This is a genomic window from Actinokineospora spheciospongiae, from assembly GCF_003182415.1.
Lineage (GTDB): Bacteria > Actinomycetota > Actinomycetes > Mycobacteriales > Pseudonocardiaceae > Actinokineospora > Actinokineospora spheciospongiae.
The window spans coordinates 397,219-805,912 of the sequence record NZ_QHCP01000004.1; the positions used below are offsets into that span (position 1 = coordinate 397,219).

The window sequence follows — 408,694 nt, forward strand, 5'->3', positions numbered from 1 at the left end:
ATGGCGGGCGACCGCTGCCCCACCACCCGGGCCGGGGCGCTCGAACCGCTGCTGTCCGACCTGCTCGCCCACCACCCCGACGTCCGCCCGACCCTGCGCGCGGCCAAGGTGCAGTTGGAGGTGATCTCCGGGATCACCGTCCCGATCAACCCGATGGCGGGCACGGCGGACGGCGCGACCGTCCCGGTCGGCCCGCCACCGCGCAAGCGGGGTGTCCTTGTCGGGTCGGCACTCCTGGCCGCGGCGGTGGCGGCGGGAGCGGTCGTCCACGCGAACAGCGGCTCGTCCTCCCTCGCCTCCCCGCTGGTGGGAAACGGCAACGTGGGGGACAAGCGCACCGCCGACCCGTGCTCCCTGCTCGACCCGAACTCCCTCGCCCGGTTCGGCAACCACGTGGTGCGGAAGGACACCGAGTACGGCGAGTTCAACCGCTGCGGCATGACCGTGCGGCTGGGCAAGGAGGAGAAGGACGTCGGGGAGGTGTGGGTCCGGATCGTGAACCCCGACGAGTACCGATCCCAGCCCCACACCCCCGGGGAACTCGAGGCGGGCGAGTTTCCCCCGAGCGCAACGGCGAGTGCGAGCGCCCGATCACGCTCCCGGACGGCAACCGGGTCGTCGTCACCGCCCGGAACCAGGGCGGGCACCCGTCCGAGCTGTGCTCCATGGCCTCCGACGTGTCGGGCAGCGTGCTGTCCAAGCTCGGCCAGGCCACCCAGATCCCCCGTCGTGGCAAGCCGTTCGACCCGCGGTCCCTGGCGAACGCCGACGCGTGCGCCACCCTCGCGGAGGACGAACTGGCCACGGTGTTCACCACCCCGGTGGCACCGGAGCCCGACTTCGGCAACTGGACCTGCTACTGGCAGACCGACTCCTTCGACCTCACGCTCGTGTTCAGCCGGGAGTGGCCCGAGGATGCCGATGACGACGAAACCACCGTCTCCACCGGGGTCGGCGAAGCTCACGTCGGCACCGACTCCAATGCGGACGAAGGCGCCACGGGGTGCGAGATCGAAATCATCCACCGCAGGTACGTCGAGCACACCGCGGTCAACGACGACTGGATGGAGGTCGCCACGCTCAGCCTGGACAGCGAGGACGGCAGCGTCCCGGAGGAAGCCCTGTGCGAGAAGGTGACCGCGCTCGGCCGGGTGATCGCCCCCCGGTTGCCCGGTCGCTGAGCGACCCACGGCTCCGCCACCCGGATCGGGGTCGACGACGTGCGGCCACTGCGGACCCAAGCCCGGGCGGGAACCCGCCCAGCGCGGTGGGTGTCCGCTTCGGGCGGTTCGCCTCCCCTGTGACGGAGGCGGTGTAACGCAACGGCGGGCCCGGGCAATACCGGTGGCATGGGGGATGACTTCCGACCGGCGAACAGGTCCGGCTTCTTCGCGCGCCACGGGAACGCGATCATCATTTCTGTCCTCGCCGCGGTCACGCTGGTGGTGGGTGTGCTGTCCGTGCGGCAGACCCACCCGGAACTGCTGTCCGGGTTGCTCGGCACCGGTCCTGGCCCCGCCGCCGCGGTGCCCGTGCCGGTGACGCCCACCGTCGACCTGGCCCACCCCTTCGCGGGCACCGCCGTGGAGGGGTGGGCCGACGGTGAGGCCGGGATCGTGGCCCCCGTCGCGGCGCCGCTCGCCGGGTTCACCCGGGCGCAGGTCGCCGACGCGCTCGACCGGGCCCGCCGGGCGCTGATCAGCGCCCGGATCGACCCCCGGGTCCTCCACGGCACCGACGTGCACCTGCTGGCCGACCAGTTCGCCGCGCCGAAGCGGGCCGAGGTGCTCGCCTCCCCGCACCTGCGCACCGCGATCGCCGAGGGCAGCACCCTGCTGGACGGGGTGCCGGTCAAGGTCACCGGCACCATGACCGTCCAGGCGGGCCGACGCGGCGAGCTGATCATCGACATGAACCACTCGTTCGCCTACGCCTTCACCCCGCGCAACCGGGCGGTGCTGACCGGACCGATGCAGATCATCAGCGTCGTCCGGGCCCAGTCCCAGTACGGCTTCTACGGCTTGGCCGACTGGCCGGGCGTCGGCCGGGGGCTGACCCCGTTGGACCACTCGCGGTTCTTCTACTCGATGAGCTGCTCGGCCGCGGTCCGGGGCCACCTGGCCCCGGCGGACGCCGAGCTGGTCAACCCGGGCGGCTCCACCCCCGAGGAGGACCGCAAGCGGATCTTCGACCCGTCGCTGCCGATGCCCGACCCCAAGGGAACCTGCTGACCGAGGGGGTCGTGACGCCGGAGAACTCCGAGGTGGTCAGCCTTCGCCCCCGGCCGCAGTGGGCGGAATCGTGGCTGCTCCCCCCACTTCCCGGGTGAGGTGGGCCTACTCGTCTGCGCGTTCCGTGGGAAGAATCCGGACGCCCCGTGCTCGGTGGTGATTGGTCACCACCGAGCACGGGGCGTTGTCAGGGCCTCCGGTCTGCCGGTTCGGCTCGTCAGCCGCCGATCTGCTGTCGAATCCAGCCCAGGTTCGCCGCGATGCCGGTGTAGAGGGTGGTGGTGGCGCACTCGCCGCCGTTGTCGCCGGGGCCGTGGGTTTCGCCGACCAGGGTCCAGTTGCCCCGGGTGCCCACGACGGCCGGGCCGCCGGAGTCGCCGTGGCAGGCCGAGTGGGCGCGGTCGCCGGAGACGCAGATGTCGGTGGACGTGCCGCCACCGGCGGCGCACCGACTGGCGGGCAGCAGGGTCAGGTCGATCTCCTGCAGCGTGGTCGGCGTGTAGCAGGACGGCCAGCTCAGGCAGCCCCAGCCCAGCAGGCGCACCGCTCCGCCGGGGGCGGGGTTCGCGGTGGCCATCCGCACCGGCGCCTGGCGCGAGGCGGTGGACAGGTGCATCAGCGTCAGGTCGGTGCCCGCCCGGTTGACCCGCCGGTCGACGCGCAGCAGTTCACCGCCGGAGTTCTTGTTGGTCGAGCCCACCCGGGCCTGGCTCGCGCTGCCGCAGTGGGTGGCGGTGACGACCCACTGCGGGGCCACCAGGCTGCCGCCGCAGCCGTTGCTCAACGAGACCATCCAGGAGTAGGTCTCGGTCGCGTTGTGCCCGCCTATGACGTTCGGCTGCATCCCGCCCGACGGTTCGGTAGAGGCCGAGGCCGAGCCCGCGATCGAGAGCACCGCCGCACCGGCGACGGCCAGGGCTGCGAGGAATCTGCGCATGAGAGCCTTCCAATCGGCGTGGGAACGCCGTGCAGGGGATGGGCGAGGACGATTCGCGAAATGTCGGTCCAGTGGAGGTGAAATCATCCCGGGTGCTTTCGCCTCCTGAATATGCACCAGCTCGCGATCCGGGCACAAGGTCACCGATCCCATTGCCTGGGAAGGATTTTCCCAGTTGGCCCGGGTGTTCGTCGACCTTATGGCGCACGCTTATGGCTCGGACGGCGGTCGGATTGTCCGGTTCGATCGGCGACGTCGTCCACCCGACGAAAGTAGTGCCGACACGTGCTCCGGCGTCCACCGATGTGCTTGCCCCGGTTTGTCGAAACCAACTTTTCCGCATCACCTCGTCCGCGAATGCCATTCGCACCGGTCGCGCCGTCGTCGGCGGCGCCCCTCGACGCCGCCCTGCCGAACCGCCCGCCCGCGATTACTGTGCGGGCATGCCCGCTCCCGGCCGGTCGTCTCCCGCCCTGTGCCCGTGGTGCGCGCCGAGGGGGGACCGCTGAGGTGGCCGGTGTCGTGGTGGTGGGGGCGGGGATGGGTGGGCTGGCCGCGGCCGCGCGCCTGGCCGCGCTGGGACACCGGGTGACCGTGGTGGAGCAGGGCGACACCCACGGCGGCAAGCTGGGCACCCTGCACCGGGACGGGTACACCTTCGACACCGGCCCGTCGCTGCTGACCATGCCGCAGGTCTACCGCGACCTGTTCGCCGCGACCGGGGCGCCCCTCGACACCGTGGTGGACGTGGTGCCGGTGGACCCGGTGTGCCACTACCGCTTCGCCGACGGCACCGAGGTCGACCTGCCGCACGCAGAGGAGGACGTGCCCGCGGCCCTGGCGGCGGCGTTCGGCGAGCGGTCGGCCGCGCAGTGGCGCCGGGTCATGGCCGACGCCGCGCACCTGTGGGGCCTGGTGGGCGAGTCGGTGCTGCAGCGCCCCCTGGGCGGGCTGGGCGACCTGGTGCGCCGCTCGGCCGACCCGCGCGACCTGGCCGCGATCGCGCCGTGGCGGACGCTGCGCGCGCTCGGCCGCGCCCGGTTCGACGACCCCCGGCTGCGGGTGCTGCTGGACCGCTACGCCACCTACAGCGGGTCGGACCCGCGCCGGATTCCGGCCGTGCTGAGCGTGGTGCCCTACGTCGAGCAGCACTTCGGCGGCTGGTACGTGCGCGGTGGCCTGCGGGTGCTGGGCGACGCGCTGGCCGACCGGTGCCGCGAACTGGGGGTGCGGTTGCGCTTCAACGCCCCGGTGACCGGCATCGACGCCACCCCGACCGGGGTCAGCGGCGTGCGGCTGGGCGACGGGGAGCGGATCGCCGCGGACGTCGTCGTGTCCGATGTGGACGCCGAGGTGCTCTACCGCGACCTGCTGCCCGCCCGGTCGGCGCGCCGACCCCGGCGGGCGCTGCGGCGCGCGGTGCCCTCGCTGTCCGGGTTCGTGCTGCTGCTCGCCCTGCGCGGGCGCACCCCCGGTCCGCGCCACCACCACCGCGTGCTGTTCCCCGCGGACTACGACGCCGAGTTCGACGCGATCTTCGGCCGCGCGCCGCGACCCGTGCCCGACCCCGCGGTGTACGTCTGCTCACCCGACGACCCCGCCGTGGCGCCCGAGGGTGACGAGGCGTGGTTCGTCCTGGTCAACGCCCCGCGCCAGGGCCCGGTGGACTGGCGGGCGCCCGGGCTGGCCGACGACTACGCCGACCGGGTCCTGCGGGTGCTCGCCGAGCGCGGGCTGGACGTGCGCGACCGGGTGCGCTGGCGGGAGGTGCGCACCCCGGCCGACTGGGAGCGCGACACCGGCTCGGTGGGCGGTTCGATCTACGGCACGTCGTCCAACGGGCCGCGCGCCGCGCTGCTGCGCCCGCGCAACCGCGGCCCCGTGCCCGGCCTGTTCCTCGTCGGCGGGTCGGCCCACCCGGGTGGCGGCCTGCCGCTGGTGGCGATGTCGGCCGCCATCGTCGCCGGGCTCATCGGACCGGCCTGACCCGCCCGCCCACGGTCATCCGGCGGATGACGAGCGCGGCGCCGATGAGCTGCAGGTGGGCGGGATCGGCCGGGTCCAGCGCGGTCAGCGCGACGGCCTTGCGCACCCGGTAGTCCACGGTGTTCGGGTGCACGTGGAGCCGCACGGCCGTCTGCCGCCGGTTCAACCCGAGCCGCAGGTAGGTCTCCAGCGTGACGAGCAGGTCCGGGTGCTCGTCGAGCGGCGCGAGCAGGGCGCGCAGCGCGCCGCTCGCCGCGGTCGGCCTGGTCAGTTGGTACTCCAGGACGACGTCTGCCAGCCGGTAGAAGCCGGGGCCGCGGCCGAACACACTCGCCAGTTCCAGGATCTCGCCCCCCTGGCGGACGGCTTCGGCGACGCCCGGGGGTTCCGCGGCGACTCCGGCGGCGGTCACCTCGACGCCCGCGGCGCGGCTGAGCCCGTCGACGACCGCCTCCGCCGCGGACCAGTCCTCGCCCGCGAGCAGTGCCGTGCCGCCGGTCGTGTCGAGGAGCGAGAGCACCGGTTCCCCCACCGCCGCCGCCAGTTCCTGCTCGGCCCGGTGGACCTTGCGCTGCGCGGCCATCGTGGCGTCCACGCCGGGCTCCGTCTCGTCCTCGTGCGCGGCGAAGGCCAGGCGCAGCACCAGGTAGCGCGGGGCGAGCCGGACACCGGCGCGGCGCGCGGGTTCCTCCAGCGGGTCGCCGCGCAGCAACGCCGACACCAGAGTGTGGCGGCGCTGCTGCTCGCCGCTGTCCAGCCTGCGGCGCTCCTCCAGGTAGGCCGCCGCCGAGGCGGTGCCCGCGCCGTGGATGTAGCCGAGCACGAGTTCGGTGAACGCCAGGACGTGGTCAAGGTCCTCGGGTCGCGCGTCGGCGACCATCGCGCGCCAGGTTTCGAGCATCCCCATGCTGTACGCGCCCATGACACCGTCGAGCGCCATCCCCTCGCCCGCGCGCCGGGCGGCCGACACCGTGATCGGCCCGACCAGCTCCCCGGGCGACGGCGCCGCCCGGTCGCGCACCGACTCGGCGAAGATCCGCAGGTTCTCCTCGGTGACCGCGGCGATGGTGTCGAGCAGCTCCGCACTCGAAAGCCGCTGGTAGGCACCGATTTCCCGGCCGAACCGCTCCACCAGCCGCCGCGCCATGCGGCGCCGCTCGGCGAACAGCCTCTGGTAGAGCACCCGGCCGCCGATGGTCAGCGCCTCGTTGTCATCAGTCACAACTCCCGTCTACCACTGTTGGGTCGGGGGCCGGTGTCGCCGCGGGCCGGTCTTGGTGAGGATTGACAAGACAGGGAAATCCGATGGGGAGAACGAGAGGAAAATCCATGGGGGTCAAGACCAAACGGGTGCTGCGGGCACTCACCACCCTGGTGCTGGCACTGGCGTCGGTGACGTCGCTGTCGAGCCAGGCGTCGGCGGCGGGCGGGCGCGACGAGCGGGCCACGTTCGTCAACTTCTGGGGGCGGCTCGACTACGAGGTCCACCTGCCGCCGTCCCACCGGCCGGGCACGCCGCTGCCGGTGCTCGTCGCCCTGCACGGGTGCGACATGACCGGCTACGGGGACAACTCGATGAAGGCCATGACCCGGTTCAACGACCTCGCGGACGCCCGCGGGTTCATCGTCGTCTACCCGACGCAGAACCGGCTGTGGAACATCAACGGCTGCTGGAACGGGCTGCTGCCGGGCAACCAGAAGCGCGGCAGCGGGGAACCGTCGCTGCTGGCGGGCGCCACCCAGGCCGTCGTGGCGCGGTACGGCGCCGACGCCGAGCGGGTCTACGCCGTCGGGGCGTCCGCCGGTGCCGCGATGGCCGTGGTCCTCGGGGTCACCTACCCGGACGTCTACGCGGCGATCGGCAGCCTCGCCGGTGGCGAGTACGCCGCTGATCGGGTCATCCTGGGCGGTCGGGACAAGGTCAGCCCGGTCGACACCGCGAAACTCGCCTACGCCGAGATGGGCCCGCGGGCCCGGCAGGTGCCGACGTTCATCATGCAGGGCGACGCCGACACCACCGTCGAACCGGTCTTCGGCGACCGCCTGGTCACGCACTGGGCCGCCATCGACGACCTGGCCCGGGACGGCGTGCTCGACGGCGACGTCGACGACGTGGCCGACTCCCGGCAGCGCGTGGTGGAACCGGGCGCCTACCCGTACGTCAAAACGGGCTACACCGACGCGGGCACCGGCGAACTGCTGATCGAGAAGTACAGCGTCGAGGGCCTCGGACACCGGTGGCCCGGTGGCGGGGAAGGCGCCTACGCCGACCCGATCGGGCCGGACCTGAGCACCCTGGTGTGGGACTTCTTCAGCGGCCGCTCACTGCCGTAGTCCGACCGGTGTCGACCGGGGCAGGCGGCCGGTGACCCACGGGGGGTCTGGCCGCCTGCCCCCGCAGCCCGGGTGAAAAAACTCCCACCGGCCGGGTTCGGCGAATGGGCTCCGGTCGACGGTCCACCTGCGACGACGATCTTCGACAGGTGAAACTGTTCTCGCGGGGCAGGCAGGCCGCGGCGGAGCCGGTCACCGCACGGGACCAGGTGCTCGGGGCGTTGTGCCCACCGGTGCCCGCGGTGCCCTGCCGGCCGCGGTGCGCAGCCCGGTGGGCCTCTGGCTCACCGCAGTGGAAGCCTTGCTGCTCCAGGAGAATTCGCGGCCTCGACCGCCGACCCGCTGGTGCGCGGACCAGCCCACCGCCGCGCGGTCGCCGAACCGGCGGCGCGGGCGAACGAAGACCTCTGAGGCAGCACGACGAGTCCGCTGTCGGACGGCAACTCCCACCGGATCGCCACCTGCGGCAGCTCATGGCTCCGGACCGACTACGTCGGTGTTCGTCGTCACCCGCTGAGCCGCCCTCGGGGTCACCGGGTTCCGCGCCGCCGCCGGTCCAGGTCGGCGGCGGCGCGGAACCACGCCTCGCCCCACGGGCGCAGGCCCGAGGGCGGGACGCCGAGCGCCTGCACGATCCGGTCGAGCGCGTCGACCGGGGGGAACGCCCGCCCGCTGACGTAGGTGTGCACGGTCGAGCGGGGCAGGCCCGCCCGCCGCGCGAGGGTGCTCAGGCCGACCCGCGCCTTGCCGGTGCCCCGGGCCGCCCGCCGCCGCAGCAGGTCGAGCTGTTCGACCAGCCCCGCCTCGTCGGTGACCCGGTCGGGGTCCGGGCACCACTGCTGTTCGAGCACCCCCATCAGCTCACGAGCACGCAGGTGGCGCGGTTCTGCCAGTTCACGCCGCCGAGCCGCAGGTCCGCGCTCTGGTCGACCCAGGTGCTGTGCGCCCCGCCGCGCGGGCAGTCCCGCGCGTCGTACACCATCACGTCGCACTGGCTGTAGGTGTGCACCGAACCGGCCCGGTTGTCCCAGCCCCACCCGGCCAGGTTGTAGAGCCCGTTCACGTCCCCGGTGGTGGCGGTGCAGTTCCCCAGCCGGTAGAAGGTGATGCAGGCGCCGGAGTACCCGGCGTTGTCGTAGAGGGTGTACTCGGCGACCGAGCCGGACACCCGCCCGACGGCCTGGCACGCCACCGCCGGGGCCTGCGCCGCCACCTGGGCCGACGCCGCCTGCGGCCCCACCGCCAGCGCCGCCGCGGCGGTCAACGCCACCCCGGCCACCTTCGCCACCCCGCGCGCCACCCTGTTCCCGATCATGTTCGGCTCCCTCGTCCGTTCGGCTTGCGCTGTGCGGCCATACTGGGGCGCGGGCACTGCGGATCGCTTGCGGCGTTTCCGCATTCCGCGGGTCAGGGGCGGTACGGGGGAGGTGGCGGCGTGTTGCGCCTGCTCGGGGAGGTGGCGGTCCACGCGGGCGGGCACCGGGTGGACCTGGGGCCCGCGAGGCAGCGGTGCCTCCTCGCCGCGCTCGCCCTCGACGCGGGCCGGGTGGTGCCGGTGGACCAGTTGGTCGAGCGGGTCTGGGCCGAGGACGTGCCCCGGCGCGGCCGGGCGACGCTGCACAGCTACCTGTCGCGGCTGCGGCAGGCGCTCGCGGGCGTGGACTGGCTCGAGATCGCCCGCAGACCCGGCGGCTACGCGCTCGTCACCACCGGGGCCCGCGCCGTCGACGTGGTCGCCTTCCGCGACCTGTGCGCGCGGGCCCGGTCCGAACCCGACCCCGCCGAAGCCGCCCGGCTGCTCACCGACGCGCTGGACCTGTGGCGCGGGGAGGCGCTGACCGGCCTGGACAGCGCGTGGGCCGCCGTCGAACGCGCCGGGCTCGACGAGGAGCGGATCGCGGCCCAGTGCGACCTGGTCGACGCGCGGTTGCGGACGGGCCACGGCGAACACCTGGTGGCCGAGCTGGCCACCAGGGTCGCCAACCGGCCCCTCGACGAGCGCGTCGCCGGTCAGTACATGCTCGCGCTGCACCAGGCCGGGCGCACCGCCGACGCGCTGGCGCACTACCGCCGGATTCGCGACCGGCTCGTCGAGGAGCTCGGCACCGAGCCGGGCACCCGGCTCCAGCAGTGGCACGGCACCCTGCTGGCCGCGGGCCGGGCCCCGACGATCCCGCCCGCCGCGCTGTGCCGCCAGTTGCCGCGCGCCCCCCGGCGGTTCGTCGGCCGCCACCGGGACTTGGCCCGGCTGGACGCCGCGCTGGCAGGCGTGGACCCCGGCGCACCGGTGGTCATCTCGGCCCTCACCGGCGCGGGCGGGATCGGCAAGACCTGGCTGGCCCTGCACTGGGCGCACCGGCACGCCGACCGCTTCCCCGACGGCCAACTGTTCGTCGACCTGCGCGGCTTCAGCCCCGAGGGGGCGCCCCTGCCCGCGGCGGCCGCCGTCCGCGGTTTCCTCGACGCGTTCGGCGTGGAGCCCGCGCGCATCCCGGTCGACCCGCACGCGGCGGCCACCCTGTTCCGGGGGCTGGTCGCGGGCAAGCGGGTGCTGGTGGTGCTGGACAACGCGGCGGACAGCGCCCAGGTCGCGCCGCTGCTGCCCGACAGCGACCGCTGCACGGTCCTGATCACCAGCCGCACCGTCCTCACCGGCCTGCTCACCCGGCACGGCGCGGGTCACCTGCCGCTGGACGTGCTCTCGGCCGGTGAGGCGCGGGCACTTCTCGCCGACCGGATCGGCACCGACCGGGCGACGGCGGAGGCCGAGGGGCTGGACCGGCTCGTCGAGCTGTGCGGCGGCTTCCCGCTGGCGCTGAGCCTGGTCGCCGCCCACGCGCTGACCCGGCCGCGGCTCACGCTGGTGGGCTTGGCCGCCGCGCTGGGCGACCTCGGGCTCGAAGCGCTCGCCGACACCGACCCGGCCGCCAACCTCCGGGCGGTGCTCTCGCTGTCGCTCACGGTGCTCACCCCCGAGCAGGCCACCGCCTACGCGCTGCTGGGCACCGCGCCGGGCCGCGACATCGGCCTGCCCGCCGCCGCGAGCCTGCTCGGCCTGCCCGAGACCGCCGCGGCGGCGGTGCTGCGCGCCCTGGAACAGGCGTCGCTGCTCACCGGCTCGGACACCGGGCGCCACCGGATGCACGACCTGATCCGGCTGCACGCGGGCGAGACCGCCCAGGACCTGCCCGCCGACGTCGTCACCGCCGCGCTGGACCGGTTGACCGACTTCTACCTGCACACGGCGCGCAACGCCGACGCCGTCTTCAACCCCGACCGCCCCTCGCTGGACCTGGCCCCACCGGTGGCGGGCTGCGCCCCGCTCACCGCCGAGGACGACGCCGCGGCCACGCGCTGGTTCAGCGCCGAGCGCGACAACCTGCTCGCCACCCAGCGGGCGGCGGCGGACCGGCAGCTCCACCGGGTCACCTGGGGCCTGGCGGGCGCGCTGGAGACCTACCTGCGCAGGCGCGGCCACCTCCGCGACCGGCTCGCCGTGTGGACGGCCGCGGTGGACGCCGTGGCCCACCTGTCCGACCCGACCGCGCACGTGCGCGCCCACCGGCTGCTCGGCCGCGCGCACGCCGACCTCGGGCAGCACGACGAGGCGGGCCGCTGCCTGCGGGCCGCGCTGGCGCTGGCCGAGCACCACGACGACGACCTCAACCAGGCCCACACCCACCGGACCCTCGCCTCCGCCGCGATGTCCAGGGGGGACAGCCACCAGGCCCGCGACCACGCCGAGCACGCGCTGCGCATCTGCCGCACCCTCGGCGACCCGCTGTGGGAGGCGGGGGCGCTCAACGCGGTCGGCTGGTACGCCGCGATATCCGGCGACCTCGCCGCGGGGCGCGAGCACTGCCGGGAGGCCTACGACCTGTTCCTGCGCCACGACAACACCGAGGGGCAGGCGACCACCCTGGACAGCCTCGGCTACATCGCCCACCACAGCGGCAGGCACGCCGACTCGGTCGACCACTACCTGACCGCGCTCGCCCTCCTGCGCGAAATCGGCTCCGCGGCGGAGGAAGCGGACACCCTCGACCGGCTCGGCCACGCCCACGCGGCACTCGGGCAGCACGATCGAGCGCGTGCGGCCTGGCAGAGCGCGCTGGGCAGGTACGAGGAGCAGGGCCGCGAGGGCAACGCGCGCGAACTGCGGGCACTGCTCCACTCCGCCCGAGTGGACACGCCTGCGGAGGGGGCGGGCGGGTAGACCGCAGGCGCGCCGCCGCAGAGGTGCGCGCCACTCGAACGAGTGAATCCTCTTCGGTCGGCGGCCATCGCCCGGGAAAGCGGACGGTTCTGTCGGTGGTCTGGGGCATCCTGGTTTTCAGGTCGACCGGGGGAGTGAGATGTCCGCAACCGTCGAATGGCAGGCACAGCACCGAAAACGGCTGCCGGTGGTCGCGCTCGCCGTGCTGGCGGTCGTGCTGCTGCCCGCGTGGACCGCGGCCGTGTCCACCGCGGACAGGGCACCCGCCTACGACCACAGCCGGGCGAAGGCGACCCGTGCGGCGGTCCTCGCCGATCCCTCCGCCACCGAGGTCGCCGTCAAGTTCCGCGCCGACCGCGCCGTGCGCGTCCGGGACCGGCGGCCGGTGGCCCAGGACGCGCGGGACGCCTCGGCCGTGCGGACCGTGCTGAGCAGGCACCCCGGCGCGTCGATGCGCCCGATGACACCGCTCCCGGAAGACGTCGTCACCGGGGAACGCCTCCGGCTGGAGCAGCGCGCCGACCGAGAGCTGCCCGACCTCAACTCGTGGTTCACCATCACCGCGCCCGGCGGCGCCGGGGCGCTGGTGGCCGACCTCAACGCCCTGCCCGCGGTCGAGATCGCCTACACCCCACTGCCACCGCGGTCACCCGCGGCCGACCCGTTCCGCCCGAACCAGGTCTACCGCAACACCGTCGGCGCGACCGCGGGCACCGGGATCGGCGCGGACGCGGCCAACGCGCGGCCCGGGGGCGGGGGCGAGAACGTCACGGTGACCGACATCGAGGCCGGGCACGCGGACCGGGTCGCCGTCCGCCCCGGCGCGATCGCGGCCGGGCGGACCCACGCGCTGGCGGTGATCAGCGACGCCGACGTGCCCTCGGCCGACCGCACGGTCCGCGCCTGGGGGGCCAACGGGAGCGGCCAGCTCGGCACCGGCACGACAGCGGGCAGCTCGGTGTTCACGCAGGTCCCGGGGCTCGCGGGCGTCGAATCGGTGGCGGCGGGCACCGACTTCTCCGTCGCGCTCACGACCGACGGCACGGTGTGGACCTGGGGGGCCAACGACCTCGGCCAGCTCGGCCTCGGCGACACGACGGCCAGGCAGGCGCCCGTGCCGGTCCCCGGGCTCGCAGGCGTCAGGAGCATCAGCGCGGACGACGCCCACGTGCTCGCCGTCCGCTCCGACGGCACGGTCCGCGCCTGGGGCGACAACTCCCACGGCCAGCTCGGCGCACCGCCCGCCGGGGTGCCGTTCAGCACGACCCCGATCGCGGTCGACGACCTCTCCGGCGTCTCGACCCGGCCGGGCGGGGTCGCCGCGGGCCGCGACCACTCGGTGGCGCTGCTGGACGACGGCACCGTGCGCGCCTGGGGTGCCAACGACAGCGGCCAACTCGGCGACGGCTCCACCGCGGGCAGCGCCACACCGGTCGCGGTGACGGACCTGGGCGCCGTCGCCCAGGTCGGCGCGGGCGGCGGGCACAGCGTCGCGCGGCTGCTCGACGGAACGCTGGTGGCCTGGGGCGACAACTCCCACGGCCAGGTCGGTGACGGGACCACCACCACGCGCCTCACCCCGGTCCGGGTCGACGACCTCGACTCGGCCACGGACGTGGCCGCGGGCGACCAGCACACCGTCGCCGTCACCGAGGGCGGCGCGCTGTGGGCGTGGGGCGCGAACGGCAGCGGCCAGCTCGGCACCGGCGGCACGGCGGACGCGTCCTCCCCGTCCGAGGTGCGGTCCCCGCCCGGCGACACGGCCACCCGGTCGCTGGTGGGCGCGGGCACGGCGTTCAGCCTGGCCGTCGGCGCTGACGGCGCGCTGTGGGGCTGGGGGACCAACGGCAGCGGTCAGCTCGGCGACGGGAGCACCACCGGCAGCCCGGTGCAGAAGCGCGCGGCGAGCCTGCGCAACCTGTGGAACACCTGCCACGAGGACCTGGCCGACCGCCCCGCGCCGGTGCGCTTGCAGACGATGGTCTCCTCGCCGTGCACCCCCGCGGGCGTGCACGGCACCGCGGTCATCGGGATCGTGGCGGCCCAGGCGGACAACGGCCTCGGCGTCGCCGGAATCCTGCCGCGGGCGCGGTTGCAGCTCGCCAGCGGCGCCGAACCCGGCTCGATGACCCTCGCCAGGCAGCACTCCGAGCCCGGCGACGTGATCCTCGTCGAGATCTCGTCCTACGACCGCGAGACCGGCGGCTGGTACCCGTGGGAGGTCGACCCGGCGGTCTACGACGAGGTCGTCCTGGCCACCGCGGCGGGCATCACCGTCGTGGAGGCCGCGGGCAACGGCGGCAACGACCTCGACGACCCCGACGACCCACTGGCCCGCACCGTCATGGACCGCCCGGACTCCGGTGCCATCGTCGTCGGGGCCGGAGAGCCGCCCGACATCCCCGGCACGGCCGAGTGCGTGCCCGGCAGGCCCGCCGAGCGCACCTCGATGCCCTTCTCGACCCACGGGTCGCGCGTTGACCTCCAGGCGTACGGCAGGTGCGTCGCCACCCTCGGCGGCGGTCTCGACCCGCTCCAGGACCTGACCCCGACCGAGACCGACCCGAACCGGGTGTACTGGAGCAACATGAACGGCACCTCGGGCGCCTGCCCCATCGTGGTCGGCGCGGTGGGTGTGGTGCAGAGCATCGCCCAGGAGTCCGGACCCCCGCTGACGCCGGTGCGGGTCCGCCAACTCCTCAAGGCCACCGGCGCCGCGCAACCGGCCGCCGACCCGCGCCACATCGGCCCCCAACCGAACCTGGAGGCCGCCATCGCCGCCCTCCGATGAATGTCCACGCTGGACGAGACCGGTGCGTCATGTGAAAAGAACTCCGAAACCGGGATGAAATCGATCTTGGGGAAGTTCGCGGTGTCGTCCAATCGTCGATGAAACCCCCCGATCGTGGTATCGGAAAATGAAAACATGTCCTTGTCTGCCTGGGATTGGGTGTGCGCGAACCGGGGTATCCCACTGCCACGGAACCGGCGGATGGAAAAGATCTCCTGCCGCCGGCTGGCTTCTCCACGGCACAGGAAAGGAACCTGCGATGTCCGAAGCCGACGTCATGCCCCTGCGCACCGCCTTGGCCAAGGTTCGTGTCGCGAAACCGCAGGACAAGCCGAAGGCGGCGTCGGACGCGGGCAGGCTCGCGATCGACGTGGTGCGGGAAATCGACGACAGGCGGATCGCCAAGCAGTTCGTCGACCTGTTCGAACACGACCTCCGGGAGGTCGTCGAGGAGGACGGGATCGCGGAAGCACCCAGGGCTTCCGCCTGACCCCAGTGGTGCGCCCGGCGGTATCCGGAACTCCGGTTCGTGCGGGGTTCCACCGAATGGAGTTCGGGCAGCGGCTCCGGTGTTCGCCATTGCGGAGCGGAAAGTTCTTCGTCACGACGTCACCGGCTGTTCAGTTGCCGTCGCGGGCGAGGTTGTCGAGGCGGCGCAGTTCCGCGCGCAGGCTGTGCGGGGCGGTTTCGAGCAGTTGTCGGATCGTCTCCCCGGCGAGCGGGGCGTAGCGGAGCACGTCCTCCGCTGTGCGCTCCAGTTTCAGCAGTTCCAGCAGCGCGGGCACGTGGTCCTGGCGGCAGGCCCGCGCGTGGGCCACCGCCAGGTAGAGGTCGGCCTGTTCGTCGGCCGGGTGCTGGTTGTCCACCCTGATCTTCTCGGCGAGGTCGACGGCGAGGTCGACGTGACCGAGGCGGATCATCGAGCGCACCTCGCCGATCTGCGCGGAGACCGGGCCGAACACCGGGTGGCCCGTCAGGACCTGCCGCTCGGCCAGCTTCTCCGCCCCCCGCAGCATTTCCTGGCAGGTGGTCACGTCGTTGGCCTGGGCCGCGGCTTCGGCTGCCAGCAGGTGCAGGGCGCCTTCTGCGGCGTAGCGCTGCCGGGCGGGCACCGGGGCGCAGGCGAGCGCTTCCAGCGAGGCGAGCGCCAAGCGCTGGGCGTCGGCGGCGAAGCCGAGGCCGAGCAGGGAGCGGGCCGCGCCGTGCCCGCCGACGCCGGTCAGGACGGCGTCCTCGGCAGGCAGGGTGAGCGCCAGGCACTGCGCCGCCGCGACGTGGGCGAGCCAGTGCTCGTTGGCGTGGCTGAGCACCGCGCGCGCCAGTTGCAGGGCCTGCACGTGGGCCCGCCGGGCGCCGGGCAGCTCGCGCGGCTGCTTCCCGGCGCACCACGTCATGGCTTCGCGCGTCCCGTTCAGCAGCGAGGCGACGTCGTGCGCGATCGCCCCCAGGTTCCGGCCCGGCGCGTGCCACCGCGACCAGACACCGGCGACCCGGCGGTCGAGCACGGGCACCCTGGGCGGCCCCGGGACCCGCGATCCTCCCTCCCGCACGCCGAGGAGCGAGCGCCAGAGCAGGTGGACGAAGTCCTGGCGCCCGGCCGGTCGGGCGTCGAGGTCGAGACCGGTCGGCAGGTCGACCAGTTCCGACCAGCTCTCCACCCGCAGCGCCTCGGCGATGCGACCCAGCACCTCCAGGCTGTCCAACGGGCGCATTCCCTTTTCGATCTGCCTGAGCCATTCCTGGCTCCGCCCGATCAAACCGGCCAGTGTTCTCCTGGACAGTCCTTTCGACCGGCGACGCTGCTCGATCTTCCTGCCGTCAGGCACAACGCGCATGGGAATGGGCCATCCCTCTACGGCGAGTGGGCGAGTTCGGTCGGAAAATCATCATCCGCTGATCCGATGGTGCGGGCTAGCGCCTAACGGGTGTGATCCTCGACTTAGGGTTTGCCTCACCTCGCGCTCGAACCGCGTAAGAAGAACCCGGTGAAGTATGAGGTGGTGACAAGTGCGGGCTTCCGATTGGGAATCTGTAACTCACCTCACAACTCCCGCGCTGATGTGCGGGCGCGGATCAATGCGCCCGCGGGACCGCCGGGTACTTTTCCGGTGCCCGGCCGCGTTCCCGTCCGGGGTCAGCCCGCCTGCCACAGCGCCGGGTCGTGGCGCAGGATCTCGGTCATCCGCCTGCGCAGTGCGGGTGAGGGCTCCAAGCCCAGTTCCCGCGAGATGCGCTCGCGGTGGCCGTGGAACGCCTGGACGGCTTCGACCTGCCGCCCGCAGCGGTACAGGGCGACCATGAGCTGCTCGTGGAACTTCTCCCGGAACGGGAAGACCATGGTCAGCTCGCGCAGCTCGGCGACGACGTCCTGGTGCCTGCCGCTGGTCAGCGCCGTGTCGACCAGTGCCTCGAACAACGCCATCCGCGACTCCTGGAGCCGGGCGCGGGCCAGGTGGCCGCGCAGCCCCAGTTCCAACCCCTCGAAGGGTTCGCCGCGCCACAGCCGCAGGGCGGCCCTGGCCAGTTCCGGCACCTCGCCCGCGGCGGTGCGCCGCCGCCGGTGGGCGGTCGCGGCCAACCCCTCGTAGTCCTCGACGTCGAGACCGACGCCGGTCATCCGGAGCCGGTAGCCGCCCTGCTCGGCCGCGATGTCGATGCGATCACCGACGCCCCAGCGGGCCAGGTCCCCGCGCAGCCTGCTGACGTGCGCGTGCAACGAGCCCACCGCCCCCGCCGGGGGGTCGCTCGGCCACACCTCGTCGACCAGGCACTCCCGGGAGACGAGGTCGCCCGCGTTGACCACCAGCACCACGAGCACCCTGGCCCGCAGGGACGACCGCACGACGACCTCCCGCCGCCCGGTTCCGATCACCATCGGGCCAAGACACCGGACCTGCATGCACATCCTCCTCCGCCTGCCCCACCCGACCTCATCCTGACGCGGGCCCGCCCGGTGGTGAGCCAGCACCGCAGCGGTGGCCGGCGGCAATTGGACGTGAAACAAGTTCCCAACAGCGCGGGTGTTCCATCACCGACAGTCGCCGGTTCCGCTCGCATATTCCCCCGCTCCCCCAGGTGAGCGGACGCCTGTCACCGAACGTGCCTGTCGGTGGGATGTCAGCGGGCGCGTCCGGAATTCGTCGGCCCGTCGTCGGAGCCGTTCCCTAGCGTCAAGCACGACCTCGACCGGTGATCCGCGCGTTCGGGGAGCCCCCGGCCACCCGGGCGGCCCCAGGACGCGACCGAGAGCGAAGGGACCCGACCGGGTATGAGCAGGGATTCGACGCCACCCCCGCCCGCGCACCACCGCTCGGGCCGCGGGCACCCCGTGGTGCTGATCCACGGCCTCGGCGGGACGTGGCCGATCTGGCGCCCCGTCCTGCGGTTGATCGAGGAGCACTGCGACGTCCTGGCGCCGACGACGGCGGGGCACTGGGGAGCCCGGTGGCACGGCCCGGTGCGATCGCCGATGCCGGAGGTCATGGCCGACGAGGTGGAGGCCTGGATGGACCTGGCCGGGTTCCGGCAGGCGCACGTCGTGGGCCACTCCCTGGGGTCGTGGGTGGCGCTGGAACTCGCCCGCCGCGGCCGGGCGCTGTCCACGACCGTCCTGTGCCCACCGGTGGCGTGGCGGCACGCCTGGCACCGGGCGCGGCTGATCGCGCAGCTCAGCTCGATCTTCCTGGCCGCCCACCTGACGATCCCGTACGCGCCGTTCCTGATGCGGTGGGCGCCCGTGCGCCACACCGTGTTCCGCTCGGTGGTGGAACGGGTGGACACCCTGTCCGCGGACGACGCGGTGGAGGTGCTGCGCGGGTTCGTCCGCGCCGACGCGTACTGGCCCGCCATGCGGGGGCTGGTCGGGTCGGCGGGCGTGCGCCCGGTCGACGGCCGCGCCCACGACGTCCACGCCGCCTGGGCGCTGGAAGACCGGATGGCGCCCGCGGCGGTCTACGCGAAGCCGCTGGTCGACCGGGTCGGGGTCATGACGCACAGCGTCATCCCGAGGAGCGGTCACCTGGCCCTGTGGGAGAACCCGCACGCCGTCGCCGAGCTGATCCTGGACCGCGTCGGCGCGGTGTCGCGGCGACCGCCACCGGTCCGCGAACGATGACCCCGCTGCCCGACCCCACCGGGAGCCCGGTCGGTGCCGGGCCCGCCGCGTTCACAACCCCACTGGCCGAAGGAGCGGACGTGCACAGCCACCACAGCAGGAAAGTCGCCGACAGCGGGAAAGTAGTCGACAGCAGGGTGTTCGTCGACGAGGTCCCCCCGGGCGCCGACTCCGGGATGACCGGCATGGAGGCGGTCATGTGGCGCACGGGGCGCGAGCCCCTGCTGCGCTCGCCCATCGTGCTGGTGCACGTGCTCGACTCGGCGCCCGACTGGTCCCGCCTGGTCGAGGAGTGGACCAGGCTGACCGTCCAGGTCCCCCGGTTGCGGGAACGGGTGGTCGAGCCCGCGGGTGGGATCGGCACCCCGCGCTGGGCACCCGACCCGCACTTCGAGTTCGACCACCACCTGCACCGGGTCCGGCTGCCCGCCCCCGGCGACCTCAGGCAGCTACTGGACCTGGCCCAGCTCATGGAGCGCACCCCGTTCGACCCCTCCCGCCCGCTGTGGGAGGCGGTGCTCGTCGAGGGGCTCGACGGCGACCGGGCCGGGTTCCTCCTCAAGCTGCACCACAGCAGCATGGACGGTCTGAGCGTGCAGCGGATGATGTCGCTGGCCTTCGGCCGCGCACCGGACGAGCGACCGGGACCGGGACGGCTGCGGGTGCTCGAACCGCTGGACGGCGAGGACCGCGAGCGGCACGGCCTGCTGGGGCGCTCGGCGGCCGTGCTGGGCGAGGGTCGCAGGCTGGTCGGGCGGGTGCTGCGGCAACCGTTCGGCACTCTCCTGCACGCGCAGCGGCTGGTCGATTCGGCGTTCCGCGTCCTGCTCCCCGGCCTGGGCGATACCTCCCCGCTACTGGCCCGGCGGAGCACCTCCCGGCGGTTCGACGTGTTGGAGGTCCCCCTGGACGTGATGCGGGAGACCGCTTCGCGCCACGGGGTGTCGGTCAACGACGTGTTCGTCGCCACGGTGCTCGGCGGGATACGGCGCTACCACGAGGGGCACGGCGTCACCCTCGACACGCTCCCCGTCGCGATCCCCATCGCGATGGAGAACGGTGCCCGCTCCAGCGGGAACAGCTTCACCGTCGGCCGGTTCCCCGCCCCGGTGGGGGAAACCGACAACGCCCGCCGGATGCGCGTGGTGAGCGACCTGATCGCCTCCGCCCGCGCCGAGGAGGCGGCGGCGGCCCCGGTGCACCTGGCCGAACTGCTCGTTCCTCTTCCCACCCCGGCCGTCATCCCGCTGTTCCGCCGCGTGGCAGGCGCTCACGACGTGCAGCTCAGCAGCATGAAGGCGTTCACCGAGCCGGTGTACCTCGCCGGTGCGCGGGTCCAGCGGCTGTACCCGTTCGGCCCGCTCCCCGGGGGCGCGATCTCGGTGACGATGGTCTGGTTCGACGGGAACTGCTGCATCGGGGTCAACCTCGACCCCGCGTCCGTCGCCGAGGCCGGGATGCTCGTCCGCTGCCTGGAAGTGGAGTTCGAGGCGGTGGTCGACGCGGTGCGCAGGGCCGGGCGGTGACCCCACCACCGGCGTGACCGGTTCCCGTCCTCCCCGGCCGAGACCCGGAACGACCCAGACCGATACGAGAGGTGCGGTGTGATGGCACAGTTCGACACAGGTGGGCGCACTCGCTGGGGGCGCTTCGCCGGAACCCTCGGGGCGGGACTGGCCGGGGCGGCGGTGCTGGTGCTCGGCATGGCCCAGGGCGCTGTCGCGGCGTCCTTCGCGGTGTCCGGCGTCAGCTTCAAGGTGAGCGCCGACAAGCTCGTGGGCGACGGGTTCGTCCAGCTCGTCGGGGTGGACCAGGGGTCGGGCGCGGCGCACCCGGTCGCGGTGAGCGGGTTCCGCGGCGCGGTGCTGGACAACTTCTGCCAGTCGGTGCTGCTGCGCTCGGTCCCCGTCGTCGGGGACATCACCCTGGTCATGGTCTCCGCGGGCCCGGGCGGGATGGCCGCCACCGACCTGGTCATCGGCGTAGCCGGGCTCAGCGGCGACCTCACCCTGGTCAGCCCGCAACTCGGCGTCGACGCGGCCCGCCTGGACAGGGGGCCGGTCAAGGGCAACCCCGGCAGCTTCGGCCTCCAGGCCGACCGGGCCACGATCGTGGGACTGCGCCAGACGTCCTGGAGCACCAGCGCGCAGACGATCCGGCTGAAGAACATCGACCTCTCGTTGCGCAGGGGTGACCAGGGATGCTTCTGACCGGCGCGTGGACCCCGACCCTGGCGGGCCTGCGCCCGGCGGCCCGCCGCTGGGCCGCGGCGGCGGGCGGGCAGCGCAGGGTGTTCGCCCGCTGGCGGCGGGGCCGCCCCTTCCGCGCGGGGGTGTTCCTGCTGCTGTCGGCGGTGGCCATCGCGGTACCGCCGTACGCCACCTTCCGCCTGGGCGACGCCGTGATCTCCATCAGGACCCTCGGCGGTGTCTCGGCGCTGCTGATCGGCGCCCTCATGGCGATCTGCGGCCTGTCGCTGTGGGTGCGACCGCAGTACCGGATCGCCGCGGGCACCACGGCGGCCCTGCTCTCGCTCGTCGCGCTGGTGACCAGCAACCTGGGCGGGTTCCTGGTCGGCACCCTCAGCGGCCTCATCGGCAGCGCTCTCGCCCTGGCCTGGACCGACCGACCACGAGCGGGGCAGGGGGCAGCCGGGCAGCGGTGGTGGCGGTCGGTGCCCGGCGCACCGGGGGAACACTGAGATCCACCTCCGTGCGAGCGGGCGGAGAGCCCCGGTGGGCCGGTGTCGCATCTGGACCCCGCGAACGGTGGCCCGCCTGGACCGGGTGCGTGCCCACCGGAACGTGTCGCGGGCACGACCACCACCGCCACCGAGCCGCGTCACAGTGTGCTGCGGCACAGCGCGGTATCGACTACGGTCAGTGCGTCAGGCCCTTGCCTGTGGTGTGCCGGGAAGCCTGGTCGGCGCCTGGATGACCGCACCCCTGGAGGCGCCCGTGGCCGACGAGAACCCCATGCCCGACCCCGCTCCGCAGCGCCCGCCCGGTGCCACGGCCCGCGCGCTCGACCGGCGGTCCTGGCCGGAAGCCAGCCGCGCCGCCGACATCCTCCGCAAGGAGACCGTCGGCGGCGTGCTGCTGCTCATCGGTGCGCTCGTCGCCCTGGTCTGGGCGAACTCCGCGTGGGCCGACTCCTACACCGCCCTGCGCGAGCTGCGGGTGGGGCCCGCGGCCTGGCACCTGGACCTGTCCCTGGGGACGTGGGCGGCGGACGGGCTGCTGGCGATCTTCTTCTTCGTCGCCGGGCTGGAGCTCAAGCGCGAGTTCGTCTCTGGTGACCTGCGCGACCCGCGCCGGGCGATCGTGCCGGTGGCCGCCGCGGTCGGCGGCGTCATCGTCCCCGCCGTCGTCTACGCCCTGGTCAACATCGGGAACCCGGGGGCGCTCGGCGGCTGGGCGATCCCGACCGCCACCGACATCGCGTTCGCGCTGGCCGTGCTCGCGGTCATCGGGCACAGCCTGCCCTCGGCGCTGCGCACCTTCCTGCTCACCCTCGCCGTCGTCGACGACCTGATCGCGATCGTCATCATCGCCGTGTTCTACACCGACGACCTGTCGATCGGGCCGCTGCTGCTCGCCCTCGTCCCGCTCGCGGCGTTCACCGCGGCGGTGCAGCGGCGCATCCGCTCCTGGTGGCTGCTGCTGCCGCTGGCCGCCGCGACCTGGGCCCTGGTGCACGCCTCCGGGGTGCACGCCACGGTGTCCGGGGTGCTGCTCGGGTTCGCGGTGCCGGTCATCCGCCGCCGCGCCGGGGAGGGCCCCGGGCTGGCCGAGCACTTCGAGCACCGCCTGCGCCCGGTGTCGGCGGGCCTGGCGGTGCCGGTGTTCGCGTTCTTCGCCGCCGGGGTCACCGTCGGCGGGGTGAGCGGGCTGGTGTCGGCGGTGACCGACCCGGTCGCCCTCGGCGTCATCCTGGGGCTGGTCGGGGGCAAGGCGGTGGGCATCACCCTGGCCACCTACGCGGCGGTGCGCTTCACCCGCGCCGAACTCGACAGCGACCTGCGGTGGCTCGACGTGGTCGCGGTCGCGGTGCTCGGCGGCATCGGGTTCACCGTGTCCCTGCTCATCGGGGAACTCGCCTTCGGGCTGGGCACCCCGCGCGACGACGTCGCCAAGATCGCCGTGCTGACGGGGTCGGTGGTGGCCGCGGTCTTCGCCACGGTGCTGCTGCGCCTGCGGGTGCGGGCGCACCGCCGGATCTGCGAACAGGAATCCGTCGACGCCGACCACGACGGCGTACCCGACGTCTACCAGCGCGGCGACTGACCCGGGTTCCGTTCAGGCGCCCAACCACCGGTAGTGCAACCGTGGTCGGCCGACAGTCCCGTAGTACGGGACGCGGTCAGCGCTGCCCGCCAGGACCATGTACTCCAGGTAGCGGCGGGCGGTGACGCGGGACAGCCCCACCCGCGCGGCCAGGTCGACCGCGGTCAGGCCACCCCCGCCCGCCGCCCGCAGCGACCCGCGCACGGTGTCGAGGGTGCTGCCGCTGATGCCACCCGGGGGAGCGGGCGGGGTGCGCGGCACCGCCATCGCCCGGTCCACGTCCTCCTGGCCGTCGAACCCGCCCGCCGCCGCGCGGTACTGCGCGTACCGGACCAGGCGGTGGCGCAGGTGCTCGCCGGTGAGCGGTTTGAGCAGGTAGTGCAGCACACCGAGGGAGACGCAGGCGCGCAGCCCGGCGGGGTCGGGGGTGTCGGCGACCGCGATCACGTCGACGTCCAGGCCGGTCGCGCGCAGCCACCGGAGCAGGTGCACGCCCGACCCGTCCGGCAGGCGCGGGTCGAGCAGGACCAGGTCCACCCGCCGGTGCACGAGCGCGCGCCGGGCCGCGGAGGCGGTGTGGGTGGTGGTCACGACGGTGAAGCCGGGCAGGCCCTCGACCTGGCCGCGGTGGGTGCCCGCCGCGGTGCGGTCACCGTCCACGACCAGCACCCGGAGGGGGGCCGCAAGGTCAAGTATGTAGTTCGACATTGTCGTACACGATACCCAATAGGTCGACAATGTCGAACCGGGTGTTGATTTAAGGAAGCCGGTCTGCGTACAGTCGGAACACGGCGGACGACAACGAGGAGAACGCCCGGCCACCCCGGTGGGTGTCGGTGTCCACGCCGGACACATGTACCCCCTGGTGGCGTGTGTTTCCCCTGTAGGTGCCACTCGACGTAGAGGAACACCGATGTCCTTCACCACGCGCAAATCCCTGGTCACCCTCGCCTCCGCCATCGCGCTGAGCGCCGGTGCCCTGACCGTCGCGACCGGGGCGGAAGCGGCACCCGTCGCCGTCGCTCCCGCCGCCGTGCCCGTCCACGGTGTCGATCCCACGGACGCGAACCTGCGCCAGCCGGTCGGTGACCTGGCCTTCAGCCAGGTCACCATCGCGGATTCGCAGACCCCCGGCTTCGGCGCGGCCACCATCTACTACCCCGACGACACCACCCACGGCACCTACGGCGGCGTGGCCGTCGTGCCCGGCTACACCTCACCGCAGAGCGCCGTCGCCTGGCTCGGCCCGCGCCTGGCCTCCCGCGGCTTCGTCGTGATCACCATCGCCACCAACAGCATCTACGACCAGCCGACCACCCGGGGCCGGGAACTGCTGTCCGCACTGGACTACCTGACCACGTCGTCCCCGGCCGCGGTCCGGCAGCGGTTGGACCCGCAGCGGCTCGCCGTCATGGGGCACTCGATGGGCGGCGGCGGCGCGCTGTACGCCGTCTCCCAGCGGACCACCATCAAGGCCGCCGTCCCGCTGGCACCGTACAACCAGGACAAGACCTGGCAGACGGTCAAGACCCCGACCATGCTCATGGCGGGCAGTGCCGACAACGTCGCAAGCATCGGCACCTTCTCCCGCCCGTTCTACCGGAGCATGACCGGGGCCCGCGAACGCGCCCTGGTCAACGTCCAAGGCGCCGACCACGGCACCTTCGTCCGCGAGAACGCCACGATCGGCAAGTACGCCACCGCCTGGCTCAAGCGCTTCGTCGACGAGGACACCCGCTACGACCAGTTCCTCTGCCCCGCCCCCACCGGAGACGGGCTGACCGAGTACACCGCCTCCTGCCCCAACGCCTGATCCCGGCGCCCTGCTGACCGTCAAGCCGAAGCGGGCCTGATCCACAGGTCCCGGTTGCCCGCGATCACCACCCTGCCGTCGCGCAGGGTGGTGATCGCGGTGGCGGGTTGCTGGGCGCAGCCGAGGGAACCGCGGGCCCAGTCGGTGGTGGTCCGGGTCCAGACGGTGGAGCAGTACGTCTGGTTCTGCTCCGGCACGTGCGGCAGGTAGGTCCTGCCGAGCAGGACGGGCAGGCCGCGGGCGTCGACGGTGGCGGCGACGATCCCGCCCTCGCCGAGGGCGGCGGTGTCGTCGAGGCGCCAGTCGCCCGGCGTCCCGGAGATGAGCACGGGCCGGTTCGGGCCGCGCTCGGCCTCGGCGGAGCCGTAGAGCAGCCAGCGGTCACCCACCGGCAGCACACCCTCGACGTTGGTGGACTTCGGCAGGTCGTCGAGGTGCTCGACGGTCCAGGTGCGCCCGGCGTCGGTCGAGGACCAGATGCTCAGCGGCGACCCGAAGGTGACGGCGACGACGGTCGAACCCGCCGCCGTGACAGACCACGGCAGGTCGGTCGCGTGGGTGCTCGCCGGGTCGCGCGGCAACGGGACCCCCGCCACCGTCGCGCCGTCATCGGTGGAAACCCACGCGATCGGGCTGCTCGCGGGCTCTTCCGCCGTCCCCACGGCCACGAGCGTGCCACCCGCGCGCGCCAGACCGGTGACCCGCTGGACGTTGCCCGGCTTCGCCAACCGCACGACCTCGCCGGTGCGGTCGAGGCGCGCGAACTGCCCGCTCTCGTACACCCCGATCACCGAATCCGCAGGCCCGGCCACGACGGAGGTGGCCGCGAGCCCGCCACCAGGCCAGCCGCGCCCGCGCTCTCCCGCGAAGTCCCCGCCGCCCGCCGACCCGTCGGGTGCGGGGCGGATGTCCAACCGGGCGCACCCGGCGTCCGGCAGCCAGTTGGCGCTGACGTTCCGGTAGCCGTTGGCGTAGGTCCCGACACCGACGACGCAGTCGCCGACCGGAACCAGGTCCCGCAGACCGACGTTCTCCGGCACCCAGTCGCCGTGCGCCCAGGGCGCCTGCACGGCCCCCGGGTGCGGCGCGAACCCGAGCGGCGCCGACTCCTCCGCCTTGCCGCACCCCACCAGCACGATGGCGAGCAGAGCCGCCAGAACTCCCCCAGTCCTGTTCACCGCTCCACTGTGCCACAGGGGTTCGGGCGGTGTCCCCGCTCGCCGCGCACCGGCTTCAAGCGGCCGGGGCGGAGCGGTGCCTGCCGAGGTCCAGGGAAAGCCAGACCACGGTCGTGCCGACGACGGCGTGGAGGGCGCTGGTGAGCGGGGAGTCGGGGAGCGGGGCCAGGAGGGCGAACAGGGGGAATGCCCCGGTGTAGAGCCAAGAGGCGGCAGTGGGCGCGGTCCTGGAGCGGATGAGGAAGGCGCCGAAGAGAACGCTGCCGACGGCGAAGAGGGCGGCGCTGGCGAACAGGGCCGGGCGGGTCGGGCCTTCGAGGAGGGTCTGCAAGGCCGGTTGGGGCAGGTGGAACAGGGCCAGGTTGAGGGTGAAGGCCGAGGCGCCGAAGAGGCCGAGGCCGATCAGGTTGGTGGCGAAGGCGGTGAGGGCGAAGCGGTCGCGGGGGTGGGCGTGGCGGAGGTAGAGGGCGATCAGGAAGGGGAAGGCGAGGGCAGGGGACACGCCGACGAGGGTGCTGGTGGGGGCTGTCTCGCCGGTGAACCCCTCGATCGCCCCCGGCACTCCGATGAGCGCACCCGCGGCGATGCCGCTCGCGCGGCCGAAGCGGAACAGGCCCGGGGGGACGGTGGTGCCGGTGGTCGGGGTGGTCAGAGTGGCCATGGTGGCTCCTTTCGTCGGGGTGGACGGTAGGAGCGGCGGGGCCGGGTGATCGAGTCCCAGCGGGCCACACCGCGTTGGCCGGGTGGCACGTGCCGGGTGGCCACACCGCGTCGCGGGGCCTGCGACCGGCGGGTGGGTGGGCCGTAGCCTGGGCCGCATGGTCAGGGCGGTGTCAGCGGCGGTCTACGGGGTGGTGCTCGCGGCGGGGGTCTACTACGCCATGGTGCACGGGGACGCTGTGGACGTCCTCGGGTTCGGCGGGGTCATGCTCGTGCTGTTCGGGGTGTTGGCCGTGGGGCGGGAGTGGGACCCTCGGCTGTCGTTGGCGGTGGACGTCGTCCTGTTCGGGCTGGCCGCCGCCACGGACGGTTCGGGGTTGGCGAAGGCGCTGTTCGTGCTGACCCCGTTCGCCGCCCACCTGGCCTTCGGGCGCCGGGTCGGGTTGCTGGCGGGCGGGTTGTGCGTAGCGGGGATGGTCGCGGTCTTCCAGGTGGTCGAGCCGGGGTGGCTCGGGGAGGCCGAATACGTCAACGACCTGCTCATGTTCGCCGTCGGGCTCGTGCTGGCCCTTGCCATGGCTGAGACCGCGGCGGGGGAGGCGCGGGTCCGCGCGCGGCTGGAGGAGCAGGCGGCGCGGGTGGCGGAGCTGTCGGCCGCCGCGGAGCGGACCCGGATCGCCCGGGACCTGCACGACAGCCTCGGGCACCACCTGACCGCCGTGGCGGTGCAGTTGGAGCGGGCCGACGCCTTCCGGGAGCGCGACCCCGGGGTGGTGGTGGAGGCCGTCGCCGAGGCGCGCGCGTCGACGCGGAAGGCCCTGGAGGACGTCCGGCGGTCCGTGCGCCTCCTGCGGGCGGGCTTCCGCCTCGAACCGGCACTGCGCGAGCTGGTCGGGTCGACGACGGGTCCCGCGGTCGCGGTGGAGTTCCACGGGAATGAGGAAGGTGCCGACGAAACCGCGTTGACCACCCTCTACCGGGCCGCCCAGGAGGCCCTGACCAACGCCCGGCGACACGCCCGCGCGTCGGAGGTCCGCATCGCCGTGCACTTCGACCCCGCGTGGGCCCGGCTGGAGGTGGCCGACGACGGCCGGGGCACCGGCGGTCGCCGCGAGGGCCACGGGCTGTCCGGCATGCGGGAGCGGGCCGTGCTCGCGGGCGGCGACCTTGAGGTCAGCAGCACCGGGCACGGCACCACGGTGACGGTCGTGGTCCCCCGGAGGGCCGGGTGACGCGCGTGCTCGTGGTGGACGACCAGCGCCTGATCCGCGACGGCATCGCGTCGCTGCTGTCCATCCAGCCCGGCATCGAGGTCGTCGGCACCGCCGTCGACGGCCGCGACGCCGTCGACCGGGCCCTGGCCACCACCCCCGACGTGATCCTCATGGACGTGCGCATGCCCGTCCTCGACGGCGTCGGCGCGGTCACCATCCTCCGCGACCGCCTGCCCACCACCAGGATCATCATGCTCACCACCTTCGACGACGAGGAGTACGTGGTCCGAGCCCTCACGGCGGGCGCGGCGGGCTACCTCCTCAAAGACCTCCCCGCCCCCGACCTCGCCAACGCCGTCCGCCTCGCCCACGCCGGGGTCGCCCAACTCGACGCCACCATCGCCACCCGCCTCGCGAAGTCCCTCACGGCACCGAAAAGCCCACGGGCACCGCACACCCCACCCCTGACCGGGCGCGAACGGGACGTCCTGCGCCTCGTGGCAGGCGGCGCGACGAACAAGGAGATCGCCGGGCACCTCTACGTCAGCGAGGGCACGGTGAAGAACCACATCTCCCGCATCCTCACCCGCCTCAACCTGCGCGACCGCACCCAGGCGGCCGTGTACGCCCGCGACCACGGAATCATCTGAGGCGCATCGATCGCTCCGCCTGCGGTCGGGTGTGAACCCGTACCGCGATCACCGGAGCGGGATGTCCCGGCCGTGTTCGGCTTCGGGGCGGGGGCCGAACCAGCGGCGGTCGGCCTCGCCGATGGCCACGTCGTTGATACTGGCCTCGCGGCGGGACATCAGGCCGGTTTCGGTGAATTCCCACAGCTCGTTGCCGTAGCTGCGCCACCACTGACCCCGGTCGTCGTGCCACTCGTACTGGAACCGCACTGCGATCCGGTTGCCGCGGAAGCCCCACAGGCCCTTGCGCAGCGCGTAGTCCTGCTCGCGCTCCCACTTCGCGGTCAGGAACTCCACGATCGCTTCCCGCCCGGTGACGAAGGTGTCGCGGTTGCGCCACACCGAATCCGGTGTGTACGCGAGGGCCACCCGACCCGGGTCGCGCGTGTTCCACGCGTCCTCGGCGGCCTGGACCTTCCGCAGGGCGCCTTCCTCGTCAAAGGGCGGGAACGGGGGACGGGATTCAGACATGGCGGTGTTCCTGCTCAGCTCAGGGGCATCTAACGGTAAGAAGCTATACAATCCGTTAGAAGAGTAGGCGCGACGATCGACTGGTGTCAACGGGTGAACTGCGCCCCATCCGTTAGAAGGGCTAGGGTGAGGTGTGACCGCCGATCAGCTCACCCTGCCCCCGCTGCTGGGGCAGGCACCGCCGATCGACCTGGTGAACACCATCTGGGCGGACCGGCACGGCATCCACGACTCCCTCGCCACCCCCCGGGACGCCCGCCACTGGCTCACCGCACTGGCACCACAACCGCCCAACCCGGCAAACCTGTCCGACAACGGACTGGCCCGCCTCCGCGACCTGCGCAACGCCCTGCGGCGACTGGCCGCCGAGCGAACCGCCGACCCCCGCTCCCGGGCCGCGTCCGCGATGACCTCCCTCGACACCGCGCTCCACACGGTCAACCACAACGCCCGCACGGCCCACACCTGGCAAGCTCTCGAACTGACCGACGACGGCACCGTGACCGAGAGGACGCACACCTCCGGATCACCGGACGACCTTCTCCTGCGCGCCTTCGCCACCGAGGCCGTCACCCTCTTCGGCCGGTGGAACGACCTGGACCTGCGCGTCTGCCTCGCCCCCGGCTGCGTCCTCTACTTCCTCAAGGACCACCCGCGCCGAGAGTGGTGCTCAACCGCCTGCGGCAACCGCGCCCGCGCGGCCAGGCACTACGCCAGGCACAGCCGAACTGCCGCCACCGAATAGCCGCAGCAGGCCCGAGAGGACCACTTCGCCGTGAGCCGTCGCTGCCGGAGGGGCGTCGGGTCAGGTGGTCGATCGCGGGGGGACGTTGCGCAGGCGCTCAATGGTTTCGTCCATCCAGTCCACCCAGGTCTGGGACATCATCTCGCCTGCTCGGCGGACGGAGTCGACGATCAGGGGGTCGAGGTCGTCGCCGGTGTGGTGGGCGGTGGCGGCGGCGATCTGGTCGCGCAGTTCGGTGGCGAGACGGTCGCGGTCCTTGGCGTGCAGGTCGCGCAGCACCTGGAGTTGGGTGATGGTCTCCTGGGGTGGGCGGGCGCCGTAGAAGAAGAAGCGGACCATGAACGGGACGCGGACCGGGTCCAGGTCGGTGACCAGCTCGCCGGTCCAGGTCTCGAACGCCGTTCGGCCCGCGTCGGTCACCGAGTACACCCTGCGGTCGGGGCGGCCCTGTTGGGGTTCCACCTCGGACACCACCAGTTCGTCCTTCTCCAGTTGGCCCAGGGTGCGGTAGATCTGGCTGAGTTGGGCGGGCCAGACGAAGTTGATGCTGTTCCTGATGGCCGAGGCCAGGTCGTAGCCGGTCATCGGGTGGCGGAGCAGGAAGCCGAGCAGGGCGAACTTCAGCATCGGGTTCCTTCCGGCGGGCGCAGGCAGGAGGGTACCAATCGTCACCCGTCGTCCGCGTGCCGTGCGAACCAGCTTTCGAGCAGCGCGGTCACCTGCTCGGGGTGTTCGCGGTGCGGCCAGTGCCCGGCGTCGAGCCAGTGCACTTCGGACTCGTCGCAGCGGGCGGCGCTGGGGTCGACGAGGCGGGTGCTGAACGCGCCGTCGCGGTGGCCCCAGATGAGCTGGGTGGGCACGCGCACCGGGGTGTCGGGCTGGGCGCGGATCGAGGCGGGCAGTGACCGGAACATCGCCCGGTACCAGAACAGTGGCCGTTGGATCGCGCCCGGGTGGCGCCAGACGGCGCGGTGCTTGTCCAGGTCTGCCTCGCTCAGGTGGGCGCCGTGCCTGAGCATCGCCGCCAGGACCGCGCCGCCACGGGCGCCGAGGACCGCCTCGGCCAGGCCGGGGACCTGGAACACCGCCATGTACCAGCTCCGCGCCACCTGGGAGGGCATCCGCGTGAGGGCGCGGGCGAACACCCGAGGGTGCGGGCAGTTGACGACGGTCAACGACCGGAGCAGGTCGGGCCGCTCGATGGCCACCGCCCAGGCGACCGCGCCGCCCCAGTCGTGCCCGACCAGGTGCACCGGCGCCAGGCCCTGGCGCTCGATGAGCAGCACGATGTCCTTGACCAGCAGGGGCATCGCGTAGTCGGCGACCGCCGCGGGTTTGGACGACAGGCCGTAGCCGCGTTGGTCCGGCGCGACCACCCGGTGCCCGCGCCCGGCGAGCGCGGTCATCTGCTCGGCGAAGCTGAGCCACAGGTCGGGCCAGCCGTGCAGGAACAGCACCGGGGGACCGTCCTGCGGGCCCGCGGTCTCGACGTGCAGCAGGACGTCGTCGACGTCGACGAACTGGGGCTGGAACATCCGGTTCTCCTCGCTCGGGCGGGTTCAGGCGATGCCGAGGACGGCGGCGACCGTCGCCGACAGGGGACCGGGGTCGCGATCCCGCAGCGGGCGCAGGACCCGCCGGGCGATGCGCGGGGAGCCGAGCGACGACACCGGCCGGTGGAGGTTGAGCACGTCGTTGAACGCCGACGCCACCTCTGGGTCCACCGCCGCCGCCCGTTCCAGCCGGTCGCGGTAGCCCTGCCCGAGTCGCGTCGTCCACGGTGTGCGGACGCCTTCGGTGCGGCACCCGTGGCGGAGGTCTTCCCCGAGGGCGAGGCGCCAGGCCTCGGCGGACGTGGCGGCGACCGCTCGCGCCGCGCGGCGCTCGAACCCCGGCGCTCCGCCCCCGGTGGCCAGGACCCGGCCGAGTGCGATCGCCGAGAGCGCCGCCACGCTCATCCCCTGGCCGTAGACCGGGTTCGACGCGCAGGCCGCGTCGCCGAGCGCGACGACACCCCGTGGTGCCTCGCGCAGGCGGTCGTAGTGGCGGCGGGTGCTGCTGCGGACCCGGAAGGCGCGCACCGGGCCGACCGGGGTCGACCGGCGCAGCGCCTCGGCCACGACCGGCGCGGCCATCCGGTCGGCGAAGTCGCGCAGTCCTGCCGTGTCGGTCGGCATCGGCGGGCCACCGCCGACCGAGCCGAACGAGATGTGCAGCAGGCCGTGCTCGATGCGCAGCACCACCCCGCCCACCGACGAGCCGGACTCGGCCTGGCCACCGAGGACGGCCAGCCACTCGGGTTCGAACGACGGGTCCGGCTCGGTCACCACGCTGGCGTACCGGACGTCGGAGTGCACCACCGACACCGGCGGCGGCCGGTGCCCGACCCGCTCGAACCACCGCGGCAGCGACGAACCCCGGCCCGACGCGTCGACGACCAGGTCCGCGCCCAGGTCGCCGCCGGGTGTCCGCACCCCGGTGACCCGACTGCGGGTCCGATCGGTCACCAGCCCGAGGACCGCCGTCCCCTCCCGCACGACGACGTTCGGCAGTGCCCGCACCCGGCTGCGGACCGCGTGTTCGACGAGGACCCGGCTGGCGGCGAAGCCCGCGCTCCACCAGGAGGGTATCCGGATCGTCGTGCCGCCCCGGACGACGAACAGCGAACGGTCGCCCATCGCCGGATCACCCGAGCCCGGGGTGATCGCCCCCTCGGCGGCCAAGTCCGCGCTCAGCCCGGGGAACAGGCCGACCAGTGCCCGCCGACCGGAACCCAGGAGGCCGTGCGCGTGCTGCGACTGGGGCGTGGAGCGCCGGTGCCCAGGACCGTCCGGGAGTTCGTCCCGCTCGACCACGACCACCTCGTCGTAGTGCTCGGACAAGACCCGGGCGGCCACGAGACCTGCGATCCCGGCACCGAGCACCACGGCCCGGTCCTGCCTGTCATATGTCACGAATCATATATAACTTGTTTAATAGGTTGGGTCAACCCCGTGCGCTGCCCCTCGATCCGCGCACGAACGACCAGCGCCGCCACCGGAACTCCGGTGGCGGCGCTGGTCGGTTGAGGTATGGGGTTACCGGTGAACCGCGCCCCTGCGGCCGTACAGACCGGCTGCCAGGGCCACGCCCGCACCCGCCAGGGCGACCTGGAACACGATCTCGATCCAGTCGATGCCCCGGGTGTCGCCGACGCCGAGGGCGTTGGCCAGGAAGGTGCCGATGATGGCGGCCACGATGCCGATGCCGATGGTCAGCCAGATCGGGATGTGCTGCTTGCCCGGCACGACGAGCCTGCCGAGCGCCCCGATGATCAGACCGACGACCAGTGCGCTGATGATCCCTGAGACAGTCACGTCCACTCCTTCGACGACGTTCGCCTTGCCGGGGAAATACCCCGCCCGCCCGTCCCTCAATCGGCCCAACGCCGAATTCGCGGGCGATCACCATCACGCCGGTCCGCCCTGCGGGTGAGCGCGCAGGTGGGCGGTACGTTCGTGCGAGAGGGGAGCGGTGGAACCGATGTCGTCGCACGGTGGGCCGGGCGAACCGGTGAGGACCACCCGGGGCAGGCGCACGCAGGCCGAACGCCGCGCCGAGACCCGGCGGGGACTCGTGGCGGCGGCGATCGCGCTGTGGGCGGAACACCCGGTCGCGGACGTGTCGCTGGATCGGCTCGCCGCCGCCGCGGGCTGCACCCGTGGAGCCTTCCACGGCAACTTCGCGGACCGCGCCGAGTTCGTCGACACCGTGCTGGCGGCAATCGTCGCCGAGGCGGGGCGACGGCTCGCCGCCGCGGTCGCCGCGGCTCCCGACCCGCTCGCGGGGCTGACCGCCTACATCGTGGAGAGCGTCCGGTTCATCGCGGATGAACCAGCCAAGGCCTGCGCGCTGGCCGCCATCGTCCGGCACCGGGGGGCGGCGGGCGGCGTCGAGTACGCCGACCTGGCCCGCGACGGGTCGGTGGAACTCGTCGCCCTGCTCCGGGACGGGCAGCGGGCGGGCCTGGTGCGCGACCTGGACGTGGGGCTCGCGGCCGAGGTCATCCGGGTCGCGCTCGACACGCAGATCCGCTCCGGCCGGGTCACCGACGCGGCGGCGGCGGAGCGGGTCGGTGCGGAACTCGGCGCGTTCTTCGAGGCGGCGGTCCGTCGGTAACGCGGGAGACAAGTTATATACGACGTCGTATATTAATGCGCATGATCACCATCGGCGCACGTGAGCTGGCCGCCGCCGTCCGCGCGGGGACGGTCTCGGCGGCCGACCTCGTCCGCGACACACTCGCCTGGATCGACCGGGTGAACCCGACGGTCAACGCGATCACGCAGCGGGCCGAGGACGCCGTGGGGGAGGCTGAGGCGCTGGACGCCCGGCAGGCGCGCGGTGCGGACGTCGGCCCGCTGGCGGGGGTCCCGTTCACCGTCAAGGAGAGCATCGCCGTCGGCGGCCTGGCCACCACGCACGGCGCCCGGTTCCTCGCGCGCAACGTCGCCGCGCGGGACGCCCCACCGGTCGAGCGCCTGCGGCGGGCGGGCGCGGTGTTCGTCGGCCACACCAACATGCCGACGCTGACGATGGCGGGCATGCACTCGCGCAGCGAACTGTTCGGCAGCACGGCCAACCCGTGGCGCCCCGACCGCACGCCCGGCGGCTCCAGCGGTGGCGACGCCGCGGCCGTGGCCTCGGGCATGGCCGTGCTCGGCCTCGGCAACGACGCCGGGGGTTCGCTTCGGTTGCCCGCGAACTTCTGCGGCGTGGCCGCGTTGAAGCCCACGCCCGGCCGCTACCCGGCCGACCACCGGATCGGCTCGGACGAACCGTCCCTGGCCTCGCAACTCTTCCCGGTCGACGGCCCGATCGCCCGGACCGTCGACGACTTGGCCTTGGTCCACGAGGTGCTGTGCGGTCCGGACCCGCGGGACCCGCGCGCACTCCCCGTCCCCGCGCGGCTGGGGGACAGCCCACCCCAACCGGTGGCGCTGGTCCGCGACCCCGGCGGGGTCGGCACCAGCGCGGCGGTGTCAGCGGCCCTGGACCACGCCGCCGACGCGCTGGCCGCGGCGGGCCACGAGGTCACCGAGGTCGAGGCGCTGCCCGGCCTCGACGAGGCCCTGTCCGCCTACGGTGTGCTGGTCAACACCGAGTTCGGGCTCATCTGGGACCGCATCGCCACGGTCCTGTCCGAAGAGGACAGGAGCTACCAGCGGTTGGCGATGGACCGCAGACCCCCGGCGGCGCTCCCGGAGTACATCGCCGCGACCGCGTCGCTGATGGCGGTCCGGAAGGCGCTGGCGCGGTTCGGCGAGCAGTTCCCACTCGTGCTGGGCCCGGTGTACGACCGCCTCGCCCCACCGCCCGACCTGGAACGGGCCGACGCCGAGGCGAACGAGCGCTACGGCCGGGCCATGGCGCTGAACGTGGCGACCACCTTCGCCGGGCTCCCCGCCGTCGCGGTGCCCACGGGACTCGACGACGGACTGCCCGCGGGGGTGCAGATCATCGGCCGCGCGTACCGCGAGGACGACTGCCTCGCCGCGGCAGCGGTCGTCGAAGCGTCACGTGCCCCGCTCGTCCCGCCCCCGGTCGACGCGTGACCGGGGGATCAGACCCGCCTCGTACGCGATGACGGCGGCCTGGACCCGGTTGCGGACGTCCAGTCGGGTGAGGATGGTGCTGACGTAGACCTTCACGGTGCCCTCGACGACGTGGATGCGACGGGCGATCTCGGCGTTGGACAGCCCCGCGCCGACGAGGCCGAGCACCTGTCGTTCGCGGTCGGTCAACCCGGTGATCCGCTCGGTCGTGCGCAGGCGCGGGCCGCTGCCGGAGAGGTGGTCGACGACCCGCTTGGCGACCGGCGGGGACAGGAACGCGGCGCCCGCCGCGACCGCGCGCACCCCGGCGATGATGTCGTGCGGGTCGCCGGTCTTGAGCACGAACCCGCCGATGCCGTCGCCGAGGGCCCGGGAGATGTAGGAGTCGTCGGCGAAGGTGGTCAGGACCAGGGCCTCCGTGCCGGTGCCCAGCCCGCGGATCTCCGCTGCCGCGTCCAGCCCGGTGAGCCCGGGCATGCGGATGTCGAGCACGGCCACGTCCGGGCGGTGGGCCAGGACGACGTCCACGGCGGCGCGCCCGGTGTCGGCCTCGGCGACGACCTCGATGTCGTCCGCCGCGGCGAGGACCGCGCGGACCCCCATGCGGACGACCGCCTCGTCGTCGGCGAGGACAACCCGGATCATGCCCGCATCATCCCCGCCGGTCACGGGTCGCGGGTGAGCAGGGCCTTGTCCACCAGGCGCCCGCCCAGGAAGCACAGCCGGTAGAGGTCGTGCCGCCGCTGGTCGAACGGGTTCGGGTGCGTGCTGTAGTACCGGCAGGTCGCCCCGGCTCGCGGGGGCGGACCGGTGCCGGGGTCGTCGACGCGGGTCCGCGCGGGCAGCACGTCGGCCACCTCGGACTCGGCCTGCCCGGGGGAGAGGCGCTGGTAGTCGGTGGGGTGGAGCACGGAGGTCGCCGCGTCGAAGACGAGGTACCCGAGCGTGCTGACCACGACGGCCGCGGAGATGCAGGCGGTGAGCAGGACGGTGTGGCGGGCGCTGCGCCGCACCTGCCGTTCCGCGAGCCTGCGGTGCGCGTGGGTCACCGGGGCGCGGGTCGTGGTCGTGGTGACCGGCTTGGCCGGGAGGGAAGCGGTGACCTCGAACCCGCCGTCGGGGCGGGGGCGGGCGTCGAACCGGCCGCCGACGAGCACAACGCGCTCGGCGAGCCCGAGCAACCCCTGACCACTGCCCGCCGCGTCGGCCGGGGTCCGCTGGGCAGGCCCGTTGACGACCCGGACGTCGAGGCGGTCCGGGCGATGGCTCAGGTGGACTGCGACCGGTGCGCCGGGGGAGTGCTTGATCGCGTTGGTGATCGATTCGATGAGGACGCGGTGGACCGTGCGCGCGATCACCGGTTCCGGTTGCCCGGCACCACCGGTGACCAGGTCCACGAGCAGGCCGGACCGCCGCGCCCGGTCGACGACCTCCTCGGCGGACTCGACGGGTTCGTCCTGCTCGGCGTGCAGGAGGCGGACCGCGTCGGCCAACCGTTCCGCCGCCCTGGTGACGCCCGCGCGCGCCGCGTGGGCTGCGTCGCGGTGCTCCGCCGGGAGCGTGGGGGAGACTTCGAGCGCGCCGACGTGCAGTGCCGCCTGCGCCAGCTCGTGCCCGACCAGGTCGTGCATCTCCGCCGCGAGCCGCGCCCGTTCCCGCGTCCGCGCCTGTTCCGCCGCGCGGTCGGCGTCCCGCTCCCATTGCTCGGCGCGGTCCCACCCGGCCTCGACCATCTCCACGTACCGGCGCCGGTAACGGCCGGTGGACCACGGCACGACCGCGAGCACCGCCGTTCCGGCGGCGGACGCGATCGCCGTGTCGACCCCGCCCGTGACGACGAACGCCGCGGTGATCGCGCCCGCCGCGGCGAGGACCAGCACCACAACGCCCCGGTGGCCTGCCGAAGCGTGCCGACCGGCCAGGAAGCTCGTCGAGACGAGCCCGGCGGCCAGCACGACCGTTCCCAGGGTGCTGTCCACCTCGGCTCGGGAGAGGAAAGCGACCTGCCACGCGGCGATCGCCAGCAGCAGCGCCCCGACGGGCCGGTGCCGGACCAGCGGCACCACCACGGCGAGTACGACCAGGTACCCCGCCGCCTCCCACGGGGCCAGCCTGCCCGGCCAGGAGGTGACCGCCGCCCAGGCGACCGGCAGGGCCGTGCACCCCCACAGGCTCACCGCGCGCACGATCGGCATCATCCCCGGCCACTCATCCCTGTGCTCTCGGCAGTGTGATCGTCGGTGCATCATCCCAGGGCAGGCCCTGTGGACCGCGGCCCAACAGCACGGCCCCGCCTGGGTGTGCGCGGAGGCGGGCGATCACCGGGGTCACCGCGCGTGCGGACAACGGCAGGACCGCCGCGATCGCCACGCCGATCAGCAGACCCGCCAGCACGTCGTGGGGGTAGTGCACCCCGACGAACATCCGGGACCCGGCGGTCAGCAGGGCCGCGCCGAACGCGAGGCAGCCGAGGGGCAGGCTCGACCACAGGATCGCGACCGCGGCGGCACCGGCGATCGTCGCGTGGTTGCTGGGGAAGGACCAGTCGCCGAACTCCGGGCAGGCCACGATCGTGGCGACCTCCCCGAACACCCGGCACGGGCGATCTTCCTGCCAGAGGTCCTTGATCACCTCGCTCACCGCGTAGGCGAGGACGGTCACCACCGGGGCCAGGACCGCCCGCGCCACACCCGCCGCGGAACCACGCCGCGCCCGCCACCACAGCACCACGAACACCACCGCGAACACCCCGGCGACCGCCTCGGTGGCGATCGCACCGGCCACCCGCACGACCCCCGGACTCCCCGCCCCCAGACCGGCGACGTCGAGGTACCACTCCGCACTGATGTCGGGAACCCCGACCACGCCACTCGGCTCTTCGCTTCCGACGAACTCCAGCATGGAACCGACGCTAGGGAGATCCGCGACCTCGGGCCTCAGCCGGAAGCCATCGACCCACCTTGTCTTTCGACAGGGTCGGCGGCCTGCCGGGTGCTCAGCGCGGGAGCTGCCCCGGCGCGACGTCGAGGTGGTCCCAGAGGCGGGTGTCGGTGGTCAGGGCGAGCAGCAGGGTCTCCAGCCCGCGCAGGGCGCTGTCGTCGAGCGGGGTGCTCCAGTCGGGGGCGGCGCTGATGCCGTCGGCGGCGGCGACGACCAGGGCGGTGATGTGGTCGGGGAGGCCGTCGGCGCGCAGGTCGTCGCGCCAGCGGCGGGCGTCGGCTCGGGCGATCTCGGCGACCTCGGGGATGGTGGACAGGTGGCCGATGAGGGGTTGGAGTTCGTGCACGGCCACGTCGTCGCGGGCGAAGTCCGCGCAGACGCGGACGTAGGCGCGGGTGAGCGCGCCGGGGGCGGTGTCGGCCGGGTTGACCGCGGCGGTGACGTCGGCGCGGAAGCCGGCGAGGAGGTCCTCGGCGAGGGCGCGCACGAGTTCGTCCTTGGAGGCGAAGTGGTGCAGCAGCCCGCCCTTGGACACCCCCGCCTGCCTGGCGATGTCGTCCAGGCTGGCGGAGACGCCGCGGGCGCGGACGGCCGCGCCCGCGGCGTCCAGGAGCGCGCGGCGGGTGTCCTCGGCGCTGCGCCCGGCTTTGCGCGGCATGTGCGTCACTCCTCGCCCTGGTCGGTCGTGGTCGGGGTCTTCCTACCGGAGGGGATGGTGCGCCAGGCGACGAGGGCGGCCACGGCGGTGATGACGGCGGCCAGCACGGAGGTGACCTGCATGGCGGCGGTGAACGCCTCCCGCGCCGCGGTGGCCGCGCCGGAACCGGGCTCGACGGCGTGCAGGGCGGAGGCCAGGGAGTCCACCACGGCGGCGCGCACCGGGTCGGGCAGGTCGGCGGGCAGCTCCAGGGCCGACCGGTAGGCCAGGGTCACGCCGGAGCCGAGCAGGGCGATGCCCAGGACCGCGCCGAGTTCGTACGCGGTCTCGGCGATCGCCGACGCCGCCCCGGCCCGCCGGGGCGGCACGGCGGAGACCACGGCGTCGGTCGTCAGCGTCATCGCGACCCCGATGCCCAGGCCCACCGGGACCAGGGCCAGGCCCAACCACAGGTAGCGGTCGGAACCCTCGGCGACGGCGACCAGGCCCAGGCCGACGGCGGCCGCGGCGAGCCCGGCGCCCACGGCCCGCCCGGTCCCCAGGCGGGCCACGAGCACACCGACGACCCCGGCCGCCAGGACGGCCGCCGCGGTGGTGGGCACCTCGGCCAGGCCCGCCGTCAGTGGGCCCATGCCCCGGACCAGTTGCAGGTACTGGGAGAAGAAGAACAGCAGCCCGCTGAGCGCGAAGATCGCGATGACGTTGGCGAACACCGCCCCGCTGAACGCCTTGTCGGCGAACAGGCCCACGTCGATCAACGGCGTGTCCAGGCGGCGCTGCCTGCGCACGAACACCACCCCGGCGACGACGCCCACCGCGGTGGCGAGCAGGGTCGCCCCGTCCACACCGGAGCCGACGGCGTGCTTGACCGCCCAGACCAGCGGCACGACCGCGGCCAGCGACAGCGCCGCGGACAGCAGGTCGAAGCGGCCGGGCCGGGGGTTGCGCGACTCGGGCAGCAGGAACGCGCCCGCGACGAGGAACACCACCACGATCGGCACGTTGATCAGGAACACCGAGCCCCACCAGAAGTGCTCCAGCAGCGCCCCGCCCAGCAGCGGCCCCACGGCCATGCCGCCGCCGGAGGCCGCCGACCAGATCGCGATGGCCCTGGTGCGCTCGCGGTCGTCGGGGAACAGGTCGCGGATGATGGACAGGGTCGAGGGCATGATCGTCGCCCCGGCCACGCCCAGCAGCAGCCGCGCGGCGATGAGCGTCCCCGCGTCGGGGGCGAACGCGGCCAGGGCGGAGGCGGCCCCGAAGGCGGCGGTGCCCGCCAGCAGCACCCGCTTGCGCCCCAGCCGGTCGGCCAGGGTGCCGGTGGTGATCAGCAGTCCCGCCAGTGCGAGCCCGTAGACGTCGCCGATCCACAGGACCTGGTCGGCGCTGGGCGCCAGGTCCGCCACCAGCGACGGCACGGCCAGGTACAGGACGGTGCCGTCCACGGCCAGCAGCAGCATGGCCCCGACCAACACGCCCAACGCGGCCCACCGCCGGTCCGGTGCCTGTGGCGGCTGCGCCGCGTGGACGGTGTGGTTCTGGGTCATGCCGTTACTATACCGTCTGGACGGTATAGTAATCGTGGGGGTGGTGAACGATGGGTGTGGGCCGAGTTGCCCCGCCCGAAGCCGACCCGGTCAGACCTCGCCGAACAGGTGGGTGCCGGGGGCGTCGGCGTCGTTTCCGACCCAGAACTCCACCCAGTGGTGGATGAACTCCGGCTTCGAGATCGACCCGTCGCCGTCCTCGTCCAGCGTGTCGACCAGGGCCGGCGACGGTCGATGGCACCGGTTCACCCATGGCGGCGACATGCCCCGCCGCCGTCGGGCAACCCGGTGCCCGGCAGCTCGCCTGGGCCGGGTCGTGGGAGGGCACCACGGACCTCGGGCTGGGTGTCCGCGCGCGGTTGCCGTTCCGGGTGTTCACCCTGCCCGGCCACGTCGTCGTGGACGTCGCCCACCGGTGGTGAGGTGCGGCGGGGCCGCCCGGTCGGGCGGCCCCGCGCGCAGGCCCGCCGGTGCCATCGGGTGGCCGGTCCGGTGCGTCAGACCGGTTGCAGCGGGGTGTGCGGGGTGGCGGGCACCTGGACGCGGATGGTGTCGCCGGGGCGCACCCGGCCGCCGACCAGGACCACGGACATGATCCCCGCCTTGCGCACGACGTTGCCCCGCTCGTCGCGCCCGACCACGTGGCGGAGCAGGCCGTCCTGGAAGGCGTCGATCTGCGGGCAGGGGTTGCGCAGGCCGGTCACCTCGACGACGGCCTCCTCGCCCAGGTGCAGGAGGGTGCCGGTGGGCAGGCCCAGCAGGTCGACGCCGCGGGTGGTGACGTTCTCGCCGAGTTGGCCCGCGGCCACGGGGAAGCCGAGGGCGGCCAGCTCGTCGTGCAGCTCCGCGTGCATCAGGTGCACCTGCCGCAGGTTGGGCTGGGTGGGGTCGCGGCGCACCCGCGACCGGTGCTTGACCAGTTCCCCGGCGTGGGCGTCGCCCTCGACGCCGAGGTGGGCCAGCAGGGTGATGCCCTCCTCGGTCGGCTTGGTGAACGAGTGCCTGCCACTGCGGCTCACTGCCTCGACGGTGCCCATGACCCGAACCGTACCGACGGAACCGGGGGTGCGGGCGTGTTCGCCGCGCCACAGCACGTCCGGCACCGCCGGAAACCCGACGGGGAACGGTGCTTACGTTTCCGGTCCGGGCGGCGATGGTGATCAGGACAGTCGCTCGTGGAGAGCGGCCCCGAGCGATGACGAGGGCATACCGGTGGAACCCGACTTCTGGTTCGACTCCTGGCGTGAAGGTGGCACCAAGACCAGCTTCCACGTCCCCGCCGTGCACCCGCACGCCCGCTGGCTGGCCGAGACCGGTCTGCTGGCGGACGCGCGGGTGCTGGTGCCGCTGTGCGGCAAGACGGTGGATCTGCTGTTCTTCGCCGAGCACGCCCGCGAGGTGGTGGGTGTGGAGCTGGTGGCGACGGCGGTCGAGCAGTTCTTCGCCGAGAACGGGCTGATCCCGGTCGAGGAGTCGCCCGGGGTGTTCCGCGCGGGCAACGTCGTGCTGCGCAACCAGGACCTCTTCGCGCTGAGCACCGAGGAGGTCGGCCCGGTCGACGTGGTGTTCGACCGGGCCTCGCTCATCGCGTTCCCGCCCGACATGCGCACCCGCTACGTCGAGGCGGTCACCCGGCTCGTGCGGCCGGGGGCGGCGTGGTTCCTCAACACCCTGGAGTACGCGCCGCTGCTGCCCTCGCCCCCGTTCTCCGTCGGCCTGCCCGAGGTGGCGGAGCGGTTCGGTGGCTCCTTCGCCGTGGAGCAGGTGTTCGCCGAGCCCAAACCGGAGCACCGGATGGCGCAGAAGTTCGGCCTCACTTCGTTCCAGGAGAACGGGTTCCTGCTGCGCCACCAGCCCCGGCACAGCGACACCGACCGCACCGGGGTGCCCCTGGCGGCGGCGGACTGCGTCAGCGCGTAGGCGACCGCGCGGTCGTCAGGACTCGACGTCCACCAGGACCTTGCCGACGGCGCCCGCCTCGACGGCGCGGTGGGCGTCGGCGGTGCGGTCGAGGGGGAAGCGGACCAGCGGCAGGCCGTGTTCCTCGCCGACCGGCAGCGCGCCGTCGCCGACCGCGGCGGCGACGTCCTCGGCGCCCGCGGTGAGCGCCTGCTGCCCGACGGTGTAGAGGACCAGGAACTGGAAGCGGGTGTTGAGCATCATGTTCTGGCGGACGTCGAGCCCCACCGGCTTGTCACCGTCGTTGGCGTAGGTCGAGATCGTTCCCCGGGTGCGCAGGACGGCCAGGTCGAGGTCGAGGTTCGCCCCCAGCGCCACTTCGGCGACGAGGTCGACCCCGTCCGGGGCGAGGGAGCGAATCCGCGCGGCGGGGTCGCCCTCCCGGTAGTTGACGACGTGGTGGGCGCCCGCCGCGGTGGCCAGCCGGGCCTTCTCCGGGCCGCTGACGGTGCTGATCACCGTGGCCCCCGCCCACCGGGCGAGCTGGATCACCGCGTGGCCGACGGCCCCGGCCCCGCCCGCGGCGAGCACCACCCTGCCGTCGAGCGCGCCGGGGTGCAGGCGGGTCGGCCCGTCCTCGGCCACGGTGAGGGCGCGGTGCGCGGTGAGGGCGGGGACGCCGAGCGAGGCACCGAGGTCGAACCCGGCGCCGTCGGGCAGCGGCACCGCCGCCTCGGCGGGCACCACGGTGAACTCGGCGGCGGTCCCGGTGGGGCGACCGGCGGTGGCCATGAACAGCCACACGCGCTGCCCGACCCGCCCCCCGTCGACCCCCGCGCCGACGGCGTCGACCACCCCCGCGCCGTCGAGGTGCGGGGTGACCTCGGGGAACGCCTTCGGGTTGGTGGCGCCGGAGCGGGTCTTCCAGTCGGTCGGGTTGACCCCCGACACCGCGACCCGGACCCGGACCTCGCCGGGACCCGGCTCGGGGAGGTCGCGGTCGACCAGTTCCAGGACCTCGGGGCCGCCGTGGTCGCGGTAGACGATCGCCTTCATGATCCGCCCTTCTCGGTTGCTGCTCTCATCGGGTCGAACAAGGGCCACCTTTCGTTTATTCATCCGGTCCGGCGATCCTGCCGGGCTGGCGGTATTGCCACGGGGCGTTGGTGTGGATCATCGGTCTGTCCTGGAGCCCTCCCACCGACGAGAGGCGTGATCTGCTGTGACCGCGGAAGCCGAGATCCCGGCCCTGCCCACGGGGCGGCCGAACGGGTGCCCCTTCGACCCGCCCGAGCTCTACACGCGCCTGCGGGAGGACGACCCGGTGGCGAAGGTCCGCTGCCCCGGCGGCATGGACGCCTGGCTGGTCACCCGGTACGGCGACGTGCGGGCGCTGCTCGCCGACCGGTCGATGAGTTCGCGCGGTGGCGCCTCGGTGCACGTCAACGCGGGTGGTGACCCGAACGAGGAACCCCCGCCCGGCTCGATCATCCAGCTCGACGGCGAGGCGCACTCCCGCGTGCGGCGGCTGGTGGTCGCCGAGTTCACCGTGCGGCGGGTGGAGACCATGCGCGCCTACGTCCAGCGGCTCGTCGAGGACCACATCGACGCCATGCTGGCCAAGGACGGGCCGGTCGACCTGGTGGAGGACTTCGCGCTGCCGATCCCGTCGCTGGTGATCTGCGAACTCCTCGGCGTCCCGTACGCCGACCGCGGCCGGTTCCAGACCCAGAGCACGGTCCTGGTCAGCACCGACATGACGCTGGAGGAGGGCCAACAGGCGTTCGGTGAGCTGGCGGGCTACCTCGGCACCCTGTTCGAGGGCAAGGTCCGCGACCCCCAGGACGACCTGATCAGCAGGATCATCGCCAGGGCCGAGGCCGCGGGCGACCCCCTGACCATGCCGGAGCTGATCATCCTCGGCCTCAGCCTGCTCGTCGCGGGCCACGAGACGACGGCCAACATGATCGCGCTGAGCACCCTGGCCCTCCTGGACCACCCGGAAGAGCGCGACACCGTCCTCGCCGAACCGGAGAACGCCATCGAGGAACTGCTCCGCTACCTGTCCGTGGTCCAGTTCGGCGTCCTGCGCTACGCCACCGAGGACGTCCGCGTCGGCGACCGGGCGGTCAAGGCGGGCGAGTGGCTCGTCGCCGCCCTCAACTCCGCCAACCGCGACGAAGCCCAGTTCACCGCCGCCGACAAGCTCGACTTCCACCGCGAGGCCCCGCGCAAGCACATCGCCTTCGGCTTCGGCACCCACCAGTGCGTCGGCCAGCAGTTGGCGCGGGTGGAGTTGCAGGAGGCCCTGACGCGGCTGTTCCGCCGCATCCCCGACCTGCGCCTGGCGGTTCCGCGCGAGTCGGTGCGCTACAAGGACAACACCCTGGTCTACGGCGTCCGCGAGCTGCCGATCACCTGGGGCTGACCGACCCGCGCGGGGCTACGCGATCGCGGTCAGGGCGCGGGTCCTGCGGCGGACGCGCCACAGGGCGGTGAGGGTGCCCGAGAGGAGGAGCAGCGCGCCCAGGGCCGTCCAGGGCACGGCCCAGACGGTGGTCTCGGCTGTGGCCGGGTCCACCGCCCCCGCGAGCGGCTGGCCGGCCGAGGTGACGGGCTCCGCCTCGACGTGGGCGGTCAGCGGTCCCAGGGGCCAGACACCGGTGAGGGTCCTGGTGAGGGTGACGGCGTTGCCGGGGAGCAGTTCCGGCAGGGTGTCACCGGTCCAGGAGACCTCGGTGAGGCCGAAGGGGCCGTGGACGCGGACCGAGGGGCGGACGGCCACGCGGATGTTGCCGTCGTTGACCGCGGTCCAGGTGACGTCGACCTCGCCGGGGCCCGCCGGGTTGAGGGTGCCCCGGTAGGCGGCTGCGGGTGGGTCGATGCGCAGCGCGGGGGTCACGGGGCCCGCGACGCGGGCGTAGAGGCGGGCGCCGACGCGGCGTTCCACCCGCACCTGGCCCCCGGTGGTCACGGCGGCGACCAGGCCGCCGACGTGGTCGCCGGGTTCGGCGTCGTCGGGGACGGTCAGGCTGAACGGGACGACGGCCGTGGAGCGCGGTGCCACCACGACCTGCTGCCGGGTGAGGGTGACCCAGGCGCCGAGGGTGGGGGAGTGCTCGTCGCGGGCGAGGAGGTCGAAGCCGCCGCTGTCGGTGTTGACCGCGTCCGCCGCGTACAGGTCGACGGTCAGCTCACCCCCGCCCAGGTTGCGGACGGCGAGGTGGTCGTCGTAGCGCATCCCGGGTTCGACGGTGTACTCGAACCTCGGGCGGGCGTCCGGCCCCTCGGCGCGCGCCGGGGTCACCGACCAGGTGAGGCGCTCGGGCTGCGCGGCGGCGGGGGCGGCGGGGGCGAGCGCGAGTGCGGCGACCAGTGCGCACAGGGCGGGCAGGGTTCTCAAAGGGGGTGCTCCGGCTGCGGAAGACGGGCGCGGGCCCGCCGTGGTCGGCGGGCCCGCGCCCTGGTGTCAGGTGGCGGTGATCAGATGGCGGTGAGGATGAGCATCGCCCGGTAGGCGCCCGGGGCGGTGTCCGCCGGGGCCTCCAGGGTCAGCTCGGCCCCGAGCTGGGCGGTGCCCCGGCCCGCGCCCGCGGGCGCCGCGCCGAGCTGCGACCAGGCGGACAGGCCGTTGCCGCTGGTGAAGCCGGTGGCGACGGGCGGGCCGGGCGTGACCGCCTGGTTCGCCGATGCCGAGAGCACCGCGGGCGTCCAGCCCAGGTGCTTGCCGCCGATCTGCGCGCCGTCGACGGTGGTGAACGCCCGCACGCGGCCGGAGGCGTTCCAGCCGGGGTTGTCCGCGCGGGTGTCGGTCACCGTGATCGGCTTGAGCGCGCCGGAGGCGGTGTAGCGGTCGGCGGCGGCGTTGAGCGCCAGGGCGCCCAGGTCGACCTCGCGGTTCTCCGGGGCGACGCTGATGGCCAGCACGCCCTGCTCCGCCGCCAGCGACGTGGTGATGGCCGGGCCGTTGACCGGGTCGTTGCCGTGGTCGTCGACGACGATCGTGGCCGGGGCCGACTCGGCGATCACCCCGTGGTCGTGGTCGTACAGCACCGCCTTGACCTCACGGCCCTTGTCCGCGGTGCGCACCACGAACCCGTACCTGGCGGACAGGGCACCGGGGACGACCGTCCACTCCGCCTGCCCGGCGGCGCGGGTGAACCAGTGGTAGTGGTCCTCACCGGTCTCCGGGGTCTGCACCGCGGTCAGCGCCGCGATGCCGCCCGCGTGGTAGTGGTTCGACAGTCCCGTGATCGACAACTGGGTCGCGGGCGTGCCCGGGTCCGCACCGGGGCCGGAGGGCAGTTCCTCACCCACGAAGACCGTGTAGGTGACGGGCGCGATCGCGGTCGCGGTGCCGCCGGGCGGGGTGGCGGTGGCGCTGACGGTCAGCGCGTACTCGCCCTGCTCGGTGAAGCCCCAGTTGCCGTGCTCGTGGTCGGCCGTGCTGGTGAACGACTTCGGCGCGCCCTCGGCGGAGCCCAGGAAGACGTTCGGGCCGTCCTCGCCGTTCTGCCACAGCGCGAACGCGCCGGGGCCCCGCACCGAGTCCAGGGTGTAGGTGACCGAGGTGCCCTCGGCCACGGCCGGGCTCTGGCCGAAGCCCGCGAACACCTGGCCCGGCTGCGAGTTCTGCGGCAGCAGGTAGTAGGTCTCGCCCTGGGCCTTCCACCCCGGCAGGGTCGCGACCGTCGCGCTGACCGTGCGCGCGGCCACCGACGGCTTCGCCTGCACCACGAGGTCGGCGGGCACGACGGTGCCGCTGTCGGTGTGGGCGACGAGCACGTGCGCGGAGCCCTGCACGTCGACGTAGAACAGGTCGAGGTGGCCCTCGGCGACGACCTGCCGGTCCGCCTGCGCCGCCGCGACCCCGGCGAGGGGGCCCAGGGCCAAGCCCAGGGCGGTCAGGGCCGCCACGGCGATCTTGGATCTTGCCTTCGTTGCGTTCACTGCGGTTGTGCCTTTCCTAGGGGGATCGGGAAGTTCAACGCCCGCGCCGGGCGGCGGCCAGGGTGGCCGCGCTGGTGAGCAGGAAACCGAGGGGGATGAGCAGCACGGCGGCGACCACGAGGCCCGCGACCACCGGTCCGTCGAGCCCGGTCGAGGCCAGACCGCCCCCGCCGCCGGGCAGGGCGCACTCCCGGCCGTCGGAGGTGCGGCCGACCTGCTCGACGACCGGTGGCCCGGTGGGCGCCGCCCGCGGCTCGCCGGGGCCGACGTGGAAGGCCAGCGTGCTCTTGGCACTGGTCTGCCGCCCGCCGACGGAGGCGCCGAAGGAGAACGTGACGGCGTAGGCGCCGGGCTCGGTGAACGCCCACACCGCGTGCACGTGCACACCTGACTGTCCTACTGGGATAATCGTGGACCGGGGGAAGCCGGTTGCGGTGCCGAAGTACCGTTCGCCCACGCCACCGAACGGGTCCTGCCCGTACACGGCCAGCTCGCCGGGCCCCTCGACGTTCTCCAGGGTCATCGTGACGTCGCCGCTCACCCCCGACAGCACGGACGGGTGCTGCGTGTTCCAGCCCAGCCAGGGGATTCCGGAGCGCTGGGTGAGCGGGACCATCCACACCGGACCGGAGCCGAGGAAGTCGAGTCCGGAACCCGCGGGCGGGGTCGCCCGCGCGGTGTCGTCGAGGTGGAAGACGTACCCGCCCGGGTCGCGGTGGACCGGGGCGCCCTGCCGGTCGTCCTTGACCCGGGCCGACAGCGCGCCGCCCTCGACCACGGGCCCGTAGTCGAAGTGGCCGTCGGTGACGACCTCGACCTCCCGCGGCTCGGCCGGGCGCGTGACCGCCGTGGGCACGCACGTCTCCGCCGCCGCCGTCTCGGCGGGTGCGGCCCGGGGTGCGGGGACCGTGCTCGTCGGGGCGACGGGCGCGGGGGTGGTCCCGGTCGGCTTGGGGCTCGGTGGGGTGGTCGGCTGGACGGCGGTCACCGACAGGGCGACCGGGCGCGCCGAGCCCACCACCTCACCCCGGGGGTCGCGCAGGTCGAAGCCGAGTTCGGCGCCGTCGAGGTCGCCGCTCGCGGTCAGGCCCAGCGTCCGGTCCCCGTCCCGCGCGGTGGTGGTCCCGTTCGACCGCGTCCACCACGACACGGTGTGGTCGGGCCGCTCGGGGCTGACCAGCGCGGTCGCGGCGATGGTCTCGCCCGGCGCGTAGCGGTCGCGGACCCCGGTCACCACCGCGCCCGGTGGGGCCGCCGGGTTGGCGACCGCGGGGGACCGGGACCCGGCCACCAGGTCGCCCACCGCCGGGACGAAGCGCGCGGTGAACGCCAGCGCCTCCGCGTCCTCCGGGAGGCTGAGCGTGCCTGACCCGTCGGTCAGCGCGACGTGGCCCGCCACCCGGTCTCCGGCCGGGGTGTGCCGGACGAACTCCACCCAACCGCGCGGCACACCGCCGTCGAGGTGCTCCGGTCCGCCGGTGACCGCGCTCGCCAGCTCGACACCCGTCCCGGTGCCGTCCACGCGCAGGGTGGTCGCGGTCGGTTCGGCCGTGCGCGGTCCCACGGCGATCACGTACCGGGTCGGCGGCGAGGACAGCGGGACCCCGGAGGCGGCGGTCGCCGTGGCCTGGAACTCCAGCTCGTAGACGCCGGGAGCGGTGAAGACCCAGTTGGCGTGCGCGTGGGTGGGCACGGCGACGCGGGTCGTGCGCACAGCGCTGTCGTGCGAGCTGAACACGCGCTCCGGGCCGTCCGCGCCGAAGAGGTAGACCTCGACCCGGCCGGGCCCGCGCGCCGACCGCAGTGCCAGGTCCACCGCGTCCCCGGCGAGCGCGCCGCGCGGCACCGCCTCGGTGTTCCACCCCGCCCACAGCACGTCCGGTCGGAACGCCTGCGGGATGACGTGGATCGGGCTCCCGCCGGGCACACCGAGGAAGCCGTAGGCGGGGGAGGAGGGTGCGGGCCGCCGGGCGGCGTCGGTGACGTGGAGCGTGGTGGCGCCCGGGTCGAACCGGCCCGCGTCCGTCTTGCCGGTGACGACGAGGCCGCCGCCCTCCAGCAGCACGGTCACCAGGTCGGCGTGCCCGCCCGCGAGCACCTGCCTCGCGCCGGGCGCGGGCGCGGGACCGGGTGCCGCGACCGCGGGCGCCGCCGGTGTGAACGCGGCCAAGACGGCCGTGACCGTCGCTGCCGCCGCCATCCGTGCGCGAACCCGCATATTTCCCCCTTCTGGGACCAATCGGACTCAACATAAAGCAAAGGATTATCGTTTTCAATAAGCGGGTGGACCGGTGTGCCCTCCGCGACACCGGCGGTTCAGACCCGCGCGGACCGGCGGCGGACCAGACCGCGCGCCAGCAGGCCGTGCCTGGGCGCGAGCGCCCAGGTGGCGAGGAAGACGGCGGTCAGCACGAGGACGATCGTGCCGCCGGTCGGGAAGTCCCACGACCACGACACGTAGAGACCCACCAGCGCGCACAGCCCGCCGACCACCGGGGCCAGCAGCATCATCACCGCCAACCGGTCGGTGAGCAGCCGCGCCGTCGCCGCCGGGGTCACCAGCAGGGCCAGCACGAGGATGTTGCCGATGGTCTGCACCGAGATCACCACGGCGAGCGTGACCAGGACGTAGAGCACGACGTCGAGCCAGAACACGCGCAGCCCCATCGCCCGCGCCATCTCCCGGTCGAGCGTGACCGCCACGAACTCCTTGTGCAGCCCGAACACCACGCCGAGCACGGCCACACCCATCACCGCGACCGTGAGCAGGTCCTCGTCCGGGATGCCGGTGATGGAACCGAACAGGAACTGCTGCAACGACCCGGCGTAGCCCGGTGTCCGGGAGATGACCACGATGCCGAGGGCGAACGCGGCCACGAAGAACACCCCGATCACCGAGTCCTCCCGCAGCCGCCTGTTCTGCGAGAACACCGCGACGAGCACCGCGGTCAGCACCCCGGCCAGCGTGCCGCCGAGGATCAGGTTGCCCGACACCGCGAACGCCACGGCCAGGCCGGGGAACACCGCGTGCGCGACCGCGTCGCCGATGAACGCCATGCCGCGCAGGACCACGTAGCAGCCCACCACCCCGCACACGATCGAGGACATGACCGCGACCAGCAGCGCCTTCGGCAGGAACGCCAGGTCGGGGTTGAGCAGGTCGTGCAGGAAGTCCGGGGGTGACATCAGCCCGCCTTCAGGATCTTGAGCAGCGGGCTGCCCGCGCCGACGCCGAAGGTGTCCACCCACGGCCGCTCGTCGCGCAGCTCGTCCGGCGTGCCCGCGGCGACGACCGTCCGGTTGAGCAGGACGAGCCGGTCGCAGGTGTGCAGCGCGCCGGGCAGGTCGTGGGTCGTCGTCAGCACCGCGTGCTCCCCGGCCAGCGACAGCAGCAGGTCTGACAGCAGTTCCTGGGTGGGCATGTCCAGCCCGGTGAACGGCTCGTCGAGCAGCAGCACCGACGGTCGCAGGGCCAGTGCGCGGGCGAGCAGCACGCGCTGGCGCTGCCCACCGGACAGCTCACCGACCGGGCGGGTGCGCAGGTCGGTCATCCGCACCCGCTCCAGCGCCTCGGAAACCGCCCGCCAGTCGCCCGCCCCGGGGCGGCGGAACAGCCCAAGCCTGCCGGTGCGACCGGTCATCACCACGTTCTCCACCGATATCGGGAAGTCCCAGGCGAACTCGTGCCGCTGCGGCACGTACCCCGGCTGCCCGCCCTCGACGACCACCACGCCAGCCCGTGGCCGCACCAGGCCCATCAACCCGCGCAGCAGCGTGGTCTTGCCCGCCCCGTTCGGCCCGATCAGCCCGACCAACTCGCCCCGGTCCACGGTGAGGTCCACGTCGGTCAGGACCCGCCGCCCGCCGAGGTCCACCGCCAGGCCGGAGACCCGCAGCGCGCTCACCCCGCGCTCCCACGGCGCTTCGCGGCACGGCCCCGGACGACGACGACCACCACACCGGCCGCCAAGGCCAGTGCGACCGCGGCGACCCCGAGCGCGACCGCCGGTCCCGAACCGCTCTCCGGCTCCGCGGCGGTGCCTGCAACGGGCTCCCGGCTCGCCGGGGGCGCCTGCGGTGTCGCGGCGAAGGCGGCCTCGGCGTCGGTGGCGTCGCCGACGGCGAACCGCAGCGTCGCCGGGTCGCCGACCCGGCCGCCGTCGACCAGGTCGGCGTGCACCTCGACCCGGACGAGGTAGACGCCAGGGGCGGTGAACACCCAGTTGGCGTGGGTGTGGGTGTTGGTGTCGACCCAGATGTCCTGCCGCTCGGCCCTGGTGGAGTCCCACAGCACGTCGGCCCCGGCGAAGTTGCCCGCCTGGAGGTAGACGAACACCTCGCCGGGCCCCTCGACACCGGTCAGCGTCAGGGTGACACCGCGGTCGACGCTGTCGATGACCCGCGGGTCCTGGGTGTTCCACCCGATCCACGGCACGTCCGGGTCCTGCGTCTGCGGCAGCACGTGCACCGGCCTGCCCGGCTCGCCCAGGAACGAGTACGCCGGGTCGTCCGGCACCGGCAGCACCGCCTGGTCGGGCACCCGCAGCACCGTCCGGTCCAGCGCCCGCCACACGGCAGGGGCAGCCGAGTCGTCGTGCACCATCAACCGCCACGCACCGTCGTCGTGGCGGGGCCCGAGGTCGACGTGCCCCCGCGCGAGCACGGCCCGCTCGGGTGCCACCGGCTGGTCGGGGGCGATCGTCTGCTCCAGGTCGTCGGGCGGCGGCTGCGCCGCGGCAGCCGGTGCCAGCAGCACCGCCGCCAGCACGGCCGCGCCCGGCAGCGCCAGGACGGATCTCATTTCGGTTTCCTCTTCTCCCTCAGCGCAGGCAGTCGCGCAACGAGTCGGCGTTGAACCGCATCATCTGGACGTAGGTGGTGACCGCGCCGTCGAACGCGTCGCCGTGGATCGGGCAGACCCGCACGCCAAGCTGCGCGGCGACCTCGGTCAGCGTCGAGGACCGACCGGCCAGGTTCGGCTCCAGGAACACCGCGGGCACCGCCAGGTTGCGGATCGTGTCGGTCAACTTCCGGCGGTCGGCGAGCGAGGGCTCGGCGGCGGGGTTGGGCGTGACGAACCCGGCCACCGACATCCCGTAGGCCCGCGCGAGGTAGCCGAACGCGTCGTGCGTCGTCACCAGGTGCCTGCGCGCCTCGGGGATCTCGGAGACCCGCTGCCGCACGTACCGGTCGAGCGCGTCGAGTTCGTCGAGGTACACCTCGGCGTTGCGCCGGTAGTCCACCGCCCCCGCCGGGTCCTCGGCGGTCAGGGTGTCGCGGATGACGTGCACGTAGGCCATGGCGTTGCGCACGTCCTGCCACAGGTGCGGGTCGATCTCACCGTGCACGTGCTTGCCCAGCACCGCCTGGGCCAACTGGAAGACCCGATCACCGGGGCGGCCGAGGAACCCGAACCCCGACCCGGCGGGCACCTCGGCCAACGCCTTGTTCGGCACCACGATGACGGCCTCGTCCGCCGCGACGACCCGCTGCGCCGCCTCCCCGCCCCCCTGGGGGTCGTACAGCGCGTAGACCTCCCCCCGGTCCAGGTCGACGGTGAGGTCGGCGTGCCCGCGGTCCAGCACCACCGCCCCCGAGGGCGCGGGCACCCCGACCGCGACGGTGAACGTCGACCCACCCACCGGCACCGGCCGCGACCGCCGGTCCACGCGCAGGCTCGCCGACAGGGTCAACTCGTACACCCCGGGCTCGGTGAACGCCCACGACATGTGCGTGTGCGCGTCGGCGGGCAGCGTCGCGGTGTCCTCGCCGTACCCGTCACCCGCGTCGAACCCGTCACTGGAGTCGAAGTGGACGTCGGTGTCGCCGAAGGACCCGGTGAGGTACCCGAAGACGTTCCCGGGACCGCGCGCGCCGGTCATGCTCAGCAGCACCTCCGAGGACCGATCGGCACCGTGGCCCGCCCCGTCGCCCGTGGCCCGCAGCCCGAGCCAGACCGCGTCCAGCGAGACGTCTTCGACCAGCGGGATCACCTCGGCGGCGTACTTGACCGCCGCCTCGGCCAGGGAGACGTTCGCCGCACCCCGGCGCAGGTTGGCGTCCAGCGCCTTGATGACGTTGTGCTCCTCCAGCATCACGTAGTTGCTGAACGCCACGTCCGCGTAGACCACGTTCCGCACGTCCCGCAAGCTCGGCTCGTAGGAGTGCGGGTCACCGCCGTCGCGCACCAGCGAGGTGGCGTTCACCCGCGCACCGCCCACGTTCCGCACCAGGTCGCGCAGCAGTCCCGTCGTGGTCACCACCTGCACCCGACCGTCCCGGTCGCTCAACGCGGGCGGCGCGGCGCACCCGGCCGCCACGACCGAGGCGGCCAGGACGGCGAACAGGGACCGCCATCGACCAGGGGGGAGGAGAGGCACGGCGGCCCTGCCAATCTGCGGGGACAATTTACCTGACAATGATTATCATGACCGACAAGTTCGGCGAAAGGTGCGGGTGGCAGAGCCCTCACCCGGCCAACCGCGCACGGGGCCGTCGGCGTCACCGCTCGGACGGTTGACCCGGTGGTGGATCGTGGAGATGGTCGGCCGGGTTGGTCCCGCGCACGCGGGAGGCGGCTGCGGCTCATCGGCTGGGCGTGCTCGTGGCCCTCGTGGAGGGAGGAGGGCGCCCGAGGGGGATCGGTGAAAGGCTCCGAGAGCGGGTTCGGCTGTTCGTCGCCCCCCGACCTGGCCACTGGATGACCTGCTTGCCGAACGGCTTCCGGTACCGCAGCGGTTGACAGGCACACCTACCGCGAGCGGTCCCGACGGATGGGGGTTCCCGTTCTTGTGCTCGAACCGGCTTCAAGCAACAACCCCGCTCATGCGGGGAGAACCCGCAGTCGGTCCCCTACGGCGCGACCACCCCGGGAACAGCCCCGCTCGCGCGGGGAGAACGGTGCTGTTGGAGACGCCGGGCAAAGGGGTTCTTGGGAACGGTCCCACTCGCGCAGGGAGGACGGCCTCGGGCATGGAGTCGGCGGGGAAGGCCAGGGAGCAGCCCCGCTCGCGCGGGGAGGACAACCGCACCTCGAACGGGATCACCGTGCCGAGGGGAACAGCCCCGCTCGCGCGGGGAGGACAGAGCCGACCGCTTGTCCCGCCACTTCCGCGCCGGAACAGCCCCGCTCGCGCGGGGAGGACTCGTACCGCGCCCTGGAGGGTAAGCGGACGACGGGAACAGCCCCGCTCGCGCGGGGAGGACATCGACGACTACGGGGATGAACTGAGCTACGAGGGAACAGCCCCGCTCGCGCGGGGAGGACCTCAACGCCAGCTCCGCCACGCAGGCCGCGTACGGAACAGCCCCGCTCGCGCGGGGAGGACGTCGCGGCGCTGCTGTCGGCCCAGCAAGACGAGGGAACAGCCCCGCTCGCGCGGGGAGGACCGGCTGGTGCCGATGGCCAGTCCCCGCCGTGCCGGAACAGCCCCGCTCGCGCGGGGAGGACCTTAACGAAACATCGTTCTGGTGCGTTGATGCGGGAACAGCCCCGCTCGCGCGGGGAGGACACTTGTTGACCTGGGCGTTTAGGTGACTGACGCAGGTTTTAGCATCACTTCCTGCCCCAGGTTCGAACTTGTGTAGTGGCATAGCCACTCTCCGTGTATAGCACGTTTCTTGTGGTCTCGGCGGTGCCCGCCGACTACTGGGGAACACGCCACGCGAGTGCGCTCACTTGGCCCCATCGCGCGAAGCGGGCACGACCTGCCCCCGGCTCACATCGGCGTCGGAGGCATCCAACGACCTTGCCCGACCCCACATGGCTCCAGCGGGAAGTGTCACTCGATCGGTTGGTCATCCGGGTGAGCCGTTGTGGCGGCGTGGATGGGGGCGTCGGGTTCCGGAACTATCGGCGTGTGGTGGACAAGATTGCGGTCGTGGGTGTGTCGTGTCGTTTTCCCGGTGGGGTTGATGGGCTGGAGGGGTTGTGGTCGCTGCTGTCCGAGAGGCGGGAGGCGGTGGGGGCGCCGCCGTCGGGGCGGTTCGACGTGGGGCAGTACTGGGATTCGAACCAGGTTCGGCCGGGGAAGTCCTACACGTTCGCGGGTGGTTACCTCGACGACATCGCCGGGTTCGACGCGGACTTCTTCGGGATCAGTCCGCGTGAGGCGGTGTGCATCGATCCGCAGCAGCGGTTGTTGCTCGAACTGGCCGTGGAGGCGCTCGACGACGCCGGGATCGATCCACGAACGTTGTCGGGTACGGATGCCGCCGTGTTCGTCGGGGTGTCCGCCCTGGACTACGGCGCGCAGCAGATGGTGTTGCGGACCTCGATCGGGCCGTACACAAACTCCGGTTCCGCGCTGTCCAACACCGCGAACCGGTTGTCCTACCACCTGGACGTGCACGGGCCGAGCTTGAAGGTGGACACCGCCTGCGCCTCCTCCCTGAACGCGGTCCACCTTGCCTGCGAGCACCTGCGCCACGGTGGTGGGCGGGTGGCGTTCGCGGCGGGGGTGAACCTGTTGCTCAACCCCATGACCTACGTCGGGTTCGCCAAGGCCGGTTTCCTCTCGCCCACGGGGCACTGCCGCCCGTTCTCCGCTGACGCGGACGGGTACGTGCGCGCCGAGGGCGGGGGCGTTCTCGTGCTCAAGCGGTTGGCGGACGCGGTCGCGGACGGGGATCGGGTGCACGCGGTGGTCGCCGGGTCGGGGACGAACAGCGACGGGCGCACCAGTGGGTTGGTGTTGCCGAGCGGTGACGCGCAGGAGGCGTTGCTGCGCCAGGTCTACGACGGTTTCGGGTTGGACCCGGACGACCTCGCCTACCTGGAGGCGCACGGGACCGGCACCCCGGTGGGCGATCCGGTGGAGTGCCGGGCGATCGGGCGGGCGCTCGGGGTCCGCCGCCGCGGTGGGCCGTTGCCGATCGGGTCCGTCAAGGGCAACCTGGGGCACCTCGAACCGGCGTCGGGCATGGCGGGGTTGTGCAAGGCGATCCTGGTGCTGCGGCACGACGTCGTCCCGGCCACCCCGTACGCCGAGCCGCGCAGCACCGGGATCGACTTCGACGGCCTCGCCCTGACCCCGGTGGAGCAGTCGAGGCCCGCGACCGGTCGCCTCGTGGGGGTCAACTCGTTCGGGTTCGGCGGCGCGAACGTGCACGTGGTCCTGGAAAAACCCCCCGCACCCCCGCAGCCCACGCCGAACCCCGGTTCCGCGGTGCCGGTCGTCGTCTCCGCGCACACCGAAGCGGCCCTGGCCGAGGCGTTGTCCCGCATGGACGAGCGGCTGGCGGACTGTTCCGACTTCACCGACGTCGCCTACACCTCCCACCAGCGGCGCGGGCAGCACACCCACCGCCGCGTGGTGCTCGCCGCCAGCGCGGGGGAGGCGCGGCAGCGGCTGGCCCAGCAGGTCAGGCCGCAGCGGGGCACCGAGCGGGGGCGGGTGGCCTTCGCCTTCTCCGGGCACGGCGCCCAGTGGCCGGGCATGGCCGTCGACCTGCTGGACACCGATCCGGTGTTCGCGCGGGTCATCGCCGAGGTCGACGCCGCCCTGGCTCCCCGCGTCGGTTGGGCGGTCGCCGACGAGTTGCGCTCGGCCGAGCCGAGGCTGCACGACACCGCCGTGATCCAGCCGCTGCTGTTCGCCGTCCAGGTGGGGATCGCGGCGGTGCTGGCCGAGGCCGGTCTGCACCCGGAGGCGGTGTACGGGCACAGCGTCGGCGAGGTCGCCGCCGCGTTCGCCGCCGGGGTCTTCGACCTGGACCAGGCCGTGGAGCTGGTGGTGGCGCGCAGCGCGGCCCAGGCGGGTACCGCGGGCTCGGGCGGCATGGCGGCCGTCAACCTCGCGCCGGAGGACGCGGAGGGGGTCCTCGCGCGCTACGGTGGGCGGGTCGAGGTCGCCGGGATCAACAGCGCCGGTGACGTCACGGTGGCCGGACCCAAGCCGGACCTGCTCGACCTCGCGGACCGGTTGGCCGAGGACGAGGTGTTCTGCCGCGTGCTGGACCTCGACTACCCGTTCCACAGTTCGGCCATGGACCCGCTGCGCGCGTCGCTGTCGACGGCGCTGGCGGACCTCGCGCCCAAACCGGCCACGGTCGAGTTCGTCTCCACCGTCACCGGTGAGCCGCTGGCGGGTGAAGAACTCGACGCGGAGTACTGGTGGCGCAACGTCCGCGAGCCGGTGCTGTTCGCCGCCGCGACCGACCACCTCGTGGCGGCGGGCTTCGACACGGTCATCGAGATCGGGCCGAAGCCGGTGCTCCAGACCTACCTCAAGCGGGCCGCGAAGGACGGCGTGCTCGCCGTGCTGCCCACCCTGACCAGGTCCGAACCCGGGTCGGCCGCCCTGCGGGCGACGGTGGAGTCCGCGTTGGCCGCCGGGGTGCGCATCGACGGTTACTTCCCTCAGCCCGGCGCGGTCGTACCGCTGCCCGCGTACCCGTGGCAGCGCGAGCGGTTCTGGATGGGCAGCCAGTACACCTGGAGCGACACCGGGGCACCGCCGGACCACGTGCTGCTCGGTGGCCGGGCCCCGGTCGCCGACCCCACGTGGCAGTCCACGGTGGACCCGGCGAGGCTGCCGTGGCTCGCCGGGCACCGCGCGGACGGGATGCCGATCATGCCCGCGGCCGGGTACCTGGAAATGGGCTGGGCGGCCGGGCAGTTGGTCTTCGACGGGCCTGCGGAGGTGTGCGAACTGCACATCACCAAGCCGATGATCGCCCCCGACGACGAGTCCGCGCTGCCGCGCACGCAGGTCTCGCTGTCCGAAGAGGACGGTGTCTTCCGGGTGGCGACCCGCTCGGTCGACGGTCAACCGTGGCTCACCCACGCGCGGGGCCGGGTGCGGCGCAGGGTGGCCGCGCCCCCGCCGCCGCTGGACCTCGCGGCGCTGCGGGACCGGTTCACCGGGCGCGGTGAGCACGTCGACCGCGACGCGCTCTACGCGGACGGCGAACGCCTCGGGCTGGGCTACGGCGCGGACTTCCTCGTCCTGTCGGGGCTGTGGGTGGACGGCATGGAGGTCCTGGGGGACTACGACTGCACCCACCTCGACACCACCGGGTTCCACGCGCACCCGGCGTGGACCGACGTGGCGCTGCAGGTCGGCATCGAACTGGGCCGAATCCGCCACGGCCACGTCACCGACGAGGACTCCTACATGCCGGTGGCCATCGGCGCCGCGCGCCTGTGGGGACCACCGACCGGGACGGGCGCGGTGCACTTGCGTTGCCGCACGGTCTCGGAGAGCTGGGCGTCGGCCGACATCGTGCTCACCGACGAGGCCGGGGCGGTGCTGCTGGAGCTGGTCGACTGCCGGTTCCTCCGCGTCAAGCTGCCCAGCCGCCGCCCGGTCCTGCGCCAGCACACCGAACTCCGCGCCGCACCGCGCGAGCTGCTGCCCGCCGCAGAGGTGGTGTGGGAACCGCCTGCGTTCGACGCGCCCCCGGCCACCGGCCACGCGGAGTTCCGGCGGCGGCGGCTCGCGACCACGGCCGCCTACGCGGTGCGGGCCTTCACCACCCTGCTCGACGGCGCGGAGGTGTTCTTCACCGAGGACCTGTCGGCCGCAGGGGTGCGGCCGGAGTTCTCCCGCCTGCTCGACCTGCTCACCGGGCTGGCCGCCGACCACGGGCACCTGGACTGGCTCGGCGAGTTCCAGGGCCGGACCCGCTGGCGGTTGCGCGCCGCGGACGCCGACCCCGGGTTCGCCGAGCTGGTCGCCGACTTCCCCGAGCACACACCGGAACTGACCCTGCTCGGCCGCTGCGGGATGCACCTGGTCGAGTTGCTGCGCGGTGACCGGGACGCGCTCGACATCCTCTCGCCCGCACACGGCAGCGACACGCTCGCCCACTACCACGACCTGTCACCGGGGCTGCTCGCGGCCAACCAGGCAGCCGCCGAGGTGCTGCGGTCCCTGGTCGAGGCGTGGCCCGCCGACCGCCCGCTGCGGGTCCTCGAGGTCGGCGGCGGCACCGGCGCCCTGACCGCGGCGCTGCTGCCCGTTCTCCCACCGGACCGCACCCGCTACGTGTTCACCGACGTCTCGGAGGTCTTCCTCGCCCCGGCCGAGGCGCGGTTCGCCCGCCACGACTTCGTCGAGTACCGGACCCTGGACCTCGACGCCCCCGAGCTGGAGCCCGGTGCCTTCGACGTCGTGGTCGCCGGGCACGCCCTGCGCGAGGCCACGGACCTGCGTTCGGCGCTGCGCGCGGTGTCGGGGGTGCTGGCCGACCACGGTCGGCTGGTGTTCACCGAGGTGCACGACCCGCTGCTGCTCGCGCTGCCGTTCGGGCTGGTGCCGGGGTTCTGGTCGATGTCCGACTTCGACCTGCGCCCCACCTCGCCCGTGCTGCCCGCGCGGCAGTGGCGGCAACTGTTGCGGGAGGGCGGTTTCCGCGATGTGCGGACCGTCGTGGAAGGCGACCTGTGCTCGGTGACGGTGGCGAGCGCGGCACCGCGCGGCGCGGCGCTGCCGGAGAGCCCGAGCGTCGAAGCCACCACGCGCGTCGTGGTCGTCACCGAGGACGGCGCGAAGGCGGACCTGGCCGCCGCGCTCGCCGCGAGCCTGGCAGGACTGGGCGCGAGCGCGATGACGACGACGACCGGGGCGGACCCGGTCACCTGGTTCGCCCCACCTCGGACCGACGTCGTGTTCGTGCTCGACGAGTCCGACCCGAACCCCGCGGCTGCCGTCGAAGCCGCCACCAGGCGGTTCGGGTTCGTGCGCGGGCTGCTGCTCGCCGCGGCCGAGCTGCCCGCGGGCGCGGAGACCCGGCTGTGGCTGGTCAGCGGTTCCCCGGGGGTGAACCCCGCGCCGGAACGGGCGGACGACCCGGCCGCCGCCGCCCTCTGGGGCGCCACCCGCGCGGTCGCCGCCGAGGACAGCCTGGTGCAGGTCCGGCGCGTCTCGGTCGGGCGGGACGTGGCGGTCGACCGCGTCGCCCGGGAACTGCTCGACCCCACCGACGAGGACGAGGTGGTGCTCACCGGGGCCGGTCGGTTCGTGCCCCGCCTGCGCGACCTGCCCCCGCCCCCGGCCGGGGACGGCTCGGCGCCCTACCGGCTCATCGCCCGCGACGCGGGACCGTCCTACGAGCTGGCGTGGGTGGCGATGGACATGCCGGAACCCGCCGCGGGCGAAGTGCTGATCGAGGTGCGCGCGGCGGGCATCAACTACCGCGACGCGCTGCTCGCGGTCGGGATGCTGCCCGGCTGGGTGGTCGAGGCGGGGATGACCGGCATGCGGTTGGGCGGCGAGTGCGCGGGTGTGGTCACCGCGGTCGGCCCCGGCGTGGCCCGGGTCCGCCCGGGTGACGAGGTCTTCGGGTCGGCCCCGGGTGCGTTCGCCTCGCACGTGCTGACCCACGAAACCCTGGTCACCCGGGTGCCGCCCACGATCGGCATGGCCGCCGCCGCGACGATGCCGGTGGCGCTGCTGAGCGCGAGCCACGGCCTGCTGGGCCTGGCCGGGCTCGGCGAGGGGGAGACGGTGCTCGTGCACGGCGCCGCCGGGGGAGTGGGCCTGGCCGCGCTCCAGTGCGCCCGGCACGCAGGTGCGACGGTGATCGCCACCGCCGGGACCGAGGAGAAACGGGACTTCCTGCGGCTGCTCGGCGTCGAGCACGTCTTCGACTCGCGCAGCCTCAGCTTCGTCACCGACGTGCTCGCCGCCACCGGCGGGCAGGGCGTCGACGTCGTGCTCAACTCCCTCGGCGGGGAATTCATCGGCCGCAGCATGGAGCTGCTGCGGGTCGGCGGGCGGTTCGTCGAACTGGGCAAGCGCGACCTCTACAGCGACCGCAACGTCTCCCTGTTCCCGCTGCGCAACAACATCAGCTACTTCGCCGTCGACGTCGACCAGCTCAGCGGCCTTCGCCGCCGGGACATGGCCGAGTGGCACGACAAGGACGCCGAACACCTCGCGGCGGGGGCGGTGCGCCCCATCCCGTACCGGGCGTTCCCGGCGACCAGGGTGGCGGAGGCGTTCCGGTCGTTGCAGCACTCCCGCCACATCGGCAAGCTGGTCCTCACCTTCGACCGGCGGCCCCCGGTCGAGCAGGTCGCGCCGGAGAGCGGGTTCGCACCCGACCCGGCGGGCACCTACCTCATCACCGGCGGTGCGAGTGGGCTCGGCGCGGAGGTGGCGCGCTGGCTGGCCGACCACGGCGCCCGGCACCTGGCCCTGGTCAACCGGCGGGGCATGGCCGCGCCGGAGGCGCACGACCTCGTCGCCGACCTGACCGCGCGGGGTGTGCGGGTGTCGGTCCACGCCGCCGACGTCACGGACGAGGCCGCGCTGCGCGGGATCGTCGAGTCCACCGACGCGCCGCTGCGCGGGGTCGTGCACGCGGCGATGGTGCTCGACGACGTGATGACCGCGGACCTGACCGCCGACCGGTTCCGCGCCGTGCTCGCGCCGAAAATGGCCGGGGCCATGGTCCTCGACCGCGTCACCGACGGCCACGACCTCGACCTGTTCCTGGTGTTCTCCTCGGCGGCGGCCGTGGTGGGCAACGCCGGGCAGGCGGCCTACTGCGCGGGGAACCTGTTCCTGGAGGCCCTGGCCCGGGCCCGGCGGCAGCGGGGGCTGGTCGGGCAGGCGATCGCCTGGGGCGCCCTCGGCGGGGTCGGCTACGTGGCCCGCAACGAGGCCACCGCCCGGACCGTCACCCGCGCGGGCCTGGGCCTGCTGTCGCTGCGCCACGTGCGCCGGGCGCTGGACGACCTGGTCGGCGGGCCGGAGGTCGCCGTGGTGTGGCGGCACGACGGGGAGTTCCTGGGCAGGCTGTACCCGCACCTGAGCACGCCGCGCCTGGGGCAGCTCAGCGCGGGTGGGCACGCGGCCACCGCCGAGGACGACGACCTGCGCGAGCGGGTCCGGGAGGCGTCCGTGGAGGAGGCGGCCGAGTTGGTCGCCGACAACATCGTGAAGACGCTCGCCGAGGTTCTGGGCGTGGCACCCGAGCGCATCGACCGCAACCGCCCGCTCGACCAACTGGGCGTGGACTCGCTGATGGCCGCGGAGCTGGTCACCAAGATGCGGCGCCGGTTCGGCAGCGAGATCTCGATCATGCGCTTTGCCGCCAGCAGCGGGATCGACGACCTGTCCCGCTCGCTCGTCACCCACTTCAAGGCCGAGGACGACAAGTGACCCGGGCAGCGGTCCGGCACTTCCCGCTCTACATCGGCGGCGAACGGGTCGACACCGACGAACGCGCGTACGGCATGAGCGTCCGCACCGTCCTGGACCCGGGCGGGAGCGACGCGGCGACGCTGTTCCGGCTGCTGCGCGAGGGCACCGAGGAGGAACTGCACGCCCACCCGCACGTCCTCTGCTCCGTGGCGCTGTCCACCCCCGAACAGGGGCGGGCCGCGCTGCGGGCGGCGGCCGACGCCGCGCCACGGGTGCGCGCGGTGCCCCTGGCCGACTGGATCACCTGCGTCGGTGACCTGTTCGCGGCCTTCCAGGAGCACCGCGAGGAGCTGTCCCGAATCCTGCGCATGGAGGGGTGCCCGCGCGCGCTGGCCGAGGCGCAGCTCAACGTGGTGCTCGACCTGGTCCGGCCGGAGAGCCTGGAGCTGGCGCGGTCCCTGCTGCGGCAGGAGATCACCACGCCCCACCACCGGATCGTGCTCCAGCGCAGGCCCGACGGGGTGGTCTGCATCGACCCACCCGCCAACGCGCCGCTGTTCGGGTTGATCGCCTCCCTCGTACTGCTGGCGGGCAACAGCGTGGTGATCCGCGTTCCCCGTAGCTGCGCCAGTTCGCTGAGCTACGCCCTGCACACCATCGTCATCCCCGTGCTCGAAGCCCACGGGGCACCCGCCGGGACGTTCAACGTGGTGTGCGCCGACTACGAGGTCACCATGCGGCAGTGGCTGGACAGCCCGCTGGTCGACACCGTCTACTACTTCGGCTCCAGCGAGAACGGGCTGGACCTGGAACGCCGGTGCGTGGAGCGGGGCAAGCGGGCCATCCTGGAACTGTCCGGCAAGGACGGGGTGCTCGTGTGGTCCGACGCCGACCTCCCGCACGCCACCGCCGCGCTGCTGGAGGCGTTCTACGCGTCGGGCCAGACCTGCTTCAGCCCCAAGTACGCCATCGTCCACCCGGCCGTCGCCGAGCAACTGCTGACGCGGCTGCGCGCGGCGGCGTCCGCCCTGCGGCCGGGCGACCCGGAGGACTCCGACACGGTGCTCAGCCCCGTCCTGCGCGCCACCGCCTTCCGGCGCACCCTCGACGGAGCGCTGCGCGCGGGCGCCACGAAGGTCTGCGGCGGCACGCAGATCGACCTGCGGGGCGAACCGGACCCCCACGGCGTGTTCCTCGAACCGACCGTGCTGCGCGTCGACGGGTTCGAGCTGGCCGAGACCATCGCCGCCGTGCGCGAGGAGTCGTTCTTCCCGCTGCTGACGGTTGTCGTGCCCGAGGACGGCCCGGACCTGCTCGACCGCTGCGTGGCCTTCCTCAACGGCAACCGGTTCGGCCTGCGCAACTCCCTGTGGGCGGAGGACCCGCAGGTCATCGAACGGTTCACCGGCGCGGTCACCAACGGGGGAGTGCTCAAGGTCAACGACTCGCACATGGCGCACGCCCCGCACCTGCCCGGCCTCGGCGGCACGGGCCGCAGCGGCGGCACCCACGGCGAGGCCGCCTACCCCTTCCTGCGGGCCAGCCGCCTGCAGTCCGTGGCCATCGCCACGACCAGGAGGCACCCCGGGGAGGCGGTCCTCGGCGCGGGCTGATGATCAGACGGGCAGAGTTGGCACCGGCCACGCCCGGCCGGTGCCCGACGCCGTGAACACCCGGTCCGTCACGGCGAACAGCGCAACCCCGAAGGCCTCGGTGAAGGCGTCCACGCCCTCCTGGGTCGGGGTGATCGGGATGCCGCTGCCCTTGAGCGTAGTCGGCTGGCCCGGCGCCCCCGGCTGCACGGACAACCGCACCGCGCTGGGGTCGGCGGCGTACAGCGGCTGCTCACCGATCCACTCGTCGTCCACCTTCAGGAAGGCGGAGATCCGACCCTCCGGCATCGAACCCCGGATGCTGGTGATCTCCATCCGCGCCTTCGAGTTCTGCAACGCCACCCCGCCCGACACCCGCGCGGAGCCCTTCGCGGGCTGACCGAGCGGGTTGACGGTCCCGGTGGCGTACTCGGGCGGCAGCGTCACGCCCACGACGGTCGTCCCGTCGGCTCCCATCAGCGCGGTGGCCGGGGCGACCGCCTCGACCTCGATCTCCTCCGCCGCCAACCGGCTCAGCGCCAACTCGGTCAACCGGATCTCGCCCAACCCGTCGAGCAGGCTGAACGTCGTGTCGAGGGGGGCGCTCGCGGTCGCGGGCGCCGCGCCACCGAGCTGCGCGAGGAACGGTGCCGCCATGGCACCGCTGACAAAAACACGTCGGGTGACCGTCATGGGCCCAGTCTCGCGCACCCCGCTGGGGGCCTGACGGCAATTAACTCGAAGGAGGGAAAGTCGCAAGGCGACACCGGGTCGGGCGCCACCGGGTTCACCGCCGCACTGCTTCCCCGGTTCAGGCGTCGAGCAGTTCGGCCACCGTCTGGTCCGGGTCGATCGCCACGCCCAGCGCGGCCAGGTTGCCGCTCATCAGCGACCAGATGGAGACCGTCAGGAACTCGGCCAGCCGGGCGCTGCTCAGCGGGCGGCGCTTGTCGGCGAGCCAGCGGTTGACCGTGGCGTCGACGAAGCCGACCACGCCGACCGCGAGCGAGGGGGCGAGGTCGGGGTCCTTGCCGAAGCGGGTCAGGACGGCGGCGAACAGCTTGCCCGCCTCGACCGCGATCGCCGTCTTGGTGCTCGCCACGACCCGGGAGCCGCCGGTCGCCTCGCGGGTGTGCGCGCCGAGGAAGGCGTGCAGGCGGGGGTGCCGGTCGATCCAGCCGAGGTAGGTGTCGACGGCTCGGCGGATGGCCTCGGTGACCGTGCCGTCCGGGCGCAGGGTGGGGGCCAGTTCGGCCATGAGCGAGCCGATGACGTGCGCCCGGATCTGTTCGTCGAGGTCGGCGCGGTCCTGGAAGTGCCGGTAGATGACCGGGCGCGGCACGCCGACGCGGTCGGCGATCTGCTTGACGCCGATGTCGGGGCCGTGCTGCTCGATCACCGCGAGGGCCGCGTCGAGCACCTGGAGGCGGCGCTGGGCCTTGTGCGCGTCCCAACGGGTCGAGCGCCCGTCGACTTCGGGGGCCTGCTCGTTCGCGGTGGGCATGGCGGGAGTCTACTTCTCGGAAAAGTACCTGATACGTCTTGTCACGGGTATCTGTCTGATACACACTGTCTCAGGCAGATGGCGGACGACCGAGGAGGCCCGGTGGGTGGCAAGGCGTATGTGATCGGCGTCGGCATGACGAAGTTCGAGAAGCCCGGCAGCAGGGACTGGGACTACCCCGACATGGCGCGCGAGGCGGGCCGCAACGCGCTCGCCGACGCCGGGATCGAGTACCCGCTGGTCGAGCAGGCCTACGTGGGCTACGTCTACGGCGAGTCGACCTCCGGTCAGCGGGCGGTCTACGAGCTGGGTCTCACCGGCATCCCGGTGGTCAACGTGAACAACAACTGCTCGACCGGGTCGACGGCGCTGTTCCTGGCCGCGCAGGCCGTGCGCGGCGGGATCGCGGACTGCGCGCTGGCGCTGGGCTTCGAGAAGATGCAGCCGGGCTCGCTCGGCTCCACCTTCGACGACCGCGAGCAGCCGATGATGAAGCACCTGCTCGCGCTGGCGGAGTTGCAGGACTTCGCGATGCCGCCCGCGCCGTACATGTTCGGCGCCGCGGGCCGCGAGCACATGCAGCGCTACGGCACGACCGCCGAGCAGTTCGCCAAGATCGGCGTGAAGAACCACCGGCACTCGGTGAACAACCCGTACGCGCAGTTCCGCGACGAGTACACCCTCGACGAGGTCCTCGGCGCCAAGACCGTCTACGACCCGCTCACCAAGTTGCAGTGCTCGCCGACCTCCGACGGCTCCGGTGCGGTGGTCATCGCCAGCGAGGCCTTCGTGGACCGCCACGGGCTGGCCGGGCAGGCGGTCGAGATCGTCGGCCAGGCGATGGTCACCGACCTCGAGAGCACCTTCGCCGACAGGAGCGCGATCAGCCTGGTCGGGGCGGACATGACCCGCACCGCGGCGCGCGCGGTCTACGCGCAGGCCGGGATCGAGCCGTCCGACGTGGACGTGATCGAGCTGCACGACTGCTTCTCCACCAACGAGCTGATCACCTACGAGGCGCTGGGCCTGTGCGCCGAGGGTGAGGGCGGCAAGCTCGTCGACGCGGGGGACACCACCTACGGGGGCCGCTGGGTGGTCAACCCCTCCGGCGGGCTGATCTCCAAGGGGCACCCGCTCGGCGCGACCGGGCTCGCCCAGTGCTCCGAACTGACCTGGCAGCTACGCGGCACGGCCGACAAGCGCCAGGTCGACGGCGCGCGGATCGCCCTGCAGCACAACATCGGGCTCGGCGGCGCGGTCGTGGTGACCGCCTACCGGCCCGCCGAACGCTGAACACCCCTCCACAACGACAACCGAGGAGAACAACCATGACCAAGGTCAACGTCACCGTCGCCCTGCCGAGCACGCCCGAGAAGACCTGGGCCACCATCTCGGACCTGAGCCGGTTCGAGGAGTGGCTGACCATCCACCAGAAGTGGAGCGGCGAGCTGCCCTCGGAGATCGGGGTGGGCTCGAAGGTCACCGAGGTCCTCGCGGTGATGGGGATGGCCAACAAGATCGAGTGGACGGTCGACGAGTACGACGCGCCGCGCTCGCTCAAGATCAGCGGCACCGGCATGGCCGGGGTCAAGGTCTCCTTCACCCTGTCGGTCAAGCCGGAGGGTGCGGGCAGCCGGGCCGACATCGACGCCGAGTTCACCGGTCAGATGATCGTCGGCCCGATCGGCATGGCCGTGGGCAAGAACACCAAGGGCGAGCTGGAGAAGTCCGTCGCCAAGCTCGCCGAACTGGTGGGCTGACGGTGACCGCGCCCGCTTTCGACGAGGCCGGGATCGGGCAGTGGACCGAGCCGGACACCTTCGAGGTGACCGCCGAGCGGATCGCGCGGTACGCCGAGGCCACCAACGACCCGATCGCCCGGCACCGCGCGGGTGAGGTCGCGCCGCCGGTGTTCGCGGTCGTGCCGGTGTTCAACTCCCTGGTCCCGGCCGCGTTGTCGGTCGCACCGGTGGAGCTGCTGTCGAAGCTCGTGCACGGTGAGCAGGACTTCCGGTTTCACCGCCCGATCCGCCCCGGTGACGTGCTGACCTCGCGCGCCCGCCCCACCGGGTTCACCGGCAAGCCGAACGGCACCGCCGTGGTGGTGCGGACCGAGACGGTCGACGCCGGGGGTGCGCTGGTCAACGAGCAGTGGATGACCGCGTTCTTCCGCAGGGCCGACGCTGGCCGCAGCGTCGGCGAACCGGCGCCCCCGCACACCTTCGACGAAACCCTGCGCGCGGGCGACCCGGTGGCGCGGGTCGTCGCGCGCGTCGACGAGGACCAGACCTTCCGGTACGCGCCCGCCTCCGGTGACCCGATGCCGATCCACCTCGACGACGAGCTGGCCAGGCTGTCCGGGCTGCCGGGGATCATCGCGCACGGCCTGTGCACGATGGCGTTCACCTCCTGGGCGCTGCTCACCGAGGTGGGCGGGTCGCGGGTGGAGTACCTGCGCCGCCTCGCCGTCCGGTTCGCCAAACCGGTGCTGCCCGGCCAGGAGCTGACCACCCGCGTCTGGCCCGCCGCGCCCGGGACCTACGCCTACGAGACCACGGTCGGTGACGAGCCGGTCATCAGGGACGGTCTGGCCGAGTTCACCCGCTGATCGAACGACCAACCGGCAAGGAGATCCACACCATGGGAACACTCGACGGGCGGGTTGCCGTCATCACCGGCGCGGGCCGGGGGATCGGCCGCGAGCACGCGCTGCTGTTCGCGGCGGAGGGCGCGTCGGTCGTCGTCAACGACCTCGGCGGGGCGAACGACGGCGCGGGCGCGGACACCGGCCCCGCGCAGGAGGTCGTCGACGAGATCGTCGCGGCGGGCGGCAGGGCCGTGGCCAACACCGACAACGTCGCCGACTGGGCCGGGGCCAAGGCGCTGGTCGAGCAGGCCGTGTCGGAGTTCGGCGGGCTGGACGTCCTGGTGAACAACGCGGGCATCCTGCGCGACGCGTTCATCGCCGGGATGGGCGAGGCGCAGTGGGACTCCGTCATCGCCGTGCACCTCAAGGGGCACTTCGCCCCGCTGCGGCACGCGGCCGAGTACTGGAAGGGGCGGGCCAAGGCAGGGGAGACCGTGCGCGCGTCGGTGATCAACACCGCGTCCGCCTCGGGCACCTTCATGCCCAACGCGGGGCAGTCGAACTACGGCGCCGCCAAAGCGGGCATCGCCGCGCTGACCCTGGTCGCCGCCGACGAACTCGACCGCTACGGGGTCCGGGTCAACGCCATCGCCCCGATCGCCCGCACCCGGCTCACCCTGGCGACCCCGGGCATGGGCGCGCTGTTCGCCCAGGAGGTCGAAGAAGGCGAGTTCGACGCCTTCGACCCGGCCAACATCGCCCCGATGGTGGCCTACCTCGCGACCGAGAAGTGCCCGTTCACCGGCAAGGTGTTCTCGGTCCAGGGCGGCGCGATCTCCGAGCTGCGCGGCTGGCGGGGCGAGCGGACCGTCGAGACCGACGGCCCGTGGACGGTGGCGGGGATCGACGAACAACTGGCCGACTGGGCCTGAGGGGAACACCATGACCACCGCCCACGAGCTGGGCCTCGGCCTGACCGGGGAACACACCGCGCTCGCCGACTCCGTGCGCGGCTTCGCCGCCCGACACCTCGGCGCGGACGTCCTGCGCGCCGCCGTCGACGCCGACCGCGAGAGCCTGCCGCCGTTCTGGGGTGCGCTGGGCGCCCAGGGCCTGCTCGGCCTGCACGTGCCCGAGGAGCACGGCGGCGCGGGCGCCGGGCTGCTGGAACTGGCGGTCGTCCTGGAAGCGCTCGGCCGGGCCGCACAGCCCGGCCCCCTGCTGCCGACCACGCTCGCCTCCGCGCTGCTGGTCGCCTCCACCGCGAAGGTGCGGGGCGACCTGCTCCCCGGCTTGGCGGACGGCTCGACCACCGCCGCGGTCGGCCTGGCCGAACCACTGACGGCGACCGCAGGCCCGGACGGCGTGACCGTCACCGGCTCCACCACCGGCGTGCTCGGGGGAGCGGTGGCCGACGTCCTCGTGCTGCCCGCGCGGATCGACGACGGGCTCCGGTGGGTCGTCCTCGACCGGGCGGACCTCGACGTCCGCGAGCGCGACAGCCTCGACGTCATCCGCCGCTCCGCCCTGGTCGCCACGCGGGAACCGGTGCCGGTGCCCGAGGACCGGGTGCTGCGCGACCTGAGCGCCGAGCGGGTCCGCTCCATCGCGGCCGTCGTGCTCGGCGCCGAAGCGGTCGGCGTGGCGTCCTGGTGCACCACGACCGCCGCCGAGTACGCGAAGGTGCGGGTCCAGTTCGGACGCCCGATCGGCCAGTTCCAGGGCGTCAAGCACAAGTGCGCCGCCATGGGCGTCGAACTCGAACGCGCCCGCGCGAGCGTCTGGGACGCCGCCCGCGCGCTGGACGCGGGCGACGACACCGCGGACTTCGCCGCCGCCGTGGCCGCGGTGGTCGCCCCCGACGCCGCCGTGCGCTGCGGAGCCGACTGCGTCCAGGTCCTCGGCGGCATCGGGTTCACCTGGGAACACGACGCCCACCTGTACTACCGGCGCGCGCTGACGCTGCGCGGCCTGCTCGGCGGCAGCGCGCAGTGGTCCGCGGAAGTGGCCCGGCACGCCTTGGGCGGCGACGCCCGCCGGGTCCGCATCGACCTGCCCGACGGCGCCGAGGCGATCCGCGAGGCGGTGCGCGGGGAACTGGCCGCGATCGCCGCGCTCGACCCGGACGAGCAGTTGGTGGCGCTCGGCGACGGCGGCTGGGTCCAACCGCACCTGCCCCGCCCCCACGGCCGCGGCGCGGACCCGCTGGAACAGGTCGTCATCAGCGAGGAACTGAAGCACGCGGGCATCCCGCTGCCGGAGCTGCTGATGGGCGGCTGGGCGGTCCCGCCGATCGTCGCCTTCGGCACCGAGGAGCAGAAGCAGCGCGTGGTGGTGCCGACCCTGCGCGGTGAAGTCGTGTGGTGCCAGTTGTTCTCCGAACCCGGCGCCGGTTCCGACCTCGCCTCCCTCACCACCAGGGCCACGCGGGTGGAGGGCGGGTGGAAGGTCAACGGCCAGAAGATCTGGACCACGGTCGCCCAGTTCTCCGACTGGGCCATGCTCATCGCCCGCACCGACCCGGACGCGCCCAAGCACGAGGGCATCACCTACTTCATCCTCGACATGTCCACCCCCGGCATCACCGTGCGGCCGCTGCGCGAGGCGACCGGTTCCCAGCTTTTCAACGAGGTCTTCCTCGACGACGTGTTCATTCCCGACAACTGCGTCGTCGGGGAACCCGGTCAGGGGTGGACGGTCGCCCGCGCGACCCTGTCCAGCGAACGCGTCGCCCTGGGCCGGGGCAACGCCTCCTATCCCACGCTGGCGGACCTGCTCGAATTCGTCGACGGCCGCGACCTCGACGCGACCGCGCTGAACCGGGTCGGCGAGTTCGCCTGCGAGAACCACGTCCTCGACCTGCTCGGTGCCCGTACGGTGCTCAAGCAGCTCTCCGGGGTGGACGTGAGCACGACGTCGAGCGTCGGCAAGCTGCTCAGCATGCGCTTCGGGCAGCAGATCGCGGAGTTCTGCGTGGCACAGCTCGGGATCGCCGGGGTGGTGGCGGTCTCCGGGGAACCCAGCGACCGGTGGATGGACCAGGTCGTGGCCTGCCGCGCCATGACGATCTACGGCGGCACCACCGAGGTCCAGCTCAACGTCATCGGCGAACGCATGCTCGGCCTGCCCCGCGACGCCGCCTGACTGCGGCCCGCACCGGGAACGGGCGGCGTCGAGGGCCGCTCGGGTTCGCGCGTCCTGCCGATGGCGGTGCGCGGCGAACCCGGGCCGGTTCCGGGGGGCACCGGTGGGGGTGCCTAGGCTGTCGGTGACGGGTGCGGGAATCCGGTGGGAATCCGGAGCGGTCGCGCCACTGTGACCGGTCGTCCTCACCGACGACCGGCAGCCAGACCCCTCCCCGTCGCTGGTGTTCCCAGGCCGCGCAAGCCACGAGGAGGTCACGATGACGGACGACGAGGGGAACCGCACCCGGTCCGGGCGCGGGTGAGGCTCCGCGTCGGCACCACCGCCTCCGTGCTCGTGGTGGTGCTCGGGCTCAGCCTCGTCCTGTCCACGGCGTTCGGCGCCGAGCCGCTGGGGCTGTCCGAGGTGGGTCGCGCGCTGTGGGGGCGGCTGCACGGCGGGATCGCGGTGGACCTCGCCGCCGACACGATCGTCTGGCAGTTCCGGGTGCCCCGGGTGCTGCTCGCCGCCCTGGTGGGTGCCGGGTTGGCCGTGGCGGGCGTCGGGATGCAGACCCTCGTGCGCAACCCGCTGGCCGACCCCTACCTGCTCGGGGTGTCCTCCGGGGCGGGGGTGGGCGCCACGGCGGTGATCACGACGGGGCTGTTCGCCTCGGCCGGGATCTTCGCCCTGACCGCCGGTGCCCTGGTGGGTGCGCTGGCGGCGGCGCTGATCGTGTTCGGGGTCGCCACCGCGCAGGGCGGGTTGACCCCGCTGCGGCTGGTGCTGACCGGGACCGTCCTCGGGTCGATGTTCTCCGCGCTCGCCAGTTACCTGGTCTTCCGCAGCCCGGACCCCGCCGCCGCCCAGTCGGTCCTGTTCTGGCTGTTGGGGAGCCTGGCAGGCGCCACCTGGCAGCAGTTGCTGCTGCCCGCCGCGGTGGTGCCCGCGGTGGTGGTGCTGTTGCTGCTGGGCAGCCGGTGGTTGGACGCGTTGCTCGTCGGACCGGACACCGCGGCGGCGGTCGGGGTGCCGGTGCGCCGGGTCCGGGTCGGGCTGTTCGTGGCGCTGGGCGTCCTGGTGGGTGTCCTGGTCGCGGTCTCGGGCGGCATCGGGTTCGCCGGGCTCGTCGTCCCGCACGCCGCGCGGCTGCTGGTGGGTCCGAGGCACCGGGCGGTGCTGCCGGTCGCGGCCTTGAGCGGGGCGCTGTTCCTGGTGTGGGTCGACGTGGTCACCCGAGTCGCCGTGCGGCCCACCGAGATCCCGCTGAGCGTCGTGTCTGGCCTCATCGGTGCCCCGGCGTTCCTGGCCCTGCTGGGCAGGCGCCGCTACCGGTTCGGCGCATGAGCGCGCTGAGCGCGGTGGGCCTGACCTGCGCGGTGGGCCGCCGGGCGGTGCTGGTCGACGTGGCGTTCGACATCGCGCCCGGGCAGGTCGTCGGCGTGGTCGGGGCCAACGGCAGCGGCAAGTCGACCCTGCTGCGGGCGCTGGCGGGGATCACCCGACCGCCCCGGGGGCGGGTGCTCGTCGACGGGGAGGACCTGCACCGGCTGCCCGCGCGGGCCCGGGCCCGGCGGGTCGCGTTCGTCGGCCAGGACGAAGACCTCCCCTCGGGGTTGCTGGTGCGCGAAGCGGTCGCCCTCGGCCGCGTGCCCCACGCCGCGCCGTGGGACACCGACGACGCCGACCGGCCGATCGTGCTGGCGGCCCTGGCCGAGGTCGGCCTCGCCGACCTGGCGCGGCGACCGGTCGAGGACCTGTCCGGCGGCGAGCGGCGCCGGGTGTCCCTGGCGCGCGGACTGGCCCAGCGGGCCCCGGTGCTGGTGCTGGACGAACCGACCAACCACCTCGACGTCGGCCACCAACTGCGCCTGGTCGAACTGCTGCGCGGCCTGCACCGCACCGTCGTCGTCGCCATGCACGACCTGTCGCTGGCCGCGGCCACCTGCGACCGCCTGATCGTCGTCCACGGTGGACGGACCGCGCCCGCGCTCCCGCCCGCGGAGGCGCTTGCCTCCGAGGTGGTCCGCGCGGCCTTCGGTGTCCGCGCCACCCCGGTGATCGACCCGCACACCGGACGCACCCACCTGCTGATGTCCCTGGAGGATTCGTGAACCGCACTCCCGTCCTGCTCGCCTGCGCGCTCGCGCTCACCGCGTGCGGCAGCGCACCCGAACAACCGCGGGGCGGCGGCACCGCCACGGTGACCAACTGCGGCACGGCGGAGGAGTTCCCCGCGCCCGCGCAACGCCTGTTCGTCAACGACGGCAACATGATCGCCATGGTGCTGGCCGTCGGTGCCCAGGACCAGGTCGCCGCCGTGTCCAGCCTCCAGCGCGACGCCGCGACCCTGCGCGCGCACTACGGCCCGGCCGTGGACGCGCTCAAGCAGGTCGCCCCGCAGTACCCGTCGAAGGAAACCATCGTCGCCCAACGCCCCGACGTGGTGGTGGCGGGGTGGAACTACGGCTACAGCGAGGAGAAGGGCCTGACCCCCGACTCGCTGCGCGCCCAGGGCATCGCCCCGTACATCCTCACCGAGAGTTGCAGGCAGCAGGACGGCCAACGCGCCCGGGGGATCGTCGACCCGTGGCAGGCACTGCGCGAGGACCTGACCAACCTCGGCACCATCACCGGCCGCGCTCCCCGGGCCGCGGACGTGCTCACCGACCTCGACACCCGCCTGGCCGCACTCCGCGCGGCACCGCAACCGCCCACCCCGCCGACGGTGTTCCTCTTCGACAGCGCCAGCGACACGGTGTTCTCCAGCGGCCGCTTCGGCGCCCCGCAGGCCATCCTCGACGCCGCGGGCGCCCGCAACGCCCTCGCCGACCTCGACGACACCTGGACCGCGGTCTCCTGGGAGCGCGTCGCCGCCGCCGATCCCGCCGCCTTCCTGTTCGTCGACTACCCGCCGCAGACCTTCCAGCAGAAGATCGACCTGCTCACCGCCCGCCCCGGCATCGCCGACCTCCCCGCGGTGAAGCAACGCCGCTTCCTCAACCTCCCCTACGCGCTCTGGACCAGCAGCCCGCTCAACATCGACGCCGCCGAGCAGGTCCGGTCCGCGCTGGAGGAGTGGGGCCTCGCCCCCGCCTCGGGCCTCAAGCCCCGCGCCGACGACGAGGTCGCCGCGGGCTGAGGCGGCCGTGGACAGCGGTGTCGAGGGCACTGCTGAGGCCTGAGACCGGTCCGGAATCGTATTTCCGAGAAAGCGAGCGTGCGTAGACTTCCGGACCAACCAGGGTGCGGAAGGATGAGCGTGGCAGACATCAACCGGGTCCACGGCAACGGCAACAAGGTGGTGCAGCTCCGTGACCTGCACGGCAACATCATCTTCACCTCCCCACCCACCCCACCTCCGCTGAGTGGCTGGTCCGAAGCCGCGCACAACGCCCCGCCGTGGAACCACGTCCGGGCGGATGCCACCGACCTGCGGAACAAGGTCGCGGTGGCCGCGGGTGTCCTGTCGGATCACCGCGACGCGGCAGCGGCGGCCCTACCCGGTGACCCGTGGTACGAACCGGACTTCCCTCTGCGCGTCCTGGACAACACCGCCTGGTTGCTCGGGGACGCAGGAGAGGTGGAACTCCACCCGGTTGAGGCGGCCTTGTTCACCCTGGTCCCCCTCATCCACCACGTGCACCACCTGCGCGTCGCCGCCGCACTGGTGGGGGTCGAACCCTGGAACCCGCGTTCGACAGCCGGAGTCCGCGCGTCGTTCCAGGAGTCCGCCGACCACCACCCGGCCCTTGTCGACCGCGCCCGCCGCAGTCCGGCGGAGGGCGCGGCTATCGGCTGGTGGCTGTTCCACCGCTGGATCGTCCGCCGCAACCTGACCGGGGGCGCCGCATCCCCAGCCGACTCGGTGGCTGTGCCCACGGTTGCGGATCTGTGCGACCCACTGGGCTTGCCCTCGGTGGCCGACCCTCGGCGGATCGCCCGAGTGCTGCCCGGCCTGCGCCGGGGCCCCGGCGTGTGCGGCGACGAGTTCCTGTCCGGGCTGCGCGTCCAGGACCAGGTGCGCGGCATGTCCGGGCAGCGGGTCCGCGAACACCTGCTGACCTTGGTGCTCGCCCTCGCCCACGGCATGTCGGTGGAGGCGTTCACGCTCCCCGACGTGGTGGCCGAGCACCTCGCCATCCCCGACCCGGTCGACCTCGATGCCCTCCGCGCCACCCTGCACGAGGCGAGTTGGGGTGGCGCGCCCGCTGTGCCCGTCCTGCGCGCCGCCTGCCCACACGCCGCCGTCATCGAGGCGGTCCGCGACCACGTCGCCCGAACCGACGAACTCCTGCACGCCGTTCACCGCACGGTCGGTGAGCGCGTGCCCTACCGGTTCCCGGTACTACCCGCCCGACTGTCAGCCCACGAGGTGCTCCCCGCTGACGAGGGCCTGGCGGGCTGGGCGGGGTTCCGCCTGGACAGCAACCGGGTCCGGGATCTGCTGGTGGGAGACACGCTCTACAAGGACAGCGAACTGGCCATCCGCGAGCTCTACCAGAACGCCCTCGACGCGTGCCGCTACCGCCGAGCCCGCACCGAATACCTGGAGCGGACCCGGCAGAACACCCACGCCTACGAAGGGCTGATCGAGTTCGAAGAGTCCGAGGACGAAGACGGCCGTGCGTACGTCGAGTGCCGGGACAACGGCATCGGCATGGGGGACGTGGAGCTGCGGGGCGTGTTCTGCAAGGCGGGAAGCAGGTTCGCCGAGCAGCCGGAGTTCCTTGCTGAACTGGCTGAGTGGTCGCACCTCGACCCGCCTGTCGAACTGCACCCCAACAGCCGCTTCGGTGTGGGCGTTCTGAGCTACTTCATGCTCGCCGAGAGAATTGTGGTCACCACGTGCCGGGTGGGCAGGGACGGTGGGGGCGGTGCCGTGCTGTGGGCAACGATCTTCGGCCCTGGCCACCTGTTCCGAATCCAACACCTGCCCGCGGGCAGTCGGGCGCCCGGCACGACGGTCCGCCTCTACCTGAAGCAGGGAATCCGCTCGCGGTCGGTGGTTCACATCCTGAGACAACTCCTGGGCATGGCGGAGTTCCGCACCACGGCCGTCGACCACAATGAGTCGGACGTTTGGGAACCGAAGTCCCTGGTGCCCGTGGACGCCAGTGTCATCCGCAGGAACGAGCGGCGCCGGTTCGACGCTCGAATGGTGCAGGTCGCCAACACGCCGCCGGGTATCGACTTCGCGTGGTGTGAGACCGCAGGTGGGGTGCTGGTTGACGGGGTGGTCGTGCGGACCCCGAGCAGTTGGCGACATCAGGATCTTGCCCTAAACCTGCCGTTCGTCGTGAACCTGTCGGGCCGACACGCACCAGAGCGGTTGTCTCTCGATCGAACGCAAATCATGGACGATGAGAAGTATGGGTTCGAGGTGCTGGCCGAATTCACGGGCGACACCATCGACCTGCTGCTGGACTGCGGTCTTTTCGCTTATGAGTGGCTCCTCGCTGTTTTCTCGGCGAGTCCTTTCCTGGCCCACTCGATTGTCGATGCCGCGATGCGGAGGCGGGTGGAACTCCCCAGCCGCTTCGGGGTCGTGGATCTCGCGGAGGTCGGTTTTCACCCGTGCGATGCTGAATGGGGTGTCGGTTTCGCATCCAGCTTCCCCGAAGTTTTGGAGCATCGCATACGCGATAATGATCTGATAAATGCGACGTACCTATGGCGTGTATTCGCTCACGAGGAGGAGTCGGCATTTGTTGAATTCTTGGAATATCGGGGATACTCGCGAAACCCAGCAACCTTGACCGCCATGCCGATGCATGTCCCGGTGCTTGAATTCTGGAGCGGGAATGGCTTCCGGGAAAAGGTGTCAATATCACGATTGGTTGACTCGATCCGTTCAACGCTGTGTCCGACCGTGTCTGACTTGATTGCGTTGATGGCACTCTTCGGTTTCGAATGCATCCGGATTCCGGAAATCGACGATCAGCCGCTTACGGTCGGCAACTTCGTCCTCTTGCACTCGTCTGGCGGCCGCCCCTTGTGTGCGGGAGATCAAATCAGGGCGGGCGACATACGTTCGGCAGGCCGAAGGACGCATATGTCGACTGACGAAATCGTCTCTTCTTGGCGCGCGGCTGGTGTGGAGATCTCCGATGAGACAGTAGTCAGCGCGTCGTATGTTGGCCAAACGTTGAGTGCTGGAGATCGTAGAAAATTCGGGCTGGTCCGAGGGAAAAGGCTTGGCCGTGTCAGGCGAGTGGTGGCGGAACTGAGGCGAGGTACTTCTGCAAAAAAATTGTGCGAGATGCTGCTCGGACTTGATTTTCAGCCCATCGAGGAAATGTTGCCAGATGACCTCAATCCTTTGGCCGCGCTCTTGTTCGCCATGGAGGACGAGTCCATCGGCTTGTGGCGAAGACGACCTTTGTTGGCTGTGGATGTCCTGGATGCGGCGCTGCGCTTGAATTTCGATTGTGAAGAAATTGCTCTTGCGTTGCGTTTTCTGGGCTTCGAAACACCGGAAGTGCCTCGGGAAACGGATGTGCGCGATCGTCGTATCCTGCAATGGGCAACCCTGTGGAGCGCTGAGGTCGGACTGGGTCTCGACATGCCGAAGCCGCGCAACATTGCAGAGGTTCGGCGTTGGATCGAGCGTATCGGAGAACTGGGCATCCGCAGCCGCGTCCATCTGCCCGAAACTGCGGACAGGATGGATGAAAAGTTGTTCCTGGCAGTCGACGGGTACTTTCGGCTTTCGTGGATTTCAGACGTTCTTCCATTGTTGCTCGTCGCGCCCCAGGCGGGGGTGCTGGATCTCACGGTGGAAGATGTGGTCGCTCGCATCGAGGGGTACGGGTTGGCGGTATCGGATAGGATTTTGCCGCAAGGGATGACATTCGGTGATGCGACCGAATTGAGCAGGCTGGTGTATCGCGAGACCTCTATCGGATTTGCCGAGCCTCGGATCGACTTGCGTTCGCTGGATGAGATGGTGCATTCGGTTGGTCGGCCATTGCCGGTCGTCCTGAGTTGGCTGCGAGCAACCGGGGTTCACGTCCCGGATGTCGAGAAGATGATCGACGACGCCCTCAAGCACGTTCCTTTCCTGGGCTGACAGACGTCGACCATCGGTCGCCAGCAGGCTGATCCCCCCTCGACGCGCAATGGGTCCTGCCACACGTCGACGTCGAAGGCGTGCAGGCAGCCGTTGTCGGGGGTACGCCTCGCTTGTCGGGTGTGAGTGGTGCGAAACGCGGTGCGCTACGCCGCCGCGCAGGGCGAAGGGGTCGAGGCGGCCAGCGCGACGGCCGTGGTGGTCGGTGCGGGCGCGGTCGTGGTGGTGGTCGGCGGTTCCTCGGTGATCGGCGGCCCCTGCGACGCCAGGCGCGTGCCGGAGCACAGGCCGGTTTCGATGACCCGGTCGCTCGCGTCGCCGGAGGCGAAGACCAGGTATGTTTCCCAGACGTTGAGGGAGATCCCGCACGTGGAGCCCGCCACCGACGTGTCGACGTTCACCAGGATCGGTGGCTGTCCCTTGTGGGTCTGCAACCGCAGGACCCGGTAGCGGAACACGTCGTCCTGCGGGCTGTCGGGGTCGGTGCCCGTCAGGGTTTCCTTGCTCAGGACCAGGCCGGTGAAGACGTGGTCCGCCCGGACGTAGCGCGAGCCCTCGCCGCCGGGGAAGCACGAGCAGGCGCCGGCCGAGGTCACGAACACCCCGACGAGCATCGCCAGGGCCGCCAGGACCACCGCGAGCACACGCCCGAACCGCCGCCTGCGCGTCGTGCGAAAAGGGGACACGTCGTTCCTCCATACCCTGCGCCGCATTCCTGCGGCCAGCCTAGGGAGCCGCCGCACGGCGTAGAACCGCCAATCGCAGCAGCGATCAGGAGCCCCGCTCCGGGGTCGTGCGCGGGGTGGGCATGACGCAGATCACTTTACCAGTGCATTACTTTGCTTTGCGAGAACTTTGTGTAACGTCGAGGTCGCACGGAGTCATGACCAGTCCGCCCGAGTCGAGGGGAACTGATCACCTTGGAGGACCTGCCCGTTCTCGCCGCCCAGGCCGGGGTGTGGTTCGCCGAGCAGGCCGCTCCGGGCTCCTCCTACCTCTGGGGTGAGTACGCCGACATCCGCGGTGACCTCGACGCCGACGTGCTGGGCCGGGCGGTGTCGCACGCCGCCGGGGAGGCCGAGGCGCTCGGGGTGGTCTTCTTCGAGCGCGACGGCGAACTGCGCCAGCGCCGCACCGGCCTGCCGGTGGTCGTCGAGCACGTCGACGTGGACGGCGAAGCCGCTGCCCTGCGGTGGATGCGGGGCCGGTTGGCGCGGCCGGTCGACCTCGCGACCGGGCCCGTGTACGGCGCGGCCATCCTGCGGCTGGGTCCGCGGCGGCACTGGCTCTTCCAGTGGGTGCACCACATCGCGCTGGACGGGGTGGGGATGACCCTGCTCTCGGCCAGGATCGCCCGGGTCCACTCCGACCTCACCCGCGGCGCCGTGCCGCCCCCGGTGGACCACCGGCTCGCGCCGCTGCTGGCCGAGGAAGCGGCCTACGAGTCCGGGCCCGACCGGGCGTGGTGGCTGGAGGCGATGGCCGACCGGCCCGACTTCCTCAGCCTCGCCGAGCGGCCCGCCGCCGCCCAGGGCCGCTCGACCCGGCGCACCACCACCCTCGACCGCGCCGCGTTCGCCGACCTCACCGCCGCCGCGGACCGGCTGGGGCAGCGGTGGAACCGGCTGGTCATCGCCGCCGCCGCGGTGCACCTGCACGCGGTGACCGGCAACCGCGACGTCGTGCTCAGCCTCCCGGTCACCGGGCGCACCGACGCGGCGGGGCGCGCGGTGCCCGCGATGGCCGCCAACGTGCTGCCGCTGCGGGTGGCGGTCGACCCGGGCGCCACCGTGGCCGACCTGGTCGCCGGTGTCGACGCCGCGATCCGCGGGGTGCGGGAGCACCAGCGCTACCGGGGTGAGCGCCTGCGCCGCGACCTGGGGTACGCCGACGACGGGCGCAAGTTCTTCGGCCCGGTGGTCAACATCCAGCGCTTCGACTACGACCTGCGCTTCGGCGCGGCCACCGCGTCGGTGCACAACGTCGTCGCGCCGCCGTCGGAAGACCTCTCGATCGTCGCCTACGACTTCGGCGACGGGACGCTGCGCCTGGACTTCGACGGCAACCCCGCCAACCACCCCGACGCACTGCTCGACGAGGTGCGCGACCGCTTCGGCCATGTCCTGCGCTCCCTCGCCGGGGCCGAGCCGGGCACGCGGGTCGCCGCGCTGCACCTCACCACCCCCACCGAGCGCGAAACCCTGGCGCGGCTGGGGATCGGGCACCCCTCGCGGCCCGGCGGGACGGTCGTCACCGCGTTCGCCGCCCAGCGCGACCGCACCCCCGACGCCGTCGCGGTCCGGTGCGCGGCCACCGGGGGCACCCTGACCTACCGCGCCCTCGACGAGCGCGCCGCCGCCGTGGCCCACCGCCTGCTCGATGCGGGCACCACCGCCGAGACGCTCGTCGGTGTGCTCCTCGGCCGCTCCCCGGACCTCGTGGTGGCGCTGCTGGGCATCCTCAAGGCGGGTGCGGCCTACCTGCCGCTGCACCGGGCGGACCCGGTGCGCCGCCTGCGGGCGTTCACCGCGGGCGTCGATCACCTCGTCGTCGACGCCACCACCCGGGCCGACCCCGTGGCGACCGGGGTGCGCCACCACATCACCGTCGAACCCGGCCCCACCGCGCCCGACGCGGCGACCGCGCCCGACCAGCTCGCCTGCGTCATGGTCACCTCCGGCTCGACCGGCGTCCCCAAGGGCGTGGCGGTCCCCCACGACGCCGTCGCCCGCCTCGCCACCGACCGCGCCTGGGCCGAGGGCGCCGCCGAGCGGTTCCTCCTGCACTCCCCGCACGCCTTCGACGCGGTCACCCTGGAGGTGTGGGTGCCGCTGCTCACCGGCGGCGAGGTCGTCGTCGCCGCACCCGGCCGCCTCGACGTCGACGCCCTCGCCGAGGTCGTGACCCGCCACCGCGTCACCGGCCTGTGGCTCACCGCGGGCCTGTTCGCCGCGGTGGCCGAGGAGCGGCCGGAGGTGTTCGAGGGGCTGCGCCAGGTCTGGACCGGTGGCGACGTCGTCCCACCCGCCGCGGTCCGCCGGGTGCGCGGGGCCGAGGTGGTCAACGGCTACGGCCCCACCGAGACCACCGTCTTCGCCACCCGCCACCGCGTCGCGCCGGGGGCGTCGGCCGTGCCCATCGGCCGCCCGATCGACGGCAGGCGCCTGTCGCTGCTCGACGGCGCGCTGCGCCCGGTGCCACCCGGGGTGGTGGGGGAGTTGTACGTCGGCGGGGCGGGCCTGGCCCGCGGCTACCGGGACGCGCCGGGGCAGACCGCCACCCGGTTCGTCGCCGACCCGACCGGGCCGCCCGGTGCGCGCATGTACCGCACGGGCGACCTGGCGCGCTGGAACCCCGACGGCACCCTGGACTTCGTCGGCCGGGCCGACGGGCAGGTGAAGCTGCGCGGCTTCCGGGTGGAGACCGGTGAGGTCGACGCCGCCCTGGCCGGGCTCCCCGGGGTCGGGCGGGTGGCGACCGTGGTGCGCGAGGACGTCCCGGGGCGGCGGCGGATCGTCTCCTACGTCGTCCTCGCCGACGGCGCCACCCCGCCCGACCGCGCGGCCCTCACCGACCTGCTGCCCGCGTTCATGGTGCCGGAAGAGGTCGTCGTGCTCGACGCGCTCCCGTTGACCCGCAACGGGAAGCTCGACCGCGCCGCCCTCCCCGCCCCCGGCGCCACGACCGCCCCCGCGCCCGCCGCGCAGCCCGGCACCGCCGCGGAGCAGGAGTTGGCATCCTTGTTCGCCGAGGTGCTGCGGGTGCCCACCGTCGGCGTCGAGCAGGACTTCTTCCGGCTCGGCGGCGACAGCATCACCGCCATCCAGCTCACCGGCCGCGCCCGCCGCGCCGGGTTCACCTTCGGCGTGCCGGACCTGTTCCGCACCCCGACCGTCCGCGCGCTGGCCGCCACCCGCACCGCGGCACCCCCGCGCGAGGACTCCCCGGAACCCGACTCCCTGGACACCGACGACCTGCCCCTGACCCCGATCATGCACTGGCTGCGCGGGCTCGGCGGCGCGGTCGCGGGCTTCACCCAGTCCGTGGAGGTCTCCCTCCCGCCCGAGGCCCGGGCAGCCCTGCCCGCCGCGCTGCGCGCGCTCGTCGCCCACCACGCGATGCTCCGCGCCCGGCTCGCGGTGACCGACGGCCTGTGGGACTGGCACCTCACCGCCGAACCGGAGTTCCGCCTCGACCACCACGGCGAGGGGTCCGACGCGGCCGGGCTGACCGAGCGGGCGCGCGCCGCACTCGACCCCACCACCGGGCCCGTCCTGCACGCGCTGTGGTTCGACCCCGGCACCCTCGTCCTCCTCGTGCACCACCTCGCCGTCGACGGCGTGAGCTGGCGAATCCTGCTGGAGGACCTGCACACCGCCCTCGACGGCGACCCGCTGCCCCCGGTCGGCACCTCCTTCGCCCGCTGGTCGCGGCTGCTGACCCGGCACAGCGCCCGGGCCCAGTTCCGACACTGGAAGGCGCTCCCGCGCCCGGCCGGGCGATTCCCCGCCCCGGACCCGGCCCTGGACACCGAGACCACCCGCCGGTGGCACCCGAGCACGGTCCCCGACCAGGTGACCGCCGCCCTGGACCGGGCCGCCGAGGTCTTCTCGTGCCCGCTGCACCACCTGCTGCTGACCGCGTTCGCCCTCGCGGTGGGGGAGGGCGGTGACGATCCGGCGGTGTTGCTCGACCTGGAGGGGCACGGCCGCGAGGACATCGCCGGGGGCGTCGACACCACCCGCACCGTCGGCTGGTTCACCACCCTGTTCCCCCTGGTCCTCGACCCCGGCACCACCCTGGCCGACGTCGAGGCCGACCCCGCCCGCCTCGACGACGCGGTGCGCCGGGTGTGGGCCGCGGTCGAGGCGGTGCCCGAGAAGGGGCTGGGGTACGGGCTGCTGCGCCACCTCGACCCGCAGACCGCACCCGTGCTGGCCGCGCGGTCGGACCCGGCGGTGGCGTTCAACCACCTCGGCCGCGTCAGCGGGCTCGGCGACGGCGCGATCGGTTCCTCCATGCCGCCCGACCTGGCCCTGGGGCACGCCCTCGAACTCAACACCGTGATCACCGACGGCCCCCGCCTCACCGCGAACTGGACCTGGGCCGGGCGGCTGCTGCCCGAGGACACCGTCGAGGCGCTCGCCGCGCGGTGGGTCGACGCGCTGCGCCTGCTGGTGGCCCGCGCCGAGGCCCGCGCCACCTACCCGCTCACGCCGCTGGCCCAGGGCATCCTCTTCCACTCCCTGCACGACCACGACGGCGTGGACCCGTACCTGGTTCAGTTCACCTTCGACCTCGCGGGCGACCTCGACCGCACCCGGTTGCGCGGCGCGCTGGACGCGCTGCTGCGCCGCCACCCGCACCTGGCCTCCGGGGTGGAGAACGACGAGACCGGCAGGCCGGTGCACCGGGTGCCGGACAACCCGGTCGTCGAGTGGACCGAGAGCGCCGCACCGGTCGGGCGGTTCCTCGCCGAGGACCGCCGCCGCCGGTTCGACCCGGGCAGGCCGCCGCTGGTGCGCGGCGCGCTGCTGCGCCGCGGCCCCGACCGGCACACCCTCGTGCTCACCACCCACCACCTGCTGGTGGACGGCTGGTCGATGCCGGTGCTGGTCTCCGAGCTGTTCACCCTGTACGCGGGCGGCCAACCACCGCCGCCCACCCCGTACCGCACCTTCCTCGACTGGCTGTCCACACGCGACACCGAGGCGGGCGACCGGGTGTGGCGCGGACTGCTGGCGGGCATTGACGAACCCACCCTCCTCGCGGGCGGCGGGCGCGGCGGTGGGCCGCGCGGGGAGGCGCACCTCGACCTGGGGGCCGCGGCCACCGAGCGGATCGGGCGGCTGGCCCGGGAGCGCGGGATCACCACGAGCACCGTGCTGCGCCTGGCCTTCGCCACCGTGCTCGGCGCGCTGACCGGCCGCGACGACGTGGTGTTCGGCGCCACCGTGTCCGGCAGGCCGCCGGAGCTGCCCGGGGTGGAGCGCGTGCTCGGCCTGATGATCAACACCCTGCCGGTGCGCTGCCGCCTGGACCCGGGGGCGAGCGCGGCGGGGGTGCTGGCCGCCCTGCACGCCCAGCACCTGTCCGTGCTGGAGCACCAGCACGCCGACCTGGCCCGGTTGCCGGGGCTGGCCGGGCACCAGGAGCTGTTCGACGCGGTGCTGGTGTTCGAGAACTACCCGGTCGACGGCACCGCCCTCGGCGCACCCGGCCTGGAGGTCACCGACGCCAGGGGCCTCGACGGCACGCACTACCCGGTGACGCTCATCGTCGTCCCCGGCGACTCGCTGCGGCTGCGCCTCGACCACCGCCGCGACGTGCTCGACCCCACTGCGGCCCGGACGTTCCTCGACCGCGTCGCCGCCGTGCTCGACCGCGTGGCGACCGACCCGGACCGCCCGCTGGCGGAGCTGGACCTGCTCCTGCCCGGCGAGCCCCGCCCCGCGCCCCCCGCCGAGCCCGCCCCGGTCAGGGAGTCCCTTGTGGACCTGTTCGCCGCCCAGGTCCGCGCGCACCCGCACGCCCGGGCGCTGACCTGCGGCGACGACCACCTCACCTACGCGGAGCTGGACCGCCGCGCCAATGGGCTCGCCTCCCGCCTCATCGCCGACGGGGCGGGACCGGGAACCCTGGTCGGCGTCTCGCTGACCCCGTCGTTCGAGCTGGTCGTCGCCCTCCTCGCGGTCCTCAAGACCGGCGCCGCCTACCTGCCGCTCGACCCCGCCCACCCGGCGGAACGCCTGCGCCGCATCACCGAGGACGCCGGACCCGTCCTCACCGTCACCCCGGAGACCTTCACCGCCGCCCCCGAGGCCGGGCCCGACCCGGGGGTGCGCGTCGACCCGGGTGCTCCGGCGTACGTGATCCACACCTCCGGGTCCACCGGCACCCCCAAGGGCGTCGTGGTCACCCACCGGAACGTGGTACGGCTGCTGGCGGTCACCGACCGCCACTTCCGCCACGGCCCCGACGACGTGCACACCCTGTTCCACTCCTTCGCCTTCGACGTGTCGGTGTGGGAGCTGTGGTCGGCGCTGGGGCGGGGTGGGCGGCTGGTGCTGGTGCCGCGCGAGCTGGTCCGCTCCCCGCGCGAATTCCTCGACCTGCTGCGCCGCGAGCGGGTCACCTCGCTGAGCCAGACCCCGTCCGCGTTCGACCAGTTGCTGCGCGCGGAGGCCGAAGACCCCGAGGAGCCCACCGCGTTGTCCGTGCGGCACGTGGTGCTCGCCGGTGAAGCCCTCGACCCGACCCGGGTCCGCCGGTGGCACGGCCCCGGCCGCCCGCTGCTGGTGAACATGTACGGCATCACCGAAACCACCGTGCACACCACCTTCCACGCCCTTCGCGACCCGGACGAGACCCGCGGCGTGGTCGGCGAAGCACTCGACGACCTGCGCGTGCACCTGCTCGACCACGCGCTGCGACCGGTGCCGCCGGGCTGCCCGGGGGAGGTGTACGTGGCCGGTCCCGGCGTGGCGCTGGGCTACCTCGGCAGGCCGGGGCTCACCGCGACCAGGTTCGTCGCCGACCCGTGGGGGCCGCCGGGCGCCCGCGTGTACCGCTCCGGCGACCGCGCCCGGCGCCTGCCCGACGGCACCCTGGAGTACCTGGGCCGCACCGACGCGCAGGTGAAGGTGCGCGGCTTCCGGGTCGAACCGGCCGAGGTGGAACGGGTCCTCGCCGAGTCGCCCGACGTGGGGCGGGCGGTGGTGCTGCCGCGCGCCGACGCGCTCGTGGCCTACGTGACCGGCACCGCCGACCCGGCCGCGCTGCGCGCGCACGCCGCCCGGGTGCTGCCCGCCCACCTGGTGCCCGCCTTCGTCGTGCCGCTGCCGGAGATCCCGTTGACGGTCAACGGCAAGGTCGACCGGGCCGCCCTGCCCGCGCCCGAGTCCACCGTGCGCCCCGGCCGGGCACCGGAGACCGACGCGGAGCGCCTGGTGTGCCGGGTCTTCGCGGACGCGCTGGGCCTGGCGGCGGTCGGCGCCGACGACAGCTTCTTCGACCTCGGCGGGCACTCGCTGCTGGCGACCAGGGTGGTCAACCTGCTGCGCGACCGCGCGGGCGCCGACCTGCGGCTGCGGACCCTGTTCGACGCGCCCACCCCCGCCGAACTGGCGCGCAGGCTCACCGGCGGCACCGAACGGGTGGCCTTCACCGCGCAGGTGCGCCCCGACCGCGTCCCGCTGTCGACCGCGCAGCGCCGGTTCTGGTTCTTCGACCGGTTCGCCGGACCCAATCCCGTCTACAACATGGCGTTCGCCACCGAACTCGTCGGGCCGCTCGACGCGGGCGCGCTCGCCGCCGCCCTGCGCGACGTCGTCGACCGGCACGAGGTGCTGCGCACCACCGTCTCCGAGGTCACCGACACCGACCCCGAGCCGCACCAGGTGCTCGGCGAAGCCGCCGCCGTGCCGTTCACCGTGCTGGACTCGACCGGGACCGGGTGGCGCGACCTGCTGCGCGCCGAAGCCGCGCACTGCTTCGACCTCGTCGCCGAACCGCCCGTGCGGGCCACGCTCGTCCGCACCGCCCCCGACCGGCACGTGCTGCTGCTGCTCCTGCACCACATCGCCGCCGACGGCTGGTCGCTGGCACCCCTCGCCCGCGACCTGTCCACCGCCTACGCCGCCCGGGCCGGAGGCTGGGCACCGCGGTGGCCGGACGAGCCGGTGCAGTACGCGGACTACGCCCTGTGGCAGCGCGGCCTCGACCTCGACGCGGAGCTGGCGCACTGGACCGCGGCGCTGCGCGGGGCACCGGACGCGATCCCCCTGCCCACCGACCGGCCTCGGCCCGCGCAGTCCGCGCACCGGGGCGAGAGCGTCGCGTTCGAGTTCGACCCCGGGCTGCACACCGCGCTCACCGACCTCGCCGCGGCGCACCGGGCCAGCCCGTTCATGGTGGTGCACGCCGCCATCGGGGTCCTGCTGGCCCGGCTCGGGGCGGGCGAGGACATCCCCGTCGGCACGCCCGTGGCGGGCAGGCACGACAGCGCGCTGCACGACGCGGTCGGCTGCTTCGTCAACACCGTCGTGCTGCGCACCGACCTCTCCGGTGACCCCACCTTCGCCGAACTGCTCGGCCGGGTCCGCGAAGCCGACCTGGCCGCCCTGGCCCACCAGCAACTGCCCTTCGAACGGCTCGTCGAGGTGCTGAACCCGCCCCGCTCCGCCGCGCACCACCCGGTCTTCCAGGTGATGCTGGCCTTCCAGGACACCCCGCCGCCGTTGTTCGACCTGCCCGGGATCACCGCCGAACCGGTGGCCCTGCACGGCGGCGCGTCCCGGCTCGACCTGCTGTGGAGCCTGACCCCGCGCAGGGGTGGGGCGGTCGAGGGCATCCTGGAGTACAATACCGAGCTGTTCAGCCCCGCCGCCGCGCGCACGCTCAACACCCGCCTGGAGGTCCTGCTCCGCGCAGCCGTGGCCGAACCGCACACCCGCGTCGGCGACCTGCCGCTCCTCCTCGACGGCGAGGCGCACCGCCTGCTGGGCGGCCGGGACCCGGTCGAGGTGCCCGCCGCCGACGTGCCCGAACTCGTCGCCGAGTGGGTCACCCGCACCCCGGACGCACCCGCCGTGGTGCACGGCGGCCGGGTGCTCAGCTACGCCGAACTGGACACGCGCGCTCGGAAGATCGCGGCGGAGCTGGACGGGGTCGGACCCGGGGACCTGGTGGCGCTGTGCCTGCCGCGCGACCCCGACCTGATCGCGGCCATGCTCGCGGTGCTCGCCCTGGGGGCCGCCTACCTGCCGGTGGACCCCGACCAACCGGCCGCCCGGGTCGACTCGCTGCTCGCCGACGCCCGCCCCCGGGTGGTGCTCGGCGGCGACCGGGCGGGTGCGGTGACCCCGTCGGTGCTGCCCGTGGGCACGGCCTACGTCCTGCACACCTCCGGGTCGACCGGGGCACCCAAGGGCGTGGTGGTGCCCAGGACCGCGCTGGTGAACCTGCTGCTGTCGCTGCGGGCCGAACTCGGCGTGACCGCCGAGGACCGGATGCTGGCCGCGGCACCCGCGGGGTTCGACATGTCCGTCCCGGAATTCCTGCTGCCGCTGGTCACCGGGGCGGCCGTGGTGCTCGTCGACGCGGGCACCGTGCGCGACCCGGACGCCCTGCTCGACGTCGTCGAGGAGTGGGGCGTCACGGTCATGCAGGCCACGCCGTCGCTGTGGCAGATCCTTGTCGCCCGGCGGCCCGCGGCCCTGCGCGGGCTGCGGGGCGTGGTGGGCGGCGAGGCCGTGCCCGGCGCGCTGGTCGACGAGCTGACCGGGCTCGGCGTCGACACCCTGGCCTGCTACGGGCCCACCGAGACCACCGTCTGGTCGACCACCCGGCGCGGCAGCGCCCCCGGGACCGTCCCGCTGGGACGTCCACTGTGGAACACGGCGTGCCGCGTGCTGGACCGGCGGCTGCGCCCGGTGCCGCCGGGCGTGGTCGGCGAGCTGCACATCGCCGGGGCCGGGGTCGCCACCGGCTACCTCCACCGGCCCGGGCAGACCGCGCAGCGGTTCGTCGCCGACCCGTTCGGCCCGCCCGGCACCCGGATGTACCGCACCGGCGACCTCGCGTCCTGGACGGCGGACGGCGAACTGCGGTTCCACGGCCGCGAGGACGACCAGGTGAAGCTGCGCGGGCACCGCATCGAACTCGGCGAGGTGGAGGCGGTGCTTGGCGCGCACCCCGGGGTCGGCGCCGCCGCGGTCGCGCTGCACGAGCACGGCCCCGACGACCGCAGGCTGGTCGGGTACGCGGTCCTCACCGGCACGACCACCCCGGACGCCGTGCTCGCCCACGCCGCCGCGCACCTGCCGGAGTACATGGTCCCGGCGCGGGTCGTGGCGCTCGACCGGCTGCCGCTCACCGCCAACGGCAAGCTCGCCAGGGCCGCGCTGCCCGCCCCGGACTGGGCGGCCACCCGGGTAGTGACCCCGCCGTCGACGCTGCGCGAGCAGGTGTTGTGCGGGTTGTTCGCCGAGGTGCTCGGGCTGCCCGCGGTCGGGGCGACGGACAACTTCTTCGCCCTGGGTGGGCACTCGCTGCTGGTGGCGCGCCTGGTCGAGCGGATCGGGGCGGTGCTCGGGCAGCGCCCGCGCACCCGCGACGTGTTCGCCGCGGGCACCCCGGCGGGCCTGGCCGCGGCCCTCGGGCGGCCCGAGGAACCCGCCGGGCGGTTCATCCCGTTCCGGGCCGGTGGCACGAGCGCGCCGGTGTTCTGCGTACACTCCCTCTCCGGCATCAGTTGGCTCTACGCCGGGCTGCTCGGCCACATCGACAGCACCCACCCGGTCCACGGCATCGACGCCGACGACCCGCGCACCCACACCGGCCCCGACTCCATCGAGGAACTGGCGGACTCCTACGTGGAGGAACTGCTGGCCCGCTTCCCGGACGGGCCGTACCACCTGCTCGGCTGGTCCTTCGGCGGGCTCGTGTCGCACGCCATGGCCATCCGGCTGCGCGCCCGCGGCGCGGAGGTCGGGGTCTCGTTCCTGATCGACCCGCCCGCCCGGTCGGGTGCGGACCTGTCCGACTCCGTCGACGAGCAGCGCGTCTACCGGGTGCTGCTCACCGCCGTGGGCCACCGCGACGACGAGTACCCGCCGGAGCGGCTGACCCACCCCGAGGTGTCCGCGCTGCTGCGGCGCGAGGGCAGCCTGCTCGCCACGTTCACCGAGGACGACGTCGACCGCCTGGTGGCCATGTCCCGCCGCCACGCCCGGCTGATGTCCGGGCACCGGCCCGCGCCCTACCCCGGCGACGCCGTCTACCTGGCCACCACCGGCCCGAGCGCGGTGCCGGGCTGGGTCGACTGGCGCCCGCTCATCGGCGGCCACCTCACCGAACACCTCCTCGACACCGCCCACCACCGCGCCATGCAACCGGTCAACGCCCCCGCCGTCGGAGCCTGGCTCAACGCCGCCCTGGCCGCCCACCGCGGGAGGGAAAACCGATGACCGACGACACCTTCCCGCCGGTGCTCGCCGACCTCCCCCCGGGTTCGCGGGTCCTGGTCCGGCTGCCGAACAGCCCGGAACTGGCCCGCACCCTGCTCGGCTGCTTCGACCGCGGGCTCGTCGCGGTTCCGCTGCACCCGCGCGCACCGGACGCGCAGGTCGCCGCGCTGGTGACCCGGGTCGACGCCGCCGCGCTGGTCGACACCGCCGGGGCGCGCCGGGTCGGCGGGCCGGACCCGGACGCCGGCCGGGGCGCGGGGCGGGCGTTCATCATGTTCACCTCCGGCTCCACCGGGCCGCAGAAAGGCGCCGTGCTCAGCCGGGCCGCTGTGCTGGGCAACACCGCCAAGACCGCCGAACTGCACGGCATCACCCCGGACCGCCCGCACGGCACGTGCCTGCCGCTGTACCACTGCAACGCGCTGGTGCTGTCGCTGCTCGGCACGCACACCACCGGCAGCCCACTGGTCCTGCACACCGCGTTCGACCCCGCCGGCTACCTTGCCGACCTCGACCGCGGCGGGGCGCGCACCGCCTCGATCGTGCCCGCCCTGCTCGCCGACCTGGTCGAGGCCGCCCCGCCGTGGCCGGACGCGCTGGACTACCTGGTCACCGCCGCCGCCCCGCTCCCGCGAGCCCTCGCCGCCCGCTTCCACCGGCTCTACGGCGACCGCCTGCGGCAGGGGTACGGGCTCACCGAGGCGGTCAACTTCAGCCTCACCACGCCCCGCCTCACCGGGGCCGACTTCCGCGCCGCCTACCTCGACGCCCACCCACCGGTCGGCGTCCCGCTGCCGGGGACGGAGGTGCGGATCGAGGCCGGGGAGGTGTGGCTGCGCACCCCCGACCTGATGGACGGGTACTGGGACAACCCGGCCGCCACCGCCGCCGCGGTGACCGAGGACGGCTGGCTGCGCACCGGCGACCTCGGCGAGTGGCGCGACGGGCTCCTGGTGCTGCGCGGCAGGCGCACCGAGCGCATCGACCGCGGCGGGGAGAAGCACCACCCGGTCGACCTGGAACGAGACTGGGCGCTGCCCGGGGTGTACGCCGCGGTCGCCGTGCCCGAACCCACCCTCGGCCACGACGTCGGTCTCGTGGCCACCGATCAGTCGGTCGACACCGTCCGCGCGGTCGTCGAAGGGGCCGCGGTCCGACCCTCGGTGGTGGCCTTCGGCGGGTACAGGGCCACCGCCACCGGCAAGCCGATGCGCACCGCGATGGGCCGCGCGCTGGTGACCAGACGCATCTCCCCGAGCCGCTACGAACGGCTCCTCGGCCACGCCGCCGCCTGCGCGGAGGGCATCACCGGCCCGCTGGCCGCCCTGGTCCCGCGCTGCCCACCCGCGCGGGCCGACGACGACGACCCGGTGTTCGCCGCGTTCGACCTGCTCCGCGCACCCCGGCCCGACGCCGCGGAGCGCGAGACCTGGCGGCGCCGGGTGCTCGACGCCTGGCCGTTCACCGCATACCGGGAGCTGGCGGGCGCCCCGGTCGAACCGGGCCGGGAAACCACCGTCGGCGGGCGGCGGGTGCTCGCCCACACCGGGTCGGCGCTCGACCTGCTGTGGGCCTTCCTCACCGGCGAGTCCGCCGCCGTCGACCGGTGGGCGTGGCTGGCGGCGCGCACCGGCCCGCGCGGCGCCGCCGTCCTGCGGGCCGGGCGGCACGACCTCGGCGGTCTGCTGTGGACCGACCGGACGACCACCCCAGCGAGGTGAGGTGCACCCGATGACCAGGATGAAGCGCTCCCCGGACCACGAGGACGAACACATCGACCTCGCCACGCACACCGACCCCGACCGCAACCGGCTCACCCCGCTGCTGCGGCTGCCGCCGGAACCGGCGCTGGCCGTGGTGACCGCGCTGGCCGCGGTGGTGCGCGAGGCGCACGCCCGCGAACGCGAGTTCCCGACCCCACCGGGAACCCTCAAGCGCGCCCAGGAGTTCGAAGAGGGCGACGTGTACATGGCGGAGGCCCCCTTCGAGGGCTTCTTCGCCGACCGCTACCTGATGGACTTCTACGACGTGCGCGAACGCGGCGTCTGCTCCCGGATGCACCTGCACACCGGCCTGCGGTTCGTGCGGATGATGACCGGCCCCGCCACCACCATCCGCGTCTCCAGCCTGGTCCCCATCACCGTCCTCGACGCCCACTGGCCCGGCACCCCCCTCCTGACCGTTGTCGACGCCCTGCCCGACGCCCCGGTGCCCAGGGACCGGCACACCGTGGTGGTACCGGAGAACTCCTGGGTGGACATGCAGATCCCCCGCGGGGTCTCCCACCAGTTCAACGCCGTCGGCCCGCACGCGGTGATCGACTCGGTGCACCCGGAGGAGTCGATCGAAACCCTGCGCGAGGGCATGTCCGGCTACCGGATGATGGCCCAGACGATCTTCCTCGCCGAACAGCGCAGCACCGCGGACGCCTGCACCGAACCGTGACCACGCCGAACGCGGGGGAGCGGACCCCGATGGGTGACCACCCGGCCGCGTGCCCCCCGGCGGCGTCGCGGGCCGTGCGAGAATCCCGACCATGGCCCACCCCGAGGAACTCGCGACCCTGGACCTGTACTCGGTCTGGACCACGGCGGAGGACCTGGGGGCGGTGTTCGACCCGTTCCGCTTCGAGCAGCGGATGGCCGCCTACCGGCTGATGATCCAGAACACCAACCCGGCGGACGCGTTCGGTGCCGACAACCGGCACAACCCCCTGTGGGGCCTGATGTTCCAGCACCAGTGGCAGTTCCGCACCGGCAGGCTCGGCGCGGACACCCAGCGGGACGGGCGGATCGACCCGGATTCGCCGTGGGGCTACGGCAACTACACGCTCAGCGTCATCCCGTGGCTGGGGGCCGCGGCCGCCGGGGTGGTGCCCGCCCTGCCGGTGGCCGACCCGCCGACCCGCTCGCAGTTCCGGTACGTCACGGGCGGGGTCGTACCGGAGGAGTTGGCCGCCGGGGTGGCCGACTGGAGCGCCTACTTCACCCTGGTGCGCGAGGGCGGGGCGGCGGACCCGGAACCGGCGCGCATGGCCCTGTGGAAGGCGCACAAGACGTGCCTGGACGTGGTGGTCGGCGCGCTCGCCGACGTCGACACCACCCCGTGGCCCGATCAGGAGGTCGCGTTCCTGCGCGGCTGGTGCCGGATGGTCGACTACCTGTGGGCGGCGGCCTGGCCGACCGACTTCGCCTTCATGACCGCGCACGGCCTCGACGTGCTGCCCGAGACGCTGCTCGCCGCGCCCGAGGACGTCCGCGCGCTGCCGGGCAAGGCCCGCGGCAACGTCGCCAACATCCTCCGGCTGGCGACCATGCCGAAGTGGCGCTACGACCTCAACCTGCGGCTCTGGAAGCGGGTCATGCGGACCCGCGAGGCCCGCGCCCGGGTGCTGCCACTGCTCGACGCGGTGTTCAACCCGCGGCCGGAGAACGCCGCCGAGCGCCGCAGGCTGCTCGGCCACCTGCTGCGCCCTTGATCCCCGCCGCTGTCCCGGACCCCGGACAGCGGTCTCGCGGCGGCGCGGGTCAGCCGTTGTCCCGGAGGAAGCCGATCAACGCGTCGGCCATCAGGGTCGCCTCCTCGACCGACAGGCCGAGGGTGGTGCCGTGGGCGACGCACTTGCGGTGGAACTCGTCGAGCTTGGCCGCGGGGACTTCGAGGACCGCCGACTTCAGTTGGCCCTTGGGCTTGCGGCGCCACCACCTGCGGCGTTGCAGGCCCACGAAGCCCGCCGCGCCGACGACCTGGGCGACGGTGCTGGTCAGCAGGGGGTACACGACATCGCTGAGGACCTGGGGGTCGATGTTCGAGCCGACCGAGCCGCCGGTCCAGGCCGCCGAGCCGCGGCCAGGGAGGACACCCTCGTCCCAGGCGTCGGTGACCTGCTCGAAGTGGGGCAGTTGGGTTCGGGCGGCCGCGGTGACCATCGCGCGGGCGGCGTCGACCGCGGGGACCCGCAGGACGTCCGCGCCGCGTCCGCCGGTGGTTCCCGGTCGCGCCGTGCCTGTCATCCGACCATCCGATCGTGGTTGTGGGTCTCGTCTGGTCATCGTCGTTCGACCAGGGGGTATTACGGTTCCGGACGATCATGTTCGTCACTGCGGTCACCCGTAACGCGACGCGACCTCGGGTCGACCCCGGGGCATGGTGACTTTGCGCCGGGCGAGTCGGCCGCGGCGGTTGTGGTGGGTCCACCTGCTCGTCCTGCTGATGCTCGCCAGTGCGGGTGCCGGGGCCGCGCAGGCGTTCTTCGAGGTCAACAACCTCGGCGACAACGCCGCCGCCCTGGCCTGCCTGACGGGGACCGGGTTCACGCCGGGGGACAACCCGGTGGGGTGGCAGACCACGGTCGTGCACCTGAAGGACGTGCTCGCGGCGTGCACGGCGGACTACACCGCGCAGCACGGAACGGCCGCGCTGGTCGGCGCGCTGGTGCTCCCCGCGGTGGCCCTGCTCCTCATGCTGGTCGGTGGGTTCGCCGACCGCCGCAGGCTCCACCGCCGGGAGGTCGCGGTGGCGTCCCTGGCCGAGCGGTTCGGAGTCCTGTGCGACAGCCAGGGGCTGGTGGGGCGCTCCCGGCCCAGGCTGGTGCTCGTACCACCGGCCTCCGGTGTGCGCACCGCCTACACCACGGGTCTGCCGTTGCGGCCGCCGTGGGTGGTGGTGCCCTCGGGGTACGAGCACGCGTCGACCACCGCGTTCGACGTGGTGGTCCTGCACGAACTCGGGCACATCCGGTCTCGGGACCTGCTGTGGGCCTCGGCGGTCTGGTGGACGGGGTGGCTGCTCGTGCCCTCGTTCGTCCTGAGCGTGGCATCGAGCCTGAAGTTCACCCTGGTCCTGCGGTACTACAACGGGTCCGTGGTCACCGCGGTCGTCGCGGCGGTCGCCGCCCTGGTGTTGCGGGCCGCCTTGCTCCGGCGTCGCGAGCTGGTGGCGGACGGGTACGCGGCGGAGGCCCTGGGCGATCGCGAAGCCGTCCGGGCGGCTGTTTCCCCGGCCGGGCGGCCGGTTTCCCGGCTGCGCCGGGTCTTCGCCGTGCACCCGACCCCGGAGGAACGGCGGGACATCGGCAAGGCCCGGTTGTGGGAGAGCGGGTTCCTGTTCAGCGCGGCGGCGGGGTTGGCGGCCATGTTCGCCTACCAGTTCGCCCTCCGGCTGTCGCAGGACACCTTCGGCTCGCTGTTCGACGACCAGCGGTGGCCGCTCACGATCTCGGCCGCTCTGGGCGCACTGGTCTGGGCGGTCATCGTGGTGCCCGCCTGGGCGCGCCGCGCCGCGGGGGAGGCGGGGTGGGCGGCGCCGTGGGTGGGGTCGATGTGCGGGCTGGTGCTGGGGTTCCTGGCGCACCCGCCCGGTGCGGACTCCAGGATCGCGAGCATCGCGGGGGAGCGCTGGCCGGTCCTGCTGCTGTTCCTGGTCGTCGTGAGCTTCGCGGCCACCGCGTTCGCGATCGGCTGCGCCCGGGTGCCGGGCGCCCGCGCCCCACGGCTCGCCCGGGTGGGCGCGGTGGTCGCCGTGGCCGCGGTGCTCGGGGGCGCGATCACCGCCGTGGTCCACAGCACGATCGGTCACGCCATGTTCGAGGACCTCGCCGCGGTGCGGTTCCACCTGGCGTCGACGGGGTTCGACCTCTGGGGCCACACCCCGTGGGTGGTGTTGGCGGGTGCGCTCCTGATCGCGTCGGGGAAGCGGCCCGCGGAGTGGTCGGTCGTGCGCCAGTGCTCGGGAGTCGTCCTGCTCACCGGCACGGTGGGTGGTGTGGTCGCGGGCCTGTCACTGGTGCTGCGCCACAGCGACGACGTGGACCGGCGGACGTTCCTCGTCTCCCAGATGTGGTGGGTCAGCGCGCTGGTCGGGGTCGTGGCCCTGCTCGCCGCGCTGGTGGTGGGCAGGTCGGTGCCGACCGCGGTGGCCACCTCGGTGCTGGCTGTGCTGTGGGCGGGTCTGGTGCAGTACGCGGTGACCTTCGCCGACGGCATCGGTCGCAACGGGAACATGCTGTAGGCTTCCGTGCGAAACCCCGCTTGGTCGTTGTTCGTGGCGCTCCTGGTGTGCGCGCCGGTCGCGCTCGTCGTGAGCGCTTTGACCAGGCGCTCCCACCGCGGACCCCGCGCGTTCGCGTGGGGCCCGCTCGCGGGCCTGGCCACCGCCGGTCTGGCTCTGCTCCTGGTCGGTGGGTTCCTGGCCCCGGTGACCGTGCGGGAAGACGACACCCGGTTCAGCCTGGCCGCCTTGGCCCAGCAGTCCCCGGAGCCGCTTCCCGCCGTCCCGGGGACGGCCGATCCCGGTCGGCCGCTGGACAGCGCGACAGCGACCGCGGCGCTCTCCGGCCTCCCGGCGCTGATGCCCCGACCGTTCGAGGCGGAGGAGCCGTCGCAGCCCACCACGAGGGTGACCTTCCAGCCGGAGTCGTGCGACGACGTGATCGCAGAGGGGGCGGCCTCAGCGCCAGCGGTGAGGCTGGAGAAGGCGTACAGCGTGACCGCTCAAGGCACGGTCGGTGACATGGACGTCAACGTGGTCTTGGAGTCCCACACCGATCCCCAGGACCTCTCCGGCATCGACCGGGAGGTCGCGGCCTGCTCGGAGTACCGGCTCCCGGCGGTGGGCTTCGACACCCCGTACTGGGACGGGACCATGCGGCTCCTGCCGAACACCGGACAGCCCCACCCGAGCAGGGTCGTGTCCCTCACCCAGACCGCCGTCAAGAGCGGCCGGACGGCGGTCTTCGTGTTCCGGCAGAACACCGTCGCGGTCGGGCACAACGTCCTCCGGATCGCCATCGGCTACGGGTACGTCGAGACCCCACCCACCGCCACCGTCCGGACCGCGGAGGCGCTGATGACTTCGATCACCGCCGACGTGGTGCGGCGATTGGGGCGCTGAGCCCCCGGAGGTCGCGGGTTCGGCCAAGCCCGATCCCGCCGGTCGGCGGAGTGACGGGCGGCTGATCGCCGTCGCGGGGGCGAGACGAGCGTCCCGGGCCGGATCGGGGGAGTCCCGGCCCGGGCTGTCACGCGGTGGTGCGGCGGTGTGCGCTCACGCGCCCGCCTCGTTGACCAGTTCGACCAGGGCGTCGGCCGCCGGGCCCGAGGAGGCGGGGTTCTGCCCGGTGATCAGCAGGCCGTCCCGGACCACGTGGGGTGCCCAGTCGTCGGTCTTGGAGTAGGTGCCGCCGAGGCGCTTGAGTTCGTCCTCGACGAGGAAGGGGACGACGTCGGTGAGGGCGACGCCGTCCTCTTCGGAGTTGGCGAACCCCGTGACGTCCCTGCCCCGCACCAGGGGGGTGCCGTTCTCGTCGACGGTGTGGCGCAGGACGCCGGGGGCGTGGCAGACCAGGGCGAGCGGCTTGCCCTGGCGCAGGGTGGTCTCGATCAGGCGGGCGGAGTCGGCGTCCTCGGCCAGGTCCCACAGCGGGCCGTGGCCGCCGGGGTAGAAGACCGCGTCGAAGTCGTCGACGGAGATCGAGTCGAGGCGCACGGTGTTCGAGAGGGCCGCGGTCGCCTCCGCGTCGGTCTCGAACCGGCGGGTCTGCTCCGTCTGGAAGTCCGGCTCGTTGCTCTTGGGGTCCAGTGGCGGCTTGCCGCCCTCGGGGGAGGTGAGCGTGATCTCCCAGCCCGCTTCCGCGAAGCGGTAGTACGGCGCGGCGAGTTCCTCCAGCCAGAACCCGGTCTTGCGGCCGGTGTCGCCGAGTTCGTCGTGCGAGGTCAAGACGATGAGAACGCGCATGTCCTGTTTCTCCTGGTGATGTCGAGTGGCGTGAGACCGCGTCCGAACCGCGAGGCGCGTGCCGCTGGCCTACTTCGACGAATACCTCGCGACCATGGACGCGATCGTCGCCGACACGGGCAAGAGCGCCGCGGAGCGCCTGATGGGGTACTGGCGCAACTTCCACGACACCCAGGCCGTGGGGGACTGCCAGGGCGGTTGCCTGGTCGTCAAGCTCGCCGCGGAGATCGCCGACCTCTCCGAGGTGATGCGGGTGGCGACGAAGGTCGGGACGACGGCGGTCCTCGACCGGCTGGAGCGGATGATCGCCGACGGTGTCGCGGACGGTTCCGTGTCCATCGACGGCACTCCCCGCGCGACGGCTGAAACCCTCTACGACCTGTGGATCGGAGCGAGCGTGATGGCGAAGATCCACCGCGGTCCGGACCACCTCGACCGCGCCACGGCTGTCACGCGCCAGGTCCTCCACATCTGAACGACCCTGCCGCCCGCGGTGCCCCTGCCCGGCATGCCGTCGAACCGATCGGCGACCAGCACCCCGCCTGCTGACAGCCGCGAGGAGCCACACCCGGGCGCTTCGAGGGGCGGGACAACTTCCGGCTCCTCGAACGCCGGTGGTGGTGGAGTAGAAGGCCACCCACGAACGCCTCGACGGTCGCCCGGCCTCGCAGACCACTGTGGACACCGGGCTGTCGAGCGCGGCGACCTCCAGCCCCGGGTGGTCGTCGAGCCGTGCCCGCACCTGTTCGGCGGACAGCGCCACGACCGCCATCGTGCCGGTGCCCGCCGGCGCGGCGAGCGCCCGCGGGCAGCAGCCGGTCAGGTCGTCTTGTTCTTCGCCGTGTTGAACACGTCCAGGACGTAGCTGTCGAAGTAGGGGCTGTAGTTCTTGTCGTTCCACAGGTACGCGACCACGCCGTTGACGTTGCCGAACTTCACCGCGTTGCTGTACTGGTGGATCATCGGGGCACCGCTGGCGCCCCCGGGCAGCCCGCAGTAGACCTTCACCTGCGCGGCCGCGGCCCAGTGCATGTCCGCCTGGCAGTAGATCTGGTCCTTGCCGTTGTACTGGCCCGTCCCGGGGTAGGCCAGCACGGTGACCGCGTTCTGCTTGCTGGAGTTGACCAGGAGGCCGTTGCCGCCGGTCTTGTGCACGAGGTTCTCACCGTCGAGCTTGCGGACGTTGACGAAGGCGAAGTCCCACCAGTTGTAGCTGTGCGAGGTCCAGCCCTTGGTGGCGTGGAAGTACTTCGCCGAGAACTTGCCGAGGTGGGCGATGCCGTCCTGGAACCCGGGCGCGTACATCCAGTTGTCGTACTGGTGGCCGTTCTTGCCGCCGTGGACGCAGTGCGCGGCGGTGGACACGACGTTCTTCGCGGTGCTGTTGATCGTGCTGCCGGAGCACACGTAGTCGTCGAGGGTCACCGGGTCGCGGAAGAAGACCTTGCCCGCGCCGGGGGAGAGCACCACCGACCGCGTGCCTGCGGACCGAACGGCCGCGAGGGGGCCGACCGGCGCGGACGCGGTCTCCTCCGGGCCCGTGTTCTCCGGGTGGTCCAGGCGTTCCAGTTCCGGGTCGTCGACGACCCCCGGGTCCGCGACCGGCTTCGCCGCGCGCATCCGCTCGGGCGTCCAGTAGGCGTCGATCAGCCGCTGCGCGACGGCGTCGTCCTCGACGACCTGGCCGTTGATGAGCGCTGCCGTCTCGACCACGGTGCTCGAGGGGACGTCCACCGCGGCGTGGGCGGGTGCCGCCGCGAGGCACACCGCGAGCAGCGCCACGACCGGCACTGTGTGGAATCTGGGAATCACCGTTCACTCCTCAGTCAGGGTCGGTGCGCGCTCGGGACGGCCGCGCACCCAGGGGCGGAGTCGGTCATCCGCTCACCTCCCCAGTCGTGGGAGAACCCGCCGGGGTGAGGGGGTCGGGTGGAAAATGCCCCGAAAGGCCCAGCGGTGGTGGCGACCGCCGCGGTCCGACGGTGGTTCCGAGGAGGGGTGCCGCCGGAACGACGTGGGTCAGCGGGTGCGGACACCGTTCCGGCGGCACGACCGCCTACCAGGCCACCGGGAGTTCGGCGATGCCGCCGCCCAACTGGAGGTCGCTGATCATGGGGATGTCGTCGATCGGGACCGCGAGGCGGTAGTCGGGGATGCGGGTGAACAGCGCGGACAGGACCTCGCGGATCTCCAGGCGGGCCAGCGGGGCGCCGATGCAGTACCAGCTCCCGTAGCTGAAGGCCATGTGCGGGTTGGGGGAGCGGGTGACGTCGAAGCGCTCCGGGAACTCGAAGACCAGGTCGTCGAAGCCCGCCGCGTAGTGGTCGGACAGGACGAGGTCGCCGGTGCGGATGGTGACCCCGGCGATGTCGATGTCGGCGCTGGCGTAGCGGGGCTGGCAGGACTCGCTGGTCTTGCTCATCCGGACCACCTCCTCGACCGCGCCCGCCATCAGGTCGGGGTCGGCGATCACCAGCTCGCGCTGCTCGGGGTGCTCGGCGAACAGCGCGATGCCCGCGCTGAGGTTCTTGGGCGTCACCAGGTAGGAGAAGCTGGTGATGGCGATCAGCTTGGTGACGAAGTCGTCGTCGATCCCGGCCTCGCACAGCGCGGAGATCAGGTCGTCGCCCGGTGTGGCCTTCTTGTACCGCACCAGCTCCAGGAGGTAGTCGAACAGGACGAGCTGGCCGCCCTCGGCCTTGTCGCTGTCGGCGACGTCGCCCGCGGTGGACAGCATCACCATGAACCGCTCCGGGTCCGGCAGCCCCAGCAGGTCGCAGAGGACGAGGAACGACACCGGCACCGACAACTGCCGGTGCAGGTCGGCGGGCGAGCCGGTGGCGAGGATGCCGTCGAGCAGTTCGTTGACGCGCTCGACGATGCCCGCCTGCAACGCCTTCATCCGCTTCGCCGAGAAGTGCGGGGTCAGCGAGGTCCGCATCCGGGTGTGGATCTGCGCGGCGACGGCCGGGTCGTCGCTCAGGACACCCATGTCGAACAGGGGGTTGTCCAGGTAGCGCGGCCGGTTCGCCGTGTCCTTGTGCGACGCGCCGAGGCGGTCGTCGAGCAGCAACTGCCGCAGTTCCGCGTAGCGGGTCACCAGCCAGGCCTCGTCACCGGCGAGCGTGCGCACCTTGACGACCGGGCCGAGGTCGCGGGCCTCGCGGATCATCGAGTTCAGCCTGCCGATGACCGGCCGCTGGGCGCCGAGCCAAGGCAGGTCCTTCGTCGTGGTCATCCGTGCCTCCGAGCGGGGTTGTGGGACGTTCACCAGGTGATGACGAGTCGGTCCATCGTGGAGCTGAGCCGGGCCTGGTCCTTGCCGCCCGCGCGCTCGGCCACGTCGGGCAGGCGCAGCGTGGGGAACCGGGCCAGCAGCGCCCGGACCGCGATGGCCAGCTCCATCCGGGCCAGCGGCGCGCCGAGGCAGTGCCAGACGCCGTGCGCGAACGCCAGGTGCGGGTTGGACTCCCTGGTGAAGTCGATCTCGTCGGGGTTGTCGAAGGCCCGTTCGTCGAAGTTCGCCAGCGCGAAGTCGGGCAGCACCAAGTCCCCGGCGCGGATGGTCACCCCGGCGATCTCGATGTCCTCCGCGGCGTAGTGCGGGTGCGCGCCGCCGCCGTAGGTGGCGGTGCGCAGCAGTTCCTCCACGGCGGCCGGGACGAGGTCGGTGTCCTCGATCAGCGCGTCCCGCAGGTGCGGGTTCGCCGCCAGCCTGCCGAGGCCGTAGCCGACGCTGTTGGACACGCTGTCGCCGCCCGCGAAGATGAGCATGGTGCCCAGCCGCGCCACCTCGTCGTCGGACAGACCCGCCCCGATCAACCCGGACAGCACGTCCTCACCCGGTTCCGCGCGCTTGCGGACGAGCAGTTCCCGCAGGTACTGGCCCACCTTGGTGGTGTACCGTGCGGCGTGGTCCCCCTCGGCGTCGATGGTGGCCATCTCGTAGAGCATGCCGTGCAGCGCCGCCCAGTCCTCGTCCGGGACGCCGACGAACGCGCACAGCACCCGCATCCCCATCGGCACGGAGAACTGCTGCTGCAACTCCACCGGGGGCGTGCGGGCGGCCATCGCCTCCACCAGTTCGTCCACGATCGACACCACGACCGGTTCCATCCGCCGCATCGAGGAGCGGGAGAAGAACGGGGTGAGCGCGGCCCGGAAGCTGGCGTGGTCGATCGGCTCGGACCGGACCATGTCGAAGATGGGGCTCTGCACGTACTGCGCCGCGTTGTCCGGGTCGGGGTGCGACCGCACGAGCTTGCGGTCCACCAGCAGCGCGCGGATCTCTGCGTGCTGCACCACCAGCCACGCCTCGTCACCCGCGGGGGTGCGGACCTTCCAGATCGGTCTGCCCGCCTGCAGTTCCCGGAGGTAGTCGTTGCGCCCGAACAGGGGCGAGAACATCTCGGTCATCCTCGGCAGTTCCTCGGCTGAGGTCACGGTCGTTCCTCTCGGCGGTCGTGGGACGAGGGCCAGTGTCGAGGGGCGACCGACCGAAAATCCCTAGTGCTGGGGTGGGCACGCCGTCACGGCGCGGCGGCGAACTGGGAGTTGACCAGGGCGGTGTAGGCCCCGCCCGCGGCGAGCAGTTCCTCGTGGGTGCCGCGTTCGACGATGCTGCCGCCGCGCATCACCAGGATCAGGTCGGCGTCGCGGACGGTGGAGAGGCGGTGCGCGATCACGAAGCTGGTCCGGCCGCGGCGCAGGTCGGCCATGGCCCGCTGCACCAGCAGTTCGCTGCGGGTGTCCACGGAACTGGTCGCCTCGTCCAGGACCAGCACCGTCGGGGTGGCCAGGAAGGCCCGCGCCACGGTGATGAGCTGCTTCTCGCCCGCGCTGATGCCCGTCGTCTCGTCGAGCACCGTGTCGTAGCCGGAGGGCAGCGTCCGGACGAAGTGGTCCACGCGCATGGCCTTCGCCGCGGCCACGACCTCCTCCCGGCTCGCGCCGGGGCGGCCGTAGGCGATGTTCTCGGCGACGGTCCCCTCGAACAGCCAGGTGTCCTGCGGAACCAGGCCCATCCGGGACCGCAGGTCCGCCCGCCGCATCGTCGCGATGTCCACGCCGTCGAGCAGGATTCGCCCGGAGTCGGGTTCGCAGAAGCGCATCAGCAGGTTGCCCAGGGTGGTCTTGCCCGCGCCGGTGGGCCCCACGATCGCCACTGTCGCACCCGGGGGCACCGACAGCGTCAGGCCCTCGATCAGCGGGCGGTCCTGGGTGTACCGGAAGCACACGTCCGCGAACTCCACCCGGCCGGTGCCGGTGGCGGGCGTCGCGGGCGCGGTCGGGTCGGCGGGTTCCTCCTCGGCGTCGAGCAGCGCGAACACGCGCTCGGCCGAGACCAGGCCGGACTGGAACTTCCCCACGGCGGCGCCGACCTGGCCCACCTGGTTGCTGAAGATGTTGGCGTACTGCATGAACGCCTGCACGTCGCCGACCGACAGGGCCCCCGCGGTCACCCGCAGCGCGCCGACGACCGCGACGACGACGTAGTTCAGGTTCGTCACGAACAGCAGCGCGGGTTCGATCGTCTCGGCCAGGAACTGCGCCGAGGAGCCCGCCCGGTGCGCCCGGTCGTTGTGCGCGTCGAACTCCGCCTCGCCGCGGGCCCGCCGCCCGAACGCCCGCACCAGCGCGTGCCCGGTGTAGGTGTCCTCGACGTGCGCGGCCAAGGCGCCGGTGGCGGCCCACTGCTCGTCGAAGCGCGGTCGGGCCCGTGCGCTGAGCAGCGTGGCCACCACCGTGCACACCGGCACGCTCACCAGCAGCGAGACCGCCAGGATCGGGGAGATGACGAACATCAGCGCGATCAGGGAGACCGAGTACAGCACGGCCGAGAAGAGCTGGCCCAGGGTCTGCTGGAGCACCTGCTGGAGGTTGTCCACGTCGTTGGTGATCCGGCCGAGCAATTCGCCGCGGGAGTGCGCGTCGAAGTAGGACAGCGGCAGCCGCGACAGCTTCGCCTCCACCCGTTCCCGCAGGTCCCTGGCCACCTCCTGCACCATGTTCGCCGCGACCCGCTCCTGGACGAAGCCGCACGCGGAGCCGATCGAGAACAGCAGCAGCGCGAGCAGCAGCACCGACCCCACCGCGTCGAAGTCGATCCCGGTGCCGGGCACCACGTCCACTGTCGCGTACACCGAGGCGAGCGTGTCGTTGCCGTCCGCGCGCAACTGGGCCAGCGCCTGGTCTTTGGACAGACCCGCGGGCAGCCCGGCGCCCGCCACCCCGGCCAGCACGAGGTCGGTGGCGCGCCCGAGCACCAGCGGGGCGGTGGTGTTCACCACGATCCCGGCCAGGCTGATCAGCAGCCCGGTGGTGAGCACCAGGCGGTGCGGGCGCAGCAGCCGCGCGACCGCGCGCAGCGTGCCCCCTCGGTCGGTCACCTCCTCCTGCCCGCTCACGCGACCTCCTCCTGGCGGGTGAGCTGGGAGCGCACGATCTCCTGGTAGGTGCGGTTGCCCGCCACCAGTTCCCCGTGCGTGCCGCGGCCCACGACGCGGCCCTCCTCCAGCACCACGATCTCGTCGGCGTCGCGGATGGTGCTCACCCGTTGGGCGACGACCACCACCGCGGCGTCGGCCACCTCCGGTGCCAGTGCCGCCCGCAGCCTGGCCTCGGTGCCGTAGTCGAGACCGGAGAAGCAGTCGTCGAACAGGTAGACCCCGGGGCGGCGCACCAGGGCCCGCGCCAGGGCCAACCGCTGCCGCTGCCCGCCGGAGACGTTGGTGCCGCCCTGGGTGATCCCCGCGCGCAGCCCGCCCGGCATCGCGGCGACGAAGTCGCGCGCCTGCGCCACCTCCAGGGCGTGCCAGAGTTCGGCCTCGGTGGCGTCGTCGTCGCCCCAGCGCAGGTTCGACTCGACGGTCCCGGCGAACAGGTACGGCTGCTGCGGCACCAACCCGACCGCGCGGCTGCGCGCCTCGTCGGTCAGGTGGCGCACGTCCACCCCGCCCACCAGCACGGTCCCGGTGGTCGCGTCGAACGCGCGCACCACCAGGTTCAGCAGCGTCGTCTTGCCGCTGCCGGTGCCGCCGATGACGGCCAGGGTCCGGCCCGGCCGGGCGGTGAGGTCGATGTCGCGCAGGAACGCCGCCTCGGCGCCGGGGTAGCGGAAGCCCACCCCGCGCAGGTCGAGGTGGCCCCGCCGCGGCTGCCCGACGGCCGGGTCCGCGGGCTGGGCCAGCTCCGGCCGGGTGTCGAGCACCTGGCTGACGCGCCGGGCCGCGGCCCGCGCCCTGGGCACGGTGAGTGTGACGTAGATGGCGATCACCATCGCGGTGAGCACCAGCACGACGTAGCCGATGAAGGCGCTCAGCGCGCCCAGCCGCAGTTCCCCGGACCCGATCCGCCCCGCCCCGATCCACACCACGAGCACGGTGGTCCCGTTGCCCATCAGCAGCACCAGCGGGAAGACGGCGGCGGCGAGCCTGCGCGCCCGGCGGGTGAGCAGGAAGGTCTCGGTGTTGGCCTCGGCGAAGCGCTGCCGCTCGTGCTCGTGCCGGACGAACGCGCGCACCACCCGGACCCCGGTGACCTGCTCGCGCAGCAGCCGGTTCATCCGGTCCACGCCCACCTGGATGCGGCTGTACAGGGAGGTCATCCTGGCCAGCAGCAGCACGACCACCATGGCGGTGGCGGGCACCAGCACGACCAGCACCAGCGCCAGCGGCACGTCCTGCTGCAACGCGAGCACCACGCTCATCACGCACATGATCGGCGCGGCGACGATGCTGTTGAGCCCGTCCGCGGTGACCGCCTGGACCTGCTGCACGTCGTTGAGCGTCCGGGTGCTCAGCGAGGACGTGCCGAACCGGCCGATCTCGTGCGCGGAGAACCGCTGCACCCGGCGGTAGACCGCCGAACGCAGGTCGCGGCCGACCGCGGCGGCGGTGCGGGCGCCGAAGTACTGCGCCCCCAGCCGGGCCGCGAGCTGGACGGCGGCGACCACCACCATGAGACCGCCCAGCCGCCAGATGGTGGGCACCGAGCCCGCCAGCAGGCCCCGGTCGATGATCAGTGCGTTGAGGGTCGGCAGCAGCAGGAACGCCACCGTCTGCACGACCTGCAACGCGACGACCAGCGCGACCGCGCCGCGGTAGGGGCGCAGTGCGGTCCTGAGCAGTCGGAGAAGCACGCGGCACTCCCGGGTCCGGGGATTCGGCGGTCCGGGGATTCGGTGCTGCCGCCCGCGCCGCTGTCCCCGGTGCGGCGCGCCCGCGCAGCGTGTCGCGGCCACAGCACGCAATTCCCTAGGTTTCGCCGCGTTTTCCCGGGCCGGTCCTAGGAAATTTTCCGGCGTCCGGGATCAACACTGCTCGGCGGCGTCCACTGGTGAATGGAACCGAAATGGATGGTTCGATGGACAACGAGCAGCGCCTCCGGGACTACCTGAAGCGGGCGACGGTCGACCTCCGGCGCACCCGCCAACGGGTCCAGGAGTTGGAGGACTCGGCGGTCGAGCCGCTGGCCATCGTCGGCATGGGCTGCCGCTACCCCGGCGACGTGCGCGGTCCGGAGGACCTGTGGGCGATGCTGGCGCGCGGCGGGCACGGCATCACCGGCTTCCCCACCGACCGCGGCTGGGACCCCGAGGCCCTGGGCGCCTCCGCCACCCTCTCCGGCGGGTTCCTGCACGACGCGACCACCTTCGACGCCGACTTCTTCGGCATCTCCCCGCGCGAGGCCCTGTCCATGGACCCGCAGCAGCGGGTGCTGCTGGAGACCGCCTGGGACGCGGTCGAACGGGCGGGCATCGACCCGCTGGCGCTCAAGGGCAGCCGGACCGGGGTGTTCGTCGGGGCGATGCCGCAGGAGTACCGGGTCGGCGCGGGCGACAACGTCGACGGATTCCGGCTGACCGGCAACACCTCCAGCGTGGTGTCCGGGCGGCTGGCGTACTTCCTGGGCCTGGTCGGCCCCGCCATCACCGTGGACACCGCGTGCTCGTCGTCGCTGGTGTCGCTGCACCTGGCCGCGCACGCGCTGCGGGCGGGGGAGTGCGACCTGGCGCTGGTCGGCGGGGTGACCGTGATGGCCAGCCCGATCACGTTCGTGGAGTTCTCCAAGCAGGGCGGGCTGGCCGCCGACGGGCACTGCCGCTCCTTCGCCGACTCCGCCTCGGGCACCGGCTGGGCCGAGGGCGCGGGCGTGCTGGTGCTGGAGAAGCTGTCCGACGCTCGGCGCAACGGTCACCACGTGCTCGCGGTGGTGCGCGGTTCCGCGGTCAACCAGGACGGCGCGAGCAACGGGCTCACCGCGCCCAACGGCCCGTCCCAGGTCCGCGTCATCGAGCAGGCGCTGCTCAACGCCCGGCTGTCGGCCGACCAGGTCGACGTGGTGGAGGCGCACGGCACCGGCACCACCCTGGGCGACCCGGTGGAGGCCGAGGCGCTGCTGGCCACCTACGGCCGCAACCGGCCCGAGGGCCGCCCGCTGCTGCTGGGTTCGGTGAAGTCCAACCTCAGCCACACCCAGGCCGCCGCCGGTGTCGCGGGCGTCATCAAGGTGGTGCTGGCCCTGCGGCACGGGCTGCTGCCCAAGACCCTGCACGCGGACGAGCCGACGTCGCACGTGGACTGGTCGGCCGGGACCGTCGCGCTGGCCACCGAGCACACGCCGTGGCCCGCCGACGCGGACCGCCCGCGCCGCGCCGGTGTGTCGTCGTTCGGCCTCAGCGGAACCAACGCGCACGCCATCATCGAGGAGGCACCCGCGGTCGAGGAGTCGGCGCCTCCCGTTGAGGTCGCCGCGGGCCCGGTGCCGCTGGTGCTCTCCGGCCGCACCCGGGAGGCGCTGGCCGCGCAGGCCGATCAACTTTTGTCCACCGTGGACGAGCACGGCGTGGTGGACACCGCGCTGTCGCTGGCCACCACCCGCTCCGCGTTCGAGCACCGCGCGACCGTGGTGGCCGCCGACGCCGAGCAGGCCAGGGCCGGGCTGGCGGCCTTGGCCGCGGGCGAGGCACCGGCGGACCGCCCCACCCGGGGCAAGCCCAAGCTCGCCGTGCTGTTCACCGGGCAGGGCGCGCAGCGCGCGGGCATGGGCCGCGAGCTGTACGACCGGTTCCCGGTGTTCGCGAACGCCCTGGACGAGGTGTGCGCCGCGCTGCGACCGCACCTGGAGCGCAAGCTGCGCGAGGTGATGTGGGCCAAGACCGCGCACACCCTCAACCGCACCGAGTACGCCCAGCCCGCGCTGTTCGCCGTCGAGGTGGCGCTGTACCGGCTGGTCGAGTCCTGGGGCGTGCGGCCCGACTACCTCGCGGGCCACTCCATCGGCGAGCTGTCCGCCGCGCACGTCGCCGGGGTGCTGGACCTGCCCGAGGCGGCCGCGCTGGTCGCGGCGCGCGGGCGGCTGATGCAGGCCCTGCCTTCAGGCGGGGTCATGACCTCCGTGCGGGCCCCGGAGTCCGTCGTGGCCCCCCTGGTCGAACCGCACGCCGACCGCGTGTCCATCGCGGCGGTCAACGGGCCGGACGCGGTGGTCGTGGCGGGCGAGGCCGAAGCGGTCGCCGGGATCGAAGCGCTGCTGGCCGAGCTGGGGCACAGGACCAAGCGGCTGCGCGTCTCGCACGCCTTCCACTCCCCGCTCGTGGACCCGGTGCTCGACGGGTTCCGGGCGGTCGCCGCCGGGCTGTCCTTCCACGAGCCGCTGCTGCCCGTGGTGACCTCGGTGACCGGCCTGCGGGGCGGGGTCGAGCAGTTGACCAGCGCCGACCACTGGACCGAGCACGTGCGCGCGACGGTGCGCTTCCACGACAGCCTCACCTGGCTGCACGAGCACGGCGTCACGGCGTTCCTGGAACTGGGCCCGGACGGCGTGCTCAGCACCCTGGTGCGCGAAGCCCTGCCCGAGGCCGACGCCGTCGCCTCGCTGCGCGGGGCGCAGCCCGAGGGCGCGGCCGTGGCCGCCGCCGCCGCCGGGCTGCACGCGCTCGGCGTGCCGGTGCGCTGGGCCGACTACTTCGCGGGCACCGGGGCCCGCCGCGTCGACCTGCCCACCTACCCCTTCCAGCGGCGCCGCTTCTGGCCGCGCGACGGCCACGCCGCGGGCGACCTGCGCGCCGCCGGGCTCGGCGCCGCCAACCACCCGCTGCTGGCCGCCGCCGCGTCGCTGGCGGACTCCGACGGCGCCCTGCTCACCGGCAGGCTGTCGCTGGCCGCGCAACCGTGGCTGGCCGACCACACCGTCCGCGGCACCACCGTGCTGCCCGGCACCGCGCTGCTGGAACTGGCCGTCCGCGCCGGGGACGAGGTCGGCTGCGGCCGGGTCGCCGAGCTGACCCTGACCGCTCCGCTGGTGCTGCCCGAGCAGGGTGGCGTGCAGGTGCAGTTGTGGATCGGCGGCCCCGACGCGGACGGGCGCCGCACCCTCACCGCCTACTCGCGCCCCGACGCGGGCGAGGCCACCGACTCGGCCGAGGACCGGCCGTGGACCCGGCACGCCGACGGTGTGCTGGCCCCGGGTGGGCAGCCGAGCGACTTCGACGCCACCGCCTGGCCGCCCGCGGGCGCCGAACCGGTGGACCTGGACGGCTTCCACGACCGCACCGCCGAGGCGGGCCTGGCCTACGGGCCCGCGTTCCGCGGCCTGGTCGCGGCCTGGCTGGCCCCGGACGGCGCCGTGTTCGCCGAGGTCGCGCTGCCCGAGCACGTCGCGGCCGACGCCGCCGCCTTCGGCGTGCACCCGGCCCTGCTCGACGCGGCCCTGCACGCCGTGGGGTTCACTGCCGTGGGCGACGGCGGTGTCGCGCTGCCGTTCTCCTGGGAGGGCGTGCGCCTGCACGCCACCGGCGCGGACGCGGCCAGGGTGCGGCTGGTGCCCCTGGGCGGGTCCGCGGTGTCGGTCGAGGTCGCCGACCCGGCGGGCGCCCCGCTGGTGTCGGTGGACTCGCTGGCCCTGCGCCCGCTGGCCGACGCGCCGGTGGTCGCCGCACCGGGCCGCGACGCCCTGTTCCGCGTGGACTGGGTTCCGGTGCCCGGTGGCGCGTCACCCGCGTCCGTCGCCGTCCTGGGCCCGGACGTGCCCGCGTTGCCGGGGCTGGAGGTGCTGGTCGCCGCCGGGATCGCCGACCTGCCTGGCGCGGTGCCGCCGGTCGTGCTGGCACCCGTGCCCGCCGGGTCCGGGAACCCGGTCGCCGACGCGCACGCCGCCACCGCGTGGGCCCTGGGCCTGGCGCAGGAGTGGCTGGCCGAGGAGCGCTGCGCGGGGTCGCGGCTGGTGTTCACGACCCGTGGTGGGGTGTCCACGCGGGCGGGTGAGTCGGTGGACCCGGCGCAGGCCGCCGTGTGGGGCTTCGCCCGGGCGGTCGAGGTGGAGAACCCGGGCCGGTTCGGTGCCCTGGACGCCGGGGCCGACGCGGTCGTGGCGCTCGGCACCGGCGAACCGCAGGTCGCGGTGCGCGATGGCGTGGCGCTGGCCGCCCGGCTGGCACGGGTGAGCCCACCCGAGGAGCCCACCGCCGTCTCCTGGGGCGGTGGCACGGTCCTGGTCACCGGTGGCACCAGCGGCATCGGCGCGCTGGCGGCGCGGCACCTCGCCGAGCACCACGGCGTGCGCGACCTGCTGCTGGTCAGCAGGCGCGGCGCCGACGCCGACGGCGTGGCCGACCTGGTCACCGCGATCGCCGGGCTGGGCGCGCGGGTGCGCGTGGTCGCCGTCGACGTGGCCGACCGGGACGCGCTGGCCGCCGTGCTCGCCGCGGCCGAGCCGCCGGTGACCGGTGTCCTGCACGCGGCCGGGGTCCTGGACGACGGCGTGCTGGCGTCGCTGACCCCGGAGCGGGTCGCGGCCGTGCTGCGCCCCAAGGTCGACGCGGCCTGGCACCTGCACGAGCTGGCCGGGGACCTGTCGGCCTTCGTGGTGTTCTCCTCGGCGGCGGGCGTGCTGGGCGCGGCCGGGCAGTCGGGCTACGCGGCGGGCAACGCCTTCCTCGACGCCCTGGTGGCCCGGCGCCGGGCCGCGGGCCTGCCGGGCGCGTCCCTGGCCTGGGGGCCGTGGGACCGCGGCGCGGGCATGACCGGGTCGCTCGGGGAGTCCGCCATGCTGCGGCTGGCCCGCACCGGCGCCCTGCCGCTGTCCGCTGTGGACGGCCTCGCCCTGTTCGACGCGGCCCTGGCCTGCCCGGACGCGCAGGCAGTGCCGGTGCGCCTGGACCTGCCCGCGCTGCGCGCCCGCGACGAGGTCCCGCCCGTGCTGCGCGGCCTGGTCCGGCCGCGGGTCCGCCGCGGCGCCGCGACCGCCGCCGCGGCGGACGGCCTCGCGCGGCGGCTGGCCGGGATGGGCGCCGCCGAACGCGCCGACGCGGTCCTGGAGCTGGTGCTCAGCCGGGTCGCCGCGGTGCTCGGCCACGCGGGCACCGGGCACGTCGACCCGCAGCGGGCGTTCTCCGACCTGGGCTTCGACTCGCTGACCGCGGTCGAGCTGCGCAACCAGCTCGCCGCCGCCACCGGCCTGCGCACCTCGCCGACACTGGTCTTCGACCACCCCACGCCCACGGCGCTGGCCGCGCACGTGCTGGCGGAACTGCTCGGCTCCGACAGCGCCGGGGCCGAACCGGTCACCACCGCGGCGGCCGCGGCCGACGACCCGATCGCGATCGTCGGCATGGCCTGCCGCTACCCCGGCGGGGTCACCTCCCCGGAAGACCTGTGGCGGCTGGTCACCGAGGGCGCCGACGCCATCTCCGGCTTCCCGACCAACCGCGGCTGGGACCTGGGCTCCCTGTTCGACCCGGACCCCGACCACCCCGGCACCTCCTACGTCCGCTCCGGCGGGTTCCTGCACGACGCGGGCGAGTTCGACCCCGGGTTCTTCGGCATGAGCCCGCGCGAGGCGCTGGCCACCGACGCCCAGCAGCGGCTGCTGCTGGAGGCGTCCTGGGAGGCCGTCGAACGCGCGGGCATCCCCCCGGCGTCCCTGCGCGGCAGCCGCACCGGCGTGTTCGCCGGTGTCATGTACAGCGACTACGCCAACGCCCTCGGCGGCGGCGAGTTCGAGGGCCACCAGGGCACCGGCACCTCGGCGAGCGTGGTGTCCGGGCGGGTGTCCTACACCCTGGGCCTGGAGGGCCCGGCGGTCACGGTGGATACGGCCTGCTCCTCCTCGCTGGTGGCGATGCACTTGGCCGCGCAGGCGCTGCGCGGCGGGGAGTGCTCGCTGGCGCTCGCGGGCGGGGTCACCGTCATGTCGACCCCGACGCCGTTCCTGGAGTTCTCCCGGCAGCGAGGCCTGGCCGCCGACGGCCGGTGCAAGGCGTTCTCCGACGCCGCCGACGGCGTGGCGTGGGGCGAGGGCGTCGGTGTGCTGGTGCTGGAGCGGTTGTCCGACGCGCGCCGCAACGGGCACCCGGTGCTCGCGGTGGTCCGGGGTTCCGCGGTGAACTCCGACGGCGCCTCCAACGGGCTCACCGCGCCGAACGGCCCCGCGCAGCAGCGGGTCGTCCGCGCCGCGCTGGCCAGCGCCCGCCTCTCCGCAACCGACGTGGACGCCGTGGAGGGCCACGGCACCGGCACCGCCCTGGGCGACCCGATCGAGGCGCAGGCGCTGCTGGCGACCTACGGCCGCGACCGCGACCCCGAGCGGCCTCTGTTGCTGGGCTCGGTGAAGTCCAACATCGGCCACACCCAGGCGGCCGCGGGCGTGGCCGGGGTGATCAAGATGGTGCTGGCGCTGCGGCACGGCGTGCTGCCGCGCACCCTGCACGTGGACGCGCCGTCGACGAACGTCGACTGGACCGCGGGCGAGGTGCGGCTGCTCACCGAGCAGACCCCGTGGCCGGAGACCGGCCGCCCGCGCCGGGCGGCGGTGTCGTCGTTCGGCTTCAGCGGCACCAACGCGCACACCATCCTGGAGGCCGCGCCACCCGTCACCGACACCGCGCCCGCCCCGCAGGTGGTGCCCGGCGTGGTCCCGGTGCTGGTGTCCGGTCGCGGCCGCGACGCCCTGCGGGCGCAGGCCGAGCGGCTGCTCGGGCGGCTCGACTCGGCCACCCCGCTCGACCTGGCGCACTCGCTGGCGACCACCCGCTCCCGGTTCGGGCAGCGGGCGGCCGTGCTCGCCCCCGACGCCGACACCCTCCGCCGCGCGCTCGCCGCGCTGGCCGCCGACCGGCCGGACGCCGCCCTGGTCGAGGCCGAGGTGGCGCCCGGGCGGGTCGCGGTCGTCTTCTCCGGCCAGGGTTCGCAGCGCCTGGGCATGGGCCGCGAGCTGCACGGCCGGTTCCCGGTGTTCGCCGCGGCCTTCGACGCGGTCCTGGCTGAGCTGGACCCCGGGGTGCGCGACGTCGTCTGGGGCGCCGACGCCGAGGAGCTGAACCGGACGGGGTGGGCGCAGCCCGCGCTGTTCGCGCTGGAGGTGGCGCTCTACCGGCTCCTGGAGTCCTGGGGCGTGGTGCCGGACTACGTGGCGGGCCACTCCGTCGGCGAGGTCACCGCGGCCCACGTGGCCGGGGTGCTGCCGTTGGCGGACGCGGCGGCGCTGGTCTCCGCGCGGGCGCGGCTGATGCAGGCACTGCCCGGGGGCGGTGCCATGACGGCCATCGAGGCCACCGAGGACGAGGTGGCGACCGAGCTGGTGGACGGCGTGTCCATCGCCGCCGTCAACGGCCCCGCCGCCGTGGTCATCGCCGGTGCGGCCGAGGCCGTGGAGCAGGTCGTCGAGGTGTTCCGCGCCCGGGGCAACCGCACCAAGGCGCTGCGCGTGTCGCACGCGTTCCACTCGCCGCTGGTGGAGCCCATGCTGGAGGGGTTCCACGCGGCGGTGGCGGGGCTGTCGTTCGCCCCGGCGCGCATCCCCGTGGTGTCCAACGTGTCCGGTGAGCTGGCGGGCGCGGAACTGTCCACCGCCGAGTACTGGGTGCGGCACGTGCGGGAGGCGGTGCGGTTCGCCGACGGCGCGCGCACCCTCGTCGAGCGCGGGGTGCGCACCGTGGTCGAGCTGGGCCCCGACGGCGTGCTGTCGGCCATGGTGGAGGACTCCGTCGGCGAGGACGCGGTCGCGGTCGTGCCCGCGCTGCGCCCGGACCGCGGCGAGGAGCAGGCCGCCGTCACGGCGCTGGCCCGCCTGGACACCCTGGGCGTGCCCGTCGACTGGACCGCGTTCTTCGCGGGCACCGGCGCCCGCCGGGTCGACCTGCCGACCTACGCCTTCGCGCGCGAGTCCTACTGGCCGCAGGCCCGCAGGGCGACCGCCGCCGACCCGGCCGCCGAGCGGCTCTGGGCGGCCCTCGACGGCGACGCCGCCGGGCTGGCCGACCTGCTCGGCCTCGGCGCCGAGCAGCGCGGCTCGCTGGCCGACCTGCTGCCCGCGCTGTCCACGTGGCGGCGGGAGCAGGGCGAGCGCTCCGCCCTGGACACCTGGCGCTACCGCGTCGACTGGACCGCCCTGCCCGAGCGGGCCGCCGCGCTCACCGGCACCTGGCTGCTCGTCACCGCCCCGGCGGACATCGACGCAGAAGACACGGGCACCGAAGGAGAGGTTGCCGCCGCTCTGCGTGCCCACGGCGCCGAGGTCCGCACCCTGGTGGTGGCCGACACCGACCGCGCCGAGCTGGCAGCCCGCCTCGCCGAGGCGGCCACGGCCGACGGGTTCACGGGTGTGGTGTCGGTGTTGCCGTCCGCTGAGGACCCACTGGGGTTCCCGCTGGGCCTCGCGCTGACCGTCACCCTGGTGCAGGCACTGGGCGACGCCGGGCTCACAGCTCCACTGTGGACGATCACCCGGGGTGCGGTGGGCACCGGGCCGGACGACCCGGTGCGCAGCCCCGCGCAGGCGGCCACCTGGGGTCTCGGCCGCATCGTGGCCCTGGAGCACCCCGACCGCTGGGGCGGTCTGGTCGACCTGCCAGCGGTGCTCGACGAGCGCGCCGCCCGCCACCTGGCCGCCACCCTGGCCGACCCCGGTGGTGAGGACCAGGTCGCCGTCCGCGCGGCGGGCAGGCGCGGTCGCCGCCTGGTCCGGTACCTGCCCACCCTGCCCGCGGCCGGGTTCACCGCGCGCGGCACCGTGCTGGTCACCGGTGGCACCGGTGGCCTCGGCGGCGAGGTGGCGCGCTGGCTGGCCCGCGCCGGGGCGCGGCACCTGGTGCTGACCAGTCGCCGCGGCCCGGCCGCCCCGGGTGCCGCCGAGCTGCGCGCCGAGCTGGAGGAGCTGGGCGCCGCGGTCGAGATCACCGCCTGCGACGTGGCCGACCGCGCCGCGCTCGCCGCCGTGCTGGCCGCCGTCCCCGCCGAGCACCCGCTGACCGGGGTCGTGCACACCGCGGGCACCAGCGACGTGAAGCCGCTGGCCGAGACCGGGTTGGCCGAGTTCGGGGCCGTGCTGTCGGCCAAGGTGGCCGGGGCGCTCAACCTCGACGCCCTGCTCGGGGACACCGACCTGGACCTGTTCGTGCTGTTCGGCTCCATCGCGGGCACCCTCGGCGGCGGTGGCCAGACCTCCTACGGCGCCGCCAACGCCTACCTCGACGCGCTCGCCGAGCACCGGGCCGCCCGCGGCCTGACCGCGACCTCGGTCGCCTGGGGGCCGTGGGCGGGCGCGGGCATGGCCACCGACGAGGTGATGTCGGAGACGTTCCGGCGCAGCGGCCTGCGGTTCCTGCCCGCCGCGCCCGCGCTCACCGAGCTGGGCGACGCCGTGGTCCGCGGCGACACCACCGTCACGGTGGTGGACCTGGACTGGGCCCGCTACGCGCCGGTGTTCACCGCCGTCCGCCCGAGCCCGCTGCTGTCCGCCCTGCCCGAGGTCGCCGCGCAGGCCGACCCCGCGACGGCCCCGGCAGGCAGTGAGTTCGCCGCGCGCCTGGTCGCGCTGCCCGCCGACGAGCGGGCGCACCTGCTGGTCGACCTGGTCCGCACCGAGGCGGCGGCCGTGCTGGGCCACGACTCCGCCGAGGGCGTGCCGGAGCGGCGCGCGTTCCGCGACGGCGGCTTCGACTCGCTCACCGCCGTGGAGTTGCGCAAGCGGCTCAACCGCGTCACCGGCCTGTCGCTGCCCAGCACCATCGTGTTCGACTACCCGAACCCCGTGGTGCTCGCCGACTTCCTCGCGGGCGAACTGCTGGGCGCGGCGGCGGGCGCCCCCGGCGCGGTGGCCGCCACGACCGCGGCGGCCGACGAGCCCATCGCCATCGTCGGCATGGCCTGCCGGTTCCCCGACGGGGCGGGCACGCCCGAGCGGTTCTGGGACCTAGTGGCGAACGGGGTCGACGCCAGCACCGAGTGGCCGCTGGACCGGGGCTGGGACCCGGCGGCGCTGTTCGACCCCGACCCGGACAAGCCCAACACCACCTACACCACGCGCGGCTCCTTCGTGCACGACGCGGGGGACTTCGACCCCGGGTTCTTCGACATCTCCCCGCGCGAGGCGCTGGCCATGGACCCGCAGCAGCGGCTGCTGCTGGAGACCACGTGGGAGGCGGTCGAGCGCGCGGGCATCGACCCCGCCACCCTGCGCGGCAGCGCGACCGGCACGTTCGTGGGCTCCAGCTTCCAGGACTACGCCGCCGCCCGGGTCGACGACCTCGAACCGCACGTCGTCACCGGTTCCATCCCCAGCGTGCTGTCCGGGCGCCTGGCCTACGTGCTCGGCCTGGAGGGCCCGGCCGTCACCGTCGACACCGCGTGCTCCTCCTCCCTGGTGGCGATGCACCTGGCCTGCCAGTCGCTGCGCGCGGGCGAGACCACGCTCGCCCTGGCGGGCGGTGCCACCGTGATGCCCAACCCGTCCGGGTTCACCGCGTTCAGCCGCCAGCGGGCGCTGGCCGGTGACGGCCGGTCCAAGGCGTTCGCCGAGGACGCCGACGGCATGGGCCTCGGCGAGGGCGTCGGCGTGGTGCTGCTGGAGAAGCTGTCCGACGCGGTGGCCAACGGGCACCGGGTGCTGGCGGTCATCCGCGGTTCCGCGGTGAACTCCGACGGCGCGTCCAACGGCCTCACCGCGCCCAACGGCCCGTCGCAGCAGCGCGTCATCCGGCAGGCGCTGGCCAACGCGCGCCTGGAACCGTCCGACGTGGACGTGGTGGAGGCGCACGGCACCGGCACCGCGCTCGGCGACCCGATCGAGGCGCAGGCGTTGCAGGCCACCTACGGCCGCGACCGCGACCCGGAGCGCCCGCTGCTGCTGGGCTCGGTGAAGTCCAACATCGGCCACACCCAGTCGGCCGCGGGCGTGGCGAGCGTGATCAAGATGGTGTTGGCGCTCAACCACGGCGTGCTGCCGCGCACCCTGCACGCGCAGACCCCGTCCTCGCACATCGACTGGAGCGACGGCACCGTAGCCCTGCTCACCGAGGCCCGGCCGTGGGCGGCGGGGGAGCGGGTCCGCCGCGCCGGGGTGTCCTCCTTCGGCATCAGCGGCACCAACGCGCACGTGCTGGTCGAGGAGGCGCCCCCCGCGCCCGCACCCGCCGGGCGGGAATCCGCGCCGGTCCCGGCCCTGCCGCTGGTGTTCTCGGCCCGGTCCGCCGCCGCCCTGCGCGGCCAGGCCGCGCGCCTGGCGAACGTGGCTGCCGACCCGGTTGACCTCGGCCACTCGCTGATCACGTCCCGCACCCTGTTCGAGCACCGGGCGGTCGCCGTCGGCGCCGACGCCGCGGCGCTCACCGGGGCGCTCGGGGCGTTCGGCCGCGGCGAGGCCGCCCCGACCGTGGTCGAGGGCGTCGCCGACGTCGAGGGCCACACCGTGTTCGTCTTCCCCGGCCAGGGCGCGCAGTGGGTCGGAATGGGCGCGCGGCTGCTGGAGGAGTCGCCCGTGTTCGCCGCCCGGGTCGCCGAGTGCGCGGCGGCTCTCGCGGAGTTCACCGACTGGTCGCTGCTCGACGTGCTGCGGCAGGTCGACGGGGCACCGGCGCTGGACCGGGTCGACGTGGTGCAACCGGCGTCCTTCGCGGTGATGGTGTCCCTGGCGGCGCTGTGGCGCTCCCGGGGCGTGCACCCGGACGCCGTGGTCGGCCACTCCCAGGGCGAGATCGCCGCGGCCGTGGTGGCGGGCGCGCTGTCGCTGGCCGACGGCGCCCGCGTGGTGGCCCTGCGCAGCGCGGCCATCGCCAGGCGGCTCGCGGGCCGGGGCGGCATGATGTCGGTGCCGCTGCCGGTGGAGCGCGTCGAGCCGCTGCTGCCCGCCGACGGGTCGGTGCAGCTCGCGGCGGTCAACGGGCCGGGCTCGGTCGTCGTGGCCGGTGCGCCCGCCGCGCTGGACGCGCTGTTCGACACCCTGACCGCCGACGGCGTGCGGGTGCGGCGCATCGCCGTGGACTACGCCTCGCACACCGCGCAGGTGGAGGACCTGCGCGACGAGCTGCTGGAAGTCCTCGCGCCCATCTCCCCCCGGGCCGCCGAGGTGCCGTTCCACTCCACGGTCACCGGCGAGTGGTTGGACACCACCGGCATGGACGCGGGCTACTGGTACCGCAACCTGCGCCACACGGTCGGCTTCGGCCCCGCCATCGCCGCCCTGCTCGAATCGGGCCACCGGGTGTTCATCGAGGCCAGCCCGCACCCGGTGCTCGGCGTGGGCATCACCGAGTCGGTGGACGCGGCGGGGGTGCGGGCCGTGGTGACCGGCACGCTGCGCCGCGACCAGGGCGGCCTGGACCGCTTCCTGCTGTCGCTGGCCGGGGTGTTCGTGCGCGGGGTCCGCGTCGACTGGACCGGGCAGTACCCGGGCGGTCGCCGCGTCGACCTGCCCACCTATGCCTTCCAGCACGAGCGGCTGTGGGTCCCGGTCGAGCCGCAGGCCGTCGCCGCGGGTGGCGCCGACCCCGTGGAGGCCGGGTTCTGGTCCGCGGTGGAGCAGGGCGACCTGGCCGGGCTCACCGCCGACCTGGCGGTGGACGAGCAGTCGCTGGCCGCGGTGCTGCCCGCGCTGTCGGCCTGGCGCGGGCGCCGCCGTGAGGAGTCCACTGTGGACTTGTGGCGCTACCGGGTGTCGTGGACCCCGGTCGCCACCGGTCAGCCCGCCCTTGCGGGCCGCTGGCTCGTGGTCACCGCCGAGGGCGTCGCCGACGAGGACGTGTTCGCCGCGCTCGCCGACCACGGCGCCGAGCCGCAGCGCCTGGTGCTCGACGCCGGGTGCGCGGACCGGACCGTGCTCGCCGAGCGGCTGGCCGGGTTCGCCGACGTCGCGGGCGTGGTCTCGCTCGCGGCCGGGTCGCGCCGCCCGCTGGCCGGGTTCTCCGCGCTGGACGAGGGCACCGCCCTGACCGTCGCCCTGGTGCAGGCGCTGGGCGACACCGGCATCGAGGCGCCGCTGTGGGTGCTCACCCGCGGCGCCGTGTCCACCGGGCGCGGTGACGAGGTGGCGCACCCGGAGCAGGCGCAGGCGCTCGGCATCGGCTGGACGGCCGCGCTGGAGCACCCCCGCCGGGTCGGCGGCACCGTCGACCTGCCCGCTGAACTCGACGCCCGCGGCCGGGCCAGGCTCGCCGCGGTGCTGTTCGGCGCCACCGGTGAGGACCAGCTCGCCGTGCGCCCGGCGGGCACCCTGGCCAGGCGCGTCGTGCGGGCGCCCAGGACCGGGGACGACCCTGGGCGGACCGCTCGCGGCACGGTGCTCGTCACCGGCGGCACCGGCACGCTGGCCCCGCACCTGGCCCGCTGGCTGGCCGCCCGGGGCGCCGAGCGCGTCGTGCTGACCAGCCGCCGCGGCCCCGACGCGCCGGGCGCGGCCGACCTGGTCGCCGAGCTGACCGCGCTCGGCACCACCGCCGAGGTCGTGGCCTGCGACGTCACCGACCGCGCCGCCGTCGCCGCCCTGCTGGAACGGCTGCGCGCCGACGGCCCGCCGCTGCGCTCGGTGGTGCACACCGCGGCCGTGATCGAGCTGCACAGCCTGCACGACACCACCCCGGCGGACTTCGAGCGCGTGCTCGACGCCAAGGTGACCGGTGCCCGCGTCCTGGACGAGCTGCTGGCCGACGACGAGCTGGACAGCTTCGTGCTGTACTCGTCCACCGCGGGCATGTGGGGCTCCGGGGTGCACGCGGCCTACGTGGCGGGCAACGCCCACCTGCACGCGCTGGCCGCCGCCCGCCGCGCCAGGGGCCTGCCCGCGCTCGCGCTGTCCTGGGGCATCTGGGCCGACGACCGCGAGCTGGGCCGGGTCGACCCGGGCCAGATCCGGCGCAGCGGCCTGGTGTTCATGGAGCCGGGCCCGGCGCTGACCGCGCTGGGCCACGCCCTGGCGGGCACCGAGCCCGCGCTGGCCATCGCCGACATCGACTGGGACCGCTACCACTCGGTGTTCACCTCGGGTCGCCCGAGCACGCTGTTCGACGAGATCCCCGAGGTGAAGGCGCTCACCGCCGTCGCGGAACAGCCCGCGACCGGCGGCGCCGGGGGCGAGTTCGCCGCCTCGCTGCGCGCCCTGCCCCCCGGTGAGCGGCGGCGGGTGCTGCTCGACCTGGTGCGCGGCCGGGCCGCCACCGTGCTCGGCCACACCTCGGGCGACGCGGTCGGCGAGCAGCGCGCGTTCCGCGACGCCGGGTTCGACTCGGTGACCGCGATCGACCTGCGCAACCGCATCGCCGAGGCCACCGGTCTGACACTGTCCAGCACCATGGTGTTCGACCACCCGAACCCGCTCGCGCTGGTGGAGTACCTGCTCGCCGAGATCGCCGGGGAGGCCCCGGCCGGGACCGGGCGGGTCGCGGTGGGCGCAGCACCGGACGAACCCATCGCCATCATCGGCATGAGCTGCCGCTACCCGGGCGGCGCGAACTCGCCGGAAGCCCTCTGGGACCTGGTCACCGGCGGGGTGGACGCGATCAGCGGGTTCCCGGCCGACCGCGGCTGGAACGCCGAGGACCTGTACGACCCGGACCCCGACCGCGCGGGCCGGACCTACTCGGTGCAGGGCGGTTTCCTGCACGACGTGGCCGACTTCGACGCGGGTTTCTTCGGCATCTCCCCGCGCGAGGCGCTGGCCATGGACCCGCAGCAGCGCCTGCTGCTGGAGACCTCCTGGGAGGCGTTCGAGCGGGCGGGCCTGGACCCGCACGGGCTGCGCGGCAGCCGCACCGGTACGTTCATCGGGGCCAGCTACCAGGACTACACGGCCTCGGTGTCGCGCACGGCGGAGAGCGCCGAGGGCCACATGATCACCGGTTCGCTGGGCAGCATCCTGTCCGGCCGGGTGGCCTACCTGCTCGGCCTGGAGGGCCCCGCGGTCACCCTGGACACCGCCTGCTCCTCCTCGCTGGTCGCCCTGCACCTGGCCGCGCAGTCCCTGCGCACCGGGGAGAGCGAACTGGCGCTGGCGGGCGGGGTGAGCATCATGTCCAGCCCGGGTGCCTTCGTCGGGTTCTCCCGGCAGCGCGCGCTCGCGGTGGACGGGCGCTGCAAGGCCTACTCCGACGCCGCCGACGGCATGACCCTGGCCGAGGGCGTCGGCGTGGTGCTGCTGGAGAAGCTGTCCGACGCGGTGGCCAACGGGCACCGGGTGCTGGCCGTGCTGCGGGGTTCCGCTGTGAACCAGGACGGCGCGTCCAACGGGCTGACCGCGCCGAACGGCCCGGCGCAGCAGCGCGTCGTGCGCGCCGCGCTGGCCAACGCGCGCCTGGAACCGTCCGATGTGGACGCGATCGAGGGGCACGGCACCGGCACCTCGCTGGGTGACCCGATCGAGGCGCAGGCGCTGTTGGCGACCTACGGCCGCGACCGCGACCCCGAGCGCCCGCTGCTGCTGGGCTCGGTGAAGTCCAACATCGGCCACACCCAGATGGCCTCCGGTGTCGCCAGCGTGATCAAGCTGGTGCTGGCGCTGCGCCACGGCGTGCTGCCGCGCACCCTGCACGCGGAGGTCCCCTCCAGCCACGTCGACTGGTCCAGCGGCGCCATCAGCCTGCTGACCGAGCCCGTGCCGTGGCCGGAAACCGGTCACCCGCGCCGGGCGGCGGTGTCCTCGTTCGGCCTCAGCGGCACCAACGTGCACGCCATCCTGGAACAGGCGCCGGAACAGGAGGTGCCGGTCGTCCCCCGGGTCGAGCGCACCGCGCCGGTGCTGGTGTCCGGGCGCGGCGACGACGCCCTGCGCGCCCAGGCCGGGCGCCTGCTGGAACTGCTGCGCACCGCACCGGACACGCACCCGGCCGACCTGGCCTTCTCCTCGGCCACCAGCCGTTCCGCGCTGGAGCGCCGGGCCGCGGTGATCGCCGAGGACACCGACGCACTGGTGCGCGGGCTGACCGCCGTGCGCGACGGTGCCCCGGGCGCGGGTGTGCTGCGCGGCTCGGTGCGGCGGGGCGGTCTGGCGGTGCTGTTCACCGGGCAGGGCGCGCAGCGCGCCGGCATGGGCCGCGAGCTGTACGACCGGTTCCCGGTGTTCGCGGACGCGCTGGACGAGGTCCTGCTGCACCTGGACGCGGAGCTGGACCGGCCGCTGCGGGAGGTCATGTGGGCCGACGACCCGACCGAGCTGGACCGCACCGGCAACACCCAGCCCGCGCTGTTCGCCGTCGAGGTGGCGCTGTACCGGCTGGTGGAGTCCTGGGGCGTGCGACCGGACCACCTGGCGGGCCACTCGGTCGGCGAGCTGGCCGCCGCGCACGTCTCCGGTGTGCTGTCCCTGGCGGACGCGGCCACCCTGGTCGCCGCGCGGGGCAGGCTGATGCAGGCGCTGCCCGAGGGCGGCGCGATGGTGTCCGTCCGCGCCGGTGAGGCCGTGGTCGCGGCGAAGCTGGTGGGCTTGGAAGACCGGGTGTCCATCGCCGCGGTCAACGGCCCGGAGTCCGTGGTGGTCTCCGGTGACGAGGACGCCGTGCTCGCGCTGGCCGAGGACTTCGCGGCCGACGGGCACCGCACCCGGCGACTGCGGGTGAGCCACGCCTTCCACTCGCCGCGCGTGGACGCCGTGCTGGACGACTTCCGCCGGGTCGCCGCAACCCTGGCCTACCAGCCGCCGCGCATCCCGATCGTGTCCAACGTGACCGGTGAGCCGGTCACCGCCGAGCAGGTCTGCGACCCCGAGTACTGGGTTCGGCACGTGCGGGCCGCCGTGCGCTTCGCCGACGGCGTCACCTGGCTGGCCGGGCACGGCGTGCGCACCTTCCTGGAGCTGGGCCCGGACGCCGTGCTGACCGGCATGGCGCGGGAAAGCCTGCCCGAGGGCGACGCGGTCGTGGTGGCCTCGCTGCGCCGGGACCGGGACGAGGCGACCGCCGTCGCCACCGCCGTCGCCGACCTGCACGTGCACGGCGTGGACGTGGACTGGTCCGCGTTCTTCGCCGGGACCGGCGCCGGGCGCGTCGACCTGCCCACCTACGCCTTCCAGCGCGAGCGGTTCTGGCCCGAGCCCGGTGCCGAGCCGGTGCCGACCCCGGAGGGCAGCGTCGACGCCGGGTTCTGGGCGGCCGTGGACAACGCCGACCTGGACTCGCTCGCCGCCGACCTCGACCTGCCCACCGACACCCTGTCGGCCGTGGTGCCCGCGCTGTCGACCTGGCGGCGGCGGCGCGACGGGGAGGCCGCCGTGGACGCCCTGCGGTACCGGGTGTCCTGGGCCCCGGTCTCCGCAGGCTCGACCGTGCTCGGCGGCACCTGGCTGGTGCTGGTGCCCACCGCCGAGGACGACCCCGAGTGGTCGGCCGCGGTTCTGGGCGGCCTGGACGCGGCGGGCGCGCACACCGTCCGGGTGGACGTGACCGAGTCCGATCGCGCCGACCTGGCCGAGACCCTGCGCGCCCGAGCGGGTGACGGCTTCGCGGGCGTGGTGTCCCTGCTGGCGACGGCACAGCGGGGGGAGGCCGAGGTGCCCGCCGGACTCGCGCTGACCACGGCGGCCGTCCAAGCCCTCGGCGACGCCGGGCTGACCGCGCCACTGTGGTGCCTGAGCAGGGGCGCGGTCGCCGTGGACGGCTCCGACCCCGCGCCGGACCCCGACCAGGCCGCGGTGTGGGGCCTGGGCCGGGTGGCCGCGCTGGAGCAGCCCACCACCTGGGGCGGGCTCATCGACCTGCCCGCCCGGCTCGACGTCGGCACCGCGCGGCGGCTCGGCGGGGTGCTGGCGGGCAACGGCGAGGACCAGGTCGCGGTCCGCCCGGCGGGCGCGTTCGCCCGCAGGCTCGCCCATGCCGCCCCCGGTGGCACCGCGCGGCCGTACACCCCGTCCGGCACGGTGCTCATCACCGGCGGCACCGGCGGCATCGGCGGGCACGTCGCCCGCTGGCTGGCCGGGGCGGGTGCCGAACACCTCGTACTGACCAGCAGGCGCGGCCAGGACGTCCCAGGCGCGCCCGCCCTCGCCGCGGAGCTGGAAGCGCTCGGCGCCCGGGTCACCATCGCCGCCTGCGACGCCGGGGACCGCGACGCCCTCGCCGCGCTGCTCGCCGACACGCCGCCGAACGCGGTCTTCCACACCGCCGGTGTGCTGGCCGACGGCGTGCTGGAATCCCTCGCACCGGAGTCGTTCGCGGCCGTCCTGCACGCCAAGGCGACCGCGGCGCGCAACCTCGACGAGCTGACCGCAGGGCTGGACCTCGACGCGTTCGTGCTGTTCTCCTCCACCACCGGCACGATCGGCGCACCGGGGCAGGCGAACTACGCCGCCGCGAACGCCTGGCTCGACGCCTTCGCCGAGCGCAGGCGGGCAGGCGGTCGGGTCGCCACGTCTATCGCGTGGGGCCCGTGGGCCGAGGCGGGCATGGTCGCCGACGGCGAGCTGGCCGCCCGGATGCGGCGCGGCGGCTTCGAGCCGATGGGCGTGCCGACCGGGGTCGCCGCGCTGCGCCGGGCCGTCGAGCTGGGCGACGCGGCGGTGGTGGTCGCCGACGTCGACTGGGCGGCCTTCGTGCCCGCGTTCGCGCAACTGCGGCAGACCACGCTGGTCGCCGACCTACCGGAGGTGCGCGCGCTGCGCGCGGCAGCGGTGGTCGAGCGGCCGTCGGAGTCCGGCCTGCGCGCGGAGCTGCTGGCCCGTCCCGAGGGCGAACGCCGCCGGGTGCTGCTGGAGCTGGTGCGGGCGCAGGTCGCCGCCGTGCTCGGGCACGCCGACGCCACCGGGGTCGACGTCGACCGGGCGTTCCGCGACCTGGGCTTCGACTCGGTGACGACCCTGGAGCTGCGCAACGGGCTGGCCGCCGCCACCGGCACCGCCCTGCCCGCCTCGCTGATCTACGACCACCCGACCCCGGTCGAGCTGACCGACTTCCTGCTCGGCGAGGTCGTCGGCGCGGCGGCACCGGCGACCGGGGCGCCGGTGGCGGCGGCCCGGCCGGTGGCCGACGACCCGATCGCCATCGTGGGCATGGCCTGCCGCTTCCCCGGCGGCGTGTCCTCGCCCGAGCAGCTCTGGGACCTGGTGGCCACCGGGGGCGAGGGCATCGGCGCGTTCCCCACCGACCGCGGCTGGGACCTGTCCGCCCTCGCGGCGGGCGCCTCGGCCTCGGTGGAGGGCGGGTTCCTCGACGGCGTCGCGGACTTCGACGCCGCGCTGTTCGGCATCTCCCCGCGCGAGGCGCTGGCCATGGACCCGCAGCAGCGGCTGCTGCTGGAGACCGCGTGGGAGGCCGTGGAACGGGCAGGCATCGACCCGACCGGCCTGCGCGGCTCGCCGACCGGGGTGTTCGTGGGCACCAACGGGCAGGACTACCTGTCCGTGCTGCGCACGGCGGCCGAGGACGTGCGCGGCCACGCTGCCACCGGGGTCACCGCCAGCGTGCTGTCCGGGCGCGTGTCCTACGCCCTGGGCCTGGAGGGGCCCGCGGTCACCGTGGACACGGCCTGCTCGTCGGCGCTGGTGGCGCTGCACTGGGGCGCCGGGTCGCTGCGGTCGGGCGAATCCTCGCTGGTGCTGGCAGGCGGTGTCTCCGTGATGTCCACACCGGACTCCATCGTGGAGTTCACCACCCAGGGCGGGCTGTCCCCGGACGGCCGGTGCAAGGCGTTCTCCAACGCCGCCGACGGCACCGCCTGGGCCGAGGGCGTTGGCGTGCTGGTGCTGGAGCGGCTGTCCGACGCCAGGGCCAACGGGCACCGGGTGTGGGGCCTGGTGCGCGGCACGGCGATCAACTCCGACGGCGCCTCCAACGGCCTGACCGCGCCGAACGGCCCGTCGCAGCAACGCGTCATCCGGGCCGCCCTCGCCGACGCCGGTCTGTCCACATCGGACGTCGATGCCGTCGAGGCGCACGGCACCGGCACCCCGCTGGGCGACCCGATCGAGGCGCAGGCGCTGCTGGCGACCTACGGCCGCGACCGGGAGACCCCGCTGCTGCTGGGTTCGGTCAAGTCGAACATCGGCCACACGCAGGCCGCCGCCGGGATCGCGGGCGTGATCAAGGTGGTCATGGCGATGCGGCACGGCACCGTGCCGCCGACCCTGCACGCGGACACCCCCTCCGCGCACGTCGACTGGTCCGCGGGCACCGTCGCGCTGGTCACCGACCCGGTCGCGTGGCCGGAGACCGGCCGCCCGCGCCGCGCCGGGGTGTCGGCCTTCGGGGTGAGCGGCACGAACGCGCACGTGGTCATCGAGCAGGCGCCCACAGAGCAGGCACCCGCCGAGCCGACCCCCGCCGCCGTGGAACCGGAGGTGCGCCCGGGGGTCGTGCCGTGGCCGGTGTCCGGGCGCACCCGCGAGGCACTGGACGCCCAGCGCGAACAGCTCGGCCGGTTCGCCGCCGAGCACGGGCCCGCGCCGGTGGACGTGGGCTGGTCGCTGGTCGCGACCAGGGCCGACCTGCCGCACCGGGCGGTGCTGCTGAGCACGCCGGACGGCGTCGTCGAGTCGGTGTCCGGGACGGCGCGCGGCGGCGGTGCCGTGGCCGTGCTGTTCTCCGGCCAGGGTGCGCAGCGGCTGGGCATGGGCCGCGAGCTGCACGCCCGGTTCCCGGTGTTCGCCGCCGCCTTCGACGCGGTGGTGGCCGCGCTGGAGGTCGACGTCCGCGACGTGGTGTGGGGCGCCGACGCGGCTGCCCTGGACGACACCGGCTGGGCGCAGCCCGCGCTGTTCGCGCTGGAGGTGGCCCTGTACCGGCTGGTGGAGTCGTGGGGGGTGCGGCCGGACCTCGTGGCCGGGCACTCCATCGGCGAGGTCGCGGCGGCGCACGTCGCCGGGGTCCTGTCGCTGCCCGACGCGGCGGCGCTGGTCTCGGCGCGGGCCCGGCTGATGGCCGAGCTGCCCACCGGCGGTGCCATGACGGCGATCGAGGCGGGCGAGGACGAGGTCCGCGCCGAACTGGTCGACGGCGCGGTCGTCGCCGTGGTCAACGGCCCGCGGGCGGTGGTCGTGGCCGGAACGCGGGACGCGGTCGCCGCCGTGGCCGCGCGGTTCCAGAGGTCCCGGGCGCTGCGGGTCTCGCACGCGTTCCACTCACCGCTGATGGACCCGATGCTGGACGAGTTCCGCGCGGTGGCCGAGGGCCTGACCTACGGCACGGCCGCCATCCCGGTGGTGTCCACCCTGTCCGGGGCCCTCGCGGGCGACGAACTCGCCACCCCGGAGTACTGGGTCCGGCAGGTCCGCGAGGCGGTGCGCTTCGGCGACGGGGTGGCCGCGCTGCTCGACGCGGGCGTGACGACCCTGCTCGAACTCGGCCCCGACGGCGTGCTGGCCGCGCTGGCCGCCGAGACCGCGCAGGCGCGCGACACCGAGGTCACCGCCGTGGCGGCCCTGCGCCGCGACCGGGGCGAGGAACGCGCGGTCGTCACCGCGCTGTCGCGCCTGCACACCCGGGGCGTCGAGGTGGACTGGGCGGCGTTCTTCGCGGGCACCGGTGCCCGGGTGGTGGAACTGCCCACCTACCCGTTCCAGCGCGAGCGCTTCTGGCCGACCACTGCCCCCACCACCGCGGGCGACCCGGTGGACGGCGAGTTCTGGGCGGCGGTCGAGCGGACCGACGTGGACTCCCTGGCGACGACGCTGGGCTTCGACGGCGCCGAACTGTCCACAGTGGTCCCCGCGCTCGCCCGGTGGCGGCAGCGCCGCCGCGACCACGCGGCGGCGGACGGCCTGCGCTACCGCACCACCTGGCGCCCGGTCCGGCAGGAGCCCGCGAACGGCCGCTGGCTGGCGCTGGTGCCCGAGGACTGGAAGGCCGACTGGACCGTCTCCTCCGTGCTCGCCGCGCTGGACGCGGTTCCCGTGGTCCCCGGCGCGGCCCTGCCCGACACCGGGGGCGCCACCGGGATCGTGTCCCTGCTCGCCGCCACCGACGGCGAGGAGGTGCCCGGCGCCGCGTGGCCGGAGGCGCTGCTGGCCGCGGTCGACGGCGCCGACCTGCCGGTGTGGCTGGTGACGCGCGGCGCGGTCGCGGCCGTCGACGGCGAGGAGCCCGTGCCCGCCCGCGCCGCCCTCTGGGGCGCGGGCCGGGTCGCCGCCCTCGACCACCCGCGGCGCTGGGGCGGCCTGCTCGACCTGGCCGGTCCGGTGACCGCGAGCGGGTCCGCGCGGCTGCGGGCCGCCCTCGGCGGGGCGGAGGACCAGGTGGCCGTGCGCGACCACGGCGTGCTGGCCCGCCGCCTGGTCCGCGCCACCGGGCTCGACGCCCGGTGGAACCCCACGGGCACGGTCCTGGTCACCGGCACCGACACCCCCGAGGGCGCCCTGGTCGCCCGGTGGCTGGCCGACCGGGGCGTGCCCGGTCTGCTGCTGCTCGGGGCCGACCTGAGCGACCTGGGCGTGCCGGTCATCGCGTCCGAGTTGGACCCGGCGGACCCGGGGGACCGGGCCGCGTTGACCGACCTGCTCACCCGGCACCGGGTCTCGGCCGTGTTCGCCACCGGCGACCCGGCCGCCGACGCCCTGGCCGAACTGCTGCACGACACCCCGCTGGACGCGTTCGTGCTGTTCGGGTCGATCGCGGGCACCTGGGGTGTGCGCGGCCGGGCCGACCGGGCCGCCGCCGACGCCCGGCACGAGGCCGTCACCGCCGCGCGGCGGGCCAGGGGCCTGGCCGGGACCACCGTGTCCTGGAGCGCCTGGGCGGGCAGCGAGGACGAGGAGATGGACCGCCACCTGCGGCTCAACGGCCTGCCGAGCATGGACCCCGGCCGGGCGCTGGCCGCGCTGGACGGCGTCCTCGGCGGCACCGAGGACGTGACGGTCGCCGACGTGGCGTGGGAGACCTTCGCCCCCGCCTTCCAGCGCACCCGGGTCAGCACGCTGTTCGCCGAACTGCCCGAGGCCGCCGCCCCCGTCGAGTCCGCACCCACCGGGCTGCGCGCGCACCTGCTCGGCCTGCCCGAGCAGGACCGCGCGGGCGAGCTGCTGGGCCTGGTCCGCGACCGGGTGGCGGCGGTGCTCGGCCACGCGAGTAGCGCCGGGATCGAGCCGGACCTGCCGTTCCGCGACCTCGGCGTGGACTCGCTGACCGCCGTGGACCTGCGCAACCAGCTCACCGACCTGACCGGGTTGCCCCTGCCCGCCACCCTGGTCTTCGACCACCCGACCCCCGCCGCCCTGGCCGCGCACCTGCGCGCCGAACTGCTCGGAGAGCACACCGCGGTGGCGGCGGCGCCCGTCGGGGTCGCCGACGACGACCCGGTCGTCGTCGTGGGCATGGCCTGCCGCTACCCCGGTGGGGTGGCCTCGCCGCAGGACCTGTGGGACGCGGTCGTGGCGGGCCGCGACGCGATCGGCCCGATGCCCACCGACCGCGGCTGGGACCTGGCCGCGCTGCTGGAGCCGGGCGCCGACGGCCGGGCCCGCACGGTGGCGCGGGCGGGCGGGTTCCTGCCCGGCGCGGCCGACTTCGACCCGACGTTCTTCGGCATCTCCCCGAGGGAAGCGGTCGTCATGGACCCGCAGCAGCGGCTGGTGCTGGAGTCGGCGTGGGAGGCGCTGGAACGCGCCGGGGTCGACCCGACCGGGTTGCGCGGCACGGGCACGGGCGCCTACGTCGGCGGCATCAGCGGCGACTACCGGCCCTCGGCCGACGGCCGCGACTGGCAGACCGCCCAGTCGGCCAGCCTGCTCTCCGGTCGCCTCGCCTACACCTTCGGCCTGGAGGGGCCGACGGTCTCGGTGGACACGGCCTGCTCGTCCTCGCTGGTCGCGGTGCACCTGGCCGCGCGGGCGCTGCGGTCCGGTGAGACGGACCTGGCGCTGGCGGGCGGGGTGGCGGTGATGTCCACGCCGGTGAACTTCATCGAGTTCACCGACCTGGGGGCGCTGTCCCCGGACGGCCGGTGCAAGGCGTTCTCCGACGCCGCCGACGGCACCGGCTGGGCCGAGGGCGTGGGGATGCTGGTGCTGGAGCGGCTGTCCGACGCCCGCCGCAACGGCCATGAGGTGCTGGCGGTCCTGCGCGGCTCGGCGATCAACTCCGACGGCGCCTCCAACGGCATGACCGCGCCCAGCGGTCCGGCGCAGCAGCGGGTCATCCGCAGGGCGCTGGCCGACGCCGGGCTCACCCCGGCGGAGGTGGACGCCGTCGAGGCGCACGGCACCGGCACCAGGCTGGGCGACCCGATCGAGGCGCAGGCGCTGCTGGCCACCTACGGGCAGGACCGCGAACGGCCGCTGCTGCTGGGCTCGGTCAAGTCGAACATCGGGCACACGCAGGCCGCGGCCGGGGTGGCCGGGATGATCAAGATGATCCTGGCCATGCGGCACGGGCTGCTGCCGGGGACCCTGCATGCGGACACCCCGTCCGCGCACGTGGACTGGTCCGCCGGTGCGGTGGAACTGCTCACCGAGGCCACCCCGTGGCCCGCGGTGGACCGGCCGCGCCGGGCCGCGGTGTCCGCCTTCGGCGCCAGCGGCACCAACGCGCACGTGATCCTGGAGCAGGCACCGCCGGTCACGGCGGACGCCACCGTTGCGGACGCCGTCGAGTCGGACACCGTCGTGGCGCGCCCCCGGGGCGTGGTCGCGGTGCCGCTGTCCGCGGTGACCGGTGCCGCGCTGCGCGAGCAGGCCCGGCGCGTGCTCGGCGTGCTCGACGCGGGCGCACCGGCGCTGCCCGACCTCGCGCTGTCCCTCGGCACCACCCGGACCGCGTTCGACCAGCGCGCCGCCGTGCTCGCGGCCGACGCCGACGGGCTGCGGGCCGGGCTCACCGCCCTGGCGGGCGGCACCCGGTCGGCGGCCGTGGTCACCGGCGGGGCGGGCAGCGGGGCGGTGGCCTTCCTGTTCACCGGCCAGGGCGCGCAGCGGGTCGGCATGGGCCGCCGCCTGCACGAGCTGCACCCGGCGTTCGCCGCGGCCTTCGACGAGGTGGTCGCCGAACTGGACCGGCACCTGGACCGGCCGCTGCGCCCGGTCGTCTGGGACGGCGGGGACGGCGCGCTGGACCGCACGGAGTTCACCCAGCCCGCGCTGTTCGCGCTGGAGGTGGCGCTGTACCGGCTGGTCGAGTCGTGGGGGGTGCGGCCGGACTTCCTGGCGGGCCACTCCATCGGCGAATTGGCCGCCGCCCACGTGGCCGGGGTGTTCTCCCTGGCCGACGCGGCGGCGCTGGTCACCGCCCGCGGGCGGCTCATGCAGGCCCTGCCGGAGGGCGGCGCCATGGTCTCGGTGCGGGCCACCGAGGACGAGGTGGTCCCGCTGCTCACCGGGGGGCTGTCCATCGCGGCCGTCAACGGCCCGGAGGCTGTGGTCATCGCCGGTGACGCCGCCGAGGCCGCCGCGGTGGCCGCGCACTTCACCGCGCTGGGCCGCAAGACCAAGGCGCTCAACGTCAGCCACGCCTTCCACTCCCCGCACATGGACGCGATGCTCGCCGAGTTCGAGCGGGTCGCCCGGCGGGTGACCTACCGGGCCCCGGCGACGCGGCTGGTCTCGGCGCTGACCGGCGACGTGGTCGAGGCGGAGCGGATCACCGACCCGGCGTACTGGGTCCGGCACGTCCGCGACGCCGTCCGGTTCGCCGACGGCGTGCGCACCCTGCTGAACCGCGGCGTGACGACGTTCCTCGAACTGGGCCCGGACGGCGTGCTCACCGCCATGGCGCAGGACACCATCGCGGTGCACGGCACCGGACCGGTCGCGGTGACCGCGCTGCGGCGCGACCGGGACGAGGACGCGGCGCTGGCCGCGGCCCTGGGCACCCTGTTCACCCGGGGTGTCCGCGTCGACTGGGCGGCCGTGCACCCCGGTGCCCGGCGGGTCGACCTGCCCACGTACCCGTTCCAGCACGAGCGGTTCTGGCCGGAGGCCACCGGTGCGCCCGCCGCCCCGACCGGGCAGCGGGAGGACGCGGGGTTCTGGGCGGCCGTGGAGAACACCGACCTCGACGCCCTGGAGTCGCTGCTCGACGTCGACGGCGACGCGCTGGCGGCGGTCATGCCGAAGCTGCTCGACTGGCGGCGGACCAGGAACGAACAGGCCACCGTGGACAGTTGGCGGCACCGGATCGCGTGGCGCCCGCTCGCGGGCAGGCGCCAGGTCGCACCGGGCGGGACGTGGCTCGTGGCCCTGCCCACCGGGTGGGCGGGCGACGCGTGGGTGGAGGCGGTGACCGGCGCCCTCGGCGCGGACGTCGTCCGCCTCGAGGTCGACGACACCGACCACGCACGGCTGGCCGAGCGGCTGCGGGCGACCGGCGGGCCGTTCACCGGGGTGCTCTCGCTGCTGGCGCTGGACGAGGCGATGACCGGTTCGGTGCCCTCCGGGGTGCTGCTGACCACGGCACTGGTGCGGGCGCTCGGCGACGCGGGCAGCACCGCGCCGCTGTGGTCCGCCACGCGGGGCGCGGTCTCGGTGGACGCGGGTGAGCCGCCCGCCCACCCCGTGCAGGCGGCGGTGTGGGGGCTCGGGCGGGTCGTGGCCCTGGAACACCCCGACCGCTGGGGTGGTCTAGTGGACCTGCCGCCGTCGCTCGACGCCGACACGGCGGCGCGCCTGCCCGGTGCGCTGACCGGGGCGGGCGGTGAGGACCAGGTCGCGGTCCGGCCGGGGGCGGTGTTCGGCCGCCGCCTGGTGCAGGCCCCGGCGACCGACCCGGACCGGCTGTGGACGCCGGGCGGCACGGTGCTGGTGACCGGTGGCACCGGTGCGCTGGCCGCGCACGTCGCCCGGTCCCTCGCCGCGGCCGGTGTGCCGCACCTGCTGCTCGCCAGCCGACGCGGCGAGGCCGCGCCGGGCGCGGCCGGGCTGCGGGCGGAACTGGAAGCGCTGGGCACGGCGGTGACGATCGTCGCGTGCGACGTCGCCGACCGCGCCGACCTCGCAGCGCTGCTCGACGGCATCCCGGCGGAACAGCCGCTCAGCGCGGTCGTGCACACCGCGGGCGTGCTCGACGACGGCGTGCTGGACTCGCTGACCCCGGAACGCTTCCAGGCGGTGTTCCGCGCCAAGGTGACCTCGGCCCTGCTGCTGGACGAGCTGACCCACGGGCTCGACCTGGGCGCGTTCGTGCTGTTCTCCTCGGCCTCCGGCGCCGTGGGCAACCCGGGGCAGGCCAACTACGCGGCCGCCAACGCGGTGCTCGACGCCGTGGCCGAGCGGCGCCGCGCCCTGGGCCTGCCCGCCACCTCCATCGCCTGGGGCGCCTGGGGTGGCGGCGGGATGGCCGCGGGCGGGCGCGCCGACGACAGCGCGCGGCGCGGCGGCATCGCCGCCATGGACCCGGAGCGGGCCGTCGTGGCGCTGCGCCAGCTCGTCGCGGAGCCCGCGGCCACCGCGCTGGTGGCGCGGGTGTCGGCGGCGGAGTTCCTGCGCGGCCCGACCGCGTCCCGGCTGCGGGCACTGCTGGGCGAGCTGCCCGGCGCCCAGGTCGAGGCGCCCGCCGTGCCCGCCCAGGAGGCGCCGCCGCTGCCGTCCCGCCTGGCTGGCCTGGCCCCGGCCCGGCGCCGGGAGGAGGTGCTGGAGCTGGTGCGCGACACCGCGGCCGCGGTGCTCGGCCACGCCGACACCGAACTGCTCGGCCCGGACAAGGCGTTCCGGGACCTCGGGTTCGACTCGCTCAGCGGGGTGGAGCTGCGCAACGGGCTCACCGCCGCCACCGGGCTGAGCCTGCCCTCGACGCTGGTGTTCGACCACCCGACCCCCTCGGCGCTGGCCGCCCACCTGCTGGCCGAGCTGGGGCTGAGCGGGGCAGGCGACAACGGCGCCGCCCAGAACGGGAACGGCCACGCGGCGACCGGCGCGCAGGACAGCGACGAGGCCGCGGTCCGCGCGGTGCTCTCCTCCGTCTCGCTGGGCCAGTTGCGGGAGATCGGCGTCCTGGAGCCGCTGTTGCAGCTCGCCGGGCGCGGCGGTGCACCGGCGGACGACACCCGCCCGCACGACGGCGTGGACGCCGTCGATGACATGGACGTGGACGACCTGGTCCAGGCCGCGCTCAACGGCTCGTCCGACCTGACGCTCGACTAGGGAGGAGAATCCCGGTGACCGCACCGAAAGGCACCACCGACAAGCTCGTCGAGGCGCTGCGCACGGCGGTGAAGGAGACCGAGCGCCTGCGCGCGCAGAACCAGCGGCTGGTCTCGGCCGCCACCGACCCGATCGCCATCGTGGGGATGGCGTGCCGCTACCCCGACGGCGTGTCCTCCCCGGAGGACCTGTGGGACCTGGTCGCCGCGGGCGGGGACGCCATCGCACCCGTTCCCGCCGACCGCGGCTGGGACGTGGGCGGGCTGGCCGGGGACGGCGCCACGACGCTGCTGGGCGGCTTCCTGCCCGGGGCCGCCGAGTTCGACCCCGGCTTCTTCGGCATCTCCCCCCGGGAGGCGCTGGGCATGGACCCGCAGCAGCGGCTGCTGCTGGAGACCTCGTGGGAGGCCGTGGAGCGGGCGGGCATCGACCCGGTGTCGCTGCGCGGCAGCCGGACCGGGGTGTTCGTCGGCACCAACGGGCAGGACTACGCCTACCTGGTGGTGAGGTCGGCCGCCGAGAGCACCGGCGAGGTGGGCACCGGCATCGCGGCCAGTGCCATGTCCGGGCGCCTGGCCTACACCCTGGGCTTGGAGGGACCCGCGGTCACCGTGGACACGGCGTGCTCGTCGTCGCTGGTGGCGCTGCACTCGGCCACGCAGGCCCTGCGCGCGGGGGAGTGCTCGCTCGCGCTGGCGGGCGGGGTCAACGTGATGAGCACCCCCGGCGCGCTGGTCGAGTTCTCCCGGCAGGGCGGGCTGGCCCCGGACGGGCGCTGCAAGGCGTTCTCCGACGAGGCGAACGGCACCGGTTGGGCCGAGGGCGTGGGGGTACTGCTGCTGGAGCGGCTGTCCGACGCGCGCCGCAACAACCACCGGGTGCTCGCCGTGGTGCGCGGGTCGGCGGTCAACTCCGACGGCGCGTCGAACGGGTTCACCGCCCCCAGCGGCCCCTCGCAGCAGCGGGTGATCCGGGCGGCGCTGGCCAACGCGCGGCTGACCGAGGACGACGTGGACGCCGTCGAGGCGCACGGCACCGGCACCTCGCTCGGCGACCCGATCGAGGCCCAGGCCCTGCTGGCCACCTACGGCCGGAACCGGGAGACCCCACTGCTGTTGGGCTCGATCAAGTCCAATATCGGCCACGCCCAAGCGGCGGCCGGGGTCGCCGGTGTGATCAAGGTGGTCATGGCGATGCGGCACGGCCTGCTGCCCAAGACGCTGCACGCCGAGAACCGGTCCGAGCGCGTGGACTGGTCGGCGGGCTCGGTGGAACTGCTCACCGAGCAGGTGCCGTGGCCGGACCGTGGGCGCCCGCGCCGGGCCGCGGTCTCCTCGTTCGGCATCTCCGGCACCAACGCGCACACCATCCTGGAGCAGGCCCCGGACCAGGTCCCCGGCGAGGAAAGCCCGGACGCGGTCGTGCCGTGGGTCGTCTCCGGCCGCACGCTGCCCGCGCTGCGCGACCAGGTCACCCGACTCGTGCGGCACGTCGGGGCGGGAGCGCCGGCCGCGGCCGACGTGGCGGTCGGGCTGGCCACCGGCCGGTCCGCGCTGGAGCACCGGGCGGTGGTCGTCGGGCGCGACAGCGCCGAGCTGGCCGGGGCGCTGGCGGCCTGGGTCGCGGGCGACGCGGCGCCCGGTGTGGTGACCGGCACCGCGGGGCGGCCGGGCAGGCTGGCCGTGCTGTTCACCGGTCAGGGCTCGCAGCGCCTGGGCATGGGTCGCGGTCTGCACGCCCGGTTCCCGGTGTTCGCGGCGGCCTTCGACGAGGTGGCCGCCGAACTGGACCGGCACCTGCCGGGTCCGGTGCGCGAGGTGATGTGGGGTTCGGACGCGGACGCCCTCAACGCCACGAACTGGTCGCAGCCCGCGCTGTTCGCGGTGGAGGTGGCGCTGTACCGGCTGGTCGAGTCCTGGGGGGTGCGCGCCGACCTGGTCGCGGGCCACTCGCTGGGCGAGATCACCGCCGCGCACGTGGCCGGTGTGCTGGACCTGCCCGACGCCTGCCGCCTGGTGGCCGCGCGGGCGACGCTGATGGGTGCGCTGCCCGGGGGCGGTGCGATGCTCGCGGTGGCCGCCACCGAGGAGGACGTCACGCCGCTGCTGGTGCCCTCGGTGTCGATCGCCGCAGTCAACGGCCCGCGCGCGGTGGTCGTGGCGGGCGCCGCGGCCGACGTCGAGCGCATCGCGGGCACCGCGGTCGAGCGCGGCTGGAAGCACAAGCGGCTCACCGTCTCGCACGCCTTCCACTCACCCCTGATGGACCCGATGGTGGCGGACTTCGCCGCCGCCGTGGCGGGCATCGGGTTCGGCGACCCGGAGATCCCGCTGGTGTCCAACGTGACCGGCGCGGTGGCCGGACCGGGGCTGGTCCGCGACCCCGGCTACTGGGTGCGCCACGTCCGCGAACCGGTCCGCTTCGGCGACGGCGTGCGGGCGCTGCTGGTCGCGGGGGCGACCACCTTCCTGGAACTGGGTCCCGACGCCACGCTGTGCGCGATGGTCGGCGACGCCGCGCCCGACCCGGTCACCGCCGTGCCCGTGCTGCGCGCGGGCCGCGACGAGGAGACCACGGCCGTGGCCGCGCTGGCCGGGCTGTTCGCCCGCGGCGAGGCCGTCACCTGGCCCGCGTTCTTCGGGCCGCTGGGCGCCCGGCCGGTGGACCTGCCCACCTACGCCTTCCAGCACGACCGGTTCTGGTCGGAGTCCGCGGGCACCGGCGACGCCGCCGCCGTCGGGCAGGCCGCGCTCGGCCACGCCCTGCTCGGCTCCACGGTGGACCTGGCGGACGACGGCGGCGCGGTGCTGACCGGCAGGCTGTCCCTGGCGACCCTGCCGTGGCTGGCCGACCACGTCATCTCCGGCCGGGTCCTGTTCCCCGGCACCGGGTTCGCCGAGCTGGCCCTGCGCGCGGGCGACGAGGTGGGCGCCGACCTGGTGGAGGAGCTGACCCTGGCCGCGCCGCTGGAACTGCGCCGGCACGGCGGGGTGGCCGTCCAGGTGCGCGTCGGCGCCGCCGACGACAACGGCAGGCGGGCCATCGGCGTGCACTCGCGCGACGCCGAGCACGGCGGCGAGTGGGTGCGCCACGCCACCGGCACCCTGGGCACCGGCGCCCGCGAGAGCACCCCGGACTTCGCGGCCGGGGCCTGGCCGCCACCGGGCCTCGACCCGGTCGACCTGACCGACTTCTACGACAGCGGCCACTACGGACCGGCCTTCCGGGGCCTGCGCGCGGTGTGGCGGCGCGACGGCGAGGTGTTCGCCGAGGTGGCGCTGCCCGCCCCGGCGCGCGGCGTGGACCGGCTGGGCATCCACCCGGCGCTGCTGGACGCCGTGCTGCACGCCGTGGGCTGGGTGGACTCACCCGACGGCGGTCGCGGCGTGCTGCCGTTCTCCTGGGAGGACCTGGCCCTGCACCGCACCGGCGCCACGGCGCTGCGCGTGCGGCTGACCCACGCGGGAACCGACGCCGTGGGCATCGAGGCGGTGGACGCGGCGGGTCTGCCGGTGGTGACCGCGGGCAGGCTGGTGCTGCGCGCGCCCTCGGCCGAGGACGCGGCCCGGCGCCCGGACTGGCTGTTCCGGGTGGACTGGACGCCGTTCGAGGCCGCGCCGGTCGCGGGCCGCCGCTTCGCCGTGCTCGGCGCGGACCCGGGCGGCCTGCCCGGCGCCGTGCGCCACGACACCGCTGACAGCGCGCTGGACACCCGGCCGGACGCGGTGTTCGCGCCGATCACGGGCGACTCCGCGCTGGCCGCCACCACCGCCGCGCTGGAGCTGGTGCAGCACTGGTTGGCCGACGAACGCGCCGACGACGTGCCGCTGGTGTTCGTCACCGACGGCGCGGTGTCCGGTGCGGACCTCCCGGCGGCGGGTGTGTGGGGGCTGGTGCGCACCGCGCAGTTCGAGAACCCCGGCCGGTTCCTGCTGCTCGATGCGGCGGCCGGTGCGTGGCCGCTGCTCGCGGTGGCCCCTCGGCTGCTGGCCGAGGGCGAGACGCAGGCGGTGCTGGACGACAGCGGTGTGCGCGTGGCCCGACTCGCCCGGTTCACCGGGGACGCGCCCGCGCCCCAGTGGAACAGCGCGGGCACGGTGCTCATCACCGGCGGCACCGGCGGGCTCGGGGCGCACCTGGCCCGGCACCTGGTCGCCGAGCGCGGGGTGCGGCACCTGCTGCTGGTCAGCCGCCGCGGCCCGGACGCCCCGGGGGCGCGGGAACTGGAGGCCGAGCTGATCGCGCACGGCGCCGACATCACCATCGCCGCCTGCGACGCCGCCGACCGCGACGCCCTGGCCGGGGTCCTGGCCGGGGTGCCCGCCGAGCACCCGGTGACCGCCGTGGTGCACACCGCCGGTGTCCTGGACGACGGCACCGTTCCCGCCCTCACCCCGCAGCGGCTCGACACCGTGCTGCGGCCCAAGGTGGACGCGGCCCGCAACCTGCACGAGCTGACCGCCGACCTGGAGGCGTTCGTCCTGTTCTCCTCCGTCGCGGGCACCCTGGGCAGCCCCGGGCAGGCCAACTACTCCGCCGCCAACGCCGCCCTGGACGCCCTGGCCAGGAAGCGGCACGCGGCTGGCCTGCCCGCCCTGTCGCTGGCCTGGGGCCCGTGGGCCCAGGACGCGGGCATGACGGGCGCGCTGACCCAGACCGACCTGCGGCGCATGGCCGACTCCGGGTCGGCGCCGCTCACCGTGGCGCAGGGCCTCGCGCTGTTCGACGCGGCCACCGCGACCGGTGAGCCGGTGCTGGTGCCGCTGGCCGTGCGCCAGGGCGCCCGCGCCGGTGCGCCGCACCCGCTGCTGCGCGACCTGGTGCGCGCACCCCGGCGGCGCACGGCGGCCGACACCGCCCCGGCGGTCCCGGTCGCCGACCGGATCGCCGGGCTGGACGAGCGGGCGCGCACCCGGTTCGTGCTCGACCTGGTGCGCGCGGAGGTGGCCGCGGTGCTGGCCCACCCCTCGACCGAGGACGTCGGCGACGACCGGGAGTTCCGCGACCTGGGCATGGACTCGCTGACGGCGGTGGACCTGCGCAACCGGCTCGCCGCGGTCACCGGGCTGCGGATGTCGGCGACCCTGGTCTTCGACTACCCGACGCCCGCGGAACTGGCCGGGCACCTGCTGTCCCGGCTGGGCGGCGGCGCCACCGCGGTGCGCGGCCCGGACCTGGTCGCCGAACTGGACCGGCTGGAGGCCGCGCTGGCCGGTGCCGACCCCGACCCGGTCACCCGGGCGGGCATCGCGGCCCGGCTGCACGGCCTGTCCGCCCGCTGGAGCACCACCGCCGAGCGGGCCGACGGCGCGGCCGTCACCGAGAAGCTGTCGTCGGCCAGCACCGACGAGATCTTCGCCTTCATCGACAACGAACTCGGTCGGCAGAGCGAGCGCTGACCCGCCGGTCCCGCACAGGAAGGTTCCATCCGCCATGCCCGAGGACACCACACCGGCCGAGGACACCAAGCTGGTCGAGTACCTGAAGTGGGTGACGGCCGACCTGCACCAGACCAGGCGCAGACTCCGGGAGGTCGAGTCCGGCCGCCACGAGCCGGTCGCGATCGTCGGCGTGGCGTGCCGGTTCCCCGGCGGCGTCAGCACCCCCGAGCAGCTCTGGGAGCTGGTCGCCGACGGCCGGGAGGGGATCGTGCCCTTCCCGACCGACCGCGGCTGGGACCTCGACCTGCTCGCGGGCGAGGGCCCAGGGCACAGCGCCACCCTGCGCGGCGGCTTCCTGCGCGACGTGGCCGACTTCGACGCGGGCTTCTTCGGCGTTTCCCCCCGGGAGGCCCTGGTAATCGACCCGCAGCAGCGGCTGCTGCTGCACACCGCGTGGGAGGCATTCGAGCGGGCCGGGATCGACCCGACCGCGCTGCGCGGCAGCCGGACGGCGGTGTTCGCGGGCACCGACGGGCAGGACTACGCCTCGCTGGTGTTCAACTCCGTGGCGGACTCGGAGGGCCACGCGGGCACCGGCATCGCGGCCAGCGCCATCGCCGGGCGCCTGGCCTACACCTTCGGCCTGGAGGGGCCCGCGGTCACCGTGGACACGGCGTGCTCGTCGTCGCTGGTGGCGCTGCACCTGGCCGCCCAGGCGCTGCGGGCGGGGGAGTGCGACCTGGCGCTGGCCGGTGGGGTGACGGTCATGTCGACCTCGCTGCGGTTCGCGGGCTTCACCCGGCAGGGCGCGCTGGCCTCCGACGGCCGGTGCAAGGCGTTCGCCGACAGCGCCGACGGCACCGGCTGGTCCGAGGGCGTCGGCGTGTTCGTGCTGGAGAAGCTGTCCGACGCCCAGCGGCTCGGCCACCCCGTGTGGGCGGTCGTGCGCGGCTCGGCGGTCAACCAGGACGGCGCCTCCAACGGGTTCACCGCCCCCAACGGGCCGTCGCAGCAGCGGGCCATCCAGCAGGCACTGGCCAGCGCCGGTCTCGCCGCCGGTGAGGTGGACGTGGTCGAGGCGCACGGCACCGGCACCAAGCTCGGTGACCCGATCGAGGCGCAGAGCCTGCTGGCCACCTACGGCCAGGACCGGGAGCGGCCGGTGCTGCTGGGCTCGGTGAAGTCCAACATCGGCCACACCCAGGCTGCGGCGGGCGCGGCCGGGGTGATCAAGGCCGTGATGGCGATGCGGCACGGCGTGGTGCCCCGGACGCTGCACGTGGACGCCCCGTCGTCCCACGTGGACTGGACCGGCGGTGCCGTGGAACTGGCGACCGAGGCCGTGCCGTGGCCGGAGACCGGGCGCCCGCGCCGGGCGGGCGTGTCCTCGTTCGGGGTGAGCGGCACCAACGCGCACACGATCCTGGAGCAGGCCCCCGACGGCGCCGAGGTGCCCGAGCCCACCGGAGAGGCCGGGGTCGTGCCGTGGGTGGTGTCGGCGAAGTCCGCCGCGGCCCTGCGCGACCAGGTGGCCGCGCTGGTGCAGCGCGTCGGGCGGGAACCGCGGTGGCGCGCGGCGGACGTGGCGGTCGCGCTGGCCCGGCGCAGCCGGTTCGAACACCGGGTGGCCGCCACCGGCACCACCGCGGGCGATCTGGCCGCGGCGCTGTCGGCGTGGAGCACGGCGGGCAGCGCCCCGGGCGCGGTGGCGGGAACGGCCGCGCGCGGCAGGCTCGGCGTCGTGTTCACCGGGCAGGGCTCGCAGCGCCTGGGCATGGGCCGCGAGCTGTACCGGCGGTACCCCGTGTTCGCCGAGGCCTTCGACGCCGCGGTGGCCGCGGTGGGCGCCGGAGTCCGGGACGTCATGTGGGGCACCGACGCCGAGGCGCTGGACCGGACGGGGTGCGCGCAGCCCGCGCTGTTCGCGCTGGAGGTAGCGCTGTACCGGCTGGTGGAGTCCTGGGGCGTCACGCCCGACTTCGTCGGCGGGCACTCCCTCGGCGAGGTCGTCGCCGCGCACGTGGCCGGGGTGCTGTCGCTGGCGGACGCGGGTCGCCTGGTGTCGGCGCGGGCGAACCTGATGCAGGCGCTGCCGGAGGGCGGCGCGATGCTCGCCGTGGCCGCGTCGGAGGCCGACGTGCTCGCGGTGCTGCCCGACGGCGCGGCCCTCGCCGCGGTGAACGGCCCGGCGGCCACGGTCGTCTCGGGGGCGGCGGCGGCCGTCGCGGAGGTCGCCGCCGTGGCTGTCGAGCGCGGCTGGAAGCACAAGCGGCTCGCGGTCTCGCACGCCTTCCACTCCCCGCTGATGGACCCGATGCTGGACGGCTTCGCCACCGCCATCGCGGACGTCACCTTCGCGCAGCCCGCGCCCGGCCTGATCTGCGGTGCCCCGACCGACCCCGGGTACTGGGTGCGGCACGTGCGCGAGCCCGTCCGGTTCGCCGACGCGGTCGCGGCCATGGTCGACGGCGGCGTGACCACCTTCCTGGAACTGGGCCCCGACGGCACGCTGTCGGCGATGGTGCCCGGGGCGGTCGAGGGCGCCATCGCGGTGCCGCTGCTGCGCGGGGACCGCCCCGAGGAGGAGTCGGCCGTCGCCGCGCTGGCCGCGCTGCACGTGCGCGGCGTGCCCGTGGACCTCGGGGCGCTGCTGCCCGGGGCCCGGCCGGTGGACCTGCCGACCTACGCCTTCCAGTACGCCCGCCACTGGCCGCGGGCCCGCTCCGGCGCGGCCGACGTCACCGGGGCCGGGCTGGACCCCGTGGCGCACCCGCTGCTCGGCGCCGCCGTGGCCCTCGCGGACGAGGACGGAACCGACGACGGAGCCCTGGTGCTCACCGGGCGGCTGTCGCTGGCCACCCACCCGTGGCTGGCCGACCACGTCGTCGCCGGGGGCGTCGCCCTCCCCGCCACCGGCTTCCTGGAGCTGGCGCTGCGCGCGGCCGACGAGGCGGGCTGCGACGCCGTCGAGGAGTTGACCATCGCCGCCCCGCTGGCGCTGCCCGAGTCGGGCGGGGTCGCGGTGCAGGTGCGGGTCGCGCCCGCCGACGAGCGGGGCCGCCGCCGCGTGGACGTGTTCTCCCGCCCCGAGGGCGGCGCGGACCCGTGGACGCCGCACGCGAGCGGTGTGCTCGGCGCGGACGCCCCGGCGGGCGCGACCGTGCCGTGGCCGCCCGCCGACGCCGAACCCGTCGACCTCGACCACCACTACGACGGCGCCGAATACGGGCCGGTGTTCCGGTGCCTGCGCGCGGCCTGGCGGGCGGGGGACACCGTGTTCGCCGAGGTGGCCCTGCCCGACGCGGTTGCCGACGCCGACGCGTTCGGCGCGCACCCGGCGCTGCTGGACTCGGTGGTGCAGGCCGTGGCGTTCCTGCCCGAGGCCGACGGCCGGGTGCTGGCCCCGTTCTCCTGGCAGGACGTCTCACTGCACGCCTCCGGTGCGGCGCTGCTGCGGGTGGCGGTCACCTCCCTCGGCGGCGACGCCGTGTCCGTCGCGGCGGTGGACGCCGCGGGCCTGCCGGTCCTGTCGGTGGGCTCGCTGGCGCTGCGCGAACCGGTCGCGGCCGGTCCGGTGCGCCGCGGGTCCGACTCGCTGTTCCGCCTCGACTGGGTCCCGGTGCCGACCGCGCCGGTGGCCGGTCGTCGCTGGGCCGTCCTCGGTGCCGACACCTCCGGCTACGGTGAGGCCCTGGTCCGCGCGGGCTGCCAGGTCATCGCCTACGGCGACACCGCCGCCACCGTCCTCGCGGCCGAGCCTGAGTTCGTGCTCGCCCCGATCACCGGCGACTCCGTGCAGGAGGCCACGGCCGCCGCGCTCGCGTCGGTGCTGGCGTGGCTGGCCGACGAGCGCGCCGACGACGTGCCGCTGGTGTTCGCCACCCGCGGCGCGGTGTCCGGCGCGGACGTCCCGGCGGCAGGCGCCTGGGGCCTGGTGCGGGCCGCCCAGGCCGAGAACCCCAGCCGGTTCCTGCTGCTCGACGTGGACGGCACCGACGCGTCCGCCGCGCTCGTGGCCACCGCCCCCGCCCTGCTGGCCGAGGGCGAGACGCAGGCCGTGCTCACCGGCGGCGCCGCCGCTGTCGCCCGGCTCGCCCGCTTCGACGCCGCACCGGAACCCAGGACCTGGGACCCGCACGGCCGGGTGCTCATCACCGGCGGCACCGGCGGCCTGGGCAGCGCGCTCGCCCGGCACCTGGTCACCGCGCGCGGCGTGCGCGAGCTGCTGCTGGTGAGCAGGCGCGGCGAGCAGGCCCCCGGCGCGCGGGAGCTGGTGGCCGAGCTGACCGGGCACGGCGCCGACGTGGTGCTGGTCGCGTGCGACGTGGCCGACCGCGACGCGGTGGCCGCGCTGCTCGCCGAACACCCCGTCCGGTCGGTCGTGCACACGGCCGGGGTGCTCGACGACGGTGTGCTCACCACCCTGACCCCGCAGCGGTTGGCGGCGGTGCTGCGGCCCAAGGTGGACGCCGCGCGGCACCTGGACGAACTGGCCGGGGACGTGGACGCGTTCGTGCTGTTCTCGTCGATCTCCGGGGTCCTGGGCAGCGCGGGGCAGGGGAACTACGCCGCGGCCAACGCCGCGCTGGACGCGCTCGCCGCCCGACGGCGGGCCGCGGGCCGCCCGGCGCTGTCGCTGGCCTGGGGCGCCTGGGCGCAGGACGCGGGCATGACCGGGTCGCTGTCGCAGGCGGACCTGCGGCGCATGGCGAACTCGGGCTCCACGCCGCTGACCGTCGAGCAGGGCATGGCGCTGTTCGACGCGGCGACGGCCACCGACGAGGCGCTGCTCGTGCCGCTGGCGGTGAAGGCGGGCGCCCGGGGCGGCCCCGGCACCCACCCGGCGCTGCGCGGCCTGCTGCGGGCCCCCCGGCGGCGCACCGCCGCCGACGCGTCCGAGGTGTCCACCACGACGCTGCGCGACCGGCTGCGCGGGCTCTCGCCCACCGGGCAGGAGGAGGTGCTGCACGAGCTGGTCTCCGGCTACGCGGCGGCCGTGCTGGGGCACGCCGACGCGAGCGAGGTCGACCCGGAGCGCGACTTCCTGGAGTCCGGCTTCGACTCGCTGATGTCGGTCGAACTGCGCAACCGCCTCGCCGACACGGTCGGCCTGCGGCTGCCGAGCACCGTCGTGTTCGACCACAAGACCCCCGCTGAGCTGGCGCGGTGGCTGCGCGGGCAGCTCGCGGGCCAGGTCGACCTGTCGGCGTCGAAGCCGGGCGGCTCCCCGTCCGACACGATCGGGCGGATGTTCTTCGACGCCGTGCGCGACGGCAAGATCGAACGGGGGTGGACGGTGCTCAAGGCCATCGCCGACCTCCGCCCGGAGTTCGACACCCCCGCGGAGCTGGACGAGCTGCCCGCGCCGGTCACGCTCGCGGAAGGCCCGACCGGGCCGAGGCTGATCTGCCTCAGCGCGCCAGTGCTCACCGGCGGGGTGCACCAGTACGCGCGCATCGCCGCCCACTTCCGGGGCGAACGCACGGTGCAGGCGCTCCCGCTGGTCGGCTTCGCGGCGGGGGAGAGCCTGCCCACCTCGGCCCTGGCCATCGCCAGGGCCGCCGCGGAGAGCGTGCTGCACGCGGGCGACGGCGACCCGTTCGTCCTGGTCGGCCACTCCTCGGGCGGCGCCCTGGCACTGGCCGTCTCCGGCCTGCTGGAGCAGATGTGGGGCGTGCGCGCCGACGGCGTGGTCATGCTCGACACCCTCAGCGTGCGGCACAACCGGGAGGACCCCATCGATTACCAGGTGCTGGCCAGGATGTTCACCGAGGAGATCGACTCGCCGTCGGTGGCGGTGGACAGCACCCGGCTCTCGGCCATGGCGCGCTACCTCAACCGCATGTCCGCCCTGGACGCCCCGCCGACCACGGCCCCGACCCTGCTGGTGCGGTGCGCCAGGCCGCTGTTCGACACCGCCGACGCGAGCACCGAGCACGAGCAGCAGCGGCTGCTGGTCCCCGCGGACGCGGTGGTGACCATCGAGGCGGACCACTTCTCCCTGGCCCAGCAGGACTCCCCGGCCACGGCGGCGGCCGTGAAGGAGTGGTTGGCCACCCTGTGAGGTGACCCACCGCGGTCGACCGGCCGTCATCGGAGCCGGAATCGGTCGACCGCGGTGTGGCTGTCCGGTGGGCCGCGCGGCGCGGTGCGGCCCGACCACGACAGCCGAGCACGACGAAGCCCCGGTCCCTGAGTGGGACCGGGGCTTCGCCGTGCCCGGCTCAGGTGGTCAGCGTGATCGCCCCGGACGGGCAGACGTTCTCCGCTTCTTGGGCGGCGTCGACCTCGTCGCCCGTGGGCTCGCCGTTGAGCAGCACCACCATCGCCGCCTCGTCCTGGTCGAACAGCGCGGGGGCGGCCAGCACGCACTGGCCCGCGCCGACGCAGCGACCGGAGTCCACATCGATCCTCATGTTCCCGCTCCTCTCGTGGTCACCAGCGGACCGGCAGCGCGTGCAGGCCGAAGATGGTGCCGTCGTACTTGAACGGCAGGGCGTCGACGTCGGCGTCGATCGCCAGCGTCGGCACCCGCCGGAACAGCGTCCGGTAGACGATGTCCATCTCGGCCCGCACCAGGTTCTGCCCCAGGCACTGGTGCACCCCGTAGCCGAAGGCCACGTGCTGGCGCGCGGACCTGCCCGGGTCGAACTCGTCGGGCCGCTCGAAGGCGGCCAGGTCGCGGTTGGCGCCCGCGATGAGCGGCATGATGCCCTCCCCGGCCCGGATGAGCTGACCGCCGACCTCCACGTCCTCGACCGCCACCCGCAGCGAGACGAGGTCGGCCACCGAGTGGTAGCGCAGCAGCTCGTCGGCCACGCGCTCGTCACCGATCCACTGGGGGTTCGCCAGCAGGGTCACCACGCCCAGCGCGATGTTGTTCGCGGTGGTCTCGTGCCCGGCGATCAGCAGCAGCATGATGACGCCGGTCAGCTCCTGCGGGCTGAGCACGCCGGTGGCCAGCAGCCGCGACACCAGGTCCTCACCCGGGCGCTTCTGCTTCAGCGCGATGAGCCTGCCGATGTAGCGCAGCAGCTCCCGCACGGCGAGGTCGCGCTCGTCCTCGGTGCTGGCCTTGAGGTCCACCAGCGTCCTGGTGCGCGACTCGAAGAAGTCCCGGTCCACGAACGGCACGCCCAGCATGGTGGAGATGACAAGGGACGGCACCGGCAGCGCGAACTCGGCGACCAGGTCGGCCGAGCCGCCCAGCTCCAGCATCCGGTCCAGGCAGCGGTCGACCGTCTCCTGGATGAGCGGTCGCCACTCCTTGATCCGCCGCACGCTGAACTCCGGGATCAGCGCCTTGCGGAACCGGTCGTGCTCGGGCGGGTCGATGCCGACGAACCACCCGGGGATCTGCTCCTGGCTCGGCACGCCGCCGGTCCTGGCGACGCTGGGGAAGCCCTCGCGGGACGGGTTGGAGCTGATCCGGCGGTCGGTCAGCACCGCGCGCACGTCCTCGTGCCGCGTCACCAGCCACACCCTGCTCCCCGTCGGCAGCTCCGAGCGGACCAGGCCGGGCCGCTCGCGGAACTCCGCGTACGGGCACGGCGGGTAGGGCGCGCCGGGCACCCGGACCGGGAACGCCGTGATCTCCTGGTCGGAAACCGTCATGTGCACAACACCCCAATCACTTCGCGCCGTAGAAGGCGCGGACCCGGCCGATGACGAAGTCCTGGTCGGCCGCGGTCAGGTCGGTGTAGGTGGGCAGGTAGCAGCCGTCCGCGCTGAACCGGGTGGCGTTGAGCCCCGGCCACACCGGGTCGCGGTACATCGGCTGCTGGCTCATCGGCTTGAAGAACACCCGGGTCTCGATGCCCTCGGCCGCCAGGTGCGCGCACAGCTCCTCGCGCCGCTCGGCCCGCAGGTCGTACATCCACAGCACGTCGCGCTGCGGCATCAGGGTGATGCCGTCGACGCCGTCGAGGCCCTCGTCGTAGCGGCGTTCGATTTCCTTGCGCGCGGTCAGGATCTCGTCGATCCGCTCCGCCTGGGCGAGCGCGACCGCTCCTTGCAGCGCGGTCATCCGGAAGTTGTAGCCGATCTTCTTGTGCAGGTAGTCGCGGTTCCTGGTGAACGCCATGGACCGCAGGTGGGCCATCTGCCCGGCCAGGTGCTTGTCGCCGGTGAGGCAGATGCCGCCCTCGCCCGCGGTGATGATCTTGTTGGCGAACAGGGAGTAGCAGGCCACGTCGCCGACCGGCTTGATGCCGTGCGCCTCGGCGAAGTCCTCCACCACCCGCAGGTTGTACTCGAAGGCGATCTCCATGACCCGGTCCATCGCGCAGCGCCTGCCGTTGACGTGCACCGGCATGATCGCCTTCGTCCGCGGCGTGATCTTGTCCTCGATCAGGTCCGGGTCGATGTTCAGGTCGTCGCCGCAGTCGACGAACACGGGGGTGGCCCCGGTGTAGGTGACCGCCCACGCGGAGGCGACGAAGGTCATCTCCGGCACGATCACCTCGTCGCCGGGTCCGATGCCCATGGCGCGCAGCGCGAGGGTGAGCGCCGCGGTGCCCGAGGAGCACGCGACGCCGTGCGCCACCGCGTTGTACCGGGCGAACTCCTCCTCGAAGCGCCGGACGTGGGAGCCGTGCGCGGAGATCCACCCGCTGGTGACCGCCTCGGTCACGTAGGCCAGTTCGGCCCCGGTCATGCTGGGCCGGGACACCGGGTACTCGATCGCCATCATGCCCTCGCGCGGTGGTCGGTCGTCGGGGTCGTGGGGGTTGTCGGGGTCGCGGCCAGCGCGGGCAGGTCCAGCACCAGGTCGGTCGCCGCCGCCGCGCCGCCCGCGGCGCGCAGCAGCCCGCTGAAGTGCCGGGCGCGCTCGGCGAAGGAGGGCTCGGTCAGCACCCGGGTGAGGGCACGCTCGATGTCGTCCACCCCGGACCGGTGCGGGTCGACCGTCAGGCTCACCCCGAAGTCCGCGCCACGGGTGGCCGTGTCGTGGCAGTCCACCCACAGTGGACGGATGACCATCGGCTTGCCGAAGTACAGGCCCTCGTGGAAGCCGTTGCCGCCGCCGTGGGTGAGGAACAGCTTCACGCTCGGGTGCGCGAGGACGTCGAGCTGCGAGGGGACCCAGCTCTCCACGCGCACGTTCGCGGGCAGCGGTCCGTCGGGCAGCAGCTCCTGCTGGGCGTGCGACAGCTTCCACAGGAAACTGGTCGTGCCGGACATCCGGCGGGCCACCTCCAGGAAGTCGGCGACCTGCCCGCGGGTGAGCCGGGTGGTGGTGCCCAGGCCGACGAACACCACGGACCCGCGCTCGGTCAACCACTCGTCCAGGCCGCTGTCGTCGTCCGGGGCCTGCGGAAGCGGCGGGATCAGCGCGCCCACCATGCGCATGTTGTCCGGCACGGTGAACGGGTAGTCCAGCTCGGCCAGGGAGGTCACCAGGACCAGCGCGGCGTGGTCGATCTTCGCGGTGAACTTGCGCGCCTCGGGCGCCACACCCAGCTCCGCGCGGGTCCGCTTGTCCTTGCGCAGCATCCGCATCATGGCCGGGTCGAGGAAGATGCCCAGGGTGCGCCACCGGAACAGGCGGTTGGCGACGCGCTGGCGCAGCGTCATGTCGATCGACAGCCCCGAGTGCGGGACCGGGAAGTCGGCGCCGGTGTACTTGTGGCCGAACGGGACCGGCGAGACGACGTAGTTGCTCGGCAGGAACGGGACCACCAGGACGAACGGGATGCCGCGGGTGATCGCGATGTCCACCGCGTACGCGGTGAGGCTCTCGACGACCATCAGCGCGGGCCGGACCTCGTCGACGATCTGCTCCAGGCGCTTGTACTTGGCGACGTGCAGCGCCGGGTCGTAGGTGTGCCGGATCAGGGCGGCGTGCGCGGCGAACCGGTCCGGACCGGTCACCTCGGCGTAGACGTCGTCGTCCCACGTGGAGACCGAGAGCTGCGGCACCACGTCGCCCAGTGGGGCGAAGCGGACCTCGGAGGCGGCCGACAGCGACTCGACGTCGCCGCGGCGCTCCTCGTCGGTGGCGAACCACAGGTCCTCGACGCCGCGCCGCGCGAACTCGCCCGCGATCGTCTGCACCGGGTTGAACAGGCCGCTCTCTGGCAGGCTGACGAACAGGATCGGCCGCGGACTTGCTGGCATGGGGATGACACCTTTCGGGCGGGCTGCTCCACGGGCGCGTGCGCCCCCGAGGGTCTTTTGTCCCACCGCGGCGGGTGGGAATTCCCTAGACCGGGCCCGGTCCCGCACCCTGGCGAAAACGCGTTTCCTGTAGGGAAAACCGTGTTGCACCGCCCATACGCTGCGTCGCTGTGACCCAGTTGTGCCTGCCAGTGCGGGGGCGGTCCGAGCGTCAGGGGAGGAACCGGCATGAATGACCCGGTGGTCGTCGTGGGCACCGCGTGCAGGCTGCCCGGCGGCGTCGACTCGCCCGAGCGGCTGTGGCGGCTGCTGTGCGACGGTGGCGACGTGTTCGGCCCGTTCCCCACCGACCGCGGCTGGGACACCGACGCGCTGTACGACCCCGACCCGTCGGCGCCGGGGCGCAGCTACGTGCGCGAGGGCGGGTTCCTCGCCGGGGCGGCGGAGTTCGACGCGGCCTTCTTCGGGATCTCCCCGAGGGAGGCCGAGGCGATGCACCCGCAGCAGCGGCTGCTGCTGGAGGTCGTCTGGGAGGCGCTGGAGCGCGCGCGGATCGACCCCACGACCCTGCGCGGCAGCGCGACCGGCGTGTTCGTCGGCGCGGAGTCGCACGAGTACGGGCCGGGCCTGCTCAACGCCGACGGCGCGGAGGGGCACCTGCACACCGGCACCGCGGCGGGTGTCACCTCCGGGCGGATCGCCTACGCCCTCGGCCTGCGCGGGCCGGTGCTCACCGTGGACACCGCGTCGTCCGGTTCACTGGTCGCCCTGCACCTGGCGGTGCGGGCGGTGCGCGACGGCGACTGCGACCGCGCCCTGGTCGGCGGCGTCGCGGTCATGCCGACGCCCGCGGCGTTCCTCGCCTTCAGCAGGCAGCGCGGCCTGGCACCCGACGCGCGGCCGAAGCCGTTCGGCGCGGGCGCGGACGGGACGGCCTGGAGCGAGGGCGTCGGGGTGCTGCTCGTCGAGCGCCTGTCCACCGCGCGCGCCGAGGGCCACCGGGTGCTGGCCGTGGTGCGCGGGTCGGCGATCAACTCCGACGGCGACTCGGCCGGGCTCACCGCACCGAGCGAGCGGGCCCAGCGCGAGGTCATCGCCGCCGCGCTGGCCGACGCGGGCCTGCGACCGTCGGATGTGGACGCCGTGGAGGCGCACGGCACCGGTACGGCCCTCGGTGACCCCGTGGAGGCCCGCGCGCTCATCGCCGCCTACGGGCAGGACCGCGACCGGCCGCTGTGGCTGGGCTCGGTGAAGTCCAACTTGGGGCACACGCAGGCGGCGGCGGGCGTGCTCGGCGTGGTGAAGGTGGTGGAGGCGCTGCGGCACGGCGTCCTGCCCGCGACCCTGCGCGCGGAACCGCCGACACCGCGCGTGGACTGGTCGACGGGCGCGGTCGAACTCCTCACCCGGCAGCGCCCGTGGGACAGCGGCGACCGGCCGCGGCGGTGCGGTGTGTCGTCCTTCGGGTTCAGCGGCAGCAACGCGCACGTCATCCTGGAAGAGGCCCCACCGGCCGCCCCGGACACCGGTTCGGCGGTGGAGTGGCTGGACCCGGCCGTGCCCTGGGTGCTCTCGGCGAGGTCGCCGGAGGCCCTGCGCGGGCAGGCCGCGCGGCTAGCCGAGACCTCCGGCACCGCCGGGGACGTCGCCCTGTCGCTGGCCACCACCCGGGCGCGGCACGGGCACCGGCTCGCGGTCACCGGCCGCGACGGGGACGCGCTGCGGTCCGCGCTCGCGGCCTGGGCGCGGGACGGGGGCGCGCCCGGCGCCGTCTCCGGGGTGGCGGGCGGCGGGCGGGTGGGCGTGGTGTTCACCGGCCAGGGGGCGCAGCGCCTGGGCATGGGGGGCGAGCTGTACGCCCGGTTCCCGGTGTTCGCGGTGGCCTTCGACGAGGTGGCCGCCGAACTGGATAGGCACCTGCCGGGTTCGCTCCGGGACGTGGTGTGGGGTTCGGACGCGGAGGCCCTGAACGCCACGGAGTGGTCGCAGCCCGCGCTGTTCGCGCTGGAGGTGGCGCTCTACCGGCTGGTCGAGTCGTGGGGTGTGCGCGCGGTCGCGGTCGCGGGCCACTCGCTGGGCGAGATCACCGCCGCGCACGTGGCCGGTGTGTTCGACCTGCCTGACGCCTGTCGCCTGGTGGCCGCCCGGGCGACGCTGATGGGTGCGTTGCCTCCCGGTGGTGCGATGCTCGCGGTGGCCGCCACCGAGGACGACATCACCCCGCTGCTGGGCGACGCGCTCGCGGTGGCCGCCGTGAACGCCCCGGCCGCCGTGGTCGTGTCCGGCCCGGCCGAAGCCGTGACTGAGCTGGGCGAACGGGCGGGTGAACGGGGGTGGAAGTGCACCCGCCTGACCGTCTCGCACGCCTTCCACTCCCCGCTGGTGGAACCGGTGCTCGCGCCGTTCGCGGCGGCCGTCGCCGACCTCGCCTACGCCGAGCCGGTGATCCCGCTGGTGTCCAACGTGACCGGTGCGGTGGCCGAGCCCGGCCTGCTGAGCACCCCCGGGTACTGGGTCGACCACGTGCGCCGCACGGTGCGCTTCGCCGACGGCGTCCGCGCCCTCGACGAGCTGGTCGACGTCGTGTTGGAGCTGGGTCCGGACGGCCCACTGACCGCCATGGTCCACCGCACCGCCGACGTGCCCGTGCTGCCGTTGCAGCGCCGGGACCGGCCGGAGGAGGACACCGCCGTCGCCGCCTTGGCCGCGCTGCACGTCCGTGGCGTGGACGTCGACTGGCCTGCCCTGTTCGCCGGTACCGGCGCGACCGCCGTGGACCTGCCCACCTACGCCTTCGACCGCCGCCGCCACTGGCTCACCGGACCCGGGGCCGCCCCGACCGCCCCGGTCCCCGTGCCCGTGGCCATCGGGGGATTCGCCGGGCGCCTGCGGGCGCTGCCGGACAACGAGCGCGGTCCCGCCGTCCTCGACGCCCTCCGGGGGCACGCCGCCGCCGCGCTCGGCCACGCCGACACCGCCGCGATCGACCCGGCCACCGCGTTCCGCGACCTCGGGTTCGACTCGCTGATCGCCGTCGACCTGCACCAGCGGCTGGTGGACGCGCTCGGGCTGGCCCTGCCCGCCTCGCTGGTCTACGACCACCCGACCCCCGCCCGGCTCGCGGACTTCCTGCTGGCCGCCGCCCTGGGCGAGGAGCCGGGGGATGCGGAGGCCGCTCCCACGGTCCCCACCGACGAGCCGATCGCCATCGTGGGCATGGCCTGCCGGTTCCCCGGCGGCATCGCGGGCCCGGAGGACCTGTGGGCGGTGGCGGCCGAGGGCCGCCAGGTGACCGGGGACTTCCCCACCGACCGCGGCTGGGACCTCGACGCGCTGTTCGCCCCCGGCCCGGACGGCGCCCCGGCCGTGGCCACGCGGCGCGGTGGCTTCCTGGCCGACGTGGCCGGGTTCGACGCGGGGTTCTTCGGCATCGCCCCCCGTGAGGCGGTGGCGATGGACCCGGCGCAGCGGCTGCTGCTGGAGACTTCGTGGGAGGCCGTGGAACGCGCCGGGGTCGACCCGACCTCGCTGCGCGGCACCCGCACGGGCGTGTTCGTCGGCACCTTCGGCGGCGGCTACGGCTCGCTGCTCGACGGGCGGGGCGACGCGCGGGGGTTCATCATGACCGGGACGACGCCCAGCGTCCTGTCCGGTCGGCTGTCGTACGTGCTGGGCCTGGTGGGACCCGCGCTGACCGTGGACACCGCGTGCTCGTCCTCGCTGGTGGCGCTGCACCTGGCGGCGCAGGCCCTGCGGGCGGGGGAGTGCTCGCTGGCGCTGGCGGGCGGGGTGACCGTCATGTCCACCCCGGACAGCTTCCTGGAGTTCACCCGGCAGGGCGGCCTGGCCGCCGACGGCCGGTGCAAGGCGTTCTCCGATTCCGCCGACGGCACCGGCTGGTCCGAGGGTGTCGGGATGCTCGTGGTGGAGCGGTTGTCGGATGCCCGCCGCAACGGTCACCGGGTGTTGGCGGTGGTGCGGGGTTCGGCGGTGAACCAGGACGGGGCGTCGAACGGTTTGACGGCGCCGAATGGTCCGTCGCAGCAGCGGGTGATCCGGGCGGCGCTGGCGAGCGCCGGTCTGGGTGCGTCCGATGTGGACGCGGTGGAGGCGCACGGCACCGGTACCAGGCTGGGTGACCCGATCGAGGCGCAGGCGCTGCTGGCGACCTACGGGCGCGACCGGGAAACCCCGCTGCTGCTGGGCTCGTTGAAGTCCAACCTCGGCCACTCGCAGGCGGCGGCGGGCGTTGCCGGTGTGATCAAGATGGTGCAGGCGCTGCGGTTCGGCGTCCTGCCGAGGACACTGCACGTGGACCAGCCCTCGTCGCGCGTGGACTGGTCGGCCGGACGGGTGGAACTGCTCACCGAGGCGGTGGACTGGCCCGCCGTGGACCGGCCCCGTCGGGCCGCCGTGTCCTCCTTCGGCGTCTCCGGCACCAACGCGCACGTGATCCTGGAGTGCCCGGCCGAGCCGGTCGCGGTGGTGGAGGCCGACCGGTCGGCGGTCGTGCCGTGGGTGCTGTCGGCCAGGACGCCGGAGGCGCTGCGAGCGCGGGCGGAGCGGTTGTCCGCGGTGGACGCGGCGCCGGTCGACGTGGCGTCGGCGCTGCTCGGCACCCGGGCGGTGTTCGACCACCGGGCCGTCGTCGTCGGACAGGACCTGCGGCGCGCGTTGGCGGCGGTAGCCGGGGGTGTCGAGGACGAGGGTGTGGTGACCGGTGTGGTCGCGCCCGAGGTGGCCTCGTCGCCGGGGCCGGTGTTCGTGTTCCCCGGTCAGGGCAGCCAGTGGGTGGGCATGGCCCGGGAACTGGTCGCGTCGTGCCCGGTGTTCGCGGAGTTGCTCGACGAGTGCGCGCGGGCGTTGGCCCCGCACGTGGAGTGGGAGTTGTCGGATGTGCTCGGTGACGCGGACGCGTTGTCCCGGGTGGAGGTGGTGCAGCCGGCGTTGTGGGCGGTGATGGTGTCGTTGGCGGGGTTGTGGCGGTCGTGGGGGATCGAGCCGTCGGCGGTGGTGGGGCACTCGCAGGGTGAGATCGCGGCGGCGGTGGTCGCGGGGGCGTTGTCGCTGGAGGACGGGGCGCTGGTCGTGACGGCGCGCAGCGCGTTGATCGCGGGCGTGCTGGCGGGCACGGGCGGGATGGTCTCGGTGGCTGCCACTCCGGAGCGGGTCGTCGAACTGGGTGGTCAGATCGCGGCGGTCAACGGGCCCGGTTCGGTCGTGGTGGCGGGTGCGGCGCCGGAGTTGGACGCGTTCGTGGCCCGCGCCGAGGCCGAGGGCGTGTGGGTGCGGCGGATCGCGGTGGACTACGGGTCGCACTCGGTGGAGGTGGAAGCGCTGCGGGAGCGGCTGCTGGAGGTGTTGGCCCCTCTCCGACCGCGTGAGCCGGAGGTGCCGTTCCCGTCCACGGTGGCCGGTGGGCGTCCCGGTCTGGTCGACGCCGAGTACTGGTACCGGAACCTGCGGGAGACCGTCGAGTTCGAGCCCGCCATCCGGGACCTGCTGGCCCGCGAGCACGCGATCTTCATCGAGGTCAGCCCGCACCCGGTGCTGACCGGCGCGGTGGAGGCGACGGCCGAGACCGCGGGCGTCGAGGTCGTGGCGACCGGTTCCACCCGCCGCGAGCGCGGCGGTGTGGAGGTGCTGCACTTGGCCCTGGGGCGGTTGTGGACGCGCGGTCACCCGGTGGACTGGACGGCCCTGGTGCCCGCCGGGCAGCACGTCGACCTGCCCACCTACCCCTTCGAGCACCAGCGGTTCTGGCCGGAGCGCGACACCGCGGGCGACGTGTCCGGCGCCGGTCTCGACCGGGCCGGGCACCCGCTGCTCGGCGCGGTGGTCGACCTGTCCGACGGGGACGGCGTGGTGCTCACCGGCAGGCTGTCCGCGACCGAGCAGCCGTGGCTGGCCGACCACGTCGTCGCCGGGCGCGTCCTGTTCCCCGGCACCGGTTTCGTGGAACTCGTGGTGCGCGCGGGAGACGAGGTGGGCTGCGGGCTGCTGGCCGAGCTGACCATCGAGGCGCCGCTCGTGCTGCCCGAGCGCGGTGCGGTCCGGGTGCAGGTCGCGGTCGGCGCGGCCGACGACACCGACCACCGCCCGGTGAGCGTGTCCTCCTGGGCCGACAGCGCGTGGACCCGGCACGTCGCCGGTCAGCTCGCCCCCCGGGCCACCCCGCCGGACACCGCGTTCGCCCGCGGGCAGTGGCCGCCCGCCGGCGCCGCGGCCGTGCCGGTGGACGACTGCTACGAGTTCCTGGCGGGGGTGGACCTGGACTACGGACCGGCGTTCCGGGGCGTGCGCGCCGTGTGGCAGCGCGACGGCGAGGTCTTCGCCGAGGTCGCCCTGCCCGACGTCGCGGCGGACCGCGCAGGCGCCTTCGGCCTGCACCCGGCGCTGCTCGACGCGGCGGTGCAGGTGTCCTTCCTCGGCGACCTGGGGATCACCCCCGGCGCGCTGCCCTTCGCCTGGCAGGACGTGTCGCTGCACGCGTCCGGCGCCGCCGAACTGCGGGTGCGCCTGGCCCGCACCGGTTCCGGCGTGTCCATCACCGCCGCCGACGGGACCGGTTCACCGGTCGCGGCCATCGGGTCGCTGACCCTGCGCCCGGTGGCCGCCACCGCGGCGGCCCGCCCGCACGACTCCCTGTTCGAACCGCACTGGACGCCGCTGCCCGAGGCGGACCCGGTCGACCCGACGATCGTGGTGGAGTTCCCGCCGTCCTCCGGTGACGTGGTGGCCGCCGCGCACGCCGCGGCGGCGAAGGCGCTCGCGGCCGTGCAGGAAGCGCTGACCGCCGACGACGGGCAGCCCCGGCTGTTCGTGACGCACGGCGCGGTGACCGGCGACGACCTCGCGGCGGCCACCGTGTGGGGACTGGTGCGCACCGCCCAGACGGAGAACCCGGGCAGCTTCCTGCTGCTGGACCTGCCGGAGGACGGCGACCTCGCGGCCGCGCACGGCGCGCTGGTCGCCTCCGGTGAACCGCAGGGGTGGGTGCGCGACGGCGTCGTGCACGCCGCCCGCCTGGGCCGCTTCGCCCATCCTGCCCCCGACGAGCCCGCGCCGACCGGCACGGTCCTCATCACCGGCGGCACGGGCGGCCTCGGTCGCGCCCTCGCCCGGCACCTCGCCGAGCGCGGTGCGACCAGGCTCGTCCTGGCGTCCCGGCGCGGTCCCGCCGCCGGAGGTGTCGCCGAACTCGTCGCGGAGCTGGCCGACTTGGGCGCCGAAACCCGGGTCGTGGCCTGCGACCTCGCCGACGGCGCCGCCACCCGCGCACTGGTCGCGGACATCCCCGACCTCACCTCCGTCGTGCACACCGCGGGCGTCCTCGACGACGGCGTGCTCGGCTCGCTGACACCGCAGCGGTTGGCGGCGGTGCTGCGGGCCAAGGTCGACGCGTCCTGGCACCTGCACCAGGCGACCGCGGACCGACCGCTCGCGCACTTCGTCCTGTTCTCCTCGGTCATGGGCGTCCTCGGCGGGGCGGGGCAGGCGAACTACGCGGCGGCGAACACCTTCCTCGACGCGCTGGCCGCCCACCGCCACGCGCGGGGCCTGCCCGCGACCTCGCTGGCGTGGGGCTTCTGGGCGCAGGCCACCGGCATGACTTCGGCGCTGTCCGACGCGGACACCGCCCGGATGGCGCGCGACGGCCTGGCCCCGATCCCCGGCGGGCAGGGCATGGCGCTGTTCGACGCGGCGCTGGCGACCGGTGCCCCCGCTCTCGCGCCGGTGCGGTTCGACTTCGCGGCGCTGCGGGCGCGGGCCGAGGTGCCTGCCGTCCTGCGCGGCCTGGTCGGCGGTCGCCGCGCCGCCGCCCCCGCCGCGGAAACGGCGTCGCTGTCCACGCGGCTGGCCGGTGTGGCACCCGAGGACCGCCCGCGCCTGGTGCTCGACGTCGTGCGGGGGGAGGCGGCCGCGGTCCTCGGGCACGGCTCGGCCGCCTCGATCGACCCGTCCCGCCACTTCCGGCAGTTCGGCTTCGACTCGCTGACCAGCGTGGAACTGCGCAACCGCCTCAACGCGGCCACCGGCCGCAGGCTGCCCGCCACGCTGCTGTTCGACTACCCGACCCCCGCCCAGGTCGCGGACCACCTCGTCGGCGAACTGGCCCCGGCCGAGCCGAGCGCCGCCACCGGGTCGCCCCTGGCCGAGCTGGCCCGGCTGGAGGCGGCCATCGCGGCCGCGAACGGTTCGGCCGACCACGCGGACCTGGCCGAGCGGCTGGAGCAGATCAGCAGGCGGCTGCGGCAGGCGGCGGTCCCGACCGAGACCGGCCAGGCCACCGAGGCAGAGATCAACTCGGTGGCCATCGACGAGCTGTTCACGATCATCGACCAGGAGCTGGGCGCCTCCCGGGACTGACCCGCCCCCCGATCCCGCTGTCTTGGAAAGGAAAGCTGCGATGGATGAGCAGCAGGACAAGGTCGTCGACTACCTGCGGCGCGTCACGGTCGACCTCCGCGCCGCTCGCCAGCGCGTCGAGGAGCTGGAGCGCAAGGGCCGCGAGCCGATCGCGATCGTCGGCATGGCGTGCCGCTACCCGGGCGGGGTGTCCTCCCCGGAGGACCTGTGGCGGGTGGTCGCCGACGGGGTCGACGCCATCTCCGGGTTCCCCGACAACCGAGGCTGGGACCTGGACGCCCTCTACGACCCCGACCCCGACCACCCCGGCACGTCCTACGCGCGCTCCGGCGGCTTCCTGCACGACGCGGGCGAGTTCGACGCGGAGTTCTTCGGGATGAGCCCGCGCGAGGCGCTGGCCACCGACGCGCAGCAGCGCCTGCTCCTGGAGACGTCGTGGGAGGCGCTGGAGCGCGCGGGCCTGGACCCGCACTCGCTGCGGGGCAGCCGCACCGGGGTGTTCGCCGGGGTCATGTACGGCGACTACGCGGACCTGCTGGGCGACGCCGAGTACGAGGGCTTCCGCATCAGCGGCAGCTCCGCCAGCGTCGCCTCCGGCCGGGTGGCGTACTCGCTGGGCTTCGAGGGCCCGGCGGTCACGGTGGACACGGCGTGCTCGTCGTCGCTGGTGTCGCTGCACCTGGCCGCGCAGGCGCTGCGCGCGGGGGAGTGCTCGCTCGCCCTCGCCGGTGGTGTGGCGGTCATGTCCACGCCGAACACGTTCGTGGAGTTCTCCCGGCAGCGGGGCATGGCCGCCGACGGCCGGTGCAAGTCGTTCTCCGAGGCCGCCGACGGCGCGGGCTGGTCCGAGGGCGTCGGGGTGCTGGCGCTGGAACGGTTGTCGGACGCGCGTCGCAACGGTCACCGGGTGTTGGCGGTGGTGCGGGGTTCTGCGGTGAACCAGGACGGCGCGTCGAACGGGTTGACCGCGCCGAACGGCCCGGCGCAGCAGCGCGTCATCCGGCAGGCGCTGGCCGCCGGGGAGCTGACGCCGCTCGACGTCGACGTGGTGGAGGCGCACGGCACGGGCACCACCCTGGGCGACCCGATCGAGGCGCAGGCCCTGCTGGCCACCTACGGGCAGGACCGCGAACGGCCGCTGCTGCTGGGATCGGTCAAGTCGAACATCGGCCATTCCCAGGCGGCGGCAGGCGTCGCGGGCGTGATCAAGATGGTCCTGGCGATGCGGCACGGCGTGGTGCCCAGGACGCTGCACGTCGACGAGCCGTCCACGCACGTGGACTGGGCGGCGGGCGCGGTGGAACTGCTCACCGAGGCCGTGGACTGGCCCGAGGTGGACCGGCCCCGGCGGGCGGCGGTGTCGTCCTTCGGCATCAGCGGCACGAACGCGCACGTGGTCCTGGAGGGCGTTCCGGAACCCGAACCGGCCGCCGAACCCGCGCCCGAACCGGCGGCGGTGCCGTGGGTGCTGTCCGGGCGGACCCCGGCGGCGCTGCGGGCGCAGGCCGCCCGGCTGCTCGCGGCCGACCTCGGTGCCCCGCGGCTCGACATCGGGTTTTCCCTGGTCGCGACGCGCGCCGCGTTCGACCACCGCGCGGTCGTCTCCGGGACCGACGACGCGGCGGTGCGGCGCGCGTTGGCCGCGGTGGCCGAGGGCGCGGAGGACGACGGCGCGGTGACCGGTGCGGTCGCGCCCGAGGTGACCTCGTCGCCCGGCCCGGTGTTCGTGTTCCCCGGTCAGGGCAGCCAGTGGGTGGGCATGGCCCAGGAACTGGTCGCGTCGTGCCCGGCATTCGCCGGGTTCCTCGACGAGTGCGCGCGGGCGTTGGCACCGCACGTCGACTGGGACCTGTCGGACGTGCTCGGTGACGCGGACGCGTTGTCCCGGGTGGAGGTCGTGCAGCCCGCGCTGTGGGCGGTCATGGTGTCGCTGGCGCGGTTGTGGCGGTCGTGGGGGATCGAGCCGTCGGCGGTGGTTGGGCACTCACAGGGTGAGATCGCCGCTGCGGTGGTCGCCGGGGCGTTGTCGTTGGAGGACGGCGCGTTGGTCGTGACGGCGCGCAGCGCGCTGATCGCGTCCGAGCTGGCTGGGACGGGCGGTATGGCGTCGGTGTCCGCGCCGCCGGAGCGCGTTGCCGAACTGGGCGGTGAGATCGCCGCGGTCAACGGCCCCGGGTCGGTCGTGGTGGCGGGCGAGGTCACCGAGTTGGAGGCGTTCCTGGGCCGGGCCGAGGCCGAGGGCGTGTGGGTGCGGCGCATCGCCGTGGACTACGCGTCGCACTCGGCGCAGGTGGAAGCGCTCCGCGAGCCGTTGCTGCGGGCGCTGGCGCCGATCCGGCCGCGCGAACCGGAGGTGCCCTTCCCGTCGACCGTCGCGGCGGGCAGGCCGGGCCTGGCCGACGCCGAGTACTGGTACCGGAACCTGCGGGAGACCGTCGAGTTCGAGCGCGCCACCCGGGACCTGCTGGCCCAGGGGCACGCGGTGTTCCTGGAGGTCGCACCGCACCCGGGGCTGACCGGCGCCGTCGAGCGGACCGCCGAGTCGGCCGGGGCGCGGGTCGTCGCCACCGGGTCGACGCGGCGCCACCGCGGCGGCCTGGACGTGCTGCACCTGGCGCTGGGGCGGCTCTGGGCGAACGGGGTCGCCGTCGACTGGCGGCGGTTCCTGGCGGGGGCGCGGCAGGTCGACCTGCCGACCTACGCCTTCCAGCACGACACCTACTGGCCGGAGCCCGCCACCGCGGCGGGTGACGTCTCCGGTGCCGGGCTGGCCTCCGTCGGCCACCCGCTGCTCGGCGCCGCTGTCGAGCTGTCCGACGGCGGCGGTGTGCTGCTGACCGGCCGCCTGTCGCTGCGCGCGCAGCCGTGGCTGGCCGACCACACCGCGTTCGGGCAGGTGCTGTTGCCCGGCGCGGCTCTCGTGGAGTTGGCGTTGCGCGCGGGCGACGAGACGGGCCTCGGCCACCTCGACGACCTGACCCCGGCCACTGCGCTCGTGCTCCCCCGGACGGGCGCGGTCGCGGTGCAGGTCCAGGTGTCCGCCCCCGACGAGGCGGGGCGCGCGGAGTTCACCATCTCCTCCCGGGACGCCGACGCGCACGGCGGACCGTGGGTCCGGCACGCCACGGGTGTCCTCACCTCGGTGGAGGTCGAGCCGGACGCGGGCTTCGCGGACGCGTGGCCGCCCGCCGGGGCGGTCCCGCTCGACGTGGACGGCTTCTACGACGGCACCGGGTTCGGCCCGGTGTTCCGGGGCCTGGTCGCGGCGTGGCGCGCGGGTGCGGACGTCTTCGCCGAGGTCGCGCTGCCCGAGGGCGTGCGCGACGTCGAGGCGTTCACCCTTCACCCCGCCCTGCTCGACGCCGCGCTGCACGCCACCGCGTTCCTCGACGGCACCGACCCCGGCGCCCGGCTGCTGCCGGTCGGGTGGGCCGGTGTGTCCTGCCACGCGACCGGGGCCACGGCGGTTCGGGTGCGCGTGCGCGGCTCGGTGTCGGCGGGGGTGGACCTCGCGGTCGCCGACGGCGCCGGTCAGCCCGTCGCCACGATCAGCGGGGTGCGGCTGCGGACCGCGACGGCCGAGCAGGTCGGCGCGGCGGCGGGGATCGAGTCGCTGTTCCGGGTCGAGTGGGCGACACCGGTGGCGGTGTCAGACGACCAGGACGTCACCGTGGTGCCCCTGGTCGGCGGTGACGACGTCGTGGCATCCGCCCACGCGCTGGCGGCGCGGGCGCTGGAACTGGTGCAGAGCAGCGACTCCCGGCTGGTGTTCGTCACGCGGGGGGCGGTCAGCGGTATCGACCCGGCCGCCGCGGCCGTGTGGGGCCTGGTGCGGTCCGCGCAGGCGGAGAACCCGGGCCGCTTCCGGCTGGTGGACGTCGAGGACGACAGCGACCCGGTGATCACCGACGAACCGCAGGTCGTCGTGCGCGACGGCAGGGCCCACGCGGCGCGGTTGGTGCGGTCCGAGGCCGCCGCCGCCCCGCCGTGGGACCCCGACGGCACGGTGCTGATCACCGGCGCCCTCGGCGACCTGGGCAGCCTCTTCGCCCGCCACCTGGTCGCCGAACACGGGGTGCGGCACCTGCTGCTGCTCAGCCGCCGTGGACCGGAGACTGAGGGCGCCGCCGAGCTGGTGGCCGACCTGGCCGCCGCTGGTGCCACCGCGACCGTCCTGGCCTGCGACGTCGCCGACCGGGCGGCCCTGGCCGCCGCGCTGGCGGCGGTGCCCGCCGAGCACCCGCTGCGCGGCGTGGTGCACGCCGCCGGGGCGATCGACGACGGCGTGGTCGACTCCCTCACCCCCGAACGCCTCCGCCGGGTCATGGCGGTGAAGGTCGACGCGGCCTGGCACCTGCACGAGCTGACCGCCGACCTGGACCGGTTCGTCCTCTGCTCCTCCGTCGCGGGCACCGTGGGCGCGCCGGGGCAGGGCAACTACGCCGCGGGCAACGCGTTCCTCGACGCCCTCGCGGCGCACCGCGCCGCCCGCGGCCTCCCGGCGTCGGCCATGGCCTGGGGCCTGTGGGAGCCGGGGGCGGGCATGACCGGCGCGCTGTCGGCGGTCGACCTCGACCGGATGGGCCGGTGGGGCCTGCGCGCACTGTCGGCCGAGCAGGGCCTGGCCCTGTTCGACGCCGCCGCCGGGCACACCGCCAGCGTGCCCGCGCGCCTGGACCTGGCCGCCGTGCGCGACGCGGTGGAGGTGCCCGCCCTGCTGCGCGGCCTGGTCCGCGCCCGGACCCGCCGGGGTGCCGCGTCCGGGGCCCGCTCCGGCGGCGGCGCGCTGGCCGCGCGGCTGGCGGCGCTCCCCGCCGGGGAGCGGGTGCCCGCGCTGGTCGACCTCGTGCGGACCGAGGCCGCGGCGGTGCTGGGCCACGACTCGGCCGAGGGCATCGAACCGTCCCGCGAGTTCCGCAGGCTGGGCTTCGACTCGCTGACCGCGGTCCAGTTGCGCAACCGGATCGCCGCGGCCACCGACCTGCGGCTGCCCGCGACGCTGGCGTTCGACCACCCGACCCCGGTCGCGCTCGCCGAGCACCTGCTCGGCGAAGTGCTCGGTGAACTGCCCGCCGAGGTGGTCGACGCCCCGGCGGGCTCCGCCGACGACCCGATCGCCGTCGTCGGCATGGCCTGCCGCTTCCCCGGCGGCGTCGACTCGCCGGAGGACCTGTGGGGGCTGCTGGTCGAGGGCCGCGACGTCGTCGGCGCCTTCCCCACCGACCGCGGCTGGGACGTCGACGGCCTGACCGGGGACTTCACCAGGGTCGGCGGGTTCCTGACCGACGTCGCCGGGTTCGACGCCGACTTCTTCGAGGTGTCCCCGCGCGAGGCCCTGTCGATGGACCCGCAGCAGCGGCTGCTGCTGGAACTGTCGTGGGAGGCGCTGGAGCGGGCGGGCATCGACCCGGTGTCGTTGCGCGGCAGCCGGTCCGGGGTGTTCGTCGGCACGAACGGGCAGGACTACCCCGACGCCCTCGCGGGCACCGACGCCTACAGCCAAGGCCACGTCGCCATCGGCAACACCGCGAGCGTGATGTCCGGCCGCGTGTCCTACACGCTGGGCCTGGAGGGTCCGGCGGTCACGGTGGACACGGCGTGCTCATCGTCGCTGGTGACGCTGCACCTGGCCGCGCAGGCGCTGCGCGGCGGGGAGTGCTCGCTGGCGCTGGCCGGCGGTGTGACGGTCATGTCGACCCCGGGTGTGTTCGTGGAGTTCTCCGCGCAAGGCGTGCTCTCCTCCGACGGCCGGTGCAAGGCGTTCGGCGAGGGCGCCGACGGCACGGGCTGGTCCGAGGGCGTCGGCATGCTGGTGCTGGAGCGGCTGTCGGACGCGCGTCGCAACGGTCACCGGGTATTGGCGGTGGTGCGGGGTTCGGCGGTGAACCAGGACGGGGCGTCGAACGGTCTCACGGCTCCCAACGGCCCGTCGCAGCAGCGGGTGATCCGGGCGGCGTTGGCGAGTGCCGGGCTTGGTTCGTCCGATGTGGACGCGGTGGAGGCGCACGGCACCGGCACCAGGCTGGGTGACCCGATCGAGGCGCAGGCCCTGTTCGCGACCTACGGGCGCGACCGGGAGACGCCGCTGCTGCTCAGCGCGGGCAAGTCCAACCTGGGCCACACGCAGGCGGCGGCCGGTGTCGCAGGCATGATCAAGATGGTCCTGGCGCTGCGGCACGGCGTGGTGCCCGGGACGCTGCACGTCACCGAGCCGTCCTCGCACATCGACTGGTCGGCGGGCACCGTCGAGCTGGTCACCGAGAACGCGGACTGGCCGCCGGTCGACCGCCCCCGGCGCGGCGCGGTCTCGTCCTTCGGCATCTCCGGCACCAACGCGCACGTGGTGCTGGAACAGGTCGTCGAGGCACCGGAAATCGACGCGTCGGTCGAGGTGGTGGTCCCGTGGGTGGTCTCGGCGAAGACGGCCGAGGCCGCCCGCGCGCAGGCCGCCCGGCTCGCGGACCTCGACGCCCGGCCGCTGGACGTGGCCCACTCGTTGACGCTGCGCTCGGCGTTCGAGCACCGCGTGGTGCACGTCGGCCGAACGCGGGACGAGTTGCGCACTGCCGTGTCCGAGGTGGTGGTTGGTGATGGTCGGTTGGGGATCGTGTTCACGGGTCAGGGTTCGCAGCGGTTGGGGATGGGGCGTGAGTTGTATGCCCGGTTCCCGGTGTTCGCGGACGCGTTCGACGCTGTGATCGCCGAGTTGGGTGAGGATGTCCGTGAGGTGATGTGGGGCGGGGACGCGGCGGTCCTGAACCGGACCGGGTGGTCGCAGCCCGCGCTGTTCGCGTTGGAAGTGGCGTTGTTCCGGTTGGTGGAGTCCTGGGGCGTGAAGCCCGAGGTTGTGGCGGGGCATTCGCTGGGTGAGGTCGTGGCCGCGCACGTGGCGGGTGTGGTGTCGTTGGCGGACGCATGCACGCTGGTGCGCGCCCGGGCGGGCCTGATGGAGGCGCTGCCAGGAGGCGGCGCCATGCTTGCGGTGTCGGCACCGGAATCCGAGGTCGCGGACCTGCTGACTGATGGGGTGTCGCTGGCAGCGGTCAACGGCCCGACCTCGGTTGTGGTCTCCGGGGTGGCCGCCGAGGTCGAGCGCGTTGCCGGTGTCGCGGTCGAGCGGGGCTGGAAGCACAAGCGGCTGTCGGTCTCGCACGCGTTCCACTCGCCGTTGATGGACCCCATGCTGGAGGACTTCGCGGCGGCGATCGAGGGCATCGAGTTCCACGAGCCGACGATCGGTCTGATCTCGGGTGATCCGACGGACCCCGGGTACTGGGTCCGGCACGTGCGGGAAGCGGTGCGCTTCGCCGACGGTGTGCGGGCGATGGTCGACTCCGGTGTCCGCACCTTCCTGGAACTCGGACCGGACGGCACGTTGTCGGCGATGGCGCAGGACACCGCCGAGGTCGTCGCCGTGCCCGCGCTGCGCCGCGACCGAGACGAGGAGTCAGCCGCCGTCGTGGCGGTGGCCACCCTGCACGCGCACGGCGTTCCCGTCGACTGGTCGGCGTTCTTCGCCGGGCTCGGCGCGCGGCGGGTCGAGCTGCCCACCTACGCCTTCCGGCACCGGCGCTTCTGGCCCGAGCGGACCGGCGCCACCGGCGACGTGTCCGGCGCGGGCCTGGCCTCGGTGACCCACCCGCTGCTCGGCGCCGCCGTCGAACTGGCCGGGGGAGGGGACGCGGTGCTCACCGGCAGGCTGTCCGCCCGGTCGGTGCCGTGGCTCGCCGACCACGTCGTGCACGGCAGCACCCTGTTCCCCGGCACCGGCTTCGTGGAGCTGGCGCTGCGCGCCGCCGACGAGGTCGGCCTCGACCGCCTCGACGAGCTGACCCTCGCCGTCCCCCTGGTCCTCCCCGAGGCGGGCGCCGCGCACGTGCAGGTGCGGGTCGAGGAGGCCGACGAGCGCGGTCACCGCCGCCTCGGCGTGTTCTCCCGCGCCGAGGGCGCCGACGGCCCGTGGACGCAGCACGCGTTCGGCGCCCTCGCCGCCGCCGCGCCCACCGCCCCCGCCGACCCCGGGTCCTGGCCGCCCCCCGGCGCGGAAACCGTGCCGCTGGACGGCTTCTACGAGCGGCTGGCGGACCTGGGCTTCGACTACGGCCCGGTGTTCCGCGGCCTGACGGCGGCGTGGCGGCGCGGCGACGAGGTGTTCGCCGAGGTCGCGCTGCCCGAGCACGCCACCGGGCAGGCCGCCGCCTACGGCCTGCACCCGGCCCTCTTCGACGCCGTCCTGCACACCGCGACGCTGACCCAACCCAGCGACCGCAGCGTGCTGCCGTTCTCCTGGGAGGGCGTGACCCTGCACGCCGCCGCGGCGTCCTCGGCGCGGGTGGTGCTCACCGGCACCGAGACCGACGGTGTCGCCGTCACGGTCCTCGACGCCGCGGGCACCCTCGTCGCCACGGTCGACTCACTGGTGTTCCGCGAGGTCACCGCCGACCAGGTGGCGGGCGCCGGTGCCGCGGTCGACGCGCTCTACCGGCTCGACTGGTCGACGCCGGTGCGCGCCACCGCCGCGTCGGTCGCGGCCACCGTCGTCGGAGCCGACCCGCGCGGTGTGGCGGAACGGCTGCGCGCGGGTGGCGCCACGGTCACGACGGCGGCCGACCTTGCCTCGGTCGACGGGACACCCGACGCCGTCGTGGTGCCGCTGGCGGCAGACGGCGACGTGGTCGCCGACACCCACGCCCTCACCACCCACGTCCTCGGCCTGCTCCAGCAGTGGTTGGCGACCGAGGCGCCCACCGGGGCGCAACTGGTGTTCGTCGTGGACGGCGCAGCGGGCGCGGACCTGGCCACGGCCGGACCGTGGGGGCTCGTGCGGACCGCCCAGACGGAGTACCCCGGCCGGTTCCTGCTGGTCGACGCGGATGCCGGGCCGCTGCCGCTGGGCGTCGTGCTGGGCACCGACGAACCGCAGGTGCGCGTGCGCGACGGCGCGGCCACGGCCGCCCGGCTGGCCCGCCTTCCCGCGCCCACGGCCACCGCGGGCTGGGACCCGGAGGCCACCGTCCTGATCACCGGCGGTACCGCCGGGCTGGGCGCGGCCCTGGCCCGCCACCTCGCCACCGAGCGCGGCGCGCGGCACCTGCTGCTGCTCAGCCGCCGCGGCGAACAGACCGAAGGGGTCGCCGAACTGGTGGCCGACCTGGCCGCAGTGGGTGCGACCGCGACCGTGCGCTCCTGCGACGTGACCGACCGGGACGCGCTCGCCGCGGTGCTGGTGGCGGTGCCCGCCGAGCACCCGGTGCGGGCCGTGGTGCACTCGGCCGGGGTGCTGGCCGACGGTGTCATCGACTCGCTGACCCCCGAGCACGTCGACACCGTGCTGCGGGTGAAGGTCGACGCCGCCTGGCACCTGCACGAGCTGACCGCCGACCTCGACGCGTTCGTGGTGTTCTCCTCGGTCGCGGCCACCCTCGGTTCGGCGGGCCAGGGCAACTACGCGGCGGGCAACGCCTTCCTCGACGCCCTCGCCGCCCACCGGCGGGCGGCCGGGCTGCCCGGCCTGGCGCTCGCCTGGGGCGCCTGGACGGCCGAGACCGGCATGACCGCCGGGCTCACCGCCGCCGACCGGGCCCGCATCGCCCGCGACGGCCTGCCGCCGCTGTCGCTGGAGCAGGGCATGCGCCTGTTCGACGCGGCCCTGTCCGTGCCGGACGAGGCCGTGGTCGCACCGGTCCTGCTGGACCCGGCGGCCCTGCGGGCGCGCGGCGACGTGCCCGCGGTGCTGCGCGGCCTGGTGCGGACGCGGGGTCGCCGGGTGACGGCACGCGCGGCGGAGGCGGCGGGCGGGCTGGCCCGCACCCTGGCGGCGCTGTCTGCGGTCGAGCGCACCGAACTGCTGCTGGACCTGGTGCGCGGCCGGGTCGCGGTGGTGCTGGGCCACGCGGACGGCTCGTCGGTGGACCCGGCGCGCACGTTCCAGGAACTGGGCCTCGACTCGCTGACCGCGGTGGAACTGCGCAACGGCCTGTCCTCGGCGACCGGGCTGCGGCTGCCCGCGACCTTGGTGTTCGACCACCCGACCTCGGCCGCGGTCGTCGAGCACCTGCTCGGCGAGCTGATCGGCACCACCGAACCGGACGACACCGCACCCGCGCGGGCGCTGCCCCCACTGGCCGACGACCCGGTGGTGATCGTGGGCATGGCCTGCCGGTACCCGGGCGGCGTGTCCTCCCCGGAGGACCTGTGGCGTCTGGTCACCGACGAGGTCGACGCCGTGTCCGCGTTCCCGGACAACCGCGGCTGGGACGTGGAAGCCCTCTACGACCCGGACTCCGACCACCTGGGCACCTCCTACGTCCGCGACGCGCACTTCCTGCACGGGGCGGGCGAGTTCGACGCGGAGTTCTTCGGGATGAGCCCGGCCGAGGCGCTGGCCACGGACTCGCAGCAGCGCCTGCTGCTGGAAACCTCCTGGGAGGCCGTGGAACGGGCCGGGATCGACCCGGTGTCGCTGCGCGGCAGCCGCACCGGCGTGTTCGCGGGCGTCATGTACAGCGACTACGCGGACCTGCTCAACACCCCCGAGTTCGAGGGGTACCGGGGCAACGGCAGCTCGCCCAGCGTCGCCTCCGGCCGGGTGGCGTACTCGCTGGGCTTCGAGGGTCCCGCCGTCACGGTGGACACGGCGTGCTCGTCGTCGCTGGTGGCGGTGCACTGGGCGGCGCAGGCGCTGCGGTCCGGCGACTGCGAACTGGCGCTGGCCGGTGGCGTGACGGTCATGTCCACCCCGAAGACCTTCGTCGACTTCTCCCGGCAGCGCGGCATGTCCGTCGACGGCTCGTGCAAGCCGTACGCGGAGGCCGCCGACGGCGTCGGCTGGTCGGAGGGCGTCGGCGTGCTGGTGCTGGAGCGGCTGTCGGACGCCCGCCGCAACGGGCACCAGGTCTTGGCGGTGCTGCGGGGTTCGGCGGTGAACCAGGACGGCGCGTCGAACGGTCTCACGGCTCCCAACGGCCCGTCGCAGCAGCGGGTGATCCGCCAGGCGTTGGCGGGTGCGGGGCTGTCCCCGCATGACGTCGATGTCGTCGAGGGCCACGGCACCGGCACGACACTGGGTGACCCGATCGAGGCGCAGGCGCTGTTGGCGACCTATGGCCGCGATCGGGAGACCCCGCTGTTGCTGGGGTCGATCAAGTCGAACATCGGGCACTCGCAGGCGGCGGCCGGGGTGGCCGGTGTGATCAAGGTGGTGCAGGCGATGCGGCACGGTGTGGTGCCCAGGACGCTGCACGTGGATCAGCCGTCCACGCACGTGGACTGGACGGCGGGCAGCGTCGAACTGGCCACCGAGACTACGGCGTGGCCCGAGGTCGACCGGCCGCGCCGAGCCGGGATCTCCTCGTTCGGGATCAGCGGCACCAACGCGCACGTGATCCTGGAGAGCCCGACCGAACCGGTCGAGGTGGCGCAGCCCGACCGGTCGGCGGTCGTGCCGTGGGTGTTCTCGGCCCGCACGCCGCAGGCGCTGCGAGCCCAGGCCGAGCGGCTGGCCGCGGTGGACGCCCCCGCGGTCGACGTGGCGTCGGCGCTGATCCGCACCCGGGCGGTGTTCGAGCACCGGGCCGTGGTGACCGGCCGGGACACCGAGGCGCTGCGGCGCGTGTTGGCGGCGGTCGCTGCGGGCTCCGACCACGACGGCGCGGTGACCGGCTCGACCTCCCCGGCCGGGTCGTCCGCTCGGGGACCGGTGTTCGTGTTCCCCGGCCAGGGCGGCCAGTGGGTCGGCATGGGGCGGGAACTGGCCGCCTCGTCACCGATGTTCACCGAACTGCTCCAGCGGTGCGCCGCGGCGCTGGCACCGCACGTCGACTGGGACCTGATCGAGGTCTTGGACGACGACGAGGCCCTGACCAGGGTCGAGGTGGTGCAGCCCGCGCTCTGGGCGGTGATGGTGTCGCTGGCCGGTCTGTGGCGGTCGTGGGGCATCGAGCCGTCGGCGGTGGTGGGCCACTCGCAGGGCGAGATCGCCGCCGCGGTGGTGTCCGGCGCCCTGTCGATCGAGGACGGCGCGCTCGTGGTCGCGGCGCGCAGCGCGCTGATCGCGGGCGTGCTGGCGGGCACGGGCGGGATGGCCTCGGTCGCGGCCACTCCCGAGCGGGTCGTCGAACTCGGTGGTCAGATCGCCGCGGTCAACGGTCCCGGGTCGGTCGTGGTGGCCGGTGCGGCGCCCGAACTGGACGCGTTCGTGGCCCGCGCCGAGGCCGAAGGCGTGTGGGTGCGGCGGATCGCGGTGGACTACGGGTCGCACTCGGCCGAGGTCGAGGCACTGCGGGAACAACTGCTGGACGTGCTGGCCCCCGTGCGACCGCGCGAACCCGAAGTGCCTTTCCCGTCCACTGTGGCCAGTGGTCGTCCCGGCCTGGCCGACGCCGACTACTGGTACCGCAGCCTGCGCGAGACGGTGCAGTTCGAGCGGGAGGTCCGCGCGCTGCTGGCGCAGGGGCACACCACCTTCCTGGAGGTCGGCCCGCACCCCGTGCTGACCGGCGCGGTGGAGGCCACCGCCGACGCCGCGGGCGTCGAGGTCGTCGCGACCGGTTCCACCCGCCGCGACAACGGCGGCGTGGACGCGCTGCACCTGGCGCTGGGCCGGTTGTGGTCGCACGGCCACCCGGTGGACTGGGCGTCGCTGCTGCCCGAGGGCGGGCGCGTCGATCTGCCCACCTACGCCTTCCAGCGGCACCACTACTGGCCGCAGACCCCGGCGACGACCGGCGACGTGACCGGTGCGGGCCTGGTCGGCGTCGAGCACCCGCTGCTCGGCGCCACCGTCGACCTGTCCGAAGGGGACGGCCTGGTGCTCACCGGCAGGCTGTCGCCGCGGGCGCAGCCCTGGCTGGCCGACCACACCGCCCTGGGCCGGGTCCTGTTCCCCGGCACCGGGTTTGTGGAGCTGGCCCTGCGCGCGGGCGACGAGGCCGGTCTCGGGCACCTCGACGAACTGGCCATCTCGGCGCCGCTGCTGCTGCCCGACAGCGGCGCGGTGGCGGTGCAGGTCAGGGTCGCCGCGCCCGACGAGCGGGGCCGCGCGGACGTCGGGGTGTACTCCCGCGACACGCGGACCCCCGACGCGCCCTGGGTGCGCCATGCCACCGGCGTGCTCACCCCGGCACCCGTCGAGGTGGACCCGCTGCCCGCTGCGCCCTGGCCGCCCACCGGGGCGACCGCGCTCGACCTGGACGGCTTCTACGACGTGCGCGGCTACGGCCCGGTGTTCCAGGGCCTGACCGCGGCCTGGCGGCTCGGCGACGACGTGTTCGCCGAGGTCGCGCTGCCCGAGCAGGTGCGCGACGCGGCCGCCTTCGGCCTGCACCCCGCGCTCCTGGACGCCGCGCTGCACGCCATCGCGTTCCTCGCCGGGGTCGAGGAGGGCGTGCAACTGCTGCCGTTCGTCTGGAACGGTGTGTCGTTGCACGCCACCGGAGCCACCACCGCGCGGGTCCGCCTGCGCGGGTCGGTCGAGGCGGGAGTGGAACTGGCCGTCGCCGACGGCACCGGCCAACCCGTCGCCTCCGTCGGCGCGCTGCACCTGCGCGCCGTGACCGCCGAGCAGCTCGGCACCGCCCGCACCGACTCGCTGTTCCGGGTCGAGTGGACGACCCCCGCCGCGCCCGTGGACCCCGCCGACGCGCAGATCGTGCCGCTGGTGGGCGGCACCGACGTGGTCGCCTCGGCGCACCGGCTGGTGACCGAGGCCCTGGCGCTGGTGCGGGAGGCAGACGCCCCGCTGGTGTTCGTCACCCGCGGCGCCCTCAGCGGCACCGACCCGGCGGCGGCCGCCGCCTGGGGCCTGGTCCGCTCCGCCCAGACCGAGAACCCCGGCCGCTTCCGGCTCGTGGACGTCGAGGACGACGGCGACCCCGTCGTCACCGGCGAGCACCAGGTCGTGGTGCGCGACGGGCAGGCGTTCGCCGCCCGGCTGGTCCGGGCCGAGCCCGCACCCGCCGCGCCGTGGAACCCCGACGGGACGGTCCTGATCACCGGGGGCACCGGTGACCTCGGCCGCGCCCTGGCCGAACACCTCGTGGTCGAGCACGGCGTCCGGCACCTGCTGCTGCTCAGCCGCCGCGGCCCCGACGCGGCCGGTGCCGCCGACCTCGTCGCCGGGCTGGCGGAACGGGGTGCGACCGCGCGGGTGGTGGCCTGCGACGTCACCGACCGCGCCGCGCTGGCGGCCGTGGTCGCCTCCGTCGGCGCCGAGCACCCGCTGACCGGCGTCGTGCACACCGCGGGCGTGCTCGACGACGCCCTGATCACCTCGCTCACCCCGGACGCGGTCGACCGCGTGCTGCGGCCCAAGGTGGACGCGGCCTGGCACCTGCACGAACTGGTGGGCGAGGTGGAGCACTTCGTGCTGTTCTCCTCGGCCGCGTCGGTGTTCGGCTCGGCGGGCCAGGGCAACTACGCGGCGGGCAACGCCTTCCTCGACGCCCTCGCCGCGCACCGCCGCGCCCTCGGCCTGCCCGCGACCTCCCTGGCTTGGGGCCTGTGGCAGCCGGGGGAGGGCATGACCGGGGCGCTGTCCGACGGCGACCTGGAGCAGATCAACCGCACCGGGGTGTTGCCGCTGCGCACCGACGAGGGCCTGGCCCTGTTCGACGCGGCGATCGGGCACACCCTGGCCGTGCCCGCCCGGCTCGACCTCGCCACCCTGGCGGCGGGCGGCGGGGACCTGGCGGCCCTGCTGAGCGCACTGGTCCGCCCGCGGAGCAGGCGCGGCGTCGCCCGCGCGGGCGAGGACGGCGGCCTGGCGCGGCGCCTGCTCGCCCTGCCCGAGCAGGCCCGCACCGATCTGGTGGTGACCCTGGTGCGGGACCGGGTGGCCGCAGTGCTCGGCCACCCGGACGGCGCCTCGGTGCCCGCGGAGCGCGCTTTCAAGGAGCTGGGCCTGGACTCGCTGACCGCCGTCAAGCTGCGCAACGCGCTGGCCGAGACGACCGGGCTGCGGCTGCCCGCGACCCTGGTGTTCGACCACCCGACCTCGGCCGCGGTCGCCCGGTACCTGCTGGGCGAACTGCTCGGGGCCGACCCCGACGTGGTGGTCCCGCTGGGCGCGCTGCCGCCGGTCACCGACGACCCGGTGGTGATCGTGGGTATGGCCTGCCGCTACCCGGGCGGGGTGTCCTCCCCGGAGGACCTGTGGCGGCTGGTCGCCGACGGCGTGGACGCGGTCGGCGGCTTCCCCGACGACCGCGGCTGGGACCTCGACGCGCTCTACGACCCCGACCCGGCCCACCCGGGCACGACCTACACCCGGTCCGGCAGCTTCCTGCACGACGCGGGCGGCTTCGACGCGGAGTTCTTCGGGATGAGCCCGCGCGAGGCGCTGGCCACCGACGCCCAGCAGCGCCTGCTGCTGGAGACGTCCTGGGAGGCGTTCGAGCGGGCGGGCATCGACCCGGTGTCGCTGCGCGGCAGCCGCACCGGGGTCTTCGCCGGGGTCATGCACAGCGACTACGCCGAACTGCTGCCCGGCGCGGAGTTCGAGGGGTTCCGGGGCAACGGCAGCTCCCCGAGCGTCGCTTCCGGCCGCGTCGCCTACGCGCTGGGGCTGGAGGGCCCGGCGGTCACGGTGGACACGGCGTGCTCGTCGTCGCTGGTGGCACTGCACTGGGCGGTCCAGGCGCTGCGCTCCGGCGACTGCGACCTGGCCGTCGCCGGTGGCGTCACCGTGCTGTCCACACCCGCGCTGTTCATCGAGTTCGCCCGGCAGCGCGGCATGTCCGTGGACGGCCGGTGCAAGTCCTACGCCGAGGCCGCCGACGGCGCGGGCTGGTCCGAGGGCGTCGGGGTGCTGGTGGTGGAGCGGCTGTCCGACGCCGTCCGCAACGGGCACGAGGTCTTGGCCGTGGTGCGGGGCTCGGCGGTGAACCAGGACGGCGCGTCGAACGGCCTCACCGCTCCCAACGGCCCGTCCCAGCAACGGGTGATCCGGCAGGCCCTCGCGGGCGCCGGGTTGTCCCCGCACGACGTGGACGTGGTGGAGGGCCACGGCACCGGCACGACACTGGGTGACCCGATCGAGGCCCAAGCGCTGTTGGCGACCTACGGCCGCGACCGGGAGACCCCGCTGTTGCTCGGGTCGATCAAGTCCAACATCGGCCACGCCCAAGCGGCGGCCGGGGTGGCCGGTGTGATCAAGGTGGTGCAGGCGATGCGGCACGGTGTGGTGCCCAGGACGCTGCACGTGGACGAGCCGTCCACGCACGTGGACTGGACGGCGGGCGCGGTGGACCTGGTCACCGAGAACACGGCCTGGCCGTCGACCGACCGGCCGCGGCGCGCGGCGGTGTCGTCGTTCGGCATCTCCGGCACCAACGCCCACACCATCCTGGAACTGCCCGTCCCCGCGGAGCCTGCCGAGCCGGAGTCCGCGGAGGTCGTGGTGCCCTGGCTGGTGTCCGGCAAGACCGCGGCGGCCGTGCGCGAGCAGGTGTCCCGGCTCGCCGACACCGGGGGCCGGCCGCTGGACGTGGGCTTCTCCCTGGCCACGACCCGGTCGGCGTTCGAGCACCGCGCGGTCCTCGTCGGCCGCACCCGGGAGGAACTGCTGACCACCGTCACCGAGGCGGTGGCCGGTGACGGCCGGTTGGGCATCGTGTTCACGGGCCAGGGTTCGCAGCGGTTGGGGATGGGGCGGGAGTTGCACGCCCGGTTCCCGGTGTTCGCCGAAGCGTTCGACACCGTGATCACCGAACTGGGCGAGGACGTCCGTGAGGTGATGTGGGGCGAGGACGCGGCGGCCCTGAACCGGACCGGGTGGTCGCAGCCCGCGTTGTTCGCACTCGAAGTGGCGCTGTACCGGCTGGTGGAATCCTGGGGCGTCAAGCCCGAGGTCGTGGCGGGCCACTCGCTGGGTGAGGTCGTGGCCGCGCACGTGGCGGGCGTGTTCTCGCTGGCGGACGCGTGCACGCTGGTGCGCGCCCGGGCGAGCCTCATGGACGCCCTGCCCGAAGGCGGCGCCATGCTCGCGGTGGCCGCGAGTGAAGCCGAGGTCGCCGAACTGCTGTCGGACGCCGTGTCCCTGGCGGCCGTGAACGACGCCGCCTCGGTGGTGGTCGCGGGTGCGGCCGAGGCGGTCGAGCAGGTGGCGCGCGCGGCGGGGGAGCGGGGTTGGAAGCACAAGCGGCTGCCGGTCTCGCACGCGTTCCACTCGCCGCTGATGGACCCCATGCTGGAGGACTTCGCGGCGGCGATCGAGGGCATCGAGTTCCACGAACCGACCATCGACCTGATCTCCGGCGATCCGACGAACCCCCGGTACTGGGTCCGGCACGTGCGGGAAACCGTGCGCTTCGCCGACGGCGTGCAGGCGATGATCGACTCCGGTGTCCGCACCTTCCTCGAACTGGGCCCCGACGGCACCCTGACGGCGATGATCCAGGACGCCGTCGAGGCGACCGCCGTGCCCGCGCTGCGCCGCGACCGGGGCGAGGAATCAGCGGCCGTCGCGGCGGTGGCCACCCTGCACGCGCACGGCGTTCCCGTCGACTGGTCGGCGTTCTTCGCCGGGCTCGGTGCGCGGCGGGTCGAGCTACCCACCTACGCCTTCCAGCACGAGCGGTTCTGGCCGGAGCCGGTCACGCCCGCGGGCGGCGGCTTCACCCCCGTCGGACACCCGCTGCTCAGCGGGGTCGTCCCGCTGGCCGACGGCGGCCTCCTGCTGACCGCCCGGCTCTCGGCGCGGACCACACCGTGGCTCGCCGACCACGCCGTGCACGGCAAGCTCCTGTTCCCGGGCACCGGCTTCGTCGAACTGGCGCTGCGCGCGGGCGACGAGGTGGGACTGGACCGCGTCGAAGAGCTGACCATCGCCGCGCCGCTGGTGCTGCCGGAACAGGGCGGCGTCGACGTCCAAGTGGCCGTGGCCGCGCCGGACGGGGACGGCCACCGCCGGATCGGGGTCTCCTCCCGACCGGGCGGCGACGACGGCCCCTGGACCCAGCACGCCTCCGGGGTCCTCGGCGCGGGCGGGGCGGGCGCCGTCGAGGCCGTGACCTGGCCGCCGAACGCGCCATCCCTGCCGCTGGAGGGGTTCTACGACCGGGTGCTCGCGCAGGGCTTCGACTACGGCCCGTCGTTCCAGGGCCTACGCGCGGCGTGGCAGGACGCGGACGGAACCCTGTTCGCCGAGGTCGAACTGCCCGAACCGGCAGCGGTGCGGGCCGCGGAGCACGGCCTGCACCCGGCCCTGCTCGACGCCGCCCTGCACACCCTCGGGCTGACCGCGGGCGGTGCGAGCAGCAGGCTGCCCTTCTCCTGGGAGGGGGTGTCGCTGCGGGCCTCCGGTGCCACGGCGTTGCGGGCCCGGCTGGTGGTGGACGGCGACGTCGTGTCGCTGACCGCCACCGACCCGGCGGGCACCCCGGTGCTCAGCGTGGACTCCCTCACCCTGCGGGCCGTCGCCGCCGAGCACCTGGGCGGCGCCGGGGCCGACGCGCTGTACCGGGTGGAGTGGTCGACGCCGGTGCCCGCCGTCCCCGCCGAAGGCGTGCGCCTGGTCCCGCTGGTGGGCGGCACCGACGTGATCTCCTCCGCCCACGCGCTGGCCGCGGCGGCACTGGAGGAGGTGCGCACCTCCGAGGACCGGGTGGTGTTCGTGTCCCGGGGCGTGGTGAGCGGGGCCGACCCGGCCGCCGCCGCCGCGTGGGGCCTCGTCCGGTCCGCCCAGGCCGAGCGGCCGGGCCGCTTCCACCTGGTCGACGTCGAGGGCGACGGAGACCCCGTCGTCACCGGCGAACCCGTGGTCGTGGTGCGCGAGGGGCAGGCGTACGCGGCCCGGCTGGCGACGGCACCCGCAGGCGCCCCGGCCACGTGGGACGCCGACGGCACGGTCCTCGTCACCGGCGGCACCGGTGGTCTCGGCGCCCTGGTGGCCCGGCACCTGGCCGCCCGGCACGGCGTGCGGCACCTGCTGCTGCTGAGCAGGCGCGGCCCCAAGGCGGACGGCGTGGCGGAACTGGTGGCGGAGCTGGCCGGACTGGGCGCCAGGGCCTCCGTCGTGGCCTGCGACGTCACCCGGCGCTCCGCCCTGGCCGAGGCCCTGGCCTCGGTCGACACCGACCACCCGGTCACCGCGGTCGTGCACACGGCGGGCGTGCTGGACGACGGCGTGCTGGACACCCAGACACCGCAGCGGCTGGCCGCCGTGCTGCGCCCCAAGGTGGACGCGGCCTGGCACCTGCACGAACTCGTCGGCGAGGTGGAGCACTTCGTGCTGTTCTCCTCGGCGGCCGGGGTGTTCGGCGCGGTCGGGCAGGCGAACTACGCGGCGGGGAACGCCTTCCTCGACGCTCTCGCGGCGCACCGGCGCGCCCGGGGGCTGCCCGCCGCCGCGCTCGCCTGGGGGCCGTGGGAGCAGGAGACCGGGATGACCGGTGGGCTGTCCGAGGCCGACCACACCCGGATGCGGCGCTCCGGCCTGCTCCCGCTGTCCGCAGAAGAGGGCCTGGCGCTGTTCGACGCCGCACTGGACAGCGCCGCGAGCGTGCCGGTGCGGCTGGACACCGCCGTGGTGCGGGCCGGGGGAGAGGTCCCCCCGCTGCTGCGGGGCCTCGTCCGAACACCGGTCCGGCGCACCGTCGCCACGACCACCCCGACCGGCGGGACCACCACGGCCCTGACCGCCGCCCCGGCGACCGACCGACCGCAGTTGGTGCTCGACCTCATCCGCGCCCACGCGGCCGCGGTGCTCGGCCACGGCGACGCCGCCGCCCTGCGACCGGACCGGCGGTTCCAGGACCTCGGCTTCGACTCGCTGATCGCGGTGGAGTTCCGCAACCGGCTGGGCGCCGACCTCGGCCTGCGGCTGCCCGCGGCGCTGCTGTTCGACCACCCGACCCCGGCGGACCTCGTGGAGCACCTGCTGTCCCGCCTCTTCCCCGACGCGCCCACCGGCACGGGCGCCCTGCTGGCGGAACTCGACCGGCTGGAAGTGGCACTAGGCGGGCTCACCCCCGTCGACGAGCACCTGCACCGCCAGATCGCGGGCAGGCTGGACGTCCTCCGCACCCGCTGGGGAACCGGCCACCAGCAGGAGGAGCAACAGGAGCGGTTCGACATCGAGGCAGTCTCCGACGACGACATGTTCCGCCTGTTGGACGACGAACTGGGCCTGGCTTAGGCCCCGCCCTCGAAGCCCGGGGTTTGGTGGATGTCCTCAACGCAGGCTGGCCACCCCACGAACCGCCGGCCCGGCTACGCCCCTGCCCGGGTGGGTGGATGTGTTTGGCCGGGGGTGGCGATCATGTGACAGCCTGCCTGGGCGGTGGGGCATCTTTTCAGCCCCACCCGGTCACACTGGAGCACATGATCGCCATAGGGGCCCCGGCCAAACACATCCACCCAGCCGGGCACCACCCACCAAACGACCGGCGCTGTGCAGGACCCGCCCCGCCACCGCCGCCACGTCCAGAGATGTGGCGGCGGTGGCAGGGCGGGCGTGGTGGCCTGCCAAGTCGGGCAAGCCCAAGCCGATCGCGGTTCCCAGGTTGCGGCGGAGCGGGTCCTGATCACCGCCCGACCCCGGTTTCCTTTCGCGGCAACGCTTCTCGCCGCCGGGTAGTCGTACGGGGCGAGTACACCCCATCCCGCACCGGAGAATCCCCAGTGTCGACAATGCTTCCCGTCAACTCCGGGTGATCCACTAGGATGGCCCGTTTTCGTTGACACCACAGGCGGTCGACTGCGAGTGTCGGTTTCGAAGACTGACCCTGGACCAAGCCGATCCGACCGTAGTGGTCGTCTTCTTCCGGTTGCGGTGGAAGGGGAGAATCATGTCCAAGCGCGCTCTGATCACCGGGATCACCGGTCAGGACGGCTCGTACCTCGCGGAGCACCTGCTGGCGCAGGGCTACCAGGTGTGGGGCCTGATCCGGGGCCAGGCCAATCCGCGCAAGTCGCGGATCAGCCGCCTGGCGTCCGATCTTTCCTTTGTGGACGGTGATCTCATGGACCAGACCAGCCTCGTCTCGGCGCTGGACCTGGTCCAGCCAGACGAGGTGTACAACCTCGGCGCCATCTCGTTCGTGCCGATGTCCTGGCAGCAGGCCGAGCTGGTGACCGAGATCAACGGCGCGGGTGTGCTGCGCATGCTGGAGGCCATCCGGATCGTGAGCGGGCTGAGCCAGTCCCGCGCCGACGGGTCCGGTCGGATGCGGTTCTACCAGGCTTCGTCCTCGGAGATGTTCGGCAAGGTCGCCGAGACCCCGCAGAGCGAGACCACGCGGTTCCACCCGCGCAGCCCGTACGGGGTGGCCAAGGCGTACGGCCACTTCATCACGCGCAACTACCGCGAGTCGTTCGACCTGTACGGCGTCTCCGGCATCCTGTTCAACCACGAGTCCCCGCGCCGCGGCGCGGAGTTCGTCACCAGGAAGATCTCGCTGGCGGTCGCGCAGATCAAGCTCGGCCTGCAGGACAAGCTCGCGCTGGGCAACCTGGACGCGGTGCGGGACTGGGGCTTCGCGGGCGACTACGTCAAGGCCATGCACCTGATGCTCCAGCAGGACGAGCCCGCCGACTACGTGATCGGCACCGGCGTGATGCACTCGGTGCGCGACGCGGTGCGGATCGCCTTCGACGCGGTCGACCTGAACTGGCAGGACTACGTCTACATCGACCCGGCACTGGTCCGCCCGGCCGAGGTGGAGACGCTGTGCGCCGACTCCGGCATGGCCAGGGCCGCGCTGGACTGGGCGCCCACGGTCACCTTCGAGGAGCTCATGCGGATGATGGTCGAGGCCGACCTGCGCCAGGTGTCGCGGGAGGTCCAGTACGGCGACCTGCTGCTGGCAGGCAATTGGTGATCCGCCGCCGGGGCGCTGGCCGGGCCGGGTCACCCGGTGCGGTCAGCGCCCCGGAATCTAGGGTTTTTCCAGTCGGAACAATGATTGCGGATTATTCCGGCCGGACCGTTTGTCTGTTTTTCGCCATGGCGGAGGGTTCGTCGCGGATCGGCGCGATGTGAACCTCCAACCACACGCCTTCTTTATTTGACAGTGGCCCACCGCGTGCGTTAGCGTGAGTTACGTCCACACGGGGGTGTACGGGTTCAGCTCTTTCGTTGATTCGCATTGTCTTCTGTCGTCGGCGCTGGTCGACGACGCTGTGATGCCTCGGACAGGAGCAGCGGTACCGTGACCGAGCTAGCGGGCGGCGACGTCTTCAGGTCATTGTTTGAGCACTCCGGCATGTACATGGCGAATCTCGATTCCCGATTACACCTGCGCGAGGCCAACACGGATTTCCTCGCCCGATTCGACGTGCGCCCGCAGGACGGTTACGGCCGTTCATTCCTGGCCCTGCTGCACCCCACGGTCCGCAGGCGGGTGGCTGGTGACCTGAAAATGCTGACCAGCGGTGAACGCGATCGGATCAGCGGGAAGGTCATCATCGTCCGACAGGACGGCGCGCTCATGTTCGGCGACATGACCGCCGTTTCCACGACCGGGCCGGACGGTTCGGTCGACACCATTCTGGTGCTGGTCAGTCGCACCTCGCGGGTCGGCAGGGAGCAGTCCATCGTGCAGGGCAAGGTCCGCCTCACGGCGCTGGACGCCCGCATCCTCGAGGGTGTGGCCGCGGGCGTCTCGACGGCCAAGCTGGCCACCGTCCTGCACATGAGCCGGGGCGGGGTGGAGTACCGCATCACGGCGTTGCTGCGGATGCTCAAGGCCATCAACCGCACGGAACTGGTGTCGAAGGCGCACTCCATGGGCATCCTCAGCAGCGGCACGTGGCCGCCCACCGTGCTGCCGGAGCGCATCCAGGACTGACGGTCCCCGACCACGAGAACTGCCCACGCGGGACGCACCGCGTGGGCAGTTCTCGTGGTCGGGTCCTCAGTAGACGTATTCGCGCTGCACCCGGGGCGGCCAGGCGCCGCCGCTGAGGATTCCCATCGTGTAGGCCCGCGAGACCAGGGCGGGCCGGTTGGGCACCTTCAGGCGGCGCAGCATGGTGCTGACGTGGTACTCGATGCCCTTGCTCGACAGGAAGAGCTGGGTGGCGAGCTGGATGGTGGAGGCACCCGCGGCGACACCCTCGAGGATCTTGGCGTCGACCTCGCTGAGCAGCCTGGGCCTGGCGCCCCCCTGGGCGTCGTCGGCGGTGGCGGGATCGGCCTGCAGGAGCACGATCAGCGGGTCGACGGCGCGCGCGGGGGCGCGCAGCCGGATCGCGGTCAGGTCGCCCTGGACGGTCCCGTCCGGGCGCTTGACCTTGACGCACTCGGTGAACCGCCCGGTGCGGCCCATCCGGAGCTGGTTGAAGTTGAACTGCAACCGCGACCCGCTGTCGAGCTGTAACAGGTCGGTGAACTCGACGTCTCGGACCTCGGCGGTGCCGCGGTCGAGCAGTGTCAGCAGGGCCCGGTTGGCGCTCTGGACCCGGCAGTGCGCGTCCAGGGCGGCGATGCCGACCCCGGAGCGCTCGACCAGGGAGTTGTAGAGCGCCGCGGACCGGCAGGATCGCTGCGATCCGGTGGTGCGGCTGTCTGCGAGCGGGTGTTCCGACTGTGGATCGGCTTCGGACATGACGCTCCCCTTGCGGTGTGGACGGCGTGTACGACGGTGGCCACTGCGGTGGAATGAAGGAAAGTCGCGAAATCAACAGAAGAGGCCGTGCGGCACACCTCGTCGTGTGCGTCGATCACCGTGGACAACTGTGGTCTGGACCACTCGTGTCGTCCGGAGGGACGGGTGTCTCAATTGCTGTCGACAAACCCGTCGGTGATTCACCTCATCAGAAATACCCAGTAGTGGTGGAAGTGTCAACCTTTCGGCGGGGTGACACCCAATCCCTTCACCTCCTGGCATGGTGTTTCCTTTTTGTTCGAAGGGTCAATCCTCCGTTCGTGTGTCACGGTCGAACGGTGTCCCTTCGTTCACGCGGGTGCCGAAAAGCGATTTGCGTCACAGTCTGCCGGGAATCGCCGCAACCGATGCTGTGACATGTCCCCGTCATTTGTCCCGCGTTGTCGCGAAAGCCCGAACCGGTCATCGGGGATGTTTTCGCAGGTGGCGGCACCAGTGGCACGCCTGTGCGGCAGGAGGTTGCCCATGGGTTCGGCGTGGCCGTGGTGGGTCACCCTGCCCGGACGCGGTCGGGTCTTCACCGTTCCGCCGTTTCAGGGCCACTGCCGTTAATGGCGATCGGCGGCGGCGCGAACGGGTTTCTTTTACCCGCAGCCGCGGGGGACAGCGGTGGCTTTGACCGAGTCGGCCATTTAATAGGGGTGTTCGCAACCGTTCGGGCAACGCCGAATCCGAGTTCGACGACGGTGTTGTGCCCCGGAATTCGGCGCGAACGCGATACGGGTGAGGCGTCGCGCGGCGGTGTTCTGGGTGGTGTCCGGTGGGCAAGTGCCTGCACAGCGCACGACTCCGGCCGGGCACCCGCCCCGACGTCGCCGACTCGCACGCCTCGGGCTCTCCCCGCCGGTGATCACCCCGACCACGGGGCGGGTTGCCCGTATGCGGGTGCCCACGGGTGGTTTTGGTGTTTGCTTCCGCCCCCGGGGCGTTCACCACCGGCTGCGCCGATCACCGAGGGCCCGGCGCGTGAGGGCAGCGGCTGAGAACCGAAGCGCGCCTGACCAGCAGGACTGCTGGTCAGGCGCGCTTCGCGGACGGGGGCGATCAAGGGAGGTGGAGCCCCACCCGGCTGGGTGGGGCTCCGCTGGTCGACCGCCGCGGTACCTACCTGTTCGAGCTGAACGCCGCGTCGAAGGCCGCCTCGGGCGGGTCGAAGGCCAAGCGGCGGATGAACCCCAGCGCCTCCGGCGCGCCCACGAGGCGGTCCATGCCCGCGTCCTCCCACTCCACCGAGATCGGGCCGTCGTAGCCGATGGTGTTGAGCATGCGGAAGCACGCCTCCCACGGCACGTCGCCGCGACCGGTGGAGACGAAGTCCCAGCCGCGCCGCGGGTCGGCCCAGGGCAGGTGCGACCCCATGCGGCCGTTGCGGCCGTTGCCGACCTGGCGCTTGGCGTCCTTGCAGTCGACGTGGTAGAGCCGGTCGCGGAAGTCCCACAGGAAGCCGACGGGGTCGAGGTCCTGCCACACGAAGTGGCTGGGGTCCCAGTTGAGGCCGAACGCGGGCCGGTGCCCGATCGCCTCGAGCGCGGCGACGGTGGTCCAGTAGTCGTAGGCGATCTCCGAAGGGTGCACCTCGTGCGCGAACCGCACCCCCACCTCGTCGAACACGTCGAGGATCGGGTTCCAGCGGTCGGCGAAGTCCCGGTAGCCCGCGTCCACCATCGACTGCGGCACGGGCGGGAACATGGCCACGGTCTTCCAGATGCTTGACCCGGTGAACCCCACCACCGTGTCCACGCCCAGGGCCGCCGCCGCCCTGGCCGTCACCGCCATCGCCTCCGCCGCCCGCTGCCGTACGCCCTCCGGCTCGCCGTCGCCCCACACCCGCGCGGGCAGGATCGCCCGGTGCCGCTCGTCGATCGGGTCGTCGCACACCGCTTGGCCGGTGAGGTGGTTGGAGATGGCGAACACCCGCAACCCGTGCTCCTCCAGGATCGCGCGCCGCCCGGCGACGTAGGACGGGTCCTCCACCGCCGCCCACGGGTCGAAGTGGTCACCCCAGCAGGCGATCTCCAGCCCGTCGTAGCCCCACTGCCCGGCGAGGCGTGCCACCTCCTCGAACGGCAGGTCGGCCCACTGCCCGGTGAACAACGTGACCGGCCTCATCCGATCTCCTCCCAGCCACTGCCCCCGGCCGATGACCGCGCCACCGCGTCGAGGACGAGTTGCACCTGCAGCCCGTCGGCGAACGACGGCGTCGGGTCGACCCCGGCGGCGAGGTCGCGCACCAGGTCGGCGACCTCGTGGGTGAACGTGTGCTCGTAGCCCAGGCCGTGCCCGGGCGGCCACCACGCCCCCGCGTAGGGGTGCTCGGGTTCGGTGACGAGGATGCGCCGGAACCCCGCGGCGACCGGGTCGTCGGCGCCGTCGAAGAACGACAGCTCGTTCATCGACTCGAAGTCGAACGCCAGCGACCCGAGGCTGCCGTTCACCTCCAGCCGCAGCGCGTTCTTGCGCCCCGTCGCGAACCGCGTGGCCTCGAAGCTGGCCAGCCCGCCGCTCGCGAACCGCCCCAGGAACAGCGCGGCGTCGTCCACGGTGACCTGCCCGCGGCCCGCGCTGCCCGAGGCGCCCGCCGCCACCGGCAGGGGCCGCTCGCGCACGAACGTCTCCATCAGCGCGGTCACGCCGGTGAGCCGGTCGCCGACCACGAACTGCGCCAGGTCGACCGCGTGGGCGCCGATGTCGCCCAGCGCCCCCGACCCCGCCCGGTCCGCCCGCAGCCGCCACACCAGCGGGAACTGCGGGTCGACGACCCAGTCCTGCAGGTACGTGCCGCGCACGTGCCGGATCTCGCCCAGCCGCCCGTCGGCGACCAGCCGCCGGGCCAGCGCCACGGCGGGCACCCGCCGGTAGTTGAAGCCGACCATGCTGTGCACGCCCCGCTCGCGGGCCCGCTCTGCGGCGGCGGCCATGGCCCTGGCCTCGTCCACGGTGTTGGCCAGCGGCTTCTCGCACAGTACGTGCTTGCCCGCGTCGAGGGCGGCGATGGCGATCTCGGCGTGGGTGTCGCCGGGGGTGCAGATGTCGACGAGCGCCACGTCGTCGCGGCGCAGCAGCGCCTTCCAGTCGGTCTCGGTGTCGCGCCAGCCCAGCCGGTCGGCCGCGGCGCGGGTGCGGGTGGCGTCGCGGCCGCAGAGGACGGCCAGTTCCGGGGTGAGCGCGAGGTCGAAGAAGTGGGCGGCGGTGCGCCACGCCTGCGAGTGGGCCGCGCCCATGAAGGCGTGCCCGACCATCCCGACCCCGAGGCGGCGCGCGGTGGTGCCCGCCGTCACGACTCGAACCCGAGCGGCAGGTAGGTGTCCACGTTGTCCTTCGTGATCGTGGCGGAGGCCAGCGTCAGCGACGTCGGGACCTCCTTCTCGACGAGGTCGCCCATGCCCCGGTTCTGCGCGACGAGCCGCGCCAGCGCGACGGCCGACGACGCCATGGACGGGCTGTAGGTCACGGTCGCCTTGAGGACGGTGTTGTCGGCCTTGATCGCGCGCATGGCGTTGGCCGAGCCCGCGCCGCCGACCATCAGGAACTCGCCGCGCCCCGCCTGCTGGATCGCGGCGAGCACGCCGATGCCCTGGTCGTCGTCGTGGTTCCACAGCGCGTCGAGCCGCGGCGCGGCCTGCAACAGGTTGGCCGCGACGCGCTGCCCGCCCTGCGCGGTGAAGTCCGCGGCCTGGCGCGGGCCGACCGAGTAGCCGTAGGAGGACAGCGCGTCGGCGAAGCCCTTGCTCCTGGCCTGGGTCAGCGGCAGGTTGTCGATGCCCGCGATCTCGCCGATCACCGGGTTGCCGACGCCCTTGGCCTTGAGCTGCTCACCGATGTGGGTGCCCGCGGCGACGCCCATGCCGTAGTTGTCGCCGCCGATCCACGTGCGGTAGGCCAGCGGGGAGTCGAACACGCGGTCGAGGTTGATCACCGGGATGCCCGCGTCCATCGCCTTGCGGCCCAGGGCGGTGAGCTGGCTGCCGTCGTTCGGCAGGATCACCAGCGCGGAGACCTTCTTGGTGATCAGCGTGTCGACGGCCGCGATCTGCTGGGCGATGTCGGTGGTCGGGTTCACCGCCTCGAACGAGACGTCGGAGTAGAGCCCCGCCTGGTTGCGCGCGTTGGCGGCGATCGCGGCGATCCAGCCGTGGTCGGCCGCGGGGCAGGAGAAGCCGATGGTGACGGGCTTGCCAGGCTCGGCGTTGTCGCCCGCGGCTGCGGCGGTCGCCCCGCCACCCGGGGCGGGAGCGGCGTTGCCGGTGCAGGCGGTCAGCGCGGCGACGGCGCCGATCCCGAGGGCGCCGGAGAGGAACCCGCGGCGGGAGTGGTCGGACATGGTTGCGCTCCTGTGCAGGGGAGGGGTCATGGGGTTGCGCGCCGCGCGCGGGCTTGGACGAGCACCGCGGCGACGATGATCGCGCCCTTGGCGATGTTCTGGACGTCGGTGTCGAGGTTGTTGAGCACGAACAGGTTGGTGATGGTCGTGAAGACCAGCACGCCGAGGATCGAGCCGATCAGCGTGCCGCGACCGCCGGACAGCAGCGTGCCGCCGATGATCACCGCGGCGATGGCGTCGAGCTCGTAGAGCGTGCCGTGGGTGCTCGACCCGGTGGTGGTGAGCGAGGCGATCATGATCGCGGCGACGCCGCAGCAGAGCCCGGAAACCACGTACAGCGCCGCGGTGTGCCTGCGCACGTCGAGCCCGGCCAGCCGGGCCGCCTCCGGGTTGCCGCCGATCGCGAAGGTCCGGCGACCGAACGTCGTGCGGTTGAGCACCACCCACCCGATCGCGACGACGGCGGCGAACAGGTACACCAGCAGCGGGATGCCGAGCACCCGCGTGGTGGCGATCGCGGCGATCGCCGGGTCGGTGACGATCTGGCTGCGCCGCCCGGAGATCCGCTCGGCCAGTCCCTGCGCCGAGATGAGCATGGCGAGGGTGACGATGAACGGCACGATCCGCCCGTAGGCGATCAGCAGGCCGTTGACCAGCCCACCGGCCGCGCCCACGGCCAACGCGCAGAAGACCATCACCCACGGCCCGAACGACTGCGTCGCCACCGTCGTCGCCCAGACCGAGGCCAGCGCCATCAGCTTGCCGACCGAGAGGTCGATCCCCCCACCGATGATCACGAACGTCGCCCCGACGGTGATCACCCCGATGATCGACGCCGAGGTGAGGATCGTCAGCAGGTTCGCCGTGGTCGCGAACGTGTCGGCCGTCGCCACCCCGACCACGGCGAGCAGCGCCAGCACGGCGACGAGCCCGAGGTTGTGGCCCACCCCGCCGAGGAACAGCCTGCCCCACGGCGACGGGCCCGCGTCCCGCGCCGCCCCACCTGCCCGCGGACCGGTGACGCCCGCTCCCGACGCCCCCGCGGCGGACTCCGCCGGGGCCCGTCCGGTGGTCTGCTCAGACATGCGCCGCTCCCATCACCAGGTCCAGGACCCGGCCCTCGTCCAGTTCCGCGGCGGGCGCGGTGCGCACCACCCGGCCTTCCCGCACGACGAGCACCGTGTCGGCCAGCCCCAGCACCTCGGGGATCTCGCTGGACACCACGACCACCGCCACGCCCTGCTCCGCGAGCTGCCGGACCAGCGCGTAGATCTCGCCGCGGGCGCCGACGTCGACGCCGCGGGTGGGCTCGTCGAGCAGCAGCACCCGGCCACCGCGCAGCAGCCACCGCGCCAGCACGACCTTCTGCTGGTTGCCGCCCGACAGCGTCCGCACCGGGCGCGACGGGTCGGCCGGGCGCACGTCGAGCCGCGCCAGCACCGCCCGCGCGGCGTCGGACTCCGCGTCGGGGCCGAGGAACCCGGCTCGGGCGAACCGGCCCAGCGCGGCCAGCGACACGTTGCGCGCCACCGACTCGTGCAGCAGCAGCCCCTGGCTCTTGCGCTCCTCGGGGCACAGCCCCATCCCCGCGCGGACGGCGGCAGGCACCGACCCGGTGCGCAGCGCGCGGCCCCGCACCCGCACGGTCCCCGCCGTGGCGCGGCGGGCGCCGTACACCGTCTCGACGATCTCCGAGCGGCCCGAGCCCACGAGCCCGGCGAGCCCGACGACCTCGCCCGCGCGCACGGTGAACGACACACCGCCGAAGCCGGGACCTGCCAGGTCCTCGACCTCCAGCACCACCTCCTCACCGGGTGGCGCGCTCGGCGGCGGGATCGCGTGCTCCACCGGGCGGCCGGTCATCAGCCGGATCACCTCGGCGGTGGGCGTGGTGCGGGCGGGCAGGTCGCGGGCCACCGTGGCGCCGTCCTTCAGCACCGTGACCCGGTCGCCGATGGCCCGGATCTCCTCCAGCCGGTGGGAGATGTAGACCACCGCGACACCGTCGGCCGTGAGTTCGCCGACCACGCGGAACAGGTTGCGCACCTCGTTGGGGTCGAGCACCGCCGTGGGCTCGTCCATGACGATCAGCCGGGCGTCGCGGGCCAGCGCCCGCGCCACGCTCACGACCTGCTGCCCCGCCGCGGAGAGCCGCCCCACCTCGCGGCGCGGCGGGATCTCCGGGTGCCCCAGCCGCAGCAGCAGGCCGCGGGTCAGCGCCTCGGCGTCGCGGAAGCGGGTGAAGCCCAGCCGCGACGGCTCGTGGCCGAGCACGACGTTCTCGGCCACCGACAGCCCGGGCACCAGGTCGAGTTCCTGGTGGATGGTGGCGATGCCCGCCGCGTCGGCGGCGTGCGGGCCCGGGAAGGTCACCGGTCGCCCCGCCCAGGTCAGCTCACCGGCGTCCGGCTGGTGCGCGCCCGCCAGGACCTTGATCAGCGTCGACTTGCCCGCACCGTTCTGACCCAGCAGGCAGTGCACCTCGCCCGCCGCGACGTCGAGGTCCACGCCGTCGAGGGCCCGCACGCCGGGGAAGGTCTTCACGATTCCCCGCACCGTCAGCAGTGACGTCATGGCCAGGACGGTAGGAGGATTGACCAGCGCCGTACAACGTCGCAATAATGTCTTTTTCCGGTAGTAATCCGTCGATATTGGTTCGTGATGCCGCTCCCGCTCCCGCCGCTGCGCCTCGCCGCACCGCCGCTGTCCGGTCGCGCCGACGCGGCCACCACCCTGAGCGCGGTCGCCCGGCTCGTCGCCTCCGGCACGGCCGTGAGCAAGGCCGAGCTCGGACCGGCCGCCGGGCTGGCCCGCACCACGGTCAGCGGCGCCGTCGACGAGCTGCTGGCCCGCGGCGTGCTCCGGCTCAACGGCACCCGCCCCACCCCGGGCCGCGGCCGCCCGGCCGACCGGCTCGAGCTGTCCCCCGACAGCGGGGTGGTGCTGCTGGCCGACGTCGGCGCCCACGGGGCGCACCTCGCCGTCGTCGACCTCAGCCAGCGGGTGCTCGGCCACACGCACGTCCTCGTCGACGTGCGGGACGGCCCGGAGACCGTGCTCGACCTCATCGAGACCGCGTTCGACGCGCTGTTGCCCGACGGCGCCGTGCGCGCGGTCGTGATCGGGCTGCCCGGCCCGGTCGACGGGCAGCTCGGGCAGCCGGTCCGACCGCCGATCATGCCCGGCTGGCACGCCTACCCGGTCGTCGAACGGCTGCGCCGCCGCCACGGCTGCCCGGTCGTGCTGGAGAACGACGTCAACCTGCGCGCCCTCGGCGAAGCCCGCGCACTGCCACCCGACCAGTCACCGCTGCTGTTCGTCAAGGTCGGCACCGGCATCGGCGGCGGGCTGATCACCCAGGACGGCGCACTGCACCACGGCGCCGACGGCGCGGCGGGCGACATCGGGCACATCCGCGTCCGCGGCGCCCCCGACGTCGTCTGCGTGTGCGGCAACGTCGGCTGCATCGAGGCCGTCGCCTCCGCCCACGCCATCGCGCGGCGCCGCGGCGTCGACGTCACCGACCTGCGCGCGCTCATCGCCCACGGCGACACCGAGGCGCTGGCGCTGGTCCGCGAAGCGGCCGGTCTCGTCGGGGAGGTCGTGGCCACGCTGGTGCACTTCGCCAACCCCGCCCGCGTGACGATCGGCGGATCGGTCACCGCGGCCAGCGACGAACTCCTCGCGGGCGTGCGCAGTGTCGTCTACCAGCGCGCACTGCCCCTCGCCACCCGCAACCTCGTGCTCACCGGCAGCACCCTGGGGGAGTACGCGGGCCTGGCCGGTGCCGCGGTCCTGGGCATCGAGCAGGTCCTGAGCCCCGCTGTCGTCCCGACCCTGAACCCCACCCCACGAGACGCGCGCACACCGTGAAGAGCTGCCGCGCGTGCCCGCGCCGGACCGGACCGCCGGGGACCTCACGGCTCGCCCAGGTTCCGCCAACCGGGTCCTGAACCGGTTGCGGCGCGCCGGTTTCCCCTTGTTGATCACCCGCTGGTCACGAACGGTTCACCGGCTGCCCGACCCGCCGTCCAGATCTCGCGCATAACGTTCCACGACGGCCCGCCACCGCACCGGCGGCGGCACCACCAGTACCGCACCTCGCTCTGACCCGGTCCCCCTCCCACCACAGAAAGGGCACCCATGGAGCGTCGCAGCTTCCTCCGCGCGGCTGTCATCGGCACCGGCACCGTCGCCCTCGGCTTCACCATGACCCGCGAGTCGCTGGCCTTCCCGGCCAAGACCGGACCCAGCCCCTACGGGGCGCTGCAGGCGGCGAACTCGCACGGCATCCAACTGCCGCAGGGCTTCACCAGCCGAATCATCGCCCGCTCCGGCCAGGCCGTGGCGAGCACCGGCTTCACCTGGCACGGCGCACCCGACGGCGGCGCGTGCTTCGCCGACGGCACGGGCTGGATCTACGTCTCCAACGCCGAGCTGGGCACCGGCGCGGGCGGCGTCAGCGCCATCCGGTTCAACTCGACCGGCGGCGTCACCTCGGCCTACCGCATCCTCAGCGGCACCACCAGCAACTGCTCGGGCGGCGCCACGCCGTGGAACACCTGGCTCTCGTGCGAGGAGACCGATCGCGGCCACGTCTACGAGTGCGACCCGTGGGGCGCGGCGACCGCCTCCCGCAGGCCCGCGCTGGGCCGGTTCAAGCACGAGGCCGCCGCGGCGAACCCCGACCACAAGGTCATCTACCTGACCGAGGACGAGCCCAACGGCGGCTTCTACCGCTTCACCCCGACCGTCTGGGGCGACCTCTCCCGCGGCGGCACCCTGCAGATCGCCAAGGTCAGCTCGGGCAACGTCACCTGGGTCAACGTCCCGGACCCGTCGGCGGCGTCGACCCGCACCCGCTACCAGGTCAGCGGCTCGGCGGTGTTCAACGGCGGCGAGGGCGCGTACTACCGCAACAACACCTGCTTCTTCACCACCAAGGGCGACAACCGGGTCTGGGCCTACAACGAGGCCACCAAGACCATCGCCGTCGCCTACGACGACAACCTGACCACCAGCCCGCCGCTGACGGGCCCGGACAACATCACCGGCACCGCGGTCGGCGACCTCTACGTCGCCGAGGACGGCGGCAACATGGAGATCTGCGTCATCACGCCGAACGACGTCATCGCGCCGTTCCTGCGGGTGGCGAACCAGTCGTCGTCCGAGCTGTGCGGTGTCGCGTTCAACCCCGCGGGCAACCGCCTCTACTTCTCCTCCCAGCGCGGCACCACCGGCTCGTCCAGCGGTGGCATCACCTACGAGGTCACCGGTCCTTTCCGGACCAGTCTGTGATCCACGAGCACGCCGCGGCGCGAACTCCGCGCCGCGGCGTGCTCGCGTCGACGGGCGCCACGCGGGCGGCGGACTGGCCGTGGGCGCACGCACTGCCGGGACCGCGATCACCCCGGGGGGCGCGGCGTTCCACCCGACCCCCCGGGAACCACGACGCCGCTGCCGGTCAGCCCGCGATCCTGCCGAACAGGTGCGCGGCGGGGGCCTCCGGGTCGTCGCCGTAGAAGAACTCCGCCAGCGCCCGGTGGAACTCGGCGCGGTCCAGCCCGCCCGAGCCGTCCAGGTCCAGCGCGCCGAAGACCGCGGCGCAGTCCTCCGCGGGCACGTTGCCCGCCAGGCCGAAGATCTCCCCGAACTCCGCCTGGTCGACCCGGTCGTCGCCGTCGAGGTCGATCAGGTCGAAGTAGCAGTCGGCCACCGGCCCGACCTGCTGCGGGTACAGGGCGGGATCGGTCAGCGCTCGCCGGAAGCCCTCGGTCATCTCCCGCAGGTCGACCTCCCCGTCACCGTCCTGGTCCATCGGCGCGATCACGTTGGCCCAGAACGCGTCCAGCCCCTCGGTCAGCCTGAGGGCGGTCGTGGACCCCGGCGCGGCACCACGGGCCGCGACGTAGCGCTCGCCCATCAACCGGACGTCCTTGCGGGTGATCACCCCGTCGCCGTCGACGTCCGCGCCCTTGAACCACTGGCGGTACTTGAGATCACGAGCTCCAGTCATGACCGCGCATCGTAGTTACGCGAACACGGGTTGTTCAAGCGATGCGGCCACCAGGAGGGATCAGATCATCCATCCGGGTGACGCTGCTGCCCACATGGACAGTCAACTGGGCGGCTCGAGGCTCGGTGGCGCGAAGGCGAGCACCTCGGGGAGGGGACCGTCGTACGGCTCGATCTCAACCAGCGCACTGAGAGCACTCGGTCCTTGGGACAGGCGCGAGCACGGTCGATCCGCTGTGAGGGCGTTCGGGTTGCCGTGGCGGTCCAGCGTTCCGCTCAGCCCCGGCCGCACCGGGTCCCACCACGCTCCCGTGGCCAGTTGCACCACCCCCGGCATGACGTCGTCCGACAGGACCGCGCCCGCCAGGCAACTGCCCCGGTCGTTGTAGACGCGCACGACCATGCCGCTCTCGATGCCGCGCGCCGCGGCGACCGACGGGTGGATCGTCACGGGCTCACGACCGCGGATCTTCGAAGCGAGGCTGTGGCCGCCGTTGTCGTACTGGCTGTGCAGGCGCGAGGCGGGCTGGTTCGAGATCAGGTGCAGCGGGAACCGGTCCGACAGACCGGCGTGGAGCCACTCCGCCGGTTCGTACCACCTCGGGTGCCCGGCGCAGTCGTCGTAGCCGAACGAGTCGATCTCCTCCGAGAAGATCTCGATCCGGCCCGAGGGCGTCGACAGGGGGGAGCGTCGCGGATCTGCGCGGAGGGCTTCGAAGCTGCCGGGGAACGGTCCGGTCAACGCGGGCAGCTCAGCGGTGGAGTCCCGCCAGAAGTCGTCGAAGCCCGGCAGGGCGGCATCGCCGCCGAGCGCGGCCCTCGTCTGCTCGTAGAGGTGCCGGACCCAGTCGCTCTCCGAGCGCGACTCCGTGAACTCCCGCTCGAACCCGAGCCGGGCGGCCAGGGCGGCGAAGATCCGGTGATCGGTGCGCGACTCGCCCGCCGGCTCGCGGACCTTCGGCATCGCGACGAGGTGGGGGTCGGAGAACCCGGCGGCGAAGTCGTCGCGCTCCAGGCCGGTGGCGACGGGCAGGACGATGTCGGCGAACTTGGCCGTCGTGTTCCACCAGGCTTCGTGGACCACCACCGTGTCCGGGGCCTGCCAGGCGCGGCTCAAGCGGTGGAGGTCCTGGTGGTGGTGGAACGGATTCCCCCCGCACCAGTAGACCAGGCGCAGCTCGGGCAACGTGAGGCGCTTGCCGTCGTAGTCGATGACCTCGCCCGGGTGCAGCAGGGTGTCGGCGATCCTCGCGACCGGGATGAAGTCGGGGACCGGGTTGGGAACCGCCGGGATCGTCGCCACGGAGGCGCGGCCCTCGGCGACGCCCGTCGCGTCCATCGTCGCGTAACCCGTGCCCCACCCGCACCCGGGCCGACCCATCGACCCCGCCATGGCGGCCAGCACGACGGACATCCAGATCGGTTGTTCGCCGTGGTCCGCCCGCTGCACCGCGTAGTTGACCACGATGAGGGAACGCCGGTCGGTGAGGCGGCGGGCGAGGTCGGTGATCGCCTCGCGGCCGATGCCCGTGATCCCCGCCGCCCAGGCGGCGTCCTTCCGGACGCCGTCCAGCTCGCCGAGCAGGTAGGCGGCGAAGCGGTCGAACCCGACGCAGCACCGGCGCAGGAAGTCCTCGTCGTGCCACCCGTTGACCAGCATCGTGTGCGCGATGCCGAGCATCGCGGCGGTGTCGGTGTTGGGGACGACGGGCAGCCACTCGGCGTCGAGGAAGTCGGCGGTGTCGCTGCGGATGGGGCTGATGTTCACGAACTCCACGCCTGCCTCGCGGCACCGCCGTTGCAGGTCGCGCGTCTGGTGCTTGGCCAGCCCACCGGGGTTGATCTGGCTGTTCTTGAGGGCCAGCCCGCCGAACGCCACCACTAGCTCGCAGTGTTCGGCTATCGCGCCCCACATCGGCATCCGGCTCTGGTAGCTCCACGGGTGACCACCGATCACGTGGGGGAGGATGACCTCCAGAGCCGCGGTGCTGTAGGTGTTGCGCGAGTCGGTGTACCCGCCGCCCAGTGCCAGGAACCGCTGGAGCTGCCCCTGCGCGTTGTGGAACCTGCCCGCACTCGCCCAGCCGTAGGACCCGCCGAACACCGCGCTGTCCCCGTGCTGCGAACGGACTCGACGGAGTTCATCGCTCACCAGCGTGATCGCGTGGTCCCAGCTCACCTCCACGAAGGCATCGGTGCCCCTGGCCGCGCCGTGGGTGCGGGGCTCGCCGTTCAGCCAGCCCCTGCGCACCGCGGGGCGCAGCACGCGGGCGCTGTCGTCGGCGGCCACCACCATCCCGGGGCCGATGGGCGATGGCGCGGGGTCATCGTCCCTCGGCTCGATCCGCACCAACCGACCGGAATCGACCACGGCGACGAAGCTGCCCCAGTGCGTCGCGACCGACATGCGTCGTTCCATGCTGCACCAACTCCGCCTCGAAGTTCCCTGTTCCCGGACAACGGTTGCGCGGCCTGCGACGAGGCAACCACGGTAGCCCCGATCGGGGCGGAGCAGAAGACGGCGTGGTCGGGGTTCAGCGCGTGCGCGCCACCAGGAACCGGCTGGCCCCGTCGTGGAGGTCGACGATGGGGTCCGGGTAGTCGATCTTGTCCCGTTCGTCGCGCGGCAGCGTCCACGGTTGGTGGACCCGGCGGCCGGTGACGTGCCGGAGTTCGGGGACGTACTCGCGGACGTAGTGCCCGTCGGGGTCGAAGCGGCGGGCCTGGGCGAGCGGGTTGAGGACGCGGTTGGGCCGGGTGTCGGTCCCGGTGCCCGCCGCCCACTGCCAGTTCATCTGGTTGTTCGCGATGTCGCAGTCCACGAGCAGGTCGGTGAAGTGCCGCGCGCCGAGCCGCCAGTCGAGGTAGAGGGTCTTGGCGAGGAAGTTGGCGGTGATCAGCCGGGCGCGGTTGTGCATCCAGCCCTCGCGGGCGAGCTGGCGCATCCCCGCGTCCACGATCGGGTACCCGGTCCGCCCCGCGCGCCAGGCGTCGAGGTCCTCCTCGGACCGGCGCCAGCGGTCACCGCGGGGCCGGAGGTCGTCGTGGGCGCTGTCCGGGCGCGCGGCGAGGACCTGGTGGTGGAAGTCGCGCCAGGCGAGCTGCCGGGCGAACGCGCGGGCACCCTCGGACCGGTTGCCGACCCGGTGCAGCAGTTCGGTCACCGACAGCGTGCCGAAGTGCAGGTGCGCCGAGAGCCGGGAGGTGCCGTCGTCGGCGAGCGTGTCGTGCCGGTCGGCGTAGTCGTCCACCGCGTCGCGGACCCACCGGGTCAGGAGCTTGCGTGCCTGCTGCTCGCCGCCGGTGCACAGGTCGGGCGACGGTGGGCCGGGGTGCAGCAGGCGCGCGGTGGGAACCTCACCCGCGTTCAACTGCGGAACGGCGATGGTGCCGGGCGCCCGCAGGGGCCTGCGCAGGACCTGCGTCTGCCACCTGCGGAAGTAGGGGGTGAACACGCTGAAGTGGTCGTTGCCCCCGACCGGGCTGATCGACAGCGGCGGCACGGCCGTGACGCAGGAGTCGTGCACGTGCAGCTCGGCACCGCACGACCCCAGCGCCCGGGCGAGTTCCCGCTCCCGGCGCTGGGCGAACCGGCTCACGTCCGAGGCGATGTGCACCTCGTCGGCGTCGTGCTCCCGGGCGACCCGCACGACTTCGGCGACGGTCGAGCCGCGCCGGACCACCAGCACACCACCCCGACCGCGCAGGCCCGCGTCCAGGTCGGCCAGGCTGTCGGCGAGGAAGGACGCCCTGTTGGCGTTCATGTACGACGAACCGGTGATGGCGTCGTCCACCACGAACAGCGGAATGCACCGCTGGGCTGCCGCCGCCGCGTGCAGCACGGGGTTGTCGCGCACCCGCAGGTCCCGGGTGAACACAGCGATCGACGTTCCCACCACACACTCCCCGTCCGACAGTTGCCCCATCCTCCGGCACCCGCCGCGATCCCGCCCGCGCGGGAAGGCCGGTTCCGGGCGGGCGCGGGTCCACCAGGCGTGGGGCGGGCTCCGCTCGCGCGAGGAGGACGGGTGCCGCCCCTGTAGGCTGCGTACCCGTCGCCGCCCTGCTGCTCCGGGTGCTCGGGGTGCGCCGGGGCGACCGGGTGCGCGTGGAGCCGGTGCCGAGTGAGGAGAGCGCGCACGATGGGTCATCTTGAGGCCGCGCACGTCGAGTACCACCTGCCCGACGGGCGGGCACTGCTCGGGGACGTGTCCTTCCGGGTCGGGGACGGGGCCGTCGCCGCGCTCGTCGGGGCGAACGGGGCCGGGAAGACGACGCTGCTGCGGCTGCTGTCCGGGGAGTTGGCCCCGCACGGGGGGTCGGTCACGCGCAGCGGGGCGCTCGGGGTGATGCCGCAGTTCATCGGGTCGGTGCGCGACGACCGGACCGTGCGCGACCTGCTGCTCACCGTCGCCCAACCCGGGGTCGCCGAGGCGGCGCGGGCGGTGGACGCCGCGGAGACGGCGATGATCGAGTCCGACACCGAGAAGACCCAGATGGCCTACGCCCAGGCCCTCGCCGACTGGGGTGAGGTGGGCGGGTACGAGGTCGAGACCCACTGGGACATCTGCACCACCGCGGCGATGGGCGTGCCCTACGACGTGGCCAAGTGGCGCGACGTGCGCACCCTGTCCGGCGGCGAGCAGAAGCGGCTGGTGCTCGAGTCGCTGTTCCGAGGCACCGACGAGGTGCTGCTGCTCGACGAGCCGGACAACTACCTCGACGTCCCCGGCAAGCGGTGGCTGGAGGCCAGGCTCGCCGAGACCGCGAAAACCGTGCTGTTCGTCAGCCACGACCGCGAACTGCTCTCCACCGCCGCCGAGCGCATCGTCAGCGTCGAGCCCGGCGCCGCGGGCGCCGACGCCTGGGTGCACGGCGGCGGGTTCGCCACCTTCCACGCCGCCCGCACCGAGCGCTTCGCCCGCTACGACGAGCTGCGCAAGCGGTGGGACGAGAAGCACGCCCAGCTTCGCAAGCTCGTCCTGAACATGCGCGAGTACGCCGCCCGCAGCCACGACATGGCCTCCCGCTACGCCGCCGCGCAGACCCGGCTGCGCAAGTTCGAGGAGGTCGGCCCGCCACCGGAGCCGCCGCGCAAGCAGGAGATCACCATGCGGCTGCGCGGCGGCCGCACCGGCGTGCGCGCGCTCACCTGCGCGGGCCTGGAGCTGACCGGCCTGATGAAGCCGTTCGACCTCGAGGTCTTCTACGGCGAGCGCGTGGCGGTCCTGGGCAGCAACGGCTCCGGCAAGTCCCACTTCCTGCGCCTGCTCGCAGGCGAGGACGTCCGGCACACCGGCACCTGGAAACTCGGCGCGCGGGTGGTGCCCGGGCACTTCGCCCAGACCCACGCCCACCCCGAACTGCTCAACCGCACCCTCCTGGAAATCCTGGCCGACCGCCACTCCCACGACCGAGGCAAGGCCACGGGGTCACTGCGCCGCTACGAGCTGGAGCAGCAGGCCGAGCAGCGGTTCGACAAGCTCTCCGGTGGTCAGCAGGCCCGCTTCCAGATCCTGCTGCTGGAACTGGCGGGCACGACCGCCCTGCTGCTCGACGAGCCCACCGACAACCTCGACCTGGAAAGCGCCGAGGCTCTGCAGGACGGACTGGGCGCCTACGAAGGCACCGTCCTCGCCGTCACCCACGACCGCTGGTTCGCCCGCACCTTCGACCGCTACCTCGTCTTCGGCACCAACGGCGAGGTCCGCGAAACCACCGAGCCAGTCTGGGACGAACGCCGCGTCGACCGCCAACGCTGACCCCTGGCTTGTGGGTGGGTCCAGGGGTGCCCGGACCTCATCGAGTGGCCGTCGCCGAGGCCAGCGCCGCACGGGTGTGGCCCTGGCGTCGGCGTCCGAGCCTCGACCTGCGCAGGTCGCGGCGTCAGCCTGCCTGCAAGACGAAGAACAGGAAACCCAGAAAACGCGTACCCCCGAGTTCGCGGAACACCTCGGGGAACAAGTCGAGGGCGGCGGGCGCGGGCGGCGGTTCGCTGATGACGTCGATGCGAAAACCAGCCGCGGTGAAGGCTTCGGTCATCGCGTGCAGCGGGCGGTCCCAGAAGCTCATCCGAGCGGTCTGCCCGCCCATGGTCCACTCCTCGGTCCGCTTGCGGGTCCGGAAATAATTGGGCTTGCCCCCAGCCAAGCGCTGCATCAGGGTTATGGCGAACGGATGCTCAACCGAAACGATGAGCCGCCCGCCAGGCGCCAGCACACGCCGCAGTTCAGCCAGTGTCGGCCCCCAGTCCTCCAGGTAGTGCAACACCAGGGACGCGACGACGTCGTCGAACGCGCCGTCGGAAAAGGGCAGCGGATCAGCCAGGTCGACAACCCGCAGGTCCGCATCGGCACCCAGCCGCCGCCTGGCCAACTCCAGCATGCCGGGGCTCGCATCGACACCGGTCACGGCAGCACCCCGATCGCGCAGCGCGGCAAACAGCGGACCCGAGCCACAGCCCGCATCAAGGATTCGTCGCCCTGCCACGTCCCCGGCGAATTCCAACATCGCGGGCCGCTCGTAGTACGCGTTCAACAGACTGGTCTCGTTCTCGGCCGCATAACCCTCAGCGATGCTGTCGTAGTCGTTCGCCCGACCACCATCGGCGGGAACCATAGAGCCCCTTGAAGTCGACATCATGTCGACAGGACGTCCGAGCAGCAAAAAGGTTGCCACGTCCCCGTGGTGCATCCGAATTGCCCTGCGAACCAGAGTGCGGTGTCCCCGAGGAAGCACGTCAAACGGCGCTCCCCGAACCCGAAAATCGGATGAACCGCCCTCATGGCTTCATTCCTCAAAATTGTTGCGTCGTCAATGAGGCCATCACCGCGCTGACGGGCGTTCAAGCAGGCTCGCACGCGGATGCCAAGCCCGCCGGGCTGGCCAGGCTGCCCGGAACCTCGACCCGCACAGGTGCGCGCGAGCGCAGGCGTGCGGCGTCGCGATGTCTCCAGATCCCGCGCCGTCACCAGGACGACCGGCGTCAGCAGCACCGCCGTGTCGGCCAAGTGCACCACGACCAGCACCGTCACCAGCCCAGCGACCCCGGTGGAGCCGTCGTCCCGGCTACTCCCCGCCGGACACCCGGGTCAGGGCGGGAGGGTCAGGAGGAGGGGGTCGGGGTGGCAGAGAGGTAGGGCTGCTGAGGGTCGCCGACCATCTCCAGGGTCCGCAGGCACCAGCGGCCCGAGTCGAAGGTGAGCAGGCCGCTGCCGATGGACCAGGAGTAGTGGCTCAGGTCGCCGTCCGAGGCGGTCAGGGCGAACGAGCTGCTGGTGTCGCCGACGGTGGGGTCGTCCGGCTTGCTGAACGGAACACCGCGCTCCCGCACGAAGTCCGACATCCGCTTGGCCGTCGCGGTGACCTTGTCGCGGTCGGCTTGGCAGGTGTTCTGCCCGATCCAGTCCAGGTCGCCGTCGTTGATCGCGGTGATCACGTCCGCGGGCAGCTCCTTCCCGGTTGCCTGGTCGCCCTTGGGCTGCGGGGCGCCCGCCTGTGGTTTGTCCGAAGTGCGGGTGAGGGCCGAGTAGACGCCCAGACCGCCCACCACCAGGAGGAGGGCGCCCAACACGATGGCCACGACCAGGAAGGCGCTTTTCTTCGGCGGCTGCGGGACCGGGGGCTGCCAGTACCCCTGCTGCGGCGGGTAGCCCCGCGGCTGCTGGAACCCGCCGTGGCCTTGGGGCCCCGGTCGGCCGGGATGCCCCCACTGCTGCGTCACGCTGCCTCCCCCAGAGACGTCCGTGCCGCGCAATCTAACAGCCCCATCCCGCCGAACCCGTCATGCGCGGATGGTGGCCCGCGCCACGACTCCCACCAGCGACCGCAGCCGCAGCGGAAATCCGACCACGGTGGGTACCCGCTCGGAGGAGTGGCTCGAACGCCCGATCGCCAACGGCGAACTGGAGCAGAGGATCACATGCCCTTCACCGGTCTCCGCTGCTGCATCTACGGTGAGGACACCGAGAACGCGACCGACTACGTGCAGGCAGCCGTGCGGGCTTCCCCGGTAGGACCGGAGGTGCAGTACTTCGGCGCCCCGGCCGCCGGAACCAGGACGAGCCCTTCGCTGCCGCCCTGGTCGACCGGGAGTGCACCGCGCGCTTCGGCCCCGCGTCTGTGTTCCGCACGAGCAGGTCCGTCGAGCCGGGGGACTTCCAACCGCAGATCCTCGGCGAACTCCGACAGTCGTCCGTCCTGTTGGCCGTGATCGGCGAGCGGTGGCTGGACGTTGTCGACGCCGAGGGCCACCCCAGGTTGGAAGACCCGGGCGGCTGGGTCCGTCGGGAGATCGAACTGGCCGTCGAATGGGGGATACGGGTGATCCCGGTCCTGGTGAACACCCAGATGCCGCGCGCGGCGAACCTGCCCCCGAGCATGGCCGAGCTGGTTGTCCAGAACTACACACCGCGCCTGCACCACGACCTTGGCGACGCGCGGTTCTGCGGAACCGGACAGACTGCACGATCACGGCCACCATGGGCGAAGAGGCGATCCGGAAGCACAGGGGAAGCCCGACCGACACGGCCGAACAGATCGACCGTCTCGTGGAATTCGCCGCGCTGGACCACATCCACGTGCTGCTCGTCCCGACTCCATCGGCGAGGTGCCGGGCCACGTCACCCCGTACGCCGTCATGCTGCCCAACCCCCTCATGCGCATGGAGATCACCCCGGCCGCGAAGGGCGGCGGCCTGGGCGGCCGACGCGTCCTCGTTGCGTCACCGTCGCCAGTGCGACCTGCTGTGTCCCAAGCGGCCAGGTGGCCAATCTGGTGTGACGAAGCCCACTGTGCGCGTGGTGGCCTGCCGGGCCGACTGATTACTGTCTGCGGGATGAATTTCCTTGATCATGTTCTTCTGGGTGTGCGCGATCTCGAGGCGGCGGCAGACCGGTTTCGTCACGAGTGGGGTTTGGGAACCGTGCCTGGCGGATCGCCGGTTCCGGGGGTCGCCAATGTGGTTGTTCCTCTCGCGCCCCGGTGTATCTGGAACTCGTCACCGCCATGGATGCTGGCGCAAGTGAGGCTGCGGCACGTTTGGCGGCCGTCACCGCGGCAGGAGACCGCCTGTTCACCTGGGCGCTTGCGGCCGCGGGGATCACCACCGCTCGAGGCGAGATGGTGGTGCGCTGACGGTTCCGCCCCGGCCCGCCTGCGGCAGATCGTGACTTCTTGGGTTCGCCACCGGCTGTTCCACCTGCCTTGCGAGGTCTTCACCGCGCGGGTGTTCGGCTGCGGGCGGCGGTGATCAGTGTGGCGATCAGTTGGGCGAACGCGAGTGCCCCGGTCGGGTCGTCGGCGAATCTGGCGACCCGGCGGATCGGGCCCACTTGGTCGAGGGTGATGCCCGCCCGCGCCAGGATGAAGGTGAGTGCGAGGAAGGCGGCGCGGGCGTTGCCGTCGGCGAACGGGTGGTGGAAGCACACGTCGAGGTAGGCGCGGGCGGCCCTGGCGGGCAGTGGTGGACCATCGGCGGCCTCGGCCAGGAACACGTCGAGGCGGTCGCGGAGGTCGACGTGCCAGTCGTAGCGTTCGTGGCCGTCTTTGGCGAACGCGGGCCCGGTGCGCAGCGGGGTGGGTTCGGCCAGGACGTGTCGCTGCCACCCGGCGAGGAGGTCCATCGAGAGGTCGCGCCCGGCCGAGGCGTCCGCCCGGAGCAGGGTCAGTGCCGTGCGGAGACCGGCGGCGCGACGGGGGCTTCTGGCGTGGTCATGGGTGTCGATGTCGTGCAGCGGGCCGTCGCGGACGGGAATCAGCGGGCCGGGGCCTGGGTCGGGGACCTCGTGCCAGGGCACTGCCTGCCGGGTGGTCAGCCACACCGCGAGGTGATCGGTCATGGTCCGGAGTCGGAGAGCCGCCCGGCGACGTCGAGGAGGACCGAGGGGGCGGGCTCGATCCAGCTGCCGAACCGGCCGCCGATGGCTTCCTCGACCCACTGGCCCGCTGCCACCGAGTTGACACCCCACCGGGTGAGGTACCAGGTGAGCACTTGAGCGCAGTGCCGGTACCAGGCGTCACCGGCGGTCGTGCTGTCCACCACCAGTGCGATCAGAGCCGTCGTGGCGGATCGAGCCGCGTGCGCCCACTCCTGTCCGGTCAGCCCTGCCAGCGGGTGGCGGTCGAACTCGACGGCCAGGCGTTCGACCCACGCACGCCATTCGCGCACGGCGGCGTCGACGCGGGCGAGGGTCTCAGCGGGTGTGGTGACCGAGTGCTCGGGGCAGCACCACGCGGTGATCGGGCCGCCGCCGATCTCGCCCTCGTCGCGGGCCCACCGCCAGCCCGCGACCCAGGGGCCGTGGTGCGCGACCAGGCCTGCGGTCATCGCGTCGGTCCAGGAGGTCTCGGGGCACGGGTCACCCGCCGGGGCGCACCGGGCGACCGCGGCATCGGTGAACGGGTGGGCCGCGGGGTCGACATCGGCCCAGGTCAGGGAGGATGGCACGGACCCAGGGTGGCAGACGAAGGCTCTGCCGTCAGCCGGATTCCCGGTCGGCCGAGGGTGAGCCACTTCCCGCCTGGGATGAGGCGTCGACGCGATCGGTGAACCTTCTTCGTGGTCGGCGTTGAGCAGTCCGTGTTCGAGGGCTCCGATCCCGGCGGTGAACGGCCCGCCACGCAGGAACCCCACCAGGGTGGCGAACGCGGCACCGGCCTGCTCCACCGTCACCCGTCATTCTCCCCGCTGCGGCCTGTGGTGGCCCTGTCCGCAGGCCGCAGCGGTGGATTGACGATCATCGAAGTGGGGGAACCTCGGTGGCTGACATCGTATCCGCGATTGACGCGGTCACAGGGTGCCAGCAGTGTGGAGGCCCGCTCGGCGAAAGCCCTTCAGGAGATTTCTGCGGCCCGGGGTGCGCGAGTGCCTGGGCAGCCAAGCAGGTGGGTGCGCGGCCGGGTGATGTGGTGGCGGCGTTCCCGGCGTTGGCCGCAGCTGCCCGGGAGATCGCCGCCTCGCTGCGCGCAGAGGCGGCGGGAGGCCAGATCGTGTGGCGGGGCGACGATGAGTGAAGATCCCCTGTCGGTGGGTTGGAGATCTGGCAGGCTGTCCTGGCGGTGACGACGGGCCAAGGGTGACGCGGTCGTGGTCGAAGAGCGGTCCCCACCTGCGTGAACAGGCGCAGTGGGCGCGTGTAAGAGGCACAAGGCTCTGCTCCCCGTGATCGGGGATGGCTTATCGTTCGCCCTACTGGGGCGAGGGGGTTCACGATGCGTGGCAGAGCAGCCGTGGCATTGGCGACGGCAACGGCCGTCGGTGCGGGGATCATGGTGTCGATCGGCTCGGCGAACGCCGCCGACCCGGGCCCGGCGGATGTGGGCGCGGCGGAGGCTGCGGAGGTCCGGCAGGACTGCCAAGAGTCCCTTTATGGCGCGTTTCCCATCACCGCGAAGGCCACGCTGCGGTTGCCCGCCCGCTGGCCCGTGGGCGAGCCCACTCCGGCGACCGGGATCGCGGTGACGGCCTCGATCCCCGGCTCGGTGACGGCGGCCCTCCGGGCGACCGGGGCGACCTCGGTGGGCGGATGGGTCGACTTCTCCGTCAGCTACCTCGGCAGGTCCGTCCCGCTGACGGTCCCGGTCGACCGGGCTTTGCCTGCTGGTGCGGACTCGTTCGAGGTGATGGCATCGGTGCCGTTCCCGCCCACGAGCACCCAGTACGTGAACACCGCCTACTACGAGCTGAGCGACACCACGATCCGGCTCACCGGGCGCGAGCCGGGCGGGGGCGAGGTCCCGCCGTTGGCCACCGCCTGCCGCAACCACCCCGATCAGGTCGTCGGGCTCGCGACCGTCCAGTTCTTCACGCCCGAGCCCCTGCCGCCGTCCTTCGTCGACTGCGGCTTCCCCAACGGCACCCAGCCGCTGTCGCTCTCCCTCACCCCCACCGTCGACCCGCGGGTCGTCGCGGGCGGGCCGCCGACCACGCTGTCGCTGTTCGGCGAGGCCACCCTCGCCGAGCAGACCCAGCGGGCCCTGTTCGACTCCGGGGTCCGCGTGGCCAAGGGCTCGGTGCGGCTCCCGGTCACCTACTCCTTCGCAGGAGCCCCGGTCTCGACGAACACCTACGACCTGCCCGTCGAGTTCACCGTCCACGAACTCGGCCAACCCCTGCGGGAGTTGGTGTGGACGACGGTCGACCCGGTCCTCTCGGACGCGCCAGGCGAGGGCACGTGGCGGCGCGGACCCGTGTCAGTGGACCTCGCCCTGTTCGACGCCGCGGGCAATCGGGTCGGCGCGCTCGCGGGCGCCTGCGCGGACCGGCCCGACCAGGACACCGGACTGGGCAGCACGACCTTCGTCGCCGCCACCGACGGCGTGATCCAGACCTGCGGGGAATCCCCGTACCCGCAGCCCCAGGACTTTCCGCCCTCGCTCGAAGCGCACAGAGCCGTGGTCACCGCCCGAGCGACCCTCCCCACGCGGTTCCCGCTCGGCCAGAACACCCCCGCCGCCCCCGCGACGGTGCGGATGGACCTCGACGCCGCGGTGGGGGACTGGCTGCGCGGAATCGGCGCCGCCACGGTGAGCTCGACCAGCGATCTGGTCGCGCCCCGCTCGTTCACCGGCGAGGTGAAGCGGCGGGACAGCTACCGGACCACCATCGGCCCGATCCCGGTTCCCGCGACGGGCGGCCTGGTCCTCGACGGTGCCTTCGCGCTGAACTTCTCACCGGTCGGCCACGTGGGCACGATGACCTGGGACGCCCAGTCCGTGTTCTACGACCTGGTCCCGTACCGGGCCGATGGATCGGTGGCGGCCCCCGGTCGGCTCGTATTCCAGTGCCATCCGCTGCCGGGCAACCGCACCGAGTTCGGCCGCGTGGAGATCGTCGACGCGGTCCGCCCGCCCTACGACATCGCCGCGTCCGACATCACCTCGTCTTCGGTGCGCCTTTCCTGGACCAGGCCCGAGGGCATCGTCGGGTTCGAGGTCTACAACGGCACGACCCCGGTCGCCTCGACGACGGACACCAGCGCGGTCGTGTCCGGCCTGACCCCGGCCACCGAGCACACCTTCGCCATCCGCTCGAAGAACGCCGCAGGCGACCTGTCCGCCGACAACGGCATCACCTTCCGCACCCTCCCCGCCGACGCAGCCCCCACCGCCCTGCGCTTCACCGCGACCGGCACCGCGAAGCTCAAGCCCGGCACCCTCCCGCTCTCCGCAGCGGTGTCCGGCACCCTCATCCCCGCCAGCGGCGAACTCTCCGTCGACCTCACCGCCAACGCGACAACGGCCAACCTGCGCTACCTCGGGATCATCCCCGTCACCGCCTCGGTGCGGTTGACCCCACAAGGCCCAGCCACCGGCACCCTGACCACCGGCGAAGCGACGGTGGCCACGAACGCATCGCTCACCATCCCGGAACTCCAGGTCTTCGGTATCCCCTTGCGCCAACCCACAACCTGCGCCAGCGCGCCATCCCGCCTGGAACTCACCGGTCCCTTCACCCCAACCACCGCCAGCCTGTCCGGTGCCTACACCGTCGCACCGGTCGCGGGCTGCGGGGCGCTGTCGTCCTGGATGACCCAGTCCTTGTCCGGGCCCGGCAGGATCGAACTCGAACTCCGGTAGCCGCTTAGGAACCACCTGGCCGGACGGCCAAACCGTCCGCTGAGAGCACTCGCGTTTGGTCAGCGGCCAATCGTCCAGCTACGGGCTGCTGACACCACCCGGTAGCGACAGCGATCCAGCCATTCACCCAGACAGCAGCCACAGCGCCCATACCCGCCCCACGCGGCCAGTGCGGGCTCATCTCACCGTTGATCAGCCGGGTGGTCACCTCTGCCAGCCGCAGATGTCCGCCCAGCAGCCCTCGATGACGGCGACCAGTGGTCCACCGCTGGTCAGCACCGCCGCCATCTCGCCGCCCGATTGTTCCCTGAGTCGGCGCAGTGCCCCAGCCCGCGCCGCTCGCCAGTCCGGGTCGAGGAGGTACTGCGCGCGGTGGGCCACCAGCACCATGAGGAACCCGCCGCCTTGGGCGCCGAGCCGCGCGCCGATCGCCCGAACCTCGGTGACCGCGTTGCCCTCGTGACCGGCTCTCTTCTCCTTGTACGCCCGCAGGGTGACTCCCACCAGCTCCCTCGCCGTGTTCTCCAACTCGGCGGTCAGCGGATGCGGCGCGAGTCGTACGACGGCGTCGTGACGTGCTTTGGCCGTCGGGGAATCGAAGGTGACCGGCTCGTGCGGTCGCAGGTCGGCCAGGAACGCGGCCAGTCCCGGTCCCGGCGGTGCGGCAGGCGACCTCGACGGGAGTGGTGGGGCGGGTGCGCGTCGTCGATCCGCCTCCACCCTGAGCGAGTCGGTCAGCTCGGGGCGCTCCTTGCGCCACTTGAACACGGTGTCCCCCTGGATGGCTCGATCCGGGTGTGCGTCACTGGCCGGTTCGGGTTGCGCGAAGACGACGGTCAGCCGTGGCAGGAAGCACCGACCCAGAACACCGATTGGGCGCAGACAGAGGTCCTTGCCCCGGACCCCCGTTCCGAAGTGCGGCTACGCACCGAGGAACAAGAGCCGGTCGGGGACACCGAGCATCGCCGCAGCACACCCCTGACCGACGATCGTATTTCCACGTTGCGACGGTAGTGACCCGGCGCGGGGACCGGTCCCGGCCGCGCAGCCCCCACCGCTGGGCACCTGTGCCGTCGCAACCGCTACTGCCACCCGGAACGCCCCGTCGCCGCCAGTGACGCTTGCTCCATGGTCGAGGGGATCGTCCGCCGGTATCGGTGCGGGATCGCCCGGCGGGATGTCGCGGAGATGTTCGGGCTGTGGCAGACGGTCTGGACCTGGCATCGGCACCTGGGACACGGTGTTGGGCCGCTTGCTCACCACCGCCGGTGCCGAGGGCCGGATCGACCGGTCGATCCCGGTGGACTCGATGATCACCCGCACCCATCGACACGCCACGAACATCACCCGTGCCACGGGGCTGGGTGGAACTGCGTGAATCCGCAGTTCGAGCCGCCTGAGCACGGCGCCGGCCGATCGGGGCGGGTGGACGAGGAAGATCCACCACCCGGGCGACGGTCACGGCCTGCCTGTGGTCACGCTGGTGACTGCGGCCAGGCCGGTGACCCACCGATGTTCGGTCCACTCCTGGCGCATCTGTGGGTGCCCCGGGCGGCGGCAGGCCCGCCCCTGCCCCGACCGGGTGCGGGGGACAAGGCGTATCCCCTGCCGTGCGATCCGCGCACATCTGCGCAACCGGGGCACCACCGCGGTCATTCCGCAACCGGTCGACCAGATCGGCCACCGCCGACGACGGTGTTCCCGCGGCGGCCGCCCACCGGCATTCGACATCGACGACCACCGCAACCGCACCGTCATCGGGCGCTGCTTCACCAAGCTCAAAAAGTGGCGCGGCATTGCGACCCGGTTCGACAGGCTTGCCATCGTCTACCGGGCGGCGGACGTCCTGCACGCGATGTATGGCATGGGCAACACCATCCGGGCAATTCTGGACACCCCGCGCTACACCGCATTCGCAGTGTTCGGCCGCGTGACCAACCGCGAAATACTTTTGGAGTCAGACGATGTCGTGGCCGGGAACGCCACCCGCTTCCGGCGGTCGATCCCAGATCGCGTCGTGCGATCCCGTACCCAGGCTCACCCCGAGATCGTGTCGGTCGAGACCTTCGCCGCCTGGATGATCCGCCGATCCCATGAACCTGCGCGAAGAAAAGGTGCTCACTGCGATCAACTCGCGAGCCTGAGCAGGCCACGTGCCTGCTCGACACGCTTGTCAGCTTCGTGTCGAGCCAGTCGTGCCCGTGTCAGTGCATCCCCGCCGGTCACCGCGCATCCTCCAGAAGCACGGGCGGAGTGCACCGAGGCTCGCGCACCGCCGACGCGACGGTATTGACGAGCTGACCTCTACGGACTGACCTCCCGCGCTGCGTCGACCCCGTGCCGCGACCCGCCGGGGGACAGCTCGGCAGTGAGCCGACGGCGCAGCTCGACCGTCGCTTCCGTCTGCGGCAGGGCAACCGTGAGGGAGAGCGCGCGCTCGCGGCAGGACTTGGCCGCGTCCTGCTCGGACAGCGCGGCCAGGTCCGCGAGGGCCGCGGCCTCGTGCAGCGGGTTCCCGAGGCGGGCGTAGAGGGCGGCCGCCTCGGTCAGGGCGGTGCGCGCCCCCGCGTCGTCACCGCCGCGCAGCAGGTCCGCGGTCAGGCACAGCGCTTCCGCCTGACCCATCAGGACACCCAGGCCGCGGAACAGTGTCAGGGCCTCGCCGCACCGGTGGACGGCCTCGGCGGTGGCGGACCGGGCGGCCAGGACCCTCGCCGAGCGCACGAGGCTGTAGGCGTGGTTGGAGTCGTTGACCGGGGTGGGAGCGCCGCCGCGGCGGACCTCCCGGAAGTGGCCGACGCACAGCTCCAGCTGCTCGGCCGCGGCGTCCAGCTTCCCCTCGGCCAGCAGGTGCGCGCCGCGGATCGAGTGGGCGACGCTGAGCCCGGTGCGGTAGCCCGCCTCGGTGAACAGCGCGATCACCTCGTCGAGGACCCGCTCGTGGTCGGGCGAGCCCGCTCCCGCGAGTCGCGACGACAGCAGGTAGAGCCGCGACCAACCCTGTTCGCGCAGGTCACCGGACGCCGTGGCGGCCTCCAGCGCGCGCTCGGCCATCGCCTCGCCGTCCTGCGGGCGGCCGAGCAGCTTGGTCAGCGCCCAGGCCAGGAAGCCGCGGTGCACCGCCTCGTCGCGCAGGCTGCCGAGCGCGACCGACGAGCGCACGGCGAGGTCGAACACCTCGTGCCAGGTGCTGCCCGCCCCGTCGATCTCGGAGTACCAGTGCATGGCCTCCGACAGGTCGATCACCGCGCGGTGCTGCCCGCGCGCCGCCGCCTTGCCCACCGCGGCCACCCAGCCGCCCGCCTCGGCCGCCAACCAGCGACCCGCCCCGAGGTGGTCGGCGAACTCCGGGGTGGGCGCGGGCGGCGGGGACACCCGCTCCGAGGGCTCGAAGTACCTGCCCGCCTCGGTCGCGGTGCGCACGAGCCAGTCGGTCAGGCGTTCGTCGGCCCGCCGCGCCGCCCCCGGGTCCTCCTCCTGGGCCAGCCGCTCGGTGGCGTAGGTGCTGAGCAGGTCGTGGAACTGGTAGCGGCCTGCGTCGGTGCCCGGTTGCAACAGGCTCGCGTCAGCCAGTTCCTCCAGGCGCGGTTCGACATCCCGCGCCTCCAGCAGCGCCCGCGCCGCGCCCGCGCCGAAGTCGGCGGCGGGCACCAGCGACAACCTGCGGAACAGCACCGCCGCGTCGGGGCTGAGCTGCCGGTAGGAGAGGTCGAACAGGGTGCGGACGTCCAGGTCGCCCGCAGTGAGGGTGCTCAGCCTCCGCCTGCGGTCGCGCAGTTGCCCCAGCAGGTGCTCCACCGGCCACGCCGGGCGGCTGGCCAGCCGGTTGCCCGCGATCCGGATCGCCAGCGGCAGCCGCCCGCACAGCCCCGCCAGCTCGACCGCCGCCGCGCGCTGCGCCGCGACCCGGCCCTCGCCGATGATCGCCGCGAGCAGAGCGACGGCCTCCTGCTCCCCGAGCAGGCCCAGGCCGACCCTGCTGACCCCGACCAGCCCCACCAGCGCCTGGCGGCTGGTGATCAGGGTGAGGCAGCGCGGCCCGCCGACCAGCAGCGGCCGGACCTGGGCCTCGTCGGCGGCGTTGTCCAGCACGAGCAGCGCGGACCGGTCGACCAGCAGCGCCCGGCACAGGCTCGTCCGCTGGTCCAGCTCCGCGGGGACGTCCACGGCGGGCACCCCGAGCGTGCGCAGCACCAGGTGCAGCACGTCCGCCGGGTCGCTCGGCTCGGCCGACATGCCGCGCAGCCGCAGGAACAGCAGGTGGTCCGGGAAGTGCGGCGCCAGCGTGTGCGCCGCGCGCACGGCGAGGCTGGTCTTGCCCGCCCCGGGCGGCCCGGTCAGCACGGCGACGTGCCCGGTCCGGCGACCGCCGCCCACCAGCTCGTCGGCGAGTGCGACCAGGGCGGCCAACTCGCCGTCGCGGCCGGTCAGGTCGTCGATGTCGGGCGGGGGCAGCAGCACAGCGGAGGCGCTGTAGACGCGTGCCACGCGCTCGGCGCGCACCCTGCCCTGCTTGGAGACCTCCCGCAGCCGGGTCAGCTCGTCGTCGGTGAGCGACAGCGGGCCTGCCATCGCCTCGACCGTGCGCCGCTGAGGGCTCCTGGCCACCCCGCGCTCCATGTCGCTGATGGCCCGCACGCTCACCCCGGAGCCCTCCGCGAGCTCATCCTGGGTGAGCCCCGCCCGGAGGCGGTGGCCGCGCAGCAGGTCCTTGAACGCGGGCGCCGCCCCGGTGGCCGCGGTGTTCTTCACGCGCCCCATCATCCCAGCCGGGCCGGGAGGGCCGTCGCCGCGACGCGCGTGCCCGGGGTGTCGCACCGGTCGCACTCGGCAGGCGCGCACCCGGTGATCGCGAGCCGGGCCGGGCCGCCGTCGGCGACGCGTTCCCCACCTCCAACGCCCGTGTCGGGTGGCCCGCACGATCGCGGTCCACCCGACACGGGCGTGGGACTGCTGTGACGCCCCGAGGTCAGAGGCCGGCGTTCGCGGCCAGGGTGATGCCTTCGATGCCCGCGCCGGGCTGGGCGGTGCAGGAGTACTTCCCCGGCCCGCGAGCGGCGAGCAGCGCCAGGCAGCGGCCCTGCGCGCGCTGGCCATACGCGTTGGGATGCAGGGACTCCTGGGTGTCACCCTGCGTGCTCCTGCCGGGCACGATGGTGACGTCGGTGAACCGGACCCACTCGCTGGCGGCCGGGCTCGGCGGGGCGCCCGGGGTGACCAGCGCGGAGTTCTTGTTGCACACCTCGTGCCCCGCTGAGGCGCCACGCAGGTCCAGGAAGTCGGCGCCCTCGGCGGTGGCCGCTGCGCTCAGCACGGACGCGAGCTGGTCGTTGACGCTCCGGAGCCAGTCGCTGTCGGAATTCCAGAAGGGACACCCGCCCACCTGGTAGCGGGTGTAGCCGCTCTCGGCGTACCGGTAGTCGCCACTGGCAGGCACGGGGTGGGCGTAGCCCTGGAGCACGAGCCGGTAGTCGGTGTCGGCGTACCCGGCAGCGCTCATCGTGGCGCGGACGTCGTCCAGAACCGCGGGAATGCTCGTCGCCAGCGCGGCCATCCGGCTCTGCACGACCTGGCTCTGGGTCGACTGGCACTTGTAGGTGACGAACACGGTGCTCAAGAGGAAGTCACGACCGCACTGCTCGGCGACACCCGCGAGGTCGAGGTCGTTGCCGCCGACGGACACCACGACCACCTTCACCCGGTGGCTCCTGGCGACCTGGGCCAACTGCTCGTTCTGCGGGTTCTCCCCCTTGAAGGCGGTTCCCCCGGTGAGCACGTTCGTCGTCTTGGCCCCGGAGCAGGAGATGTTGACCGCGGTGGCGTTCGCGATGGCCGCGCTGTGCACCTCGGCCACGTCCGAGCGGTGACAGCCGTTGTCGGCGCTCGTCCCGTAGACCCGGTGCGGGTCGGCACCGCCCGGCGCCCAGGCACGGTCCGTACCGCTGAAGTCCCCCTGCCCCGAGTCGTTGGAGTTGCCCGACCACCGACCCGCCTCACCGGAGATGAAGCTGTCCCCCAACGTCACCACCGCAGCAGGCGCCTGCGGCGGCGCGGCCTGTGCCTGGGGCGCTGTGGCCAGACCCGCGACCAGGGCAACTCCCGCCACGACCGCACCGCCCTTCCACGGGCCGACGCGGAGACCGGTCATGAATGCGCTTCTCATGGCGCGCAACGTATGGCCCCCCGCCCACCGGAGACCACGCAGAACAACCGGCAGGAATGGTTCCTCCGGTCAACAACCGCACCCTGGTGCCTGCCGAAGACGTCGGGCCGGGGCGCCGAGCTTTGGCCGGCACACTGACGAAGTCATGTGCCGAGGCTCAACCCGGGCGCTGCCGACTCCGGTAGGCCGCGACGCCGGCCCGGTGCGCAGTTCCGGCGCGGCGCCGCCGGGGTGGTCGGCAACCTCGTGCGCGCCGACGACGACAGCGCCATCTATGAGGTCCGCTTTCCCGAGTCGGACCTCACCGTCGAAACCACAGTGCCGGGGTACGCGGTGACCTTCATCGCCAGCGGGAGCCACGCCCATCACGCTGCCTGAACCCCTCGGCGCCCAGTACACCACCAGCACCCCCACGCTGCTGGGTCGGTCGCCTGTACCGCCTGGATACTCGTCCGGGAGTTCCCTGCTCAAAGGTGACTGCGCACTTGGGGTATGCGTGCGACCGACGAACCACTCGAGCCCACAGACCAAAGGGCTCACTCGTTAGAGTGATCCGACATCGATCGGCGGTGCTGTCGCGCGAAAGGGGAGCACCATCCGAAGGACGGGCACCAGCTCGAACGCCGGGGTCGACCGTGCGTGGTCGTGGCAGTGTGTACTTGGAAAACGGCACTACGAACTGCCTGGTCAACCGCACCCGCGATGGTTCCTGGGGGCAGGCCGCCGGTATGGCGGTGGCAGTGTCGAAGTCCTCGGCCGACATCCCCCCACAGGCAGCACCAACCTGTGCTCGGGCTTCATCGACACTGCCACTCGTCAAGCCGACTGCAGCAACTCCTACGCCTACTACGCAGGCCCGGTGCGCATCTACGCGCCGAACTCCTGCATCAGCTTCGGCGCGCGAGCCAACACCAGTGGTTGGATCGAGCACGCCAAGTGGGCCAACCGCCACTGCGGCTGACCCACCTGACCACGGTGTCCCGGCACAGGTTCGGCCGATCCGTCGCAGCGCACCGGGAACCCGATGCGCGGACGTGCGGACCGCCGATCCACCTCCTCGCTCGGCCCGGGAACGCCTCGCGTTGAGGTCAGGGTGTTCGCGGCTGTCGCCGGTGGGACAGGAGGTCGAGCAGTTTGGCGTGCGTGGTGGCGTCGGCTGCGGCGATGAGCCCTTGGACACCGGTGTGGACGGGTTGGCCCGCGAGGTTGGTGACGACGCAACCTGCGGCCTGACACAGGGCGATGCCACTGCTGAAGTGCACGTTGTCGCGCAGGCGCCCGTCGGTGATGTAGGCGGCACGACGGCCGACAGCCACCCAGGCCAGTGCCAACGTGGTCGACAGCACCCTGGGGTGGAACACACTGGTGAAGCCCTCGTCGATCAGCAGGTCGGCCGCGAGGAACCAGTCCTTGTTGGGGAATGGGGGGTCGAGGTTGAGGTCGACCAGGCGGCTGGTCGGGTCGGGCCGCAGCGGTGTGTCCCGCTCGTCCGAACGGACGGAGGCCGCCTCACCGTCGGTCCAGAACACCTCGTGCGACAGCGGGTCGGCCACAGCCGCCGTGCTCACGCGGTCGCAGGCTCGCAAGGCCACGTTGACCGCGACCAGCGGGGTGCGCGCGGCGTAGTTGAGCGTCCCGCACAACGGATCGACCAGCCAGCGGCGACCGGAGGCGGCCTGGCCGAGGTCGCCACCCTCCTCACCGAGGAAGCCGTCCGCCGGGCGTGCCTCCCGCAAGACGGCCATGATGGTCCGTTCAGCGGCGACATCCGCCTCCGTCGCGAAGTCGTCTCCGGACTTGGCGAACCTCTCCATCCGGCCGCCGTACATCGCCCGCACGACACCCGCCCCGGCCTCAACTGCACGGATCGCCACCTCGACATCGGTCTCACGCACCCGAATACCCTATGGTCCACACCCACCACCGACCCCGCCACCCGCGCCATCATCACCACGGCCGCCGCCGTCTCCACCTGGTTCGACACCCGGGGCTCCGACACCGCCGACCGGATCGCGACCCAGTACGCCGCCCTCGCCCTGGCGATGGTCGACGCCTGGCCTGCTCGATCGCCTGCCTCCGCAAACCCACCCCGAACCGACTTCGTGGACCACGTCATCCACCGTTGATCACCATGTCGCCCACGAGCCCGCACCCCGAACGGGATGCGGTCTTAACCCGAACGGGCGAAACCACCCGCTTTCGGTGCGCTGGTCCGCGCCGGTGGCCCAAGGTGGTGGCTCGACACGGTCGTGGTGCGGCGGTCGGGGGAGTGCCGTACCGCCTGCGCGCACGTGACCTTCGGGGGACCGGGACATGGCGGACGGGGACTCGGGTGGGCTGGTGCCCGGCACGCGGTTCGGCGTGCTCGGGCCCGTGACGGCGTGGGTGGGGGCGCGGCGGGTCGGGGTGGGGTGCGGCAAGCCGATGGTCGTGTTGGCGGCGCTGCTGCTCGGTCGCGGGGACGTGGTCGACCGGGCCGCCATCATCGACTTCGTCTGGGGTGACCGGCCGCCGCGCAGTGCGGTGAACCTGGTGCAGAAGTACGTCGGGGAGTTGCGGCGCGCGCTGGGGCTCGGCGACGCCGCCCTCGCCGTCGTGGGCACCGGGTACGCGCTGCGCGTCCCGGCCTCGGTGGTGGACAGCGCCGTGTTCACCGACCTCGTCCGGCGGGGGCGGGCCGCCCGTGCTGCCGGGGACTTGAGCAGCGCTGAGCGGTACCTGGGCGCCGCGCTCGCGCACTGGCGGGGCGTGCCGTTCGCCGGGATCGACGCGCCGGCCGCGGTCGCGGAGCGGGCGCGGTTGGACGAGCACCGGGTGGACGCGGCCGAACTGCTGGTCGAGATCGCGGTGGGGTTCGGTGAGAACGCCGCCGCCGTGGCCGACCTGTCCCGGCTGGTCGAGCAGAACCCGTACCGGGAGCGGCTGCGCGAGTTGCAGGTGCTCGCCCTGTACCGGGCGGGTCGCCGGGCCGACGCGCTGGCGGTCCACCGCGACGTGCGGCGCCTGCTGGTCGACGAACTCGGCACCGAACCCGGGCCCGCGCTGGTCCGCCTGCAGGAACAGGTCCTCGCCGACGACCCGGCGCTGCTCGGCCCGGTCGCGGAGCGGCCCGCGGCGGTCGGCGACCTGTCGGCGCCCGCCGCGGCGGCCGCCGTGTGCCAGTTGCCCGCCGACCTGCCCGACTTCACCGGTCGCGCCGACGAACTCGCCGAGGTGCTCGACGCGATCGGGGCGGAGCCGCGCACCTGCCTGGTCAGCGGCGCCCCCGGGGTCGGCAAGTCCACCCTGGCCCTGCGCGCGGCCCACGCCGCCCGCGCGGACTTCCCCGACGGGCAGCTCCACCTGGACCTGGCGGGCACCTCCGACGCGCCGCGCCCGCCCGCGGAGGTCCTGCCCGAGCTGCTGCGCGCGCTGGGCGTCACCGGCACGTCCGTGCCGACCTCGGCCCACGAGTGCGCCGCCCGCTACCGGTCGTTGCTGGCCGACCGGCGGGTGCTGCTGGTGCTCGACGACGTCGCCAGCGTCGCCCAGGTGCGCCCGCTGCTGCCGCCGACCGGGCGGTCGGCGGTACTGCTCACCAGCAGGCAGCGGCTGCCCGACCTGCTCGCCCGGCACGTCGCGCTGGACGTCCTCGACGACCGCGACGCGTTCCGGATGCTCGCGGGCATCGTGGGGCAGCGGCGGGTCGCCACCGAACCCGGCGACACCGCGGCCGTGCTGCGCGCCTGCGGGCACCTGCCGCTGGCCATCCGGATCGTGGGCGCCCGGCTCGCCAGTCGCGGCACCTGGCCGCTGGCCGTGCTCGTGCAGCGCTTGGCCGACTCGTCGCGGCGGATCAGCGAGCTGCGCGTCGGTGAGCTGGGGGTGCGCGCCAGCTTCGACCTGAGCCTGCGGCTGCTGCCCCCGGCAGCGGCCAGGGGGTTCGCCCTGCTGGGCCTGCTGGGGCCGGAACCGCAACCCGGCTGGGTGCTCGGTGTGCTGCTGGGCGAACCGGCGTCGGAGGAGGTCCTCGACCAGCTCGTCGACGCCAACCTGGTGCGCGCCGTCGACACCGACGCCCTCGGCAGGCCCCGCTACCGCCTGCACGACCTGCTGCGCGCCTACGCCGCCGAGGCCGTCGCCGCGCTGCCGGAGGCCGACCGCCGCGCCGCGGTGTCCCGCCTCGTCGCCACCTGGCTGCACCTCGCCGACCAGGCCACCGACCTGATGTACACCAGCCTGTTCCGGGTGCGCGGCCCGACGGCGTCGATCCTGCCCGCCGACCAGGTGCGCCACCTGGTGCGCGACCCGCTGGCCTGGTTCGACACCGAACACCCGACGCTCCTGGGCGCCATCGCCCTCGCCGCCGACCTGGGTCTGGCCGAAGCCGCCTGGCGGTTGGCCGCGGCCATGGTCCCCTACCACGACCACCGGGCCATGCTCACCGCCTGGCACCGCGGCCACGAGCTGGCCCTGCCCGCGACCAGGGCCGCCGGGGACCACCGCGGCGAGGCGACGCTGCTGCGCGGCCTCGGCCAGCTCCACGTCTACCGCGACGAGTTCGCCACCGCCGGCGCGGAGTTCCGCCGCGCCGCGCACCTCGCCGCCGAGGTCGGCGACCGGCTGTGCCTGGCCCTGGCGGTCGCGGGCCTGGGCACCATCGCCCGCCACGAGGACCGCCCCGACGCCGCCGCCGAGCACGCCGAGGCCGCGCTGCGCATCGCCGTGGCGGGCGGCCACGGCGCCCTGGAGGCGCAGTTGCAGGCATCCCTCGGCGTCGTCCGGCTGGCCCAGGGGCGGACGGCGGAGGCGGAGGACTTCTTCCGCCAGGCCCTCCGCGTCGCCCACGACACCGGCGACCGCCACCGCGAGGCCACCGTCCGCCGCCACCTCAGCGCCCTGCACCGGGCGCACGGCCGCCCGCTGCGCGCCCTCGCCACCCTGCGCGACGCCCTGGCCATCTTCACCTCGCTCGACGACCGCAACTGCGCCGCCCACACCCTGATGGCCCTCGGCCGGACCTACCTCGACCTCGGCGACCGCGCCCCCGCGGTCGAGGCGCTGCGCACCGCCGTGGAACTGTTCCGCGGCGTCGTCGGCGAACCCGTCGCCCAGGCCACCTGCCTGCGCCTGCTCGGCGAACTGGCCCTGGCCGACGGCAACACCGCCGCCGCCCGCACCCACCTCACCGCCGCGACGACCCTGTGGGACGCGCTCCCCGACCGCACCGAGGAGGCCGTCGCCACCCGCGCCCTGCTCGCGGGCGTCGAGTGACGACGGCTGTCCCTCGCGGATCTGCTAGCAGCCGCTGGACTTCAGCGTCACGTCCCACTCGCCGCCCGACCAGTCGGCGAGCCCGTAACCGCAGTTGTCGCCGGGGGAGTAGACCATGTTGCCGTAGTGCAGGCCCGCGCTGGAGGAGGCGAGGAACTGCACCTGCTTGCCCCGGGTCTGGTCCCACGCGTCCAGTTGGAGCTTCCCGTCGCTGCGGGTGCTGCCACCGGCGTAGTTGCCCACGTACATCCAGTTCGTCTTGCAGACGGTCGAGTACTTGAGGATGAACAGCCCCTTGCTGGTCGACTTGGTGACCGCGTTGATGGCGCTCGAGGCGCAGCCGGTGGCCACCGGGTCCCTGTTGTCACAGCCCGTTCCGCTGCACGTGACCGCCACCCCCACGGCGCCGGTCGTGGAAGCGGTGGTGGCGGAGGCGGGTTGCGCGAGCAGCACGGACGGCAGCGCGAGTGCGGCCACCAGGCTGAACTTGGCGATTGTGCGGTACATGGGTTCCTCCCCTGTCGTTCGGATCGAACGATTCGACGATGACCCCGTGCGCTGCAAAACCGCGGAAAGCCCGCGGAAGGACTTTCGGCACCGGTCGATCGGCGGGGCGAGCCCGGTCGTCAGCTCCTGGGCGTGAGCGACAGGGTGTTGCAGCCGGAAGTCCGCGTCCACCCCGCGGTGAGCGTGCCGCCGGACGGGGTTCCGGTGACCTTGCCGCTGGTGGGCGGCAGTTCGCCGGTGGCGGTGCCGGACAGGGCGGTGGTCGCCCCGGCCTTCACCAGTCGCGAGCTGCCCGCCGTGGTGAACGCGAAGTGCGTCGGGTCGCCGGGGGTGAACCGGACCGAGGCGAACCGGGGGTCCTGCCCGGGGCGGGTGGCGCACCTGAGGTCGAACGCCTCGCTCATCGAGCCGTCGGCCTTGACCGCGGTGAGGGTCGCCGCGACACCGCCCACCGACCAGCTCAGCACGCCCGGCACCGCCGAGGTCGCCGGGTCCAGCACCGCGGTGCCGGGCACGTCGAGCGGGGCGGCGGTGCCCTGCGGCACGACCACGTCGAACGGCTGCACGTAGGTCCGCGTCCTCGCCGGGGCGCCCTCGAAGGAGCGGGTGACCGGCAGCCGCAGTTCACCGCGCAGGCGGGCCGCGCCGATCAGGTGCAGGCCCTGGACGGTCGTCTCCGACAGCCGGAAGCTGGTGGTCGTCGTGCTCGCGGGCGTGGTCGACCCCACCGGCAGTTCGGCGGGCAGGTCCACGCGGGCGCGCACCTCCTGGGGTTGGGGGCCGATCAACGGGAACGCGCAGTCCTGCACTATCCCCGGGACCTCCGCGTCGGCGAACCGCACCGAGGCCAGGCGCGGGTCCTGCCCGGAGCGCATCGTGCAGGTGGAGGTGAACGAGCCGAGCCCGGTCTCCTGCTCCCGGCCGTTCAGCGGCGTCAGCTCCATCGTCAGGTCGCCGATCTCCCACTCCAGGACGCCCGCGGTGGTGCCGGTTTCCGGTGCCAGCCGGGTCCGGCCGCCGAGGGTGAGAGCGCTGCCCTCGGCGGGGACCGGGGTGTTGGGCAGGGCGAACCGGTATTCGGTGCGGCTGCGGACCACCCCGTCGGCGACGACGGTCACCGGCAGCCGCAGGGTGCCGCGCACCTGGGTGGCGTCCACCAGTGCCAGGCCCGAGGTGAACAGCGGTGGGAAGGTGACCGCCAGGTCCAGGTCGGTGGCCGGGGTGCTCGCACCGGTCGGGAGCCGCGCGGGGAGCTGGGTCGTCGCCCGCACGCCGGTGGTCTGGTTGCCGATGAGCGGCATCGGGCACTCCTGGGCGGTCACCGCCCCGGCGGGCTGGGTGGCGCCGCCGAAGGAGGTCCGGGCCGCCCCGGTCCGGGCGCGCTCGGGCACCGTGCAGGCCGTGTTGAACGAGCCGAGCCCGGTCGGCGTGCCGTCGGCCCGCTTCGGGGTGAGGAACGCCCGCAGGCCGCCGACCCGCCAGGTGAGCACCGTGGGAGCGGTCTCGGTCACCGACGGGATCGGGACCCCGCCGACGATCTGGATCGGACCGGGGGGACCCGGCACGGGCACCCCGGCCAGCGGGATCTCGTGGTCGATTGAGATGACCCGCCCGTCGGAGTGGGTGCCGGTGAGCGGGACCGTGATGGTGCCGTCCAGCGTCTCCGCGCCCACCAGGAACAGCCCTTGGCGGACGGCGGCGGGGAAGGTGACGGTGAAGGTCGCCTGCGTCGCGGGGGTGGGCTGGTCCAACGGCGCGGTCGTCGGCAGGTCCACCAGGCCCTCCACCCGCACCGGCTGCTCGACCAACAGCGGGAACGGGCAGGACTGGGGGGCGAAGATCATCTGCGGGCCGGTTGCCACCCCGGCGGGCGCGGCGGCGGCCGGTCCCGGTGCGCCGAGGGCGCCCGCGACCACGGCCAACGCGGTGAGCAGGGTTCTGGTTCGCACTGTGCTCCTAGCTCCAGAGGAAGGGCAGGGTGGTGCCTCCCGGGGCCGAGACCCCGCCGACGACCCGGGGCCTGCCTGGCGGCGTTCGTTGATCGAGGCGGTCAGGGACAGGTCCGCCGCGGGGGTCAGGTCGATCGGCTCGCCGTCGTGCCAGAGGTGGGCCAGCGGGACCTGGGGCATGCCGTCGAGTGGCGTCCCGGTGCCGTGCGCCTCGACGTAGTCCACCGTGCGGGGCGACACGCCCGCCTCCCGGTACGCCCGGGCGAGCAACCGCTCCTGCGCCACCGGGTTCGGCGCCGTGATGCCGTTGGACCGGCCGTCGGAGTTGACCGCGCTGCCGCGCAGCACGGCCAGCACCCGGTCACCGTCGGCCAGGGCGTCCGGCAGTCGCTTGAGGACGACCACCCCGCAGCCCTCCCCGCGCATGATCCCGTCGGCGGACGCGTCGAACGGCTTGCACCGCCCGTCGGCGGCGAGGGCGCCCGCGAGGTGGAAGTTCGCGGTGATCCCGGGCGAGAGCAGCAGGTTCACCCCACCGACCAGCGCCGCCGACGCCTCGCCCGCGCGCAGTGCCCGCACCGCCAGGTGCACGGCGACCAGCGAGGACGAGCAGGCGGTGTCCACGGTCATGCTGGGGCCGTGCGCGCCGAGGGCGTAGGAGAGCCGGTTGGCGGCGAGCGAGGCGGCGGCACCGGTGCCCGACCACGCGTCGACGCGGTCCAGGTCGGTCATGGTGAGCTGCGCGTACTCGGTGGCCGACAGCCCGACGAAGACCCCGGTGTCGGTGCCGCGCAGGGCCTTCGCCGGGATGCCCGCGTTGCCCAGGGCTTCCCAGGCGACCTCCAGCAGCAGCCGCTGCTGCGGGTCCATCCCCTCGGCCTCGCGCGGGCTGATCCCGAAGAACTCCGCGTCGAAGGCGGACACGTCCGCCAGGTGACCGCCCGCGGGGCAGGCCGTGGTCGTCGGCTCGCGGGGCGAACTGCGCCCAGCGGCCCGCCGGGACCTCGCTGATCGCGGTTTCACCACCGGTCAGCAGCGACCAGAACCGCTCGGCCGTGGGTGCCCCCGGGAACCGGCAGGCCAGCCCCACCACCGCCACCGGCACCCCCGGTTCGCCAACCGGGGCCTCGGCGTCGGGTGCCCGCCGCGTGCCACCCGCGATCGTCCTGGCCAGGTCCGCGATGGTCGGGGCGGTCCAGACCAGGGTGCTCGGCCGCTCCTCGCCCGTCACCTCGCCGATGCGGGCCGCGAGCACGGTCGCCGAGCGCGACGACACCCCGAAGTCCCGCAGCGGCCGCTCGAACTCCGCCGCGGCGACCGGGCGCCCCAGCAGCTCCGCGAGCCACTGGTCCAACCACGCCCGCCACTGCTCCTCGGTGCGCGGAATGCCGGACGGGTTCGCCATTGTCGTGTGCCCTTCCCCTTCGGACGGCGCCGGGTGTTCATCGGCTCCACGTGCTCGCCGCCGGACTCGAATGCCACGAGGATGGGTCACCCCGAACAACGCTGTCAATGGGATGGGCAGGTGCAGATAACAACATTATCCGAATGGGGCAGCATTTTGTCATCGAATGTGGGGTGATTCGAAATTTTTGGCACATCGCGCGCACTGGCGCTCTGACCAGGGTGGATGCACCGCTTTGCGTGGAGGCGGCGTCATGGTTCGCGCGTGGGAACCCCATGCTCGCTGCTGGCGTGAACTGCAATAACATCATTATCTGACATTGGGTAAATCTTTGCCCGCAGGGTGGCGGAAAAGTTTTCGCATTTTGGGCGGGCCCGAAACGGGCATTGCCCCGGCCGCCAGTGGCGGCCGGGGCAATGCGGTGGCGTTGTCCCCGGGACGATCACCCCGGGGGCGCCGCGGGGATCAGAAGCCCATCCGGCAACCGGACACGATGATCTCCTGTCCGAGCAGGGTCACCACGCGCACCGCGTACTGCGCGCGTTGCCCGTTCGGGCCGACCACCGTCTGGTTCACGTGGACGGTCGCCACGCCCGGGATGCCGATGCTGGCGGGTCCCGTGCCGATCGGCGTGCCGTTCAGCGTGCCCACCCGCGACGAGCTGGACAGCCCCGACTCGTTGGCGATGCAGCTCGTCTCGATGTCGGACAGGGTGATCGCGCCGCCCAGCAGGCTCGCGCTGGACACCTCGGCCCCGGCGTCGGTGCGGCCGGTCTGGACGTCGAGGAAGCAGTCCGCGTGCAGCGCCTGCACGGAGGCCAGGCCGAGCACGTTCAGCGAGGCGGTCGTCTTGTCCGAGGACGGCGGGCAGGTGGCGTGCGGGGTCTTGGCGATGGTGAGCAGGCCGGAGGCGCTGATCGACCACGCTTCGGCCCGCACGTACGACACCAGCTTGACCACGGCGGTGGCGGACCCGCCGTCGTCGTCGGTGACCGTCACCAGGACGTTGTGCGCGCCGACGCCGGTGTAGGTGTGCGACGCCGTGCACGTGCCCGAACCCGCGCCCTGCGCCACGGTCCCGGTCGCGACCGGGGTGCCGTCGGCGAAGTCGACGGTGCAGGTGTGGGTGTCGTGCGTGGCGATGTCGGTGAACGGCGCGGTGACGCCGATCGGCGTGCCGCGCAGCACCAGCGTGCCGTTCGCGGGCGCGGAGATGCCGACCTGGGGCGCCACGTTGGTCAGCGTCAGCGTGGTCGTGGCGACCACGTCGGGGTGCAGGCTGTCGTTCGCGACCAGCCGCAGGGTCCACACCCCGTCGTCATCGCAGGTGACGGTCGTGTTCAGCGAGGTCGGCGCCGAGAAGGCGCACGTCGCACCCGCGTCCACACCGGACAGCGGCACCGCGCTCCACTGCGTCGCCAGGCTCGGCCCGTCGGGGTCGACGACCGTGCCCGCCAGGGCGACCGGTGTGCCCTCCTGACCCGAGTACGGGCCGCCGGGGATCACCTCCGGGGGATCGTTGACGATCACGGTGGTGCAGTCGGTGACGGTGCCCGCGCCGCCGCCGTCCGTGCCGCGCGCGGTCACGCACAACTGGTGGGTGCCGGAGGTGAGCGCAGCGGTGTCGACGGTGTAGCCCACCGACGCCGGACCGGTCTGCGGCAGGCCGGGCGTGATGTTGGTGATCGCCGTGGGCGCCCCGTTGTCCACGCTCAGGGTCAGGTTCGTCAGCGTCGAGTTGATGATCCCGGGCACCACGTTCGGCAGGTTGGCCGGGTCGGGCACCGCGGTGCACGTGCCGCCGGTGAGGTCGGCGATGGCCTGGAGGCTGGCGTTGTACGCGCCGCCGTTGCACGCCGAGCCGGGGCCCACGGCGAAGGTGTAGTAGTCGACGTTGGCGGGCACCGCGCCCGCGACCCCGGTCACGTCACCGGAGGCGAACCCGTCGGACAGGAACAGCACGACCTTGCGGGCCTGCGTCTGGGCGCCGGTGACCGTCGTCGCCGCCTGCACGGCCGGGACGAAGCTGGTGCCGCTGGGGAACGACTTCGGGGTGAACTGCTGCACCCCGCCGATCACCGCGGAGTTCACCGCCTCCTCGACGTCGCGGGCGCCGTTGCCGTTCTCGTCGGACTCGGGGGCGGTCAGCAGTTGGTCACCACCGATCGGGCGCACGTCCACGGTCGCGGCGTCGGAGCCGAACACGACCGCGCCGACGCTGCCCACCACGGTGTTGGGTGCCGCCGCGATGGCGTTGAGGTTGGTCACGGCGGTCTGCTCGCAGGTGAGGATCGTGCCCGCCGCGCACCCGGCCGCGGTGCTGCCGGAGACGTCCACGACGTAGGTGAGCGCGGTGTCCTTGACCGCGACCCCCGTGCCGATCGCCGCCGTGCCGGTGACGGTCACCGGCCCCTGCGGCACCACCGTGCCCGCGGCCGGGCTCGCGACGTCCACCGAGATGCTCGTGCCGCCGGGCAGGTTGCCGTCGACGGCCATCGCCTGCACCCCGCCTGCGACCACGGCGGCGACCGCCACCGCGGTCGCCCCGATCATGCGCTTGGATCTCACATTCCCACGCCCCTTCACTGATGTGCTCTCGCGCAGGGGAAATCGGCGTGGTGTGACCCGGGTTACTAGGCTATTCCAGTGAGTTGCGCTCTGTCGCGGGCCGCGCCCGGATGGCCCTGCCTCGCTGCTCCTTGCGGGGAGGCGGGGACCGGGCGAACCGACGCGCGGTGGGTGCGCGGCCTGTCAATCCGCCACTCGATCCCATCGTCCACAGAGGACTCTACTCCGCGCGGGGTCACCCTCGCCGGGCGGGTGCCGCCCGCGGCGCACCGCTGATTCTGTACTTGCGGGTCCATTTTTCCCGCTGCACCGTGGCGGGCATGGCACTGGACAACCACTTCCTGCTGGGCCGTTCCGGGCTCCGCGTCAGCCGCCTGGCACTGGGCACGATGAACTTCGGCACTGGCGGCTTCCACGCCGCGTACGGCAGGACCGAGGACGAGGCCCGGCCGATCCGGCGCCGCTACCTGGACGCGGGCGGCAACGGCCGCAAGCACATGCTCCGCGCGGTCGAGGCGTCGCTGCGGCGCCTGCGCACCGACCACCTCGACCTGTCCTGCTGCACACCTGGGACCGGATCACGCCGGTGGAGGAAGTGCTGCGCACCTTCGACGACCTCACTAAGGCGGGGAAGATCCGGTACGCAGGGCTGTCCGACGTGCCCGCCTGGTACGCCGCGCGGGCGCAGACCCTCACCGAGGCCCACTCGCTCGTGCCGATGATCAACGTGCAACTGCCCTACTCCCTCATCGAGCGCACCGTCGAGACCGAGCACGTCCCGGCCGGGCAGGCCGTGGGGCTCGGCGTCACGGCGTGGAGCCCGCTCGGCGGCTTCCTCACCGGCAAGTACCGCCCCTCCGACACCGGCTTGACCGGCGAGCAGCGTGGAGCAGCTCGGCGCGTCGCTGGCGGCGCTCGACTTCGAGCTGCCCGCGCGGCTGCGGGCTGACCTGAACGAAGCAGCGCTGTGCCCCCGGCGTCGGTCTACCGAATGTTCACCCCTCAGTACCAGGAGTGGCTGGTCAGCCCCGGTGCCAAGGTCGGGGACAAGCCCGCCTTCTACCACCCGGTGGTGCGCAACTGGGTTCAGCGGTAGGTGCGCAGGTAGTCCAAGCACAGGTCCAGGACGGATTCCAGGTGCGCGGGAGAACCCGTCGACAGCAGGATCACCACCCCGCCCTGGATCGCGGCGATCAGCGCACCGGCCGCGGCGTCCGGGTCGACGTCGCGGCTGATGTCGCCGCTGCCCTGCATCTGCTCGATGCCGACCCGGACGTGGTGCTGCCACTGGCCCAGGAGCTGCCGGGTGACCGCCTGCGCGGCCGGGGTGTGCCTGTCCGCCTCGGTGATCAACACCCCCAGCGGGCAGTGCGCCCCCTGCTCCCGGTAGCGCTCGACCACCGCGTCCCGCCACCGCCGCCACGCCGCCCACGAGGTGAGCTGCCCGAGGTGCGGCTGCTGGTCCCGCAGCACCCGGTCGGCCTCCCACTGGGCCACCGCCAGCAGCAGTTGCTCCCTGCCCCCGGGGAAGTAGTGGAAGAGTTGGCTCTTGCCGGTGCCGCTGCGCCGCCCGACGTCGTCGAGGGTGACCGCGCCGATGCCGCGCTCGCGGATCTCCGCGACCGCCGCCTCCACGATCCGCTACCGGGTCGCGGCACCCTTCTTCGTGAGCACTGGCCCTCCTCGGATGCCCTCACCAGTCTACTTTCCCCCGTCCGACGCTTTCCCCTTGTCCCGCCGGGCGATCAGCAGGCCTGCGGTGCCCGCCACGAGCACGGTGAGGACCAACAGGACGGTGGGGCGCCACGGCCACGGGCCGCCCGTGAGCGCCAGGTGCGCGGTCGGGTACTCGATGAACTTGCCGGCGGCCGTCGCACTCGCCCGGTCCGCGGTGACCGCCAGGTCGGTCAGCGCGGCGTCGAACCCGCGCACCCGGCTCACCGGCACGTCGTGCTCAGCGGCCCACCGGGTCAGCGCCGGGTCGTCGGCGGTCAGCACCAGGCGGTCGAGGTCGGCGGGTGCGGCGGCCAGCAGGCGCAGGCCGTGCCGGGTGCGCGTCTCGCCCGCCACGGCCACCGGGACGGTGCGCTGGGCGAACGACGAGCCGGAGTACACCTCCAGGGCGGCGGCCAGGTCCAGTTCGTCCACCCCCGGGCCGACCCCGACCCCCGTGGTCGCCCGCCCCCACGGGAAGGCCGCGTTGAGCACGTACGGCAGGTCGGCGGGGGAGTACCCGCGCGCCGGGATGTCCAGCCCCGCCGCGCGCGACCAACCCGGGTACGCCGCCAGGGCGCCCGCCCGCTCGGCCTCCTCCGGCCCGGCCAACCGCTCGACCACGCGCAGCGCCCCGACGACCCCCGAGCTGACGCCCGCCGTGGTGATGACGTCACCGTCTTCGACGTACCGCCTGCCCGCGACCCAGTCCACGGCGGGGTGGTCATCGCGCATACCGTCCACAGCGGACCAGAACGTGGTCGCGGAGCGGCCGTCGAGCACCCCCGCCTCGGCCAGCACCTTGGCCCCGCTGCACACCCCCAGGACGAGCGCGCCCCGGTCCGCCTGCCGCGCCACCCACTCCCGCAGCGCCGCCTCGCCCGGCCCCGCCCAGTCGACGACCGCGGGCACGACCACCACGTCCGGCGCCTCGACCTGGGCGAAGGTGTTGTCCGGCACGACGTGCAACCCGCCGGAGAGGGTGACCGGCGACAGCTCCTGGGCCACCACCCGCACCCCGAACCGCGGCGACCCGGCGAACACCGAGTACGGGGCGAGCACGTCGGCGGCCACCGAACCGGTCGCGCCGACCGCCACGGCCACCACCAGCCGGTCCGGTGGCACGGGTGCGGTGGCGGGCCAGTGGCCCGGCGGCGGTTCGGGGAAGCCCTCCGCCATCGACGCGGTCACGCCGAGGGCGGCGGCACCGGCGAACAGGGTCGCGGCGACGACGCCGCCGAGCACGCGGAAGCGCATGGGGTCCTCTCGGGAGAATCGGGTGTCAGGCGCGCAGCGACGACGGCGGGGCGCCGTGGCGTTCGCGGTAGAGCCTGCGGAGTTGGCGGGCGTCGCGGAAGCCGGTGCGGGCGGCGACCGCGGACACGGTCAGGTCGGTCGCGGTCAGCAGGTCCTCGGCCATGGCCAGGCGCAACCGCTGGTGGAACTCCAGCGGGGTGATGCCGGTTGCCGCGGTGAACGCCCGGCTCAGGCCGCGCGGCGACAGGTGCACCCGGGCGGCCAGGTCGGCCAGCCGGTGCGGCCGGTCCAGGTGCTCGGCGATGTGGTCCTGCACGGCGTGCACCGCCTCGTCGACGTGCGCCCGGGAGCTCAGGAACGGGCTCAACTGCGCCCCACCGCCGGGCCTGCGCAGGTACACGACCAGCGCGCGGGCGACGGCCGCGGTCGTGGCCGGGCCGTGGTCGCGGTGCACCAGCGACAACGCCAGGTCGATGCCCGACGCGACGCCCGCGCTGGTGCTGACCGGGCCGTCGTGGGTGAACAGCACGCCGTCCTGGACCTTCGCCCGGGGGTAGCGCGAACGCATGGGCTCCAGCAGCTCCCAGTGCGTCGTGCAGCGGCGGCCGTCCAGCAGACCGGCCTCCCCGAGCGCGGCCGCCCCGCTGCACACGGCGGCGAACTCCGCACCGGCCGCCGCCGACCGCCGCAGCCAGGTCACCAGTTCCGGGTCGACCCGCACCCCGGTCCGCTCCAGCCGGGGGCCGGGGACCAGCACGAGGTCGCCCGCGGACACATCCGGCAACGGCCCCAGGTCCGCCAGCCGCAGCCCCTGCGCGCTGTCGACCCGGTCCGCCACCGCGGCGTACTCCAGCCGGTAGGCCGCGCCGCGGTGGTTCGCCGCGTCGAAGACCTGCACCGGCCCGGCCAGGTCCAACAGGTTGACCGCGGGCTGCACCACCACCACGACCCGTCGCGCTCCGCTGTCCACACCGCGACGGTATGCCCGGGGGCGCGGACAGCGGTGGTCCGCGTGCGGACGGATCAGGTCACGGGGTCAGGAGACCGGCAGGGTGTACCGGGAGACGAAGTCCCAGATGGCCTCGTTGGCGTCGAGGTCGCGGCCCGCGATCCCGAGCGACGGCACGGGGTACGGGTCGCCACCGGGCCAGGCGTGCCCGGCCCCGACGACCTGGAACAGGACGACCGGGGCACCCGCTGCGCACCCGGTGTAGTCGTGCCGGACGGCGGTGGTGCCGTCGTCGGGGTCGGTGTCGGGCAGGGGCGTGGCGACCGGCTCGGGTGCGCACCCGTTGTGGGCCGCCCAGAACGCGGCGGCGGGGGCGGTGGTGCTGTAGCGGACCAGCGGGTCGGCGTCGCCGTGGATCATCGCGATCGGGATCTGCCGCGCGGGCGCGCAGCCCCGCGGGTCGTTGAGCTGGCCCGAGACCGGGGCGAAGGCGGCGAAGACGTCGGTGAGCACGCAGGCGGTCAGGCTGGTGAAGAACCCTCCGTTGCTCATCCCCGAGGAGTAGGTGCGCCGCGGGTCACCGCCGAAGCGCTCGTGGACCTCGGCCGCGAGGGCGCGCACGAAACCCGGGTCGTCGACGTCGGGGACGGGCGGGCCGCCCAGGACGCCCTGCCACCCGGTGCCGTAGTGCTCGGGGATGACGAGCAGGTAGCCCCGCTCGTCGGCGTGCGGGGTCAGCTTGTCGTACTGCTCGGCGACGGCCGGGGTTTCCAGCAACCCGGGGAAGTGGAACAGGACGGGCAGCCCCCGCGCCCCGCCCCGCCCGGCGGGCACGTGCACGACGGCCCTGCGGTCCTGCCCGGCGTGGCGCAGGGTGACCGCGTGGTTGCCCGCGTCCAGGACGCGGTCGACCACGGTGATGGTGGCGAGGACGAGGTTCCGGCTCCCGGCCCTGGTGATCTCCACCAGCCCCGACCACCGGATCGTGTCGTCGGCGACCCGGCTGACGCCCCCGGACACCTGGGCCTTGACCCGCACGCCCGCGGCCGGGTCGTCCAGGGTGACCTCGCCCGCCAGCCCGATCGCGCCGCGGCGCAGGTCGAACGCGGCCGTCACCCCACCGGCGAGCCCCGCCCGCCCGCTGACCCGCTCGGCGCCGTAGTCGGCGATGTCGTCCAGCACGGCGACACCGCCGTCGACGACGGGCGCGGCGACCCGGTAGGCGGGCACCGACGGCAGGCCCCCGGTCGTCACCTCGACGTGGTCGGCCACGGGCTCCGGGGCGGCTTCGGCGGCACCGCTGCCCGACCCGGTCAGGGCGGTGACCGCGACACCCGCCACGGCCAGGCACGCGAGCGGGCGCCACGACGGTCGAACCACCACGGGGACCTCCAGTTGATGCCGGGGCGCCCATGCTGGCACCGCGCCGACCCGTGGCTCTAGTACCGCACCGAACAACTTCGGCGGAGGGTTGTGGCGGGCGTGACGAACGCGCCGCCCAGACCCCCGCCCACCTCCAGAGCCTCCCGGGTCGTCGGATGGCACCGCTTTGACCAGCACATTTCAACGGTGGCGCGTCAACTGGTGCCGCCATGGCATCATCCTGAGCCAAGATGGCTTGCCGTGGTGCCACGCGTGTGCCATGCTTGTGCCATGGACCTGACCTCCTATGTGGGCAACCTCGGGCGTGAGTTCGCCACGCTCGCCGAAGCCAGCGGCGACGAGGCGCGGCTGCTGGTCGAGCGGCTGACCGGGTCGCTCGAGTCGGCGATCCGGATGACGCTGCTGGAGGCGCTGTCCGCCGCGGCCGACGAGATCACCCGGGACCTGGCCCCCGGCTCGGTCGAACTGCGCCTGCGCGGCCGCGACCCGAACTTCGTCGTGACCGCACCGCCTGCCGAACCGACCGAGGCCGCGGTCGAGGAGGACCCGGCGGCGGCCGACGGCGGCCCGCTGATCGCCGAGGACGGCCCCAGCTCGCGGATCAACGTGCGCCTCCCCGAGCAGCTCAAGGCCGCGGTCGAGGAGGCCGCCGCCAAGGAGGGGCGCTCGGTCAACGCCTGGCTGGTCCGCGCGGCCTCGACCGCACTGCAACGCTCCGACCGCGACCAGCGGCCCGAGCAGCGCACCGGTGCCAAGCGGGCCCAGCAGCGCCTCACCGGCTGGGTGCGCTAGCCCCACCGCTTTCCCACACGCGTCCCTGACCTGCGGGGACGTGTCACCGACCCATGACGAGGGGACAGCCATGCCCATTTTCGACACACCCGAACCGATCTCCGTCACCGTCGAACTCGGCACGGGCAACGTGCGGATCACCGCGAGCGACCGCGCCGACACCTCCGTCGACGTCCGCCCGAGCGACGAGTCCAACGACTCGGACGTGCAGGCCGCCGAACGGGTCCGCGTCGACTACGCGAACGGGGTGCTCCAGGTCGTGGGGCCGAAGTCGCGCGCTTTCGACTTCTCCCGCAAGACCAGGTCGGTGGAGGTGTCCATCGCCCTGCCCAGCGGCTCGCAGGTGACCGGCGAGGTGCAGGTGGGGGACCTCAACGGCACGGGCAGGCTCGGCGAGTGCCGGTTCAGGACCTCCGCCGGGAACGTCCGGCTGGAGCGGACCGGCTCCCTGCGCGTGGACACCGCGGCCGGGCACGTCACCGCGGACGGCGTCGCGGGCAACGCCGAGGTCCACACCGGCTCCGGCAAGGTCCGCATCGGCAACACCGACGGCTCCGTGGTGGTCAAGAACTCCAACGGCGACACCGCGCTCGCCGGGGTCACCGGCGACGTGCGGGTGCGCTCGGCGAACGGCGACATCTCCGTCGACCGGGCGGGCGCGGGGGTCGAGGCGAAGACGTCCAACGGCAGCATCCGCCTCGGCGAGGTGGCCCGCGGCTCGGTCGAACTCGGCACCGCGATGGGCGACCTGGACATCGGCATCGCCGAGGGCACCGCCGCCTGGCTGGAGGTCAACACCGGCTTCGGGCAGGTGCGCAACCTGCTGGAGAACGCCACCAGCCCGGGGGAGTCCGACGAGACCGTCGAGGTGCGCGCGCAGACCTCGTTCGGCGCCATCACCATCCGCCGCTCCTGACCCGCTCTCCCCACCCCCGGAAGGGAAATCCCATGCACACCCAGCACTCGGCGATCGCGGCCACCGGGCTGCGCAAGTCCTTCGGCGACCACGTCGTCCTCGACGGCATCGACCTGGACGTCCCGCGCGGGAGCGTCTTCTCGCTGCTCGGCGCCAACGGCGCCGGGAAGACCACCACGGTCAAGGTCCTGTCCACCCTGATCCGCGCCGACGCCGGGAGCGCCAGGGTCGCCGGGCACGACCTCACCACCGAACCCGACGCCGTGCGCGCCGCGATCGGTGTCACCGGCCAGTTCTCCGCGGTGGACAACCTGCTCACCGGCAGGGAGAACCTGCACCTGATGGCGGACCTGCACCACCTGCCCCGGGGCGACGGCAAGCGCCGCGCCGGGCGGCTGCTGGAGCAGTTCGACCTGGTCGAGGCGGCCGGTAAGCCGGTCTCCACGTACTCCGGGGGGATGCGGCGGCGGCTCGACCTGGCCATGACCCTGGTCGGCAGCCCGCGGGTGATCTTCCTCGACGAGCCGACCACCGGCCTGGACCCGCGCAGCCGCCGGGGCATGTGGCAGATCGTCCGGGAGCTGGTGGCCGGTGGCGTCACCATCTTCCTGACCACCCAGTACCTGGAGGAGGCCGACGAGCTGGCCGACCGCATCGCGGTCCTCGACCGCGGCAGGCTCGTCGCCGAGGGAACCGCGGACCAGCTCAAGCGCCGCATCCCCGGCGGGCACGTCCGCCTGCGGTTCGCCGACCCGCTCGGCCTCGACGCCGCCGCCCGCCTGCTGGGCGAGGTCTCCCGCGACGACGACGCCCTCGCCCTGCGGGTGCCCAGCGACGGCAGCCTGCGCTCGCTCAAGACCCTGATCGACCGGCTCGACGACCGGGCCATCGAGGTCGACGAGCTGTCCGTGCACACCCCCGACCTCGACGACGTCTTCCTCGCCCTCACCGGCAACCCCCACGACGAGAAGGTGACCTCCCGATGAGCACCCCCGCCCCCGCCGGACCCGCCCCGGCGGACCTCCGGTTCCACCCGCTGCGCGACTCGGCGACCATGCTGCGCCGCAACCTCAAGCACATGCTGCGCTACCCGTCGCTGACCGTGATGCTCGTCGGGATGCCGATCGTGTTCCTGCTGCTGTTCGTCTACGTGTTCGGCGGCACCCTGGGCGCCGGGCTCGGCGGGGCGTCCGGCGGGCGGGACGCCTACGTCAACTACGTCACCCCCGCGATCATCCTGATGACCGTGACGGCCGTGGTCCAGGGGACGGCGATCTCGGTCGCCATGGACCTGACCGAGGGCATCATCGCCCGGTTCCGCACCATGCACATCGCCCGCGTCTCGGTGCTGACCGGGCACGTGCTGGGCAGCGTCATCCAGGCGGCGTTCGCCCTGGCGGTCGTGATCGGTGTGGCCCTGCTGGTCGGCTTCCGGCCCGCCGCCGGGTTCGCCGGGTGGCTGGCCACGGCGGGCTTCCTGGTGGCGCTGACGTTCGCCCTGGTCTGGCTGTCGGTCGCGCTCGGCCAGGTCAGCAAGAGCGTCGAGGCCGCGAGCAACGTCGGGATGCCGCTGCTGCTCCTGCCGTTCCTGGGCAGCGGGTTCGTCCCCACCGACTCCATGCCCGCCGGGCTGCGCTGGTTCGCCGAGTACCAGCCGTTCACCCCGATCATCGAAACCCTGCGCGGCCTGCTGATGGGCACCCCGGTCGGGCACAACGCCGCCGTCGCGCTCGGCTGGTGCGCCCTGATCGCCCTCGGCGGCCACCTCTGGTCCAAGCGGCTGTTCAACCGCGAATACGCCCGCTGACCGCCCTGATCCCCACCCTCCCGCGAAAGGAAACCCGATGACCTCGACGGTCCCCACTCCGCACGGCCTCCCCCTGGACCGCGACGCGAGCCCCTTCGACCCGCCCAGTGCCATCACCCGGCTGCGCGAGGGCCGCCCCGTCAGCCCCATGCTCTTCCCCGACGGCCACGAGGGCTGGCTCGTCACCGGCTACGACGCGGTCCGCCAGGCCATGGCCGACGCCCGGTTCAGCTCCCGCCAGGACATCGGCGTCCTGCACCTGCCCTACGAGACCCCCGGCATGCCCGCCATGACCGAACCGTCCCCGCAGGTGCCGGGCGTGTTCATCGGCATGGACCCGCCGGACCACACCCGGCTGCGGCGCACCCTGACCGGCGCGTTCACCGTCAAGCGCATGCGGCAGCTCGAAAGGCACATCACCGAGATCGCCGAGCGGCAACTGGAGCACCTGGCGAACCTGACCCCACCGGTCGACCTGGTCAGGGAGTTCGCGCTGCCGGTGCCCTCGCTGGTGATCTGCGAAATGCTCGGCGTCCCCTACGCGGACCGGGAGAACTTCCAGGTCAACTCCGCCAAGATCCTGGTCAAGGACATCTCGTTCCAGGACAAGATGGCCGCGTACAACGAGCTGACCGGCTACCTCGCCGAACTGGTCACCGGCAAGCGCGCCGCCCCCGCCGACGACCTGCTGTCCGACCTGGCCCGCAATGACGACCTCACCGTCGAGGAACTGGTCGGCATGGCCTTCCTCCTGCTGCTGGCGGGCCACGAGACCACCGCCAACATGCTGGCACTGGGCACCTTCGCGCTCTTGGAGCACCCCGACCTGTTCGCCGAACTGCGCGCCGACCCGGACCTGCTGCCCGGTGCCGTCGAGGAGTTCCTGCGCCACCTGGCCGTGGTCGACTTCCTCTACCGCTACGCCACGGAGGACATCGAACTCGGCGGCGAGACGATCCCGGAGGGTTCGACCGTCGTCCTCGCGCTGCTGGCCGCCAACCGCGACCCCCGGCGCTTCGACGACCCCGACGCCCTGGACCCGCACCGCAACGCCCGCGGCCACATGTCCTTCGGCCACGGCATCCACCAGTGCCTCGGCCAGCAGTTGGCCCGCATCGAGATGCGGGCGGGCTTCGGCGGGCTGCTGCGCCGCTTCCCGACCCTGCGGCTCGCCGTCCCGGCGGCCGAGGTGCGGCTCAGGACCGACATGAACATCTACGGCGTCCACGAGCTGCCGGTCACCTGGACGGACACCGCCCCCTGACCCACCACCGCTGTGGCCGAGAGCGGCATCGGTTGGCAAGGAACTGACTCCAACTGACCGATGTGGCCACCTGCCCGGGGTCACTAGCCTGATCACCTGGTGACGTCGGGAGGGGTGCGCGGTGTCGAAGGTCGTTCGCGGGTTGGTCGCGGTCCTGCTGCTGGTGGCAGCGCCGCTGGCGGTGCCGGGGGTGGGCGGTGCGTCGGCGGCGGCGTGGACGTTGAGCGCGGCGCAGCGGCAGGCGTACCTGTCGCACTACGCGCCCGTCATCTTCAAGCGCGGGGACGAGAGCAGCGGCCGTGAGGGCACCGACTGGCTGTCGAACTACGACTTCGACCGCGACGGGAACTTCTCGAACAACCGGGTGAACTGGCGCGAGGTCAACCGGTACACGCTGGCGGGCGCCCACCCCGACTGGCGCATCCGACCCACCCTCTACACAGCCCTGATCGAGTACACCAGCGGCGGCACCAAAGACCTTGTCCTGATCTACCACGTCTACAACGCGGCCGACAAGGACTTCAAGGACATCCACGACTGGGAGCGCGTCGAGATCGTGCTGCACGGCGTCACCGGAGACCCCGGTACCGGCGAAACCCCCGTGTACGCCACCATCACCGACCACAAGGACCACGTGATGCGCCGCGGCGTCAACTTCATGACCGCCCCGACCGGTAAGCACCTGATGCTGTGGCAGGCCGACGGCAGCGACCTGGACTCGGTGACGGTCAACCGCCACGGCCACGAACTGCGGTTCGTCACCGACTCCTGGGCCACCGTGGCGTCGCGGGTCGAAGGCACGGGCACGGCCGAGGTCGACATCAACAACGACAGCGACAAGAACGTCCACTACGTCTTCGTCCCGGAGCGCTCCACCGGCGCGGTGGCGGCGCTGCGGGCGGGCGCGGTGACCCCGGCGACCGCTCACGACCTCGCCAGCAAGGTCGACGACGACACGGAGGTCCCCTGGCGGGCCACCAAGCGGGTGACCTACGAGTTGCAGGACCTCGCCGACATCGTCCCCACCCACTGGCAGCACGCGGCCTGGGCCACCCACTGGCTCAGCGACGAGTCCAGCGACGTCCTGCTGGAGTCCCCGGTGACCTCGGAGTCCGGCGCGGCCGAGGTCACCGCCGGGCTCCAGCGCTTCTACACCGCCTCCCGCGACTCCGGCCAGTCCGACCTGACCGACGGCCGCGAGGGCATCCTGTCGAAGAGCTGGTTCTACGGCGCCTACTCCGGTGAGGAGAACGCCGACACCATCTCCGGTTCCGACGACTTCGGCGGCTACCAGGGCTTCGGTCTCGACAGCCAGGGCCGCAGCCGCGGTGCGGCCAGCGGCGACCCCGCCTCGCACGGCGCGTACTGGCGCCAGCACGACTTCTTCGTGCACACCGGGGTCGTCGACACCGCCGAGAGGCGGGAAGCGGGGACCTGGCTGACCGGGCAGTGGTACACCGCCGCGAACGGCGGCTTCGACGGCCGCTGGGTGCAGCTCTTCGACGACCGGCCGTGACAGCGCGGTGGGCGCCGACCCGGACCCGGGTCGGCGCCCACCGCCGGGTCAGCCCACCGGCAGCAGGTGCCGAATCCGGTCGTCGCCGAGGGACAGCAGCAGCGTGGGCAGCCGCGGCCCGCGCTCGGAGTCGACCAGCAGCAACTGGTACATGAGCTTGAAGAAGTCCTTCTGCGCCTGCTTGACCCCGTCGGTGGGCGCGTCGTCGAGTTGCAGGCCCGCGGCCAGCTTCGGCACGCCGTAGACGACCCGGGTCAGGCCGTCGAGGCTCCAGTCGTCGGTCATGTGCTCCAGCAGCAGCCGCAGGTGCTCGCGGTCGGCCCCGCCCAGCGCGGCCAGCGCCTCGGTGGCGGGCTCGGTGCGCACCCGCGTGCGCTCGTCGGCCGGGACGTGCTCCTCCAGCCAGTTCGCGGCCAGTGCCAGCCGGGGCTGCACGGCGGCCGGGGTCAGCTCCGGGTCCACGTCGTGCAGGATGCGGGTGAGCTGCCGCTCGTCGCCCGCGGTGATGTCCTGCGCGGCGGAGATCAACCGGAAGGACACCGTGCGCTGCGGCCGGGGCAGCTTCCCGAGGCTGGTCTCGGTCGCCCGGTCCAGCACGGACACCTCCCAGGCGTCCGCCTTGCCCTCGGCGACGCGGGTGCCCAGGCGGTCCCACTCGTCGTAGAGGCGCACGACCTCCGCCCCGAAGTCCACGGTGAACGCCTGCTCCGGCTTGCGGCGGGTGTAGAGCCAGCGCATGACCGGCGCCTCCAGCACGCGCAGGCCGTCGGCCGCCGTCGGCACCCCGCCGCGCGACCCGGACATCTTGGCCGCGCCCTTGATCCCGACGAACGAGTACCCCTGGTACACCGGGGGTTCAGCGTCGAACACCCGGCGCACCAGGTCCGAGCCCACGGTGAACGAGGAACCGGGGGAGGAGTGGTCCACCCCGCCGCCCTCGAAGACCACGCCCTCGTAGGCCCAGCGCATCGGCCAGTCGACCTTCCACACCAGCTTGCCGTGGTTGGCCTCGCGCAGCCGCACCGTGCCGCCGTGCCCGCAGGACCGGCACCGGTAGTCGACGGTCGCGGCGTCGCGGTCGTACCCGGTCACCACCGTCTCGTCCCGACCGCACTCGTGGCAGTACGGGCGGTAGGGGAAGTACTCCTCTTCGGACGGTGGCGTGTCGCCGCCCTTGGTGCGGTACCGCGACAGCAGCTCGTCGATGACCGCGCGGTTGTCCATCGCGTGCAGGATCTGCTCGGTGTAGGCACCGGACCTGTACATCTGCGTCTGGCTGATCTCGCGCAGCTCCACGCCCAGTTGCGCGAGCGCGGCGCGGAACGGCGCCTTGAACCGCTCGGCCCAGCTCTCGTACTCGCCCCACGGGTCCGGCACCGCCGACAGCGGGCGCCCGATGTGCTCGGCGAAGTCGGCGGGCAGGTCGGCGGGCACGCGCCGCAACCGGTCGTAGTCGTCCCAGGACAGGATGTGCACCCAGTCCCGCCCCCGGCGGCGCACCTCGTCGGCGACCAGGTGCGGGACCATGATCTCGCGCAGGTTCCCCAGGTGGATCGGCCCCGAGGGGCTGATCCCCGAGGCGGACACGATGGGTTTGCCCGGCGCCCGCCGGTCGGCCTCCGCGATCACCCGGTCGGTGATCCGCGCAACCCAGTCCTGCCCGTCTTTCCCTGCCACCGATTCCTCCGCTGTTCTCGCACTTCGCGCCCGCCAGCGTATCGGCAGCCCGATGTCCGTCCGCGACCGCCCGCGCGACCGCCCCGGGCGGTGAAACGGGTCGTGCGGGCACCTCGGCGGCGGCTACCGTTGCGCGCCATGAACCTCGACGGGGCCACCGCTGAGCGGGTCCGGCGCATCCTGGGGTCCCCGGTCGTGCGGGCGCGGGCGGTGACCGACCGCGGCTACGCGCCGAACCAGCGGTGGGTCGTGCGGACCGGCGCGGGCCGCTCGGCGTTCGTCAAGGTGGCGCGGGCGCCGCTGACCGCGTCCTGGCTGCGGGCCGAGCACGCGGTCTACAGCGGGCTCAGCGCCGCCTTCCTCCCCGAACTCCTGGGGTGGGACGACGACGGCGCCGAACCCCTGCTCGTGCTCGAAGACCTCACCGACGCCACCTGGCCCCCACCGTGGACCCGGGACTCGGTCGACGCGGTCCTGCGGACCCTGGACGAGGTGCACGCGACCCCGCTCGACCTGCCGGTGATCGGCACGGACCACCACGCCGCGGCCGGTTGGCCCGTGGTCGCCGAGGACCCCGGGCCCTTCCTGTCCCTGGGCCTGTGCTCCCCGGCCTGGCTCGACCGCGCGCTGCCGGTCCTGCTGGAGGCGGCCACCCCGGAAGCGCTCACCGGGACCGCCACCCTGCACCTCGACGTCCGCAGCGACAACCTGTGCCTGCGCGGCGGCGCGGCCGTCCTGTTCGACTGGAACCACGCCGCCCTGGGCAACCCGCAGCTCGACGTCGCCTTCTGGCTGCCGAGCCTGCACGCGGAGGGCGGCCCGCGCCCCGAGGACGTCCTCGACCTCGACCCGGCGATGGCCGCACTGGTGGCGGGCCTGTTCGCCGCCCGCGCCGGGTTGCCGCCCATCCCGACGGCCCCGCGCGTGCGCGTGGTCCAGCGCGCGCAGTTGGGCACCGCCATGCCCTGGGTCGTCCGGGTGCTGGACCTGCCGCCGCCGGACGGCGACCCGGTCTGACCGCGCTACGCGGAGCGGGGGGTGGCCAGGGTGATCGGGTCCGGTGGGGCGAACAGGTCGTCGAAGACCCGGACCCGGTCGAAGGCCATGGCGTGCTCGCGGGCGCGGACCTCCATGGCCGCGCGCTCCCCGGGCGAGAGCTCCAGCACCACCCGGTCGATCGCCGCGGCGATGCCCGCGACGTCGCCCGCCGCCACGGTGATCGCCGTGTCGCCCACCGCCTCGCCGGTCCCGCCGGTCGTGGTGGTGATCACCGGGCCGCCGCCCGCCAGCATCTTCTCCGTCAGGGCGATGCCGAAGGTCTCGACGAACTCGGGCTCCGGCTTGGTCGGCAGCGCGTAGGCCGCGCAGCCGCGCATGAGCAGCGGCTTCTCCTCGTCGTCCACGTCGTCGAGGTGCACGATCCGGTCGTCGTCCCCGGTCAGGGCGCGGACCTGGTCGCGGGCCGGGCCGTTGCCCGCGACGACGAGCTTGACCTTCGACCGCGCCTTCGACCGGGCGAACGCGGTGACCAGGTCGTGGATGCCCTTGGCGCGCGCCACCCGGGACAGGAACAGCACGTAGCCGTCGCGCTCCAGGCCCCGCCGGTGCAGTGCCGCGTCCACCGCGGCCGGGTCCAGGTCCAGGTAGGCCGAGGTGTCGATCGGCGGGTAGCTGACCGCGACCCGCCGCGCGCACTCCTCGGCGAAGCGGGTGCCGCAGTGGGCGTCCACGTCCCGCGCCGAGGCGATGATCTCCTGGCGGGTGTACTCCGAGACCGCCAGCACCCGGTCGTTGGCCAGGAAGGTGGTGAACAGGACCACCGCCGCGCCGAAGCGGCCCTCGCGCAGGCAGGAGCGGATCACGTTGGTGACGTCCGACCCCACCGCCTTGGCCATGGTGCGCACGTCGGGGGCGTAGCCCGCCGCCCGCGCCGCGGCGACGGCGTCGCCGACGACCACGTCGTGCGGGGCCAGGTACATCGACAGGCACGTGGTCGGGACCGGCTCGGCGAGCAGTTCGACCAGGCGCCCGGTCAGCCCGGCCACGTACCGGCCGTCCGGCACCCGGTAGTCGCCGACCGGTTCCGGCCGCTCCACCGTGATGCCGTCGCCGTAGGGGGTGATGCGGTCGAGCGGTTTCAGCGGCAGGCCCGCCGCCTGCAACGCCGGTATCGGCCAGGTGAGCAGGCGGACGTCGTCGAAGCCCCTGGTGCGGGCGACCTCGGCGAGGTTGCGCGCCTCACCGGAGTGCCCGCAGATCACCGGGTCGGCCCGGACGACGATGACGAGGCGGCGGTTCGGTCGTGTCATGGGTGTGCTCCCGTCCCGAACGGGTCCGACGACGACGGCGGGCGGACCCGGTGCCCCCACCCCGAGGGCTCGGGGCCCAGCTCCAGGTGCAGCGTGCCGCCCGCGTGCAGGTCGGACCCGCTGATGTGCGCGGCGTCCAGCGGCTTGCCGTTGAGCCGGGCCGACCGCACGTACTGCGGCGGCGGCGCCTGCTCCAGCCCGTCGGAGCTGATCGGCGCCTCGCGGTGGCCGCTGGTCTCGACGACGAATTCCCCGCGGCCGGTGTGGACGGTGGCGCGCTCGAACGCGGGTGCGTTGACCAGGAACAGGTTCTGCCCGGCGACCGGGAACAGCCCGAGCGAGGCCCACACGTACCAGGAGCTGAGCCCACCGGAGTCGTCGTTGCCCGGCAGCCCACCGGGGCCGGTGCCGAACTGCCAGGTCAGCGCCGCGTGCACCACCTCGGCGGTGCGGTCCGGCCTGCCCGCGTAGTGGTAGGACCACGGCGCTTCCATGTCCGGCTCGTTGTTCAGGCCCTCGAACCGGTTCAGCGCGTACCCCGCCGCCATCACCACCTGGTCCGGGCGCTTCCCCGGCTGCACCACCCGGGGCGCGCCGCGGCCGAAGAACTGGTCGAGCATGGTCACGAACGCGTCGTCGCCCCCGGCCACGGCGATCCGGCCCGCCATGTCGTGCAGGATGCGGAACGAGTAGTTCCACTTGCCGCCCTCGTAGAACGACGAGTCGCGCAGCAGGCCGGTGGCCGGGTCGAACGCGTTGGTCCACAGCCGGGCGCGGGCGTCGAGGTCGTCGGCGAGCCCGCTGTCGTTGAGCGCCCTGGCCACCCCGGAGGTGCAGTGGTAGGCGTAGGCGAGGTCGAGGGTGTGCGAGATCGGGTGCACCACGCCGTGTTCGTAGAAGTCCTCGCCGTACATCCGGCGCAGGTCGCCCTCCATGTGCACCAGCGCCCAGTTCCAGTCCAGGTCGCCGAGGCCCAGGGCGTGCGCGTCGGCCAGCGCGGTGTGCGCCAGCGCGCTCGCCTGCCGGAAGAACCGGTCGGCGCCGCGGGCCATCCGGTAGCCGATGGGGAAGTTGCCCTCCTCCTCGCACACCCGGATCAGCGACTCCAGCAGGTCCCCGGCCCGGCCGGGGCAGATCGCGGCGAGCAGCGGCAACTGGGTCTTGTAGATGTCCCACATGGTGCACACGTCGAAGGCGAACGGCCCGGCCGTCGGCCAGAACGGGCTCTCGTCGTCGGCGAAGCACGGTTTGATCAGCGAGTGGTACAGCGAGGTGGCGAACACCCGCCGCCGCGCCGGCGACCCGCCCTCGACCTCGACCCGGCCGACGTGGTCGCGCCAGCGGGCCCTGGTCTGCGCGCGGACGCCGTCGAACGCCGACACCGCCCCGCCGCACTCCCGGTGCAGGTTGTCCCTGGCCTGTTCGCAGCCGCGCAGCGAGAACCCGATGCGCACCTCCACGCTCTGCCCGGCGCGGGTGGGCCCCATGAACAGCAGCCCGAACGGGCGCAGCGTGGTGTGCCGGATGCGGTCGAAGTCCAGCCGCGTGCCGCCCTCGATCAGCCTGCGGTCGTGCCAGAGCATCTGCCGCCACCCCGGGCTGTCGACCTCCACGTGCACCGACAGCGGCACCCCCTCGACCACGACGGTGCCCCGGGCGCGGCCGTTGCCGGTGCTCTCCACGTGCGCCCGCAGCGGCACCGTCCGGCCGTGGTCGATCGCCAGCCCGCCGCAGGACAGGTCGACGACGACCCGGGCGCTGCGGTGCTCGGGGAAGGTGTACCGGTGCACGGCGACCTTCTCGCCGACGGTGATCTCCGAGCGGATGCCGGTGTCGAGGGTCGCCGCGTAGTACCCGGCCTCGGCGGTCTCGTCGTGCAGCGGCCACGCCTGCCCGAGGGTGTCCAGCGGCTGCACCATCGGGGTGACGCGCACGTAGTTGTAGTACTTGCGGATCGCCCCGGTGCCGGACTGCTGGAAGTGGGTGAACCCGGAGGCCTGCACCCGGTCGAACATCGGCTCGGGCACGCCCTCGGTGTTCTTGGTGTAGAGCCCGTACCCGGTGGGGTAGGCGCCGGAGTAGGCGCAGGCCGACACCATGCCGAGCGGGGAGGTGGCCCCGGGGTGGGTGTTGCCCACCTGCGGTTTCGGCCACCACCAGGTGGCCGCCAGCCCCTGCGCCGCGGGCAGGGAGGTGGCGGCGGTACCGATGAAGGGATCGATGTCGTCGAGGATGGCGAAACCCTAGGACAGGCGCTTCGCCCGGGTGGTTTCGACGATGTGAACTCCAGCCACCACCGCGGTGGGAACGGCTTCGTCCCCACCGCGTTCACCCGGGGATCAGGCCGGCGGGACCGATCCGAGGTAGACGGTGGCCGTGGCGTCGCGCTGCTGCAACGGGTTGTCGAAGGTGACGACCTCGGCGGCGGCGTCGACGAACACCCCGGAGAGGACCTCGGTGAACTCCGCGTCCGGCGGGTCGTTGGACCACAGGGCGAACACGCCGCCGGGGTGCAGCATCGAGGTGAGGTGCCGCAGCCCGGCCGGGGTGTAGAACACCGCGTTGTCCGGGTGCAACAGGTGCCTGGGGGAGTGGTCGATGTCCACGACCACCGCGTGGAAGCGCCTGCCCGGCTCGGCCGGGTCGAGGCCGTCGGCGGAGCGGGCCATGGTGAAGAAGTCGCCGTGCGCGAACCGGCAGCGCGGGTCGGCGGTCAGTTCGGCGCCCGCGGGGATCAGGCCCCGCTCGTGCCACTCGATCACCTCGGCCAGCGCGTCCACGACGACCAGCGAGCGGACCGCGGTGCTCTCCAGGACGGTGCGCGCGGTGAAGCCGAGCCCCAGCCCGCCGACCACCACGTCGAGCCCGGTGCCGTCGAGCCTGCCGAGGGCCAACCGGCCGAGCGCGACCTCGGAGGCGGTGAACATGCTCGACATCAGGAACTCGTCGCCGAGCTTGATCTCGTGGACCTGCCGACCGGACACCGGGTCGAGCCTGCGGCGCAGGACGAGTTCGCCCAGGGGTGTCGGCCGCCAGTCGAGTTCCTCGAAGCGGGCGGTCACCAGGTCGGCTCGGCGGGTGTGCGCATCGAGCCAGCATAGACAGCGACCGGTGGGTGACCGGTCTTCGGTCGGGGATGGACCCGCGCGCCCGATCGAGATAATGTAATTATGCAGATTAATCCATTAGGCGGAACGTGAGGTCCCATGAGGAACAAGGTGCTCGCCGCGACCGCGGTGGCCACGGCGCTGGCCGCGCTGCTCGCCGCACCGAGCGCGCAGGCCACCCCGGTCACCGCGGTGGCGGCCCCGTTCCCGCTGCCGCAGGGCGTGGCAGGCGGGGTCGCGGCCTTCGTCAGCGACAACGGGCGCACCGTCGCGGGCCACCTGCGAACCGAACCGGGGGAGTCGGTGCTGTGGCGCGGCGGCAGGCTGATCCGGCTCGGCGCCGACGCGAACGTGCGCGCGATGAACGGCGCGGGGTGGTCCACCGGCAACGTGGCCGACCGGGCCGTGCTCTTCTCACCCACCGGGGCGGCGACCCCGATCGCGGCGCCCGAGCCGGTCGTCAGCAGCCAGGGCCTGGCGGTCAACCGCAGGCGCGAGGTGCTGCTCGGCTGGGCCGCGGTCGGCCAACCGGGGAAGTTCGCCGTCGCCAAGCGCAACGGCTCACTCGTGCGGCTCACCCCGCCCCCGGGTCCGGTGCCCGGATCGGTCAGCATCTCCCCGGAATTCCTCAACGACAGGGGAGAGGTGGCGGGCACCGCCAACGTCTTCACCGGGACCGAGACCGTCCAGTTCCCGTTCTCCTGCCGGGCCGACGGGATCTGCGCGGAGCTGCCCGAGCCGACCGGCCTGCCCGAGGGCGACGGCGAGTTCAGGCTGACCGTCGAGGGGATGAACAACTCCGGCGAGGTCGTGGGTTCGGGCAGCGTGCTCGTGGCCGGCGGCTCCTTCGGCGCACTCGGCGTCCGCTGGACCAACGGTGTGCCGACCGTGCTGCGCGCCCCCGAGGGCGACCTGCAGGCGTTCATCAGCACGGGCCCCAAGACCATCAACGACCGCGGTGACGTCGTCGGCACCAGCCGCACCGGCCAGGGCGCCGCCCGCGCCACCCTGTGGCGGCGCGGCGCCCCCGCATCGCTCCTGACGACGCCCGAGGGGGTCGGCACGTCGGCGTACCTGGTGGCGGACAACGGCGACGTGCTCGGCACGTCCGGCTACAACGCGCTCACCCTGTGGACCCGCGGCACGGCCATCCCGCTGCCCCCGGTCGACGGGCTGCCGAACGCCGTCCCCGGCGACCTCAGCGAGAACCGGGTCGTGGTCGGCCATTCCTGGGGCTTCACGCCCTCCGGCTACACCACCGAACCCACGCGGTGGCAGGTCGGGTGATCACCGCTCCCCGTTGCCCGCCCGACCCGGTCGGGCAATGGGGGCCCGGCCCGGCGCGCCAGCCCGGTAATTCGCCACTCGTCCGAGTGAAACCCACGGCGAAACGCCCCCTCGTGGTCACCGGCCCCGGAGGTGATCCGGTAGGCAGGCGCGATGTCTACCACCGCCTGCGTCCGAGCGACCGACCACGAATTGGAGTACCGCGGCTTCCGGTTCGTGGCCCGCACCGCCACCACGGGTGCCTCCGCCACCGAACCACTCGTCATCATCGGCGGTTCCTCCCAGTACCGGCACTCCTGGATGCGCTACGAGCGGCAGTTGCTGGAGCACACCAGCATGGTGACCCTGGACCTCCCCGGTTACGGGGATTCCGACCACCTGCCCGCCGAGCACGGCCCGGACTTCCTGGTCGGGGCCGTCCACCACACCATCGGCGCGCTGTCGCTGGGGCCGGTGAACCTCTTCGGGGGCTGCTTCGGCTCCCCGATCGCCCTGCGGCTGGCCCACGACCACCCCCGGGCCGTGCGCCGCCTGATGCTGACCGCGCTCACCGCGGAGTTGACCCCCGAGGCCGTGGCCCGCGTCCACCACTGGAGCCGGATGTGGGACGCCGGTCAGTTCGGGGAACTCGCCGACGCCATGGTGGGGGAGTTCATGTCCCCGGCGCACCTGCCCGTGAAGCGGCGCCGGATCGTGGAACGGCACATGCGCCACACGATGGCGACCCGCGACCAGCGCGCCCTCGCCCAGGACTTCACCCACCGCGAGCGCCTCCTCGCCCACTCCTGGCACCTGACCCACCCCACCGTCACCGCGCCCGCCCTCCTCATCGCGGGCGAGCACGACACCTTCACCCCGCCCGCCAGGGGCCGCGAGGTCGCCCGCGCCATCGGCGGCCGCTTCACCACCGTCAAGGAAGCCGACCACCTCCTGCACCTCGAACGCGACACCGAACTGGCCGACCTGATGGTCCACTTCTTCACCGACCGGCCCCTGGATTCCCTCCCCTACCTCAACCCCGTCGAACACCCCGGCGCCGCTTCCGCGGTTCACCGTTCCTCGACCCGCACGGGCGGGTAGCGGCGGTCCCAGTGACCGGGGCGGTTCTTCGGGGAAGCGTGGTTGAAGTGGGCGAAGGCGTCCTCCACCAGGGTCTCGATGATGTGCCGCTGGGGGAGGCGGTCGAGGTAGCGCAGGCCCGGGGCCTCGATGTGGCTGCCCAGGACGGCTCCGGCGATGGCGCTGACGAGGGGGCGGTTGCCCTCGTGCTGGATGGCGCGGCGGTAGGTCCACTCGGGGAGGTGTTCGTGGCCGGAGGCTGCCGCCAGCGCCAAGCGCAGGGTGGTCATGGCGTCGCGCGCTGAGGCCAGGCGCGCCGGGTGGGGCATGTCGGGGACACCGGAGCAGCGGTAGTCGGGGAGCCGCAGGTCGAGATCCCGGAGGTCGAGTTCTGGGAGGAGCAACCAGAGGCGGTTGTCCAACGGCTGCTTGCGCAGCATCTCGGCGAAGACCCGGGCCAGGTGGTGGGTGGCCTGCGCGTCCTCCGGGGCGGCCAGCGCCGGGACGGCGGTGAACAGCCCGCCCTCGGGGCGGGAGTGCGGACCGCCTTCGAGGAGCGCGAGCGGGAGGGCGGAGACGAGGCCCGCCGCGCCAGGGTCGACCAGCGCCGGGACGGGGCCGAGGACCCTCGGCAGCCAGCCGTCGTCGGCGGTGAGGCCCGCTCGGGCGGCAGCGGCGAGCCCGCCGGGGTTCGGGTGGTCGTGGGCGAGGCGGATGAGGCCGTCGGTCAGGGCGAGGAGGCGGCGGGTGTGGGGCCCGATGCGGAACTGGTCGGGTGCCGACCACCGGCCGCCGTTGTTGGCGCGGGCCGAGGCCTCGCCCAGCGCGAAGCCGAGGTAGGCGCCGAGCACCTTCGGATAGCTGTAGCGCCAACCGTAGTTGTGGTTCGGGTGGAACTTGCCGTAGGTGTCCAGCACGGGCAGGGGACGGCCGTCGTCGTCGTAGCCGGTGCGGAAGCCCTCGGCGGTGGGGTCGGCGGGCGGCGGGTGGTTGTTCTCCGACGCGGCCCGGCTCCACAGCCCGGCGCGGGCGATCGCCCGGACCTGGTCGTCGTGGAGCTCCCACCCGTTCTTGAACGCGGCCCCCACCGCGCCCTCCGGCCCGTGCTCCATCGGCTGCACGCCCAGCTCGGCCGCCAGCAGCCGCAGTTCCGCGGCGAGCTGCTCGCTCTGGTCGAACCGGGTGTGCTCCTCCCACACCGGGGCGAAGACCCGGGGGAAGTCCCGCAGCACCTCCGCCAGGTCCCCGGTGCGGAAGTGCTCCGTCCGCTGCGCCCCGCGCAGCGTGACCCGCGAGTCGGCCGAGACGTTCTGGGCGTAGGTGGACAGCGACACCTTGACCCACCTGGTGTCGCCGCCGTCCACGCCCATGGCCAGGGTGCTCGCGTAGACCACACCCCGGGCGGGCTGCGGGACGTACCCGTCAAGTTGCGTCAACGCCACCAGGAACTGCCGGTCGTCGAGCCAGTTCGCGTTGCGGAAGACCAGCACCCACTCCAGCGGTTCCCGCGGCCTGCGCATCCCCTTGCGCAGACCGCCGGGCCGGTACCCGCTGTTCGGGATCTGCTCGTCGGTCTCGGGGTCCCGCCAGCCCACGACGGCCTGCGGCGGCACGCCCAGGTACTGCAACCCGGACTCCTCGAACTCCGGGTCCAGCAGCTCCAGCAGGCGACGCTCACCGGGGACCGCCGCGGGCGTGCTGACCATGTCCGGCATCGGTGGCGCCTGCCGCAGTTGCCCGTCGGGCTCCCGCACGATCAACGCGGGTGCGGGGAAGAGCTCCGCCAGCGGGTTCGACCCGTCGATGTGGGTCAGCGAGTTGTACGGCACCGACCACCCCTCCGGGGTGCGCACCACCTTGTCCCGCTCCACCCCCAGGGTGTCGAGCCCGCTGACCCGCAGCCACTCCTCGACCCGCCGCACGGCCTCGTCGGCGTCGATCCGCCAGCCCCGCACGCTCACCGCTGCCCCCGCTTGCCCGTCACCACGTTCTTCGGCTCCTGCCCGGCGGCCCGCCTGCGCTCGTCGTCCTCCCACAACCCGTGCGTCCGCTGCCGCAACGAGGTCACCAACGCGCGTTCGGCCGGGTCGAGCCGCTTGCGGCCCTCGGACCGGGCGTTGGCGTAGATCGCCTCGATCGTGTCGTAGAGCGCGAACACCGGGCCCTCACCCGAGAGCTGCTGCCGGAGCTCCTCGCACTCCCACACGTACTGCTCGACGGGCACGGTCGTGATGTGGCTCGTCGTCGTCGCGCCCACGACCTCGAACACCAGGTCGTCGGCGGTGTCGAACCGGCCCGTGTCGCGGTTGAGCAGGTAGCCGTGCTCGACCCCGTCCTCTCCCCGTTCCACCCGGTACGGTGTCTGCCAGTAGCGGAAGTGGTCAACTGTCCCGGCCATCACGCCTCATCGCTTTCCGTGGTCCCGCCCGCCTCGGCGAACGCGGCGCCGAACAACTCCTGCTCGCGGCGCAGGATCGAGTCGACCAGGGCTTGCTCCCGCGCCGCCATGCGTGGCGCGACCCGGTCCTCCGGCGCTCGTTCCGCGTTCTCCGCCGCCGCCCGCTCGGCGGCCATCGCCCTGATGTCCCGGCGCACCTCGTAGAGGGCGTGCTCGTACCGCGCCACCTCGTCGATCTTGTACAGGTGCAGCCGCAGTTCTCCGACGTGCGCGGACCCGTCGGGCAAGGTCATGCGCACCGTCATCTGCAAGTCCCGGTAGCCGCTCACCTGGGGTTTGGCGAAGCGGTCGTCGAAGGTCACGATCTCGAAGGGGCTGCCGGGCCGGTCGACGATCGACAGCAGCGCCGCCAAGCCGCGGTAGGCGTCGGACATCGTGTGGAACCGCACCTTCGAGCCGACCAGGTCGGTCAGTTGAGCGGGCGTCCTGCCCGGCACCGAGGCCTTGTCCCACGCGCGGACGCGACTCTTCTCCGATCGACGCGAATGCGCCTCACCGCCTGCCGCCTCGGCCACCTCCGCGGCGAGCGAGTGCAGCAGTCGCTGCTTGTCCGCCCAGTTCGAGAACAGCGACTCCAGGTACTCGCGCCGGTAGTCGTCGTCGCCGTCGCGGCTGCTGTCGTACCCGCCCTGCTGCCGCTGGTCGACCGGGGTGTCGTTGGCGAAGCCGCGCGCATCGTCGGCGATCCGCACCTGCTCCGGCGTGCGCGAGGCAGGCCGCGGCGCGGCCGAGGGCTCGCCTGCCCGCGCCGCGCCGCCCCCGTCCTCGGTGCGGTCGAGGCAATCGGTGAGGATTCCGACCGCCTCGTGGTGGCTCAGCAGGTTGGCCAGGGCCTGCGGGCGCTGCAGGAACGAGGTCTCCAGGAACGGGGTGTTCCGCATCGACCGCAGCAACTCCGGGTGGCGCGGCAGCAGGACGGCGATGGCCTCGCCGACGTGCAGGCGAAGTGCCTCGCCGTTGGCGCGCACCGTGATCTTGGCCGAATCGTCGCGCAGGCTGGCCCGGTCGGCCAACCGCATCGCGGCCTCCACCTCCGGGCGGCGCAGGTACTGCCGCACCTCCTCGGCCGTCGGGAGCCCGCGCGGGTCCACCGCGGGCGTGCCCCGGTCGGCAGGGGTCCCGGCATCCGCCGACCCGTGCGGGCGATCCGCTCCGGGATCGGGCTCCGCGCCGCCGAACCCGCCCTCTCCGCGGTGCTGCCCGGGGGGTGTTCCGACGGCGCGCTCGCGATGCCTGCGGGACACCTCTTCGAGGTCGTAGGGCAGCAGTCGCACCCGGTGGGCGTTCGTGGGCAGGTGCAGCAGGGTGTTGGACTGCCCGTCCACGAACGCGACGCCGTGCCGGGTGTGCACCACGTCGGCGACGTGCTTGTGGGTGGTCCCGCCGGGACCGACGAACTCGACCGCGACCACCGCGCGCGAGCCGGTCGCCCGCCCGCGCATTTCCCGGATGACGCTGTCGAAGTCCCGGTGCTCCTGCCACGAGCCGCCGAGCCGGTCCTGCACGTACTCCAGCGTTCCGTGCGAGTCGAGGTGCTCGGGCCGCACCGGGCCCGCCTCCGCCTCGATGCCCGCGTGCCGCAGCGCCGAAGCCGTGGCGACCCTCGTGCAGTTGGTGCGGAATCCGTTCTCGTGGGCGAGTGGGTGGCGGAACCCCGGGTTCACCACCGCGATCTTCGGGTGCTCCGCGGCCAGGTACCGCCCCGCGTCGAACGGGTGCGCGGTTCCGGCGTGGATCGCGGCCTCGAACGGCGGCCGGGTGGCGCGGGACAGCCGTCCCCACTGTTGCGAGGAGCTGAGGCGGGGGTCCACGGGCTGCGTGAGGTCCGCCATCCGCCCGCTGCTCATGAGCCGCCGCGGGTTCGCAGGCGGCGGGTGCTCGTTGGACCGGGGCCGGTGCTCATCGGGCAGTCGGACGGTCTGGGCGTGGTCAGACCTGCGCAGGGGCGCGGGTTGCCCGCCGGGGCGTGCCTGCGGCGCGGCGGTGTGCGCGTTGTCGGGCCGGTTCGCCTCGGGCGCTGCTGTGCGGTGCCCCGGCGCGACCTCATCGCGGTGCCGTGGCCCGGTCGGGGGGTCCTCCGACCGCGGTGCGTCGGTTGCCCCTGTGCGTTGCCGTGGTGCGCCTTGCCCCGGATGCGCCGAGTCGGGTGCCCCCGTGCGCTGCGGTGCGCCTTGCCCGTGGTCGAGACGCTCCGGGTCCGGTGAACCTTCGCGCTGCGAAGGGTTTCGGCTGTGGTCGGACCCCGGTGAGTCGGGTGCTGTTCCACTCCGGTGTGGAGCACCCTGCGCGTCGTCGGGCCGGGGCGGTGCGGGCGCCTCGGCGCGGTGCGCCGGGATTCGGCCGTCGACGCGGTCCCGGGGTGTGCTCTGCGCTTGGTCTGCCCGGGTCGAGGTCGGCGCCTCGGCGCGGTCGGGTGTGTGGGCGGTGTCCGGCTGGTGCGGTGCCGTGGTCGCTCCGGGTCGCCGCGCTGCCGATTCCCGGGCGTTGCCGTCGGGCTGGGTGCGGTGCTCCGACCGGGCCTCGCCCTGGCGGTCGGCGCGCCTCGCACCCGAGGCCTCGTCCGACCCCGCGTCCCTGCTCGACGCCGGGCCGTCCCCGTCGAGGCGGTTCCGCAGCGACTCGCCGGGGGACCTGTTCGGGCGGGGTGCGTCCCCGTCGGGCGTCGAGGCCTCGGCGCCGTCGCCGCCGAGGGCGTCGAAGATGGGGGAGTTGCCGCCGCCTGCCGCGGCCTTCGCGGCCTCGGCCTCGCGGCGGGTCCTCTCGGCCGCGTTGATCCCACGACGCCGGTTGAGCTCGGCCTCGGCCTCCCTCGGGCCGAGGTGCTCCGGGTCGCCCGCGACGACCTCCTTGACGTGGATGATCGTCTTTTCCCGGAGCGCGCCGTCCGCGCCGAGGACCTCGCGGGTCTCCTTGGAGACGGTGTGCCACTGGCTGCCGGGCTTGGTGATGCCCTCGCGCTCGCCGTCCTTGAGCGACAGCGCCTGGATGTCGCGGGCCGTCTTGCCCTCGATGTGGATTTCGACGTCGTCGCCGAAGCCGCTCTTGTCGTCCGGGTGTTCCTTGATCGTCGCGCTCACCAGCGCGGGCTCGACCGTGGTCTTGCCGACCTCGTACTGGGAGGCGATCCACCGCGCCCCCGCCGCGCCCCGCGACGTCGTGATGCCGCGGACCATGCTCAGTCGCCGGGCGGGCAGCTCGTTGATCGCCGACACGATCGCCCGGTTGGCGTCGACCATGCTCTCGAACGCCCGCGAATCGCGCCCCGGGCCGACGCGCATGGCCGAGTTGACGTTGTCGAACACGTCGTGCTCGGTGTAGGTGTGCAGGGCGATCGCCCCCGCGTCGGACAAGCGGGCCAGCTCGGGCGCGGCGTCACGCAACCGCAGGGCTTCGCTGGTCAGCGCATCGAGGCGGTCGGTCTTGTGCTCCGGCCCGAGGACCAGCCGGGCGAAGGAGGCGTTCTGCTCGCGCCCGGCCCGGTAGTCGGGGTCGTACAGGTACCCGTCGCTGATGTCGGGCGGTTCCGTCGACGGCTCCAAGGCGTCGGTGATGCTGCTCTGAACAGGTGTGGGCGTGTCCTGCTCGGTGTCGACCGGCTCGTCCCCGGCCGGGCTGCCACCGCCCGACGCGGTGTCGTTCGGCTTGTCCTCGTCGGACGTGCTGGTCTCGAACGCGTGGTCCGGCTTCGGGTCGGCGCGCTTCGGCACCGGGCTCGCGGCATCCGCCTCAGACCTCGTCGGCCGCGCGGGTGTCCTGTCGACCGGTCGGGCTGCGCCGGGCTCCGGGGCCCGGGGCCCGTCCGGAGCCTGGGGCCGCCACCGATCACCCTCCGGGGGCGTGTGCTGCTCCGGCGGTGCTTGTGCGGGGTGCGGAGCAGGTGCCTGCGGGGTACGCCCGTCCGGCGGGCGCTGTCCGGCCTCGGAGTGGCGTGGCGGGAACTGCCGGTCGGGCGGCGGACCCGGCACCCGGTCCGGCTGGGAACCCCGCGGCGGCCTGTCGCCGCGGGTGCCCCCGGGCGGCTGGACGCCGGACGGCTGCTGGTGCGGGCTGGGCCTGCTGCCGGTGTGGTTCGGTCCCCACCCGCCCGCGGGTCCCTGCCGGTACGGCCCCGGCTGATCCGGGGCGTTCCGGCGGGGCGGGTGGCCGCCGTGCCTGCCCGTCCGGTTCGGACCGCCTCGCTGGAACGGCGCCCCTTGCCCGTGCTGCTCGCCCTGCTGGTGCTGCCCACCCGGGTGCTGCGGACCCGGGTGTTGCGGACCACCCTGCTGGTGGGGAGCGCCCTGCGGTCCAGGCCCAAGCGGTACGAAGCCTGCCCGCGGACCAGGCGGCATCGGGGGTTGATCGCCGTGGGGGCGCGGTCCGCGTCCGCGCGGTGCGGTTCCGGGAGGCGGGCCCTCCGGGCGTGGTCCGTGGAAGTTGTCCGGTGACGACGGGGGCAGCGGCCTCCGCTGCGGTACACCGCCACCCTGCCAGGAGCCGCCCCGCTGGGGCGGTCTGCCGCCACCCCACGGGGGGTGGCCGCCACCCGGAGGAGTTCCGCCCACCGGTTGTTGGCCGAACCCGGGTCCACCGCCGCCCTGCTGACCGCGCGTGGACCCCGACAGCGGGGGACCGCTGTCGGGGGCGAGGCCGCTCGGCATCGCACCGAAGCCGCCGGTGGCCGTGCCCGGTGTGGTGGACCCCGCCGATTTGGTGGAGCCGCCGCGGCTCTCGCCGGGCGCACCGGGGCCGCTGCCTCCGGCGAACCCCCCACCGGAGGACTGGCCGTGGTCGTGCGCACGCGGGCTGTCCGCGCGGTGCCCCGAGTCCGCGGTGGGCGGGCTGCTGTGACCGGTGGAACCGGGGTGGCCGTGGGAGGGCCCGCCGCCGGGCACCTGCGGAATGCTCTGCGGGGGGCCGCCGTGCCCTGCCGAGCCCGAGGTGCCGGGAGTTCCACCGCCGGGGTGCGAGGTGGGGGAGTTCGGGTGGCCGGAGTTGCCACCGCCGGTGTGCGGAGCGCTCTGGGACGAGTTGCCTGCCGCGTGCGGTGCACCGGTGTCGGTGCCGTGCGCGGCGCCCCCGGTGCCGGTGTGGCGGCTGTTGTGCGCCTGCGACGAGCCGCCGTCGAGGCTGTGCCCGGGATTCCCCCCGCCGGAGTGCGTTGACGACGCTGGGTTGTCGGGTGTTCGAGCGGCGCCTGCCTTGTGATCGCCGCCTGCGGGCTGTGCCGGGGCTGAGCTGTTGTGGACCTGCGAGGACCCGCTGTGGCCACGGGGCTCTGCGCTGCCCGGAACCGGGTGGCTCGTGCTCGGGGAGCCGCCGCTCTGGCTGTGCGAGGCGGGGACCTGCCCGCCGCCTTGCGCAGGTCCGAGCGGACCGCCCCCGGGACCCCGGGACGGGCTCGACGTCGGGCCGTGCGGGTTCCCCCCGGTCGCGGGCTGGGCGGGGCGTGCGCCGCCGTCGCCCAGCGAGTGGCTGCCCGTCGGGGTGTCGGGACCGGATGGGGAAGGGGCAGGGGAGTGCGGCGGTGTGCGCGGTCCGGTCGACGGGTCTGCCGCGGGTGGGGCGGACGCTGCTTCCGTGCTGGTGTGCGCCGCGCCCACCACCGGCCGCGGCACCGGGGTGACCTGCGAGCCCGCGGTCGCGGAACCGGCGTCCGCCGCGGGGTTCGACGACGGGGCCGTCGGGGTGGGGCCGTCCTTGACCCGGTCGACCCCCCGGTCGACGGCCCCGCTGGAGGCGCCGGTGAGGACGTCGCGGGCACTGAGTTCGTCGAGGTCGCCGGTGACCGCGGCCTGGGCGACGGTGGAGGTCACGCCCTCGGTCGCCCCCCGGGCCATGCCGCGCGCGGCGTCGTCGACGACGTGGCGGGCCACGCTGTCCGAGGCCCCGCGGGTGGCGTTCTTCGGCACGGCGTCGGAGGCCAGGCCGATCGCGCCGTCGACCGCCCCGCTGATCGCGGAGTCGGTGGTCTTGTCCCAGTCCCAGTCCTCGCGCTCGCCCGCGACCATCTGCAGGCCCTGGATGCCGACGTCGAGCGCGACGTTCTGGAGCACCTCGGCCAGGACCCGCTTGACGATCTCCTGGGCGACCTTCTTGAAGCCCTGCTGCACGAGCTTCTGCAGCAGTTGCCGGAACAGTTGCTGGACGACCACCCGGGTCGCCAGTTGCGCGGGGACGATGCCCGCCGTCGACGCGCCGAAGGTGCACCACGACGTCGCGAGCATGGTGGCGATGGAGATCGCCAGCACGACCAGCGAAGCGATGATCATGTACTTCGTGTACTCGACGTCCAGCGCGGTCGCGTCGGCCGAGTCGCCGAGCGCCTGGCACGCCTTCGCCAGCGCGGTGAAGTACGCGTCGTCGCCCTCGGCGAACTTCTTCCACAGGTTCTCGAAGTTGTGCGCGGCCTCGCCGGACCAGGACGCCAGCGCCTCCCGCGCGCCCCGATCCGCCGTCTCCGACACGCCGGGGACGCCCTGCGCGGCGGCGTGCCACGCGTCGCGCAGCCGCCGGAGCCCGTCCTCGTCGCCCTCCGGCCAACTCTCACCGACGACGATGGGCAGCAGCCATTTGACCTCGTCGGGGATCTCCATGCCCACGGCTCAGCCACCGCCCCCGAAACCCGCCGTGTTCGTCCCCTCTGTGTCCCGGTAGGACCTGGCTGTGTCGGCCAGTCCTCGGTGGACGTTGCGCAGACCCTCGACGACGGCGGCGAAGCCCTGTGCCGTGCCGTCGGCGCCGGGCACGTAGTCCTTCGCGAACTCCTGGCCGGACTCGTCATCGCCCCAGCACTCGCCCGCCGCACCGAGCGCGCCCTCCAGCGTCGCGGCGACACCCGCCAACCGTTCGGCGGCCGCGGCGAACCGCTCGGCCGCGCGCGCCGCGACATCCGGCTGGATGTCGATCTTCCCCCCGGGTGCGACCACGACTACCGCCGCCGCAGCCAGCTATCGGGAACGTCGTCGTCGGCGTCGCCCGGCGACTCGTGCGAGGACGGGGCGTCGGCCTGCGGGACTGGGATGCCTGCCATCAGCCCGCGCAGGGAGGGCGCGTCGTCGAACAGGTCGCTGAGGTCGGGCAGCCCGCCGCTCACCGGCGCCATCAGGTCCGACACCCGTTCGCGCACCTCCGCCGCACCCTGGCGGGCCAGTTGCAGCACGGCTCGCGCCAATGCCTCCGGTGTCGACCGGTCGAACGCCGACGGCGCGAACTCGAGCGCGCTGAGCGCCCCGGACGAATCCACGCTCGCCCGCACCAGACCGTCCTTCGACGTCAACGACGCGCTGGCGCGCAGCGCCGCGTCCTGGGCCTCGCGCAGCGCCTCGGTCTGCTGCCGGAAGGTGTCGAGCAGGCCGTCCACCTGCTCTTTCGCCGCAGCGTTGCGCGCACGCAACAGCTCCAGATCGTCGTCCGCCACCAGTCCCCCTGAAACGTCCCCAAGCCGAGCGGGGGCAACCCTACCGCGCGGCGTTCCCCCCTGTGACCGGTTGTCCACAGCCCGTCGACAACGAGGCCACCGAGAACCATCCGCCGGGTGACCGGCACCGCTGCCGATCGGCCTCGGTCCCGGACGCTGGTTCTCCGTCGGGGAACCCGGTCTCGGAGACAGGTCCTACCCCCGGGGTGGGGTGAGGACGGGGGTGCGGCGCAGTTCGGCCTTGGCCACCGAGCGCAGGTGCACCTCGTCGGGCCCGTCGAACAGGCGCATCGCCCGGTGCCAGCCGTACATCGCGGCCAGCGGCGTGACGTCGGTGACGCCCGCCCCACCGTGGATCTGGATGGCGCGGTCGACCACGGCGGTGACGGCGCGGGGCACGGCGACCTTGGCCATGGCCACCAGGTCGCGGGCGGCCTTGTTGCCCTGGGTGTCGATCACGTGGCAGGCGTGGTGGCACAGCAGCCGCGCCTGCTCGACCTCCAGCCGGGACTCGGCGAGCTGCTGGCGCACCACGCCCTGGTCGATGAGCGGCCCGCCGAACGCCACCCGGGTGCTCGCCCGCTCGACCACCATGGCCAGCGCCCGCTCGGCGGCACCGAGGGCGCGCATGCAGTGGTGGATGCGGCCGGGGCCGAGCCGGGCCTGCGCGGCGGCGAACCCGCCGCCCTCCTCGCCGACGATGTTGCCCACCGGCACGGCCGCGTCGGTGAACCGGACCTCGGCGTGGCCGTGCTGGTCGTGGTGGCCGAACACCGGCAGGTCCCGCACGACCTCGACCCCGGGGGTGTCGCGGGGCACGATGACCATCGACTGCTGCCGGTGCGCCTCGGCCGCCGGGTCGGTCTTGCCCATGACGATGAAGAAGGCGCAGCGGGGGTCCATCGCACCGCTGGTCCACCACTTGCGGCCGTTGACCACGTACCGGTCGCCGTCGCGCTCGATGCGGGTGGCGATGTTGGTGGCGTCGCTGCTGGCGACCTTGGGCTCGGTCATGGCGAACGCGGAGCGGATCTCGCCCGCCAGCAGGGGTTCCAACCAGTCGCGCCGCTGCTGCTCGGTGCCGAGCAGGTGCAGCAGTTCCATGTTGCCGGTGTCCGGGGCCGCGCAGTTGATCGCCTCGGGGCCGATGTCCAGGCTCCAGCCGGACAGCTCGGCGATCGGCGCGTACTCGAGCTGCGTCAGGCCCGACTCGGCCGGGAGGAACAGGTTCCACAGGCCCGCGGCCTTCGCCGCGCCCTTCAGCTCCTCGACCACCGGCGGCACCTCGTGCCCGTCCGGTCCGGCCGCCGCCCGGTGCGCGGCGTAGGCGGCCTCGGCGGGCAGGACCTGCTCCTGCATGAAGGCCACCATGCGGTCGTACAGCTCGCGGGCGCGGTCCGAGGGCGCGGGGAGCACGTACACCGACACGGGAAACCTCCTGAACAAACCGAGCGCTTGGTCGGTTCGACGCTAGGCGCGGTCCGGTTCGCTGTCAACGCGAGTGCCCGGTCCGGACGACGTCGAGGGCGAAGTCGACGTACTGGCGGGCGACCTCCTCCGGCGACGACGGCCCCTCCGGTGACCACCACCGCGGCAGCGCGGTGCACATCGTCACCACCGCGCGCGCGGCCTCGTGCGGCAGCGGGGTGCCCATCAGCCCGCGTCGGCAACCCTCGGCCACCTCGTCGTCGACCATGCGCTGCACCTCCTGCCGGGCCGCGGTGATCCGCGCCCGGCTCTCCCCACCCAGGCCGCGCATCTCGCCTGCGCCGATGAACCCCAGGTCGCGCCGGTGCGTGTGGAACAGCGCCAGGCACTCGACCAGCCGCGTGAACCGCTCCACCGGCCCGTCCCCCTCGGCCCGCGCCGCCCTGGCGCGGGCGAGCAGGTCCGCCGCCGCCAGGTCGAGCAGCGCCACCAGCAGGTCCTGCTTGCTCGCCCAGTGGTGGTAGACGCCGGGCACGGACAACCCGGCCCGCTGGGCGATGTCGCGCACGCCCGCACCGTGGTAGCCCAGCTCGACGAACGCCTCCAGCGCCCCCGCCAGCGGTGGGTCCAGTTCCAGCGGCGGGAAGTCGCGCCAGTCGCTTCCCCCGGGTCGCTCCGGGCTCTCCACCAGGTCTTCCGGTCGGGTGCGCAGCAGGGCCGCGGCGGCGGCGAGCCGGACCTCGGTGATCCCGGTGCGCCCGTTCTCCACGGCGCTCCAGGTGCCCGCGCTGACCGCCAGGGCGCCCGCGACCTCGCGCAGGGTCAGCCCCGCGGCCCGGCGGGCCTGCCGCAGCCGGGAACCCAGCGCGACCCGGTCCGCGTCGGCGGTGCCGCGCGCCGGGGTCGATCGAGCCAAGGCCGCCCTCCCGCACTCGCCGTCGCAGTGCGGGTGATCGTAACTGAGATCCCGTTCGACCAGAGCGTTCGCTCGGTCGGTTTCAGGTTCAGGCGCGGTCGGTGGACCACGCCGCCCAGAGGCGGGCGTAGCGGCCGCCCGCGGCCACCAGCGTGTCGTGGTGGCCCTGCTCGACCACCCGGCCGCGGTCGAGGACGAGCACCAGGTCCGCCGCCGCGGCCTGGCTGAGCCGGTGCGCCACGACGATGCCGGTGCGACCGCGCAACGCCTCCGCCGCCGCGGTCTCCAGGACCCGGGCACCGCTGCTGCCCGCCTCCGCGGTGGCCTCGTCCAGGATGGCCAGCGCCGGGTCGGCCAGCACCAGGCGGGCCAGGGCGACCTGCTGGGCCTGGACCACGGTCAGCTCGTGCCCGCCCGCGCCGACCCGGGTGTCGAGGCCGTCGGGCAGCGCCAGCGCCCAGTCCAGCGCCCCGACGGTGGCCAGCGCGCCCCGGACCGCGTCGGCGTCCGCCCCGGGCGCGGCCAGGGCCAGGTCCTCGGCCAGGGTGCCCGCGAAGGTGTGCACCTCCTGGGTCACCAGCACAACGGCCTTGCGCAGCGCGACGGGGTCCAGGTCGGCCAGGGCCACCCCGCCCAGGTGCACCGAACCCGCCGTCGGCCGGTGGATGCCCGCGATCAGCTTGGCCAGGGTGCTCTTGCCGCCCCCGCTCGCACCGACGAGGGCCACGGTGCTGCCCGCCGGGATGTCCAGGTCCACCCCGCGCAGCACCTCGTGGCCGGCGACGTACGCGTGCCGCAGTCCCACCGCCTTCACCGACCCGTCGGCCGGGACCGCGCCGGTGCCCGCGCCCTCTCGGGGGCGCTCGTCGATCACCCCGACCAGCCGGGCCAGGCTGGCCGTGGCCGACTGGAGGGTGTCGAGCAGGAACAGCACCGAGTTGACCGGCCCGAACAGGTTGGCGAAGTACAGCGCGGCGGCACTGGCCGCGCCGATGGTCACCAGCCGGGCGTCCACCAGCACGAACCCCATGCCCAGCACCGCGGCCAGCCCGAGGAGTTCGGCGCTGTTGAGCCTGCCGAAGAACCGGGTCTGCGTCCTGGTCACCTCGACGACCAGGCCGTTGGTGGTGTCCACCCGCCGCCCCACAGCGGCCACGTGGTCCTCGGCCAGCCGGAACGCGCGGACGGTCGCCGCACCGCCGAAGCTGTCGAGCAACTGCTGCTGCTCCCCGGCCGCGGCGACCCGCTGGGCGGCGTACAGCGGCCCGGACCGGCGCAGGTACCAGCGCGCGGTCGCCACCTGGATCGGCACCGCCACCAGCGCCGCCGCGGCGAACCGCCAGTCCAGCGCCAGCAACCCGAACAGCGTCAACCCGATCACCAGCGCCGACTGCACGAAGGTGGGGAAGGCCTGCCGCACCGCCTCGCTGACCGCCGCCACGTCCTCGGTGACCCGCGAGGTCAGGTCCCCCGACCCGCCCTCCTCGATCCGCTCCAGCGGGAGCGCGAGCACGCTGTCGACGAAGCCCTCCCGCAGCTCCGCCAGCACCCGCTCACCGAGCCGCGAGGCCAGCACCAACCCGCCGAACGCGAGTCCGCCCTGGCCGAGGGCGGCCAGCGCCAGCAGCACCACGCGACCGGTGATCGCCCCGGTGTTCCCGCTCGCGGCGAGGTCGACGACGCCGCCGAGCAGGGGAGCGGTGAGCAGGCTCAGGCCCGCCGCCCCGAGCAGCGCCACCGCGGCGAGGACCGCCTGCGTTCGGTGCGGTCGCAGCAGCGCCCACACCAGCTTCCGGGTGCGCTCCGGTGCGGCGATGGGCAGCGGCGCGTTGCCCGGGGGAGGGGTGCTCACGTCAGGACCGCCTCGCGGTAGCCGGGGTTCTGCGCCATCAGCCGGGCGTGGGTGCCGGTGGCCACCACCGAACCCCGGTCGACGAAGACGACGCGATCGACCTCGGCGAGCAGGGCCGGGCTGCTGGTCAGCAGGACGGTCGTCCGCCCCGCGCGCAGCTCGCGCAGCCCCGCGGCGATCCCCGCCTCGGTGACGGCGTCCACCGCTGTCGTCGGGTCGTGCAGCACCAGCACCGGCGGATCGGCCAGCAGCGCCCTGGCCAGCGCGACCCGCTGCCGCTGCCCACCCGAGAGCGACCGCCCCCGCTCGGTGACCGCGCTGGCGAGCCCGGCGGGCAGCGCCTCCGCCACCTGGTCCACCCGGGTGGCCGGGGCGACGCGGGCCAGGTCGGCGGTGGGGGAGGCCCGGACCGACAGGTTCTCCTCGACGCTGCCCTCGAACAGGTCGGCGTCGTGCGGGGACACCAGCACCGCCGCCCGCAGCGCCGCCGGGTCGAGCGAGCCGAAGCCCACCCCGTCGAGTCCGATGTGGCCGGACTCGGGGTCCGCCTCGCGGTTGAGGTAGCGCAGCAGCGCGGTCGCGGCGGCGGGATCGGTCACCACCACCCCGACCGACTCGCCCGCCGCGACCCGGATGTCCACACCGGACAACCCGGGGCCGCGCACCCCCGTCAGCACCAGTTCACCCGAGACCGGCCCGGTGACCTCGTCATCCCCGCCGGTCACCGCCGCGGGCGCGGCGAGCACACCGGCGATCCGCGCCGCCGAGGCCCGGCCCGCCGCCAGCGCGGCGGTGATCTCCCCGAACGTCCCCAGCGGCGCCAGCAGGAACTGCGCCAACCCCACCGCGGACACCAACTGGCCCACGGTGATCTCACCCGACGCCGCCAGCCGACCGCCGACCAGCGCCACCAGGGCCAGGAACAGCCCGTTGACCACGATGACCGCCCCGGAGTACCCCGCCTCCGCGCGAGTGGTGTGCAGGGTGGCGTCGAGCGATTCGCGGCTGGTGCGCCGGTACCGGGCCATCGCCGCGGCCTCCGCGCCGATCCCCTTCACCACCCGCACCCCGCGCACCAGGTCGGCGGCGACCCCGGCCGCCTGCGCTGCGCGTTCCTGCTGCGCGGCGCCGCGGCGCTCCAGCGGCGCGCTCAACAGCCGCACCACCAGCAGCAACGGCGGCGTGCCGAGCAGGATCAGCAGTCCCAGCGGCACCGAGAAGGCCAGCAGCGCCGCACCCGCCACGGTGATCCCCACCGCGGCGGCGATCCCGTGCGGCACCAGGAAGTTCACCGTCGCCGTCCGCCGCGCGTCGGCGGTCGCCACGCTGACCGCCTCCCCGGGGAGCAGGGCGCCCCCGCCGCGGGCGTCGAGTGCCCTGGCCGCCACCGCGAGCCGCAGCTCCCGGTCCGCCCGCACCCCGGCGAGCGTGCCGACCCGCATGCCGAACCGCCAGCACAGCGACAACCCGGCGAACGCCGCCGCCAGCAGCCCCAGCCACACCGGCAGCGCCCCCGCGTCCCCGGTGGCCACGGCGCGGTCGATGACCACCCCGATCAGGATCGGCACCGCCGCCTCACCCGCCTGGTAGCCGGTGAACAGCGCGGCGGCGGCGAGGATTCGGCCGCGCTGCGCGCGCATCGACCGGCGCAGGACCGCCCGCCCGGTGGGCACCGCGCCCCCCTCCACCGCGGTCAGAAGTCGTCGGCGTTCGTCAGCTCGTGCTCGAAGGCGTCCGCGCTGGCGACGAGCAGCTTGAGCGGCCGTTCGAACTCCTCCAGGACGCTCAGGTCCTCCAGCGGCACCGTGTGCTTGAGCAGCGCGACGCCGCCCGACACGGCCGCCCCGCCGATGAGGGCCGTGCCCGCGAGTTCGAGCAGCCTGCGCTGGTCGACCGCGTCGGCCCGACCGACGGCCGAGGAGATCTCCAGCCACGCCCGACCGTCCGCGTCGGGGACGTGGTGGACCGCGACCTGCTGGGTGCGGGTGCCCTCGGTGTCGAGCCGGAAGCGGAGCCAGCTTTCGTTCTCCTCCAGCACCTCGTACCGCGTGCGGACGTAGTTGATCACATCGGTCCAGGTGGTCACTCTCACTGCCTCCCGCGTCGAGCCGTTCGCCATCGTAGTACCAGGACGCGCCCAGGCGGTCGGGATCGACACCCGAAAGCCGGTCGCGGCGCCTCCCGGGAGAAGCGAGCCCCGCTCACCGGTGTCGTGCCGCCACCGTCCACACCGGATCACCCCCGGGGATCACGGCAACGGTACTCAGCGACCCCCGCACGCCGGCAGTTGAGGGTGACCGTGTGTATCACCCTCTGAAACACCTAATCCCTATCAACTATCTTGATATATCAGAGCCCTGAATCACAACCAGACGTGAACAAGTCACCAGCGAACCACACGGGGCCCATACCGAATCTCGGACTCCAGGGCGCAGTCACCGGTTTCCGCCGCTATGCGCCGGGCCTGGTCGAGGCGGTCCGACGACGCCCCGGTGCCGAGCCGGGCGCGCACCAGCCAGTCCCTGGCCAGGGCCAAGCCGAGACCCACCTGGTCGCCGACGTCTGCCGCGGCGGCCATGGCGGGCGGGAAGCACCGCAGGGCCGCGTCGTACCTCCCGGTGCGCATCAGCACATCACCGAGGTCACACCACACCCGGCAGGCACCCGACTGGTTGCCGATGTCGCGGAACAGGTCGAGGGCGATCCGTTGCTGCTCCTCCGCGGCGCGGTGGCGGCCGAGCCAGGCGTGGAGGATGCCCAGGCAGTTCCGCGCGTTGGCCTCGGCGTCGCGATCCGCCGCCTGCCCGGCGAACGCGATCGACCGGGGGTAACAGCGCAACGCCTCGCGCGGGCGGCCCATCCGGCGGTACACGCTGCCCAGGTTGTTGAGCGCCTTCCCCTCACCCGCGCGGTCACCGCAGGCGCGGAACAGCGTCAACGCCTCCCGCAGGCAGGCCAGCGCCGCGGGGTACCGGCCTGTCTTCCACCGCACGACGCTGAGCCGCCTCAGCGCGTTCGCCCTCGTCCTCGGGCACGAGGACCGCGCCGCCGCGGCGTGCAGGGTCTCCGCATCCCGGTAGTGGCAACCGCCTTCCAGGTACTGGCCCAGCAGTTCCGAGAACTCGGCGCTGTGCGCTCCGGCGACCGCGACCAGGGTGGGGCGCTCGGCGTTGAGCCACGCGGTCGCGTCCGCGCGCGAGCGGAACACCGGCGCGGGGGAGTGGGCCACCGGCCGCTGGTGGCACTCGTACGGGGCGTAGCGGTCCATCGCCGACACGGCGGTGTGCCAGTAGTGGTGCAGCAACCTCGGCTCCACGCGACCACCCAACCGCGGGGACTCGGGCAACCGCCCCCCGGCGAGCCCTTGCAGGGCCTGCCTCCACCGGAGCGCGTCGCCACCGAGCACGGCGGCGATCTCCACCACCAGGTCTTCGTTGAGGCGCTTGCGGCCTGGGGAGAAACAGCGGTGCACGGTGTCGAACGCGGGCAGCTCGGCGACCCCGCGCCCGGTCCGGGCGCGGCGCACCCGGCGGTGCACCTCGCGTTCGGACACCCCGGCCCACGCCCGCAGCTCCCGCAGTCGCCGCACCACGTCGTCGACGCACTGGGCCCCGGTGGGCGCGGGCGGAACCCCCCGTTCGACCGGTCTCACACTCCGTGATCTTACGTGTGACCGAGGTTGACCGAAAGTGATGACAGCGCCGGGCGCCGATCAGCACGATTGCGTCACCGACACAACCCGAGGAGCCATGGTGAGCCGAATCGGTGGACTTCCGCTGCCCGCCCTGCCCGACATCGACGACGTGCCCCCGCTGACCGAGGCGGACCGGCCCTGCTTCGACGACCTCCGCGCGGTGCTCGCCGAGCACGGCATGCTGGGGCGGTTCGGCATCGCGCTGCTGCACGAGCACTTCGAGGTCGCCGACGACGAGATCCTGGTCGAGACCATCGACGTGGCCACCCGCACGCTCGTCTCCCGCCCCGAGAAGATCGCCGACCTCGGCGCCTGCGCGAGCGTGGAGACCTCCTGGCGGCTCGACGATCCCGACACCGCCCCGATGGCCCGGTGCACGACGGCCTGCCGCCCGGCCACCTTCACCGAGAGCAGGCACAAGTCGGTGCACGTCAACCGGTGAACCGGGTCCTGCTGGTGCTCGCCCACCCCCGGGCGGGCTCGCTGACCGGCCAGGTCGCGGCGCGGGTGCGGGCCCGGCTGGTCCACGCTGGGTTCGACATCGACTTCCTGGACCTGTACGCCGAGGGCTTCGACCCGAGGATGCGGCCGGAGGACGAACCGGACTGGGCGGACCCGGACAAGCCCGGCTCGCCCGAGGTGGAAGGGCACAAGGCGCGCATCGGGCGGACCGATCACGTGCTCGCGGTCTTCCCGGTCTGGTGGTCGGGGCCGCCCGCGATGCTGAGGGGTTGGATCGAACGCACCTGGGCCCACGGCTTCGCCTACACCCGGGAGGGGTCGAACCTCGCGGTGCGCAGCACGCTGTGACTGGGGCTCGCGGGCAGTTCAGCCGAGCAGTTCGCCACCGCGGGCCTCGACCGCCACCTCGACCGCCAGCTCCGGGTCGAGGTGGCGGAGTTCTGCCGCATCGAGCACTCCCGGGTGCGCCTGATCCACGACAGCGTCGATGCCGAGGACCCCTCGGTCCTCGCCAGGATCTGGCGCACCGCGGACGCCGTCGCCGAGGAGTTCATCGGTTGTGCCGGTCCGTGACGACCTCCGGGGCCTGTTGCGGGAATCAGGGACCAGGCCACGAGGTCGGTCGACACGGGCGGCTCGCGAACTCCCCCGTTTCAACCTATGAAACATTTATTGCCTATCAACTATCAAGATAATAACTCATCCCACAACAACAGACCAAGCAAGAACCCGCCAGGACAAGCGGCGCACTGGGACAGGTGCACAGGAGGGGGACCGGCAAGCCGGTCCCCCTCCTGTGGCGGGTGTGCCTAGTGGGTGTTCGCCATCTCGGCGGCCAGGCGTTCGTCGCCGCTGAGGGTCATGAGGGGCTTTTCCTTGATGAGCAGGACGGCGATGGCGGCGATGACCGCGATCGGGGTGGCCACCAGGAACAGGTGGGCGGTGGCCGAGCCGTAGATGTCCTGCACGATCAGCCGGACCGGTTCGGGCAGGGTGGTCAGGTCCGGGACGGCGGTGGAGCTGCCGCCGGTGGGGGCGCCGGGGAAGCGCTCGGCGAAGTCGGAGCTGATCCGGTTCGCCAGGACGGCGCCCAGGGCGCTGACGCCGACCGCGCCGCCGAGGCTGCGGAAGAAGGTCAGGGTGGAGGTGGTGGCGCCGAGGTCCTTGGCGGGGACGTCGTTCTGCGCGGCGAGCACCAGGTTCTGCATGAGCAGGCCGACGCCGACGCCGAGGACGGCCATGTAGACCGCGACCAGGGGGATGGCGGTGCCCGCGCCGATGGTGGACAGCAGCAGCATGCCCGCGACCATGATCACGCCGCCCGCGACGAGGTAGGCCTTCCAGCGGCCGTACTTGCTGATCAACTGCCCGGCGACGGTGGAGGACACCAGCAGGCCGAAGATCAGCGGCAGGCTGAGCAGCCCGGCCTTGGTGGGGGACATGCCGTGCCCGATCTGGAAGTACTGCGACAGGAACACGGTGCCGCCGAACATGGCCACTCCGACCAGGGCGGAGGCGATGATGGACATGGTGACGGTGCGGTTGCGGAAGATCGACAGGGGCACGACGGGGTCCTTGGCGCGGCCCTCGACGAAGACGGCGAGGGCGAGCAGCACGACGCCCACGGCGACCAGCAGCGCGGTCCAGCCGGAGGCCCAGGCGAACTTGTTGCCCGCCAGGGAGGACCACACCAGCAGGGTGGACACGCCGGTGACGATGAGCGCGGCGCCGAGCCAGTCGATGGTGACCTCCTTGCGCACGACCGGCAGGTGCAGGGTCTTCTGCAGCAGGGCGATGGAGGCGAGGGTGAAGGGGACGCCGATGAAGAAGCACCAGCGCCAGCCCAGCCAGGAGGTGTCGACCAGGATGCCGCCGATGAGCGGTCCGGCGACGGTGGCGACGCCGAACACGGCGCCGAAGATGCCGGAGTAGCGGCCGAGTTCGCGGGGCGGGATCATCGCGGCCATCACGATGGTGGCCAGTGCGGAGATGCCGCCCGCGCCGAGGCCCTGGGCGATGCGGCTGGCGATGAGGACCTCGATGTTGGGGGCGAAGCCCGCGACGAGGGAGCCGAGGACGAACATCGCCAGGGAGAGCTGGATGAGCAGCTTGCGGCTGTAGAGGTCGGCCATCTTGCCCCACAGGGGGACGGTGGCGGTCATGGCGAGCAGTTCGGTGGTGACGACCCAGGTGTAGACGGACTGGCTGCCGTTGAGGTCGGAGATGATGCGCGGCAGTGCGTTGGAGACGATGGTGGAGGCCAGGATGGCCATGAACATGCCGAGCATCAGCCCGGAGATGGCTTGGAGGACGTCGCGGCGGCCGAGGGGGGCCGGGGTGTCGGCGCCGGTGGTGGGTGTGGCGGTGGGGTCGGGTCCGGTGGCGCCGGGCTCGGTGGTGGTGTCGGGCATCGCTCCTCGTCAGGGTTGTTCGGTCGGTGCGGGCAGGCCGCGTTCGAGCAGGTGGAAGGCCTCGCTGAGGACGTCGGCGAGGACGGGTGGGTCGGTCGGGGTGGACCAGCGGGTGATGGCGACCCGGAAGGCGGCGCCCGCGGCGGCGGCGACGAGTCGCGGGTAGGTGTGGTCGGCGGGCAGGTCGAGGCGTTCGGCGAGGGCGTGGGCGAGTTGTTGCTCGGTGGCGGCGCCGGAGAGGAAGGCGCGGTTGAGCAGGTCGGGGTGTTGTCGCACGACCTGCATGCGCAGCACCCAGCGGTGGTGGTCGACGTCGGCGGTGCCGATCTCGTCGAGGAGCATCTCGCGGACGGCGGTGAGGGGTGGTTCGTGCCGGGGTCGGTTGAGGACCATGGTGCGGATGCGGGTGCCGAGGTCGTCGTCGGGGATGAGGACGGCGTCTTCCTTGGAGGGGAAGTAGTTGAAGAAGGTGCGGGTGGAGACGCCCGCGCGTTCGGCGATGTCGTCGACGGTGACGTGGTCGAGGCCGCGTTCGGCGGCGAGGTCCAGGGCGGCGTCGGACAGGGCGGTCCTGGTTTCGCGCTTCTTGCGGTCGCGCAGGCCCTCGGTGCGTGCGGTGGCCGGTGTTGCCATGGGCACAGGGTAGCGCGGTTGGGTGCAGTGTCTGCAAGTTTGCAGTGTCTGCACCTTGGTGAGGTGGGTCTCGTGCGGGTGGCCTGTGGGCCGGGGTGGGCTAGCGCGTGTTCCTGGCCGGGTCCGACGGTGGGGACAGCGTCCAGTTGGCGAGGAGGTCGAGGGCTTGGCGGGAGGGTGACCCGGGTTCGGCGGTGTAGACGTAGAGGGTGCTGTCGGTGTCGCCGGGCGGGGTGAGGGTTTCGTAGTCGACGGTGAGGTCCCCGACGACGGGGTGGTGCAGTCGTTTGGAGCCGTGGGTGCGCTGGTGGACGCGGTGTTCGTCCCACCAGCCGGGGAATTCGGCGCTGGTGGTGCGCAGTTCGGCCACGAGGTCTGCGGTGGACCGGTCGTGCGGGTCGGCGCCGAGTTCCAGGCGCAGGCTCTCCACGGCGGCCCGGGCTTGGGGTTCCCAGTCGGCGAACAGGGTGCGGGCGTCCTCGTCGAGCAGCATCCAGCGGGCGTAGTTGCGCTCGGCGGGCGGGCGGGCTTCGAAGTCGGCGAACAGCGCCCGGGCCATCCGGTTGGTGGCGAGGATGTCGGTGCGGCGCCCGAGGACCATCGCCGGTTCGCCGTCGAGGCTGTCGAGGAGCTGGCGCAGCCCGGGGCGGACGCGCTGGACGGGGCGTGCGCGGGGCCGTGGGGGTTTGCCCGCTGCGGCGATGAGGTCTTCGAGGTGGGCCTGGCCCGCCGGGTCGAGTCCCAGGGCGCGGCCGAGGGCGTCGAGGACGGACGGGGACGGGACGATCCGCCGCCCCTGTTCGAGTCGGGCGTAGTAGTCGGTCGAGACGCCTGCCAGCAGCGCCACCTCCTCGCGGCGCAGTCCCGGCACCCGCCGGATGCGGGCGTCGGCGGGCAGCCCGGCGCGTGCGGGGTCGCACTGGCCGCGTGTGCGGCGCAGGAAGTCGGCGAGTTCCTGGTTCTTCTCGGTCACCGTTCCAGTGTGCCGCGTCCGGGGGTCTCGCCCGGACCTCCGCGTCCCGACGCCGTCGGGCGGACCGCTCGCGGGCGGGTTCGTCCGAGGACGTCGGGGCGCGGGCACCGGCAGGGGGTCAGAGGGGGTCAGAGGGGGTCAGAGGGGGTTGTCGGCCCAGCGGCGCCTGCCCGATTCGGGGAGGGTGGAGATGGGGTCGTAGTAGGGGTAGCGGCGGTCGAGCACGTCGGCGTCCTCGAGGCGTTCGGTGCCCGCCCGGTAGTTCTTGGTCCAGTAGGACACGCCCAGGTCGCGGTCGTACTCGGCGAGCTGGTGCACCCAGCGCTTGCCGACGTAGGGGACGTCGCAGATGATGCGCGGGGTGGCGTAGCCGGGCAGGTAGCCCATGATGGCGTGCTGGAGTTGCTGGGCTTCCCAGACCGCGACCCGCCAGTGCTCGGCGTTGGGGATCATGTCGCACATGTAGAAGTAGTACGGGAGGATGTTCGCCTCCCCCTGCAGGGCGAAGCACAGGTCGAGCAGGGCTTCGGGGGTGGCGTTGACCCCGCGCATGAGCACCCCTTGGTTGCGCACGTCGCGGACGCCGATCTCCAGGGCGGTGCGGGTGGCTTCGGCGACCAGCGGGGTGAGGGTCTGGGCGTGGTTGACGTGGGTGTGGATGGCGAGGTTGACCCCGCGGCGGCGGGCGGTGCGGGCGACGCGTTCGAGTCCTTCGACGACGGTGGGTTGCAGCCAGTGCTGCGGCAGGGCGGCGAAGGCCTTGGTGGCGAGGCGGATGTCGCGCACGGTGGGGATGTCGAGCAGTCGCATGAGGAACGACTCGAGTTGCTTCCAGGGCACGTTGGCCACGTCGCCGCCGGAGACGACGACGTCGCGGACGCCGGGGGTGGCCCGGAGGTAGTCGATCATACGTTCCTGCCGGTCGACCGGTTTGAGGGTGAGCCGGTGCTTGTCGACCTGGGGGGTGGAGTTGCCGACGAGGTCCATGCGGGTGCAGTGCCCGCAGTACTGGGGGCAGGTGGAGAGCAGTTCGGCGAGGACCTTGGTGGGGTAGCGGTGGGTCAGGCCCTCCACGACCCACATCTCCGCCTCGTGCAGGGAGTCGCGGGTGGAGTGGGGGTGGCTCGGCCAGGTGGGGTCGCGGTCGGTGGCGACGGGGAGCATGTAGTTGCGGATGGGGTCGGCGAGGAAGGCTGCGGTGAACGCCGCGGGGGTGGTGGGGGCGTCGGGGGCCATGGTGTTGAGCATCTGCGGGGGGATGAGCATCGACATCGTGGCCAGGTTCGCCTGGTCGGCGGCCAGGTCGGTGTAGAAGTCCTCGGTGAGCAGGTCGCCGACGACGCCGCGGAGCTGGGTGGGGTTCTTGACGCAGTGCGCCCGCTGCCACTGCGCGTCGCGCCACTGGGCCTCGGTGACGTCGCGCCAGCCGGGGAAGCGCCGCCAGTCGGGTTCGACGAGTTCGCGGCGGACGTAGTCGTAGGGCTGGCCACTGCCCCGGGTCGCGGGGTCCGTGATCACGGAGTGATCGTCCAGTGCGGTCATCTCTACTCCTCGCCGATAGGGTTGCGTGAAGATATGCTGTCATATGGCTGTCTGGACGTAAATTTTTCGGCAAGGAGGGGTGGGCGCTGTGGGTGCTGCGGCGACGAGGACGGTCGGTTCCCCGCTGGGGCTGCACCGGGTGCTCGACGAGCCGGGGGTGCTGCCCCAGCGGGCGCGGCGGCTCGACCCCGACCCGACGCCGTGGCCGGACGAGGTGGTGCTCGACGTGGAGGTGCTCAACCTCGACGCCGCCTCCTTCCGGCAACTGCGCGAGGAGCACGGCTCCGGGGCGCGGGTGCGGGCCGCGGTGGCGGCGGTCGTCGCCGAGCGCGGGAAGATGCAGAACCCGGTGACCGGGTCGGGCGGGATGCTGCTGGGCACGGTGCGCGCGGTCGGTCCGCGGTCCCCGCTGGGCCTGCGCGTCGGGGACCGGGTCGCCACGCTGGTGTCGTTGTCGCTGACCCCGCTGCGGATCACCGACGGGCTGGCGCGGTGGGACGGGGAGTCCGAGCAGGTGCCGTGCGCGGGGACCGCGGTGCTGTTCGGCCGGTCCATCGCCGCGGTGCTGCCGCCGGACCTGCCCGACGCGGTGGCGCTGTCGGTGCTGGACGTGTGCGGGGCGCCCGCGCTGACCGACCGGGTGGTGCGCGAGGCCGGGGCGGGGGCGTCGGTGTGCGTGCTGGGCGGCGGCGGCAAGTCCGGGTCGCTGTCGCTGACCGCCGCCCGGGCCGCGGGGGCCGGTCGGGTGGTGGCGCTGGTGCCGACCGAGGCCGAGGCCGCCGCGGTGCGCGCGGCCGGGTTGGCCGACGAGGTCGTGCTCGCCGACGCCCGGGACCCGGTGGCGGTGGCCGAGGCGGTGGGGGAGCCGGTGGGTGTGACCGTGGTGTGCGTGGACGTGCCCGGCTGCGAGCACGGGGCGGTCCTGGCCACCGCCGACGGCGGCACGGTGGTGTTCTTCTCCATGGCGACGTCGTTCACCGCCGCGGCGCTGGGCGCGGAGGGGGTGGCCGCGGACGTGCGGATGCTGGTGGGCAACGGGTACGTGCCCGGGCACGCGGAGTTCGCGCTGTCGCTCTACCGCGCCGAGCCCGGGGTGCGGGCGCTGTTCGCCGCCCGGGAGCGGCAGACTCACACCCCATGACCAGCGCTGAGAAGCCCTCGACCACCCTGCTGCTCGGCGGGCGGGTCCACTCCCCGGCCGACCCGCACGCCACCGCGATGGCCGTGCGGGGCGGTGTCGTGGTGTGGCTCGGGCAGGACTCCGTGGGCCGCACCCTGCACCCCGACGCCGAGGTGGTGGAGCTGGACGGGGCGTTCGTGGCCCCGGCGTTCGTCGACGCGCACGTGCACGCCACCTCCGCCGGGCTGCTGCGCACCGGCCTGGACCTGACCGGGTGCGCGTCGGTGGCCGAGTGCCTCGACGCGCTGGCCGCGCACGTGCGCGCCACCGACGGCGCCCCGGTGTGGGGGCACGGGTGGGACGAGACGGCGTGGCCGGACAAGCGCCCGCCGACGCGCGCGGAGATCGACCTGGCCTGCGCCGGGGCCCCGGTGTACCTGTCGCGGGTCGACGTGCACTCCGCGCTGGTGTCCTCCGCGCTGCTGGGCCGGGTGCCCGCGGTGCGCGGCGACGACGGGTTCGACCCCACCGGGCCGCTGACCCGCGACGCGCACCACCGGGTGCGCCGGGCAGCGCAGGAGGCGATCACCCCGGCGCAGCGGGCCGCCGCGCAGGACGGGTTCCTGCGCCACGCCGCGGCGATGGGGGTGGCCGCGGTGCACGAGTGCGCCGGTCCGCACATCTCCGGCCGCGACGACCTGGCCGCCCTGCTCGCCCGCGGCGGCGGGGACCGGCCCGAGGTGGTGGGCTACTGGGGTGAGCGGGCACCGGCGTCGCTGGCCGCCGAGCTGGGGGTGCGCGGGCTGGCCGGTGACCTGTTCGTCGACGGCGCCCTCGGCTCGCGCACCGCGGCCCTGTGCTCCCCCTACGCCGACGCCCCCGACACCTCCGGGGCGCTGTACCTCGACGCGGTGGCGGTCGCCGAGCACCTGGTGGTGTGCACCGAGGCGGGCATCCAGGCCGGGTTCCACGTCATCGGCGACGGCGCGGTCGCCGAGGTCGTCGCCGGGTTCGACCTGGCCGAGCAGCGGGTGGGCCGCGCGGCGCTGGCCGGGTCGCGCCACCGCCTGGAGCACCTGGAGATGGTCACCGCCGAGCAGGCCGACAGGCTGGGCCAGTGGGGTGTGGTGGCCTCGGTGCAGCCGCTGTTCGACGCCACCTGGGGCGGCCCGGACGGCATGTACGCCGACCGGCTCGGCCCCGAGCGCGGCACGGCGCTCAACCCGCTGTCGCGGCTCGCCGCCGCCGGGGTGGTCCTGGCCCTGGGCTCCGACGCCCCGGTGACCCGGCTGGACCCGTGGGCCACCGTCCGCGCCGCGGTGCACCACCGCACCGACGGCGCCGGGCTCTCACCCCGGGCGGCGTTCACCGCCCACACCCGCGGCGGGTGGCGCGCCGCGGGCGTCGACGACGGGGTCACCGGCACGCTCGTGCCCGGCGCCCCGGCCACCTACGCGGTGTGGCAGGCAGGCGAACTGGTCACCGCGGGCACCGATTCCCGCGTGCGGCGCTGGTCGACCGACCCGCGCTCCCGCGTCCCCGGGCTGCCGCCGCTGGACCCCGGCGCCGAGCTGCCCGTGTGCCTGCGCACCGTGCACAGCGGTCGGACCCTCTACGACCGCTCCCGCGACGAGGAGGAGACCCATGCCGCTTCTTGACCTCGACCCGGCCGTGGTGTCCCGCGCCAGGGACCTGGCCGCCCGCGCCGCCGAACCGGTGGTGGCGCTGGCCCGCGCGCACACCACCGTCGCGGTGGAGCGGGCCACGCTGCGCCTGGCCGGGATCACCGGCGCCGACACCGCCCACCGCGCCGGGGACGTGCCGTGGGTCAACCGGGTCGTCGACACCGTCGGCGAGCACTGCGGCCTGGAGCACGGGGTGGTGCTGCCGGTGTTCCACGCCCTGCGCGAGCACGACCTGGGCTCGCTGACCGACCTCGCCGAGGCCACCGCCGCCGGTCAGGTGCGCTTCACCCTGCCCACCGGGGCCGCCGCGACCCGCGCGGGCAGGGCAGCCCGCACCGCGGTGGCCAGGGGGCTGCGCACCGTCGACCGCAACCGGGCCACCCGCGACAAGCTCGTCACCAGGCTGGGGGACCCGCCGCGGCGGCCGTGGATCTACCTGATCGTGGCCACCGGCGACATCGACGAGGACGTGGTGCAGGCCGCCAACGCCGCCCGCGCAGGCGCCGACATCATCGCCGTCATCCGTTCCACCGGGCAGTCGCTGCTGGACTACGTGCCCGAGGGCGCCACCCACCACGGGTTCGCGGGCACCTACGCCACCCAGGAGAACTTCCGCATCATGCGCGCGGCGATGGACGAGGTGTCACGCGAGGTGGGCCGCTACGTGCGGGTCACCAACTACGCCTCCGGGCTGTGCATGCCCGAGATCGCCGTCCTCGCCGGGCTCGAACGGCTCGACATGATGCTCAACGACTCCATGTACGGCATCCTCTTCCGCGACATCAACCCCGTCCGCACCTTCGTCGACCAGCGGTTCTCCCGCCAGGTCCACGCCCGCGCCGGGATCATCATCAACACCGGCGAGGACAACTACCTCACCACCGACGACGCCGTGGACGCCGCGCACACCGTCACCGTCTCCCAACTGCTCAACGAGCGCTTCGCCCACGAGGCCGGGCTGCCCGACGAGCTGCTGGGCCTCGGGCACGCCTTCGAGATCAACCCGAAGGTGCCCGACTCCTTCCGGCTGGAGCTGGCGCACGCGCTGCTGGCCCGCGAGCTGTTCCCCGACGCCCCGCTGAAGTGGATGCCGCCGACCAAGCACATGACCGGCAACGTGTTCGACGGGCACCTGCTCGACGGGTTCTTCAACCTCGCCGGGGTCCTCACCGGCCAGTCGATCCTGCTCGTGGGGATGATGACCGAGGCGGTGGTGACCCCGTTCCTGTCCGACCGCGACCTGGCCCTGGGCAACGTCCGCTACGTGCTGGAGGCGGCCGGGACCCTCGCCGAGGACTTCCGCCCCGCCCCCGACGGGCTCATCGTCAAGCGCGCCCACCAGGTCCTCGGCGAAGCCGTCGACCTGCTCGAACGCGTCGTCGACGACGGGCTGCTGACCGCCATCGGCCGCGGCACCTTCGGGCTGATGAAGCGCCCCGCCGACCGGGGCAAGGGCGCCGACGGCGTCGTGGAGAAGGCCGAGGGCTACCTCAACCCCGCCACCACCCTGCTCGACGGGGAGTGACCCGGTGGACGACAACACGACGAAGGGCGACGCGGTGACCCAGAACGACCCCGCGGGGGCACCGCGGCCCCGCCACGTCCGCCCCTACGGCGACACCACCGGCGACGGCATGGCCCAGCTCTCCTTCACCCTGCCCGTGCCGCACGGGCCCCGCGCCGACGGCGCCGCGCAGCAGCTCGCGAACAAGATGGGCATGGACCCGGCCATGGTCGTGCACTCGCACCCCATCGGCACCGACTTCACCTTCTTCGTCGTCTACGGCTCGGTCACCCACCTCGTCGACCTCGACGCCGTGCGGGTCGTCGAACGCGACTACCCGCTGCTGCCGCCCGCGGAGGTCAACGCCGCCCTCAAGCGGCGGCTGCGGCGCAAGCTCGTCGTGGTCGGGGCGTGCATCGGCACCGACGCGCACACCGTGGGCATCGACGCGATCCTCAACATCAAGGGCTTCGCCGGGGAGAAGGGGCTGGAGTACTACCGGGAGCTGCGGGTGGTCAACCTCGGCGCACAGGTCACCGTGCCCGACCTGGTCCGCCGCGCCCGCGCCGAGAAGGCCGACGCGGTGCTGGTCTCGCAGGTGGTCACCCAGCGCGACGCGCACATCCTCAACACCCAGGAGATGTCCGCGGCGTTCCGCGAGGCCACCGGGGCGCACTGCCCGCTGCTCATCGCCGGTGGCCCCCGGTTCGACCCGCTGATGTCCGCCGAACTCGGCGTCGACCGGGTCTTCGGCCGCGGCACCACCCCCGGCGAGGTCGCCAGCTACCTCGTGCACGCCATCACCGAGAGGACAGCGGTACCGGCATGAACCCCCAGCACCCCACCGAGGGGACCTCGGTCACCCACCGCCGCTACGTGCCGCACTCGCACGCCCACTACGGCGGCAACCTCGTCGACGGCGCCTACGGGCTGGGCCTGTTCGGCGACGTGGCCACCGAGCTGTGCGTGCGCACCGACGCCGACGAAGGGCTCTTCGCCGGGTACACCGGGGTGCAGTTCCTCGCCCCGCTGCACGCCGGTGACGTCGTCGAGGCCACCGCGACCCTGGTGCGGGTGGGCACCCGCTCGCGCGGCATGGAGTTCGAGGCCCGCGTGGTCTGCCGCGCCGCCCCCGATCGCGGCCCCTCCGCCGCCGACGTCCTCGATCCCCCGATCGTGATCACCCGGGCCACTGGAACGGTGGTGATCCCGCCAAAGCAGTGACAATCGGTCACCTCGCTTTGGTTGCCCCCGGGCAAATCCGGAGCGTCACAACCGCCCGGTAACCAGGGGATTCGGCTGGGCCGTGCGAGTGATCTTCCTCCGTGTTGGGCCATTTGGCCCACGCCATGCTTGCACCCGTTGGTGGGCGGCTGATAACAACCCGGTGAACCAGGGGTGACCCTGAGGGCACCGGGTCGTACGGAGGAACATGCCGACCGAGCTCGTCGAGGTGGAGCAGGTCCTCGGTCACGCCCCGGAGCAGGTCTGGGAACTGATCGGGGACCCCGCCCTCTACTCCCGCTACGTCCGCGAGGTCGCCACCGCCGAACGCGTGGCCGCGCACACGCGCAACCCCCGCTACCGGGTGCGGTTCAGCGTGCGCGGCAGGCCACCGGTGCCCGACGAGGTCGAGGTCCTCGTCAGCCGCCCCCGCGAACACCTGGTGCTGATCAGCCCCCGCTGGCACGACGGGCACCTCAGCGTCCGCCTTGAGAGCGTCCGGGGCGACGCGGGCGGCCGCGAACGCACCCGCGTGCAGGTGATGCTGTCGCTGCCGGACTCGCTGACCGCCGGGACCGTGCTCACCCCCTCCTGGACGCGCAAGCGCATCCGCAAGGCCCTCGCCCTCATGGACCACCACCTGGCCGGGCGCGCGCTGACCGTCTCGCCCACCCGCATCGACCAGGCCGCCCGGGGCCAGACCGCGCTCACCGTGGCCCGCACCCTCGCCCGCGCCGGGGTCCTGGGCCCCGGCCGCCCGGACCGGGTCGTCCGCCAGCTCGGCGAGCTGTCCCGGTGGGGCGCCACCCTCGTCGGCGGCTACCGGGCCGCGGCCGCCCGCGTCCCCGACGCCCTGGCCGTGCGCGACGAACGCGGCGGCCTCACCTACGCCGAGGTCGACGCCCGCACCACCCGCCTGGCCAACGCCCTCGCCGAACGCGGGGTCCGCCAGGGCCGCCGGGTGGCGGTGATGTGCCGCAACCACGCCGGGCTGGTGGAGTCCACCATCGCCTGCGGCAAGCTCGGCGCCGACGTGGTGCTGCTCAACACCGGCCTGTCCGCCGACCAGGTCGCCGACCTCGTCGCCGAGCACCGGCCGATCGCCCTGCTCGCCGACGCCGAGTTCGCCCCGCTGTTCCACCACCTGCCCCGCTCGCTGACCTGGATCTCCACCTGGTCGGCCGCCCCCGGGGACCTGACCACCGACGCCCTCGTCGCCGACGGCTCACCCGCGCCGATCCACCCGCCCGCCCAACCGGGGCGGATCATCGTGCTCACCTCCGGCACCACCGGCACCCCCAAGGGCGCCCGCCGCCGCACCCCGTCGGGTCTCAGCGCCGCCGCCGCGGTGCTCTCCCGCATCCCGCTGCGCGCCGGGGAGCGCATGCTGGTCTCCGCGCCCCTGTTCCACACCTGGGGCCTGGCCGGGATGCAACTGTGCATGCCGCTGCACGCCACCATGACCCTGCAACGGCGGTTCGACCCGGAAGCCGCGCTGCGCGTCATCGCCGAACAGCGCATCACCGCCTTCTTCGCCGTCCCGGTCATGCTGCAACGGATCATGGACCTGCCCGCGCACGTGCGCGAGCGCCACGACACCTCCTCGCTGCGGGTCGTGGCCTCCAGCGGCTCGGCGCTGCCCGGGTCGCTGGTCACCTCCTTCATGGACACCTTCGGCGAGGTCCTCTACAACCTCTACGGGTCCACCGAGGTGTCCTGGGCCTCCATCGCCACCCCCGCCGACCTGCGCGCCGCCCCCGCCACCGCGGGCCGCTGCCCGGTCGGCACCAAGGTCGGCATCCTCGACGCCGACGGGAACCCGCTGCCCCCCGGCGCGGTCGGGCGCATCTGCGTGGGCAACGAGATGCTGTTCGAGGGCTACACCTGCGGCGCCACCTCCGAGATGCACGACGACCTGATGGTCACCGGCGACCGCGGCTACCTCGACGCCGACCGGCGGCTGTTCGTCTCCGGCCGCGACGACGACATGATCGTCTCCGGTGGCGAGAACGTGTTCCCCCGCCCGGTGGAGGAACTGCTGCTGTCCATCGACGAGGTCGCCGACGTCGCCGTGGTGGGCGTCGCCGACCACGAGTTCGGGCAGCGCTTCGCGGCCTACCTGGCCCTCAAACCAGGTGCCCGGCTCGGCGTGACGGCGGTGCAGGAGTTCATCCACGAGCACCTCGAGCGCTACTCGGTGCCGAGGGACGTAATCTTCGTCCGAAAGGTCCCGCGCAACGCGACCGGCAAGGTCGTCAAGCGCCTGTTGGTGGAGCAGGAATGACTGTGCGATCGTTCGCCGCTGTGACGGCTGTGGTGTTGTCCCTGTTCGCCGCCGGGTGTTCGGCCGACGAACCCACCGGCCCCCCGCCGCCCGCCCCCATCGGGGACGGGCCGCTGCGGCTCGCCGACCCGTGCACCCTGCTGCCCGCCTCGGCGGTCTCCGAAGCCGGGCTGCGCCCCGCCACCCCCGGCCCGGCCCGCGACGACGGCTACCGCGACTGCCGCTGGGTGCACGGGGAGGAGAAGAAGTTCGACCACCAGGTCAACGTCACCATCATCGCCAGCGCCGAGTTCCCGACCGTGCAGGACAACAAGGCGTTCGCGGTGGACACGATGTCGCCGGGCGGGCGGGAGGGCAAGCGGCTGCGCTACCAGGGCACCGCGGGTTGCCAGTACGTCCTCGACACCGCCCCGGCCGAGCGGGTCTCGATGACGGTGCTGGCCTCGACGGGGACGGTGGAGGAGGCGTGCGCGCTGCTCGACTCCTACGCCACCAGCATGGTCAAGGCCCTGCCCGCCGGGGTCTAGCTCGCCGGGGTGTGGCTCGCTGCTCGACAGCTCACTCGTGTCTTCGCAAGGGCCGGGATTTTGTCCTCGGCGCCTGGGTGGGTGGTTCTGCTTGGGCGGGGCCCCTACGGCGATCACGTGCCCGGCGTGACCGAATGGGGCGAAAAGAGCGCCCCACTGCCCGGGCAGGCTTGCACGTGATCGCCTCCCCCACCCAAGCAGAACCACCCACCCAGGTGTCTGCTTAGCCGGGCAGGCGGTTGCGGGGGTGGTCGCCTGCTGTGCCTGGTGGGTTCGCGGTGGCTGGTTGCCAGGGGGCGGTTCGTGAGTGGCAGGCGGGCCGCTGCGGTGGCAGGCCGGCCGCTGCGCCGGTGTGCCTGGGCCTGTGGGCTTGGGGCGGGGACGGTTGGCGCGGGTGGTTCGGGGTGGTGGGGTTCAGCGGTTCGCGGTGACGCGGGCCAGTTCGCCGGACTCCAGTGCCACCCACACCCGCTGCCCCCACACCGACAGGCCGTGGGGTTCCGAGCCCGCGGGCAGCGGCGGGGCGTGGGTGACGGCCCCGCGCGGGTCGACGTGCCCGAGGCGCGCGGCGCCCCACTCGGTGAACCAGCAGCCGCCCGCCCCGTCCGGGGCGATGGCGTGCGGGCGGGCGTCGCGGTCGGGCAGGGGGTGCTCGCGGACGCGCCCACCGGGGCCGACCCGGCCCAGGGCGCCCGCGCCGATCTCGACGAACCACAGGTGCCCACCGGAGCAGGTGATGCCCACCGGTCCGGCGTCCGGGGTGGGCAGCGGGTGCACGGTCACCGTGCGGTCGGGGGAGATCCGGGCCAGGGCGTTCGCCTGGTTGAGGGTGCACCACAGCGCCTGGTCCGGGCCCACGGCGAGACCGGCGGGGAAGCAGTCGGCGGGCAGGTCCACCACCTCGACCGCGCCGCTGGGGGTGAGCACCCCGACCCGGTGGTCCTCGGTGTCGGTGAACCACAGCGACCCGTCGCCGGTGAGGGCCAGGCCGTAGGGGACACCGGGGACCGGCACCGAGGTCACCGAGCCGTCCGGGGTGATCCGGCCCAGGTGGCCGTCGCCGTGGCGGCTGAACCAGACCGAGCCGTCCGGGGCGGGCACGATCGTCGTCGGCGCCGCCCCCGGGTCCAGGTCGAACCGGGTGCACGCCCCGTCGGGGGCGCGGCGCACGACGGCGTCGGCGTGCACGAGGGTCACCCACAGCGCGTCGGGGGCGGTCTGGGCGATGCCGTACGGGCCTTCGCCCGGTGCGGCGAACGGCACGACCTCGGTCACCGGAGGGGTTCGACCACCACCAGCGGGATCTCCCGGGGCGCCTTGGCCCGGTAGGTGTCGTAGTCCGGCCACAGGGACGTCATCAGGTGCCACAGCCTCGGCTTCTCCTCCGCGGTCGCCCGGCGGGCCCTGGCGACGAACCGGTCCGGCCCCACCTGGAGTTCGACCTCGCCGTCGGCCAACAGGTTCAGGTACCACGCCGGGTCCGCCGGGGCGCCGCCGTTGGAGGCCACCAGGACGTAGCGGCCCTCCTCGTCGAGACCGTAGACCAGGGCGGTGCGCCTGCGCTTGCCCGAGCGGCGGCCGCGGGTGGTCAGCAGCAGCATGTCCAGCCCGTCGACCACCTCGGTCTCGGTGCCGCCGGACTCCACGTAGCGGCGGATGTGCTCGGCGACGAAACCCAGCGGGCTGTCGACGACACCGCCCGGGTCGCTGCGCCGCGGCTCGTCCGAGCCGCCGTCGGAGAAGCTCACCCCGGCGACGCTAGCAGCGCTCCGCGCCCCCGGGCAGGGCATTCGGACTCACCCTCGACTTAGGCCGTGTTTCGAAAGCCCGGGGTTTTGGTGGGTGTGCCCGCTCGCCGGGGCGCCGGTTCTCGGGGAGCCTGCTTCGAGGACACGTCCCGGGGGCGACCCGCGACACCGCGGGGACCCCCCACCGGGTGGCCGTAGGCTGGCGCGGTGGTCGCCCCCGCCGTCGCACCGGACCCCGGTCCGGACACCCCCACCCGCTCCGCCCGCCTGGCCGTGCTGCTGCGCTGCGCCGCCGTGCTGGCCGCCGGTGGGCTCACCTACCTGGCCTGGCCGCCGCGCACCCTGTGGTGGCTGGCCCCGATCGGGTTGGCCGTGCTGGGCTGGGTGCTGCGCGGGCGGCGGGCGCGCGCCGGGTTCGGCTACGGGGTGCTGTTCGGCCTGGGGCTGATGACCCCGGCGCTGGCCTGGACCGGGGTGTTCGTCGGCCCGGTCGCCTGGTTGCCGCTGAGCCTGCTCGAAGCGCTGTTCGTCGGGCTGGCCTGCGCGGCGATGGCCGTGGTCAGCAGGCTGCCCGGGGCGGTGCTGTGGACGGCGCTGCTGTGGGTGGCGGGGGAGACCCTGCGCTCGGTGGTGCCCTTCGGCGGGTTCCCCTGGGTCAAGCTCGCCTTCAGCCAGCCCGAGGGCCTGTACCTGCCGCTGGCCTCCCTCGGCGGCACCCCGCTGATCGCGCTCGCGGTCTGCCTCACCGGCTTCGGCCTCGGCGAACTCGCCCATCGCCTGGCCACCGGCCGGGGCACCCCGAAGCTGCTGCTGGTCCCGGTGCTGGCCACCGTCGCGCCCCTGCTGGCCGGGATCGCGGCCACCGGGGCCGTGGGCACCGATGCCGACTCCGGCGAGGTCACCGTCGCCGCCGTGCAGGGCAACGTGCCGCGCGCCGGGCTGGACTTCAACGCCCAGCGCCGCGCCGTGCTCGACAACCACGTCACCCGCACCCACCAGCTCGCCGCCGACGTCCGCGCGGGCCGGGTGCCCCAGCCCGACCTGGTGATCTGGCCGGAGAACGCCTCCGACATCGACCCGTTCCGCAACGCCGACGCCCGCGCCCTCATCGACGGCGCCGCCCGCGACATCGGGGTGCCCATCGCCGTGGGCTCGGTGGTCGTCGGCGAGGACCGGCTGCCGCGCAACACCGTCGTGCTGTGGGACCCGCAGCTCGGGCCGGTCGACCGGTACACCAAGCGGCAGTTGCAACCCTTCGGCGAGACCATGCCGATGCGGTCGCTGTTCCGCCTCTTCAGCGCCGAGGTCGACCGGGCGGGCAACTTCCAGCCCGGCACCGACCCCACCGTGTTCACCATGGGCCGGGCCAGGGTGGCGCTGGCCACCTGCTACGAGGTGGCGTTCGACTCGGTGGTGCGCGACTCGGTGCGCAACGGGTCGAACCTGCTGGCCATCCCCACCAACAACGCCACCTTCGGCCGCTCGGAGATGACCTACCAGCAGCTCGCCATGGACCGGGTGCGCGCCGTCGAGCACGGCCGCGGCGTCGTCGTCGCGGCCACCAGCGGGGTCAGCGCGCTGATCCGCCCCGACGGGTCGGTCCTCGCCGAAACCGGTCTTTTCACCCCCGCCGCACTGGTGGCGGCGCTGCCGCTGCGGTCGGCGACTACGATGGCGGACCGATTGGGCGTGTGGCCGGAAGCGGTCATGGTGGCCGTCGCCCTCGCCGCACTGGTGTCCGCACTGGTGGCGGGCAGGCGCGCACGGACGACCGGGGCTGGTGTGGCGACCACCCCGGGCGCCCCCCGACAGGCATGACGGCGACAGGTTCGATGGTCCGGGGCGCGCCCGCGCACCGGCGAGGAGGAGACCGCGCATGGCGGAGCAGCCGCACGATCCCGCACAGCTCGACCCGGTGCTGGTGGTGATCCCGACCTACAACGAGCGGGAGAACCTCGGGATCATCATCGAACGGCTCAACGCCGCACTCCCCGGGGCGCACGCGCTGGTGGTCGACGACGGCAGCCCCGACGGCACCGGCGAGCTGGCCGACGAGCTGGCCGCCGCCGACGAGCGGGTGCACGTGCTGCACCGCACGGAGAAGGCGGGCCTGGGCGCGGCGTACCTGGCCGGGTTCACCTGGGCGCTGGAGCACGACTACGCCGTCGTCGTGGAGATGGACGCCGACGGCTCGCACGCCCCCGAGGACCTGCCCAGGATGCTCGACGCCCTCGGCGACGCCGACCTGGTGCTCGGTTCCCGGTACGTGCCCGGCGGCAGGGTCGTCAACTGGCCCAAGAGCCGCGAGGTGCTCTCCCGGGGCGGCAACCTGTACTCCCAGCTCGCGCTGGGGGCGAAGGTCCGCGACATCACCGGCGGCTACCGGGCGTTCCGGCGGGCGGTGCTGGAGAAGCTCAAGCTGGGCAACGTCGCCTCCCAGGGCTACTGCTTCCAGGTCGACCTGGCCTGGCGCACCATCGAGGCCGGGTTCACCGTGGTCGAGGTGCCGATCACCTTCACCGAGCGCGAGCGCGGCCAGTCGAAGATGAGCGGCAACATCGTCCGCGAGGCGCTGTGGCGGGTCACCAAGTGGGGTCTGCGCCGCCGGGGCAACCAGCTCAAGGCGCTGCTGCGCATCAAGTGAACGCCGTCGAGCGCCCACCCGGCAGCCGGGTGGGCGCTCGACGGTCGTGCCGCGGGCAGGGCTCGGTGGTTGTGCCCCAGGCAGGGAAACGGCCGCCCGAGTGGGGGAGTCCCGGGCGGCCGTCGGTCTGGCGGTGTGGTGCGGCTAGGCGGGGCGGCGGCGGGTGCGCAGCTCGGCCAGGCGCTCGGTCAGCAGGTCCTCCAGCTCCGGGATGGAGCGGCGTTCCAGCAGCATGTCCCAGTGCGTGCGCGGCGGCTTGACCTTCTTCGGTTCCGGGTCGGACCCGTCGATCATCTTCGACTCGAGCCCGTGCAGCCTGCACTCCCACACCGAGGGGACCTCGGCGTCGTCGGAGAAGGGGACCTCGAAGTCGTGGTCCTTCGGGCACGCGTACCGGACCGTCCGGCGGGGGGCGAGGTCGTGATTGCGGTCAGTCTCGTAGCTGACCGCACCTAGCCGGCTACCACGGAGAACACGGTCGGCCATAGCGGTGTCCTTTCACTCGGCTCGTCCAGCAGAGCCCGGGGTGTTGCTCACCCAGCGCAACGAACAGAGCGGGGAAGGCATTCCCCGACCGCCCGCCGCGATCGCTCAGGGTGACATTATTCACCCGTCAACGACAGCGTCCTACTGAGAGATGCCCGTTTTTCGGTTTCGTGACGCGCTGCTCCACGATCGACGCCAACATCTCACCCACTTGGGGGATGATAGCTCTCAACCGTGCGTCCAGGCGATGGAGAGTTGTCCGCAGGCCACAAGTTCGCCTCGGCGGCCACCTCGGTGGAGGTGACAGCGGTGGAGCGCTTGATGACACACGGTAATTGAGGCGAAGTCGAGTTCGACCGGATTTCTGTCACTGTGGGTAGCGGAGCGAGTGGTTTGCGTGTGCGCGCGACCCGTCCGCGGACCGGGAAGCCCTCAAAGCAACTCCGGGGCCTTGTTGCCCACCGCGGCGATCGCGCGGCGCACCGGCACGAAGTACATCAGCACCAGCCCGACGAAGAAGAAGATGACCAGCGAGATGATCGCGTACCGGTAGGACCCCGTCGTCGAGGCCATCACCGCGAACACCAGCGGGCCCAGCCACGAGGTGGCGCGCTCGCCGATCTCGTAGACGGAGAAGTACTGCGCCTCCTTGCCCGGGGGCACCATCTGGCTGAACAGCGACCGCGACAGCGCGTTCGTGCCGCCGAGCACCAGGCCGATGCCGCCAGCCAGGGCGTAGAACTGCAACGCCTGCCCGGCCTGCACGAAGTACGCCGCGCCGATGACCAGCACCCACACCAGCAGGCTGGCCATGATCGTCTTCTTGGCGCCGATGCGCCTGGCCACCAGCCCGTGCAGCACCCCGCCGAAGAACGCCACGAACTGCACGATGAGGATCGTGGTGATCAGCACCTCCGCCTCGAAGCCCAGTTCCTCGCTGCCGTACTGGGCCGAGACGTTGGCGACGGTGGCGATGCCGTCGGTGTAGATCAGGTAGGTGCCCAGGAACGCCAGGGTCAGCGGGAACGCCCTGGCGTGGCGCAGGGTGTCGCGCAGCTCGCGGAACCCGGCGGTGACCACCGACCCCCGCGCGGGCGGCAGGTCGGCGCGGTCGTGGTGCCCGCGCAGCCGCCGCAGCGGGATCAGGGTGAACAGCGACCACCAGATCCCGGAGGTCAGGAACGCGATCTGCGCGGCGTTGCCCGCGGTGATGCCGAGGCTGTCGCGGAACAGGTACACCACGAGCTGGATGGCCAGCGCCACCCCGCCGCCGAGGTAGCCGAACGCCCAGCCGTTGGTGGAGAGGCGGTCGCGCTCGTCGGCGGTGGCGATCTCGGGCAGGTACGAGTAGTAGATGACCACCGAGGTGCCGTAGCCGATGTTGCCCAGGATGAACAGCACCACCCCCAGCCCCCAGGCGCCGCCGCCGACCAGGGCCATCGCCGCGGTGGCGATCGACCCGCCGAAGGCGAACGCGGCCAGCATGGGCTTCTTGTTGGTGCTGCGGTCGGCGATGGCGCCCATCAGCGGCACGATCAGCACCTGGATGACGGTGGCGATGGAGAGCAGGTACCCCCACAGCGACCCGGCCGGGAAGTGCAGGCCGAGCAGGGTGATGTCGCAGTTGTTGAGCCGGTCGCTTTCCCCGGCGGCGTCCAGGCAGGCCTGGGTGCCGTTGAGCGCGGTGTCGGACTGGGCGGCGGTGGCGGCGACCTCGGTGAGGTAGAGGGAGCCGAACACGGTGGTCACCGAGGTGGGGAACACCGAGTTCGCCCAGTCGTACCAGCACCACCCGCGTTGCTCGCGGCGGCGGGCCCGCGCCTCGCCCGCGTCGGGGGTGCTGTCGTCGACCATGCTCAAAACCGCCTCCGCCGTGCTCGTGTGCAGGCGGAGAGTACGGGTTGCCCGGTGGCGGCGGTCACGCCGGAGCGGCACCCGTCGACAAACATCGCCGAACATTCACCCCGTACGACCGTTCGGCCCAACATCAAACCCACCGAACGGCCCACCGCTGGATGGGGTGACAAGCCGCGGGGAGACGGACAACCGGTGAGGTACGTGTGACCGGTGGGGCGATTGTGGACAGTGGGAGCGCCGCTTACCGTCGTCGATCATGGCTGGAGCGCGCGGGGTGCCGAGACTGCTGATCGTGCTGACGACCGTGGGCGCCGCGACGGTGCTCCTGGCCGGTCAGGCCGCCGCCGATCCCCCGGCCCGGGACTGGGCGCGGCTGCGGCAGTGCGAGTCCAGCGGCCGGTACGCCACCAACACCGGCAACGGCTACTACGGCGCCTACCAATTCGACCTGCCCACCTGGCGCAGCGTCGGCGGCACCGGCAGCCCGCACCAGGCGTCCCCCGCCGAACAGGACCACCGCGCCCTGTACCTGTACCGGATGCGCGGCTGGCAGCCGTGGACGTGCGCGGGCACCCTGGGCCTGCGCGCCGACGGCGACGCCCGCAGCAAACGCGTCCCCACCTACGCCGAATCCGCCTACATCGGCGGCGGGGGTGCCCCCGCCCCGGCGCCGACCGGCGCGCCCCCGTGGCCGGGCAAGGTCTTCACCCACGGCGACTGCGACCCGGACCTGCGCCCCTGGCAGTTGCGGATGAACGCCCACGGCTACCACTTCGAGGGCACCGGCTGCTACTACGCCGAGACCCGCACCGCGGTCCTGGCCCTGCAACGCGCCAACGGCATCCCCGACTCCGGCCACCTGGGCCCCAAGACCTGGGTAGCGGCGTGGGAGGGCACCCCGCCGCGACCCTGAACCACCCGGGTCCGCTCAGGCGGTGGCCCACAGGCCGCGCTCGACGAGCACGTCGCGCAGCACCGCCGGGTCGTCGGTCATCAGCCCGTCGACCCCCAGGTCCAGCAGCGCGCGCATGCTCGGCGCGTCGTCGATGGTCCACACGTGCACCTCCGCGCCCCGGCGCCGCGCCAGCGCCACCATCCGGGCGTCGACCACCGTCAGCGGGCCCTGCCGCACCGGCACCTGCGCCACCAGCGGCCGGGTCGCCGCCCGGGTGAACCGCGCGGGCACCCGCTTGCCCGCCCAGAACCCCAGGATCGCCCGCACCCCCATCGACGTGAGCACCCGCGGCCCGGCCAACGCCCGCACCCGCGCCATCCGCGCCTCGGAGAACGACGCCAGGCACACCCGGTCCCACGCGTCGGCCTCGGCGATGACCTCCAGGGCAGGTTCCACCACCGCGTCGGACTTCAGGTCAATGTTCAGCCGCGCCCCCGGCACCGCCGCCAGCAGCTCCGCCAGGGTCGGCACCGGTTCGCGGCCGCCGATGTTCGCCGCCCGCACCCGCTCCCAGGTCTGCGCGGCGATCGGGCCGCGGCCGTCGGTGGTGCGGTCGAGGACCGCGTCGTGGTGGACCACCACCACCCCGTCGCTGGTGGCGTGCACGTCGGTCTCGAGGTAGTGGTAGCCCTCGGCGACCGCCCGGCGGAACGCCGACAGGGAGTTCTCCAGGCCCGCGAGGTCGTCGCGGTGCCAGCCCCGGTGCACGAACGCCCGGGGGTGCGGGCCGCTGAGGAAACCGTGGGTGCGTGGGTCGGTGGACACCCGTCGAGTGTGCCCCAGCGGCGTGGCTCGGGAGTGGCGGTCGGGTGTCGGCTAGCGTCCCGGCACATGACCGGTCCGACAGCCGCGTCCGGGCGCCGGGGCGCGCCGCGGCACTGCGGGTGGTGCGGGCGCGAGATCGCCGGGGCCGCCACCGGTGGGCGCCCGCGCCGCTACTGCGCCCAGTCCTGCCGCCAGCGCGCCTACGAGCGCCGCACCCAGGTCCAGCGCGGGGGCCTGCCCGAGGACGCGGTGGTGCTCTCGGCGGCGGAGCTGTCCGACCTGCAGGACCGGTTGTTCCGGCTGCGCTGCGCCGCCGAGGACGTGGTGACGGCGGCCGATGATGGGGCGAGTGCCGCTGAGCTGCGGATACTCGCCGAGCGTGTCGGTTCCGACGCCCAGGGGCTCGAGCGACTGCGCTGAACAGGACCGGTCCACTACGCTTCGTGCGCATGTCCCCACGACAACGGGTGAGGGAGGTCGGGTGACGCCCCCTGCGAACAGCCCGTCGGCGGTGCTGGACACCACCGACACCGCCTTCGCGCTGACCGACCTGCGCGCGCACGTGCGGTGGGCGAACCCGGCCATGAGCGACCTGCTGGGCATGACCACCGAGCAGTGCGCGGGCCGGTCGCTGACCGCGCTGCTGGCGGGCGCCCCCGACGGCCCGCCCGAGGACGGCTCCGACAGCGAGGACACCGTCATCTCGGTGCCGCGCCCGGACGGGTCCGGGCACCGGTGGCTGGAGATCCGCTGCACCAAGGCCGAGGACGAGCAGTTGCTCTACCGGGTCACCGACGTGACCCGGTGGCGCAAGCGCGAACTGGGCACCGCCGGGCTGGCCAAGCACCAGGACGAGCTGCTGCGCCTGGTCGACGAGGACCCGCTGACCGGGCTGCCCAACCGCCGCGCCCTGACCCGCGAGCTGGAGCGGCAGCTCGCGCTGGGGGCGCGCGGGGCGTTCCTGCTGCTCGACCTCGACCACTTCAAGGACATCAACGACCTGCACGGGCACCCCACCGGTGACCGGGTGATGTGCACCCTGGCCTCGCTGCTGCGCGACCGCATCGGCTCCGGGCAGGTGCTGGGCCGGTTGTCCGGCGACGAGTTCGCCGCGGTGCTCGCCGACGTCGACGAGCGGGCCGCGGTCGCCGCGGCCGATCGGCTGCGCAACGCCATCGCCGCGATCCCGATGTCCGGGGTCGCCGGGGCCAGCCGGATCACCGTCAGCATCGGCATCGCCATGTTCGAGGCGGGGGTGGGCTGGGACGAGGTGCTGGCCAACGCCGACATGGCGCTGTACGCGTCGAAGGCGGCGGGCCGCAACCGGGTCACCGTCTACGAGCAGGGCCACTACCAGGACACCGCCCTGCGGGTCACCGTGGTCGAACGGGTCCGCGCCGCCCTGCGCGACGGCGGGTTCGTGCTGCACGCGATGCCGATGGTGAAGCTGGGCAGCGGCCGGGTCATCGGCCACGAGCTGCTGCTGCGCCTGGAGGACGGGCGCGAGCCGCGCCTGGGCCCGGGGGAGTTCCTGCTCGCCGCGGAGCGCTCGGACCTGGTCTTCGAGATCGACCGGTGGGTGGCCGACAAGGCGATCCAGGCGCTGGTGGAGCACCCGTACCCGGGTCTGCGGTTCAACGTCAACGTCTCCGGCCGCACCCTGGAGGACGAGGACTTCGGTGACTTCGTCCTCGATCGGCTGACCGCCGCCGGGGTGGCGCCGGGCAGGCTGGGCTTCGAGATCACCGAGACCGCGGCGGTGACCAACCTCGACGCCGCCCGGTCGCTGGCCCAGCAGTTGCGCGCCTCCGGCTGCCGGATCACCCTCGACGACTTCGGTTCCGGCTTCGGTTCGTTCGTGCACCTCAAGCAGCTCCCGATCACCGGCCTCAAGATCGACGGCGAGTTCATCCACGGCATCGACTACGGCTCCCGCGACACGGTGCTGGTGCAGGGCCTGGTCGACATCGCCCGCGGCCTGGGCCTGTCGGTGGTGGCCGAGTGGGTCGAGCGCGCCACCCAGGTCGAGGCGCTGTCGCGGTTGGGGGTGCGGGTCGCGCAGGGCTTCCACCTGGGCAAACCGGAGCCGCTGGAGGACCTGCTGGCCCGCCCGCACGGTGTGTGGATGCGCCGCCCGACGCTGATGCAGGACGTGCCACCGGAAACCGCGACGACCCCGGCGGGGGAGCCGCAGTAGGGTTCACGGGTTTCCGCCCGTGAGGAGTGCCGTGCCGGACCTGCCCGCACCCGAGCCGTTCGCCTGCCCCGCCGCCGCGCCCCACCGGGCGGGTGGGCCGGTGTCGGAGGCGGTGGTGACCCGGTTGCGGGCGGCCGGGTGCGTGTTCGCCGAGGACGAGGCCACCCTGCTCCTCGCCGCCGCCCCCGGCGCGGACGTCCTCGACGTCCTGGTCGCCCGCCGGGCCGACGGCGAACCCCTGGAGCACCTGCTGGGCTGGGTGGCCTTCGACGGCCTGCGCGTCCCGGTCGACCCCGGGGTGTTCGTCCCCCGCCGCCGCACCGAGTTCCTGGTGGAACTCGCCGCCCCCCTGCTCACCCCGGGCTCGCTGGCCGTCGACCTGTGCTGCGGCTGCGGCGCCGTCGGCATCGCCCTGCGGGCCAGGGTCCCCGGGGTCGAAGTCCACGCCGCCGACCTCGACCCGGCGGCCGTGGCCTGCGCCGCCCGCACCCTCCCCGACGTCCACGAGGGCGACCTGTACGACGCCCTCCCCCCGGCACTGCGCGGCCGCGTCACCGTCCTGGCCGTCAACGCCCCCTATGTCCCCACCGACGCGATCGCCCTGATGCCCCCCGAAGCCCGCGACCACGAACCCCGCCTGGCCCTCGACGGCGGCCCCGACGGCGTCGCCCTGCACCGCCGCGTCGCCGCCCACGCCCGAGACTGGTTGGCCCCGAACGGCCACCTGCTGATCGAAACCAGCCACGAGCAGGCCACCTCGACCGCCGACGCGTTCCGCGCGGCAGGCCTCACCGCGACCACCCATCACGACGAGGACCGCCACGCCACGGTCGTCGTGGGAACCCGCGCCGACCACTGAGGACCGCCACCGCGCCCGGACCGTGCGGCTCGTTGTGCGAAATGGCATTTCATGCCCTTTCCGGCAGGCGGATAGCGTCGAATTCATGGAATGGAACTTTCGGTCGGCAGAAGAGCTTTTGGCCGCGTTGCGCGCCGGTGAAGTGACCTCGGTGGAACTGACCGACGAGGCGATCGCCGGTATCGAGCGCGACGACGAGGTGGTCAACGCGATCTGCGTGCCGGACTTCGACCGCGCCCGGGCCGCCGCGCGCGGTGCCGACCGGGCGCGCGCCCGCGGTGAGGACCGGCCGCTGCTCGGTGTCCCGGTGACGGTCAAGGAGTGCTACGACATGGCCGGGCTGCCCACGACCTGGGGCATGCCGCAGCACCGCGACCACGTGCCCGCCGAGGACGCGGTGCAGGTGTCGCGGCTCAAGGCCGCGGGCGCGGTGGTGCTGGGCAAGACCAACGTCCCGCTGGGGCTGCAGGACATCCAGAGCTTCAACGAGATCCACGGCACCACCAACAACCCGTGGGATCGCACCCGCACGTCGGGCGGGTCCTCCGGCGGGTCGGCGGCGGCCCTGGCGTCCGGGTTCGGCGCGCTGTCCATCGGCTCGGACCTCGCCGGTTCGCTGCGCACCCCCGCGCACTTCTGCGGCGTCTACGCGCACAAGCCGACACTCGGACTGGCGGCCACCCGCGGCATGGTCGCCCCGCCCGCGCAGGCCCTGCCGGTCGACCTCGACCTCGCCGTGGTCGGCCCGATGGCGCGCACCGCCCGCGACCTGGAACTCCTGCTCGAGGTCATGGCCGGACCGGACCCGCTGACCCACGGCATCGCCTACGACGTGGCGCTGCCGCCCGCGCGCCACGGACGGCTCGCCGACTTCCGGGTCCTGGTCCTCGACGAGCACCCGCTCATCGCGACCGGGGCGGCCGTGCGCGCGGGCGTGGACCGGGTGGCCGACGCGCTCACCGACGGCGGCGCCCGCGTCGAACGGCGCAGTCCGCTGCTGCCCGACCTGACCGAAGCCGCGACGCTCTACACGCAACTGTTGTTCTCCGGCACCGTCGCGCGTTTTCCGGTCGAGGCGCACGAGCAACTGCGGACCCGCGCCGCCGCCCTGGGCGCGGACGACCAGGGCTTGGAAGCGACGCGGCTGCGCGCCATGGTGTTCAGCCACCACGACTGGCTCCAGGCGAACACCCGCCGCGAGCTGCACCGCCACGGCTGGCGGCAGCTCTTCGCCGAGTTCGACGCCGTGGTGTGCCCGATCACCCCCACCCCCGCGTTCCCCCACGACCACGACCCCGACCTGATGCGGCGCCGCGTCGACGTCGACGGCGTCGAGTACCCGTACTTCGACCAGCTCGTCTGGGCCGGGCTGGCCACCATGCCCGGCCTGCCCGCCACCGCCATCCCCGCGGGCCGCTCCCCCGAGGGCCTGCCGGTGGGGGTGCAGCTCATCGGCCCGATGTTCGAGGACCGCACCCCGCTGCGGCTGGCCGAACTGCTCGAACGCGAGATCGGCGGCTTCCGGGCACCCGGGCGGGGTGTGCTCCCGGGTGCCCGCCGAGCACGAGGTGCGGGTCACGGCTGAGGGTCGAGGACCCGGGGGCGCCCGGGGGATCTCGCCGACCGGGCGCCTGGTGGTCAGGGCTGACGCCCGCGCTGGCGCGCGATGGCCTCCGACAGGTGCCAGACGGCACTGTTGGCCAGGTCATCGTGCTCGTGCAGGTAGCGCTGGGTGGTGGTCACCGTGGCGTGGTCGAGCATCCGGCGGACCTGCTCCAGGGTGGCCCCGGCGGCGAGGGCGGCGGTGCCCGCGGTGTGCCGGGCCGAGTGCGGGCTCAGGGTGCGCCAGCAGGTGAGCCCGGCCTGGCGGGCCAGATCGCGCATCTTGGCGTCGACGTCGTTCTGCCCCAGCGGCTGCCCGCCCCGGTACTGCGGCAGGTGCGGGTGCGGGGTGGAGACGAACAGGTAGCCGCCCAGGTCCGCCACGGCGACGCCCTCGCGCTCGGCGCGGACCCGCAGGTACTCGGTGAGCACCTCCACCACGTGCGGCGGCAGGGGTTTGCGGCCGAAGTCGTCGGCGTCGCCGCGGGACTTGCGGCGGTAGCGCAGGACCGTGTAGCCGGCGGTGCGGCGCAGGTCCTCCACGCGGGCGGTGGCCCCGGCGGTGACCCGCAGGCCGATGCTGAACAGCACGGTGAGCAGGGCCGCGTCGCGCCAGGCGGTCTCGGTGCCCAGGCGGCGGGCGCGCTCGAGGAGCCAGTCGAGGAAGCCCACCATCTCCTGCACGGTCAGCGAGGTGGTGGTGGACTCGCGGGAGACCCGCGGCCGCTCGGTCGCCGCGGCGGGGTTGCGCACGTCGACCTCGTTGGCGATCAGGTACCGGTACCACGAGGACACCACCGCCAGCCGCTTCGCCGTCGTGGCCCGCGACGGTGCCACCGCCACCTGCCCGCCCTGCTCGTCGCGGCGGGTGGCGGTCATGCCCGCCTTCCACGCGTCGGTGTCGGCCTTGCGCGCGGCCAGCGGGTCGACCCCGCGCTCGGCGCACCACGCCAACCACGACCCGAGCGCCTGGTAGTAGCCGCGGCGGCTGGTCTGGCTGAGCCCGGCCAACCACACCGAGGTGAGGCTGCGCGCGTGGTAGCGGTCGTCGGGGTCGGGCGGGGGCAGCGCGGGCAGCAGGTCGACGGCCTCACCGATCAGCCGCAGCAGCCCGTTGCCGTCGGTGTCGGTGAAGGTCGGTGCCCGGTAGCGCTGGAGGTCCACCGGGCCACCGTATCGACCGCCCCACCGCGACAGCCCGGGACGCGGGGAACGGCCCCGCGGCTGTCGTGCGTCACCCCGGGTGCGAGCCGGTCACGGCAGGTCGAAGGGGGCGGGGAAGTGGCCTTCCCAGATCTGGCGGGATGCCTGTTCGGGGTAGGGCAGGGTCTTGGACTCGGTGTCCAGGACGCGGGTGAGGTGCCCGCCGGGTCGATGAGCGGACCAGCCCGCGTCGCCGGTGGTGATGAAGCGGACCCACGCCCCCTGGATTTCGCGGGAGAGCGCGACGGCCCCGGGGGTGGGTTCCTCGCCGATGAGCCGGGTGCCGACGGGGCTGCGCAGCGTGCCGAACGCCAGGGGAACGTCGAGGCTGTGGCAGGCGCCCAGGACGCCGCCGAGGGCCGGGGCGACCCAGCACAGTTCGAACAGGTACGAGGTGCCGCCCGCCGCGGCGTTCGCCTCGGCCAACTTCTGCGACGGCATGCGGAACAGGGCGTCGGAGTACACCGTCTCCACCAGTTCCTCCGGGCCCGCCTGCGGGAACGCGGCGCGGTAGGCCCGCGCGCCCCCCGGCTGCGGGGCGTGCAGTTCCAGGGCCGCGTGGGCGTCCTGCTCGGTGAAGGTGCCGTACCTGCCGCCCATGACGCTGAAGTACCGGAATTCGTCCCGGGTGTGGCCGACGAGCAGTTCGATCCCGCTCGCGCGCCCACCGGTCAGCGCGGGCCACGGCGTTTCCGGGAGGACTTCGCCGTCGACGACGGGGCACAGCGCGGTGCCGGTCTCCGTGAGCCGCCCCCAGCTCTGCCGGTGCGCGTGGAGGCCCGCGTTGAAGGAGGTGAGCTCGGCGGCCAGGTGCCACGGGTCGGTGTCGCGCAGGGCCTCGGCGGTGGGGGCCGCCGCTGCGAGCCGGTCCGCGAACGCGGCGGTGACCTGCCGTGCCAGCGCGGGGGTGCTGTGCAGCCCCGGCACCGAATGGGCGATGGCCCGCCGGAACAGGCCGCGCGCGGACTCCATCGTCAGCAGGGCGGCGACCGAGCCCGCCCCGGCCGACACCCCGCCCACGGTGACCCGGCCGGGGTCGCCCCCGAAGGCGGCGATGTTGCGCTGCACCCACTCCAGCGCCGCGACCTGGTCGAGGAACCCGCGGTTGGGCGGCGCGTCGTCGAGGAACGCGAATCCCTCGACGCCCACGCGGCAGTTGATGGTCACCACGACGACCCCCGCCTCGGCCAGCGCTGCCGGGTCGAACATCGGGTCGCTCGAAGCCGCCGAGAGGTAGCCGCCCACGGGTATCCACACCAGCACCGGCAGCCCCGCCGAGCCGGGGTCCGGAGTGCCGACGTTGAGCGTCAGCCAGTCGGTGCCCTGCGGGGGCACGTCGATCGGCAGGGACAGCGGCACCACGGGGCCGAACTCGACCGCCTGCCTCGTCCCCTCCCAGCGGTGCGGCGGCGCGGGCGCGGCGAAGCGGAGCGCTCCGACCGGGGGCTGGGCGTAGGGGATGCCGCGGAACACCGCGTGCCCCTGCCGCAGGCGCCCCCGCACCACGCCTTCCGCGGTCCGCACCTCGGGCTGTCCGGACACGGCGCTCCCTTCCCGCGAGTGGACCCCAGGGTTGTGGGTCAGATGTATTATGTCAACTGTATTGGAACGGACCCGGGGTGTGAGGCGAGGGCGGGCGATGCCGAAAGAGGTGGATCACCGCGGGCGCCGCGAAGCGATCGCCCGCGCACTGTGGCGGGTGGTGGAGCAGCGCGGCGTCACACAGTTGACGATGCGCGTGGTGGCGCGGGAGGCGGGCATGTCACTGGGGCAGTTGCAGCACTACTTCGCCTCCCGGACCGCCATGCTCTCCTTCGCCATGGATTTCGCCGCCGAGCAGACCTCGGCGCGCGTGCACCAGGGTCTCGACGAGCTCGGTGACCGCCCGCACCCCCGTGACGTGCTGCGCCTGACGCTCGCGGAAATGCTCCCCCTGCATGCCGACGCCCGCGCGACCAGCCGGATGAGCGCCGCCTACGTCCTGGAGGCGCTGCACGACGAGGCCGTGCACGAGCAGGCGCGCCGCGGCCTCACCCGGGGGCTGGCCCTCGTCGAGCAGGTGGTGCGCCAGGCGATCGCCGACGGGCACATCGACTCCGACCGCGACCCGGCGACCGAGACCCACCTGCTCCTCGCCCTCACCGGCTTCGCCCCCCTGATCGAACTCGACGTGATCGGGCCCCGGGACGCGCTCGCCGCGATCGACGCGCACCTGGACCGGCTGTTCAGGAGTACCTGACCCGCCCCGGGCACGGGGGCGGGCCGGGACGAGGTCAGCTCTGACCCGGCCGCTCCCCGTCCCGGTCCACGACGCCGATCGCGACGCGGGTGAAGACCGACCAGGTCGCCCCCTCCCGATGCGCCTGCCACCGGGTCGACCCGTTCACCACGGTGGGCCCCCCAGATCTCCTGGGCCCCTTGATCGGCGCATCCCCCCGAAGGCGCCTTCGGCCTGCCCGCTGCACCTGATCACGTCGCGCTCCCGGGCCGGACGGCGCACCCGGTGGCGCCCTGCTGTCTTCTGCTCACCAGCAGGGGGAGGGGTGATAACTGTCATTCTCACCCCTCCCTGCGCTGGCAACTCAATAATGATAGGCATCAGTAAGTGGCAGTAATTGTTGACTGTTAGCATTGCCGGGTGATGCGACAGTGTGAGTACTGCAGGCGTGAGCTGCCCGAACAGGCCGGGACCGGGCCGCGGCTGAAGTTCTGCCCACCGGGCACCGGGGTGGCCGAGCACGCGGGCACCTGCCGGGACCTGGCGAACGCGGTGAAGCTGCTGCGCGCCGCCCGCGGCACCGACTCCGTGCCGGGCGCGGCGGTGGAACTGCTGGGGGAGCAGGTGGCCGCGGTGCTGGCGGTGCTGTCCCCGCAGGGACCGGTGGCCGCGCTGCGCGAAGCCCTCGGCGGGGTCGACGCCCGACTGCGCGGCGAGGTCGCCGACGTCCGCCGCGAGGTCGACGCGGCACGGGAGGCCGAACGGGAGGCGCTGGCCCGCGCCGAGGCCGCCGACCGCGACCGGGCCGACGCGGTGCGGCAGGTGGCGGTGGCGGTGGCCGAGCGGCAGGAGGCGCAGACCACCGCCACCACGGCCGTGGAGGCCCGCGACACCGCCCGGGCCCAGGAGCAGTCGGCCTGGCAGCAGGCCGCCGCCGCCGCGGCCGAGCGCGACCTGCACGCCGAGCGGGCGGCCCGCTCGGAGGAGGCCGCCCGGCGGGACCGGGACCGGGCCGAGGCCGCCACCCACGAGTCGCACCGCCTGGCCGAACAGGTGCGCGGTTTGCAGGAACGCCTGGACGAGGCGCACGACCGCGCGTCAGCCGACCGCACCCGCGCCGAGGGCCTCGACGCCGACCTGCGCCAAGCCCTGGCCCGCACCGAGTCCGCCGACCGCGCCCGCGCCGAGGCCGTGGAACGGGTCGCGGTGCTCGACGGGGACCTGCGCCACGCGGTGGCCCGCGCCGAGGCCGCCGAACAGACCGCGACCCGCCTCACCGAGGAGGTGGCGGCTTTGACCCGGCAGGCCGACCGCCTGGGGGCGGAGGTGCCCGCCCTGCGGGAGCGCGTGGGCGAGGCGCACGAGCAGACCGAGGCGCACCGCGCCCGCGCCGACGCCGCCGAACGGGAGGTCGCACGCCTGGGCGAGCAGGTCCGCGGCGCACGGGAACGGGCCGACGCCGCCGAGCAGCGCGCCACCGCCGAACGCGACCGCGCCGACCGGCTCCTGCGCGCTCACCCGCCCGCCCGGGACGACACCCCCTCAACAGTCACGGGCAAGCCCCCGGCCTGAACGGCTCTGGTGCCACATCAACGGAAACCACGACACAACCCGCCCTCGATCAGGTGAAATCCGGGAGGGCCGCTGGACCGCTCGGGCGGCGGTGGTGGAAGAAGGTGAGACACCTGCCGCACGATTTTCCGGACCAGCAGGGCCACAGCACCAGGGAGCCGCCGTGAACACCATCGTCAGACGCGTGGTCCAGGCATCGGTCGCGGTCACGGGGAGCATCGCGCTGCTCGCGTCGGTCGCGCCCGCGGCCACCGCGGCGACAGCCCGCAACGGCATCTGCGAGGACTACGAGTTCTGCCTGTACCACGGGGCCGACTTCACCGGGTCGGTCTCGGACTTCGGCCACGGTTCCATCCCGAACTACGGGAGCTCCCAGCCGGGTTGCTACGAATACAAGGGTCCCGGCACCGGCCAGGGCGAATGCGTGAAGAACAACGCCAGGTCGGCGAGGAACCGCACCCACATCCACGTGGTGAAGATCTTCTACAACAGCAACTACGGGGGCATCAACGTCACGTTCAACCCCGGTGGTGAGGCGAACCTGGGTCGCCTCACCGAGGAGAACGCCTCACACCTCTTCGAGCTCGTGAGCTGACACGGCGCCACCCCGCACCGGAACCCCGAGCCGACACGGGGGCCGGTGGCCCGGCACGGCATCCACCACGCCGACGACCATCACCCGATCGTGGTGGTCGTCGGCGTAACACCGGGCCGCTGGGGGCGATACTCCTGCTGTACGGCCCCGCTCGGGAACCCCCGACCTCGAGCGGGGCCGTTCGCATTCCCCCGGGGGAACCCCGGCTCAGAGGCGGATGTCGCCGGTGTGGTCGCCGCCGATCTGGATGGCGGTGCCGGTGACGGTGCCGGAGATCGACTGCCACACCGTGCTCGTCGGCCCCCCGGAGACCTGCCGCGCCTCGGCGACGGCCTCGGCCAACCTGCGGGCGAACACCTCGTCGTCCTCGGCGGCGTCCTCCAGGGCGAGGGCGACGCGGGTGCGGGAGCGCTCGGTGACCTCCCCGGACTCCGCGGCCTCCAGTTCCAGCCGCCGCACCGCCGGGTCCCCGCCGAGCTTGGCCTGCACCAGTTCCCCGACCCGGTCGACCGCGGCGTCGATGGCGGAGTCGACCACCCCGTCACCCCGGTTCGCCGCGCGGCGGGCCTTGGCCACCACCCACGCGATCACCATCCCGACGACGACCTCCATCGCCCACTCCCTCCACGTCCGGCCAACCCGATCCGCCCTCAAGCACACCACACCCGGCCCGGGAAAACCGGCGCCGGGGCGAAAACCGGCACCCGCGCCCCACTCGGCCTGCGACACTGGCCGCCGCACCCGACCGATGGGGAAGACACGTCCCGATGCGCATCCACACCATCATCCGCAGGACCCTGCGCGTACCGCGCGCCCACGCCCCGGCCGGGGACGGGGCGGCGGTGGCCCGGCAGCTCGACTCGGTCCTGGCCGGGGTCGGGTTCACCTGCTCCGGTGAGCTGCTGGGCCACGTGTCCGGGTTGGCCCCGCACGCGGCGACGACGCTGGCGGTGGAGGTCCTGGGCGCGGTGCGCGAACTGGTCGGCGACGACGTCGAGCACAACCCCTACTTCCTCGGGTTCCCCCACGAGGTCCCCGACACCGTCGAGTTCTGGGTGTCGTGCCTGCGCCAAGCCCTGACCTCCGGCGCCGCAGTGCCCACCGACGGGCCGGTCAACCTGCTGGACCTGCCCACCTACGGCCGCCACCAGCACACCCACGCCGAACTGCTGGCCGCCCACGACGCCCTCACCGCCACCGCCGCCGACCGGGTCACCACCCTGCACCTGGGCGACACCGTCGAAGCGGAAACCCTGGGGGTGTACCGGGACCTGGCCGGGTCCACCACCCCCCTGCACGAGGCCGACCTGTCGCTGCTGGCGCAACTGGCCGTGCAGTGCCGCACCGGGCCGCAACCGCGGCTCATCCCCGTGCGGGAGAACCGGGCGGTGATCAACGCCGTGCGCCTGGCCGCCGCCGAACCGCTGATCGCCGTCGACACCGTCACCGACGTGCTGCGCGTGGCCTGCCGGTTCTCCGCCGGGGACGTCACCCTGCGCACCCCCACCCGGTTCCGGTCCTTCCGCCGCGCACACCGCCGCGTCCTGCTCACCGCCCTGGACGCCGTGGCCGCCGACGAGGCGAAACTGGCCGACGTGGCCCGCTTCGCCGGGCGCTGGAAGCGCCTGGGGGAGCGGCTGCACCCGCACGAGTACCCCGACCTGCCGCACGCCGCCCGGGTGTTCGCCGTCGCCCGCGGCGACCTGCGCGCACCCTCCCGCGCCGCCCGCGCCGAGGCCGCCTTCGCCGCGGGCGACCTGCCCGGGGCCACCTCGGTCCTCGCCGAATCCCCCGGGACGCTGCTGCGCGCCCTCGACCGGCTGCTGCGCACCGCCACCGCCACCGCCGCCGACACCGACGCGGTGCTCACCGCGGTCACCGCCGCCGTGGGACAGGTGTCGGGGCGGGTGCTGTGCTCGGTGCGCGAACACCTGATGAACCGGGCCGCGGCGCAACCGGCCCGCGTGTTCGTCAACCGCGACCGCCGCGGCTGGGTCACCCCCGACACCCGCCCACCCCTGACCGCCACCACCATCGCCGACACCGCCGCGGTCCTCGACGCCGAACTGGCCCGCCGCCTGCCCACCGCCGACCACGTCGTCATCGACCCCGCGCTGCGCACCGTCGCGGTACCGCTGACGGGGGCCGCCACCGAAGACGGGTTCGCCGTGCTGCCCCGCGGGTCGCGCACCCCGGTCACCGGCGAGGTCCTGCGGTTGTTCACCCACTGGCGCGAACGCGCCGAACGCACCGACTTCGACCTCTCCGCGCTGCTGCTCGACGCCGACTTCGGCTACACCGGGCACGTGTCGTGGACCGGGTTCAAGAACAACGGCGTCGTCTACTCCGGCGACCTCACCGAGTCCGCGAACGGCGCCACCGAATTCATCGACGTCCCCCTCGCCGAGGTCCGCGCCACCTACCTCGTCCCGCAGGTGTCGATCTACTGGGGGGAGGGGTTCAACACCGTCGCGGAGTCGATGTTCGGGTGGATGACCCGCACCCGCGACCAGGGCGGCGCCCCGTTCGAACCGCGCACCGTGCGCACCCGCTCGGACCTGCGCGGCACCGGCCGGGTCGCGCTGCCGATGGTCTTCGCCCGCGACGACACCGGCGGCTGGACCGCCCTGTGGACGCACCTGTACCTGTCCGGGACACCGAACTTCAACCAGGTCGAAGGCCACCGCACGAGCACCGCCCTGCTCACCCGGGCCGTCGTGGGCCGCACCCACCTCACCGTCGGGCACCTGATCGCCACCACCGCGGGCACCGTCACCACCACCGACGACCCACCCCCGACCGGCCCGGTGCTCTACCTGGGCCTGGAGGACCCGGGGAACCTGCCCGAGGGGTCCACGGTGATCACCCTGCACAACCTCAACCGGCTCGTCCCCGCCTGATAACCTGCACCCGTGAGGCCATGCGGGGGCTTCCTCCTCACCCACTCGAAATGGCCCAGTCCCCGCCCTCTCCTCACCCCAAGCCCCCCGGCCGACCCGCCGGGGGGCTTTTCGCGCACCTCAGGCGAACAGGGTGCGGTAGAGCAGGAACAGGTTCAACCCCGAGATCACCACCGCCAACACGAACCCCACCACCGTGGTCACCGGCCGGTTCACCAACGCCCCCATCACCGACCGCCGCCGCCCCAGCAGCACCAGCGGCAACAACGCGAACGGAATCCCGAACGACAGCACCACCTGGCTCAGCACCAAAGCCCGCGTCGGGTCCACCCCCGACGCCAACACCCCCAGGGCGGGCAGCATCGTCGCCAACCGGCGCACCGGCAACGGCACCCGCCGCCGCAGGAACCCCTCCATCACCACCTGACCGGCGTAGGTGCCCACACTCGAGGCCGCCAATCCCGACGCCAGCAACGCCACCGCGAACGCCACCGCCGCCCCACCACCGAGGGTGACCCCCAACCCGGCGTGCATGTCCTCCAACGACTCCGCGGGCAACCCCGTCCCGTGCAGCGCCCCCGCCGCCACCAGCAGCATGCTCACGTTCACCAACCCGGCGATCCCCAACGCCACCCCCAGGTCCACCGCGTTCGCCCGCAACGACCGCCGCAGCTCACCGACACCCCCGCGGTGGTGGTGCTGGGTCAACGCCGAGTGCAGGTAGATCGCGTGCGGCATCACCGTCGCCCCCAGCATCCCCGTCGTCAGCAGCACGCTGTCCACCCCGTCGAACCCCGGCAACAACCCCGCCCCGGCCTCGGTCAACGGCCCCAACCGCAACGTCTGGTACAGGAACCCGGCCAGCACCACCAGCAGCAACGCCACGATCACCGACTCGAACCGCCGCCGCCCCGTCGGCGCCAGGCTCAGGATCGCGAACGACACCACCGCGGTGATCAACGCCGCGGGCAGCAGCGGAACCCCGAACAGCAGGTTCAACGCCACCGCCGCCCCCACGAACTCCGCCAGGTCGGTCGCCATCACCACCAGCTCCGCCTGCACCCACAACAACCCCACCACCGGCCGCGGGTACCGCTCCCGGCACAGCTCCGGCAGGTTGCGCCCCGTGGCCACCCCCAGCTTCGCCGACAGGTACTGGATGAACACCGCCGCCACCGACGCCGACACGATCACCCACAGCAGCAGGTACCCGTACCCGGCGCCACCGGCCATGTTCGTGGCGAAGTTCCCCGGGTCCACGTAGGCCACCGCCACCACGAACGCGGGTCCCATCAGCCCCGCGACCGTGCGCAGCCTGTCCCGCGATGACCCCCGCACCCCCGTCCCGCGCACCGCAGGCTCCACCATCAGGCCCTCCCTCGCACCCCTCGCACCCCTTGGCGGGGATCATCGCCGCACCGCCCCGACCCGCACAACGGCCCAACCCGAGTCCCCCGAACGGCAGGCACCCCCCTACAACATCCGTGGCGGGCGCTGCGCCCTGTGGACAAAAAAACCCGCGAACCCCGCCCACGTCCTACCCTCACCAGCATGATCGACGGCGACCGCCCCCGCACCCGCAGGCCCGTCCCCGCACTGGCCGCCCTGCTGGCGACCGCCGCCGTCGCCACCCTCACCCTGCTGGGCTTCACCCCACCCGAGCCCCTGGGCGCCGACGCCCCCGCCGACACCTTCTCCGCCGCCCGCGCCGAGGCCCACCTCGCCGCCATCGCCCAGCGCCCGCACCCCATCGGCACCGCCGACAACGCCCGCGTCCGCCAGTACATCACCGACACCGCCACCGCCCACGGCGCCTCCACCACCACCGAGACCGGCGAGGTCTCCCACTCCCGCGCGGGCGTGCAGCGCCTGGCCACCGTCCACAACGTCGTCGCCCGCGTCCACGGCACCGCCCCCGGCCCCGTGCCCCTGCTGCTGGTCGCCCACCACGACTCGGTGCCCACCAGCCCCGGCGCCGCCGACGACGGGGCCGCCGTGGCCGCCCTGCTGGAGACCCTGCGCACCACCGCCGCGCACCCACCCCGCAACGACGTGGTGTTCCTGTTCACCGACGGCGAGGAGATGGGCCTGCTCGGCGCCCGCGCCCACGTCGAGCGCCACCGCGGCGACGGGTTCGGCCCGGTGTTCAACTTCGAGGCCCGCGGCAGCGGGGGACCGGTGTGGATGTTCCAGACCGGGCGGGACAACGCCGACCTGGTCTCCGCCTTCGCCGACGCCTCCACCCGCCCCGTCGCCAACTCCATGGCCGCCGCCGTCTACGCCCTGCTGCCCAACAGCAGCGACTTCACCGTCTTCCTCGACCACGGCGCCCACGGCCTCAACTCGGCGTTCATCAACCAGGTCCACCACTACCACTCACCCCACGACGACCTCGCCCACCTCGACCGCGCCAGCCTGCAACACCACGGCGAAACCATGACCGGCCTCATCCGCGTCCTCGGCGACACCGACCTGACCGCCACCGGCACCGGCGACGCCATCTACTTCGACCTGTTCTCCCGGGTCCTGCTGCACTACCCCGACACCCTGGTCATCCCCCTCACCGCCACCTCCGCGGCCGCGCTGGCCTGGCTTCTCGTGGCCGCCACCCGCCGCCACCGCCTGCGCCCGGGCACCCTGGCCGCCACCACCGCCGCGGCCCTGGGCACCGCCCTGGGCGGGGCAGTGCTGGGCCACCTCGGCTGGCTGGCCATCAACACCGCCCGCCCCGACCTGGACTTCCTGCCCCTGGGCGAACCGTACGGCCGCGGCTGGTTCCTGGCGGGCTTCACCGCCCTCGCCGCGGCCGCCCTCCTGCTAGGGGTGCGCGCCCTGCGCCGCCGCACCCGCACCGAACTGCTCTCCGGGGTCCTGACCCTCACCGCCCTGCTGCTGATCACCACCACCGTCGTCCTGCCCGGCGGCACGTTCCTGTTCCAGTGGACCCTCCTCGCCGGTCTCCCCGCCCTCTGGTGGTCCACCCGCCACCCCACCCCGTCCACCGCCACCCCGACCGCTGCCAGCACGCCCGCCGCCGGTGAGCCCACCGGCGGCGCGTCCACCAGCGACGACGCCAACCCCGGCACGTCGAGCGCCGGTGCGCTGAACACCCCCGGAACCGAGGCCGCGAAGACCACCGGGTCCACGTCTGCGGCCGAGGTGCCCGCCACCGCCGCATCGCACCCCACCAACCCCGCAGACCCCGCCGGTCGCGGCGGTCGCGGGGACGTAATCGGGCTGCTGCTGGCCGCGCTGCCCGCCCTGGTCGCCGCCGCCCTCTACCCGGCGATCACCGCCTCCCTCTACACCGCCCTGGGACTGCCACTGGCCGCCGCGGCGATGGTCCTGACCCTCCTCGGCGCCCTGCACACCGCCCCCCTGCTCGCCGAACTCCCCACCCCCGGCCGACTCGGCACCACCCTCGCCGTGGCCGCGGTCGTCCTGCTGGTCCTGGGCACCACCCGCACCGGCTTCACCCCCACCCAACCCCGCCCCGACTCGCTGATCTACCTGCGCGAGGACACCGGCGCCACCTGGCTCAGCCCCGACCCCACCACCGACCCGTGGACCGCCAGAGCCCTCGGCGACAACCCCACCACCGCGGACCTGTCGACCACCTACCCGCTGCTGCCCGAACCCGTCCTGCGCGCCCCCGCCCCCACCTTCGACCTCCCCACACCCACCACCGACACGCTCTCCGACACCACCACCGGCCCCACCCGCACCGTCGCTGTCCGCATCACCCCCGCCACCCAGGCCTGGCGCACCCAACTCACCATCACCCCCACCACCCAGGACTGCGCCGTCGACGGCACCCCCATCGCCCCCACCACCCCGGTCGAGCTGTACGGCAAAGCCACCGGCACCACCCTCACCTGCCGCATCCCCGCAGGCACCACCCTGACCCTGGCCCTGACCGACCAGTGGATCGGCCTGCCACCCGAAGCCGCCGCCGCCGTGGGCCCCCGCCCCGACGACAGCATCCTCGTCCCCTCCGGCACCCGCCCCCACGACTCCGCCCTCATCACCACCACCGCCACCATCTGATCCCCGGACCCGCGACAGCTCGACCACCGACACCGGGGGAGTGGCGCCAACAGACCACGCCCAGCGCCGATCAGGTACCCGCGCAGCGATCCCTGCCCGGACAACTCCGCAGCAACCGCACCTGCGGCGCCCGGGTGATGACCTCCGGCGCCGAGCGCGCACCACCGGGCCACCGCACCGAGATCGCGATGGAGGAGGAGTTGTTGCCGTAATCGCTCTCCCGCAGAGTGCGATCACCGTTGACGGTGTTGACCACGTCATAGGTACCCGACGGAACCGCGGTGATGTCCAACCACTGGAAATCGACGGTGTACCGGTAGTCGTCACCACGGCCCACGGAAATCCCCTGGGTGACGGTCAACGCCGCCGGGTCGTGCATGTTGCACGTGTTCGCCGCCAACACCCGCCCCAACCGCCCCTGCGGGGTGTCGTCATCACGGACCACGGCCGGAAGCACACCCGCATCCGCGGTCGCGTAGCGGTCACCGAGGCAGAAACCGTTCTTGCGGTCAGCCACCAGCGCCCCACCACCCGGGGTGCGCAACTCGAAGTGCTCGAACCCCATCAGGTGCCAGTGCTGGTGGGCCTGCGCGGGCTCGTAGTACGCCGAGGTGGCCGTCGCCTGCTGCGCGGCGGCGAACGAATCCGGAATCCTCCCGTCCACCCCGCTCTGAAAAGCCTGCCGCACCCGCATCGTCGGCACGTCCACACCGGGCCGCCAACCGTAGAGCAACAGCGGACCGGCACCGACGTTGTCCTCGGCGGTGGTGAACCGCAACCGCACCGCCCGCGCCCGCCCCCTGCTCACGCACGCCGCGTTCGGGTTCTCGACCTCCGAAACCAGGCACACGTCCCAATCACCACACAGGGCCGGATCACCCACGTACCCACCGGGACACCCCACCGGCGCCTGACGCAGATCCGGCAGCAACTCCCCGGCAGGCGCCACCGCCGAAGCCGACGGCGTCACCACCATCACCACCCCCACCACAGCAGCAGCCGCCGCCACCCACCGCCCGCCAACCGCCGCCATACCGCCCATCCCGCTCAGGTGAAGTGACCGACCGCGACCGTAACCGCCCACCGCCCACCCGAACCACTTCCAACCCGGCTGCCACCCGAACGAGCGACCCACACCCACCACTCAGGTCGACGACCACCGCCGCCACCACGACCGCCGCGACACCCCACCCGCCTCCACCACCGGCGCCACCACGGGCGGCTCCACCGGCCGAGACGCCACCCACCCCGCCACCACCTCGTCCTCGTCGACGAACCGGACCAACACCGGACCCGACCCCGTCCGCATCCACTCATCAATACGGCCGTTGACGTCCCGCACCACCGCCCGCACCTCCGCCTCCGACCGCAGCGCCCCCACCCGCTCCGGGATCAACTCCACCTCCCGCCGCAACCGCAACTGCGGCGGCAACACCTCCCGCGTCTCCACCCCCTCACGACGCAGATAACCACTCAACCAATCACCACCACGGGGCAGGGGCTTCCCCGCACCCGGCAGGTTGTCGAAATCCCCCCGGTTCCGGGCCTCACTGATCTGCGACTCCACCCAGGACTCGAAGCCCACCCCGGCAGGCTTGCGCTCCGTCATCGACCGACCTCCCCAGATCGTCTCCAACACCCCCGATGCTACCCACCACCACCGACACCCGCCCCCGCCCACGGCATCCCGCTCACCCCCACGCCGACAACGACAACCCACTCTCAAACCGCCGCAACCCACCCGACACCGGATCAACGAACTCCAACACCCGCGCCAACAACTGCAACGGCCGCGAAAAATCATCCAACGCCCGCTCCGTCAACACCGGGTAAAAATCATCACCCACGATCGGCACCCCCAACCCCGCCATATGCAACCGGAGCTGATGCGTCCGCCCAGTGGCGGGGGACAAGCGGTACAACCCCAACCCACCCCGCTGCTCCACCAACTCCACCAACGTCTCCGCATTCGGCTCCCCAGCCACCTCCCGCGCCTGGATCACCCCACGCTCCTTCTCGATCCGCGACCGCACCACCACCGGCAACCCCAAATCCCCCCGCACCGGCGCCACCGCCGCATACTCCTTCCGCACCACCCGATCCTTGAACATCCCCTGGTACCGCCCCCGCAACTCCGGCCGCACCACGAACAACAACAACCCCGCCGTCACCCGATCCAACCGGTGCGCCGGACTCAACTCAGGAATCCCCAACTCCCGCCGCAACCGCACCAACGCCGTCTGCACCACGTGCTTCCCCCGGGGGATCGACGCCAGGAAATGCGGCTTGTCCACCACCACGATGTCCCCATCCCGGTACACCACCGGAATCTCGAACGGCACCTCCACCTCCACCGGCAAATCCCGGTGGAACCACACGAACATCCCCGGCACGAACGGCGCGTCCACCGCCACCGGACCGTCCAACCCCACGATCCGCCCCGCCACCAACATCTCATCAACCCGAGACGGCTCAACCCGGGGGAGACGCTCCACCAGGTGATCCCGCACCGTCACCCACGGACCCCCATCCGGCAACCGCAACCGCGCCGCATCCAACCCGTGCCGCTGCGGCAGGGGAGACCTCAACCGACGACGACCCATCCCCGAACCCTACTGCCCATCCCCACCCAACCCCTCCAACGCCCGATACGTGCGATTGCTCGCCGCCGCCGCCCGCCGCTCCCGACCCGTCGCATCGATGTACCCCTGCGACGTGTTCAGACTCGCGTGCCCCAACAACACCATGATCTCCACCGCATTCGCCCCGTCCTCCGCCAACCGCGTCGCGAACGTGTGCCGCAACGCGTGCAGATTCGCCCCCGCAGGCACCCGGTCGTGCAAACCCGCCTGCCGAAAACACTGCTTCACCAGGTAATCCAACCCACCACGCCCAATGCCCTCACCATCGGACCCCAACACCAACGGTCCCTCATCGGAAAACCGCAACCCCGGGAACCGCACCTCGCACGACACCAGGTACGCCTCGATCACCCGCTCCAACGGCACCTCGATCGGGATCGACCGCTCCCGGTTCGCCTTCCCGTGCACGTACAACCGCCGCTCACCCGGCCGCCCCACCACCGACGACCGCCGCAACGCCCGCATCTCCGACGCCCGCAACCCCGCCACCAGGCCCAACGCCAACACCAGCAGGTCCCGCTCCGGCCACGGCGCCCGCGCCCGCCGCGCCCCACCGGCGATCGCGGTCAACAGCTCCTCCGGCGTCCGCTCACCGCGCAGCGGCTTGGGGGAGAGGGGCCCGGGTTTCGGCCGCCCGATCGCCCCCATCGGATTGCCCGCCGACAACCCGTCCAGCAGGCAGAACTGGAAGAACTGGTTCCACGTCGACCACGCCCGCGCCACCGAACTCTTCGCGTGCGTGTCCGCGAACGCCCCGAACGCCTCCCGCAGCACCTGCGCGGTGACGTCCTCCAGCTCGATCCGGGCCGTGCCCAGCACCTGGGCCAGGTGCGCGGTCACCCCGGCCAGGTCCCGCCGGTACGCCGCCGTCGTGTGCGGGGAATCCTTGCGCGACCGCCTGGCCACGAAGAACGCCTCCTGCGCCTCGCTCAACTCCACTGGACCTGCATACCCTCCCGGACCGACAAGTCGATCATCGGACCCCCCGTGTGAGTGATGGATAACCGCGATTATCCATCAAACAGGTGTTCGAGTCGGGCGCGACACGGCGGGCGAGTGCCTGCGTTGTGACGACCGTTTTCGCGCGCGCGTCGCGCGATCGCCTCGCCTCCCAGCCGCCGGGCGCCCTTCTTGGCGTCGGATCGCGATTGGCGTACCCCGGACACAAGCAGGCGGCTGCCGGGCGGCCGCTCTGGATCATCACCCATGAATCGTCACCGTGACGTTAGTCGCCGGTGCGATGACCCCTCCGACCTGCGGACCTCGGCGTTCTCTGATGTTCGATAATCGACATTATGTCAAGTAACTGTTGTCGAAGGCCTCCCCGATGGGCGAGCCGGTGGTGTGGGCGGCGCGGTTGGACTGCCCCTCCGGTTGGACTGCTCCTCCGGCAGCGCCCGCTCGCCGGCGGCGCGGGCGATCGCCGTGCACACCGTGTCGGTTCGGAGCCGGTCGCCGCTGATGGGGTTGTGGAGCGACCGAGGAGGAGTTGCCCGACGGGAGTCGGTCGAGGCGAGGTCGAGGCGCTTCGAGTCGGGTGTCTCGGCGTACGGGGTGGGCGCCTCTCCCCCGCTACGCGATGAGCCAGCCGGAGGCGGCGGCTTGGCGGCGGGGGCTGGGGGCGGGTGTGGTGGCGGGGACGATGTGGAGTTCGTCGTGCAGGGAGGTGAGTTGCAGGCCGGTGAGGACGGGGCCGCGGGCGTGGATGGTGAGGGTGCGGCCCCGGCGGGTGCAGGCGCGGTGGGCGCGCAGGAGGACGGCGGTGCTGGCCCAGCTCAGGAAGGTGACGGCGGTGAGGTCGACGATGAGGTGGTCGGTGGTGGGGTCGGTGGTGGCGGTGGTCATGAGGGCGTCGTGCCAGGGGTGTTCGGTGGCGAGGTCGATGCGGCCCTGGGCGGCGATGGTGGTGGTGTGGCCGGTGCGGTGGGTGGTGATGGTAAGGGTGCGTTGGGCTTGTTCGTGGGGGCTGCGGGGGAACTTGAGAGCCATGGTGGTGCCTCCGGGGGTGGGGATTCGCTGCTCTGGAGGCGGTGGGGGTGGGAAAGGTTGCCGGGTGGTGGTGTGATCTGTGGTGTGCGTGATGTACGGGTGTTGCCGAAGGCGTTGTTGCACGTGCACCTGGAGAGTGCGATGCGGGCTTCGACGGTGGCGGAGTTGGCGCGGCGGTACGGGGTGGCGGTGCCGGTGTTGGGTGGGCCGTTCGCGGGGTTCCGGGAGTTCGCGGATCGGGGGTCGGCGGTGCGGGGGTTGTTGCGGGAGGCTGGGGATTTCGCGCGGGTGGCGGAGGAGTTCTGCGTGGACCAGGCCGCTGATGGGGTGGGGTACGTGGAGGTGACGTTCACGGCGGCGTCGCACGGGGAGCGGGTGGGTGATGTGGAGATGCCGTTGGCGGCGGTGGTGGAGGGGTTGGGGCGTGGGTGTGCGCGGACGGGGTTGGTGGTGCGGGTGGTCTTGGATCATTCGCGGCGGCGGTCGGTGGGGCGGTTGGCGGCGACCGTGGGGTTGGCTGAGCGGTTCGGTGAGTGGGTGGTGGGGGTGGGTGTGGCGGGTGAGGAGCGGTATCCGTTGGCGCCGTTCGCGGGGGTGTTGGGGCGGGCGCGGGAGTTGGGGTTGCGGATGGTGCACCACGCGGGTGAGCAGTGTGGGGCGTGGAGTGTGGCGGAGGCGGTGCGGGTGGGGTGTGCGGATCGGGTGGGGCACGGGTTGAGCGTGTTGGAGGACGTGGAGTTGGTGGCGGAGGTGCGGGATCGGGGGGTGGGGTTGGAGGTGTGTCCGGCGTCGAACGTGGAGTTGGGGTTGGTGGGGTCGGTGGGGGTGCATCCGCTCCCCCGGTTGTTGGAGGCGGGGTTGGTGGTGTCGTTGAACACGGATGTGCCTGCGATGACGGGGGTGTCGTTGTCGGGTGAGTTCGCGTTGGTGCGGTCGGAGTTGGGGTTTTCGGATGGGGAGTTGGCGGGGTTGGCTCGGGCTGGGGTGGAGTCGTCGTTTGCGCCTGCGGTGGTGAAGGAGCGGTTGGTGGGTGGGATTGGGGCGTGGTTGGCGGGGTGATGTCCGGTGTGTGGGGTGGTGGTTCTGCGGGGTTGGTGTGGTTCTGCGGTGTCGGCGGGAGGGGGTTCGCGCGGTGCTGTGGGCGGGGGCGGGCGTTGCCGGTGGGGTGGCTACTCCCCTGTGCTGCCGTCGGCGAGTTCGCGGAGGATGTCGAGGTGGCCGACGTGGCGGGCGGTTTCCTGGATGACGTGGTTGAGGGTCCAGCGGGTGGTGCGGGTGGGGTCGCCGAGGGCTTGGTCGTCGGGGTGGAGGGGTGCCATGGCGGTTTCGGCGAGGGCCCATTCGGCGCGGTAGGCGTTCAGGACGGTGGTGGGGGTGTCGGTGGGGGTGATGCGCCAGTCGGAGTCGGGGTCTTCGGTCCAGAGGGAGGGCAGGTCGGCGCCGCCCGCGACGCGGGTGAGCCAGTGGCGTTCGACGGCGGTGAGGTGCTTGATGACGCCGAGGATGCTCATCAGCGGTGAGGTGGCGAGGGGGGTTTCGATGGCTTCGGCGAGGGTGGTGCCGGTGGCCTTGCCCAGGGCTGTGTGGCGCTGGAAGCGCAGGAGCTCCCAGAGCAGGGTCAGCTCGTCGTGGGCGTCCGTGGTGGGCCAGGCTCGCTCCGGAGTCGACATGATCACGATGGTAGGGGCTGTGGCGGGGGCTAGCTTGGTGGTGACGTGGTGTCCACAGGTGAGGGGTGTGTTGTGCAGGAGCAGTGGTCGGCGGTTGACGGTTACCTGGTGTCGGCGTTGTTGCCGGAGGACGAGGTGTTGTCGGGGGCGTTGGCGCGGGCGCGGGCGGCGGGGTTGCCCGCGATCGATGTGGCGCCGAACCAGGGGCGGTTGTTGAACCTGTTGGCCAGGACGCGGGGGGCGCGGCGGATCTTGGAGGTGGGGACGTTGGGTGGGTACAGCGCGATCTGGTTGGGGCGGGCGTTGCCGCCGGGTGGTCGGTTGGTGTCGTTGGAGTTGGATGAGGCGCACGCGGTGGTGGCGCGGGAGAACTTGGCGGCGGCGGGGTTGGCTGGGGTGGTGGAGGTGGTGGTGGGGCCTGCTTTGGAGTCGTTGCCGGGGTTGGTGGGTGGGGAGCCGTTCGACTTCGTGTTCATCGATGCGGACAAGCCGTCGAATCCGGAGTACTTCCGGTGGGCGTTGCGGTTGACGGCGCCGGGCAGTGTGATCGTGGTGGACAACGTGGTACGTGGTGGTGCGGTGGCGGATGGGGGGTCGGTGGACCCGGGGGTGGTGGGGACGCGGGAGTTGAACCGGTTGATCGCGGCGGAGTCGAGGGTGGAGGCGACGGCGGTGCAGACGGTGGGGTCGAAGGGGTATGACGGGTTCGCCTACGTCCTGGTGACCGGCTGAGTGGTTTTCGCGGGTGGGCGGGCCCTCGGTGGTGGTGTTGTCGGGGGCCCGCGTGCTCGGGTTCGAGGGTGGTTGCGGACAGGTGTTGTCCGGGGTGGGTGTCAGACTGGGGTCATGGTGGAGACCTCGGCGCGGTTGTTGCGGTTGCTGTCGCTGTTGCAGGTGCGGCGGGATTGGTCGGGGGCGGATTTGGCGGACCGGTTGGGGGTGACGGATCGGACGGTGCGCCGGGATGTGGAGAAGTTGCGGTCGTTGGGGTATCCGGTGCACGCGGTGACGGGGACGGCCGGGGGGTACCGGTTGGGGGCGGGGGCGGCGTTGCCGCCGTTGCTGCTCGACGACGAGGAGGCGGTGGCGGTGGCCATCGGGTTGCGCACGGCGTCGACGGGGGCGGTGGCGGGGATCGAGGAGACGTGCGTGCGGGCGTTGGCGAAGTTGGAGCAGGTGTTGCCGTCGCGGTTGCGGGAGCGGGTGCGGGCGCTGGGGGCGAGCACGGTGCCGTTGGTGGGGGTGGGGCCGATGGTGGATGCGGGGGTGTTGACGGCGATCGCGACGGCGTGCCGGGCGCAGGAGCGGTTGCGGTTCGACTACCGCGACCATGGTGGGGAGTCGTCGGTGCGGGAGGTGGAGCCGTTGCGGTTGGTGCACACGGGGCGGCGGTGGTACTTGATCGGGTTCGACGTGGTGCGGGTGGGTTGGCGGACGTTCCGGGTGGATCGGATGGTGCCGCGGGTGCCGACGGGGCCGCGGTTCACCCCGCGTGAGCCCCCGGCGGAGGATTTGGCGGCGTACGCGGCGCGGGGGTTGACGGTGGGGGCGTACGGGCGGCGGGCGGTGGTGTTGTTGCGGATGCCGGTGGCGGAGGCGGCGGAGCGGATTTCGGCGACGGCGGGGCAGTTGGAGGCGGTGGACGAGGGGTCGTGCCGGTTGACGGCGGGGGCGCCGTCGTGGGAGGGGTTGGCGATGTGGGTGTCGATGTTGGGGTGTGAGTTCGAGGTGGTGGAGCCGCCGGAGTTGGCGGTGGCTGCGGCGGCGATGGCGGGTCGGTTGGCGCGGGCGGCGGGGGCGGGGTGATCGTCTGCTTGGGCGTGGGGGGCGCGGTGTCATCGGGGGGCATCGGTGGTGTGGAAAGGTTGCGCTCGGTCGCCGTAATGTGATCGGAGGGTGATCGGTGGCCACTCGATCGGCGGTACCGGCCGTGAGAGGGTTGTGCCGCCATGGTGATCACTCCCCCGTCCGCGTGCTCTGCGGTGTCGCGTGCCCTGGATGAGCCGTTCGCCGGGACGGCGGCGACCGCGACGACGTGGTTGTGCTTGGAGCAGCCGGGCCCGTGGGGGCGTGAGGCTTTGGTGGGCAGTCACCTCGGTGGTGGGGTGGGGGCGCGGTTGGTGGCGCGGTCGGCGGGGACGGGGGTGCGGGTGGTGTTGGTGCGCCGCCCGGGGGCGCACCCCGGCCGGCACCGGGTGGTGCCGCGTCGGGTGTTGCTGGCGCACACCGTGCCGGGGGCGGGGTGGTTGCGGTCGGGGTCGTTGTTGGACCCGCGGGACCTGCTGGACCTGGACTTGGCCGCGTTGGGGGCGGGGGCGCACGGTGGGTTCGGGGAGCCGGTGGTGGGGCCGGTGCTGCTGGTGTGCACCAACGGGCGCCGCGACGTGTGTTGCGCGGTCCGGGGCAGGCCGGTGGCCGGGGAGTTGGCCGCGGAGTTCGGGGACGCGGTGTGGGAGGCCACCCACCTCGGGGGGCACCGGTTCGCCCCCACGGGGTTGTTGTTGCCCACCGGGTACGCCTACGGCGGTCTCGACGCCGGGCGTGGGCGGGAGTTGCTGGTCGGGGGTGAGGTGGTGCTGCGGGGGTGTCGGGGCCGGTCGACGTGGGTGGCGGCGGGGCAGGTGGCGGAGTTGGCGGTGCGGGCGCTGACGCACACCGTGGACCCGGAGGTGCTGCACGTGCGGTCGTGCGAGCGCGATGAGGACGGTGACCGGCGGGTGGTGGTGTGGCACGTCGACGGGCGCGGGTGGCGGGTCACGGTGACCGAGCGGGACTTGGGTGTCCGGCCGGTGAGCTGTGGTGTGAACCCCGCGCCTGCGACGGCGCTGGTGGTGTCCCGCATCGACTGAGCCGCGCCCGGGCCGTGCGGGAGGTGGTGTTCGCAGGCGGTGGGGTTCCTGGCATCGGGTGCCACTCCCCCACCACCGGTCTGTCCCCCGCGCCAGGGGCAGGTGGGCAGCGCCATCCCCGGGTGTCGGACGGGCACCTGGCAGCATGGTCGCCATGGCGGTCAGCGGAGCAGTCGTGTCGGTCAGCCGGGCCCGGGTGCTCGCCCACCGCGTCGCCCGCCACGGCCTGCACCGCGATGGTGTCGACGCCGTGGTCGACCTGGGTGTGCAGGACGGCGGGTCCGGTGGGCCTGCGGTGGCGTTGACCGCGCGGGGTTTGGTCGTGCCCGACCCGGTGGCGGTGTGGACGCTGCGCGGGGCCCCGCACGTGCTGCGCCGCGAGGACGTCGCGGCGACCGCCGAGGCGCTGTGGCCGCGGTCGGACGCCGATGCCCTGGCCCGTCTCGGTGGGTTCGGGTCCGCGCTGCGCAAGGCGGGGGTCGGCGGGTTGGAGGCCATCGACCGCGCGTCGCGGGTGATGCGGGAGGTGGTGGTGGAGGAGAAGCCGCGTGGGCAGGTCAGCGCGGAGATGACCGCGGCGTTGCCCGCGCAGTACTCCTACGCGTGCGCCACCTGTGCCGCCACCCACGTGTGGGGCAGCCTGTTCCAGTTGGTGGGGGTGTTCGCCGGGGTGGAGGTCCTGGGGGCGGCCCGCCCGGCCCGGTTGCGGCCGCTGCCCCACCGCCACGACGTGCCCGCCGCGACCTCGGGCACCCTTCTGGACGCCTACCTGCGGGTGCACGGGCCCAGCACCCTCGCCGCTGCGGCGGCGTTCCTGGGCACCACCCAGGCCGCGGCCCGCCCCGCCTGGCCCGCGCACCTGGTGCCGGTGGACGTGGAGGGCACCCGGATGTGGTTGCCGGAGGCCGACGTGGAGGCGTTGCGGGGCGCCCCGGACGCGGATGTGGTGCGGTTGCTGCCGCCGCTGGACCCGCTGGTGCAGGCCCGGGACCGGGAGACTCTGGTGCCCGACCCGGCGGAGCGGGCGCGGGTGTGGAAGGTGATCGGCAACCCCGGGACCGTGCTCGCCGGTGGGGAGATCGTGGGGACGTGGCGGGCCAAGGCGTCGGGGAGGAAGCTGGCGATCACCGTGGCCGGGTTCGCGCCGCTGCCGGGGTCGGTGCGGCGGGCGGTGGCGGTCGAGGCCGAGGTGGTGGCGGGTGCGCGTGGTGTCGCCGAGGTCCGCGTCGAGCACACCTGACCTGGGCACGGCGAAGGCCCCCGGTATCCCCCGGGGGCCTTCGTGGTCGGTCAGCCCTGCGGTGCGGCGGGCGGTTGGCCCGCCTGGGAGTGCTCGGTCAGCGCCGCCGGTTGCGGGCGCGAGCCCAGCGCGGGCATGCCCGGGGTCGCCAGCGGGCTGTCGACCTCCTTGCGGGCCACCGCCTCGGCCTCGCGGACCGCTTCGGCGATGCGCGGGTCGGTGGAGGTGTCGAACCAGCCCGCGACCTCCTCCTCGTCCTCGGTGGCCGAGGGCCCGGTGGGGGTGTCGGTGGGCGGCTCGTAGCGGAACACCCCGTCCTCGCCCTTGGCGCCGAGCTGGCGGGCGAAGCCCTCCAGGGCCTTGGAGAAGTCGGTGGGGATCATCCACACCTTGTTCGCGTCCCCCTGGGCCATCGTGGGCAGGGTCTGCAGGTACTGGTAGGCCAGCACCTCCGGGGTGGGGCGGGAGGCCTTGATCGCGGCGACGACCTTCTCGATGGCCTTGGACTGGCCCTGGGCCTGCAGGTAGCGGGCGGCGCGCTCACCCTGGGCCTTGAGGATGCGTGACTGGCGGTCGGCTTCGGCGGCCATGATGGTGGCCTGCTTGGCGCCCTCGGCGGCGAGGATCTGCGACTGCTTCTGCCCCTCGGCGGTCTTGATCGCCGCTTCCCGCTGGCCCTCGGCGGTGAGGATGATCGCGCGCTTCTCCCGGTCGGCGCGCATCTGCTTCTCCATGGAGTCCTGGATCGACGGTGGCGGGTCGATCGCCTTGAGTTCCACCCTGGCCACCCGGATGCCCCAGCGGCCGGTCTCGGAGTCGAGGACCCCGCGCAGTTCCTGGTTGATCTGGTCGCGGGAGGTCAGGGTCTCCTCCAGGCTCATCCCGCCGACGACGTTGCGCAGGGTGGTGGTGGTCAACTGCTCCACGGCGATGATGTAGTTGGAGATCTCGTAGACCGCCGCCCGGGAGTCGGTGACCTGGAAGTAGACCACCGTGTCGATGGAGACGGTGAGGTTGTCCTGGGTGATCACCGGTTGCGGCGGGAAGGAGACGACCTGTTCGCGCAGGTCGATGCGGGCGCGGACCCGGTCGAAGAAGGGCACGAGGAAGTTCAGGCCCGGCTCGCCGACGTTGCGGAAGCGGCCCAGGCGCTCGATCACCGCCGACTGGGCCTGCGGGATCACCAGCACCGACTTGATCATGATTGTGAGCACGAACACCACCACGACGATGGCGACGATGAGAGTCGGCGACACCACAACCTCCTACCTGCTTGTTTTCCGCACCGGCGGGCTCACAGCCCGTCGGCCCACACCACCGCGGTGGCGCCTGAGATCTGCATGACGGTCACCGACGTGCCGGGTTCGAGGACCTGGGTCTCGTCGAGGGTGCGCGCGGACCACTCCTGCCCGTCGAGGCGCACCCGCCCGCCCGCGCCGTCGACGGTGGTGAGCACGGTGGCCCGTTGCCCGACGAGGGCGGCGACGTTGTCCTTGACGTGTTCGCCGGGGTGCAGCCTGCGCTTGAGCGCCGGGCGGGCCGCGGTGATCAACCCGATGGACACCGCGGCGAACACCCCGGCGCTGAGCAGGGTCACCCCGAACAGGGCCTCCGCCCCGGCCCCGGCCAGTGCGGCGGCCCCCAGCATGAGCAGCACCAGGTCCCCGGAGACGACCTCGGCGACGATGAGCACGATCCCCGCGATGAGCCACAGCAGTGCCGCCATGACCCCATCATCCCCCAGTCGGGGCGGGAGCGTTGCCGCAACGGTGGTTCGGCGGTCGGATCACGCGGTCGGTTCGGTCACGAAGTCGATCAGCCGCTCCACCGCGCCCACCAGTGGCGGCTCCAGGTCCCGGAACCCGGTCACCGCCGCGCGGACCCGCCGCCACCCCTGCGCCGGGTCACCCCAGCCCAGGGCGGTGCACACCCCTTCTTTCCACGGCTGCCCGCGCGGCACGTCCGGCCAGGCCGCGATGCCCACCGCCGCGGGTTTCACCGCCTGCCAGATGTCGACGTAGGGGTGCCCGGTGACCATCACCTGCTCGTCGCGCAGCGCCTCGACGATGCGCGACTCCTTGCTGCCCGCCACCAGGTGGTCCACCAGCACCCCCAGCCTGCGGCCCGGGCCGGTGCCGAAGTCGGCGACCCGCTCGGCGAGGTGGTCGATGCCGTCGAGGGGCTGCACCACCACGCCTTCCACCCGCAGGTCGTGGCCCCACACCCGTTCGACCAGTTCCGCGTCGTGCACGCCCTCGACCCAGATGCGGCTCTCCCGGGCGGTGCGGGCGCGCAGCCCGTGGACCCGCACCGACCCCGACGCCGAGCGCGCCGGTGCGGCCGCGACCGCGGGGGTGGGGGGTTTGACGAGGGTGACCGGGCGGCCGTCGACGAGGAACCCGGCCGGGGTCAGCGGGAACACCCGGTGGCGGCCGTGGCGGTCCTCCAGCACGACGGCGTCCCGCTCGAAGCGCACCACCGCCCCGCAGAACCCCGAGGCGGGGTCCTCGGCGACGGTGCCGACCTCGGCGAGGACCTCGGGGATCTGCCTGGGTGGCCGCCCGGTGGTGATGTCGCGGCCGTAGTTCTGCGAGCGCACCCCGCCACGCTAGCCGGCGCCGTCCCCACCCGCCGACCCGCCACGCCGGGGGTTTCCCCGGCGGGCAGGTGGGTAGCCGCAGGGCCATGAGCACCCCGTTGAGCGCGCTGGCCCTCGTCTGCACCCTGACCCCGTCGCCGCAGGACTCCAGCAGCGACCTGATCGCCCGCCAGGTCCTCGATGCCCTCGACGGGCACGGGGTCACCGGTGAGGTGGTGCGGGTGGTCGACCACGACGTCAAACCCGGGGTGCTCGTCGACATGGGCGAAGGCGACGCGTGGCCGTCGATCCGGGAGAAGGTGCTCGCCGCGGACGTGCTGGTGCTGGCCACCCCCATCTGGTTGGGCCACCCCAGCAGCGTCGCGCAGCGGGTGCTGGAGCGCCTCGACGGGGAGCTGTCGGAGTCCGACGACGAGGGCAGGCTGCTGACCTACGGCAAGGTGGCGGTGGTGTGCGTGGTCGGCAACGAGGACGGGGCGCACAAGGTGACCGCCGACCTGTTCCAGGCCCTCAACGACGTGGGGTTCACCATCCCCGCCGGGGGCGGCACCTACTGGAACGGTGAGGCCCTGCAGGGCACCGACTACAAGGACCTGGAGCAGACCCCGGAGGCGGTGGCCTCCACCACCGCGACCCTCGCCGCGAACACCGCGCACTTGGCGCGGCTGCTCAAGGCCGCGCAGTACCCGCCGTCGTAGTCCCGGGTGCCCCGGGTGCCCCGGCCGCCGGTCGCAGCACCCGGGCGCCGACCGCGCCCACCACGCACAGCGCCACCGGCAGGGCGAACGCGGTGTTCAGCGCCACCCAGTGGGTGAGCCCGCCGATCACCGCGGGCCCGGCCAGCAGGCCCAGGTAGCCCAGGCCCACCACCCGGGCCAGCAGCGCCCCCGACGAGCGGGGGTCGAGGTTGCCCGCCGCGGTGAACAGCTGCGGCACGCACCCCGACAGGCCCACCCCGAACACCGCCCACCCGGCGATCGCCGGGACCACCCACGGCGACAGCGCCGCCCCCGCCAGCCCGACCGCGGCCAGGGCGGCCCCGTAGCGCACCACCCGCACCGCCCCGAACCGGGCGGCGACGGCGTCGGCGGTGAACCGGCCGACCGTCATCGCCACCGAGAACGCCCCGTAGGCCAGGGCCGCGACCCCCGGCGGGGTGTCCACCACGTCGCGCAGGTGCACCGCCGCCCAGTCGTAGGCCACCCCCTCAGAGAGCATCAGCGCGAACGCCAACCCGCCCAGCAGCCACACCAGCCGCCTCGGGGCCCGGGTGGTGGTGCCGCCGGTGTCCGCGGCGGCTTCGGCGGCGGGGCGGCCGGGCAGCAGGAACCGGGCCGAGACCGCCGCGGTCAGCAACCCGGCGGCGCCCACGCACCCCAGGGTCAGCTCGGTGGGCACCCGGCCCAGCACCAGTGCCCCCAGGCCCGCCGCGGCCGCGCCGCCGATGGAGAACACCGCGTGGAACGCCGACATCACCGGCCGCCCGTAGGCGCGTTCGACCTCCACGGCGTGGGCGTTCATCGCCACGTCCAGCGCCCCGTTGCCCAGGCCGAAGGCCACCAGGGCCGCCCCCAGCGCCCACGGGCCGCCCGCCAGGCCGGGGCCCAGGACCGCCACGCACAGCAGCGCCGCCGCCGCGGGCACCACCACCCGGTGCCCGAACCGGTCGGCCAGCGGCCCGGTGACCTGCATCCCGGCGAACGCGGCGCCGCCGAAGACCAGCAGCAGCGCGCCCAGGGTGCTGTGGCTGATGCCGGTGTCGTGCTCGACGACCGGGATGTGCACCACCCACGCGCCGAGCACGAACCCGTTGAGGCCGAAGAACCCCCAGGTCGCCGCGCGCGCGGCGCGCGGGAGGGTGGGTGGGTCAGCAGACATGGATCGTCACTCCCATTCCGGCCAGTTCCGCCCGGTCCGCGGCCGGGGCGGTGTCGTCGGTGATGAGCACGTCGACCCGGTCGGCCGGGCAGATGCGGGCCATGGCGGTGTGGCCCCACTTGCCGCCGTCGACCGCGGCCAGGACCCGGCCCGCGGCGGCCATCGCCTCCTGCTTGACCTGGGCGTCGTCGAGGTCGACGGCGGTCAGGCCGGTGGCGGTGTCGAACCCGCAGGGGCTGATCACCGCCACGTCGAAGCGCACCGCGCGCAGCGAGGCCACCGCCAGCGGCCCGGTCAGCGCCCACTCCCCGCGCCGGGGTTGCCCGCCGCACATCAGCACCCGCGCCTGCGGGTCGTCGAGGAGTTCGCGGGCGGCGTGCAGCGACAGCGGCATGACCGTCACCGGGCGCCCGCGCAGCGCCTTGGCCACCTGCACCGCGGTGGTGCCCGAGTCGAGGACCACGACCTCGGCGTCGCGCACCATCGCCGCCACCGCCGCGGCGATGCGCCGCTTGGCCTCGGCGCCCGCGGTGGCGCGGGTGGCGAAGGGCTGCTCCACCGACCCGGGGGTGGCCGCGACCGCGCCGCCGTGCACCCGGCGCAGCACCCCGGTCGCGGCGAGCGCGTCGAGGTCGCGGCGCACCGTCATCTCCGAGGCGCCGGTCTCCGCGGCCACCGCGGCCACCTCGACCCGTTGTCCCTGTCGCAGCCGGGCCACGATCACCCGCCTGCGTTCGTCTCCGCGCACCACCCCATCCTCGCACACCGGTCGTGTGCGAACTACCATGTTCGGTGTGCGGTATGGCACGGGTGTCTGTGGTGGTGACACCGCAGCGTCGGGTGTCGCGCACCCGCCGGTCATCGCCGAGGAATTTCACGCACCATTGTCACAACCGGTGCGGCCACATTCCGGATAAGGCCACCATTCGGCGGTATGACCGGCCCCGGAGTTCGGCAGAATGCGGCCGACTCCGCCCGTGACCACGGCTTTCGTGTGTCGTGTCACAAAGTCGATCACATTGATGGAAACCGGTGAGACGGCTGTGATAAACCCGGTCCAGCGCCGAGTCGGACAATGGGGCGGACACGGCAATCACCCGTACGCGGGGAAGGACGGGGTCGATGGGCGGATCGGCGGAGGGGTCGGGGGAACGCACGCGGAGCCAGGCGCGGGTCGTCGAGGAGGTGGTCGACACCGACCGCTACCCGCTCGACGACCCCGGCGGGCCCACCCTGACCGGCGTCGTCGACCGCGCCCGCCGTGAACTGCGCGAACAGGGCTGCACCGTGCTGGCGGACTTCATCCGCCCCGCCCTGCAGGACGCCCTGCGCGCCGAGGGGGCGGCGGTGGCCCCGCAGGCGCACTACGAACCCGAGACGGTCAACGCCTACAACATCGCCCTCGACGCCGACCTGCCCGCCGGGCACCCCGGGCGGGTCACCATGGTCCGCGGCAACGCCTTCGTCGCCCGCGACCTGCTGCCCGCAGGCGCCATCATCGAACGCCTCTACACCAGCGAGCTGTTCCAGCGCTTCGTCGCCGACTGCTTCGAGCTGCCCGAGCTGCACGAACTGGCCGACCCGCTCTCGGGGCTGTGCCTCAACGTCATCCCCCCGGGCATGGCCCACCCCTGGCACTTCGACACCAACGAGTTCACCGTCAGCATGCTCACCCAGGAGCCCGACGGGGGCGGGCAGTTCCACTACTGCCCCGGCATCCGCACCGAGACAGACGAGAACCTGCCCGACGTCGCCGCCGTGCTCGCAGGCGGGTCCGACCTGGTGCGGCACCTGAGCCTGCGCCCCGGGGACCTGCAACTGTTCAAGGGCCGCTTCGCCCTGCACCGGGTCGACACCGTCACCGGCGCCACCGCCCGGCACTCGGCGATCTTCGCCTACAGCCAGCGGCCCGGCGTCATCGGCAGCGTCGAGCGCACCCGGCAGCTCTTCGGCCGGGTCCTGCCCGAGCACCTGGCCGCCGCGGGCCGCGCCGTGCGCGGCGACACCCTCCTCGACTGACCCGCGCCCCCGACCACACCCCGGCGACGGGCCACCGCCCGCCCGCACCCCGGCTAGGAGAGACGAGCACCCGTGGACCTCGACGCCACCGGCAAGACCTCGTTCGACCACATCTACACCGAGCCCGACCCGCGCGCCTACTTCGCCGCCCTGCGCGGCCTGGACTACCAGATCCCCGAGCTGGCCAAGCCCTACTTCGCCAAGCTCATCCAGGAGTACCGCCAGACCCAGGGCGTCGCGGTGCCCCAGGTCCTCGACATCGGCTGCTCCTACGGCATCAACGCCGCCCTGCTGCGCTGCGACGCCACCATGGACGAGCTCTACACCCACTACACCGACCCGGCCGTCACCGGACTCGACCGCGACGGGCTCCTCGCCGTGGACCGGGCCATGGTCCGCTCCCGCGACCAGCTCGAGGACGTGCGCTTCGTCGGGTTCGACGCCTCCGCGCCCGCCCTGGCCTACGCCCACGCCGCCGGGTACCTCGAGGACACCGTGCACGCCGACCTGGAGTCGGGCGACCCCACCCCCGAGCAGCGGGCCCGGCTGGCGGGCACCGACCTGGTCGTGTCCACCGGGTGCGTCGGCTACGTCACCGAGGCCACCCTCACCCGCGTCGCCGAGGCCCAGGACGGGCCGCTGCCGTGGATGGCGCACTTCGTGCTGCGGATGTTCCCCTACACCGGCGTCGCCGACGCCCTCGCCGACCTCGGCTACGACACCGTGCACGTCGAGGGCACCTTCAAGCAGCGGCGCTTCGCCTCCGCCGAGGAGCAGGCCCAGGTCCTCGACACCATCGCCACCGCCGGGGTGGACCCCACCGGCCTGGAGTCCGAGGGCTGGCTCTACGCCGAGCTGCACCTGTCGCGCCCGCGCGGCGCGGCCCCGCTGCCGGTCTGACCCGGCCACCGCGGGTTTTGTCACGCCGCGCCAGTTGCGCAGCGCTCATTGCGGGGTGGCGCCCGCGCAGTTGATGATGAACGCGTCGATTCCCGCGTGAAGAAGAAGGACGCCAGTGAACAGCAGCCAGCAGTGGTCCACCCGCACGTTCGGCAACGAGGACCGGCTGCCCCGGGTACCGCTGCCCACGCTGGAGGACACCTGCGCGCGGTTCCTGACGTGGTGCTCGCCGCTGCTCACCCCCGAGCAGTTGGCCACCACCGAGGCCGCCGTCACCGACTACCTGGCCGCCGACAGCCCGGCCCGGGTCCTGCACGCCGACCTGGAGCGGTTCAACGACGCCCCCGGCACCCGCTCCTGGCTCGACGTGTTCTGGCCCTCTCGGTACCTGGGGCGCCGCGACCGCATCGCGCTCAACGCGAACTTCTTCTTCCTGTTCCGCGACACCGACGAGGACCAGTTCCAGCGGGCCGCCGGGCTGATCATCGCCGCGGTGGACTTCAAGCTCCTGCTCGACAAGGAGGAGGTGCCGCCGGTCATCCAGCGCGGGCAGGCGCTGTCGATGGAGCAGAACAAGTTCCTGTTCTCCGAGACCCGCATCCCCGGCGCCGAGCAGGACACCGTCCGCGTCCCCTACACCGACGAGTGGCCCGGCCCGTCGGCCGCCCGGCACGTGGTGGTGTTCAACCGGGGCAGCATGTTCCGGATGGACGTCATCGGCCCCGACGGCGCCCCCTACTCCCTGTCCGACCTCGAGGGCGGGCTGCGGGCGGTGGTCAAGGCCGGTGCCGACGGCACCGCCCCCGACCGCACCGTCGGGTCCCTGACCACCCAGGCCCGCGCCGAGTGGGCGCGGACCCGGGGCCGCCTGATCGCCCTCGACCCGGCCAACGCCGCCGCGGTCGACACCATCGAGACCGCCCTGTTCTGCGTCAACCTGGAGTCCTTCGCCCCCGCCGACACCCAGGCCGCGTGCGACCAGCTCCTGCACGGCGACAGCGGCAACCGCTACTTCGACAAGGCCGTGTCGCTCATCGTCTTCGCCGACGGGCGGGCCGGGATCAACATCGAGCACTGCGGCCTCGACGGCACCACCATCCTCAGCTTCGTCGACGCCATGCTCGGCGAGACCGCCGAGGCACACGCCGAGCGCGCCGGGGCCCGCCCGCAGGGCCTCCCCGCCGTCGACCCCATCGAGTTCGTCCTCGACGAGGCCCTGCGCGCCGACATCGCCGCCGCCCGGCGCGCGTTCGCCGAGTACGCCGCGGCCACCGCCACCCGCACCGTGTCGTTCACCGACTTCGGCACCGCCAGGGCCAAGGCGCTGAAGATGTCGCCCGACGCGTTCGCCCAGCTCGCCTACCAGCTCGCGCACAAGCGGTCCAAGGGCATCACCGGCGCCACCTACGAGTCCATCGCCACCCGCCAGTACCAGAACGGGCGCACCGAGGCGATGCGCGTGGTCACCCCGGAGGTCCTCGCCTTCGTCGAGGCCATGGGAGACCCGGCGGTGTCCGCGGCGGACAAGCGGGCCGCGTTCCGCACCGCCGCCGAGGCCCACGTCGCCCGCGCCAAGGAGTGCCAGAACGGCCAGGCCCCCGAGCAGCACCTGTGGGAGCTGCAACTGATCCAGAAGCGCCGCGGCGCCGAACTCGGCGCCACCGCCCCCCTGGCCCTCTACGACACCCCGGGCTGGACGGTCATGCGCGACGACTACCTGTCCACCAGCTCCGCCCCGTCGGTCAACATCCAGTACTTCGGGTTCGGCTCCACCAGCCCCACCTGCATCGGGGTGGCCTACGTGCTGCTGCCCGACCGGTTCAACCTGTACCTGTCGACCCCCGCCGCGGTCGCCGAGGAGATGAACACCTTCGTCACCGAGCTGCGCGGGGCCGTCACCGAACTGCAGGACCTGCTCGCCTCGGAGTGAGCGGCACGCGTGAGCGGTCGAGGTGGCCCCGGCCACCTCGACCGCGCGGGTCGGGTGCCGCCCTCAGCGGCGGCGCAGACCGTCGAGGATGACCGCGACCAGGGTCCGAGCCCGGGCGTCCCACCCGGGCTCGGGCAGCCGCGACAGGGCGCCGAGCAGCAGGATGACGTCGGCGGCGGTCACGTCCTCGCGCAGTTCACCGGTGGCCGCGCCCGCCTCGAGCAGGGTCGTGAGCGCCTCGTCGAGCCTGCCGTGGTTGCCCGCGTGCAGGTCCTGCCAGGTCGTGGCCTCGATCGCCGCCACGACCCCGCGCTTGACCCGGGCGTAGTCGACCAGCCGCTGCAACCACCGGGCCAGCGCCTCGACGGGCGGGTGCCCGGCGAGCAGTGCGGGCACGGCGTCGACCAACTCGCCCAGCTCCAGGCGGTAGACCTCGGCCAGCAGGTGTTCGCGGGTGGGGAAGTGCCGGTAGAGGGTGCCCTGCCCGACACCGGCGGCCTTGGCGATCAGGTGCAGCCTGAGTTCCCCGGCCGCCCCGGGGGACTCACCCAGCACCGCGCGAGCCTCGGCGACGATGCGATCACGGTTGGCGACCGCGTCCGAGCGGTGCGCGCGAGCGGACACCCCTCACCCCTCCCCCAGACAAGTGGACAAGTGTCCGGTTATGCTGGAACAGCAACCGGACAGTTGTCAGTCTAGAGCGGGAGGCGCGTCGATGAGCGGGATCAGCGGCAAGGTCGTGGCGATCACCGGGGCCAGCAGCGGCATCGGGGAGGCGACCGCGGTGCGGCTCGCCGCGCGCGGCGCCTCGGTGGTGCTCGGTGCGCGGCGCACCGATCGGCTCACCGCGCTGGCCGGGCGCATCCGCGACGCGGGCGGCCACGCGGAGGCGGTGCCCACCGACGTCACCCGGCTCGAAGACCTGCGCGGGCTGGTCGCCGCGGCCCTCGATCGGTTCGGCCGCCTCGACGTCCTGGTGGGCAACGCCGGGATCGCCAGGACCGCCCCGGTGGCCGACCTCGACGTCGAGGGCTGGGACGCGATGATCGACGTCAACGTGCGCGGCGTGCTGCACGGGATCGCCGCCGCGCTGCCGGTGTTCCGCGAGCAGGGCCGCGGGCACCTGGTGACCGTCGTGTCGACCTCCGGCCTGAAGATCACCCCGACCCAGGCGGTCTACGCGGGCACCAAGAACGCGGTGCGCACGCTGCTGGAGGCGCTGCGCCAGGAGTCCACCGACGGGGTCCTGCGCACGACGTCGATCTCACCCGGCTTCGTCAAGACCGGGCTCGCCGACCACATCGACGACCCCACCACCCGCGAGCAGATCCGGCAGCGGATGCGCACCCTCGGCCTGGAGCCCGACGCCGTGGCGCGAGCCGTGGCCTTCGCCGTCGAACAACCCGACGACGTCGAGATCGGCGACATCACCCTGCGCCCCACCCGCCAGGACTGACCCCCGCCCCGGTGCGCGGCGGGGAACCGATTGCCCGTTCGCCACCGCCTGCGGCAAGGTCGGTCCATGCGACCGGAACCGGGGCAACTGCTGCACTTCTCCGAGGACCCGACGATCACCCGCTTCGCCCCGCACCGCGCCGCCACCGCGGCCGAACCCGACGCCTACGTGTGGGCCGTCGACGCCGCCAGGGCCCCGGACTACTGGTTCCCCCGCGCCTGCCCGCGCGCCATGGCCTGGGCCACCCCCACCACCACCGCGGCCGACCGCGACACCGTCCTGGGCCCCGGCGGCGGGCACCGGGTGCACGCCGTCGAGTACGCCTGGCTCGACGCGCTGCGCACCACCCGCCTCTACGCCTACCGCTTCCCCGCCGCCGACTTCCGCCCGCACGGCACCCCCGTGCCGCACGCGCACGTCGCCACCCGCCCGGTCACCCCGCTGGGACCACCCGAACCCGTCGGCGACCTGCTCGCCGTGCACGCCGAGGCCGGAATCCAACTGCGGGTGCTGGACAACCTGTGGGCGTTCTGGGACGCGGTCACCACCCTCACCGTGGGGTTCAGCGGCATCCGCCTGCGCAACGCCCGCCCCCGTCCCTGACACCCGCCCCTGTTCCCGACCCCCGGCCCGGGCCCCCCGCCCGGGCCGGGGTGCCCGTCACCAGGTGCCGGTGCGCCCCACCAGGTCGGTCGGGGTCTGCACGACCCGGACCGCGCCCACCATGCGGACCTGCGCCGAGGTCGAGGTGCGGAACCCGTGCGTCCACGCCGACAGGCCGCCCGCCGCGGGCGCGGTGACCCCGCAGGTGGCCCAGGTGGCGCCGCTGTCACCGGTGACCTCCAGCCACACCTGGTCGGTGGCGCGCAACGGGGTGCTGGAGCTGATCTTCACCCAGGCGTGCTGCTGGGCGGCGGCGTTGTTGCCCGAGCGCAATTCCACCGCGATCGTGCGCCCGTCGGCGGTGGTGACCGAGGCGGTGGCGCGGGTGGCCTTGGCGGTGAACAGGTCCGGGTCACCGCCGTCGACCGGGCACACCGACGCCGCCGCGGTGGCGGCGCCCGCGGGTGCGGCCAGCAACGGGGTGCCGAGCAGGGCCACGGCGGCAGCCGCGACCACGAGGGATGTGCGCATGGTGTTTCCTCCCCAGGAACAGACCGCCGGGCGGTCCGGACATCGGTTGATCAACACCACCCAACCGGACCGACGCCCCCCGGCGCACCCGCGACCCGGGACCTGCACGCGAAAAGCACAACTCCCACACAGGTCCGGGCGCCGGGCGCGGGTCCCCACGGTCGGGCCCCACCCGGTGGGCGGCCCGCCCGCACCCGGCTCAGAACCGGCGGTGGCCGCGGGCCTTGCGCAGTTGGTCGTGGAAACCGTCCATCACCGGGCCCGGTTCCAGCGCCCCGTCCGCCCACTCGGTGATCGCGACCCAGTGCTCCTCGGCCTGCGCCCACCGCCCCGCCCGGCCGCAGGCCTTGGCCAGCTCCACCCGGATGGTCATCGTGGTGGGGTGCCCGGGGCGCAGCCTGGCGCACGCCTCCCGGTGCAGCCTGGTCAGGGACACCAGCCGTTCCGGTGCCGGGGCGAAGGCGCAGACCACGTTGGTCCGGGCCTCGAGCTGGATTCCCCGGAGCCGTTCGACGCGGGGATCTCCCTCGGGCAGGCCCGCCTCGGCCATGGCCGCGTGGTGCAGCCGAGACAGCTGGTCACCGTCCTCGTGCAGGTCGACACCCCGCAGGTGCGCGGCCCGCACGTAGGGGTCCGACGGGGCGGCGCTGTGCGGGCGCGCGGCCAGAACGGCGTCCACGTGCCTGATCGCCTTGTCCCCGGTGAGCAGGTCGGCCAGGAGCAGCCGGGTCCGCACCGTCAGCAGGTGCGCCTCCCCGAACGTGGCGAGCACTTCGGGGAGGATCTCGGTGAGTCGCCTGCGCAGGCCCGCCGCTGCGCCGTCGAGGTCCGGCAACTGGGCGAGCGCGGCACGGGCGACCAACGCGGCCTCGGCGTCCCCGTCACGCCGGGCCCGGTCCCGCAGCGCCTCCAGCAGCGGCCGGGCCTTGGCGTCCTCGCCCTCGTCGATCAGGTCGTACGCCCGGATGAGGTCCTCCGCGTAGGGAGCGTCGACCACCACGTGGTCCCAGTCCTCCCGGCGTGGTGCGGGCGCGGGAGGCGCAGGGGCGCGGGAGAGGCGGTCGGCCAACTCGGCGTGGCGGAAGTGGTACCTGCCGCCCTGCACCCGCAACACCTGACGTGCGCGTGCGTCCTCCAGGAAACCCAGCGCCGACCACGGCAGGCGCCGCCGGACCGCCAGTGCCAGGGCGGCCACCAGCCACCAGCTCCACGACCGGGTGGTCAGCTCGCGGAGCACCGCGTACACCACCAGCAGCCCGGCCACCGTCCGCCCGACGGCCGGGTGCACCACGAACGGCGCGGCCAACAGCGGGGCGGCGAGCAGCGCCGTGGCCACCACCCGCATCAGGGACGCGAGCACGTCGTCGCGCAGCAGCACCGAGGGCCGCTCGGCACCGAGGGCCTGCCAGGTGTCGGCGGGCCCGGGGCCCTCGTCGTCGGTGAGGTCGTCGGCGATCAGCCAGGCGACGCCCGCCACCGCGACAGCCGCGCAGAGCAGCGCCACCCGCCCCGGCCCGGCGCCGAAGGCCAGGGCCAGCACGGTGCCCGCCACCGCGCCCCCGGCCGCGGCCAGCACCCACCGCCGCCACGGCGGCAGGGTCAGGCGCAGGCGGCTCGGTGCGCTCGGGCTCAGCCGCGACCACACCAGTGGTGGCTCACCGAAGAGCACCGAGTACAGGCCGGTGCCCGCCCCGGTGAGGGCGCCGACCCTCACGGCGGTCCCCGTGGCCAGCCAGAACAGCGCACTGGAGTCCTCGCCCGCGGTGAGCAGCAGGCTCGCCACCGCGACCCCGGCCGTCGCGGTCAACGCGCCCGCGGCGGCGGCGACCACCACGCCGAAGCCGATGTCCCGGACCGGGGTCGGCCAGGGCCGCCCGATCCCCCGGATCGACCAGCCCGTGCGCCGCCACCAGCTGCTCTCCCGCGCACCGAGCAGCGCACCGGACAGACAGCCCGCCGCGATCGACCCGACCGCCGACCCGACGGCCACCGCGGTCTCCGCCGCGCTCGGCTGTTGTTCGCCGCTGATCGTCCGGACGGCGTTGTCGAACATGGACTGCGCGATGAGCAGCGGCTGCCTGAGCAATTCCCAGGTGTCGTCCACCGACAGACCCGCGGGCAGCGCACCGAGGAACAGCCAGGCCGCTCCACCGGCGATCAGGGTGCCGGTGAGCGCGGGCAGGAATCCGAAGCAGACGGCGAACCGCCAGCGGGGCACGAGCAGGTACAGCCGCCACCAGGCGATTCCGTCCCGCCCGGTGTGGGTGGCGAGGAACTCCAGCCAGCCCGCCGCCTGCTCGGCCGTCCACTTCGACTGCTTGCCGGGACGGGCGTAGGCGGCGGGCACCACACCGTCGAGCAACCGGCCGGTGACCGACCCGGCGTCTGCCAGCTCGGCCGGGTCGCTGCCCGGGTCCTGGAAGACCTTCGCCGCCAGGGTGACCATCAGCGGGCTGCTCAGCGCCTCGGCGACCGGGCTGCCCGGGGTGCGCAGCGCGCGGCGCACCGGCAACCAGCGTTCGGCGTCGGCCTCGGTGCGGAACACCCGGTCGAGCCACCCCACCACCTGCCCGGTGTCCAGCGGGAGCAGGATGATGACCGCCGCGTCCAGCAGGCCGTGGTCGGGATAGGCCTCGGGGCGGCTGGTGAGGATGATCGCCTGGTCGCTCCACACCGCGGAGCCCAGCACCTCCAGCAGCCCGTGCCTGCGTTCGGGGTCGACCTCGTCGAGGCCGTCGAGCAGCAGCACGAACCGCCCGGTGTGCACGAAGTCGCCGTCGAGTTCGGGGAACTCCGCGGCGAACTGCCTGCCGGTCCACCGCTCGAAGTCCAGGTCCCTGGGCCAGGTGCTGAGGTCCAGCAGCAGCGGCACGGGGCCATCTGCTGCCAGGGCGCCCTGGGCGTAGGTGAGCAGCCAGTCGGTCTTGCCGGTGCCTGCGGCCCCGCACACCACCAGGCGCCGGGACGGGACGGCCTCGAATGTGCGGACGTACTCCTCGCCCCTCAGGTACCCCGCGGCGTCGGTGGCCAGCCGGGTGGGCGTGGCGGACTGCCACACCTGCGGCAGCCGGGGCAGGCCGGGGAACAGGCGGCTGTCGCGGACCCGGCGGGCGACGGTGCGGTGCATCCGGCCGCGCACGACCGCCACCGTCGCGCCCAGGCGGTCCTGCTCGGCGAGGGCCTGTTCCTCCTCGGCGGCCTTGCGGCGGGGCAGTTCGTACAGCGCGGCCAGCAGCGCGGTGAGCAGCCACAGGCCGAGCACCGCCCAGTGCGCGTGGGCCTTGAGCAGGTGGAACGGCGCGGGCACGGACTCGCTGGTCCACACGTTCACGGCGATCGCCGACAGTGTCACCACCCCGGCCGTGATCAGCGACGGGACCAGCAGCCTGGACAGCGTTCGCACCGACCCATTGCACCGCAGGCCGCGGCGGTGGTCCACGACGTTCAGCACATCGGCGGTACGGTCACGGCTCAGCGCAGGGTGCGGGTCTCCCCCACGGCCAGGTCCCACAGGTCTTCGGCGGGCAATCCGGCCGCCGACCACGCCGCCCGCACCCGCCCCAGCGGCTCGTGCACCGGTTCCCCGGTCAGCACGAACGTGCCCCAGTGCATCGAGGCCAACCGCCGGGCGCCCAGCTCGGTGGTGGCGCGCACGGCCTCCTCGGGGTCCATGTGCACCGGGGACATGAACCAGCGGGGGTCGTAGGCGCCGATCGGCATCATCGCCACGTCGATCCCCGGGTACCGGCGGCCGATCTCGGTGAACCAGTGCCCGTGGCCGCTGTCCCCGGCGTGGAACACCCGGTGCCCGTCACCGGTGATCACCCAGCCGCCCCACAGGGACTTGCAGGTGTCGGTGAGGCCGCGGCGCGACCAGTGGTGGGTGGGGGTGAAGTCGAAGGTCAGGCCCGCGACCCGCACCGACTCCCACCAGTCCAGTTCGTGCACGTCGGTGAACCCGCGGCGGGTGAACCAGCGCCCCGACCCGCCCGGCACCAGCACCGGCGTCGACCGGGGCAGGCGGTGCAGGGTGGGGGCGTCCTGGTGGTCGTAGTGGTTGTGGCTGATCACCACCGCGTCCACCGGTGGCAGTTCCTCCCAGGCGATGCCGGGTGGGGTGATCCGGCGCGGGGTGCCGGGGATGCGGTCGGACCACACCGGGTCGGCCAGCACGCACGCCCCGCCCACCCGGATGACGTAGGTGGCGTGGCCCACCCAGGTCAGCGACACTTCGGCCGGGTCGGCCGGGGGCAGCCCGGTGCGCGTCACCGGGATGCGGTCGGCGTGTTCGGTGGACCCGCGGAAGCCGCCCTCGCGCAGGATGCGCAGCAGTTGCGCGGGGCCGGGCAGCGGGGAGGTCAGCCGGTCGCGGAACGACGCGGGCCACTGCCGGGGCATCAGAACGCGGGCCAGGGGATCGGGTACGGGCTGGTGTCCGGCGACGGGAACACCGGGGCCGACAGCAGCCGCGACACCCGCGAGCGCAGCGCCCTGACCTCCGCGCGGGTGATGTGCTCGCCGAGGGTGTCGGCCAGCGGGCCGCCCAGCGCCGAGCGCAGCCGGGCCAGGGCGTCGACGACCTCGTCGGGCATCGGTTCCTCCGCCCACCCCCACAGCACCGTGCGCAGCTTGTGCTCGGTGTGCAGGCAGATGCCGTGGTCGACGCCGTAGACGCCGCCGTCGGTGCCCAGCAGCACGTGACCGCCCTTGCGGTCGGCGTTGTTGATCACCACGTCGAGGGCGGCGAGGCGGGCGATGGCCGGGGAGTCCGAGTGCGCCAGCACCGCGGGCTCCCCGTCGCTGTCGTGCGCCCGCAGGATCGCCTTCCACCCCGCCTTGAGCTGCGCCGGGGACACCACGTCGACCAGGCCCGGGGCCTCGTCGTCGGTGTCGATCCAGAGCTGCACCATGCCCGGGCCGAACGGGCCGTCGCGCAGCACCGTCGGCGGGATGCCGCCCAGGCCGGAGGCTTCGGCGACGAGGTAGGCGCCCACCTCCCGCCCGGCCAGGGTGCCGTCGGGGAAGTCCCACAGCGGGCGTTCCCCGCGCACCGGCTTGTAGACGCACTTGGCGGCCACCCCGTCGGCCTCGATGGCGCAGAACAGGGTGGCGTTGGAGGCGTCGACGAGCCTGCCCTCGACGTCGAGGGCGCCGCGCAGCAGGAAGTCCCCGACGTCGGGGTCGGTGGGGCGCACGTCCCTAGTCCTCTTCGGTGCGGCGGTACCCGTTCTGCCGGGGGCAGACGTGGCCGTTGGGGTCCAGCGGCTCCGCGCACAGCGGGCACGGCTTGCGCCCGGCGTTGACCACCCGGTCGGCGCGGTCGGCGAACGCCCGCGCCTCCCCCGGCGACAGGAACACCCGCACCGCGTCCGGACCCTCCTCGGTGTCGTCGAGCACCACCGACTCGTCGACCTCGGCGTCGGTGGCGGCCAGCAGCTCGATGACCACCGCCTTGGACTCCGCGTCCCAGCCCAGGCCCATGGTGCCGACGCGGAACTCCTCCTCGACCGGCACGGTCAGCGGCTCGGCGTCGACGAGGTCACCCGGCACGCCGTCGGGGACCTCCGCGCCGAAGCGGCGGTGGACCTCCTCCAGCAGTGAGCCGATGCGCTCGGCGAGCACCGCGACCTGCTGCTTCTCGATGGTCACGCTCACCATGCGCACGCTCTCGACCGCCTGCAGGTAGAAGACGCGGTCGCCGGGTTCCCCGACGGTGCCTGCTACGAAGCGGTCGGGCTGGCGGAAGACGTGGATGACACGGGCCATGGCACCTCCGAACTTAGTGCACGCCGCCGAACCGAGCAGATCGTGCCTTTCCCGTTTGGTCAACCGTATCGGTCGCCGGTCGGGCACTGGGTATGGTCCCTCCTGTGGTGGAGATCGCGTCATACGGGACCTGGGTTTCGCCGATCGGCGAAGCCGACGTCGCCCGGCCGGGCAGCAGCCCGGCCTGGGCGCGGCGGGTCGGGGACACGGTGTGGTGGACCCTGGCCAAGCCCGACGAGGGCGGCCGGTCCACCCTGGTGCGCTGCGGCGCCGACGGCCCCGAGGAGCTGCTGCCCGCCCCGTGGAACGCCCGCAACCGGGTGCACGAGTACGGCGGCACCCCGTACGCGGTCCTCGACGGGCGGGTGGCGTTCACCGAGTGGTCGGATCAGCGGGTCTACCTGCTCGACCCCGGCGGTGAGCCGGTGGCGCTGACCGCCGAGCCCGACCGGCCCCAGGGGCAGCGCTTCGCCGACCTGGTCCCCGGTGCCGGGGGCGCGGAGGTGTGGGCGGTGCGCGAGACCGCCACCGGGGACCGCCCGACCGACGTGCGCCGCGACCTGGTCGCCATCCCCCTCGACGGGTCCGGGGTGCGGGTGCTCGGCGCCAGCCACCACTTCATGACCGCCCCCAAGCCCAGCCCCGACGGCCGCTTCGCCGCCTGGCTGGGCTGGGAGCACCCGGCGATGCCGTGGGACGGCACCGAGCTGTGCGTGGCGCACCTGCTGCCCGACGGCACCCTCGGCCCGCACCGGGTGGTGGCGGGCGGGCCGCGCGAGGCGGTGTGCCAGGTGGAGTGGGAGGGCTCCGACGCGCTGCTGGCGCTGACCGACCCGGACGGGTGGTGGAACCTGCACCGCATCACCCTCGACGGCACCTCCACGAACCTGGCGGCCGGGCCGTACGAGATCGGCGGCCCGATGTGGGTGCTGGGCCGCCGCTGGTTCGCCGTCCTGGGCCGCGGCCGGTTCGCCGTGGTGCGCGGCGGGCGGCTCGCTGTGCTCGACGAGCGCTCCGGCACGGTCACTGACGTCGACACCGACGTGGCCCTGTGGTCGGACCTCGACGGCGACACCGACGGGGTCGTCACCGCCGTGGGCTCCGGGCCCGACACGGCCGGCACGGTGGTGCGCCTGGACCTGTCCACCGGGGAGCTGGCCCACCTCGGCGACCCCGGCCCGGCGCTGCCCGACGCGGCGTACCTGCCGGTGCCCGTGCGGCGGACCTTCACCGCCGAGGACGGCCGCGGCATCCCCGCCACGGTGTACCCGCCCACCAACCCCAACTTCGCCGCCCCCGAGGGGGAGCTGCCCCCGTACCTGGTGTACGTGCACGGCGGGCCCACGGGGTCGGCCGGGTCGGGCCTGAACCTGGGGTTCGCCTACTTCACCAGCCGCGGCATCGGCGTCGTCGCGGTCGACTACGGCGGCTCCACCGGCTACGGCCGCGCCTACCGGGAGGTCCTCAACGGGCAGTGGGGGGTGCTCGACGTGGCCGACTGCGCCACCGCCGCCGCCGCGCTGGCCGCCGAGGGCAGCGCCGACCCGGCCCGCCTGGGCATCCGCGGCGGCTCCGCCGGGGGGTGGACGGCGGCGGCGTCGCTGACCTCGGTCGACACCTACGCCTGCGGGACCGTGCAGTTCCCCATCCTCGACCTGACCGGGTGGACCGGCGAGGGCGGGGAGACCCACGACTTCGAGGCCCGCTACACCGAGGGCCTGGTCGGCTCGCCCACCGAGCACGCCGAGCGCTACGCCGAGCGGTCCCCGGCCAACCGGGTGGCGCACCTGGCCGGGCCGGTGCTGCTGATGCAGGGGCTGGAGGACAAGATCTGCCCACCGGAGCAGGCCGACCGCTTCGCCGCCGCCCTCGACGGGTCCGGCGTCCCGCACGCCTACCTGCGCTTCCCCGGTGAGCAGCACGGGTTCCGTAGGGCGGAGACCATCGAGGCCGCGTACGCCGCGGAGCTGTCGTTCTACGGGCAGGTCTTCGGGTTCACCCCGCCCGGGGTGCCGGTGCTGGAGCTGAGCCGATGAGCCGCACCCGACCCGCCCACCTGCGCCCCGGCGACACCGTCGCCGTCGTGGCCCCCTCGGGCCCGGTGCCGCAGGACCTGCTGGCCCGCGGGGTGGGCGTGCTGGAGTCGTGGGGGCTGACCGTCCGCGTCGGCGACCACGTCCTCGACCGCCACCCGCACCTGCCGTACCTGGCCGGGCGCGACGCCGACCGGGCCGCGGACTTCCGCGACGCCTGGTGCGACCCGGACGTGGCGGCGGTGTTCTGCTGCCGCGGCGGCTACGGCGCCCACCGCATGGTCGACCTGCTGGACTGGCCCGCCCTCGCCGAGGCCGGGCCGAAGGTCCTCGCCGGGTCCAGCGACGTCACCGCCCTGCACACCGCGGTCGGCCAGGCGCTGGACCTGGTCACCCTGTTCTCCCCGATGATCGCCACCAACGCCTTCGACGACGACGCGCAGAAGCACCTGCACGCCACCCTGTTCGACCCGGGGTCGACCACGACCCTCATCGGCCCGGCCACCACCTCCTCCGGGCACGGCACCGCCAGGGGGGTCCTCGTCGGCGGCACGCTGAGCCTGCTGGCCGCCGAGGTCGGCACCCTCGACGCGGTGCCCCCGGCCGACGGGACGATCCTGGTCCTCGAGGACGTCAACGAGGAGCCCTACCGCATCGACGGGCAGCTCACCCACCTGCTGCGCGCCGGGTGGTTCACCGGGGTCAGCGGCATCGCCCTGGGGTCCTGGACCGGGTGCGGGCCGCTGGAGGAGGTCAAGGCGGTGGTGTCGGACCTGCTGGCGTCGCTGGGGGTGCCGGTGCTGTGGGAACTGGGCTTCGGCCACTGCCCCGGGCAGCTCACCGTCCCCCTCGGCGCCGAGGCGGTCCTCGACGCCGACGACGCCACCCTGACCCTCACCGAACCCGCCCTGTCCTGAGCACCCCTGGGGGCTCAGCCCGCGGTGAACACGCTCCGCCCGGGGTGAACACCGCCCCCGCGCTCCCGGGCCGGGCCCTGGCGTCGCGGGCATGCGGATCACCGACCGGCTCACCATGATCGAGTTCACCGTCGGGCAGGCGTAGCGGGCGCGCTCCTGCGCGCCGCCGCGGGCTGAACCCCCGGTCAGCGGCGGCGGTAGAGGTGTCCCAGGCCCAGCGGGACCGGGGGCGGCAGCGCCTCGGCGTGCTCGGCGCGGCAGGATTGCAGGAACCAGGCCACCAGCCGCCGCGACGCCGCCAGCGCCGCCTCCGGGCTGTCGGTGACGAGCCCGTTGTTGGCCATCAGCAGCATGGTCAGGTCGTCGATGCCGAAGTCCGCCCGCAACCGACCCGCCTGCTGCGCCCGGCGGGCCAGGCTCATGAAACCGGTCAGGGCGCGCTCGCGGTGGGTGGCGAAGTCCAGCGCGTCGGGGAACGCGGTCATCAGCGCGGAGGTCAGCCCGCGGTCGAGGGCCTGCACCGCGCACACCCGCTCCAGCACCGCGCTGAACCCGCGCCACGGGTCCGGGTCGGCCAACCCCTCCTCGACCAGCACCGCGCAGTGCGCCATCCACTCGGCGAAGGCAGCCGCGACCAGGGACTCCTTGGTGGGGAAGCGGCGGTAGAGGGTGGCCACGCCGACCCCGGCGCGGCGGGCGATGGCGGCCATGGGCACGTCGATCCCGCGCTCGGCGAAGGTGTCGCGGGCCACCCGCACGATCCGGTCGCGGTTGTCGCGGGCGTCGGCGCGCAAGCGAGAGTCCGGGAAGGCCACGCCTCCCACTTTAGGCGCAAGTGGAACACCCCCTCCACTTGCGCCGCTGGACTGGGCGACAGCACACCCACCCCCTGGAAGGCCCGACCGTGTTCGCCTTGCGCTTCGCCGACTACGGCACCCCCGACGTCCTCACCGTCGACACCGACGTCCCCGAACCCCACCCCGGCCCCGGGGAGATCCGCATCGCCGTGCGCACCGCCGGACTCACCCCCGCCGACCGCTACCTGCGCTCGGGGACGCTGCGGCACATGATCACCCTCGACCTCCCGCACACCACCGGCGTCGACGGCGCCGGGATCGTCGACGAGATCGGCCCCGGCGTCACCGGCGTGGCGGTGGGCGACGCGGTGTTCGGGCTGGTGCGGATGCGCGAACTCGGCGGTGCCACCGCCGAGTTCGCCGTCCTGGAGCACTGGGCGCCGAAGCCGGACGCCTGGGACTGGGCGCAGGCCGGGGGCGCGGCCGGGAACGTCGAGACCGCCACCCGCGTCCTGGACCTGCTCGGGGTCACCCCCGGCGCCACCCTGCTCATCGAGGGCGCGGCCGGGGGCGTGGGCACCGTGGCCACCCAACTCGCCCGCGCCCGGGGGGTGGCGGTGATCGGCACCGGCGGCCCGCACAACCAGCAGTTCCTCACCGACCTGGGCGCGGTCCCCACCACCCACGGCCCCGGCCTGCCCGACCGCGTCGCCGCCCTGGCCCCCGGCGGGGTCGACTTCGTCCTCGACGCCGCCGGGTCCGGCTCCCTGCCCGACCTGGTCGCCATCGCGGGCACCCCCGACCGGGTCATCACCGTCGCCGACTTCACCGCCGCCGAGCACGGCGTGCACCTGAGCACCAGCGGCGGCCCGAACCCCGACCCCTCCCACGCCCACGGCCTCACCGCCGCGGTCGCGCTGGCCGAGGAGGGCCGGTTGCGCATCCCGGTGCACGCGGTGTTCCCGTTGGCCGAGGCGGCGAAGGCGCACGAGGTGAGCGAGAGCAGGCGGGTGCGCGGGAAGATCGTCCTGTCGATCCCCTGACGGGCCGGGTACCGCGCAGACGCCGCAGCCCGCGGGCGCACCGGTCACCGCGACGGATGCGCCCGCGGGCTGCGGGCGGAAAACCCCGGTGGAGACGCCACCGGGCAGGGGTGCGGCTACACCTTGGCGGCGGTGGGGGTGCCCACGCCGACCAGGTCGTCTTCGCGGTGGTCGGTGAACAGGCCCAGCGGGTCCACGCGCAGCAGGGAGAAGCCCGCCAGGACCGACACCGCGACCGCGCAGGCGATGAACACCCAGTTGTAGAGCAGGTCCTCACCGGCCGGGGAGTAGGTCAGCACCAGGAACACCGCGGCGCTGACCAGGATGGCCAGTTGGCGGCGCTGCCAGGGCAGGGCGGCGGCGATGACGAAGCCCCAGGTCAGGTACCACGGCAGGGTGGCGGGGGAGAGCACGGCGACGGCGAAGAGCACGAAGGACATGCGCCGCACCGCGTCCGAGCCGCCCGCGCGGGACTGCCACCACTGGCGGGCGGCGATCCAGACGAACACCAGGGCGCCGAGGACGCGGGTGGTGTTGACGAACCAGGACTTGTTGGCGTTGACGAACAGGTCGACCACCGAGTGCACGACCTCGCCGACCGCGGTGGGCACCGACAGCCAGTTGACGATCATCGTGGGTGCCTGCAGGGCCTGAATCCAGCCCAGGTTGACCCCGGCGGCGAGGGTGGTGACGGCGAAGGTGGCGACGAACACGCCCACCGCGGCGGCCCCGGCGCGGACGAAGTTCTTCACCGGGGTGGAGTTGAGGTGCCCGGCCCACACCCACACCAGGAAGGGCAGGGCGATGGCGGCGGTGGCCTTGACCGCGACGCCGAGGGTGACCAGGAGGATGCCCACGACGTGCTTGCGCTCGAGCACGCACAGGGTGCCCGCGGCGAGGAAGCCGACCATGAGCAGGTCGTTGTGCGGTCCGCCGACCAGGTGCACCACGGTCATCGGTCCGGCGATCGCCAGCCACAGGGTGGTGGAGAGGTTGCCGCCGAGGTGGCGCACGAGGCCGGGCAGCGCCCACAGCAGCAGGCCGAGGCCGATCATCAGGGTGACGCGCATGAGCACGACCCCGGCGATCATGTTGGTGCCCGCGACCCAGGCCACGCCCTTGGCCAGCAGGATGAACATGGGCCCGTAGGGGGCGGGGGTGGTCTGCCAGAACGGGTGCACGTTCTGCACGACGCTCTGCAGGTCGAGCACGATCGGGCCGACCGAGTACGGGTCGTGGCCGAACAGCGGCAGGGTGCCCTGGGCGATGTAGGAGAACACGTCGCGGGTGAACACCGGCGGGGCGATGACCAGCGGGGCCATCCAGCACGCGGCGGCCAGCAGCACCGACCCGGGGGCGACCCGCCCGGCGAGGACGTGGCGGCCGAGGCGGACCCAGGCCCACACGACGAGGCCGAAGCCGAGGTAGATGACGCCGGTGGCGAGCATCTGCCCGTGTCCGTAGCGAATCCACGACAGGGGTCCGTGTCCGAGGACCGGGTCGCTGACCAGGATTCCGGCGGCGCCGAACGCGCTGAGCAGGATCAGGACGCTGCCGAGGGTGCCCAGCGCGATGGTGCGCTTGGGCAGCGGTCCAATCCGCTCCGGGAACGGCTCCGAACTCCCGTCGGGGGCGGTTGTCTGCTTCTCTGCGTTCTCAGCGACCAAGGACTCTTCCACGTGTGCGCATGCTTCAGCGGGGGTGACTGTCAGAGGAAGAGATTACACAGGGGCGTTGTCCGGCCTGCGCGCTACGGCCGTTCCGGTGGGACCGACCGCGCGGCGCTGCTCACACCGGGTAGTGGCGCGCGGTCGGTCCCTGCCCGGGTGCTCCTCAGACCCCCTGGTCGGCCCGGGGTTCGGCCGTTCGGCCCGCGTCCGGGCGGGGGACGGCCGCCAGCAGTGACCTCGTGTAGTCGTGGTGGGGGCGCAGCAGCACGTCCTCGACGGGGCCGTGTTCGACGATCACCCCCCGGTGCATGACCGCGACCCGGTCGGCGATGTTCCAGGCGAGCCCGAGGTCGTGGGTGATGACCAGGGTGGCCAGGCCGAGGCGGGCGCGCAGCCGCAGCAGCAGCGCCAGGACCTCCCCGCGCACGGACGCGTCGAGGGAGGCGACGGGTTCGTCGGCGACGAGCAGCCGCGGGGACAGGGCCAGGGCCCCGGCGATGACGACCCGTTGCCGCTGTCCGCCGGACAGTTCGTGCGGCAGCGACCCCAGGTACTTCTCCGCGGGTCGCAGTTCGGCGTCGGTCAGCGCCGCGCGCACCAGGTCGGCCTCGTCGCCGCGCACCCCGTGGATGCGCAGCCCCTCGGCGACCGCCTCGTGCACGGTGTGGCGGGGGTTGAGGGCGCTGGTGGGGTCCTGCAGCACCAGTTGCACCTGTTTGCGGTGGGCTTTGAGCCCCTTGGCCGAGGTGGGGACCGGTTTGCCGTCGAAGAGGACCTGCCCGGAGTCGGGTTTCCGCAACCCCAGGACGGTGCGGGCGAGGGTGGTCTTGCCGGAGCCGGACTGCCCGACCAGGGCGACGATCTCCCCGGCGCGGACGCTCAGGTCCACCCCGGCCACGGCGGCGGTTGCCCCGAAGTTCACCCGCAGGTCGCGGATGGCCAGCAGTTCCTCCCCCACCGCCTCGGTGCCCGCGACCGGTGCCTCACCGGCGGTGGCCGGGTTGTACCGGGAGGCCGGGTCGCCGATGGTGGGGAACGCGGCGGCCAGGGTGCGGGTGTAGGGGTGGGTGGGGGCGGTGATGACCCGGTGGGCGGGGCCCTCCTCGACGACGCGGCCGCGGCGCATGACCGCCAGCCGCCCGCAGGTGGCGCCGAGCACGGCCAGGTCGTGGGAGATCAGCAGCAGCCCGATGCCGTGGTCGGTGACCAGGCGGGTGAGCACGTCGAGGACCTGGGCCTGCACGACGACGTCGAGGGCGGTGGTGGGTTCGTCGGCGATGACCAGCTTGGGGTCGCAGGCCAGGGCCATGGCGATCATCACCCGCTGCTTCTGCCCGCCGGAGAGCTGGTGGGGGTAGGCCCCGGCCCGGTCGGCGGGCAGTTCCACCTGGGCGAGCAGTTCGGCGACCCGCTCGCGGACCCGGGCCGGTGGGGTCTTGGGCGAGTGCACGCGGATGGGTTCGGCGATCTGCTCGCCGATACGGTGCACGGGGTTGAGGGCGTGCATGGCGCCCTGGAACACCACCGACGCCCCGGCCCAGCGGACCGCGCGCAGCCGCCCCCAGCTCATGGTGGACACGTCCTCGCCGTCGAAGAGGATTTCCCCGTCGACCTCGGCGGTGGGCGGCAGCAGCCGCAGCACGGACATGGCCAGGGTGGACTTGCCGCAGCCGGACTCCCCGGCCAGGCCGAGGGTTTCCCCCGCGGCCAGGGTCAGGTCGACCCCGGCGACGGCGTGCTCGCCCGGGTATCGCACGTGCAGGTCGCGCAGTTGCAACAGGGTCATCTCAGCGCTCCCGCAGCCTGGGGTTGAGCACGGACTCCATGGCGCGCCCGCACAGGGTGAAGGCGAGCACGACCACGGCGATGGCCAGCCCCGGCGGCACCAGGTACCACCAGGCCCCGGCGGTGACGGCCCCGGAGTTCGACGCCGAGCGCAGCATGCTGCCCCAGGAGATGGCCACCGGGTCGCCGAGGCCGAGGAAGGCCAGGGTGGATTCGGCGACGATGGCGGTGCCCACGGCCAGGGTGGTGTTGACCAGCACCAGCGGCAGCACCCCGGGCAGCACGTGCTTGCCGATGACGTGCAGGTGCCCGCCGCCGAGGGCGCGGGAGCGCTCGATGTAGGGGCGGGCCTCCACGCCGAGGGTCTGGGCGCGCACCAGCCGGGCCGCCGAGGGCCAGGAGGTGACGCCGATGGCCAGCACGATGGTGCCCACCCCCGGTCCGATCACCGTGGACAGGGCGATGGCCAGCACCAGCGAGGGCAGCACGAGGAAGAAGTCGGTCAGCCGCATCAGCAGCGCCGACCCCCAGCCGCCGAAGTGCCCGGTGAGGATGCCCACGACGGTGCCGATGGCGATGGAGAGCAGGGTGGCCGACAGGCCGACGAGCAGGGAGATCCGCGCCCCCCACAGCACCAGCAGCAGCACCGAGCGGCCGTTCTCGTCGGTGCCGAGCCAGTACCGGCCGCCGGGTGGTTCCAGCCTGCCGCCGGTGGCGCGGGTGACGTCGACGCCGTCGGCGTCGGTGATCAGCGGTGCCAGCGCGGCCAGGGCGATGACCAGCACCAGCACGCCGAGGCCGAGGACCCCGGCGCGGTGGCGGGTGAACTCGCCCCAGGCGCGGCGGGCGGCGGCGCGGCGCCGCGCCCACGCCGGGCCGGGGGTCCGCTCGACGGGTTCGGGGGCGGTCATGAGGCACGCACCCGGGGGTCGAGGACCCGCAGGAGCAGGTCGGCGACGAGGTTCATCACGACCACGGCGGCGGCGAGCACCAGGAAGGTGCCCTGCAGCAGCGGGTAGTCCGGGAAGCGCAGCGCCTCGAAGGTGAGCAGGCCCAGGCCGGGCCAGGAGAACACCGTCTCCACCGTGATCGCCCCGGACACCACCAGGCCCAGGTGCAGGAACACCAGGGTCACGGTGGGCAGCAGGGCGTTGGGCACGGCGTGGCGGCGGCGCACCTCGTCGTCGCGCAGGCCCTTGGCGCGGGCGGTGAGCAGGTGCTCGGCGTGCATCTCCTCCACCAGCGAGGACCGCATGACCAGTTGGTACTGGGCGTAGACGACGGCGACGAGGGTGATCGTGGGCAGCACCATGTGGTGGGCGGTGTCGAGGGCCTGGGAGAGGAAGTCCGGTGGGGTGTCGGGGTAGGTGATGCCCCCGGAGGGGAACAGCCCGCCGGTGGCGGTCAGCAGGACCAGCCCCAGCCAGAAGGTGGGGGCCGACCACAGGGCGAGGGCGATCCCGGTGGCGGTGCGGTCGAAGCGGCTGCCGCGCCGCCAGGCGGTGCGGGTGCCCAGCCACAGGCCCAGCACCACCGCGATGAGGGTGCCCACGCCGACCAGCAGCAGCGTCGGGCCGAGCCGTTCGCCGATCTTCTGCGCCACCGGCACCTTGAACACCAGCGACCTGTCGAGGTCCCCGTGGGCGAGGTTGCCCAGGTAGCGGGTGAACTGCCCCCACAGCGGCAGGTCGAACCCGTACTCGCGTTCGAGGGCGGCGGCGGCCTCGGGGGTGACCGGGGCGCCGCGGGTCAGGGTGCGCACCGGGTCGCCGGGCAGCAGGACCCGGAACAGCACGAACCCGAGGACCACGATCAGCCCCAGGCTGATCAGCGCGGCGCCGACCTTGCTGAGCACGTAGCGCAGCGTCCCCCCGCCGCCGCCACGCGGGGTGGCGGCGGCGGGCTCGACGGTGGTGAGCGCGTCGGTCATTCGCGCTCGTCCGCGGTGGCCCTGCGGCGGCGGGCCAGCACCAGGGCCGCCACGGCGGCGATCACCACGACCGCGCCGATGACCACCCACACCACCGTCGACGACGAGGACCCGCCCGAGGCGGACGCCGACGCGGGGGTGGCGCTGTAGTAACCCCAGTAGGACTGCTGGTTCATGATGAACCCGCCCGGGTCCGGGGACAGGGTGAACGGGGCGAACCTGTCCTTGCGGTAGGCCTCCAGGGCGTTGTCGTAGGACAGGATGGTCAGCGGCGCCTGGGCGTGCAGGATCTGCTGCATCCGCTTGACGATCTCGGCGCGCTTGGCGGTGTCGAACTCGCTGCCCTGCTGGGCGTAGAGGCGGTCGTAGTCCGCGTCGCAGAAGAACGAGTCCGGGGTGGCGCCCTTGCCGTCGGCGTTGGGCCGCGACGCGCAGGTCTGCAGGGCGAGGACGGCATCGGGGTCGGGGTTGCCGGTCCAGCCGCTGTAGGCCAGGTCGAACCGCCCGGCGGTGGTGTCCTCGTTGAGCTTGTTGTCGGCCACCGACCGCACGTCCACGGCGATGCCGATGTCGCGCAGCCACCCCTGGATGAACGGGGCGGACTGCTCGTCGAAGGCCTTGCCGGAGTGCAGCATCAGCCGGAACTTCAGCGGGCGCCCACTGGCGGGGTCGACGCGCACCCCGTCGCCGCCGCGGGCGTACCCGGCGGCGTCGAGGGCGGAGTTGGCCGCGGCCGGGTCGAAGGGCCGCGCCTGATCCCCGGTGGGCTCCCAGTGGTAGGTGGAGAACAGCGGCGGGATGTAGCCGCCGCCGACGGTGGCGTACCCGCCGGAGACCTTGTCGACGATGGTCTTGGAGTCGATGGCCTGGGCGATGGCCCGGCGCAGCCGCGGGTCCTTGAGGGCGGGGTGCCCGTCGCCGATGGGCTGCCCGGTGGCGGTGGCGGCCCCGGGGTTCATGACCAGCTCGTTGAACCGCTTGCCCTTGGCGTTGTTGCGCTCGATGTCCGGGTTCCCGGCGAGCGCGTCGAACTGGGTGGGGGTCAGGCCGTTGACCAGGTCGACCTCGCCGTTGCGCAGCGCCTGCACGGCGGCGTCGGCGTTCTTGTAGTGGATGAAGTCGAGGTTGTCGATCTTCGGTGCGCCGCGCCAGTACTGCTTGTTCGCCGAGAGCCGGGTGTACTGGCTCTCCTTGAAGTCGGTGATGACGAACGGCCCGGACCCCACCATGGGGTAGGCGGGTTCGGCGCCCACGTCGACCTTGGACCACACGTGCTCGGGCACGATCGGGATGTCCAGGGCGACCATGGTGGTCTGCGGGGCCCTCGTCTTGACCACCACGGTCGTCTCGTCGGGGGCGGTGACCGATTCCCACTGGGCGACGTAGTTGCCGTTGGCGGTGCGGGCGGTCTCGTTCGACAGCATCAGGTTGAACGTGAACGCCACGTCCGCGGCGGTGATCGGCTGCCCGTCGCTCCACTTCGCGCCGCGGCGCACGGTGTAGGTCCAGGTGAGCTTGTCCGGTGAGGGTTCCCACTTCTCGGCCAGGCCCGGCTCGGGGCTCAGGTCCGCGGCCGAGGCGGTGGTCAGCTCCTCGAACGCGGCCCGCAGGATGTCGGTCCCGGTGCGGGTGATCGACAGGAACGGGTTGAGCGAGTCGACCTCCTGGGTGACCGCGACCCGCAGCGTCGTCCCCTGTTGCGCGGCGGCGGTGGCGGTCGCCGCCGGTACCGCCCCCAGTCCCGCCGACATGGCCACCACCAGTGTGGATGCCCCCAACGCCCATCTTCTCTGCCGCACCGTGCCCACCCCTTGTCCGTCGGTGTGACGCAGCTCCTGTCACAGTTGGCAAGAAAGTAACCATTCGGGAACCGTGGAAGTCAACGAGTGTCGCGCAGAAGTAACCTGGGTCCGGTGCGCATCCTCATCTCCGCGGACATGGAAGGCGCCACCGGCGTCACCTGCACCGCCGACGTCGTGCCGGGCACCGAGCAGTGGCAGCGGTTCCGCCGGTCGCTGACCGGTGACGTCAACGCCTGCGTGGCCGGGCTGTTCGACGGCGGCGCCACCGAGGTGTTGGTCAACGAGGCGCATTCGTCCCAGCGCAACGTGCTGCTGGAGGAGCTGGACCCCCGGGCCCGGCTGCTCACCGGCCGCCACAAGCCGCTGTCGATGATGCAGGGCATCGACTCCGGGGTCGACGGGGTGGTGTTCCTGGGCTACCACACCGGGGCGGGCGCCGACGGGGTGCTGGCCCACACCTACCTGGAGAACTCGATCACCGAGGTCCGCCTCGACGGGGTCGCGGCCAGTGAGGGCAGGCTCAACGCCGCCCTCGCCGCCGAACACGGGGTGCCGGTGCTGCTGGTCACCGGTGACGACCTGACCTGCGCCGACGCGAGCGCCTACGCGCCCAGGGCGCGGCACGCGGTGGTCAAGGAGTGCGTGTCGCGCTACGCCGCGGTGTGCTCGCCGCCGTCGGTGACCGCCGCGGTGATCACCGCCGAGGCGGTCGCGGCGATGGCCCACGCCGGGCGCGGGCACGGCGACGCGTCCGCGCACACCGTGGAGGTCGACTTCGATGCGACACATCTCGCACATGCCGCCGCGGTGGTGCCGACGGTGGAATTGGTGGGTACGCGCACGGTGAGGTTCACCGCGGAGTCGCAGACCGCGGCGATGAAGGCGTTCAAGGTGGTCACCGCCATCGCGGCGGGCGCCATCGACGGGTTGTACGGCTGAGAAGGGGTACGGCGTGGGTGAGGCTGTCGAGGAACTCTGCTCCAGGCTGGTCCGGATCGACACGACCAACCTGGGCGGGGGTGCGGGCAACCCGGAGCGACCGGCGGCGGAACTGGTCGCCGGGCGGCTGGGCGACGCGGGCCTGGCGCCGGTGCTGCTGGAGCGCGCACCGGGCCGCTCCAACGTCGTCGCCCGCTGGCCGGGGACCGACCCGACGCTGCCCGCGCTGCTGGTGCAGGCCCACCTCGACGTGGTGCCCGCCGACCCGGCGGAGTGGAGCAGGCACCCGTTCTCCGGGGAGATCCACGACGGGTACGTGTGGGGCCGGGGCTCGGTGGACATGAAGGACATGGTCGCCAACGTGCTGACCGTGCTGGCCCGCTGGGCGGCCGAGGGCCGGGGCCCGCGCCGCGACGTGGTCTTCGCCTTCGTCGCCGACGAGGAGGACGACGGGCAGTGGGGGGCGCACTGGCTGGTGCAGGAGCACGCGTCGCTGTTCGAGGGGTGCGCGGCGGCCATCAGCGAGTCCGGCGGCTACACCGTGCCCGCCCGCTCGGCCACCGGGGAGCTGGTGCACCTGTACCCGGTGGGCACCGCCGAGCGGGGCACCTCGCACCTGCGGCTGACCGCGACCGGCCGCGCCGGGCACGGTTCGCGCCGCAACGACGACAACGCGGTGGAGAAGCTGGTCCACGCCCTGTCCCGGCTGGCCGCCCACCAGTGGCCCATCCACCTCATCCCCACCGTGCGGGCGTTCATCGACCGGGTCGGCACCGCCCTGGGCGCCCCCGTCGACTGGAACGACGTCGACGCCACCATCGCCGGTTTCGGCAACGCCACGAAGATGGTGGAGAACGTGGTGCGCAACAGCACCCGCCCCACGGTGCTGCAGGCCGGGTACAAGGTCAACGTGGTGCCCGGGGTGGCCCAGGCGCAGGTCGACACCCGGGTCCTGCCGGGCACCGAGGCGGTGATGCTCGCCGAGATCGACCGGCTGCTGGGCCCGGGCATCACCCGCGAGTACGTCGCCCACCAGCCGCCGGTGGAGTCGCGGGTGGATTCCCCGTGGTTCGACGCCATGGCTGCGGCGCTGCGCTCGCAGGACCCGGGGGCGGTGGTGGTCCCGTACTGCATGGGCGGGGGCACCGACGCGAAGGCGTTCTCCCAGTTGGGCATCGAGTGCTTCGGGTTCGCCCCGCTGCTGCTCTCGCCGGACTTCGACTACCGGGCGATGGCCCACGGGGTCGACGAGCGGGTGCCGGTCGAGGGCCTGCGGTTCGGGGTGGAGGTCCTCGACCGGTTCCTGTCCGACTGCTGAGGCGCGGCGCGGGCCGGTGGTCCGCGTGCGCCCCGGGTGTCTATCGGTCGCGGTCGACCGCCCGGGGTGGCAGCGGCCCGGTCTGACCGTGCGGGTGTCCCCGCCTGCTCCGGCCGGGTCGCCGGGTGGTCAGTCGGTGTCGAGGCGGGCGTGCAGGTGCATGTCGTGCCACCCGTCGGCGTGCAGCACCTCGGCCCGCTTGGTCCCCTCCAGCGCGAACCCCGCCCGTTCGGCCACCCGGCAGGAGGCGGGGTTGGCCGTGGAGTGCGCCACCTCGATCCGGTGCAGCCCGAGCCCGGTGAACCCCCACCCGGCCAGGGCGTCGAGCGCCCGCGGCGCCACCGCGTGCCCGCGGGCGGCGGGCAGCACCCAGTACGACACCTCCGCGCGGGCTTCGTCGAGGTGCACGCGGCGCAGGCTGATCTGCCCGAGCACGGTGCCCTCGGCCTCGGCGGAGACCACGGCCCACCCGGCCCCGGTCTCCGCCCGCCACCGCGCGCCCCACCCGGTGATCCAGTCCCGGGCCTCGGCGTCGTCCATGCCGCGCGCGTGCCACCGCTGGATGTCGGGGTCGGTGTACCCGGCGACGACGGCGGCGTGGTCGCCCGCCCGCCACGGCCGCAGCAGCACCCCGTCTCCGGGGATGCGCGGCTGGTCGCGCCCGGCGAGGGTCCCGGCGGGCAGGACGTCTGCGATCAGTCTCGGCACGGCCCTCAGGCCCCCTCGGCGGGGGCGAAGCGGGCGGTGGCGGCGTGGATGGCGTCGGACAGGGCGGGGCTGCCGGTGTGCCCGGAGTCGTCGATGATCACCAGGTCGGCGGCGGGCCAGGCCGCGGCGAGGTCCCAGGCGGTCTTGAGCGGGCAGCCGAAGTCCAGGCGGCCGTGGATGAGGACGGCGGGGACGTGGGCGATGCGGCCCATGCCGCGCAGCAGGGCGCCGTCGTCGAGCCAGGCGTGGTGGGAGTAGTAGTGGGCGCAGATGCGGGTGAAGGCGCGCTGGGTGTCGCCGAAGGTGGCCGAGAAGTGCCCGGCGCGCGGTTCGTGGGCGATGACCGCGTCCTCCCAGGCGCACCAGTCGACGGCGGCCCGGTCGCGCACGGCGGCGTCGGGTGAGTTGAGGAGCCGGTCGTAGGCGGCGACCAGTTCCACCCCGGCGGGGTCGCCGGGCAGGCCCGAGCCGCGGCGGAAGTCCTCCCAGGGGCCGGGCACCAGCACCCGCACACCCCGGTAGAGCCAGTCGACCTCGGCGGGGGTGCTCAGGGAGATGGCGACCAGGACGATCTCGGAGACCCGGTCGGGGTGGCGCTGGGCGTAGGCCAGGGCCAGGGTGCAGCCCCAGGACCCGCCATAGAGCAGCCACCGGTCCACACCGAGGTGTTCGCGCAGCCGCTCGATGTCGGCGAGGAGGTGTTCGGTGGTGTTGTGCTCCAGGCTGACCTCGGGGTCGGCGGCGTGCGGTTCGCTCTGCCCGCAGCCGCGCTGGTCGAACAGCACGATGCGGTAGGCGTCGGGGTCGAACAGGCGGCGGCTGCCCCGCCCGCCGCCCGCGCCGGGGCCGCCGTGCAGCCACAGGGCGGGTTTGCCGTCGGGGTTGCCGCTGCTCTCCCAGTAGATGCGATTGCCGTCGCTGACGTCGAGGTGGCCGCTGGCGTGCGGTTGCAGGGGTGGGTGCGGGGTCACGTGCGGCGACCCTAGGGCCTGCCCGGTCACCGCTGCCACCGCGTTTCCCGCACCCCGCCCGCGCCCGGTCGAGCGGCCCGGCGGCGTGGGGGAACCCGCAGCGTCACCCGGTCGGCGCACTAACGCCCCACCCCGGGTGGTGGATGTAGCAAGAGAGCGGGGGCGGGCACATGGGTTTCGCTACAGTTGACCTTCATCCGGCGGGCACCCGCCGGGTGCTCGGGCACGGGTGGCGACCGGGGGGTGCGCGTGGACCGCGGGGTCGGGTGGCGGGGCGCGGCGGTGGCCCTGGTGACGGTGTGGACCGCCCTGGCCTGGGCCCCGGCCGCGCACGCCGACCCCGAGGACCACGAACTGGTCTACTGCCTGTCCCCCGCCCAGGCCCAACCGCTGCGCGACGCCGCGATCGCCCTCGGCGCGGACAAGGCCAAGGTCGCCGACCTGCCCGCGTGGCGCCGGGGCGACGCGGAGGCGTTCGAGAAGGCCTGCCAGGCCCTCTACGAGGCGCAGAAGCAACCCCCGCAGGACGTCCTGGACAAGGCCCTGCCGTTCCTGACCGGCCTGTTCGGCGCGCTCGCCGCCTACGTGGCCACCGCCTGGCAGGCCAGGGTCACCGCGGGCCGCGCCGACCGCGACGCCCTGGTCGCGGCGGCCACGGAGTTCCGCGCCGCCGCGCTGGAGTACGCCTCCACCTACGTGGCCAACCGCGACAGCGCCCGCTTCGACAAGGCCCACACCGCCCTGTTGACGCGGCTGCGGCGCGTGGTCGCCGAGCACCCGTCGTGGCCCTCGGCGGAGGCCGCCAAGAACACCATCGTCTCCGGCCCGCTGTCCCCCGAGGCCCTCGGCGGCCTGTCCGGGGGGCCGGGCAGGCGCGAGGAGGAGGCGGTGGAGGAACTGCACTCGGCGCTGGACCGGGTGGCCGCCGCGCTGGCCACGCCCGGGCGGTGGCACCGGTCCCTGCGCCGGAAGAACACCGGGTGAGCACCGGCGGCGCGGGCGGGAAGCCGGTCAACCCGTTCGTGGTCCCGCACTTCGACCGGGGCCCGCTGCGCCCCCTGCGCCCCTTCGAACACCCCGAGCACGAGGGCTTCTACGTCGACGTGTGCGGCTTCGCGGCGGCGCTGGACTGGGCGGAGTCGGCGTTCGACGACTTCACCGAACTGGCCAGGGGCGGGTACGTGCTGGTGGCCGGGGAGTCCGGGTGCGGCAAGAGCGCCATGGTCAACCGGCTCGCCGACCGCGTCCGCGCCGGCCTGGTGGGCATCGGGTTGCGCGCGCACGTCATCGACCTGACCGCGGCGGTGGAGGAGCAGGAGCGGTCGGTGGACCAGCGGGTGAACCTGGTGTGCAAGCGGCTGCTGCCCGCCCTGCAGCGCAACACCGGGCTGCTGCGGCCGGGCGCGGCGGCGCTGTGGCAGCACAACGACGACCCCCGGCTGATCTTCCCCGAGCTGGAGACGGCGCTGGAACCGGCCGCCGCGGCCGTCGTGCTGCTGCCGACGCCCGGTGATCTGGTGCTCGAAGTCGTCCGGTACGCGAAGATGTTCAGCAGTCCGAGGGTCGTGTTCCTGGCCGAGTCGTCCCTGTTGGGGGATAGCTTGATGGAGATCGAGGAAGAGTTGGAAGATTTCCGGCCCCCGGTGGTGGTGCAGATGCAGACGCTGTCCGCGCGCGACGTCGACCGGTTCGTCGACGACCGGCTCAGCAGGCACGCCGGGTCGGGGGTGTACCCGCGGGTGTCCCCGGAGGGGTTGCGGACATTGGCGATGATCTCCCCGTCGGTCAAGACCCTGCAGCGCGCCGCGCACGGCACCTTCAAGATGCTGCGGGACCAGGGCGCGGACTACTCCCCCGCCTACGCCGTGACCGCCGAGGACTTCCGCAGGTGGCTGGCCGGTCAACTGGGCCCGCGCGGTCCCCGAGGGGGGTCGAGGTGAGCGACGAGCAGCGGCCCGCGCGGCGGCGCAACCCGTTCGCGGACATGGCGGTGGCCAACGTGTCCCTGGTCGACGGCGACCCGGACTCCGCGGAGATCACCGTGCTCACCGACGCGATGCGCACCGCGTTCGCGTTCCTCGACGACTACCTCGACGGCCGCGACGACCGCCCCGGCGGTCCCGGGGGCACGGTCATCGCCCTGCTGGGTGATTACGGCATCGGCAAGACCCACCTGTCGGTGCGCATGGTGTCGCGGGCGCGGCGGCGGCTGGGCAACCCGCGCGGGGCGATGTACCTCGACGCCGCTGCCGCGGACTTCCTCTCGCTCTACAAGCGGTTCATGACGTCCCTGGGCGTGTCGGGGCTGGTGGCCCTGGTCAACGACTACTACGCCGACCGGGTCGCCGAGGCGTTGGAGCCGTCGGGGTTGACCAAGGACGACGTGCGGGCGATGAGCGGCCTGGCGGCGGAGGCCGAGCGGGAGGACGTGCGCTGGCACGAGATCGCCCGGGAGCTGGGCCTGCTGGAGTCCAGGCTGCTGCGGCAGGTCCGCGAGACCCTGGCCGGGGTCACCGCCAACCGCGACTTCGCCGCGGCGCTGACCCTGCTGCTGCGCACCGGGTTCCAGGACGCGGTGTGGAACTGGCTGCTGGGCGGGCGCCCGGAGCAGATCCTCGTCGACCGCGGCGTCACCAAGGTCATCGACGACGACCTGGTGGCGCTGGAGGCGCTGCGGGTCTTCGCGCTGCTGCTCGGCGGTCGCGAGCAGCGGTTCGTGCTCGTCGTCGACGAGCTGGACAAGATCTTCTCCGCCCAGCACGCCCCCGGGCACGCGGAGATGTCGGAGTTCCAGGAGTTGCTGCAGGTGGCGACGAAGGCCGGTGCGTGCCTGGTGCTCGGCGGCCTGCCGGAGGTGTGGCCCGCCCTGTCGGGGCCGGTGCGCGCGCGCATCCCGCACCCGGTGCGCCTGGCGGGGCTGACCGAGCAGGAGATCACCGACTTCATCATGCGCACCCAGGAAGCCACCCTGGGTGCGCGGACCCTGTCTCCGTTCACCCCACCGGTGGTCCGCACGATCCGCATGGTCACCCGCGGCAACCCGCGTGAGGTGATCCGCCTGTGCCACCGGGCGTTCCGCCTCGCCGACGACCGCCGCCGCGAGACCGGGGTGGACGCCCCCATCGACGACGCCCTGCTCAGCCGGGCCAGCACCGACCTGTTCGGCCAGCCCAACGCCGACGACATCGGCGACCAGATCGCCCGGGTGCTGACCATCGCCAACTGGGACCACTACCGCGACCGGGTCCTGGGCCCCAAGGCCGACACCCGCGCCGACTACTGGGTGCGGTTCCCGCAGCGGGCCTCCGGGTGCGCGGTGCTGCTGACCTCGGCCCTGCTCACCGAAGCCGACGTGGACGCGGTGCTGGCCAGGGTGGTGGCCCTGCGCGGGGTCGAGCCGCACGCGGTGATCCTGCCGGTCGTCACCGGCACCCCCACCGACATCGCCGTGGCCCGCGTCCGCGAGCACCTGGGCCACGAACCGGTCCTCTACCGGCAGGCCACCTTCGTCGACGACCTGCTGCACGCCCTGGAGACGGCGATGTCCCGCCTCCCCGAACTCGACGCCGCCGACCCGGTCGGGCAGGTCCTGACCCACACCGAGCAGATCCTGCGCCGCATGGCCACCATGCACCGCGACCTGCTCGAGCAGATCCAGCACAACGCCGACCGGGTCGAGTCGGTGCTCACCCGCCCCGCCGACCCGACCCCGACCCCGGCCTCGGTCCCGGCCCCGCAGGCCGACGACCTGCCGGAGCCGGTGGCGGGCCTGTTCACCGCCGCGGTCGACGCGCTCACCGCGTTGACCACGATCGACCCCGAGGTCGCCCTCGCGTTCGACACCGGCACCTACGAGGCCGCCGACCCGGCCCTGCGCATCGTCGAGCGCCCCGACGTCGTCGCCGCCGCGGGCACCGGCCGCCTGCTGGTCGACGTGGTCGCCCGCTTCCGCAGCGCGGTCGCGGCCTGGTTCCACCGCTACCCGGGCACCACCGACGCCGACGCCCGAGCGGCCCTGGAAGGCGTGTGCAACGTCTACGACGCGATGGCCGAGTACCTGCCGACGTTCCGCCTGACCCCGCTGACGGCGGTCCCGGGCCGCCCGGAGGACGCGCTGGCGCGGGTGGAGGAGTCGCTGAGCAACCTGAGCTTCCGCGTCCGCCGCCAGGTCCTGCGCACGGCGGCGGGCCGCTGAACGGCGGCCCCGCCGCAGCGGGGCCGCCCGGCGGTCACTTGGTCGCCACGACCCAGAGGTCGTTGGTGCTGTTGAGCCCGAAGGGGCATTGCCCCACGCCACTGCCGCCACCCCGGGGGCGCGTTACCGAAACCCTGTGCCCACCGGGCGTCTGCACCACTCCGCTGAACGAGCGAGACCTGATCCACTCCGTGGTTGTCACGCCGGTGGTGGTCGTGGTGGGGTTCGGGGGTGCGGCCGGTGGTGTTCGTGGATGTCGATGGGCCGTTGAACCCGTTCGCGGCGACCGAGGCCACCCGTCCCCCGGGGTATGTCGAGCACCGGTTCCGGTTGTCGGGGTGGAGTCGCAGGCGGCCGTTGCGGTTGTGGTTGGACCCCGCGCACGGTGCGGCGCTGTTGGGGTTGGCGCAGCGCACGGGGGCGGAGTTGGTGTGGGCGACGACGTGGGAGCACAAGGCGAACACGATGGTCGGTCCGGCGTTGGGGTTGCCGCAGTTGCCCGCGGTGGTCTTCACCGAGGGGCCGGGGTGGAAGTTCCCGGGGGTGTCGCGGTACGCGCACGGCAGGCCGCTGGTGTGGTTCAACGACGACTTCGACCTGTACCCGGGTCCGCGGGCGGAGTTCCTGTCCCGCCGCGGGGACACCCCGACCCTGTTGGTGCCGGTCGACCCGCACGTCGGGTTGACCGGCGAGGTGCTGGCCGGGGCGCGGGCGTGGTTGGGCGGTCTCACCGGCTGACCTGCCGCGCGGTCAGCTCTCCAGCGCCGGGGTGGCCGGGACGCGCCGGTCGCGGCGGGCGACCTCGGGTCCGGCTTCGGTGTCGGGTTCGGGTTGGGGGTGCCCCCGGGTCAGGTGGTCGTGGGCGGCGTTGGTGCTCAGGTGCAGGAGGTTGACCACGACGACGGCCACGGCGACGGTGGCGGCGGCGCCGGGGTAGGCGGGTTCCAGCAGCAGGGCGAGGATGACGGCGGTGAGGCCGTTCTGCTGGCCGAGGGCGAGGCGGAGCCGGTCGCGGCGCCAGTGGCGGTGGGTGGTGACGGCGTAGGCGACGGCGAACTGGGCGGCGAACGCGGCAACACCGAGGACGACGCCGGTGCCGACGGGGATGCCGGTGACCAGGACCGCGCCGATGGCGCCGAGCCCGAGGTACAGGGCGGCCCCGGCGAGGCGGTCGAGGGCGTCGCCGACGTCGGGGCGCACGACGAGGCCGATGAGGGCCAGGGCGAGCATCAGCGAGTACCGCACGGCCAGGAACGCCACGACGAGCACCGCCGCGGCCACGACCGCGTTGCCCACCGCCCCGCGCGGGCGGTCCCCGACCCGCCGCCACGTCCAGCACACCGCGGCGGCGAGGGCGAGGTTGCCCGCGACGCTGAGGGCGAACCCGGCCGCGCCGCCGGTGCCCGCGCCGAAGTCGGGGCCGAGCAGGGCGGCGCCGAGGTAGGCGGTGAGCAGGACGGTGACCGGGTCGTCGAAGGACGCCCAGGCGGCCAGCAGGGCTTTGCCCTGTTCGCTCATGCGGGACTTGGCGCGCATCGCGGCGACCGACAGCGGGTCGATCTGGGCGACGGCCACCGCCAGCAGCAGCGCCTTCACGTCGTGGCCGACGGCGTGCAGCACCGCGAAGATCAGGGCGACCTTGGCCGCGACGCCGAGGGTGACCGCGATGAGGACGGTGCGCAGGTGGGCGCGGAACTCGTCGATGTCGATGCCGCGGGTGCTGGTGTAGAGGCCGAAGCCGAGCAGGGCGGTGACGAGGAACCCGTAGGCGTCGGAGGCGGCGGCGTCGCGGAAGCCGGTGACCGCGGCCAAGCCCCACCCGGCCGACACCGCCCCCACCACGGCGACCGACCGTGACCAGGCGGTCACCACGCGTACTCCTCTGGTGCTGCGACCATGGTGTCCCCGTTCACCGCAACGGCCGAGTCCCGCACACTCCGGGTCGATCCTATGCCGAAGTCCTCTCACCTTCAACATCTCCCGGGGTGCGGGGGACGGCGTCCGGCCGGGTTCAACCGTCGGGGTGGGTGAGGTCCTGGGCGAGGGCGGAGATGCGGTCGTCGGCGGCGGCGACGTGGGCCTGGTTCAGGGTGACCCCGACGAGGTAGCGGCGGGCGGGCAGGCGCCGGTAGTAGACCGCGCCGGACTCCACGTCGAGGACCAGCCGCAGCAGCCGCCCGCGCAGGGCGCCCCCGGCGGCCCGGTTGAGTTCGTTGGCCCGCGGCCCCAGGTCGGCGCCGAGGGCGGCGTAGAGGGCGCGCAGGCGGGCGCCGCGGGCGGGGCCGGTGACGGTGTCAAGGCAGTCGACGGTGGCCTCGGCCCGCCCGTCGGACCAGTAGCTGAGCAGGTGCAGGGTGTCGGGGCCGATGTCGGCGCGCATCCGGTCGGTGACGGCGGCGGTGTCGGTGCCCGGGCGCGGCAGGGGCCGGGTGGGGCTGCCGGCGCGGTCGGTGACCGCGGTGGTGTCGAAGGACCCGTAGTTGGGGGCGGGCAGCCCGTCGAGGGCGCGCAGCCGGGTGGCCAGGGCGGCCACGGCGCGGTCCCCGGCGTCGACGGCGTCGGGCCCGTCGGTGACGGGCATGACCCCGATGACGTCGTCGCCGGGGCGCACGGTGTCGCAGAACAGGGCGTTGCGGTCGGTGCTGAGCACGGTGCGGATCAACCTGCCGGTGCCCGCCTGCTGCAGGGTGCGGTCGAGGGCGCGCACGGTGGAGGTGACCTGGCGTCCGAGGCGTTCGACGGCGTCGCGGCGGGTGGTGCCGGGCAGGTGGTCGGGGGCGGGTTCTGCTTCGCCGAGCCGGTCGATGCCGTAGGCCAGGGTGCCCGCCCGGAAGTGCCCCAACCAGTCCAGGGCGGTCGCGGCGGCCAGGGTGTCGCGGTAGTGCCCGATGAGGGCGCCCACGTCGGCGGGCAGGTGGGCGGGCACGGTCTCGTGCGCGTCAGGTCTGGGGGACGTCGACATCGATCAGCCTCCAGCCGGTGGTGACCCCTCGGGCGGCGAGGTCGAGGTTGGCGCCCGCGTCGACCGCGCAGGGGTGCCCGGGCCCCAGGTAGTCCACGGCGTCGTCGCGGGCCGCGGTGGTGATCCGCACCGCCTCGTCGAGGCGCCCGGTCTCGGCCAGCAGCGCACCCAGGTCGACCGCGGCGGCCAGGGTCCACGGGTGCACCCGTTCGAGCCGGTCGGTGAGCAGGGCCAGGGCGTGGCGGTGGCGTTCCTCGGCGCGCTCGTGGGACCCGGCGTGCGCCTCGGCCTGCCCCAGGCCCAGTTCGCACAGCGCCAGGAACGGGTGCCCGGGCGGCAGGTCGACCTCGGCGGTGAACCCGGCGTGCGCGTCGAGGGCCAGTTCCAGGGCCATGGCGTGGTCCTGGCCGAAGCGGCGTTGGGCGTGGGCGAAGCTCAGCGTGGCGGCCAGGGTGTCGGGGTGGGTCTCGCCGAGCAGGGCGCGCAGCACGGTGCGGGCGTTGCGGGCGTGGTTGCGGGCCCGCCCGGCGTCGGTGCCGCGCAGGGCGGCGCTGAACTGCCACTCCGCGCACACGGTGGCGCGGGCGTCGGCGCCGAGCAGGTCGCGCAGCTTCTGCCAGGCGATCTGCAACCCCTCCACCGCCCGCGGGTGGCGCAGCTCGCGCCGGTAGACGCCGATGTTGGTCGCCGACCACCACGTGTCGGGGTCGTCCTCGCCGAACAGGCGCAGGCGGCGGCGGTGGTTGTCCTCCTCCACGCGCAGGGCGCCCTCGGTGTCACCGGACAGGTGCCGCGACACCGCGAGGTTGTTGGCCGCCCGCCGCGTCTGGGGGTGGTCCTCGCCGAGTTCGCGGACGTAACCCTCCCAGGTGACCTGGTCCTCGACGAGGGCGTCGGCGAAGCGGCCCAGGCCGCGCAGGTCCCCGCCGAGACCGCGGGCGGTGGCCAGGGTGGGCAGGTCCCCGGCGGAGTCGGGGCGGGCCCGTTGCCGGGCGAGGGTGTCGCGGTCGAGGTCGAGGGCGCGGCGGCGGTGACCCAGGTCGCGGGCGAGGTTGGCAAGCTGCCCGGCCAGCCGCAGCCGCAGCGGGTCGTCGACGCCGAAGCGGGCGGCCCAGTCGTCGAGGACCCCGGCGCCGATGTCGAGGGCGGCGTCGAGGATGCCGTACTCGCCGCGGTGCAGGTACAGGTACCGCACCTGGTTGACCAGCCACCGCCGCACCTGCGGGTCGTCGCTGCCCAGCGCCCCCGACGGCAGCACGTGGCGTTGCAGTTCGGCGAAGCGGTCGGCGGACCCGGCCTCGTCGGCGGTCTCGGCGGGGGCGTAGCGGGCCAGGCACCGCAGCAGGGTGGCCCGGGTGGCCTCGCGCTCGTCGGGGCCCATGAGGTCGGCGACGATGCCCTGCAGGGTGTTGCCCAGGTGCACCCGGGCCCGGTTGCCCCAGTCGACCTCCAGCAGCCCGTAGCGCTCGCCGAGCCGCAGGGCCCGGTCGACGCGGGTGGCGTCGAGGGCCAGGGCGTCGTCGGCGGCGAGGTCGGCCACCGCGGCCACCAGCGGCCGCGACCGCATCAACCCCAGCGCCACCCCCTGGGCGGACAGGAACGCCCCCATGCGCACCAGCAGCAGCGTCACCCGCCCCAGGGTGGTCTCGGCGAGGGTGGCCAGGGTGTGCTCGGTCATGCGGCACCCGGCGGGGTCGTGGGCCCGGTGCGGGGTGTGGGTGTCGGCGGGTCGGGTGAGTTCGGCGACGAGGTCGCCCGCGGCGTGGTCGGCGGCCGCGGCGACGGCGGCCCCGGCCGAGCACAGCGCTTCCACGGTCTCCCGCAGCCAGCACCCGGCCAGTTCCAGGGCGTAGGGGCGGTGGTCGAGGGCTTCGGCCACGGCGGCGGCGTGCTCGGCGGTCAACCCGGGCACGGCGCCGGTGAGCAGGGCCACCGCCTCACCCGCGACCATGCCGGTGAGTTCGACGGTGCTGTCGAGGGCGGAGCGGGTGGTGATGAGGATGTGCCCGGTGCCGCCCTCGGGCAGCAGGTCCTCAAGGTCGTCGTCGGCGGGCACGTCGTCGAACACCAGCAGGAACCGCCTGCAGGCGGGGTCGGTGGCCAGTGCCCGCAGCGCCGCCCTGGCCTGGTGCCCGCCCGCGCGCCCCATCCCGGCGGCGAGCCCGGCCAGGGCGACGAACGCCCGTTGCCGGTCGTGGGTGGGCACCCACCACACCAGGTCGTAGTCGTAGGCGAAGCGGTGGGCGTAGGCCAGCGCCAGTTGGCTCTTGCCCGCCCCGGCGGCCCCGGTGACGGTGACGATGGTGCGCCGTTCCCCGGCCCGGGTGAACCGGTCGCGCAGGGCGTTGATGTCGGTGTCGCGGGGGGTCAGCCGCGGGTTGAGGCCGGGGGCGCCGAAACGGGCCGGGGCCAGTCCGGGCAGCCGGGGGGCGGGCCCGGCGAAGTCGGTGCGCCGCTCGACCAGGCCCAGGGCGCGCAGCATGGCCGACCGGGCCCGGTCGGCGTGCTCGGTGGCGCTGCGCCGCCCGGCCGGGCCCACGGGCCCCTCGGGGGTGGGGGCGGGGGTGAACCGGTGAGTGCGCAGCCCCCGCCCGGCGAGCGCGTCGAGGCCGGGTGGGTCGGTGTCGCCCGCGGTGATGGCCAGCACCGACGGCGCCACCTGCGCCCCCGGGTCGAGCCAGTCGCCGGGGTCGGCGAGGTCGCGGGTGCGGGCCCCGGCGCGGGCGAGCTGGTCGCGCACCCAGTCCGACCAGGGCCGGTGGGCGGGGGCGGCGGCGACGAGGACCCGGTCGGGTTCACCGTCGGTGGGCAACCCGAACGCCCGCCGGTAGGTGGCGCGGGTGGCGGCGGGCACCCCGTCGGCGGTGGGCAACCCGTGCCCGGTGACGACCTCGGCGAGCGCGGCGTGCCCGGCCAGGACCGCGGGGGCGGTGTCGGGGGACTCCACCAGGACCGCCAGCAGCGCGAACGGGTCGTCGTGGCGCCAGGCGGGCAACTCCAGGTGCCCGTCGACCGGTGGGGCGTCGGCCTGTTCGGCGGTGATGGGGGCGAAGGCCCGGTGGATGTCGGTGCGGGCCTGCGCGGCCTGCTCGGGGTCGTCCCCGGCGGGGAACGGGGCGGCGAGGGCGACCACGTCGACGCGCACGGTCGCCGCCCGCCGCAACCCGGTGGCCACCTCCACCGCCGCGGCCACCGCCCGCGGCCCCCCGGCGAAGACCACCACCGCCAGGTCGCCCAGGGCCGCGGCGGCGGCGAGCCGGTCGGGGTCGCGCCCGGCGGGCAGCAGCACCAGCACGTCGTCGTAGTCGGACTCGGTCAGCAGCCCGCGCAGGTCCCCCGACGCGGCGGGCCCGGCGGTGGCGGTGACGAAGTCGGGCAGCCCACCGGGGGTGCCGGTGCAGATCAGGTCCACCGGCCCCGCCAGCCCGGGCACGGTGAACCGCTCCAGCGGCCCGACCCCGGCCGGGCGGGCGTGGGCGGGCACCATGGCCAGCAGCCCCGCCCACAGCGCGGCGGGCACCTCGGCGGTGTCGGTGTGGAACGGGTCGAGGAACTCCCGCACCGGGGGGCTCTCGGTGGACCAGTCCAGCACCAGGACCCGGCGCCCGGCGGCGGCCAGCAGCACGGCGAGGTTGGCCACCGCGTCGGCGCGCCCCGGCCGGACCGCGGCCGCGGCGAACACGGTGACCGCGGCCTGCCCGACCGCCTCCCGACGTCCGCTCATCCGATTCCCACATCCCACCCGCGCCGACGTGTCCCGTCTTGAGGAGACTCCCGCCCGGGGGTTCCCGATGCCCCCCGGCGACCAAGATCACCCGATCGTCGCAACACCCTAGAGGGAGTTCTGGAACGCGGCGAACCTGCTCGGCGCACCGCCGTCGGCCAGCACCCGGCGCAGCGCGGCGCGCAGCACCGACTCCGGCATGGCCTCCAGGTCGGCGAAGTCGAGCCCGGTGAGGTCGGGCAACCCCGCCGCACCCCCGTCCGCCGCGGCCCCGGTCTCGCCGCCGCCCGGCCCGCCGGTGGCCTCGGTGGTGTCGGTGCCGCGGTCTGCGGTGGTGTCGGCGTGCTCGGCGCGTCGGGCGTCCACGGCACGCCCCCCTCCCCCGGATCGTCACACCCCGTGGTGTGCCTGCCACCCATGGTATCGCGCGCGGCCACCCGAGACGGGGATGAGCCGATCGGGTACTGCGGTGACGAGAACCCGCCGGTCACCGCACGGGCCGGGAATGATGACCGCTCACGCCACCCGGACGGGTGGCCCCCGGGAGGAGGATGGGATGACCGGGCCGCGGCCGGTGCGCCAGTTCGTGCTGAAGGTCCACGGCCGGTGCAACCTGGCCTGCGACTACTGCTACGTCTACGAGATGGGCGACGGGTCCTGGCGCACCAAACCCCGGGCGATGGCCCCGGGCACCGCCGACGCCGCGGTGGACCGCGTCGCCGAGCACGCCGCCGCCCACGGCCTCGACGCGGTGCAGGTGGTGCTGCACGGCGGTGAGCCCCTGCTGGCGGGGGTGGCGGCCCTGCGCCGGGTGCTGACCCGCGCCCGCGACCGGGTGCCCGCCCGGGTGGACTTCGCCGTGCAGACCAACGGGCTGCTGCTCGACACCGCCTTCCTGGACCTGTTCGCCGAGTTCGGGGTGCGGGTGGGGGTCAGCCTCGACGGCACCGCCGCCGGGCACGACCGCCACCGCCGCACCCACTCCGGGCACGGCACCCACGCCGCGGTCACCGAACGCCTCACAGCACTGACCGGCCCCTACCGGCACGTCTTCGGCGGGCTGCTGTGCGTCATCGACCCCACCGCCGACCCGCTGGCCACCCACACCGCCCTGACCGGGTTCGCCCCACCGGTGCTCGACTACCTGCTCCCGCACGGCACCTGGGACACCCCACCCCCGGGCCGCGCCCCCGACCCCACCCGCACCCCCTACGGCGACTGGCTGGTCACGATCTTCGAGCACTGGTACACCGCCGCCCCCGGCCCCACCTCCGTGCGCCTGTTCGACGCCCTGCTCGACCTGCTGCTGGGCGGGGAGTCCACGGTGGAGGGCCTGGGCACCGACCCGTCCCCGCAGGTGGTCGTCGACACCGATGGCGGCATCGCCCGCTCCGACATCCTCGCCGCCACCGTCCCCACCGCCGCCGCGACCGGCCTGAGCGTGCACCGCGACCCCTTCGACGCCGCCCTGGCCCCCGCGCCGCCGGTGTGCCCGACGTGCGCGGCGTGCCCGCTGCTGCGGGTCTGCGGCGGCGGGCAGCCCGCCCACCGCCACCGCGCCGGGTCCGGGTTGGACAACCCCTCGGTGTACTGCCCGGACCTGACCCGGCTGATCACCCACGCGAGCACCCGCCTGGCCGCGGACCTGGAACACCTGCGGTGACCCGCGCCCTGCCCCGGCACACCGTGGCCCCGGCGACCCTCGACGCCCTCGCCGCCGGGGGCGGCGGCGAGGGCGCGGTGCGCGCCCTGGTCGCCGCCCGCCGCTCCCGCACCCTGGGCCTGCTGCGGCTGTCGATCACCGGTGACCCCGACGCCACCGCCGCCTTCCGCGCCCTGGGCGCGGTGCGCGCGGCGGCCCCGGCCGCGGTGGACCGGGTCCTCGACGACCCGCTGGTGGGGGCGTGGGCCACGGCGCGGGCGGTGCGCGGCCACGGCCGGGCGGCGGACCTGGCGTGGGTGGCGGCGGCGGCCGCGGTGCGCGCCGGGGTGCCCGCGGTGCTGTCCTTCCCGCCGACCCGGGCGGGGGTGCTGCCGTCGCTGGGCACCGCCACCACCGCGGTCGCGGGCCGCCACCGCACCGACACCCTGCCCTGGTCGCCGTTCCCGGTGCTGCGCCCCGGCGGTGCCGCCGAGGTCGTCGCCGCCGACTGGCCCCCGGACCTGCTGCCCGCCGACCTCGGCGCCTGCCCCCCACCGCCGCGGTGGGCGGGCCGGGTGGCCGCCGGGTGGGCGCTGCTGGCCCGCGACCACCCCGACGCCGCCGCGGAGACCGCGGCGATCACCACCACCGCCACCGCCCTGGCACCCCCACCCGGGTCGCAGACCAGCGCCACCCTCGCCGACGCCCTGGGGTGCGTGTTCCTCTCCGCCGGGGACGACCCCGAGGCCACCGCGGCCACCCTGACCCACGAGACCCAGCACGCGAAGCTCACCGCGGTGATGGACCTGCACCCGCTGACTGCGCCGTGCGCGGACACCTTCTACGCCCCGTGGCGCCCGGACCCCCGCCCCCTGCCCGGCCTGCTGCACGGCACCTACGCCCACCTGGGGGTCACCGCGTTCTGGCACACCCGCCGCGCCACCGGCTCCGGCCCGCACGCCGACCGCGAGTTCGCCCGCTGGCGCGCCGCGGTCACCGCCACCGCCGCCGTGCTGGCCACCGCCCCGCTGACCGCGGTCGGGCGCCGCTTCGTCGCCGGGATCGCCGCCGCGGCGGCCCGCTTCGCCCGGGTGCCGGTGCCCACCCGCGCCGAGGCGGAGGCAGAGGACCTGCTGCGCGCCCACCGCGCCCGCTTCGAACACCGCTGGGGTCTTGAGCACCGCCGGGGCTAAACCGGGTGACCGCCGCGGGCCGCCTGCTCCAGCATGGGCCGATGCCCACCGACGTGTTCACCCCCGCCGGGCTGCACCTGCGCACCCCGCGCCTGCACCTGTGCCTGCCCGACCCCGAGCAGCTCACCGCCTTGGCCCACTTGGCCGCGGGCGGCGTGCACGACCCGGCCACGATGCCCTTCGTCGTGCCGTGGACCGATGCCCCGCCGGGGCAGGTGGCGCTCGCGGTGGTGCAGCACCACTGGCGGACGTTGGGGGCGTGGACACCGCGGGACTGGTCGTTGCCGCTGGTGGTGGTGTGCGAGGGGGTGGTGGTGGGCATGCAGGGCCTGTCGGCGACCGACCTGGCCGTGACCGGGGAGGTGGTGACCGGGTCGTGGCTGGGGCGGGCGCACCACGGTCGGGGCATCGGCACCGAGATGCGCGCCGCGGTGCTGCACCTGGCGTTCGAGGGCCTGGGCGCCCGGGAGGCCCGCTCGGCGGCGTTCACCGACAACCCCGCCTCGCTGGGGGTCTCGCGCGGGCTCGGCTACGCACCCGACGGCATCGAGCGGCGCGTCGTGCGCGGCGCCGTGGCGATCGATCAGCGGCTGCGCCTGACCCGGGAAGCCTGGCTGGCCCACCGCACGGTCGCGGTGACCCTGCACGGAGTGGCGCAGTGCCTGCCGATGTTCGGCCTGCCCCCGCGACCACCTGAGCCGCCCCGGAAACCCTCAACCACCACCTGAACCACCCCTGACCAGCGCATTCGCGGGCCCGACCGCACCCTCAACCTGCCCTTGACCACACAACCCTCAACCTCCACTTGAGGGTCAGGCCACGCCGCGGGTGACGAACTCCCACGCCCGTTGCGCGTCCAACAACGGCGGCGCCCACCGGCGGGGGGTGGTCGCCCCCACCAGCAGCGCCGAACGCAGCACCGACCCCGGCACCGACGGCGCCAACGACCACAGCAGCGCCGCGGTCGCGGCCACCACCGCCGCGGCCACCCCGTTGCCGGTGGCCCGCCCGTGCGGGCCCGGCACCTCCTGCCCCGGCGCCAACAACCCCCGCGGCGCCGCCTCCGGGTCACCCCCCACCGGGTCCTCCTCGAAACCCTCCACCGGTTCCTCGGAATCCTCGGCCCACTCCACGAACCAACTGGGCCGCCCGGTCACCGAGCACGAGTACACCGGCACCACCCACGGGTGCGCGGTCACCGCGCACCGCGTCGTGCCCGCCGCGGCGAACACCGGGACACCCCGCCCCGCAGCCGCGTCCAGCGCCGCGGTCAACGCCACCCGGTGCGACCGCGGCCCCACCCGCGCCGAGGACGCCACCACCAGCACCCGGCTCGGCCCCCGCAGCACCTCCCGCAACGCCACCGCCAACTCCCCCGGCGGGCACCCCCGCGCGGGCACCACCCGCGACCGCCACGGGCACCGCACCCCCACCGCCAACCCGTCGCGCCCCACCGCCCCGGTCAGCACCGGCACCTCCTCCGCGGCGGCCACCACCCCCACCCCGACCGACGCCGACCCCTCCCCCAGGCGCAGCACCCGGGTCAACCGGACCAGGTCCAACAACGGCGACCCGGGTCTGCGCGTCTCCGGCGTGATCACCACAGCCCGAACACCCCTTCACACGATCGCCATCACCCACCGGGGGCCGAACACCCCCGGGTTCTCGCAGAGTGTAGTGATCATGAGGCTGTGGGTGACCGCCGCCGACTGAGTGATCCTCAAGCGTCGGCGATGCGCACGCAGTCACCGGAGTACAACCGCACCGCCGCCACGATCTCGGTCAGCTCCCGGGTGAACAACCGGGTGTCCACCGGCAACCCCGGCCCCGACGCCACCGGCCACGCATCGCGCCGGTGCAACCCCAACACCCCGGGAGAGCCGGGGGTGATGGCCGGGCGCACCCGGAACCGCAACGTCACCCCGTCGACGACCACCGACCGCAACGACTCCCACGGCAGGAACACCGGCCCCCGACCCGTGGGCACCCGCACCCCCACCCGGTCCACCGTCAGCGACGTGGCCCGCCGCTTGCGCCGCGCCACGTACCCCGCCACCTTCGCCCCCACCACCAGCACCACCGCACCCACCACCACCCACCCCAGCACCGGCCAAGGCCACCCCACCACGACCAACCCGACCCCCACCACGACCCCGGCGACCCCACCCACCGACCACGGCCGCAACGTCCGCCGCCAAGCCTCCCGGTCCACCTCCGCCTCGAACAACTCCCCGACACCCGGCACCAACGGACTCGACATGCGCCGACCCTAGGACACCCCCCCCACCCACCCGCCCACCGTCCCCCACCCCCGTGGCAGAGCCCACGCCCCCACCGCCCCGGGGCGCGCACCGGACAACACCCCGCCCAGCACCTACTGTCACCACCATGGGCTTCCGCACGTCCTTCGCACCCGCCGAACCCCGCCCCACCCCGATCCGCCGCGGCCCGCTGCGCGTACGCGTCACCCGAGGCCCCTGGCGCACCCCCACCTCCCGCCGCCACCACGGCCTCACCGGCCGCCACGCCCTGCGCTACGACGCCCGCGGCGCGAGCACCGTCCGCCTCTTCCACGTCGACATCCCCGTGGACCCCGACACCGAACTCACCTACGCCATCCACCCCGCCCGCACCAAGCACCCGGCGCAACCGGGCACCCACACCGCCATCACCCTCACCCTCGACGACGGCACCCACCTCACCGAGGGCGACCCCCGCGCCCTGATCCCCGAGCAGTGGAACCTGCGACGCATCCCCCTGGGCGCGCACACCGGCCGCACCATCACCACCATCGCCCTGACCCACGACCCCTACACCCCCACCGCGGTCGCCGCCGAGCGCAGCGCGATCACCGCCCCCCACACCCTCGACCGCGGCACCCGCACCCGCGCCCACGGCTGGATCGACACCCTCACCATCGCCCCCACCACCCCCGCACCCACCGACCCGGTCGAACGCGCCCTGACCACCCGCGGCACCCACTCCACCCGCCGCTACTCCCGCGGCAACACCCTGCCCGCCACCGCCGTGCCACACGGCTTCAACTTCTGGACCCCCATCACCCACGCCGCCCGCACCAACTGGGAATACGCCTGGCACCGCAACACCGGCCTGCAGGCCATCGGCCTCTCCCACCTGCCCAGCCCCTGGATGGGCGACCGCAACACCTTCCACCTCATGCCCACCACCGGCACCCGCGTCGGCCGCCGCGCCCGCTCCCGCCGCTTCGACCACACCGACGAAACCGCCCACCCGCACCACTACGCGGTCACCCTCGCCGACGGCGTCCGCGCCGAAGTCACCCCCACCGACCACGGCGCCGTCCTGCGCTTCACCTACCCCGCCGGAGCACCGGCCAACGTCGTCCTCGACAACACCGGCCTCACCGGCACCGCAGGCCGCGTCCACATCAACCCGGACACCGGCACCATCACCGCCCACACCGACATCCGCAGCGGCCTGTCCGCGGGCGCCACCCGAATGTGGCTCCACGCCACCACCGACCACCCCCTCCGCGACGCCCACAACCGCCTGCGCGGCCTGTCCCGCGCCCGCACCGCCCTCCTGCGCCACCACACCACCCCCGACACCCCCACCACCATCACCCTCCGCATCGCCACCTCCCTCATCAGCCCCGAACAAGCCGAAGACAACCTGCGCACCGAAATAGGCGAAGCCACCTTCGACGACATCCGCGCCCGCGCCCACACCGCCTGGCACCCCCACCTCAACCGCATCCACGTCGACGGCGCCACCCCCGAGCAACTCACCACCCTGCACTCCTGCCTCTACCGACTGCACCTCTACCCCAACAACGGCAGCGAAGGCACCCGATACCGCAGCCCCTTCACCGGCCAGGTCACCAACGGCCACATCATGGTCAACAACGGGTTCTGGGACACCTACCGCACCTGCTGGCCCGCCTACGCCCTGTTCACCCCCACCCTCTGCGGACACCTCATCGACGGCTTCCTGCAACACCACCGCGACAGCGGCTGGATCGCCCGCTGGTCCTCCCCCGGACACGCCAACCTCATGACCGGCACCAACTCCGACACCGCCTTCGCCGACGCCCACGCCAAAGGCGTCCACGGCTTCGACCCCCACACCGCCTACCGCGCCGCCCTGCGCAACGCGACCACCCGACCCCCACACGACGCCGTCGGCCGCAAAGGCCACACCCACGCCACCTTCGCCCACTTCACCCCCACCACCATCCCCGAAGGCCTGTCCTGGGCCATGGAAGGGTGCGTCAACGACGCCGCCACCGCCGCCATGGCCACCCGCCTCGGCGACCACGACACCGCCGCCTACCTCACCGACCGCGCCCGCCACCACCGCCACCACTTCGACCCCACCACCGGCTTCTACCAAGGCCTCACCCCCGAAGGCACCCCCCGCCTGCGCGCCGACCACTACGACCCCCGCACCTGGGGCCACGACTACACCGAAACCAACGGCTGGACCGCCGCCTTCGCCGCCCCCCACGACCCCGACGGCCTCACCGACCTGCACGGCGGCCCCCACGCCCTCGCCGACACCCTCGACCGCTACTTCACCACCCCCGAAGACGCCACCCGCCCCGGCTCCTACCGCCGCCCCATCCACGAGATGCGCGAAGCCCGCGACGTCCGCCTCGGCCAGTACGGCCACAGCAACCAACCCGCCCACCACATCGCCTACCTCTACACCCACACCCCCCGCCCCTGGCGCACCCAGGAAATCGTCCGCGACATCTGCACCCGCCTCTACCAAGGCGCCACCATCGGCCAAGGCCACCTCGGCGACGAAGACAACGGCGAAATGTCCGCCTGGTACCTCTTCAGCGCCCTCGGCTTCTACCCACTGACCCCCGCCGCCACCACCTACGCCATCGGCTCCCCCCTCTTCCGCAAAGCCACCGTCCACCTCGACAGCGGCAACACCCTCACCATCAACGCACCCGACAACTCCCCCGACAACATCTACGTCGCCTCCCTGCACATCAACGGCACCCCCCACCACACCCCCCACATCCCCCACCACCTCCTCGCCGCAGGCGCCACCCTCGACTTCACCATGTCCCCCACCCCCACCACCTGGTTCACCCCACCCACCCCCACCCACCAACCACCCCCACTGCGCGACCTCACCCACCCCACCGACGGCCCCCTGCACGACAACACCGCCACCACCCCCACCCGCATCACCACACCCCTGACCCACACCACCCCCGGCGAACTGCGCATCTACACCCTCACCTCACCCCACCCCACCACCGCACCCACCGCCTGGACCCTCGAAGCCTCCACCGACGGCACCACCTGGACCACCCTCGACCACCGCACCGACCAAACCTTCCCCTGGCCCCACCAGACCCGCCCCTTCACCATCACCACCCCCGCCCACCACACCCACCACCGCCTCACCTTCCACGGCACCCCCACCCTCACCCAGATCCAACTCCTCGCCCCCTGACCCCCACACCGAACCCGAACTCACCCCCTCCCGGTGAAGTCGGGCCCAAGCACCCGCCCCTCACGAACTACCGCCCCGTCGACCCACCCACCACAGCCTCACCCGCAGGCGCATCCCCCACCGCAGGCTCCGGCGGCACCACCCCACCCAACTCCCGACCCGAATCATTCATCCGCAACACGAACGGCCGCGTCTCCGTGTACCGCACCACCGACACCGACGCCGGATCAACCACGATCCGCTGAAACGAATCCAAGTGCTGCCCCAACGCATCCGCCAACAACGCCTTGATCACATCCCCATGACTGCACAACAACCACACCGCCCGATCACCGAACTCAGCCGTGACCCGCGCATCATGCGCCCGCACCGCGGCCACCGCCCGCGCCTGCACCCCCGCCAACCCCTCACCCCCCGGAAAAACCGCCGCCGACGGGTGCTGCTGCACCACCTTCCACAACGGCTCCCCCAACAAGTCCTTGATCGCCCTCCCCGTCCACGACCCGTAATCCACCTCAGCCAGATCACCCTCCACCACCGGCGTCAACCCCCGAGCCGCCGCCAACGGCTCCACCGTCTGCCCACACCGCAACAACGGCGACACCACGATCCCCCGCAACGGCACCTCAGCCAACCGCTCCACCACAGCAGCCGCCTGCCGCCGACCCGACTCATCCAGGTGAACACCCCCACTGCGACCGGCGAGCACACCGGAATTGTTCGCAGTCGACCGGGCATGACGGAGCAGAACAACAGTGGCCACCCCCCGAGCCTAAAGCCCACCCCTCACGTCGGACTCACGACCCCCGTCGCCAACAACCCGCACAACACCGCACCCAACACGATCCGATACCACACGAACACCATGAAACTGTGCTTCGCCACGTACTTCAACAACCACGCCACACACGCGTACCCCACCACGAACGACACCACCGTCGCCACCACCGTCTGCGCCACCGACGCCTCGAACGGCCCCGAACCATCCGCGGCCACGATGTCCGGGATCGAGAACAACCCCGCCCCGAACACCGCCGGAATCGCCAACAGGAACGAATACCGGGTCGACGCCTCCCGCTTCAACCCCACCAACAACCCCGCCGTCAACGTCCCACCCGACCGCGACACCCCCGGGATCAACGCCAACGCCTGCGCGAACCCCATCGACACCGTGTCCCGCAACGTCAACGCGTCCCGAGCCTGCCGCGCCGTCTCATCCGCCACCGCCAAGAACACCGCGAACACCATCAACACGATCGCCGTGATCCACAGGTTCCGCAAACCCGACTTGATCTGGTCCTGGAACAACACACCCAGCACACTGATCGGCACCGACCCGATGATCACATACCACGCCATCCGGTACTCCGGGGTCCGCCGCGCCCCAGCGCTGAACAAACCCCGGAACCACGCCGCGATCAACCGCCCGATGTCCTTGGCGAAGTAGATCACCACCGCCAACTCCGTACCGAGCTGGATCACCGCCGTGAACGACGCACCCGCATCAGCACCGAACCACAACTCCGACACGATCCGGATGTGCGCCGACGACGACACCGGCAAGAACTCGGTCAGACCCTGAACAACACCGAGCACAAGAGCTTGAAACCAGGTCAACTACCGACTCCCGCGAGATCCAGAGCTTCCACGGCGACCCTCAGGGCCGCCTTGCTTCGCTCCAGATCTTGCAGGATCGGCGAAACCGTCAATGTGGTGACCCCCGACTCCGCCAGGGCCTGCATCTTCTCCGCCACCCGCTCCTTCGGCCCCAACAGCGCCGTCGCGTCCAAGAACCCCAACGGCACCTTCGCCGCCGCCCCCGCGTAGTCCCGCGCCAAGTACAGGTCCTGCACCTCGGCGGCCTCCGCCTCGAACCCCATCCGACACGCCAGGTTGTTGTAGAAGTTCTGCTCCCGACTGCCCATGCCACCCACGTACAGCGCCGCGTACGGCCGCACCAGGTCCGCGGCCTCCCGCCAGTCCTCCCCCACCACCAGCGGAACCGTCGGCACCACGTCGAACCCCTCCAACGTCTTGCCCACCTTCGCCCGCCCCTTGGCGATCAGCTCCAGCGACTCCCGCCCGTGCTCCGGCGAGTAGAAGATCGCCAACCACCCGTCGGCGATCTCCCCGGTCAACTCCAGGTTCTTCGGCCCGATCGACGCCAGGTAGATCGGGATCTGCTCCCGCACCGGGTGCACGGTCAACTTCAACGGCTTGCCCGGACCGTCCGGCAGCGGCTGCACGAAGTGCTTGCCCTGGAAGTCCACCCGCTCCCGCCGCAACGCCGACCGCACGATCTCCACGTACTCGCGGGTCCGCCCCAGCGGCTTGTCGAACTTCACCCCGTACCAACCCTCGGACACCTGCGGCCCGGACACCCCCAGCCCCAGCCGGAACCGCCCACCCGAGAGCGTGTCCAGCGTCGCCGCCGTCATCGCCGCCATCGTCGGCCGCCGCGCCGGGATCTGCAGGATCGCACTGCCAACATCGATCTGCGTCGTCTGCGCCGCCACCCACGACAGCACCGACGGCGCATCCGACCCGTAGGCCTCGGCGACCCAGGCCACGGAGTACCCCAGCCGGTCCGCCTCCTTGGCCAGCTCGAGGTTCGCGGCGTCGTTCCCGGCGCCCCAGTAGCCCATGTTCAGTCCCAGTCGCACCCCGCAGACATTACCCACCGGTAGCCGACTTCCACCACCGCGTCCTCTGCTGGTCTGTTTTCTTTCTGTCCTGTCGTCAACCCCTACGCCTGTGTGAGCTATCTAGTTATCTTGATAGTGAATAGCTTATAATTAGCTCAAATCAGCATGTCGTCCTGCGGATCGCACACCTCGTGGTCACCCGAAACGCCTCGACGGCCGAGCCGCCGGCCCGGACTCGACGCCAATGGCGTCGAGCGCCCCCACCCGAAGCAACCTGTCGCTGCCGGCCCGCCGCCAGGGGCGAAGCCCTCACCCGCCGCCCGAGCCGTCCCCTCCCCCATCGCCGCCCGCACCTTGCTCTTCGATGCTCGGGTTTCTCTATTGTGTTTCCTTCACTTGGAAACCATCCATGATCTTGATAGTCAATATTCGATAAACAAAACAGGGAAGCGAACGGCGTCCCACCTGCGCTAACAGGCGATGGAGGCACGCAGAGTGGCGCGGGCCTGCTCCAGCCCTAGGCTTCCGTGCCGTGGAGCAACGACACCTCGGGCGCAGCGGGCTGCGCGTGTCCCGGCTCGCCCTGGGCACGATGACCTGGGGCGGAGACACCGACGCGGACAACGCCGCGGCGCAGTTGACCGCCTTCGTGGAGGCGGGCGGCACGCTCGTCGACACCGCCGACGTCTACTCCGACGGCGAGAGCGAGCGCCTGCTCGGCGAGTTGCTCGACGACGTGGTCCCGCGCGACAACGTCGTCCTCGCCACCAAGGCCGTTGCCCGCAGGCACGGCGGTCCGTTCGGCGGTGGCGCGTCCCGCGGTGCCCTGCTCGCCGCGCTGGAGGGCTCCCTCGTCCGGCTCGACACCGACCACGTGGACCTCTGGCACCTGCACGCCTGGGACGACGCCGTGCCGCTGGAGGAGACCCTGTGCGCGGTCGACGCCGCGGTCCGCAGCGGCAAGGTGCGCTACGCGGGCATCTCCAACTACTCCGGCTGGCAGACCGCGACCGCGGCGACCAGGCAGTCCTGCGTCGCCGGGGCGGCGCCGCTGGTGTCCACCCAGGTCGAGTACTCGCTGCTGGAGCGCGGGGTCGAGCGCGAGGTCGTCCCGGCCGCCGAGCACCACGGCATCGGCATCCTGCCCTGGGCCCCGCTCGGTCGGGGCGTGCTGACCGGCAAGTACCGCACCAGCACCCCGCCGGACTCGCGCGGCGCCCGCACCGCCTTCGCCCCGTACGTCGACCACCACCGCACCGAGCGCGCCGCCCGGATCGTGCAGGCGCTGATGACGGCCGCGGACGGGCTGGCCAAGTCGCCGCTGGCGGTCGCCCTGGCCTGGGTCCGCGACCGCCCCGGCGTGGTCGCCCCCGTCGTCGGCGCCCGCGACGCCGCGCAACTGCGGGGTTCGCTCAGCTCCGAGGACCTGGTCCTGCCGACCGCGATCCGGGCCGCCCTCGATGACGTCAGCAAGCTGGACATCGGGTACCCGGAACGCCGCCGGGTTTAGACGTGCTCCTGCTCCGGGCAGTCCTCCGGCTCGAAGTACCCGCGCACGTCGGCGCGGTACACCAGCCTGGTCGCGGCGACGAGCAACGCCACCGCGACCAGGAGCACGCCCAGCTCCCCGGGTCCGGAGAACAGCGCGAACCCGGGGACGAGGGTGACGCAGGCGGCCATCACCGCGGCGAAGCGCGCCCACGCCCGCCCGGCGCGCAGGCTCAGCGCGAACCACACAGTCAGCGCGAGCGGCACGAAGAAGATCGCGAGGTCGTGGCCGCCCACGACGGAGAGGTACGTCATCTGGGCGGCGCTGACACCGGCCCCGGTGACGAGCAGCCCGCAGGCCGCGCGCACCGGGGCGGGCGGGTCGGTGGGGCTCGGGTCCCCGAAGATGGGCAGGTTCGCCGGATCGATCGCCATGGCTGCCTCCTGCGGTCGTGCCTGCTCAGTCGGCCGATCGCACCGCATTGTTACAAGTTGGTCTCAAAGTCCCCCGATCGGGTCAATGCCGGGCTGTGAGATACGCGGTGCGGGGTGTCGTGGCCCGCTCGCCCGGTGTGCGGGATGCTGGGGGGAACGTTCCCGAACTTCTGCGCGGAGGTCCGAAGTTGCGCCCCCTGGTCGTCGTCGCCCTGGTCGTCAGCACGGGGGCGAGCCTGCTCGCGGGGTGTTCGTCCGACGCCCAACCCACCGACGAGCTGATGCTCTCGTCGAACCCGGTGGCCGCGACCGCCGCCCGCTCCCCCGCGCAGATCAAGACCCCCGCGGGCACCGTGCTGCCGCTCGCGGCCCCGGTGACCGCCGTGGCCACCGACGAGCGCACCCGCACGCTGGCCGTCGCGGTGTCCACTCCCCCGTCGGTCCAGCTCTACGACCTGGACGGGCTCGACGCCGCCCCCCGCTCGGTGGCGCTGCCCGGCCCCGCGACCGCGCTGGCCGTGGCTGCCCCCGGCGGCCCGGTGCTGGCCTCCACGGGCGACAAGAACGCGGTGGTCCGGGTCGACCTGTCCTCGGCGACCGCAACCCCGGCGACCGTGGACGGCGACCCGGTCGCCGCCACCGGCTACCGGTCGGACACCCTGGTGGCCGTCCGTGGCGGCAAGGGCGTCGCGGTCCTGCGCGGCGACGGGGTCCAGCGCGTGATCAGCGGCGGCCTGCTCAGCGCCGACCAGGTCTACGGCGTCGGCGACCGGGCCGTGGTGCTCGACCGCCTGCGCAACGCCGTGTTCCAGCTCGACGTCGCCCAGGGCACCGTCGGCGAGGGCCTGCGTGCGGGCCAGGGGGCCACGAACGGGGTCGTCGACCGGTTCGACCGCGTCCTGGTCACCGACACCCGCGGCGGCGCGCTGCTGGCGTTCTCGGTGGACCCGCTGCTGATGCGGCAGCGCTTCCCGGTCCCCGGTTCGCCGTACGGCATCGCCTACGACCGCGAGCGGGACCTGGTGTGGGTGACGCTGACGGAGACGAACGAGGTGGTCGGTTTCGCGGTGGCGGGCGAGGAGCCCGTGGAGCGCCACCGCTTCCCGACTGTGGTCCAGCCGGACTCGGTGGCGGTCGACCCGGTGAGCGGTCGGGTCGTCGTGGCGTCCGGCACCGGAGGAGGGGTGCAGGTGGTGCAGCCGTGACCGATGAGGACTGGGAGTACATGCCGCTGCGGTTGCCGCCGGGGGTGTCCCGGCTGACCGCGGCCACCCAGCTGTCCATCCACGCGGAGTTCGCCGGGTGGGAGCTGTCGAACGTCCGCCTCTACAGCGACGGCACCCGCAAGGTGGTGCTGCGGCGCAAGCGCCGCAACGTGCCGCTGCCCGGCATCATCACCTGACGCCTCAGCGCGAGGGCTGGTCCTCGACGCCTTCCCACACCGCCTTGGAGCCCGCGTCGCCGACGCGGTAGACCTGCACGCCCGCGGCCACGCCGAAGCCGATGCTGAGCAGCGCGGTCACCACCAGCGCGACCTTCGTCCACGCCGGAGCGGTCCTCGTCGCGGTGACCGCGTCCCCCGGGGCGCCGGGAGCCGGAGTGGACGGTGCGGTCGCCTTGGCGGCGACGGTGTGGACGACCATCAGCGCGAGGATCGACAGGAACAGCGGCAGCACGAAGAAGATCAGCGTGCCGCCGAGTTCGGCGTGCTCTTCGATCAGCGGGTTCTCCGGCAGCTTGCGCTCCAGCCCCTCCCCGCTGCCCGCGGCGACCGGGACCATCGCCGTGCCCACCGCCGCGACCGCCACGACCAGCCACCCGTAGCGCCGCCGGGCCGCGGGCCACAGGGCGATGACGACGGCGCCGAGCACGGCCAGCGGGACGAGCACGACGACCCCGTGCACCACCAGGGCGTGCAGCGGCAGACCGTTGACGAAATCGGGCATGTGCGTACCTCCGTGACAAGGAAACCTCGTCGGGGTGTACGCCGCACCGCCGAACCCGGTTCACCACCCACCGGGAAATCGACCCACCTCACCGCCGCAAGGCGGCCTGGGCAAGTCCCACCAACCGCGGCAGCAACTGCGCGACGGCCTCCAGCGGCAGCATGTGCCCCACACCGGGCAGCACCACCGCCACCCCGTCCCGCGCGGCCCCGGCCAGCGCCTCGGCGTGCGCGGCGGGCACCAACCGGTCCCGGTCCCCCACCATCGCCAGCACCGGCACGTCGGCGGCGACCTCCAGCGCGGCCTCCCGCCCGAACCGGTCCAACCCCGGCCGGAACAGCGCGGCGGTGTCCGGCCAGTGCGCGGTGACCATGTCCGCGACCAGCCGGACGTCGTCCGGGTCGGGGTTCTCCCCCAGCAGCACCCAGCGCAGCCCGACGGTCGTGGCCTTGTCCAACCGGCTGCCGATCCGCTCCCCCAGGATCGCCCGCAGGTCCCGCAGCACCGCCCCCAGCGACCCCGGCCAGGCGACGGAGGTCTCCGCCAGCCAGCCGACCCCGGTGGAGAGGAAGGCCATCCCGGCGAGCCGGTCGGCCAGCAGGTCCCGGTGCCGAGCGGTCGCCGAGGTCAGCACCTGCCCGCCCACCCCGTGCCCGACCAGCACCAACCGGCCGCGGGGCACCAGGCCGTCCACCAGCTCGACCAGGTCGTCGGCGAGCCGCTCCACCAGCGCGGTCGTCAGGGTCGCCGCCGAGGACTCCCCGTGCCCGCGGTGGTCGTAGGCCAGCACGGACACCGGCCGCTCCGCGGCCTCCGGCAGGGCGTCCACGAGCCGGTGCCACACCCGCCGGTCCAGCGCGAAGCTGTGCGCCAGCACGACGGTGACACCGGCCTCGGGATCTCCCGCCCGGGTGAGGGCCAACTCGGCCCCGTCCCCCAGCACGAAGCGACCGGTGGTCCGCACGTCAGCAGTTGCGGAGGAACCGGTCGAGCACCCGGGTCCCGAACTTCAGCGCGTCGACCGGCACCCGCTCGTCGACGCCGTGGAACAGCGCGGTGAAGTCCAGGTCGGCGGGCAGCCGCAGCGGGGCGAACCCGAAGCACCGCATGCCCAGCGTGCTGAAGGACTTGGCGTCGGTGCCGCCGGAGAGCATGTAGGGGATCGCCTTGGCGCCCGGGTCCTCGGCGGTGATGGAGGCGGTCATGTGGTCCACGAGTGCCCCGTCGAACGTGGTCTCGACCGCGCGCGAGGAGGTGATCCACTCGCGCTCCACGTCGGGCCCGAGGATCTCGTCCAGCTCCCGCTCGAAGGCCGCCTGCCGCCCAGGGAGCACCCGGCAGTCCACGACGGCCTCGGCCACCGAGGGGATCACGTTGGCCTTGTACCCGGCGCTGAGCATGGTGGGGTTCGCGGTGTCCCGGATCGTCGCCCCCACCACCCGGGCCACGGCCCCGAGCTTGGCCACAGCGCCGTCGAGGTCCTCCTCGTCGAACTCCATCCCGGTCAGGTCGGTCATGGCCGCGAGGAAGTCGCGCACCGAGTCGGTCAGCACCAGCGGGAACTTGTGCGTGCCCAACCGGGCCACGGCCTGGGTCAACTTGGTGACGGCGTTGTCCTCGTGCACCATCGACCCGTGCCCGGCCCGCCCCCGCACCCGCAACCTCATCCAGGCGATGCCCTTCTCGGCGGTCTCGATCAGGTAGGCCCGCACCCCGTCCTTGACGGTGATCGAGAACCCCCCGACCTCACTGATCGCCTCGGTGGCGCCTTCGAACAGCTCGGGCCGGTTCTGCACCAACCACCCGGCCCCGTAGTCCCCCCCGGCCTCCTCGTCGGCGAGGAAGGCGAAGATGATGTCCCGCTCCGGAACGATGCCGTCCCGCTTCATCCGCCGAGCGGTCGCCAAGGTCATGGCCACCATGTCCTTCATGTCGACGGCCCCGCGCCCCCACACGTACCCGTCCTGCACCGCCCCCGAGAACGGGTGCACAGACCACTCAGAAGCATCAGCAGGCACCGCGTCCAAGTGCCCGTGCACCAACAACGCCCCCCGAGAAGCATCCCGCCCCGCCAACCGCGCGACGACGTTCCCCCGCCCCTTCGCCCCCGACTCCACATAGGTGGTCTCAAACCCCACCTCCCCCAACTTCTCGGCGACGTACTCCGCCGCCACCCGCTCCCCCACCACGGTCGCCGGATCACCGGTGTTGGTCGTGTCAATCCGAATCAACTCACTGGTGAACACCACCGCCTCCTCCTCGGCGACACTGGTGCCCTGACCCACGGCTGCGTCCCTCTGCTCATGCACCTCGCCTTCCTATCACCCCACCCGCCCCGGTTTGAGCCCCTACCGGCGTGTCGGATACTCTGTAACCACACCGGCGAGGCCTTGACCTCGCAAGTCCGGGTGGCGGAATGGCAGACGCGCTAGCTTGAGGTGCTAGTGCCCTTAACGGGCGTGGGGGTTCAAGTCCCCCCTCGGACACACGCACTATCTACACCGGGGCAGGCCGTCACATCGATGGCCTGCTCTTCTGGTTGGTAGACCATGTTCAGGTCGAGGTTCCGGTACAGCCTGGCCAGCCCGGCGGGCTTGGCGTCAGCCAGGGTGGCGCCGACGTCGCCGAGTGAGTCGATCATGGCGTAGACCTCGGCCCGGTCCAGGTAGCCCGTGGCGGGCTGGTTGTCTATCTCGACCTGTGCGGCCACCCGGTCGGCTTGGGCCTGGTTGATCGGCTCGACCAGCGCGGCGGGGTCGACACCGGCCGCGATCGCCTCTTGCAGCTTCCGCAGCCGCCGTTCCGCTTCCGCCTTGCGCGCCTTGGCGTTGCTGCTGGTCCTCGGTGCCTCATGAGCGCCGGCTTGGGCGCCCATCAGGGCGGCAACGGTGTCATCAAGGTTGTCCGGGTGGAACAACTGCCCGATCCACCCGTTCACCGCCTGAGTCACCGCGTCCTCGCGCAGGTTCACCGTCTTGGGGTGATCGTTGAGTGCCGCTGATCCGGGCGCCATCGTGCGCGCGGTGCACCGGTAGTAGGCGCCGCTGCGGATGGTCGCTCCCTGCATCTTCCGGTGGCACACCCCGCACCGCACGATCCCGCGTAGAAGGTACGTCCGCGCTGAACTGCGCCCGCCCCGCTCAGCCTTCCGGGCGGTCGCCAGACCACCACTGGACTTCGACCGGCGCAGCAGTTGGGCTTGGGTGAACAGCTCAACGGACACGATTTCCGGGTGCGCCGGAACCCGGGACCGCACAATCTTGTCTGCGGGCGCTTTCCGAAACAGTGTCTTGTGTCCGGCGCCCACGTCGTCCGGGTCAATCAATGTCTCGTGTTTCGACCACCGCCCGAATACGGCATACCCCGTGTATCGGGGATTTTCCAGAATGGCGCGAACCGTGCTCGCTTGCCACCCGTCCGCAAGTCGGTGCCTGTTCTGGTCCGGTCGCCTCGCGGACGGGCATTCGACGCCTTCGCTGTTGAGCATGTTGGCGATTGCGCGGTCGCCGTTGCCGTCGAGGTAGTCGGCGAAGATCCTGCGCACCACGTCCGCCGATGCGTCCTCGATCGCCAGGACCCGCAGCCGGTGGCCCTCGGCGGCCTTGCGCGGGTTGGGGTGGGTGCCGCCGTCCACGGTGATGTACCCGTACGGCGCCCGTCCGCCCTGGTGGCGGCCCTCGTTGAGGACTTGGGCGTCCATCGCCGCCCGGACCCGTGCTTGGACGTGCTGGCGTTCGGACTCGCTCATGCCCCCGAGCACGCTCATCAGCATCTTGTGCGAGGGGTTACGGGGATCGAACTTCCCGCCCAGCTCGGGAATCCACAGGTCAACCCCGTAGGCGGCGAACCTCGGAGCGATCAGCGAGAACTGGTTGCCGAACCAGCACCGCGTCCCCTCACCGACCACCAGCGCGTCCCACCCACGCCTCGGGTCCTTCAACGCCGCGAGCAGCCGCGCCCCGTGGGTGCGCCGCTCCCACGGCACCGACCGGGACTGCCCGACGTCGAAGAACTCCGCCACCACCGTCCCGCCGACCGGCTCCACGAACTTACGCGCGTTGCCCAACTGCCACCCGTGCGAGGTCTCCGGGTCCTGGTTGTCCTCGGTCGAGCACCGACCGTAGAACGCCACGTTCCACGACAGGTTCGCGGCCAACTCCGCTTCGACCTCGATGCCCCAGAGATCATCCAACGTCGCCCACGGATTCGTCATCCCGATGGTCATGCGTCCCCCTTTCCAGGGTCTCCATAGTCGTCAGTTCGGTGAGAATGGCAAGCAGAATGCGGGCGGCGGTTGGGTTCAACCGGGGAAGTTCACTCGGTAGACGCACCCGCACCCGTGTTGCGTCCTGATCAGCCATCGGCGCTCACCCGCGCCCGCAGCACCCGCAGCCGCCACGCCCCGTCTACCTGCCTACCGCCCAGGTCAGGCCGCATTTCCGCAGGTCTGCCAGAACCGCTACCGGTGCCTACCCGGTAGAGGCCAGCAGACCCGGTCATGACGCACCACGGTAGGTGTCCCACGCCGCTGTGAGCGCGTCGCGCCGGTACCCGTTGCGGTTGCGCCGGTCGATCTTGACTTGCACCGGCCGCACCGCCAACGGCGCCAGCACGCCGGCCAGCTCGTCCGCCGACCACCCGGTGTACCTGTCGTCAGCCTCGGCCAGCCGCGTCAACAGGGTCTCGGTCCACAGGCGCTCATCAGCGCCGAACGCGGCCAGTACGTCCCCGACCGCCACCCGGTCGACCGGATCGACCACGGCGGGCTCAGTCCCGCCCACGAGAGCGGCCGTCCGGGTCTCCACGTCGATCCGGGGCAACCCCCGCGCGGCCCGGTGGGTGCCGTTGAGCCGTGCCCGCTCAGCGGGTACCGGCCGGATCTTGTTCAGCACCGGATCGCGCGCCCCGGCCGCGTGGACGTAGCAGACCCCGGCATCCTCGGGAGCCTCCCCGGTGGCCGGGTTGAGCCGGTCCGGGCGCCACCCCTCGGCGCCCATGTTCGCCCCGAGCACCAACCGCACATCCGAGTGACGGCAGGCGTGCATGATCTTCAACGCCGCGATCTCCGCGACAGCGGCCCCGAGTGTGTCCGATGTGGCCTCACTCGCCGCCAGCACCAACGTCACCCGCGCCTTGCGCCCCACCCGGATCAGGTCGACCGCCATGCTCTTCGCCCGGTCGGACAGCCGCGGGTACTCGTCGCAGAACACCACCACCGCGGGCCGGTCCGGCGAGGCGTCCCATGCGTCGCCCATGCCCAACCGGGACAGCAGTTTCGGCCTTGCCTGCGCCATCGCCAGCGCCTCCGTGAACGCGGCTTCGATCCCGGGCATGTCCCGTTCGGACCGAGCCACACCCCCGCCCAGCACCTCCAGCCCGTTGCCTGCGGGATCGAGGTCCCACACCTGCGCATCCGAGCACGCCGACACCACGTCCGCGAGCGTCCGCATCGTCTGCGACTTGCCTGCACCAGGCCCGCCGATCACCACCCCGTGAACCCCGTAGAGCGAGAGCCGAAGATCCTCCCCGCTCATCCGCACCCCGACGGGATGCGACTCACGGATGGTCAACGTCCCCGGCCCGTGGTCGGGCGCCGGTGCCAACCCGGCGAACGGGTCACGTTCGGCCAACCGCAGCACCACCCGCGCCCGCCGCGCCCGATCCGGCGCCGCCAGCACCCCACCCGCGGGCAGGTCCAACGTCGTCTCCAGCTCCGCGACCTTGCCCACCAACCCGGCAGGCGTCCCCCGCCGCAGGACAACGGCCGTCTCCCACCCCCACGGCTGCCTGCGGGCGCTCTCCACCGCCCGCAGCTCGATCCCCTCGGCCGCGACCGCCCGCGCCACGCAGTCCGCCGCCTGGGCGCGGGTGTGTGCGTCGGCGATCGGGTACGGCTCATCCGGCCCCGGCTTTCCTGCCACCGGTTCATCAGCCCGCACGGTCCGGGGGCGACGTGTTCGCCCCACAGCGGCCAACACCCCCACAACCGCAGCACCCGACACCCACCCGGCCACCGGCCCATACCGGCGCACCAGCCCGAACACACCCACCAGCAGCGCCAGGCCCAGCAGGACCACGACCGTTAGCCGCCGATACGCGGTCCGCCGCCATGCGTCCCGCGCGCCCTTCACCCGGTGCGCCCGCACCCCCTCGGTCTCCAGCTCGCGCACCAACGGCCCGAAGTCCCGATGGGCCAGCATGTACCGGCCCAGACACGCGGCCAACCACCCACCACCGACCACAGCGAGCCCGAGCACCCGCACCAACCCCGGCAACCCACGCCGGACCGACCACCGCAGCAGCCACCGCACACCGCGCCGCACCAGCCCAGGGGCCACGTGCACAGCCCACCCGACCGCATCCCGGCACCACGGCCCGACCAGCCGCCACACCGGTCCGACCACGCGCCCGATGCGAGAACACCCGCGAGCCACGATCCGCCCCAAGACGACCCACCCGCGCCATGCGGCCACCGCCCGCCACGCGATCCCCGGATACGCCAGTCCTGGCCAGTAGGTGACCCACCGCGCCCAAAACCGCCGAACCAGCGCCGCCACCCGCCCCAGTACCAGCCGCCACCACGGCACCCCCGTCCGCACGATCACCACCCGCGAGCGAACGGGGGTGCGACCGCCCTGCGACCACACCCACTGGCGCTTCACTGGTCACCGCCCAGGAAGCTCTCAGCGGTAAAAGACTCCTGCGCGTAGGCATCGGCCACCTCGGCGGCCTTGAACGCCTCCACCGCGATCTGCCGGTATAGCCACGCCCCACGCCGCCGATCGGTGGCGAAATACTCCAACTCCTCACCTAGGTGCCCCAGGTGAAAAAGCCTGCTCTGAAGGTCTTCCCAGCGTTCCACGATCGATTCCCGTCTTCTGGTTTCGATCCGGCGTATTCACCGGCCCGTGAAACCAAGTAAACGGTTCGACCAACACCCATTTGATGAAATGTGCGCATGAATCCTATGCGCGGCAGGTTTCGCCCATCACTGCCGCACGCATACCCGCTATGCGCGTCCCGCATCCATTCCGAGCACCCGAAGCAACGCGCCAAAAGAACTCGACAGCGAATCCAATGCCAATCGCCCCTTGTCCGCAGTGGCCAACGACGGACGACCGATGATCCCGGATTTGGTGTACCCGCTCATCCCTACCGCGTGCAGGTGTGGCCGGTGCGGTGCGTCGAAATCAGCATCCCGGTAGCTGGGCCGCACAACCTCGGGATGCGCGTGCAGCAGAATCGAGGTCTCCCACTCGCCACCGTGCATGTCCTCGTGCGCCGACGTCGCCATCCCTGCGGCCCGTCGGGCGGTGTCGACGTCATCGCTCCCGGGGAACAAGCCCAGCACAGGGCCGTTCACATTGGCTTCCTGTGCGATGTTGGACAGCACGTAATTGCCGCCGTGTCCGTTCACCATCACCAGCTTGTGCACCCCGGACCGGGCCAACGATGCTCGGATATCACCGATCATTGCAATCAGTGTCCCGGCGCTGATGCTCACCGTTCCCGCGAACCCCTCATGCTCATGCGAGCACGACATGGTGATGGGCGGAAGACAGAACAAGCTGTAGTCAAAGGCCACTCTCCGAGAAATGATCTCAGCGATGATGGCATCCGTCGCCAACGGCAAATGCCCGCCGTGTTGCTCGAAACTCCCGACGGGAAGAACCGCGACCGACGCGCCGCGTTCCGCTTCCTCTTCCGCCGTGGCACCGGCAAACATAGACACCCTCGTTCGTCGCCCTAATTGAACCGCAAAGATGCTACCAGCCGATCAACCTGCCGGGATTCCTCCACCGCCCCCTGAGCCGCCAACACCCCCGACACGCGCCCGAGTTGCGCCTGAATCCGAGCCGACCGCGTTTCCATCGCTATGACAGTGGAATTGCGCGCCACCTGCGCCGCGTACTCAGGCTGTCCATCCATCGCGTGCGCCAACGACAACCGCGCGAGACACAGCCCCAAGTCCCGCCGGAACTCCGGCTGCCACTCGCTCAACCCCTTCCACAGCGACCCGATGGCGTCGTGCGGCCTGCCCAGCTCCACCCAGCAGTGCGCCGCCTCCATCTCCAGGTACTCCGGGGTGCAGTAGTGCCCCAAGTCCATCTCGGAGTCCGGTGTCCGAGCTGCGAGCGCGAACGCCTGTTCCAGTGCGTGAGCACACGCCACGTCGTTGCCCTGCTGGGCGTAGGCGTGCGCCTGCTGGCGCAGCGCCAAGGCACGCAACCGGGGAGACAGAGACTCGGCTTCCCTCAGCGCGGAGTTCGCCAGCCTCAGCGCCAACTCACTGCGACCCGCATCGGTCGCGATGTTGCTGCGCCGCATCAGGATGTAGGACTTCGACTCGCCGTCATCAGCCTCGTCGGCGAAGTCGAACGCTGTCGCCGATGACTGCATCGCGTTCACGACGTCCCCGGTGTCCTGGTACACCCACCCCGCGAACTCCGCGTACCGAGCGCCCACCCGCAGCAGCGCCCGCCGATCCTTCCCCCTGGACTTCTCCAACAGCGACTCGATGAACCGGAGCTGCGGCGGCACCACGTCCAACAGCGAGTGTGGCCCCGCAAGGTTGTCCGTGCTCGCGTAGTGGTCCAACGTTCGCAGCAGCGTATCCGCCATGGCCGAACCGGTCGGGGCACTGGCAGCGGGCACCACCGGCCCACCCGGCAACGCCAACACGTCCTCAGCACGCGGCATCGGGATCGCAGTGTGGTTATCCGGCAGCGAGAACCACAGCAGTTCCGCGGGCATCCGCAGCGCCCGCGCGTAGTGGATCAACTTGTCCAACGCTTCGACCCGGTTGCGCCCGGACTCGATCCTGCTCAACTGCGACTGCGTGACCGTGCCCAGCCACCGAGCCACCGTCTCCTGCGGCAACGGCTTGTGCCCGTGAGCGGGGTGGTACCGGTACGCCCGGACAACCGCACCCATGTCCCGCGTGGCGAAGGCGTCCCGCATCTGATCAGTCACCCAGAACGCCATGCCCAGCTTCGGCGCGTGATCGGTTCCCACGCCGCTCACCTGACGGCACGGTGCGCACATGCTCGTCTGGCTGTCCCGCGCGAGCCTGCCGCCGCACTTCATGCAGTACCGGCCGCTCATCCCTCCCCCTAGCCGGGCGCGCATACCCGCCCCGTCCCGTACAGCGTTTCAGCCCCTCAACCTCCACCATAACCCCAGGTCGAGCCCTGTATGACTTCCGCGCATAAGAATCATGCGCCCGTGTCGATAGAAGCCCTTCATCCAGCCCACCACTGTCGGGAGGTGAAACACCCGAACCACCCAGCCAGAACAGGCCGCACATGCCCCAAGACCGGCAGTCAGTCCGCGACTACCGCACCGCCCTGGCCCTGACCCTCACCACCCTCCGCACCACCACCGAAACCACCATCCGCGACCTCGCCGACGCCACCGGCGTCCCAGAACCAACACTGCGCAGCTACGAAAAAGCAACAACCCAACCCACTCTCCCCCGACTCCTGACCATCGCCACCGCCTGCAACACCACCCCCTTCGCCATCCTGCTCACCACCGCCGAGTACATCACCCGCGCCCACGGCCACCCGCCCATCACACAAACAATCCAGTCCCCCACCCGCCAACACCTCCATGCCCTCCTCCTCTACTGCGGCATCACTCCTTCCGAAATCTTCAATTACGACCGGGGCAACCACCGATGAAACCCAAAAAGATCACCACCTCACCCATGCGGCAATACACACCGCAACCGCCAACCATCGTGCCGACAGCTCTCATCGCACAACTCCAAGCCGTCCTCACCACAGCAGACCAAATCCGATACGCACTCGAAGTCGGAAGCCTAAACCCCGCAGAAGTCGAGCGGCTCGAAGCCCTCGAACCCCGCATTCTCAACACCTGCCACGAACTCCTCGCCCAACAACTCACCCGGACCAGGCCGTGACCTCAAACCACGAACCCGAACCGCCCACTCAAATCTACTCACTCCCCGGCAACCTGATCGACGTTCTGATCTACCCCTCAGAAATCCTCAACAACTTCGCCAACAACACCGCCACCTTGAAGCACGTGGCTCAATTCGCCGTCGCTCTCAACGACACCACCACGTGCCTCCGCTGGCTCCTCGACCACCGCGACACCCCCAAAGCCCAAGAACTCTTTGAGGCGTTCACCCTAGACGAACTCAAAGCAGAAAACCCATGAAGCCAACAAAACTCCGCGTCCCCTACGTCACCTCATGGTCAGCAGAAACCACCACCACAGCCCCCTGCCTCATTCAACTCCCCAACAACCGAGGCATCGCCTACCCCGACGAAACAATCGGCGACCGCGACTCCCGAGGCATCCTCTGGGCACGCACCCCACTGGCCCACGGCCAAGGCACCCCCAACTTCGGCCAAGTCCATTCCGCCCGTCAACGCCGCGCCATGCGCAAACTCCTCTGCCAGGTCTGCGCCAACCCTGCCGACCACGATTCCGATGGAACCCTTTGGGTTCTCCCCGACCACCGCACCGACTGGCCGAACTGGCCCAACGGCATGGGTATCACGGAACCGCCCATCTGCGTTCCCTGCCTCAACCTATCCATCCGCGCCTGCCCCGCCCTCCGTCACAGCCACGCCATCATCCGCGCCACCCACGCACCCCTCGCAGGCGTCCAAGGCGGCCTCTACACCCCCACACCCACCGGCCCCCCCCCCCAATCCCCAGACCCCGAAATCCTTCACTACGACAGCTCGCGCCTCCCTTGGCTCCTCGCCTTCCGCCTCGTCCGCGAACTAATAGAAACCACTATCCTCGACCCCTAACCCCAGTCTGGCAGGATACGTCATGACCACAGCGCATCGCCTCACCCCCAGCAACAAACTCGCCACTACCCCCCACGTCCGCATCTATTATCATGGCCATACTTTCCGCCTCGCCAAAGGCGACACCCACATCGCCGTGTTCCGAGGCACCGCCATCGAACAACACCGCCACCTCATCATCCGAGACCACCTCCCACCAGGACCCTTCACTGAAGGCCCCCGGATTCCGGACGCCACTATCCTCATTCCGTGCGGCCATAATTGGGCGAACGCCATAAGTCTACGAACAATTGCGTGCCACTGGCTCGCTATGCGCAGATGATACACACCATTCGCGTGGCATCTATAGCTTCGACACAGATGACAAGAATTGACATGCGCGCCAGTTCTATGATTTGACCTTTTGTGAAGGGGTCGGATTTTCGTGACGGTAATTCTCGGGCCTAAATAATAACGCTGAAGCAAATTCTATCCGGTTTTTTGAAATACGAATGGTCTATTCTGTCAAATCCAAGGCATCAATAAGGAGGGAATGGACTTCTTTTAGTGCTGCGCTGCCCTCGGGGCTCGGAAGGGCGCAGCCATTGTTCACAAGCCAATTCGCGATCGCTACTTTCGAAAGTCTCACCTTTCCATACTTTGCCAGTGCGGCTTCAACCGTCTTAGACCATGAGTCGTCAAAGATTCCCGGCAGCTCGGGGAACTCAAAATCATTACCCCCTGCGGGATTTTCTTTGACGAGTGTGCAGACAGCATTGCGATAATTTTCTTCATCCAGAAGATTTTCTGCACCAGGTACGCGAATTTTGACAATCTTGCTTGCAGGGATTCCGCTAGAGATTAGGTTCGAGAATAGAACCTCACCTCCGGTATCCCCATCAACTATGTATGCCACCTTCGATGCTTCGAAGTCGAGTTGGCTATATAGCTTTTTTGAGACCTCCGAGAGCCCGGGGGCAATCTGATATCCAAGGGTGGAAACCTCAAGAGCAGCGCGAATGAGAGATGGCAACAAGATCATGTCGGATGCTCCCTCTGCCAGCACTGCGGCCCGCGATGGAGTAAAAGCGGCAGCCGCAGCACCCATCGCCAACATGAGGGGGGAGTATCCAGCACCTCCTCGCCAGAAATCATTTCTGACAATGCTGCGCTCTGTATTAGAACCGTCTGGAATGATGGTTCTGATCCCGTTTCCCAAGTCGGGCGGCAAACATCCTGGGGAGTGCGTCGTATAAATGACCTGAGAAACCAGGCTTTGTGTTGCGAACATATTTACTAAGTCCGCCTGCGCATCGATATGTAGATGATTTTCGGCTTCATCAACCAAAAGGATAGCTTGACGGGTAGCGCTTCTTGACTTTAAAAAGGCAAGCAAGCACGCAAAGGTTCTAAAACCTGCGCTTCGCTCATCAAATGTTGAGATCAACTCAGCCCCTTCTTTGATCAAAACCCGAAGGGTATAACCTTCTACAGCTAAGGAAACTCTTACAGCAGACTGCGCCCAGTTCTTCGAGAACTCCTTTTCAAGTCTTGCATTACCTTTACTGAGCAGGGTTTCCCGCCTAGCTATGTCTGCCGTGCGCATGGCGGTCCATAGCTTTTCCGGATCAAGGTCGGCCATTTTAAGTAAGTTACTCAAGCTAACAGGAATGTCTCGAAGAAAATCATCGTTAAAATCGTAACTTGAACGAAGGTTGCGGTCGTCTTCTTCGAATAGAAGAAAGGCAGGACGAGTGGGAGTAATCGTTTTTCGATAGATCGGCTCTGGGTCTGGTTGCTCACACCATTGGATGATACCCCTAAGTGCCTCTTTGAAATACGAAGAGGTCTTTTCGCCGACATTTGGAGCACTGCTTACTTTTTTAGCTGTATTCACTAGATGGGCAACATCGGGCAAGTTGCCATCAATGGCATCTCGTATAAGGACCGCCATGGATATTATGTCGGTTTCAAAATCTTGTGCGAAATCTTCCGAGTGTTTCGAGGGAGAGTTCTTTCTGATTCTCGCAATGTGTTTTTGTTTCGCTGCGGCATTCTCGAAAATCGGCAATACCTGACGGAGTACACGTAGAGGCCTAACAGGTCGGGGCTTAAAGATGGCACTAAGCTTGCCGTCAACAGAAAGATTGATCACCATTGACCTTGGCTGCTCTTCAACTTCAACCCCGGAAACCAGAGCTAAATCTGCAACATCCAGAGAAAAAGTGACCGATACAACCTTGTGTTGAGAGTCAATGTCGACACTTCTTGCCTGCTCAGAAATGGGAATAACAGCTCGTTGGCTTAAATATTTCAAACCTTTCAAGAACGTGGTTTTCCCGGCTTCATTTGGTCCCACGATCGCGATCAACTTAGCGTCGAGGTTCATCCTCGCACCAACAAGTCGCCCTAGTCCATCAATTTCGGCCTTAATCGCGCGCAACGCATCTTCCTCTATGTTAGTAGTATCTCGTACTACAGCATACTACTAGCTTCCATTCGGACATTAACGATACACGCATCCGCGAAAATTGGCGCTACTGATACAGTTTGTGGGAATTTTACCTCCCAGTCGCTGGTATGGTTTGTGAATTAAAAGCTGCGCCTCGGCGGAAACGGCAACGACAACCGTGTAGACAGTGCATACGACCGGCCTCGGACACTTCTCAGTGGGGAATCCGCACAGTTTTGCGTGCTGTACCGAGTGGCACTTTGACACCCGTTTCGGTCTGATCCACCCCGTTCGGGGGTGGTCGTGGTGAGCCCTGATGTGATCCCGCCGTCGGGTTTGCCTCCGAGTCCTGCCCCGTTGTCCCGGCCGGTGCCCGCTGTGGCGGTGTCCGGTGGGGTGGGTCGGCGTACCCCGTTGGTGGCGGTGGCGCAGCCGCGGACGAGTCCGCTGGCCTACGCGATGGCGGCGTTGGACTTCAACAGTGGTGTGAGTTGCGGGACGATGCTGGGCGCCCTGGGGTGGGAGGGTGACACCCGGCTCACCGTCCGCGAGGTCGACGACCACGTTGTGTTCACCACCGATCCCGGCGGTGAACACAACGTGGTCGGGCTTCGTCGGGTGCGGTTGCCGTCGTCGTCGCGGCGACGGTTGGCGGTGCGCCGGGGCGATCAGTTGCTGTTGATCGCCGATTCGTCGTCCGCGACGTTGACCCTGTATTCGCCCGCCGTGGTCGCGGATGTGGTCGCGGCCGCCCACCGGGCGGTGGGCGGTGCGACCGGGGAACGGCGGGCGGGCACGCTGATGTATGCGATGTCGGCGGTGGACGCGCAGGGGCGGGGTCTCAGGAGGACACCGACCGTGCCCACGCCCGCCTGCGCGGCCCCGGCGCCCAACTCAAGAGCGCGTCCTGCGCGAAGTCCGCGTCAGCCCAAGCCGCGTCGGTGGACTGGCCAAAGCCATTCACGTGCTCCAGAACCATGAACCACAGCAGGGTTAAAGGTGAACTGGTGCACGAGGCGCGTGTGGGCTATCCCGCTGGCGTTTCCCGCCCGGCATAGGTCTTGAGTTTTCGCGGGAGGTCGATTCTGCAGGCCACGTGTGGGTTCGTCTGACCGAGGGAGGTGCGTTGGGCGGTGATGAGCACTGCGCGCCAGTCGGCGGTGCTCGAGCGCATCGAGCACCGCCGCAGCCGGAGCGAGGCGAGCACACTCCACCAGATCGCTGCCGATGGCACCAAGCCGTCGAGCTGCACCCGAGCCGCGCGCCACCTCGAACCCGGTGGACATGGCGGGATGACCTCAATCACCAGGCCTGTCACCGTTGACCAGCAGGGTCTGCCCCCTACCCGGAACTGCGGGACCGCCCGCGCGGGCGGGCAGCCGGTGCAGGTCCTCCCCGCCACCAGCACCCGCCCGGCCCGCGGCTTGGCGATCCCGGCCAGCGCGCGCAGCAGCGTCGACTTGCCGCTGCCGTTGGGTCCGACGACGCCGACGACCTACCCGGCCGCGAGGTCGAGGGCCACCTCGGTGAGCATGGTCCGACGGCCGATGGCGCAGGTCAGCGCCACCGCCTCGATGCCGCTCACGAGCCGAACCGGTAGCGGTGCCTGCCCAGCAGCGCGAGGAAGGCCGGGGCGCCGATGAGCCCGAAGACCACGCTCAGCGGGATCTCCGTGGGACACACAGCGATGCGGATGACCACGTCGACCCACACCAGGAACACCGCCCCGAGCACGGCCGCGACCGGCAGCAGCGCGCGGTGCCGCGGCCCGACGAGCAGCCGGGCGGCGTGCGGGACGACCAACCCGACGAACCCGATGCCGCCGGAGACCGCGACCAGCACGCCGACCAGGACGCCCAGCGCCACGAACAGGGTGATTCGCACCTGCCGCACGGGGACGCGACCGCCGAGGCGGTCTCCGGCCCGATCAGCAGCGCGTCGAGCCACCGGCTGCCCAGGAGCATCAGCACCCCGACCACCGCCACGATGGCGGCTGGGAGGACCAACTGCTGCCACCCCGCGCCCGCGAGGCTGCCCAGCAGCCAGAGCCGCGGCCGGGTTGGGGCTGCGGAAGACGAGGAAGCCGGCCAGCGCGGAGAACGCCGAGCCGAGCACGGTGCCGGTCAGCACCAGCCGCAGCGGGGTCAGCCCGCCCTGAGCGGTGGCCAAGCCGAACACGACCAGCGCCGCCGTCAGCGCCCCGGCGAGCGCGCCCGCGGTCAGGGCGTAGCCGCCCGCGGAGGCGAACAGCCCCATGGTGAGCACCGCCGAGGCGCCCACCCCGGCGCCGGAGGACACGCCGAGCAGGTACGGGTCGGCGAGCAGGTTGAGCACCAGGGTCTGCACGCCAACGCCAGCCCGGCGGCCACCAGGACGGCCAGCAGCACCCGGGGGCGCGGAACTGCCGGACGATCGTGTCCGAGACCAGGTCGGTGGTGGCGCAGCCGCAGGTGCGGGCCCGGAGCACCCGGGCCACCGAGCCGAGGGGGAGCTGCTGCGCGCCGAAGGCGGTGAACACCACGACGCTCAGGCCGAGCAGCGCCACCAGGACGAGGACGGTGGCGCCGACGCGCAACCTCACCGGGGAGGCGCTGGGCAGCGGGAACCGCGGTCGTCGTCCATCAGCGTCTCCTCGGGGCTGGCGCGGCCCGGGTGCACAGCGACAGCGAGGGTCTGGCTCCCGGTCGTCTTCGACGACCGGTCACAGTGGCGCGACCGCTCCGGTTTCCCACCGGATTCCCTCGGCTGTCGGCGACAGCACAAGCACGCCCCCGCGCCCGCCCCGCACCCCGTCGCCCCGGTTCACGGTCGGTGAAGACAAGAGCTCGGTTCAGCCAGGGACCTGGGTCGACAGCGCGAGGAGCACGAAGACGACCAGGACCACGAGCGTGAGGCTGAACGCGAGGCCCACCAGCCCCGCGATTCCGGCGCCGCGGGCGGCCGACCGGCTGGGCTCGGGCAGGAACCGGCCTCAGCCGAAGCCGGTGAGCGCGGTCGCCAGCGAGACGGCGGTGTGGGCGGCGAAGTACGCGTCCGCGAGCGCGCCCCCCGCGTGGGCGATCAGCAGGGCCACCTGCGGTGCGGCGCCGACCAGGAACCCGGTGGCGGTCGGCCGGGTGGACGGCGTCGGGGCGGGGTGGTGAACGGCTGTGCTTTCCGCATACCCAGCGTCGCGGCGCGGGGGCGGTGGCCCCATCCGCAGGACTGCTCAGCCGCGGTTCGGCAGGTTCGTGATCCCGACGGCCATCATGACCGCCAGCGCGATTCCCAGCGAGAAGCGGCGGACCTCTTGCGCCGGGGTGAGCGCGGCCAGCAGGCCCACGACGACGGCGACCCCGGCGCCGGTCGTGGCCACGTCTCGGTGCTTGCCGCGAACGCCCATGCGCCCAGTCTGCTGGGGGTCGACCGAGTCGGCGGGTCAGAAGTGGACGCGAACGGTGGAAAGGACAATCGCCACCGCGACTACCGGAGTGGCGGTCGGCAGCGGGTGGTCCGACCCGGTGGGATGACTGGCCCACCGTGGTTCAATAGATCCGTTTTGTTACTTTTGCCCAGTTCAGGAGGGACTCGGCGTGTCGGGGAGCACCGTGGTGCGAACGCCCAGGCGGGTGGCGTTCGCGAGCGCGATCGGGACGACGATCGAGTGGTACGACTTCTACCTCTACGCCACGGCCTCAGCGCTGGTGTTCAACAAGGTGTTCTTCTCCTCGGTCGACCCGGCGACCGGGACGCTGGCGGCGTTCGCGACGTTCGCGGCCGGGTTCGGCGCGCGGCCGATCGGCGCGGTGGTCGCCGGGCACCTCGGCGACCGGATCGGGCGCAAGGCCGTCCTGGTCGGCGCGCTGCTGCTGATGGGCGGCGCGAGCACGCTGATCGGCCTGCTGCCCACCTACGCCACGATCGGCGTGCTCGCGCCTGCGCTGCTGGTCGTCCTGCGGACGCTGCAGGGGCTCGCGGTCGGCGCGGAGTGGGGCGGGGCGGCGATCCTGACCGTCGAGCACGCGCCGCCGGGCAGGCGCGGCTGGTTCGGCGGCTTCACCCAGATCGGCTCCCCGGCGGGCATGCTGCTGGCGACGGGCGTGTTCTGGATCACCCGGACGGCAGCCGGGCCCGAGGCGTTCCTGGCGTGGGCGTGGCGGCTCCCCTTCCTGCTCAGCGTCGTCCTGGTCGGCGTCGGCCTGGCGGTGCGGTTGCGGCTGCGGGACGCTCCGGAGTTCCAGCGGTTGCGCGACCAGGGCGGGGTCGCCCGCCTGCCGGTCCTGGAGGTGCTGCGCGCGGCGCCGGTCCCGGTCCTGCTGACGACGGGCCTGCGGCTGTCGCAGATCGGCCTCTACGTCATGCTCACCACCTACGGCCTCAGCTACATCTCGGCCAACCTCGGCGAGGACAGCGACGCAGGCCTGATCGCGGTGGTGGTGTCCTCAGCCGTGTCGATCGGCACGACCCTGGTGTGGGGCGGGCTCACCGACAGGTTCGGGCGCAAGCGGCCCTACCTGTTCGGAGCCGTGGGCGCCGTCGCCGCGCTGGCGTTGTTCTTCCTCGCCGTCGACACCGGGTCCACCGTGCTCATCGTGCTGGCGGTGGTGCTGGCCACGAGCGTGTTCTTCGACGCGATGGCCGCCGGGCAGCCCGCCTGGTTCTCCGAGCTGTTCCCGCTGCACCTGCGCTACAGCGGGGTGTCGCTGGGCTACCAGATCGGGTCGGTGCTCGCGGGCGGGTTCACGCCGCTGATCGCCGCGGCGCTGGTGCTGGCGGGCGACGGGCGGCCGTGGTGGGTGCTGCTGTACTACGCGGGCCTGGCGGCGGTGACGATCACGTGTGCCGCGCTGGCCCGGGAGACGGCGTTCGAGGAGCAGCTCGACCGGACCTGACCAGCAGGGCCAGCCCCGCGCCGAGCGCGGCGACCACCCCCTGCGCGGTGAACAGCGACTCGACGCCCGACCCGGCCGCCACGAGCAGCCCGACGACCAGCGGCCCGGCGATCCCGCCGAGCCGCCCGAAGCCGGTGCACCAGGCCACGCCCGCCCCGCGCACGGCGGTGGGGAACGTGGCGGTGGCCAACCCGATCACCAGGATCTGCGTCCCGGTCGTGCCCAGCCCCACGACCGCGACCAGCACCGGCACCACGGCGGCGGGGGGCTGCGAGCCGATGAGGAGCATGCCCGCGCCGCCGAGCCCGAAGCAGCCCGCCACCACCCGCCGGGGCCCGAACCGCTCCGCCAGCGGCGAGGCCAGCAGCGCCCCGACGACCGCGCCGCCGTTGAGCACCAGCAGCAGCACCAGCGACCCGCGCGAGCCGAACCCGGACCGCCCCATCAGTTCCGGCAGCCACGTGCTCAGCGCGAACACCAGCAGCAGCCCGATTCCGCTCACCACTCCGAGCAGCACCGCCGGCAGCAGCGTCGGACCGGTGAACAACCCGGCGAACCCGGACCGCCCCCGCTCCCGCCCGCGCCACGCAGGCGACTCCGGCAGCCGCCACCACGCCAGCGGCAGCAACACCACCAGCGGCAGCGCCCCGATCCAGAACAGCCCCCGCCAACCGATCGTGTCCAACAGGGACAGTGCGGCGACCGTGCCGAGGACGCTGCCGAGCGGGATACCGCAGTAGGCGACCGTCGTGCAGAGCTGCCCGCGCCCCGGCGGCGCCAGCTCGGACACCAGCACCCCGGTCGTCGCCACGACGACCCCGATCCCGATGCCGGTCACCAGCCGCCACGCCCCGAACGCCTGCGTCGACGAGGTCAGCGCGGTCGCGCCCATGCCCACGGAGAACCACGCGTACCCGCCCAGCAGCACCGGCCGCCGCCCCCACCGGTCCGACACCGCGCCCGCGGCGAGCGCACCGACCAGCACCCCGATGAGCGCGTAGCTGCCCAGCGCACCGGCCGCCGCGGGGGTCAGCGCCCCGATCTCGCCTGGCGAGCGCAGGAACAGTGGCACCAGCGCGCCGTAGACGACCAGGTCGTACCCGTCGAACACCAGCCCGGCCGCGCCCAGCGCGACCGGCCAGGCCAGGCCGTTCCTCACGCGCCCCACCGCACCGGCAGCGCGGCCAGGTTGAGGTGGCGACCGTTGGCGTAGTGCCTGCGCACGGGCCCGTCGAGGGTCATCGGCGGCGCGGCGGCCAGCTCGTCGAGCACGGCCACGATCTGCCTGCGGCCGAGCTGGGCGCCCAGGCAGAAGTGGATGCCCTGGCCCAGCGACAGGTGCCGGGCCGGGCCCCGGTCGAGCCGGAACGCCTCCGGGTCGTCGAACCGCTCGGGGTCGCGGTTGGCCGCGCCCACGGCCAAGAGCACCCGCGACCCGGCCGGGATGGTCGTGCGCCCCACCTCGACCTCGCGCGTGGTGACCCGGCTGCCGTGGTCGACGGGCGCGTCCAGCCGCAGCGACTCGTCCACGGCGGCCGGGCGGGCGCCCGGGTCTCGCGCGAGCCGGGCGGCCAGGTCCGGGTCCTGGGCCAGGCGCCAGAGCAGGTGCCCGGTGGTGTTCATCGTGGTCTCGTGCCCGGCGATGGCGAACGCGACGAGCATGACCCGCAGCTGCTCGTCGGTGACCGGCGCGCCGTCGACCTCGGTGCGGACCAGCTCGGCCAGGTAGGTGCCGTCGTGGTCGCGGCGGGCGCGGGCGATCTCGGCGTCGAGCAGGGCGGCGAACTGCGGCCAGAACTGCCCGCCGGTGGCCATCCTCGACCACGTGGTGCGGGTCAGCTCCAGGATCTCGCCGCGGGCGGCGTCGGAGAACCCGATGGTGGTGGCCAGCACCGCCAGCGGCAGCGTGGTCGTCAGCTCCGCCACCAGGTCCGCCGACCCGCGCGCCACCAACGGCCGCACGACCTCGGCCGCGAGCCGGTCGATGCGCGGCTCCACCGCGCGCACCGCCGCCGCGGCCAGCGCCGGGCGCATCAGCGAGCGGAACGCGGTGTGCTCTGGCGGGTCGTACTCCAGCGGCGCGAACCTGGGCTGGTCGGCGCCGCGCGGGAAGAACACGCCCTGCGCCGACGAGAACGTCCCGTGGTCCTTGAGCGCGTCGAACACGTGCCGGTAGCGGGCCAGGACCCACAAGCCGCCGTGCGCCGCGGAGTGCACGGGCTCGCCGACCTCGCGCAGCCGCCGGTGCACGGCCACGGCCACCTCGGGGGTGAACTCGGGGTCGTGGTGGTCGAAGCGCGCGACGAGCCGGTCGACGGTGCCGCTCACGCGGGTCGCTCCACGACCACGGCCGTCCAGGTGTACCCGCCGCCGCCGTTGAAGACCGCGGCCTTCTCCCCCGGGCCGAGCAGGGTGGTCAGGTCGGCGAGGTTGGCGAGCAGGTCGCCCGCGCCCAGGTGCCCGGTGTGCTCGCCGCGGTCGAGGACCTCGGCGGTGGTGATCTCGCCGAACACCGGCCGGTAGAGCTCGTAGGTCAGCCGCCCGATCCGGGGCAGCAGCAGGTGGCGCAGGTCGTCGAGGGCGACGCCCGCGCGCTCGGCGGCCTCGGTGACGACCTGCTTGGCCTTGCCGGTGGCGGTCTCGGTGAACGCCTCGCGGGTGTGGGCGGCGAAGAACGCCTTCTTGGTGCGGGCCAGGTCGATCGGGGCGCCCTGGTCGTAGCGGCCGGTGCTGAACGGGTCGTCGCCGCGGTGCATGCCCTCCAGCCGCGGGGCCGAGGCGCTGGCGATCCCGAGCAGGCGCAGCGCGTCCGCGGGCCCGGGCGCGGCGGCCAGGACCATCGCGGTGCCCGCGTCGGCGTGCACCAGGCCGCGGTCGGAGCGCCAGCGGTCGAAGCCGGGCAGGCAGAAGCGGTCGCCGGTGGTCACCACGGCCAGGCCGTCCCGGTGGGCGTGCAGCCAGCTCGCGGCGAGCTCGGTCGCCGCCGCCCCGCCGTTGGAAAGCTGCCGGACGCCGACGGGGAGCGCGTCGCCCGCGCCGACCTGGTCGGCGATGTAGTGCGGGGGCGACCACAGGTCGTGGCCCTGGTACTCGGTCCAGGCGTGCAGCAGCAGCCCGACCCGCGCGGGGTCCACACCGGACTCGGCCAGCGCGGCGCGGGCCGCGTTGGCGGCGAGGACGGGGCCGGGCAGGTCGGGTCCGGCGACGGGGATGGACGAGTAGCCGGACCGCTCGAGGTCCTGCTCGGTCATCCGGCCGTCGGCCAGGGCCTCGGCCAGGGTCTCGCGGGTGTCGGGCAGCCAGGTCGAGACGGCGCGGACGCAGATCACGGGTCCTCCTCGCGGTGCGGCGGGAACACGATGTCGAGCGGGTCGGACCCGGCGGGCAGGTGCTCGTCGGTGACCCACCGGACCAGGCGGCGGGCGGGCTCGAACCCGTCCTGCGGCAGCGCCGGGTGCACGCTGACCGCGCAGCCCAGCTCGACCGTGCGCTGCACCCCGACCAGTGGGAGCACCTCGCGCAGCCGGTGGCGCAGGGCTGCCGGGTACACCCCGACCGTCTGGGTGGTGGCGTCGAGGTGCCGGGCGGCGTCCTCGGCGGTCTCGACGGGGACGATGTTGGCCACCCGCCCGGCCAGCGACCCGGCGAAGCCGACCGGCTCGTCGAGGTGCGAGACGATCACCGCGCCCTCGTCGGCCTCGCCGCCGACGACGGTGTGGAAGCCGCCCGCGCGCAGCGCGCGCAGGCCTGCCCGCAGCTCGGTGTCGATCCGCCCCGCCGCGGTGGACACGGTGGGCGGCAGCTCTCGCAGTTCCGCGTAGACGCGGCGGGCGAGGTCTTCGGCGGCCCCGGTGTCGCACACGGCGTAGACGACCCGGGCGTTCACGCAGCCGACCTGGTTGAACGCGCCCACGTCCAATGCCAGCCTGCGGGCGACGTCGTCGAGCGCGGCAGGCTCGAACGCCTCCGGGCCGAGGATGGTCGCGCTCAGCTTGGGGTCGAAGGTGACCAGCTCCAGGCCCGGCTCCAGGTAGCGCACGACGTGCTTGACCGAGGCCATCCCGCCCCAGGCCACGATCTTGTCGAACGCGGCCGGGTGGTAGAGCCGCCGTTCCAGCGCCTCGTCGCCGCCCTTCCAGTAGGCCACCGACACCGCGCGGGTCAGTGGGTGGCCCGGGGCCATGTCGATCATCGTGCGGGCCAGCGCGACCATCGTCAGCGGGTCGTTGGACGGGGTCTTGACGACCGCCTCGCCGCGCGTGACGGCCGTGCGGACCAGGGTCATGGCCGCGATCAGCGGGCTGTTGCCCGCGATGACGTGCGCGGACCGCACGCCGAACGCGTGCACCGCGCCGACGCGGCCGTCCGCCATCCGCCGCTCGGGCCAGCCGGTCAGCACGTCACGACCGATCGCGGCGACGACCTCCTCGGTGGCCTCGCGGGCGAACAGGCCGGGCAGCAGCCGGTGGTTCGAGCGGACCAGCCCCGGCGGGGTGTCGGCGAGCCCGGCCGACCTCTCGACCGCCTCGTCCAGGTGCCCGTTGTCGACGAGCCTGGCCCCCAGCTCGGCCAGGTAGTCGAGGACCTCGTCGAGGTCGAGCGCGGCGAGTTCCCGGCTCAGCGCCAGGTTCCGCCTCCCCAGGCGTGGCACGACCGCGGCCGGGTCGGCGACGGCGAAGCCGGTCTCGCCGCGACCGCCGAACTCGACCAGCGGGCCCTCGACCAGCTCGCCGCGGACGACGGCGGGGACCGCCAGGGCCATCAGGACCCCCCGCTCAGGTGGTCCAGGGCGGCGCGGTGGGCGGAGTCGGTCGCCGCGCAGTTGATCTTGTCGACGTCGCCGACGTCCTTGAGCCGCCGGATGCCGTCGTGCACCTGCGGGGTGGACCGCCCGCACGCGCAGGGCTCATAGGCGACCGTGATCCGGTCCTCGGACCGGAAGCCGCCCCAGTGGGTGCGGGCGAGCAGGTCGAAGAACGCGCCCCGCCCGGTCTGGGTGCCGGTGCGCGGCAGCGGCTCGTCGGTGGCCGGGTCGAGGACGAACGCGACCGTCCACGGCTCCAGGTGGTAGCGGCCCTCGCCGCACATCGGGTGCAGCGCGGTGGTCTCGGTCATCGCGTAGATGTGCTGCAAGCGGTCGGCCCCGGTGAACCGCAGCACCCGGTCCTGCCAGTCGTCGGGCATGTGCGCGCCCTTGGTGCCCCCGCCCGGCTCGATGAGCGAGTCGGCGGCGAACAGGCCGTCGAGGCCGCGGTCGAGCCCGGCCGTCGCCACCTGGTGCAGCGTGTTCCAGGTGTTCATCAGGTACACGCGCCGCCCGCGCAGGGTGTCGGCGAGGCGCTCGACGAACCCGGGCATGGCCGCCTCGGACTCGCGGCGCAGCACCTCGAACTCCTCGCGGCGGGCCAGCAGGTCCGGGTCGGCGTCGACGTCCTCGCCGCGGGCGCGGGCGGCGGCGATCTGCCCGGCGAGCAGCATGACGTCGGCGCTCATCCGGCCCGGGTGCATGGCGTGCACGTTGTCCTCACCGCCCGCCACGTGCTCGGCGAGGGCGTCGGCGCAGCGCATGATGCCGCTGCGGCCCCCGCGGATCATCGGCCACACCACCGGCACCGGGTCGCCGCCGCCGCGCACCCTGGCGCCGACGACGGAGAACATGGCGTCGACCTCGCTGTGGGTGTGCGGGACGAACGACATGGTGCCCGAGGTGACCGACGAGTGCTGGACCCGCAGGTCGGTGCTGGCGTCCAGGTCGGCGAGCCAGTCGTCGATGGAGGTCGCCGCCGACGCCCGCGCGCCGGAGAGGTCCACTGTGGTCAGTCGGCTGAGCCAGCCGGTGAGCACGTCGAACCGCTTGCGGCGCAGCAGCGAGGCCGGGTAGGACTTGTAGACCTCCGGGGAGAACAGCAGCGGGATCGCGTCGCCGAGGGTCTCGATCGCCTCGACGCCGGTGTCGGCCACCATGGCGTCGAGCACCGCCAGCCCGCCGCGCAGGTCGGCGAACCGCCGCCGCAGGGCCGCAAGCTGCAGGTCGGCCAGCTCGGTCTGCCCGAGCCGGTGCAGCGCGCGGTAGTCCCCGCCCGCCCAGGCCAGCGGGTCGTCGGCGAAGAGCTCCTCGGTGGTCGCGGTCTGACTGCTCACGTGTCGTGTCCTTCCGGTGGTGCGACCCTGCTCGCCAGGTGGGCGCCGATGGCGGCGGTGGTCGGGTGGTTCCACAGCAGGGTGGGCGCGAGCGCGACCCCGGTCAGCCGCTCGAGCCGGACCCGCAGCACCGCGCCGAGCAGCGAGTCGACCCCCTGCTCGCCGAGCGCGGCGTCGGCGTCGAGGGAGTCCGGGTCGACGCCGAGGACCGCCGCGGCGCACGCGGTCGCGCGTGCGGTCAGCTCGGCGGTCAGGTCGGCGCCCGTGAGCCCGGTCCAGCTCGGCGCGTCGCCGTCCTCCGCCGGGGGGTCGATCTCCAGCGCGGCCAGCAGCGGCGGGCGCGGGCCGGGGTGGTCGGTGCGGACGGGCAGCACCGCGACCGGCCCGCCGCCGAGGTCGTGCCGGGCGGCCAGGACCCGGTCGAGCGCGGCCAGCGACCGCTCCGGGGTGAGGTCGGCGCTGCCGCGCGCGTCCAACTCGACGTCGGTGGCGGCGGCCGAGGTCGCCATGCCCAGCCCCCGCCAGGAGGTCCAGGCGATGGACACGCACCCGGTGTCGCCCCGCGCGCGGCGCTGGGCGGCCAGCGCGTCCAGGAAGCCGTTCGCGGCGGCGTAGGCGGCCTGGCCTGGCAGGCCGAGCAGCGGTCCGACCGAGGAGAACAGGACCAGGAAGTCCAGCTCCGGGAACAGCTCGTCGACGACCTTCGCGCCCTCGACCTTGGCGTGCAACACCACCCGCAGGTCGTCCTCGGACAGCTCGACCGCCGGGGCGCTGCGCACCTGGCCCGCGGCGTGCACGACGCCCCGGACCGGCGGCACGGGCAGGTCGGCCAGCGCGGCGCGCACGGCCGCGGGGTCGGTGACGTCGGCGGCGACCGCGAACACCGTGGCCCCGGCCCCCTCGATGGCCCGCACGGCGCGCACCACCGGGTCGTCCTCGGCGGCCCCGCGCGGGGGCAGCGGGGTGCGGCCGAGCAGCACGAGCCTGCGCGCGCCGCGCTCGGCCAAGTGCGCGGCGACCGCGAGGCCGACCGCGCCGAGGCCGCCGGTCACCAGGTAGGTGCCGTCCGGGCGGCACGCGGGCGCGGCGCCGGACGAGCGGCCCAGCGGCACGGCCCTGGGAGCCGTGGCGCCCCCGGTGTCGAGGGTGAGCACCGGCTCGGCGCCGGGACGGGTCAGGTGGCGCAGCAGCCGGGGCGCGGCATCAGGGGTGCGCAGGTCGAGCACGCCGCCGAAGGTGTCGGGGTGCTCGGTGGCCAGGACCCGGCCGACCGCGGTGATGTGCCCGCCGCCGACGGCCCAGACCCGCTGGCCCGGCCGGGCATCGCGGACCGCCCGGATGAGCGCCAGCGTCGACTCCGCGGGGTCCTGGCTGGTCGGGACCAGGACGTGCGCGGCGTCGACGGCGATCTCCGCGCCTGCCGCCCGCAGCGCGGCGGCCAGCCCGGGGTCGGCGACGGCCACCCGGCGGACCGCGTCGGCGGGGTCGTCGACCGGGGTCGGGCGGATGTCGAAGACGGTCTCGCCCAGCTCCGGCCGGGACTCGGCCGCGCCCTCGGGCTCGGCGTAGCGCAGGCCGGTCAGCCGCGCCAGCGGCACGCCGTCCTCACCGAGCACCTCGACGTCGACGGTGAACGGCCTGCCCCGGTCGAGCGCGGCGACGACCACGGCCCGGTCCGGCGCGGTCCCGGCGACGGCGAGGGTGTCCAGGGACGCGGGCATGCGCAGCGCGGGCGGCCCGTCGAAGACGACCGACGCGGTGGACAGCGCGGCGTCGAGCAGCGAGGCCCAGCCCCGGTGGCGCAGCACGCCCTCGGGGTCGGCGTCGACCTCGGCGACCAGCAGGCCCTCGCCCCTGGTCAGCTTGTCGACCCGCCACGGGAAGCCCATCGCGGCCACGCCCAGCTCGGCCAGCCGGTCGACGACGCCCGCGGCGTCCACCGGCTCGTCGGCGTCCCGGTCGAGCACCCGGCGCGGCTCGGCGTCCAGGGCGCGGGCCGAGGAGTGCACCGCCCAGTCGCCGCCGGGCAGCCGGGAGGCGATGCGCAGCGCCGTGCCCTCGCGGACGACCTGCAGCTCGCGCGCGGGGTCGTCCTCGCCGGGGACGACAACGGGCCGGTGGAGCTCCACATCGGACAGACCGGTGGCTCCCCCGGCCGCCAGGTAGGTGAGCAGCGTGACAGCGGCGGGGACGATCTCGGTGCCCAGCACCGGGTGGCTGCCGGGGTAGGGGCGGGTGCGGGTGTGCAGCGTCGTGGTCCACACCCCGGCGGCGACGCCGTGCACGTCGGTGCCCGCGCCGAGCAGGGTGTTCGGCGGTCCCGGCCGGGTCGGCGACGGGCGCTCGACCCAGAACCGGCTGTGCTGCCAGGCGACCCCGGGCAGCCGCACCCGCCTGCCCGCCGGGATGTCGAGGTCCACGCGCACGCCCCGGCAGTGCAGCGCGGCGGCGGCCGACGACAGCATCGCGGCCTCGGGCCGGTCGCGGCGCAGGCTGGGGACCACAGCGCCGTCCGTGACGCCCTCGGCCGCCAGGGTCTCGGTGATCGAGTGCGCGACGACGGGGTGGGCGGAGACCTCGAGGAACGTGCGGTGCCCATCGGCGACGGCCGCCTGGACGGCCTGGGCGAACCGGACGGGGTCGCGCAGGTTGGCCGCCCAGTAGGCGGCGTCCTGCGGGTGGCCGCCGCGCGGGTCGGCCAGCGCGGTCGTGTACAGGGTGGTCCCCGGCCGCGCCGGGGTCAGGTCGGCGACGGCGACGGCCAGTTCCCTGGCGAGGTCGCGCATGTGGTCGGTGTGGAACGCGACGTCCGAGTCCACCCGGCGCACGGTCCGCCCGGCGGCGGTCAGCGCCGCCGCGGCCAGGGCGACGGCGTCGGCGTCACCGGCGGCGACGGTGGAGTGCGGGGAGGCGGAGATCGCGGCGGTGACGCCCGCGAAGTCGGCGACGGCCTCGGCGCACTCGTCGAAACCCAGGTCCACCAGGAACATCGCGCCCCGGCCCTGCGCGCGCGGCAGCAGCGCGGACCGCCTGCACACCAGCCGGGCGCCTTGGGCCTCGGTCAGCGACCCGGCGGTCACCGCCGCCGCGATCTCGCCCACCGAGTGCCCGATGACCGCCGCCGGGCGCAGCCCCCGCGCCCGCCAGGAGGCGGCCAGCCCCAGTTGCACCGCGCACAGGGCCGCCTGGACGCGGTCGACCCCGCCCAGGTCGTCGGCGGTGATGACCTCGCGCGGCGTCGTGCCCAACTCGGCTTGGTAGACCGGTCCGAGGCGGTCGATGACCTCGGTGAAGTCGGGGTCGACGTCCAGCAGCCCCCGGCCCATCCCGGCCCACTGCGCGCCGTGCCCGGAGAAGACCCACACGGCCCCGCCGTCGCGGGCGGAGCCGGTCACGACCGCGTCCGCGCTCGTGCCCTCGGCGATGGCGGTCAGCCCGGCCCGGAGGGCGTCGGTGTCCGCGGCGGTGATCACGGCCCGGTGGCGCAGGTGCGCGCGGGCGGTGGCGAGGGTGAAGGCGGTGTGCGGCAACGGGTTCGCCTCGACGGCGTCAGCCAGCCGACCGGCCTGCGCGCGCAGCGCGGCCGGGGATGCGGCGGACAGGGCGAAGTGCGCGGGCGCGTCCAACTCGGCCGCGGCGGGCGCCGCGAGGGGATCGCCCTCCTCGAGGACGAGGTGGGCGATCGTGCCGCCGTAGCCGTAGCTGGCCACCCCGGCGCGGCGCGGGTGGCCGGGGTCCGGCCAGTCGACGCCCCGCACGACCGGTTCCAGGCCGGATGCCCGCCACGGCACGTCGGAGCGCGGCCGGGTGACCTGCGGGGTGGCGGGGACCCAGCGGTGGCGCAGCGCCAGCACCGCTTTGATCATCCCGGCGACGCCCGCCGCGGCCTCGGTGTGGCCGATGGTGGCCTTCACCGACCCGACCCGGCACACCGGGCGGTCGGCGGGCCGGGCCAGCACGCGGCACAGCGCGCCCGCCTCCACCGGGTCGCCCGCGGGCGTGCCGGTGCCGTGCGCCTCGACGTAGCCGACCGTGGCCGGGTCGACGCCCGCGGCGGCGTAGGCGGCGCGCATGAGGTCGGCCTGGGCGTCGCCGCTGGGGGCCATGATGCCCTCGGTGCGCCCGTCCTGGCGGACCGCGCTGCCGCGGATCACCGCGAGCACGTCGTCGCCGTCGGCACGCGCGTCCGCGAGGCGCTTGAGCACGACGACGCCGCAGCCCTCGCCGCGGCCGTAGCCGTCGGCGGCCTCGTCGAACGGCTTGCTGCGCCCATCGGTCCCCACGGCCCCGGCCTCGGTGAGCACCGCGGTCAGGCCGGGCCCGGTCATCAGCATGACCCCGCCCGCCAGCGCCAGCCGCGTCTCACCCGCCCGCAGCGCCGCGCACGCCGAGTGCACCGCCACCAGCGACGACGAGCACGCCGTGTCCACCGCCACGCTCGGCCCACGCAGGTCGAGCGCGTGCGACACCCGGTTCGGCACCCCGCACGGCGACGCGCCGATGCCGGTCCACGGGGTGATCCCGGGCAGGTCCTCGAGCAGCCTGCGCCCGTAGTCGTCGGTGCCGACGCCGAGGAAGACCGCGGTGTCCGTCCCGGCGAGCGAGGTCGGCGCGACACCCGCGTCCTCCAGCGCCTCCCAGGCGACCTCCAGCGCGGTGCGCTGCTGCGGGTCGAGCTGCTCGGCCTCGCGGGCGGAGATGCCGAAGAACGCCGCGTCGAAGCCGGTGACGTCGTCGCGGAACGACCCGCGGGCCACGACCCGGTCCAGCGCGGCGGCCTGCTCGCGGGACTGCTCGGCGTAGGCGCGCCACCGGTCCGGCGGCACCGGCCCGGCGGTGGTCTCCCCCGCCAGCAGCAGCCGCCACAGGTCGTCGGCGGAGTCCACGCCGCCCGCGAACCGGCAGCCCAAGCCCACGACGGCGATCGGGTCGGGGGTCACGGCGCGACACCGACGCACGTCGCGCACGGGCAGTGCGGGCAGCCCTCGGCGTGCAGCTTGGCCGGGGCCAGGGCGGTGACCGCGCAGATCAGGCAGGTCAGGTCGCCATCGGGGGCGATGACCTCCTCGTAGGGCACCGGGGCCATCCGGTTCTCGTGGTCGACGGGCATGTGCGGGGAGCCCACGGCCAGGATGACGTGGTCGGTGATGGCGCCAACGGCGTGCGGGACGTCGCCTTCGATGAGGTAGGTCTGTCCGGCGTTGGTCTCGTAGACCTTGCCGCCGTAGGTGATCGTGCCGATGCCGCCGACGACGGTCAGCACGTGGTGGCCGGGGTGGGTGTGCGGCTGGAAGCCGCTGCCCGCGGGCAGCCGGATCAGGTCCGCTCCGATCGCGCCGATCGTGGCCAGCTCCCGGCCGGTCGCGCCGACCGCGCCGTGCATGGCCGAGGGCAGCGGGCCGTGGGCGACGCGCAGGGTGGTGCGCTCGTCGTCGAGTTCGGCGTCCGCCCAGGTGACGATGTTCAGCGCGGGGGCGCTGGTGCGGGGTGGGCGGGTCTCGTGCGGCACAGTGGCTCTCCGTTCTTCGGCGGGGTCGAGCGGGGAGGTGCTGGCGGGGCTGGGCCGTCACCGGGCCCAGACGACCCCGCCCAGGTCGTGGCGGCCCGCGCGCAGGGCGCTGGTCCCGACCGCGTCCGCGTCCGCGCGCAGCGCCTCGACCAGGTCCCAGCGGCCGGGGCCCGGGCCGTGCGGGACGACCAGCAGCTCGCCGGGGGCGCGGCGCGGGTCCGCCGGGTCGGCCACGCGGACCGGGCCGGTGTGGTCGAGACGCCGCACGACCTCGTCGGCCAGGCGCGCGCGGGCCGCCTGCGCGGCGGCCCGCAGGGTGGCCGTCCCGCCGGGGTCGAGCGCGCGGTTCCACCGGCTCGGGTTCTCCCGGCCCGCCGCCAGCGCCCGGCCCATGGCCGTGCGCTGCGGCTTGCCGGTGGCGGTTGCGGTGAACGCGCCGAACGCCAGGGCGGCGGGGCGCAGCGGGCCGTTCTCGGCGATGGCGCGGGCGGCGGCGATGGTGCCCGCGTCGGTGTCGGCGGTGACGAGGCCGATCTCGTGGCCGAGGGTGTCGTCCGGCACCGGGACGGCGGCGAACCGGCCGGGCAGCCCCGCCTCGCGCCAGGTCCGCTCCACCTCCAGCGGGTAGTGCTTCTCGCCGCCGCGCTCGATGCGCTCGCTGCGGCGGCCGGTGAGCACGAGCAGGTCGCCGCGCCGCGCGCCGAGGTCGCCGGTGCGCAGCCAGCCGTCCGGGGTGAGCGCGGCGGCGGTGGCCTCCCGGTCCTCCCAGTAGCCGCGCATCCGGTCCGCGGAGCGGATCCAGACCTCGCCTGCCTCCAGCCGCAGCTCGGTGCCGGGCAGCGGGGCGCCGACCGGCGGGTAGTGGTCGAGGTACTCCGCCACCCAGTGCTCCGGGCCGGGGTGCGGTGTGGTGAAGGAGAAGTTGACCAGCTCGGTCAGCCCGTAGCCCTGGCGCAGCCTCGGCCCGTAGCGCGCGTGGAAGCGGCGGGCGAGGTCGGCGGTGAGCGGGGCGGCGGCGGTGATGAGGTAGTCCAGGCTCTCGGGCCACGGCGGCGCGGAGTCGAGCAGGTCGGGCAGCATCGCCGGGACGATCGAGGCCGTGCGCACCTCCTTGGCGCGCAGGTCGGCGAAGTAGGCGGCGGGGTCGAACCCGGGGTGCAGGACCAGCGGCGTGCCGGTGGTGCGCGTGCCCACCAGGGACATGACCAGCGCGTTGCAGTGGTAGAGCGGCAGGCAGGTCGCGTGTGGACGGTCGGGCGCGAAACCGTGCAGGGCCGCTGTTTTGGCGGCGTTGCCCAGCACCGCGGCCCTGGGCAGCATCACGCCCTTGGGAACACCCGTCGAACCGGAGGTGAACATGATCAGCGCGAGGCCGTCCGCGTCGGGGTGCTCGTGCGGCAGGCCGGTGGTCTCGACGCCGCCCGGGGTGATCACGGCGGAGGCTCGCACGCGGCGCACGACCTCGGCGACGCGTGACGGCGGGGTGCGCGGGTCGAGCGGGACGGCGACCAGCTCGCGGTCGAGGCAGCCGAGCAGCAGCTCGGCCAGCCGGTCGCCGCTGGGCAGCGCGAGGACGACGCGGGCGCCTGCGGGCAGGTCGGCCGGTGGGGACACGGTCGACTCCTCCGGATTCCGCGCGGGCGTCGGGGAAACGCGACCGGCGCATTCGGGGTGCACGGGGACACAATGGGGGAAATAACCGGGAATGAAACGGGATGGCGATGGTGTCGTACCACCCGAGCGGTCGAGGGAAAGCCCAGCGCACCACCGACCGAGCCGCCCCACCTCCCGAGTGGACGCTGCCGACACCGACAGCGTCGATAGTACATATCCGGCAAATCAGACGCTACCCAGTATCTGGATTGGCGAGACGCTCACCACCGACTTCCCAGCTCACAGCGCTTCCCACCAACCTGGGCCGACCCCGGCGCGCGTCCTCGACCCGAGACCGGGCAAGATCATCCTCGCCGGTGCCGCCCACCCGGATGGACCACGACGGCGGTCCGGCAAATCGATGTCGAACTATTACCGGAACATCACACCCGACCGCTAGGTTGAAGTCCGGTCCGACGCCACCGCGCCCCGCGCCACGAGCAGTGAGGACGATGCCGGAACCCGCCGCACCGCATTCCCCGTACCCCCCGACCCGTTCCGGGAATCGGCGTCGATTCCGCCGCGCCCCCACCCGCACCCTCGTCCCGCTGGGCGGCCGCGCCCGGGAAGGAGTCCCCGCATGAGCGTCCCGCTGCTGCTCAGCGCACCCACGTCGGCCGAACTGGTGGCCCAGGCGGAATCGCTGTCCGGCGACCTGCCCGCCCTGGGGCGAGCCCTCGCCGCGCGCGCCCGCCCCGAGCACCGGTTCCGCACGGTCCTGCTCGCGCACGGGCCCGACGACCTGGCCGCCGCGCCCGCCGCCGCCGCCGCGTGCGCGCCCCTGCCCGAACCCGGTCCCGTGGCGTTCCTGTTCTCCGGGCAGAGCAGCCAGCGCATCGGCATGGGCGCCCGACTCGGCCTGGAGTTCCCGCAGGTCGACGCGGCGGTGGCGCGGGTGTGCGCGCGGGTCGACCCGATGCTCCCCACCCCGCTGCGGTCGGTCGTCGCGGGCGCCGCCGAGGGCCTCGACGACTGCGCGTTCGCCCAGCCCTCGTTGCTGGGCCTGGGGATCGGCCTGTTCGAGCTGCTCACGACAGCCGGGCTGCGGCCGGACGTGGTGACCGGGCACTCCTTCGGCGAGTACGTCGCCGCCACCGCCGCCGGGGTGTGGTCGCTGGAGGACGCGGCGGCCGTCGTCACCAGCCGGGGGTTGCTGCTCGACGCGCTGCCGCCCGGCGGCGGGATGATCGCCATCGAGGCCCCGGAGGACGTCGTCGCCCCCGCCCTGGCAGGCACGGCGGCGTCGGTGTCGGCCGTGCACGACACGTCGTCGGTCGCGATCGCCGGGCCGCTGGAGGAGATCACCGCCATCGCCGACCGCTTCGCCGCGCGCGGCGTGCGCACCAACCGCGTCGGCGTCGGCAACGCCTACCACTCCCCCGCCGTCGACCCGGCCATGCCCGCCCTGGCCGCCGCCATCGCCGCGGTCCCCGGCCGCCCCGCCGCGATCCCCCTGGTCGGCAACTCCACCGGCGACCTCGTCCCACCCGGCGACGCCGCGACCCCCGACCACTGGACCCGGCACTGCCGCCTGCCGGTCCGCTGGTCCTCCATCATGGAGACCCTCCGGGCCCGGGGCGTCGGCACGTACGTCGAGGTCGGCCCCAGCGGCGTGCTCAGCAGGCTGGCGGCCCGCTGCCTCCCCGCCGACGAGCAGGACCGGGTGGTCCCCGCCCTGCAGGCCGAACCGGACGAGACCACCGCCTTCCTGACCGCGCTGGCGCGGTTGGACGCGCGCGGCCACCGGATCGACTGGCAGGCGGTCTTCGCCGCGTCGACGAGCCTGCGGGCGTAACTCGACATCCCCGAGTCGCTTCAGCCGGCCGCCCTTCATCGGGTGGCCATGACCGACGTTGAGGGCCCAACCTACGAATACAGGTTGTGGTGCACCCCCGAACACCAGCTTGCCGAGGCCGTCGGCAGATGGTTCGACGACATGTGCACCTGGGTGGAGGTGGTGACCGGCCAGGACCTCGCCCCCCGTCACCGCGTTCACGACGTGGAGCCGGTCGGTGCCGGGCTCACATTCATCGAGCCGCCCGACGACGAGGCTCTGCGCCTCACGCTCACCACACCTCGTGTTCTGCCACTTCACGCGCAGCAATGGGCTGGCATTCTCGGGTTCGTTCGTGATGGCAAGAAGCCGCCCCTCAACGAGATGTTGAGCCGTGACGCGCGAGCGGCGCACAGCCGCAACGCCAGTCGGCGCGTGATCATCGATGCCGCCACTGCGCTGGAGATCGTCTTCGGTCGGCACGTCCGTGAAAGCGCCGATCAACTGCCTGAGAAGCCCGGATGAGTCGTGGGTGTTGGTGGAGCCGTTGGTCCCGGGGTTCGCTGTCCGTCCGCAGGGTGGTGGGACCGCGCCGGTGGGTGATCGGGCGGTGTTCACCGCGATCGTGTTCGTGCTGACCAGTGGGTGTGCGTGGCGGATGTTGCCGTCGTCGTTCGGGGTGACGGTGCCGACCGCGCACCGCCGGTTCACCGACTGGACGAAGGCCGGTTCGTTGGGGCGGATTCACCGGGCGGTCCTCGACGAACCCGGGACGGCCGGGTTGATCGACTGGTGCCGGGCTGTTGTCGACGCGGCGACGGTCCGGGCGAAAGAAGGGGATCGCTGACCGGCCCGAATGCGGTCGACCGGGCCAAGAGGAGGTCGAAGATCCACGTCCTGACCGACCGGGCCGGGTTGCCCCTGGTCGTCGAGGTGTCCGCGGCCAACCTCAACGACCATCTCGCCCGGCGAACCCTGGTCCGGGCGGTCCCGGCGGTGCGCCGGCGAGGCGGCAGCCGCCGGTTCCGCCCGGACAAGCTCCACGCGGACAAGGCCTACGACGTGAAAGAACTGCGTCGATGGCTCATCGACCGCGGCGTCATGGTCCGCATCAGCCGCCGCGACATCGACACCTCCGACAAACTCGGCAGGTACCGCTGGGTCGTCGAACGCACCCTCGCCTGGCTCACCAACGGATACCGGCGCCTCAGCGCCCGCTGGGAACGCCACGCCCGCAACTGCCCCGGCTTCGCCACATTCACCTGTTTCAAGAAACCACCCACATGAGACACACCCCTGGCGTTCGTGTTGCGTCACTCGCGAAACCGCCCTCGGCAGGGGATCGCGCGTGCCCGCCCTCCGCCGGCCGACGCGAAGCGCGCTCTGGACGCGGCGCGACGCGCGGCCGAGCGGACCGGGCCGGAGCCGGTCGCCTAGGCGGGCTTGCCTGCCGACACCACGAACAGCGCGGGCACCGCGAGGAACGTGCCGTCCGCGCCCCGCCGCCGCGCCTCGGCGGTCAGTGCCTCGGCCTCGGCCGCGGTGATCGCCCCGGTCTGCTGCGCGATGGCCAGCCCCGGCCCCGGGTACAGCGGCCACACCACCTCCGGGTCGGTGTGCACCGGCGAGTACGGCTGGACCTCGACATCGACGAAGCCGGCCGCGCGCAGCGTGTCGGCCGCGCGCACGCCGGAGCGGCCGTTGGCCAGGTTGTCCGACGACGCGGCCAGCACGGCGCGAGCGGCGCGCGGGTGGTCGGTGGCCACCGACATCGCGTCGGAGTCCAGGTCGACGAGCACGACCCGGCCGCCGGGGCGCAGCACCCGGTACGCCTCGGCGGCGGCGCGGTCGGGGTCGTCGAGGTGGATGTAGACGCGCTCGGAGTGGTACCAGTCGAGCTCCCCGTCGCCCGCGGGCAGCGCGTAGGCGTCGCCGACGCGGAAGTCGTGCCCCGGGTTGAGGCGCTCGGCCTCGGCCACCATCGCCGCGCTCAGGTCGACCCCGAAGGCCGTCAGCCCGCGCGCGGTCAACTGCGCCACGACGGTGCCCCGCCCCGACCCCACATCCACCCCGCGGCCCGACCCCAGCCGGGCGTAGCTCAGCTCGCGCAGCCGCACCGTCTGCGGCATCGCGTCCAGCCGCTGCAAGAGGTCGACGAACACGGCCGGGTCCGCCGCCTGGTCGACATCGGTGAACTCGGCCAAGTTCTCGTAGGTGTTCTCCATGTCGCCAGTCAACACCAAACCAGACTTATCGGGCGCTTCCCACCCTGGGACGCACCCGGGCGGCCGCCTCCTCCACCGTGCAGCGCACCGTCCCGGTCTGCTCACCGGCGCACCACCGCGCTGTGCTCGCGCCACAGCCGCAGCCCCCGGCGCAGCAGCGGCGGCACCGCCTTGCGCGACTCGGCCACGTCCCCGGCGAACCGGCGGGCGAACGTCCGGGCCGCGCTGGGCGCGAGCACCAGCGCCTCACCCAGCACCCGGCCCGCTCGCAGTCGGGCACGATCCGGTCGGCGAACAGCCCCTCGGCCACGAACACCGGCGACCCGCCCCGCGACCGCGGGCTCGACCCGACCCCGCGGTCGACGCCCGTACTCGTGGACCGGCACCTCAGCGGCGCCGGTATCCGTTGGTGAGCCAGGCGAGGGTGCGTTCGACGACCCAGCGGTACCTGCCGACCCGCAGACCGCCTCGGGCGACACGTCCCGAGCCCCTTTTCCCGACAGTCGACCCATCCATAGTGTTCGCTGACCACACAACAACACGTAAGCCGCAATACGCGAGGCGATCGCCACCCGCTGCTCAGCCACCGTCTCCACCGGCGCAGCCCGATGACGCAGCAACCCACCCCCTCCTCCAGGAACCCCTCCTCATCGAAATCGAACAGTGGGTCCACCCCGTCACCGCTCCGGCGCGGACGAAGCCACCTCTCGGCCCGGGCACCAAATTCCAATCAGCTCACCACTGTCCACTCATCGCACATACACAGTCGATATCAGCCCCGACACGCCGAGCAGGAGCAGTGGCGCCAATCAAGAGTGCGCAACCCTTCCGAAGAGCCCGAGCGGGACCCCACCCAGCACCGAATTGCTCGACAGCCGGAGCGTGCGAGCGACGCCGCCGAGCAACGCCGCCGAAGGCTCTGCGGGCTGGCACGCCCGAGCGCCACCGCAGGAGCTGAAGCGTCGAGCATCGTCACATCCGGCCCGACCTCCGTCCGCGTTGGGCGTCCGACTGCCCGACCTGAGGCTTGATCGCGTCGTGTGCAGCACCCCGCGAGAGCGACCTGCCATTGCCTGCCGGCCCGGTCCCCGGCCCGGCCCGCCGAACGACGGGAGTCCACCGGGTACACGGCCCCGGTGCGCGGGACCGCCAGGACAGCGGCGGCTTGGGCGGCGCTCAGCTCGTCCGTCGTCTCAGCCGCCGCGGCGGACGGGGTGACCAGACAGACGCCTACGACGCCCGCGCCGAGCGCGGCGGTGAACTGCCTCCGGTTGGTGGTCATGGCTTTCCTCCACGGTTGTGCGGTCCAGGGGCGAAGGTGTAGGGGTGGTTGCGGCTGGCAGTGGGCAGCGGGCCGGTGAACGCCTCGGCGTCCAACGCGATCCCGAGCTGCGCCGCCACCGCCGCCGCAGC

Annotated in this window: 269 protein-coding genes, 1 tRNA gene, 9 pseudogenes and 2 riboswitches (1 of these 281 cut by a window edge); of the genes and pseudogenes, 122 read left to right on the forward strand and 157 right to left on the reverse strand. The window is 73.5% G+C overall.

What is annotated here, in order from left to right; genetic code table 11:
- From DFQ13_RS35950 to DFQ13_RS12810, 3 genes and pseudogenes are all read left to right on the forward strand, one after another.
- A pseudogene (locus DFQ13_RS35950) lies at window positions 1–48 on the forward strand (serine/threonine-protein kinase) (its annotated part extends 588 nt beyond the left edge of the window); the annotation flags it as partial.
- A gap of 617 nt (window positions 49–665) precedes the next feature.
- Window positions 666–1,181, forward strand: a complete 516-nt coding sequence (locus DFQ13_RS34990) for a hypothetical protein (protein ID WP_233438383.1) — start codon at window positions 666–668, stop codon at window positions 1,179–1,181.
- 168 nt (window positions 1,182–1,349) lie between these two features.
- Complete coding sequence (locus DFQ13_RS12810) at window positions 1,350–2,231, forward strand: hypothetical protein (protein WP_110079952.1); 882 nt, start codon at window positions 1,350–1,352, stop codon at window positions 2,229–2,231.
- 217 nt (window positions 2,232–2,448) lie between these two features.
- Here the strand turns inward: DFQ13_RS12810 and DFQ13_RS12815 are convergent, their stop codons facing one another.
- On the reverse strand, window positions 2,449–3,168 hold the full coding sequence (locus tag DFQ13_RS12815; protein WP_110079953.1) for a S1 family peptidase: 720 nt from the start codon (window positions 3,166–3,168) through the stop codon (window positions 2,449–2,451).
- 510 nt (window positions 3,169–3,678) lie between these two features.
- Here DFQ13_RS12815 and DFQ13_RS12820 point away from each other — a divergent pair.
- Window positions 3,679–5,154: a phytoene desaturase family protein gene (locus DFQ13_RS12820; RefSeq protein WP_110079954.1), complete on the forward strand. Its 1,476-nt coding sequence runs from the start codon at window positions 3,679–3,681 to the stop codon at window positions 5,152–5,154.
- Here DFQ13_RS12820 and DFQ13_RS12825 read toward each other — a convergent pair.
- Entirely contained in the window at window positions 5,138–6,376 is a 1,239-nt protein-coding gene (locus DFQ13_RS12825; RefSeq protein ID WP_110079955.1) for a PucR family transcriptional regulator, read from the reverse strand. The two genes, DFQ13_RS12820 and DFQ13_RS12825, sit on opposite strands and share 17 nt — an antisense overlap.
- Window positions 6,377–6,483: 107 nt before the next feature.
- Between DFQ13_RS12825 and DFQ13_RS12830 the strand changes: the two genes are divergently transcribed.
- On the forward strand, window positions 6,484–7,488 hold the full coding sequence (locus tag DFQ13_RS12830; protein WP_181399951.1) for an extracellular catalytic domain type 1 short-chain-length polyhydroxyalkanoate depolymerase: 1,005 nt from the start codon (window positions 6,484–6,486) through the stop codon (window positions 7,486–7,488).
- Window positions 7,489–8,018: 530 nt separating this feature from the next.
- Here DFQ13_RS12830 and DFQ13_RS12835 read toward each other — a convergent pair.
- Both DFQ13_RS12835 and DFQ13_RS12840 read right to left on the reverse strand, forming a co-directional pair.
- Window positions 8,019–8,345, reverse strand: coding sequence for a helix-turn-helix domain-containing protein (locus DFQ13_RS12835; protein ID WP_110079957.1), 327 nt, complete (start codon window positions 8,343–8,345; stop codon window positions 8,019–8,021).
- A complete protein-coding gene (locus DFQ13_RS12840; RefSeq protein ID WP_110079958.1) occupies window positions 8,345–8,803 on the reverse strand; it encodes a hypothetical protein in 459 nt (152 codons plus the stop codon). Before DFQ13_RS12840 ends, DFQ13_RS12835 begins: the two co-directional genes overlap by 1 nt.
- Window positions 8,804–8,923: 120 nt before the next feature.
- Here DFQ13_RS12840 and DFQ13_RS12845 point away from each other — a divergent pair, with 120 nt between their 5' ends.
- The 3 genes from DFQ13_RS12845 to DFQ13_RS12855 all read left to right on the forward strand — a co-directional run bounded on the left by DFQ13_RS12845 (window position 8,924) and on the right by DFQ13_RS12855 (window position 14,985).
- Window positions 8,924–11,704, forward strand: coding sequence for an AfsR/SARP family transcriptional regulator (locus DFQ13_RS12845; RefSeq protein ID WP_110079959.1), 2,781 nt, complete (start codon window positions 8,924–8,926; stop codon window positions 11,702–11,704).
- Window positions 11,705–11,843: 139 nt separating this feature from the next.
- Complete coding sequence (locus DFQ13_RS12850; RefSeq protein WP_146241209.1) at window positions 11,844–14,495, forward strand: RCC1 domain-containing protein; 2,652 nt, start codon at window positions 11,844–11,846, stop codon at window positions 14,493–14,495.
- A 259-nt stretch (window positions 14,496–14,754) separates the two neighbouring features.
- On the forward strand, window positions 14,755–14,985 hold the full coding sequence (locus DFQ13_RS12855) for a hypothetical protein (RefSeq protein ID WP_035282651.1): 231 nt from the start codon (window positions 14,755–14,757) through the stop codon (window positions 14,983–14,985).
- Window positions 14,986–15,115: 130 nt separating this feature from the next.
- On the opposite strand, the gene DFQ13_RS12860 is transcribed toward DFQ13_RS12855, so the two are convergent.
- A complete protein-coding gene (locus DFQ13_RS12860) occupies window positions 15,116–16,330 on the reverse strand; it encodes a helix-turn-helix domain-containing protein (RefSeq protein ID WP_084175555.1) in 1,215 nt (404 codons plus the stop codon).
- Between the two features lie 299 nt (window positions 16,331–16,629).
- Complete coding sequence (locus DFQ13_RS12865; RefSeq protein ID WP_052021162.1) at window positions 16,630–17,370, reverse strand: AfsR/SARP family transcriptional regulator; 741 nt, start codon at window positions 17,368–17,370, stop codon at window positions 16,630–16,632.
- A 393-nt stretch (window positions 17,371–17,763) separates the two neighbouring features.
- Here DFQ13_RS12865 and DFQ13_RS12870 point away from each other — a divergent pair, with 393 nt between their 5' ends.
- The 5 genes from DFQ13_RS12870 (at window position 17,764) to nhaA (ending at window position 22,895) form a co-directional block, all read left to right on the forward strand.
- The gene (locus DFQ13_RS12870; protein ID WP_052021161.1) at window positions 17,764–18,609 is read left to right on the forward strand and encodes an alpha/beta fold hydrolase; all 846 of its coding nucleotides are present in this window, start codon (window positions 17,764–17,766) and stop codon (window positions 18,607–18,609) included.
- Window positions 18,610–18,689: 80 nt separating this feature from the next.
- The gene (locus DFQ13_RS12875; protein WP_181399952.1) at window positions 18,690–20,135 is read left to right on the forward strand and encodes a wax ester/triacylglycerol synthase domain-containing protein; all 1,446 of its coding nucleotides are present in this window, start codon (window positions 18,690–18,692) and stop codon (window positions 20,133–20,135) included.
- 81 nt (window positions 20,136–20,216) lie between these two features.
- The gene (locus tag DFQ13_RS12880; RefSeq protein ID WP_110079961.1) at window positions 20,217–20,819 is read left to right on the forward strand and encodes a DUF6230 family protein; all 603 of its coding nucleotides are present in this window, start codon (window positions 20,217–20,219) and stop codon (window positions 20,817–20,819) included.
- Window positions 20,810–21,310 (forward strand): DUF6114 domain-containing protein, encoded by a 501-nt coding sequence (locus DFQ13_RS12885; protein ID WP_110079962.1) that lies wholly within the window; start codon window positions 20,810–20,812, stop codon window positions 21,308–21,310. Before DFQ13_RS12880 ends, DFQ13_RS12885 begins: the two co-directional genes overlap by 10 nt.
- A 274-nt stretch (window positions 21,311–21,584) precedes the next feature.
- A complete protein-coding gene (nhaA, locus tag DFQ13_RS12890; protein ID WP_110080153.1) occupies window positions 21,585–22,895 on the forward strand; it encodes a Na+/H+ antiporter NhaA in 1,311 nt (436 codons plus the stop codon).
- Between the two features lie 12 nt (window positions 22,896–22,907).
- Here the strand turns inward: nhaA and DFQ13_RS12895 are convergent, their stop codons facing one another.
- Window positions 22,908–23,603 (reverse strand): response regulator, encoded by a 696-nt coding sequence (locus DFQ13_RS12895; RefSeq protein ID WP_110079963.1) that lies wholly within the window; start codon window positions 23,601–23,603, stop codon window positions 22,908–22,910.
- A 205-nt stretch (window positions 23,604–23,808) separates the two neighbouring features.
- Between DFQ13_RS12895 and DFQ13_RS12900 the strand changes: the two genes are divergently transcribed.
- Window positions 23,809–24,708, forward strand: a complete 900-nt coding sequence (locus DFQ13_RS12900; protein WP_110079964.1) for an alpha/beta hydrolase family protein — start codon at window positions 23,809–23,811, stop codon at window positions 24,706–24,708.
- Window positions 24,709–24,728: 20 nt separating this feature from the next.
- Here the strand turns inward: DFQ13_RS12900 and DFQ13_RS12905 are convergent, their stop codons facing one another.
- Window positions 24,729–25,886, reverse strand: coding sequence for a hypothetical protein (locus tag DFQ13_RS12905; protein WP_146241210.1), 1,158 nt, complete (start codon window positions 25,884–25,886; stop codon window positions 24,729–24,731).
- Window positions 25,887–25,941: 55 nt separating this feature from the next.
- Window positions 25,942–26,547 carry a hypothetical protein gene (locus DFQ13_RS12910; protein ID WP_110079966.1) on the reverse strand — a complete coding sequence of 202 codons (606 nt, stop codon included), beginning with the start codon at window positions 26,545–26,547 and terminating at the stop codon, window positions 25,942–25,944.
- A 157-nt stretch (window positions 26,548–26,704) separates the two neighbouring features.
- On the opposite strand from DFQ13_RS12910, the gene DFQ13_RS12915 reads away from it, so the two are divergent.
- Window positions 26,705–27,778: a sensor histidine kinase gene (locus DFQ13_RS12915; protein ID WP_110079967.1), complete on the forward strand. Its 1,074-nt coding sequence runs from the start codon at window positions 26,705–26,707 to the stop codon at window positions 27,776–27,778.
- Entirely contained in the window at window positions 27,775–28,410 is a 636-nt protein-coding gene (locus tag DFQ13_RS12920; protein ID WP_035282628.1) for a response regulator, read from the forward strand. The genes DFQ13_RS12915 and DFQ13_RS12920 overlap by 4 nt, the downstream gene beginning before the upstream one ends.
- 48 nt (window positions 28,411–28,458) lie before the next feature.
- On the opposite strand, the gene DFQ13_RS12925 is transcribed toward DFQ13_RS12920, so the two are convergent.
- Window positions 28,459–28,920 (reverse strand): nuclear transport factor 2 family protein, encoded by a 462-nt coding sequence (locus DFQ13_RS12925; protein ID WP_110079968.1) that lies wholly within the window; start codon window positions 28,918–28,920, stop codon window positions 28,459–28,461.
- Window positions 28,921–29,053: 133 nt separating this feature from the next.
- On the opposite strand from DFQ13_RS12925, the gene DFQ13_RS12930 reads away from it, so the two are divergent.
- Window positions 29,054–29,665, forward strand: a complete 612-nt coding sequence (locus DFQ13_RS12930) for an ABATE domain-containing protein (protein ID WP_110079969.1) — start codon at window positions 29,054–29,056, stop codon at window positions 29,663–29,665.
- A gap of 60 nt (window positions 29,666–29,725) precedes the next feature.
- Here DFQ13_RS12930 and DFQ13_RS12935 read toward each other — a convergent pair whose 3' ends face one another.
- The 4 genes from DFQ13_RS12935 to DFQ13_RS12950 all read right to left on the reverse strand — a co-directional run bounded on the left by DFQ13_RS12935 (window position 29,726) and on the right by DFQ13_RS12950 (window position 33,021).
- Window positions 29,726–30,292, reverse strand: coding sequence for a PadR family transcriptional regulator (locus tag DFQ13_RS12935; protein ID WP_110079970.1), 567 nt, complete (start codon window positions 30,290–30,292; stop codon window positions 29,726–29,728).
- Between the two features lie 41 nt (window positions 30,293–30,333).
- Complete coding sequence (locus tag DFQ13_RS12940) at window positions 30,334–31,200, reverse strand: alpha/beta fold hydrolase (protein WP_110079971.1); 867 nt, start codon at window positions 31,198–31,200, stop codon at window positions 30,334–30,336.
- A gap of 24 nt (window positions 31,201–31,224) precedes the next feature.
- Window positions 31,225–32,619 carry an NAD(P)/FAD-dependent oxidoreductase gene (locus tag DFQ13_RS12945; protein WP_110079972.1) on the reverse strand — a complete coding sequence of 465 codons (1,395 nt, stop codon included), beginning with the start codon at window positions 32,617–32,619 and terminating at the stop codon, window positions 31,225–31,227.
- 123 nt (window positions 32,620–32,742) lie between these two features.
- Window positions 32,743–33,021 carry a GlsB/YeaQ/YmgE family stress response membrane protein gene (locus tag DFQ13_RS12950; RefSeq protein WP_035282621.1) on the reverse strand — a complete coding sequence of 93 codons (279 nt, stop codon included), beginning with the start codon at window positions 33,019–33,021 and terminating at the stop codon, window positions 32,743–32,745.
- A gap of 196 nt (window positions 33,022–33,217) precedes the next feature.
- On the opposite strand from DFQ13_RS12950, the gene DFQ13_RS12955 reads away from it, so the two are divergent.
- On the forward strand, window positions 33,218–33,823 hold the full coding sequence (locus DFQ13_RS12955; RefSeq protein WP_181399953.1) for a TetR/AcrR family transcriptional regulator: 606 nt from the start codon (window positions 33,218–33,220) through the stop codon (window positions 33,821–33,823).
- Between the two features lie 41 nt (window positions 33,824–33,864).
- Window positions 33,865–35,259: an amidase gene (locus DFQ13_RS12960; RefSeq protein WP_219994399.1), complete on the forward strand. Its 1,395-nt coding sequence runs from the start codon at window positions 33,865–33,867 to the stop codon at window positions 35,257–35,259.
- Here the strand turns inward: DFQ13_RS12960 and DFQ13_RS12965 are convergent.
- The 6 genes from DFQ13_RS12965 to DFQ13_RS12990 form a co-directional block, all read right to left on the reverse strand.
- Window positions 35,221–35,904, reverse strand: coding sequence for a response regulator transcription factor (locus DFQ13_RS12965; RefSeq protein ID WP_110079975.1), 684 nt, complete (start codon window positions 35,902–35,904; stop codon window positions 35,221–35,223). The genes DFQ13_RS12960 and DFQ13_RS12965 overlap by 39 nt on opposite strands.
- Before the next feature lie 20 nt (window positions 35,905–35,924).
- Entirely contained in the window at window positions 35,925–37,445 is a 1,521-nt protein-coding gene (locus DFQ13_RS12970; protein ID WP_181399954.1) for a sensor histidine kinase, read from the reverse strand.
- A gap of 22 nt (window positions 37,446–37,467) precedes the next feature.
- Complete coding sequence (locus DFQ13_RS12975; RefSeq protein WP_110079977.1) at window positions 37,468–38,160, reverse strand: phosphatase PAP2 family protein; 693 nt, start codon at window positions 38,158–38,160, stop codon at window positions 37,468–37,470.
- 94 nt (window positions 38,161–38,254) lie between these two features.
- Window positions 38,255–38,857, reverse strand: a complete 603-nt coding sequence (locus DFQ13_RS12980; protein ID WP_110079978.1) for a TetR/AcrR family transcriptional regulator — start codon at window positions 38,855–38,857, stop codon at window positions 38,255–38,257.
- Window positions 38,858–38,862: 5 nt separating this feature from the next.
- Window positions 38,863–40,404 carry an MFS transporter gene (locus DFQ13_RS12985; RefSeq protein ID WP_110079979.1) on the reverse strand — a complete coding sequence of 514 codons (1,542 nt, stop codon included), beginning with the start codon at window positions 40,402–40,404 and terminating at the stop codon, window positions 38,863–38,865.
- A 90-nt stretch (window positions 40,405–40,494) separates the two neighbouring features.
- Window positions 40,495–40,653 (reverse strand): hypothetical protein, encoded by a 159-nt coding sequence (locus DFQ13_RS12990; protein ID WP_181399955.1) that lies wholly within the window; start codon window positions 40,651–40,653, stop codon window positions 40,495–40,497.
- A 2-nt stretch (window positions 40,654–40,655) separates the two neighbouring features.
- On the opposite strand from DFQ13_RS12990, the gene DFQ13_RS33810 reads away from it, so the two are divergent.
- On the forward strand, window positions 40,656–40,826 hold the full coding sequence (locus DFQ13_RS33810) for an AMIN-like domain-containing (lipo)protein (protein ID WP_181399981.1): 171 nt from the start codon (window positions 40,656–40,658) through the stop codon (window positions 40,824–40,826).
- A gap of 75 nt (window positions 40,827–40,901) precedes the next feature.
- On the opposite strand, the gene DFQ13_RS12995 is transcribed toward DFQ13_RS33810, so the two are convergent.
- Window positions 40,902–41,441, reverse strand: a complete 540-nt coding sequence (locus DFQ13_RS12995) for an MOSC domain-containing protein (RefSeq protein WP_110080154.1) — start codon at window positions 41,439–41,441, stop codon at window positions 40,902–40,904.
- 175 nt (window positions 41,442–41,616) lie between these two features.
- Here DFQ13_RS12995 and DFQ13_RS13000 point away from each other — a divergent pair, with 175 nt between their 5' ends.
- On the forward strand, window positions 41,617–42,324 hold the full coding sequence (locus DFQ13_RS13000; RefSeq protein WP_063936018.1) for a class I SAM-dependent methyltransferase: 708 nt from the start codon (window positions 41,617–41,619) through the stop codon (window positions 42,322–42,324).
- A gap of 15 nt (window positions 42,325–42,339) precedes the next feature.
- On the opposite strand, the gene DFQ13_RS13005 is transcribed toward DFQ13_RS13000, so the two are convergent.
- Complete coding sequence (locus DFQ13_RS13005; RefSeq protein WP_035287569.1) at window positions 42,340–43,359, reverse strand: NADPH:quinone reductase; 1,020 nt, start codon at window positions 43,357–43,359, stop codon at window positions 42,340–42,342.
- A 166-nt stretch (window positions 43,360–43,525) separates the two neighbouring features.
- On the opposite strand from DFQ13_RS13005, the gene DFQ13_RS13010 reads away from it, so the two are divergent.
- A complete protein-coding gene (locus DFQ13_RS13010; RefSeq protein WP_110079980.1) occupies window positions 43,526–44,731 on the forward strand; it encodes a cytochrome P450 in 1,206 nt (401 codons plus the stop codon).
- A 15-nt stretch (window positions 44,732–44,746) separates the two neighbouring features.
- Here the strand turns inward: DFQ13_RS13010 and DFQ13_RS13015 are convergent, their stop codons facing one another.
- The 7 genes from DFQ13_RS13015 to DFQ13_RS13045 all read right to left on the reverse strand — a co-directional run bounded on the left by DFQ13_RS13015 (window position 44,747) and on the right by DFQ13_RS13045 (window position 53,633).
- Complete coding sequence (locus DFQ13_RS13015; RefSeq protein ID WP_110079981.1) at window positions 44,747–45,706, reverse strand: WxL protein peptidoglycan domain-containing protein; 960 nt, start codon at window positions 45,704–45,706, stop codon at window positions 44,747–44,749.
- Window positions 45,707–45,786: 80 nt separating this feature from the next.
- Window positions 45,787–47,253: a choice-of-anchor M domain-containing protein gene (locus DFQ13_RS13020; protein WP_146241211.1), complete on the reverse strand. Its 1,467-nt coding sequence runs from the start codon at window positions 47,251–47,253 to the stop codon at window positions 45,787–45,789.
- Between the two features lie 34 nt (window positions 47,254–47,287).
- On the reverse strand, window positions 47,288–49,471 hold the full coding sequence (locus tag DFQ13_RS13025; protein ID WP_110079983.1) for a choice-of-anchor M domain-containing protein: 2,184 nt from the start codon (window positions 49,469–49,471) through the stop codon (window positions 47,288–47,290).
- A 98-nt stretch (window positions 49,472–49,569) separates the two neighbouring features.
- Window positions 49,570–50,439, reverse strand: a complete 870-nt coding sequence (locus tag DFQ13_RS13030; protein ID WP_035287566.1) for an anchored repeat-type ABC transporter permease subunit — start codon at window positions 50,437–50,439, stop codon at window positions 49,570–49,572.
- Window positions 50,439–51,158 carry an anchored repeat-type ABC transporter ATP-binding subunit gene (locus DFQ13_RS13035; protein ID WP_110079984.1) on the reverse strand — a complete coding sequence of 240 codons (720 nt, stop codon included), beginning with the start codon at window positions 51,156–51,158 and terminating at the stop codon, window positions 50,439–50,441. Before DFQ13_RS13035 ends, DFQ13_RS13030 begins: the two co-directional genes overlap by 1 nt.
- On the reverse strand, window positions 51,155–52,054 hold the full coding sequence (locus tag DFQ13_RS13040) for a choice-of-anchor M domain-containing protein (protein ID WP_110079985.1): 900 nt from the start codon (window positions 52,052–52,054) through the stop codon (window positions 51,155–51,157). Before DFQ13_RS13040 ends, DFQ13_RS13035 begins: the two co-directional genes overlap by 4 nt.
- 19 nt (window positions 52,055–52,073) lie before the next feature.
- Window positions 52,074–53,633, reverse strand: coding sequence for an anchored repeat ABC transporter, substrate-binding protein (locus DFQ13_RS13045; RefSeq protein ID WP_110079986.1), 1,560 nt, complete (start codon window positions 53,631–53,633; stop codon window positions 52,074–52,076).
- 1,482 nt (window positions 53,634–55,115) lie between these two features.
- Here DFQ13_RS13045 and DFQ13_RS13050 point away from each other — a divergent pair.
- Together DFQ13_RS13050 and DFQ13_RS13055 are read left to right on the forward strand one after the other, a co-directional pair.
- Window positions 55,116–62,366, forward strand: a complete 7,251-nt coding sequence (locus DFQ13_RS13050; RefSeq protein ID WP_181399956.1) for a type I polyketide synthase — start codon at window positions 55,116–55,118, stop codon at window positions 62,364–62,366.
- The gene (locus tag DFQ13_RS13055) at window positions 62,363–63,961 is read left to right on the forward strand and encodes an aldehyde dehydrogenase family protein (RefSeq protein ID WP_110079988.1); all 1,599 of its coding nucleotides are present in this window, start codon (window positions 62,363–62,365) and stop codon (window positions 63,959–63,961) included. Before DFQ13_RS13050 ends, DFQ13_RS13055 begins: the two co-directional genes overlap by 4 nt.
- A 3-nt stretch (window positions 63,962–63,964) precedes the next feature.
- Here DFQ13_RS13055 and DFQ13_RS13060 read toward each other — a convergent pair whose 3' ends face one another.
- Window positions 63,965–64,633, reverse strand: coding sequence for a hypothetical protein (locus DFQ13_RS13060; RefSeq protein WP_146241212.1), 669 nt, complete (start codon window positions 64,631–64,633; stop codon window positions 63,965–63,967).
- A gap of 118 nt (window positions 64,634–64,751) precedes the next feature.
- Window positions 64,752–65,444, reverse strand: coding sequence for a TetR/AcrR family transcriptional regulator (locus DFQ13_RS13065; protein ID WP_110079990.1), 693 nt, complete (start codon window positions 65,442–65,444; stop codon window positions 64,752–64,754).
- 78 nt (window positions 65,445–65,522) lie between these two features.
- On the opposite strand from DFQ13_RS13065, the gene DFQ13_RS13070 reads away from it, so the two are divergent.
- The 9 genes from DFQ13_RS13070 (at window position 65,523) to DFQ13_RS13110 (ending at window position 78,226) form a co-directional block, all read left to right on the forward strand.
- The gene (locus tag DFQ13_RS13070; protein WP_219994402.1) at window positions 65,523–66,737 is read left to right on the forward strand and encodes a lipid-transfer protein; all 1,215 of its coding nucleotides are present in this window, start codon (window positions 65,523–65,525) and stop codon (window positions 66,735–66,737) included.
- Between the two features lie 35 nt (window positions 66,738–66,772).
- On the forward strand, window positions 66,773–67,204 hold the full coding sequence (locus DFQ13_RS13075) for a type II toxin-antitoxin system Rv0910 family toxin (RefSeq protein ID WP_035287556.1): 432 nt from the start codon (window positions 66,773–66,775) through the stop codon (window positions 67,202–67,204).
- 2 nt (window positions 67,205–67,206) lie between these two features.
- The gene (locus DFQ13_RS13080) at window positions 67,207–68,052 is read left to right on the forward strand and encodes a MaoC/PaaZ C-terminal domain-containing protein (protein WP_035287555.1); all 846 of its coding nucleotides are present in this window, start codon (window positions 67,207–67,209) and stop codon (window positions 68,050–68,052) included.
- 32 nt (window positions 68,053–68,084) lie between these two features.
- Complete coding sequence (locus tag DFQ13_RS13085) at window positions 68,085–68,963, forward strand: SDR family oxidoreductase (RefSeq protein ID WP_110079992.1); 879 nt, start codon at window positions 68,085–68,087, stop codon at window positions 68,961–68,963.
- A gap of 10 nt (window positions 68,964–68,973) precedes the next feature.
- The gene (locus DFQ13_RS13090) at window positions 68,974–71,175 is read left to right on the forward strand and encodes an acyl-CoA dehydrogenase (RefSeq protein ID WP_110079993.1); all 2,202 of its coding nucleotides are present in this window, start codon (window positions 68,974–68,976) and stop codon (window positions 71,173–71,175) included.
- Between the two features lie 111 nt (window positions 71,176–71,286).
- Window positions 71,287–71,408: riboswitch (cobalamin riboswitch) on the forward strand.
- A gap of 67 nt (window positions 71,409–71,475) precedes the next feature.
- On the forward strand, window positions 71,476–72,501 hold the full coding sequence (locus tag DFQ13_RS13095) for a FecCD family ABC transporter permease (RefSeq protein WP_110079994.1): 1,026 nt from the start codon (window positions 71,476–71,478) through the stop codon (window positions 72,499–72,501).
- Window positions 72,498–73,268, forward strand: coding sequence for an ABC transporter ATP-binding protein (locus DFQ13_RS13100; protein ID WP_110079995.1), 771 nt, complete (start codon window positions 72,498–72,500; stop codon window positions 73,266–73,268). The genes DFQ13_RS13095 and DFQ13_RS13100 overlap by 4 nt, the downstream gene beginning before the upstream one ends.
- The gene (locus DFQ13_RS13105; RefSeq protein ID WP_181399957.1) at window positions 73,265–74,296 is read left to right on the forward strand and encodes an ABC transporter substrate-binding protein; all 1,032 of its coding nucleotides are present in this window, start codon (window positions 73,265–73,267) and stop codon (window positions 74,294–74,296) included. Before DFQ13_RS13100 ends, DFQ13_RS13105 begins: the two co-directional genes overlap by 4 nt.
- 120 nt (window positions 74,297–74,416) lie before the next feature.
- The gene (locus DFQ13_RS13110) at window positions 74,417–78,226 is read left to right on the forward strand and encodes an HD domain-containing protein (RefSeq protein WP_146241213.1); all 3,810 of its coding nucleotides are present in this window, start codon (window positions 74,417–74,419) and stop codon (window positions 78,224–78,226) included.
- A gap of 146 nt (window positions 78,227–78,372) precedes the next feature.
- On the opposite strand, the gene DFQ13_RS13115 is transcribed toward DFQ13_RS13110, so the two are convergent.
- Entirely contained in the window at window positions 78,373–78,912 is a 540-nt protein-coding gene (locus tag DFQ13_RS13115) for a hypothetical protein (RefSeq protein ID WP_233427845.1), read from the reverse strand.
- A gap of 234 nt (window positions 78,913–79,146) precedes the next feature.
- Here DFQ13_RS13115 and DFQ13_RS13120 point away from each other — a divergent pair, with 234 nt between their 5' ends.
- The 4 genes from DFQ13_RS13120 (at window position 79,147) to DFQ13_RS13135 (ending at window position 93,673) form a co-directional block, all read left to right on the forward strand.
- Window positions 79,147–90,195: a non-ribosomal peptide synthetase gene (locus DFQ13_RS13120; protein WP_110079997.1), complete on the forward strand. Its 11,049-nt coding sequence runs from the start codon at window positions 79,147–79,149 to the stop codon at window positions 90,193–90,195.
- On the forward strand, window positions 90,192–91,916 hold the full coding sequence (locus DFQ13_RS13125; RefSeq protein ID WP_110079998.1) for a class I adenylate-forming enzyme family protein: 1,725 nt from the start codon (window positions 90,192–90,194) through the stop codon (window positions 91,914–91,916). The genes DFQ13_RS13120 and DFQ13_RS13125 overlap by 4 nt, the downstream gene beginning before the upstream one ends.
- Before the next feature lie 10 nt (window positions 91,917–91,926).
- On the forward strand, window positions 91,927–92,640 hold the full coding sequence (locus tag DFQ13_RS13130) for a hypothetical protein (protein ID WP_219994404.1): 714 nt from the start codon (window positions 91,927–91,929) through the stop codon (window positions 92,638–92,640).
- A gap of 91 nt (window positions 92,641–92,731) precedes the next feature.
- Window positions 92,732–93,673 (forward strand): Leg1-related protein, encoded by a 942-nt coding sequence (locus DFQ13_RS13135; RefSeq protein ID WP_110079999.1) that lies wholly within the window; start codon window positions 92,732–92,734, stop codon window positions 93,671–93,673.
- A 49-nt stretch (window positions 93,674–93,722) separates the two neighbouring features.
- Here the strand turns inward: DFQ13_RS13135 and DFQ13_RS13140 are convergent, their stop codons facing one another.
- On the reverse strand, window positions 93,723–94,208 hold the full coding sequence (locus DFQ13_RS13140; protein WP_110080000.1) for a hypothetical protein: 486 nt from the start codon (window positions 94,206–94,208) through the stop codon (window positions 93,723–93,725).
- Window positions 94,209–94,341: 133 nt separating this feature from the next.
- On the opposite strand from DFQ13_RS13140, the gene DFQ13_RS13145 reads away from it, so the two are divergent.
- Window positions 94,342–96,204: a M48 family metalloprotease gene (locus tag DFQ13_RS13145; protein ID WP_110080001.1), complete on the forward strand. Its 1,863-nt coding sequence runs from the start codon at window positions 94,342–94,344 to the stop codon at window positions 96,202–96,204.
- A gap of 33 nt (window positions 96,205–96,237) precedes the next feature.
- Complete coding sequence (locus DFQ13_RS13150) at window positions 96,238–97,086, forward strand: hypothetical protein (protein ID WP_110080002.1); 849 nt, start codon at window positions 96,238–96,240, stop codon at window positions 97,084–97,086.
- A gap of 153 nt (window positions 97,087–97,239) precedes the next feature.
- On the opposite strand, the gene DFQ13_RS13155 is transcribed toward DFQ13_RS13150, so the two are convergent.
- Window positions 97,240–97,929, reverse strand: coding sequence for a type 1 glutamine amidotransferase domain-containing protein (locus tag DFQ13_RS13155; RefSeq protein ID WP_110080003.1), 690 nt, complete (start codon window positions 97,927–97,929; stop codon window positions 97,240–97,242).
- 58 nt (window positions 97,930–97,987) lie between these two features.
- Between DFQ13_RS13155 and DFQ13_RS13160 the strand changes: the two genes are divergently transcribed.
- Entirely contained in the window at window positions 97,988–98,404 is a 417-nt protein-coding gene (locus tag DFQ13_RS13160) for a TetR family transcriptional regulator C-terminal domain-containing protein (RefSeq protein ID WP_052021792.1), read from the forward strand.
- A 344-nt stretch (window positions 98,405–98,748) separates the two neighbouring features.
- Here DFQ13_RS13160 and DFQ13_RS13165 read toward each other — a convergent pair whose 3' ends face one another.
- From DFQ13_RS13165 to DFQ13_RS13185, 5 genes are all read right to left on the reverse strand, one after another.
- A complete protein-coding gene (locus DFQ13_RS13165) occupies window positions 98,749–99,741 on the reverse strand; it encodes a trypsin-like serine peptidase (protein WP_146241214.1) in 993 nt (330 codons plus the stop codon).
- Window positions 99,742–99,985: 244 nt separating this feature from the next.
- The gene (locus DFQ13_RS13170; protein WP_110080004.1) at window positions 99,986–101,167 is read right to left on the reverse strand and encodes a cytochrome P450; all 1,182 of its coding nucleotides are present in this window, start codon (window positions 101,165–101,167) and stop codon (window positions 99,986–99,988) included.
- A gap of 29 nt (window positions 101,168–101,196) precedes the next feature.
- On the reverse strand, window positions 101,197–102,372 hold the full coding sequence (locus DFQ13_RS13175; protein WP_146241215.1) for a cytochrome P450: 1,176 nt from the start codon (window positions 102,370–102,372) through the stop codon (window positions 101,197–101,199).
- 86 nt (window positions 102,373–102,458) lie between these two features.
- Window positions 102,459–104,336, reverse strand: coding sequence for an ABC transporter ATP-binding protein (locus tag DFQ13_RS13180; protein ID WP_233438384.1), 1,878 nt, complete (start codon window positions 104,334–104,336; stop codon window positions 102,459–102,461).
- Window positions 104,333–106,069 (reverse strand): ABC transporter ATP-binding protein, encoded by a 1,737-nt coding sequence (locus DFQ13_RS13185; protein WP_110080006.1) that lies wholly within the window; start codon window positions 106,067–106,069, stop codon window positions 104,333–104,335. Before DFQ13_RS13185 ends, DFQ13_RS13180 begins: the two co-directional genes overlap by 4 nt.
- Window positions 106,070–106,293: 224 nt before the next feature.
- Here DFQ13_RS13185 and DFQ13_RS13190 point away from each other — a divergent pair, with 224 nt between their 5' ends.
- The 3 genes and pseudogenes from DFQ13_RS13190 to DFQ13_RS13200 form a co-directional block, all read left to right on the forward strand.
- A complete protein-coding gene (locus DFQ13_RS13190; protein WP_110080159.1) occupies window positions 106,294–134,184 on the forward strand; it encodes a type I polyketide synthase in 27,891 nt (9,296 codons plus the stop codon).
- Window positions 134,185–134,225: 41 nt separating this feature from the next.
- Window positions 134,226–139,583, forward strand: a pseudogene (locus tag DFQ13_RS13195) (SDR family NAD(P)-dependent oxidoreductase); the annotation flags it as partial.
- Between the two features lie 61 nt (window positions 139,584–139,644).
- Window positions 139,645–145,629 (forward strand): annotated as a pseudogene (locus tag DFQ13_RS13200) (SDR family NAD(P)-dependent oxidoreductase); the annotation flags it as partial.
- Window positions 145,630–145,789: 160 nt separating this feature from the next.
- Here DFQ13_RS13200 and DFQ13_RS13205 read toward each other — a convergent pair.
- The 4 genes from DFQ13_RS13205 to DFQ13_RS13220 are packed head-to-tail and all read right to left on the reverse strand — an operon-like array spanning window position 145,790 to window position 149,684.
- Window positions 145,790–145,981, reverse strand: coding sequence for a ferredoxin (locus DFQ13_RS13205; protein WP_035287527.1), 192 nt, complete (start codon window positions 145,979–145,981; stop codon window positions 145,790–145,792).
- Between the two features lie 19 nt (window positions 145,982–146,000).
- Window positions 146,001–147,179, reverse strand: coding sequence for a cytochrome P450 (locus DFQ13_RS13210; RefSeq protein ID WP_035287525.1), 1,179 nt, complete (start codon window positions 147,177–147,179; stop codon window positions 146,001–146,003).
- 16 nt (window positions 147,180–147,195) lie between these two features.
- The gene (locus DFQ13_RS13215; protein ID WP_035287523.1) at window positions 147,196–148,254 is read right to left on the reverse strand and encodes a DegT/DnrJ/EryC1/StrS family aminotransferase; all 1,059 of its coding nucleotides are present in this window, start codon (window positions 148,252–148,254) and stop codon (window positions 147,196–147,198) included.
- Complete coding sequence (locus DFQ13_RS13220; RefSeq protein WP_052021789.1) at window positions 148,254–149,684, reverse strand: glycosyltransferase; 1,431 nt, start codon at window positions 149,682–149,684, stop codon at window positions 148,254–148,256. The genes DFQ13_RS13215 and DFQ13_RS13220 overlap by 1 nt, the downstream gene beginning before the upstream one ends.
- Window positions 149,685–149,915: 231 nt before the next feature.
- On the opposite strand from DFQ13_RS13220, the pseudogene DFQ13_RS13225 reads away from it, so the two are divergent.
- The 4 genes and pseudogenes from DFQ13_RS13225 to DFQ13_RS13240 all read left to right on the forward strand — a co-directional run.
- A pseudogene (locus DFQ13_RS13225) lies at window positions 149,916–158,054 on the forward strand (SDR family NAD(P)-dependent oxidoreductase); the annotation flags it as partial.
- A gap of 40 nt (window positions 158,055–158,094) precedes the next feature.
- Window positions 158,095–178,188 (forward strand): type I polyketide synthase, encoded by a 20,094-nt coding sequence (locus tag DFQ13_RS13230; protein WP_110080009.1) that lies wholly within the window; start codon window positions 158,095–158,097, stop codon window positions 178,186–178,188.
- A gap of 652 nt (window positions 178,189–178,840) precedes the next feature.
- A complete protein-coding gene (locus DFQ13_RS13235; RefSeq protein ID WP_035288993.1) occupies window positions 178,841–179,872 on the forward strand; it encodes a GDP-mannose 4,6-dehydratase in 1,032 nt (343 codons plus the stop codon).
- 330 nt (window positions 179,873–180,202) lie between these two features.
- On the forward strand, window positions 180,203–180,841 hold the full coding sequence (locus DFQ13_RS13240; protein WP_052021940.1) for a helix-turn-helix transcriptional regulator: 639 nt from the start codon (window positions 180,203–180,205) through the stop codon (window positions 180,839–180,841).
- 66 nt (window positions 180,842–180,907) lie between these two features.
- Here DFQ13_RS13240 and DFQ13_RS13245 read toward each other — a convergent pair whose 3' ends face one another.
- The 6 genes from DFQ13_RS13245 to DFQ13_RS13270 form a co-directional block, all read right to left on the reverse strand.
- A complete protein-coding gene (locus tag DFQ13_RS13245) occupies window positions 180,908–181,600 on the reverse strand; it encodes a helix-turn-helix transcriptional regulator (RefSeq protein ID WP_052021937.1) in 693 nt (230 codons plus the stop codon).
- Between the two features lie 1,164 nt (window positions 181,601–182,764).
- Complete coding sequence (locus tag DFQ13_RS13250; RefSeq protein ID WP_110080010.1) at window positions 182,765–183,769, reverse strand: sugar phosphate isomerase/epimerase family protein; 1,005 nt, start codon at window positions 183,767–183,769, stop codon at window positions 182,765–182,767.
- Window positions 183,766–184,899 carry a Gfo/Idh/MocA family protein gene (locus DFQ13_RS13255; protein ID WP_110080161.1) on the reverse strand — a complete coding sequence of 378 codons (1,134 nt, stop codon included), beginning with the start codon at window positions 184,897–184,899 and terminating at the stop codon, window positions 183,766–183,768. Before DFQ13_RS13255 ends, DFQ13_RS13250 begins: the two co-directional genes overlap by 4 nt.
- A 35-nt stretch (window positions 184,900–184,934) precedes the next feature.
- Window positions 184,935–185,981, reverse strand: coding sequence for a substrate-binding domain-containing protein (locus DFQ13_RS13260; RefSeq protein WP_110080011.1), 1,047 nt, complete (start codon window positions 185,979–185,981; stop codon window positions 184,935–184,937).
- 26 nt (window positions 185,982–186,007) lie between these two features.
- Complete coding sequence (locus DFQ13_RS13265) at window positions 186,008–187,066, reverse strand: ABC transporter permease (protein WP_110080012.1); 1,059 nt, start codon at window positions 187,064–187,066, stop codon at window positions 186,008–186,010.
- Entirely contained in the window at window positions 187,059–188,555 is a 1,497-nt protein-coding gene (locus DFQ13_RS13270) for a sugar ABC transporter ATP-binding protein (protein WP_035288981.1), read from the reverse strand. The genes DFQ13_RS13265 and DFQ13_RS13270 overlap by 8 nt, the downstream gene beginning before the upstream one ends.
- 87 nt (window positions 188,556–188,642) lie before the next feature.
- Here DFQ13_RS13270 and DFQ13_RS13275 point away from each other — a divergent pair, with 87 nt between their 5' ends.
- Window positions 188,643–189,854: an ROK family protein gene (locus DFQ13_RS13275; RefSeq protein ID WP_110080013.1), complete on the forward strand. Its 1,212-nt coding sequence runs from the start codon at window positions 188,643–188,645 to the stop codon at window positions 189,852–189,854.
- A gap of 270 nt (window positions 189,855–190,124) precedes the next feature.
- Window positions 190,125–191,279, forward strand: coding sequence for an alkaline phosphatase PhoX (locus DFQ13_RS13280; protein ID WP_110080014.1), 1,155 nt, complete (start codon window positions 190,125–190,127; stop codon window positions 191,277–191,279).
- A 166-nt stretch (window positions 191,280–191,445) separates the two neighbouring features.
- Here the strand turns inward: DFQ13_RS13280 and DFQ13_RS13285 are convergent, their stop codons facing one another.
- From DFQ13_RS13285 to DFQ13_RS13295, 3 genes are all read right to left on the reverse strand, one after another.
- Window positions 191,446–191,997, reverse strand: a complete 552-nt coding sequence (locus tag DFQ13_RS13285) for an EF-hand domain-containing protein (protein WP_035288977.1) — start codon at window positions 191,995–191,997, stop codon at window positions 191,446–191,448.
- 102 nt (window positions 191,998–192,099) lie between these two features.
- Window positions 192,100–194,403, reverse strand: a complete 2,304-nt coding sequence (locus tag DFQ13_RS13290; protein ID WP_233438385.1) for a molybdopterin-dependent oxidoreductase — start codon at window positions 194,401–194,403, stop codon at window positions 192,100–192,102.
- A gap of 127 nt (window positions 194,404–194,530) precedes the next feature.
- A complete protein-coding gene (locus DFQ13_RS13295) occupies window positions 194,531–195,892 on the reverse strand; it encodes a cryptochrome/photolyase family protein (protein ID WP_110080162.1) in 1,362 nt (453 codons plus the stop codon).
- 246 nt (window positions 195,893–196,138) lie between these two features.
- Here DFQ13_RS13295 and DFQ13_RS13300 point away from each other — a divergent pair, with 246 nt between their 5' ends.
- Window positions 196,139–197,758 (forward strand): ATP-binding cassette domain-containing protein, encoded by a 1,620-nt coding sequence (locus tag DFQ13_RS13300; RefSeq protein ID WP_035288969.1) that lies wholly within the window; start codon window positions 196,139–196,141, stop codon window positions 197,756–197,758.
- Between the two features lie 124 nt (window positions 197,759–197,882).
- Here the strand turns inward: DFQ13_RS13300 and DFQ13_RS13305 are convergent, their stop codons facing one another.
- The 3 genes from DFQ13_RS13305 to DFQ13_RS13310 all read right to left on the reverse strand — a co-directional run bounded on the left by DFQ13_RS13305 (window position 197,883) and on the right by DFQ13_RS13310 (window position 199,719).
- Window positions 197,883–198,614 (reverse strand): class I SAM-dependent methyltransferase, encoded by a 732-nt coding sequence (locus DFQ13_RS13305; RefSeq protein ID WP_233438386.1) that lies wholly within the window; start codon window positions 198,612–198,614, stop codon window positions 197,883–197,885.
- 20 nt (window positions 198,615–198,634) lie between these two features.
- Complete coding sequence (locus tag DFQ13_RS33815; RefSeq protein ID WP_152552337.1) at window positions 198,635–199,030, reverse strand: hypothetical protein; 396 nt, start codon at window positions 199,028–199,030, stop codon at window positions 198,635–198,637.
- Window positions 199,031–199,101: 71 nt separating this feature from the next.
- The gene (locus DFQ13_RS13310) at window positions 199,102–199,719 is read right to left on the reverse strand and encodes a hypothetical protein (RefSeq protein WP_146241216.1); all 618 of its coding nucleotides are present in this window, start codon (window positions 199,717–199,719) and stop codon (window positions 199,102–199,104) included.
- Window positions 199,720–200,305: 586 nt separating this feature from the next.
- Between DFQ13_RS13310 and DFQ13_RS35955 the strand changes: the two genes are divergently transcribed.
- Both DFQ13_RS35955 and DFQ13_RS35960 read left to right on the forward strand, forming a co-directional pair.
- The gene (locus DFQ13_RS35955; RefSeq protein ID WP_219994406.1) at window positions 200,306–200,818 is read left to right on the forward strand and encodes a Scr1 family TA system antitoxin-like transcriptional regulator; all 513 of its coding nucleotides are present in this window, start codon (window positions 200,306–200,308) and stop codon (window positions 200,816–200,818) included.
- 14 nt (window positions 200,819–200,832) lie between these two features.
- On the forward strand, window positions 200,833–201,246 hold the full coding sequence (locus DFQ13_RS35960; RefSeq protein WP_181399959.1) for a VOC family protein: 414 nt from the start codon (window positions 200,833–200,835) through the stop codon (window positions 201,244–201,246).
- Here the strand turns inward: DFQ13_RS35960 and DFQ13_RS13325 are convergent.
- Together DFQ13_RS13325 and DFQ13_RS13330 are read right to left on the reverse strand one after the other, a co-directional pair.
- A complete protein-coding gene (locus tag DFQ13_RS13325) occupies window positions 201,212–201,835 on the reverse strand; it encodes a Fic family protein (RefSeq protein WP_219994408.1) in 624 nt (207 codons plus the stop codon). The two genes, DFQ13_RS35960 and DFQ13_RS13325, sit on opposite strands and share 35 nt — an antisense overlap.
- The gene (locus tag DFQ13_RS13330; protein WP_110080018.1) at window positions 201,832–202,443 is read right to left on the reverse strand and encodes a hypothetical protein; all 612 of its coding nucleotides are present in this window, start codon (window positions 202,441–202,443) and stop codon (window positions 201,832–201,834) included. Before DFQ13_RS13330 ends, DFQ13_RS13325 begins: the two co-directional genes overlap by 4 nt.
- Before the next feature lie 764 nt (window positions 202,444–203,207).
- On the opposite strand from DFQ13_RS13330, the gene DFQ13_RS13335 reads away from it, so the two are divergent.
- Window positions 203,208–205,574 carry a fibronectin type III domain-containing protein gene (locus DFQ13_RS13335; RefSeq protein WP_146241218.1) on the forward strand — a complete coding sequence of 789 codons (2,367 nt, stop codon included), beginning with the start codon at window positions 203,208–203,210 and terminating at the stop codon, window positions 205,572–205,574.
- Between the two features lie 204 nt (window positions 205,575–205,778).
- On the opposite strand, the gene DFQ13_RS33080 is transcribed toward DFQ13_RS13335, so the two are convergent.
- Window positions 205,779–206,342 (reverse strand): hypothetical protein, encoded by a 564-nt coding sequence (locus tag DFQ13_RS33080; RefSeq protein ID WP_146241219.1) that lies wholly within the window; start codon window positions 206,340–206,342, stop codon window positions 205,779–205,781.
- 814 nt (window positions 206,343–207,156) lie between these two features.
- On the opposite strand from DFQ13_RS33080, the gene DFQ13_RS34415 reads away from it, so the two are divergent.
- Window positions 207,157–207,867 carry a transposase gene (locus DFQ13_RS34415; protein ID WP_200873501.1) on the forward strand — a complete coding sequence of 237 codons (711 nt, stop codon included), beginning with the start codon at window positions 207,157–207,159 and terminating at the stop codon, window positions 207,865–207,867.
- A gap of 11 nt (window positions 207,868–207,878) precedes the next feature.
- Here DFQ13_RS34415 and DFQ13_RS13350 read toward each other — a convergent pair whose 3' ends face one another.
- Both DFQ13_RS13350 and DFQ13_RS13355 read right to left on the reverse strand, forming a co-directional pair.
- Entirely contained in the window at window positions 207,879–210,326 is a 2,448-nt protein-coding gene (locus DFQ13_RS13350; protein WP_233438387.1) for an ATP-binding protein, read from the reverse strand.
- A gap of 217 nt (window positions 210,327–210,543) precedes the next feature.
- Entirely contained in the window at window positions 210,544–211,737 is a 1,194-nt protein-coding gene (locus DFQ13_RS13355; RefSeq protein ID WP_200873500.1) for a GDSL-type esterase/lipase family protein, read from the reverse strand.
- 231 nt (window positions 211,738–211,968) lie between these two features.
- On the opposite strand from DFQ13_RS13355, the gene DFQ13_RS33825 reads away from it, so the two are divergent.
- The gene (locus DFQ13_RS33825; protein WP_181399961.1) at window positions 211,969–212,115 is read left to right on the forward strand and encodes a hypothetical protein; all 147 of its coding nucleotides are present in this window, start codon (window positions 211,969–211,971) and stop codon (window positions 212,113–212,115) included.
- Between the two features lie 710 nt (window positions 212,116–212,825).
- On the opposite strand, the gene DFQ13_RS13360 is transcribed toward DFQ13_RS33825, so the two are convergent.
- Window positions 212,826–213,632 carry an inositol monophosphatase family protein gene (locus DFQ13_RS13360; protein WP_110080020.1) on the reverse strand — a complete coding sequence of 269 codons (807 nt, stop codon included), beginning with the start codon at window positions 213,630–213,632 and terminating at the stop codon, window positions 212,826–212,828.
- A 418-nt stretch (window positions 213,633–214,050) separates the two neighbouring features.
- Between DFQ13_RS13360 and DFQ13_RS13365 the strand changes: the two genes are divergently transcribed.
- The gene (locus DFQ13_RS13365) at window positions 214,051–216,990 is read left to right on the forward strand and encodes an AfsR/SARP family transcriptional regulator (protein WP_110080021.1); all 2,940 of its coding nucleotides are present in this window, start codon (window positions 214,051–214,053) and stop codon (window positions 216,988–216,990) included.
- A 24-nt stretch (window positions 216,991–217,014) separates the two neighbouring features.
- Here the strand turns inward: DFQ13_RS13365 and DFQ13_RS13370 are convergent, their stop codons facing one another.
- From DFQ13_RS13370 to DFQ13_RS13380, 4 genes and pseudogenes are all read right to left on the reverse strand, one after another.
- Complete coding sequence (locus DFQ13_RS13370) at window positions 217,015–217,497, reverse strand: DUF2690 domain-containing protein (protein ID WP_052021367.1); 483 nt, start codon at window positions 217,495–217,497, stop codon at window positions 217,015–217,017.
- A 119-nt stretch (window positions 217,498–217,616) separates the two neighbouring features.
- Window positions 217,617–219,341: a DUF6801 domain-containing protein gene (locus DFQ13_RS34420; RefSeq protein ID WP_407643166.1), complete on the reverse strand. Its 1,725-nt coding sequence runs from the start codon at window positions 219,339–219,341 to the stop codon at window positions 217,617–217,619.
- A gap of 115 nt (window positions 219,342–219,456) precedes the next feature.
- Window positions 219,457–220,851 (reverse strand): annotated as a pseudogene (locus DFQ13_RS34995) (beta-ketoacyl [acyl carrier protein] synthase domain-containing protein); the annotation flags it as partial.
- A gap of 465 nt (window positions 220,852–221,316) precedes the next feature.
- On the reverse strand, window positions 221,317–223,419 hold the full coding sequence (locus tag DFQ13_RS13380) for a PKD domain-containing protein (protein ID WP_181399962.1): 2,103 nt from the start codon (window positions 223,417–223,419) through the stop codon (window positions 221,317–221,319).
- A gap of 586 nt (window positions 223,420–224,005) precedes the next feature.
- Here DFQ13_RS13380 and DFQ13_RS35000 point away from each other — a divergent pair.
- On the forward strand, window positions 224,006–224,368 hold the full coding sequence (locus DFQ13_RS35000) for an aldo/keto reductase (RefSeq protein WP_233438388.1): 363 nt from the start codon (window positions 224,006–224,008) through the stop codon (window positions 224,366–224,368).
- Window positions 224,369–224,505: 137 nt separating this feature from the next.
- Here the strand turns inward: DFQ13_RS35000 and DFQ13_RS13390 are convergent, their stop codons facing one another.
- The 4 genes from DFQ13_RS13390 to DFQ13_RS13405 form a co-directional block, all read right to left on the reverse strand.
- Entirely contained in the window at window positions 224,506–225,057 is a 552-nt protein-coding gene (locus DFQ13_RS13390; protein ID WP_233438403.1) for a TetR/AcrR family transcriptional regulator, read from the reverse strand.
- Between the two features lie 63 nt (window positions 225,058–225,120).
- Entirely contained in the window at window positions 225,121–226,389 is a 1,269-nt protein-coding gene (locus tag DFQ13_RS13395; RefSeq protein WP_110080023.1) for a DJ-1/PfpI family protein, read from the reverse strand.
- Between the two features lie 25 nt (window positions 226,390–226,414).
- On the reverse strand, window positions 226,415–227,359 hold the full coding sequence (locus DFQ13_RS13400; protein WP_035284603.1) for a GlxA family transcriptional regulator: 945 nt from the start codon (window positions 227,357–227,359) through the stop codon (window positions 226,415–226,417).
- Window positions 227,360–227,425: 66 nt separating this feature from the next.
- The gene (locus DFQ13_RS13405) at window positions 227,426–228,721 is read right to left on the reverse strand and encodes an alpha/beta hydrolase family esterase (RefSeq protein WP_110080024.1); all 1,296 of its coding nucleotides are present in this window, start codon (window positions 228,719–228,721) and stop codon (window positions 227,426–227,428) included.
- Between the two features lie 270 nt (window positions 228,722–228,991).
- Between DFQ13_RS13405 and DFQ13_RS13410 the strand changes: the two genes are divergently transcribed.
- The 6 genes from DFQ13_RS13410 (at window position 228,992) to DFQ13_RS13435 (ending at window position 235,016) form a co-directional block, all read left to right on the forward strand.
- Complete coding sequence (locus DFQ13_RS13410) at window positions 228,992–229,513, forward strand: YlcI/YnfO family protein (protein WP_110080025.1); 522 nt, start codon at window positions 228,992–228,994, stop codon at window positions 229,511–229,513.
- 70 nt (window positions 229,514–229,583) lie between these two features.
- Window positions 229,584–230,429, forward strand: a complete 846-nt coding sequence (locus tag DFQ13_RS13415; RefSeq protein WP_110080026.1) for a DUF4097 family beta strand repeat-containing protein — start codon at window positions 229,584–229,586, stop codon at window positions 230,427–230,429.
- A 32-nt stretch (window positions 230,430–230,461) separates the two neighbouring features.
- Entirely contained in the window at window positions 230,462–231,415 is a 954-nt protein-coding gene (locus DFQ13_RS13420; RefSeq protein ID WP_110080027.1) for an ATP-binding cassette domain-containing protein, read from the forward strand.
- A complete protein-coding gene (locus DFQ13_RS13425; protein ID WP_110080028.1) occupies window positions 231,412–232,236 on the forward strand; it encodes an ABC transporter permease in 825 nt (274 codons plus the stop codon). The genes DFQ13_RS13420 and DFQ13_RS13425 overlap by 4 nt, the downstream gene beginning before the upstream one ends.
- A 37-nt stretch (window positions 232,237–232,273) precedes the next feature.
- A complete protein-coding gene (locus DFQ13_RS13430) occupies window positions 232,274–233,500 on the forward strand; it encodes a cytochrome P450 (protein ID WP_110080029.1) in 1,227 nt (408 codons plus the stop codon).
- A 121-nt stretch (window positions 233,501–233,621) separates the two neighbouring features.
- Entirely contained in the window at window positions 233,622–235,016 is a 1,395-nt protein-coding gene (locus DFQ13_RS13435) for a hypothetical protein (protein WP_110080030.1), read from the forward strand.
- Between the two features lie 48 nt (window positions 235,017–235,064).
- Here the strand turns inward: DFQ13_RS13435 and lysS are convergent, their stop codons facing one another.
- Window positions 235,065–236,693 carry a lysine--tRNA ligase gene (gene lysS / locus DFQ13_RS13440; protein WP_035284592.1) on the reverse strand — a complete coding sequence of 543 codons (1,629 nt, stop codon included), beginning with the start codon at window positions 236,691–236,693 and terminating at the stop codon, window positions 235,065–235,067.
- Between the two features lie 138 nt (window positions 236,694–236,831).
- Here lysS and DFQ13_RS13445 point away from each other — a divergent pair, with 138 nt between their 5' ends.
- Window positions 236,832–237,710: a phosphotransferase gene (locus DFQ13_RS13445; protein WP_110080031.1), complete on the forward strand. Its 879-nt coding sequence runs from the start codon at window positions 236,832–236,834 to the stop codon at window positions 237,708–237,710.
- Between the two features lie 5 nt (window positions 237,711–237,715).
- Here the strand turns inward: DFQ13_RS13445 and DFQ13_RS13450 are convergent, their stop codons facing one another.
- The 3 genes from DFQ13_RS13450 to DFQ13_RS13460 form a co-directional block, all read right to left on the reverse strand.
- Window positions 237,716–239,002: a glycosyltransferase gene (locus DFQ13_RS13450; protein ID WP_035284589.1), complete on the reverse strand. Its 1,287-nt coding sequence runs from the start codon at window positions 239,000–239,002 to the stop codon at window positions 237,716–237,718.
- Window positions 238,999–241,236: a glycoside hydrolase domain-containing protein gene (locus tag DFQ13_RS13455; protein WP_110080032.1), complete on the reverse strand. Its 2,238-nt coding sequence runs from the start codon at window positions 241,234–241,236 to the stop codon at window positions 238,999–239,001. Before DFQ13_RS13455 ends, DFQ13_RS13450 begins: the two co-directional genes overlap by 4 nt.
- Window positions 241,237–241,341: 105 nt before the next feature.
- Window positions 241,342–242,064, reverse strand: coding sequence for a spermidine synthase family protein (locus DFQ13_RS13460; RefSeq protein ID WP_110080033.1), 723 nt, complete (start codon window positions 242,062–242,064; stop codon window positions 241,342–241,344).
- A 144-nt stretch (window positions 242,065–242,208) separates the two neighbouring features.
- On the opposite strand from DFQ13_RS13460, the gene DFQ13_RS13465 reads away from it, so the two are divergent.
- Entirely contained in the window at window positions 242,209–243,396 is a 1,188-nt protein-coding gene (locus DFQ13_RS13465) for a hypothetical protein (protein ID WP_110080034.1), read from the forward strand.
- Between the two features lie 153 nt (window positions 243,397–243,549).
- Entirely contained in the window at window positions 243,550–244,476 is a 927-nt protein-coding gene (locus tag DFQ13_RS13470; RefSeq protein WP_110080035.1) for an alpha/beta fold hydrolase, read from the forward strand.
- Here the strand turns inward: DFQ13_RS13470 and DFQ13_RS13475 are convergent.
- From DFQ13_RS13475 to DFQ13_RS13525, 11 genes are all read right to left on the reverse strand, one after another.
- Window positions 244,446–246,416: a YrhB domain-containing protein gene (locus tag DFQ13_RS13475; RefSeq protein ID WP_181399963.1), complete on the reverse strand. Its 1,971-nt coding sequence runs from the start codon at window positions 246,414–246,416 to the stop codon at window positions 244,446–244,448. The two genes, DFQ13_RS13470 and DFQ13_RS13475, sit on opposite strands and share 31 nt — an antisense overlap.
- The gene (locus DFQ13_RS13480) at window positions 246,413–246,853 is read right to left on the reverse strand and encodes a hypothetical protein (protein ID WP_035284579.1); all 441 of its coding nucleotides are present in this window, start codon (window positions 246,851–246,853) and stop codon (window positions 246,413–246,415) included. Before DFQ13_RS13480 ends, DFQ13_RS13475 begins: the two co-directional genes overlap by 4 nt.
- Window positions 246,853–253,488 carry a WXG100-like domain-containing protein gene (locus tag DFQ13_RS13485; protein WP_233438405.1) on the reverse strand — a complete coding sequence of 2,212 codons (6,636 nt, stop codon included), beginning with the start codon at window positions 253,486–253,488 and terminating at the stop codon, window positions 246,853–246,855. Before DFQ13_RS13485 ends, DFQ13_RS13480 begins: the two co-directional genes overlap by 1 nt.
- 9 nt (window positions 253,489–253,497) lie before the next feature.
- A complete protein-coding gene (locus DFQ13_RS13490) occupies window positions 253,498–253,821 on the reverse strand; it encodes a WXG100 family type VII secretion target (protein ID WP_110080038.1) in 324 nt (107 codons plus the stop codon).
- A 2-nt stretch (window positions 253,822–253,823) separates the two neighbouring features.
- Window positions 253,824–254,312, reverse strand: coding sequence for a YbaB/EbfC family nucleoid-associated protein (locus DFQ13_RS13495; RefSeq protein WP_233438389.1), 489 nt, complete (start codon window positions 254,310–254,312; stop codon window positions 253,824–253,826).
- A gap of 195 nt (window positions 254,313–254,507) precedes the next feature.
- Window positions 254,508–255,683, reverse strand: a complete 1,176-nt coding sequence (locus DFQ13_RS13500; RefSeq protein ID WP_219994440.1) for an acyl-CoA dehydrogenase family protein — start codon at window positions 255,681–255,683, stop codon at window positions 254,508–254,510.
- A gap of 121 nt (window positions 255,684–255,804) precedes the next feature.
- A complete protein-coding gene (locus DFQ13_RS13505) occupies window positions 255,805–256,656 on the reverse strand; it encodes a TetR family transcriptional regulator (RefSeq protein ID WP_110080040.1) in 852 nt (283 codons plus the stop codon).
- Window positions 256,657–256,744: 88 nt separating this feature from the next.
- On the reverse strand, window positions 256,745–258,508 hold the full coding sequence (locus DFQ13_RS13510; protein ID WP_110080041.1) for an ABC transporter ATP-binding protein: 1,764 nt from the start codon (window positions 258,506–258,508) through the stop codon (window positions 256,745–256,747).
- Window positions 258,505–260,148, reverse strand: coding sequence for an ABC transporter ATP-binding protein (locus DFQ13_RS13515; RefSeq protein ID WP_052021369.1), 1,644 nt, complete (start codon window positions 260,146–260,148; stop codon window positions 258,505–258,507). Before DFQ13_RS13515 ends, DFQ13_RS13510 begins: the two co-directional genes overlap by 4 nt.
- A 53-nt stretch (window positions 260,149–260,201) precedes the next feature.
- A complete protein-coding gene (locus tag DFQ13_RS13520) occupies window positions 260,202–260,594 on the reverse strand; it encodes a hypothetical protein (protein ID WP_035284570.1) in 393 nt (130 codons plus the stop codon).
- Between the two features lie 297 nt (window positions 260,595–260,891).
- A complete protein-coding gene (locus tag DFQ13_RS13525; RefSeq protein ID WP_110080042.1) occupies window positions 260,892–262,160 on the reverse strand; it encodes a tetratricopeptide repeat protein in 1,269 nt (422 codons plus the stop codon).
- A 100-nt stretch (window positions 262,161–262,260) separates the two neighbouring features.
- Here DFQ13_RS13525 and DFQ13_RS33830 point away from each other — a divergent pair, with 100 nt between their 5' ends.
- Window positions 262,261–262,644 carry a hypothetical protein gene (locus tag DFQ13_RS33830; protein WP_181399964.1) on the forward strand — a complete coding sequence of 128 codons (384 nt, stop codon included), beginning with the start codon at window positions 262,261–262,263 and terminating at the stop codon, window positions 262,642–262,644.
- Window positions 262,641–263,012 carry an NAD(P)H-dependent oxidoreductase gene (locus DFQ13_RS33835; protein ID WP_181399965.1) on the forward strand — a complete coding sequence of 124 codons (372 nt, stop codon included), beginning with the start codon at window positions 262,641–262,643 and terminating at the stop codon, window positions 263,010–263,012. The genes DFQ13_RS33830 and DFQ13_RS33835 overlap by 4 nt, the downstream gene beginning before the upstream one ends.
- Window positions 263,013–263,473: 461 nt before the next feature.
- Here the strand turns inward: DFQ13_RS33835 and DFQ13_RS13535 are convergent, their stop codons facing one another.
- The 4 genes from DFQ13_RS13535 to DFQ13_RS13550 all read right to left on the reverse strand — a co-directional run bounded on the left by DFQ13_RS13535 (window position 263,474) and on the right by DFQ13_RS13550 (window position 268,223).
- Window positions 263,474–264,952, reverse strand: a complete 1,479-nt coding sequence (locus DFQ13_RS13535) for an MDR family MFS transporter (protein ID WP_456049227.1) — start codon at window positions 264,950–264,952, stop codon at window positions 263,474–263,476.
- 132 nt (window positions 264,953–265,084) lie between these two features.
- Window positions 265,085–265,708 carry an acyl-CoA-like ligand-binding transcription factor gene (locus tag DFQ13_RS13540; RefSeq protein WP_110080043.1) on the reverse strand — a complete coding sequence of 208 codons (624 nt, stop codon included), beginning with the start codon at window positions 265,706–265,708 and terminating at the stop codon, window positions 265,085–265,087.
- A 100-nt stretch (window positions 265,709–265,808) separates the two neighbouring features.
- Window positions 265,809–266,681 carry a helix-turn-helix domain-containing protein gene (locus DFQ13_RS13545; RefSeq protein ID WP_110080044.1) on the reverse strand — a complete coding sequence of 291 codons (873 nt, stop codon included), beginning with the start codon at window positions 266,679–266,681 and terminating at the stop codon, window positions 265,809–265,811.
- A 138-nt stretch (window positions 266,682–266,819) separates the two neighbouring features.
- Window positions 266,820–268,223: a KamA family radical SAM protein gene (locus tag DFQ13_RS13550; RefSeq protein ID WP_110080045.1), complete on the reverse strand. Its 1,404-nt coding sequence runs from the start codon at window positions 268,221–268,223 to the stop codon at window positions 266,820–266,822.
- A 79-nt stretch (window positions 268,224–268,302) separates the two neighbouring features.
- Here DFQ13_RS13550 and kdd point away from each other — a divergent pair, with 79 nt between their 5' ends.
- From kdd to DFQ13_RS13585, 7 genes are all read left to right on the forward strand, one after another.
- Window positions 268,303–269,364: an L-erythro-3,5-diaminohexanoate dehydrogenase gene (kdd, locus tag DFQ13_RS13555; RefSeq protein WP_233438390.1), complete on the forward strand. Its 1,062-nt coding sequence runs from the start codon at window positions 268,303–268,305 to the stop codon at window positions 269,362–269,364.
- Window positions 269,361–271,001: an amidohydrolase gene (locus DFQ13_RS13560; RefSeq protein ID WP_110080047.1), complete on the forward strand. Its 1,641-nt coding sequence runs from the start codon at window positions 269,361–269,363 to the stop codon at window positions 270,999–271,001. The genes kdd and DFQ13_RS13560 overlap by 4 nt, the downstream gene beginning before the upstream one ends.
- Entirely contained in the window at window positions 270,988–272,553 is a 1,566-nt protein-coding gene (kamD, locus tag DFQ13_RS13565; protein ID WP_110080048.1) for a lysine 5,6-aminomutase subunit alpha, read from the forward strand. Before DFQ13_RS13560 ends, kamD begins: the two co-directional genes overlap by 14 nt.
- Window positions 272,554–272,557: 4 nt before the next feature.
- Window positions 272,558–273,361: a lysine 5,6-aminomutase subunit beta gene (gene kamE, locus DFQ13_RS13570; protein ID WP_233438391.1), complete on the forward strand. Its 804-nt coding sequence runs from the start codon at window positions 272,558–272,560 to the stop codon at window positions 273,359–273,361.
- Window positions 273,358–273,756: a 3-aminobutyryl-CoA ammonia lyase gene (gene kal, locus DFQ13_RS13575; RefSeq protein WP_110080049.1), complete on the forward strand. Its 399-nt coding sequence runs from the start codon at window positions 273,358–273,360 to the stop codon at window positions 273,754–273,756. Before kamE ends, kal begins: the two co-directional genes overlap by 4 nt.
- A 208-nt stretch (window positions 273,757–273,964) precedes the next feature.
- Window positions 273,965–276,040 (forward strand): AMP-binding protein, encoded by a 2,076-nt coding sequence (locus tag DFQ13_RS13580; RefSeq protein ID WP_035282272.1) that lies wholly within the window; start codon window positions 273,965–273,967, stop codon window positions 276,038–276,040.
- On the forward strand, window positions 276,037–276,567 hold the full coding sequence (locus DFQ13_RS13585) for a DUF3558 family protein (RefSeq protein WP_084175539.1): 531 nt from the start codon (window positions 276,037–276,039) through the stop codon (window positions 276,565–276,567). Before DFQ13_RS13580 ends, DFQ13_RS13585 begins: the two co-directional genes overlap by 4 nt.
- A 414-nt stretch (window positions 276,568–276,981) precedes the next feature.
- Here DFQ13_RS13585 and DFQ13_RS13590 read toward each other — a convergent pair whose 3' ends face one another.
- Window positions 276,982–277,842, reverse strand: a complete 861-nt coding sequence (locus DFQ13_RS13590; RefSeq protein ID WP_110080050.1) for a Vgb family protein — start codon at window positions 277,840–277,842, stop codon at window positions 276,982–276,984.
- Window positions 277,839–278,315, reverse strand: a complete 477-nt coding sequence (locus DFQ13_RS13595; protein WP_052021135.1) for a nitroreductase/quinone reductase family protein — start codon at window positions 278,313–278,315, stop codon at window positions 277,839–277,841. The genes DFQ13_RS13590 and DFQ13_RS13595 overlap by 4 nt, the downstream gene beginning before the upstream one ends.
- 207 nt (window positions 278,316–278,522) lie before the next feature.
- Between DFQ13_RS13595 and lnt the strand changes: the two genes are divergently transcribed.
- Together lnt and DFQ13_RS13605 are read left to right on the forward strand one after the other, a co-directional pair.
- Complete coding sequence (gene lnt, locus DFQ13_RS13600; RefSeq protein WP_110080052.1) at window positions 278,523–280,133, forward strand: apolipoprotein N-acyltransferase; 1,611 nt, start codon at window positions 278,523–278,525, stop codon at window positions 280,131–280,133.
- Between the two features lie 58 nt (window positions 280,134–280,191).
- Window positions 280,192–280,959 (forward strand): polyprenol monophosphomannose synthase, encoded by a 768-nt coding sequence (locus DFQ13_RS13605; protein ID WP_035282265.1) that lies wholly within the window; start codon window positions 280,192–280,194, stop codon window positions 280,957–280,959.
- Window positions 280,960–281,103: 144 nt separating this feature from the next.
- On the opposite strand, the gene DFQ13_RS13610 is transcribed toward DFQ13_RS13605, so the two are convergent.
- Both DFQ13_RS13610 and DFQ13_RS13615 read right to left on the reverse strand, forming a co-directional pair.
- A complete protein-coding gene (locus tag DFQ13_RS13610; RefSeq protein WP_035282262.1) occupies window positions 281,104–281,445 on the reverse strand; it encodes an RNA polymerase-binding protein RbpA in 342 nt (113 codons plus the stop codon).
- Window positions 281,446–281,877: 432 nt separating this feature from the next.
- On the reverse strand, window positions 281,878–283,299 hold the full coding sequence (locus tag DFQ13_RS13615; protein WP_110080053.1) for an MFS transporter: 1,422 nt from the start codon (window positions 283,297–283,299) through the stop codon (window positions 281,878–281,880).
- Window positions 283,300–283,558: 259 nt separating this feature from the next.
- Between DFQ13_RS13615 and DFQ13_RS13620 the strand changes: the two genes are divergently transcribed.
- Window positions 283,559–284,215, forward strand: a complete 657-nt coding sequence (locus DFQ13_RS13620) for a transglycosylase family protein (protein ID WP_084175537.1) — start codon at window positions 283,559–283,561, stop codon at window positions 284,213–284,215.
- A gap of 15 nt (window positions 284,216–284,230) precedes the next feature.
- Here DFQ13_RS13620 and DFQ13_RS13625 read toward each other — a convergent pair whose 3' ends face one another.
- Window positions 284,231–285,022, reverse strand: coding sequence for a glycerophosphodiester phosphodiesterase (locus DFQ13_RS13625; protein WP_110080054.1), 792 nt, complete (start codon window positions 285,020–285,022; stop codon window positions 284,231–284,233).
- 66 nt (window positions 285,023–285,088) lie between these two features.
- Here DFQ13_RS13625 and DFQ13_RS13630 point away from each other — a divergent pair, with 66 nt between their 5' ends.
- From DFQ13_RS13630 to DFQ13_RS13645, 4 genes are all read left to right on the forward strand, one after another.
- Entirely contained in the window at window positions 285,089–285,442 is a 354-nt protein-coding gene (locus DFQ13_RS13630; protein WP_035282257.1) for a hypothetical protein, read from the forward strand.
- 61 nt (window positions 285,443–285,503) lie between these two features.
- Window positions 285,504–287,219 (forward strand): putative bifunctional diguanylate cyclase/phosphodiesterase, encoded by a 1,716-nt coding sequence (locus DFQ13_RS13635; protein WP_052021133.1) that lies wholly within the window; start codon window positions 285,504–285,506, stop codon window positions 287,217–287,219.
- A 100-nt stretch (window positions 287,220–287,319) separates the two neighbouring features.
- A complete protein-coding gene (locus DFQ13_RS13640) occupies window positions 287,320–288,078 on the forward strand; it encodes a putative protein N(5)-glutamine methyltransferase (RefSeq protein WP_110080169.1) in 759 nt (252 codons plus the stop codon).
- Between the two features lie 85 nt (window positions 288,079–288,163).
- A complete protein-coding gene (locus DFQ13_RS13645) occupies window positions 288,164–289,663 on the forward strand; it encodes an amidase (protein ID WP_110080055.1) in 1,500 nt (499 codons plus the stop codon).
- A gap of 53 nt (window positions 289,664–289,716) precedes the next feature.
- Here DFQ13_RS13645 and DFQ13_RS13650 read toward each other — a convergent pair whose 3' ends face one another.
- Window positions 289,717–290,844 (reverse strand): tyrosine-type recombinase/integrase, encoded by a 1,128-nt coding sequence (locus DFQ13_RS13650; RefSeq protein WP_035282253.1) that lies wholly within the window; start codon window positions 290,842–290,844, stop codon window positions 289,717–289,719.
- Between the two features lie 90 nt (window positions 290,845–290,934).
- The gene (locus DFQ13_RS13655; protein WP_110080056.1) at window positions 290,935–292,425 is read right to left on the reverse strand and encodes a carboxylesterase/lipase family protein; all 1,491 of its coding nucleotides are present in this window, start codon (window positions 292,423–292,425) and stop codon (window positions 290,935–290,937) included.
- A 97-nt stretch (window positions 292,426–292,522) separates the two neighbouring features.
- Between DFQ13_RS13655 and DFQ13_RS13660 the strand changes: the two genes are divergently transcribed.
- From DFQ13_RS13660 to DFQ13_RS13670, 3 genes are all read left to right on the forward strand, one after another.
- Complete coding sequence (locus DFQ13_RS13660; RefSeq protein WP_110080057.1) at window positions 292,523–293,122, forward strand: TetR/AcrR family transcriptional regulator; 600 nt, start codon at window positions 292,523–292,525, stop codon at window positions 293,120–293,122.
- 399 nt (window positions 293,123–293,521) lie between these two features.
- Window positions 293,522–294,673 (forward strand): coiled-coil domain-containing protein, encoded by a 1,152-nt coding sequence (locus DFQ13_RS13665; RefSeq protein ID WP_181399966.1) that lies wholly within the window; start codon window positions 293,522–293,524, stop codon window positions 294,671–294,673.
- Window positions 294,674–294,836: 163 nt separating this feature from the next.
- The gene (locus DFQ13_RS13670) at window positions 294,837–295,268 is read left to right on the forward strand and encodes a peptidase inhibitor family I36 protein (RefSeq protein ID WP_110080059.1); all 432 of its coding nucleotides are present in this window, start codon (window positions 294,837–294,839) and stop codon (window positions 295,266–295,268) included.
- 207 nt (window positions 295,269–295,475) lie between these two features.
- Here the strand turns inward: DFQ13_RS13670 and DFQ13_RS13675 are convergent, their stop codons facing one another.
- Complete coding sequence (locus DFQ13_RS13675; protein ID WP_035282241.1) at window positions 295,476–295,880, reverse strand: hypothetical protein; 405 nt, start codon at window positions 295,878–295,880, stop codon at window positions 295,476–295,478.
- A gap of 155 nt (window positions 295,881–296,035) precedes the next feature.
- Between DFQ13_RS13675 and DFQ13_RS13680 the strand changes: the two genes are divergently transcribed.
- A complete protein-coding gene (locus DFQ13_RS13680) occupies window positions 296,036–298,168 on the forward strand; it encodes a TerD family protein (protein ID WP_110080060.1) in 2,133 nt (710 codons plus the stop codon).
- A 120-nt stretch (window positions 298,169–298,288) separates the two neighbouring features.
- Here the strand turns inward: DFQ13_RS13680 and DFQ13_RS13685 are convergent, their stop codons facing one another.
- Window positions 298,289–299,536 (reverse strand): Nramp family divalent metal transporter, encoded by a 1,248-nt coding sequence (locus DFQ13_RS13685; protein ID WP_110080061.1) that lies wholly within the window; start codon window positions 299,534–299,536, stop codon window positions 298,289–298,291.
- Window positions 299,537–299,719: 183 nt separating this feature from the next.
- On the opposite strand from DFQ13_RS13685, the gene DFQ13_RS35590 reads away from it, so the two are divergent.
- Window positions 299,720–302,215 (forward strand): M20/M25/M40 family metallo-hydrolase, encoded by a 2,496-nt coding sequence (locus tag DFQ13_RS35590; protein ID WP_110080062.1) that lies wholly within the window; start codon window positions 299,720–299,722, stop codon window positions 302,213–302,215.
- A 70-nt stretch (window positions 302,216–302,285) separates the two neighbouring features.
- Here the strand turns inward: DFQ13_RS35590 and DFQ13_RS13695 are convergent, their stop codons facing one another.
- The 5 genes from DFQ13_RS13695 to DFQ13_RS35595 form a co-directional block, all read right to left on the reverse strand.
- On the reverse strand, window positions 302,286–303,065 hold the full coding sequence (locus tag DFQ13_RS13695) for a lysyl oxidase family protein (protein WP_233438394.1): 780 nt from the start codon (window positions 303,063–303,065) through the stop codon (window positions 302,286–302,288).
- 294 nt (window positions 303,066–303,359) lie between these two features.
- Entirely contained in the window at window positions 303,360–303,824 is a 465-nt protein-coding gene (locus tag DFQ13_RS13700) for a DnaJ family domain-containing protein (protein ID WP_035282304.1), read from the reverse strand.
- Between the two features lie 82 nt (window positions 303,825–303,906).
- Window positions 303,907–304,818: an RluA family pseudouridine synthase gene (locus DFQ13_RS13705; RefSeq protein ID WP_110080065.1), complete on the reverse strand. Its 912-nt coding sequence runs from the start codon at window positions 304,816–304,818 to the stop codon at window positions 303,907–303,909.
- Between the two features lie 9 nt (window positions 304,819–304,827).
- Entirely contained in the window at window positions 304,828–305,796 is a 969-nt protein-coding gene (locus tag DFQ13_RS13710) for a tyrosine-type recombinase/integrase (RefSeq protein WP_110080066.1), read from the reverse strand.
- Between the two features lie 633 nt (window positions 305,797–306,429).
- Window positions 306,430–306,846: an STAS domain-containing protein gene (locus DFQ13_RS35595; RefSeq protein WP_052021129.1), complete on the reverse strand. Its 417-nt coding sequence runs from the start codon at window positions 306,844–306,846 to the stop codon at window positions 306,430–306,432.
- A gap of 99 nt (window positions 306,847–306,945) precedes the next feature.
- On the opposite strand from DFQ13_RS35595, the gene add reads away from it, so the two are divergent.
- Entirely contained in the window at window positions 306,946–307,905 is a 960-nt protein-coding gene (add, locus tag DFQ13_RS13720; RefSeq protein ID WP_325050932.1) for an adenosine deaminase, read from the forward strand.
- Between the two features lie 110 nt (window positions 307,906–308,015).
- Here the strand turns inward: add and DFQ13_RS13725 are convergent, their stop codons facing one another.
- On the reverse strand, window positions 308,016–308,516 hold the full coding sequence (locus DFQ13_RS13725; protein ID WP_035287070.1) for a mycothiol transferase: 501 nt from the start codon (window positions 308,514–308,516) through the stop codon (window positions 308,016–308,018).
- 72 nt (window positions 308,517–308,588) lie between these two features.
- On the opposite strand from DFQ13_RS13725, the gene DFQ13_RS13730 reads away from it, so the two are divergent.
- From DFQ13_RS13730 to DFQ13_RS13750, 4 genes are all read left to right on the forward strand, one after another.
- Window positions 308,589–309,248, forward strand: a complete 660-nt coding sequence (locus DFQ13_RS13730; RefSeq protein ID WP_407643167.1) for an O-methyltransferase — start codon at window positions 308,589–308,591, stop codon at window positions 309,246–309,248.
- 114 nt (window positions 309,249–309,362) lie between these two features.
- Window positions 309,363–310,322 carry a helix-turn-helix transcriptional regulator gene (locus DFQ13_RS33840; protein ID WP_181399967.1) on the forward strand — a complete coding sequence of 320 codons (960 nt, stop codon included), beginning with the start codon at window positions 309,363–309,365 and terminating at the stop codon, window positions 310,320–310,322.
- Window positions 310,323–310,597: 275 nt separating this feature from the next.
- The gene (locus DFQ13_RS13745) at window positions 310,598–311,365 is read left to right on the forward strand and encodes a sucrase ferredoxin (RefSeq protein WP_219994410.1); all 768 of its coding nucleotides are present in this window, start codon (window positions 310,598–310,600) and stop codon (window positions 311,363–311,365) included.
- Between the two features lie 154 nt (window positions 311,366–311,519).
- A complete protein-coding gene (locus tag DFQ13_RS13750; RefSeq protein ID WP_181399968.1) occupies window positions 311,520–312,605 on the forward strand; it encodes a DNA glycosylase AlkZ-like family protein in 1,086 nt (361 codons plus the stop codon).
- Between the two features lie 50 nt (window positions 312,606–312,655).
- Here the strand turns inward: DFQ13_RS13750 and DFQ13_RS13755 are convergent, their stop codons facing one another.
- Genes DFQ13_RS13755 through DFQ13_RS13765 form a run of 3 tightly spaced genes read right to left on the reverse strand, consistent with a single transcriptional unit; the run spans window position 312,656 to window position 315,204 of the window.
- On the reverse strand, window positions 312,656–313,861 hold the full coding sequence (locus tag DFQ13_RS13755) for an SPFH domain-containing protein (protein WP_110080071.1): 1,206 nt from the start codon (window positions 313,859–313,861) through the stop codon (window positions 312,656–312,658).
- Window positions 313,862–313,899: 38 nt separating this feature from the next.
- Complete coding sequence (locus DFQ13_RS13760; RefSeq protein ID WP_035287057.1) at window positions 313,900–314,331, reverse strand: NfeD family protein; 432 nt, start codon at window positions 314,329–314,331, stop codon at window positions 313,900–313,902.
- Between the two features lie 60 nt (window positions 314,332–314,391).
- On the reverse strand, window positions 314,392–315,204 hold the full coding sequence (locus DFQ13_RS13765) for a DUF3097 domain-containing protein (protein ID WP_110080072.1): 813 nt from the start codon (window positions 315,202–315,204) through the stop codon (window positions 314,392–314,394).
- A gap of 86 nt (window positions 315,205–315,290) precedes the next feature.
- Between DFQ13_RS13765 and DFQ13_RS13770 the strand changes: the two genes are divergently transcribed.
- The gene (locus DFQ13_RS13770) at window positions 315,291–315,902 is read left to right on the forward strand and encodes a flavodoxin family protein (RefSeq protein ID WP_035287052.1); all 612 of its coding nucleotides are present in this window, start codon (window positions 315,291–315,293) and stop codon (window positions 315,900–315,902) included.
- On the opposite strand, the gene DFQ13_RS13775 is transcribed toward DFQ13_RS13770, so the two are convergent.
- Window positions 315,874–317,082, reverse strand: coding sequence for an MFS transporter (locus tag DFQ13_RS13775; protein ID WP_110080073.1), 1,209 nt, complete (start codon window positions 317,080–317,082; stop codon window positions 315,874–315,876). The genes DFQ13_RS13770 and DFQ13_RS13775 overlap by 29 nt on opposite strands.
- Window positions 317,072–317,830, reverse strand: a complete 759-nt coding sequence (locus DFQ13_RS13780; protein ID WP_181399969.1) for a DeoR/GlpR family DNA-binding transcription regulator — start codon at window positions 317,828–317,830, stop codon at window positions 317,072–317,074. The genes DFQ13_RS13775 and DFQ13_RS13780 overlap by 11 nt, the downstream gene beginning before the upstream one ends.
- Window positions 317,831–318,204: 374 nt before the next feature.
- Here DFQ13_RS13780 and DFQ13_RS13785 point away from each other — a divergent pair, with 374 nt between their 5' ends.
- The 3 genes from DFQ13_RS13785 to DFQ13_RS13795 all read left to right on the forward strand — a co-directional run bounded on the left by DFQ13_RS13785 (window position 318,205) and on the right by DFQ13_RS13795 (window position 321,931).
- The gene (locus DFQ13_RS13785) at window positions 318,205–319,101 is read left to right on the forward strand and encodes a HalD/BesD family halogenase (RefSeq protein ID WP_110080074.1); all 897 of its coding nucleotides are present in this window, start codon (window positions 318,205–318,207) and stop codon (window positions 319,099–319,101) included.
- Between the two features lie 72 nt (window positions 319,102–319,173).
- Window positions 319,174–320,001: a class I SAM-dependent methyltransferase gene (locus tag DFQ13_RS13790; RefSeq protein ID WP_110080075.1), complete on the forward strand. Its 828-nt coding sequence runs from the start codon at window positions 319,174–319,176 to the stop codon at window positions 319,999–320,001.
- Window positions 320,002–320,116: 115 nt separating this feature from the next.
- Window positions 320,117–321,931: a choline/carnitine O-acyltransferase gene (locus tag DFQ13_RS13795; RefSeq protein ID WP_110080076.1), complete on the forward strand. Its 1,815-nt coding sequence runs from the start codon at window positions 320,117–320,119 to the stop codon at window positions 321,929–321,931.
- Between the two features lie 63 nt (window positions 321,932–321,994).
- On the opposite strand, the gene DFQ13_RS13800 is transcribed toward DFQ13_RS13795, so the two are convergent.
- Window positions 321,995–322,555 carry a TetR/AcrR family transcriptional regulator gene (locus DFQ13_RS13800; RefSeq protein WP_110080077.1) on the reverse strand — a complete coding sequence of 187 codons (561 nt, stop codon included), beginning with the start codon at window positions 322,553–322,555 and terminating at the stop codon, window positions 321,995–321,997.
- A gap of 91 nt (window positions 322,556–322,646) precedes the next feature.
- Here DFQ13_RS13800 and DFQ13_RS13805 point away from each other — a divergent pair, with 91 nt between their 5' ends.
- Entirely contained in the window at window positions 322,647–323,387 is a 741-nt protein-coding gene (locus DFQ13_RS13805) for an SDR family oxidoreductase (protein WP_110080078.1), read from the forward strand.
- A gap of 66 nt (window positions 323,388–323,453) precedes the next feature.
- Entirely contained in the window at window positions 323,454–323,990 is a 537-nt protein-coding gene (locus DFQ13_RS13810) for a DUF6886 family protein (protein ID WP_110080079.1), read from the forward strand.
- A gap of 57 nt (window positions 323,991–324,047) precedes the next feature.
- On the opposite strand, the gene DFQ13_RS13815 is transcribed toward DFQ13_RS13810, so the two are convergent.
- From DFQ13_RS13815 to DFQ13_RS13835, 5 genes are all read right to left on the reverse strand, one after another.
- The gene (locus DFQ13_RS13815; RefSeq protein WP_110080080.1) at window positions 324,048–324,521 is read right to left on the reverse strand and encodes a hypothetical protein; all 474 of its coding nucleotides are present in this window, start codon (window positions 324,519–324,521) and stop codon (window positions 324,048–324,050) included.
- 199 nt (window positions 324,522–324,720) lie between these two features.
- Complete coding sequence (locus tag DFQ13_RS13820) at window positions 324,721–327,924, reverse strand: NACHT domain-containing protein (RefSeq protein WP_146241223.1); 3,204 nt, start codon at window positions 327,922–327,924, stop codon at window positions 324,721–324,723.
- Window positions 327,925–327,992: 68 nt separating this feature from the next.
- Window positions 327,993–328,919: an MBL fold metallo-hydrolase gene (locus DFQ13_RS13825; protein ID WP_110080082.1), complete on the reverse strand. Its 927-nt coding sequence runs from the start codon at window positions 328,917–328,919 to the stop codon at window positions 327,993–327,995.
- Window positions 328,919–329,716, reverse strand: a complete 798-nt coding sequence (locus DFQ13_RS13830; RefSeq protein WP_110080083.1) for an SCO1664 family protein — start codon at window positions 329,714–329,716, stop codon at window positions 328,919–328,921. Before DFQ13_RS13830 ends, DFQ13_RS13825 begins: the two co-directional genes overlap by 1 nt.
- A gap of 4 nt (window positions 329,717–329,720) precedes the next feature.
- A complete protein-coding gene (locus DFQ13_RS13835; protein ID WP_035287030.1) occupies window positions 329,721–330,287 on the reverse strand; it encodes a DUF3090 domain-containing protein in 567 nt (188 codons plus the stop codon).
- Window positions 330,288–330,391: 104 nt separating this feature from the next.
- On the opposite strand from DFQ13_RS13835, the gene DFQ13_RS13840 reads away from it, so the two are divergent.
- Both DFQ13_RS13840 and DFQ13_RS13845 read left to right on the forward strand, forming a co-directional pair.
- A complete protein-coding gene (locus DFQ13_RS13840) occupies window positions 330,392–332,323 on the forward strand; it encodes a S9 family peptidase (RefSeq protein WP_110080084.1) in 1,932 nt (643 codons plus the stop codon).
- Window positions 332,320–333,237: a S66 peptidase family protein gene (locus DFQ13_RS13845; protein ID WP_035287026.1), complete on the forward strand. Its 918-nt coding sequence runs from the start codon at window positions 332,320–332,322 to the stop codon at window positions 333,235–333,237. The genes DFQ13_RS13840 and DFQ13_RS13845 overlap by 4 nt, the downstream gene beginning before the upstream one ends.
- A gap of 185 nt (window positions 333,238–333,422) precedes the next feature.
- Here the strand turns inward: DFQ13_RS13845 and DFQ13_RS13850 are convergent, their stop codons facing one another.
- Complete coding sequence (locus DFQ13_RS13850) at window positions 333,423–334,052, reverse strand: TetR/AcrR family transcriptional regulator (protein ID WP_233438395.1); 630 nt, start codon at window positions 334,050–334,052, stop codon at window positions 333,423–333,425.
- 89 nt (window positions 334,053–334,141) lie between these two features.
- Between DFQ13_RS13850 and DFQ13_RS13855 the strand changes: the two genes are divergently transcribed.
- Window positions 334,142–335,077 (forward strand): NADP-dependent oxidoreductase, encoded by a 936-nt coding sequence (locus DFQ13_RS13855; RefSeq protein WP_110080086.1) that lies wholly within the window; start codon window positions 334,142–334,144, stop codon window positions 335,075–335,077.
- 116 nt (window positions 335,078–335,193) lie between these two features.
- Here the strand turns inward: DFQ13_RS13855 and mptB are convergent, their stop codons facing one another.
- From mptB to DFQ13_RS13880, 5 genes are all read right to left on the reverse strand, one after another.
- A complete protein-coding gene (gene mptB / locus DFQ13_RS13860) occupies window positions 335,194–336,744 on the reverse strand; it encodes a polyprenol phosphomannose-dependent alpha 1,6 mannosyltransferase MptB (protein WP_181399970.1) in 1,551 nt (516 codons plus the stop codon).
- 166 nt (window positions 336,745–336,910) lie between these two features.
- On the reverse strand, window positions 336,911–338,533 hold the full coding sequence (locus DFQ13_RS13865; protein WP_110080087.1) for a dipeptide ABC transporter ATP-binding protein: 1,623 nt from the start codon (window positions 338,531–338,533) through the stop codon (window positions 336,911–336,913).
- Window position 338,534: 1 nt separating this feature from the next.
- Complete coding sequence (locus DFQ13_RS13870) at window positions 338,535–339,443, reverse strand: ABC transporter permease (RefSeq protein WP_110080088.1); 909 nt, start codon at window positions 339,441–339,443, stop codon at window positions 338,535–338,537.
- Window positions 339,440–340,462, reverse strand: coding sequence for an ABC transporter permease (locus DFQ13_RS13875; RefSeq protein WP_110080089.1), 1,023 nt, complete (start codon window positions 340,460–340,462; stop codon window positions 339,440–339,442). Before DFQ13_RS13875 ends, DFQ13_RS13870 begins: the two co-directional genes overlap by 4 nt.
- On the reverse strand, window positions 340,459–342,213 hold the full coding sequence (locus DFQ13_RS13880) for an ABC transporter substrate-binding protein (RefSeq protein ID WP_110080090.1): 1,755 nt from the start codon (window positions 342,211–342,213) through the stop codon (window positions 340,459–340,461). The genes DFQ13_RS13875 and DFQ13_RS13880 overlap by 4 nt, the downstream gene beginning before the upstream one ends.
- 162 nt (window positions 342,214–342,375) lie before the next feature.
- Here DFQ13_RS13880 and DFQ13_RS13885 point away from each other — a divergent pair, with 162 nt between their 5' ends.
- Complete coding sequence (locus DFQ13_RS13885; RefSeq protein ID WP_110080091.1) at window positions 342,376–343,203, forward strand: M55 family metallopeptidase; 828 nt, start codon at window positions 342,376–342,378, stop codon at window positions 343,201–343,203.
- Between the two features lie 13 nt (window positions 343,204–343,216).
- On the forward strand, window positions 343,217–344,521 hold the full coding sequence (locus DFQ13_RS13890; RefSeq protein WP_110080092.1) for a M20/M25/M40 family metallo-hydrolase: 1,305 nt from the start codon (window positions 343,217–343,219) through the stop codon (window positions 344,519–344,521).
- A 129-nt stretch (window positions 344,522–344,650) separates the two neighbouring features.
- On the opposite strand, the gene DFQ13_RS13895 is transcribed toward DFQ13_RS13890, so the two are convergent.
- Both DFQ13_RS13895 and pip read right to left on the reverse strand, forming a co-directional pair.
- A complete protein-coding gene (locus tag DFQ13_RS13895; protein WP_110080093.1) occupies window positions 344,651–345,229 on the reverse strand; it encodes a GNAT family N-acetyltransferase in 579 nt (192 codons plus the stop codon).
- A 5-nt stretch (window positions 345,230–345,234) separates the two neighbouring features.
- On the reverse strand, window positions 345,235–346,200 hold the full coding sequence (pip, locus tag DFQ13_RS13900) for a prolyl aminopeptidase (protein WP_110080094.1): 966 nt from the start codon (window positions 346,198–346,200) through the stop codon (window positions 345,235–345,237).
- A gap of 249 nt (window positions 346,201–346,449) precedes the next feature.
- On the opposite strand from pip, the gene DFQ13_RS13905 reads away from it, so the two are divergent.
- The 4 genes from DFQ13_RS13905 to DFQ13_RS13920 all read left to right on the forward strand — a co-directional run bounded on the left by DFQ13_RS13905 (window position 346,450) and on the right by DFQ13_RS13920 (window position 351,133).
- Window positions 346,450–347,184, forward strand: coding sequence for a hypothetical protein (locus DFQ13_RS13905; RefSeq protein WP_146241224.1), 735 nt, complete (start codon window positions 346,450–346,452; stop codon window positions 347,182–347,184).
- Window positions 347,181–348,140: an ATP-binding protein gene (locus tag DFQ13_RS13910; RefSeq protein ID WP_110080096.1), complete on the forward strand. Its 960-nt coding sequence runs from the start codon at window positions 347,181–347,183 to the stop codon at window positions 348,138–348,140. Before DFQ13_RS13905 ends, DFQ13_RS13910 begins: the two co-directional genes overlap by 4 nt.
- The gene (locus DFQ13_RS13915) at window positions 348,137–350,395 is read left to right on the forward strand and encodes a hypothetical protein (RefSeq protein ID WP_110080097.1); all 2,259 of its coding nucleotides are present in this window, start codon (window positions 348,137–348,139) and stop codon (window positions 350,393–350,395) included. The genes DFQ13_RS13910 and DFQ13_RS13915 overlap by 4 nt, the downstream gene beginning before the upstream one ends.
- A 240-nt stretch (window positions 350,396–350,635) precedes the next feature.
- Entirely contained in the window at window positions 350,636–351,133 is a 498-nt protein-coding gene (locus tag DFQ13_RS13920) for an HAD domain-containing protein (protein WP_146241225.1), read from the forward strand.
- A gap of 12 nt (window positions 351,134–351,145) precedes the next feature.
- On the opposite strand, the gene DFQ13_RS13925 is transcribed toward DFQ13_RS13920, so the two are convergent.
- From DFQ13_RS13925 to fxsA, 4 genes are all read right to left on the reverse strand, one after another.
- Window positions 351,146–352,264 (reverse strand): cation:proton antiporter, encoded by a 1,119-nt coding sequence (locus DFQ13_RS13925; RefSeq protein ID WP_146241226.1) that lies wholly within the window; start codon window positions 352,262–352,264, stop codon window positions 351,146–351,148.
- 142 nt (window positions 352,265–352,406) lie between these two features.
- The gene (locus tag DFQ13_RS13930; protein WP_110080100.1) at window positions 352,407–353,357 is read right to left on the reverse strand and encodes a hypothetical protein; all 951 of its coding nucleotides are present in this window, start codon (window positions 353,355–353,357) and stop codon (window positions 352,407–352,409) included.
- Complete coding sequence (gene fxsT, locus DFQ13_RS13935; RefSeq protein ID WP_110080101.1) at window positions 353,335–357,081, reverse strand: FxSxx-COOH system tetratricopeptide repeat protein; 3,747 nt, start codon at window positions 357,079–357,081, stop codon at window positions 353,335–353,337. The genes DFQ13_RS13930 and fxsT overlap by 23 nt, the downstream gene beginning before the upstream one ends.
- Before the next feature lie 108 nt (window positions 357,082–357,189).
- On the reverse strand, window positions 357,190–357,447 hold the full coding sequence (fxsA, locus tag DFQ13_RS13940; protein WP_110080102.1) for an FxSxx-COOH cyclophane-containing RiPP peptide: 258 nt from the start codon (window positions 357,445–357,447) through the stop codon (window positions 357,190–357,192).
- 190 nt (window positions 357,448–357,637) lie between these two features.
- Between fxsA and DFQ13_RS13945 the strand changes: the two genes are divergently transcribed.
- Genes DFQ13_RS13945 through DFQ13_RS13955 form a run of 3 tightly spaced genes read left to right on the forward strand, consistent with a single transcriptional unit; the run spans window position 357,638 to window position 360,644 of the window.
- Window positions 357,638–358,744: an FxsB family cyclophane-forming radical SAM/SPASM peptide maturase gene (locus DFQ13_RS13945; RefSeq protein ID WP_110080103.1), complete on the forward strand. Its 1,107-nt coding sequence runs from the start codon at window positions 357,638–357,640 to the stop codon at window positions 358,742–358,744.
- Window positions 358,741–359,916, forward strand: a complete 1,176-nt coding sequence (locus tag DFQ13_RS13950; RefSeq protein WP_181399971.1) for an aKG-HExxH-type peptide beta-hydroxylase — start codon at window positions 358,741–358,743, stop codon at window positions 359,914–359,916. Before DFQ13_RS13945 ends, DFQ13_RS13950 begins: the two co-directional genes overlap by 4 nt.
- Before the next feature lie 41 nt (window positions 359,917–359,957).
- The gene (locus tag DFQ13_RS13955) at window positions 359,958–360,644 is read left to right on the forward strand and encodes a GNAT family N-acetyltransferase (protein WP_110080105.1); all 687 of its coding nucleotides are present in this window, start codon (window positions 359,958–359,960) and stop codon (window positions 360,642–360,644) included.
- Between the two features lie 84 nt (window positions 360,645–360,728).
- Here DFQ13_RS13955 and DFQ13_RS33095 read toward each other — a convergent pair whose 3' ends face one another.
- Together DFQ13_RS33095 and DFQ13_RS33100 are read right to left on the reverse strand one after the other, a co-directional pair.
- Complete coding sequence (locus DFQ13_RS33095; RefSeq protein WP_146241228.1) at window positions 360,729–361,517, reverse strand: hypothetical protein; 789 nt, start codon at window positions 361,515–361,517, stop codon at window positions 360,729–360,731.
- A gap of 119 nt (window positions 361,518–361,636) precedes the next feature.
- Window positions 361,637–362,176 carry a hypothetical protein gene (locus DFQ13_RS33100; RefSeq protein WP_146241229.1) on the reverse strand — a complete coding sequence of 180 codons (540 nt, stop codon included), beginning with the start codon at window positions 362,174–362,176 and terminating at the stop codon, window positions 361,637–361,639.
- 128 nt (window positions 362,177–362,304) lie between these two features.
- Here DFQ13_RS33100 and DFQ13_RS13975 point away from each other — a divergent pair, with 128 nt between their 5' ends.
- Entirely contained in the window at window positions 362,305–365,373 is a 3,069-nt protein-coding gene (locus DFQ13_RS13975) for a GH92 family glycosyl hydrolase (RefSeq protein WP_110080109.1), read from the forward strand.
- Window positions 365,374–365,440: 67 nt separating this feature from the next.
- Here DFQ13_RS13975 and DFQ13_RS13980 read toward each other — a convergent pair whose 3' ends face one another.
- From DFQ13_RS13980 to DFQ13_RS13990, 3 genes are read right to left on the reverse strand one after another with little or no spacing between them, the layout of a single operon-like run.
- Window positions 365,441–366,136, reverse strand: a complete 696-nt coding sequence (locus DFQ13_RS13980; RefSeq protein WP_035287876.1) for a histidine phosphatase family protein — start codon at window positions 366,134–366,136, stop codon at window positions 365,441–365,443.
- A 23-nt stretch (window positions 366,137–366,159) separates the two neighbouring features.
- Window positions 366,160–366,990: an undecaprenyl-diphosphate phosphatase gene (locus DFQ13_RS13985; protein WP_110080110.1), complete on the reverse strand. Its 831-nt coding sequence runs from the start codon at window positions 366,988–366,990 to the stop codon at window positions 366,160–366,162.
- The gene (locus DFQ13_RS13990) at window positions 366,987–368,036 is read right to left on the reverse strand and encodes an LLM class F420-dependent oxidoreductase (RefSeq protein WP_110080111.1); all 1,050 of its coding nucleotides are present in this window, start codon (window positions 368,034–368,036) and stop codon (window positions 366,987–366,989) included. The genes DFQ13_RS13985 and DFQ13_RS13990 overlap by 4 nt, the downstream gene beginning before the upstream one ends.
- Window positions 368,037–368,550: 514 nt before the next feature.
- On the opposite strand from DFQ13_RS13990, the gene DFQ13_RS13995 reads away from it, so the two are divergent.
- Window positions 368,551–369,528 carry an aldo/keto reductase gene (locus tag DFQ13_RS13995; protein ID WP_181399972.1) on the forward strand — a complete coding sequence of 326 codons (978 nt, stop codon included), beginning with the start codon at window positions 368,551–368,553 and terminating at the stop codon, window positions 369,526–369,528.
- Here the strand turns inward: DFQ13_RS13995 and DFQ13_RS14000 are convergent.
- Window positions 369,525–369,941, reverse strand: coding sequence for a hypothetical protein (locus tag DFQ13_RS14000; protein WP_110080112.1), 417 nt, complete (start codon window positions 369,939–369,941; stop codon window positions 369,525–369,527). The two genes, DFQ13_RS13995 and DFQ13_RS14000, sit on opposite strands and share 4 nt — an antisense overlap.
- 188 nt (window positions 369,942–370,129) lie before the next feature.
- Between DFQ13_RS14000 and DFQ13_RS14005 the strand changes: the two genes are divergently transcribed.
- On the forward strand, window positions 370,130–371,146 hold the full coding sequence (locus tag DFQ13_RS14005) for a YncE family protein (protein ID WP_181399973.1): 1,017 nt from the start codon (window positions 370,130–370,132) through the stop codon (window positions 371,144–371,146).
- Between the two features lie 20 nt (window positions 371,147–371,166).
- Window positions 371,167–371,343 (forward strand): DUF5703 family protein, encoded by a 177-nt coding sequence (locus DFQ13_RS14010; RefSeq protein WP_219994448.1) that lies wholly within the window; start codon window positions 371,167–371,169, stop codon window positions 371,341–371,343.
- A gap of 4 nt (window positions 371,344–371,347) precedes the next feature.
- Here DFQ13_RS14010 and DFQ13_RS14015 read toward each other — a convergent pair whose 3' ends face one another.
- From DFQ13_RS14015 to DFQ13_RS14025, 3 genes are all read right to left on the reverse strand, one after another.
- The gene (locus tag DFQ13_RS14015; protein ID WP_035287858.1) at window positions 371,348–371,887 is read right to left on the reverse strand and encodes a DUF2231 domain-containing protein; all 540 of its coding nucleotides are present in this window, start codon (window positions 371,885–371,887) and stop codon (window positions 371,348–371,350) included.
- An 88-nt stretch (window positions 371,888–371,975) separates the two neighbouring features.
- Window positions 371,976–372,851, reverse strand: a complete 876-nt coding sequence (locus DFQ13_RS14020) for an alpha/beta fold hydrolase (RefSeq protein WP_110080113.1) — start codon at window positions 372,849–372,851, stop codon at window positions 371,976–371,978.
- A 1-nt stretch (window position 372,852) separates the two neighbouring features.
- Entirely contained in the window at window positions 372,853–374,196 is a 1,344-nt protein-coding gene (locus DFQ13_RS14025) for a M20/M25/M40 family metallo-hydrolase (RefSeq protein ID WP_233427857.1), read from the reverse strand.
- Window positions 374,197–374,289: 93 nt separating this feature from the next.
- Between DFQ13_RS14025 and DFQ13_RS14030 the strand changes: the two genes are divergently transcribed.
- A tRNA-Leu gene (locus DFQ13_RS14030) sits at window positions 374,290–374,373 on the forward strand.
- Here DFQ13_RS14030 and DFQ13_RS14035 read toward each other — a convergent pair.
- The 5 genes from DFQ13_RS14035 to DFQ13_RS14055 form a co-directional block, all read right to left on the reverse strand.
- On the reverse strand, window positions 374,355–376,112 hold the full coding sequence (locus DFQ13_RS14035; protein WP_110080114.1) for a recombinase family protein: 1,758 nt from the start codon (window positions 376,110–376,112) through the stop codon (window positions 374,355–374,357). The two genes, DFQ13_RS14030 and DFQ13_RS14035, sit on opposite strands and share 19 nt — an antisense overlap.
- Before the next feature lie 271 nt (window positions 376,113–376,383).
- Complete coding sequence (locus DFQ13_RS14040) at window positions 376,384–378,111, reverse strand: DUF3631 domain-containing protein (protein ID WP_146241230.1); 1,728 nt, start codon at window positions 378,109–378,111, stop codon at window positions 376,384–376,386.
- A gap of 434 nt (window positions 378,112–378,545) precedes the next feature.
- Entirely contained in the window at window positions 378,546–378,749 is a 204-nt protein-coding gene (locus DFQ13_RS14045; RefSeq protein ID WP_110080116.1) for a hypothetical protein, read from the reverse strand.
- Between the two features lie 147 nt (window positions 378,750–378,896).
- Entirely contained in the window at window positions 378,897–379,613 is a 717-nt protein-coding gene (locus DFQ13_RS14050) for a creatininase family protein (protein ID WP_181399974.1), read from the reverse strand.
- 20 nt (window positions 379,614–379,633) lie between these two features.
- Window positions 379,634–380,911, reverse strand: coding sequence for a helix-turn-helix domain-containing protein (locus DFQ13_RS14055; protein WP_146241231.1), 1,278 nt, complete (start codon window positions 380,909–380,911; stop codon window positions 379,634–379,636).
- A gap of 281 nt (window positions 380,912–381,192) precedes the next feature.
- On the opposite strand from DFQ13_RS14055, the gene DFQ13_RS14060 reads away from it, so the two are divergent.
- Window positions 381,193–381,570 (forward strand): helix-turn-helix domain-containing protein, encoded by a 378-nt coding sequence (locus tag DFQ13_RS14060; RefSeq protein WP_110080119.1) that lies wholly within the window; start codon window positions 381,193–381,195, stop codon window positions 381,568–381,570.
- 238 nt (window positions 381,571–381,808) lie between these two features.
- Complete coding sequence (locus DFQ13_RS14065; protein ID WP_110080120.1) at window positions 381,809–382,072, forward strand: hypothetical protein; 264 nt, start codon at window positions 381,809–381,811, stop codon at window positions 382,070–382,072.
- A gap of 1,101 nt (window positions 382,073–383,173) precedes the next feature.
- On the opposite strand, the gene DFQ13_RS14070 is transcribed toward DFQ13_RS14065, so the two are convergent.
- The gene (locus tag DFQ13_RS14070) at window positions 383,174–385,045 is read right to left on the reverse strand and encodes an AAA family ATPase (protein WP_110080174.1); all 1,872 of its coding nucleotides are present in this window, start codon (window positions 385,043–385,045) and stop codon (window positions 383,174–383,176) included.
- Between the two features lie 884 nt (window positions 385,046–385,929).
- On the opposite strand from DFQ13_RS14070, the pseudogene DFQ13_RS35035 reads away from it, so the two are divergent.
- A pseudogene (locus tag DFQ13_RS35035) lies at window positions 385,930–386,105 on the forward strand (IS5/IS1182 family transposase); the annotation flags it as partial.
- Window positions 386,106–386,135: 30 nt separating this feature from the next.
- Here the strand turns inward: DFQ13_RS35035 and DFQ13_RS35965 are convergent.
- The 5 genes and pseudogenes from DFQ13_RS35965 to DFQ13_RS33845 form a co-directional block, all read right to left on the reverse strand.
- Window positions 386,136–386,594, reverse strand: a pseudogene (locus DFQ13_RS35965) (ATP-binding cassette domain-containing protein); the annotation flags it as partial.
- Between the two features lie 95 nt (window positions 386,595–386,689).
- The gene (locus DFQ13_RS35600) at window positions 386,690–387,055 is read right to left on the reverse strand and encodes an iron chelate uptake ABC transporter family permease subunit (protein WP_267897656.1); all 366 of its coding nucleotides are present in this window, start codon (window positions 387,053–387,055) and stop codon (window positions 386,690–386,692) included.
- A 171-nt stretch (window positions 387,056–387,226) separates the two neighbouring features.
- A pseudogene (locus DFQ13_RS35605) lies at window positions 387,227–387,454 on the reverse strand (iron chelate uptake ABC transporter family permease subunit); the annotation flags it as partial.
- Window positions 387,455–387,755: 301 nt separating this feature from the next.
- A riboswitch (cobalamin riboswitch) is annotated at window positions 387,756–387,873 on the reverse strand.
- A 206-nt stretch (window positions 387,874–388,079) separates the two neighbouring features.
- Complete coding sequence (locus DFQ13_RS33110; RefSeq protein ID WP_146241233.1) at window positions 388,080–388,304, reverse strand: hypothetical protein; 225 nt, start codon at window positions 388,302–388,304, stop codon at window positions 388,080–388,082.
- Between the two features lie 12 nt (window positions 388,305–388,316).
- Complete coding sequence (locus DFQ13_RS33845) at window positions 388,317–388,490, reverse strand: hypothetical protein (protein WP_161784521.1); 174 nt, start codon at window positions 388,488–388,490, stop codon at window positions 388,317–388,319.
- Between the two features lie 208 nt (window positions 388,491–388,698).
- Here DFQ13_RS33845 and DFQ13_RS14090 point away from each other — a divergent pair, with 208 nt between their 5' ends.
- Entirely contained in the window at window positions 388,699–389,979 is a 1,281-nt protein-coding gene (locus DFQ13_RS14090) for an MFS transporter (RefSeq protein ID WP_233438396.1), read from the forward strand.
- On the opposite strand, the gene DFQ13_RS14095 is transcribed toward DFQ13_RS14090, so the two are convergent.
- Genes DFQ13_RS14095 through DFQ13_RS14130 form a run of 8 tightly spaced genes read right to left on the reverse strand, consistent with a single transcriptional unit; the run spans window position 389,921 to window position 403,243 of the window.
- A complete protein-coding gene (locus tag DFQ13_RS14095; protein ID WP_233438397.1) occupies window positions 389,921–391,138 on the reverse strand; it encodes an MFS transporter in 1,218 nt (405 codons plus the stop codon). The genes DFQ13_RS14090 and DFQ13_RS14095 overlap by 59 nt on opposite strands.
- The gene (locus DFQ13_RS14100; protein WP_110080125.1) at window positions 391,135–392,307 is read right to left on the reverse strand and encodes a cytochrome P450; all 1,173 of its coding nucleotides are present in this window, start codon (window positions 392,305–392,307) and stop codon (window positions 391,135–391,137) included. The genes DFQ13_RS14095 and DFQ13_RS14100 overlap by 4 nt, the downstream gene beginning before the upstream one ends.
- Window positions 392,304–393,308 (reverse strand): beta-ketoacyl-[acyl-carrier-protein] synthase family protein, encoded by a 1,005-nt coding sequence (locus DFQ13_RS14105; RefSeq protein ID WP_110080126.1) that lies wholly within the window; start codon window positions 393,306–393,308, stop codon window positions 392,304–392,306. Before DFQ13_RS14105 ends, DFQ13_RS14100 begins: the two co-directional genes overlap by 4 nt.
- Window positions 393,305–394,741 (reverse strand): acyl-CoA reductase, encoded by a 1,437-nt coding sequence (locus DFQ13_RS14110; RefSeq protein WP_110080127.1) that lies wholly within the window; start codon window positions 394,739–394,741, stop codon window positions 393,305–393,307. Before DFQ13_RS14110 ends, DFQ13_RS14105 begins: the two co-directional genes overlap by 4 nt.
- Window positions 394,741–396,120 carry a phenylacetate--CoA ligase family protein gene (locus DFQ13_RS14115; RefSeq protein WP_110080128.1) on the reverse strand — a complete coding sequence of 460 codons (1,380 nt, stop codon included), beginning with the start codon at window positions 396,118–396,120 and terminating at the stop codon, window positions 394,741–394,743. The genes DFQ13_RS14110 and DFQ13_RS14115 overlap by 1 nt, the downstream gene beginning before the upstream one ends.
- A complete protein-coding gene (locus DFQ13_RS14120) occupies window positions 396,117–401,060 on the reverse strand; it encodes a type I polyketide synthase (protein WP_110080129.1) in 4,944 nt (1,647 codons plus the stop codon). Before DFQ13_RS14120 ends, DFQ13_RS14115 begins: the two co-directional genes overlap by 4 nt.
- Window positions 401,057–401,629, reverse strand: coding sequence for a cupin domain-containing protein (locus DFQ13_RS14125; RefSeq protein ID WP_110080130.1), 573 nt, complete (start codon window positions 401,627–401,629; stop codon window positions 401,057–401,059). Before DFQ13_RS14125 ends, DFQ13_RS14120 begins: the two co-directional genes overlap by 4 nt.
- Window positions 401,630–401,686: 57 nt before the next feature.
- Complete coding sequence (locus tag DFQ13_RS14130; RefSeq protein ID WP_219994412.1) at window positions 401,687–403,243, reverse strand: class I adenylate-forming enzyme family protein; 1,557 nt, start codon at window positions 403,241–403,243, stop codon at window positions 401,687–401,689.
- Window positions 403,244–403,862: 619 nt separating this feature from the next.
- Here DFQ13_RS14130 and DFQ13_RS14135 point away from each other — a divergent pair.
- The 3 genes from DFQ13_RS14135 (at window position 403,863) to DFQ13_RS14145 (ending at window position 406,343) form a co-directional block, all read left to right on the forward strand.
- The gene (locus DFQ13_RS14135) at window positions 403,863–405,077 is read left to right on the forward strand and encodes an acyltransferase domain-containing protein (protein WP_110080131.1); all 1,215 of its coding nucleotides are present in this window, start codon (window positions 403,863–403,865) and stop codon (window positions 405,075–405,077) included.
- Between the two features lie 48 nt (window positions 405,078–405,125).
- Entirely contained in the window at window positions 405,126–405,581 is a 456-nt protein-coding gene (locus tag DFQ13_RS14140; RefSeq protein ID WP_052021826.1) for a hypothetical protein, read from the forward strand.
- Window positions 405,544–406,343 (forward strand): IS5 family transposase gene (locus DFQ13_RS14145; RefSeq protein ID WP_407643165.1). Its coding sequence is split into 2 segments (ribosomal slippage): window positions 405,544–405,885 and window positions 405,888–406,343, totalling 798 coding nucleotides; the frame shifts between segments, so codons are not numbered across the junction. Before DFQ13_RS14140 ends, DFQ13_RS14145 begins: the two co-directional genes overlap by 38 nt.
- A 146-nt stretch (window positions 406,344–406,489) precedes the next feature.
- On the opposite strand, the gene DFQ13_RS14150 is transcribed toward DFQ13_RS14145, so the two are convergent.
- From DFQ13_RS14150 to DFQ13_RS35970, 3 genes and pseudogenes are all read right to left on the reverse strand, one after another.
- Entirely contained in the window at window positions 406,490–407,281 is a 792-nt protein-coding gene (locus DFQ13_RS14150) for a methyltransferase domain-containing protein (RefSeq protein ID WP_052021825.1), read from the reverse strand.
- 101 nt (window positions 407,282–407,382) lie between these two features.
- Window positions 407,383–407,538, reverse strand: a complete 156-nt coding sequence (locus DFQ13_RS33850) for a hypothetical protein (RefSeq protein ID WP_161784520.1) — start codon at window positions 407,536–407,538, stop codon at window positions 407,383–407,385.
- A gap of 136 nt (window positions 407,539–407,674) precedes the next feature.
- Window positions 407,675–407,761 (reverse strand): annotated as a pseudogene (locus DFQ13_RS35970) (IS5/IS1182 family transposase); the annotation flags it as partial.
- Window positions 407,762–408,694 lie beyond the last annotated feature (933 nt).

Bases quoted from the DNA above. Each gene is read 5' to 3' on its own strand.
- DFQ13_RS34990 (WP_233438383.1), top strand. From the start codon at position 666: ATGGCCTCCGACGTGTCGGGCAGCGTGCTGTCCAAGCTCGGCCAGGCC.
- DFQ13_RS12810 (WP_110079952.1), top strand. From the start codon at position 1,350: ATGGGGGATGACTTCCGACCGGCGAACAGGTCCGGCTTCTTCGCGCGC.
- DFQ13_RS12815 (WP_110079953.1), bottom strand. From the start codon at position 3,168: ATGCGCAGATTCCTCGCAGCCCTGGCCGTCGCCGGTGCGGCGGTGCTC.
- DFQ13_RS12830 (WP_181399951.1), top strand. From the start codon at position 6,484: ATGGGGGTCAAGACCAAACGGGTGCTGCGGGCACTCACCACCCTGGTG.
- DFQ13_RS12835 (WP_110079957.1), bottom strand. From the start codon at position 8,345: ATGGGGGTGCTCGAACAGCAGTGGTGCCCGGACCCCGACCGGGTCACC.
- DFQ13_RS12840 (WP_110079958.1), bottom strand. From the start codon at position 8,803: ATGATCGGGAACAGGGTGGCGCGCGGGGTGGCGAAGGTGGCCGGGGTG.
- DFQ13_RS12850 (WP_146241209.1), top strand. From the start codon at position 11,844: ATGTCCGCAACCGTCGAATGGCAGGCACAGCACCGAAAACGGCTGCCG.
- DFQ13_RS12855 (WP_035282651.1), top strand. From the start codon at position 14,755: ATGTCCGAAGCCGACGTCATGCCCCTGCGCACCGCCTTGGCCAAGGTT.
- DFQ13_RS12860 (WP_084175555.1), bottom strand. From the start codon at position 16,330: ATGCGCGTTGTGCCTGACGGCAGGAAGATCGAGCAGCGTCGCCGGTCG.
- DFQ13_RS12865 (WP_052021162.1), bottom strand. From the start codon at position 17,370: ATGGTGATCGGAACCGGGCGGCGGGAGGTCGTCGTGCGGTCGTCCCTG.
- DFQ13_RS12870 (WP_052021161.1), top strand. From the start codon at position 17,764: ATGAGCAGGGATTCGACGCCACCCCCGCCCGCGCACCACCGCTCGGGC.
- DFQ13_RS12880 (WP_110079961.1), top strand. From the start codon at position 20,217: ATGGCACAGTTCGACACAGGTGGGCGCACTCGCTGGGGGCGCTTCGCC.
- DFQ13_RS12885 (WP_110079962.1), top strand. From the start codon at position 20,810: ATGCTTCTGACCGGCGCGTGGACCCCGACCCTGGCGGGCCTGCGCCCG.
- nhaA (WP_110080153.1), top strand. From the start codon at position 21,585: ATGCCCGACCCCGCTCCGCAGCGCCCGCCCGGTGCCACGGCCCGCGCG.
- DFQ13_RS12895 (WP_110079963.1), bottom strand. From the start codon at position 23,603: ATGTCGAACTACATACTTGACCTTGCGGCCCCCCTCCGGGTGCTGGTC.
- DFQ13_RS12900 (WP_110079964.1), top strand. From the start codon at position 23,809: ATGTCCTTCACCACGCGCAAATCCCTGGTCACCCTCGCCTCCGCCATC.
- DFQ13_RS12910 (WP_110079966.1), bottom strand. From the start codon at position 26,547: ATGGCCACTCTGACCACCCCGACCACCGGCACCACCGTCCCCCCGGGC.
- DFQ13_RS12915 (WP_110079967.1), top strand. From the start codon at position 26,705: ATGGTCAGGGCGGTGTCAGCGGCGGTCTACGGGGTGGTGCTCGCGGCG.
- DFQ13_RS12925 (WP_110079968.1), bottom strand. From the start codon at position 28,920: ATGTCTGAATCCCGTCCCCCGTTCCCGCCCTTTGACGAGGAAGGCGCC.
- DFQ13_RS12935 (WP_110079970.1), bottom strand. From the start codon at position 30,292: ATGCTGAAGTTCGCCCTGCTCGGCTTCCTGCTCCGCCACCCGATGACC.
- DFQ13_RS12940 (WP_110079971.1), bottom strand. From the start codon at position 31,200: ATGTTCCAGCCCCAGTTCGTCGACGTCGACGACGTCCTGCTGCACGTC.
- DFQ13_RS12960 (WP_219994399.1), top strand. From the start codon at position 33,865: ATGATCACCATCGGCGCACGTGAGCTGGCCGCCGCCGTCCGCGCGGGG.
- DFQ13_RS12965 (WP_110079975.1), bottom strand. From the start codon at position 35,904: ATGATCCGGGTTGTCCTCGCCGACGACGAGGCGGTCGTCCGCATGGGG.
- DFQ13_RS12975 (WP_110079977.1), bottom strand. From the start codon at position 38,160: ATGCTGGAGTTCGTCGGAAGCGAAGAGCCGAGTGGCGTGGTCGGGGTT.
- DFQ13_RS12980 (WP_110079978.1), bottom strand. From the start codon at position 38,857: ATGCCGCGCAAAGCCGGGCGCAGCGCCGAGGACACCCGCCGCGCGCTC.
- DFQ13_RS12985 (WP_110079979.1), bottom strand. From the start codon at position 40,404: ATGACCCAGAACCACACCGTCCACGCGGCGCAGCCGCCACAGGCACCG.
- DFQ13_RS33810 (WP_181399981.1), top strand. From the start codon at position 40,656: ATGGCGGCGACATGCCCCGCCGCCGTCGGGCAACCCGGTGCCCGGCAG.
- DFQ13_RS12995 (WP_110080154.1), bottom strand. From the start codon at position 41,441: ATGGGCACCGTCGAGGCAGTGAGCCGCAGTGGCAGGCACTCGTTCACC.
- DFQ13_RS13005 (WP_035287569.1), bottom strand. From the start codon at position 43,359: ATGAAGGCGATCGTCTACCGCGACCACGGCGGCCCCGAGGTCCTGGAA.
- DFQ13_RS13025 (WP_110079983.1), bottom strand. From the start codon at position 49,471: ATGCGGGTTCGCGCACGGATGGCGGCGGCAGCGACGGTCACGGCCGTC.
- DFQ13_RS13030 (WP_035287566.1), bottom strand. From the start codon at position 50,439: ATGTCACCCCCGGACTTCCTGCACGACCTGCTCAACCCCGACCTGGCG.
- DFQ13_RS13040 (WP_110079985.1), bottom strand. From the start codon at position 52,054: ATGAGATCCGTCCTGGCGCTGCCGGGCGCGGCCGTGCTGGCGGCGGTG.
- DFQ13_RS13060 (WP_146241212.1), bottom strand. From the start codon at position 64,633: ATGACGGTCACCCGACGTGTTTTTGTCAGCGGTGCCATGGCGGCACCG.
- DFQ13_RS13065 (WP_110079990.1), bottom strand. From the start codon at position 65,444: ATGCCCACCGCGAACGAGCAGGCCCCCGAAGTCGACGGGCGCTCGACC.
- DFQ13_RS13070 (WP_219994402.1), top strand. From the start codon at position 65,523: ATGGCGGACGACCGAGGAGGCCCGGTGGGTGGCAAGGCGTATGTGATC.
- DFQ13_RS13075 (WP_035287556.1), top strand. From the start codon at position 66,773: ATGACCAAGGTCAACGTCACCGTCGCCCTGCCGAGCACGCCCGAGAAG.
- DFQ13_RS13085 (WP_110079992.1), top strand. From the start codon at position 68,085: ATGGGAACACTCGACGGGCGGGTTGCCGTCATCACCGGCGCGGGCCGG.
- DFQ13_RS13090 (WP_110079993.1), top strand. From the start codon at position 68,974: ATGACCACCGCCCACGAGCTGGGCCTCGGCCTGACCGGGGAACACACC.
- DFQ13_RS13100 (WP_110079995.1), top strand. From the start codon at position 72,498: ATGAGCGCGCTGAGCGCGGTGGGCCTGACCTGCGCGGTGGGCCGCCGG.
- DFQ13_RS13125 (WP_110079998.1), top strand. From the start codon at position 90,192: ATGACCGACGACACCTTCCCGCCGGTGCTCGCCGACCTCCCCCCGGGT.
- DFQ13_RS13130 (WP_219994404.1), top strand. From the start codon at position 91,927: ATGACCAGGATGAAGCGCTCCCCGGACCACGAGGACGAACACATCGAC.
- DFQ13_RS13135 (WP_110079999.1), top strand. From the start codon at position 92,732: ATGGCCCACCCCGAGGAACTCGCGACCCTGGACCTGTACTCGGTCTGG.
- DFQ13_RS13140 (WP_110080000.1), bottom strand. From the start codon at position 94,208: ATGACAGGCACGGCGCGACCGGGAACCACCGGCGGACGCGGCGCGGAC.
- DFQ13_RS13145 (WP_110080001.1), top strand. From the start codon at position 94,342: ATGGTGACTTTGCGCCGGGCGAGTCGGCCGCGGCGGTTGTGGTGGGTC.
- DFQ13_RS13155 (WP_110080003.1), bottom strand. From the start codon at position 97,929: ATGCGCGTTCTCATCGTCTTGACCTCGCACGACGAACTCGGCGACACC.
- DFQ13_RS13170 (WP_110080004.1), bottom strand. From the start codon at position 101,167: ATGACCACGACGAAGGACCTGCCTTGGCTCGGCGCCCAGCGGCCGGTC.
- DFQ13_RS13190 (WP_110080159.1), top strand. From the start codon at position 106,294: ATGGACAACGAGCAGCGCCTCCGGGACTACCTGAAGCGGGCGACGGTC.
- DFQ13_RS13205 (WP_035287527.1), bottom strand. From the start codon at position 145,981: ATGAGGATCGATGTGGACTCCGGTCGCTGCGTCGGCGCGGGCCAGTGC.
- DFQ13_RS13210 (WP_035287525.1), bottom strand. From the start codon at position 147,179: ATGACGGTTTCCGACCAGGAGATCACGGCGTTCCCGGTCCGGGTGCCC.
- DFQ13_RS13215 (WP_035287523.1), bottom strand. From the start codon at position 148,254: ATGGCGATCGAGTACCCGGTGTCCCGGCCCAGCATGACCGGGGCCGAA.
- DFQ13_RS13220 (WP_052021789.1), bottom strand. From the start codon at position 149,684: ATGCCAGCAAGTCCGCGGCCGATCCTGTTCGTCAGCCTGCCAGAGAGC.
- DFQ13_RS13230 (WP_110080009.1), top strand. From the start codon at position 158,095: ATGGATGAGCAGCAGGACAAGGTCGTCGACTACCTGCGGCGCGTCACG.
- DFQ13_RS13235 (WP_035288993.1), top strand. From the start codon at position 178,841: ATGTCCAAGCGCGCTCTGATCACCGGGATCACCGGTCAGGACGGCTCG.
- DFQ13_RS13245 (WP_052021937.1), bottom strand. From the start codon at position 181,600: ATGTCCGAAGCCGATCCACAGTCGGAACACCCGCTCGCAGACAGCCGC.
- DFQ13_RS13250 (WP_110080010.1), bottom strand. From the start codon at position 183,769: ATGAGGCCGGTCACGTTGTTCACCGGGCAGTGGGCCGACCTGCCGTTC.
- DFQ13_RS13255 (WP_110080161.1), bottom strand. From the start codon at position 184,899: ATGGTCGGGCACGCCTTCATGGGCGCGGCCCACTCGCAGGCGTGGCGC.
- DFQ13_RS13260 (WP_110080011.1), bottom strand. From the start codon at position 185,981: ATGTCCGACCACTCCCGCCGCGGGTTCCTCTCCGGCGCCCTCGGGATC.
- DFQ13_RS13265 (WP_110080012.1), bottom strand. From the start codon at position 187,066: ATGTCTGAGCAGACCACCGGACGGGCCCCGGCGGAGTCCGCCGCGGGG.
- DFQ13_RS13270 (WP_035288981.1), bottom strand. From the start codon at position 188,555: ATGACGTCACTGCTGACGGTGCGGGGAATCGTGAAGACCTTCCCCGGC.
- DFQ13_RS13275 (WP_110080013.1), top strand. From the start codon at position 188,643: ATGCCGCTCCCGCTCCCGCCGCTGCGCCTCGCCGCACCGCCGCTGTCC.
- DFQ13_RS13280 (WP_110080014.1), top strand. From the start codon at position 190,125: ATGGAGCGTCGCAGCTTCCTCCGCGCGGCTGTCATCGGCACCGGCACC.
- DFQ13_RS13285 (WP_035288977.1), bottom strand. From the start codon at position 191,997: ATGACTGGAGCTCGTGATCTCAAGTACCGCCAGTGGTTCAAGGGCGCG.
- DFQ13_RS13290 (WP_233438385.1), bottom strand. From the start codon at position 194,403: ATGTCGGTCGCGACGCACTGGGGCAGCTTCGTCGCCGTGGTCGATTCC.
- DFQ13_RS13300 (WP_035288969.1), top strand. From the start codon at position 196,139: ATGGGTCATCTTGAGGCCGCGCACGTCGAGTACCACCTGCCCGACGGG.
- DFQ13_RS13305 (WP_233438386.1), bottom strand. From the start codon at position 198,614: ATGGTTCCCGCCGATGGTGGTCGGGCGAACGACTACGACAGCATCGCT.
- DFQ13_RS35955 (WP_219994406.1), top strand. From the start codon at position 200,306: ATGGGGGATACGGGTGATCCCGGTCCTGGTGAACACCCAGATGCCGCG.
- DFQ13_RS35960 (WP_181399959.1), top strand. From the start codon at position 200,833: ATGAATTTCCTTGATCATGTTCTTCTGGGTGTGCGCGATCTCGAGGCG.
- DFQ13_RS13325 (WP_219994408.1), bottom strand. From the start codon at position 201,835: ATGACCGATCACCTCGCGGTGTGGCTGACCACCCGGCAGGCAGTGCCC.
- DFQ13_RS13335 (WP_146241218.1), top strand. From the start codon at position 203,208: ATGCGTGGCAGAGCAGCCGTGGCATTGGCGACGGCAACGGCCGTCGGT.
- DFQ13_RS13355 (WP_200873500.1), bottom strand. From the start codon at position 211,737: ATGAGAAGCGCATTCATGACCGGTCTCCGCGTCGGCCCGTGGAAGGGC.
- DFQ13_RS13365 (WP_110080021.1), top strand. From the start codon at position 214,051: ATGGCGGACGGGGACTCGGGTGGGCTGGTGCCCGGCACGCGGTTCGGC.
- DFQ13_RS13370 (WP_052021367.1), bottom strand. From the start codon at position 217,497: ATGTACCGCACAATCGCCAAGTTCAGCCTGGTGGCCGCACTCGCGCTG.
- DFQ13_RS34420 (WP_407643166.1), bottom strand. From the start codon at position 219,341: ATGATCTTCGCCCCCCAGTCCTGCCCGTTCCCGCTGTTGGTCGAGCAG.
- DFQ13_RS13395 (WP_110080023.1), bottom strand. From the start codon at position 226,389: ATGCGCTTCCGCGTGCTCGGCGGCGTCGTCGCCGCGACCCTGTTCGCC.
- DFQ13_RS13410 (WP_110080025.1), top strand. From the start codon at position 228,992: ATGGACCTGACCTCCTATGTGGGCAACCTCGGGCGTGAGTTCGCCACG.
- DFQ13_RS13415 (WP_110080026.1), top strand. From the start codon at position 229,584: ATGCCCATTTTCGACACACCCGAACCGATCTCCGTCACCGTCGAACTC.
- DFQ13_RS13420 (WP_110080027.1), top strand. From the start codon at position 230,462: ATGCACACCCAGCACTCGGCGATCGCGGCCACCGGGCTGCGCAAGTCC.
- DFQ13_RS13425 (WP_110080028.1), top strand. From the start codon at position 231,412: ATGAGCACCCCCGCCCCCGCCGGACCCGCCCCGGCGGACCTCCGGTTC.
- DFQ13_RS13430 (WP_110080029.1), top strand. From the start codon at position 232,274: ATGACCTCGACGGTCCCCACTCCGCACGGCCTCCCCCTGGACCGCGAC.
- DFQ13_RS13445 (WP_110080031.1), top strand. From the start codon at position 236,832: ATGAACCTCGACGGGGCCACCGCTGAGCGGGTCCGGCGCATCCTGGGG.
- DFQ13_RS13450 (WP_035284589.1), bottom strand. From the start codon at position 239,002: ATGACACGACCGAACCGCCGCCTCGTCATCGTCGTCCGGGCCGACCCG.
- DFQ13_RS13465 (WP_110080034.1), top strand. From the start codon at position 242,209: ATGAGGAACAAGGTGCTCGCCGCGACCGCGGTGGCCACGGCGCTGGCC.
- DFQ13_RS13470 (WP_110080035.1), top strand. From the start codon at position 243,550: ATGTCTACCACCGCCTGCGTCCGAGCGACCGACCACGAATTGGAGTAC.
- DFQ13_RS13480 (WP_035284579.1), bottom strand. From the start codon at position 246,853: ATGGCCGGGACAGTTGACCACTTCCGCTACTGGCAGACACCGTACCGG.
- DFQ13_RS13485 (WP_233438405.1), bottom strand. From the start codon at position 253,488: ATGGAGATCCCCGACGAGGTCAAATGGCTGCTGCCCATCGTCGTCGGT.
- DFQ13_RS13500 (WP_219994440.1), bottom strand. From the start codon at position 255,683: ATGGTGGCCTTCATGCAGGAGCAGGTCCTGCCCGCCGAGGCCGCCTAC.
- DFQ13_RS13515 (WP_052021369.1), bottom strand. From the start codon at position 260,148: ATGCGCGCGCAGCGCGGCCGAATCCTCGCCGCCGCCGCGCTGTTCACC.
- DFQ13_RS13535 (WP_456049227.1), bottom strand. From the start codon at position 264,952: ATGCTCGGCATGTTCATGGCCATCCTGGCCTCCACCATCGTCTCCAAC.
- DFQ13_RS13540 (WP_110080043.1), bottom strand. From the start codon at position 265,708: ATGGCAACACCGGCCACCGCACGCACCGAGGGCCTGCGCGACCGCAAG.
- DFQ13_RS13550 (WP_110080045.1), bottom strand. From the start codon at position 268,223: ATGACCGCACTGGACGATCACTCCGTGATCACGGACCCCGCGACCCGG.
- DFQ13_RS13560 (WP_110080047.1), top strand. From the start codon at position 269,361: ATGACCAGCGCTGAGAAGCCCTCGACCACCCTGCTGCTCGGCGGGCGG.
- kamD (WP_110080048.1), top strand. From the start codon at position 270,988: ATGCCGCTTCTTGACCTCGACCCGGCCGTGGTGTCCCGCGCCAGGGAC.
- kal (WP_110080049.1), top strand. From the start codon at position 273,358: ATGAACCCCCAGCACCCCACCGAGGGGACCTCGGTCACCCACCGCCGC.
- DFQ13_RS13580 (WP_035282272.1), top strand. From the start codon at position 273,965: ATGCCGACCGAGCTCGTCGAGGTGGAGCAGGTCCTCGGTCACGCCCCG.
- DFQ13_RS13585 (WP_084175539.1), top strand. From the start codon at position 276,037: ATGACTGTGCGATCGTTCGCCGCTGTGACGGCTGTGGTGTTGTCCCTG.
- DFQ13_RS13605 (WP_035282265.1), top strand. From the start codon at position 280,192: ATGGCGGAGCAGCCGCACGATCCCGCACAGCTCGACCCGGTGCTGGTG.
- DFQ13_RS13610 (WP_035282262.1), bottom strand. From the start codon at position 281,445: ATGGCCGACCGTGTTCTCCGTGGTAGCCGGCTAGGTGCGGTCAGCTAC.
- DFQ13_RS13615 (WP_110080053.1), bottom strand. From the start codon at position 283,299: ATGGTCGACGACAGCACCCCCGACGCGGGCGAGGCGCGGGCCCGCCGC.
- DFQ13_RS13620 (WP_084175537.1), top strand. From the start codon at position 283,559: ATGGCTGGAGCGCGCGGGGTGCCGAGACTGCTGATCGTGCTGACGACC.
- DFQ13_RS13630 (WP_035282257.1), top strand. From the start codon at position 285,089: ATGACCGGTCCGACAGCCGCGTCCGGGCGCCGGGGCGCGCCGCGGCAC.
- DFQ13_RS13645 (WP_110080055.1), top strand. From the start codon at position 288,164: ATGGAATGGAACTTTCGGTCGGCAGAAGAGCTTTTGGCCGCGTTGCGC.
- DFQ13_RS13660 (WP_110080057.1), top strand. From the start codon at position 292,523: ATGCCGAAAGAGGTGGATCACCGCGGGCGCCGCGAAGCGATCGCCCGC.
- DFQ13_RS13675 (WP_035282241.1), bottom strand. From the start codon at position 295,880: ATGGAGGTCGTCGTCGGGATGGTGATCGCGTGGGTGGTGGCCAAGGCC.
- DFQ13_RS13680 (WP_110080060.1), top strand. From the start codon at position 296,036: ATGCGCATCCACACCATCATCCGCAGGACCCTGCGCGTACCGCGCGCC.
- DFQ13_RS13685 (WP_110080061.1), bottom strand. From the start codon at position 299,536: ATGGTGGAGCCTGCGGTGCGCGGGACGGGGGTGCGGGGGTCATCGCGG.
- DFQ13_RS35590 (WP_110080062.1), top strand. From the start codon at position 299,720: ATGATCGACGGCGACCGCCCCCGCACCCGCAGGCCCGTCCCCGCACTG.
- DFQ13_RS13700 (WP_035282304.1), bottom strand. From the start codon at position 303,824: ATGACGGAGCGCAAGCCTGCCGGGGTGGGCTTCGAGTCCTGGGTGGAG.
- DFQ13_RS13705 (WP_110080065.1), bottom strand. From the start codon at position 304,818: ATGGGTCGTCGTCGGTTGAGGTCTCCCCTGCCGCAGCGGCACGGGTTG.
- DFQ13_RS35595 (WP_052021129.1), bottom strand. From the start codon at position 306,846: ATGGCTCTCAAGTTCCCCCGCAGCCCCCACGAACAAGCCCAACGCACC.
- DFQ13_RS13725 (WP_035287070.1), bottom strand. From the start codon at position 308,516: ATGTCGACTCCGGAGCGAGCCTGGCCCACCACGGACGCCCACGACGAG.
- DFQ13_RS33840 (WP_181399967.1), top strand. From the start codon at position 309,363: ATGGTGGAGACCTCGGCGCGGTTGTTGCGGTTGCTGTCGCTGTTGCAG.
- DFQ13_RS13750 (WP_181399968.1), top strand. From the start codon at position 311,520: ATGGCGGTCAGCGGAGCAGTCGTGTCGGTCAGCCGGGCCCGGGTGCTC.
- DFQ13_RS13760 (WP_035287057.1), bottom strand. From the start codon at position 314,331: ATGGCGGCACTGCTGTGGCTCATCGCGGGGATCGTGCTCATCGTCGCC.
- DFQ13_RS13770 (WP_035287052.1), top strand. From the start codon at position 315,291: ATGAGCACCCCGTTGAGCGCGCTGGCCCTCGTCTGCACCCTGACCCCG.
- DFQ13_RS13775 (WP_110080073.1), bottom strand. From the start codon at position 317,082: ATGTCTGCTGACCCACCCACCCTCCCGCGCGCCGCGCGCGCGGCGACC.
- DFQ13_RS13785 (WP_110080074.1), top strand. From the start codon at position 318,205: ATGGGCGGATCGGCGGAGGGGTCGGGGGAACGCACGCGGAGCCAGGCG.
- DFQ13_RS13805 (WP_110080078.1), top strand. From the start codon at position 322,647: ATGAGCGGGATCAGCGGCAAGGTCGTGGCGATCACCGGGGCCAGCAGC.
- DFQ13_RS13810 (WP_110080079.1), top strand. From the start codon at position 323,454: ATGCGACCGGAACCGGGGCAACTGCTGCACTTCTCCGAGGACCCGACG.
- DFQ13_RS13815 (WP_110080080.1), bottom strand. From the start codon at position 324,521: ATGCGCACATCCCTCGTGGTCGCGGCTGCCGCCGTGGCCCTGCTCGGC.
- DFQ13_RS13825 (WP_110080082.1), bottom strand. From the start codon at position 328,919: ATGCCCCGGCAGTGGCCCGCGTCGTTCCGCGACCGGCTGACCTCCCCG.
- DFQ13_RS13835 (WP_035287030.1), bottom strand. From the start codon at position 330,287: ATGGCCCGTGTCATCCACGTCTTCCGCCAGCCCGACCGCTTCGTAGCA.
- DFQ13_RS13845 (WP_035287026.1), top strand. From the start codon at position 332,320: ATGAGCCGCACCCGACCCGCCCACCTGCGCCCCGGCGACACCGTCGCC.
- DFQ13_RS13865 (WP_110080087.1), bottom strand. From the start codon at position 338,533: ATGACCCTGTTGCAACTGCGCGACCTGCACGTGCGATACCCGGGCGAG.
- DFQ13_RS13870 (WP_110080088.1), bottom strand. From the start codon at position 339,443: ATGACCGCCCCCGAACCCGTCGAGCGGACCCCCGGCCCGGCGTGGGCG.
- DFQ13_RS13875 (WP_110080089.1), bottom strand. From the start codon at position 340,462: ATGACCGACGCGCTCACCACCGTCGAGCCCGCCGCCGCCACCCCGCGT.
- DFQ13_RS13880 (WP_110080090.1), bottom strand. From the start codon at position 342,213: ATGTCGGCGGGACTGGGGGCGGTACCGGCGGCGACCGCCACCGCCGCC.
- DFQ13_RS13930 (WP_110080100.1), bottom strand. From the start codon at position 353,357: ATGTCGACGTCCCCCAGACCTGACGCGCACGAGACCGTGCCCGCCCAC.
- fxsT (WP_110080101.1), bottom strand. From the start codon at position 357,081: ATGAGCGGACGTCGGGAGGCGGTCGGGCAGGCCGCGGTCACCGTGTTC.
- DFQ13_RS13945 (WP_110080103.1), top strand. From the start codon at position 357,638: ATGACCGGGCCGCGGCCGGTGCGCCAGTTCGTGCTGAAGGTCCACGGC.
- DFQ13_RS13955 (WP_110080105.1), top strand. From the start codon at position 359,958: ATGCCCACCGACGTGTTCACCCCCGCCGGGCTGCACCTGCGCACCCCG.
- DFQ13_RS33100 (WP_146241229.1), bottom strand. From the start codon at position 362,176: ATGTCGAGTCCGTTGGTGCCGGGTGTCGGGGAGTTGTTCGAGGCGGAG.
- DFQ13_RS13975 (WP_110080109.1), top strand. From the start codon at position 362,305: ATGGGCTTCCGCACGTCCTTCGCACCCGCCGAACCCCGCCCCACCCCG.
- DFQ13_RS14000 (WP_110080112.1), bottom strand. From the start codon at position 369,941: ATGGCGATCGATCCGGCGAACCTGCCCATCTTCGGGGACCCGAGCCCC.
- DFQ13_RS14010 (WP_219994448.1), top strand. From the start codon at position 371,167: ATGCCGCTGCGGTTGCCGCCGGGGGTGTCCCGGCTGACCGCGGCCACC.
- DFQ13_RS14015 (WP_035287858.1), bottom strand. From the start codon at position 371,887: ATGCCCGATTTCGTCAACGGTCTGCCGCTGCACGCCCTGGTGGTGCAC.
- DFQ13_RS14035 (WP_110080114.1), bottom strand. From the start codon at position 376,112: ATGACCATCGGGATGACGAATCCGTGGGCGACGTTGGATGATCTCTGG.
- DFQ13_RS14050 (WP_181399974.1), bottom strand. From the start codon at position 379,613: ATGTTTGCCGGTGCCACGGCGGAAGAGGAAGCGGAACGCGGCGCGTCG.
- DFQ13_RS14060 (WP_110080119.1), top strand. From the start codon at position 381,193: ATGCCCCAAGACCGGCAGTCAGTCCGCGACTACCGCACCGCCCTGGCC.
- DFQ13_RS14070 (WP_110080174.1), bottom strand. From the start codon at position 385,045: ATGAACCTCGACGCTAAGTTGATCGCGATCGTGGGACCAAATGAAGCC.
- DFQ13_RS33110 (WP_146241233.1), bottom strand. From the start codon at position 388,304: ATGGGGCCACCGCCCCCGCGCCGCGACGCTGGGTATGCGGAAAGCACA.
- DFQ13_RS33845 (WP_161784521.1), bottom strand. From the start codon at position 388,490: ATGGGCGTTCGCGGCAAGCACCGAGACGTGGCCACGACCGGCGCCGGG.
- DFQ13_RS14110 (WP_110080127.1), bottom strand. From the start codon at position 394,741: ATGGCCCTGGCGGTCCCCGCCGTCGTCCGCGGCGAGCTGGTCGAGGGC.
- DFQ13_RS14135 (WP_110080131.1), top strand. From the start codon at position 403,863: ATGAGCGTCCCGCTGCTGCTCAGCGCACCCACGTCGGCCGAACTGGTG.
- DFQ13_RS14140 (WP_052021826.1), top strand. From the start codon at position 405,126: ATGACCGACGTTGAGGGCCCAACCTACGAATACAGGTTGTGGTGCACC.
- DFQ13_RS14150 (WP_052021825.1), bottom strand. From the start codon at position 407,281: ATGGAGAACACCTACGAGAACTTGGCCGAGTTCACCGATGTCGACCAG.